This is a genomic window from Pseudomonas moorei, from assembly GCF_042846945.1.
Lineage (GTDB): Bacteria > Pseudomonadota > Gammaproteobacteria > Pseudomonadales > Pseudomonadaceae > Aquipseudomonas > Aquipseudomonas moorei.
Genome location: NZ_AP035776.1, coordinates 2,744,296 through 3,201,793, shown reverse-complemented (window position 1 = coordinate 3,201,793; position 457,498 = coordinate 2,744,296). Strand labels below are relative to the sequence as shown.

Annotated in this window: 428 protein-coding genes, 8 tRNA genes, 3 rRNA genes, 18 pseudogenes and 1 riboswitch (2 of these 458 running past the window's edge); of the genes and pseudogenes, 172 read left to right on the top strand and 285 right to left on the bottom strand. The window is 59.0% G+C overall.

Going from position 1 to position 457,498, the window contains the following annotated elements; all coding sequences use genetic code 11:
* Both tnpC (ACGJAX_RS14970) and tnpB (ACGJAX_RS14965) read right to left on the bottom strand, forming a co-directional pair.
* Positions 1–1,306, bottom strand: a pseudogene (gene tnpC, locus ACGJAX_RS14970) (IS66 family transposase) (it extends 237 nt beyond the left edge of the window).
* 16 nt (positions 1,307–1,322) lie between these two features.
* Positions 1,323–1,682 carry an IS66 family insertion sequence element accessory protein TnpB gene (gene tnpB / locus ACGJAX_RS14965; protein ID WP_390955637.1) on the bottom strand — a complete coding sequence of 120 codons (360 nt, stop codon included), beginning with the start codon at positions 1,680–1,682 and terminating at the stop codon, positions 1,323–1,325.
* A gap of 85 nt (positions 1,683–1,767) precedes the next feature.
* On the opposite strand from tnpB (ACGJAX_RS14965), the pseudogene ACGJAX_RS14960 reads away from it, so the two are divergent.
* Positions 1,768–1,938 (top strand): annotated as a pseudogene (locus ACGJAX_RS14960) (LLM class flavin-dependent oxidoreductase); the annotation flags it as partial.
* 136 nt (positions 1,939–2,074) lie between these two features.
* Here ACGJAX_RS14960 and rrf read toward each other — a convergent pair.
* The 5 genes from rrf to ACGJAX_RS14935 form a co-directional block, all read right to left on the bottom strand.
* Positions 2,075–2,190: ribosomal RNA gene (rrf, locus tag ACGJAX_RS14955) — 5S ribosomal RNA — on the bottom strand.
* Between the two features lie 137 nt (positions 2,191–2,327).
* Positions 2,328–5,218, bottom strand: a 23S ribosomal RNA gene (locus ACGJAX_RS14950).
* Positions 5,219–5,457: 239 nt separating this feature from the next.
* A tRNA-Ala gene (locus ACGJAX_RS14945) sits at positions 5,458–5,533 on the bottom strand.
* Positions 5,534–5,542: 9 nt separating this feature from the next.
* A tRNA-Ile gene (locus tag ACGJAX_RS14940) sits at positions 5,543–5,619 on the bottom strand.
* 121 nt (positions 5,620–5,740) lie between these two features.
* Positions 5,741–7,277, bottom strand: a 16S ribosomal RNA gene (locus ACGJAX_RS14935).
* Together the 16S, 23S and 5S rRNA genes with 2 tRNA genes alongside form the textbook arrangement of a ribosomal RNA operon.
* Before the next feature lie 611 nt (positions 7,278–7,888).
* Here ACGJAX_RS14935 and rhtA point away from each other — a divergent pair.
* The gene (gene rhtA / locus ACGJAX_RS14930) at positions 7,889–8,776 is read left to right on the top strand and encodes a threonine/homoserine exporter RhtA (protein ID WP_390959703.1); all 888 of its coding nucleotides are present in this window, start codon (positions 7,889–7,891) and stop codon (positions 8,774–8,776) included.
* Positions 8,777–8,943: 167 nt separating this feature from the next.
* Positions 8,944–9,225, top strand: coding sequence for a hypothetical protein (locus ACGJAX_RS14925; protein ID WP_390959701.1), 282 nt, complete (start codon positions 8,944–8,946; stop codon positions 9,223–9,225).
* Positions 9,226–9,240: 15 nt separating this feature from the next.
* Here ACGJAX_RS14925 and ACGJAX_RS14920 read toward each other — a convergent pair whose 3' ends face one another.
* Positions 9,241–9,801 carry a TetR family transcriptional regulator gene (locus tag ACGJAX_RS14920; RefSeq protein WP_390959699.1) on the bottom strand — a complete coding sequence of 187 codons (561 nt, stop codon included), beginning with the start codon at positions 9,799–9,801 and terminating at the stop codon, positions 9,241–9,243.
* 91 nt (positions 9,802–9,892) lie between these two features.
* Between ACGJAX_RS14920 and ACGJAX_RS14915 the strand changes: the two genes are divergently transcribed.
* Positions 9,893–10,621, top strand: coding sequence for an SDR family NAD(P)-dependent oxidoreductase (locus ACGJAX_RS14915; RefSeq protein ID WP_390959697.1), 729 nt, complete (start codon positions 9,893–9,895; stop codon positions 10,619–10,621).
* 36 nt (positions 10,622–10,657) lie between these two features.
* Positions 10,658–11,248, top strand: coding sequence for a DsbA family protein (locus ACGJAX_RS14910; RefSeq protein WP_390959695.1), 591 nt, complete (start codon positions 10,658–10,660; stop codon positions 11,246–11,248).
* Here the strand turns inward: ACGJAX_RS14910 and ACGJAX_RS14905 are convergent.
* Positions 11,245–12,243: a zinc-binding dehydrogenase gene (locus ACGJAX_RS14905; protein WP_390959693.1), complete on the bottom strand. Its 999-nt coding sequence runs from the start codon at positions 12,241–12,243 to the stop codon at positions 11,245–11,247. The two genes, ACGJAX_RS14910 and ACGJAX_RS14905, sit on opposite strands and share 4 nt — an antisense overlap.
* A 102-nt stretch (positions 12,244–12,345) precedes the next feature.
* Here ACGJAX_RS14905 and ACGJAX_RS14900 point away from each other — a divergent pair, with 102 nt between their 5' ends.
* Positions 12,346–13,266 carry a LysR substrate-binding domain-containing protein gene (locus ACGJAX_RS14900; RefSeq protein ID WP_390959691.1) on the top strand — a complete coding sequence of 307 codons (921 nt, stop codon included), beginning with the start codon at positions 12,346–12,348 and terminating at the stop codon, positions 13,264–13,266.
* Here the strand turns inward: ACGJAX_RS14900 and ACGJAX_RS14895 are convergent.
* From ACGJAX_RS14895 to ACGJAX_RS14880, 4 genes are all read right to left on the bottom strand, one after another.
* On the bottom strand, positions 13,259–15,070 hold the full coding sequence (locus ACGJAX_RS14895) for a M24 family metallopeptidase (protein ID WP_390959689.1): 1,812 nt from the start codon (positions 15,068–15,070) through the stop codon (positions 13,259–13,261). The genes ACGJAX_RS14900 and ACGJAX_RS14895 overlap by 8 nt on opposite strands.
* Before the next feature lie 64 nt (positions 15,071–15,134).
* Positions 15,135–16,292 (bottom strand): aminotransferase class V-fold PLP-dependent enzyme, encoded by a 1,158-nt coding sequence (locus tag ACGJAX_RS14890; RefSeq protein ID WP_390959687.1) that lies wholly within the window; start codon positions 16,290–16,292, stop codon positions 15,135–15,137.
* A gap of 205 nt (positions 16,293–16,497) precedes the next feature.
* Positions 16,498–17,112, bottom strand: coding sequence for a LysE family translocator (locus ACGJAX_RS14885; RefSeq protein WP_090318272.1), 615 nt, complete (start codon positions 17,110–17,112; stop codon positions 16,498–16,500).
* Between the two features lie 101 nt (positions 17,113–17,213).
* Positions 17,214–17,483, bottom strand: a complete 270-nt coding sequence (locus tag ACGJAX_RS14880) for a hypothetical protein (protein ID WP_090318269.1) — start codon at positions 17,481–17,483, stop codon at positions 17,214–17,216.
* 490 nt (positions 17,484–17,973) lie between these two features.
* On the opposite strand from ACGJAX_RS14880, the gene msuE reads away from it, so the two are divergent.
* The 4 genes from msuE to ACGJAX_RS14860 all read left to right on the top strand — a co-directional run bounded on the left by msuE (position 17,974) and on the right by ACGJAX_RS14860 (position 22,158).
* On the top strand, positions 17,974–18,537 hold the full coding sequence (gene msuE / locus ACGJAX_RS14875) for an FMN reductase (RefSeq protein ID WP_090318266.1): 564 nt from the start codon (positions 17,974–17,976) through the stop codon (positions 18,535–18,537).
* Positions 18,538–18,547: 10 nt separating this feature from the next.
* The gene (gene ssuD / locus ACGJAX_RS14870; protein WP_390959684.1) at positions 18,548–19,693 is read left to right on the top strand and encodes an FMNH2-dependent alkanesulfonate monooxygenase; all 1,146 of its coding nucleotides are present in this window, start codon (positions 18,548–18,550) and stop codon (positions 19,691–19,693) included.
* Between the two features lie 149 nt (positions 19,694–19,842).
* On the top strand, positions 19,843–21,030 hold the full coding sequence (locus ACGJAX_RS14865) for an acyl-CoA dehydrogenase family protein (RefSeq protein ID WP_390959682.1): 1,188 nt from the start codon (positions 19,843–19,845) through the stop codon (positions 21,028–21,030).
* 24 nt (positions 21,031–21,054) lie between these two features.
* Positions 21,055–22,158 carry a sigma 54-interacting transcriptional regulator gene (locus ACGJAX_RS14860; RefSeq protein WP_390959680.1) on the top strand — a complete coding sequence of 368 codons (1,104 nt, stop codon included), beginning with the start codon at positions 21,055–21,057 and terminating at the stop codon, positions 22,156–22,158.
* A 210-nt stretch (positions 22,159–22,368) separates the two neighbouring features.
* On the opposite strand, the gene ACGJAX_RS14855 is transcribed toward ACGJAX_RS14860, so the two are convergent.
* The 3 genes from ACGJAX_RS14855 to ACGJAX_RS14845 form a co-directional block, all read right to left on the bottom strand.
* Entirely contained in the window at positions 22,369–23,139 is a 771-nt protein-coding gene (locus ACGJAX_RS14855) for a MetQ/NlpA family ABC transporter substrate-binding protein (protein ID WP_390959678.1), read from the bottom strand.
* A gap of 77 nt (positions 23,140–23,216) precedes the next feature.
* The gene (locus tag ACGJAX_RS14850) at positions 23,217–23,882 is read right to left on the bottom strand and encodes a methionine ABC transporter permease (RefSeq protein WP_047527298.1); all 666 of its coding nucleotides are present in this window, start codon (positions 23,880–23,882) and stop codon (positions 23,217–23,219) included.
* A 2-nt stretch (positions 23,883–23,884) separates the two neighbouring features.
* On the bottom strand, positions 23,885–25,099 hold the full coding sequence (locus ACGJAX_RS14845) for an SfnB family sulfur acquisition oxidoreductase (RefSeq protein ID WP_390959676.1): 1,215 nt from the start codon (positions 25,097–25,099) through the stop codon (positions 23,885–23,887).
* Positions 25,100–25,413: 314 nt separating this feature from the next.
* Here ACGJAX_RS14845 and ACGJAX_RS14840 point away from each other — a divergent pair, with 314 nt between their 5' ends.
* Positions 25,414–25,872: a VOC family protein gene (locus ACGJAX_RS14840; protein WP_090318246.1), complete on the top strand. Its 459-nt coding sequence runs from the start codon at positions 25,414–25,416 to the stop codon at positions 25,870–25,872.
* Between the two features lie 56 nt (positions 25,873–25,928).
* On the opposite strand, the gene ACGJAX_RS14835 is transcribed toward ACGJAX_RS14840, so the two are convergent.
* Positions 25,929–27,254 (bottom strand): ATP-binding protein, encoded by a 1,326-nt coding sequence (locus ACGJAX_RS14835; protein ID WP_390959674.1) that lies wholly within the window; start codon positions 27,252–27,254, stop codon positions 25,929–25,931.
* Positions 27,251–27,931, bottom strand: a complete 681-nt coding sequence (locus ACGJAX_RS14830) for a response regulator (RefSeq protein WP_090318240.1) — start codon at positions 27,929–27,931, stop codon at positions 27,251–27,253. The genes ACGJAX_RS14835 and ACGJAX_RS14830 overlap by 4 nt, the downstream gene beginning before the upstream one ends.
* A gap of 154 nt (positions 27,932–28,085) precedes the next feature.
* Here ACGJAX_RS14830 and dsbD point away from each other — a divergent pair, with 154 nt between their 5' ends.
* Genes dsbD through dsbG form a run of 3 tightly spaced genes read left to right on the top strand, consistent with a single transcriptional unit; the run spans position 28,086 to position 31,419 of the window.
* Complete coding sequence (dsbD, locus tag ACGJAX_RS14825; RefSeq protein WP_390959671.1) at positions 28,086–29,822, top strand: protein-disulfide reductase DsbD; 1,737 nt, start codon at positions 28,086–28,088, stop codon at positions 29,820–29,822.
* Complete coding sequence (locus tag ACGJAX_RS14820) at positions 29,822–30,676, top strand: TlpA disulfide reductase family protein (protein ID WP_248916259.1); 855 nt, start codon at positions 29,822–29,824, stop codon at positions 30,674–30,676. Before dsbD ends, ACGJAX_RS14820 begins: the two co-directional genes overlap by 1 nt.
* A complete protein-coding gene (dsbG, locus tag ACGJAX_RS14815; RefSeq protein ID WP_390959669.1) occupies positions 30,652–31,419 on the top strand; it encodes a thiol:disulfide interchange protein DsbG in 768 nt (255 codons plus the stop codon). The genes ACGJAX_RS14820 and dsbG overlap by 25 nt, the downstream gene beginning before the upstream one ends.
* A 62-nt stretch (positions 31,420–31,481) precedes the next feature.
* On the opposite strand, the gene ACGJAX_RS14810 is transcribed toward dsbG, so the two are convergent.
* From ACGJAX_RS14810 to ACGJAX_RS14800, 3 genes are all read right to left on the bottom strand, one after another.
* Positions 31,482–32,297, bottom strand: a complete 816-nt coding sequence (locus ACGJAX_RS14810; protein ID WP_390959667.1) for an alpha/beta fold hydrolase — start codon at positions 32,295–32,297, stop codon at positions 31,482–31,484.
* Positions 32,298–32,512: 215 nt separating this feature from the next.
* Complete coding sequence (locus ACGJAX_RS14805; RefSeq protein WP_090318388.1) at positions 32,513–33,331, bottom strand: ABC transporter substrate-binding protein; 819 nt, start codon at positions 33,329–33,331, stop codon at positions 32,513–32,515.
* Between the two features lie 95 nt (positions 33,332–33,426).
* Complete coding sequence (locus ACGJAX_RS14800) at positions 33,427–34,050, bottom strand: TetR/AcrR family transcriptional regulator (RefSeq protein ID WP_090318225.1); 624 nt, start codon at positions 34,048–34,050, stop codon at positions 33,427–33,429.
* A 163-nt stretch (positions 34,051–34,213) separates the two neighbouring features.
* Here ACGJAX_RS14800 and ACGJAX_RS14795 point away from each other — a divergent pair, with 163 nt between their 5' ends.
* From ACGJAX_RS14795 to ACGJAX_RS14760, 8 genes are all read left to right on the top strand, one after another.
* Positions 34,214–36,016 (top strand): acyclic terpene utilization AtuA family protein, encoded by a 1,803-nt coding sequence (locus tag ACGJAX_RS14795; RefSeq protein WP_390959662.1) that lies wholly within the window; start codon positions 34,214–34,216, stop codon positions 36,014–36,016.
* Positions 36,017–36,028: 12 nt separating this feature from the next.
* Positions 36,029–36,898, top strand: coding sequence for an SDR family oxidoreductase (locus ACGJAX_RS14790; RefSeq protein WP_248916255.1), 870 nt, complete (start codon positions 36,029–36,031; stop codon positions 36,896–36,898).
* A gap of 3 nt (positions 36,899–36,901) precedes the next feature.
* A complete protein-coding gene (atuC, locus tag ACGJAX_RS14785; protein WP_390959660.1) occupies positions 36,902–38,518 on the top strand; it encodes a geranyl-CoA carboxylase subunit beta in 1,617 nt (538 codons plus the stop codon).
* Positions 38,519–38,540: 22 nt separating this feature from the next.
* Positions 38,541–39,698 (top strand): citronellyl-CoA dehydrogenase, encoded by a 1,158-nt coding sequence (atuD, locus tag ACGJAX_RS14780; RefSeq protein WP_090318212.1) that lies wholly within the window; start codon positions 38,541–38,543, stop codon positions 39,696–39,698.
* Positions 39,695–40,492 carry an enoyl-CoA hydratase-related protein gene (locus ACGJAX_RS14775; RefSeq protein WP_390959658.1) on the top strand — a complete coding sequence of 266 codons (798 nt, stop codon included), beginning with the start codon at positions 39,695–39,697 and terminating at the stop codon, positions 40,490–40,492. Before atuD ends, ACGJAX_RS14775 begins: the two co-directional genes overlap by 4 nt.
* Positions 40,493–40,621: 129 nt before the next feature.
* A complete protein-coding gene (locus ACGJAX_RS14770) occupies positions 40,622–42,583 on the top strand; it encodes an acetyl-CoA carboxylase biotin carboxylase subunit (protein ID WP_390959656.1) in 1,962 nt (653 codons plus the stop codon).
* A gap of 71 nt (positions 42,584–42,654) precedes the next feature.
* On the top strand, positions 42,655–43,197 hold the full coding sequence (locus ACGJAX_RS14765) for an exonuclease domain-containing protein (protein WP_390959654.1): 543 nt from the start codon (positions 42,655–42,657) through the stop codon (positions 43,195–43,197).
* Positions 43,198–43,266: 69 nt separating this feature from the next.
* Positions 43,267–43,551, top strand: a complete 285-nt coding sequence (locus ACGJAX_RS14760; RefSeq protein ID WP_090318201.1) for a pyrimidine/purine nucleoside phosphorylase — start codon at positions 43,267–43,269, stop codon at positions 43,549–43,551.
* A gap of 65 nt (positions 43,552–43,616) precedes the next feature.
* Here the strand turns inward: ACGJAX_RS14760 and ACGJAX_RS14755 are convergent, their stop codons facing one another.
* Both ACGJAX_RS14755 and ACGJAX_RS14750 read right to left on the bottom strand, forming a co-directional pair.
* Positions 43,617–44,423: an MOSC domain-containing protein gene (locus ACGJAX_RS14755; RefSeq protein ID WP_248916251.1), complete on the bottom strand. Its 807-nt coding sequence runs from the start codon at positions 44,421–44,423 to the stop codon at positions 43,617–43,619.
* A gap of 152 nt (positions 44,424–44,575) precedes the next feature.
* Positions 44,576–45,511, bottom strand: a complete 936-nt coding sequence (locus tag ACGJAX_RS14750) for a chemotaxis protein CheV (RefSeq protein ID WP_090318193.1) — start codon at positions 45,509–45,511, stop codon at positions 44,576–44,578.
* Between the two features lie 460 nt (positions 45,512–45,971).
* On the opposite strand from ACGJAX_RS14750, the gene ACGJAX_RS14745 reads away from it, so the two are divergent.
* The 3 genes from ACGJAX_RS14745 to ACGJAX_RS14735 all read left to right on the top strand — a co-directional run bounded on the left by ACGJAX_RS14745 (position 45,972) and on the right by ACGJAX_RS14735 (position 48,494).
* The gene (locus tag ACGJAX_RS14745) at positions 45,972–46,442 is read left to right on the top strand and encodes a hypothetical protein (RefSeq protein WP_090318189.1); all 471 of its coding nucleotides are present in this window, start codon (positions 45,972–45,974) and stop codon (positions 46,440–46,442) included.
* 505 nt (positions 46,443–46,947) lie between these two features.
* Positions 46,948–47,841, top strand: coding sequence for a histidine kinase (locus ACGJAX_RS14740; RefSeq protein WP_390959877.1), 894 nt, complete (start codon positions 46,948–46,950; stop codon positions 47,839–47,841).
* The gene (locus ACGJAX_RS14735; RefSeq protein ID WP_090318183.1) at positions 47,838–48,494 is read left to right on the top strand and encodes a response regulator transcription factor; all 657 of its coding nucleotides are present in this window, start codon (positions 47,838–47,840) and stop codon (positions 48,492–48,494) included. The genes ACGJAX_RS14740 and ACGJAX_RS14735 overlap by 4 nt, the downstream gene beginning before the upstream one ends.
* On the opposite strand, the gene yegS is transcribed toward ACGJAX_RS14735, so the two are convergent.
* Positions 48,478–49,389: a lipid kinase YegS gene (gene yegS, locus ACGJAX_RS14730; protein WP_390959651.1), complete on the bottom strand. Its 912-nt coding sequence runs from the start codon at positions 49,387–49,389 to the stop codon at positions 48,478–48,480. The genes ACGJAX_RS14735 and yegS overlap by 17 nt on opposite strands.
* A gap of 227 nt (positions 49,390–49,616) precedes the next feature.
* On the opposite strand from yegS, the gene ACGJAX_RS14725 reads away from it, so the two are divergent.
* Positions 49,617–49,925 (top strand): hypothetical protein, encoded by a 309-nt coding sequence (locus ACGJAX_RS14725; protein ID WP_090318178.1) that lies wholly within the window; start codon positions 49,617–49,619, stop codon positions 49,923–49,925.
* 62 nt (positions 49,926–49,987) lie between these two features.
* Here the strand turns inward: ACGJAX_RS14725 and glp are convergent, their stop codons facing one another.
* Both glp and moaB read right to left on the bottom strand, forming a co-directional pair.
* The gene (gene glp, locus ACGJAX_RS14720; protein ID WP_390959649.1) at positions 49,988–51,214 is read right to left on the bottom strand and encodes a gephyrin-like molybdotransferase Glp; all 1,227 of its coding nucleotides are present in this window, start codon (positions 51,212–51,214) and stop codon (positions 49,988–49,990) included.
* Positions 51,198–51,737, bottom strand: a complete 540-nt coding sequence (moaB, locus tag ACGJAX_RS14715; RefSeq protein ID WP_390959647.1) for a molybdenum cofactor biosynthesis protein B — start codon at positions 51,735–51,737, stop codon at positions 51,198–51,200. Before moaB ends, glp begins: the two co-directional genes overlap by 17 nt.
* A 90-nt stretch (positions 51,738–51,827) precedes the next feature.
* Here moaB and mobA point away from each other — a divergent pair, with 90 nt between their 5' ends.
* Together mobA and ACGJAX_RS14705 are read left to right on the top strand one after the other, a co-directional pair.
* Positions 51,828–52,427: a molybdenum cofactor guanylyltransferase MobA gene (gene mobA / locus ACGJAX_RS14710; RefSeq protein WP_390959645.1), complete on the top strand. Its 600-nt coding sequence runs from the start codon at positions 51,828–51,830 to the stop codon at positions 52,425–52,427.
* 77 nt (positions 52,428–52,504) lie between these two features.
* Positions 52,505–52,726 carry a YgdI/YgdR family lipoprotein gene (locus tag ACGJAX_RS14705; RefSeq protein ID WP_090318164.1) on the top strand — a complete coding sequence of 74 codons (222 nt, stop codon included), beginning with the start codon at positions 52,505–52,507 and terminating at the stop codon, positions 52,724–52,726.
* Between the two features lie 168 nt (positions 52,727–52,894).
* Here the strand turns inward: ACGJAX_RS14705 and ACGJAX_RS14700 are convergent, their stop codons facing one another.
* From ACGJAX_RS14700 to ACGJAX_RS14685, 4 genes are all read right to left on the bottom strand, one after another.
* The gene (locus tag ACGJAX_RS14700) at positions 52,895–53,785 is read right to left on the bottom strand and encodes a pseudouridine synthase (RefSeq protein ID WP_390959643.1); all 891 of its coding nucleotides are present in this window, start codon (positions 53,783–53,785) and stop codon (positions 52,895–52,897) included.
* 71 nt (positions 53,786–53,856) lie between these two features.
* Positions 53,857–54,174, bottom strand: a complete 318-nt coding sequence (locus ACGJAX_RS14695) for a transcriptional regulator (RefSeq protein ID WP_090318158.1) — start codon at positions 54,172–54,174, stop codon at positions 53,857–53,859.
* A gap of 169 nt (positions 54,175–54,343) precedes the next feature.
* Positions 54,344–54,580: a glutaredoxin family protein gene (locus tag ACGJAX_RS14690; protein ID WP_248916244.1), complete on the bottom strand. Its 237-nt coding sequence runs from the start codon at positions 54,578–54,580 to the stop codon at positions 54,344–54,346.
* Between the two features lie 99 nt (positions 54,581–54,679).
* Positions 54,680–55,888 carry an ammonium transporter gene (locus ACGJAX_RS14685; protein WP_247255466.1) on the bottom strand — a complete coding sequence of 403 codons (1,209 nt, stop codon included), beginning with the start codon at positions 55,886–55,888 and terminating at the stop codon, positions 54,680–54,682.
* Positions 55,889–56,217: 329 nt separating this feature from the next.
* Here ACGJAX_RS14685 and ACGJAX_RS14680 point away from each other — a divergent pair, with 329 nt between their 5' ends.
* The 11 genes and pseudogenes from ACGJAX_RS14680 (at position 56,218) to ACGJAX_RS14630 (ending at position 69,625) form a co-directional block, all read left to right on the top strand.
* Positions 56,218–56,532, top strand: a complete 315-nt coding sequence (locus ACGJAX_RS14680; protein WP_090318146.1) for a YqjD family protein — start codon at positions 56,218–56,220, stop codon at positions 56,530–56,532.
* A 1-nt stretch (position 56,533) separates the two neighbouring features.
* Positions 56,534–56,923, top strand: coding sequence for a phage holin family protein (locus ACGJAX_RS14675; protein ID WP_247255464.1), 390 nt, complete (start codon positions 56,534–56,536; stop codon positions 56,921–56,923).
* Positions 56,920–57,264, top strand: coding sequence for a hypothetical protein (locus ACGJAX_RS14670; protein WP_090318137.1), 345 nt, complete (start codon positions 56,920–56,922; stop codon positions 57,262–57,264). Before ACGJAX_RS14675 ends, ACGJAX_RS14670 begins: the two co-directional genes overlap by 4 nt.
* Positions 57,265–57,390: 126 nt before the next feature.
* Positions 57,391–58,554, top strand: coding sequence for an EAL domain-containing protein (locus tag ACGJAX_RS14665; protein WP_390959639.1), 1,164 nt, complete (start codon positions 57,391–57,393; stop codon positions 58,552–58,554).
* A 124-nt stretch (positions 58,555–58,678) separates the two neighbouring features.
* Entirely contained in the window at positions 58,679–60,007 is a 1,329-nt protein-coding gene (locus ACGJAX_RS14660; protein ID WP_390959637.1) for a deoxyguanosinetriphosphate triphosphohydrolase, read from the top strand.
* 181 nt (positions 60,008–60,188) lie between these two features.
* The gene (locus ACGJAX_RS14655) at positions 60,189–60,575 is read left to right on the top strand and encodes a response regulator (protein WP_390959875.1); all 387 of its coding nucleotides are present in this window, start codon (positions 60,189–60,191) and stop codon (positions 60,573–60,575) included.
* A gap of 217 nt (positions 60,576–60,792) precedes the next feature.
* Entirely contained in the window at positions 60,793–61,419 is a 627-nt protein-coding gene (locus tag ACGJAX_RS14650; protein ID WP_247255460.1) for a response regulator transcription factor, read from the top strand.
* Positions 61,420–61,427: 8 nt separating this feature from the next.
* A pseudogene (locus ACGJAX_RS14645) lies at positions 61,428–63,131 on the top strand (transporter substrate-binding domain-containing protein); the annotation flags it as partial.
* A gap of 224 nt (positions 63,132–63,355) precedes the next feature.
* A pseudogene (locus ACGJAX_RS14640) lies at positions 63,356–64,656 on the top strand (IS110 family transposase).
* Positions 64,657–64,693: 37 nt separating this feature from the next.
* Positions 64,694–66,631, top strand: a pseudogene (locus ACGJAX_RS14635) (ATP-binding protein); the annotation flags it as partial.
* Between the two features lie 48 nt (positions 66,632–66,679).
* A pseudogene (locus ACGJAX_RS14630) lies at positions 66,680–69,625 on the top strand (HD domain-containing phosphohydrolase).
* Here ACGJAX_RS14630 and ACGJAX_RS14625 read toward each other — a convergent pair.
* Both ACGJAX_RS14625 and ACGJAX_RS14620 read right to left on the bottom strand, forming a co-directional pair.
* A complete protein-coding gene (locus ACGJAX_RS14625; RefSeq protein WP_247255457.1) occupies positions 69,626–70,108 on the bottom strand; it encodes a GAF domain-containing protein in 483 nt (160 codons plus the stop codon).
* A complete protein-coding gene (locus ACGJAX_RS14620) occupies positions 70,105–70,995 on the bottom strand; it encodes a DUF815 domain-containing protein (RefSeq protein ID WP_390959635.1) in 891 nt (296 codons plus the stop codon). Before ACGJAX_RS14620 ends, ACGJAX_RS14625 begins: the two co-directional genes overlap by 4 nt.
* Positions 70,996–71,160: 165 nt before the next feature.
* Between ACGJAX_RS14620 and ACGJAX_RS14615 the strand changes: the two genes are divergently transcribed.
* Positions 71,161–73,482: a response regulator gene (locus tag ACGJAX_RS14615; RefSeq protein WP_390959633.1), complete on the top strand. Its 2,322-nt coding sequence runs from the start codon at positions 71,161–71,163 to the stop codon at positions 73,480–73,482.
* Here the strand turns inward: ACGJAX_RS14615 and ACGJAX_RS14610 are convergent.
* The 3 genes from ACGJAX_RS14610 to msrB all read right to left on the bottom strand — a co-directional run bounded on the left by ACGJAX_RS14610 (position 73,466) and on the right by msrB (position 75,004).
* Positions 73,466–73,927 carry a transcriptional regulator, SarA/Rot family gene (locus tag ACGJAX_RS14610; protein WP_390959631.1) on the bottom strand — a complete coding sequence of 154 codons (462 nt, stop codon included), beginning with the start codon at positions 73,925–73,927 and terminating at the stop codon, positions 73,466–73,468. The two genes, ACGJAX_RS14615 and ACGJAX_RS14610, sit on opposite strands and share 17 nt — an antisense overlap.
* Positions 73,924–74,409 (bottom strand): glutathione peroxidase, encoded by a 486-nt coding sequence (locus ACGJAX_RS14605; RefSeq protein WP_390959629.1) that lies wholly within the window; start codon positions 74,407–74,409, stop codon positions 73,924–73,926. Before ACGJAX_RS14605 ends, ACGJAX_RS14610 begins: the two co-directional genes overlap by 4 nt.
* A gap of 199 nt (positions 74,410–74,608) precedes the next feature.
* Entirely contained in the window at positions 74,609–75,004 is a 396-nt protein-coding gene (msrB, locus tag ACGJAX_RS14600; RefSeq protein WP_247255452.1) for a peptide-methionine (R)-S-oxide reductase MsrB, read from the bottom strand.
* Between the two features lie 226 nt (positions 75,005–75,230).
* Here msrB and ACGJAX_RS14595 point away from each other — a divergent pair, with 226 nt between their 5' ends.
* Positions 75,231–76,442 carry a pyridoxal phosphate-dependent aminotransferase gene (locus ACGJAX_RS14595; protein ID WP_007983502.1) on the top strand — a complete coding sequence of 404 codons (1,212 nt, stop codon included), beginning with the start codon at positions 75,231–75,233 and terminating at the stop codon, positions 76,440–76,442.
* Between the two features lie 316 nt (positions 76,443–76,758).
* Positions 76,759–77,649: a protease HtpX gene (gene htpX, locus ACGJAX_RS14590; RefSeq protein WP_047527200.1), complete on the top strand. Its 891-nt coding sequence runs from the start codon at positions 76,759–76,761 to the stop codon at positions 77,647–77,649.
* Positions 77,650–77,749: 100 nt separating this feature from the next.
* On the opposite strand, the gene ACGJAX_RS14585 is transcribed toward htpX, so the two are convergent.
* Complete coding sequence (locus ACGJAX_RS14585; protein ID WP_390959873.1) at positions 77,750–78,406, bottom strand: thiopurine S-methyltransferase; 657 nt, start codon at positions 78,404–78,406, stop codon at positions 77,750–77,752.
* A 103-nt stretch (positions 78,407–78,509) separates the two neighbouring features.
* On the opposite strand from ACGJAX_RS14585, the gene ACGJAX_RS14580 reads away from it, so the two are divergent.
* Positions 78,510–79,277, top strand: coding sequence for a DODA-type extradiol aromatic ring-opening family dioxygenase (locus tag ACGJAX_RS14580; protein ID WP_390959626.1), 768 nt, complete (start codon positions 78,510–78,512; stop codon positions 79,275–79,277).
* Between the two features lie 109 nt (positions 79,278–79,386).
* Here the strand turns inward: ACGJAX_RS14580 and ACGJAX_RS14575 are convergent.
* Positions 79,387–81,094, bottom strand: a pseudogene (locus ACGJAX_RS14575) (DEAD/DEAH box helicase).
* Positions 81,095–81,479: 385 nt separating this feature from the next.
* On the opposite strand from ACGJAX_RS14575, the gene ACGJAX_RS14570 reads away from it, so the two are divergent.
* Positions 81,480–82,271, top strand: coding sequence for a crotonase/enoyl-CoA hydratase family protein (locus ACGJAX_RS14570; protein ID WP_090318096.1), 792 nt, complete (start codon positions 81,480–81,482; stop codon positions 82,269–82,271).
* Between the two features lie 66 nt (positions 82,272–82,337).
* On the opposite strand, the gene ACGJAX_RS14565 is transcribed toward ACGJAX_RS14570, so the two are convergent.
* The gene (locus tag ACGJAX_RS14565) at positions 82,338–83,093 is read right to left on the bottom strand and encodes a spermidine synthase (protein WP_390959624.1); all 756 of its coding nucleotides are present in this window, start codon (positions 83,091–83,093) and stop codon (positions 82,338–82,340) included.
* Positions 83,094–83,243: 150 nt separating this feature from the next.
* Here ACGJAX_RS14565 and ACGJAX_RS14560 point away from each other — a divergent pair, with 150 nt between their 5' ends.
* Positions 83,244–84,590 (top strand): class II 3-deoxy-7-phosphoheptulonate synthase, encoded by a 1,347-nt coding sequence (locus tag ACGJAX_RS14560; RefSeq protein WP_390959622.1) that lies wholly within the window; start codon positions 83,244–83,246, stop codon positions 84,588–84,590.
* A gap of 112 nt (positions 84,591–84,702) precedes the next feature.
* On the opposite strand, the gene ACGJAX_RS14555 is transcribed toward ACGJAX_RS14560, so the two are convergent.
* Both ACGJAX_RS14555 and ACGJAX_RS14550 read right to left on the bottom strand, forming a co-directional pair.
* Complete coding sequence (locus ACGJAX_RS14555) at positions 84,703–85,932, bottom strand: DNA glycosylase AlkZ-like family protein (RefSeq protein WP_390959620.1); 1,230 nt, start codon at positions 85,930–85,932, stop codon at positions 84,703–84,705.
* 64 nt (positions 85,933–85,996) lie between these two features.
* A complete protein-coding gene (locus tag ACGJAX_RS14550) occupies positions 85,997–86,212 on the bottom strand; it encodes a DUF1127 domain-containing protein (protein ID WP_090318083.1) in 216 nt (71 codons plus the stop codon).
* 96 nt (positions 86,213–86,308) lie between these two features.
* Here ACGJAX_RS14550 and ACGJAX_RS14545 point away from each other — a divergent pair, with 96 nt between their 5' ends.
* Entirely contained in the window at positions 86,309–87,163 is an 855-nt protein-coding gene (locus tag ACGJAX_RS14545; RefSeq protein ID WP_390959617.1) for a LysR substrate-binding domain-containing protein, read from the top strand.
* Here ACGJAX_RS14545 and ACGJAX_RS14540 read toward each other — a convergent pair.
* Positions 87,153–87,902, bottom strand: a complete 750-nt coding sequence (locus ACGJAX_RS14540; RefSeq protein WP_090318081.1) for a sulfite exporter TauE/SafE family protein — start codon at positions 87,900–87,902, stop codon at positions 87,153–87,155. The genes ACGJAX_RS14545 and ACGJAX_RS14540 overlap by 11 nt on opposite strands.
* 111 nt (positions 87,903–88,013) lie before the next feature.
* On the opposite strand from ACGJAX_RS14540, the gene ACGJAX_RS14535 reads away from it, so the two are divergent.
* The 4 genes from ACGJAX_RS14535 to ACGJAX_RS14520 all read left to right on the top strand — a co-directional run bounded on the left by ACGJAX_RS14535 (position 88,014) and on the right by ACGJAX_RS14520 (position 91,331).
* A complete protein-coding gene (locus tag ACGJAX_RS14535) occupies positions 88,014–88,970 on the top strand; it encodes a LysR substrate-binding domain-containing protein (RefSeq protein ID WP_390959615.1) in 957 nt (318 codons plus the stop codon).
* A gap of 68 nt (positions 88,971–89,038) precedes the next feature.
* Entirely contained in the window at positions 89,039–89,503 is a 465-nt protein-coding gene (locus ACGJAX_RS14530; protein WP_390959613.1) for a transcriptional regulator, SarA/Rot family, read from the top strand.
* Between the two features lie 363 nt (positions 89,504–89,866).
* Complete coding sequence (locus ACGJAX_RS14525) at positions 89,867–90,286, top strand: organic hydroperoxide resistance protein (RefSeq protein WP_111449024.1); 420 nt, start codon at positions 89,867–89,869, stop codon at positions 90,284–90,286.
* A 34-nt stretch (positions 90,287–90,320) separates the two neighbouring features.
* The gene (locus ACGJAX_RS14520; protein WP_090318076.1) at positions 90,321–91,331 is read left to right on the top strand and encodes an alpha/beta hydrolase; all 1,011 of its coding nucleotides are present in this window, start codon (positions 90,321–90,323) and stop codon (positions 91,329–91,331) included.
* Positions 91,332–91,504: 173 nt separating this feature from the next.
* Here ACGJAX_RS14520 and efp read toward each other — a convergent pair whose 3' ends face one another.
* Entirely contained in the window at positions 91,505–92,074 is a 570-nt protein-coding gene (gene efp, locus ACGJAX_RS14515; RefSeq protein WP_008057003.1) for an elongation factor P, read from the bottom strand.
* Between the two features lie 48 nt (positions 92,075–92,122).
* On the bottom strand, positions 92,123–93,265 hold the full coding sequence (gene earP / locus ACGJAX_RS14510) for an elongation factor P maturation arginine rhamnosyltransferase EarP (RefSeq protein WP_390959610.1): 1,143 nt from the start codon (positions 93,263–93,265) through the stop codon (positions 92,123–92,125).
* A 123-nt stretch (positions 93,266–93,388) separates the two neighbouring features.
* Here earP and ACGJAX_RS14505 point away from each other — a divergent pair, with 123 nt between their 5' ends.
* Together ACGJAX_RS14505 and ACGJAX_RS14500 are read left to right on the top strand one after the other, a co-directional pair.
* The gene (locus ACGJAX_RS14505) at positions 93,389–93,796 is read left to right on the top strand and encodes a hypothetical protein (RefSeq protein WP_090318071.1); all 408 of its coding nucleotides are present in this window, start codon (positions 93,389–93,391) and stop codon (positions 93,794–93,796) included.
* Between the two features lie 2 nt (positions 93,797–93,798).
* Positions 93,799–94,281, top strand: coding sequence for a GreA/GreB family elongation factor (locus ACGJAX_RS14500; RefSeq protein WP_090318069.1), 483 nt, complete (start codon positions 93,799–93,801; stop codon positions 94,279–94,281).
* A gap of 6 nt (positions 94,282–94,287) precedes the next feature.
* Here ACGJAX_RS14500 and cysB read toward each other — a convergent pair whose 3' ends face one another.
* The 5 genes from cysB to ACGJAX_RS14475 all read right to left on the bottom strand — a co-directional run bounded on the left by cysB (position 94,288) and on the right by ACGJAX_RS14475 (position 98,244).
* Complete coding sequence (cysB, locus tag ACGJAX_RS14495; protein WP_007899921.1) at positions 94,288–95,262, bottom strand: HTH-type transcriptional regulator CysB; 975 nt, start codon at positions 95,260–95,262, stop codon at positions 94,288–94,290.
* Positions 95,263–95,375: 113 nt separating this feature from the next.
* The gene (locus tag ACGJAX_RS14490; protein ID WP_090318066.1) at positions 95,376–95,879 is read right to left on the bottom strand and encodes a universal stress protein; all 504 of its coding nucleotides are present in this window, start codon (positions 95,877–95,879) and stop codon (positions 95,376–95,378) included.
* 95 nt (positions 95,880–95,974) lie between these two features.
* Entirely contained in the window at positions 95,975–96,880 is a 906-nt protein-coding gene (locus tag ACGJAX_RS14485) for a 5'-nucleotidase (protein ID WP_090318062.1), read from the bottom strand.
* A gap of 24 nt (positions 96,881–96,904) precedes the next feature.
* Positions 96,905–97,861: a putative 2-dehydropantoate 2-reductase gene (locus tag ACGJAX_RS14480; RefSeq protein ID WP_247255440.1), complete on the bottom strand. Its 957-nt coding sequence runs from the start codon at positions 97,859–97,861 to the stop codon at positions 96,905–96,907.
* Positions 97,858–98,244, bottom strand: coding sequence for a co-chaperone YbbN (locus ACGJAX_RS14475; RefSeq protein ID WP_248916228.1), 387 nt, complete (start codon positions 98,242–98,244; stop codon positions 97,858–97,860). The genes ACGJAX_RS14480 and ACGJAX_RS14475 overlap by 4 nt, the downstream gene beginning before the upstream one ends.
* Between ACGJAX_RS14475 and ACGJAX_RS14470 the strand changes: the two genes are divergently transcribed.
* Together ACGJAX_RS14470 and ACGJAX_RS14465 are read left to right on the top strand one after the other, a co-directional pair.
* Positions 98,243–98,686 (top strand): PilZ domain-containing protein, encoded by a 444-nt coding sequence (locus tag ACGJAX_RS14470; protein WP_247255438.1) that lies wholly within the window; start codon positions 98,243–98,245, stop codon positions 98,684–98,686. The two genes, ACGJAX_RS14475 and ACGJAX_RS14470, sit on opposite strands and share 2 nt — an antisense overlap.
* A gap of 128 nt (positions 98,687–98,814) precedes the next feature.
* The gene (locus ACGJAX_RS14465) at positions 98,815–99,891 is read left to right on the top strand and encodes a 3-deoxy-7-phosphoheptulonate synthase (protein WP_390959605.1); all 1,077 of its coding nucleotides are present in this window, start codon (positions 98,815–98,817) and stop codon (positions 99,889–99,891) included.
* 73 nt (positions 99,892–99,964) lie between these two features.
* Here ACGJAX_RS14465 and ACGJAX_RS14460 read toward each other — a convergent pair whose 3' ends face one another.
* Positions 99,965–100,252 (bottom strand): GNAT family N-acetyltransferase, encoded by a 288-nt coding sequence (locus tag ACGJAX_RS14460; protein WP_020800382.1) that lies wholly within the window; start codon positions 100,250–100,252, stop codon positions 99,965–99,967.
* A gap of 642 nt (positions 100,253–100,894) precedes the next feature.
* Here ACGJAX_RS14460 and oprI point away from each other — a divergent pair.
* A complete protein-coding gene (oprI, locus tag ACGJAX_RS14455; protein ID WP_003199355.1) occupies positions 100,895–101,146 on the top strand; it encodes an outer membrane lipoprotei OprI in 252 nt (83 codons plus the stop codon).
* 123 nt (positions 101,147–101,269) lie between these two features.
* Here the strand turns inward: oprI and ACGJAX_RS14450 are convergent, their stop codons facing one another.
* The 3 genes from ACGJAX_RS14450 to ACGJAX_RS14440 all read right to left on the bottom strand — a co-directional run bounded on the left by ACGJAX_RS14450 (position 101,270) and on the right by ACGJAX_RS14440 (position 103,300).
* The gene (locus ACGJAX_RS14450) at positions 101,270–102,241 is read right to left on the bottom strand and encodes a L,D-transpeptidase family protein (protein WP_390959602.1); all 972 of its coding nucleotides are present in this window, start codon (positions 102,239–102,241) and stop codon (positions 101,270–101,272) included.
* Between the two features lie 103 nt (positions 102,242–102,344).
* Entirely contained in the window at positions 102,345–102,638 is a 294-nt protein-coding gene (locus ACGJAX_RS14445) for a hypothetical protein (protein ID WP_003226812.1), read from the bottom strand.
* Positions 102,639–102,694: 56 nt separating this feature from the next.
* A complete protein-coding gene (locus tag ACGJAX_RS14440; protein WP_090318041.1) occupies positions 102,695–103,300 on the bottom strand; it encodes an arylesterase in 606 nt (201 codons plus the stop codon).
* Positions 103,301–103,310: 10 nt separating this feature from the next.
* Between ACGJAX_RS14440 and ACGJAX_RS14435 the strand changes: the two genes are divergently transcribed.
* Positions 103,311–103,994: an ATP-binding cassette domain-containing protein gene (locus ACGJAX_RS14435; protein WP_390959600.1), complete on the top strand. Its 684-nt coding sequence runs from the start codon at positions 103,311–103,313 to the stop codon at positions 103,992–103,994.
* Positions 103,994–106,498 (top strand): FtsX-like permease family protein, encoded by a 2,505-nt coding sequence (locus ACGJAX_RS14430; protein ID WP_390959598.1) that lies wholly within the window; start codon positions 103,994–103,996, stop codon positions 106,496–106,498. The genes ACGJAX_RS14435 and ACGJAX_RS14430 overlap by 1 nt, the downstream gene beginning before the upstream one ends.
* 36 nt (positions 106,499–106,534) lie before the next feature.
* Here ACGJAX_RS14430 and greB read toward each other — a convergent pair whose 3' ends face one another.
* Together greB and ACGJAX_RS14420 are read right to left on the bottom strand one after the other, a co-directional pair.
* Positions 106,535–107,026 (bottom strand): transcription elongation factor GreB, encoded by a 492-nt coding sequence (greB, locus tag ACGJAX_RS14425; protein ID WP_390959596.1) that lies wholly within the window; start codon positions 107,024–107,026, stop codon positions 106,535–106,537.
* Between the two features lie 216 nt (positions 107,027–107,242).
* The gene (locus ACGJAX_RS14420; RefSeq protein WP_390959594.1) at positions 107,243–107,713 is read right to left on the bottom strand and encodes an anti-virulence regulator CigR family protein; all 471 of its coding nucleotides are present in this window, start codon (positions 107,711–107,713) and stop codon (positions 107,243–107,245) included.
* Between the two features lie 405 nt (positions 107,714–108,118).
* Here ACGJAX_RS14420 and folE point away from each other — a divergent pair, with 405 nt between their 5' ends.
* The 3 genes from folE to ACGJAX_RS14405 all read left to right on the top strand — a co-directional run bounded on the left by folE (position 108,119) and on the right by ACGJAX_RS14405 (position 110,659).
* On the top strand, positions 108,119–108,679 hold the full coding sequence (gene folE, locus ACGJAX_RS14415; protein ID WP_390959592.1) for a GTP cyclohydrolase I FolE: 561 nt from the start codon (positions 108,119–108,121) through the stop codon (positions 108,677–108,679).
* A 111-nt stretch (positions 108,680–108,790) separates the two neighbouring features.
* Entirely contained in the window at positions 108,791–109,096 is a 306-nt protein-coding gene (locus tag ACGJAX_RS14410) for a DUF6482 family protein (protein ID WP_248916225.1), read from the top strand.
* A gap of 24 nt (positions 109,097–109,120) precedes the next feature.
* Positions 109,121–110,659, top strand: coding sequence for a cryptochrome/photolyase family protein (locus ACGJAX_RS14405; protein WP_248916224.1), 1,539 nt, complete (start codon positions 109,121–109,123; stop codon positions 110,657–110,659).
* An 11-nt stretch (positions 110,660–110,670) separates the two neighbouring features.
* Here the strand turns inward: ACGJAX_RS14405 and ACGJAX_RS14400 are convergent, their stop codons facing one another.
* From ACGJAX_RS14400 to ACGJAX_RS14390, 3 genes are all read right to left on the bottom strand, one after another.
* Positions 110,671–110,979 carry a class I SAM-dependent methyltransferase gene (locus ACGJAX_RS14400; RefSeq protein WP_390959590.1) on the bottom strand — a complete coding sequence of 103 codons (309 nt, stop codon included), beginning with the start codon at positions 110,977–110,979 and terminating at the stop codon, positions 110,671–110,673.
* A gap of 250 nt (positions 110,980–111,229) precedes the next feature.
* Entirely contained in the window at positions 111,230–111,664 is a 435-nt protein-coding gene (locus ACGJAX_RS14395; RefSeq protein WP_090318016.1) for a DoxX family protein, read from the bottom strand.
* A 103-nt stretch (positions 111,665–111,767) separates the two neighbouring features.
* A complete protein-coding gene (locus ACGJAX_RS14390; protein ID WP_390959588.1) occupies positions 111,768–113,189 on the bottom strand; it encodes a transglycosylase SLT domain-containing protein in 1,422 nt (473 codons plus the stop codon).
* A 31-nt stretch (positions 113,190–113,220) separates the two neighbouring features.
* Between ACGJAX_RS14390 and ACGJAX_RS14385 the strand changes: the two genes are divergently transcribed.
* The 4 genes from ACGJAX_RS14385 (at position 113,221) to ACGJAX_RS14370 (ending at position 116,499) form a co-directional block, all read left to right on the top strand.
* A complete protein-coding gene (locus ACGJAX_RS14385) occupies positions 113,221–113,358 on the top strand; it encodes a hypothetical protein (protein ID WP_390959586.1) in 138 nt (45 codons plus the stop codon).
* A 66-nt stretch (positions 113,359–113,424) separates the two neighbouring features.
* Complete coding sequence (locus ACGJAX_RS14380) at positions 113,425–114,234, top strand: TatD family hydrolase (protein ID WP_390959584.1); 810 nt, start codon at positions 113,425–113,427, stop codon at positions 114,232–114,234.
* 205 nt (positions 114,235–114,439) lie between these two features.
* A complete protein-coding gene (locus tag ACGJAX_RS14375) occupies positions 114,440–115,921 on the top strand; it encodes a methyl-accepting chemotaxis protein (RefSeq protein ID WP_390959582.1) in 1,482 nt (493 codons plus the stop codon).
* Between the two features lie 212 nt (positions 115,922–116,133).
* Positions 116,134–116,499, top strand: coding sequence for a terminase (locus tag ACGJAX_RS14370; protein WP_047527128.1), 366 nt, complete (start codon positions 116,134–116,136; stop codon positions 116,497–116,499).
* Here the strand turns inward: ACGJAX_RS14370 and ACGJAX_RS14365 are convergent, their stop codons facing one another.
* The 3 genes from ACGJAX_RS14365 to ACGJAX_RS14355 all read right to left on the bottom strand — a co-directional run bounded on the left by ACGJAX_RS14365 (position 116,500) and on the right by ACGJAX_RS14355 (position 118,558).
* On the bottom strand, positions 116,500–117,297 hold the full coding sequence (locus ACGJAX_RS14365) for an acyl-CoA thioesterase domain-containing protein (RefSeq protein ID WP_390959580.1): 798 nt from the start codon (positions 117,295–117,297) through the stop codon (positions 116,500–116,502). It abuts the gene before it with no gap.
* 165 nt (positions 117,298–117,462) lie between these two features.
* Positions 117,463–118,230 carry a CHAD domain-containing protein gene (locus ACGJAX_RS14360; protein ID WP_390959578.1) on the bottom strand — a complete coding sequence of 256 codons (768 nt, stop codon included), beginning with the start codon at positions 118,228–118,230 and terminating at the stop codon, positions 117,463–117,465.
* A gap of 49 nt (positions 118,231–118,279) precedes the next feature.
* On the bottom strand, positions 118,280–118,558 hold the full coding sequence (locus tag ACGJAX_RS14355) for a hypothetical protein (RefSeq protein ID WP_007991739.1): 279 nt from the start codon (positions 118,556–118,558) through the stop codon (positions 118,280–118,282).
* 220 nt (positions 118,559–118,778) lie between these two features.
* On the opposite strand from ACGJAX_RS14355, the gene ACGJAX_RS14350 reads away from it, so the two are divergent.
* Entirely contained in the window at positions 118,779–119,819 is a 1,041-nt protein-coding gene (locus ACGJAX_RS14350) for a patatin-like phospholipase family protein (protein ID WP_390959576.1), read from the top strand.
* A gap of 124 nt (positions 119,820–119,943) precedes the next feature.
* On the opposite strand, the gene ACGJAX_RS14345 is transcribed toward ACGJAX_RS14350, so the two are convergent.
* From ACGJAX_RS14345 to kdpF, 6 genes are all read right to left on the bottom strand, one after another.
* A complete protein-coding gene (locus ACGJAX_RS14345) occupies positions 119,944–120,657 on the bottom strand; it encodes a response regulator (RefSeq protein WP_390959871.1) in 714 nt (237 codons plus the stop codon).
* Between the two features lie 49 nt (positions 120,658–120,706).
* On the bottom strand, positions 120,707–123,358 hold the full coding sequence (locus tag ACGJAX_RS14340; RefSeq protein WP_390959574.1) for a sensor histidine kinase KdpD: 2,652 nt from the start codon (positions 123,356–123,358) through the stop codon (positions 120,707–120,709).
* 138 nt (positions 123,359–123,496) lie between these two features.
* Complete coding sequence (gene kdpC, locus ACGJAX_RS14335; protein WP_390959572.1) at positions 123,497–124,042, bottom strand: potassium-transporting ATPase subunit KdpC; 546 nt, start codon at positions 124,040–124,042, stop codon at positions 123,497–123,499.
* A 201-nt stretch (positions 124,043–124,243) separates the two neighbouring features.
* Positions 124,244–126,301, bottom strand: coding sequence for a potassium-transporting ATPase subunit KdpB (gene kdpB, locus ACGJAX_RS14330; protein ID WP_390959570.1), 2,058 nt, complete (start codon positions 126,299–126,301; stop codon positions 124,244–124,246).
* 10 nt (positions 126,302–126,311) lie between these two features.
* Positions 126,312–128,006, bottom strand: a complete 1,695-nt coding sequence (gene kdpA, locus ACGJAX_RS14325; protein WP_390959568.1) for a potassium-transporting ATPase subunit KdpA — start codon at positions 128,004–128,006, stop codon at positions 126,312–126,314.
* A gap of 8 nt (positions 128,007–128,014) precedes the next feature.
* Positions 128,015–128,104: a K(+)-transporting ATPase subunit F gene (kdpF, locus tag ACGJAX_RS14320; RefSeq protein WP_007899818.1), complete on the bottom strand. Its 90-nt coding sequence runs from the start codon at positions 128,102–128,104 to the stop codon at positions 128,015–128,017.
* A 271-nt stretch (positions 128,105–128,375) separates the two neighbouring features.
* On the opposite strand from kdpF, the gene rfbC reads away from it, so the two are divergent.
* The 3 genes from rfbC (at position 128,376) to ACGJAX_RS14305 (ending at position 130,929) form a co-directional block, all read left to right on the top strand.
* Positions 128,376–128,921, top strand: a complete 546-nt coding sequence (gene rfbC, locus ACGJAX_RS14315; protein ID WP_390959566.1) for a dTDP-4-dehydrorhamnose 3,5-epimerase — start codon at positions 128,376–128,378, stop codon at positions 128,919–128,921.
* A 351-nt stretch (positions 128,922–129,272) separates the two neighbouring features.
* Positions 129,273–130,637, top strand: coding sequence for an ethanolamine permease (eat, locus tag ACGJAX_RS14310; protein WP_390959564.1), 1,365 nt, complete (start codon positions 129,273–129,275; stop codon positions 130,635–130,637).
* A 124-nt stretch (positions 130,638–130,761) separates the two neighbouring features.
* Positions 130,762–130,929, top strand: a complete 168-nt coding sequence (locus ACGJAX_RS14305; RefSeq protein WP_390959562.1) for a DUF2897 family protein — start codon at positions 130,762–130,764, stop codon at positions 130,927–130,929.
* Between the two features lie 149 nt (positions 130,930–131,078).
* On the opposite strand, the gene ACGJAX_RS14300 is transcribed toward ACGJAX_RS14305, so the two are convergent.
* The gene (locus tag ACGJAX_RS14300) at positions 131,079–131,930 is read right to left on the bottom strand and encodes a DUF1989 domain-containing protein (RefSeq protein WP_390959560.1); all 852 of its coding nucleotides are present in this window, start codon (positions 131,928–131,930) and stop codon (positions 131,079–131,081) included.
* Positions 131,931–131,945: 15 nt separating this feature from the next.
* On the bottom strand, positions 131,946–132,599 hold the full coding sequence (locus ACGJAX_RS14295; protein WP_390959558.1) for a GntR family transcriptional regulator: 654 nt from the start codon (positions 132,597–132,599) through the stop codon (positions 131,946–131,948).
* A gap of 174 nt (positions 132,600–132,773) precedes the next feature.
* Between ACGJAX_RS14295 and ACGJAX_RS14290 the strand changes: the two genes are divergently transcribed.
* Positions 132,774–133,331 carry a TetR family transcriptional regulator gene (locus ACGJAX_RS14290; protein ID WP_390959556.1) on the top strand — a complete coding sequence of 186 codons (558 nt, stop codon included), beginning with the start codon at positions 132,774–132,776 and terminating at the stop codon, positions 133,329–133,331.
* Here ACGJAX_RS14290 and fabF (ACGJAX_RS14285) read toward each other — a convergent pair.
* The 4 genes and pseudogenes from fabF (ACGJAX_RS14285) to ACGJAX_RS14270 all read right to left on the bottom strand — a co-directional run.
* Positions 133,328–134,602, bottom strand: a complete 1,275-nt coding sequence (gene fabF / locus ACGJAX_RS14285; protein WP_390959554.1) for a beta-ketoacyl-ACP synthase II — start codon at positions 134,600–134,602, stop codon at positions 133,328–133,330. The genes ACGJAX_RS14290 and fabF (ACGJAX_RS14285) overlap by 4 nt on opposite strands.
* 32 nt (positions 134,603–134,634) lie before the next feature.
* Positions 134,635–135,429 (bottom strand): SDR family oxidoreductase, encoded by a 795-nt coding sequence (locus tag ACGJAX_RS14280; RefSeq protein WP_090317954.1) that lies wholly within the window; start codon positions 135,427–135,429, stop codon positions 134,635–134,637.
* A gap of 228 nt (positions 135,430–135,657) precedes the next feature.
* Positions 135,658–137,079, bottom strand: coding sequence for a group II intron reverse transcriptase/maturase (gene ltrA / locus ACGJAX_RS14275; RefSeq protein WP_390958414.1), 1,422 nt, complete (start codon positions 137,077–137,079; stop codon positions 135,658–135,660).
* Positions 137,080–137,555: 476 nt separating this feature from the next.
* Positions 137,556–137,663, bottom strand: a pseudogene (locus ACGJAX_RS14270) (ComEA family DNA-binding protein); the annotation flags it as partial.
* Between the two features lie 158 nt (positions 137,664–137,821).
* Here ACGJAX_RS14270 and ACGJAX_RS14265 point away from each other — a divergent pair.
* Positions 137,822–138,913, top strand: a complete 1,092-nt coding sequence (locus ACGJAX_RS14265; RefSeq protein WP_390956644.1) for an IS630 family transposase — start codon at positions 137,822–137,824, stop codon at positions 138,911–138,913.
* A gap of 572 nt (positions 138,914–139,485) precedes the next feature.
* On the opposite strand, the pseudogene tnpC (ACGJAX_RS14260) reads toward ACGJAX_RS14265, so the two are convergent.
* Positions 139,486–141,012, bottom strand: a pseudogene (gene tnpC / locus ACGJAX_RS14260) (IS66 family transposase).
* An 81-nt stretch (positions 141,013–141,093) separates the two neighbouring features.
* A complete protein-coding gene (gene tnpB / locus ACGJAX_RS14255; protein WP_034149241.1) occupies positions 141,094–141,429 on the bottom strand; it encodes an IS66 family insertion sequence element accessory protein TnpB in 336 nt (111 codons plus the stop codon).
* Positions 141,430–141,718: 289 nt separating this feature from the next.
* Between tnpB (ACGJAX_RS14255) and tnpA the strand changes: the two genes are divergently transcribed.
* From tnpA to tnpC (ACGJAX_RS14240), 3 genes and pseudogenes are all read left to right on the top strand, one after another.
* Positions 141,719–142,036 (top strand): IS66-like element accessory protein TnpA, encoded by a 318-nt coding sequence (gene tnpA, locus ACGJAX_RS14250; RefSeq protein WP_123449890.1) that lies wholly within the window; start codon positions 141,719–141,721, stop codon positions 142,034–142,036.
* Positions 142,033–142,368, top strand: coding sequence for an IS66 family insertion sequence element accessory protein TnpB (gene tnpB, locus ACGJAX_RS14245; protein ID WP_169840082.1), 336 nt, complete (start codon positions 142,033–142,035; stop codon positions 142,366–142,368). The genes tnpA and tnpB (ACGJAX_RS14245) overlap by 4 nt, the downstream gene beginning before the upstream one ends.
* Positions 142,369–142,417: 49 nt before the next feature.
* Positions 142,418–143,868 (top strand): annotated as a pseudogene (tnpC, locus tag ACGJAX_RS14240) (IS66 family transposase); the annotation flags it as partial.
* A 47-nt stretch (positions 143,869–143,915) separates the two neighbouring features.
* On the opposite strand, the gene ACGJAX_RS14235 reads toward tnpC (ACGJAX_RS14240), so the two are convergent.
* From ACGJAX_RS14235 to ACGJAX_RS14195, 9 genes and pseudogenes are all read right to left on the bottom strand, one after another.
* The gene (locus ACGJAX_RS14235) at positions 143,916–144,104 is read right to left on the bottom strand and encodes a transposase (protein ID WP_390959870.1); all 189 of its coding nucleotides are present in this window, start codon (positions 144,102–144,104) and stop codon (positions 143,916–143,918) included.
* A gap of 100 nt (positions 144,105–144,204) precedes the next feature.
* Positions 144,205–144,309 (bottom strand): annotated as a pseudogene (locus ACGJAX_RS14230) (ComEA family DNA-binding protein); the annotation flags it as partial.
* Between the two features lie 1,199 nt (positions 144,310–145,508).
* Positions 145,509–147,051: pseudogene (tnpC, locus tag ACGJAX_RS14225) on the bottom strand (IS66 family transposase).
* A 16-nt stretch (positions 147,052–147,067) separates the two neighbouring features.
* Positions 147,068–147,427 carry an IS66 family insertion sequence element accessory protein TnpB gene (gene tnpB, locus ACGJAX_RS14220; RefSeq protein WP_390955637.1) on the bottom strand — a complete coding sequence of 120 codons (360 nt, stop codon included), beginning with the start codon at positions 147,425–147,427 and terminating at the stop codon, positions 147,068–147,070.
* 69 nt (positions 147,428–147,496) lie between these two features.
* Positions 147,497–147,658: a hypothetical protein gene (locus ACGJAX_RS14215; protein ID WP_390959552.1), complete on the bottom strand. Its 162-nt coding sequence runs from the start codon at positions 147,656–147,658 to the stop codon at positions 147,497–147,499.
* 112 nt (positions 147,659–147,770) lie between these two features.
* On the bottom strand, positions 147,771–149,765 hold the full coding sequence (locus ACGJAX_RS14210; RefSeq protein WP_390959550.1) for a polysaccharide biosynthesis protein: 1,995 nt from the start codon (positions 149,763–149,765) through the stop codon (positions 147,771–147,773).
* A 211-nt stretch (positions 149,766–149,976) separates the two neighbouring features.
* On the bottom strand, positions 149,977–151,155 hold the full coding sequence (locus ACGJAX_RS14205) for a DegT/DnrJ/EryC1/StrS family aminotransferase (RefSeq protein ID WP_390959548.1): 1,179 nt from the start codon (positions 151,153–151,155) through the stop codon (positions 149,977–149,979).
* Positions 151,156–151,259: 104 nt separating this feature from the next.
* On the bottom strand, positions 151,260–151,877 hold the full coding sequence (locus ACGJAX_RS14200) for a NeuD/PglB/VioB family sugar acetyltransferase (protein WP_390959544.1): 618 nt from the start codon (positions 151,875–151,877) through the stop codon (positions 151,260–151,262).
* A complete protein-coding gene (locus ACGJAX_RS14195; RefSeq protein WP_390959542.1) occupies positions 151,874–152,470 on the bottom strand; it encodes a sugar transferase in 597 nt (198 codons plus the stop codon). Before ACGJAX_RS14195 ends, ACGJAX_RS14200 begins: the two co-directional genes overlap by 4 nt.
* Before the next feature lie 1,213 nt (positions 152,471–153,683).
* On the opposite strand from ACGJAX_RS14195, the gene ACGJAX_RS14190 reads away from it, so the two are divergent.
* From ACGJAX_RS14190 to ACGJAX_RS14165, 6 genes are all read left to right on the top strand, one after another.
* Positions 153,684–154,097 (top strand): hypothetical protein, encoded by a 414-nt coding sequence (locus ACGJAX_RS14190; protein WP_390959540.1) that lies wholly within the window; start codon positions 153,684–153,686, stop codon positions 154,095–154,097.
* Positions 154,098–154,116: 19 nt separating this feature from the next.
* On the top strand, positions 154,117–156,063 hold the full coding sequence (gene asnB / locus ACGJAX_RS14185; RefSeq protein WP_390959538.1) for an asparagine synthase (glutamine-hydrolyzing): 1,947 nt from the start codon (positions 154,117–154,119) through the stop codon (positions 156,061–156,063).
* A 37-nt stretch (positions 156,064–156,100) separates the two neighbouring features.
* On the top strand, positions 156,101–157,378 hold the full coding sequence (locus tag ACGJAX_RS14180; RefSeq protein WP_390959868.1) for a nucleotide sugar dehydrogenase: 1,278 nt from the start codon (positions 156,101–156,103) through the stop codon (positions 157,376–157,378).
* Between the two features lie 11 nt (positions 157,379–157,389).
* Positions 157,390–158,430, top strand: coding sequence for an NAD-dependent epimerase/dehydratase family protein (locus ACGJAX_RS14175; RefSeq protein ID WP_390959536.1), 1,041 nt, complete (start codon positions 157,390–157,392; stop codon positions 158,428–158,430).
* Positions 158,423–159,550 (top strand): glycosyltransferase, encoded by a 1,128-nt coding sequence (locus ACGJAX_RS14170; protein ID WP_390959534.1) that lies wholly within the window; start codon positions 158,423–158,425, stop codon positions 159,548–159,550. The genes ACGJAX_RS14175 and ACGJAX_RS14170 overlap by 8 nt, the downstream gene beginning before the upstream one ends.
* 472 nt (positions 159,551–160,022) lie before the next feature.
* The gene (locus ACGJAX_RS14165) at positions 160,023–161,207 is read left to right on the top strand and encodes an acyltransferase family protein (protein WP_390959532.1); all 1,185 of its coding nucleotides are present in this window, start codon (positions 160,023–160,025) and stop codon (positions 161,205–161,207) included.
* A 175-nt stretch (positions 161,208–161,382) separates the two neighbouring features.
* On the opposite strand, the gene ACGJAX_RS14160 is transcribed toward ACGJAX_RS14165, so the two are convergent.
* The 20 genes from ACGJAX_RS14160 to mtnA form a co-directional block, all read right to left on the bottom strand.
* Positions 161,383–162,456: a glycosyltransferase gene (locus ACGJAX_RS14160; RefSeq protein ID WP_390959866.1), complete on the bottom strand. Its 1,074-nt coding sequence runs from the start codon at positions 162,454–162,456 to the stop codon at positions 161,383–161,385.
* Between the two features lie 85 nt (positions 162,457–162,541).
* The gene (locus ACGJAX_RS14155; RefSeq protein WP_390959531.1) at positions 162,542–163,474 is read right to left on the bottom strand and encodes a glycosyltransferase; all 933 of its coding nucleotides are present in this window, start codon (positions 163,472–163,474) and stop codon (positions 162,542–162,544) included.
* Positions 163,464–164,588, bottom strand: a complete 1,125-nt coding sequence (locus tag ACGJAX_RS14150; protein ID WP_390959529.1) for a hypothetical protein — start codon at positions 164,586–164,588, stop codon at positions 163,464–163,466. The genes ACGJAX_RS14155 and ACGJAX_RS14150 overlap by 11 nt, the downstream gene beginning before the upstream one ends.
* A 52-nt stretch (positions 164,589–164,640) precedes the next feature.
* Complete coding sequence (locus tag ACGJAX_RS14145) at positions 164,641–165,903, bottom strand: oligosaccharide flippase family protein (protein ID WP_390959527.1); 1,263 nt, start codon at positions 165,901–165,903, stop codon at positions 164,641–164,643.
* Positions 165,904–166,218: 315 nt separating this feature from the next.
* A complete protein-coding gene (locus ACGJAX_RS14140; RefSeq protein ID WP_390959525.1) occupies positions 166,219–166,407 on the bottom strand; it encodes a hypothetical protein in 189 nt (62 codons plus the stop codon).
* A 500-nt stretch (positions 166,408–166,907) separates the two neighbouring features.
* A complete protein-coding gene (locus ACGJAX_RS14135; protein ID WP_390959523.1) occupies positions 166,908–167,963 on the bottom strand; it encodes a Wzz/FepE/Etk N-terminal domain-containing protein in 1,056 nt (351 codons plus the stop codon).
* Positions 167,964–168,357: 394 nt separating this feature from the next.
* Positions 168,358–169,248, bottom strand: a complete 891-nt coding sequence (gene rfbA / locus ACGJAX_RS14130) for a glucose-1-phosphate thymidylyltransferase RfbA (protein WP_390959521.1) — start codon at positions 169,246–169,248, stop codon at positions 168,358–168,360.
* Positions 169,245–170,138, bottom strand: a complete 894-nt coding sequence (gene rfbD / locus ACGJAX_RS14125; protein WP_390959519.1) for a dTDP-4-dehydrorhamnose reductase — start codon at positions 170,136–170,138, stop codon at positions 169,245–169,247. The genes rfbA and rfbD overlap by 4 nt, the downstream gene beginning before the upstream one ends.
* A complete protein-coding gene (gene rfbB, locus ACGJAX_RS14120) occupies positions 170,135–171,211 on the bottom strand; it encodes a dTDP-glucose 4,6-dehydratase (RefSeq protein ID WP_390959517.1) in 1,077 nt (358 codons plus the stop codon). Before rfbB ends, rfbD begins: the two co-directional genes overlap by 4 nt.
* Positions 171,212–171,420: 209 nt before the next feature.
* Complete coding sequence (locus ACGJAX_RS14115; RefSeq protein WP_390959515.1) at positions 171,421–171,660, bottom strand: lipopolysaccharide assembly protein LapA domain-containing protein; 240 nt, start codon at positions 171,658–171,660, stop codon at positions 171,421–171,423.
* Positions 171,661–171,687: 27 nt separating this feature from the next.
* Entirely contained in the window at positions 171,688–171,984 is a 297-nt protein-coding gene (ihfB, locus tag ACGJAX_RS14110; protein WP_033055808.1) for an integration host factor subunit beta, read from the bottom strand.
* Positions 171,985–172,089: 105 nt separating this feature from the next.
* Positions 172,090–172,368 (bottom strand): hypothetical protein, encoded by a 279-nt coding sequence (locus ACGJAX_RS14105; RefSeq protein WP_090317915.1) that lies wholly within the window; start codon positions 172,366–172,368, stop codon positions 172,090–172,092.
* A gap of 201 nt (positions 172,369–172,569) precedes the next feature.
* Positions 172,570–174,264 carry a 30S ribosomal protein S1 gene (gene rpsA, locus ACGJAX_RS14100; protein WP_047527094.1) on the bottom strand — a complete coding sequence of 565 codons (1,695 nt, stop codon included), beginning with the start codon at positions 174,262–174,264 and terminating at the stop codon, positions 172,570–172,572.
* Positions 174,265–174,383: 119 nt separating this feature from the next.
* Entirely contained in the window at positions 174,384–175,073 is a 690-nt protein-coding gene (gene cmk / locus ACGJAX_RS14095) for a (d)CMP kinase (RefSeq protein WP_090317912.1), read from the bottom strand.
* Positions 175,070–177,277, bottom strand: a complete 2,208-nt coding sequence (locus ACGJAX_RS14090) for a bifunctional prephenate dehydrogenase/3-phosphoshikimate 1-carboxyvinyltransferase (protein WP_248916272.1) — start codon at positions 177,275–177,277, stop codon at positions 175,070–175,072. Before ACGJAX_RS14090 ends, cmk begins: the two co-directional genes overlap by 4 nt.
* Before the next feature lie 28 nt (positions 177,278–177,305).
* Positions 177,306–178,418: a histidinol-phosphate transaminase gene (gene hisC / locus ACGJAX_RS14085; RefSeq protein WP_390959512.1), complete on the bottom strand. Its 1,113-nt coding sequence runs from the start codon at positions 178,416–178,418 to the stop codon at positions 177,306–177,308.
* Positions 178,419–178,430: 12 nt separating this feature from the next.
* Positions 178,431–179,525, bottom strand: a complete 1,095-nt coding sequence (gene pheA / locus ACGJAX_RS14080; protein ID WP_090317904.1) for a prephenate dehydratase — start codon at positions 179,523–179,525, stop codon at positions 178,431–178,433.
* Complete coding sequence (gene serC / locus ACGJAX_RS14075; RefSeq protein ID WP_090317902.1) at positions 179,525–180,610, bottom strand: 3-phosphoserine/phosphohydroxythreonine transaminase; 1,086 nt, start codon at positions 180,608–180,610, stop codon at positions 179,525–179,527. The genes pheA and serC overlap by 1 nt, the downstream gene beginning before the upstream one ends.
* A gap of 64 nt (positions 180,611–180,674) precedes the next feature.
* Positions 180,675–183,338 carry a DNA gyrase subunit A gene (gyrA, locus tag ACGJAX_RS14070; RefSeq protein WP_090317899.1) on the bottom strand — a complete coding sequence of 888 codons (2,664 nt, stop codon included), beginning with the start codon at positions 183,336–183,338 and terminating at the stop codon, positions 180,675–180,677.
* A 425-nt stretch (positions 183,339–183,763) separates the two neighbouring features.
* The gene (gene mtnA, locus ACGJAX_RS14065; protein ID WP_390959509.1) at positions 183,764–184,840 is read right to left on the bottom strand and encodes an S-methyl-5-thioribose-1-phosphate isomerase; all 1,077 of its coding nucleotides are present in this window, start codon (positions 184,838–184,840) and stop codon (positions 183,764–183,766) included.
* Positions 184,841–184,948: 108 nt separating this feature from the next.
* Here mtnA and ACGJAX_RS14060 point away from each other — a divergent pair, with 108 nt between their 5' ends.
* From ACGJAX_RS14060 to ACGJAX_RS14040, 5 genes are all read left to right on the top strand, one after another.
* Positions 184,949–186,283 carry a TRZ/ATZ family hydrolase gene (locus tag ACGJAX_RS14060; RefSeq protein WP_390959507.1) on the top strand — a complete coding sequence of 445 codons (1,335 nt, stop codon included), beginning with the start codon at positions 184,949–184,951 and terminating at the stop codon, positions 186,281–186,283.
* A gap of 63 nt (positions 186,284–186,346) precedes the next feature.
* Positions 186,347–187,045, top strand: a complete 699-nt coding sequence (gene ubiG / locus ACGJAX_RS14055) for a bifunctional 2-polyprenyl-6-hydroxyphenol methylase/3-demethylubiquinol 3-O-methyltransferase UbiG (protein WP_008017781.1) — start codon at positions 186,347–186,349, stop codon at positions 187,043–187,045.
* A gap of 4 nt (positions 187,046–187,049) precedes the next feature.
* The gene (mupP, locus tag ACGJAX_RS14050; RefSeq protein ID WP_090317892.1) at positions 187,050–187,721 is read left to right on the top strand and encodes an N-acetylmuramic acid 6-phosphate phosphatase MupP; all 672 of its coding nucleotides are present in this window, start codon (positions 187,050–187,052) and stop codon (positions 187,719–187,721) included.
* 175 nt (positions 187,722–187,896) lie between these two features.
* Positions 187,897–188,637 carry a YciK family oxidoreductase gene (locus ACGJAX_RS14045; RefSeq protein ID WP_247255389.1) on the top strand — a complete coding sequence of 247 codons (741 nt, stop codon included), beginning with the start codon at positions 187,897–187,899 and terminating at the stop codon, positions 188,635–188,637.
* Between the two features lie 361 nt (positions 188,638–188,998).
* Positions 188,999–189,925, top strand: coding sequence for a GGDEF domain-containing protein (locus ACGJAX_RS14040; protein WP_247255388.1), 927 nt, complete (start codon positions 188,999–189,001; stop codon positions 189,923–189,925).
* A 137-nt stretch (positions 189,926–190,062) separates the two neighbouring features.
* On the opposite strand, the gene ACGJAX_RS14035 is transcribed toward ACGJAX_RS14040, so the two are convergent.
* Together ACGJAX_RS14035 and ACGJAX_RS14030 are read right to left on the bottom strand one after the other, a co-directional pair.
* Entirely contained in the window at positions 190,063–190,824 is a 762-nt protein-coding gene (locus ACGJAX_RS14035; protein WP_390959504.1) for an iron-containing redox enzyme family protein, read from the bottom strand.
* A 78-nt stretch (positions 190,825–190,902) separates the two neighbouring features.
* The gene (locus tag ACGJAX_RS14030; RefSeq protein ID WP_090317881.1) at positions 190,903–193,362 is read right to left on the bottom strand and encodes an EAL domain-containing protein; all 2,460 of its coding nucleotides are present in this window, start codon (positions 193,360–193,362) and stop codon (positions 190,903–190,905) included.
* Positions 193,363–193,542: 180 nt separating this feature from the next.
* Between ACGJAX_RS14030 and ACGJAX_RS14025 the strand changes: the two genes are divergently transcribed.
* The gene (locus ACGJAX_RS14025) at positions 193,543–195,672 is read left to right on the top strand and encodes a hypothetical protein (RefSeq protein ID WP_390959502.1); all 2,130 of its coding nucleotides are present in this window, start codon (positions 193,543–193,545) and stop codon (positions 195,670–195,672) included.
* 453 nt (positions 195,673–196,125) lie between these two features.
* The gene (locus ACGJAX_RS14020; RefSeq protein WP_390959500.1) at positions 196,126–197,994 is read left to right on the top strand and encodes a hypothetical protein; all 1,869 of its coding nucleotides are present in this window, start codon (positions 196,126–196,128) and stop codon (positions 197,992–197,994) included.
* Between the two features lies 1 nt (position 197,995).
* Here the strand turns inward: ACGJAX_RS14020 and ACGJAX_RS14015 are convergent, their stop codons facing one another.
* The 5 genes from ACGJAX_RS14015 to ACGJAX_RS13995 all read right to left on the bottom strand — a co-directional run bounded on the left by ACGJAX_RS14015 (position 197,996) and on the right by ACGJAX_RS13995 (position 202,389).
* The gene (locus tag ACGJAX_RS14015; RefSeq protein WP_390959498.1) at positions 197,996–199,813 is read right to left on the bottom strand and encodes an ATP-binding cassette domain-containing protein; all 1,818 of its coding nucleotides are present in this window, start codon (positions 199,811–199,813) and stop codon (positions 197,996–197,998) included.
* Positions 199,806–200,408, bottom strand: a complete 603-nt coding sequence (locus ACGJAX_RS14010; RefSeq protein WP_174552473.1) for a DsbA family protein — start codon at positions 200,406–200,408, stop codon at positions 199,806–199,808. Before ACGJAX_RS14010 ends, ACGJAX_RS14015 begins: the two co-directional genes overlap by 8 nt.
* Positions 200,409–200,447: 39 nt before the next feature.
* On the bottom strand, positions 200,448–201,389 hold the full coding sequence (locus ACGJAX_RS14005) for a rhodanese-related sulfurtransferase (RefSeq protein WP_090317862.1): 942 nt from the start codon (positions 201,387–201,389) through the stop codon (positions 200,448–200,450).
* 166 nt (positions 201,390–201,555) lie between these two features.
* Positions 201,556–201,852: a BolA family transcriptional regulator gene (locus ACGJAX_RS14000; RefSeq protein ID WP_090317859.1), complete on the bottom strand. Its 297-nt coding sequence runs from the start codon at positions 201,850–201,852 to the stop codon at positions 201,556–201,558.
* Positions 201,853–201,864: 12 nt separating this feature from the next.
* Positions 201,865–202,389 carry a DUF2059 domain-containing protein gene (locus ACGJAX_RS13995; protein WP_090317856.1) on the bottom strand — a complete coding sequence of 175 codons (525 nt, stop codon included), beginning with the start codon at positions 202,387–202,389 and terminating at the stop codon, positions 201,865–201,867.
* A 192-nt stretch (positions 202,390–202,581) separates the two neighbouring features.
* Here ACGJAX_RS13995 and ACGJAX_RS13990 point away from each other — a divergent pair, with 192 nt between their 5' ends.
* Positions 202,582–203,976, top strand: coding sequence for a class II fumarate hydratase (locus tag ACGJAX_RS13990; protein ID WP_090317853.1), 1,395 nt, complete (start codon positions 202,582–202,584; stop codon positions 203,974–203,976).
* Between the two features lie 111 nt (positions 203,977–204,087).
* Here ACGJAX_RS13990 and ACGJAX_RS13985 read toward each other — a convergent pair whose 3' ends face one another.
* The 3 genes from ACGJAX_RS13985 to pap all read right to left on the bottom strand — a co-directional run bounded on the left by ACGJAX_RS13985 (position 204,088) and on the right by pap (position 208,099).
* Complete coding sequence (locus ACGJAX_RS13985) at positions 204,088–205,047, bottom strand: DMT family transporter (protein ID WP_247255384.1); 960 nt, start codon at positions 205,045–205,047, stop codon at positions 204,088–204,090.
* A gap of 241 nt (positions 205,048–205,288) precedes the next feature.
* Complete coding sequence (locus ACGJAX_RS13980; protein WP_390959495.1) at positions 205,289–206,473, bottom strand: acetyl-CoA C-acyltransferase; 1,185 nt, start codon at positions 206,471–206,473, stop codon at positions 205,289–205,291.
* A 102-nt stretch (positions 206,474–206,575) separates the two neighbouring features.
* Positions 206,576–208,099: a polyphosphate:AMP phosphotransferase gene (pap, locus tag ACGJAX_RS13975; RefSeq protein ID WP_390959493.1), complete on the bottom strand. Its 1,524-nt coding sequence runs from the start codon at positions 208,097–208,099 to the stop codon at positions 206,576–206,578.
* A 226-nt stretch (positions 208,100–208,325) separates the two neighbouring features.
* Between pap and mnmC the strand changes: the two genes are divergently transcribed.
* From mnmC to ACGJAX_RS13950, 5 genes are all read left to right on the top strand, one after another.
* On the top strand, positions 208,326–210,311 hold the full coding sequence (gene mnmC / locus ACGJAX_RS13970) for a bifunctional tRNA (5-methylaminomethyl-2-thiouridine)(34)-methyltransferase MnmD/FAD-dependent 5-carboxymethylaminomethyl-2-thiouridine(34) oxidoreductase MnmC (RefSeq protein WP_390959491.1): 1,986 nt from the start codon (positions 208,326–208,328) through the stop codon (positions 210,309–210,311).
* Positions 210,312–210,571: 260 nt separating this feature from the next.
* On the top strand, positions 210,572–212,344 hold the full coding sequence (locus tag ACGJAX_RS13965; protein ID WP_390959489.1) for an N-acetylglutaminylglutamine amidotransferase: 1,773 nt from the start codon (positions 210,572–210,574) through the stop codon (positions 212,342–212,344).
* A 3-nt stretch (positions 212,345–212,347) separates the two neighbouring features.
* On the top strand, positions 212,348–214,096 hold the full coding sequence (gene ngg / locus ACGJAX_RS13960) for an N-acetylglutaminylglutamine synthetase (protein WP_390959487.1): 1,749 nt from the start codon (positions 212,348–212,350) through the stop codon (positions 214,094–214,096).
* Positions 214,097–214,194: 98 nt separating this feature from the next.
* On the top strand, positions 214,195–215,385 hold the full coding sequence (locus tag ACGJAX_RS13955; protein WP_247255378.1) for an osmoprotectant NAGGN system M42 family peptidase: 1,191 nt from the start codon (positions 214,195–214,197) through the stop codon (positions 215,383–215,385).
* Between the two features lie 181 nt (positions 215,386–215,566).
* On the top strand, positions 215,567–215,794 hold the full coding sequence (locus ACGJAX_RS13950) for a YheU family protein (RefSeq protein ID WP_003199186.1): 228 nt from the start codon (positions 215,567–215,569) through the stop codon (positions 215,792–215,794).
* Here ACGJAX_RS13950 and csrA read toward each other — a convergent pair.
* From csrA to ACGJAX_RS13935, 3 genes are all read right to left on the bottom strand, one after another.
* A complete protein-coding gene (gene csrA, locus ACGJAX_RS13945; protein ID WP_090317829.1) occupies positions 215,783–215,974 on the bottom strand; it encodes a carbon storage regulator CsrA in 192 nt (63 codons plus the stop codon). The genes ACGJAX_RS13950 and csrA overlap by 12 nt on opposite strands.
* Positions 215,975–216,120: 146 nt before the next feature.
* Positions 216,121–216,453: a YnfA family protein gene (locus ACGJAX_RS13940; RefSeq protein WP_047527048.1), complete on the bottom strand. Its 333-nt coding sequence runs from the start codon at positions 216,451–216,453 to the stop codon at positions 216,121–216,123.
* Positions 216,454–216,517: 64 nt separating this feature from the next.
* Entirely contained in the window at positions 216,518–217,333 is an 816-nt protein-coding gene (locus ACGJAX_RS13935) for an SDR family oxidoreductase (RefSeq protein WP_390959484.1), read from the bottom strand.
* A gap of 286 nt (positions 217,334–217,619) precedes the next feature.
* On the opposite strand from ACGJAX_RS13935, the gene ACGJAX_RS13930 reads away from it, so the two are divergent.
* Positions 217,620–217,772 carry a DUF3309 family protein gene (locus tag ACGJAX_RS13930; RefSeq protein WP_007945780.1) on the top strand — a complete coding sequence of 51 codons (153 nt, stop codon included), beginning with the start codon at positions 217,620–217,622 and terminating at the stop codon, positions 217,770–217,772.
* 112 nt (positions 217,773–217,884) lie between these two features.
* Entirely contained in the window at positions 217,885–219,303 is a 1,419-nt protein-coding gene (locus ACGJAX_RS13925; protein WP_390956034.1) for an IS1182-like element ISPfl3 family transposase, read from the top strand.
* Positions 219,304–219,418: 115 nt separating this feature from the next.
* Here ACGJAX_RS13925 and ACGJAX_RS13920 read toward each other — a convergent pair whose 3' ends face one another.
* The 10 genes from ACGJAX_RS13920 to ACGJAX_RS13875 form a co-directional block, all read right to left on the bottom strand.
* Positions 219,419–221,512 (bottom strand): sulfatase-like hydrolase/transferase, encoded by a 2,094-nt coding sequence (locus ACGJAX_RS13920; protein WP_390959482.1) that lies wholly within the window; start codon positions 221,510–221,512, stop codon positions 219,419–219,421.
* A gap of 293 nt (positions 221,513–221,805) precedes the next feature.
* Positions 221,806–222,411 carry an START domain-containing protein gene (locus tag ACGJAX_RS13915; RefSeq protein ID WP_390959480.1) on the bottom strand — a complete coding sequence of 202 codons (606 nt, stop codon included), beginning with the start codon at positions 222,409–222,411 and terminating at the stop codon, positions 221,806–221,808.
* A gap of 50 nt (positions 222,412–222,461) precedes the next feature.
* The gene (locus tag ACGJAX_RS13910) at positions 222,462–222,716 is read right to left on the bottom strand and encodes a YkgJ family cysteine cluster protein (RefSeq protein WP_390959478.1); all 255 of its coding nucleotides are present in this window, start codon (positions 222,714–222,716) and stop codon (positions 222,462–222,464) included.
* 165 nt (positions 222,717–222,881) lie between these two features.
* Positions 222,882–223,349, bottom strand: coding sequence for a translation initiation factor 2 (locus ACGJAX_RS13905; protein WP_390959863.1), 468 nt, complete (start codon positions 223,347–223,349; stop codon positions 222,882–222,884).
* A gap of 100 nt (positions 223,350–223,449) precedes the next feature.
* Positions 223,450–224,889, bottom strand: coding sequence for a PLP-dependent aminotransferase family protein (locus tag ACGJAX_RS13900; protein WP_090317810.1), 1,440 nt, complete (start codon positions 224,887–224,889; stop codon positions 223,450–223,452).
* A 201-nt stretch (positions 224,890–225,090) separates the two neighbouring features.
* Positions 225,091–225,903 carry an OmpA family protein gene (locus ACGJAX_RS13895; protein WP_090317807.1) on the bottom strand — a complete coding sequence of 271 codons (813 nt, stop codon included), beginning with the start codon at positions 225,901–225,903 and terminating at the stop codon, positions 225,091–225,093.
* The gene (locus ACGJAX_RS13890) at positions 225,900–226,256 is read right to left on the bottom strand and encodes a DUF4398 domain-containing protein (RefSeq protein ID WP_090317803.1); all 357 of its coding nucleotides are present in this window, start codon (positions 226,254–226,256) and stop codon (positions 225,900–225,902) included. Before ACGJAX_RS13890 ends, ACGJAX_RS13895 begins: the two co-directional genes overlap by 4 nt.
* Positions 226,257–226,265: 9 nt before the next feature.
* On the bottom strand, positions 226,266–227,102 hold the full coding sequence (locus ACGJAX_RS13885) for a transporter substrate-binding domain-containing protein (RefSeq protein WP_390959475.1): 837 nt from the start codon (positions 227,100–227,102) through the stop codon (positions 226,266–226,268).
* A 209-nt stretch (positions 227,103–227,311) separates the two neighbouring features.
* Positions 227,312–228,241, bottom strand: a complete 930-nt coding sequence (locus tag ACGJAX_RS13880) for an electron transfer flavoprotein subunit alpha/FixB family protein (protein ID WP_247255369.1) — start codon at positions 228,239–228,241, stop codon at positions 227,312–227,314.
* Positions 228,242–228,991, bottom strand: a complete 750-nt coding sequence (locus ACGJAX_RS13875; RefSeq protein ID WP_007987229.1) for an electron transfer flavoprotein subunit beta/FixA family protein — start codon at positions 228,989–228,991, stop codon at positions 228,242–228,244.
* Positions 228,992–229,540: 549 nt separating this feature from the next.
* Between ACGJAX_RS13875 and ACGJAX_RS13870 the strand changes: the two genes are divergently transcribed.
* Positions 229,541–231,205: a 4Fe-4S dicluster domain-containing protein gene (locus ACGJAX_RS13870; RefSeq protein ID WP_390959472.1), complete on the top strand. Its 1,665-nt coding sequence runs from the start codon at positions 229,541–229,543 to the stop codon at positions 231,203–231,205.
* A 179-nt stretch (positions 231,206–231,384) separates the two neighbouring features.
* Here the strand turns inward: ACGJAX_RS13870 and ACGJAX_RS13865 are convergent, their stop codons facing one another.
* From ACGJAX_RS13865 to ACGJAX_RS13840, 6 genes are all read right to left on the bottom strand, one after another.
* A complete protein-coding gene (locus ACGJAX_RS13865) occupies positions 231,385–232,188 on the bottom strand; it encodes an IclR family transcriptional regulator (protein ID WP_090317790.1) in 804 nt (267 codons plus the stop codon).
* Positions 232,189–232,248: 60 nt separating this feature from the next.
* Positions 232,249–233,559, bottom strand: a complete 1,311-nt coding sequence (locus tag ACGJAX_RS13860) for a D-galactonate transporter (RefSeq protein ID WP_390959470.1) — start codon at positions 233,557–233,559, stop codon at positions 232,249–232,251.
* 163 nt (positions 233,560–233,722) lie between these two features.
* On the bottom strand, positions 233,723–234,871 hold the full coding sequence (gene dgoD / locus ACGJAX_RS13855; RefSeq protein ID WP_007950849.1) for a galactonate dehydratase: 1,149 nt from the start codon (positions 234,869–234,871) through the stop codon (positions 233,723–233,725).
* A 47-nt stretch (positions 234,872–234,918) separates the two neighbouring features.
* Entirely contained in the window at positions 234,919–235,539 is a 621-nt protein-coding gene (locus ACGJAX_RS13850) for a 2-dehydro-3-deoxy-6-phosphogalactonate aldolase (RefSeq protein ID WP_090317780.1), read from the bottom strand.
* Positions 235,540–235,558: 19 nt separating this feature from the next.
* Complete coding sequence (locus tag ACGJAX_RS13845) at positions 235,559–236,551, bottom strand: 2-dehydro-3-deoxygalactonokinase (RefSeq protein WP_390959467.1); 993 nt, start codon at positions 236,549–236,551, stop codon at positions 235,559–235,561.
* Positions 236,552–236,812: 261 nt separating this feature from the next.
* Entirely contained in the window at positions 236,813–237,295 is a 483-nt protein-coding gene (locus ACGJAX_RS13840) for a GNAT family N-acetyltransferase (protein WP_056855912.1), read from the bottom strand.
* A 208-nt stretch (positions 237,296–237,503) separates the two neighbouring features.
* On the opposite strand from ACGJAX_RS13840, the gene ACGJAX_RS13835 reads away from it, so the two are divergent.
* From ACGJAX_RS13835 to ACGJAX_RS13825, 3 genes are all read left to right on the top strand, one after another.
* Positions 237,504–238,709 carry an MFS transporter gene (locus ACGJAX_RS13835; protein WP_390959465.1) on the top strand — a complete coding sequence of 402 codons (1,206 nt, stop codon included), beginning with the start codon at positions 237,504–237,506 and terminating at the stop codon, positions 238,707–238,709.
* A gap of 80 nt (positions 238,710–238,789) precedes the next feature.
* Positions 238,790–239,125, top strand: a complete 336-nt coding sequence (locus ACGJAX_RS13830; RefSeq protein WP_247255365.1) for a hypothetical protein — start codon at positions 238,790–238,792, stop codon at positions 239,123–239,125.
* 28 nt (positions 239,126–239,153) lie between these two features.
* On the top strand, positions 239,154–239,534 hold the full coding sequence (locus tag ACGJAX_RS13825; protein WP_390959463.1) for a Rho termination factor N-terminal domain-containing protein: 381 nt from the start codon (positions 239,154–239,156) through the stop codon (positions 239,532–239,534).
* Between the two features lie 132 nt (positions 239,535–239,666).
* Here ACGJAX_RS13825 and ACGJAX_RS13820 read toward each other — a convergent pair whose 3' ends face one another.
* The 26 genes from ACGJAX_RS13820 to ACGJAX_RS13695 all read right to left on the bottom strand — a co-directional run bounded on the left by ACGJAX_RS13820 (position 239,667) and on the right by ACGJAX_RS13695 (position 264,270).
* Positions 239,667–240,596 carry a PfkB family carbohydrate kinase gene (locus ACGJAX_RS13820; protein ID WP_390959461.1) on the bottom strand — a complete coding sequence of 310 codons (930 nt, stop codon included), beginning with the start codon at positions 240,594–240,596 and terminating at the stop codon, positions 239,667–239,669.
* Positions 240,589–242,055, bottom strand: a complete 1,467-nt coding sequence (locus ACGJAX_RS13815; RefSeq protein WP_390959459.1) for a cytosine permease — start codon at positions 242,053–242,055, stop codon at positions 240,589–240,591. Before ACGJAX_RS13815 ends, ACGJAX_RS13820 begins: the two co-directional genes overlap by 8 nt.
* A 221-nt stretch (positions 242,056–242,276) precedes the next feature.
* On the bottom strand, positions 242,277–243,275 hold the full coding sequence (locus ACGJAX_RS13810) for an ADP-ribosylglycohydrolase family protein (RefSeq protein WP_390959457.1): 999 nt from the start codon (positions 243,273–243,275) through the stop codon (positions 242,277–242,279).
* On the bottom strand, positions 243,272–243,985 hold the full coding sequence (locus ACGJAX_RS13805) for a GntR family transcriptional regulator (RefSeq protein ID WP_090317767.1): 714 nt from the start codon (positions 243,983–243,985) through the stop codon (positions 243,272–243,274). Before ACGJAX_RS13805 ends, ACGJAX_RS13810 begins: the two co-directional genes overlap by 4 nt.
* Before the next feature lie 197 nt (positions 243,986–244,182).
* Positions 244,183–245,151: an L-arabinose ABC transporter permease AraH gene (gene araH, locus ACGJAX_RS13800; RefSeq protein WP_247255360.1), complete on the bottom strand. Its 969-nt coding sequence runs from the start codon at positions 245,149–245,151 to the stop codon at positions 244,183–244,185.
* Positions 245,152–245,163: 12 nt separating this feature from the next.
* Positions 245,164–246,720: an L-arabinose ABC transporter ATP-binding protein AraG gene (gene araG, locus ACGJAX_RS13795; RefSeq protein ID WP_390959454.1), complete on the bottom strand. Its 1,557-nt coding sequence runs from the start codon at positions 246,718–246,720 to the stop codon at positions 245,164–245,166.
* A gap of 64 nt (positions 246,721–246,784) precedes the next feature.
* On the bottom strand, positions 246,785–247,789 hold the full coding sequence (locus ACGJAX_RS13790) for a substrate-binding domain-containing protein (protein WP_390959452.1): 1,005 nt from the start codon (positions 247,787–247,789) through the stop codon (positions 246,785–246,787).
* 141 nt (positions 247,790–247,930) lie between these two features.
* Positions 247,931–248,749, bottom strand: a complete 819-nt coding sequence (locus ACGJAX_RS13785) for an SDR family oxidoreductase (RefSeq protein WP_390959450.1) — start codon at positions 248,747–248,749, stop codon at positions 247,931–247,933.
* 272 nt (positions 248,750–249,021) lie between these two features.
* Positions 249,022–249,897: an SMP-30/gluconolactonase/LRE family protein gene (locus ACGJAX_RS13780; RefSeq protein ID WP_390959448.1), complete on the bottom strand. Its 876-nt coding sequence runs from the start codon at positions 249,895–249,897 to the stop codon at positions 249,022–249,024.
* 106 nt (positions 249,898–250,003) lie between these two features.
* Positions 250,004–250,720, bottom strand: a complete 717-nt coding sequence (locus ACGJAX_RS13775) for a FadR/GntR family transcriptional regulator (protein WP_090317749.1) — start codon at positions 250,718–250,720, stop codon at positions 250,004–250,006.
* 169 nt (positions 250,721–250,889) lie between these two features.
* Positions 250,890–251,450, bottom strand: coding sequence for a DUF1285 domain-containing protein (locus ACGJAX_RS13770; protein ID WP_390959446.1), 561 nt, complete (start codon positions 251,448–251,450; stop codon positions 250,890–250,892).
* A 16-nt stretch (positions 251,451–251,466) separates the two neighbouring features.
* On the bottom strand, positions 251,467–252,075 hold the full coding sequence (locus tag ACGJAX_RS13765; protein ID WP_247255356.1) for a DUF4823 domain-containing protein: 609 nt from the start codon (positions 252,073–252,075) through the stop codon (positions 251,467–251,469).
* Between the two features lie 173 nt (positions 252,076–252,248).
* A complete protein-coding gene (locus tag ACGJAX_RS13760) occupies positions 252,249–253,217 on the bottom strand; it encodes a GTP 3',8-cyclase MoaA (RefSeq protein ID WP_390959444.1) in 969 nt (322 codons plus the stop codon).
* Between the two features lie 138 nt (positions 253,218–253,355).
* Positions 253,356–253,994, bottom strand: a complete 639-nt coding sequence (locus ACGJAX_RS13755) for a TetR/AcrR family transcriptional regulator (protein WP_053161895.1) — start codon at positions 253,992–253,994, stop codon at positions 253,356–253,358.
* A 342-nt stretch (positions 253,995–254,336) separates the two neighbouring features.
* A complete protein-coding gene (locus ACGJAX_RS13750; protein WP_390959442.1) occupies positions 254,337–255,122 on the bottom strand; it encodes a YchF/TatD family DNA exonuclease in 786 nt (261 codons plus the stop codon).
* Between the two features lie 160 nt (positions 255,123–255,282).
* Positions 255,283–256,269 (bottom strand): DNA polymerase III subunit delta', encoded by a 987-nt coding sequence (locus tag ACGJAX_RS13745; protein ID WP_390959440.1) that lies wholly within the window; start codon positions 256,267–256,269, stop codon positions 255,283–255,285.
* On the bottom strand, positions 256,262–256,894 hold the full coding sequence (gene tmk, locus ACGJAX_RS13740; protein ID WP_090317732.1) for a dTMP kinase: 633 nt from the start codon (positions 256,892–256,894) through the stop codon (positions 256,262–256,264). The genes ACGJAX_RS13745 and tmk overlap by 8 nt, the downstream gene beginning before the upstream one ends.
* A 19-nt stretch (positions 256,895–256,913) precedes the next feature.
* Positions 256,914–258,107 carry an endolytic transglycosylase MltG gene (mltG, locus tag ACGJAX_RS13735; protein ID WP_090317730.1) on the bottom strand — a complete coding sequence of 398 codons (1,194 nt, stop codon included), beginning with the start codon at positions 258,105–258,107 and terminating at the stop codon, positions 256,914–256,916.
* A 3-nt stretch (positions 258,108–258,110) separates the two neighbouring features.
* Entirely contained in the window at positions 258,111–258,926 is an 816-nt protein-coding gene (pabC, locus tag ACGJAX_RS13730; RefSeq protein ID WP_390959438.1) for an aminodeoxychorismate lyase, read from the bottom strand.
* Positions 258,926–260,170, bottom strand: a complete 1,245-nt coding sequence (gene fabF, locus ACGJAX_RS13725; RefSeq protein ID WP_390959436.1) for a beta-ketoacyl-ACP synthase II — start codon at positions 260,168–260,170, stop codon at positions 258,926–258,928. Before fabF (ACGJAX_RS13725) ends, pabC begins: the two co-directional genes overlap by 1 nt.
* Positions 260,171–260,279: 109 nt before the next feature.
* Positions 260,280–260,516 (bottom strand): acyl carrier protein, encoded by a 237-nt coding sequence (gene acpP, locus ACGJAX_RS13720; protein WP_003175607.1) that lies wholly within the window; start codon positions 260,514–260,516, stop codon positions 260,280–260,282.
* A 191-nt stretch (positions 260,517–260,707) separates the two neighbouring features.
* Entirely contained in the window at positions 260,708–261,451 is a 744-nt protein-coding gene (fabG, locus tag ACGJAX_RS13715) for a 3-oxoacyl-ACP reductase FabG (RefSeq protein WP_090317720.1), read from the bottom strand.
* A gap of 16 nt (positions 261,452–261,467) precedes the next feature.
* On the bottom strand, positions 261,468–262,406 hold the full coding sequence (fabD, locus tag ACGJAX_RS13710) for an ACP S-malonyltransferase (RefSeq protein ID WP_390959433.1): 939 nt from the start codon (positions 262,404–262,406) through the stop codon (positions 261,468–261,470).
* Positions 262,407–262,531: 125 nt separating this feature from the next.
* Complete coding sequence (gene plsX / locus ACGJAX_RS13705; RefSeq protein ID WP_390959432.1) at positions 262,532–263,542, bottom strand: phosphate acyltransferase PlsX; 1,011 nt, start codon at positions 263,540–263,542, stop codon at positions 262,532–262,534.
* A gap of 4 nt (positions 263,543–263,546) precedes the next feature.
* Positions 263,547–263,729 (bottom strand): 50S ribosomal protein L32, encoded by a 183-nt coding sequence (gene rpmF / locus ACGJAX_RS13700; RefSeq protein ID WP_003179396.1) that lies wholly within the window; start codon positions 263,727–263,729, stop codon positions 263,547–263,549.
* Positions 263,730–263,742: 13 nt separating this feature from the next.
* Complete coding sequence (locus ACGJAX_RS13695; protein ID WP_007942001.1) at positions 263,743–264,270, bottom strand: YceD family protein; 528 nt, start codon at positions 264,268–264,270, stop codon at positions 263,743–263,745.
* Positions 264,271–264,375: 105 nt separating this feature from the next.
* On the opposite strand from ACGJAX_RS13695, the gene ACGJAX_RS13690 reads away from it, so the two are divergent.
* Positions 264,376–264,954: a Maf family nucleotide pyrophosphatase gene (locus tag ACGJAX_RS13690; RefSeq protein ID WP_390959429.1), complete on the top strand. Its 579-nt coding sequence runs from the start codon at positions 264,376–264,378 to the stop codon at positions 264,952–264,954.
* Positions 264,955–265,003: 49 nt separating this feature from the next.
* Here the strand turns inward: ACGJAX_RS13690 and ACGJAX_RS13685 are convergent, their stop codons facing one another.
* From ACGJAX_RS13685 to rluC, 3 genes are read right to left on the bottom strand one after another with little or no spacing between them, the layout of a single operon-like run.
* Positions 265,004–265,993 (bottom strand): S49 family peptidase, encoded by a 990-nt coding sequence (locus ACGJAX_RS13685; RefSeq protein ID WP_090317708.1) that lies wholly within the window; start codon positions 265,991–265,993, stop codon positions 265,004–265,006.
* Between the two features lie 24 nt (positions 265,994–266,017).
* Positions 266,018–266,680: an HAD-IA family hydrolase gene (locus ACGJAX_RS13680; protein WP_390959427.1), complete on the bottom strand. Its 663-nt coding sequence runs from the start codon at positions 266,678–266,680 to the stop codon at positions 266,018–266,020.
* Positions 266,667–267,629 carry a 23S rRNA pseudouridine(955/2504/2580) synthase RluC gene (rluC, locus tag ACGJAX_RS13675; protein ID WP_090317703.1) on the bottom strand — a complete coding sequence of 321 codons (963 nt, stop codon included), beginning with the start codon at positions 267,627–267,629 and terminating at the stop codon, positions 266,667–266,669. The genes ACGJAX_RS13680 and rluC overlap by 14 nt, the downstream gene beginning before the upstream one ends.
* A gap of 700 nt (positions 267,630–268,329) precedes the next feature.
* On the opposite strand from rluC, the gene rne reads away from it, so the two are divergent.
* Positions 268,330–271,545 carry a ribonuclease E gene (rne, locus tag ACGJAX_RS13670; RefSeq protein ID WP_390959425.1) on the top strand — a complete coding sequence of 1,072 codons (3,216 nt, stop codon included), beginning with the start codon at positions 268,330–268,332 and terminating at the stop codon, positions 271,543–271,545.
* A 176-nt stretch (positions 271,546–271,721) separates the two neighbouring features.
* On the opposite strand, the gene ACGJAX_RS13665 is transcribed toward rne, so the two are convergent.
* From ACGJAX_RS13665 to ACGJAX_RS13610, 12 genes are all read right to left on the bottom strand, one after another.
* The gene (locus ACGJAX_RS13665; RefSeq protein WP_390959423.1) at positions 271,722–272,312 is read right to left on the bottom strand and encodes an NTP transferase domain-containing protein; all 591 of its coding nucleotides are present in this window, start codon (positions 272,310–272,312) and stop codon (positions 271,722–271,724) included.
* Positions 272,309–273,292 (bottom strand): XdhC family protein, encoded by a 984-nt coding sequence (locus ACGJAX_RS13660; protein WP_390959421.1) that lies wholly within the window; start codon positions 273,290–273,292, stop codon positions 272,309–272,311. The genes ACGJAX_RS13665 and ACGJAX_RS13660 overlap by 4 nt, the downstream gene beginning before the upstream one ends.
* The gene (locus ACGJAX_RS13655) at positions 273,292–275,613 is read right to left on the bottom strand and encodes a molybdopterin cofactor-binding domain-containing protein (protein WP_390959419.1); all 2,322 of its coding nucleotides are present in this window, start codon (positions 275,611–275,613) and stop codon (positions 273,292–273,294) included. The genes ACGJAX_RS13660 and ACGJAX_RS13655 overlap by 1 nt, the downstream gene beginning before the upstream one ends.
* Positions 275,610–276,080, bottom strand: a complete 471-nt coding sequence (locus tag ACGJAX_RS13650; protein ID WP_390959417.1) for a 2Fe-2S iron-sulfur cluster-binding protein — start codon at positions 276,078–276,080, stop codon at positions 275,610–275,612. Before ACGJAX_RS13650 ends, ACGJAX_RS13655 begins: the two co-directional genes overlap by 4 nt.
* Positions 276,081–276,323: 243 nt before the next feature.
* A complete protein-coding gene (gene murB, locus ACGJAX_RS13645; RefSeq protein WP_390959415.1) occupies positions 276,324–277,343 on the bottom strand; it encodes a UDP-N-acetylmuramate dehydrogenase in 1,020 nt (339 codons plus the stop codon).
* Positions 277,340–277,804, bottom strand: a complete 465-nt coding sequence (locus tag ACGJAX_RS13640; RefSeq protein ID WP_247255342.1) for a low molecular weight protein-tyrosine-phosphatase — start codon at positions 277,802–277,804, stop codon at positions 277,340–277,342. The genes murB and ACGJAX_RS13640 overlap by 4 nt, the downstream gene beginning before the upstream one ends.
* On the bottom strand, positions 277,804–278,568 hold the full coding sequence (gene kdsB / locus ACGJAX_RS13635) for a 3-deoxy-manno-octulosonate cytidylyltransferase (RefSeq protein ID WP_247255341.1): 765 nt from the start codon (positions 278,566–278,568) through the stop codon (positions 277,804–277,806). Before kdsB ends, ACGJAX_RS13640 begins: the two co-directional genes overlap by 1 nt.
* On the bottom strand, positions 278,565–278,750 hold the full coding sequence (locus ACGJAX_RS13630) for a Trm112 family protein (protein WP_003179363.1): 186 nt from the start codon (positions 278,748–278,750) through the stop codon (positions 278,565–278,567). Before ACGJAX_RS13630 ends, kdsB begins: the two co-directional genes overlap by 4 nt.
* Positions 278,751–278,773: 23 nt before the next feature.
* The gene (gene lpxK, locus ACGJAX_RS13625) at positions 278,774–279,784 is read right to left on the bottom strand and encodes a tetraacyldisaccharide 4'-kinase (RefSeq protein ID WP_248915779.1); all 1,011 of its coding nucleotides are present in this window, start codon (positions 279,782–279,784) and stop codon (positions 278,774–278,776) included.
* Complete coding sequence (locus tag ACGJAX_RS13620) at positions 279,784–280,209, bottom strand: biopolymer transporter ExbD (protein WP_090317677.1); 426 nt, start codon at positions 280,207–280,209, stop codon at positions 279,784–279,786. The genes lpxK and ACGJAX_RS13620 overlap by 1 nt, the downstream gene beginning before the upstream one ends.
* Positions 280,206–280,841, bottom strand: coding sequence for a MotA/TolQ/ExbB proton channel family protein (locus tag ACGJAX_RS13615; protein WP_247255339.1), 636 nt, complete (start codon positions 280,839–280,841; stop codon positions 280,206–280,208). The genes ACGJAX_RS13620 and ACGJAX_RS13615 overlap by 4 nt, the downstream gene beginning before the upstream one ends.
* 98 nt (positions 280,842–280,939) lie before the next feature.
* Positions 280,940–283,168 (bottom strand): DNA internalization-related competence protein ComEC/Rec2, encoded by a 2,229-nt coding sequence (locus ACGJAX_RS13610; protein WP_390959411.1) that lies wholly within the window; start codon positions 283,166–283,168, stop codon positions 280,940–280,942.
* Positions 283,169–283,304: 136 nt separating this feature from the next.
* Here ACGJAX_RS13610 and ACGJAX_RS13605 point away from each other — a divergent pair, with 136 nt between their 5' ends.
* Positions 283,305–283,820: a DUF2062 domain-containing protein gene (locus ACGJAX_RS13605; protein WP_390959409.1), complete on the top strand. Its 516-nt coding sequence runs from the start codon at positions 283,305–283,307 to the stop codon at positions 283,818–283,820.
* 64 nt (positions 283,821–283,884) lie between these two features.
* Here ACGJAX_RS13605 and ACGJAX_RS13600 read toward each other — a convergent pair whose 3' ends face one another.
* The 4 genes from ACGJAX_RS13600 to ACGJAX_RS13585 all read right to left on the bottom strand — a co-directional run bounded on the left by ACGJAX_RS13600 (position 283,885) and on the right by ACGJAX_RS13585 (position 287,053).
* Positions 283,885–284,664, bottom strand: coding sequence for an ABC transporter permease (locus ACGJAX_RS13600; protein WP_390959407.1), 780 nt, complete (start codon positions 284,662–284,664; stop codon positions 283,885–283,887).
* A complete protein-coding gene (locus tag ACGJAX_RS13595) occupies positions 284,661–285,593 on the bottom strand; it encodes an ABC transporter ATP-binding protein (protein ID WP_247255336.1) in 933 nt (310 codons plus the stop codon). Before ACGJAX_RS13595 ends, ACGJAX_RS13600 begins: the two co-directional genes overlap by 4 nt.
* 133 nt (positions 285,594–285,726) lie before the next feature.
* Complete coding sequence (locus ACGJAX_RS13590) at positions 285,727–286,350, bottom strand: glutathione S-transferase N-terminal domain-containing protein (protein WP_390959405.1); 624 nt, start codon at positions 286,348–286,350, stop codon at positions 285,727–285,729.
* Between the two features lie 43 nt (positions 286,351–286,393).
* Positions 286,394–287,053, bottom strand: a complete 660-nt coding sequence (locus ACGJAX_RS13585) for a transglutaminase domain-containing protein (RefSeq protein ID WP_390959403.1) — start codon at positions 287,051–287,053, stop codon at positions 286,394–286,396.
* Between the two features lie 248 nt (positions 287,054–287,301).
* On the opposite strand from ACGJAX_RS13585, the gene ACGJAX_RS13580 reads away from it, so the two are divergent.
* Positions 287,302–289,749 carry an acyl-CoA dehydrogenase gene (locus ACGJAX_RS13580; RefSeq protein ID WP_390959401.1) on the top strand — a complete coding sequence of 816 codons (2,448 nt, stop codon included), beginning with the start codon at positions 287,302–287,304 and terminating at the stop codon, positions 289,747–289,749.
* Between the two features lie 84 nt (positions 289,750–289,833).
* The gene (locus tag ACGJAX_RS13575) at positions 289,834–290,241 is read left to right on the top strand and encodes a PA2817 family protein (protein WP_047526931.1); all 408 of its coding nucleotides are present in this window, start codon (positions 289,834–289,836) and stop codon (positions 290,239–290,241) included.
* Positions 290,242–290,298: 57 nt separating this feature from the next.
* Here ACGJAX_RS13575 and ACGJAX_RS13570 read toward each other — a convergent pair whose 3' ends face one another.
* The gene (locus tag ACGJAX_RS13570) at positions 290,299–291,297 is read right to left on the bottom strand and encodes a LysR family transcriptional regulator (protein WP_090317650.1); all 999 of its coding nucleotides are present in this window, start codon (positions 291,295–291,297) and stop codon (positions 290,299–290,301) included.
* A gap of 91 nt (positions 291,298–291,388) precedes the next feature.
* Here ACGJAX_RS13570 and ACGJAX_RS13565 point away from each other — a divergent pair, with 91 nt between their 5' ends.
* From ACGJAX_RS13565 to ACGJAX_RS13555, 3 genes are all read left to right on the top strand, one after another.
* Positions 291,389–292,015: an alanyl-tRNA editing protein gene (locus tag ACGJAX_RS13565; RefSeq protein WP_247255331.1), complete on the top strand. Its 627-nt coding sequence runs from the start codon at positions 291,389–291,391 to the stop codon at positions 292,013–292,015.
* A gap of 92 nt (positions 292,016–292,107) precedes the next feature.
* Complete coding sequence (locus ACGJAX_RS13560; protein ID WP_090317643.1) at positions 292,108–292,878, top strand: 2OG-Fe(II) oxygenase; 771 nt, start codon at positions 292,108–292,110, stop codon at positions 292,876–292,878.
* Position 292,879: 1 nt separating this feature from the next.
* Entirely contained in the window at positions 292,880–293,518 is a 639-nt protein-coding gene (locus ACGJAX_RS13555; RefSeq protein WP_247255329.1) for a LysE family translocator, read from the top strand.
* Between the two features lie 114 nt (positions 293,519–293,632).
* Here ACGJAX_RS13555 and ACGJAX_RS13550 read toward each other — a convergent pair.
* From ACGJAX_RS13550 to ACGJAX_RS13535, 4 genes are all read right to left on the bottom strand, one after another.
* Positions 293,633–293,708, bottom strand: a tRNA-Gly gene (locus tag ACGJAX_RS13550).
* 3 nt (positions 293,709–293,711) lie between these two features.
* Positions 293,712–293,787, bottom strand: a tRNA-Glu gene (locus ACGJAX_RS13545).
* A 104-nt stretch (positions 293,788–293,891) separates the two neighbouring features.
* Positions 293,892–293,967, bottom strand: a tRNA-Gly gene (locus tag ACGJAX_RS13540).
* Positions 293,968–293,969: 2 nt separating this feature from the next.
* Positions 293,970–294,045 (bottom strand) — tRNA-Glu (locus ACGJAX_RS13535).
* Positions 294,046–294,431: 386 nt separating this feature from the next.
* On the opposite strand from ACGJAX_RS13535, the gene ACGJAX_RS13530 reads away from it, so the two are divergent.
* Positions 294,432–295,190, top strand: a complete 759-nt coding sequence (locus tag ACGJAX_RS13530) for a hypothetical protein (RefSeq protein ID WP_245706671.1) — start codon at positions 294,432–294,434, stop codon at positions 295,188–295,190.
* Positions 295,191–295,448: 258 nt separating this feature from the next.
* Here the strand turns inward: ACGJAX_RS13530 and ACGJAX_RS13525 are convergent, their stop codons facing one another.
* The 4 genes and pseudogenes from ACGJAX_RS13525 to ACGJAX_RS13510 form a co-directional block, all read right to left on the bottom strand.
* Entirely contained in the window at positions 295,449–296,153 is a 705-nt protein-coding gene (locus ACGJAX_RS13525; RefSeq protein ID WP_390959861.1) for a methyl-accepting chemotaxis protein, read from the bottom strand.
* Between the two features lie 213 nt (positions 296,154–296,366).
* Positions 296,367–296,534: pseudogene (locus ACGJAX_RS13520) on the bottom strand (HAMP domain-containing protein); the annotation flags it as partial.
* Between the two features lie 987 nt (positions 296,535–297,521).
* Positions 297,522–298,907 (bottom strand): aminotransferase class I/II-fold pyridoxal phosphate-dependent enzyme, encoded by a 1,386-nt coding sequence (locus ACGJAX_RS13515; RefSeq protein WP_390959397.1) that lies wholly within the window; start codon positions 298,905–298,907, stop codon positions 297,522–297,524.
* Positions 298,908–299,179: 272 nt separating this feature from the next.
* On the bottom strand, positions 299,180–299,941 hold the full coding sequence (locus ACGJAX_RS13510) for an SDR family oxidoreductase (protein WP_090317626.1): 762 nt from the start codon (positions 299,939–299,941) through the stop codon (positions 299,180–299,182).
* A gap of 232 nt (positions 299,942–300,173) precedes the next feature.
* On the opposite strand from ACGJAX_RS13510, the gene ACGJAX_RS13505 reads away from it, so the two are divergent.
* Complete coding sequence (locus ACGJAX_RS13505) at positions 300,174–301,178, top strand: zinc-binding dehydrogenase (RefSeq protein WP_390959395.1); 1,005 nt, start codon at positions 300,174–300,176, stop codon at positions 301,176–301,178.
* A gap of 69 nt (positions 301,179–301,247) precedes the next feature.
* Here the strand turns inward: ACGJAX_RS13505 and pyrF are convergent, their stop codons facing one another.
* A complete protein-coding gene (gene pyrF, locus ACGJAX_RS13500; protein ID WP_390959393.1) occupies positions 301,248–301,946 on the bottom strand; it encodes an orotidine-5'-phosphate decarboxylase in 699 nt (232 codons plus the stop codon).
* A gap of 293 nt (positions 301,947–302,239) precedes the next feature.
* On the opposite strand from pyrF, the gene ACGJAX_RS13495 reads away from it, so the two are divergent.
* The 3 genes from ACGJAX_RS13495 (at position 302,240) to xopAW (ending at position 305,132) form a co-directional block, all read left to right on the top strand.
* Positions 302,240–302,998 carry a response regulator gene (locus tag ACGJAX_RS13495; protein WP_047526906.1) on the top strand — a complete coding sequence of 253 codons (759 nt, stop codon included), beginning with the start codon at positions 302,240–302,242 and terminating at the stop codon, positions 302,996–302,998.
* Positions 302,998–304,050, top strand: coding sequence for an ATP-binding protein (locus ACGJAX_RS13490; RefSeq protein WP_390959390.1), 1,053 nt, complete (start codon positions 302,998–303,000; stop codon positions 304,048–304,050). The genes ACGJAX_RS13495 and ACGJAX_RS13490 overlap by 1 nt, the downstream gene beginning before the upstream one ends.
* A gap of 236 nt (positions 304,051–304,286) precedes the next feature.
* Complete coding sequence (gene xopAW, locus ACGJAX_RS13485) at positions 304,287–305,132, top strand: EF-hand domain-containing protein (protein ID WP_248915769.1); 846 nt, start codon at positions 304,287–304,289, stop codon at positions 305,130–305,132.
* A gap of 131 nt (positions 305,133–305,263) precedes the next feature.
* Here the strand turns inward: xopAW and ACGJAX_RS13480 are convergent, their stop codons facing one another.
* The 3 genes from ACGJAX_RS13480 to aceK form a co-directional block, all read right to left on the bottom strand.
* The gene (locus ACGJAX_RS13480; protein WP_390959388.1) at positions 305,264–306,385 is read right to left on the bottom strand and encodes a beta-ketoacyl-ACP synthase III; all 1,122 of its coding nucleotides are present in this window, start codon (positions 306,383–306,385) and stop codon (positions 305,264–305,266) included.
* 248 nt (positions 306,386–306,633) lie between these two features.
* Positions 306,634–310,545, bottom strand: coding sequence for an ATP-dependent RNA helicase HrpA (hrpA, locus tag ACGJAX_RS13475; protein ID WP_390959386.1), 3,912 nt, complete (start codon positions 310,543–310,545; stop codon positions 306,634–306,636).
* Positions 310,546–310,668: 123 nt separating this feature from the next.
* Complete coding sequence (gene aceK, locus ACGJAX_RS13470; RefSeq protein WP_090317601.1) at positions 310,669–312,387, bottom strand: bifunctional isocitrate dehydrogenase kinase/phosphatase; 1,719 nt, start codon at positions 312,385–312,387, stop codon at positions 310,669–310,671.
* 177 nt (positions 312,388–312,564) lie between these two features.
* On the opposite strand from aceK, the gene ACGJAX_RS13465 reads away from it, so the two are divergent.
* Positions 312,565–313,458 (top strand): EamA family transporter, encoded by an 894-nt coding sequence (locus ACGJAX_RS13465; RefSeq protein WP_390959384.1) that lies wholly within the window; start codon positions 312,565–312,567, stop codon positions 313,456–313,458.
* 133 nt (positions 313,459–313,591) lie between these two features.
* Here ACGJAX_RS13465 and ACGJAX_RS13460 read toward each other — a convergent pair whose 3' ends face one another.
* From ACGJAX_RS13460 to ACGJAX_RS13430, 7 genes are all read right to left on the bottom strand, one after another.
* Entirely contained in the window at positions 313,592–315,172 is a 1,581-nt protein-coding gene (locus tag ACGJAX_RS13460) for an aldehyde dehydrogenase family protein (RefSeq protein WP_390959383.1), read from the bottom strand.
* A 35-nt stretch (positions 315,173–315,207) separates the two neighbouring features.
* Complete coding sequence (gene araD1 / locus ACGJAX_RS13455) at positions 315,208–316,203, bottom strand: AraD1 family protein (RefSeq protein ID WP_090317591.1); 996 nt, start codon at positions 316,201–316,203, stop codon at positions 315,208–315,210.
* 53 nt (positions 316,204–316,256) lie between these two features.
* A complete protein-coding gene (locus tag ACGJAX_RS13450; RefSeq protein WP_090317588.1) occupies positions 316,257–317,432 on the bottom strand; it encodes an L-rhamnonate dehydratase in 1,176 nt (391 codons plus the stop codon).
* Between the two features lie 27 nt (positions 317,433–317,459).
* A complete protein-coding gene (locus ACGJAX_RS13445; RefSeq protein WP_090317585.1) occupies positions 317,460–318,785 on the bottom strand; it encodes an MFS transporter in 1,326 nt (441 codons plus the stop codon).
* A 469-nt stretch (positions 318,786–319,254) separates the two neighbouring features.
* Complete coding sequence (locus tag ACGJAX_RS13440) at positions 319,255–320,259, bottom strand: 4-hydroxythreonine-4-phosphate dehydrogenase PdxA (RefSeq protein ID WP_090317583.1); 1,005 nt, start codon at positions 320,257–320,259, stop codon at positions 319,255–319,257.
* A complete protein-coding gene (locus ACGJAX_RS13435) occupies positions 320,256–321,212 on the bottom strand; it encodes an amidohydrolase family protein (RefSeq protein ID WP_390959380.1) in 957 nt (318 codons plus the stop codon). Before ACGJAX_RS13435 ends, ACGJAX_RS13440 begins: the two co-directional genes overlap by 4 nt.
* Positions 321,205–322,545 carry an MFS transporter gene (locus tag ACGJAX_RS13430; RefSeq protein WP_390959378.1) on the bottom strand — a complete coding sequence of 447 codons (1,341 nt, stop codon included), beginning with the start codon at positions 322,543–322,545 and terminating at the stop codon, positions 321,205–321,207. Before ACGJAX_RS13430 ends, ACGJAX_RS13435 begins: the two co-directional genes overlap by 8 nt.
* Positions 322,546–322,996: 451 nt before the next feature.
* On the opposite strand from ACGJAX_RS13430, the gene ACGJAX_RS13425 reads away from it, so the two are divergent.
* The 4 genes from ACGJAX_RS13425 (at position 322,997) to ACGJAX_RS13410 (ending at position 327,137) form a co-directional block, all read left to right on the top strand.
* Positions 322,997–324,013, top strand: a complete 1,017-nt coding sequence (locus ACGJAX_RS13425; protein WP_390959377.1) for a tripartite tricarboxylate transporter substrate-binding protein — start codon at positions 322,997–322,999, stop codon at positions 324,011–324,013.
* A gap of 53 nt (positions 324,014–324,066) precedes the next feature.
* On the top strand, positions 324,067–324,600 hold the full coding sequence (locus ACGJAX_RS13420) for a tripartite tricarboxylate transporter TctB family protein (protein ID WP_248915756.1): 534 nt from the start codon (positions 324,067–324,069) through the stop codon (positions 324,598–324,600).
* Positions 324,597–326,126: a tripartite tricarboxylate transporter permease gene (locus tag ACGJAX_RS13415; protein ID WP_390959375.1), complete on the top strand. Its 1,530-nt coding sequence runs from the start codon at positions 324,597–324,599 to the stop codon at positions 326,124–326,126. The genes ACGJAX_RS13420 and ACGJAX_RS13415 overlap by 4 nt, the downstream gene beginning before the upstream one ends.
* Before the next feature lie 69 nt (positions 326,127–326,195).
* Positions 326,196–327,137 (top strand): LysR family transcriptional regulator, encoded by a 942-nt coding sequence (locus tag ACGJAX_RS13410; RefSeq protein ID WP_090317568.1) that lies wholly within the window; start codon positions 326,196–326,198, stop codon positions 327,135–327,137.
* A gap of 36 nt (positions 327,138–327,173) precedes the next feature.
* Here ACGJAX_RS13410 and ACGJAX_RS13405 read toward each other — a convergent pair.
* The 4 genes and pseudogenes from ACGJAX_RS13405 to cysK all read right to left on the bottom strand — a co-directional run bounded on the left by ACGJAX_RS13405 (position 327,174) and on the right by cysK (position 330,516).
* Positions 327,174–327,900 (bottom strand): annotated as a pseudogene (locus ACGJAX_RS13405) (EamA family transporter).
* 96 nt (positions 327,901–327,996) lie between these two features.
* On the bottom strand, positions 327,997–328,161 hold the full coding sequence (locus tag ACGJAX_RS13400; RefSeq protein ID WP_390959373.1) for a hypothetical protein: 165 nt from the start codon (positions 328,159–328,161) through the stop codon (positions 327,997–327,999).
* 206 nt (positions 328,162–328,367) lie between these two features.
* Positions 328,368–329,306, bottom strand: a complete 939-nt coding sequence (locus ACGJAX_RS13395) for an aspartyl/asparaginyl beta-hydroxylase domain-containing protein (protein WP_390959371.1) — start codon at positions 329,304–329,306, stop codon at positions 328,368–328,370.
* A 235-nt stretch (positions 329,307–329,541) separates the two neighbouring features.
* Positions 329,542–330,516, bottom strand: coding sequence for a cysteine synthase A (cysK, locus tag ACGJAX_RS13390; RefSeq protein ID WP_090317558.1), 975 nt, complete (start codon positions 330,514–330,516; stop codon positions 329,542–329,544).
* 128 nt (positions 330,517–330,644) lie between these two features.
* Here cysK and ACGJAX_RS13385 point away from each other — a divergent pair, with 128 nt between their 5' ends.
* The 3 genes from ACGJAX_RS13385 (at position 330,645) to ACGJAX_RS13375 (ending at position 333,959) form a co-directional block, all read left to right on the top strand.
* On the top strand, positions 330,645–331,721 hold the full coding sequence (locus tag ACGJAX_RS13385) for a DUF748 domain-containing protein (protein ID WP_390959369.1): 1,077 nt from the start codon (positions 330,645–330,647) through the stop codon (positions 331,719–331,721).
* Positions 331,722–331,916: 195 nt separating this feature from the next.
* Positions 331,917–332,762 (top strand): MoxR family ATPase, encoded by an 846-nt coding sequence (locus ACGJAX_RS13380; RefSeq protein ID WP_090317552.1) that lies wholly within the window; start codon positions 331,917–331,919, stop codon positions 332,760–332,762.
* Positions 332,763–332,780: 18 nt separating this feature from the next.
* Entirely contained in the window at positions 332,781–333,959 is a 1,179-nt protein-coding gene (locus tag ACGJAX_RS13375; RefSeq protein WP_090317549.1) for a VWA domain-containing protein, read from the top strand.
* Positions 333,960–334,002: 43 nt separating this feature from the next.
* Here ACGJAX_RS13375 and ACGJAX_RS13370 read toward each other — a convergent pair whose 3' ends face one another.
* From ACGJAX_RS13370 to ACGJAX_RS13355, 4 genes are all read right to left on the bottom strand, one after another.
* A complete protein-coding gene (locus ACGJAX_RS13370) occupies positions 334,003–334,923 on the bottom strand; it encodes a 5-oxoprolinase/urea amidolyase family protein (RefSeq protein WP_390959366.1) in 921 nt (306 codons plus the stop codon).
* Positions 334,920–335,624 carry a carboxyltransferase domain-containing protein gene (locus tag ACGJAX_RS13365; protein WP_390959364.1) on the bottom strand — a complete coding sequence of 235 codons (705 nt, stop codon included), beginning with the start codon at positions 335,622–335,624 and terminating at the stop codon, positions 334,920–334,922. The genes ACGJAX_RS13370 and ACGJAX_RS13365 overlap by 4 nt, the downstream gene beginning before the upstream one ends.
* On the bottom strand, positions 335,621–336,373 hold the full coding sequence (locus tag ACGJAX_RS13360) for a 5-oxoprolinase subunit PxpA (RefSeq protein ID WP_247254726.1): 753 nt from the start codon (positions 336,371–336,373) through the stop codon (positions 335,621–335,623). The genes ACGJAX_RS13365 and ACGJAX_RS13360 overlap by 4 nt, the downstream gene beginning before the upstream one ends.
* A gap of 73 nt (positions 336,374–336,446) precedes the next feature.
* Positions 336,447–337,733, bottom strand: coding sequence for an MFS transporter (locus ACGJAX_RS13355; protein WP_090317536.1), 1,287 nt, complete (start codon positions 337,731–337,733; stop codon positions 336,447–336,449).
* 160 nt (positions 337,734–337,893) lie between these two features.
* On the opposite strand from ACGJAX_RS13355, the gene ACGJAX_RS13350 reads away from it, so the two are divergent.
* Entirely contained in the window at positions 337,894–338,808 is a 915-nt protein-coding gene (locus tag ACGJAX_RS13350) for a LysR substrate-binding domain-containing protein (RefSeq protein ID WP_390959362.1), read from the top strand.
* Between the two features lie 47 nt (positions 338,809–338,855).
* Here ACGJAX_RS13350 and ACGJAX_RS13345 read toward each other — a convergent pair whose 3' ends face one another.
* The 3 genes from ACGJAX_RS13345 to ACGJAX_RS13335 are packed head-to-tail and all read right to left on the bottom strand — an operon-like array spanning position 338,856 to position 340,717.
* On the bottom strand, positions 338,856–339,398 hold the full coding sequence (locus ACGJAX_RS13345) for a DUF2937 family protein (RefSeq protein WP_090317530.1): 543 nt from the start codon (positions 339,396–339,398) through the stop codon (positions 338,856–338,858).
* A 12-nt stretch (positions 339,399–339,410) separates the two neighbouring features.
* On the bottom strand, positions 339,411–340,187 hold the full coding sequence (locus ACGJAX_RS13340) for a class II glutamine amidotransferase (protein ID WP_090317527.1): 777 nt from the start codon (positions 340,185–340,187) through the stop codon (positions 339,411–339,413).
* A gap of 32 nt (positions 340,188–340,219) precedes the next feature.
* On the bottom strand, positions 340,220–340,717 hold the full coding sequence (locus ACGJAX_RS13335) for an MFS transporter (protein ID WP_090317524.1): 498 nt from the start codon (positions 340,715–340,717) through the stop codon (positions 340,220–340,222).
* A gap of 228 nt (positions 340,718–340,945) precedes the next feature.
* Here ACGJAX_RS13335 and ACGJAX_RS13330 point away from each other — a divergent pair, with 228 nt between their 5' ends.
* Both ACGJAX_RS13330 and ACGJAX_RS13325 read left to right on the top strand, forming a co-directional pair.
* Positions 340,946–343,000: a prolyl oligopeptidase family serine peptidase gene (locus tag ACGJAX_RS13330; RefSeq protein ID WP_390959359.1), complete on the top strand. Its 2,055-nt coding sequence runs from the start codon at positions 340,946–340,948 to the stop codon at positions 342,998–343,000.
* Between the two features lie 136 nt (positions 343,001–343,136).
* On the top strand, positions 343,137–343,610 hold the full coding sequence (locus ACGJAX_RS13325; RefSeq protein WP_247254729.1) for a cyclic nucleotide-binding domain-containing protein: 474 nt from the start codon (positions 343,137–343,139) through the stop codon (positions 343,608–343,610).
* On the opposite strand, the gene ACGJAX_RS13320 is transcribed toward ACGJAX_RS13325, so the two are convergent.
* On the bottom strand, positions 343,607–343,897 hold the full coding sequence (locus ACGJAX_RS13320; RefSeq protein ID WP_090317516.1) for a hypothetical protein: 291 nt from the start codon (positions 343,895–343,897) through the stop codon (positions 343,607–343,609). The two genes, ACGJAX_RS13325 and ACGJAX_RS13320, sit on opposite strands and share 4 nt — an antisense overlap.
* A gap of 94 nt (positions 343,898–343,991) precedes the next feature.
* On the opposite strand from ACGJAX_RS13320, the gene ACGJAX_RS13315 reads away from it, so the two are divergent.
* From ACGJAX_RS13315 to ACGJAX_RS13295, 5 genes are all read left to right on the top strand, one after another.
* Positions 343,992–344,678: a spermidine synthase gene (locus ACGJAX_RS13315; protein ID WP_390959357.1), complete on the top strand. Its 687-nt coding sequence runs from the start codon at positions 343,992–343,994 to the stop codon at positions 344,676–344,678.
* A gap of 48 nt (positions 344,679–344,726) precedes the next feature.
* The gene (locus ACGJAX_RS13310; protein WP_007898702.1) at positions 344,727–345,098 is read left to right on the top strand and encodes a YajD family HNH nuclease; all 372 of its coding nucleotides are present in this window, start codon (positions 344,727–344,729) and stop codon (positions 345,096–345,098) included.
* 226 nt (positions 345,099–345,324) lie between these two features.
* Positions 345,325–346,230, top strand: a complete 906-nt coding sequence (locus ACGJAX_RS13305) for a hypothetical protein (protein WP_390959355.1) — start codon at positions 345,325–345,327, stop codon at positions 346,228–346,230.
* Between the two features lie 73 nt (positions 346,231–346,303).
* On the top strand, positions 346,304–346,774 hold the full coding sequence (locus ACGJAX_RS13300; protein ID WP_007911337.1) for an RNA methyltransferase: 471 nt from the start codon (positions 346,304–346,306) through the stop codon (positions 346,772–346,774).
* Positions 346,775–346,857: 83 nt separating this feature from the next.
* A complete protein-coding gene (locus tag ACGJAX_RS13295; protein ID WP_390959353.1) occupies positions 346,858–347,235 on the top strand; it encodes a DUF2892 domain-containing protein in 378 nt (125 codons plus the stop codon).
* A 130-nt stretch (positions 347,236–347,365) separates the two neighbouring features.
* Here ACGJAX_RS13295 and ACGJAX_RS13290 read toward each other — a convergent pair whose 3' ends face one another.
* Both ACGJAX_RS13290 and ACGJAX_RS13285 read right to left on the bottom strand, forming a co-directional pair.
* Positions 347,366–348,598, bottom strand: coding sequence for a hypothetical protein (locus ACGJAX_RS13290; protein ID WP_090317505.1), 1,233 nt, complete (start codon positions 348,596–348,598; stop codon positions 347,366–347,368).
* A 125-nt stretch (positions 348,599–348,723) separates the two neighbouring features.
* Positions 348,724–349,173 carry a YcgN family cysteine cluster protein gene (locus ACGJAX_RS13285; protein ID WP_090317502.1) on the bottom strand — a complete coding sequence of 150 codons (450 nt, stop codon included), beginning with the start codon at positions 349,171–349,173 and terminating at the stop codon, positions 348,724–348,726.
* 165 nt (positions 349,174–349,338) lie between these two features.
* Between ACGJAX_RS13285 and ACGJAX_RS13280 the strand changes: the two genes are divergently transcribed.
* Entirely contained in the window at positions 349,339–349,932 is a 594-nt protein-coding gene (locus ACGJAX_RS13280) for a nitroreductase family protein (protein WP_090317499.1), read from the top strand.
* A 70-nt stretch (positions 349,933–350,002) separates the two neighbouring features.
* Here the strand turns inward: ACGJAX_RS13280 and ACGJAX_RS13275 are convergent, their stop codons facing one another.
* The 5 genes from ACGJAX_RS13275 to ACGJAX_RS13255 all read right to left on the bottom strand — a co-directional run bounded on the left by ACGJAX_RS13275 (position 350,003) and on the right by ACGJAX_RS13255 (position 354,984).
* Positions 350,003–350,935 (bottom strand): D-2-hydroxyacid dehydrogenase, encoded by a 933-nt coding sequence (locus ACGJAX_RS13275; protein WP_090317495.1) that lies wholly within the window; start codon positions 350,933–350,935, stop codon positions 350,003–350,005.
* A gap of 120 nt (positions 350,936–351,055) precedes the next feature.
* A complete protein-coding gene (locus tag ACGJAX_RS13270) occupies positions 351,056–351,349 on the bottom strand; it encodes a YcgL domain-containing protein (RefSeq protein ID WP_090317492.1) in 294 nt (97 codons plus the stop codon).
* Positions 351,346–352,479 (bottom strand): ribonuclease D, encoded by a 1,134-nt coding sequence (rnd, locus tag ACGJAX_RS13265; RefSeq protein ID WP_247254732.1) that lies wholly within the window; start codon positions 352,477–352,479, stop codon positions 351,346–351,348. The genes ACGJAX_RS13270 and rnd overlap by 4 nt, the downstream gene beginning before the upstream one ends.
* 123 nt (positions 352,480–352,602) lie before the next feature.
* Positions 352,603–353,265, bottom strand: a complete 663-nt coding sequence (locus ACGJAX_RS13260) for a class I SAM-dependent methyltransferase (protein ID WP_247254733.1) — start codon at positions 353,263–353,265, stop codon at positions 352,603–352,605.
* 69 nt (positions 353,266–353,334) lie between these two features.
* Positions 353,335–354,984 carry a phosphoethanolamine--lipid A transferase gene (locus ACGJAX_RS13255; RefSeq protein WP_390959349.1) on the bottom strand — a complete coding sequence of 550 codons (1,650 nt, stop codon included), beginning with the start codon at positions 354,982–354,984 and terminating at the stop codon, positions 353,335–353,337.
* 116 nt (positions 354,985–355,100) lie between these two features.
* Between ACGJAX_RS13255 and ACGJAX_RS13250 the strand changes: the two genes are divergently transcribed.
* From ACGJAX_RS13250 to ACGJAX_RS13240, 3 genes are all read left to right on the top strand, one after another.
* Positions 355,101–355,502 carry a hypothetical protein gene (locus ACGJAX_RS13250; RefSeq protein WP_390959347.1) on the top strand — a complete coding sequence of 134 codons (402 nt, stop codon included), beginning with the start codon at positions 355,101–355,103 and terminating at the stop codon, positions 355,500–355,502.
* A gap of 13 nt (positions 355,503–355,515) precedes the next feature.
* A complete protein-coding gene (locus ACGJAX_RS13245) occupies positions 355,516–356,433 on the top strand; it encodes an EamA family transporter (protein ID WP_390959345.1) in 918 nt (305 codons plus the stop codon).
* A gap of 97 nt (positions 356,434–356,530) precedes the next feature.
* Positions 356,531–357,466 carry a LysR substrate-binding domain-containing protein gene (locus tag ACGJAX_RS13240; RefSeq protein ID WP_390959343.1) on the top strand — a complete coding sequence of 312 codons (936 nt, stop codon included), beginning with the start codon at positions 356,531–356,533 and terminating at the stop codon, positions 357,464–357,466.
* Between the two features lie 3 nt (positions 357,467–357,469).
* Here the strand turns inward: ACGJAX_RS13240 and ACGJAX_RS13235 are convergent, their stop codons facing one another.
* From ACGJAX_RS13235 to ACGJAX_RS13195, 9 genes and pseudogenes are all read right to left on the bottom strand, one after another.
* Positions 357,470–357,835, bottom strand: a complete 366-nt coding sequence (locus ACGJAX_RS13235; RefSeq protein ID WP_390959341.1) for a 5-carboxymethyl-2-hydroxymuconate Delta-isomerase — start codon at positions 357,833–357,835, stop codon at positions 357,470–357,472.
* Between the two features lie 57 nt (positions 357,836–357,892).
* Positions 357,893–358,819: a LysR substrate-binding domain-containing protein gene (locus ACGJAX_RS13230; RefSeq protein WP_090317473.1), complete on the bottom strand. Its 927-nt coding sequence runs from the start codon at positions 358,817–358,819 to the stop codon at positions 357,893–357,895.
* Between the two features lie 183 nt (positions 358,820–359,002).
* On the bottom strand, positions 359,003–360,727 hold the full coding sequence (locus ACGJAX_RS13225; RefSeq protein WP_247254738.1) for a diguanylate cyclase domain-containing protein: 1,725 nt from the start codon (positions 360,725–360,727) through the stop codon (positions 359,003–359,005).
* Complete coding sequence (locus ACGJAX_RS13220; protein WP_390959338.1) at positions 360,724–361,734, bottom strand: extracellular solute-binding protein; 1,011 nt, start codon at positions 361,732–361,734, stop codon at positions 360,724–360,726. Before ACGJAX_RS13220 ends, ACGJAX_RS13225 begins: the two co-directional genes overlap by 4 nt.
* 452 nt (positions 361,735–362,186) lie before the next feature.
* Positions 362,187–362,699: pseudogene (locus tag ACGJAX_RS13215) on the bottom strand (methyl-accepting chemotaxis protein); the annotation flags it as partial.
* Between the two features lie 393 nt (positions 362,700–363,092).
* Positions 363,093–363,719 (bottom strand): annotated as a pseudogene (locus ACGJAX_RS13210) (chemotaxis protein); the annotation flags it as partial.
* Positions 363,720–364,605: 886 nt separating this feature from the next.
* A complete protein-coding gene (locus ACGJAX_RS13205; RefSeq protein ID WP_390959336.1) occupies positions 364,606–366,030 on the bottom strand; it encodes an aminobutyraldehyde dehydrogenase in 1,425 nt (474 codons plus the stop codon).
* 165 nt (positions 366,031–366,195) lie between these two features.
* Positions 366,196–367,536 carry an amino acid permease gene (locus ACGJAX_RS13200; protein WP_390959334.1) on the bottom strand — a complete coding sequence of 447 codons (1,341 nt, stop codon included), beginning with the start codon at positions 367,534–367,536 and terminating at the stop codon, positions 366,196–366,198.
* A gap of 358 nt (positions 367,537–367,894) precedes the next feature.
* Positions 367,895–370,210, bottom strand: a complete 2,316-nt coding sequence (locus tag ACGJAX_RS13195) for a N,N-dimethylformamidase beta subunit family domain-containing protein (RefSeq protein WP_390959332.1) — start codon at positions 370,208–370,210, stop codon at positions 367,895–367,897.
* A gap of 863 nt (positions 370,211–371,073) precedes the next feature.
* Here ACGJAX_RS13195 and ACGJAX_RS13190 point away from each other — a divergent pair.
* On the top strand, positions 371,074–372,042 hold the full coding sequence (locus tag ACGJAX_RS13190; RefSeq protein WP_390959330.1) for a helix-turn-helix domain-containing protein: 969 nt from the start codon (positions 371,074–371,076) through the stop codon (positions 372,040–372,042).
* Positions 372,043–372,252: 210 nt separating this feature from the next.
* Here ACGJAX_RS13190 and ACGJAX_RS13185 read toward each other — a convergent pair whose 3' ends face one another.
* The 34 genes and pseudogenes from ACGJAX_RS13185 to ACGJAX_RS13020 form a co-directional block, all read right to left on the bottom strand.
* Positions 372,253–373,047, bottom strand: coding sequence for a DNA adenine methylase (locus tag ACGJAX_RS13185; RefSeq protein ID WP_390959328.1), 795 nt, complete (start codon positions 373,045–373,047; stop codon positions 372,253–372,255).
* Between the two features lie 150 nt (positions 373,048–373,197).
* Complete coding sequence (locus tag ACGJAX_RS13180; protein ID WP_390959326.1) at positions 373,198–373,740, bottom strand: lysis protein; 543 nt, start codon at positions 373,738–373,740, stop codon at positions 373,198–373,200.
* Positions 373,722–374,285: a glycoside hydrolase family 19 protein gene (locus tag ACGJAX_RS13175; protein WP_390959324.1), complete on the bottom strand. Its 564-nt coding sequence runs from the start codon at positions 374,283–374,285 to the stop codon at positions 373,722–373,724. The genes ACGJAX_RS13180 and ACGJAX_RS13175 overlap by 19 nt, the downstream gene beginning before the upstream one ends.
* Positions 374,286–374,334: 49 nt before the next feature.
* Complete coding sequence (locus ACGJAX_RS13170; protein ID WP_390959322.1) at positions 374,335–375,384, bottom strand: contractile injection system protein, VgrG/Pvc8 family; 1,050 nt, start codon at positions 375,382–375,384, stop codon at positions 374,335–374,337.
* Positions 375,385–375,468: 84 nt separating this feature from the next.
* Complete coding sequence (locus ACGJAX_RS13165; RefSeq protein WP_390959320.1) at positions 375,469–375,675, bottom strand: tail protein X; 207 nt, start codon at positions 375,673–375,675, stop codon at positions 375,469–375,471.
* Positions 375,650–376,495: a phage tail protein gene (locus ACGJAX_RS13160; protein WP_390959318.1), complete on the bottom strand. Its 846-nt coding sequence runs from the start codon at positions 376,493–376,495 to the stop codon at positions 375,650–375,652. Before ACGJAX_RS13160 ends, ACGJAX_RS13165 begins: the two co-directional genes overlap by 26 nt.
* A gap of 9 nt (positions 376,496–376,504) precedes the next feature.
* Positions 376,505–379,375 (bottom strand): phage tail tape measure protein, encoded by a 2,871-nt coding sequence (locus tag ACGJAX_RS13155; protein WP_390959317.1) that lies wholly within the window; start codon positions 379,373–379,375, stop codon positions 376,505–376,507.
* Between the two features lie 150 nt (positions 379,376–379,525).
* Positions 379,526–379,711: pseudogene (locus ACGJAX_RS13150) on the bottom strand (phage tail assembly protein); the annotation flags it as partial.
* A 123-nt stretch (positions 379,712–379,834) separates the two neighbouring features.
* Positions 379,835–380,119, bottom strand: a pseudogene (locus ACGJAX_RS13145) (phage tail assembly protein); the annotation flags it as partial.
* 20 nt (positions 380,120–380,139) lie between these two features.
* Positions 380,140–380,643: a phage major tail tube protein gene (locus ACGJAX_RS13140; RefSeq protein WP_390959315.1), complete on the bottom strand. Its 504-nt coding sequence runs from the start codon at positions 380,641–380,643 to the stop codon at positions 380,140–380,142.
* Between the two features lie 12 nt (positions 380,644–380,655).
* Positions 380,656–381,822, bottom strand: coding sequence for a phage tail sheath subtilisin-like domain-containing protein (locus ACGJAX_RS13135; RefSeq protein WP_390959313.1), 1,167 nt, complete (start codon positions 381,820–381,822; stop codon positions 380,656–380,658).
* Positions 381,823–381,922: 100 nt separating this feature from the next.
* Positions 381,923–382,387 (bottom strand): hypothetical protein, encoded by a 465-nt coding sequence (locus ACGJAX_RS13130; RefSeq protein WP_390959312.1) that lies wholly within the window; start codon positions 382,385–382,387, stop codon positions 381,923–381,925.
* A 30-nt stretch (positions 382,388–382,417) separates the two neighbouring features.
* On the bottom strand, positions 382,418–383,176 hold the full coding sequence (locus ACGJAX_RS13125; RefSeq protein WP_390959310.1) for a hypothetical protein: 759 nt from the start codon (positions 383,174–383,176) through the stop codon (positions 382,418–382,420).
* Between the two features lie 4 nt (positions 383,177–383,180).
* Positions 383,181–383,867: a phage tail protein gene (locus tag ACGJAX_RS13120; protein ID WP_390959308.1), complete on the bottom strand. Its 687-nt coding sequence runs from the start codon at positions 383,865–383,867 to the stop codon at positions 383,181–383,183.
* Positions 383,864–384,592, bottom strand: a complete 729-nt coding sequence (locus tag ACGJAX_RS13115; protein ID WP_390959307.1) for a phage tail protein I — start codon at positions 384,590–384,592, stop codon at positions 383,864–383,866. The genes ACGJAX_RS13120 and ACGJAX_RS13115 overlap by 4 nt, the downstream gene beginning before the upstream one ends.
* Positions 384,589–385,575: a baseplate J/gp47 family protein gene (locus ACGJAX_RS13110; protein ID WP_390959305.1), complete on the bottom strand. Its 987-nt coding sequence runs from the start codon at positions 385,573–385,575 to the stop codon at positions 384,589–384,591. The genes ACGJAX_RS13115 and ACGJAX_RS13110 overlap by 4 nt, the downstream gene beginning before the upstream one ends.
* Positions 385,572–385,898, bottom strand: a complete 327-nt coding sequence (locus ACGJAX_RS13105) for a GPW/gp25 family protein (protein ID WP_390959303.1) — start codon at positions 385,896–385,898, stop codon at positions 385,572–385,574. The genes ACGJAX_RS13110 and ACGJAX_RS13105 overlap by 4 nt, the downstream gene beginning before the upstream one ends.
* Positions 385,899–385,903: 5 nt before the next feature.
* Positions 385,904–386,131, bottom strand: a complete 228-nt coding sequence (locus tag ACGJAX_RS13100; protein ID WP_390959301.1) for a hypothetical protein — start codon at positions 386,129–386,131, stop codon at positions 385,904–385,906.
* A gap of 55 nt (positions 386,132–386,186) precedes the next feature.
* Positions 386,187–386,744 carry a phage baseplate assembly protein V gene (locus ACGJAX_RS13095; RefSeq protein WP_390959299.1) on the bottom strand — a complete coding sequence of 186 codons (558 nt, stop codon included), beginning with the start codon at positions 386,742–386,744 and terminating at the stop codon, positions 386,187–386,189.
* Positions 386,741–387,259 carry a hypothetical protein gene (locus tag ACGJAX_RS13090; protein WP_390959297.1) on the bottom strand — a complete coding sequence of 173 codons (519 nt, stop codon included), beginning with the start codon at positions 387,257–387,259 and terminating at the stop codon, positions 386,741–386,743. The genes ACGJAX_RS13095 and ACGJAX_RS13090 overlap by 4 nt, the downstream gene beginning before the upstream one ends.
* Before the next feature lies 1 nt (position 387,260).
* Positions 387,261–387,917 (bottom strand): hypothetical protein, encoded by a 657-nt coding sequence (locus ACGJAX_RS13085; protein WP_390959295.1) that lies wholly within the window; start codon positions 387,915–387,917, stop codon positions 387,261–387,263.
* Positions 387,914–388,234: a hypothetical protein gene (locus tag ACGJAX_RS13080; RefSeq protein WP_390959294.1), complete on the bottom strand. Its 321-nt coding sequence runs from the start codon at positions 388,232–388,234 to the stop codon at positions 387,914–387,916. The genes ACGJAX_RS13085 and ACGJAX_RS13080 overlap by 4 nt, the downstream gene beginning before the upstream one ends.
* Positions 388,235–388,236: 2 nt before the next feature.
* A complete protein-coding gene (locus tag ACGJAX_RS13075; protein WP_390959292.1) occupies positions 388,237–389,232 on the bottom strand; it encodes a major capsid protein in 996 nt (331 codons plus the stop codon).
* A gap of 62 nt (positions 389,233–389,294) precedes the next feature.
* Positions 389,295–389,639, bottom strand: coding sequence for a head decoration protein (locus ACGJAX_RS13070; protein WP_390959290.1), 345 nt, complete (start codon positions 389,637–389,639; stop codon positions 389,295–389,297).
* Positions 389,636–390,790, bottom strand: coding sequence for a head maturation protease, ClpP-related (locus tag ACGJAX_RS13065; RefSeq protein WP_390959288.1), 1,155 nt, complete (start codon positions 390,788–390,790; stop codon positions 389,636–389,638). The genes ACGJAX_RS13070 and ACGJAX_RS13065 overlap by 4 nt, the downstream gene beginning before the upstream one ends.
* On the bottom strand, positions 390,787–392,268 hold the full coding sequence (locus tag ACGJAX_RS13060) for a phage portal protein (protein WP_390959286.1): 1,482 nt from the start codon (positions 392,266–392,268) through the stop codon (positions 390,787–390,789). The genes ACGJAX_RS13065 and ACGJAX_RS13060 overlap by 4 nt, the downstream gene beginning before the upstream one ends.
* Positions 392,268–392,474, bottom strand: a complete 207-nt coding sequence (locus ACGJAX_RS13055; RefSeq protein ID WP_390959284.1) for a phage head-tail joining protein — start codon at positions 392,472–392,474, stop codon at positions 392,268–392,270. The genes ACGJAX_RS13060 and ACGJAX_RS13055 overlap by 1 nt, the downstream gene beginning before the upstream one ends.
* Position 392,475: 1 nt before the next feature.
* On the bottom strand, positions 392,476–394,500 hold the full coding sequence (locus ACGJAX_RS13050; RefSeq protein ID WP_390959282.1) for a terminase gpA endonuclease subunit: 2,025 nt from the start codon (positions 394,498–394,500) through the stop codon (positions 392,476–392,478).
* Positions 394,501–394,504: 4 nt separating this feature from the next.
* On the bottom strand, positions 394,505–395,107 hold the full coding sequence (locus ACGJAX_RS13045; protein WP_390959280.1) for a terminase small subunit: 603 nt from the start codon (positions 395,105–395,107) through the stop codon (positions 394,505–394,507).
* A gap of 145 nt (positions 395,108–395,252) precedes the next feature.
* Positions 395,253–395,603: a phage holin family protein gene (locus ACGJAX_RS13040; RefSeq protein ID WP_008056035.1), complete on the bottom strand. Its 351-nt coding sequence runs from the start codon at positions 395,601–395,603 to the stop codon at positions 395,253–395,255.
* 177 nt (positions 395,604–395,780) lie between these two features.
* On the bottom strand, positions 395,781–396,263 hold the full coding sequence (locus ACGJAX_RS13035) for a hypothetical protein (protein WP_390959278.1): 483 nt from the start codon (positions 396,261–396,263) through the stop codon (positions 395,781–395,783).
* 328 nt (positions 396,264–396,591) lie between these two features.
* Complete coding sequence (locus ACGJAX_RS13030; protein ID WP_390959276.1) at positions 396,592–399,288, bottom strand: DUF5906 domain-containing protein; 2,697 nt, start codon at positions 399,286–399,288, stop codon at positions 396,592–396,594.
* Positions 399,285–399,491: a TraR/DksA C4-type zinc finger protein gene (locus tag ACGJAX_RS13025; protein WP_390959274.1), complete on the bottom strand. Its 207-nt coding sequence runs from the start codon at positions 399,489–399,491 to the stop codon at positions 399,285–399,287. Before ACGJAX_RS13025 ends, ACGJAX_RS13030 begins: the two co-directional genes overlap by 4 nt.
* A complete protein-coding gene (locus ACGJAX_RS13020; RefSeq protein ID WP_390959272.1) occupies positions 399,484–399,972 on the bottom strand; it encodes a phage regulatory CII family protein in 489 nt (162 codons plus the stop codon). The genes ACGJAX_RS13025 and ACGJAX_RS13020 overlap by 8 nt, the downstream gene beginning before the upstream one ends.
* Before the next feature lie 464 nt (positions 399,973–400,436).
* Between ACGJAX_RS13020 and ACGJAX_RS13015 the strand changes: the two genes are divergently transcribed.
* The 10 genes from ACGJAX_RS13015 (at position 400,437) to ACGJAX_RS12970 (ending at position 406,014) form a co-directional block, all read left to right on the top strand.
* Complete coding sequence (locus tag ACGJAX_RS13015; protein WP_390959270.1) at positions 400,437–401,087, top strand: S24 family peptidase; 651 nt, start codon at positions 400,437–400,439, stop codon at positions 401,085–401,087.
* 339 nt (positions 401,088–401,426) lie between these two features.
* Positions 401,427–401,798, top strand: a complete 372-nt coding sequence (locus ACGJAX_RS13010; RefSeq protein ID WP_390959269.1) for a hypothetical protein — start codon at positions 401,427–401,429, stop codon at positions 401,796–401,798.
* Between the two features lie 10 nt (positions 401,799–401,808).
* Positions 401,809–402,084 (top strand): hypothetical protein, encoded by a 276-nt coding sequence (locus tag ACGJAX_RS13005; protein ID WP_390959268.1) that lies wholly within the window; start codon positions 401,809–401,811, stop codon positions 402,082–402,084.
* Positions 402,081–402,464, top strand: coding sequence for a hypothetical protein (locus ACGJAX_RS13000; RefSeq protein ID WP_390959267.1), 384 nt, complete (start codon positions 402,081–402,083; stop codon positions 402,462–402,464). Before ACGJAX_RS13005 ends, ACGJAX_RS13000 begins: the two co-directional genes overlap by 4 nt.
* Entirely contained in the window at positions 402,461–402,703 is a 243-nt protein-coding gene (locus ACGJAX_RS12995) for a pyocin activator PrtN family protein (protein ID WP_390959266.1), read from the top strand. The genes ACGJAX_RS13000 and ACGJAX_RS12995 overlap by 4 nt, the downstream gene beginning before the upstream one ends.
* 59 nt (positions 402,704–402,762) lie before the next feature.
* On the top strand, positions 402,763–403,113 hold the full coding sequence (locus ACGJAX_RS12990) for a hypothetical protein (protein WP_390959265.1): 351 nt from the start codon (positions 402,763–402,765) through the stop codon (positions 403,111–403,113).
* A 40-nt stretch (positions 403,114–403,153) separates the two neighbouring features.
* Positions 403,154–403,966 carry a DUF2303 family protein gene (locus tag ACGJAX_RS12985; RefSeq protein ID WP_390959264.1) on the top strand — a complete coding sequence of 271 codons (813 nt, stop codon included), beginning with the start codon at positions 403,154–403,156 and terminating at the stop codon, positions 403,964–403,966.
* Positions 403,967–404,040: 74 nt separating this feature from the next.
* Complete coding sequence (locus ACGJAX_RS12980; RefSeq protein ID WP_390959263.1) at positions 404,041–404,421, top strand: hypothetical protein; 381 nt, start codon at positions 404,041–404,043, stop codon at positions 404,419–404,421.
* A gap of 166 nt (positions 404,422–404,587) precedes the next feature.
* Positions 404,588–404,803 carry an excisionase family protein gene (gene xisR / locus ACGJAX_RS12975; RefSeq protein WP_390959262.1) on the top strand — a complete coding sequence of 72 codons (216 nt, stop codon included), beginning with the start codon at positions 404,588–404,590 and terminating at the stop codon, positions 404,801–404,803.
* A complete protein-coding gene (locus tag ACGJAX_RS12970) occupies positions 404,800–406,014 on the top strand; it encodes an Arm DNA-binding domain-containing protein (RefSeq protein WP_390959261.1) in 1,215 nt (404 codons plus the stop codon). Before xisR ends, ACGJAX_RS12970 begins: the two co-directional genes overlap by 4 nt.
* A gap of 17 nt (positions 406,015–406,031) precedes the next feature.
* Here ACGJAX_RS12970 and ACGJAX_RS12965 read toward each other — a convergent pair whose 3' ends face one another.
* The 7 genes from ACGJAX_RS12965 to dapA form a co-directional block, all read right to left on the bottom strand.
* Positions 406,032–406,928 (bottom strand): SDH family Clp fold serine proteinase, encoded by an 897-nt coding sequence (locus tag ACGJAX_RS12965; RefSeq protein ID WP_390959260.1) that lies wholly within the window; start codon positions 406,926–406,928, stop codon positions 406,032–406,034.
* 55 nt (positions 406,929–406,983) lie between these two features.
* Positions 406,984–407,175 carry a hypothetical protein gene (locus ACGJAX_RS12960; protein ID WP_390959258.1) on the bottom strand — a complete coding sequence of 64 codons (192 nt, stop codon included), beginning with the start codon at positions 407,173–407,175 and terminating at the stop codon, positions 406,984–406,986.
* Between the two features lie 421 nt (positions 407,176–407,596).
* Positions 407,597–407,686 (bottom strand) — tRNA-Ser (locus ACGJAX_RS12955).
* A gap of 83 nt (positions 407,687–407,769) precedes the next feature.
* Positions 407,770–408,483: a phosphoribosylaminoimidazolesuccinocarboxamide synthase gene (gene purC / locus ACGJAX_RS12950; protein WP_007944067.1), complete on the bottom strand. Its 714-nt coding sequence runs from the start codon at positions 408,481–408,483 to the stop codon at positions 407,770–407,772.
* Between the two features lie 28 nt (positions 408,484–408,511).
* Positions 408,512–409,270 (bottom strand): MBL fold metallo-hydrolase, encoded by a 759-nt coding sequence (locus ACGJAX_RS12945; RefSeq protein WP_390959256.1) that lies wholly within the window; start codon positions 409,268–409,270, stop codon positions 408,512–408,514.
* Positions 409,271–409,274: 4 nt separating this feature from the next.
* On the bottom strand, positions 409,275–410,390 hold the full coding sequence (gene bamC, locus ACGJAX_RS12940; protein WP_390959254.1) for an outer membrane protein assembly factor BamC: 1,116 nt from the start codon (positions 410,388–410,390) through the stop codon (positions 409,275–409,277).
* A gap of 17 nt (positions 410,391–410,407) precedes the next feature.
* Positions 410,408–411,286: a 4-hydroxy-tetrahydrodipicolinate synthase gene (gene dapA / locus ACGJAX_RS12935; protein ID WP_090317459.1), complete on the bottom strand. Its 879-nt coding sequence runs from the start codon at positions 411,284–411,286 to the stop codon at positions 410,408–410,410.
* A gap of 327 nt (positions 411,287–411,613) precedes the next feature.
* Between dapA and ACGJAX_RS12930 the strand changes: the two genes are divergently transcribed.
* Both ACGJAX_RS12930 and ACGJAX_RS12925 read left to right on the top strand, forming a co-directional pair.
* A complete protein-coding gene (locus ACGJAX_RS12930) occupies positions 411,614–412,174 on the top strand; it encodes a glycine cleavage system protein R (protein ID WP_090317454.1) in 561 nt (186 codons plus the stop codon).
* 10 nt (positions 412,175–412,184) lie between these two features.
* Positions 412,185–412,658 carry a redoxin domain-containing protein gene (locus tag ACGJAX_RS12925; protein ID WP_390959252.1) on the top strand — a complete coding sequence of 158 codons (474 nt, stop codon included), beginning with the start codon at positions 412,185–412,187 and terminating at the stop codon, positions 412,656–412,658.
* 137 nt (positions 412,659–412,795) lie between these two features.
* Here the strand turns inward: ACGJAX_RS12925 and ACGJAX_RS12920 are convergent, their stop codons facing one another.
* Both ACGJAX_RS12920 and ACGJAX_RS12915 read right to left on the bottom strand, forming a co-directional pair.
* Positions 412,796–413,866 (bottom strand): AI-2E family transporter, encoded by a 1,071-nt coding sequence (locus ACGJAX_RS12920; RefSeq protein WP_390959250.1) that lies wholly within the window; start codon positions 413,864–413,866, stop codon positions 412,796–412,798.
* A gap of 31 nt (positions 413,867–413,897) precedes the next feature.
* Positions 413,898–414,137 (bottom strand): sulfurtransferase TusA family protein, encoded by a 240-nt coding sequence (locus tag ACGJAX_RS12915; protein ID WP_390959248.1) that lies wholly within the window; start codon positions 414,135–414,137, stop codon positions 413,898–413,900.
* A 98-nt stretch (positions 414,138–414,235) separates the two neighbouring features.
* Here ACGJAX_RS12915 and ACGJAX_RS12910 point away from each other — a divergent pair, with 98 nt between their 5' ends.
* Positions 414,236–415,669 (top strand): M48 family metalloprotease, encoded by a 1,434-nt coding sequence (locus tag ACGJAX_RS12910; protein ID WP_090317441.1) that lies wholly within the window; start codon positions 414,236–414,238, stop codon positions 415,667–415,669.
* A gap of 71 nt (positions 415,670–415,740) precedes the next feature.
* Here the strand turns inward: ACGJAX_RS12910 and ACGJAX_RS12905 are convergent, their stop codons facing one another.
* The 4 genes from ACGJAX_RS12905 to rpoE all read right to left on the bottom strand — a co-directional run bounded on the left by ACGJAX_RS12905 (position 415,741) and on the right by rpoE (position 419,516).
* Entirely contained in the window at positions 415,741–417,171 is a 1,431-nt protein-coding gene (locus tag ACGJAX_RS12905) for a DegQ family serine endoprotease (RefSeq protein ID WP_090317439.1), read from the bottom strand.
* 176 nt (positions 417,172–417,347) lie between these two features.
* On the bottom strand, positions 417,348–418,307 hold the full coding sequence (locus tag ACGJAX_RS12900; protein ID WP_247254743.1) for a MucB/RseB C-terminal domain-containing protein: 960 nt from the start codon (positions 418,305–418,307) through the stop codon (positions 417,348–417,350).
* 8 nt (positions 418,308–418,315) lie between these two features.
* Positions 418,316–418,903 carry a sigma-E factor negative regulatory protein gene (locus ACGJAX_RS12895; protein WP_247254744.1) on the bottom strand — a complete coding sequence of 196 codons (588 nt, stop codon included), beginning with the start codon at positions 418,901–418,903 and terminating at the stop codon, positions 418,316–418,318.
* Positions 418,904–418,934: 31 nt separating this feature from the next.
* Complete coding sequence (gene rpoE / locus ACGJAX_RS12890) at positions 418,935–419,516, bottom strand: RNA polymerase sigma factor RpoE (RefSeq protein ID WP_003172477.1); 582 nt, start codon at positions 419,514–419,516, stop codon at positions 418,935–418,937.
* Positions 419,517–420,074: 558 nt separating this feature from the next.
* Here rpoE and nadB point away from each other — a divergent pair.
* Positions 420,075–421,691 (top strand): L-aspartate oxidase, encoded by a 1,617-nt coding sequence (gene nadB / locus ACGJAX_RS12885; RefSeq protein ID WP_090317429.1) that lies wholly within the window; start codon positions 420,075–420,077, stop codon positions 421,689–421,691.
* Here nadB and ACGJAX_RS12880 read toward each other — a convergent pair.
* Together ACGJAX_RS12880 and ACGJAX_RS12875 are read right to left on the bottom strand one after the other, a co-directional pair.
* Positions 421,660–422,112 carry a protein YgfX gene (locus tag ACGJAX_RS12880; protein ID WP_390959244.1) on the bottom strand — a complete coding sequence of 151 codons (453 nt, stop codon included), beginning with the start codon at positions 422,110–422,112 and terminating at the stop codon, positions 421,660–421,662. The genes nadB and ACGJAX_RS12880 overlap by 32 nt on opposite strands.
* Positions 422,096–422,350, bottom strand: coding sequence for a succinate dehydrogenase assembly factor 2 (locus ACGJAX_RS12875; RefSeq protein WP_007898624.1), 255 nt, complete (start codon positions 422,348–422,350; stop codon positions 422,096–422,098). Before ACGJAX_RS12875 ends, ACGJAX_RS12880 begins: the two co-directional genes overlap by 17 nt.
* A gap of 149 nt (positions 422,351–422,499) precedes the next feature.
* Here ACGJAX_RS12875 and ACGJAX_RS12870 point away from each other — a divergent pair, with 149 nt between their 5' ends.
* On the top strand, positions 422,500–423,441 hold the full coding sequence (locus ACGJAX_RS12870; protein WP_390959242.1) for a YgfZ/GcvT domain-containing protein: 942 nt from the start codon (positions 422,500–422,502) through the stop codon (positions 423,439–423,441).
* Between the two features lie 35 nt (positions 423,442–423,476).
* On the top strand, positions 423,477–424,298 hold the full coding sequence (locus tag ACGJAX_RS12865; protein WP_090317417.1) for an HDOD domain-containing protein: 822 nt from the start codon (positions 423,477–423,479) through the stop codon (positions 424,296–424,298).
* A 56-nt stretch (positions 424,299–424,354) separates the two neighbouring features.
* Here ACGJAX_RS12865 and ACGJAX_RS12860 read toward each other — a convergent pair whose 3' ends face one another.
* Both ACGJAX_RS12860 and ACGJAX_RS12855 read right to left on the bottom strand, forming a co-directional pair.
* Positions 424,355–425,743, bottom strand: a complete 1,389-nt coding sequence (locus ACGJAX_RS12860; protein ID WP_390959240.1) for a sensor histidine kinase N-terminal domain-containing protein — start codon at positions 425,741–425,743, stop codon at positions 424,355–424,357.
* On the bottom strand, positions 425,736–426,407 hold the full coding sequence (locus ACGJAX_RS12855) for a response regulator (RefSeq protein ID WP_007979804.1): 672 nt from the start codon (positions 426,405–426,407) through the stop codon (positions 425,736–425,738). The genes ACGJAX_RS12860 and ACGJAX_RS12855 overlap by 8 nt, the downstream gene beginning before the upstream one ends.
* Before the next feature lie 238 nt (positions 426,408–426,645).
* Between ACGJAX_RS12855 and ACGJAX_RS12850 the strand changes: the two genes are divergently transcribed.
* The 5 genes from ACGJAX_RS12850 to ACGJAX_RS12830 all read left to right on the top strand — a co-directional run bounded on the left by ACGJAX_RS12850 (position 426,646) and on the right by ACGJAX_RS12830 (position 432,020).
* Entirely contained in the window at positions 426,646–427,935 is a 1,290-nt protein-coding gene (locus ACGJAX_RS12850; protein WP_390959238.1) for an OprD family outer membrane porin, read from the top strand.
* A gap of 39 nt (positions 427,936–427,974) precedes the next feature.
* Positions 427,975–428,955: a tripartite tricarboxylate transporter substrate-binding protein gene (locus ACGJAX_RS12845; RefSeq protein WP_390959236.1), complete on the top strand. Its 981-nt coding sequence runs from the start codon at positions 427,975–427,977 to the stop codon at positions 428,953–428,955.
* Between the two features lie 63 nt (positions 428,956–429,018).
* A complete protein-coding gene (locus tag ACGJAX_RS12840; protein WP_090317402.1) occupies positions 429,019–429,477 on the top strand; it encodes a tripartite tricarboxylate transporter TctB family protein in 459 nt (152 codons plus the stop codon).
* Between the two features lies 1 nt (position 429,478).
* A complete protein-coding gene (locus tag ACGJAX_RS12835; protein WP_090317399.1) occupies positions 429,479–430,993 on the top strand; it encodes a tripartite tricarboxylate transporter permease in 1,515 nt (504 codons plus the stop codon).
* Entirely contained in the window at positions 430,986–432,020 is a 1,035-nt protein-coding gene (locus ACGJAX_RS12830) for an AbrB family transcriptional regulator (RefSeq protein WP_247254749.1), read from the top strand. The genes ACGJAX_RS12835 and ACGJAX_RS12830 overlap by 8 nt, the downstream gene beginning before the upstream one ends.
* Positions 432,021–432,069: 49 nt before the next feature.
* Here ACGJAX_RS12830 and ung read toward each other — a convergent pair whose 3' ends face one another.
* Positions 432,070–432,771, bottom strand: coding sequence for a uracil-DNA glycosylase (gene ung / locus ACGJAX_RS12825; protein WP_247254750.1), 702 nt, complete (start codon positions 432,769–432,771; stop codon positions 432,070–432,072).
* 132 nt (positions 432,772–432,903) lie between these two features.
* On the opposite strand from ung, the gene ACGJAX_RS12820 reads away from it, so the two are divergent.
* A complete protein-coding gene (locus ACGJAX_RS12820) occupies positions 432,904–434,016 on the top strand; it encodes a 3-hydroxyisobutyryl-CoA hydrolase (protein ID WP_390959233.1) in 1,113 nt (370 codons plus the stop codon).
* Positions 434,017–434,124: 108 nt separating this feature from the next.
* Here the strand turns inward: ACGJAX_RS12820 and ACGJAX_RS12815 are convergent, their stop codons facing one another.
* On the bottom strand, positions 434,125–434,568 hold the full coding sequence (locus ACGJAX_RS12815) for a hypothetical protein (protein ID WP_390959231.1): 444 nt from the start codon (positions 434,566–434,568) through the stop codon (positions 434,125–434,127).
* A gap of 167 nt (positions 434,569–434,735) precedes the next feature.
* Positions 434,736–435,005, bottom strand: a complete 270-nt coding sequence (locus ACGJAX_RS12810) for a hypothetical protein (RefSeq protein WP_090317382.1) — start codon at positions 435,003–435,005, stop codon at positions 434,736–434,738.
* 277 nt (positions 435,006–435,282) lie between these two features.
* Positions 435,283–435,383, top strand: a riboswitch (guanidine-I (ykkC/yxkD leader).
* Positions 435,384–435,444: 61 nt separating this feature from the next.
* On the opposite strand from ACGJAX_RS12810, the gene ACGJAX_RS12805 reads away from it, so the two are divergent.
* The 16 genes from ACGJAX_RS12805 to ACGJAX_RS12730 all read left to right on the top strand — a co-directional run bounded on the left by ACGJAX_RS12805 (position 435,445) and on the right by ACGJAX_RS12730 (position 451,781).
* Positions 435,445–436,512, top strand: a complete 1,068-nt coding sequence (locus ACGJAX_RS12805; RefSeq protein ID WP_390959229.1) for a putative urea ABC transporter substrate-binding protein — start codon at positions 435,445–435,447, stop codon at positions 436,510–436,512.
* 15 nt (positions 436,513–436,527) lie between these two features.
* Positions 436,528–437,343 (top strand): ABC transporter permease, encoded by an 816-nt coding sequence (locus ACGJAX_RS12800; RefSeq protein ID WP_090317377.1) that lies wholly within the window; start codon positions 436,528–436,530, stop codon positions 437,341–437,343.
* Positions 437,340–438,128, top strand: coding sequence for an ABC transporter ATP-binding protein (locus tag ACGJAX_RS12795; protein WP_090317374.1), 789 nt, complete (start codon positions 437,340–437,342; stop codon positions 438,126–438,128). The genes ACGJAX_RS12800 and ACGJAX_RS12795 overlap by 4 nt, the downstream gene beginning before the upstream one ends.
* Before the next feature lie 13 nt (positions 438,129–438,141).
* Positions 438,142–438,867, top strand: a complete 726-nt coding sequence (locus ACGJAX_RS12790) for an urea amidolyase associated protein UAAP1 (RefSeq protein WP_103405162.1) — start codon at positions 438,142–438,144, stop codon at positions 438,865–438,867.
* Positions 438,868–438,878: 11 nt separating this feature from the next.
* Positions 438,879–439,529: an urea amidolyase associated protein UAAP2 gene (locus ACGJAX_RS12785; RefSeq protein ID WP_247254752.1), complete on the top strand. Its 651-nt coding sequence runs from the start codon at positions 438,879–438,881 to the stop codon at positions 439,527–439,529.
* A 286-nt stretch (positions 439,530–439,815) separates the two neighbouring features.
* Positions 439,816–443,460, top strand: coding sequence for an urea carboxylase (gene uca, locus ACGJAX_RS12780; RefSeq protein ID WP_390959225.1), 3,645 nt, complete (start codon positions 439,816–439,818; stop codon positions 443,458–443,460).
* 25 nt (positions 443,461–443,485) lie between these two features.
* Complete coding sequence (atzF, locus tag ACGJAX_RS12775) at positions 443,486–445,264, top strand: allophanate hydrolase (protein ID WP_390959223.1); 1,779 nt, start codon at positions 443,486–443,488, stop codon at positions 445,262–445,264.
* Positions 445,265–445,405: 141 nt separating this feature from the next.
* The gene (locus tag ACGJAX_RS12770) at positions 445,406–446,893 is read left to right on the top strand and encodes a diguanylate cyclase (protein WP_390959221.1); all 1,488 of its coding nucleotides are present in this window, start codon (positions 445,406–445,408) and stop codon (positions 446,891–446,893) included.
* 6 nt (positions 446,894–446,899) lie between these two features.
* Positions 446,900–447,118 carry a cysteine-rich CWC family protein gene (locus ACGJAX_RS12765; RefSeq protein ID WP_247254756.1) on the top strand — a complete coding sequence of 73 codons (219 nt, stop codon included), beginning with the start codon at positions 446,900–446,902 and terminating at the stop codon, positions 447,116–447,118.
* Between the two features lie 33 nt (positions 447,119–447,151).
* Positions 447,152–447,844: a pseudouridine synthase gene (locus ACGJAX_RS12760; protein WP_390959219.1), complete on the top strand. Its 693-nt coding sequence runs from the start codon at positions 447,152–447,154 to the stop codon at positions 447,842–447,844.
* A gap of 310 nt (positions 447,845–448,154) precedes the next feature.
* The gene (locus ACGJAX_RS12755) at positions 448,155–449,039 is read left to right on the top strand and encodes an alpha/beta fold hydrolase (protein WP_247254758.1); all 885 of its coding nucleotides are present in this window, start codon (positions 448,155–448,157) and stop codon (positions 449,037–449,039) included.
* A 167-nt stretch (positions 449,040–449,206) separates the two neighbouring features.
* A tRNA-Gly gene (locus tag ACGJAX_RS12750) sits at positions 449,207–449,280 on the top strand.
* A 294-nt stretch (positions 449,281–449,574) separates the two neighbouring features.
* Positions 449,575–449,754, top strand: a complete 180-nt coding sequence (locus ACGJAX_RS12745; RefSeq protein WP_090317347.1) for a type II toxin-antitoxin system HicA family toxin — start codon at positions 449,575–449,577, stop codon at positions 449,752–449,754.
* Between the two features lie 37 nt (positions 449,755–449,791).
* The gene (locus ACGJAX_RS12740; RefSeq protein ID WP_090318374.1) at positions 449,792–450,199 is read left to right on the top strand and encodes a type II toxin-antitoxin system HicB family antitoxin; all 408 of its coding nucleotides are present in this window, start codon (positions 449,792–449,794) and stop codon (positions 450,197–450,199) included.
* A 428-nt stretch (positions 450,200–450,627) separates the two neighbouring features.
* Positions 450,628–450,897 carry a short-chain dehydrogenase gene (locus ACGJAX_RS12735; protein WP_090317341.1) on the top strand — a complete coding sequence of 90 codons (270 nt, stop codon included), beginning with the start codon at positions 450,628–450,630 and terminating at the stop codon, positions 450,895–450,897.
* A 155-nt stretch (positions 450,898–451,052) separates the two neighbouring features.
* The gene (locus ACGJAX_RS12730; protein ID WP_390959216.1) at positions 451,053–451,781 is read left to right on the top strand and encodes a methyltransferase domain-containing protein; all 729 of its coding nucleotides are present in this window, start codon (positions 451,053–451,055) and stop codon (positions 451,779–451,781) included.
* 299 nt (positions 451,782–452,080) lie between these two features.
* Here the strand turns inward: ACGJAX_RS12730 and tam are convergent, their stop codons facing one another.
* Complete coding sequence (gene tam, locus ACGJAX_RS12725) at positions 452,081–452,851, bottom strand: trans-aconitate 2-methyltransferase (protein WP_390959214.1); 771 nt, start codon at positions 452,849–452,851, stop codon at positions 452,081–452,083.
* Positions 452,852–453,015: 164 nt separating this feature from the next.
* Here tam and ACGJAX_RS12720 point away from each other — a divergent pair, with 164 nt between their 5' ends.
* Positions 453,016–453,426 carry a low affinity iron permease family protein gene (locus ACGJAX_RS12720; protein WP_390959212.1) on the top strand — a complete coding sequence of 137 codons (411 nt, stop codon included), beginning with the start codon at positions 453,016–453,018 and terminating at the stop codon, positions 453,424–453,426.
* 46 nt (positions 453,427–453,472) lie between these two features.
* Here ACGJAX_RS12720 and ACGJAX_RS12715 read toward each other — a convergent pair whose 3' ends face one another.
* The 5 genes from ACGJAX_RS12715 to ACGJAX_RS12695 form a co-directional block, all read right to left on the bottom strand.
* On the bottom strand, positions 453,473–453,976 hold the full coding sequence (locus tag ACGJAX_RS12715; RefSeq protein WP_090317330.1) for a DUF4142 domain-containing protein: 504 nt from the start codon (positions 453,974–453,976) through the stop codon (positions 453,473–453,475).
* Between the two features lie 72 nt (positions 453,977–454,048).
* Positions 454,049–454,207, bottom strand: a complete 159-nt coding sequence (locus tag ACGJAX_RS12710) for a KGG domain-containing protein (RefSeq protein WP_090317327.1) — start codon at positions 454,205–454,207, stop codon at positions 454,049–454,051.
* A gap of 117 nt (positions 454,208–454,324) precedes the next feature.
* Positions 454,325–455,671, bottom strand: coding sequence for a bifunctional diguanylate cyclase/phosphodiesterase (locus ACGJAX_RS12705; RefSeq protein ID WP_090317324.1), 1,347 nt, complete (start codon positions 455,669–455,671; stop codon positions 454,325–454,327).
* A 90-nt stretch (positions 455,672–455,761) separates the two neighbouring features.
* A complete protein-coding gene (locus ACGJAX_RS12700; RefSeq protein ID WP_390959209.1) occupies positions 455,762–456,400 on the bottom strand; it encodes a LysE family transporter in 639 nt (212 codons plus the stop codon).
* An 87-nt stretch (positions 456,401–456,487) separates the two neighbouring features.
* Positions 456,488–457,396 carry a LysR substrate-binding domain-containing protein gene (locus tag ACGJAX_RS12695; protein ID WP_390959207.1) on the bottom strand — a complete coding sequence of 303 codons (909 nt, stop codon included), beginning with the start codon at positions 457,394–457,396 and terminating at the stop codon, positions 456,488–456,490.
* Positions 457,397–457,473: 77 nt separating this feature from the next.
* Between ACGJAX_RS12695 and ACGJAX_RS12690 the strand changes: the two genes are divergently transcribed.
* A protein-coding gene (locus tag ACGJAX_RS12690; protein ID WP_390959205.1) for a DMT family transporter crosses the window boundary here: on the top strand, positions 457,474–457,498 show its start. The gene runs 464 nt beyond the window's last position; the window shows 25 of its 489 coding nt (coding positions 1–25); it begins with the start codon at positions 457,474–457,476; the stop codon falls past the right edge of the window.

Here is a 457,498-nt window from a genome sequence, read left to right as displayed (position 1 = left end):
CGTATTGTTGTCGATCGGTAAAAAACCGGCTTCCACGTACCGCTCCAGCCGGCTCCAGTTGCTGGCAAGATAGTTAACAGCCTTACCCAGCACACTTTGTGGCGTGACTTGGGGCTGCGTTTTCTCCAGCCAGCTTTTCAACTGAGCCAGGATCGGTACGCTCTTTTGCTGACGGCCGATTAAACGCTGTTCATCATCGCTGTCCTTGAGCTCACGCTCGAGGCCATACAGCTTGTTGATCATTGTTAGGGCGATATCGGCACGTCCTGTCTTGCCCTTCGGCTGCACTTTCTGAGCCTCGACAAACTTGCGGCGCGCATGGGCCATGCAGGCCAGCCGTTCAACCCCGGTTGCAACGCCAAGGCGTTATAGCCCGCGTAATCATCGGTCATCACATAGCCGCGATAACTTTCCAGCAGACGCAACGGAACCTCCTGCGCACGGCTGGAGGTGTAGTCGAACAACACAACTTTGCGATCCGGCGACCCGCTGGCTTGCACCCACATCCAGGATTGGCTGGTTGGGTCTCGATCCGGTTCTTTAAGTACCTGGACGCGAGTTTCATCACAGTGGATGACCCGACTTTCCAGCAGCCGATCTCGCATTAGATTCAATAACGGCTGCAAATGCTCGCCGCACTGGATGACCCACCGCGCCAAGGTTTGGCGAGGATGTCCACACCATGCCGGGCAAGCACGGTTTCGAAACGGTGTAGCGGCAGGCCGTCGACGTATTTAGTGGTCAACAACATCGCCAAGACACTCGGACTGGCCATGCTCTTTTCGATTAACTGAGCCGGTTTGTCAGCAGTGACCGGCGCCGCTTCACAACCACGACACCCGTAGACTTTGCGGATGTGTTTGATCACGCGGATTTGCATCGGCACGATATCCAGCTGCTCGCTAGTTTCTTCGCTGACGACATGCTTGCGGCAACCACAGGCACACGTCAGTTCGTGCTCGGGAAGTTCGTGGATGACTTCGATGCGCGGCAGATCAGCAGACAGGGGCTTGCGCTTGCCACGACGCGAAGTCGGAGCAACAACTTCTTCGTCAGCGTCGCCGATTGAAGACATCGGCTCGCTTTCGGGCTCGTTGAACAACGCCAGTTGAGGGGTATTGGGTTCAACGGTCTGCTCGGATTTGCGACCGAACAAACGGTCGCGCAGCAGTTTGATCTGTTCTTTCAAATCGAAGATATGAGTTTGGTATGCCTCAGCAGTTACCTGCTGACGACTGAGCGCCTCAAGCAACATTTGCTTGAGCAGAACAGGGTCATCAGGGAGGTCTTCGGGCATCAAATTCATGCCCGGATTATACCCGTCAGGCGACGAATCTTGGAGTTAAAACCTTATGCGGACGGTTGCGCCAGAGATCAAATCCATCCAGTAGCCAGTTCAGTTCTTGGACGGTCAGCACGATAGCCTCGTCCACCTCATCGGGTGAAGTTTTGAAACGCTCGGACTCCAGGCGCTTGAGCCAAAGGCAGAAGCCGTTGCGCTCCCAGTACAACACTTTGACGCGGTTACGGTAGCGATTCAGAAAAACAAAGAGCACGGGGTCGAACACCGCGACCTTGATATCCAGTTCGACCAGCGCTGCCAGGCCATCGATGGATTTTCGAAAATCTACCGGCTTTGGGTAGAGGTACACTTTTTCAACGCTGGAATTGGGACGCATCATGGTGACGGGCTCCTGATGGAAATCGGGAGCACAGCATCAGCTGTCAGCTATCCGCTTGGAATGTGGGGTTCATGGAGCGGATACTTCCTATCTCGGGTACCTGGCCGGTATTACCGAAAATATCATGTTGGGAACGGCGGCGGTTGTACTGCCAATGCGTCAGCCTTGGTTGACGTTGAAGTCAGCTAACAGTGTCGATGAGCTGAGTGATGGGCGCCTGCTGCTAGGCGTGGCCAGTGGTGACCGCCCGATGGAGTTACGAAACAGGCTTCTAATGCAATGCCTCGGGAATCTGGCACAACCGTCAGGCGCTCTCCGCCCATCACGGCACTTTCCTGCGGGCAAAAACAAAACCCCTACCTGCATACGCGGATAGGGGTTTCGGAATTTAATCTTGACGATGACCTACTCTCACATGGGGAAACCCCACACTACCATCGGCGATGCATCGTTTCACTTCTGAGTTCGGGATGGGATCAGGTGGTTCCAATGCTCTATGGTCGTCAAGAAATTCGGGTACCGAACCGTCTTTCGACGCTTCAGCAAATTGGGTATGCGATAGTTTGTGTGTTGTGCGAACTTTCGGTTCATTGCGTCTTCACACACCGCAATCTGGCTTTTAAGCGCAAATTGCTTGGGTGTTATATGGTCAAGCCTCACGGGCAATTAGTATTGGTTAGCTCAACGCCTCACAGCGCTTACACACCCAACCTATCAACGTCGTAGTCTTCGACGGCCCTTCAGGGGACTCAAGGTCCCAGTGAGATCTCATCTTGAGGCTAGTTTCCCGCTTAGATGCTTTCAGCGGTTATCTATTCCGAACATAGCTACCCGGCAATGCCACTGGCGTGACAACCGGAACACCAGAGGTTCGTCCACTCCGGTCCTCTCGTACTAGGAGCAGCCCCTCTCAAATCTCAAACGTCCACGGCAGATAGGGACCGAACTGTCTCACGACGTTCTAAACCCAGCTCGCGTACCACTTTAAATGGCGAACAGCCATACCCTTGGGACCGGCTTCAGCCCCAGGATGTGATGAGCCGACATCGAGGTGCCAAACACCGCCGTCGATATGAACTCTTGGGCGGTATCAGCCTGTTATCCCCGGAGTACCTTTTATCCGTTGAGCGATGGCCCTTCCATACAGAACCACCGGATCACTAAGACCTACTTTCGTACCTGCTCGACGTGTCTGTCTCGCAGTCAAGCGCGCTTTTGCCTTTATACTCTACGACCGATTTCCGACCGGTCTGAGCGCACCTTCGTACTCCTCCGTTACTCTTTAGGAGGAGACCGCCCCAGTCAAACTACCCACCATACACTGTCCTCGATCCGGATAACGGACCTGAGTTAGAACCTCAAAGTTGCCAGGGTGGTATTTCAAGGATGGCTCCACGCGAACTGGCGTCCACGCTTCAAAGCCTCCCACCTATCCTACACAAGCAAATTCAAAGTCCAGTGCAAAGCTATAGTAAAGGTTCACGGGGTCTTTCCGTCTAGCCGCGGATACACTGCATCTTCACAGCGATTTCAATTTCACTGAGTCTCGGGTGGAGACAGCGCCGCCATCGTTACGCCATTCGTGCAGGTCGGAACTTACCCGACAAGGAATTTCGCTACCTTAGGACCGTTATAGTTACGGCCGCCGTTTACCGGGGCTTCGATCAAGAGCTTCGCGTTAGCTAACCCCATCAATTAACCTTCCGGCACCGGGCAGGCGTCACACCCTATACGTCCACTTTCGTGTTTGCAGAGTGCTGTGTTTTTAATAAACAGTCGCAGCGGCCTGGTATCTTCGACCGGCGTGGGCTTACGCAGCAAGTGCTTCACCCTCACCGGCGCACCTTCTCCCGAAGTTACGGTGCCATTTTGCCTAGTTCCTTCACCCGAGTTCTCTCAAGCGCCTTGGTATTCTCTACCCAACCACCTGTGTCGGTTTGGGGTACGGTTCCTGGTTACCTGAAGCTTAGAAGCTTTTCTTGGAAGCATGGCATCAACCACTTCGTGTTCTAAAAGAACACTCGTCATCAGCTCTCGGCCTTGGAATCCCGGATTTACCTAAGATTCCAGCCTACCACCTTAAACTTGGACAACCAACGCCAAGCTGGCCTAGCCTTCTCCGTCCCTCCATCGCAATAACCAGAAGTACAGGAATATTAACCTGTTTTCCATCGACTACGCTTTTCAGCCTCGCCTTAGGGACCGACTAACCCTGCGTCGATTAACGTTGCGCAGGAAACCTTGTCTTTCGGCGTGGGTGTTTTTCACACCCATTGTCGTTACTCATGTCAGCATTCGCACTTCTGATACCTCCAGCAAGCTTCTCAACTCACCTTCACAGGCTTACAGAACGCTCCTCTACCGCATCACCTAAGTGATACCCGTAGCTTCGGTGTATGGTTTGAGCCCCGTTACATCTTCCGCGCAGGCCGACTCGACTAGTGAGCTATTACGCTTTCTTTAAAGGGTGGCTGCTTCTAAGCCAACCTCCTAGCTGTCTAAGCCTTCCCACATCGTTTCCCACTTAACCATAACTTTGGGACCTTAGCTGACGGTCTGGGTTGTTTCCCTTTTCACGACGGACGTTAGCACCCGCCGTGTGTCTCCCATGCTCGGCACTTGTAGGTATTCGGAGTTTGCATCGGTTTGGTAAGTCGGGATGACCCCCTAGCCGAAACAGTGCTCTACCCCCTACAGTGATACATGAGGCGCTACCTAAATAGCTTTCGAGGAGAACCAGCTATCTCCGAGCTTGATTAGCCTTTCACTCCGATCCACAGGTCATCCGCTAACTTTTCAACGGTAGTCGGTTCGGTCCTCCAGTCAGTGTTACCTAACCTTCAACCTGCCCATGGATAGATCGCCCGGTTTCGGGTCTATTCCCAGCGACTAGACGCCCTATTAAGACTCGCTTTCGCTACGCCTCCCCTATTCGGTTAAGCTCGCCACTGAAAATAAGTCGCTGACCCATTATACAAAAGGTACGCAGTCACAGAACAAAGTCTGCTCCCACTGCTTGTACGCATACGGTTTCAGGATCTATTTCACTCCCCTCTCCGGGGTTCTTTTCGCCTTTCCCTCACGGTACTAGTTCACTATCGGTCAGTCAGTAGTATTTAGCCTTGGAGGATGGTCCCCCCATATTCAGACAAAGTTTCTCGTGCTCCGTCCTACTCGATTTCATGACTAAGAGATTTTCGCGTACAGGGCTATCACCCACTATGGCCGCACTTTCCAGAGCGTTCCGCTAATCTCAAAGCCACTTAAGGGCTAGTCCCCGTTCGCTCGCCACTACTAAGGGAATCTCGGTTGATTTCTTTTCCTCAGGGTACTTAGATGTTTCAGTTCCCCTGGTTCGCCTCTTAAGCCTATGTATTCAGCTTAAGATAACCATCTTATGATGGCTGGGTTCCCCCATTCAGACATCTCCGGATCAAAGTCTGTTTGCCGACTCCCCGAAGCTTTTCGCAGGCTACCACGTCTTTCATCGCCTCTGACTGCCAAGGCATCCACCGTATGCGCTTCTTCACTTGACCATATAACCCCAAGCAATCTGGTTATACTGTGAAGACGACATTCGCCGAAAATTCGCATTGCTCAAAGAGCAACTCACAAATTTTACCTTAGCCTGATCCGTTACCAGTGAAAGTAACGTTCAGTCTATCTTTCTATCACATACCCAAATTTTTAAAGAACGATCTAATCAAAAGACTAGAAATCAATATTCACATCGGAATATTCATTTCTAAACTCTCAAACGTTTCGAAGCAGTTAATGGTGGAGCCAAACGGGATCGAACCGTTGACCTCCTGCGTGCAAGGCAGGCGCTCTCCCAGCTGAGCTATGGCCCCATACAAAATTGGTGGGTCTGGGCAGATTCGAACTGCCGACCTCACCCTTATCAGGGGTGCGCTCTAACCAACTGAGCTACAGACCCAATTTCGAGCGCGTAACTGTTAGCGTGAGCTATCAGCTTGGAGCTTAAAGCTGCTTCTATCGTCTTCTTCAATGAATCAAGCAATTCGTGTGGGAACTTATGGAGCAGCTGAGTCGTCGATTAAGGAGGTGATCCAGCCGCAGGTTCCCCTACGGCTACCTTGTTACGACTTCACCCCAGTCATGAATCACACCGTGGTAACCGTCCTCCCGAAGGTTAGACTAGCTACTTCTGGTGCAACCCACTCCCATGGTGTGACGGGCGGTGTGTACAAGGCCCGGGAACGTATTCACCGCGACATTCTGATTCGCGATTACTAGCGATTCCGACTTCACGCAGTCGAGTTGCAGACTGCGATCCGGACTACGATCGGTTTTATGGGATTAGCTCCACCTCGCGGCTTGGCAACCCTCTGTACCGACCATTGTAGCACGTGTGTAGCCCAGGCCGTAAGGGCCATGATGACTTGACGTCATCCCCACCTTCCTCCGGTTTGTCACCGGCAGTCTCCTTAGAGTGCCCACCATGACGTGCTGGTAACTAAGGACAAGGGTTGCGCTCGTTACGGGACTTAACCCAACATCTCACGACACGAGCTGACGACAGCCATGCAGCACCTGTCTCAATGCTCCCGAAGGCACCAATCCATCTCTGGAAAGTTCATTGGATGTCAAGGCCTGGTAAGGTTCTTCGCGTTGCTTCGAATTAAACCACATGCTCCACCGCTTGTGCGGGCCCCCGTCAATTCATTTGAGTTTTAACCTTGCGGCCGTACTCCCCAGGCGGTCAACTTAATGCGTTAGCTGCGCCACTAAGAGCTCAAGGCTCCCAACGGCTAGTTGACATCGTTTACGGCGTGGACTACCAGGGTATCTAATCCTGTTTGCTCCCCACGCTTTCGCACCTCAGTGTCAGTATCAGTCCAGGTGGTCGCCTTCGCCACTGGTGTTCCTTCCTATATCTACGCATTTCACCGCTACACAGGAAATTCCACCACCCTCTACCATACTCTAGCTTGTCAGTTTTGAATGCAGTTCCCAGGTTGAGCCCGGGGCTTTCACATCCAACTTAACAAACCACCTACGCGCGCTTTACGCCCAGTAATTCCGATTAACGCTTGCACCCTCTGTATTACCGCGGCTGCTGGCACAGAGTTAGCCGGTGCTTATTCTGTCGGTAACGTCAAAATTGCAGAGTATTAATCTACAACCCTTCCTCCCAACTTAAAGTGCTTTACAATCCGAAGACCTTCTTCACACACGCGGCATGGCTGGATCAGGCTTTCGCCCATTGTCCAATATTCCCCACTGCTGCCTCCCGTAGGAGTCTGGACCGTGTCTCAGTTCCAGTGTGACTGATCATCCTCTCAGACCAGTTACGGATCGTCGCCTTGGTGAGCCATTACCTCACCAACTAGCTAATCCGACCTAGGCTCATCTGATAGCGCAAGGCCCGAAGGTCCCCTGCTTTCTCCCGTAGGACGTATGCGGTATTAGCGTTCCTTTCGAAACGTTGTCCCCCACTACCAGGCAGATTCCTAGGCATTACTCACCCGTCCGCCGCTGAATCAGAGAGCAAGCTCTCTTCATCCGCTCGACTTGCATGTGTTAGGCCTGCCGCCAGCGTTCAATCTGAGCCATGATCAAACTCTTCAGTTCAAACATCTTTGGGTTTTGAGAAAACCCTAAACTTGGCTCAGCAATCGTTGGTTACATCTTTGATTTCTCGCGGAGTAACTTGTGATGCTGATAATCTGTTGACTAGCAGTCTGACTCCACAAGCACCCACACGAATTGCTTGATTCAGTTGTTAAAGAGCGGTTGGTTAAGAGCTTTGTCTCAACCGAGGCGCGCATTATACAGCAGCCTCATTTGCTGTCAAGTGATTATTTTCAGAAGTTTTCAAGGAATCCTTAACAACTTCAACCACTTGCGCTTTCGATCTCTCGTCAGCGGGAGGCGAATTCTACAGCGTTACTCGCTGCTGTCAACACCTCTTTTTCAACTTCCTTCGCGCCTCGATGATCTGAAGCAACCTGCTGCCGAAAACTGCGTAACTCATTGTTTATCAAGGAGTTTTCCGTTTCGACTGCGCCGGAAGTGGGGCGAATTATAGGCCTCCAGAATCTGCCGTCAAGCACTGATTTGGTTTTTCTATCAGATTGGCAAAATCACTGCTTATATATAGACGCGCCTGGAACGATTGCGCAGTATATTGCCCAACACCAGGACCAACAGCCAAGCTCTCTACTTCGGACGATGCCACTCAAATGAATGATCAGCCTCGCAGCCTTGCCTCGACCTTGTTTTCGGTCGGCCTGCTATTAATAGCCATGGCATCGATCCAGTCCGGAGCCTCCTTGGCCAAAAGCATGTTCCCAGTCATTGGCGCACAGGGAACCACCACCCTGCGCCTGACCTTTGCCAGCGTGATCATGCTGCTATTGCTTCGCCCATGGCGAGCGAAGCTCACGGCAAAATCCCTGCGTACCGTTATCGTCTACGGGATGGCGCTGGGCGGCATGAACTTCCTCTTCTATATGTCGTTACGCACAGTCCCCCTGGGGATCGCCGTTGCGCTGGAGTTCACCGGGCCATTGGCCGTGGCCATCTACGCTTCACGCCGCGCGATCGACTTCTTATGGATTGCCCTGGCGGCTGTCGGCCTGCTGCTGTTGATACCCACGGGAGCAACGACGGCAAGCATTGATCTGATAGGTGCCGGTTATGCACTGGGTGCCGGCGTCTGCTGGGCGCTGTACATTCTTTTCGGTCAGAAGGCCGGCGCCGACAATGGCGTGCAGACAGCCGCGCTGGGCGTAATGATTGCCGCGCTGTTCGTGGCACCTATCGGCATCATTCATGCGGGCGCGGCACTGCTGACGCCATCACTGATCCCGATTGCCATTGGCGTTGCCATCCTCTCCACTGCACTTCCCTATACGCTTGAGATGCTCGCCCTCACCCGCATGCCTGCCAGAACATTCGGAACATTGATGAGCATTGAACCCGCCATTGGTGCGCTGTCAGGCTTGCTATTCCTCAATGAGTACCTGTCCCTGTCACAGTGGATGGCCATTCTGTGCATCATTCTGGCCTCCGTCGGCGCCACCATGACGATGGGCAGTGCTGCCAAGCCTGCTGTTGTGGCGGATTGATACAGGATTTGACGTGACTCTGGCATTTACCGCTCAATTAGGCCATGTTTAGCCCCGCAACCCAGTGCCAGATATGGACTTTTCAGGATTGGGATATATGAACGCTTCATGCGAAAGCGAATACAGCCAAACCCGGGCACAAGACCCGGGATGCAACAAGGACAGCAATGAAACGAATTTTGATACTGATCGGCGTACTCGCAGTGGCGGGCTGTGCGGCGACATCCCAGACCCAGATCAAACACGGCAAGAAAGGACTGCACATCAACTGTTCAGGGTTATCGTCCTCCTGGGACAAGTGCTACACCAGCGCAGCGGACTCATGCGCACCCAAGGGCTACAAGGTCATCGCCAAGTCGGGTGATGTCGTGGAGGAACCAGGGGATTATCCGTTTGGCCTCAACCCTGCGGGGTACACCAGCCGCAGCATGATCGTGATCTGCAAATAGCCAAGTGCCGCCGTGTCAGCTTCTCGGACCTGCAATCTGGCGGCCGATCTCATCGTAACTGGACTTCAGCACCATGCGTTGCCTCTCCGGAGTCGCAAGCATCCGTGCCACCACCAATGCCCCGACGCATTGCGACAGAATGGCCCAGGCGAGGCTGTCACTCTCCAGTATCTGCGCCCAACTCTCCTGAAGCTGGCAAATCCAGTGTTCCGCCTGCTGCCGGACCATCACGTCGGACCGGGCAATCTCGGCCCCCAGCGCCGGTAACGCACAACCCGTTTCCGGATGGTCGACATGGGACATGCTCAAGTACTGCTTCAAGCAGCGCTCAAGCTTATCGCGATCCTTCTCTGCCCCCAGCCGCTCAAGGCTCTGGCGTAACTCTCGTTCGACAATCGAAGTGAACAGCTCGTCCTTCGACGAAAAATGGCTGTAGAACGCCCCCCCACTCAAACCGATCGCCTTCATCAAGCCGTCGACACCGACCGTGGAAAACCCGGACTTCTTGGCCGACACCGAACTGCTCTGCAGCAGCTTCTCTCTGGTTTCCAGCTTGTGATTGGCCGAGTAGCGCATTGACTTCCCCTTGAATTGATCACCTTGACGCTGGTCGAATCGTAGCATAACGTTCGTTCAGTTAACGATCGTTTAGTAAAGGACTCCAGCCATGAATAACAAGAAGGTCGTACTGGTTGTCGGCGCAGGTGATGCCACGGGTGGCGCCATCGCCAAACGTTTTGCGAATGAAGGTTTCGTCGCCTGCGTCACCCGGCGCAGCGCGGACAAACTCCAGCCACTGGTCGACGCCATCAAGGGCAATGGGGGTGAGGCCCACGGTTTTGCCTGTGATGCTCGAAAGGAAGACGAGGTAATTGCCCTGGTCGAACAGATCGAAAACGAGATTGGCCCTATTGAAGCGTTCGTGTTCAACATTGGCGCCAATGTGCCCTGCAGCATCCTCGAAGAAACCGCTCGCAAGTATTTCAAGATCTGGGAAATGGCCTGTTTTTCAGGGTTTCTCAATGCCCGCGAGGTGGCCAGACGAATGGCCAGTCGGCAACGGGGCACGATCCTGTTCACCGGCGCCACCGCCGGCATGCGCGGTGCCGCGGGCTTCGCGGCATTCGCCGGTGCCAAACACGGGATTCGGGCACTGGCGCAGAGCATGGCCCGAGAACTTGGCCCGATGAACATCCATGTCGCGCACATCATTGTAGATGGCGCCATTGATACCGATTTCATCCGTGACAACTTCCCCGAGAAGTACGCGACCAAGGACCAGGACGGCATCCTCAACCCCGAGCACATTGCCGAGAACTATTGGTACCTGCACAGCCAGCCACGCGACGCCTGGACCTTCGAACTGGACCTTCGCCCCTGGAGCGAACGCTGGTAAGCCCTCCCGAATAACAATAAGCAGAGAGCATCAACCATGAGCAAAACCGTGGAGTTCTATTTTGACCTGGGCAGCCCGGCCACCTACCTGGCGTACACGCAGCTGCCAAAGATCTGTGAGCGGACCGGCAGCCAGCTGACCTATATTCCGATCCTGCTCGGCGGCGTGTTCAAAGCAACCGGCAACGCCTCGCCAGCGACCGTCCCGGCCAAGGGCCGATACATGTTTCAGGACCTCGACCGTTATGCCAGGCGCTACGGCGTGCCACTGAAATTCAATCCGCATTTCCCGATCAACACCTTGATGCTCATGCGCGCCGTCACCGGCATACAGTTGCGCCACCCCGAGCGCTTTGCCGCATTCATCGATTGCCTGTTCAAGGCACTTTGGGTCGACGGTCGCAGCCTCGACGAACCGGCAACCGTTGCGGCGGTGCTGACCGAGAACGGCTTTGACCCCAACGAAGTGCTGGCCCTGACCGCCGATGAGCAAGTCAAGGCCGTGCTCAAGGACAACACTGAGAAAGCGGTGCAACGCGGTGTATTCGGCGCACCCAGCATGTTCGTCGATAATCAGCTGTTCTTCGGCCAGGATCGCCTGGATTTCGTTCTGGAAGCCCTGAGTTAAATGTCGATGACCAACCGCCCTTGCGCCGCTCCCGACTGGAGCAACTCATGGGCGGCCCCGGCAGTTTCCAGGTTGAACCGGCGCGGATCGAGAATCGGTACCACACTGCCTGCTTCGATCAGTCGCGCCGCCTCCTGAAGGATCTGCCCATGGTGCTCACGCCCCTTCCCTGTCAACAACGGTAACAAGGTGAACACGCCGGAATAGGTTGCTCCGCGAAAGGACAGCGGTGCCAGGCTGTGCTGCCCCCAACCGAGGCAACTCACCACATGACCGTAATAGACCCGCGCCGCCTTGAATGACGCATCCAGGGTTTCACCGCCGACCGTGTCATAGACAATGTCAAAACCCTCCCCGCCCGTATGCTCAGCCACATAGGCCTCCACCGACGTTTTTCGGTAATCAATGAAGGTCGCGCCCAAGCCTTCAATAGTGGCTTGCTGTCCTGCCGACCCCGTGGCAAACACCTCGGCGCCAAACGCGCGGGCGATTTGCACCGCAACATGACCGACACCTCCCGCTCCACCGTGAATCAGCACTTTCTGGCCTGCATTCACCCGAGCGCGGTCGACCAACCCTTCCCATGCCGTAATCAGTACCAATGGCAATCCCGCCGCTTCGCGCATGCTCAAATTGCCCGGCTTGCGCGCCAGCAGACGCGCATCGACCACCGCGTACTCCGCCAGCGAACCCTGGGCACCGCCTATTCCTGTTGCCATGGCATACACTTCATCGCCGGGCAACCAATCACTGACGCCCTCGCCCAACGCTTCGATGGTTCCCGCCAGATCCATGCCCAGTACTGCGGGCAGTGGCTGGCGGGCATGGGCGGCCTGGCCCGAACGGATTTTCCCGTCCAGCGGGTTGACCCCGCTGGCCGCGATCCGAACCAGTACCTGCCCTGCTCCAGGCACTGGTCGCTGAATCGAAACCAGACGCAGGGGTGCATCAGCTGAATCCACGATCAGCGCGCGCATGTGCAGTGAATCAATCATTTCGGCTACTCCTGTCAGAGGTGGTGTAGACCCATCTTCCCGCAACCCATCCATGCCGATAAGACGCTAAATGGCTATAGTGATCATGCCCATTTGGCATCAATGAGACATCCCGTGGACAAACTTAATGCAATGGCGATTTTCGTCCGGGTGGTCGAACGCGGCAGCTTTTCCGCGGTCGCCCGGGAGATGCAGACCAGCCAGCCGACCATCAGCAAAGTCCTGCGCGCACTGGAAACCGAGCTGGGTGGAAAGCTGATCGCACGCAGTACCCGCCAGTTATCCCTGACCGATGAAGGCCTGCGCTACTACAACGAATGCCGACAAATCCTCGCGGCCGTTGATGCAGCCGAGCACAGTTTCCAATCCGGCAGGGAGACGATCGCCGGTCATCTGCGCATCGGCTCCTCGGTCAGCTTCGGGCGCTTGCAGATTGCTCCGCGGCTACCGGCATTCCTTGCGCGATATCCAGACATTCAAATCGACTTGCAACTCAATGATCAGAACCAGGACCTGGTCAGCGAAGGCCTGGATGTGACGTTCAGGATCGGGCCATTGAACGACAGCGGCCTGATCGCTCGTCACATCGGCACCACCCACCGGGTTACCGTCGCAGCCCCGGCGTATCTGGCGCAACAGGGTCAGCCGCAAACCCCGCAGCAATTGAGCGAACACAACTGCCTGCTCTTCAACCTGCTGAACAGTCAGAACCTGTGGGCTTACGATCGCGACGGACAACGTCATGAGGTGCGGATCAAGGGCAATGCCCAAAGCAACAACTCCGAGGCGATCCGCGAGATGGTGCTGGGAGGCTTGGGGATTGCGTTGTCGCCGGTATGGCTGTTCAGCGAGGATCTGAAAGCCGGGAGAGTGACCGCGATTCTGCAGAATTACACTGCGCAATCGCTGCCGATACATGCGGTATCCCCGGCGAATCGTCGCCAATCCGCCAGGGTCAAAGCCTTTGTCGACTACATGAGCCAGGCACTGGAAGCAGCGCCCGAACTGCAGGCGGTCAAATAGCTGCGGTACGCGTGTTCAACCACTCCAGGGCCGCACCGTCGAGCAACGGGCTCAAGCGCTCACGGACTTCGGCGTGATAAGCATTGAACCACTGCTTTTCTTCTTCCGTCAGCAGCGACGGCTCCAGGCAACGGGTGTCGATCGGGCACAGGGTCAGGGTTTCGAATTTCAGGAACTCGCCGAATTCGCTGGTGCCTGCTTCGCGGTTCATCGCCAGGTTTTCGATCCGCACACCCCAGCGGCCCGGACGGTAAGTGCCCGGTTCGATTGAGGTGATCATGCCCGGTTGCATCGCGGTCTGCGGTGCTGGCGCGGCCTGATAGGCAATGACTTGCGGACCTTCGTGAACGTTGAGGAAGTAACCAACGCCGTGACCGGTACCATGACCGTAATCGACGCTTTCCGCCCAGATCGGCGCACGGGCAATCGAATCCAGCAGCGGCGAGAGGATGCCTTTCGGAAATTGCGCACGGGACAAGGCAATCACGCCTTTGAGCACACGGGTGCAATCGCGCTTCTGCTCGGCCGTCGGCGTACCGACCGGCACCATCCGCGTGATGTCCGTGGTGCCTCCCAGGTACTGGCCGCCGGAATCGATCAGCAACAGACCGTCGCCTTCGATCACCGCGTGTTCTTCTTCGGTGGCGTGGTAATGCGGCATGGCGCCGTTGGCGTTGAACGCGGCGATGGTGTTGAAACTCAGCGACACATAACCCGGACGACGTTCACGGGCGGCGGTCAGTTTCTCGTCGATGGTCAGCTCGGTGATGCGCTCGCTGCCCGCGAGTGCCGAGTCCAGCCAGGTGAAGAATTCGCAGAGCGCCGCGCCATCCTGTTCCATGGCCTGACGGATGTGCTCGGCGTCAGCCAGGCTTTTTTGCGACTTGGCCAGGGTGGTCGGGTTCAAGCCTTCGATCAATTTGACGCCGCTGTCGAGGTTATCCAGCAGTCCCGCCGTGACCCGTGCCGGGTCGACCAGCAAGCTCGCCCCTTTCGGTACGGCGCGCAGCGCGTCGGCCACTTCGCTGTAATCGCGCAGGGTCACGCCATCCTGTTCAAGGACCGCGCGTAATTCAGCATCGACCTTGCTCAGTGCCACGAACAGGGTGGCCTGCTGCTGGTTGATCAAGGCGAAGGAAACAAACACCGGATTGAACGACACATCCCCGCCGCGCAAGTTGAACAGCCAGGCGATGTCATCGAGGGTGGCGATGAAGTGCCAGTCGGCGCCGCGCGCCTGCAGGGTTTCCCGCAATTTGGCGAGTTTTTCGCCACGGCTGACCGTCGCCTGGGGAGGCAAGTGCTGATAGATCGGTGCATTCGGCAGGCTCGGACGGTCGCTCCAGACTTCACTCAACAGATCGATATCAGTGCGCAGGCGAGCGTTGCGTTCTTCCAGCTTGCCGCTCAACGTGCGGGCCGAGGCCACGGCCATCACCGCACCATCGACCGCGACCACACCGCCTTCCGGGGTTTGTTCGGCCAGCCAGTCCAGCGGCCCCGGCTGACCCGGTTGCAGCTTGACCAGTTCGATGCCGCTGCCCTTGAGTTCCTTGGTCGCCTGCTCCCAGTAACGGCTGTCGGCCCAGACGCCGGCAAAATCGGCGGTCACGATCAGGGTGCCGACCGAGCCATGGAAGCCGGACAACCACTGCCGCCCCTGCCAGTAGCCTGGCAGGTATTCGGACAGGTGCGGGTCGGCCGACGGCACCAGCAGGGCGTGAATGCCCTCGCGGCTCATCAGTTCGCGGGTTTGCGCCAGGCGCTGGGGCACCGATCCATTGATCGAAGACTGCGTACTCATCATGACTCCTGCTTACCACTCATCATTATTGTTTAGCGCCGATCGGTGTCGGCGCTTCGAGACACTACTGCCAGAATGCCGGGGCACTGGCGCAGGCCGTTTTAATCAGTTGTACCGCTTGATCGATATCCTGCTCGGTGGTGAAACGCCCCAGGCTCAAGCGAATGGTGCGACTCGCCGAGCGAGCGTCATGCCCCAGGGCCAGCAGCACATGAGATGGCACATTACTCGCGGAATTGCAGGCCGAGGTCGCGGAAAACGCGATCGAGGCGAGCAACGCTGCCGAATTGAACTCGCCTTCACTGAAGGTCAGGCTCAGGGTATGGGGGATGCGCCGGGTCGGGCTGCCATTGAGGCGCACACCGGGAATGCTCAGCAATTGATCAAGCAGGCGTTCGCGCAAACGCAAGATCAAGGCTTTTTCTTCATCGAACGCAGCCGCCGCCAGGGCGAATGCCGCGCCCATGGCGGCAATCTGGTGGGTGGCCAGGGTCCCGGAACGCAGGCCGCCCTCGTGACCGCCACCATGAATCTGCGCCTGCAAACGCTGGTGCGCACGGGGCCCGACATACAACGCACCAATGCCTTTGGGGCCGTAGAGTTTGTGTGCCGAGAACGACATCAGATCCACCGGCCATTGCGCCAGATCGATCTGCACTTTGCCTGCCCCCTGCGCCGCGTCGACATGAAACAACGCGTCGCGATCACGCACCACCTGGCCGATGGCCGGGATGTCGTTGACCGTGCCCAACTCGTTGTTGACCAGCATCAGCGACACCAGGAAGGTGTCCTCGCGCATGGCTTCGCTGACGGCTTGCGCGGTAATCAGGCCATCGGCGTCCGGCACCAGATAGGTCACCGCCACGCCCGCATCCTGCAATTGTCTTGCGGTATCGAGGATGGCCTTGTGTTCGATCTGGCTGGTGATGATGTGGCCGCCGGCAACGCCGCGAGCCTGGGATACGCCCTTGAGGGCAAGGTTGTTGGATTCGGTCGCGCCGGAGGTCCAGACGATCTGTTCGGGCGTGGCGCCGACCAGTTCGGCCACCTGGCGCCGTGCCTGCTCGACGGTTTGCCGTGCCTGTTGACCGAATGCGTGAGAACTGGACGCCGGGTTGCCAAAATTGCCGCTGAAACCCAGACACTCGACCATGACCTTGATGACCCGTTCATCCACCGGCGTGGTGGCGGCGTAGTCGAAATACAACGGACGTTTATTCATAAAAGACTCGCAGAGCGTGTTCCGGGATCAGGAAGCTCGTCACTGGAAACATCAAGACGCAGCCTTGTGAGCTACGCCCGGTTTTCAGAACGTTACCAATACCTGATCGGATGCCGTTAAAGAAGTACCACTTCATTAATAGTGCGTAGGAACGCTCCTGAACAGCGAGCTTAACAGGCATCGTGCGACCGGTTGAAGCAATGCATCAGCGAAAGCTTTCGAGCAACAGCGGATACAGCGAAGCCACCAGCAACGCGGCCATGCCCCAGTTGAACAGGCGCAACCAGCGACGGTCCTTCAGAACGTTGCGCAATAGAGTGCCGCAGGCGGCCCAGACACCAACGCTCGGCAGGTTGATCAGGGCGAAGACCGCTGCGATCACAATGACATTGGTGAAGTAACCCTGCATCGGCGTGTAAGTGCTGATGGCACCAATGGCCATGATCCAGGCCTTGGGGTTGACCCACTGGAACGCGGCGGCACCCAGGTAGCTGATGGGTTTCCCTTCAACCTGTTCGCTGTCCGAGACCGGTCCGGAGTGAGCGATTTTCCACGCCAGATACAGCAAATAAGCGGCGCCGACATAGCGCAGTACGGAGTAAAGCAAGGGATAAGTCTGGAACACCGCGCCCAGGCCAAAGCCCACCGCCACGACCAGCACGAAGAATCCGCAAGTAATGCCGAGCATGTGAGGGATGGTGCGGTTGAAGCCGAAGTTCACCCCGGATGCCAGCAACATCGTGTTGTTCGGGCCGGGCGTGATCGAAGTGACGAGAGCAAACAGGGCAAAGCCCAGCAGCAGATCAAGCGAGAGTGTCATGGGTGGCAGTCCATCAGGGTCGGTCAGGTAGTGACCCTATCGCACCCCCCATGGGAAACCCACGGACAGTTGGGTAAAACTTCCAGCAGTACAGTTTTCGCTTAGCTAGGACGACCGTGCAGCTGTACAGCACGTCCGACGTTCATCTCACCCTGTTTGTCGAAACCAAACGATTTTTGCGGCACACCGAGCAATTCGGCTTTTTTCGCCTGGTATTCGTCGAAGGACAGACCCCGGCGATTCAACGCTTCCAGCGCGAGTTCCCTGGTTTCTTCAGCGGTATAGGGCCTCAGTTCCGGGGAAGTCTGGCTGGCACATCCGGCGAGAACGGAGACGGTCAGCAGCAACAAACTGGCGATTAGCGGTTTCATGTTCAGGCGTCCTGGCATCTGGCTTCGGGGCAATGAACACAGGCTACGCCCGCCTTTGCACGGGTAAAAATCATCGCTCTCGATAGTCGCTATCGAGTTTTGTTGATGTTGCCAGCCTGTAAGTGCCTGTTGCTGGCGAAGGGGTCTCAAGCCCTGTGGTGTTCTGGCGGGCGTCATCGCTGGCAAGCCAGCTTCTCCAGGGGGGCTTTATATTTCTTAATGATCTATAAATATCAATCAACGATCTTTTACGGAATAAAAATAGCCTTTATAACAACTGCATCCGCTGACGCACTGTTGCTCAGGCAACTGTTCGCCAGGCAACAGTCAATCAACAAACAGCCCTTAAAAATCAATAGCGCGGTCTGATCAACTCGCTGCGAGCCGCGTAAAACGTGGCCTCGAGGGATTGGTACAGCTCTTGCTCAATGGAGAAAAGCCCAGTGATGACTCACTGCTCCCACAGCAACTGTTTAAAAAGGAACTGATCATGTCGCGTCCATTGAAAGTCGTTGCCGTCTCCGGCGGCACCTGGCGTCCCTCCCGCACCCTGGTGCTGACCCAAGCGCTATTGGCGCAGCTGGCCGAGCAACTGCCGATCGAGAGCAAGTTGATCGAACTGGGGGACATCGCCCGGCCCCTGGGCGCGGCGCTGTCCCGTCAGGAACTGAGTGCGGACGTCGAAGCCGAACTGCAAGCGATTGAAAACGCCGATCTGCTGGTTGTCGCCGCGCCGGTTTATCGCGGTTCCTACCCTGGCCTGCTCAAGCATCTGTTCGACCTGATCGATCTGAATGCACTGATCAACACCCCGGTACTGCTGGCCGCCACCGGTGGCAGCGAACGTCATGCGCTGGTGCTCGATCATCAGCTGCGCCCCCTGTTCAGCTTCTTCCAGGCGTTGACCTTGCCGATTGGCGTGTATGCCACCGAAGCCGATTTCTCCAATTACCAGATCACCAGTGAACCGCTCAGGGCCCGCATTCAACTGGCTGCAGAGCGCGCGGCGCCATTGTTCGGCGTACACCCCAACAATCGGCTGAAAATCGCCTAAGGATTTCTTCATGGATGTTTTCTGGTTTCTGCCAACCCACGGCGACGGCCATTACCTGGGCACCACTCAGGGCGCACGCCCGGTCACCCTCAACTACCTGAAACAAGTGGCCCAGGCCGCAGACAGCCTTGGCTACCACGGCGTATTGATTCCCACCGGGCGTTCCTGCGAAGACTCCTGGGTGATCGCCTCGGCACTGGTGCCGCTGACCGAGCGCTTGCGTTATCTGGTGGCGATCCGTCCTGGCATCATCTCGCCCACGGTGTCGGCACGCATGGCGGCGACCCTGGATCGTCTGTCCGGTGGCCGCTTGTTGATCAACGTCGTGACCGGCGGCGATCCCGACGAAAACCGTGGCGACGGCAGCTTCCTCGATCACAGCGAACGCTACGAAGTCACCGACGAATTCCTGAAAATCTGGCGCCGTGTATTGCGAGGCGAATCGGTCGACTTCGAAGGCAAGCACCTGCGGGTACAGAATGCCAAGGCGCTGTATCCCCCCGTGCAGAAACCTTATCCGCCACTGTACTTCGGCGGTTCGTCCGATGCCGCCCACGACCTGGCCGCCGAGCAGGTCGATGTCTACCTGACCTGGGGCGAACCACCGGCCGCCGTGGCGCAGAAACTCGCCGATGTCCGTGAACGCGCCGCCCGTCATGGGCGCACGGTGAAGTTCGGGATTCGCTTGCATGTGATCGTTCGCGAAAGCGCAGAAGACGCGTGGAAAGCCGCTGACAAACTGATCGAGCACATCAGCGACGAGACCATTGCCGCCGCGCAGAAGTCATTCTTGCGTTTCGACTCCGAAGGACAGCGACGCATGGCTGCACTGCACGACGGGCGTCGCGACAACCTGGAGATCTCACCCAATCTGTGGGCCGGTGTCGGCCTGGTGCGTGGCGGCGCCGGGACGGCGCTGGTGGGTGACCCGCAGCAGGTCGCCACGCGCATCAAGGAGTACGCGGACCTGGGGATCGAGAGTTTCATCTTCTCCGGATACCCGCATCTCGAAGAGGCGTATCGCTTTGCCGAACTGGTCTTCCCGCTGCTGCCCGAGCCCTATGCCAGTCTCGCCGGGCGTGGCGTCACCAACCTGACCGGGCCGTTCGGCGAAATGATCGCCAACGATGTGCTGCCGACCAAAACCACGGCCTGACCCACGCACTACCTGTAGGAGCGAGCCTGCTCGCGATGGTCGCCAACGATGACGCTGTCATTCAGACATCCCGCGTAATCGTTGTTCTCCATCGCGAGCGGGCTCGCTCCTACAGGGGATCTGCGTCGAATTCAAAGAGGAACCCCCGCGTGACTGCCAAGCCGCACAGCGCCCTGATCTCCCCGTTGCAGACCGCCCGCCAATTGGCCGCCGGGTTTGCCCTGACCGCCGTCGAGCGCGACGAGCGCGGCGGTACGCCCAAGGCCGAGCGTGATGCGCTGCGCCACAGCGGGCTGCTCGCGTTAAGCATTCCCACCCGGTTCGGCGGCCTCGGCGCCAGCTGGAGTGAAACCCTGAACATCGTGCGTGAGTTCGCCAAGGTCGACAGTTCGATTGCCCATGTGTTCGGCTTCCATCACCTGATGCTCGCCACCGTGCGCCTGTTCGCCCGCCCCGAACAATGGCAGCCGTGGTTTGAACAAACCGCGCGCAAGAACTGGTTCTGGGGCAATGCCCTCAACCCGTTGGACACCCGCACCGTGGTGAAAAAACTCGATGGCTGGCGTGAGTTTTCCGGCAAGAAAAGTTTCTGTTCCGGCGCCAGCGATTCGGAGATGCTGATCGCCTCGGCGGTGGATGAGAGCGCCGGCGGCAAGCTGTTGATCGCCGCCATCCCCAGCGGTCGCAGCGGCATCACCTTGCACAATGACTGGAACAACATGGGCCAGCGCCAGACCGACAGCGGCAGTGCCACCTTCGAACGGGTGCGTGTCGAAGAATCGGAGCTGTTGCTCGATCCGGGGCCATTGAGCACGCCGTTTGCCTGCTTGCGCCCACTGATCGCCCAACTGACGTTCACCCACATGTTCCTCGGCATCGCCGAAGGCGCCTTCGAAGAAGCGCGCCAGTACACGCTGACCGAAACCCGGCCGTGGCACAAATCCAGTGCCCGGGAGGTGAACCAGGACCCTTATGTACTCAGCCACTACGGCGAATTCTGGGTGGCCCTCGAAGGTGTGCGGCTGTTGGTGGAGCGCGCGGCTGATTTGCTCGACAAGGCCTGGGCCAAAGGCCCGAACCTCAGTGCCGAGGAACGCGGACACCTGGCCACCGCCATCGCCACGGCCAAGGTCGCCGCCACGCGCAATGGCCTGGAATTGTGCAGTCGCCTGTTCGAAGTCACCGGCGCGCGCTCGACCCACGCCTCGCTGCGACTGGACCGCCACTGGCGCAACCTGCGCACGCAAACCCTGCACGACCCGGTGGATTACAAACTCCATGAACTGGGTGACTGGGCACTGAACCAGGCCCTGCCGATTCCCACTTTCTATTCATAGCTTGCCCAACAAGGAGCGTGCCCCATGCAACTGCTGACCTTACCGCCCTCGCCCGCTCTGGCCACGTCGATCCGCGCCACGGCCCAGGTGTTCGAAGACCCGAAGTCCCAGGCCTTGCTCGCCCACCTGCAACAAGTCGCCCCCAGTGAAGCCAGTGTGCTGATCATCGGCGAAACCGGCACCGGCAAGGAGCTGGTGGCGCGCCATATCCACAACCTCAGCGCCCGGCGCAACCGGCCATTTGTAGCCGTGAACTGCGGCGCGTTCTCCGAATCATTGGTCGAGGCCGAGCTGTTTGGCCATGAAAAAGGCGCTTTCACCGGCGCCCTCAGTGCCAAGGCCGGCTGGTTCGAGGAGGCCGATGGCGGTACCCTGTTCCTCGATGAAATCGGCGACTTGCCGATGGCCATTCAGGTCAAGTTATTGCGGGTGTTGCAGGAACGCGAAGTGGTGCGCCTGGGTTCACGCAAGAGCATCCCCATCGACGTGCGGGTGCTGGCAGCGACCAACGTGCAACTGGAGAAAGCCATCAACGCCGGGCATTTCCGCGAGGACCTGTACTACCGTCTCGACGTGGTCAGCCTGGAGCTGAGCCCGCTGCGCGACCGTCCCGGCGACATCCTGCCCCTGACCCGTCACTTCATCGACGCCTACAGTCAGCGCCTTGGCTACGGCAGCATCACCATAAGCAAGGAAGCCGAACTGAAACTGCGCAGCTACAGTTGGCCGGGCAACATCCGAGAACTGGAAAACGTCATTCACCATACCCTGCTGATTTGCCGTAACGGCATCATCGAACGCGATGACCTGCGCCTGTCCAACATGCGCATCGAACGCCAGGACGATCACCACGCTCAGGTCGACGATTCTGCCGAAGCCCTGCTCGACCGGGCTTTTCAAAAGCTGTTCGAGGAACAGGCCGGCGCCCTGCACGAAAAAGTCGAGGACGCCTTGCTGCGGGCGGCCTATCGCTTCAGCCACTACAACCAGGTGCACACCGCCGCGCTGCTGGGCCTGAGCCGCAACGTGACCCGCACACGCCTGATCAAGATCGGCGAACTGGCGGTGAACAAGCGGCGACCGACGGAAAACGTACAGGGCGAGCGCTTGATGCATTTGTCCATCTAGCCGGTGCTTGGGCCGAGTGCTGCGAATTACACTTGCTGATGTACTCGGGGCGCGGCTATTGGCATCCGCGACAGATCTGAAATTGCGGCGCGGCTATCGCGGGCAAGCCACGCTCACACAGGGTTTGGGTCGTTTGCACATTTCGTGAACGATCCAGAACCTGTGGGAGCGGGGCTTGCCCGCGATGGCGTCCTCAAGATCAACCGAAGCTTAGAACCCCGGCGCAATCTGCCCCTTGTAGCGCGTCAAAATGAACTGCCGAACTTCATCGGAGTTCAACGCCTTGGCCAGCTTCTGCAGGCCCGGGTCGTTGATGTTGTCCGGCCGCGCCACCAGGAATTCAACGTACAGGCTCTTGCCCTTCTCGACGATCAACGCACTGTTGGTGTCGATCCCCGCTTCCAGCGCGTAGTTGGCGAATACGAACGCCAGGTCCACCTGACTCACCGAACGCGCCAGCAGCGCACCTTCCAGCTCACGGATTTTCAGGTGCTTGGGGTTTTCCGCGATGTCCCGTTGCGTCGCCAGGGTATTGCTCGGGTCCTTGAGCTTGATCAGCCCTGCTTCGTGCAGCAGCACCAGGGCGCGACCGGTGTTCACCGGATCGTTGGGGATCGCCACGGTAGCGCCGTCCTTGAGCTCGGAAATGTTTTTGATCTTGGTCGAATAAGCCCCGAACGGCTCAATGTGCACACCGACCACCGGCACCAGGTCGGTGTGACGGGTCTTGTTGTAGTCATCGAGAAACGGCCGGTACTGGTAGTAGTTGGCGTCAAGGTTCTTCAGCGCAAGCTGCTGGTTGGGCTGAATAAAATCGGTGAAGACTTTGATATCCAGATCCACGCCTTCCTTGGCCAGGGTGGGTTTGACGAATTCGAGGATCTCCGCGTGCGGCACCGGCGTGGCACCGACGGTGAGTTTTTCGTTGGCGTGTACGCTCAGCGAAATCAAGGCAGCCAGAACGGCCAGGGTCTTTTTCATGTTGTGCTCCTAGGCAGATTGAGTGGCCGTCGTGGGGCGGACGTGGGGCCGATTTTTTTGGTTTTGAACTGAATGTCTTATCGATGGCTGTAGCGCGCCACCAGTCGGTCGCCGCTCATTTGCAGGGCCTGGACCAGGATCAACAACAGCACCACGGTGACCACCATCACGTCGGTCTGGAAACGCTGGTAGCCATAGCGGATCGCCAGGTCACCCAGGCCACCACCGCCGATCACCCCGGCCATCGCCGTGTAATCCACCAGCACGATGGCCGTCACCGTCACCGCCGCCAGCAGCCCTCCTCTTGCCTCGGGGAGCAAGGTGAAGCGGATGATTTGCCAGGTGTTGGCGCCCATGGCCTGGGTCGCCTCCACCACCCCGCGATCGACTTCACGCAACGCGGTTTCCACCAGCCGCGCAAAGAACGGCGTGCACCCGACCACCAGCGGCGGAATGGTCCCCGGTACACCCAACGAGGTGCCGACCAGCAAGGTGGTCAGGGGAATCAGCACGATCAGCAAAATGATGAACGGCAGCGAACGCAGCATGTTGACGATCACCGACAGCACCCGGTAAACGCCAACGGCTTCATGCAACTGGCGTTTGCCGGTGAGGAACAGCAGCACCCCCAGCGGCAGCCCCAACAACACGGTGAAACCGAGGGCCGCGCCGAGCATGCTCAGGGTGTCGAGACAGGCCTGGCCAATGTCGGCCCAATAGATGTTCTTGAACAATTCAGCCATGGTCAGGACCAGTCATGACGCGGCGGTTTCACGCCGTTGAGCAGCCAGTTGCCGACCACGTGGTATTTCCAGCGCACCGGATCGTGCAAGGTATGCACCCGCGCATTGCGCCAGTGACGGTCGAAGTTGTGTTTCTTCAGGGTTGAACGAGTGCCGCCCAGTTCAAACAGCTTGTTGCTCGCTTCAATGGCGATTTCGGTGGTCAGCACCTTGGCCCTGGCCACGGCCAGGGATGCGTTGGCAACGCTGTCTTCATCCGGTGTCTGGCGCGCGGCATCCAGCGTCCGCCCCGCCCGTTCCAGCAAGGCTTCGGCCGCCTCCAGGCGAATGTCCAGCCCTCCGACCTGAATGATGGTCAATGGATCTTCGCTGGCCCTTTCCACACCCGCATCGATCCATGGCCGGGCGAATTGCCGGACAAAGGCGATGGTGTCGCGCAAGGCGGCGCGGGCAATGCCGGCGTCGATGGCAGCGGTAGTCAATTGGGCGAACGGACCGGCCAGGGTCGGGCTGTCGTAGGAGCGCCAGGTCGGGAACAGGTTGAACGCCGAAACGTGCAGATCTTCGGCCAGCACTGTGCCGCTGGAAGTCGTGCGCTGGCCGATGCTGTCCCAGTCGTCGACGATCACCAGCCCTTTGGTGCCGCGCGGGACGAACGCCAACTGGCCTTTCTGCTCTTCATCCAGCGCCAGCACCGCCAGCCAGTGTGCATACAACGACCCCGTGCAATACCCCTTGCGCCCGTGGATCACATGGCCGTCGCCGTAACGGCGGATGGTCGCCTGAATGTCCTGCACATGCTTGCCGCCGGTTTCCGACAAGGCGTTGGCGAACCGATGCCCCTGCAGTGCCAGCTCGAAGAAATGCGCCTGCTGCTCCGGGGTGCCTTGCAGCCGGATGTCTTCCAGCAGGCAGTAGTGGTTCTGTGGGATCTGCCCCAGAGACGGGTCGGCCGCCGAGATGATCGCGATGACCTGCGCCAGCACCGCGTAGGACACCTGTGCTCCGCCAAATTCCCTGGGCACCGTAATGCCCCAGAGGCCGCTGTTGGAAAACAGATCGACGATGTCGGCGGGCACCTGGCGAGTACGGTCACGTTCGGCATCCTGCTCCAATAGAATCGCGGCCACGCGCTCGGCCACGCGCAGGGCCTCGGCTTCGCTGGCGATCCGGTGGGCCGCCGGCGGGTTGATCGGATAAACGGCAGATTCAGACATACAAGACTCTCGATACCAGTGTTTACCGAAGGTCATTGCAGCTTCTGTGCCTGACTGCGAGAGCCCGTATTTACGGGTGCTTCAACGGGTTTTGGCGGGCTCGACAATGCCGTAGCCAAGGCAATCTGTTGCTTCACTGTTGATTGCCGGACAGTGGCGCTGATGCCGAACGAGGTGATTTTTTTTGTGAACTTGGCGAGTGCTGAAGATCAAAAACCAGACAGCGCCTGTTTCGGCAGGACCTACACTGGGAAGTCCTGCTGAAAAGCGGCGAGCTAGATGTTCCATCTACAACAAATTCAGGGAGAACGATCATGAGCGTCAAACCCATTCCAGAGGGCTACCACAGCATCACCCCGTACCTGGGGATCAAAAAAGCGGCCGAAGCCATCGAGTTTTACAAGAAGGCCTTCGGCGCGATCGAAGTCATGCGCCTGTCCATGCCCGATGGCGGTATCGGTCACGCCGAACTGCGCATCGGCGACTGCCCGATCATGCTCGGTACACCGTGCGATCAAGGCCCGTTGAGCAATCCGGACCAGTCGCCGTCCGTGGGGCTGCATCTGTACGTCACCGATGTGGACAAGTCCTATGACCAGGCCATCGCAGCCGGCGGTACGGTGGTGTCGCAGGTCAAGGATCAGTTTTATGGCGACCGTTCAGGAACGTTGAAAGACCCCTATGGCCATCTGTGGTTCCTGGCCACGCGCAAGGAGAATCTGACTCAGGAACAGATCGAGCAGCGGGCGAAGGAAATGTTTCAGCAGGGTTAGTCATTTCATGGGTGGCGAGGGGGCAAGCCCGCTCCCACAGGGGCTCGCTGTGTTTGTCAGACCGGTTGCAACGGCATCGTCAGCTCAACCCGCAGCCCGTCCGCTCGACTGTCGAAACGCAGGGTGCAGCCGCAACGCTGGACGATGGCCTGGACAATCGCCAGGCCAAGGCCGCAACCGGTGCTGTGGCCGTTGCGCCAGAAGCGCTGGGTCAAGTGCTGCAGATCGTCTTCAGCGATGCCCGGCCCGTGATCACGCACCACGAACTGCACGCGATTGCCGGTGGTTTGCAGACTCAACTCCACCGGACCTCCATCGGGGGTATGGCGCAGGGCGTTATCCAGAAGGTTGCGCAACGCCGCGATCGACAGCACGGCAGGCATTTGCACCGGGGCATGGGAAAACCTGGCCGGCACTTCGAAGCGAATTCGCTCGCGATCACCGCCGGCCGCGTCCTGAATCGCCAGTTTCGCCACTTGCTCGGCGCTGCACTGCACGCCGTCATCGAACGACAGACTGCCTTCGACCCGCGCCAGCAACAGCAATTGCTCCAGGGTCCGGTGCAGGCGATCGGCGCCCTCTTCGGCCCGGGCCAGGGACTGATCCCGCGCGGCGCCGTCGGTCAAGCGCGCCACCTGCAGGTGGGTCTTGATCGCGGTCAAGGGGCTGCGCAACTCGTGGGCCGCATCGCCGGTCAGGCGGCGCTCGCGCTCGATGGTCTTGCCGATCCGCTGGAACAACTGATTCTGTGTATCCAGCAAGGGTTGCAGTTCGCTCGGCAACGGCTGGACCTGCAAGGGTTCCAGTGAATCGGCGCTGCGCCGCATCAAGGCATCGCGCATGCGGTTGAGCGGCGCGAGCCCCTGGCCGATACCCAGCCACAGCAAACACAGGCAACCGAGCAGCGCCACGCCCACCGGCACGGAAGCGGCCAGCAGGATCGACATGTTCAACGCCTCGCGCTCGATCTGCCGGTCGGCGGTGGTGATCCGCAGATCGCCACGGGCCAGGGTGAAACTGCGCCACGGCGCGCCATCGATTATCTGATCGTGGAAGCCCATTTTCTCCGCTTCCAGGGGCTGCCCCGGATCGCTGTGGCTACGGGCAAGAATTTCCCCGCGCAAGGAACTGACCTGACAGGCCATGCCACCGGGGATATTCAGTTGTTCGGCACTGAAATGGGTGCCCTCGCCCTTGCTTGGCACTGGCGGCAATTGCTCCATCAAGCCAGCCACCATGCGCGCCGAGGCCACCAGCCGCTGGTCGAGGGAAAACATCATCTGATTGCGCAAGTCGCTGAGCATCCAGGCCGCAGCCAGCGCCCAGATCAGCGCAAAAGCGGCGCCGAGCGTCAGGCTCAGGCGCAAACGCAAACTCATCACTTCTGTCGTTCTCCGCCATCAGCCGGCCCCAGGCGATAGCCCAGGCCACGCACGGTCTCGACGATGCCATTGCCGAGCTTGCGCCGCAGGTGATGGATATGGACGTTGAGGGCGTTGCTTTCCAGTTCGTCATTGAACCCGTAGACGCTGTCCTTGAGCTGTTCGGTCGACAATACGCGGCCGCGGTTGTGCAACAGGGCCTGCAACAGCGACTGTTCGCGACGCGACAGGTCCACCGGCTGGCCGGCAAGCAGGGTTTCGCGGGTGCTCGGGTCGTAGGTCAGTGCACCGTGTTCGATCAGGTTGACGCTGCGCCCCGCTACCCGGCGCAACAGGGTGTGCAGGCGTGCGGCCAGTTCGCGCAGGTCGAACGGTTTGAGCAGGTAGTCGTCAGCACCGGCCTGCAGGCCGTCGACGCGGTCGGTGACCGAGTCCCGGGCCGTGAGGATTAACACCGGCAATTCCAGACCGTTGTGACGCAGTTGCTGCAACAACTTCAGGCCGTCCTCGTCGGGCAAGCCGAGATCAAGCACCATCACGTCGAATTCGGCGACCTTGAGCATTGCCCGGGCGGCGGACGCCGTGGCCACATGCTCCACGGTCAAACCCTGGGCGGTCAGGCCGGCGACGATGCCGCTGGCGATCAACTCATCGTCTTCGCAAACCAGTACGTGCATGGAAAGCCTCGCAGAAATAAAGCGGATTAGGCCGCAGACCGATTAAGCGGACATTATGCCGCAAGCACCGCCGCCACAAGGCTGCCGGGGTTAATCATCGGTTAATCGCCACCGCCCATTGTGCAATGCACTTGCACAGAACCAAGGCTTATTCATGCGTCGACTGTTTTTATTTTTTGTTCTCTTGATCTCGGGTCTGGCCCAGGCGGGAACCAATCCGTTTGAGACCAAACCCGACTTTCTTCCGGTCGGCAAAGCTTTCACGTTCACCTCCGAACGTCTGGAGTCCGGTGAAACCCAGCTGTTCTGGCAAATTGCCGATGGCTACTACCTGTACCAAAAGCGCCTGAAATTTGATGGCTTGCCGACTGAACAGCATCCAGCACTGCCTGAAGGCGAAGCTCACAGCGACGAGTTTTTCGGTGAACAGCAGGTCTATCGCCAGGGCCTGGAACTGAAAATCCCTGCCGGTGCCAGCGGCCAGGTCAAGGTGGGGTTCCAGGGCTGTGCCGATGCCGGTTTGTGTTATCCGCCGCAAACGCAAGTTGTCGACCTGGGTGGCAAAGCTGCCAGCGTCGTGACAGACGAAGCCGCGGATCAAGCCTTGGCCAACGGCCTGCAACAGCGGGCACTCGGCTTAAGTCTTCTGGTGTTTTTCGGTCTGGGCCTGCTGCTGGCCTTTACCCCTTGTTCACTGCCGATGCTGCCGATCCTGGCCGGGCTGATCGTCGGCAGCGGCGCTTCGCCCAAGCGCGGTTTTGCCCTGGCCAGCAGTTATGTCGTGAGTATGGCGCTGGTCTATGCCGCAATGGGCGTGCTGGCAGCGCTGCTCGGTGCGAACCTGCAGGCGTTGTTACAGAACCCGTGGCTGCTCGGCAGCTTCGCCGCGATTTTCGTCCTGCTGGCTTTGCCGATGTTCGGTTTCTTTGAACTGCAACTGCCGGTGGCCGTGCGCGACCGCCTGGAGAACGTCTCGCGCAATCAGCGTGGCGGCAGTCTGGTTGGCGCCGGTGTGCTGGGCGCCTTGTCCGGGCTGCTGGTCGGTCCGTGCATGACCGCGCCGCTGGCCGGCGCCCTGCTCTACATCGCACAAAGCGGTAACGCGTTGCATGGCGGCTTGATCCTGTTTGCCATGGGCATCGGCATCGGTGTGCCACTGTTGTTGCTGGTGACCGTCGGTAATCGCTTCCTGCCCAAACCTGGCGCCTGGATGAACCTGCTCAAGGGCATCTTCGGCTTCCTGTTCCTCGCCACCGCGTTGCTGATGCTGCGCCCGGTGCTGGATGAATCGCTGTGGGTCGGCTTGTGTGGAGCGTTGTTGTTGATCGCCGCGTACAGTGCCTGGAAGCAGTCGGAAGGTTTTGGCCGTGTCGCTCATCTGTTCGGCGCCAGTTCGCTGCTGCTCGGGTTGTGGGGCAGTCTATTGATGATCGGTGCGGCGGGTGGTGCGGATGACCTGTTCAAGCCGTTGCAGGTCTACAACACTGCCAATGTCCGCGGGGCCAGCAGTCCGGTCGGCCACGACGTCTTCACCACCATCAAGGACCCAGCCGCGCTGCAACGGGAACTCGACGCGGCGCAGGCTCAGGGCCAGTGGGTGCTGCTGGATTACTATGCGGACTGGTGCGTGTCGTGCAAGGTCATGGAGAAACAGGTGTTCGGCAAAGCGGATGTGCTCGAAGCCCTCAGCGACGTGCGCTTGCTCCGCCTGGACGTCACCGCCGACAATGCCGCCAGCCGAGAATTGCTCGGCCGCTATAAAGTGCCAGGGCCGCCGAGCCTGCTGTGGATCGGTGCCGATGGCAACGAACGTCGCAGCCAGCGCATCACTGGCGAGGTCGATGCCACCACCTTCCTGCAACGCTGGACCACCACCCGAGACGCCCGTTAATGCTGACATTCACCCTCGGCACCTTTGCCATCGCGCTCAACCACCTGCTGCTGATCAGTGCATTGGCGCTGGCGACATTCATCGGCTGGCGGGTGGCCAAGCGCGGTGGCGAGAACCCCGAGTCGGCGCTGTTCAGTCTGTTCCTGATCGGCATGCTCGCGTCGCGAATCGGTTTCGTCGCCGTTTACTGGATGCATTATCGCAATGACCCCTGGCAGATCATCGACCTGCGTGACGGCGGTTTCCTTGCCTGGCCAGGGGTGATCGCGCTGGTGCTTGCCACGCTGTACCGCGCCTGGCGTCGGCCGGGCCTGCGCCGTCCGTTAGGCTTCGGCGTGGCAAGTGGCCTGGCCTTCTGGTTGCTGGCGACCTTCTCCTTGAGTCTCTACGAACAAGGCACGCGCCTGCCGGAGATCACCCTGCGCAACGCCGCCGGGGAAACCGTGCAACTGGCCGACTACAAGGGCGGCCCGCTGGTCATCAATCTCTGGGCCACCTGGTGCCCGCCGTGTCGCCGGGAAATGCCGGTGCTCGAAAGCGCCCAGCAACAGCGCCCGGACCTGACCTTCCTGTTCGTCAATCAGGCCGAAAGCATGCAAAGCGTCAGCACCTTTCTGGAAACCCAGGGCCTGAGCCTGTCCAACGTACTGTTCGACGGCAGCGGCCGCCTGGGCCAGGCCGTTGGCTCCATGGCGTTGCCGACTACGCTGTTCTATAGCCCGGATGGTCGCCTGCTGGGCAGCCATCTGGGCGAGTTGTCGCAAGCCAGCCTGGCTCGCGCACTGGAAAACTTCGATACCGCTCCTGCCACTTCTTCAAGGAAACTGCCATGCCCCGCCTCCGCCACCTGCTGACCCTGAGCCTGGGTGTCGCCCTGCTGCACCTGCCATCGGTGCAGGCCGAAGAGCTGCCCGAGGCGATCAAGAAGATCGAAGCCAAGGGCGCCAAAATCGTCGGCCAGTTCGACGCCCCCGACGGCCTGCGCGGTTATGCGGCGCAATACCAGAACCGCGGTATGGCGCTGTACCTGACGCCGGATGGCAAGCACGTGTTGCTGGGCAATCTGTACGACGCCCAGGGCAACGACCTGAGCAGCGCGCCGTTGCAGAAACTGGTCTACGGGCCAATGTCCAAGGAAGTCTGGGCCAAGTTCGAGGCCAGCAGCTGGATCGGCGACGGCGACAAGAATGCCCCGCGCATCGTCTACCTGTTCAGCGATCCGAACTGCCCTTACTGCAACATGTTCTGGGAACAGGCGCGGCCATGGGTCAAGGCTGGCAAGGTGCAACTGCGCCACATCATGGTCGGTATCATTCGTGAAGACAGTCCGGGCAAGTCCGCCGCCCTGCTCGCCGCCAAGGATCCGCAAAAAGCCCTGGCGGACCACGAAGCCGCCGGCAAGGGCAGTTCGCTCAAGGCGTTGAAGGATGTGCCACCGGCGATTCAGGCCAAACTGGCGGCGAACATGCAATTGATGGAAGACCTGGAGCTGCAAGCCACCCCGGCGATCTTCTATATGGATGACAAGGGTGAACTGCAACAGCAGCAAGGGGCGCCGTCGCCGGACACACTGGCGAAGATTCTCGGGCCCAAGTGACCTCACCGCCCCATCGCGAGCAGGTAACCGTATTTTCCTGCTCGCGATGGGGCCATTGCAGCCTACTGGTGTCTCTCGGCCAAAAACCCGAGCAACGTCTCGGTGACAAACGCCGGATTTTCCAGATTTGAAATATGCCCCGCCTCCGGCACCAACACATGGGGGCAACCGATCATCTCGGCCATTTCCCGCGCTTCGCTCGGTGGGCGTGGCTTGTCCTGATCGCCACAGATCACCAGCGTCGTCGCTGCGTCCAATTCGCCCAGGCGCGGCAACAGACCCTCGCGGCCAAAGGTAATCCGCCCCATCGGTACGATGCTTTCGCGCAGGCGTTCAGGCGGCAGCGCGGCGAGACTGGCGCGAAAGTCCTGGTACATCGCCGATTGCGGATCGATGCCCGGACGGAAAAAGATCGGCACCACGATGTCGAGCAGTTGCGGCGAAATCACGCCGGTTTCTTCAATCATTTTCAGCAGTGAAAAATAGTACTGGCGGGTGGGTTCCGGCTCGACGCCCAAAAAAGTGTCCATCAGCACCAGACCGTTCAAGCGTTTCGGCACCGACAACGCCAGCCGCGCGCCCCACATGCCCCCCACCGAAAGGCCCACCAGGGTGACGCGTTCTATTTCCAGATGATCGAGCAACGCCAGTGCCTGACGGGCGATATCGTCCAGCGAGCCGGTGCCATCCGGAATCCGCCCGGATTCACCATGGCCCCACAGGTCCAGCGCAATCACCCGATACTGTTGCGACAACGCGGCAATCTGCGGCGCCCACATGCTCTTGTCCCACAGGTAACTGCCGGCCAACAGCACCGCCGGGCCAGTGCCTTGATCGATAAAGTGAAGGGGTTGTCCGTCGATGGTTACGAAGGGCATTGACTGTCTCCGCTGGAAAAATGGAGCCGGAAGGCTGAGCTGCCGAGGACTGGCAGTCAATCGCGAGAATGTACTCGTTTGTACAGTGCATGATCTGCCGCCATTGCTGGCAAGCCAGTCCACAGGGTGATCTCCTGTGAACCCAATGTTTGTGAACACTAAGGATCGATGTGGGAGATACGCCGTATCGGAGCGGGAAATCCAAGTGAGGTCAGTCAATTCGCCAGCTGTGGTGTCGGGACCGGCAAGACCGCAATTTTGTACGGATCGAAAATCTTCAGCATCTGGCCGTTATCCCGCAGCCCTTGTAGCAACCTGCCGAATGCTTCGCCGCTGATGGGCGCGGTCGGTCGCAGGATCGCGTAATGGTGATAGACCTGATCGACGCGCTCGGACACCAGAAACTGATCGGCCACCTTGTCGTTGCGCAAAAAATAGTCGCTGAGATAAGAACGCGTGACCAGGGCAATGTCAGCCCGCCCGCGCAGCACCATCAGCAAGTTGCTGTCATGGGAATAGGTCAGGGTGGCGTTGTAGTTCTGCGCGAGGAATTTGGGATCGGCATTGAAGCCGGCAAATTCGTAGTGATAGCCGCTGAACAGCGCCAGACGCTTGCCCGTCAGATCGGCGAAGTAGTTTTGCTGGCGCGCTGGCTGACCTTCGCGCTGGCGTTGCGCGACAAAAATCTCCGCGTCTTCCAGGCCCATGTCGACGCTGGTGTGGGGAATGTCCCTCCAGCCCCAGTCGGGGTTTTCGAAGATCGCCATATCGACCCGGCCCTGCTTGAAATCACCAAAACGCCGGGGGATGGAGGTGGGCACCAGGACGAACTGATAGTCGTTTTGCAGGGCGTTGAGTGCCTCGACCAATTGCGGCAGCAAACCGGTGTCGGCTCCGGACTCGGGGCGCACGGTGTAGGGCGGAAAGTGCGCGGCGCCAATGCGCACCAGTTGTGCAGCCTGGGTCGGCAGCACCCATGACGCCAGAAGCGCCGTGAGCAAAAGCCGCGAAGCCGTCCGAATTGGCGAAGACATCAAAACAACCCACTCCCCAAAAATACCGAACCAATGCATTCAAGCTAGGCGGTTTCGCTCAGTTAGCCAGTTTCCTGCCGACCAGCACAATCTAATTATTTTTCCTCCAGCACCAGAGTCAGCGCCTCGTCGGCCAATTGATCAAGGCTCATGCTGCCATCGGCGCGAAACCAGGTGGTGGTCCAGGACAGCGCCCCGGTGAGAAAGCGTCGCGTGACAAACACATCACCGCGAATGAGACCGGCACTCTTGGCTTCGCCCAGTACCTGCAACCAGATATCTTCGTAAATATCGCGCAACGCCAGGACCCTCGCCTGGCCGTCCTCGGACAGCGAGCGCCATTCGTAGACCAGCACCGCCATGGCCTCGCCGCTGCCACCCATGATCGACTGCAATTCGCAACGGATCAGCGCCAGCACCCGCTCGCGCACGTTGCCGGCATCGGCAATGGCCGCACGCATCAACGCGGTGTTGTAGACAATGGTCTCCTCCATCACGGCCCGCAGGATCTCGTCCTTGCTTTTGAAGTGATGAAAAATGCTCCCCGACTGAATGCCCACGGCACCGGCCAGATCGCGCACGGTGGTGCGTTCGTAGCCTTTGTTGCGAAACAGGTGAGCCGCCACTTGCAGGAGCTTGCCGCGGGCACTGTCCGGATCGGTCAATTGGCCGTTTTCGACCAGTTCGCGCATGACCCTCAGGGCTTTTTGCTCGTCCACCCGTTTTCTCCTACAGTCGAGATCACCGCTAAAACAGCGGGTTTGCGCGGGCAATTTAAGCTGCTGCCCACGACCAAGCAAGCGCTCGGGCAGAAGTTATTTTAGCCGTTTACAAACCAAGCGCTTGCTTGGTAGTCTCGAAACACTTCTGTCGGAGGTGGTTATGGAGTTGACTGCGCCAAAAACGATCCGCATCGGTTGTGCCAGCGCCTTCTGGGGCGACACCTCGACCGCCGCCGCGCAACTGGTGGAAGGCGGGCGCCTGGACTATCTGGTGTTCGACTACCTGGCGGAAATCACCCTGTCGATCATGGCTGGCGCACGGATGAAAGATCCCCAGGCTGGCTATGCCAGCGACTTCATCGAAGTGCTCAGTCCGTTACTCAGCCAACTGTGCGATCAAAAAATCCGTGTCATCAGCAATGCCGGCGGGGTCAACCCGCAGGCCTGCGCCGCCGCGCTGCGAGCGGCGTGCGACAAGGCTGGCGTCGCACTGAAGATCGCTGTCCTGCTGGGCGATGACCTGCAACCGCAATTCAAACAGCTGAGCACTCGTGGCCTCCACGAGATGTTCAGCGGCGCGCCCCTGCCGCCCCTGTGTGTCTCGACCAACGCCTACCTTGGCGCACCGGGCATTGTCGAAGCCCTGCGCCTGGGGGCGGACATCGTGATCACCGGGCGCGTGGTCGACAGCGCGGTGGTCAGCGCCGCCCTGGTGCATGAGTTCGGCTGGTCGTGGCATGACTACGACAAACTGGCCCAGGCGGCCCTCGCCGGCCACATCATCGAATGCGGCGCCCAGTGCACCGGCGGCAACTTTACCGATTGGCGCGACGTGCCCGATTACGAACACATCGGATTTCCCATCGTCGAAGTCAGCGCCGACAGCCAGTTCATCGTCAGCAAACCCGAGGGCTCCGGCGGGCTGGTCACCCCGCTGACGGTGGGCGAGCAAATGCTGTATGAAATCGGCGACCCACGGGCCTATCTGCTGCCCGACGTGGTCTGCGATTTCACCCGGGTCAAACTGCTGCAACAAGGCAAAAACGCGGTGCAGGTGCACGGCGCGAAGGGATTGCCGCCGACCGATCAGTACAAGGTCAGCGCCACTTACCCGGATGGTTTTCGCTGCACCGCCAGCTGCCTGATCGCCGGCATCGATGCAGTCGACAAGGCTCGGCGGGTCAGCGAAGCGATCATCAACAAGACCTCGGAAATCTTCAGCCAGCGCGGCTGGGCGCCCTATAGCGAGGTCAACGTCGAACTGCTCGGCAGCGAAGCCACTTACGGCCCCCACGGCCAGCGCCGCGACAGCCGCGAAGTGGTGATCAAACTCGCCGTGCGCCACCCGAATAAACAGGCATTGATCGTGTTTTCCCGGGAAATAGCCCAGGCCGCCACCGGCATGGCACCGGGGCTGACCGGGATTGTCGGCGGCCGGCCCACCGTGTATCCGCTGATCCGCCTGTTCTCGTTCCTGATCGACAAAACCGCCTGCACGCTGGAAATCGATCTCATGGGCCAGCGCCATCCATGCCCCCTGCCCGCCGTCGATGTACTCGACAGCGCCGACTTGCCGGAGCCGTTCGAGCCACCCAAACCTGCGGGCATGGCCGACGCCAGCGTGGCCCTGGTCAAACTGGCAGTGGCCCGTTCCGGCGACAAGGGTAACCACAGCAACATCGGCGTGATGGCCCGCGATCCCGAGTACCTGCCCTGGATCGCCGAAGCCTTGACGCCGGCGGTGCTCGTCGACTGGATGAGCCATGTGCTGGACCCGATCCACGGCCGTGTCGAGCGCTGGTATCTACCCGCTACCCACAGCCTGAACTTCCTCCTGGAAAACGCCCTCGGGGGCGGCGGTGTCGCCAGCCTGCGGATCGACCCGCAAGGCAAGGCGTTCGCCCAGCAACTGCTGGAAATCCAGATTCCGGTGCCGCAGCGCATCGCCGACCAGGTCAATTAGAGGGCTGCCACCATGGCCTACGATTCGATTTTCAAAGCCGATTTGTTTGCAGGCAAAACCATCATCGTCACCGGTGGTGGCAGTGGCATTGGCCGCTGCACCGCCCACGAACTGGCAGCCCTTGGCGCGCACGTGCTGCTGGTCGGACGCAAGGCTGACAAATTGAAAGCCGTTGCTGCCGAGATTGCCGAAGACGGTGGTAAGGCCGACTGGAGCACCTGCGATATTCGCGAGGAAGACGCGGTGACGCACCTGGTTGGCGAACTGATCCGCAAGCACGGCCCGATCCATGGCCTGGTCAACAATGCCGGTGGGCAATACCCGTCGCCATTGGCGTCGATCAATCAGAAGGGTTTCGAAACGGTGATGCGCACCAATCTGGTCGGCGGTTTCCTGATGGCCCGGGAAGTGTTCAACCAGTCCATGAGCAAGCACGGCGGCGCCATCGTCAACATGCTCGCCGACATGTGGGGCGGCATGCCGGGCATGGGCCACTCGGGCGCGGCACGCTCGGGCATGGATAACCTGACCAAGACCGCTGCGTTCGAATGGGGTTATGCCGGCGTGCGGGTCAACGCCGTGGCGCCGGGCTGGATCGCGTCCAGTGGCATGGACACCTACGAAGGTGCGTTCAAGGCGGTGATCCCGACCTTGCGCGAACACGTGCCGCTCAAGCGGATCGGTACCGAGTCGGAAGTCAGCGCGGCCATCGTTTTCCTGCTCAGCCCGGCGGCGGCGTTCATCAGTGGCAGCACCTTGCGCATCGATGGCGCCGCCAGCCTCGGCGGCCGCGCGTGGCCGATTCACAAGGCGACCAACAGCGAGTCGTACAACGGCTTTCACCGTGCGTACCTTCCTGACGTGCTCAAGGATAAGGAATAACCCATGCCGGAGATTCAGTCGCAACTCGATCCCCACGGCGAACAGTTCGCCCGTAATCGCGCGGCCATGCTGGCGGGTATCGAGCAGATCCGCGAACTCGAACAGAACCTGTTGAACAAGGCAAACGAGGCCAAGCCCAAATTCGACAAGCGCGGACAATTGCTGCCCCGCGAACGCCTCAATCTGCTGCTGGACCCCGGCGCGCCGTTCCTCGAACTGGCGAGTCTGGCCGGTTACAAACTACACGATGACAAGGACGGCAGCTCGGCCGGTGGCGGCCTGATCGCCGGCATCGGCTACGTGTCCGGCGTGCGCACCCTGGTGGTGGCGAACAACAGCGCGATCAAGGGCGGGACCATTTCCCCCAGCGGTTTGAAAAAATCCCTGCGCCTGCAACAGATCGCCATGGAAAACAAACTGCCGGTGATCACCCTCGCCGAAAGCGGGGGCGCCAACCTCAACTACGCAGCAGAGATTTTCGTCGAAGGCGCGCGCAGCTTTGCCAATCAGGCGCGGATGTCGGCCTTGGGCCTGCCGCAGATCACCGTGGTGCACGGTTCGGCCACGGCGGGCGGTGCTTATCAACCGGGATTGTCGGATTACGTGGTGGTGGTGCGCGGCAAGGCCAAGCTGTTTCTTGCCGGCCCGCCGCTGCTCAAGGCGGCGACCGGTGAAGTGGCGACCGATGAAGCGCTGGGCGGCGCCGAGATGCACGCGCAAGTGGCCGGCACCGCTGAATACCTGGCGGAAAACGATGCCGACGCGGTGCGTCAGGTGCGCGAAATCGTCAGCCTCTTGCCGTGGAACGACCGGTTGCCTGTGCTACCGGAACGTCACTGGGAAGAGCCGCTCTACCCCATCGATGAACTGCTCGGCCTGATCCCGGATGACCCGAAAAAACCCTACGACGTCCGCGAGATCATCGCGCGTATAGCCGACGGTTCGAACTTCCTCGAGTTCAAGGGCGAGTTCGACCAGCAGACCGTTTGCGGCCAACTGAAAATCCAGGGCCGCGCCTGTGGTTTCATCGGCAACAACGGCCCGATCACGCCCCAGGGTGCGAGCAAGGCGGCGCAGTTCATCCAGCTGTGCGACCAGAGCCAGACGCCACTGCTGTTTTTCCATAACACCACGGGGTTCATGGTCGGCACCGAATCGGAGCAGCAAGGCGTGATCAAGCATGGCGCCAAGATGATTCAAGCGGTGGCCAATGCCCGGGTGCCGAAACTGACGATCGTCGTCGGCGGTTCCTATGGTGCCGGCAACTACGCGATGTGCGGCCGTGGCCTCGACCCACGCTTTATCTTCGCCTGGCCCAATAGCCGCACGGCAGTGATGGGCGGCGCCCAGGCCGGCAAAGTGCTGCGTATCGTTACCGAGGCCAAACAGGCCAAGGACGGCCTGGTGCCCGATCCGAAAATGCTCGACATGCTGGAACAGGTCACTGCGCAGAAACTCGACAGTCAGTCCACGGCGCTCTATGGCAGCGCCAACCTGTGGGATGACGGCCTGATCGATCCACGCGATACCCGGACCTTGCTCGGTTATTTGCTGGATATCTGTCACGAGGCCGAGGTACGGCCGCTGCAGTCCAACAGTTTTGGTGTAGCCCGCTTCTAGGGCGATCAGGAGAACAACAAGAATGATCTTCACCCAGGAACACGAAGCCCTGCGCCGTACCGTCCGCCAATTCGTCGACAACGAAATCAATCCCCACGTCGAAGCTTGGGAAAAGGCCGGACGCTTTCCGATCCACGAAATCTTCCGCAAGGCTGGCGACCTTGGCCTGCTAGGGATTTCCAAACCGGAAAAATTCGGCGGCATGGGCCTGGACTACAGCTACTCGATCGTCGCCGCCGAAGAGTTCGGCACCATTCATTGCGGCGGTATTCCGATGTCCATCGGCGTGCAGACCGACATGTGCACTCCGGCCCTGGCGCGTTTCGGCTCCGATGAATTGCGCGACGAATTCCTCCGCCCGGCGATCAGCGGCGAGCAGGTCGGCTGCATCGGTGTATCCGAAGTCGGCGCCGGCTCCGACGTGGCCGGGTTGAAGACCACCGCGCGCAAGGACGGCGACGACTATGTGATCAACGGCAGCAAGATGTGGATCACCAATTCGCCGTGCGCCGATTTCATCTGTTTGCTGGCCAACACGTCGGACGACAAACCGCACATCAACAAATCGCTGATCATGGTGCCGATGAACACGCCGGGGATCAGTCTCAGCTCGCACCTGGACAAACTCGGCATGCGCAGCTCGGAAACCGCGCAGGTGTTTTTCGACAACGTGCGCGTGCCGCAACGCAACCGCATCGGCCACGAAGGCGCCGGGTTCATGATGCAGATGCTGCAGTTCCAGGAGGAACGCCTGTTCGGCGCGGCGAACATGATCAAGGGGCTGGAGTACTGCGTCGACAGCACGATCGAGTACTGCAAGGAGCGCAAGACCTTCGGCAGTGCATTGATCGACAACCAGGTCATTCACTTTCGCCTGGCCGAACTGCAAACCGAAATCGAATGCTTGCGAGCGCTGGTCTATCAGGCCACCGAGCAATACATCAAGGGGCATGACGTCACTCGCCTGGCGTCCATGGCCAAGCTCAAGGCCGGCCGGCTGGGCCGCGAAGTCAGCGACAGTTGCCTGCAATACTGGGGTGGCATGGGCTTCATGTGGGACAACCCGGTGGCCCGTGCCTATCGCGATGTGCGGCTGGTGTCGATCGGCGGCGGCGCCGACGAAATCATGCTGGGGATCATCTGCAAACTCATGGGTATCCTGCCGGGGAAAAAGAAATGAACACCTTGCCGGTTTGCCAGACCTTGCTGCTGGAGCCGCATAACGGCGTCCTGCACATCACCCTCAATCGCCCGGACAGCCGCAACGCCATGAGTTTGCAGATGGTCACTGAACTGCGCGCGGTGCTGGCGGCGGTGCACGATGACCGGACGACCCGCGCCCTGGTCATTGGCGGCGCCGGCGGGCATTTCTGCGCAGGCGGCGACATCAAGGACATGGCCAATGCCCGCGCCCGGGGTCCCGACGCTCACCGCGACTTGAACCGGTTGTTCGGTGCCCTTCTGCAAGAGGTGCAACAGGCGCCGCAAGTGGTGATCACGGTGCTGCAAGGCGCCGTGCTGGGCGGTGGTTTCGGTCTGGCCTGCGTCAGTGACATCGCCCTGGCCGATCATCAGGCGCAATTCGGCCTGCCGGAAACCAGCCTCGGTCTGCTGCCGGCGCAGATCGCGCCGTTCGTGGTCCAGCGCATCGGGTTGACTCAGGCCCGGCGACTGGCCCTGACGGCGGCTCGATTCGATGGGACCCAGGCACGGCGGGTGGGATTGGTGCACTTTGTCGAGCACGATCCGCAGGCGCTGGCCGAACGCCTCGAAGAGGTGTTGGCCCATGTGCTGTGTTGTGCGCCGGGAGCGAATGCGGCGACCAAAAAACTGTTGCTGGCGAGTGCCGCGCAGCCCTCGGATGAGCTGCTGAACGAAGCCGCGCAGTGGTTCAGCGAGGCGGTGACAGGGGCCGAAGGTATCGAGGGAACGATGGCCTTTGTGCAAAAGCGTAAACCGGGGTGGGCTTCTTGAAAGCATCGCTGGCAAGCCAGCTCCCACAGGTACTGCGAGGGTCATGAATTTGTGATCGACGCTAAACCTGGAGCAAGGCTTGCCCGCGATGAGGCCATCACATTCATCGCAAAAACAGGAAAACACCCCATGCCCGGACTCAACAAAATCCTCATCGCCAATCGCGGTGAAATCGCCTGCCGCATCCAGCGTACTGCCCAGGCTCTGGGCTACCGCACCGTCGCCGTGTTCAGCGATGCCGACGCCGATGCGCTGCACGTGCAGATGGCCGACGAAGCGGTGAACATCGGCCCGGCTGCGGTGCAACAGTCTTATCTGAACATTCCGGCAATCATTGAGGCCGCCCGGCGCACCGGCGCGGATGCGATCCATCCCGGCTACGGTTTTCTCTCGGAAAACGCCGGCTTCGCCCTCGCCTGCCAGCACGCTGGGATTACCTTCATCGGCCCCAGCCCCGAGGCGATTGAGTTGATGGGCAGCAAACGCCTGTCGAAGCTCGCCATGCTCGAGGCCGGTGTGCCGTGCATCAAAGGCTATCAAGGTGCCGAACAAGACGACGCAAGCCTGAGCCGCGAAGCCGAACGCATCGGCTATCCGCTGATGATCAAGGCCAGTGCGGGCGGTGGCGGACGCGGCATGCGCCTGGTACATAGCGCCAGCGACCTGCTGGAATCGATTCGCACCGCACGCTCCGAAGCGCTGCACGGTTTTGGCAGCGACGAACTGATCCTCGAACAGGCCTTGATCGAACCACGGCATGTCGAGGTTCAACTGTTCGGCGATCAGCACGGCAACCTGATCTACCTGGGCGAACGGGATTGTTCGATCCAGCGCCGCCATCAGAAGGTCATCGAGGAAGCCCCCTGCCCGGTCATGACCGCCGAGCTGCGCCAGGCCATGGGCGAAGCGGCGCTCAAGGCGGGGCGCGCGGTGAACTACGTCGGTGCCGGCACCGTGGAGTTTCTGCTGGATGCGCGTGGGCAGTTTTACTTTCTGGAAATGAACACGCGGCTGCAGGTGGAGCATCCGGTAACGGAGCTGATTACCGGGCTCGATCTGGTGGCCTGGCAACTGACTGTCGCCGAGGGGCAGCCATTGCCACTGCGTCAGGAGCAGGTGCAACTCAACGGCCATGCGATGGAAGTACGACTGTATGCCGAAGATCCGGCCCAGGGATTTCTGCCGCAAACCGGACACGTCGAGGCTTGGGAACCTGCAGTTCAACATGCCGTGCGGATCGACCACGGCCTGCTCGAAGGCCAACAGATCAGCCCTTTCTATGACCCGATGCTGGGCAAGATCATCGCCCATGGCAGCACCCGCGAAGAAGCCCGGCGCAAATTGCTGCGGGCGGTGAAGGACACGGTGCTACTGGGGGTGCAGAGCAATCAGCGCTTGCTCGCCAGCCTGCTGGATCATCAGCAATTCATCAGCGGCGAATTCAGCACCGGCTTCATTGCTGAGTATTTCGCTGACCACGCGAGCCTGCGCCCTCATGAGCCCAGCGCCGAAGAACTGGCAATTGCCGCCGCGCTGTTCTATCAGGCTTGCGCACAGTCTCATCGCGCCCCGCTGGCCGGTTGGCGCAACAACGCCAGTGTGCCGCTGCACTATCGTCTCGGGCTGGATGATCAGGCGTGGTCGGTGGAACTCAACGCGGTGCCGGGCGAGGCCTATCGAATCCAGATCGAGACCCGACATCTCGAACTGAAGATCATCGAGTGCGATGGGCGCTGGGCCACGCTGGAAATCGACGGTATTCGCAAACGCCATGCCTACTGTCTGGAGGCCCGGCAACTGTGCCTGTTCACCCGTCCAGGCAGTCTGAGCCTGACAGACCGGACCCAGGCGTTGGTCAGCAGCCAGGCCAGCGTCAGTTCCGGCACCCTCAAGGCACCGATGGATGGCGCGATTGTCGATGTCCTGGTCAGTGAAGGCAGCCTGGTGAGCAAAGGCCAATTGCTGGTGGTGCTGGAGGCCATGAAGATGGAGCATCCGCTCAAGTCGGGCATCGACGGCGTGCTCAAGCGCTTGCAGGTGCAAGTCGGCGATCAGGTGAAAAACCGGCAGATTCTGTTGGAGGTCGAATAAGCCGCTAGGCGGATCCGCCGGGTTTGGCTACGCTCAAGCCCTATCAGGACGCGGATACCAGGAACCCTTCGATGCCTCACTGGCTGGTCATTGATCTGGAAGCCACCACCGACGAGGGTGGCTGGCCCATCACGGAAATGGAAATCATCGAAATCGGTGCCACCCTGGTGGACCGCAAGGGCCGGGAACTGGATCACTTCCAGCGCTTCGTCAAGCCGACACGACGTCCATTACTGACGCCGTTTTGCCGGGAGCTGACCCACATAACTCAGGCCAACATCGATGCCGCGCAGCCTCTGGGCGAGGTCTGGGCATTCTTCGAGCGTTGGCTGGGTCAGCATCGCACACACCTTGAAGGCTGGGTCAGTTGGGGCGATTACGATCGCAAACAGCTGCTTCAGGAATGGCAGCGCCTGCAACTCGACAGCGTGTTGGCCAAGGTGCAACACATGAACCTCAAGCAGCGTTTTGCCAAGGCCCGGCGCCTGGAACGCCCGCTGGGGCTCAACGGCGCCCTGCAACTGGCGGGCTTGCAGTTCACCGGCCAGCAACACCGGGCGCTGGAAGATGCGCGCAATACCGCACGGCTCCTGCCACTGGTTCTTCCGCTTTAGAGAGGTGACTAGGCCTTGGGCCTTGTGCATACTGGCCGGCCCTTTTTAGCCCTTTTCGAGGAATCGCCCATGTTTAAAGTCAACGAGTACTTCGACGGCAGCGTCAAGTCGATCGCCTTTGAAGCCGCCGAAGGTCAGGCGACCATCGGTGTGATGGCTCCGGGCAACTACGACTTCGGCACCAGCCAGCGCGAAATCATGCACGTGATCTCCGGCGCATTGACCATTCAGCTGCCGGACAGCACCGAATGGGAAACCTTCAACGCCGGCGACCAGTTCAACGTTCCGGCCAACAGCAAGTTCAAAGTGAAAGTGGCCGTCGAGACCGCTTACCTGTGCGAATACCGCGGCTAACCCCACGGTTGCACAGCGACAAAAAATGCCCGTGTGTAAAAACACGGGCATTTTTCGTTGGAGTTTTACTCGAGGATGGTCACGGGCATGCCGACTTCCAAACGGCCATTGCCGTCATTGACCAGATTCTGGCCGAACATCGCGCCATCGGCTTCGGACCGGTACTTCTGCAGGGTGGCCAAGGGTTCGCGATCGGCGCTGCGCTCCCCGGTTTGCGGATCAATGGTGGTCAAAATGCAGCGTGAGCACGACTTGACCACCCGGAACTCGACATCGCCGATGCGAATGCGCTTCCAGCGATCCTCGGCATACGCCTCGCTCCCTTCGATCACCAGATTCGGCCGAAAACGCAGCATTTCCAGGGTACGCCCGACTTTTTGCGACAGGTCTTCCAGCGATGCCTGGCCGATCAGCAGCAGCGGATACCCATCGGCGAACGCCACCTGATCGTCGTCCTTGCCGTAGCCGGCCTCGGTCATGCGCGCGCGCTCCAGTGGCACTTGCACCAGGCGGGTCGGCTTGCCAATGAATTGGCTGACCCACGCACCCGCCTCGTCGCCGGCATCGGGCACACGCAGGGTGTCGCGCCAGATGGTGACGCCACGCAGTTCGGCGTCGCTTGCGGGCAAGGCGATATCGATCGTTGTGTGGCCGGGGGCGCTGAGGGTCAGGCCGCCTTCAGCATTCCACAACGCAGACAATTGGCTCATCTGCGCCACCGCACGTTGGGTCAGGAAGCGCCCGCTGGCCTCATCCACCAGCATCCAGCGTCGATCTCCATCCAGTCCCAGCTTGTCCAGGCTGACCTGCTGCAGCCTCTCACCCTTGGCGGATTTCAACGGATAACGATAAAGCGCGCTCAGACGCAGCATGACCAGCTCCCTGGGAGGCAAAAACGCCACCCTATACGAGCTTGATTGCTGAATCAAAGGCTGATGAAAGGAGTGCGCGCCCCTTGAGCACGCAACGACTCAACCTGCAGGAACCGGCTGGCCGGCGCCTGCAGGGTGTTTTCCGGGCATGGTCAGGCCGGCACGGCGTCGAGCATCAGGCGCTCACGCACCACGTCGACGAGTTTGTCCGGCTGGAACTTGGAAAGGAAGTTGTCGCAGCCGACCTTCTTGACCATCGAGTCGTTGAAACTGCCGGACAGGGAGGTGTGCAGCACCACATACAGTCCACGCAGGCGAGGATCGCTGCGGATTTCGGTGGTCAGGCGATAACCGTCCATTTCCGGCATTTCTGCGTCGGTGAAGACCATCAGCAGCTTGTCGGTCATGTTGACGCCGGTATCGGCCCAGGCCTTGAGCATGTTCAAGGCCTTCAAGCCATCGCTGGCAATGTGCATTTTCACGCCCAACTGACCCAGGGTGTCGCGCAATTGCGCCAGGGCGACGTTCGAATCATCGACCAACAGCACTTCTCGGCCCCGGGCACGTTCCAGCACTGGATCGTTGAGTTTTTCCCGAGACACCTTGGCGCTGTAAGGGACGATTTCCGCCAGGACTTTTTCAACGTCGATGATTTCCACCAACTGGTCGTCGACCTTGCTGATGGCGGTCAGGTAATGCTGACGCCCGGCGCTGGTCGGTGGCGGCAGAATGGCTTCCCAGTTCATGTTGACGATCCGGTCCACTCCCCCTACCAGGAACGCCTGTACCGAACGGTTGTATTCGGTGACGATGATCGTACTGTTCGGGCCGGGCACCAGCGGGCGCATGCCGATCGCCTGGGACAGGTCAATCACCGGCAGGGTCTGGCCACGCAGGTTGACCACGCCGCAAACGAACGGGTGACGCTGAGGCATCAGGGTCAGCTTCGGCAGTTGCAGGACTTCCTGCACTTTAAAGACGTTGATGGCAAACAATTGCCGTCCGGCCAGCCGGAACATGAGAATTTCCAGCCGATTCTCACCCACCAGTTGCGTACGTTGGTCTACCGTATCGAGAATGCCGGCCATTCAAAGACTCCTGGTCTTGTTCTGATGAATTCACTAGTAGAGGGTTATCGGCTGTTTCTGCCGGAGCTTGACCCTTGCAAAATGCCACGCTCGGGCATTGATGTCACATTAACATCATGCTTTACTGGCGTTGTCATTTCATTTGCTACACTCTGCGACGCGACAACAGCTTGCGCGTTCGGTTCCGTTGCCTAAGGGATTTCCCGAGCAACAATCAGGTACAACCTGATATTCGCGATATCCAATAGCCATTAATGTGACGCCATTCTCATTGCATGAATGGAGTCAGGCTTTTGTGTGCGATCGCAGGTAAGTGGCCAGCCACCCTTTCGACTTCTACTGCCCGCACCCAAGCCGGCCGTAGCGCGATCCCACGACCAAACGGTTACGTCGGGACGCTGACCGTCTTCGTCGACACACGCGACATCCCCTCATTAGTCATGACGTTGTGGAGATAAGCATGCCGAACAATCGCAATGAATGGGCAAAGCGGATCCCTGAATTTCTCGCCGAAGCTGAAACACTTCTGGCCAAAACCGAGGAATGCCTGAGTCATTTGCAGCTGATCAGCAATGACAAGGACGCGATCGACTGCATGCTCAGTACCCTTCTCAAGCTGGCCAACAAGGCCGACGCCCTGGCACTGGCCGCTGTTTCGGAATTTTCGCTGCACATTCACGGCTTGCTGAACCATGCGCAGAATCACATGGATCTGCATGACGAGGCCCTGAATGCGCTGAAAGACTGCCTGACGCTGATTGCCTGGCAACTCGAACTCATCGACCAGAAAACCGGCCAGCTCAGCCTTGATGAAAGTGAACAGACCACCCTGATTGAAGCGTTCGCCTTTCAGGTCGGACAAAGTCAGTTCCGGCCACCGGTTAATACCAAACCATTTACCGTCATTACCTATGCGGAACGACAGGCTTAAACTACAGAACATCCCGTATTTCGTGTTTTATTGCCCATGACTGTTCATTAACTTGAGCAAAGACAGGTCGCAATTGGCTGATTCATATCTATTAGCGACAACCCCAACATAAATAACCCATCCTCTCGACAGCCGATAGCCTGTCCTGCCTAGGGTTTTGCCTGACATTAAATGACAAAAACCTACAGACAAACGGCCTCCTTGCGCCACCAAAAAAGCATACTTTTTGCTGTATGCAGCGATCGCCCGACTCCTTGTTTCCTGACTCCCTGGACATATATCGCGGACGCGACCAACGGTATCTTAAGTGGTATTATGCCGCCCAATAGTTGGCGTCAAATAATGGCAACGTGATTGCAAACGGCGGTAGCCCGATCAAGTTCCAGACTGGATTTCCTGTTCAGAACACGCCCTGTTGAAGTCGATGCCTGAAACTACAAAACATAGGCCTGTCAGCCAGCCTGACCGGTCTGCCCGCAGCGAACATCCATTGGCTCCATCCGCTATGTACGCCAGCCTCAAGTCAATCGCCAAGTGGCCACCCTCCAGAGAAAATGCGAGTCGGTTCACTCTTGCTTTGTGTGCCTGCTCGACATTCGGCAGTCTGCTGATCTACAGCCTGTCCTCTCATCTGCCACTGGGTTTGCTGGTGCTCAACATCGCCGCCCTGAGCTGCGTCTGGGCGCAATATCGCCTGTCGCGCAAATCGATCAAATTTCAACCCCAGGAGTTGGCCGACCGTTTGTTGCAAGTTCAGGAAAACGAGCGTCATCGACTGAGCCGGGAACTGCATGACGACATCGGTCAGCTGCTGACGGCGGCAAAACTCCAGGCTGACTGGCTCAAACGCCGTATGCCGGAGGAGCTGCAGGAACAGTGTTCCCTGCTCTGCGACACGCTGGACGAAACCCTCGCCAAGGTTCGCGACGTATCAGCCATCCTCAATCCCCGGCAGTTGACCAGCCTGGGACTGGAAGCCAGCCTGCGTGCGCATTTACTCAAGACGCTGTGCAATACTTCCGTGCACTGGAGCCTCGAATGCCATCAACGCCTGACTGGCATTCCCGAAGAAATGGCGGTGGCGGCCTTTCGGATTACCCAGGAAGCCGTCACCAATATATTGCGCCATGCCGAAGCCAAGAATCTGCTGGTCTGCCTCCAACGCTTGCCGCAAGGCCTGAAACTGCTGATCAGTGACGATGGCCTTGGTTTCGCGCCGGCGACCGATCCTGGTCGCGAAGGACAGCGCGGAATGGCCGGGATGTCAGAACGGATCGCTCAACTGGGCGGCACACTGACGGTGACCAGTCAGCCAGGCAAAGGCACTCAAATCGAAGCACTCTTCCCCTGGGCACCTCGTGCGCTCGAGCGGGCCAGTACGAATAAGGTTATGCATTGACTTGTAACTTACTTCTGGTGGATGACCACTCGCTGATCAGGGCTGGCGTGCGCGCCCTGGTGCTGGACCTTCCTGGCTATGCGGTCATTGGCGAGGCCAATGACGGTGCGCAACTGCTCGCGATGGTTGAGCATTTGTCCCCCGATATCGTGCTGCTGGATATTTCCATGAAGCAGACCGGCGGACTGGAAGCCTTGCAGCAGCTCAAGCGGGTGCGCCCGCAAAGCAAGGTGCTGATCCTGTCGATGCACACCGACCCTGAACTGATCATGCAGGCGCTGGAGTCCGGTGCCCATGGCTATCTGCTCAAGGACACCACGGCCACTGAGCTGGAACATGCGCTGGAAGCATTGCGCAACAACGAACGCTACTTGAGCCCGGCCATCGCCCATACCGTCATCAACCAGGCGCTGACCCGAACCCAGAAAGGCCAGACGGAAGCCGACTCGCACAACCTGACAGCCCGACAGCTGGAAATCCTCCGCCTGATCGTTCGTGGAAAATCCACTCGGGAAATCGCCAACGGCCTGGGTCTGAGCGTCAAGACAGTCGAAACCCATCGCTCGCAGATCATGAAGCGCCTGCAGATCTACGATGTGGCGGGCCTGGTGTTGTTTGCCGTGCGTGAACAGATCATCAGCCTGGACGATTGACGGTCGCGCCCAGCAGCGGCGATTGTTCAGGCAGATGCACCCGTAACGCTGCGGGCCGCGCTGAAAAGCGCAGGCTGTCACCTTCCAGCGGCTCACCATCGAGGTTGATGCATAGACCTTCCGAAGCCTTGATCTCGACCCATGGCAGCCGAGCCCTGATGAACATGTTGTCGATGCCGAAGCCATCGGCCAGCAGGTTTTTCAAGGTACCGACCAATTCCTGCGGTGCCGGCAAAATGCTGATATCAAGCAAACCGTCATCGACCAGCGCCTGCGGACATAACACATGGCCTCCGCCGGCCTGCCTGCCGTTACCGATACCCAAGGCCAACAACTCACCACGCCAATGAAAATCCGGCCCGTGCAACTCACCATAAGCCGCGTGCAACTCGCTGAAGCGTGACAGACCGGTAAATAGATAGGCCGCGCCGCCGAGAACTTTTTTCAGGTCCTCGGAAGTGTTGGCGGTGACCTGACTGCCAAAACCGCCCGTGGCCATGTTCAAGAAAATCTGCCCGCCAACCTCACCCAGATCGATGGCGCAGGGTACCGTCTCCAGAAGATCCAGCGCCTGTCCCGGCTCAAGTGGAATACCGGCAGCCCGTGCAAAATCATTGGCGGTTCCCAGAGGCATCAGCACCAGACTGGCCCGGGTCGAATGCGCAGCCATGGCCTCGGCAATATCACGCAAGGTGCCGTCACCACCGCCAGCAATAATCTGCCGAAAACCGGCCTCCAGCGCTTCATCCACCAGCCGTTGCGCATCACCGGCCTCCCAGGTGACCCGAACAGCCAGCTCCCACCCTTGTTCCCGCTTGCTTTCAACGGCCGCCCGAACCTCCTCGTTGAGTGCCTGCTTGCCATGCAAAATCAGCAGTGCCTTGCGTTCGCTCATTGGTTTCACTCCCTGGATTGAATGGCCTGTGAGAGATGTTGACCGCGACACAACCGATAAAAGTCTCGGGAAACAGAATTATTTCCAGTCCTGTGCTGGTGAGCCCTAAAAGGCGGGATTTTTCTTACAAAACGTGAGGAATCGGCTCAATTGACCAAAAAGTGTGATTAGTACACTTTGATGTCCAGTTTTTTCAGTGATCAGCAGGACAAACACAAGGACGTGCCATGCAATGCCATCACCTCAAACCGGTACTTCCGGTTGCACCCCTCGCGGAGAAACGGGCCAACCACCAGGCGGACCTCAAAGACAACAAAAAATCCAATGGAGAAGTTGATATGGAACCTCGCGTCATTGAGCTGGAAACCCGACTCAAGTACCTGCGAAGGGACATGGAAGAAATGCGTACCGACGTCAAATCCATCAAGCAACGACTTGCCTATTCGGCTGGCGGGACCGCCATCGTTCTTGGACTGCTTGGCTGGATCGCCAATAGCCGTTTCGACCAGCTCGTGACACTGTTTCTGGCTCATTAAACAGTCATCAACGCAAAACCCGGTTTATCAACCGGGCTTGCGTGACGAGACGCCTCGCCGGGTCAGTTCAGGACTTCGCTAAACGGTATGAAATACACACTGTCACCGGCGACCAGCGTACGGTCCTCCAGCACCTCAACCAGTCCGTCGGCCCAAGCGGCACTGCGCAGTACACCTGAACTCTGATTTTTGTAGATGATGGCCCGGCCATGTTCCAGGCGACCACGCAAATACTCACGTCGATTGCCGGCTTTCGGCCAGTCAAATCCTGCCTGTACCTGCACCTTGAGGGGTTCAACCTCTTTGACGCCCTGACGACGCAGGAGATAGGGCCTGGTCAGCAGGGCGAAGGTCACCAGGGTCGATGCCGGATTGCCGGGCAAGCCGATCACCGGCACGCCGCGAAAGTGTCCGAACGTCAGCGGCTTGCCTGGTTTGATGGCCAGCTTCCACAGGGTCAGCTCGCCTTCTTCACGCAGGGCGATACCTAAAAAGTCCGCCTCCCCCACCGAGACACCACCGGTTGAAAGAATCAGATCGACATCCTTCAGCTCGCCAAGGCGTGCGCGCGTGGTGGCCAGGTCATCCGGCAAAATACCGGCATCGATCACTTCGCAGCCTAACCGCTGCAACCAACTGCAGAGCAGAACACGGTTACTGTTGTAGATCTGCCCTGGCCCCAACGCTTGCCCTGGTTCGATCAATTCGTCTCCGGTGGACAGCACGGCAACGCGAACCTTGCGAATCACCTCAAGCTCGGCGCACCCCAGTGAGGCAGCCAAGCCCTGTTCGATCGGCCCCATTCGCGTGCCCGCTGGCAAAATCAGTTCACCTACGGTGGTTTCCTGGCCTTGCGGACGGATGTTCTGTCCAAGGGACATGCTTTCGGTGAAGCGTACACGCTGATCCGCCTGGACCTCGGCGTTCTCCTGCATCTCGACGCAATCAGCTCCCGCAGGAACAGGCGCACCGGTGAAGATCCGTGCACAGGTGCCCGGTTGCAGCGGCTCGGGAGCCTGCCCGGCAAAAATCTTCTGGCTGACCATCAAGGGCTCGCCGGTCCAGTCGGCCATGCGCAAGGCATAGCCGTCCATGGCGCTGTTGGGCCACGGAGGCAGATCAAGCGTCGACACCAAATCGTCGGCCAGCACACGACCTTGAACCTGCGCCAACGGCAAGCGCTCACGCGCCTGAATCCTGGAGGCGTCAGCCATTTCCAGCAGGCGTGCCAGCGCCACTTCGACCGGCATCAGACTGCCGGTCTTGCCCGGCTTACCCGCGGGATTCACAGGGTGCCGCCTGTTTCAGATGAGTCACGAAATTACATGGGCGGTGGCGAGAATCCAGTTGCTCAGAAAGAATGCCGTCCCAACCGGTGCGCACCGCGTTGGTCGAACCCGGCAGGCAGCAGACCAGGGTGCCGTTGGCCAGACCCGCCAGTGTACGGGACTGAACCGTGGAGGTGCCGATATCCGCGACCGAAATTTGCCGGAACAGCTCACCGAAACCATCGACTTGTTTGTCGAGCAGACAGCTCACCGCTTCGGGCGTGCTGTCGCGACCGGTAAAACCGGTGCCGCCAGTGATCAGCACCACCTGCACCACATCGTCGGCAATCCAGTTGGCGACTTGCGCACGGATTTTGTAGAGATCATCTTTAAGTAGCACCCGGGACGCCAGGTTATGGCCGGCAGCCGTCAAGCGGTCAACGAAGACCTGGCCGGAGGTATCGGTTTCCAGGGTACGGGTATCACTGACTGTCAGCACCGCGATATTCAGCGGCGCGAAAGGTACATCAGCCTTGGCTTTCATAGGCTCGTCCGGTTGTGGAAGAAACAGCCCGGTGTTATATCACAGCGCCTCATTTTTTCGCCGCCCCGCTCTGTCAGCTGGAGACCCGCCATGACTTCGAATCAGTCGCCACCCTGCTCCATTCTGCTCCTGGCAGGGGGTCGCGGCCAACGCATGGGCGGGCAGGATAAAGGTTTGCTGGACTGGCACGGTGAGCCGCTGATTGCACATCTGCACCGTAAGGTACGGCCACTGAGCGATGACCTGATCATCTCCTGCAACCGGAACCTGGAAAAGTACGCGCCCTATGCGGACCAACTGGTCCATGACGACGAAGGCGACTTCCCCGGGCCGTTGGCCGGCATTCTTGCGGGACTGAAAGCCGCACGCCATACACATCTGCTGGTCCTGCCCTGTGATGTACCACGCATCGACGCAGCGCTGCTCAACAGCATGCGTGAAACCGCCAATCAATTTCCCGACAGACCCTTGATGTTGCGCCATGACGAACACTGGGAGCCTTTGCTGTGCGTGATTCCCGTGGCGCTTCTTGCTGAATTCGAGAACGCCTGGAGGGATGGCGAGCGCAGCCCGGGTCGCCTCATGCGCAAGCTGGGCGCTACCGCACTGCAGTGTCCCGATAATGATCCGCGACTGGCCAATCTCAACACACCAGAACTGTTAAGCACGCACAACACTGTGCCAGACTGAACCGACCAAGGAACTTGCACGTTCTGCATACGTCTCAAGCTCAGTAACCAAAAGAATTCATTCTCGGAGACACACTCATGACTCAACGGATCCTGGCCTCTTTCATGCTTGCACTGGGCCTTGCCACTCTCGCCGGTTGCGCATCGCCTTCAGTGATCACCTTGAATGACGGTCGCGAAATCCAGGCCGTCGACACGCCACACTTTGACAAGGATTCGGGCTTCTACGAATTCGAACAACTGGATGGCAAACGGACTCGCATCAACAAGGACCAGGTTCGTACCGTTAAAGAGCTGTAATCTGCAGAACGGCTACCGGATACACAAAAATGCCCCGATTGATCGGGGCATTTTCGTATCCGAATCAGAATGCCGGGGTTGCGTGATTAGAGTCGTTGAAAGCCACGATCGCGAGGCCTTATCGACTGAATGTAGAGCGACGCTTTAATTCGATACTTTCTCCAAGCATCACCATTGCAGGGTGATGGCGCTCTCGAATTCTCGTTCCTGCCCCGTAACCGGGTCGACAAATTTCAGCCCTTGGGCCAACAGTTTCAACGGATTGGCGTAGTCATCCTCGACGTCCTTGAGCACCCGGGGATAAAAAGGGTCGTTACAAATGCTCGCACCCAACGCCATCATGTGCACCCGCAGCTGATGCTTCTTGCCCGTCACCGGGTAAAGTCCGTAACGCCAGAGTTCACCGTTCTTTTCCCTGACCTCGACAGCCGTCTCGGTGTTACTGACACCCGGCCCTTCCTGCATGCGAAAAAATGGCTCGCCATCAACGAGTCTGCTCTTGTGAACCAAGGGAAATGAGCGTTCAGGCAATGCCCGGGCAATGGCCTCATAGCGCTTTTCAATCTGCCGTGTCGGGAACAACGACTGATACGCCGAGCGACTCTGAGGATTGGCTGAAAACAACACCAGCCCCGCCGTATGCCGGTCAATTCGGTGTAACGGCACCAGATGCGGATTATCCAGACGACGGATCAGCCGTCTCAGCAAGGTCTGCTCCACATATTCCCCCGCCGGTGTCACGGGTAGAAAATGCGGCTTGTCGACCACCACCAGATGCTCATCCGCGTACAGAATCGACTCAACCACCGGGATGGCTTTTTCGTCCGGCACTTCACGAAAATAGTGAATTCGCAGACCTTCCCTGTAAGGCAGATCAACGGTGATGGGGGCCCCTTGCCCATCGAGCACGCGACCGCGGGCAATTCGGTCCAGCCATTGATCGCGGCCTATGGCGCTGAAGTGTTCGCACAGGCAATCGAGCACGGTCTGCCACCGGCCCGGCGGCAAATACAGCGTGCTGGCCTGGCTATGTGCAGCCGAAAAAGATGAAGTGGACATACGAAAGTTCTGACCCTCAATGCAGACGGGCATTATCCGACAGAGGCGGGAACGAGCCTAGAAGAGATTCCTCACGCGGTGACTTGCAAACGCGCTGCGGCCTCGGTGTACTCCTTGAGCCAGCGCAATACATCGACGGCTTCCCAACGTGCCGGGTCGTAGAGCGCATACAACAGACCCTGATAGCCCACAACGTCCAGTTGCCGGTGAAAGCCTGCGCGCTGAAACAAGGCTTCGATTTCTGCGAAGCAGGTGTTGAAATGCAGTTTGTTGAAGGGTGTTTTGCCTTCCGTCACCAGACCATCCAGACGCAGTTCGAGGACAGCCTCGCGTACCACGTCCACCGACATCCGGTTCACGCTGCTTTTCAATTGTTCGACATTGACCATGATGCATCCCTCTCACGCCCGGACTCGTTGCTCAAACCCTGACTCCAGGAGAAACAGGTCGGCAATCCGGATAACTGTATGCACATACAGTATCCGAATCGCATCGGTTAAGCCAAGGGGATCCATCGCAAAGTTCGACAGGCGGGACACGGCCACTCTGAAAAATCGTCTAACGCAGGAACGCCACGACGTCGTCGGCACTGAAGGGCCACCCCAGTTCCGCGCCGGTATCGACCCGTCGCAATACCGGTATACGCAGGCTGTAGGCTTCATACCAGGTTTCGTCGTCAGCGATGTCCACCAGTTCAACCAGCAGACCGTTCTCGACAAAAGGCATCAGCATGGCTTCGGCCACTTCACAGAGGTGGCACCCAAGGGTGCCGAACAGCTGACATTCAGGAAGCATGGGCGATCAACCGAAAAAATTAAGTGATTATTCTAGGCCTGCCCCCAAAAGCCGTCGAGCCGCTGAATCCTCTGTGCCGGAACGAGAATCACGAAAGCCTCAATCCTGGCTGACGGCACCGATCTTGTGTACCGACAAATCCGCCCCGTAGTACTCCTCTTCCTGGCTCAAACGCAAACCATGAAGTGCCTTGATCAGGCCATAGACCCCGAAGCCGCCCGCCAGAGCCACGACAACACCCAATGCGGTGCCGATCAACTGGCTGACCAGGCTCACCCCACCGAGCCCACCCAATGCAGTCTGGCCGAAGATCCCGCAGGCGATTCCGCCCCAGACGCCACACAAGCCATGCAAGGGCCAGACGCCCAGGACATCGTCGATATGCCATTTGCCTTGGGCGGCGGTAAAAGCCCAGACAAACAGTGCCCCGGCGATGGCACCGGTCACCAGCGCGCCCACGGGGTGCATCAAATCGGAGCCAGCACAGATCGCCACCAGGCCGGCCAACGGACCATTGTGCAGAAAGCCCGGGTCATTGCGCCCGACGATCAATGCCGCCATGGTCCCGCCGACCATGGCCATCAGCGAGTTCACCGCTACCAGCCCGCTGACGCCCTGCAGGGTTTGCGCACTCATCACGTTGAAGCCGAACCAGCCGACAATCAGGATCCATGAGCCCAACGCCAGAAAGGGGATGCTCGACGGCGCGAAGGCCACCAGGCGCCCTTCGCGGTAACGGCCATTGCGCGGCCCCAACAACAGCACCGCCGCCAGCGCCAGCCAACCACCCATGGCATGCACGACCACCGAACCGGCAAAGTCATGGAAACCTGCGCCAAAGCGCTCCAGCAACCAGGCTTGAACGCCAAAGTTGCCGTTCCAGATCATGCCCTCGAAAAAGGGATAAACAAATGCCACGATCAGTGCGGTTGCGCACAATTGCGGAACGAACCGGGCGCGTTCGGCAATCCCCCCGGAAATGATCGCCGGGATCGCCGCGGCAAAGGTCAACAGAAAGAAAAACTTCACCAGGCCGTAGCCGTGATCGACATTGATCACCGCTGCCGGTTGCATGAAAGTGACGCCGTATGAAATCCAATAGCCTATAAAGAAGTAAGCCAGGGTCGAAACGGCGAAGTCGCTAAGGATTTTCGATAACGCGTTGACCTGGTTTTTTTGCCGAACCGTTCCGACTTCCAGAAACGCGAAACCGGCGTGCATGGCCAGAACCATGACTGCGCCGATCAGAATGAACAACGTGTTGGAGCTATGGACCAGGCTGTCCACAGCGCTTTGCAGATTTTCCATGGATTTGGCAGACCTTAAGGCTGAAAAAAAGCACCAAAGCAGTTCGCGCGGGCAATCCATGCACCAAGTTGTGACCTGTCGAACCCCAACAAGTCACTCCCGATGAACCGCTTTGGCGCATGGGAGTTCGTCAAGGTCAATCTCGACCGGGACAATTGCGCGGGTTTTGATTGTTTGAGTTAAGGTTTTACTGGAATCATGCCCGGCAACAGCGCAATGGCGCAGGCCGGCGCACCACGACACAGCAAAAGTTGTACCAGTCATTTGTACTGAACCTTCACGCAAGGCTCATACTCGAACGTTTCAGAAGCCACTTATGGAGATCACCAATGGCCAGCATCAAGGCAAAGACTGCTCAAGAAATCCTGATGAGCGATTTTCAGACACTGGTCAGCGACACCGAACGGTTGCTCGAGCACACCGCTTCCCTGGCCGGTGATCAGGCTGACGAGTTGCGCGACCAGATCCACGACAGTCTGCTGCGAGCACGGGAGACCCTGAGGCTGACCGAAGACTCCCTGCGCGATCGCGGCAAGGCCGCCGTCACCGCCACCGAGGACTATGTCCAGGCCAACCCATGGCAATCGGTCGGGATCGCGGCCGGCGTGGGCTTTCTGATTGGTCTGCTGGCGACCCGGCGCTGATATGGCAATCGGTGAATCCGGCTCGTCCGAGACAGGTCAAAGCTCCTCGCCGCGGCGCCTGGGCGCTGCATTTCTTGGCTTGCTGCACAGCCATGTCGAACTGTTTGGCATCGAACTGCAGGAACAAAAGGCCCGCACCGTAAGCCTGCTGCTGTTTGCAGGCCTGGCGCTGGTATTCGCCCTGCTGTTACTGGTGGGACTGTCGACGTTGGTGCTCATTCTGTTTTGGGACACCTATCGTCTCGCGGCCATCATTGGGCTCTGCGTCTTTTACGCGCTGGCAGCCGTCTTCTGTGGCTTGCGCCTGAAAGCGGCGATCTTCGATGAATCCTCCCCCTTCCACGGCACTCTGGAAGAACTGGCCAATGATCGGGAGCGCCTGCTGCCATGAGCCTGCCTGAACTGCCTCCAAACAGCTCGCGCACAGAAATGCGCAAGGCACTGATTCGTCTGCGCATGGAAATGCATCGCCAGGAAATCCGCCACGAATCCGCGCAACTGCTGCAACCCCTGCAGCGTGTTCGTGGCATGACACAAAACCTGCAGGACGGCTTCGGCATCAAACACGCACCGCTTTGGGGCGTAGCGGCCGTGACCTTGATCGGTTTCCTGACCGGCAAGGGCGCCAAAAACGGCGGCGGGCTGGACAGCCTGACCCGATTGGTTCGGCTTGGCACCACATTGGGCCCCCTGATCAAGTTGGTCCTGCAGGGCTCATCGCGTAAACACTGAGCAGTCGCTATATGGCTGCATTCTTGCAATACCCGTGGGATGAACCTCTTTATCGAGGGGTTCAACCCTGCATGCCTATCCGGTAGCCAGGTTTAATCCAAAAACAAGATCTACTAAGGAGGCTTTGTGATCGACGGGCAACCGCTCGCCTGCTTTCAGCCGTTCATTGATACCGCTACCGGCCGTATCGCGGGTGTAGAGGCACTGGGTCGACTGCGTCAGGCCGACGGTCAATTGGCTTCGGTTGGCCCCCTGTTCGCCGATCCGCGAACAAATGCCATCGCCCTGCGCCGCCTGGATCGCCAATTACGTGATAACGCCTTGGGCCGTCTGCACGAGGCGCCCACCGAATGGTTTCTGAGCCTGAACATTTCCCCGCGCTGGATCAGCCGCCTGCGCGCGGACCAGCCGCTGCCAAGCCTGAAACAACTGAACAGGCACGGGATCGATCCGCAACGAATCGTTTTCGAGATCACCGAGCTCGGCGGCGATATCCAGCGCCTGGCGCAAGTGGTGGCGCGTTACCGGCAGGCTGGCGCGCGTATCGCGATCGACGACTTCGGTGCGGGCTACTCTCAACTTGATCGCGTCCTCGCCCTGCGACCGGACATTCTCAAGCTCGACATGCGTCTGTTTCAGGCGGCAGCACTGGGCGGGCCAAGCACCGACGTGGTTAAGGCGCTGGCACTGATGGCCGAGAAAACCGGTTGCTGGATTATCGCCGAAGGAGTGGAAACCGAAGCCCAGCTGAATTTTGCCCTGGAATGCGGTTCCCGCTACGTGCAGGGTTTTCTGTTTGCCAGGGCGCAGGAGGATTTTTTTGCCACAGAGGCCTTTGTCGGACGCTTCGCACAACTGCGTCAACGCTATGTTCAGCAGAAGCTCGCCGAACGCGGTCGCCTGATGATCATGCGCCAGCAACTCAACGAACTGATGTCAATCCTGCAAGCCTGGGCACAAGCCCGCGCCCCCCTGAGCGCCTTGCCGCAATTGGATGCCTTCCCCTGGCTTTTACGCTTCTATCAATGTGACCGGCATGGCACACAACTGACACCCAACCTTGAATGGCGCAATAACGGCTGGTTTGCCGACAATCGCTATCTGGGCCACAACTGGTCATGGCGCCCCTACTTCTATCATCTGTTGGCCGAAGGCTGGGAGGAGCGGCGGCTTACCCTTTCCAATACTTACCGTGACGCCACGAGCAACCAGTACTGCCTTACCGCCGGGCAATTCTTCGACAATGGGGAACGCTTGCTGCTCATCGATATCGATGCCGTCGGGCTCTAGTGATCTCCTTTGCTATTTCCGGCACGCCACGCAAACTCATTGAAAACGCCCTCCGGTTCCACTTGCAGGTCCCGATGCGAACCGTGAAGCTTAATCAAACAGTGACCTGACGGAGAGCCCCGCCTTGGATTGGCACACCCTGCTTACCCGCGAACGCCTTGGAAAACCGCTGCACAGTCCGGAAGAACTCGGCCGCAGCCCTTTTCACAAGGACCATGACCGCATTATTTTTTCGGGAGCGTTTCGCCGCCTCGGGCGCAAGACCCAGGTTCACCCGGTCTCCAGTAACGACCATATCCACACACGGCTGACCCACTCCCTGGAAGTCAGTTGTGTCGGCCGTTCGCTGGGCATGCGTGTCGGCGAAACCATCCGCGGCGCCCTGCCCGACTGGTGTGAACCGAGTGACCTGGGAATGGTGGTGCAATCGGCCTGCCTGGCCCACGACATCGGCAATCCACCGTTCGGGCACTCCGGCGAAGATGCAATTCGCCACTGGTTCCAGCAAGCCGCCGACCGTGGCTGGCTGGACGCAATGAGCCAAGCGCAACGTAACGACTTCCTCAATTTCGAGGGTAACGCCCAGGGCTTTCGGGTACTGACGCAGCTTGAGTACCACCAGTTCGACGGCGGCACGCGGCTGACCTACGCCACCCTGGGCACTTATCTGAAGTACCCATGGACGGCCAGGCACGCCGACTCGCTGGGATACAAAAAACACAAATTCGGTTGCTATCAAAGCGAACTGCCGCTGCTGGAGCAAATCGCTCATAAACTCGGCTTGCCGCAACTTGAGGAGCAACGCTGGGCGCGACATCCGCTGGTGTATCTGATGGAGGCGGCCGATGACATTTGCTATGCGCTGATTGATCTCGAAGACGGTCTCGAAATGGAGTTGCTGGAATACGCCGAAGTCGAGTCTCTGTTGCTGGATCTGGTGGGCGATGACCTGCCGGAAACCTATCGTCAACTCGGCCCGCAGGATTCGCGTCGGCGCAAACTGGCGATCCTGCGAGGCAAAGCCATCGAACATTTGACCAATGCCGCGGCCCGAGCCTTTGTCGAACAACAGGACGCGCTGCTGGCCGGCACCCTGCACGGCGACCTGGTAGAGCACATGCATGGCCCGGCGAAACGCTGCGTGCTGAACGCCAAGGACATGGCACGCAAGAAAATCTTCCAGGACAAACGCAAGACCCTGCACGAAATCGGCGCCTACACCACGCTGGAAATTCTGCTCAACGCTTTCTGCGGCGCGGCCCTGGAGCAGCACAATGGGCGAACACCGTCCTTCAAGAGCCGTCGGGTTCTGGATCTGCTGGGCAATAGTGCACCCGATCCGCAGGGTTCCTTACACACATCGTTCCTGCGCATGATCGACTTCATCGCCGGAATGACCGATAGCTACGCCAGCGACATGGCCCTGGAAATGACCGGTCGCTCCAGTCACTGACAAGACCCGCTTGATCAGCCATTACGCCATCCGTAATGGCCGATTCACCCCGACAATCTCAACAGCGTTCAATGCCCGCTGAATTCCCCTACAGCTAATGTCGAGTGAGCTGATCGTTTTATCCGGCTTTCCCACGAAACAATCACATCCACTTTGTTCGATAAAAATAAGCGTGAATATTATGATCAAAGATAATCTGCGCATCTTGCTGGTGGAGGATCATCCCTTTCAGCTAAGAGCAACTCAATGCCTGCTTGAAAGTTATGGCTTCACCCAACTAACCACCACGGACTGCGCAGAAGGCGCACTGCAACAAATGCATACAGCAGTACAACCCTTCGATATTCTTTTGTGTGACCAATGTCTACCTGATTTGTGCGGTCTCGACCTGGTCAGATTTGCCAGTCATCGAGGCTTGATCAAACAGGCAATACTTCTAAGCAGCCTGACACCCGCAGAGCTTGACAGACTTGAACAAACGGCGACCACCCACGGACTGCCTTTGTTGGGCTATTTGATAAAGCCTTTGAAACAATCGGAGTTCATAAAACTATTGACCCTGATTTAATCATCATAACAAGTCAGAAAAACGACCTTTCCCCATTACAACTAACCACCAACAAACTTTACTCTTCCTCATAAAAAACCTAGTTAGCACGTAAGACTATTCCTTTTAGCTTGTAGGAACATTCCTATATTGCAGCTATGGGTACCTCAGTTCATACGTCACCCCAACTATCTGAGCTAAGGTGCGCGCTTTATTTGAGCTCGCATGGGATTTGATTATGAACTCCGTTTTTATTGTCGACGATCACCCTGTCATCCGACTTGCCGTTCGTATGCTGCTGGAGCACGAAGGCTATCAGGTCGTCGGTGAAACAGATAATGGGGTCGACGCCATGCAGATGGTGCGTGAATGCATGCCCGACCTGGTCATTCTCGACATCAGCATTCCCAAGCTGGATGGCCTGGAAGTACTTGCCCGCTTCAACGCAATGACCACCCCACTGAAAACATTGGTATTAACTGCACAATGCCCGACACTTTTTGGCATACGCTGCATGCAATCCGGCGCTTCGGGATATGTCTGCAAACAGGAAGATCTCAGTGAACTGGTCAGCGCCATTAAAGCAGTACTTTCAGGTTACAACTATTTTCCCAGCGAAGCGCTAAGCCCTGTTCGCGGTGATGAAGCGCGTTGCGCCGAACTGGAATTATTCAAGTCAGTCAACGATCGGGAACTGATGGTATTGCAACTTTTCGCTCAAGGCCGCACCAACAAGGAAATTGCCAAAGGCATGTTTCTGAGCAACAAAACTGTCAGCACTTATAAAAAACGTCTCATGCAGAAACTCAAAGCCAAATCCCTGGTTGAACTTATCGAAATGGCAAAACGCAACGCGCTGGTGTGAGAAACAGAATGCTCAGTCATTTAAAGGATTATCTGATACTCATGGCCGCAGGCATGTGCTTGAGCAGCTCGTTGCCCGCCGCGCAGAGCAGTGAACATTACACATTGCTCAGTCGCGCGCCGGCCGCGCATCTGGAAGTCCGACTGGATCAAGCACAACAACAATGGATCAAGAAAAAAAGTGAATTGATCCTGGGGACCTCAGCGCCGGATTATCCGCCCTTCGACCTGGCCATCAGCGGCCGCGACTATGAAGGTTTCACTGCCGATTACGCGGGCATTCTCGGCAAAGCCACCGGTTTGCCCATCAAGGTTCAGCGCTTTGCGTCACGGGGTGCTGCAATCGAGGCGCTCGAAAAAGGCGAGGTCGACTTGCTGGGCACCGCCAATGGATTCGAGGCGCGCAACGCCGAGATCGTGCTGTCCGCACCATACGCGGTGGATCAACCGGTTCTGGTGACACGCGAGGGGGAAACCAGATCCCTGAACGAGGGTCTGGCCGGGTTGCGGCTGAGCACGGTGTATCACTATTTGCCTCTGGAAGAGGTCAAGGCCTTGTATCCGAAGGCCATCATCACGCCTTACCCGTCCTACCAGAATGCGATCAACGCCGTTGCCTTCGATCAGGCGGACGTATTTCTCGGCGACACCATTTCCACTCACTACATGATCAACAAGGGCTACCTGAACAACATCCGCATGGCCAACTTCGGCAAGCACGAAGCCCATGGCTTCAGCTTTGCGGTACGCAAGGACAATCCGGAGCTGCTTGGAATCATCAATACGATGCTCATGGCGATCCCCGCCAGTGAACGGGAAAATATCGCCAAACGCTGGAGTGCCGGCAGTGACATTCTGCTCACCGATCACAAACTGGCGCTCAGTTACGGCGAAGAACGCTGGCTGGCACAACATCCGGTGGTCCGTGTCGTCGTCAATGAAGCATTCGCGCCGCTGACGTTTTTTGACAGTGACGGCAACTTCCGTGGGGTTGCCGCGGATTTGCTTGAACTGATCAGATTGCGCACGGGTTTACGCTTCGAGATCCAGCGCAGTCGCAACGACAGCGACATGATCGAGCGGATCAAAGACAACCGGGCCGATCTGATCGCCGCGCTGCTCCCCAGCGCAAAACGGGACAGGCTGCTTAATTTCACCCGCCCCTATCTGCAAAATTCCTACGTCCTGCTGACACGCACGGCCGCCGATAGTCCCGGCAACCTGACGCAGCTCAAGGGCAAGCGCCTGGCAATCGCCCAAGGCAATCCGTTGATGGATTATTTGCGTACCGAGTTCCCGCGAATAAAACTCATCGAGACGCCTGACACATTCAGCGCGGTAGAGATGCTCGCCGAGGGCCAGGCAGAGGGTGCCGTGAATTCGCTGGTAATCGCCAACTACTTCATCTCATCACAGCTCTTCGAGCACACACTACAAATCAGTACCACCATCGGCACCGAGCAAGCGGCGTTCTCCCTGGCCACCGGGCGCGAGGCCAAGGAACTCAACGACATCCTCAACAAAGCCCTGCTGAGCATCGCGCCGGAAGAACTGGGCATTATCAACAGCCGCTGGCGTGGCTATACGGCGTCCTCGCAAAGTACCTGGCGCACCTACCATCGGCTGTTCTACCAGATCGTCATGGGGGCTGGCGTGCTGTTATTGATTTCCATGGCCTGGAACGCGTACATGCGGCGCCAGATCAATCAACGCAATATAGATAGTCCGTCCCACCTTCACCGATACCGGTAACGGTTGGCAGGTAGCTGTCAGCGAGGGTGGAACATGCACCTGTAGACTACGAATAAATCGACCCAAACGCATGACGTTTGCCGCTTTAGTTTCGAGTCTACAGGTGCGCTTGCGCTCGATAACGAATACTCAGGGTTCGCCGTCGCACCGGCTCACTATATTGCCTTCGCTGAACGCAAGCATGCATGTCCCTAGCAGCTATTTTATCGCTTGCGGAGGTTCACGTGACAGCGTCCTTGAGTCAGCACTTCACAGCCTATGTCGGCATCGATTGGGCAGATACCAAGCATGATATTTGCCTACAGGTGGGGGATGAAAATCATCGCCAGTTCGACTGTATCCCCCATCAGGTTGATCGCATTGACGAGTGGGCCAAGGCATTGCACCGACGCTTCGGTGGCCCTATCGCAGTAGCTCTGGAGTTGGCCAAAGGGCCAATTGTCGCGGCCCTGCTGAAGTATGACTTTTTCGTGTTGTTCCCGATCAATCCCTCGACGCTTGCCAAATATCGCGTGGCATTCAAGCCGAGTCGCGCCAAGGATGATCCCACCGATGCGGAGTTGGCACTCGATCTACTGCTTCGCCATCCTGAACAGTTCACCGCGCTCAGGCCGCAGAGTGCTGCCATGCGCTCGCTGCTGAGCTTGATCGAACAGCGCCGGGATCTGGTCAACGACAAGACGCGTTTTACCAACCGTTTATGCAGCACCCTCAAGCAGTATTACCCGCAGGCACTGGACTGGTTTGAGCAGCGAGACACTCTGTTGTTTTGCGACTGCCTCACTCGCTGGCCGACACTCCTGTCAGCCAAACGGGCGCGTAAAACCACGCTTGAGGCGTTCTTTTATGCCCATAACGGGCGTCGCGCCACATTGATCGAGGCGCGTTTGGCGTCGATCCGTGCAGCATCTGCGCTCACCGAAGATGCCGGCATTATCGAGCCTTGCCGCTTGCACGTCCTCGCGCTGGTGGAGCAACTGCGCACCGTCCTCACGGTGATCGATCGCTTCGATAAGGAAATCGAGCGGGTCGCTTCTGCACTACCGGATTACGCATTGTTTCGGAACTTACCAGGCGCGCAGGCCAGCATCTGGCGCCACGCTTACTCGCAGCCTTCGGAGAGCAACGTGAGCGCTTCCATGGCGCGGACGAGCTGCAAAAGTACTCCGGCATTGCCCCGGTGACGGAACGGAGTGGCAAGAAGAGCTGGGTGCATTGGCGCTGGCAATGTCCAACGTTTCTTCGTCAGACCTTTGTGGAATGGGCGGGTCAGACCATCAACAAATCCTTTTGGGCTGGAGCCTACTACCGGCAGCAACGCGCCAAAGGGAGTAGCTACCAGGCTGCCGTACGCGCACTCGCGTTCAAGTGGATTCGGATTCTGTACCGGTGCTGGCAGACCAGGACGCCTTACGATGAAACCACCTATTTGAATGCCTTGAGGAAGCGTGGTTCACCGCTCCTCAAGAACCTCGATTTAGGTTGACTGACTTCCTCAGGGTTGACTGACTTCCTCAGGGCATGAAGCGGCCAAGCGTGCGTTGAACGATCAGTACGAATTCATGCGTTCACTGGTCAACGGTACGCCTCACCCGATTTATGTTCGTGATCGCCAGGGCGTGCTGCAAAGCTGCAATGACAGTTATCTGCAAGCCTTTTGCGCGAAACGCGAAGACGTCATCGGCAAAACCGTCATTCAGGGCTCCTTGAGCAACGCCTTCGAAGCCCGGGAATATCAGGCCGATTACCAGCGTGTCGTGGCCGAGGGCACGCCACTGATTCTCGATCGTGCGCTGCATATCGGCGGTCGCCGGTTGACGATCTATCACTGGATCATTCCTTACCGCGACTCAAGCGGCGAAGTACAAGGCATCATCGGCGGCTGGATTGACATCAGTGAACGACGGCAACTATTCGATGACCTGCGATGTGCCAAAGAGCGCGCCGACGAGGCCAACCGGGCCAAAAGTACCTTCCTGGCGACCATGAGCCATGAGATTCGCACACCGATGAATGCGGTGATTGGCTTGCTCGAGTTGACCCTCAAGCGTATCGAACATGACCACCCCGATCGCCCCGCCATCGATGTGGCCTACCACTCGGCAAAGGATCTGCTGGAGCTGATCGGCGACATACTCGACATCGCGCGCATTGAATCAGGGCGCTTGACCCTGAGCCCTGAGCGCGTCAATCCGCGGGAAACCGTCGCGTCAGTGGCACGTATCTTCGATGGCTTGGCCCGGCAAAAAGGGCTCGAATTACGGCTGGAGTTCAACCCGGTCAATCCGCCGATCGATGTCTTGCTCGACCCGCTGCGCTTCAAGCAGGTGTTGTCCAATCTGGTCAGCAACGCCATCAAGTTTACCGAGCAGGGACACGTCAGGATTGCCGTCGACCTGCACCCGAGCATCGAGCCTGGTCAGGTGCAAATGCTGCTGAACGTCGAAGACAGCGGTATCGGGATCAGTGAACGGGATCAGCAGCGCCTGTTCGAACCCTTCGCTCAGGCCGCCAATACCGGGCAATCCGTCCGTGGCGGCACCGGACTTGGATTGGTGATCAGCCGCAGTTTGTGCGAACAAATGGGCGGTAGCCTGCAATTACTGAGTCAGCCGGGTGTCGGCACTCAAGTTCGCATTTCATTGCAACTGCCCACCTTGCCATTTGAGCCTTTGCAAGGCATGACTGAGTCACAGATATCCACAGGGGCAGCTCCCTTGAATGTGCTGGTGGTCGATGATCACGCGGCAAATCGCCTGCTCATGTGCCAGCAACTGGAATTCCTGGGCCATCGATTCAGCGTCGCAGAGGATGGTCAGGCTGCATTCGAAGCATGGAAAACCGACAGGTTCGATCTGGTCATTGCCGATTGCAACATGCCGATCATGAATGGTTACGAGCTGGCCCGCGCCATTCGCCGAGAAGAACAAAAAATGCAACAACGCCCATGTACCGTGCTGGGCTTTACTGCCAATGCACAACCGGAAGAGATTCAACGCTGCAAACAGGCCGGGATGGACGACTGCCTGTTCAAACCGCTGACCCTGACCGCCTTGAGCCATTGGGTTAAACGCATGGAGCCCGCAGACCTCGCCCCTGCCTTCAACCTGGAAGGTTTTGAACTGATGACGGGAGGCAATCCGGTATTGAACCGACGCCTCTTGAACGAGCTGTTGAATAGCAATCGTCTGGATCGACAAGGTTTGCTGGGACTGTCGAACTCCTCGGACCCGCAGGCATTTCTCGACATTGCGCACAAAATCAAAGGCGCCGCCCGAATCGTTCAGGCCTCCCGATTGATCGACACCTGTGAGGTGCTCGAAACCGCTTGCCGAGACAATTTCCGTCCAGAAAAAATAGCCGAATGCTGCAAAGCCATCGAACGCGCACTACTCGAATTGGACCGGGCATTGCTGCAACAACTTGGACAAAACGACGAAAGCAGAATGACAGAGCCTTAACTATGCTTGGGCGCTGAGCAGTGTGTTAACCATCATGGAGTGAACTGCATGTCCAGCCCACTGCGCCCGGATCAACGGCGGTTTCCCCTGCATGTCCATATCAGTGTGATGTTCACGCTGCTATTGCTGCTGACCGGGGTGGTGCTGGGTATTTTCAACTATCGGCAAACCACGCAGATCATTCTTTCCAGCAGTGAAAAGCTGTTCAACCGTATCGAGCAGGATGTCCGCCAGGATCTACGGGCTACTTACGAGCCGATTCGTCACCTGTTGAGCCTGCTGGTGGACAACCCGGCGGCACAGGGCGTGAACCTGGAGCAGCGCCTGATCCTGCTCAAACCCTTCAGTCAGTCGCTCACGGACAACCCCGATCTGGCATCGCTTTACCTGGGTTATGACACCGGTGACTTTTTCATGGTGCGCCCGCTGCGCACCCCTCAGTTGAAAGCGCTGCTCAAAGCCCCGGAAACAGCGGCCTATCAGGTATGGAGCATCGAACATGACCGCCAGGGTCTGACCCATTCCCAATCGCTGTTTTTCGATCAGACCCTGACCCTCATCAGTCGTCATGACTATCCGGCCGACACCTACGATCCACGAAGCCGTGCCTGGTTTTCCAGCGCCAGCCGCGACAGCGACCAGATCACCACCGAGCCCTACGTCTTTTTCTCTACCCACAACGTCGGCACCACCCTGGCCCGTCGCAGCGGCGAGCATGCCGTGATGGGTGCCGACCTGACCCTGGAAGAACTCAGCGCCACGCTGGCCAAACACGTGGTGACGCCAGCCACCGAAATCGTGCTATTCGATGCCGCGGGCAATGCCGTCGCGTATCCCGACAGCGGCCGACTGATCGTCGACGATCAAACCGCCCGCCTGATCAAGGCCGCCGACCTGAGCCCCAGTCTTGGTGAACTGCTCAATCGCCCCCCGGAAGGCAACCGCCTGAGTGCCAGCGGTCGCCAATGGATCGTGGCCCGCAGCAGCATGTAGGAGGGCGGCCCGCAAGGGCTGCAACTGGCACTACTGGTCCCCGAAGATGAACTGCTCGCCGATGCCTATCGCATGCGCTGGCAAGGGGCGCTGATTACCCTCGCGACGCTGCTGTTGTGCATTCCACTCGGCTGGCTGACGTCGAGGGTCCTGGTCAAACCCTTGCGTGCGCTGGTAAAGGAGGCGGACGCAATTCGCAGTTTCAATTTCAACTTTCCCGTTACCCGCCGTTCTCCGGTGCTGGAAGTCGACCAACTGAGCGTATCGATGGCGCGCATGAAAGAGACCCTGGCGAGTTTCTTCCAGATCACCGACAGCCTGAGCGCCGAAACCCGTTTTGCCCCCCTGCTGGAACGGGTGCTGTTTGAAACTCTGAAGATCGGCCAGGCCCAGGCCGGCCTGATTTACCTTCGCGAAGGCGATGGTGATCGCATGGAGCCCATGGGGCTGGTCATCAATGACACCTCTGAAACGCCATCATCCTTCGATATCCGCGGGCATGAACTTCAAGATCCACAGAGCCCAGCCTGGCTAAAGCAGCTGTCGAATGCCGACAACGTTGTCACCCATCTTGGCTTCGAGGAGGCTGGGGATTTGCAGAAGGTGTTGCTCGCTCTGAACTGCCCTCGCGTTCATTTGATCGGCATCCGCTTGCACAATCGGCATAACGAAACCGTGGGCTTGCTGGTGTTTCTGTTGGCCGATAGTGGCAACCAGAGCGACCTGGAAAAACTCCGCCCCGACCGCATTGCGTTTCTACAGGCTGTATCCGGTGCCGCTGCGGTGAGTATCGAAAGCCAGCGCCTGCAAGCCCGACAAAAACAGTTGCTGGACGCCTTCATCAAACTGCTGGCCGGCGCGATCGACGCCAAGAGTCCCTATACGGGAGGGCATTGCCAACGCGTTCCGGCCCTGACATTGATGCTCGCCCAAGCGGCTGCGGCCAGTCAGGACCCGGCTTTCAGCGGTTATCGACCCACCGAGGATGAATGGGAGGCGTTGCACATCGCTGCCTGGCTGCACGACTGCGGCAAGGTCACCACCCCTGAGTATGTCGTCGATAAAGCCACGAAGCTGGAAACCCTGAACGACCGCATCCACGAAATCCGCACCCGTTTCGAAGTGCTCAAGCGCGATGCCTGGATCAGCTATTGGCAAGCCCTTGCCGAAGGTGGTGAGGAGCAACATCTGGCGCAACTGCGCCATGCCACGCTGGCGGAGCTGGATGATGATTTCGCGTTCATTGCCCGCTGCAATCTCGGCGGCGAGGCCATGGCTGACGCCGACCTGCAACGCCTGCGCAGCATCGGCCAACGCACCTGGACACGAACCCTGGATGACCGATTGGGGGTTTCCTGGGAAGAAAACCGGCGCCAGTCACGCACGCCGGCACCGACGCTGCCGGTCAGCGAATCGCTGTTGGCAGACAAACCCGAACATCTGTTCGAGCGAATCGAGTCCGAACTGATTTCACCGGACAACCCATGGGGCTTCAAACTCGATGTGCCACGCTACAAATACAACCGTGGCGAGCTGTACAACCTGAGCATTGCCCGAGGCACCCTGACGAACGAAGAGCGCTTCATCATCAATCACCACATGGTGCAGACGATCCTGATGCTCAATCACCTGCCCTTCCCCAGTCACCTGCGCACCGTCCCGGAAATTGCCGGTGGCCATCACGAAAAAATGGATGGCACCGGTTATCCAAAACGCTTGAAGCGCGAAGAGATGAGCCTGCCAGCCAGAATGATGGCGATAGCCGATATTTTCGAGGCGCTGACCGCTGCTGACCGCCCCTACAAGAAAGCCAAGACCTTGAGCGAGGCGCTGGGCATCATGGCCAACATGTGCCGGGACGCCCACATCGATCCCGAGCTGTTCGGGTTGTTCATCAACGCCCACATTTACTTGCAGTACGCCGAGCGCTTCCTCGATCCCCGGCAGATCGATGCGGTGGACCCGTCAGGCCTGCTGATCAAGGCTGGCCTGCGGGCTTGATCAGCAATCGGTCAGGCGCAGGAAAATCGCTGCCAGTTGCTCGATGCCGGCCTGATCCTGTGCGGTGAAACGCGCCAGTTTCGGGCTGTCGAGGTCCAACACGCCGATCAAGCGTCCGTCCTTGACCAACGGCACCACCAGTTCGCTGTTCGACGCACTGTCGCAGGCGATATGTCCCGGGAATGCATGCACGTCTTCGACCAATTGCGTTTGCAAGGTCGCCGCCGCCGTCCCGCAAACGCCGCGCCCGAACGGAATCCGCACGCAAGCGATCTGCCCCTGAAACGGGCCGAGCACCAGCTCTTCATTGCGATTGAGGTAGAAACCGGCCCAGTTCAGATCGTCGAGCTGATTGAACAGGAATGCCGAAAACTGCGCGGCGTTGGCGATGAAGTCCCGTTCGTCCGCCAACAAGGATTCAAGCTGCGCATGCAGCATGCCGTAACCTTCGAGGCCCTGGCCGCTCTGCTGTAAATCGATCATGCCTTGTGCTCCAACAGTTTCAGCCCGACCCAATAGCGGGCAAATTGATACGCGCAACGTCCGTTGCGATTGCCGCGCCCGGTGGCCCAACGCACTGCGAGGATGTCCAACTGCTCATCGCGCTGCCACTTGAGGCCGGCCTTGTCGGCCAACTGGCCGATCCAATGCTCGACCACATTGAGGAAGTGCTCCTGGGTAAACGGGTAAAACGACAGCCAAAGCCCGAAGCGATCCGACAGGGCAATCTTGTCCTCCACCGCCTCGCTCGGATGCAGCTCGCCGTCGACCCGCTTCCAGTTTTCGTTATCGCTTTCCTTTTCCGGCACCAGGTGGCGACGGTTGGAGGTGGCGTAAAGCAAAACGTTATCCGGCGCTTGCTCGAGCGAACCGTCGAGTACGCTCTTGAGCACGCGATAATCGCCTTCGCCCGACTCGAACGACAGGTCATCGCAGAACAACACGAAACGTTGCGGCAGCTTGGCGATCTGTTCGACCACCCGAGGCAGATCCGCCAGATGATCGCGTTCGATTTCGATCAGGCGCAAACCGGTCTTGGCGTGTTCGGCCAGCAGAGCGCGGACCAGCGACGATTTACCGGTGCCGCGCGAACCCCAGAGCAGCGCGTGATTGGCCGGCATGCCATCGAGGAACTGCTGGGTATTGCGCCCCAGTTGCTCCACCTGCCGATCGACGCCGATCAGGTCGGACAGACGCATGTCGAGACTGACTTCCAGGGGCAACAGAAAGCCGCTGCGCCCCTCACGCTGCCAGCGAGCCGCCAGGCTCTGATTCCAGTCGATGGCTTGCCGAGGGGCAGGCAACAGCGGCTCGATGCGGGCCAGAACGGCGTCGGCGCGTTCAAGAAAAGCATTCAATCGGGAATCCACGTCTTCTCCTCGAGCACATTCACAGTAATGATGGCGATACAGCGACAATGCAAGGCGGTAGGTGAGCATCAGCCCCTTGTGCAAAGGGCTCGCGAGCACATCGGTATCCATGCATGATCGGCTATGCTTGAGCAGCGAAGGGAAATGGAAGTGGTTCAACACCCCATGGATATCAAGTTCACCAACCGCCTGTCTTACAAGCAGGCGCGCGTTACGGTGCTGGTCGGTTTAATCCTGGGCATGCTGCTCAGCCTGCTACAGATTGGCATCGATTATGCCAGTGAAGACGCTTCCATCAACCGGGAAATACAGTCTTTACTGCAAATCAGCCACAACCCTGCCTCACGTATCGCTTACAACATCGACGCCGAACTTGCCCAGGAACTGACCCTGGGCCTGCTGCGCTCGCCTGCGATCATCGGCGCGAAACTGGTCGACAACAATGGCAATGTGCTGGCGGACGTCAAACGCCCGGGCCTGCAAAGTGGCTATCGCCTGCTGAGCGACTTCCTGTTCGGTGCCGACCGCCAGTTCGAAGATCGCTTGTACCTGGATCACTTGCCGAACGAATCCCTCGGCACTCTGCGACTGGATGTCGATACCTACTCCTTCGGCTACCGCTTCCTGCGTCGAGCCGAAGTGACCCTGCTCAACGGTTTCGCCCGCAGCCTGATCCTGACGGGTATTTTGCTGGCGCTGTTCTACGTGATGCTGACCAAACCCTTGGTGCGCCTCATTCGCGAACTCAGCGGCCGCGACTCTCGCAGCATGGAGTCGAGTTCACTGGAATGCCCGGCGGGGCACGCCGCCGATGAAATCGGCGTGCTGGTGAAAGTGGCCAATCAGCAATTCGAGAACGTCGAGACTGAAATCCAGCAGCGGCGCAACGCCGAAAATCGCCTGACCGACTATCTCGGTCAACTGGAAAACATCGTTTCGGCCCGCACAGCGGAACTCAAGGCGATCAACGCACGGCTCAGCCAATCCAACCAGGAACTGGAAACTGCTCGCAGCACAGCCCTGGACATGGCTGAAGCACGCTCGGTGTTCCTGGCCAACATGAGTCATGAAATTCGCACTCCCCTTAACGGCCTGCTGGGGATGATCGCGCTGTCCCTCGATGGCCCGTTGAATCCCGAGCAGCAGCAACAACTGTCCATCGCCCATGACTCCGGCAAAGTGCTGGTGGAATTGCTCAACGATATTCTGGATCTGTCGAAGTTCGATGCCGGCCAACTCGAGCTCGAACACATCCCGTTCGACCTCGGCTCGCTGATCGAAGACACCGCCAATCTGCTGTCGCAGAACGCTGCGCCGAGCGTCGAACTGACGTGCCTGATCGATCCGGACTTTCCGGCGCTGGTTCTCGGCGATCCGACCCGGGTCCGGCAAATCGTCAGCAACCTGCTGTCCAACGCCCTCAAATTCACCCGGTTCGGGCGGGTCGATGTGCGCCTGTCGACCTTCGGCGACGGTGTCCGAATCGAAGTCTGTGACACGGGCATCGGGATCCCGCAGGACGCTCAGGTAAAGATATTCCAGCCCTTCACCCAGGCCGGTGCCGGCATTACCCGGCAGTTTGGCGGTACCGGGTTGGGGCTGGCCCTGACCTACAACCTCTGCGAAGCCATGCAGGGGCGCCTCACCATCAGTTCCGAAGCGGGTTTCGGCAGCCAGTTCTGCGCCGAACTGCCGCTACCCCGACACACCCGGGCACTGGCTGCGCCATCGCTGCAAGGCAAGGTTGTCGCGATCACGGCGGCCAGCAGCGGTTTGGCGGAATTGCTCGGCAATTTGTTGCCTGGCTGGGGGCTTGAGTATTTGCAGCGCTCCATCGATGACCCATTGATCGGTCTGGCCCCCGATGTGCTGATTACCGATTGCCCCGAATGCCTGTTCAGCCCGCGCCCCACCTTCACCGCGCCCATTCTGCTGGTGACCGCCTACGGCAGCTTCCTGCCCGGTGAACAGGTCAGCGCCCTCGCCCCCCTGCAGCAACAGGCGCGTCCCTTGGCACGCAATGCGCTGTACCAGACCTTGCAGCGAATTCTGCAACCGGATGGCGGCCCGCTCAGCGACACCCGGATCGACATTCATTCACCGCAGCGACGCGGCCGGGTGCTGCTGGTGGAGGACAACCCGGTCAACCAACTGGTGGCCAAAGGCATGCTCGGGAAACTCGGCTGTGACGTCACTGTCGCAGCCCACGGTGCCGAGGCGCTGGATCAGCTGGAATTCAAGGAGTTCGATCTGGTGCTGATGGACTGCAACATGCCGGTGATGGATGGCTATGAGGCCAGCCGGCAAATCCGCCGCAGCGGGCGCTGGCCACAGTTGCCCATCGTCGCCCTGACCGCCAACGCCATGTCCGAGGAACGCGAACGATGCCGTGCAGCGGGCATGAACGACTACCTGGCCAAACCCTTCCGCCGGGAAGAGCTGGCCGCTCTGCTGGACGTGTGGATTCCTGTTACGACAGCGCCTTGATTTGCCCCAACAGATGATCGAGGCCATCGCGTAGCTCATTCAGACGATCCAGATCCACACCGCTGTCGCAGAGCAGGCGAGCCTTCAATGGCCCGACTTGATCGCGCAAAGCCAGTCCGGAAGGCGACAGGCTCAGGTGCACCTCACGCTCATCGCGCGCCGAACGCTGCCGTTGGACCAGGTGCAACTGCTCCAGACGCTTGAGCAGCGGCGTGAGCGTGCCGGAATCCAGGGCCAGGCGCTCACCCAGCGCCTTGACCGTTGGTTGCTCGGGAGCTGTCTCCTGCCATTCCCATAACACCAGCATCGCCAGATACTGCGGATAGGTCAGACCCAACTGATCGAGCATCGGCTTGTAGGCGCGAATGACCGCGCGGGAAGCGGCGTACAGCTTGAAGCAGAGCTGGCTGTCGAGATTCAGCGAATCGACTGACAAGCTGTTCATTTGAGCAGGGCTTCGATCTCGCGGCTCAGGTCCTGCGGCTTGGTCGCCGGGGCGAAACGCTTGACCAACTGGCCGTCCTTGCCGATCAGGAATTTGGTGAAATTCCACTTGATGCCCTGGGAGCCGAGCACTCCCGGAGCGCGCTTTTTCAACTGCACAAACAGGGGGTGGGCGCTGGCGCCATTAACGTCGATTTTCTTGAACAGCGGGAAACTGACGCCGTAGTTCAACTCGCAAAACTCGGAAATCGCCCCTTCGTTGCTCGGTTCCTGCTTGCCAAATTGATTGCAGGGAAAGCCCAGCACGACCAGACCTTGATCCTTGTAGGTCTGCCATAGCTCTTCAAGGCCTTTGTACTGCGGGGTAAAACCGCATTTGCTGGCGGTATTGACGACCAACACGGCTTTACCGGCGAAATCCGCCAGGGTCTTTTGTTCACCCTTGATGGTGGTGCAAGGGATGCTCAGCAGGTTGTCGCTCATGTTTTGAGGTTCCGGATCAAAGGAAGAGAGCACAAAATAGCGAGCAATTGAATTGCGTGCAATTTAATTAATCAATCGTCGCGACAGAGGACCCAAATTTGCGGGAGCTGGCTTGCCAGCGAAGAGGCCCTTGATATTGGCATTGCATTTACGGGCATTTTCGCCGGCAAGCCCGCTCACGGCATTACCCAGCATCGCGTCAGGCGCGGGGGACCAGATCCAGGCATACGGAGTTAATGCAATAACGCAGACCGGTTGGTGGCGGACCGTCTGGAAAAACGTGTCCCAGATGCGCATCGCATTTGGCGCAAACCACCTCCGTGCGGATCATGCCGTGGCTGATGTCACGAATCTCGATCATTGCGCTATCGGCGATCGGTGCATAGAAGCTTGGCCAGCCGCAGCCGGAATCGAACTTGGTCCCGGAGTCGAACAGCGGCTCGTTGCAGCAGATGCAGTGGTAGACACCATCGGTTTTGGTGTCGTTGTACTTGCCGGAGAACGGGCGCTCGGTGCCCTTGAGCCGGCACACGTTGTACTGCTCCGGATCGAGCATGGCTTTCCATTCTTCCAGGGTTTTTTCCAACTTTTCCATCGTCACACCTCAGCGGCTGAAAAAGCCCGATCTGTACCTTTTCCACGGATCGGGCGGCACGTATGATTGCGCCTCGTCAAACGCCAGTCTGGCAGCCAGACCACGCGCATTCAAACGGATTTATGGGTGCTGCCTCTCAAGGCGTCAGACCTGTGTGATTACGCAGGATTCCCAGTACGGTTGTTCATTCGCCGCCTGGATCGTTCATTTTCGGGAACACATCGCCATGCAGGTCAGCAAATCGAACAAGCTCGCCAACGTCTGCTACGACATTCGCGGCCCAGTGCTCAAGCACGCCAAACGCCTGGAAGAGGAAGGCCATCGCATCCTCAAGCTGAACATCGGCAACCCGGCGCCCTTTGGTTTCGAAGCACCGGACGAAATCCTCCAGGACGTGATCCGCAACCTGCCGACCGCCCAGGGCTACAGTGACTCCAAAGGCCTGTTCAGTGCGCGCAAGGCCGTCATGCAGTACTACCAACAGAAGCAGGTGGAAGGTGTCGGCATTGAAGACATCTACCTGGGCAACGGCGTTTCTGAGCTGATCGTGATGTCGATGCAGGCCCTGCTCAACAATGGCGACGAAGTGCTGGTCCCGGCGCCGGATTACCCGCTGTGGACCGCCGCAGTCAGTCTGTCGGGCGGCAACCCGGTGCACTATCTGTGTGACGAGCAGGCCAACTGGTGGCCGGACCTGGCAGACATCAAGGCCAAGATCACCCCGAACACCAAGGCGCTGGTGATCATCAACCCGAACAACCCCACCGGTGCGGTGTACTCCAAAGAAGTGTTGCTGGGCATGCTGGAACTGGCCCGCCAGCATAATCTGGTGGTGTTCTCCGACGAGATCTACGACAAGATCCTGTACGACGATGCCGTGCACATTTGCACGGCATCCTTGGCGCCAGACTTGCTGTGCCTGACCTTCAACGGTCTGTCCAAGTCCTATCGGGTCGCTGGATTCCGTTCCGGCTGGATCGCCATTTCCGGCCCCAAACACCATGCCCAGAGCTACATCGAAGGCATCGACATGCTGGCCAACATGCGCCTGTGCGCCAACGTGCCGAGCCAGCATGCGATCCAGACCGCACTGGGCGGATATCAGAGCATCAACGATCTGGTGTTGCCGCCAGGACGGCTGCTGGAGCAGCGCAACCGTACCTGGGAATTGCTCAACGACATCCCAGGAGTCAGCTGTGTCAAGCCGATGGGCGCGCTGTATGCGTTTCCGCGCATCGATCCGAAAGTCTGCCCGATCCACAACGACGAGAAGTTCGTCCTCGACCTGCTGCTCTCCGAGAAGCTGCTGGTGGTGCAAGGCACGGCCTTCAACTGGCCATGGCCGGACCATTTCCGGGTCGTGACCCTGCCGCGTGTCGATGACCTGGACATGGCCATCGGGCGCATTGGCAACTTCCTCAAGTCCTATCGCCAATAAGCGGATTTTCACCGTGCGACACCTTCAGCGGTCGCACGGTGATTCATTCAGCAACACATGTATGTGCCCAGCCGCCCATCGAAGCCTCAATTCATCATCTATACCCACTTACCGGTCCGTGACTAACAACGACGGGGCCTGCGACATCCAATGCCTTACAAACCCTTCCTGCTGGACCATCGGAAATGCCCTGCAAGCAGCTAAGCTTTTGCCGTAGGACACAGTTTGAAATAGTCACCTGGTTGAATACCCCGGTGCAGCACCTTATATACCCCGCAGTACGCTACATCTTTAGCAAAAGGAGATTTCTACAACCATGATGCGCATCCTGCTGTTTTTGGCCACTAACCTGGCGGTCGTGCTGATTGCCAGCATCACCCTGAGCCTTTTCGGCTTCAACGGGTTCATGGCGGCCAACGGGGTTGACCTCAACCTCAATCAGCTGCTGATTTTCTGTGCGGTCTTTGGTTTCGCCGGTTCCCTGTTCTCGCTGTTCATCTCCAAGTGGATGGCGAAGATGAGCACCAGCACCCAGATCATTACCCAGCCACGCACCCGTCACGAGCAATGGCTGCTGCAAACCGTCGAGCAATTGTCCCGCGAAGCCGGGATCAAGATGCCTGAAGTCGGGATTTTCCCAGCCTACGAAGCGAACGCATTCGCCACCGGCTGGAACAAGAACGACGCGCTGGTCGCAGTGAGCCAGGGTCTGCTCGAGCGTTTCTCACCCGATGAAGTGAAAGCCGTACTGGCCCACGAAATCGGCCACGTGGCCAATGGCGACATGGTCACGCTGGCATTGATCCAGGGCGTGGTGAACACCTTCGTGATGTTCTTCGCACGGATCATCGGTAACTTTGTCGACAAGGTGATTTTCAAGAACGAAGAAGGCCAGGGCATTGCCTACTACGTGGCGACCATTTTCGCTGAACTGGTCCTGGGTATCCTGGCCAGCGCCATCGTCATGTGGTTCTCGCGCAAACGCGAATTCCGCGCTGACGAAGCCGGTGCACAACTGGCCGGCACGGCTGCGATGATCGGCGCCCTGCAACGCCTGCGTGCGGAACAGGGACTGCCGGTGCACATGCCCGACACCCTGAACGCGTTCGGCATCAACGGTGGCATCAAACAGGGCTTCGCCCGCATGTTCATGAGCCACCCGCCGCTGGAAGAGCGTATCGATGCACTGGCTCGTCGCCGGGGCTGAGAAACTCCCTGATAAACAAGAAGGCCCGCAGTGATGCGGGCCTTTTTTTGCCAGCTTGAACAAGCACTGCTCGTAAAGTAGCCACAGCAGTCGCTAAAAATTACCGGGTGGACACCCGATACACCCGCTCTTCAAGTCGCGTAACGCCTGCCTCCAGAAACTTCCCGCTCTCGCTCAGCACGTCCTGATCTTCCAGGATTTTTAGCGACCACGCCTGGCCAAACAATCGCTTCACTTCGTCATCCAGCACGGCAAACGGTGGGCCGTCCATTTGAGCCTGGTCATAATCGAGCGTGATCAAAAGCCCATGGCAATCCTTGGGCAGGATCCGCTTCAAATGCGTGGCATATTGCTCGCGCATCGAAGGCGGCAGCGCAATCAATGCGGCCCGGTCATATAACGCAGCGCAATCAGCCACATCGCCGGCTGTCAGCTCGAAAAAGTCACCGCACCAAAGCTCAATGGAGCCTGCGCGATAAACCTTGAACGGCCCCTGCTCGCTGACGACAGGATCAAAGTGATGCTCGCTGAAAAAGTCCTCGATGGCTTTTTCCGACAGTTCGACGCCCAGAACCTCGTGCCCCTGATGAGAGAGCCACAACACATCCAGACTCTTCCCACACAAGGGCACCAGAACGCGACTGCCCTCTTCCAGGCCCAACGCCGGCCAGAACCGCTGCAGATAAGGATTCACTTCCAGCAGATGAAAGCCGATCTGATTCGACGCCCATCGCTTGTGCCAAAACTCCGGCTGCATAAATAACCCCGAAAATTCGATCAAAACACCCTAAAACTTATATTAGATTTAGATCAATGATCTGATTGAAGATGGTGCCATCTTAACTCTCAGGAGCTCGTCTATGTTCCCCAGTCTGTACATATCCCATGGTTCTCCCATGCTAGCCCTGGAACCCGGCGCCAGCGGGCCCGCCCTGGCTCGCCTGGCGGCAGAGATGCCGAAACCCAAAGCCATCGTGATTGTATCTGCGCACTGGGAGAGCAATGAACTGTTTGTCAGCGGTAATCCACGACCTGACACCTGGCATGACTTCGGCAGCTTCCCCAAAGCCTTGTTTGAAGTTCAGTACCCAGCACCCGGCAATCCACAACTGGCTGCCGAAGTCGTCGAACTGTTGAAGGCCAGCAACCTCCCCGCCCGCATCGACCCTGACCGGCCTTTCGATCACGGTGTCTGGGTACCCCTGTCACTGATGTATCCACTGGCGGATATCCCGATCGTTCAGGTTTCCCTGCCCACCCGTGGCGGCCCAACCCTGCAGACCCGCGTCGGCCATGCCCTGAGCAGCCTGCGTGCGCAAGGCGTTTTACTGATCGGTTCAGGCAGCATCACCCATAACCTGCGGGAACTGGACTGGCATGCCGGTCCCGAGAGCGTCGAACCGTGGGCGCAGGCATTCCGCGACTGGATGATCGAGAAGCTTGCGGCCAATGATGAATCAGCCTTGCACGATTATCGTCAGCAAGCACCGAATGCCGTGCGCAACCATCCCAGCGACGAACACTTGCTGCCGCTGTACTTTGCCCGCAGTGCCGGCGGTCAGTTCAGCGTCCTCCACCAAGGATTCACCATGGGCGCACTGGGCATGGACATCTATCGTTTCGGTTGATCCGCCAGGCCGATTCGTACCGGTCAAGCCAGGCACAAATCAGCAGGCAAAAAAAATCCCCGAACCGGTCGGGGATTTTTTATGTGCGATCAATCAGCCCGAAAGCGGATCAATCTTCGCGGTAGCGACGCAACTTCAACTGCTTACCGGCAACGCGAGTGTCCTTCAGCTTCGTCAGCAGACGCTCCAGACCATCTTCCGGCAGCTCAACGAGGCTGAAGCTGTCACGAACCTGGATGCGACCGATGGCTTCACGAGCCAGACCACCTTCATTGAGGATGGCGCCCAGCAGGTTCTTGGCAGCGATGCCATCACGCGCGCCCAGCGCGGTACGGCAACGAGCACGGCCTTCGGCCAGAGGGATTGGTGCGCGACGCTCGCGGTCACCACGCTCAGGACGATCACCGGAACGCTCTGGACGATCGCCACGTGGTGCGTTGTTCGGCACCAGTGGACGCTCTTTCTCGATAGCGGCCAGGTTCAGCGCTTGACCGTTGGTCGCCTTGCGCAGCAGGGCTGCGGCCAAGGCACGCGGGCTGCAACCGATATCGGCAGTCAGGCGATCCAGCAGATCACCATGGGTCGATTCAGCTTCAGCCACCAGCGGCGAAAGGCTGTTGGTCAGTTTCTTGATGCGCGCGTCCAGAACGGCTTGAGCGTCCGGCAGACGAACTTCGGCAACTTTCTGACCGGTTACACGCTCGATGACCTGCAGCATGCGGCGCTCACGTGGAGTCACCAGCAACAGCGCGCGACCTTCGCGACCGGCACGGCCGGTACGGCCGATACGGTGAACGTAGGACTCCGGGTCGTACGGCATGTCAACGTTGAACACGTGAGTGATGCGCGGAACGTCCAGGCCACGAGCAGCAACGTCGGTCGCCACAACGATGTCCAGACGGCCATCCTTGAGGGAGTCGATCACACGCTCACGCTGGTTCTGGGCAATGTCACCGTTCAGCGCAGCGGCTTTGTAGCCTTTGGCTTCCAGGGCACTGGCCAGGTCCAGGGTCGCTTGCTTGGTACGCACGAACATGATCAGCGCGTCGAAATCTTCCACTTCCAGCAAGCTGAGAACGGCAGAAGTCTTCTGGTCAGCGTGAACCAACAGGTGAGCCTGTTCGATCGCGGTAACGGTCTGGGTCTTGCTCTGGATCTTCACGTGCTTCGGATCGCGCAGGTGGCGCTCAGCAATGGCACGGATCGATTGTGGCAAGGTAGCCGAGAACAATACGGTCTGACGGGTTTCCGGCATGGCCTTGAAGATAACTTCCAGGTCGTCCATGAAGCCCAGCTTGAGCATTTCGTCGGCTTCGTCGAGAACCAGGTGGTTAACGGTGGCCAGTACTTTTTCGTCGCGACGCAGGTGGTCGCACAGACGGCCCGGAGTGGCGACAACGATCTGTGCGCCATTACGGATTGCTTTCAGTTGTGGGCCCATCGGCGCGCCGCCGTAGACAGCCACAACAGTTACGCCCGGCATTTGCTTGGCGTAGGTTTCGAAAGCGGTTGCAACTTGTAGCGCCAACTCACGAGTTGGGGCCAGGATCAGAGCTTGCGGCTCGCGCTTGGACGGATCAATGCGGTGCAGGATAGGCAGGGCAAAGGCAGCGGTTTTACCGGTACCGGTTTGCGCCTGACCAATCATATCGTGACCGGCGAGAATGATCGGAATCGACTGCTGCTGAATGGCCGAAGGCTCTTCATAGCCGGTAGCGACTACTGCAGCGACAATATTGGGATGAAGTTCAAGAGCGGCGAAGCCGCCGATTTCCTGGGTCATGGGTCTGCCTCTAAGTGCATCCGCAAAGACCCATGCTCCAAAGCTGCGCATGCCGTGTTGAGACTCAAGAGTCGCCCTGGCAGCTTTGTCGGCGGGGATTTGCGAAAACGAATGAATGAAAAGAATCGTCAAGGAGAGTCCGCGATGCGGACGTGCAGCCGAAGCTGACTTCGGGGAATTGCTCTACCTAAACGCGGCCCGGCTAAAGGCCGGCGCGCACTATACCGGAATTTGCTGAAAAAGGGAGCTTTTTTTATCGCAAAACTCCCGCGCACGGCGTTCTGTCACAGGCTTTGCGGATAATCTGACAAGCGTCTATTTTTCAAAGGCCCGGCCCTGCGGGCGATGCCGCTAAAACGGTTCATCTTGAACAGTCAGACCGTCGGTCCGACTGCCCTTCCCGCCCGAGGAAATGCACCATGAAAGAGCTCAACACCAGCCGCGTGAGCCGTGAAAAGCGTGGTCATGTCCTGATGATCGGCCTGGATCGGGTCGCCAAACGCAACGCCTTCGATCTCGACCTGCTCAACGAATTGAGCCTGGCTTACGGCGAGTTCGAGGCTGACAGCGAAGCGCGGGTGGCGGTGGTCTTCGGCCATGGCGAGCATTTCACCGCCGGGCTGGACCTGGTCAATGCCAGCGCCGCGCTGACCGAAGGCTGGCAGACACCGCCCGGTGGCTGCGATCCGTGGGGGGTGTTCGCCGGACCGAGAGTCAACAAACCGGTGATTGTCGCCGCGCAAGGCTACTGCCTGACGATCGGCATCGAGTTGATGCTGGCCGCCGATATCAACCTGTGCGCCAGCAACACCCGTTTTGCGCAAATGGAAGTGCAACGCGGCATATTTCCCTTCGGAGGTGCCACCCTGCGCCTGCATCAAGTCGCAGGCTGGGGTAACGCGATGCGCTGGATGCTGACCGGGGACGAATTTGATGCCCATGATGCCTTGCATCTTGGGTTGGTACAGGAAGTCATGGCCAGCGAGGATTTGCTGCCACGGGCGATCGAGTTGGCCGAACGAATTGCCCGACAGGCGCCGCTTGGGGTTCAGGCGACGCTGATGTCTGCCCGACAGGCGCGATATGAAGGGGAAACGGCGGCCGCGCAAGGGTTGCCGGCGCTGGTGAAGAAGCTGATGAGCAGCGAGGATGCCCGGGAGGGTGTTTTGTCACTGGTGGAGCGACGGCCCGGAGTCTTCAAAGGCGTGTGAAATGTGTGTTGGCTTCCATGGCTTCATCGCGGGCAATCCCGCGATGAAGTCCGGTCGAGCAATAAATCAGGTCGCCGGCCGAATCGCCTTGATCAACGACTGCAACGAGTACCCCAACCGCGGCGCCAGCCCTTCGGCCCGGGCGATCAGGCCGTCCATGTCCAGTTGCTGATCCAGGTCCGAAGGCACGATCAGAATCACGTTGCCCTCCTTCACCGGCAACTCCCAGTAATGCCGATGATAAAGCCCGCGCAACAATGCAGCGCCCAATGGCTTGCCATCATCGGTGGCCCATTGATTGATCACCAGCCATCCGCCCGGATTCAGGCGTTTCTGGCAGTTTTCCAGGAAAGACCAGGCCAGGTGCCCGACGCCGGGACCGACATCGGTATACAGGTCGACAAAAATCAGGTCCGCCGGCTCGGCAGTGTCGAGCAGCTCAAGCGCGTCACCCACACGGATGTACAGGCGCGGATCGTCATCCAGCCCGAGGTATTCGATGGCCAGACGCGGCACGTCAGGGCGCAACTCGATGGCTTCGACATCCTCCAGCGGCAGGAACTTGAGGCACGCCTGGGTCAGCGTCCCGGCACCGAGGCCGAGAAACAGTGCGCTTTCCGGCTGCTCGTGGCACAGCGCACCGATCAGCATCGCCCGGGTGTAGTCATACTCGAGCCAGCTCGGATCGGCCGTGAAGACGCAGCTTTGTTCGATGGCATCACCGAATTCGAGAAAGCGGTAATCGGCCACTTCCAGCACGCGAATCACGCCAAATTCGTCCTGCACCTCGGCGAGCAGATGCTCGACGCGCTCCTCAGTCATTTCGTCTCCTGATCGTCACCGGGCCCGGCAACGCAATAACACCGCGAACAGGGCGCGGCAAAGGCGCGATTGTCCGCGAAGCGACGGGAACAGGTCACGCACTAATTGCTGATAACATGGTCCTCCGAGCGTAAAACATTAGAGACCGCGATGAGCCAACCCTGGAGCCCTGACAGCTGGCGCGCCCTGCCGATCCAGCAACAACCCCAATACCCCGACGCGGCGCATTTGCTGCAAGTCGAGCAAACCCTGGCCAGCTACCCACCACTGGTGTTTGCCGGTGAAGCCCGGGAGTTGCGCCGTCAGTTTGCCGAGGTGACCCAGGGCCGGGCTTTTCTATTGCAGGGCGGCGACTGCGCCGAAAGCTTTGCCGAGTTCTCCGCGGCGAAAATCCGCGACACCTTCAAGGTGCTCCTGCAAATGGCGATTGTCATGACCTTTGCCGCCGGCTGCCCGGTGGTCAAGGTCGGGCGCATGGCCGGACAGTTCGCCAAGCCACGCTCGGCCAACGACGAAACCATCGACGGCGTGACCCTGCCGGCCTATCGGGGTGACATCGTCAACGGTATCGGTTTCGACGAAAAGAGCCGCGTGCCGGATCCGGAGCGCCTGCTGCAGTCCTACCACCAGTCCACCGCCACCCTTAACCTGCTGCGCGCCTTTGCCCAGGGCGGGTTTGCCGATCTGCATCAGGTACACAAGTGGAACCTGGACTTCATAGCCAACTCGGCCCTGGCGGAAAAATACAGCCACCTGGCCGACCGCATCGATGAAACCCTGGCCTTCATGCGCGCCTGCGGCATGGACAGTTCGCCGCAACTGCGCGAGACCAGTTTCTTCACCGCTCACGAGGCGCTGTTGCTGAACTACGAAGAAGCCTTCGTTCGTCGCGACAGCCTGACCAATGACTACTACGACTGCTCGGCGCACATGCTGTGGATCGGCGACCGCACCCGTCAGCTCGATGGCGCCCATGTTGAATTCCTGCGCGGGGTGAAAAACCCGATCGGGGTCAAGGTCGGCCCGAGCATGAACCCGGAAGACCTGATTCGCCTGATCGACGTGCTCAATCCGGACAACGATCCGGGCCGCTTGAACCTGATTGCGCGCATGGGCGCGAACAAGGTCGGCGATCACTTGCCGCAGCTCATCCGCGCCGTACAGCGTGAAGGCAAGCAAGTGCTGTGGAGTTGCGACCCGATGCACGGCAACACCATCAAGGCCAGCAGCGGCTACAAGACCCGTGACTTCGCGCAGATTCTTGGCGAAGTGAAGCAGTTCTTCCAGGTTCACGAAGCCGAAGGCAGTTACGCCGGCGGCATTCACATCGAGATGACCGGGCAGAACGTTACCGAATGCATCGGGGGTGCGCGGCCGATTACAGAAGACGGTTTGTCTGATCGTTACCACACCCATTGCGATCCACGGATGAATGCCGACCAGTCGCTGGAGTTGGCGTTTTTGATTGCCGAGACCCTGAAGCAGGTTCGGCGCTAACTCGCATCGCCCCCATCGCTGGCAAGCCAGCTCCCACAGGATTAACGTCGTTGGGCAATAATGTGCACGACGCAACATGTGTAGGAGCTGGCTTGCCAGCGATGCCCTCGGATCAATCACCGCAAATGCTGGCCAATGCCACCCGCAACCTGTCCGCACTCGCCCGCGGGCAATTCAACCGGACCTGTGCCAACCCCAGCCAATCGGCCATCTGCCGCAGATTGACCGCCAACGCCAGCATCCCTTCGTCATCCAGCCCTGGCTCTTCTTCATGCACGGCGTGTACTGCCAATCGACCGGCCGCTCGCTCGGCGCGCAAATCGACCCGTGCGGCAATCCGCTCGTTGTGCAGGAAGGGCAAGACGTAATAGCCGTAGACCCGCTTGTCCTGCGGCGTATAGATCTCCAGCCGATAGCGAAAATCGAACAGGCGCTCGGTGCGACTGCGTTCCCAGATCAGTGAATCGAAAGGTGAAAGCAAGGCACTGGACTCGACCTTGCGCGGCACCTTGGGCTCCGGCTGGCAATAGGCCGGTTGGCGCCAGCCCTCGACTTCGCAGGAGAGCAATTCACCGGCCTCGACCAACTCCGCCAGACGTGGGCGGCTGTCAGCGGGATTCAGGCGAAAGTAGTCGCGCAGATCCTTTTCCGTGCCGACGCCCAACGCTGTCGTGGCATGCAACAGCAGTCCGCGCTGGGCTTGCGCCTCATCAACCCGTGGCTGCGCAAGAATCGCCGAGGGGATCACCCGCTCCGGCAAATCATAAAGCCGTTCGAACCCGCGTCGGCCGGCCACGGTCACTTCACCGGCGGCGAACAACCATTCCAGCGCATGCTTTTCCGCACTCCAGTCCCACCACGGCCCGGCCCGCTCCTGGCGGGTCGACAGACTGCCGGCCCCCAGCGCGCCCTGCGCCTCGACGGAGGCCAGCACCCGGCGAATGACGTCCTGCTGCTCACGACCAAAACGCGCCAGTTGTTGATAAATGTCTTCGCCACGACTCGCACGCTGCATGCGCCAGCGCATCAACGGGTACATCGACAAGGGCAGCAAAGAGGCTTCGTGCCCCCAGTATTCGAATAACGTTCGGCGTCGGCCCTGACTCCAGGCAGCCTGGTCGAGCACGTCGCAAGGGTAGTTTCCAAGGCGGGAAAACAGCGGAAGGTAGTGCGAGCGCACCAAGGCATTGACCGAGTCGATTTGCAGAATGCCTAGCCGTTCGATCAGACGGTTGACCTGAAGCGGCTTGATCGTCGCTGGCGACTGGCGCCCGTTGAACCCTTGGGCGGCCAGCGCCAGACGCCGAGCCTGTTTGAGGGTAAAGGACAACGTTGCGGGCATGGGCATCTCCTTGTCTGCTCGCAAGCTACCTCACCGGTAAGTGGTTTGTGTAGCGTGGCACTCATCATTTATGCATCGGGTCGTTCCAGAATGGCTTGACCGACTCGAACTCGACATCCGCCCGACTCATGCCGATGTCTTTCAGCGCTTCATCACTCAGGCTCGCCAGCAGTTCGCGCTCCTTGTGCAGTTCGTACCAGCGACTGAACTTGTGCAGCAGATCGGATACCAGGTGGATCGAGTGTTTTTCTACCGCTGGATATTCATGTTGACCTTTCATCTTGTTGCCCTCCGTTTTGGATGGCTCCAGTCTCGCGCCGGGACTAAGATCAATCCAACGAATGTTTCTGATGTCACATATCTCGGAGATTGATGAATGTCCGCCTACCCGAGTATCGACACCGAAGTACTGCGTACCTTCGTCGCGATCGCCGATCAGGGCGGCTTTACCCGTGCGGGAGAATTGGTCAATCGCACCCAGTCGGCCGTGAGCATGCAGATGAAGCGGCTGGAAGAAGATGTGTTGCAGCGCCAGTTGTTCCAGCGCGACGGCCGGCAGGTTCGGCTGACAGCGGAAGGCCAGGTTTTGCTCGGGTATGCCCGGCGCATCCTCAAGCTGCACAGCGAAGTCTTCAACACCTTGCGCGAGCCGCACATGGTCGGCACGGTACGGATCGGTACTCCGGACGATTACGTGATGCGTTTTCTGCCGGGGATTCTGCGCCGGTTTGCCCAGTCCTATCCGCTGATCCAGATCGAAGTGCACTGCGAGTCGTCCAAGCAATTGCTGATGCGCCAGGACCTCGACCTGTCCATCGTGACCCGCGAACCGGGCAGTGAAATCGGCCAGCTACTGCGCAAGGAACGCTTCGTCTGGGCCGAAGCCCAGTGTTTCAGTGCCCACGAACAAACCCCGTTGCCGCTGGCGATGTTCAACAGTGACTGCTTCTGCCGCTTGTGGGCCTGCAATGCCCTTGATGCCATGGGCCGCGATTATCGCGTGGCGTACAACAGCGACAGCTTGTCGGCGATCATGGCGGTGGTCAGCGCCGGCCTGGCGGTGACCGCGCAACTGGAAAGCCTGATCACGGCGGACATGCGCATCCTCGGTGAGGCCGAAGACCTGCCGGTCCTGCCCGAGGCCAGCATCATGCTGGTGCGCAACCTGCACACCCCGTCACCGATCACCGAATGCCTGGCCGACCACATCGTCGAAGGCTTCAAACTTTAAAGGCGAGCATCACCGCGCAGCACACCAGGAAGCCGCAGAACAATCCACGCAGCAACCGCTCGGGCATGGCGTGGGCGATTCTCACCCCCCAACTGATGCTCATCAGGCCACCGATCGCCAGCGGCACTCCAATCATCCAGTGCACTTGATGGTGTACGGCATAGGTGACCAGCGTGACACCCGTGCTGGGCAGTGCCAGCGCCAGCGACAAGCCCTGCGCCACCACTTGAGTCGTGCCAAACAGACTGGTCAATACCGGCGTCGCCACGACCGCCCCACCTACGCCAAACAACCCGCCCATGGTCCCGGACGCCGCGCCGAGCACACCCAGCCAGGGCCATGAATAATTCATCTGCGCCGAGGCCGGCGCGCTGGCGGTGAACATGCGCACCAGGTTGTAGGCCGACAGGGCAACAAGAAACGCGACGAAGCCAATCCGCATGATTTGCGCATCAACGCCCACGGCCCAAATCGAACCGATCCAGGCGAAACAGAACCCCATCGAAGCCAGCGGCAACGCGTGGCGTAACTCGATGCGGTTGCGTTGGTGGTAGCGCCACAATGCCAGCATCACATTCGGCACGACCATCACCAACGCCGTCCCTTGGGCAATCTGCTGATCCAGACCGCAAAACACACCCAGCAAGGGAATGGCAATCAAGCCTCCGCCGATACCGAAAATTCCGCCAAGGGTTCCCAGGGCTGCGCCGAAGACCAGATACATCAGAAACTCAATCACAGCAGTTTTTCCCTTTAGGTGAAGCGGTTCATCCTACGCAGTTGGGTCTGGCTCGGAAACGCACAGCAACGCACAATGGCTATGCCAACTTCGCACAGGCATTGACCACACATGAATCCCAATCAATTGACCGATCAACTGGGCCTGTTCCTGGACGTGCTGGAAACCGGCAGCTTTTCCGCGGCATCACGCCGTCATCCGCTGACGCCCTCGGCGGTGGCCCGGCGCATCGATAGCCTTGAAAGCGCCGTCGGCAGTCAGTTGTTCATCCGCAGCACCCACGCGGTGCGGGCGACTCCGGCCGGCATGGCCTTTGCCGAACGCGCACGACGGATCGTCGCCGAATTACGCCTGGCCAGGGCGGAAGCCGTGTCCCTCAGCAGTGCGCCGGAAGGTCTGATCCGGGTCGATGCGCCGGCCGCGTTCGGTCGCCGGCATCTGGCGCCGGTGATCGCCGATTTCTTGATGCTTTACCCCGGCCTCGATGTGCAATTGCACTTGATTGACAGTTTTGTCGACATGCAGGGCTTGAACCTTGGCAAGGTCGATCTGGTCCTGCGCGCCGGGCTGATGGCCGACACCCGGCTGGTGGCCACGCCGCTGGCGAGCATGATGCGCATCGCCTGCGCCAGTCCCGACTATTTGCAGCGCCGGGGCGTACCCACCGATCCGACTCAGTTGATTGACCATGACGGCCTCGATTGGGATGGCTTGGCTCCCCCCTTCGCGTGGCGTTTCGAGCGAGACGGTCAAATGCAATTGCACCGCCCTTCGCGAGTGCGCATGAGCGCCAACAATGCCGAGGCGCTGGTCTGCGGCGCACTGGCCGGACTGGGTATTGCGCATTTGCCGACCTGGCTGGCCAGTGAATACCTGCTGCGCGGTGAACTGTTGCCATTGTTCTGCGAGAACGGCCTGCCGAAACCCGAGAGCTCCGGGATCTATGCCTTGCGCCTGGAACAACAACCCAATTCCCGCAGCCGCTTGCTGCTGGAGTACCTGAAAAGCCGTTTCAGCCCGATCCCGCCTTGGGATCAGGTGCTGCAAACCCACTTGGGGCGCCACTAGTCAAGAATTGTCTGGCGCATTAAAGATTCGCCCGCTAGATTCTGAAGATCACTGATCAAGGCTTTGACATGACCACCGAGCGCGACACCCCGGACAACTGCGACAACCTGCTGCTGGACAATCAGGCCTGCTTTGCCCTGCACTCCACTTCGCTGATGATGACCAAGGTCTACAAGCCTTTGCTCCAGGCGTTGGGCCTGACCTATCCGCAGTACCTGGCGATGATGGTGCTGTGGGAACGGGACGGTTTGACCGTAGGCGAAATCAGCGCACGCTTGCTGACCGATCCTGGCTCGCTCACGCCACTGCTCAAACGCCTGGAGACTGAAGGTCTGCTCAGTCGCACTCGCAGTCGTGAAGATGAGCGCGTGGTGATCGTCGAACTCACCGCCAAGGGCCGCGCCTTGCGCGGCAAAGCCCGTGACATTCCCCAATGCATCCTCGGCGCGAGCGGCATGACGCTGGAGCGCTTGCAAAAACTGCAGGCGGAGCTGCAAGCGCTGCGTCATCACCTGCAAGAAAGCCTGATTTAAAAGCACCTTCACCTGCCTGTGGAAACCTGAATCCTGTGGAAGCCGGGCTTGCCCGCGATGGCGGTATGTCAGCGCCATTGATGTCGACTGACAGGACGCTATCGCGTGCAAGCCATTCCTCCCACAGGAATCGCCTGGGTATCTGAAATCTCGGCCACAAAAATTTTTTGCGACTCGCCTCTCCCCTCCTGCGCCTCTAAATCAAGCCTTCCAGCCAATTCGGCCGCCTCGACGCGATCTCTGAATAGATCTTTCTTAAAAATTTATATTGCGCACTAAATATTTGCGCGATACATTCACCACGCACTTACTTAGCGCGCAAACATTTAGCGCAATCAATCAAACCCGAACGAGGCTTTCACCATGCAAACTCTCTACACCGCAATCGCAACTTCCACCGGTGGCCGTGACGGCCGTGCGGTTTCCAGCGACAACATCCTCGACGTCAAACTCGCCACCCCAAAAGAACTCGGCGGTGCCGGCGGCGCAGCAACCAACCCTGAGCAACTGTTTGCAGCCGGCTACTCCGCCTGCTTCATCGGCGCACTGAAATTCGTCGCCAGCCAGACCAAACGCAAAATCCCGGATGACGCATCGATCACCGCCCATGTCGGTATCGGCCAGATCCCTGGCGGCTTCGGTCTGGACATCGACCTGCACATCAGCCTGCCGGGCCTTGAACAAGCCGACGCGCAATCCCTGGTCGACGCGGCCCATCAGGTCTGCCCGTACTCCAACGCCACCCGCGGCAACGTCGATGTGCGTCTGCACGTCACCGTCTAACCGCTGATTGCCCAGGCCCGAACAGGAAATGAACATGAACACCTTCAGCAAAGTCTTGAGCGGCACCCTTCTCGCCTTTTCCATCCAGAGCGCATTTGCCGGCGACGTTGAACACAACACCCAGGCATTCCTCGATGTGCTCAATGCCGGCACCGGCAAACCGATGGAGCAAATGACACCTGCCGAAGCACGCGCCGTACTGGTGGGTGCGCAGGCCGGGGTGAAGCTGACGCTGCCAAAAGCCGATGTCAGCCAGAAGACCATTCAAGTCGACGGCCAGCCGCTGAGCCTGACCATCGTCCGGCCGGCCGGGGTCAAGGGCGAATTGCCGGTGTTCATGTTCTTCCACGGCGGTGGCTGGGTACTGGGAGACTTCCCGACCCACGAACGACTGGTGCGTGACCTGGTTGTCGGTTCGGGTGCGGCGGCGGTGTTCGTCAACTACACCCCGTCACCGGAAGCGCATTATCCGGTGGCGATCAACCAGGCTTACGCCGCAACCCAGTGGGTGGCCGAGCACGGCAAAGAGATCAACGTCGACGGCAAACGCCTGGCTGTGGCCGGCAACAGCGTCGGCGGCAACATGGCGGCCGTGGTCGCGCTGATGGCCAAAGACAAGGGAACGCCGGCGATCAGGTTCCAGGTGCTGCTGTGGCCGGTGACCGACGCCAACTTCGAGACGGGTTCTTACAACCAGTTCGCCGAAGGGCACTTCCTCAGCAAAAACATGATGAAGTGGTTCTGGGACAACTACACCACCGACGCGAATCAACGTAACGAGATCTACGCCTCGCCGCTGCGGGCCACCCCTGCGCAACTCAAGGGCCTGCCACCCGCCCTGGTGCAGACGGCCAGCGCCGATGTCCTGCGCGATGAAGGTGAAGCCTATGCGCGCAAACTCGACGAGGCTGGCGTGCCGGTGACCTCGGTTCGCTACAACGGCATGATCCACGACTACGGTTTGCTGAACGTGGTGAGTCAGGTGCCGGCGGTGCGTTCGGCGATGCTGCAGGCTTCGCAAGAACTCAAAGCGCACCTGAAATAAAAAACCAGTGGGGAGCCTGCTCGCGACAGCGGGGTGTCAGTTGACATCTATATTGGGTGATCCGACGCCATCGCGAGCAGGCTCGCTCCCACGTGGGTCAACATTGAGCCTTAAACTGCAGACACAAAAAAGCCCGACTCAATGGTCGGGCTTTTTCATTCCTGAAGCTGTGCTTATTTGGCACGGCCTTTGTAGGAACCGCCTTCGCGGGTATCGATCTCGATCATGTCGCCGATTTCGATGAAGTCAGCAACCGACAGCTCGGTACCGTTCTTCAGTTTGGCAGGCTTCATCACCTTGCCGGAAGTGTCACCGCGAGCGGAACCTTCGGTGTAGTCAACCTGACGCACGATGGTGGTCGGCAGCTCTACGGAAACCAGACGGCCTTCGAAGAACACGGCTTCGCAAACGTCGGTCATGCCTTCTTCGATGAACGGCAGTACGCTTTCGATGTCTTCAGCGTTCAGCTCGTACATGGTGTAGTCGGTGGTGTCCATGAACGTGTAGGAGTCGCCGCTGATGAAGGACAGGGTCGCTTCTTTGCGGTCGAGGATCACGTCGTCCAGTTTGTCGTCGGCGCTGTAAACGGTCTCGGTCTTGTAACCGGTCAACAGGTTTTTCAGCTTGGTCTTCATGATCGCGCTGTTACGACCGGACTTGGTGAATTCAGCTTTCTGAACCAGCCAAGGATCGTTGTCGATACGGATCACGGTACCGGGTTTGAGTTCTTTACCAGTTTTCATTGCGAATATCCGAATTTGGATGGGATTTACAAAAATCTAGGCCGCGTATCATATCCAATTTAGGTAAAACTGTACCAGCGCCGTGGCAAGATCAGCCTGCAAGGCTTGTTCCAGACACCACGCCTGGGCGTGTTTTTCCAGCTCTGGCCAGTGTTTGCGGGTCGATTGCCAGTGATCGGTCATTTTCTCACCGGCATTCCAGGCCCGCCAGAGACCGCTGATCGCCTCGCCGGCCGGTCCGGAAAGGCCCTTCACATAGAGCGCGAGGAAGGCTTCCAGCTTGTCCAGATGGATATCCTCGTCCTGCTGATAGATGTGCCAGAGCATCGGTCGCCCCGCCCATTGGGCACGGACGAAAGAATCCTCGCCGCGCACCGCATTGAAATCGCAGCTCCACAGCAACAGGTCATATTGGTCCTGCCGGACGAACGGCAGCACCTGCACGGTCAAGGCATCGCGCACATGCATGGCACCGGCTGCCAGCCCGTGCACACCGAGCCAACGCTCGACATCGCCAAGAATCCGCCCTTCCGGTACCAACAGGTGAGTGGGTGTCGCCTCACCCGCCATGGCATCCAGCCAACTGGCCAGCCCGGTATTTTCGTAGGCAAACAACGAAATCAACTGAGCGCCTGGCGCACGATCGACTCCCAGGCCTTGAAGGAACAGTCGTTGCGCTTCGGGATCTTGTTGAAATTGCTGACGCCGCTCCAGCAGACCGCTTTCACGCAGCAAGCCACCGGTGCCCTGGTTGAACCCCGGGAAGAAAAAGAACTTCTGCACCTGCTTGTATTTCACCGACGGCAAGCCATGGCAGCTGACGACCCAATCCTCGGCACTCAGATAGTCGAGGTTCATCCACAGCGGTGGTTTTTCCCGTTCGGCCATGGCCTCCATATAGGCACTCGGCAATTGACAGGCGAACGCGGCGATCACCACATCGGCGGCCTCAGCGGGTTGCCAGTCGGCCATCCATTGCCGAACCTCGACACCTTGCTGCCATTGCTGCGACGCGTGAATGTCGATTTGCGGGCAAAGGCGCTCGAAGGCGCGCAGATCATCGACCCACAAACGCACCGCCAGCGAATGCTCGGTGACCAGTTGTCGGGCCAGGCGCCAGGTCACACCGATGTCGCCGAAGTTGTCGACCACGGTGCAAAAAATATCCCAGCGGGTTTTCGTTTCAGGCATTCCAGGCTCCCGTTGGCAAAAGCGCCGATTGTCCGCATAAATTACCCCGCGCAGAAGGGCCGACGGCGATTAATCTTCATGCGACAATCGCCACTCGCCCGCGCCCATCGCCAGGAGGCAGCCATGCCCTACCGTCCCAACCCGCGCCGCCCATTGACCATTCAGCTCAATACCTTGCAACTGAGCGGCAGCATCGCCCTCGGTTTGTGGCTGGGGTTCATCGCCATCGCGCTGACCTGCTGGCTCGCATCACACTTTTTGTTCAAAGAGCAATTGGCCCCCGTGGCCCAGGCGGTGCAGCAACTGGCCAACCCGCCCGTTACACAACCGGTGCCGGACATTCCTCCACAGAGCCCGCTGTTCGAACAATACGAAGAGAACCTGCGCAAGAACGAGCAGGCACAAAGGCTCGATCAGGCTCGCAGCAGCACTCGCAATCTGTCGAACCCCAAGTGCCAGTTCTGGCTGCAACAGGACCACACCGCACCGAGCGAGAAAAGCCGCGCCAACGTTTTGCAATTCTGCGATTGACCATGAACAAACAAACCGTCCACCAGCTGATTCTCGACAAGTTGCGCGTTGATCTCGACATCGCCGAACGCGCCGCACAGACCGCTTACGAAACCGCGACCCACGAAGAAAACATCGCCGAAAACAAGTACGACACCTTGGGGCTGGAGGCGTCCTATCTGGCCGCTGGCCAAGCCAGGCGTGTCGAAGAAATCAGGCAATCGCTGGCGCTGTGCCAAAACCTGATACTGCGCCCTTATGACCAGCGGCGCGGTATTGAAGTCGGAGCGCTACTGGGCCTGGAGGACGAAAAGGGTCGCGAGCAATGGCTGTTTCTGGCACCTGATGCGGCGGGCCTGAAGGTCGATCTGGTGGGGCAACTGATTACCGTCATCACCCCGCGCTCACCGCTGGGCAAAAGCCTGCTGGGCAAATTCGAGGGCGATGAGGTGGAGATTCAGGTGGCGGGCGCTCGGCAACAGTTTGCTGTCACCGAGGTCGTATAAACAGGCTTAGTGGACCGGCAATTCGACGCCGTCGAACAGCTCTTCCAGCTCTTGCTTGTTGTGGCACTGGATGGCCTTGGCCATGACTTCGCGAGTCAGGTGCGGGGCGAATTTCTCGATGAAGTCGCACATGAAACCACGCAGGAAAGTGCCGCGACGGAAACCGATCTTGGTGATGCTGGACTCGAACAGCTCACTGGCATCAAGCACCACCAGGTCGCTGTCGAGTTTGGTGTCGACCGCCATTTTCGCCACGATGCCCACGCCCAGTCCAAGGCGGACATAGGTCTTGATCACGTCAGCGTCGGCCGCGGTGAACACCACTTTTGGCGTCAGGCCGCGATGACTGAACGCTTCGTCGAGCTTCGAACGGCCAGTGAAACCGAACACATAGGTCACGATCGGGTATTCGGCCAGCGCTTCGAGGGTCAGCTTCGACAGCTTGGTCAGAGGATGGCCCTGGGGCACGACCACACAGCGGTTCCAGCGATAGCACGGCATCATGACCAGATCGCCAAACAGCTCCAGCGCTTCAGTGGCGATGGCGAAATCCACGGTGCCGTCGGCGGCCATTTCGGCGATCTGCATCGGCGAACCCTGGTGCATGTGCAGGGCCACGTCAGGGTATTGCTTGATGAAATTGCTGATCACCGGCGGCAATGCATAACGCGCCTGGGTGTGGGTGGTGGCGATCGACAGGGTGCCTTTCTTCTCGTTGGAGAACTCCTGGGCGATCTGCTTGATGCTTTCCACCTTGCGCAGAATCTCGCCAGCGGTGGTGATAATGCGCTCGCCGGCCGGGGTGACGCGGGTCAAATGCTTGCCGCTGCGGGCGAAGACCTCGACGCCCAGTTCGTCTTCCAGCAGTCGAATCTGTTTACTGATGCCCGGTTGCGAGGTGTAAAGGCTTTGGGCGGTAGCGGAAACGTTGAGGTCGTGGTGCGCCACTTCCCAGATGTAGCGCAGTTGTTGAAGCTTCATATGAATCCCTCAAAGCAAATAGACGCCACGGGCATCAGCGACGGTATATAACTATATTAATGGCTTGAAGAATAAATCTAGAACTTTTTTATCAAACTGCCACTATTCGTGTTCTAGCGATCCCCTTGGCGACGACGCTGCACCAGCGGCACCAGATAGACCGGCACCTGCGCCAGTTGCAACACGCGCGCGGCGGTGCGCCCCAAAGGCGTTTCCGCCCCAGCAACGTGACTGTGACTACCTAGGATCAGCAAATCGACCGAGAGTTTCTGCGCCTGGTCCAGAATCACCTGTGACGGGTCGCCCTGCAGCACCCGCACCGCCCGAATCCGCTCCAGATCCTGAGCGCCCTCATCCCCCAACTCTTCACGAAAGCTGTCGAGCACCTGCCGTTCGATGTTGGCAATGACCGTGTTCAAGCCCTGACTGTGAAACTCGTTCAACGCCTGCTCGTCGAGATAACTCTGCAGCACCGATTCGGCAAACAGCCCCATGGGCTCAACCGCGTGCACCACGTAGAGGTCGGCATTAAATGTCCGTGCCAATGCCAGGGCATGCTGCATCACCAGTGGTGCGTAGAGGCCGAGGTCAGTGGCATACAGCATCGAATGAATCATATGACCTCCTCGAGTGCCAATATGGCGGAGATTGATTCAGCTTAGCAGTGCCCAGCCGGGTACGACGCCCGGCGTAACATGTTGAACGGCGGGGTTTAAACCTTTTGCTCGTTGCTGATGCCGTGGGGCACATGCCCGGTGGCAACGACTTCGCGGGCCAGTTCGCAATGACCGGCCTGATCGTCGAAGAACACGTCAGCGGCAAAGGCTTCGAGAAAGGCTGACTTGGTCAGGCCTCCGAGGAACAGTGATTCATCCAGACGAATGTCCCACTCTCGCAATGTGCGGATCACCCGTTCATGGGCCGGTGCCGAGCGCGCAGTCACCAGGGCCGTGCGAATCGGACAGGCGTCGTCCGGGAACTCACGCTGCAATAAATTGAGCGCCGCGAGGAACCCCTTGAACGGCCCTCCGCGCAATGGCTCACGGGCGGCTTCGCGCTCGCTGGCCTGGAACGCTTCCAGACCACCGGCCTGATAGACGCGCTCCGATTCGTCGGAAAACAGCACCGCATCACCGTCAAAGGCGATGCGCAATTCATCGCTGGCCGCGCGACTGGCGCCTCCCGACAGAATGGTCGCCGCGGCGAAGCCTGCGTCCAGCGCGTTGCGCACGTCTTCGGCATGGGTCGACAGAAACAAATCGCAACCAAACGCCTTGAGGTATGGATAGGGGCTACGCCCCCCGACAAAGGCTGCGCGGGAAATCGCCAGGCCATAGTGATGGATCGAGTTGAACACCCGCAGGCCGGTGTCGGCACTGTTGCGCGACACCAGGATCACCTCGACCCGGGCGCGGCCAAGGCTGGTATTGAGATTGAGGAGTTTTTGCACCAACGGAAAGGCATCGCCCGGCTCGAGGATTTCGTCCTCATGTTCGATCTGGTATTGCCGGTAGGCCTCGACGCCACTCGACAGGTAGACCTTGTGGCTTTCACTCAAGTCGAACAACGCGCGCGAAGAAATCGCCAGTACCAGCTTGTCGTCAATTGCCTTTGGCATGCCCTTCCCCCTTGGTTGATCGACTCAGGTGTTACGTCGATCGATAAAACTCAAACTGCGATACAAGGCCTCGATGCGTGGCATTTCACATCCCGCCGCTTTGGCGGCGGCCAGTGGACGGGCATAAATGGCGGCCAGTTCCAGCGGGCGCTTGTGCAGGAAGTCGTGATACATGCTTGGCCAGTAATCGGGCATTTTTTCGGTGACCATGAACAGATGCTCGGCATAGCCCGCCGGCACATCATGCCCGCAAGCGATGGCCCCTTGAACCACTTCGGCCATCAGCGCCTTGATCAGCTCGCGGCTGTCGGGATCGGCCATCAACGGTGTAGTGCTCGCCCCGAGTAAAACCGACAGACCGTTATACGGAATATTCCAGACCAGTTTTTGCCAGCGCGCCTGGTGCAGGTTCGCCATCGCCTGGGAATCGATACCGGCGGCACGGAACAGTCCGACACCTTCCTCGACAATTGCCGCACGCGCCGCCTCATTGGCTGCGGGGCCGCTGTGGTAGCCGACATGCACCGCGCCGAGCGCCTGATGGGTAATGACACCCGGACCTTCGCGATGCACACAGATGTAACAAAGCCCGCCGAGCACATGCAGCGAATCGGGGAGTAACTCACGCAGGCTGTCTTCGACGTCCAGGCCGTTTTGCAGCAGCAATACCTTGGCGTTCGGCGCGGCGGCCTGAAGTATGGCGGGCGCCAGGTCCGCATTGCTGGTGGTTTTCGCGCCGATCAGCAGCCAGTCACACGGCGGCATGTCTTCAGCCGTCGAATAGGCCTGGACCGGGTTCAAAGTCATGGCCCCGTAGGGCGCGCTGTCGACGTGAAGCCCGCGTTCGGCCACCGCGGAAAATTCGCTACGCAACAGGAAATGCACATCAAAACCGGCACGCGCCAGCATCACACCGTAAAAACCGCCGATTGCACCGGTTCCGATAACACCGATTGTCGGTTTGGCAACTGCCCCCATCATGGCAACTCCTCTGCTGTTCGACTCAGCGCCTTGCGTACCGCCCGATTGAGTTCGGTGGCGGTCAGGCGCGAGTTCAATGCCCCGAAAAACTCACCGTCGCGTACGACAAACAGCGCCGGCAAATGAAAGACCTGATAACGCGCGACCACTCCACCGTTATTGCCGGCATCGATCCAGCACAGCCGATCGACGGCCAGATCCAGAGACGGCAATTGTTCACGGGCAAAACGGCAACTGGAGCAGCCTACGCTGGTGAATATCACCAGTGAAACGCCGCTCATCGTCAGCAGCCTTTGGTCGGCGTCGAAATCAGTCAGTTCCAATTCGACCACTATACTGGGGGAAACAATGTCAGATGGCCGACACATGGAGTCCGTGTTCATGGGACGTTTTATTCCTCATCCTGACGAAGTGCCCGTTGAATTGACGTTGCTGACACCTGAGTGTATTTCACGGCAACAGCTGAACACTACCAGCCTCGGGGGCATGGCTTGCAACTATCATCGCGCCTGGCGACATGGCACGGCCCTGGAAGTGCGCATGCCGACCGTGAACCCCGACCTGCGATTTCTGGGCTACGTCGCGTGGTGCTTGCGACGCAAACACGGCTATCTGGTGGGCATTGCCTTCGTCGACGAGCAGACGCTGTTCAGCGCGCGGATGGGCGAGCAGGTGTGCCAGATCGAGCGCTTCTGCCGCCAGCATGACGCGCACAATGACCTGCAGGAAGTTCAGGCGCTGGCCCTCGAATGGGTTCAGGAACACGCCGACGAGTTTTCCCACGACACCGTGCGCCAGGCATTTGCACAGTCAATGCTGGATTAAAGCCATTGCTGCCCATTGTCGAGCCACTGTGTAACGCGCTAAGGTTCCGCTCCCCGACGCGCTTAATTTGCTGTGCTCCGCCGCGCGGGTTCGCTGGCGGCCGGCACCCGTGACCTGACGAGTAAACGATGGCTGATTTACCGATCAACGACTTAAACGTCGCCTCCAACGAGACGCTGATCACTCCCGACCAGCTCAAGCGTGACATTCCACTGAGCGACGCTGCCCTGCGCACCGTCACCAAGGGCCGCGAAGTCATTCGCAATATTCTTGATGGCACGGACCACCGCCTGTTCGTGGTCATCGGGCCGTGCTCGATCCACGACATCAAGGCCGCCCACGAATACGCCGAGCACCTGAAGGTGCTGGCTGCCGAAGTGTCCGATACCCTGTATCTGGTCATGCGTGTGTATTTCGAGAAGCCACGCACCACCGTCGGCTGGAAAGGCTTGATCAACGACCCGTACCTGGACGACTCGTTCAAGATCCAGGACGGTCTGCACATCGGTCGTCAATTGCTGCTGGACCTGGCCGAAATGGGCCTGCCAACCGCCACCGAAGCACTCGATCCGATTTCCCCGCAATACCTGCAGGACCTGATCAGTTGGTCGGCGATCGGCGCGCGCACCACAGAATCCCAGACTCACCGCGAAATGGCTTCCGGCCTGTCCTCGGCCGTCGGCTTCAAGAACGGCACCGATGGCGGCCTGACCGTGGCCATCAACGCCCTGCAATCAGTTTCCAGCCCGCACCGCTTCCTGGGCATCAACCAGGAAGGTGGCGTGTCGATCGTGACCACCAAGGGCAATGCCTACGGTCACGTGGTGCTGCGCGGTGGCAACGGCAAGCCGAACTACGACTCGGTCAGCGTCGCCCTCTGCGAGCAGGCGCTGAACAAGGCGAAGATCAAGCCGAACATCATGGTCGATTGCAGCCACGCCAACTCCAACAAGGACCCGGCCCTGCAACCGCTGGTGATGGAAAACGTCGCCAACCAGATCCTCGAAGGCAACAAGTCGATTATCGGCCTGATGGTTGAAAGTCACTTGAACTGGGGCTGCCAGGCGATCCCGAAAGACCTCGCCGATCTGCAATACGGCGTGTCGATCACCGACGCCTGCATCGACTGGTCTGCCACCGAAAGCACCTTGCGCAGCATGCACGCCAAGCTCAAGGACGTGCTGCCTAAACGCGATCGCACCTGATCGCGCCATTGGCTGCAGACAAAAAAACGCCGGGCTGATCCCGGCGTTTTTTTATGCGTTCGTTTTATCAAGCTTACTGGCTCAGCTTGGCGGCATGCCGCTGGTGACGCTCCATGTAGCGCTCGACATAGGAGCACGATGGAATGACCGTGTAGCCCATTTCCTCGGCGTACTGCAGCGCCTGCTCGGTCAGCGCCGCCGCAATGCCGCGACCTCGCAACGCATTGGGCACAAAAGTGCGATAGATATCCAGGGTCTGTTTCCCCAGATCCATATAGGTCAGGTAGGCACGATGACCGTCCACATTGGTCTCGAACTGATGACCAGCCTGGTCATGGTGGATGGACAACGCCTCGCTCATCACTACTCCTCGCGGGTCTTGGATTCCGACCCCTACCTTACCGATGTTTTTCCGGCGAAGAAACATCTACGCCACCCCGTGCCTGAATGGACACCGAGAAGAGCTACACCGATCTCGCCCAACCGAGCACGTACAAATAGTAGGCACCATTGGCAAAAATGCTCAAGGTACGCTCGTCATCACGCAGGTTGGCGGGTGCCGCTCCGGGTTACGCAGGGCTGGCTCGACCGAAGATCTCCCCCCGGTTCGATAGCCTGAACATTGCCGGATGTTGAGACTTGAGACGAACGCCCTTTGTTAAAGTCACCTGAACATGGAGAAAGATATGAGAGGCGCCGCACAAGATCCGAACGAAAGTGTAGACGAATCCATCTAGACACACTTTAGCCAAGACCGGGGAGAAGTGCCTTCCAGAGCGGGGAACTTTTCCTTGTTGGCTCGCTCAGGCTCGGGCCTTGTAGCTGGATATTTTTTAAACAATGCAGTTAAAAGTTGCTCGAAAAAGAATCAACGCCTACAATTTTTTAGGCTTCTTGCTTTACGTCAGTTTACTTACGACAAGTAATGAGTACTATGTATGCCGGCTAATTCCTCACTCTGAGGAGATAGCTAATTAATGGAAAGTCCTTGAAGGGGAACACGATGAACAACGTTCTGAAATTCTCTGCTCTGGCTCTGGCCGCAGTTCTGGCTACCGGTTGCAGCAGCGCATCGAAAGAAACCGAAGCACGTCTGACTGCTACTGAAGACGCAGCAGCTCGCTCCCAGGCTCGTGCAGACGAAGCTTACCGTAAAGCTGATGAAGCTCTGGCTGCTGCTCAAAAAGCACAACAGACTGCTGACGAAGCTAACGAGCGTGCTCTGCGCATGCTGGACAAAGCTAGCCGCAAGTAATAATCCTTCGGGATTGTTATCAAGCCGACCCATTTTTTGGGTCGGCTTTTTTATTGCTCTGCGTTTCTCGCAGGCAATAAAAAACCCGCCGACGCGGCCTGCGTCGGCGGGTTCATTCAAGGCTTATTGCATCGGGTCGAGTGGTGCACTCGTGACCATCGGCGCGGAATTGCTCGGCACGGCGATTTCCACCGGCAGGCCCTCTTCTGCAGCGACGACGTCGCGCACCACGTCCCAGTTCATGCGCAGGTTGTTGGTGATGTCTTCACGCTTGAGCATCGCGTTGATTACCGCAGTATGCTTGTCGACCACCGAAGGGTTGCCGCTGTCATCGAGCGGGGTGTGAGCTTCGAGATACACCTTGCCGCCACTCACGCCGAACTTGTACGGATCGTTGATGATACGAACCGAGGTACCCACCGGCACCATGCCGGCCATCTCCAGCACGTTGTTGTTGAACATGCGGAAGCAACCGTGGCTGGTGCGCATGCCGATGCCGAATTTCTTGTTCGAGCCGTGAATCAGGTAGCCAGGCGTGCCCAGGCTGAACTTGAACGGCCCCAGCGGGTTATCCGGTCCAGCCGGCACCACGTTCGGCAACGGGTCACCGTCGGCGGCGTGCTCAGCCTTGATCGACGCTGGAGGGGTCCAGGTCGGATTAGGCGTTTTCGCAGTGATGGTGGTGTGGGCGATTGGCGAGCCCCAGCCCTCACGCCCGATCCCCAGCGGGAAGGTGTACACCACGTTCTTGCCTTTCGGGTAGTAGTAGAGGCGGTACTCGGCGAGGTTGATCACGATGCCTTCACGCGGACCCGGCGGCAGGATGAAGCGAGTCGGCAGGATGATTTCAGTGCCGGCGCCCGGCAGCCAGGCATCGACACCCGGGTTGGCCGCGACCATTTCCGTGTAGCCCAGATCATAGGCCGTGCCGAGGTCGGCAAAAGTGTCTTCGTATTTGGCCTTGATCACCTGTACCTGACCGATGATGTCCTCACCGGGTGGTGGCAGGGGGAACTCCAACGCTGCGGCTGGGCCGGCCACAAACAGGGCGGCAAGGGTAAGGCAGCGGGTGACGGCAGGAAAGCGCGGCAACATCCGGAAAATCCTTCGCATGATCAACAGAGGGTATAAGGACGCGATTGTACACCGCCGTCCGTTATTTCGGGGAGCTGGCCGATAGCTTGCTATCGTTGACGATTTACAGCTCGAACCGCAGCTCTGGCCAGATCGGCGAGGTGCCGCGTTTTTGCGACTCGAGAATCGCCCGACACAACGAACACAGGCGCTGGTCCTGGAACACCCGGCGATCGACACTCGACCAGCGCGGCTGCGCCGGCAGCAGGCTGCCACACAAGGTACGGTCCGCCGAGCCGCCCAGCTCCAGCTGACGGGTCACCAGATGCACCCGCACTTCCTGGCAGGCGAACAGATCCAGCTGCTCGTCAGGCTCGATCAGTTGATAGGCAAAAAGTGACCAGGCGGGACGCGGCATCGGGGGCTCCAAATCGGGGGCGCCACCTTAGCCGAAAGCCCGCGCCTAGAAAAGAGTCATAACAGCGGTTTTAAGGTAGGCCAGACATTCTCCAGCAACTTGTCCTGGGCCCCGGCTGCCGGGTGTATGCCGTCGGCCTGCATCAAGTCCGGATGACCGCCCACGCCGTCGAGGAAAAACGGCACCAGCGGGATGTTTTTCTCGTTGGCCAGATTGCTGTAGACCTCGGCGAAGGCGTCGGTGTAACGCTTGCCATAATTGGGCGGCAGCTGCATGCCGAGCAACAGTACCTTGGCACCGCTGGCACGGGAACTGTCGATCATCGAGGCAAGATTTTGTTGCAATTGAGTTGGCGGCATTCCGCGCAGGCCGTCGTTACCCCCAAGTTCGAGGATCACCAACTCCGGCTTATGCTCTGCAAGCAGCGCCGGCAGGCGCGCCTGGCCTCCGGCACTGGTGTCGCCGCTGATGGACGCATTGAACACCTTCTCGTCGAAACCTTCGCGCTTGAGCCGTTGTTCAAGCAGCGACACCCACCCCACCCGGGTATCCAGGCCGAAACCGGCGCTGATACTATCGCCAACGATCAGGACAGTACCCGCCGCTGCGTTCTGGGCCATGCACAGCAAGGCCAGGCCAGCACTCAAAAACCACACACGCATCGGATTCTCCATGGGCGCAAGCATTCTCACCGCGAAGAACCTCAGCAAAGTGGTCCCCAGCGCGGAAGGTGAACTGACTATCCTGCACGAACTCAGCCTGCAATTGAACAAGGGCGACAGCCTGGCCATCGTCGGCGCCTCCGGTTCGGGCAAATCCACCCTCCTCGGCCTGCTCGCCGGCCTCGACCTGCCCAGCAGCGGCGAAGTCACCCTCGCCGGACAAAGCCTGAGCAACCTCGACGAAGACCAGCGCGCCCGCATTCGCGCCGAGCATGTGGGGTTTGTCTTCCAGTCATTTCAGTTGCTCGACAGCCTCAATGCCCTGGAAAACGTCATGTTGCCGCTGGAACTCGACGGCCGTAAAGATGCTCGTGAACGGGCTACCGAATTGCTCAAGCGCGTGGGCCTCGGCCAGCGCCTCACTCATTCGCCACGCCAGCTCTCCGGCGGTGAACAGCAGCGCGTGGCGATAGCCCGGGCGTTTGCCGCCGAGCCCGACGTGCTGTTTGCCGATGAGCCCACCGGCAACCTCGACAGCCATACCGGCGAGCGCATCAGCGACTTGCTGTTCGAACTCAACAAGGAACGCGGCACGACCCTGGTGCTGGTGACCCACGACGAACGCCTGGCACACCGTTGCCGGCGCCTGATCCGCCTCGAAGCCGGCCTGCTGGTCGCCCCTCTGGAGCCTTGATGGCACGCCTGCCGTTTGTGCGCCTGTTCAGCCTCGCCATCCGCCAACTCATGCGCGACGCCCGCGCCGGCGAACTGCGCGTGTTGTTTTTCGCCTTGGTGGTGGCCGTGGCGGCGAGTACGGCCATCGGTTATTTCGGCGCCCGCCTGAACGGCGCCATGATGCTGCGCGCCACCGAGTTTCTCGGCGCCGACCTGTTGCTCGAGGGCAGCTCACCGGCGCGCCCGGAGCAGATAAGAAGCGGCACCGATCTGGGCCTCGAACATGCGCAAGTGGTGGAGTTTTCCAGCGTCATCGCCACCGACAATGGCATTCAACTGTCGAGTATCAAGGCCGCCGATAATGCCTACCCATTGCGCGGCGAACTGAAAAGCGCGCCTGCCCCATTCGCCCCGGAAACGCATGGTGGCGGGCCGAAACCCGGCGAAGCCTGGGTCGAAGCCCGATTGCTGACCGCGCTGAACCTGAAGATCGGCGACAGCATCGATGTCGGCATGAAAACCCTGACCCTGGCGCGGGTGCTGACCTACGAACCCGACCGTGCCGGCAATTTCTACAGCCTGACACCGCGGGTTCTGATCAATCTCGACGACCTCGCAGCAACAGGCGTGGTGCAACCCGGCAGTCGAGTCAGTTATCGCGAGCTCTGGCGTGGCAATGCCCGGGCGCTGGAAACCTATCGCCATCTGATCAAGCCTGGTCTGGCGGCCAACCAGCGCATCCAGGACGCCCGCGATGGCAACCGGCAGATTGGCGGTGCGCTCGGCAAGGCCGAACGTTACCTGAACATGGCCAGTCTGGTGGCGGTCTTGCTCGCCGGGGTGGCGGTGGCATTGTCGGCGACGCGCTTCGCCACCCGCCGCTTCGATGCCAGCGCGCTGTTGCGCTGCCTGGGCCTGTCCCGGCGCGAAACCCTGGTGCTGTTCAGTCTGCAACTGACCGTGCTCGGACTACTCGCCAGCATCAGCGGCGCGGCCATTGGCTGGCTGGCGCAACTCGGTCTGTTTGCCTTGCTGCACGACTTGTTGCCGAGCGACGTGCCACCGGGCGGCCTGTTCCCGGCCTTCGCCGGAATCGGTACCGGGCTGGTGGCATTGGCCGGGTTTGCCTTGCCGCCATTGGCGGCATTGGGCCGGGTGCCGCCCTTGCGGGTGTTGCGCCGCGACATGCTGCCCATTCCGTCCAGTACCTGGATGGTTTATGGCGCCGCGTTGGCTGCACTGGGCCTGATCATGTGGCGCCTGAGCCTGGATCTGCTGCTGACGTTCGCCCTGTTGGGCGGCGGCATGATTGCGGCGCTGGTATTGGGTGGGTTGCTGCTACTGCTGTTGAAAAGCCTGCGGCGCATGCTCGCCCGTGCGTCCCTGCCATGGCGCCTCGGTCTTGGCCAATTGCTGCGTCATCCACTGGCTGCCGCAGGTCAGTCCCTGGCGTTCGGCTTGATCCTGCTGTCGATGGCGTTGATCGCTCTGCTTCGCGGCGAGTTGCTGGACACCTGGCAAAACCAGTTACCCAAAAACGCGCCGAATTATTTCGCACTGAACATCCTGCCCGCGGATAAACAAGCCTTTACTGATCGCCTGATCTCACTGTCGGCACAATCGGCCCCCCTCTACCCGGTGGTGCCAGGGCGGCTGATCAGCATCAACGGTGAACCGGTGCAGCAAATCGTCAGCAAGGATTCGGCTGGTGATCGGGCGATCCAGCGCGACCTGAGCCTGACTTGGGCGGCGGACCTGCCGGCGGGCAACAAACTCACGGCGGGCCACTGGTGGCAGGAACAAATCCCGGACGATGTGCCTGGCGTATCGGTAGAAGGCAAGGTCGCTGAAAGCCTGAAACTCAAGCTCGGTGACCACATGGTATTCAGTGTCGGCGGGGTCAACCGCGAGGCGAAGGTCACCAGCCTGCGGGAGATCAACTGGGACAACTTCCAGCCGAATTTCTTCATGATCTTCCAGCCCGGCACCCTGAAGGATCTGCCGGCGACCTATCTGACCAGCTTCTACCTGTCGGCAGGCCATGATCAGCAGATTGTCGATCTGTCCCGCAGTTTTCCGGCAGTGACGATCCTGCAAGTCGAAGCCTTGCTCGAGCAACTGCGCAGCATCCTCGCCCAGGTCACCCTGGCGGTGGAATACGTGCTGCTGTTCGTGTTGGCGGCCGGGATGGCGGTATTGTTTTCCGGCCTGCAGGCGACCCTGGATGAACGCATTCGTCAGGGCGCACTGCTGCGAGCACTGGGGGCGGAACGCCAGTTGCTGGTCAAGGCGCGGCGGATCGAATTTGGTTTGCTGGGCGCCGTCAGCGGATTACTGGCAGCGCTGGGGTCGGAGGTCGTGAGTCTGGTGCTTTACCGTTTCGCCTTTGACCTGCCCTGGCATCCACATCCGTGGCTGTTGCTGCTGCCGCTGATCGGGGCCGTACTGATCGGCGGTGCCGGGGTGTTCGGCACGCGCCGCGCCCTGAACGCCAGCCCCCTGACAGTCCTGCGCGAGGGTTGATACATTCAACCCTGCACCGGTCCCTGAAGATTGCAGTTATTCGAGGGGCTCATCCTGTTTGCGGTATGAAATCTCATTGATCCACCACAACACTTCTCCGGTGGGGGTCTGCACAACGGCCTCGTCCCCTACCTCTTTCTTCAGAAGCGCACGCGCCATCGGCGAATCTATCGAGATGTAATCGTTGCGACCGTAGATCTCGTCATACCCCACGACCCTGAATTTCTTGATGTCCCCTGCCTCGTTTTCGATTTCGACCCAGGCCCCGAAAAACACCCTTCCTTCCTGTTCGGGTGAATACTCGACAACCCGTACATCCTCAAGCCGCTTGCGAAGGTATCGGACGCGCCGATCGATTTCCCGAAGCAGCTTTTTGTTGTACTGATAATCCGCGTTTTCACTACGATCCCCCAGCGATGCCGCCCAGGTGACCTTGCGCGTGGTGTCGGGGCGTTTTTCTCGCCAAAGGAAATCAAGCTCCTGCTTCAAAGCCTCATGACCTTCCTTCGTGATGATGTTGGTGCTCAAGACGGGCCTCTCACTAACAATTATCCGGGCACGAATGTGCAGCGCCCTGTCCACGGGTTCACAGCGAAGACGCCGGTATCCCGGCGCGTTCGTATCATAACTTCAGCCAGCTGCGTTCAGGTAAACCGCATCCAGAGTGGGAGTGGGCAGGATCAAGGCTGCGAAAGTTGAAAACCGTCAGGAGAGAACAAGGACTGATTGCCCGCCACTCAATCGTTAATCAAACGCACCGTTGAGGACTTCATAGATGATCCCGGTTGCCAGCGCGACCAGTATCAAGTCGGTGCCCGCTTGCTGCCATTCATAACCGTCATAATGAGGCAGCCTGCCAATCAATCGACTGTCCAGCTTCTTCGCAATCCCCGGCGGTAGCGGCTTGCCCCGCGCGAGGTTTTTCTGGATGCCGGGGGGCAATGCAGGGCCGGGGCTCCAGTAATCCCGGTATCCGCCCACGATCCCGAGAACGCTTCCATGATTGATACTGGGGCCATCCTCCCAGTCGTCCCCCCCGGCATTTTTGCCTTTGCTGCCCTGCCCACCCTGATTGCCATGGCCCTGGCTGTTTTGCGGATTTCCCTTGCCATTTCCCTGGCCCTTTCCATTACCAGGGTCAGCCCATGCAGCTGCCGACCCGGAGACCAGCGCAAGACAAGCTACAGCAACAACCAATGTGCGAGATGTGAGCATGAGTCGTTCCTTTGGCATGGCTGAATATGTCCATGAACCTTAGACGCTCTTGGCGATGCGGGTTCCGTATCACTTATCCAGCCCGCCCTGGGAGCCAATGATACGAACAAGAGTGGCGACCATTGTCAGTCGGTTTTTTTCCGCCTATCTTATACAAAACCTATACAACAACTTAGCTTATGTACAACAAACACCGAGCCACTCCACACAGTACGTTGACGGTGAATGCCCGCTCGGCGCTCGGGAAATCAGGTTCCTGAACCGCTGCGCCAGTCATCCCTTCATGACAGATTCGCCGATGAACGCTGGGTGACGGGCGTTGAGGCATCAAACCTTGAGTGACCAGCACTCCCCTGCCGCCAGGGGAGTCCCTTTCCTGAAGGCCGTATGGCTGAGAAAAACAACGTGAACCCATCATTAGCCGAGCATTACCGTGAAATTCTCGTCGGCGTCGGCGAGAATCCAGAGCGCGAAGGACTGCTGGACACGCCCAAGCGCGCGGCCAAAGCGATGCAATACCTGTGCAACGGCTACACGATGAGCCTGGAGGACGTGAGCAACGGCGCCCTGTTCGAATCGCAGAACGATGAGATGGTCATCGTGCGCGACATCGAGCTGTATTCATTGTGCGAGCATCACATGCTGCCCTTCATCGGCAAGGCCCATGTGGCCTACCTCCCTACCGGGCGAGTGCTGGGCCTGTCGAAAGTGGCGCGAGTGGTCGACATGTTCGCCCGTCGCTTGCAGATACAGGAAAACCTGACCCGACAAATTGCCGAAGCCATCCAGCACATCACCGATGCAGCCGGAGTGGCCGTGGTTATCGAAGCGAAGCACATGTGCATGATGATGCGCGGCGTAGAGAAGCAAAACTCGGTGATGACCTCGTCGGTCATGCTCGGCGCCTTTCGTGAGTCGTCCACAACGCGCCAGGAGTTCCTGCAACTGATCGGGCGCCGCCCCTAACTTCCGGACGGGAAAACGGTTATCCCCGATTGACTGCCTGGCGCCTGCCGATAGCGGCAATCTCTCTGCTTATGACAGCGAACGCCTACCCTGGTAGGCAAGGAGTGCACCTTGAATCTGCAAGCGTTGACCGAGTGGGCCTCGAAGGGCGAAATCCGCGAACTTGAGCTGCTGTCACTGGAGGGCGGTTTTTATCTGGCACGCGTCAGGCTGGATCACGGTGAGTTCACGCTGCTGGACGATGCCGCGAAACCGATGCACCTGCGCTCCGTCAGTCACCTGCGTGAATTGCTGCAACTTGTCCCGCCCTTTCCCTGCGTGCTGGTGCAGCAGTGTGTTCATGATGAGATGTGCGGCGTGCGTGAAGGCCCCATTGAGTCGATGCGCATGCCTTTTTCGCTGGCTGCGCCTTGGTGAGCCTGTGAACTCGGCCACTGCCCGATGAAAAAGACCCGTCGGTTGTGCCTGGTCCTGGGCGACCAGTTATCGTTTGATCTGGCCTCATTGAAGGGGCTGGATAGCGAGCTCGATGTGGTGTTGCTGGTAGAGGTGATGGAGGAAGCCAGCCACGTCCCCCATCACCCGCAAAAAATCACGCTTATCTTCAGCGCCATGCGCCATTTTGCCGAGGCGTTGCGGCAACGTGGCAGCCGTGTGCAATACATCGCCCTGGATGATCCGCACAACACCGGCTCGGTGCCTGGGGAGTTACAGCGCTGGCAGTCGCTTTTGCAGCCGGAGGAATTGCACCTGACTGAGTGCGGTGACTGGCGCCTGGAGCAGTCGATCAAGGATGTCGGCTTACCGGTCCAGTGGCATGCCGATACGCGCTTTCTCTGTTCCCGTGACGAATTCTCGGCTTGGGCGAAAGGCAAAAAGCAGCTGCGAATGGAGTTTTTCTACCGCGAGATGCGGCGCAAGAGTGGTCTGCTGATCAATGGCGACGGCACTCCAGTGGGCGGCGCCTGGAACTTTGATGCAGAAAACCGCAAGGCCTTGCCCAAAGGCGTAAAACCTCCTTACCCGGCACGCTTTTGCGCGGACTCGATCACCCGAGAAGTAATAGCGCTGGTGAGCAAACACTTCAGCCACCACTACGGCTCCCTGGACACCTTCGACTATCCCGTGACCCACGCCGAGGCACAGGCACTGTGGGACTACTTCCTGGACTATGGCCTGGCCGCCTTTGGCGATTATCAGGATGCCATGGCCAGCGACGAACCCTTTCTGTTCCATGCCCGTATCAGCGCGGCGCTCAATATCGGTCTGCTGGACCTGCGTCAGCTGTGCAGTGATGTGGAAGCCGCCTATTGGTCCGGCAGTATTGCGCTGAATGCGGCCGAAGGATTTATTCGGCAACTGATCGGCTGGCGTGAATACGTGCGTGGCGTCTACTGGCTGAAAATGCCGGACTACGCCAGCGGCAATCTCTTCGGTAACAGCAGGCCGTTGCCGGAGTTCTACTGGACCGGCGACACGCAAATGAACTGCATGCATCAGGCGATTGGCCAGAGCCTGGTACATGCCTACGCTCATCACATCCAGAGACTGATGGTGACCGGCAACTTTGCCCTGCTCGTCGGCGTGGCCCCGAGCCAGATTTGCGACTGGTACCTGGCGATCTACATGGACGCCTTCGACTGGGTAGAACTCCCCAACACACTGGGCATGGTCATGCACGCCGATGGCGGTTATCTGGGCTCGAAACCGTACTGCGCCAGCGGGCAGTACATCAAACGCATGTCTGACTATTGCCGTGACTGCGCGTACAAGGTGAGTGAAAGCACAAGCGAGGACGCCTGCCCCTTCAACTCACTCTATTGGCATTTTCTGATGCGCCATCGCGACCTGCTGCGGGGTAATCAACGCATGGCCATGGTTTACAGAAACCTCGACCGCATGTCAGACGCCAAGCAGCAGGCACTCTGGCAACGTGGCCAGGATCTGCTGGCCAAACTGGATGCCGGAGAAGCGTTTTAGCACTCTGAATTTCAGCAACGGGTGATAAGCCCCTGGCGGGCCACACGGGTCAGTTGCCTGATCACTTCGACCGCCTCTGCGGCGCTGGGCGATTGAATGACCGCCAGATCGAAACTGTCGTTGGCAAACCGGGCCAGGGACTCTCCGTCCTCGACAAACTGGATCAGGAACGCTGCCGGTCCACCGGAACGACGTGGCCAGCCATCGAGATAACGCAAGAGCGTCGGCTGATGTTTACCGCCAAGCAGGATTTTTGGATTGCGCTGGGTGAGATGTGCCGTAATCGGCGCGGGACGTACAACGGGGCTGAGTGCATTCATCGTGTCGTGTCTCTGCCTCAAAAGTCTGCATGGCAGGTGAGAGGCAACACCGAACCAGCGCTTTAGCGGTATTTCGAAGCCTCTTTTCAAAGCTTCTGACGGCCACTCAATGAGTCACCTGGCGCCCCGCAAGTAGCTGTTTAAATCGGCGCATGACGAGCATCCTATTGAAGCTGACCGGACAGTGTCAAGAATGACGCGCAACAAAAAGGCCCGCGCGATGCGGGCCAGATGGGTTGAGTCAGAGCGGTCAGCCGGCGATGGCGCGGTCGGCCGACAGCTTGCCCGCACCTTCGATCAATACGGCGATGCTGCCACCCAGCAGCGCCAGGGCGAACTCATAACCGTTGTTGGCCATGAACAAACCGTTGTGGATGTGCACCGAGAAGATCGCCACCAGCGACAGGAAGGTCAGGCCCAGCGCCGCCGGACGCACCAGCAACCCGATGATCAAGGCCAGGCCGGCAAAAAACTCAGTGCCGCCCGCCAGTGTCGCCATCAGATAGCCCGGCGCCAGGCCGATGCTTTCCATGTACTGCGCTGTGCCGGCCAGGCCATAACCGCCAAACGCGCCAAAGAGTTTCTGCGAGCCGTGGGCAGCGAAGATGATGCCGACAAAAATTCGCAGAACGGTCAGGCCATAGCCGGCGCGGGTAAACAGAACCTTGTTAATCAGTGTGCTCATGCTGCGTCATCCTTAGAGAGTATGGGTTGGTTGGCCGCTATATTAATCAGTAAATATCATGTTAAAAGCGCAAAAAACCCGCCATAACAATCAGTTTATTCGATCATTTTCGTAGGGCAACCTTCTGCCCCTGGGGCTCCAACGACTCCCGCTCCCGATCGAACGCCAGGTAATACTTGTTCACACTATTAACATAGCTGACAGGTCCCATCCCCACCTGCTCCATGGCGATGCGTTCCACCTGGAAAAACCACTGATTCGGATTCAACCCTCGACGCCGTGCCTCGGCACGCATCCCCTGCACCCGCTCCGGACCGATGTTGTAGGCCGCCAGCACAAACGCCATGCGCTCACGCTCGTTGAGTTTCGGGCTGGAGAAGAACCTGCGGCGAATCATCGCCAGGTACTTGGCCCCGGCCTGCACATTGGCATCCAGATTCTGAATGTTGTTGACGCCTACGCGCTGAGCCGCGGACGAGGTGATCTGCATCAGGCCGGTCGGACCGTCGCCACCGCCGGCCGCGGGTTGCAGGGCGGACTCCTTGAACGCCAGCGCGGCCAGGTTCAGCCAGTCCATGCCTTGGGCATCCGCATGTTTCTGCAGCACCGGGCGCAGCTTTTCCAGGCGCTGGCGGTCTTCCTTGGCCAAGGGATAGTGCACTTGATACAGACGCCGATAAATCCGCAGGAAATCGGCATCCTGATCAGACGGTTTCTTATAAGTGGTCAGGAAGCGATCGATGCTGGCCCGCAGCATCGACGCGTCGCGGCGCACGAACCAGAACTCCTCGCCCGGATCCCTGATTTGCACCTGCCGATCGAAACGCAATTTGGGCAGGATCTTGCCCCAACGCTCTGCGATCGGTTGTTCGACGATGGTCAGGTGAAAAATCCCGCCCTGGACCATCTCCAGTACGTCCTCGACCGCCAGTGTCGGATCGACCCACTCGATCTTCACGGGCGGCAGTTTGTGCAGGGCGAGTTTCTGATTGATCTGGCTGACGGCGTCCCCGGCAGCGCTGCCGGTGGGCAAGGCCAGGGTTTTACCCGAGAGTTGTTCGAGGCGGGTGTACCGGCGCTCGCCTTTTATGCCGACCAACACCAGGGGGATGTTGCTGGCGATCGGTTCACTGGTGCTGACGGCGTAACCCGCCTGCAGGTCAAGCAACTCGCCCGGCGCGACCAGGTCACCCTCCCCGCGCTGCAGCGCGCCGAGCAATTGATCCTTGGCTTTGGGAATGATCTTGAGGGTGATTTCCTGACCATCACGGGCGTAGCCATTGAGGTATTGCTCGAAGGCCCGCAAGCGATGGTATTCGACGCCAATGGGCTGTCCCTGGACTTCGCCGGAGCTGTTGCGGCTTTGATTGACCAGCACGCGCAACACGCGACTGCTGCGGATTTCCGTCAAGTCACGTACCTTGGTCGCCGGCACGGCTTGCAGTGGCCCGGGCAGACGCGCAACCGCCGGCATCGGCAGCAGCAGCGAACAACACAGCAGTAGCAAAACCGAGGGACGAATCATCCACTCTCCGGAAAGAATTCAGGTTGATCACATGAGTGATTTCATGAAATCAAACGAAAAAACAGAGCGCCTGGAGCGCTGGCAAAATGCGAAAGACTGGCACAGTGATGGCACATCAACCACCCTGTCCTGGCTCGTGGCATCAAAAGACAGCTTTAACTCGTTGTAGTTCTTGGTTTTTCTTATAAATCTACAGCTCTGATATGCTTTCCGGCCTTTGGTCCGAGGTAGCACCATGCAACTCATCGATATCGGCGTCAACCTGACCAACCCCAGTTTTGCCGACAAACACCAGGCTATACTCGACCGCGCCTACGCGGCCGGGGTTTGCCAATTGGTGCTCACCGGCACCAGCGTCGAGGGCAGCGAACAGGCGCTGGAGTTGTGCCAGCAACTGGACGAAAGCGCTCAACGGCTGTTCGCCACGGCCGGCATTCACCCTCATTCGGCCAGCGAATGGAACGCCGACAGTGCCCGGCGTTTGCGCAGTTTGCTCAAGGAACAGAACGTGGTCGCCGTGGGTGAATGCGGGCTGGATTTCAACCGCGATTTCTCGCCGCGCCCGCAGCAGGAAAAAGTCCTCGAAGAGCATCTGGCGCTGGCGGTCGAATTGCAGTTGCCCGTTTTTCTTCACGAGCGGGACGCCAGCCAGCGTCTGCTCGACATCCTGCGTGACTTCCGCGATCACCTGCCCGCCGCCGTGGTGCATTGCTTCACCGGCGAACGGAAGGCGCTGTTCAGTTACCTCGACCTGGACTTGCACATAGGTATCACTGGCTGGATCTGTGACGAACGCCGGGGCACCCATTTGCATCCGTTGGTCAAGGAGATCAAGCGCGGGCGCCTGATGCTCGAAAGCGATGCACCGTACCTGTTGCCACGCAGCCTTCGGCCCAAGCCGAAGAATGGCCGCAATGAACCGGCCTACCTGACCGAAGTGCTGCGCGAAGTGGCGTTGCATCGCGGGGAGAGCCAGGAAGATCTGGCCGCTCACACCACAGCCTGTGCACGGGTGTTTTTTGGCCTGCCTTCGATTCCCGAGTAATCATCAAACCCTGTTGGAGCGGGCTAGCCCGCGATGACGGAGTGTCAGTCAACATTATCGGCGCCTGATTCACCGCCATCGCAAGCTAGCTCGCCCCACAGGGTGAAGCGGTGGCTCATTGACGCATGTCAACATTCGGCAACCTGCATAGCGGCACAATACTGGCACCTTGCCAATGCTGTTTCCGCTATCAGAGTAAACCTCCATGGGTGCCTGGCTTAGCAATATCTCGCTGAAGTACAAATTCTGGGCAGTGAATGCCGTCGCCTTCGTCACCACCCTGCTGCTGGTGCTATACGCCGTGCAGCTGGAACAGCAAGCCCGCAGTCATGCCGCCCAGGCATCGGTCCAGGCCCAGGCGCGATTACTCGGCGCCTGGCCTGCGGGACAGCCGTTGCCAAAAGCTGACAATGTACTGATCTCCGATCGCGGACATGCCCCGCTCCTCAACGGGCAGCCTGTGCTGGAACTGACCGATGCCAAGGGCTGGGTCGAGATCGACTCCATGCCGTTGTTCGGTGACAACCTGCTCATTGGCGCCGAGGCATTCACCCGCGCCGATGGTCAGCAGGTCGCGGTGATCGCCCATGGTCCGAGCCTCAGCCAAGTGTTCAGCGAGCGTTTTGCCAACTATGCCGTGGCCGTGTTCATCCTGATGCTGGCGATGCTTGGGGCTTCGCAATTGCTGATCCGCTTCCTGCTCAGCCAGCTCAACACCTTGAAGGATGTGATGCTCCACGTCGAAAAAACCGGCGACCTCTCGGCCCGCGTCCCCCTGGCGTGCAGCGACGAAGTCGGGCAGATGGCTAACGCCTTCAACGCCATGCAGGCGGGTTATCAACGGGTGGTCAACACGGTAGCCAGCACCGCCCGGCAACTGGACGACGGTGCCGCGCGATTGGCGCTGAGCATGAACGAGGTGCGCCACGGCATGCTCGGCCAGCAAAGCGAGACTGATCAGGCTGCCACGGCCATCAACGAAATGACCGCCACCGTTTATCACATTGCCCAGCACGCCGGTGCCACCCGCGATCTCTCGCAATCGGCCGATACCCTGGCCGGCAGTGGGCAGGAAGTGGTCATGCGCGTGCAGAGATCGATCGCCGGTTTGTCCACCGGGGTGCAGCAGACCGCCGAAATGATTCAGCGTCTGGCCGAAGACAGTCAAAAGATCAACGGCGTGGTCAATGTGATCCACAGCATCGCCGAGCAGACCAACCTGTTGGCGTTGAACGCGGCGATTGAAGCGGCCCGGGCTGGTGAAATGGGGCGCGGGTTTGCCGTGGTCGCCGATGAAGTGCGCAACCTGGCCAAACGCGTGCAGGCCTCCACCGACGAAATCACCGTGATGGTGTCCGCGCTGCAGGCCGGAACCCGGGATGCCGTGGACTTCATGCAAGAGAGCTCGTTCAAGGCCGACGACTGCGTGCAACAGGCCCAGGAAGCGGGGGCGGCGCTGGCGCAAATCACTGGCGCGGTCGCACAAATGCGCGAAAGCAATACACAGATCGCCGTGGCGGCCGAGCAGCAGAGCCAGGTGGCGGAGGAGATGAATCGGGCGGTGGTGAGCATTCGCGATGTCACCGAGAACACGGTGCGCCAGACCGTCAACTCGGCAACGACCAGCAATGACCTGGCGGCGTTGGCCGGGGAGTTGAGCAAGGCCATCGGGCAACTCAAGCTGTGAGGGATTCATCGCGAGCAGGCTCGCTCAAAGGGATAGTCCTTGGCCACATATTGTGGTCTGACAAAACTCCCTTGCTCGCGATGGGGCCGGCCCGGTCAGGATCAATATTGACCATGACCTCTATCACCTCAATAGCCAAGCTTGATTCGCCGCTCACAGCGGCCAGACCTATCCTTTAATCATGTGTTCAACATGGATCAAGGATTAGCATCATGGGTAAACGTCACCCCAACCTTCCCGCGTGGCAATGGCGCGCCTACCCGAACAATCATCAGCATCCGACCAATCTGGTGTTGCACCTGATTGCCGTGCCGCTGTTCATCCTGGGGTTCCTGTTGATTGTTACCGGGGTGTTCGGCTTGAGTTTCGTGAACATCGCCATCGGCGTGATCGGCCTGTTGGCCGCGCTGGCCTTGCAACGTCACGGGCACAGCCTTGAGGCGCAAGCGTCCGAGCCGTTCAGTGATCGCAAGGATGCCGTCTCGCGCCTGCTGGTCGAGCAGTTCCTGACCTTCCCGCGTTTTTTCTTCAGTGGCGGCTGGTGGCGCGCCTGGCGTGAGCGCCACCGCCGTCATTGATCAGGCAAACACCGTCACGGTCTGGCGGCTCATGGCAATCAACCGGCCTTGTGCATCCCACAGCTTCGCGGCGGCATGGCCGTAGCCGTTGGCGGCATGTTCGGTTTCGACGAGGTATTTGCACCAGTCCAAGGTGCTCAGCTCAAGCAACGGCTGCACGAATTCGATGGTCCAGGTCAGGGTGCTGCCCATCGCCGGCTTCTTTAGAAACGGCATCAGCGCCGGCGGCCAGGCGTCGACCAGTGCCAGGATGTGCGACTCCGTGACCGGCTCTTCCTTCACATCGCCTCGCAAACGCACCCAGCCGCCCATCTTACGCGATGTGCTGCCCGTGAACGGCAGCCCGCCGACACTCCAGCGCATCGCCAGGTGTCGCATGAATTCCGGGGTCACACCCTTGATGTAGGGCAGTTCCTGGCAGTCATCCCAGTGCTTCATTTCCGGGGCCGGTTGCGCCGTCACCGCCACTTCCGAAGGACGCGAGGCGCCGAAACTGCCCTGGATCAACGTCACCACCTGCCCTTTCTGTATCGCCCGGCCCAGCACCTGGCTGACGGCTTTGCCTTCGCGCAACACATCGACTTCGAAACTGACCGGCACTTCCGGCTCGACCGGTCCCACAAAGGTGATCGCCAGCGAACGCACCGGCCGATCCGCCGGTACCCTGGCGCGCATGGCTTCGTATTGCAAGGCAGCCACCAGGCCACCGAAACTGGCTCGGCCCTGAGCCCATCCGGCCGGAATGGACAGCTCCAGCGGCTGGCGACGGACAGCATCGAGCAGATCGGAAAAACGCATGCAAACCTCAAGGCAGGAAAAGGATGAAGGAATGTTAACCAGCCGGCGCGGCGGGCACAGTGATGATTACGGCCAAATTAAATGACAGATAAGCCGAACGGGATTGATGTGGGGCAAGAAAGCCTGTGAGGGGCAACCTCGCCCCCCATCAAGTCCTGAGCGTATTCAGGGTCTGAAGCAGGCCTTGCTGAGCTTATCCAGGACACGATCAGCACGCTGCTCAGCATTGACCATGGTGGTTTTCCAGACTGCGACACAGGGCTGCAAATCCGCCTCCTGCTCTGCCCTGGCCAGCCATTGCCAGCAGTCATGCCAATCACCCAGGGCACTTTGCGCGGACTTCAAGCGAGGTAAAGCCTTGGCTGGCAGTCGATCCAGTTCGGGATAGGCTTCGATGCCATAACGCACGCGCTTGATCAGCAGACGCAAACGATGACGGTCATGGGCAGGGTCGTGCAGGGCCTCGTCGAGTTTCTTCCATTGCTTGGCCAGGCGCTTTTCGATGCGCCTGCGCAGGCCCTTGAGCAAGCCCTGACGCTGGGCGGCCCGCAGGAACCGCGGAAAGGCATCGACGATCATCAGCAAATGCGCCAGTTCAGGACTGACCGCCACCGCAGGATAGGCTTCGGCCATCTGCGCCATGCGCCGCTGCGCCGCCTCGGGTTGACCGTGCTGGAGCAGATACGCCGCCAGCACCTCGCGATCGCGCAAGGGCGTGGTCAATTGGCCAACCGCAGAGGCTGCCGCCTCCAGTTGTTCGACACCGGGCAAGCCACGCAATGGCCGCAACAGGCTGCGCAATCGACGCACGGTGGTGCGCAGTTCGTGCAGCGCTTCCGGGTCAGTGTGGGCACTCAACCGCGCCTGGCAGGCCAGCAGATGGACATCCAGCCCTAAAACGTGAGCGACTAACCGGTCAATCAAGGTAGACATCGCTTGCTCCTTGAACGGGATTACCCCAATGGCAGCCTCACATCATGCCTCAACGCCCCGCCCGTGACTCACGAATATAGAAACGTGCCTTCTCGGCCTTGTGGGAGCAGCCTTCAAAGCCCTCGAATTGCTGTTGGGTCTTGGCCGCGGTCAACAGTGACAATGCCTTGGAGTAACTGACTGTCCCGGCGAAACCTTCCGCTTTGGCCAGGTCCAGTTCATGCCACGCGGCGTCAAGGTTGCTGCCGCAACTGTCACGGTAAGCGGTTTTACCGGCACAACCGGCAAGCGCCAGGGCAATCAATGGCACACAAATCCAGGCTTTCATCACTCACTCCTCAAAGATAGGTAAACAATCATCCACGTAGGACGGTCTGGCGCGGGAAAAGTGCCGTCCATCGCCAGAGCAACTATAGCGCTCGCGAGAATAACCACCCGCCGCCATGGAATGTCGAAAAAACGACGCATCCACCCCACCGAACGACCATAACGATTGAAGCACGCCCCACGATAGGTGCATTGTTGAACCATTAAAACGAGGGCGGTTCATGAAGAAGCGTGTCGCACTGGTATTGGGTTCAGGTGGAGCCCGCGGCTATGCCCATATTGGCGTTATCGAAGAAATTGAGCGGCGTGGCTACGACATCGCCTGCATTGCCGGTTGCTCCATGGGCGCGGTGGTCGGCGGGATCTATGCCGCCGGCAAACTCAATGAGTATCGTAACTGGATAGAGAGCCTGGATTACCTCGACGTTTTGCGCCTTGTCGACGTCAGTTTTCGCCTGGGAGCGATACGCGGGGAAAAAGTCTTCGGACAGATCCGCAAGATCGTTGGCGAAATCAATATCGAAGACCTGCGCATCCCCTATACGGCGGTGGCCACCGACCTGACCAACCAACAGGAAATCTGGTTCCAGGAAGGTTGTCTGCACCAGGCCATGCGGGCTTCGGCGGCGATTCCGAGCCTGTTTACGCCAGTGATGCAAGGCAATCGCATGCTGGTGGATGGCGGCATTCTCAACCCGCTGCCGATCGTGCCGGTGGTGTCGAGTCACTGCGACTTGATCATCGCCGTCAACCTCAACTCCACCAACCAGCGACACTATCAACTGCCGGTGATCCAACGCCCGGCCGCGTTCAAGACCCGCTTCGACAGACTGATCAATTCCCTCGGTTCGAAGATGCCGTTCCGGCGCAAGCCGGCCGAGCAATTGTTGCTGCTGGAAAAAGAAGCGTTGCTGGCAGCAGCAGCCGAGATCAACCCCTGGATCGAATCCGCCGAACCCGAGGCCCAGCAACCGGCTGCCGCGCCTGAACGCGACGGCGCGCCGAAATCCGCCACCGGTTCATTCATCATCGACAACGTCGGGCCGGCGTCCTTGCTGGACCTGATCAACCAGAGTTTCGAGGTGATGCAGACGTCGTTGGCGCAGTACAAGATTGCCGGGTACCCGCCGGACATCCTGATCAACGTGCCGAAGCGGGTGTGCCGGTTTTTCGAGTTCTACAAGGCGCCGGAGTTGATCGCGCTGGGACGCGAGATTGCGCGGGACACGCTGGATCGATATGAGAGCGAGCGCGAGTCCTGAGATTTCTCGAGTCGATGCAATGGCCTCATCGCTGGCAAGCCAGCTCCCACAAGTTCAGTGGCCTTCACAAATGTTGTGCTCAGCTCAGCCTGTGGGAGCCGGGCTTGCCCACAATGGGGCCCGATCAGCCAGCACCAGCCTGAAGACCACCCTCACTCAACAACCGATACCCCACGCCCGCCTCGGTCACGATAAACCGAGGCTGGGTCGGATCGTCCGCCAGTTTCTGCCGCAGATGCCCGACTACGATCCGCAAATAGTGACTGTCCTCGGTGTGAGTCGGCCCCCAAATGTCCTTGAGCAACTGCTGCTGGGTGATGACCCGTCCCGGATGCCGCGCCAGTTGCGCCAGCACCGCGTATTCCTTGCGGGTCAACGCGACTTCGGCACCATCGAGCAACACCCGGCGATAGGCCAGGTCCACAGTGAGCGGACCGAAAGTCAGCGCCGCTTGCTGAGCCTCGCCCACCGGCGCCTGGCGTAACAGCGCGCGTATTCGCGCCAGAAACTCCTGAATGCCGAACGGCTTGGTCACGTAGTCGTTGGCGCCGCCATCCAGCGCTTCGACTTTCTGCCCTTCGCCAGCGCGCACCGAAAGCACCAGCACCGGCACCTTGGACCACTCGCGAAATTCGCGCAGCACTTGTTGGCCGTCCATGTCCGGCAGCCCAAGGTCGAGCACCAGCAGGTCCGGTTTGTTCAGCGCAGCCTGGGCCAGGCCTTCGGTGCCGGTGCCGGCTTCCAGCACTTTGTAGCCTTGGGAAGCGAGGCTGATGCGCAGGAATTTGCGGATCTGCGGTTCGTCGTCGATGACCAAAATGGTCGCGGTCTGGCTCATGGTTTCCGGTCGTGGCATGGAGAGTTCCAAAGGGTATCAGGCTTCACTTTCAACGTTCACTTTCAAAGGCGGGCTGTTCCTGCAATGGCAAGTGCAAAGTGATGCAGGTGCCGTGTCCTTCGATGCCGTCGGCGACGCTGATACGACCGCCATGGGCGCCCACCATGCCCTGACAGATCGCCAGCCCCAGCCCGGTGCCTTGCCCGCCGCGATCACCCCGTGCCGCGGTGTAGAACATGTCGAAAATCTTCGCTCGCTCAGCCTCGGGAATGCCCGGCCCCTCATCACTTACCGAGAAAAACAGCTCTTGGTCAGCGACACCGGCGCGCAATTGCAGGCGGCCATGCATCGGCGAGAAACGCGCGGCGTTTTCCAGCACATTGATCAATGCCTGTTCGATCAGTGCGGCGTGGACATACAGCAGCGGCAACTGCGCCGGGACCTCGACACTGACCTGCAACGGCGCCAGCACCGCACGCAGGCGATTGAGCGAACTGCCGACGATGTCGGCCGGCGACACCCAATCCCGCGCCAGCTTCAAGGCGCCGTGACCGAGGCGCGTCATGTCCAGGAGGTTTTGAATATAGCGGTCCAGGCGTTCGGCTTCATCACGGGTGCCTTCGAGCAATTCGCGGCGATCCTCCAGCGGGATCGCCTCACCGAGAGCCAGCAAGCTGTCGATGCTGCCGCGCATGGAGGTCAGCGGTGTGCGCAAATCGTGGGACACCGAGGCCAGTAAGGCGCTGCGCAGTTGCTCGGTCTCGCCGTGCAGGCGTGCGGCTTCCAGATCATCGGCCAGTTGCGCGCGAGCCAGGGCCTGGGCCAACGGTTGACTCAACGCCGTCAACAAGCGCCGACGCTGACCGCTCAGGGTCTGGCCTTCCTTGGCGCAGACACCAAGCAGCGCCAGCGGACCATCCTCCACCGACAGCGGCCACCACCACCAGCGCCCGAATGGCAGCGTCCCGGTACCGGCGCCGGCCGGTTGATCGTGTTGCCAGGCCCAATCGGCGGCGGCACGTTCGGCCTCGGTGAACTCCAGCGGCCCACCGGTTTCGACTTTCCAGCCGCTTTGACCGTCCCGATTGAGCAAGCACAATTGCAAGTCGCTCCAGCCATTGAGGTGCTGGGCGGCGGCGCTGATCACCGCCTGACGGTCCGTGGCAGCGGTGAGTTTGCGTGACAGGTCGAGCAATTCGGTGGTTTCTTCCTGAGTATCGCGCAAGGCCTCCAGTTGCCGGCGCTGGCGTGCCGCGAGGTTACCGGTGAGGGCCGCCATCAGCAGGAAGAACAACAAGGTGAGCACGTCTTCTTCGCGCTGGATGCTGAAGGAAAAATTCGGCGGAATGAACAGGAAGTCATACGTCAGAAACGACAACGCGGCACAGGCCAGTGCCGGCCCCAGACTGCTGCGCACCGCCACCAGTAACACCGCGGCAAGGAACACCAGCGAGATGTTCGGCAATGGCAAAATACTGGCCACTCCCCAGGCCAGGGCGCTGGCCAGAATCGTCGCCACCACCGCCAGCGCATAATCGAACCAGACCAGCGAGTGCGCCGGTCGTTGGCGGGGCGGATATTGTTCTTCGTCACTGGCAAGGACGTTGATTTCCAACCCGTGCGCATCGCGCAACAAGCGTGAGGCCAGCCCTCCCCCGAACAACCGTCGACGCCATCGCGCCCGGGACTGGCCGACCAGTACCAGGCTGGCACGGCGCTCGGCAGCGTGCTGGATCAAGGTCTTCGCCACCTCGCCAGCGCGCAGGTGCACCACCTCGCCCCCCAGGCGTTCAGCCAGTTGCTGGGCGCTTTGCAGACGCAGGCGCGACTGCTCGTCTCGCACACTGCCGTTTTCCACATGCACCAGGCTCCAGGGCAAGTGCCGGCGCTGGGCGACACGGCTGGCATGTCGCACCAGACGCTCTGCCTGGGCATCGCCGTCGACCCCGACCAACAAGCGTCCCCTCACGGCCGGCGCGGCTTGACCCAGTTGACGATACCCCTGGGCCAGATCGTTATCGACCTGGGCCGCCGCGGTTTGCATCGCCAGTTCGCGCAGGGCGGTGAGGTTGGTCTGGGTAAAAAATGCATCGATGGCGGCTCGCGCCTGCTCCGGCACGTAGACCTTGCCGTCGCGCAGACGCTCGAGCAGTTCGCGCGGCGGCAGGTCAATCAGCAGCAGTTCGTAGGCCTCCTGCAGCACCCAGTCCGGTAATGTCTCGCGGACCTGCACGCCGGTAATGCCACGCACCTGATCGTTGAGGCTTTCCAGGTGCTGGACGTTGACGGTGGTGAACACGTCGATGCCGGCAGCGAGCAATTCCTGAATGTCTTGCCAGCGTTTGGCGTGGCGACTGCCAGGGGCGTTGCTGTGGGCGAGTTCGTCCACCAGCACCAGTTTCGGTTTGGCCGCGAGCAGGCCGTCAAGGTCCATCTCTTCGAGCATCACGCCACGGTATTCCGAACGCACCAAGGGTTGCTGTGGCAAGCCGCCGAGCAACGCTTCGGTTTCAGCGCGACCGTGGGTTTCCACCACACCGGCGATGACTTTCACCCCCTGGCGCAGTTGCGTGTGCGCCGCCTGCAGCATGGCGTAGGTCTTGCCGACACCGGGTGCCGCACCGAGGAAAACCTTGAGTCGGCCCCGGCCGTCCCGGGGCAGGTCTGCTAACAGCGCGTCGGCGCGGCCGGAGTCGCTCATGCTTGAAGCTCACTTTTTCAGATGTTGATGGGGCGATTGTTCTATCGCCATCGCGGGCAAGCCCGCTCCCACAAGGTTTTCCAAAAACTGAAAATCCCTGTGGGAGCGGGCTTGCCCGCGATTGGCGGTGCCATTCACTTACAGTTTTTCGAGGGCCAGATTCAACTCCAGCACGTTCACCACTGGCGGCCCCACCAACGGTTGCTCGACGTGCGCATCGAGCAAGTTCTGCAGGGTCGCCACCGGCAGATTGCGCGCCGCCGCGACACGTGCCAGTTGATAGGCAATCGCCGCCGGTGGCAAGTGTGGATCAAGACCGCTGCCGGAGGTGGTAATCAGCGCCAACGGCACCGGGCCCTGACCGGGCACCAGCAGTTTATTGGCATCGTCGATCACCCGGGTCGCCAGTGCCGGATTGCTCGGCGACAGGTTACTGGCACTGCTCGACACGGTGGCAAATGCACCGGCCGATGGACGTGGATGGAACCAGGCGTCACCCACGAAATCCTGGGCGATCAGCGAGGAGCCGCGAACCTTGCCCTCGGCATCGCGCACCAGGCTGCCATTGGCTTGATCCGGGAACGTAACCTGGGCCACGCCAGTGACCACCAGGGGATAAGCGACGCCGGTGATCAGGGTCATCAAGACCAACAGGCTCAAGGCCGGACGTATCATTGTGGACATTTCATAATCCTCGAATTCACTGAAAACAAACTCATTACCTGTGGCGAGGGCGCTTGCTCCCGCTCGACTGCGCAGCAGTCGTATACCTGGTAAATGTGATGTGCCTGAACAAATGCGGTGTCTGGGTTGGGGCTGCTTCGCAGCCCGGCGGGAGCAATCTCCCTCGCCACAAAAAGCCCCTCTCCAGCCACCCGCTACCAGCTAAACCAGATGCAATGCCGTCAACAGCATGTCGATCGCCTTGATGCCCACGAACGGCACCAGGATCCCGCCCAGCCCGTAGATCAGCAGATTGCGTCGCAGCAAGGCCGCGGCACTGGCCGCCTGGACTCGTACACCGCGCAACGCCAGCGGAATCAGCACCACGATGATCAAGGCGTTGAACACGATCGCCGAGAGAATCGCGCTCTGCGGACTGCTCAAGTGCATCACGTTCAACACGCCCAGTTGCGGGTAGATCGCGGCAAACAGCGCCGGCAGAATCGCGAAGTACTTGGCCACGTCGTTGGCGATGGAGAACGTCGTCAGCGCGCCACGGGTCACCAGCAGCTCTTTACCGATTTGCACCACGTCCAGCAGTTTGGTCGGGTCGCTGTCGAGGTCGACCATGTTCGCCGCCTCACGCGCGGCTTGCGTGCCGTCGTTCATCGCCATGCCGACGTCTGCCTGGGCCAGGGCCGGGGCGTCGTTGGCGCCGTCGCCGCACATGGCAACCAGGCGACCGTCGTTCTGCTCGTGACGGATGCGCGCCAGTTTTTTCTCCGGCGTGGCTTCGGCGAGGACGTCATCCACACCCGCTTCGGCCGCGATCGCCGCAGCGGTCAGCGGGTTGTCGCCGGTCACCATGACCGTGCGAATCCCCAGTTTGCGCAGCTCGGCGAAACGCTCGCGGATGCCGGGCTTGACCACGTCCTTGAGGTGGATCGCACCGAGCAGTTTGCCGTCGGCACAGACCAGCAACGGAGTGCCGCCACTCTGGGCGATCTTGTCGATTTCCCGCGACAGGGCCGGGGCCAGATCAGCGCGCTTGAGACCGACGAAGGTCAGCAGCGAATCCACCGCACCCTTGCGGTACACGCGACCTTGATAATCGACACCCGACAGCCGCGTTTCAGCGCTGAACGGCACGCCGGTCAACAACTCAGGCTCCGGTTCCGGTTGCGGGTACAGGGCACGCAGGTACTCGACGATGGACTTGCCTTCAGCGGTGTCATCGGCCAGCGAGGCGAACAACGCGCCTTCGGCCAGCTCTTTGGAGGTGACGCCCGGGGCCGCGTAAACCGCGCTGCAACGGCGATTACCGAAGGTGATGGTGCCGGTCTTGTCCAGCAACAGGACGTGCACGTCCCCCGCCGCTTCCACGGCGCGACCGGACTTGGCAATCACGTTCAGGCGCACCAGGCGATCCATCCCGGCAATACCGATGGCCGACAACAAGCCGCCGATGGTGGTCGGAATCAGCGTGACCAACAACGCCACCAGGAACACCAACGGCAAGCTGCCATTGGCGAAGTGGGCGAACGGCTGCAGGGTGACGACCACCAACAGGAAGATCAGGGTCAGGCCGATCAGCAAGATGTCGAGGGCCACTTCGTTCGGGGTTTTCTGGCGTTTGGCGCCTTCGACCAGAGCGATCATGCGGTCCAGGGTCGACTCACCGGGGTTGGCGGTGATCTTCACCAGCAGCCAGTCGGACACCAGCCGTGTGTTGCCGGTGACGGCCGAGCGGTCGCCGCCGGACTCGCGGATCACTGGTGCGGACTCACCGGTAATCGCCGCTTCGTTAACCGCAGCGATACCCTCGATCACCTCGCCGTCACCGGGAATCATCTCCCCCGCTTCAACACGCACCACATCGCCCTTGCGCAGGCTGGCGGCCGGCACCACTTGAAAGGTGCCATTGCTGGTTTTGCGGCGGGCGCTGAGGCCTTCACTGCCGGCCTTGAGGCTGTCGGCACGCGCCTTGCCACGACCTTCGGCCAGGGCTTCGGCAAAGTTGGCGAACAGTACGGTGAACCACAGCCACACGGCGATTTGCGCGGCGACGAAGGTCGGCACCGCCGTGTCTGGAATGAAGCACAGCATGGTGGTCAGGATCGCGGTCAGTTCGACCACCAGCATCACTGGCGCACGCTGTAACTGGCGTGGGTCGAGCTTGACGAAGGCTTGCACCAGCGCCGGACGCCAGAGGGCCGAGATCGCGGTTTTCGGTTGCTCCGGCGCTTTCGCGGCGACGGTCTTGGTTACGGGCATATTCATCAAATAGTCCTCAGAAACCCATGCTCAAGTGTTCAGCGATTGGACCCAGCGCCAGGGTCGGCAGGAAGGTCAAACCACCCACCAGCAAAATGGTCACGGTCAGCAGGGTCACGAACAGCGGGCCGTGGGTCGGGAAGCTGTTCTGGCCGATCGGTGCGGTTTTCTTCATCGCCAGGCTGCCGGCCAGGGCCAGTACCGGGAGGATGTAGCCGAAGCGACCGATCAACATGCCCAGGCCCAGCATCAGGTTGTGAAATGGCGTGTTGGCGCTAAAGCCACCGAACGCGGAACCGTTGTTGGCGCTGGCCGAGGTGTAGGCATAAAGCAACTGACTGAAACCGTGGGCACCCGGGTTGCTCACCGCCGCCACCGGACTTGGCAGGCTGGCGGCAATCGCGCCGAGCACCAGCACGCCGATCGGCATGACCATCAAAGTCACCACCAACAGCTGGACTTCCCTGGCCTGCAGTTTCTTGCCGAGGTATTCCGGGGTGCGGCCGATCATCAGGCCCGCCAGGAACACGGCGATCAACACGTTGAGCAACATGCCATAGAGCCCGGCGCCGACGCCGCCGAAGATCACTTCGCCGACCATCATGTTGACCAGCGCGACCATGCCACTCAGCGGGTTAAGGCTGTCGTGCATACCGTTGACCGAGCCGTTGGAGGCGGCAGTGGTGGTCACCGACCACAGCACAGTGGCGGTGGTGCCGAAGCGCGCTTCCTTGCCTTCCAGCGGTGCGGTCTGTTCGACAGCAGCGTTGTTCAGGGTCGGGTTCGGTTGGTATTCAGCCCACAGCGAGGTGGCACCGCCGATCAGGAACAGCGCCAACATGCAGGCGATGATCGCGCGGCTCTGACGCAGGTCTTTCACGTAGTGGCCGAAGGTGAACACCAGGGCTACCGGAATCAGAATGATCGACGCCAGTTCGAACAGGTTGCTCCACGCCGTCGGGTTCTCGAACGGATGCGCCGAGTTGACGCCGAAGAAGCCACCACCGTTGGTACCCAATTGCTTGATCGCAATCTGGCTGGCAGCAGGACCGAGCGGGATCACCTGATCGACGCCTTGCATCGTCACGGCGTTCACATACTGCGCGAAGGTTTGCGGCACACCCTGCCAGACCAGGTACAGCGCCAGCAGCAGGCACATCGGCAACAAGCCGTAGAGGGTGGCGCGGGTCATGTCGACCCAGAAGTTACCAAGGCTTTTGGTCGATTTTCGGCCAATGCCACGGCATAGCGCCACCAGCACGGCCAGGCCGGTGGCGGCGCTGACGAAGTTCTGCACGGTGAGACCGACCATCTGGCTCAGGTAGCTCAACGACGCTTCGCCGCTGTAGGACTGCCAGTTGGTGTTGGTCATGAAGCTGACGGCGGTGTTGAACGCCAGCGTCCACTCCTGCCCCGGCAGGTTCTGCGGGTTGAGCGGCAGATGGTCCTGGAACAGCAGGATCGAGAACAGCAGCAAGAAGCCCGCGAGGTTGAAGGCGAGCAAGGCCAGCGCGTACTTCTGCCAGCTCTGTTCGGCGTGCGGATCGACCCCGGACAGTCGATAACAGCCACGCTCGACCGGACCGAGGATCGGCGTCAACCAGGTGCGCTGTCCTTCCATGACCTTGTAGTAGAAACGCCCGAGAAACGGTGCCGGGACCAATACCAACGCGAAAAACGCCAGGATCAGCCAATAGTCATAACTGTGCATAGCCGCTCCTAGTTCCGGTCCGCGCGCAACAGCGCAACCAACAGATAAATGAACAGCCCCACTGCCAGCAGCAGTGACACCCCGTCCAGAACGCTCATGGAAATTCTCCGTGTTACGGCGCATTGCCGCGTGTGGAGTCATTGTCGACAGGGAGGCTGTAAAGGAACGAGATCGAGGGGTGTGGCGGGGCATAAAGAAAGCGTAAAGAGTGGGTTTATGCGGGCGTTACAGCGGTCTCTGGACGGGCAAGCCTGTGTGACATGGCTCGCTGAACTCACATCGCCGATTAACTGCTCGTTATCGCCCCTCGCGCCTCAGCGTACTTTGAGCAAGAATGTCGACCATTACGTCTATTGCCGGAGAAACAACATGAATGTAATCACCACCGATCTACCCGGTGTTCTGATAATCGAACCGAAGGTATTTGGTGATGAGAGAGGCTTCTTTTATGAGAGCTTCAATGCCAAGGCTTTCGAAGAAGCGACGGGGCTCGACACACAATTCGTTCAGGACAATCATTCGCGCTCTCAAAGAGGCGTATTGCGTGGCTTGCATTACCAGCTGGAAAACACCCAAGGCAAATTGGTTCGCGTGACCGCCGGTGAAGTACTGGACGTTGCCGTGGACATTCGTCGCAGCTCGTCGCATTTTGGTAAATGGGTTGCTGTGCGCCTGTCCGCCGAGAATCATCGCCAGCTCTGGGTTCCGGAAGGTTTCGCCCACGGGTTCGTGGTACTGAGTGAGTTCGCTGAATTTCTCTACAAGACCACCGACTACTACACCCCATCTGCTGAACGCAGCATCCGTTGGGATGACCCGGACCTGGCCATCGACTGGCAACTCGATGAAGTACCGCAGCTGTCGGCAAAGGATCAGGCGGCGGCGTTTTTCAAGGATGCTGACGTCTTTTCATAACCCAGACACTCGATAGTCTCGCCTCATTACCACCTTCCTCCTGGTCAGATCGCTAGAACCCTTGAGCTTTAGCAGGGATCTGATCAGGTTTCCTTGCACTGCTTGCTCCTTCTCAAAAGCGGCCTCGTAGACCGCAATGATCTGCGATCTGCCAAATCGTGGAGCGACTTGCCCGCGAAGACGGCAAGCTAAAAAGTAATGCCCTCCAGTAGCGCACCAAAAATCACCCATCCAGGCGCCTGATATCCCCGATACGACAGCTTTCCATGCTTTACGACCCAAATTCGCCAAATGGCACGCCCACTGCACACGCCCTCCCCGAGCTGTCCAAACCGTTCAGGGAGAAAACGCATGAACACACAACTCAAACCCACGCTGGGCACCCTGCACCTGTGGGGCATTGCGGTCGGGCTGGTGATTTCCGGCGAGTATTTCGGCTGGAGTTATGGCTGGGGCGTGGCCGGGACGTTGGGTTTTCTGGTGACCTCATTCATGGTCGCCACCATGTACACCTGCTTCATTTTCAGTTTCACCGAGTTGACCACGGCGATTCCCCATGCCGGTGGCCCGTTTGCCTACAGTCGCCGAGCCTTTGGCGAGAAAGGCGGATTGATCGCAGGGCTGGCGACGCTGATCGAGTTCGTCTTCGCCCCGCCGGCCATCGCACTGGCCATTGGCGCCTACCTCAACGTGCAATTTCCCGCCCTCGACCCGAAACACGCGGCAGTCGGCGCCTACATCGTGTTCATGGGCCTGAACATCCTCGGGGTGAAACTCGCTGCAACCTTCGAACTGTTGGTCTGCGTATTGGCGGTCGCCGAGTTGCTGGTATTCATGGGCGTGGTTGCGCCGGCGTTCAGTTTCAGCAACTTCGCCCTCAATGGCTGGGCCGGCTCCGATGTGTTCGGCGCACCGGCGATTGCCGGAATGTTCGCAGCGATTCCTTTCGCAATCTGGTTCTTCCTGGCCATCGAAGGGGCGGCCATGGCTGCCGAAGAAGCCAAAGACCCGAAACGGACGATCCCCAAGGCTTATATCAGCGGCATCCTGACCCTGGTGCTGCTGGCAATGGGCGTGATGTTCTTTGCTGGTGGCGTCGGCGACTGGCGCACCCTGTCAAACATCAATGACCCGTTGCCACAGGCGATGAAAACCGTAGTGGGCGAAAGCTCGGGCTGGTTGCACATGCTGGTCTGGATTGGACTGTTCGGGCTGGTGGCGAGTTTCCACGGGATTATCCTTGGCTACTCGCGGCAATTTTTCGCATTGGCCCGCGCCGGTTACCTGCCGGCCTCGCTGGCTAAACTGTCGCGTTTTCAGACGCCACACCGGGCGATCATTACCGGCGGCGTGATCGGCATTGCGGCGATCTACAGCGATGGTTTGATCAACCTTGGCGGCATGACCCTGACTGCTGCGATGATCACCATGGCCGTGTTCGGCGCCATCGTGATGTACATCATGAGCATGCTCAGCCTGTTCAAACTGCGCAAAACCGAGCCGAACCTGGAGCGCAGCTTCCGCGCGCCCTGCTATCCACTGGTGCCCTTCATTGCATTAGTGCTCGCCGTGGTTTGCCTGGTGGCGATGGCCTGGTTCAACACACTGATCGGCCTGATTTTCCTGGCCTTCATGGTGGCCGGTTTCGTGTACTTCATGCTCACCGCGCAATCGCGTGCCGATGCGCCGGCAGATGCCATGCTGACCGGGCTTTAAACAGTAGGCGTGCTGATGTCATATCAGGCATAGAATGGAACCAGTGCGAAAACAAATCGCTCAAAGTGGTATGCACGATCGATTGACGAAACCCGCCGATCGGCGTGCCCTTAAGGAGAGCCTTATGCCTTGGTATGCCTGGTTGATTCTGATCGTAGCCATCGGCTCCATCGTTGGCGGTTTGATGATGTTGCGTGACACCGCCACCAAGATTGATCTGACCGAAGAGCAACGTCGACGCGTAGCCGAACGTAACGCGGAAGCGGACGCCAAGGATGCGCAGGACCGCTGAACAAAACCTGCTGTATCCGCGGGGTTTGTTTTTCATCGGGTAGGAGCGAGCTTGCTCGCGATGGTCGTTAACGATGACGCGTGTTTGCAGGCTAAACGCGGCCGTTCTTGAGTCCATCGCGAGCAAGCTCGCTCCTACAGGGTGCGGGGCTATTTTTCCCACTCAGCCTTGGCAATGTGCAAGCCGTGCATGCCTTTGTACGCGGCACGTTCTGGTTGGCTCCAACCCTCCAGCAACGAATCTTCCAACCGATAAATCTCCACTCCCAAAGGACGACAAACGCTCAGCGGGTCTTGCGCATCCGGCCCCCACATCGCCAGCGACAGATCGCCGCCCGGGCAGGTCGACAGTGCGCACAGCAGGTCGATCTCGGCGAAAAACTCCAGGTAATCGCCCTTCTTGGCCGGACACGCTTTCATGAAGTACATGTCGTCGTGGTTCAGCCCCGTGCACTGGAAAATATTCAGCACGTCATGCACATCGAATTCGGTCAGGCCATGGGGCAGCACGGCGCGGGTCAGGTTGGAGTGACAGTGATGGTGAAAATCTTCGCCGGTGAGCATTTTGTTCACATAAGGATCGCAACGGGTGCCGAGCAAATCGTGCAGGCGACCGCCATGCTCATCGATCCCGTAGCCCGCCAGGCTGTCATCGGTGATGGTCACCAAGGGCCGCAAAAAAGGCAGGTTCGACCAGAGCCGGTCATGGGTGCTGACGTGTGCGCCTTGTAGTTGCCGGGTGCGCGACGCCCACAACCGTTCGCGCGGATCATTGGCATTCCAGACGTTGAAGTCACCCACTTGCGGCCCGACCGGCGTCGTCACACGAAACACATGGCCGGCCGGGACTTTCCAGGCGCGACCGGTGCGAATCGGCACTTCGAACGACTCGACGAGCGTTCGTCCGTCCTTCGCATCGCGCACCCGCTCATAAAAGGCTTTATCCACCTGCAAGGCCGAGCCTTTGCTGACTTGATAGGCCGCCGGATAGTTTTTGTACATGGCACGAATCCTCGATCAGTGATGGGAAGAAGGGCTAAGCATTTGCAGCAACAGGTGTTCGGAGTCGTCGAGATACAGGCCCATGGCCTCCTCGGCCGCGCGCTTGTCGCCTTCGGCCAGAAATTCATGGATCTGCCGGTCACGGGCCAGCCACGGCGCTTGAAAGCGGGACTGATCAGGCGCGGTACAAAACACCAGGCGCAATTGCGCGACGACATTGGTAAAGAACTCATCGAACAGCGGGCTGCGCAGCAACCCGACTATGTGTTGATGAAATTGCAGGCTGTGGGTGCCGACGGCGCGCCAGTCCTCGCGCTCCCGCGCCAACTCCGTGGCTTCCAGGGCCTCGAGCATCCGGTCGGACTGATAGTCGCGCAGGGGGCGACTGGCGCTGATGGCTTGCAGTTCCAGCGTGCGCCGGACCTTGAACAGGTCCCTCACATCCTCACAGCCCAACCTGCGCACCATCACACCTTTGTTGCGTACGTACCGCGTCAAGCCTTCCTGGCCTAGGCGGTGCAAGGCTTCACGGATCGTGTTGCGCGAGGCGTTGTAGGCAGACACCAGGTTGTTTTCCACCAGTGCCATGCCAGGCAGCAAGCGTCCACCGATAATGTCGGCGCGCAACTCCAGGGTAATGTGATCGGCCAGTGACAGTCCGCTGTTCATGCTCAACGCCTCGCAATTGTTCAACAATCCTTAGCCATTGAGTAACCATTATTCGTGCCAGTACTTGTTCACCTTCCAACAAGCGAGACGCAACTGCATGCTTTTTAGAAATAGAAGTACAGTCACCATGCAATTTTCATTGGTTAATATGGCGCATTGATGTGGAGATATCAGATGCGTTACTCGCAGGACCATAAAGCCCAGACCCACCAACGCATCATCAAGGAAGCTTCCGTGCGCTTTCGCCGTGACGGAATCGGCGCGACCGGCCTGCAACCTCTGATGAAAGCGCTGGGCTTGACTCACGGTGGCTTCTATTCGCACTTCAAGTCCAAGGATGAATTGGTGGAAAAGGCACTGCAGGCGGCAGGCGACGAGGTTGATGTCGTGTGCACCGAGTTGTTCGCCCAGGATCGACCGCTAGAGGCCTTCATCGATGCCTACCTCTCGCAATGGCACCAGACTTCGCCCCATGAAGGCTGCCCATTGCCAACGATGTCATCGGAACTCGGCATGCGCGGGCAGCCGAGTCCGACTTCAGATGCAGTGCTCAATGCACGACTTCGACAAATCCACGACACCCTTGATGGCGAAGACACTGCAGAACGCAGCATTGTCATCATGTCCACGCTGGTGGGGGCATTGCTGCTTTCGCGTAACGTCGAGAACGCCGAGCTGGCCCGGCAGATTCTCGACGTCACCCGCAAGTCGCTGAAGCGAGCGCAAGGCTAGCCGTCCCAGCGCTTGAACAGCACGCTGGCATTGACGCCGCCGAAGCCGAAACCATTGGACAGCGCATACTCGATGACCATTGGCCGAGCCTGGCCGTGGACGATGTCCACGCCTTCGGCGGCCGGGTCGGGATTTTCGAGGTTCAGGGTTGCCGGTACGATTTGGTCCCTGATCGCCAGCAGCGTAAATATCGCTTCGACCCCGCCTGCGGCGCCGAGCAAATGCCCGATCGCCGATTTGGTCGATGTCACGGCGATCTTGTTATCCGTGCCAAACAACGCCTTGATCGCCGCCAGTTCCCCCAAATCGCCAACCGGCGTCGAGGTCGCGTGGGCATTCAAGTGTTGAACCTGTTCTGGCGCTACCCCGGCTTGCGCCAATGCCAGCGCCATGGCCCGGCGTGCACCACTGCCATCCTCAGGCCCAGCGGTGAGGTGATAGGCGTCTGCACTGGTGCCATAACCAACCAACTCCGCCAATGGTTGAGCACCCCGTGCCAAGGCATGCTCGAGTGACTCAATGACTAGCAGACCGGCACCTTCGCCCATGACAAAGCCGTCGCGTCCGCTGTCGAACGGCCGTGAAGCGCGCTGCGGGGTGTCGTTGTAGCCGCTGGACAAGGCGCGAGCAGCGGCGAACCCGGCCAGACTGACGCGATCGATCGCCGCCTCCGCACCACCGCATACCGCGATGTCCGCCTCGCCGGTTCGAATCAGCCGCGCCGCATCCCCAATTGCCTGAACCCCAGCCGCACAGGCTGTCACCGGCGCACCTAAAGGCCCCTTGAAACAATGCTGGATAGATACATGTCCGGCCGCCAGATTGACCAGAAACGACGGGATAGTGAACGGAGACAAACGTCGCGGACCACGGCTGTCCGTGGTACGCACCGCATCGGCAATCGCACCGAAACCACCGATGCCGGACCCGATGATGGTTGCCGTGCGCTCCTGGGCAGTATCGGTTAGCGCCTGCCAACCGGCCTGCTCAATCGCCTGCCGAGCCGCCTCCATGGCGAAAAGAATGAAACGATCCATCTTTTTCTGCTCTTTGGGGGACGTCGCCCGGTCTGGATCAAAACCGGCCTCAGGATCGTCCGCCAGCGTCGGCACCACGCCGCCGACTTTGGCTGGCAGATCAGCAACGACCTCATCCGGCAAATTTCGCAAGCCGGACTGCCCCGCCAACAAACGCGCCCAGACAGCTTCGACTCCACTACCCAGCGGAGACACCAGGCCCATGCCTGTTACAACCACTCGACGATTACTCATTCTGCGAACACCTCATGCCGATGCCTGACACGTCATTTATAACGCGTGGCGGCCTGGCTTCTGGACAAATTCGGCGCCATCGCATGACGCGCCGCTACATAGGACTCCCACTCGGAGAGGTTCGGCAAGGAAGGAATGGTGATCAATTCCCCCTGATCCAGACCCGACAACGCCGCATCGACCATCTCTCCAGCTTCCATGACCATATCAGCGGGAATCTGCGTCGCATCGATACCGGAACGTTCCCAGATCTCGGTACGCGTGACACCCGGCAACACGGCCTGGACCTTGACCCCGGTGCCATCGAGCTCGGCATTCAGTGACTGGGTCAGGCTTAAAACGTACGCCTTGCTGGCGCTGTAGGTCGCATTGAAACGCTCGGGAAACAACGCCACTACCGAAGCGATGTTGATGATCGTTCCTCGCCCCGCCTTGGTAAAACTGGCGGCCGCTGCCGATGCCAAACGTGTGACGGTCGTAACGTTCAACTGGATCAATCGCTCTAGCTCATCGGTATCGGCATTGGCCAGCAAACCGTCTGTCGCCACACCGGCGTTATTGAGCAACAGACTGATACTCGAATCGCTGCGCAGACGCTGTTCGAGTTTCAGCACATCATCCCGTTGCGTCAGATCTGCCTTGAGCACCTCGACTTGCACACCATACTCGGCGCGCAGCTTGCTCGCCGCTTCGTCCAGCCGCTGCTGGTCGCGAGCCACCAGCAATAAATCGAAACCGCGGGATGCGAGGCGTTGTGCGTAAACAGCGCCGATACCGGAGGAGGCACCGGTGACAAGGGCCGTACCTTGGGACTGGACAGAATTCATGACAGAGCTCCTGGGAATGCAGAGGAAGGGTGAGCGCTTGAATTGTCAAAGCGTCTCGACTAGAACAGATTTTATTATACTCATAATTCCAATAATAAATGATAGGTGTAATTTTAAATGCATCGACGAAAGGCACCACCTCCCGGTACGCGCCAGAATCGAGTAGGAGGCGGATTTACATCCGCCGTCCTCTCACACCACCGTACGTACGGATCCGTATACGGCGGTTCAAGCTATGCGGTTAAGTCGGTTCATCGTGTCCAGTACCGAGACTAGCCCAAGTTCGTCCCACAGCTTCTTCGGCAACGCCTGATTCATATGAGACGCCCCCGAACTCCACCATGGACCGCGACCATTGAAGGCTGATTTACAGGCGCGTGGTTCGCTAAGACCCAAGCGCATCAAATTGCGCGCCCTCGTTGAGGGCTGCTTCCATTGACGCCAGAACAAGCAGCGAAGCTTGCGACGCACCCACCCATCAATTTCCTCAAGTGGCCGTTTGCTCTGACTTAGCTTGAAGTAGCCTGCCCAGCCACGCAGCACAGGGTTGATCCGCTCAATGACATTTGCCATCTTGTGGCCCCGCGCGCTGCGCAGCAGGCCTCTGATCCTGTCGCGCAAGCGACCCAGGTTCATCGACGCCACCCTCAGTCTCGGCTCCTGATGCCAGCTCACCCCATAGCCCAGATAGTCACAGATCCAAGGCCGTGCCACGCGGCTCTTTTCCCGGTTTAGCGTCAGTTTCAGACGCTGGCTCAGGAAGCGCTCAGCTCTAGCCATCACTCGTTCGCCCGCACGGCAACTACGCACATAGATGTTCGCATCGTCGGCATAGCGCACGAAGCGATGACCCCGTCGTTCCAGCTCGCGGTCGAGTTCGTTGAGCAGGATATTCGACAGCAACGGCGAGAGTGGGCCGCCTTGCGGCGTCCCTTCTTGCCGTCGGCTAGCGATACCTCCCGACATGATCCCGGCCTCGAGGTAACGGCGGATCAGCCTGAGCACTCGTTTGTCGTCGACTTGACGCTCTATATGGGCCATCAAAACGTCGTGGTTAACTCGATCAAAGAACTTTTCAAGATCAAGTTCCACACACCAGCGGTGTCCCGCCGCCACATGGCAGCGTGCGGTTTCGATGGCTTGATGAGCGCTTCTGCCCGGACGAAAACCGTAGCTGTAGTCCGAAAACAGAGGTTCGAAGATCGGCGTGAGTTGTTGCAGCAAAGCCTGCTGGATCAGGCGGTCCACGACGCAGGGAATGCCCAACTGCCTTGTTCCGCCTTTGGGTTTGGGGATGTTTACGGCGCGCACACCTTGCGGGTGATACTCGCCAGCCAGCAGCCGAGTCTTGAGGATCGGCCAATACTGTTTAACGTAGCCTGCCAATTCGTCGACCGTCATGCCATCGGCACCCGGTGCACCCTTGTTGCTGACCACGCGGTGATACGCACGCTTGAGGTTGGTCGGTGCAAGCACCCGCTCCATCAGCGTGTCCGGCTCCGCGTTCGTCCACGTCACAGACGCCGCTGATACCTGTGCGCTGTCAGCCGTCATCCTCGGATTCTGTCCGGGACTCGGAGTAACAGTCTTCTCTGGGAGAAATTTCTGCATTTCGGTATTCAACGAGACCTCGACGCCTACTGGCGGCATAACCTGTTCAGCCCTTGGTGACGGGGTTATTCGTCACTTACTACGGCTTCGGCTGACTTCTGCACGCTCATCCCGTCGCCTCTCGACGCTCGGTAGCACAATGGCAAGCGTGCAGATCTCCCAGGGTAATTCGCGCGACCTTCCTGCTTATGCCTGTCGGATCTACGTCGCAGCGTCCCGTGCAAGTATTGGGCTTTGAGGAAACATGCCCCCTTACCCCGCTGCGCCGCCTCTATCCGCTTCCTGTTCGTCAGGCCAGCAATTTGCCTCGGGCTTCCTTCAGATTCGCAGTCACCCGCGACACCCTTGCCTCTGGCTAACACTTCCCCTTGCCGGGTGTGTAGAGGACTTGCACCTCCAAGTCACCACCCTGGCCACCACAGCCAAGCTGGTTGCGCTTACGCGCAACGCGCCATGCCTGGCGCACATGAAAAAGGGCCGGTCAATGACCGGCCCCTTGGCGTTGAATATTCAGCTTAGTTCACTTCCAGCTTATCGCGGTTGCGATCCAGAATCGCCTTGCCGATCCCCTTCACTTCGAGCAACTCGTCCACGGAAGCGAACGGGCCATTGATATCACGATAGTAAGCGTCCGGCAAAGGCATCTGGCCCGAAGTCGGAAATGGCGCAACAACTGATAGCTTCCTTTAACTATCGCCACTTCTAGTATCGTGAGCGGTTAGTTCGCTTGTTAACGCATAAAGATATACTGTGTGCCCCTCGCTTCCAGACGGTTCCACGCATGCCTCGACCAGTTGCTCCTTTCGCACTGCAACCCGCCGACGTCATCACTCTTCAAGGTTGGTTGCGCATGGGTACTTTGGAGCAAAGCCTCGGTCAGCGGGCGCGGATACTCCTTTTGCTCGCTGAGGGTGTAACACCCCTGACCATCTGTGCTCAGTTACAGATCACCTCTCCGACGGTATTCAAGTGGCGAAAACGCTATCTGGAATCGGGGATTGAGGGCCTGAGCGACCTGCCGCGTAGCGGTCAGCCTTTGAAGCTGGGTGCTGAAAAGGTCAAAGAAATCCTGACGCTGACAACTCAGCGGGTTCCCAAGGAAGCAACGCATTGGAGCGTTCGGTTGATGGCCAAATACGCGCGCGTTACCACTTGGCAGGTTCGACAAATCTGGGCTGCCTCCGATCTCAAGCCGCACCGCCTGAAGTCCTTCAAGATCAGCAATGACCCGCACTTCGCCGAAAAAGTCATTGATGTGGTCGGGCTCTATCTGAGCCCTCCAGATAACGCCATGGTGCTTTCGGTTGACGAGAAAACCCAGATCCAGGCACTGGATCGTACTCAGCCAATGCTGCAACTTCGGCCTGGGCAGATTGAGCGGAGAACCCATGATTACAAGCGCCATGGCACGGCGAGTTTGTACGCGGCGTTCGACATCCTGACGGGTGAAGTGATGGGCCGGATCACTCAGCGGCACCGGGCCAAGGAATTCCTGGATTTTCTCCGCCAGATTGATAGCAACACGCCTGCTGACCTGGATCTCCATGTGATTCTGGACAACAGTTCGACCCACAAAACCGCTGCGATCAAGGCCTGGCTGGAAAAGCATCCCCGCTTCAAGCTGCATTTCACACCGACCAGCGCGTCTTGGCTGAACGCCGTAGAAGGCTGGTTTTCGCAGTTAGAGAGACGGGCGCTGTATCGAGGCGTCTTCACCAGCGTCACTGATCTGAAAGCTGCGATCCGCCAATTCATCACTGCCCACAACGAGCATTCGGCAAAGCCGTTCAAATGGAACAAAACAGCAGAGGCCATCATCAGTTCAGTACATATGGCAAAGCTGAGTGCGATGAAAAATAAGCTAATGAATTAAGCGCTCGGGACACTAGGGGGATGTTACGCGCGCAAGATGATGGGGCCGTAGTGACAGGACCACCCTCAAAAACAATGGTGATCCGTATAATTACATTAGACGCGGATTTAAGAGGTTTCAGGTACAGCAGGGACTATCGCTTGCGGCCGGCTTCCGTCGCAATTTTTCATAAGTTCGGATCAGTTTTGCGAGTTTTGCTACCAAATGCGGAGCGACAACTCCCGAGTGAATTTGGAAGGGGCAGAATGGGGGGGCGCTACGGGGATATATAGGGATAATTAGGGTGTGATGGGGTATTACGGGGATTATTCGGGAAAATAGGGGGTTATCAGGGGGCGCTATCTCCAGGGTAACTACCGTTCCCGCGGATTAAATGGGGGGAAATGGGGTGTTTGAGAGGGGGGATACAGGGAGGCTAGGGGATTTATAGGGTGTTTCGGGGCGCTAAAGGGCGGTACGTGGCGTAGATCTACCCCATTGCAACCAATGCTACGAAAAACCATGTTTTGTGGATGATTTTGGGACTATGCGCCGGAATATTCATAAACGCTCCACGACGCGACATGATGTAATTACACCGGTTGCCACCGATGTGGTAACAACGCCTCAATCTCACTCGCTCGCTGCGCGGGCAGCCGCGTCAGAACATCCTTCAGATAGGCGTACGGATCATGTCCATTTAGCCGTGCTGACTGGATCAAGCTCATGATTGCAGCCGCACGTTTGCCGCTGCGTAGTGACCCGGCGAACAGCCAGTTCGAGCGCCCAAGTGCCCATGGCCGGATTTGATTTTCACACCAATTATTGTCTATGGGCACGGCGCCATCCTCGAGATATCGGATCAACGCGACCCAGCGTTTGAGGCTGTAATCCAGGGCTTTGGCGATGGCCGACCCTTCGGGTACGAGTTCGCGCTGGGCAATCATCCAGGCGTGTAGCGCCTCGATTATCGGAGCCGCTTTTTCCTGCCGTATTCGGTGCCGCATGTCCGGTTCTAGGTCTTTTACTTCACGCTCTATTTCGTAAAGTGCGGCGATGTAATGCAGCGCTTTTTCGGCGACTTGGCTCTTGTTGGTCGCGTGAAGGTCGAAGAACTTGCGGCGAGCATGGGCCATGCAGCCGATCTCCGTGACGCCCAGATCAAAGCTCGCCTTGTAACCGGCGAAGTCGTCGCAGACCAGCTTGCCGTGCCAGTTGTTCAGGAAGGTTCGGGCGTGTTCGCCGGCGCGGCTCGGGCTGAAGTCGTAAACGACTGCCGCCAAGTCGGCGAACTGGCTGGTTGCGTAGGCCCAAACGTAGGCTCGGTGGGTCTTCTTGGCGCCCGGCGTCAGCATCTGTACCGGCGTTTCATCGGCGTGGATCACGCCATGCTCGAGCACTGCTACGCGCAGCGCATCCACCAGTGGCTGTAGCTGCACGCCGCAGGCGCCAACCCATTGCGCCAAGGTCGAACGGGCGATCGCCAGACCAGCTCGGCCGAAAATTTTCTCTTGTCGATACAGCGGCAGATGGTCAGCAAACTTGGCCACCATAACGTGGGCCAGCAGGCCTGCCGTAGGGATGCCTTTGTCGATGACATGCGCCGGTACCGGTGCCTGGATCAACGTCTCGCACTGCTCACAGGCCCATTTCCCACGGATATGGCGTTCGACGGTAAACACGCCGGGGGTGTAGTCGAGCTTTTCGCTGGCATCTTCACCGATGCGCTTGAGGGCGCAGCCGCATTGGCAATGGCTGTTGTCCGGTTCGTGGTGGATCAGCGTACGAGGAAACTGCGCTGGCAGCGGCGCACGCTTGGGTTGCTGACGCACTTTGGCCGCAGTCGGCGTTGATTGCAGTGCCTCAAGTTCAGCTTCGATAGCCGCGATGTCGGTGTCGATCAGGTCATCGAGCAAGCTAGCTTGAGCAGGACTTAGTTGTTCGCTGCGCTTGGCAAACTTGAAGCGCTTGAGCAGCGCGATCTCATGGGTCAGTTTCTCGTTGACTGTTTTGTGATGGTGGATTTATTTGTCCATCGTCTCGACGCGCTGCATCAACTGCGCGGCCAGAGCACGCAGTTGTTCAGGGTTCAGTTGGTCGAGATTCGGGGCAGAAGTCATGCCGCTGATTTAGCCAGAGCAGGCATTAGGCGACGATAGGTTGATCGGACAATTGTGCTGGCGAGCTGGCCATGACAGAACTTAAAGCACAGTGATGACGCCGCCGGCACCGACTCTTTGCCACGGTAATCCGAGTATCAGGGCCTGAAGTTGCTCGGCGTCTAATTCAAGCTCTGAACCGTGTCGGACACCCGGCCAGAAAAAGCGCCCCTGGTGCAATCGACGTGCTGCCAGCCAGATGCCGACGCCGTCATGCACCAGCACTTTCATCCGATTGGCGCGGCGGTTGGCGAAGAGATAAGCACAGTGCGGCTTCGCCGCACCGAACACGGCCACTACCCGTGCAAGCGCGGTGTCGGTGCCCGCGCGCATGTCCATCGGCTCGGTGGCGAGCCAGATGGAATCGATGCGGATCATCAGATTAATCCCCGGACGAATCGGGCACATCCCTCGGGATCGTTGACGAGCCAGTTCACCACGAGGCTCCCATGCTCGCTTGGCACGTCGATTCTGATCGATGGCTCGGGACGATCATGAACGCAGGGTTCTAGTTTCAAAGGGATAAAAGCGGGCAGGTTTTTACTGTCCGCGTTGCGATAAAGCGGAGTAAGCGGCCAGCGAACACACCTTCAGAAATCCGGAATTAAGGGCGATGGTGTCCGCCTATTTTTAAGCGGACGCGATCACCCTTATCGCCAGGATTTCCATGCGCCAACGAAGCTCCTATCCCAAACCCTTCAAGGCCCAGGTCGTGCAGGAATGCCTGAAACCCGGTGCCTCAGTTTCCAGCGTCGCCATCAGCCACGGCATCAATGCCAACGTGATCCGCAAGTGGCTCCCGATTTACCGTGATAAACCCGTCGCGCCACTTCCCGCGTTTGTACCGCTGCAACCGATGCCTAAACGGCACGCTGATGAAGCCGTGGTCATCGCACTGCCGCTGGGCGACAAATCCATCACGGTCAAATGGCCCATCTCTGACCCGGACGGCTGCGCACGTTTTATTCGCAGCCTCTCGCAATGATACGCATCGACGCCATCTGGCTAGCCACCGAGCCCATGGACATGCGCGCCGGCACCGAAACTGCATTGGCCCGCGTGGTCGCTGTGTTCGGTGCGGCGAAGCCGCACTGCGCTTATCTGTTCGCCAATCGCCGGGCCAACCGGATGAAGGTGCTGGTGCACGATGGCGTGGGCATCTGGCTTGCCGCGAGGCGTTTGAACCAAGGCAAGTTTCACTGGCCTGGCACTCATCGCGGCTTGGAAGTCGGGCTCGACGCTGAACAACTTCAAGCGCTGGTGCTCGGTTTGCCATGGCAGCGAGTTGGCGCTAACGGCGCAATCACAGTGATTTAGCCTTGCTTTTCAGCTGTGGCAGGTGGATCGCTTTGGTAAAATCCACGGCATGACTTCCTCGCCCAATCTCGACCAAATGACACCCGAACAACTGCGCGCAGTTGCTGTCGAAGGTCGACACCATGGGCCGAAAAATCCATCGTGACGAGACGATCATCGAGCAGCTCTCTCACGAGATTGCCATCCTCAAGCGCCACAAGTTCGCCAAGCGCAGCGAGCAGATCAGCCCAGCGCAAGGCAGCTTGCTGGATGACTTGCTCAACACCGACCTTGAGGCTATCGAGGCAGAACTGAACGCGCTTCGTCCCGCCCCAACGTCGGACGAAACCTGCCAAAAGCCCAAGCGCGCGCCGCTGCCGCCGCAGTTCCCACGTACCGTCATTCGTCACGAGCCAGAGAACACCCAGTGTGTCTGCGGGTGCCAGCTTCAGCGCATCGGCGAAGACGTCAGCGAGAAGCTGGATTACACACCTGGCGTGTTTACCGTTGAGCAGCATGTACGTGGAAAGTGGGCCTGCCGCCAGTGCGAAACACTGATCCAAGCAACCGGTGCCGGCTCAGGTGATCGACAAGGGCATCCCGACCGCAGGCCTGCTGGCGCATGTGATGGTAGCCAAATTCGCTGATCATCTGCCGCTGTACCGGCAAGAAAAGATCTTTGGCCGTGCAGGCCTGGCGATCCCGCGTTCAACGCTGGCTCAGTGGGTGGGCCAAACTGGCGTACAGCTACAACCGCTGGTGGATGCACTGCGCGAAGCGGTGCTGGCTCAGCGAGTCGTGCATGCCGATGAAACGCCGGTGCAGATGCTAGCGCCCGGAGAGAAGAAAACGCATCGAGCTTATGTCTGGGCTTATTGCACGACGCCGTTCTCGGCCCTCAAGGCGGTGGTCTACGACTTCAGCCCCAGCCGCGCCGGCGAACATGCGCGTAACTTCCTGGGCACCTGGAACGGCAAGCTAGTCTGTGATGACTTCGCGGGTTACAAGGCCAGCTTCGACCTGGGCATCACCGAAATCGGCTGCATGGCGCATGCCCGCCGTAAGTTCTTCGACCTGCATGTAGCGAACAAAAGCCAGTTGGCCGAACAAGCGCTGCACTCAATCGGCGGGCTGTACGAAGTCGAACGGCAGGCCAAAGACATGAGTGATGAAGAACGCTGGCGATTACGCCAAGAAATAGCGGCGCCCATTGCACAGAAGTTACATGAGTGGATGCTGGGTCAGCGCGACCTCGTGCCCGAGGGCTCGGCCACGGCCAAGGCTCTGGATTACAGCTTGAAACGCTGGGTAGCGCTGACGCGCTACCTGGATGATGGTGCCGTCCCCATCGACAACAACCCGGTGGAGAACACGATCACGCCATGGGCGCTTGGGCGCTCCAATTGGTTGTTCGCCGGGTCTCTGCGCAGTGGCAAACGAGCGGCAGCGATCATGAGTTTGATCCAGTCGGCACGCATGAACGGGCATGATCCGTACGCGTATCTCAAGGAGGTACTGACGTGATTGCCGACGCAGAAAGCTAGTGAGATCGAGCATCTACTGCCGCATCAGTGGATGCCTGGCTGATCTACGCAAGGCGTATTCCCCGTACGCTTACAAAGCGGAATCCATTTACGCACGAGATTGGCATTGATCCCGTGGCTCAGCGCGACGCTTGCGATGGACGCACCAGCGTGCAGACATTCCTGAACGACTTGGGCTTTGAAAGGTTTGGGGTAAGAGTGTCGTTGGCGCATGGCGATCCGCTTAATAAGGCTAAAAATGGTGTCCACTTAAATAGGTGTCCACCATCGCCCTAAGCGTTGGGATCAGAAAGGTGTGTTGGCCGGACGCTTACTCACGATAAGCAACAATCGCCTGGGCTTTCGCCTCACCAACCCCCGACAGTTCCTTTTGCAATGTTGAAGCATCGGCAGCATTGAGATTGATCTTGCGTAACTGATCCATAAACCCCACCTATCCAAACAGGTGGCGTCTAAGGCGGGGAGGAATCAAATCATGCTGGCGCGGAGGCCATTCGCGGCGCAGCTACTTCATTTTTTGTGGCTTGATATCCACCACTGTCCCCGCTTGTACGTTTTTGATCGGTGAAAGCAAGTGCGGCGAAATATTCGTAAGCGCTCCATGGTATCCGCTCCATGAACCCCGCATTCCAAGCCGCCATCTGATGCCCGAAGCTATGCTCCCGACTTCTCTACTTGTGGCACAAAATTGCCAAAATTTGTATTCGTCCGGGCATCCCGTCTTGCACCCTGGAGAGCAGGAAAACAGAGGGACACGTAGGTCAGTTCGTATAATTACATTAGACGGTGTTTTAACTGGTTTCCGTCCCCCCAATTTGGCACTGATTCGAGTGTGTTTTCAGCCTCCCTCCATCGGTTTGCCACGCCATCGGGTGAGGCGGGCGGATTTATGCGCCGAAATGCTCTCGACTTGTTCTCGCGATATTGCACGAGTGATCAATACCGGCATCGCGCGGGCCTTGTTTCTGAAATCCCAATCGGCTGTGCGTCTTATCAAGCTCCGCATAATTATATTGGCCATGTTTTAGCTTTGGCTTGGCCCCCATTTCGTGACCAGGAAACTGGAGCCCCATGCTGGTTTGACCGGTGCAGGCGTGAATGAACCTGAATTGGGTCCATGTGCGCCACGGCAATATCGCCCTCGGTGCGATATGAGTGCTGATCTGGTTTGTGTCGGGGCGTTAGGGTGGGCATCCGGGTTGAGAGGGTGTGGCGTAGGTGCGTCTACGGTGCTTTCAGTTGAAAGTCGTCGAGAAATAAGCGGCGTTTTTAGGTGCGGATCAGGGCTTGTTGAGTGCTTATAAGGGTTGGGTGAGTGTGGTGCGGGGCGTTCTCGGGTTTATATGGAGTGGTGACGGTGCAGGTCGGGGCAGAGAGCGCACCCAAAGCACCCAAACTGCCAAGAAGGGTGTTGCCGGAGGAAGCCTGCTCGGCTCCTTCCGAAGATAGCTGAGCTGTCCGAGAACTTTGCGGAACAGTTTCGTGTGTCTGCCATCACGAGAGGCGGCATCCTCCACCTGATTCATCACGTGCCTGGAGAACTTGGCGGTACATCGAAGGACGTCGAAAGGTCCTAGCCTACGATACGATCCATACACCCCATGGTAGGGTTCAGGCTTAACGTCGTATCTCTGGCGAGCAGTTCCACGGCAGCAGCGCTTCATAATCCGCCACCGACTGCGCATGTGGTAACTGCTCCAGTACGTGGCGCAGCCACGTATAAGGCTCTTGGCCGTTGACTTTGGCGGTCTCCACCAGGCTGTAGATCTGAGCACTGGCGGTGGCGCCTTTGGGCGTGTCGCTGAACAGCCACGCCTTGCGACCGATAACAAACGGTTTTATCGCTCTTTCGGCCGTATTGTTGTCGATCGGTAAAAACCGGCTTCCACGTACCGCTCCAGCCGGCTCCAGTTGCTGGCAAGATAGTTAACAGCCTTACCCAGCACACTTTGTGGCGTGACTTGGGGCTGCGTTTTCTCCAGCCAGCTTTTCAACTGAGCCAGGATCGGTACGCTCTTTTGCTGACGGCCGATTAAACGCTGTTCATCATCGCTGTCCTTGAGCTCACGCTCGAGGCCATACAGCTTGTTGATCATTGTTAGGGCGATATCGGCACGTCCTGTCTTGCCCTTCGGCTGCACTTTCTGAGCCTCGACAAACTTGCGGCGCGCATGGGCCATGCAGGCCAGCCGTTCAACCCCGGTTGCAACGCCAAGGCGTTATAGCCCGCGTAATCATCGGTCATCACATAGCCGCGATAACTTTCCAGCAGACGCAACGGAACCTCCTGCGCACGGCTGGAGGTGTAGTCGAACAACACAACTTTGCGATCCGGCGACCCGCTGGCTTGCACCCACATCCAGGATTGGCTGGTTGGGTCTCGATCCGGTTCTTTAAGTACCTGGACGCGAGTTTCATCACAGTGGATGACCCGACTTTCCAGCAGCCGATCTCGCATTAGATTCAATAACGGCTGCAAATGCTCGCCGCACTGGATGACCCACCGCGCCAAGGTTTGGCGAGGGATGTCCACACCATGCCGGGCAAGCACGGTTTCGAAACGGTGTAGCGGCAGGCCGTCGACGTATTTAGTGGTCAACAACATCGCCAAGACACTCGGACTGGCCATGCTCTTTTCGATTAACTGAGCCGGTTTGTCAGCAGTGACCGGCGCCGCTTCACAACCACGACACCCGTAGACTTTGCGGATGTGTTTGATCACGCGGATTTGCATCGGCACGATATCCAGCTGCTCGCTAGTTTCTTCGCTGACGACATGCTTGCGGCAACCACAGGCACACGTCAGTTCGTGCTCGGGAAGTTCGTGGATGACTTCGATGCGCGGCAGATCAGCAGACAGGGGCTTGCGCTTGCCACGACGCGAAGTCGGAGCAACAACTTCTTCGTCAGCGTCGCCGATTGAAGACATCGGCTCGCTTTCGGGCTCGTTGAACAACGCCAGTTGAGGGGTATTGGGTTCAACGGTCTGCTCGGATTTGCGACCGAACAAACGGTCGCGCAGCAGTTTGATCTGTTCTTTCAAATCGAAGATATGAGTTTGGTATGCCTCAGCAGTTACCTGCTGACGACTGAGCGCCTCAAGCAACATTTGCTTGAGCAGAACAGGGTCATCAGGGAGGTCTTCGGGCATCAAATTCATGCCCGGATTATACCCGTCAGGCGACGAATCTTGGAGTTAAAACCTTATGCGGACGGTTGCGCCAGAGATCAAATCCATCCAGTAGCCAGTTCAGTTCTTGGACGGTCAGCACGATAGCCTCGTCCACCTCATCGGGTGAAGTTTTGAAACGCTCGGACTCCAGGCGCTTGAGCCAAAGGCAGAAGCCGTTGCGCTCCCAGTACAACACTTTGACGCGGTTACGGTAGCGATTCAGAAAAACAAAGAGCACGGGGTCGAACACCGCGACCTTGATATCCAGTTCGACCAGCGCTGCCAGGCCATCGATGGATTTTCGAAAATCTACCGGCTTTGGGTAGAGGTACACTTTTTCAACGCTGGAATTGGGACGCATCATGGTGACGGGCTCCTGATGGAAATCGGGAGCACAGCATCAGCTGTCAGCTATCCGCTTGGAATGTGGGGTTCATGGAGCGGATACGATCTTGCCGGACTGCGCGGTGGTAGACATCGTCGCAACAGCAGCGGGATTACTGGTTTCCGGTTTCACAGTCGGCGCCGCAACTGCGTTGATAGCGGCGCTGGTTAGCAAGGCAAAAATGAGGGAGGAGAAATAGCCGGTACGCATAAATGACACTCCATGACATCGTTTGAGGAAACAGCTTTTCCGAAGCTGTCCCCCAAACTTAGGTGATGTCAGGAGCCTGTCAAAAATGTGTCCGTTGCAGGATGTGAAATAATCAGGGCTCGAGGCGACGTTGCTGGTAGATCCAGTCGACGATCTCGCCGTCTGGCGAATAACCGCTAACAGAGTCACGCAAGAGTTGACGTACGAGTGTGTAGTCGTCCTTTTCGATAGCACACAAGAGATCTTTCAACCTTACTTTTAGCACATCCCAAGGCAGGTGATCCTCATTGGCACTCATGATCATCGGATGGGAAGTGGCGACAACGCCATCACCAATCAGTAGTTCCTCATACAACTTCTCGCCAGGACGCAAACCGCTGAATTCAATCGCTATATCGCCATGAGGATTGCGATCCGAACGAATGCTCAACCCGGAAAGGTGAATCATTTTTTCGGCCAGTTCGACAATCTTCACCGGCTCCCCCATATCAAGTACGAAAACATCGCCACCTTGCCCCATTGAGCCAGCCTGGATCACCAGTTGTGCCGCTTCGGGAATAGTCATGAAATACCGGGTGATTTTCGGATGGGTGACCGTCAATGGCCCGCCAGACTTGATCTGATTGTGAAACAAAGGAATAACCGAACCTGACGACCCCAGTACGTTGCCAAACCGCACCATGGTAAAACGAGTCTTGTTAACTTGAGATATGTTGCCGACATCACCAAAGAGTACCGGCGCAGCTTCGCGACTGAGCGCTTGCAATATCATCTCGGCCAAACGCTTGGTGCTACCCATGACGTTGGTCGGGCGAACGGCTTTGTCGGTAGAGATCAGAACGAAATTGGAGACCCTGGCTTGAAGCGCTGCCTGCGCGGTGTTGAGCGTACCGATTACGTTGTTGAGAACACCTTCGGCTATGTTGTGCTCAACCATTGGGACGTGTTTGTAGGCTGCAGCGTGGTAGACCGTATCGACATGCCAGGTTTTCATGATATCAAGAAGCTTCGCTTCATGACGCACAGATCCCAATATCGGCAGCAACTTGACCGAAAGTGATTCGCGGCTGATTCGCTGCTCCAATTCGGACAGAATGCTGTAAAGATTAAATTCACTATGCTCGAACAGCAAAAGAGTTTTCGGGCGAGCGCCCAGAATCTGGCGACAAAGCTCTGAGCCGATCGAACCTCCCGCCCCTGTCACCAGGACGCATTGATCCTCAATACAACGGGAAAACAAGTCTTCCTGTGCCGGCACCGTATCACGCCCTAACAAGTCTGCAATATCCACTTCCTGAATATCATCAACTTTAACCCGGCCACTGGCCAAATCCATGAAGCCGGGAACAGTACGCACATGCAGCGGAAAACCTTCGAGAAATTTGAGTATTTCTCGACGACGAGCTCGGGATGCCGAAGGTACTGCCAATAAAATTTCCTGAGCACCTGTCGAGTCTATCAACTGCTGTATATGCTTTGGGGTGTATACCTGCAGCCCGGAAATAACCCTGCTGGAGATGCTGCGGTCATCATCAATGAATGCAACCGGGCGCATCAGACGCCCCATCCGCAGTGCAACAGCCAGTTGATTGCCAGCAGACCCTGCACCGTAAATGGCGACTTTTGGCAAGCCGTCATCCCTACTGGTGAACGGTACATGCTGAGCGGCCGAGAACCAGTCACCCAAAAAGTATTGACGCATTGCCAGGCGCAATCCGCCGATCATCACTAGGCTAAGCCACCAATAGTTGAAAATAACAGAACGGGGAACGACCGTCTGATGGTTGCTGTACCCATAGACGATGACCGCGAGTATGAGCGCAGAAAGGCTAACAGCCTTGATGATAGCGATCAGCGCATCATTGCCGAAATAACGCATGACGGCACGATACAAACCAAAGCGAACAAACAAGGGGACGGCCACTATCGGAGCACTGATAAACAGCCAGCGATGCCCTTCCAACGGGTTGATCAGGTCATCGATGCCAAGACGCACAACAAATGCCATCCATAGTGCAAGCCAGACCAGCAGAACATCGCAGATGACCTGGATCAGCCGCTTCTTCCTGCGCGATAGCCCTAGCAAGAATGCTCGTGCTTTATCCATAACTCCCTCGTAAAACCTCGACTGTACTTAAACTGAGTAGTGCCTTGGTGTCCTCGACTCCAAAGTCAAAAAGACACTATCCGTTTCGGCCTCTATTCAAATTATGCTTGCCGCAGCTTCATCCTGAACGGCTCCTGCTTTAGACAGCTTTTCGTTAAACAAGGTTCACTCGACTGGGCAAACCCCACAAAACAAGAAGCGTGATCGAGGCTCAACCAGCTACTGCTTCTTGCATGACGTCACTCAGGATCTGACATGTCTTGTTAATTTCCGAGGAGGTCAATGTCGGGTGCACCATGAACATCAAACTCGTTTCACCCAAATCTTTTGCCACCGACAGACGCTGTACCGGACGCCATGGAGTATTGTCAAATGCCTTTTCCAGATAGACCTCGGAGCAAGAACCGGAAAAGCAGGGAACTCCGCGCGCTGCGATCTCGTTGAGTATCCGGTCTCTACTCCAATCAGCTTTCAATGCTTCGGGCTCGACGAATACATAGCATTTGTAAGCCGCGTGCAAGCAGTCCGTCGGGACTACTGGTACTCGCAAACCGATCAATTTATCAGCGGTGTCCCAGATTTTATGGGCATTAGCCAAACGCACTTCGTGCCAATGATCCATACGCCGCAGCTGAATTCGACCCAATACACCTTGCGCTTCCAGCATGCGCCAGTTGGTACCGAAACTTTCATGCAGCCACCGAAAACCAGGAGCGTGTTCTCGCTCGTATACGGCTTCCCAACTCTTGCCGTGATCTTTGTAGGACCACATGCTCGACCACAAATTGCGGTCATTGGTCGTGACCATCCCACCTTCACCACCGGTGGTCATGATTTTGTCCTGACAGAACGACCATGCACCGATATGTCCAATAGACCCGACCGGCCGTCCTTTGTACTTCGCGCCATGGGCCTGAGCGCAATCTTCGATCACCTTGAGATCATGCTTTTCGGCCAGGGCCAGGATCGGATCCATGTCGCAAGGCCAGCCCGCCAGATGAACACAGACAATTGCCCGGGTACGCGGGGTCAACACAGCGGCAATGGTTTGCGCCGTAATGTTCTGCGAATCAGGGTGCACATCGGCAAAGACAGGTATCGCACCAGCATTGACGATGCTGGACACCGAGGCAAGAAATGTTCTGGAGGTCACAATGACCTCATCGCCAGCTCCAATGCCTAACGCCTGAAATGCAAGATCCAGGGCAACAGTGCCGTTGGCCAAGGCAATTGCATACTGGGATCCACTCCAGGCAGCGAACTCTTTTTCGAACTCGCGGCATTCCTGCCCGGTCCAGTAGTTGACTTTGTTGGAAAGAATGACGTCACGTACTGCGTTGGCTTCTTCTTCGGAAAAAGAAGGCCAAGGAGAGAAAGGAGAATTCAACACAGCCCATACCCATTAATTTTCAAGATGGAAATTCAGAGAAAAACTACACGTTTACATCCAGTATCGACCATGACTTCTATCGTAGTCGATGTCTGCTTGAGCCGTTAAATCACCTTGGCAGGTACACCCACAACCACTACGCCATCAGGCACCTCGCTGACGACTACCGCGCCAGCCCCAATGACTACATTACTGCCAATGCGAACCAATTGCCTGACACTGGCACCGATTCCGACCCAGCTCCGGTCTCCCACGCTGACACCACCGGCCAATCTGGCGCCCGGGCTGATGTGGACACTTTCCCCCAATTCACAATCATGGTCGACACTGCAACCCGTATTGAGAATCGCTCCTAGCCCGATTTTCGCGTCCGCATTGACCACCGCCCCGGCAAAAATGACAGAGCCGAGGCCGACACTGGCATATTGGCTGACAGTTGCCATTGGATGAATCAATGTCACGACAGGAGCTACCGCATCGGCCATCGCCGCAAGCTTCTCATGTCGAACACTATTATTGCCGATAGCAACAATGACGCCCTGATAGCTCTCAAGTCGAGTGTACAACGCTGCAAAATCGCCCACCACGAGCCAGTTACCATTGCGCGTGAAAGACGGCCAAGCGTCATCGTAAAAGTCCACTTGGTCCCAACCGCAGCATTGAGCTGTGTCCGCCACGACCTTCCCATGTCCGCTGGCCCCTAGAATCGCCAGTTTTTTCATGGTTTGTTACCCGTGAATTTGGACATAGTGACTTCGCCATCCCCACTGATACCCTCTTTAACGAGCACCTTTTTCACGGTCATGAAAATGACCTTGAGGTCGAGCCACAAAGATTGGTTGTCGACATACCAGATATCCAGCTTGAACTTCTCATCCCAACTCAGCGCATTGCGGCCATTGACTTGCGCCCATCCGGTTACCCCTGGACGAACCTCATGACGACGATTCTGTTCCGGGCTATATAGAGGCAGGTATTCCATCAGCAGTGGTCGAGGCCCGACCAGGCTCATGTCCCCCTTAAGGACATTCCACAGCTCAGGCAATTCATCGAGGCTGCTGGCGCGCAGGAAACTACCAAAAGGCGTCATTCGCTCCGAATCGGCCAAAGGTTGTCCATCGGCATCTACAGCGTCGCGCATGGTCCGAAACTTCACCATCTCGAAAGGTTTGCCACCACGCCCGGGGCGAACCTGCCTGAAAAGGACAGGCGAACCGAGCTTTTTGCGAATGTTCCAAGCTACGATAGCCATCACAGGAGCTAGAAGTATGAGTGCACACAATGAAGCGCAGATGTCGATGAACCGCTTGAACATTTATTGACCCGAATATTGATTGGCTGTGCACGTGTAAACAATGCTGCATGTGTCTAAGACGGAATTTCTCCCTCTCGAGCGGCTATAACGCCGCTTTTTGCACACGGCAGTCGAATCACCTTTTACAACGCTGGCAGCGGCAAATTAAGTGACCCTATCCATCATAATCTCAAAGGCAATCACAGTAATCAAAATTGGATTCTGCTTACAGCTGCTACGAAAGAGATAAAACCGACCTGATTCCTCTCGCCTCCGGCACCTGGCCAACGGCTGCTCCCGTTATACCATTTCCAGCACTATAGCCCGGCCAAATGATGGAAAATATCGATGCCCTGAAGGCAAAAAATTCGAAGACGACCATTTGCGCCTGAAACAATGAATCGCTCTATTCTCGATTCTTGCTTCCCGAAAACGCCCTCTCTCCCTGCCCGGAATGACCAGAACAGGCCGAGTTCTGCCTCCGATTTTCTTGAGCTATCTGTGACTGGTCCCCACCCAACCTGCTCGATGATGCCTACGCACGACTCACCCAAGTGAACATTTATCTGCGAGTGCGGCACCAACTCATGCCACTTGCCAGAACCGCCCTATCCAGTATCATTCCCCACCTCCAGACCATGCTGCCTTGCTGCTGGCGACCACGCACGCATCCTAAAGGACTTTGGAATGCTGCCCATCGATCACTCACACGTACATCGATGGAGGTCACAAGAAAAATTGCTTCCAAAACTCCATGGTTCACGACATGTTTTGCGATGCAAACCGTTTCCGGATGGACACCGGAACATTGATAAACCTATGTATGCGGAATAGGTAAATGGACTTGAAAAGCGGGCTGAACAAAATCCCTTGCTCTGTTTTCAGGCAATGGTCGGAATTTCTTGTTGAACATGTTGATTTTCCCGGTCTTTTTTTTCCACATCGATTTCCCAGGTTGCGGATGGCAGTTGCTGGAGCTGGAGCTGGGTGCATCAGCAGCATTGAATTGAAGCAGTGTGAACAACCTACGGACATGGCACTTTGCCTTCGCACAATATCAATTATGTATCCAATTAAGCCGAGTCGTTACGGTGGTGATCGTCGCTGCTGCCAAGGCACAAAAGATCGAATGGATACTGGATGCCTTTGTGCTTAGAACGATCCCCCCGACCACCTTGTTACGTGTCTGCTCTGGCGTAAACAAGAAACAGAACGCAGACTGGCGGCGCCAATCATGGGAGCTGCTCTCCTGCAAGCGTTCGCAACCGAGTTCATAGTCATCTATGTCAGTCATACCGACGGCGCTGAAACCTTGGGTAGCTACAAACCCGCCCATGACCCTGGCGCGCGTTCCTGTTTTGACCATCCTGAAAATAAGCAGGAAGTCCACAAACCAGGCTTCGACATGCTGATCCCGGCCGGTAACGTGGGAGTATTGTTGATTGGCGCCTTGTATACATGGCTTCTGGTCACAACGTATCGAGCCAGATACCCGTATTCGCTGTCATTGCTGATCTTCCTGATGATTTTCCCCGGGAAGCACTTCATGCTCCGCCAGCCCGTATTCAGTCTGTATAGGATCATTCGCGCGCTAGCGGTCAGGGATGGCAGCTTCATTACCTCACGCGAAAAGCCTCAATCCAACTAATTTACAACGAGATTGCTCCATGTGCGGTATTGCAGGGTTCTGGCACCCTAACAGCCAAGGCAGGTACGACGGGCTGACGGCCCTTACCCGCATGACCAACGCCATTCTTCACCGCGGCCCCGATGACGCCGGAGCGTGGGACAATGGCGCCGGTCTTTTCCTTGGCCACCGCCGACTGGCGATAGTAGACCTGAGCTCGGCCGGTCACCAGCCAATGGCATCCCCAACCGGTCGCTATGTCATTGTCTTCAACGGTGAGATTTACAATTTCCAGGTCCTGCGCAAGTCGCTGGATGCAGCCCATCAGAGCCCACTGCCATGGCGCGGCCACTCGGACACAGAGGTGATGCTGGCGGCCTTCGAGCATTGGGGTATCCAGGAAACCTTAAGCAGGCTGGTCGGCATGTTCGCTCTGGCGGTATGGGACCGCACTCGCGAAACCCTTACTCTTGCGCGTGACCGGATTGGTGAAAAACCACTCTATTACGGCCTTAAGAAAGGCGCGCTACTCTTCGCCTCGGAGCTGCAGGCACTCGAGGCGCACCCAGGCTTTGACTCGGAAGTTTCGCGCGACAGCCTCGCTCTGCTCCTGAAGTATGCGTATGTGCCATCGCCGCATTCAATTTATGAAGGCATTCACAAATTGCCTCCAGGCACATGGATCGAACTCGATTACGCCGCACTGGAGAGTGGCAACGTTGGAGCGCCGCAGGCCTATTGGCAATTACCTGTTATACAACTCGGAAGCCACACGGGAATTTCCGATTCAGAGATGATCGACCAACTTGACGAGCTGATGCGTACAACCATCAGCGAGCAAATGGTGGCCGATGTGCCCCTCGGCGCATTCCTGTCTGGAGGCATCGACTCAAGCCTGATCGTAGGCATGATGCAATCGCTATCCTCTCAGAAGGTCAAGACCTATACGATTGGCTTTGACAATGCTGGTTACAACGAGGCCGAACACGCAAAAGCCGTGGCCCGTCACCTCGGCACCGACCACACAGAACTTTACGTTTCAGGCACCGACGCGTTGGACGTGGTACCGAAATTACCCGACATCTACGGCGAACCCTTCGCCGACTCATCGCAGATCCCGACCTATCTTGTTTCACAATTGGCGCGCGGCCACGTCACTGTGAGTCTGTCTGGCGATGCGGGTGATGAATTGTTCGGTGGATACAATCGCTATCAGTTCCTGCCCAATGTATGGCGCAAACTCAGTCGTGTGCCCGGCCCTGCCCGCAGGCTGGCAGCACGAATGATTGAGTCTGCCTCCCCAAGTCGCTGGGATTCCATCGCTAGCGGATTAACGCCGATTACCCCAACAAGCCTTCGTGTCAGACTACCTGGAGACAAGCTCCACAAACTCGCCACCGTCATGCGTCACGACACTCCTGGCTTAATGTATGATCGCGTGGTTTCACAGTGGCCAAATGCGAGCGACGTCATCATTGGCGCGCACTGCATGCCCAGCGCGGCATCCGTTGGGGACAGCGATTTCGCCTCCTGGATGATGCGCCAGGACACGCTGACCTATCTGCCTGACGACATACTGGCGAAAGTTGACCGCGCAGCAATGGCGGTCAGCCTCGAAACCCGCGTGCCGTTCCTGGACCATCGGATCGTCGAATTCGCAACGGCATTGCCGATGTCGTTCAAAGTACGCAATGGCAGCACCAAGTGGATTCTGCGCCAGCTACTCGATCGTTACGTTCCACGAGAGCTTATCGAGCGCCCTAAAATGGGCTTCGGTATCCCATTACATGAATGGCTGCGGGGCCCATTGCGTGACTGGGCCGAGTCCTTGTTGGACCCACAGCGATTGGCAAGAGAGGGTTATTTCACACCTGGCCCAATCCGGGCCGTCTGGGAAAAACACCTTCGAGGACAAGGAAACTACCAGCATCAGCTTTGGCCTGTGCTGATGTTCCAGGCATGGCTCGATCGAAAACGAGCCATCTGAATAAAAGATTTCATTTATTAGAGGAAAATCCATGTATATCAGAAAGATATCAGTGGTCGGGCTGGGTTATGTAGGCCTGCCCGTGGCTGTAGCATTTGGCAAACACGGGCCTGTAATCGGATTCGACATTAATGAAAGCCGTCTGCAAGAACTACGCGCGGGACAAGACCGCACGAACGAAATCACCGGCGAAGAGCTGGCGCAGACACAGATTGAATTCACCAGCAAGACCGAAGTTCTTGCTCAGGCGGACTTCCATATTGTAGCGGTGCCTACGCCGATTGATGACGCCCACCAACCAGACCTGACCCCGGTGCTCAAGGCCTCCGAAACAGTCGGTAAAGCGCTCAAACAGGGCGATATTATCGTCTATGAATCGACCGTTTACCCTGGCGTGACAGAGGACATCTGCGTTCCAATCCTCGAGCGCGTATCGGGATTGAAATGCGGCATCGACTTCACTGTGGGTTACAGCCCGGAGCGCATTAACCCGGGTGATAAGGAACACACATTCACCAAAATCAAAAAGGTGGTATCCGGACAAGACGCGGCCACACTTGAAATCGTGGCCGACGTGTACAGCACCGTGGTCACGGCTGGCGTTTACAAAGCGGCGTCCATCAAAGTAGCCGAAGCCGCCAAAGTAATCGAGAACACACAGCGCGATCTAAACATCGCCTTGATGAACGAGCTGGCTCTGATCTTCGACCGCATGGACATCGACACGATCGACGTCCTGGAAGCGGCAGGCACCAAGTGGAACTTCCTGAAATTCAAGCCCGGATTGGTAGGTGGACATTGCATTGGCGTGGACCCTTACTATCTAACCCACAAGGCCGAGAAGCTTGGATATATCCCACAGGTAATTCTGGCTGGCCGTCGCATCAATGACAGCATGGGCGCATTTATTGCCCAGCAGACGATCAAGCAGATGATCCATGCAGGCCATCCGATTGCTGGCGCCGTAGTCACAGTGCTTGGATTGACCTTCAAAGAGAACTGCCCTGATCTGCGCAACTCTCGTGTTATCGACATCATTCGTGAGCTCGAAGACTTCGGCGTCAAGGTACAAGTCTTCGATCCGGAAGCAGAGCCAGCAGAAGCCTTGCACGAATATGGTGTTTCACTGCTCAAGCTAGACCAACTCCAGCCTGCCGCTGCAGTCGTGGTTGCCGTTGCCCACGACACTTATGCGCACTGGACTAACGACGAATACCTGAAGCTGATGCACACCGCCCCCGTCGTCATCGATGTCAAAGGTGTTTGCGACGGCCCTGCACTGCAAAGTGCCGGCGCGCGCTTCTGGCGCCTTTAATGGAGAATCGCATGAATACTTACGAAACTTTACGTCAAAAACTGGTGGCCTCGCCGCGCACCTGGCTCGTTACCGGCGTTGCCGGCTTCATCGGCTCGAATTTGCTTGAGACACTACTTCAGCTTAATCAGAGCGTGATTGGTCTGGACAACTTCGAGACCGGCCACCAACGTAACCTTGATCTGGTGGAGCAGGCTGTTTCCGATACAGCCTGGGCACAATTCAAGTTTGTAGAGGGTGACATCCGTAAACTGGAAGACTGCCAACGTGCTCTGGCGGGAGGTGTGGACTATGTTCTTCACCAGGCGGCATTGGGCAGCGTACCCCGCTCGCTGGAAGACCCGATCCGCACCAATAGTACGAACATCGATGGGTTCCTGAACATGCTCGTCGCCAGCCGGGATGCCGGTGCCAAGCGCTTCGTCTATGCGGCATCCAGCTCCACATATGGTGATCATCCAGACCTGCCCAAGGTCGAAGACCGGATTGGTCGCCCACTCTCGCCTTATGCGGTCACCAAATATGTAAATGAACTGTATGCAGACGTGTTTGCGCGCTGCTATGGACTGGAGACCATTGGGCTGCGTTACTTCAACGTGTTCGGCCCAAGACAGGATCCCGATGGCGCGTATGCAGCGGTGATTCCAAAATGGTTCGGCGCCCTGCTCCGAGACGAACCCATTCATATCAACGGGGACGGTGAAACCAGCCGAGACTTCTGCTACGTGGCCAATGCCGTGCAAGCCAATATCCTGGCGGCTACGACAAAAGAAGCCGAAGCGGTAAACCAGGTATTCAACGTGGCTGTAGGCGACCGCACCACACTGAACGACCTGTTCGCTCATATCCGTGAACTTGCCAGCGCCGACAAGCCTGAGCTCAAGGATGTGAATCCAGTGTACCGTGACTTTAGAGCGGCCGATGTGCGTCACTCCCAGGCGGATATCAGCAAGGCACAATCGCTGCTTGGTTACGCTCCATCACACCGTATCGCCGCCGGCCTGCTGGCCTCTGTAACTTACTACACAACCTACGTAGGCAAGCATGTCTAAGATTGTCGTCATTGCCGGGCTCGCCGAATCGCTGATTCGGTTTCGCGGGGAACTTCTGGATGCTATGCAGGCTAATGGCCATGAAATAGCCGCCATAGCGCCCGAAGATGACGATTCAGTACGAAAGCGACTGGCCGAAAAAGGGATTGCATACCATGTTGTCCCGATGGCACGTGCCGGGGTAAACCCATTTGCCGACCTAAGCTACCTGCTTCGTCTCAGGCGGTGTCTACGTGAGATAAAGCCCGACGTGGCGCTCGCCTATACGATTAAGCCGGTGGTTTATGGCTTGCCTGCCGCACGCTTGGCTGGAGTCAAGCGGCGCTACGCGCTTATTACAGGGCTTGGTTATGCGTTTACCGAAGTCGAGGCAAGCGTCAGTCGCCGCCTGTTAAATCGTGTCGCATCGGGCCTGTACCGGTTCGGGCTACACTTCGCCAATGGTTTGTTTTTCCAGAACCCCGATGATCGACAGCTGTTCAAGGACCAGGGCCTTTTCAAGGCGGCTATTCCGGCCTGGATCGTCAATGGCTCCGGAGTCGACACTGATCGCTTTCCGGTAGCCCCCTTGCCTGCCCAGCCAAGCTTTCTGTTTGTGGGCAGACTGCTACGTGATAAAGGCATAATTGAGTATGTCGAGGCCGCTCGGGTAATGAAATCTACGCACCCGCAAGCGATTTTCCATTTAGTCGGCCCACTGGACTCAAACCCATCGGGAATCAACGCAGACGTGGTTGCTGGCTGGGAAAAAGAAGGGGTTATCCAGTATCACGGTGCAGTCAGTGATGTGAAGCCTTACCTCGCCGCCTGCAGCGTATTTGTGCTGCCTTCATACCGTGAAGGCACACCACGCTCAGTGCTCGAAGCAATGTCCAGTGGGCGAGCAATCATCACTACCGATGCACCAGGATGTCGTGAAACGGTACAAGACGGAGTCAATGGCATACTTGTGAGGCCTCGCGACTCGACTGATCTGGCGAAAGCTATGGCGCGCCTGGCAGACGCAAGCGAGTTGCGCGAGCAGATGGGTCGTATCAGTCGCGAATTGGCGGCACAAAAGTATGATGTACATCGGGTGAACGCAGCCATGATCGCAGCCATGGAGTTGGAGAACCAATAACTGGCCTGGCCTGGCGCGGTGTTAACATCCGACACCAAACCTGGACAGCTCTAGTTCCCTCCAATTCCATTGGCTCTGTGCCAAGCGCTTCTGCGACTGGCCTACTATGCCCTCATCGGATTCTGGATCCAGCCAGACAAGGGGCCTTCAAGTCCTGGTGACTCTGAATGAATTTAAACGTGCCTGACTCACGTAGAGAGTCGTGTGCCGGTGTTCGAGTCGAGTGTCCCACTGGACCAAGGCGTTGCGCTTGAGTCCAAATAAGAAGTTTGTTCATACCCACAAGGCCCCACCGTGTATCGTGTGTTGACCCAGAGTTTTGAGCAAACAGTCGATAAAAGGCTTCATAATTATACGGCTGATTCGATAACCGCATTGAAAACGCCGAACCATCCCAAGCCAATAAATGCGTTTACCGTCCAACTCTAATGGATTTAAACTATAAATATTCAGGGTACACTCAAGGTCTGACATGCCAGCAGAAGCAGAACACGGAAACAATAGATTAATCCCTCTTGAAGCTTACCGGGGAATAGCTGCATTTATTGTGCTTATTCACCACTTCTTCTTGGGATTTTCCCCATACACAACAGGGTTGCTTGAGCAACTACGAAACAAAGACAGCTTCATAGGGCAGCCGTTCTTTGCACTCTTCAACGGGACCGCGGCTGTCGGCTTTTTCTTTACACTTTCCGGATTCGTCTTGTGCTGGTCTTATTTCAACCATGAAAACCCACAAAAACTTCTTTTAGCGTTCATCAAAAGATTCCCGAGGCTTGCCGCCACTGTAACGATTACAACGGTCGGAAGTTACTTCTTATTCAGGCTTAATCTGTATTACTTTCACGAGGCCTCAAAAATAAGTCTGAGCCCATGGCTTGACGCATTTGCTAATGGATTGACTCCAGGGTTTGAACCAAGCTTCATCGACTCCATAGTTCAAGGGGTTACGACCTTTTTTACAGGAGAATACAGCTACAACAACAACCTTTGGACCATGAAAGCAGAGTTTTTTGGCAGCATAATTGTTTACATGCTTACTTGCTTTATCGCCTTAATCCTCGGATATCGCTTTTTATTTTACGCCCTAATGACAACTTCCATATCAGCACTATTTTACAACGACCTTATATTTCCTTTTGTTGTCGGCACGTTTCTTTCCTGCTATTTAGCCAAAAACAAAAAAGAGATCTCGTTCAAGGCATCTATAACGCTAATTATTTTTGGGCTGTTTATGCTTGGATATATGATTCCTGAAAAATCATATGCATGGGTATCACATACTCCTGACATCCTAAAGGCACATACAAAGACATTGCTTCATACACTTGGCTCTGCATGCATAATATTCGCCACCATGACCAATCGAAAATTATTTATGCGCCTGAACGGAAGCTCCTTGAGATTCATTGGAAAAATTAGCTTTCCACTATATCTTGTACACACTCTGATAATCTGCTCATTATCAAGCTACGTCTATCTGACATTAGCAAACCACGGAATCGGTAATCTACCAAATTTAATAACCGTCTTTATTGTTACTGCTGTCACCTCAATTGCGCTGGCACTTCCGCTATCAAGATTTGATGATTGGTGGGTTAAGCAGGTTAACTCAGTAGCACGAAGAATCTTGGCCGAGAAAAAAGTAATATATTGAGTTATGCACTTCCAAACACACCCAGCAATCACGGAAAAACAAAAAAAGGTAGTAAACCAGTATTGCTGTGCGGCCATTCAACTGCCAAATCCTTTCCATGCTCCCCCCTGTGCTCCCCTGTTCTAAAGCTGACCAAGAACAGGAGAACACCGGGGCTATTTATCGCAATTATCCTTTATCTTCCAACCACACTCTTGAAGATTTTATTCAAAATCATTACCTGTACGTGCAGAGTGTATCTAGTTTCCACTGCCATCCGCCCCGCTCGACCATAGTGTAATCGCTGATCAGCATTGCCTAAAAGCTTCTGCAAAGACGACTCCCACTCCGCTGAGCTATCGGCTAACAGCCCACATTGGTTTCCATCAACAATCTCGATATTCACGCCAACCGGAGAAGCAACTACGGGAACACCGGATGCCATATATTGAATGAGCTTATAGCCACACTTACCCTTCTCCCAAGGGCCATCAACCAACGGCATGATGCCTACATCTATTTGTCGTATGAAGTCGGCCTCACTGTCCTCTGACCAAGGCCGTACCTCTACGTCGATCCCGGGTAGTTCTTTAACAATCTCTGGCGTGGCTCCCATCAGCATGACCCGAGCCCCAAACTCATCGCACATCTTGCGAAGCACCTGCCCGATCTCGACTACATATTTTTGTGTCGAAGGTGAACCTATCCAACCAATAACCAGCGATTGACCACTAACATCCAGCTTGGCCAAATACCGGTTCTTATCGACTACGGTGGGAACAACAACTACATCTTTGGCGTCTGCCGCTCTTGCACGACTGGCCAGGTAATTATTTCCCGCAACCACGCATTGAGCATTACGCATTACGACATCAATTTTTCTACCCAAAACTTTGCGAATGAGCGAACTTGATGAAAGGTCATAAGCGTGGAATATTGCATCATCATAATCCACAACATAGGGCGGAGCAAAAGCTCTCAAAAGCCTCTCTACTGTGGCCGGAAAATACGGAAATACCTCCTTTTCTATCCAGATAATATCGTACTTACGGACGGTGAAAAGTACAAAAAAGCGCTTCAGATAACAATACAGGGACCGAAGAACTGGACGTTTGCCTGAGCTGTATAGACTCTTAAGGTAGGCATCATCAAACAAACACTGAACTACTACCTCGACGCCGCCTCTTTCAAGACTGGGTATATATTGAAGATAGCGAAGACGGCTGCTCGCCCCCAAACGAGAATACTTTGATAACAATAAAATTTTCATACTCAATCATGTCTCGCTTAAGAAGCTAAAAGCCAAACCTTATCGCGCCCAGACTCATAGAGCCACTTGCAGTCATAATCCAGAATCAGCTCGTCCGCCCCTTGAAAAGCCATCCAGGCAACCAACTAACCAGTAACCCGTAAGCGACCCAGGTTTCCTTGATAGAGGATAATGAGCCACGCAAAATTGAAATCGCGGTACGCGATAGTGGTTCAAGCAACAACGTACTTAACAGGACCGATGTAGCCCCTAAAAAACCAAAATGTATATATGAATAAATAATTTTACTACGCTGCGAGTAAAACAAACGTCGCGCCTTGATTTGATCTGAAGTCCCGCCACCTTTATGGAATGCCTGAATATTACTCAGAAACTCTATTCTCCAACCCTCGGATTTAACTCTTCGCGATAGATCAAGGTCCTCCAGATAAACGAAAAACCTTTCATCAAAGCCCTGCAAGTGATCGAAGATCTCACGCCGAATGAGATAGAAGGCCCCTATAACATGATCAACGGATCGATCACTCGCATGATCCCACTCCCTCATAAAATGACCGAGCTTGGGAATGAAGTGATCAAGACCAATGGTATGAGCAAGAAAACCCGGCACGGTTGGAAATCTTGTGCAGCTACGTGAAATTTCACCGTGTTCGTCTTTTAATTGTACCCCGCAGACACCAACATCTTGGTTGCCTGGTCGCTCCATATAATCAATTACAGATTGTAGCGATGCCGGAAAGACAGCTGCGTCCGGATTAAGAAAAAGAATATACTTTGCACTTCCATGTTTTGCACCCAAGTTGCAAGCCTTTCCAAACCCGAGATTCCGACCGACTTTAATTAACTCAACATCTGTCAGAGGGAGCAACAGCTTTTCTGACCCATCCGTCGAACCATTATCTACGACGATAATTTTCACTAGATCATTATCACCGCCCTGACCTATTGAAGACACGCACTGTAAAACCTGTTCGCCAGAGTTCCAATTCACAATAACTACGTCAATTTTATGATTCACGTGCAACACCCATGTCCGATTCAGTGCGACCAAAACTAACCAGCAAGGCTAAATACACCCAGAAGCTGGTTATATACTGCTGAGTAAAGTGCGGGTCCTCAACCATCAACGCCATCATAATGATCAAGAATCCAAAAAATACCTTTCGGTCACGACGAAACACTGTACGGCCTACGAAATAAAAGAAGCACAAAGATACCATAACCGCAGCGAGCGATTGTTCAATCAATGAAGTCATCCAAAAATTGTGAGCGGATAAGTCAAAATAAAATAGAGACGAATAATAACCAATTGGTTCAAAAGGGTGATTCGTCAGATAATCAATTTTCTCTATCAGAGTTTGTAATCGTCCATTTCCGGTCGCCAATATCTCAACATCCGTCCTTGAGGATAAAAAAGCGTCAAATCCGGAGAAATCCCAACCGACAAATATCACCATGTACGCGAAAAAAACACCAAGCACAAAACCTGAAATGGCACCCACCACAATGAGTTGCCGCAACCTAAAAACTACAAAAAACAATAAAAACAGCAAAATCATATTCGACCTTGAGAACGTCAGGCATATACCTGCCGCAATAAGCCAAAACATTAAAAAATCAGATTTCCGACGTTCATCCAGAATCGTGTATGACACCGCTGAGAGCAGTAAAACCTGCGCAATGGTATTGCTCGCCCCCCATGGGAGAGACATAGCCCCTCCAACATATCGCTCAAGTATTACCTGTTGAATACCAAGCTTCACGGAGCTAAATAGAAAATTAACAATGAAGTACGCTGCCAACACTCCACCCGAATATATTAAAATTCTTGCAAGTGTCTGGATCGACAACCGCTGACCTAGCACACTGCAAATCACTCCTAAATAAATGACAAAACCAAGCACATTAAAGAACGCTCTTACCGACGACTGAAACGGGCTAAAAGATAAAACCGTCATGGCAATAATCAACAATATATGGAGGAGTGGAAAAATGAAAAATCTCCAATCCATATCAGCCCAATAACGAAGAATAACCGGTAAGAAAACAAGCGTTGAGGCGATAAAAAAAGGTGTACCAAAACTCAATACCCCCCCATCCTCAGGTGATGTGCTAAAGCCCAACAACATCATGCCAGATACGAAACATATAAGGTATTTTGGAAGCCAGATCCTCAACACACCTTCACCGCTTAAATTTAGTAAAATAGAAAAGACCTAGCGCATCAAAAACGACTCGAAAGGTCCATGCCAATGCCGCACCCACGACACCAAAGTACGTAATTAGTATGTAAAGCGCCCCTATAAACATAGGCAACTCAATCAAATGCAAAATAGCGGTCTCTTTAGACCTGCCAGACGCATGCAAGAACGAATAATACATTGAACCTATTGCATTAAAGAACACACCAACACAAAGAACCCTCCCCACACAAGTAGATTGTTCCGAAACATATTGCCCGACCCAGAGATTCAAGATATAAGGCATCAATAGTGCAATACTACTCATTACACAGAACATGATAAGCGAAACTCTCAGCACCCAACGATTAAAGGTGCGATGTGCTTTATTTATATCTTCTTGCAGAAAACCAGCAATTACCGGGAATGCAACCGTAGTAATCGCTCCAACCAAAATCAATGCTTGCACCGTAATTTCATAAGGAATCACATAAGCAGTAACTGCCGCCGCGGATATCAGGATTCCGACAAAAAATCGGTCGGCCTGTACTAAAAACGGGCTAACAACACTGCTGACTGTTACCCAACCACCAAACTTTAGGAGCTTGTTGGCTTGCACTTTAGTAAACTTGCCGCCTTCATCATTCCCTTCTGGTAGGCATTGGTAAGCAAACTTCCTGTACATAAATAATGCGCCCCCTCGAGAAATCACCAAGGTTGCAATTAGCCAATATAACTCGCTAGTGAATTGCGCAACTAAGAATGGCGCGCCAAAATTTGCCGCACCTAGAGCAACACGCAAGAAGCTAATACTTTTAAAATTAAGATAGGCCTCATTCACCCCACGATAAGTGGCACTGACTGCCTGCATTGGTATAGCCACTGCAAGTAGCAGCAAAGAAATCAGAACCTCCATAACACTAACATTCTGTCGCGGTACAAAATTATACCCACCGAGACAACTGCCCAATACGATCAGAATGAATCCTATAATGCCGATAATCATCGTGATACGAACTGCAGTGCTAATTACATCGGGGATTTCATTCGCACTATCCCTCCCTCTCAGGGACGCCAGCCTTTGCGTAACTGCCCGGCCAACCCCCAGATCGAGCGCCCCGGCATAGCCAATCAATCCCCAAGCAAGCGCCAGGAATCCAAATCGCTCAGTGCCTATTACCGAAATCAAGCTTGGAACAGTCAGAGCAGCTATAAGCAGTGGCAAGCCTAGACCTAGCAGGTTCCAAATTATATTTTTATAGTGCACCACAAACCTCGATTGAATAAATTACGCAACGAGCCCATGGCCATGATGACCATTATCGTCTAGCCAGCATGAGTAAAAACATGAACCAAGGGTACTCGGCCACTACTCAAATAATAAATTTCATAGTTAATGGATCCGCTCAACATCAACTCTAACCGTTCGTATTTTCATTGCTACGATACCAAGGTATGCGGAAAACGGCGAAATAAATCTTCAAGCCCGATTGCGGTGTGATTTTGGCATCGCCGACGAATTTTTTCCTTGGAGATGTATCTTGGTTTTTTAACAACGGCGGCAGCATCTTGGAGATTTGCCTCACAACGACTCCAGCCACAACCCGGTGGTTGGGACTTCGAGTTTGGTGACAATCACATAATAGCTTGCCCGCTCGGCCATTGCAGTCACCGCCTGGCAGTTAGTGGCGTCCATAATCAGATAACTCTCCCAAAACGACCAGACGATCTTGTAGTATTCGATGGCCGTTAGGTGAATATTTAATGGCATAGGCTAGCGCTCTCGCAGCTCCGCACTCTGGATTCGCTTAGGACGTTTGCCGTAACCTGAAGAAAGCCGATCAGCTGCCGTTTCAGCTCCGACGTGGCTAGGCATAGATAGTAGGATAGATACATTTCGTGATTCGCACTTCGGGGAAGTCGACTCCAAAAGCTGTGTAGCCTGAAGAGAATTTGTCTTGGTGACCAGCTAACACGAAGTGTTTAGACAAACACCTGAACCTACTCAGATCTGGAAACAAACACTGCTGAAAACAAGACACATACCGAAGTCCTGCTTGCAACCTGGATGGCGTCATCGTGAAGCTTTCGAAAGTTGCGTATAATCTTACGAAAATAGTGCTGAGATAGCAGCCTGAAAAAGTTAAACCCTTGAAACAAACTGATTTAGTTTTCCATATAAAAATGCATTGGAATCATATTCAGAGTTGACGGGAGGCACTTCGCAACACTATTACCCCCCACCAAGTCGAAAAGCCTATCCTCAAACACCTAAATCGAGCGTAGTTCGCGACTGCGGCGGTGCAGGGTCCTGAATATTGCTACAAATATACCAATAACGCCACCCAGGAGTATCGACACAGCCAATATCAATACTTTCTTCGGTTTGATTGGCTTATCTGGTATCTGAATCGGGCCATCTATGCGAAAAACTGCCACGTCATTCGGGCTTACAGACAAGTCCTTATAAAAGGCTAGTTTTACTTGCAAAGCCCGAAGGTTTTTTATAAAAGGATCCCCCACCTTTCGCTCTTCGAGGTTTTTTATTTCAGCCAAAAGTGCTTTGCTACCGCGCATATATGTCAACTCGCCGTCCATGTTAGCTGACACTTCACCCGATAAATTTCCGCTGATGATTGGAGGCTTTTCCAAACCAATAGCCTCAGCCACACGGAGTGCCTCCCTCAGCTGGCTAATAAGATCCTGACGAGTTTTCTCACCATTCTCACGCAATACGCTTATCTGTTGCGTAAGATTACGTGCACGAACTTCGGCCTCCCTATTGACGCTATCAACCATCTCTTCAACGGCTAATACCCGAGCCATATCCACGTAAGCCCTCACCCACTCTACAGCCTTGGTCGAATCATTGCTCTGCATTGCCACAGACAAACGATCCGGGTTGTTTTTATCAGCAGGCGCGATAGTTAAATCATTGGAGAAACGAGCATAAAGACTGTCCTTAGAGCCGCCGCGGTCTGCTTCATTTAAAGACGGGAGATAGTACTTCTCGAAGAAACTCCGACGCAGTGACTCAGCTTGAAGATTACGTAAAAAAACATCATATACGTTTTTCACGCTATAAGGCGCCAGTTCCGACGCTTTTATTCGGCCATAGTTAAAATTGGCTATATCTTTCTGTGTCGGTGGAATAACGAACGCTTTAGCCTCATAAACAGGCTTACTAATAAGAGCATAAGCCCCACCAACTAAAGAAAATAACATAACAATAGCTAAGATCAGCCATTTTTGTAGCCATAACCCCTGAATGACCTCAATTAAGTCAATTTCATCGTCTGGCGTAACCTCAGCACGGTTGTTGAGCATTTATCACGTTTTCCTTCTTAGATTTCAACCACTATTTTGTCGGGAGTAGTCCACTCATTAGCTTGCGAGAGAAGTTGGTAGCCGTCCTCTCGGGAAAGTACCAAAAAAACCGGCGAAGCATGATGCTGGTTTCGCAAAACAAAAGCCAGACTCCCAAGGAGAGGTCGGAAACAAACATTGATTTTTCATATCTGGCTCTATGCCGCCCAGTGGCATCAACAAGGATTTGGATGTACCGCTAACCGATGATCCGACAAGGGTGGAGGCAAGCGTTTCCCTTATACACTCCAAACCGTTGTTAGCCACCAGTGAAAACCGCAACCTTAAAATGTGTTATTAGTATGCCAAACCTGCTTAAACAGAAGGTTGCCGCCTAAAAGATAGCGCGCTCGTTTTACTGCAAAGGCGATTCGAGTAGCTTCTCCAGATACTTGCCGTAGCCGGTTTTCTTCAGCGCTTGTGCTTGTACGCGCAACTGCTCAGCAGTGATCCAGCCGCGATTGTAAGCAATCTCTTCCAGGCAAGCCACTTTCAGGCCTTGGCGCTGCTCGATGGTATGCACAAAGTGACTGGCTTCCAGCAATGAATCATGAGTACCGGTATCCAGCCAAGCAAAGCCGCGGCCGAGCAACTCGACCTTGAGGGTTTTACGTTCGAGGTATGCGCGGTTGACGTCGGTAATTTCCAGTTCGCCGCGCTCAGAAGGCTTGATGCTCTTGGCAATTTTGACGACGTCGTTGTCGTAGAAATACAAACCTGTTACTGCGTAATTAGATTTTGGCTTCAGCGGCTTCTCCTCAATACTCAGCGCTTTGCCGCCCGCATCGAACTCCACGACACCGAATCGCTCAGGATCGGATACGTGGTAACCAAACACAGTTGCTCCATGCACTTGCGAGCAGGCGGAAAGCAGGTTTTCCGAGAAGCGCTGGCCGTAAAAAATGTTGTCTCCAAGAATCAGACAGCAAGGGTCCTTTCCGATGAACTCTTCGCCAATAATAAAGGCTTGTGCCAAGCCATCTGGGCTAGGTTGTTCGGCGTAGGTTAACTGGATGCCATAGCAGCTGCCATCTCCCAGGAGTTTGCGGAAACAGGGCAAGTCTTCTGGTGTGGAAATAATCAGGATTTCACGCATACCCGCGAGCATCAGCACCGACAGCGGATAAAAGATCATTGGCTTGTCGTAGATCGGCAGCATCTGCTTGGACACACCGAGGGTCAACGGATGCAAACGAGTGCCCGAGCCGCCAGCGAGGATGATGCCTTTGCGATTAGTCGTGCTCATTTATTTAGTACTTCCCTAAGCATTCGGTTTACGCCACTTTGCCAATCCGGCAAGTGTAGAGAAAAGTTGTCACGCAGCTTATGAGTATTCAAACGCGAATTCAGAGGTCTGCGCGCGGGGGTTGGGTAGGCCGTCGTTTCAATTGGTTTGATCGTCTTAACTGCGAGCTGCTCGCCTTGGGCTTGGGCAAAATCGATTACATGGCTAGCATAGCCGTGCCATGACACTTCGCCACTGGCCGCCAGGTGATACAAGCCCGACAGCTGAGGACGTTGCAGAACTTGCTGAATGGCCAACGCAGTCACGTCAGCAATCAGGTCTGCCCCCGTCGGAGCTCCAACCTGGTCGGCGATGACATTTAAGGTTTCGCGATCCTTGGCCAAACGCAACATGGTCTTGGCGAAGTTGTTGCCGCGAGCGCCATAGACCCAACAGGTACGGAAAATTAGATGCTTGCAGCCCGACGCGTTAATCGCCTGCTCACCAGCCAGTTTGCTTGCGCCGTAGTGATTCACCGGGGCGACTGCATCCGACTCTTGCCATGGCGCTGAACCTTGCCCGCTGAAGACGTAGTCCGTGGAATAGTGAATCAACCAGGCATCCAATGACGCGGCCTCTTCGGCCATGACTTGACTTGCCTGACCGTTCACACAGTCGGCCAATTCTGTCTCGGACTCGGCTTTATCGACGGCGGTGTAAGCCGCAGCATTGACGATGATATCCGGCTTGACCTGGCGAATCGTTACGCGCAAGGCTTCGAGATCAGACAAGTCACCACACAAGCCATCGACGGTTTGACGATCTAAAGCGATCAACTCACCAAGCGGCGCAAGAGAGCGTTGCAGCTCCCAGCCTACCTGGCCGTTTTTTCCCAGCAGAAGGATTTTCATGCCTTACTCGAACGATCCGCGTAATTCTGGTCAATCCACTGCTGATAGCTGCCGCTCTTCACGTGAGCTACCCATTCAGCATTGTTGAGGTACCACTCGACAGTCTTGCGAATGCCGGTTTCGAAGGTTTCTTGAGGCGTCCAACCCAGCTCACGTTGAATTTTGCTGGCATCAATCGCATAACGCTGGTCATGCCCAGGGCGATCCTGAACGTAAGTAATCAGACTGGCGTGCGGGCGATGAGCCGAGTCAGGACGCAGTTCATCAAGCAGCGCACAAAGGGTGTGTACTACCTCAATGTTCTGTTTCTCGTTATGGCCGCCGATATTGTACGTCTCACCGACTACGCCCTCAGTCACCACCTTGTACAGTGCCCGGGCATGATCTTCGACGTAGAGCCAGTCACGAACTTGATTACCCTTGCCGTAAACCGGCAATGGCTTGCCTTCCAATGCATTGAGAATGATCAGCGGGATCAACTTCTCCGGGAAGTGGCATGGCCCGTAATTGTTCGAGCAGTTGGTAACCAGCGTCGGCAGGCCATAGGTACGGGCCCAAGCGCGAACCAGGTGATCAGAACTGGCTTTGCTGGCCGAGTAGGGTGAGCTCGGCTGATACGGAGTGGTTTCGGTGAAAAGATCTTCCGGACCTTCAAGGTCTCCGTAAACCTCGTCAGTCGAAATATGATGGAAGCGGAAATTGGCCTTGCGCACTTCATCCAGCGAGGCCCAGTACTGGCGCGCGGCCTCCAACAGGGTGTAGGTGCCGATGATGTTGGTCTGGATAAATTCAGACGGCCCGGATATCGAGCGATCCACATGGGACTCTGCGGCGAGATGCATGATGGCATCCGGCTGATGCTCACGCAGCACGCGATCGATCTGATCACGTTCACAGATATCGACACGCTCGAACACGTAGCGTGAGTTTTGGCTGACTTCAGCCAATGACTCAAGATTACCGGCATAAGTCAACTTATCGACGTTGACGACTGAGTCGGTGGTATTGGAAATAATATGACGAATGACTGCCGAACCAATAAATCCTGCACCACCGGTTACTAGAATTTTCACGCGAAACCACACCCTTTAGTTACTGACAGGGCCGGCCTACCGAGCACTGTCTAATCCATGAATGCAAAAAACTGCCAGAGCTACGTCGATCGACATGGAGTTTCGCCGGTATCGAACAAAGGCAGCATTTTACAGCTTAATGAACAGTTTACTAATGGATATAGACAATCAGCGGCGCAAAATCGAAAGATGTCTCCTGCTCGTCGCAATCAGATAAGACGCTTGCGCGAAGCTCTGAACGATCGTCCCAGAAACCAGCTGAGCAGCGGCCCAATTAGCATGCCGATCAATAGCGCGAGAACCATCATCAGAGAGACCGGCAACTCCGGCCCAGCCCAACCGAGAAACAACAGTGACACCGACTGCTGGTTTTCGAGCACGAATGCCAGGATCACCAGCACCAGTAAAAGAATGAAGACACCAAGAAGTACCCGCTTGAAGTTACGCATGAGCAGCTCCTTGATGAACGCCGGCGGTCAAAGGACTTCCTCCTCATCCTCGTTCACACGATCGCGCAACTCTTTACCCGGCTTGAAATGCGGAACAAACTTGCCGTCAAGGCTGACGGACTGACCGGTTTTTGGATTGCGACCTACGCGCGGTGCGCGGTAATGCAGGGAGAAGCTGCCAAACCCACGGATCTCGATACGATCGCCTGTGGCCAGACATTGGGACATTTGCTCAAGCATGGTCTTGATGGCCAGCTCCACATCCTTTGATGAGAGTAGCCCTTGATGGGTGACAATTCGTTCGATCAACTCCGACTTCGTCATATTTTTCCCTTCTTATTCAAGCAGCTAGGAAAATCGCTCAAAAGGTTTTAGCACGCCCGGAAGAATTTGAACAGCCCGGGTTTGACATCCCCTCACCCCGCATGATCATCTGCAAATAACCAGCATCGTTCGCGTCCAATAGCCGGCCGGATTGAAGCCAAAGGGAAACTCATCCTCTTCCTTTACATCATCGGACCTGGCCACAACCTTGTAACCTGCACCCTTGCACTCCCTGGCTGCGCGCCTCTGACACTTCTCCCAACCAGAGCCCAATCCCGAACAGTCAATCTCAATACCACTGACTCCGCGCACCGCGTGAGTCTTGGCATTGGTGGTACAGCCCGCCAATGTCAGAACTGCTATTGCGACAATGAGCTTGTTCATTCACTTCCTTACGCCAAGCATTCGCCTGACCATCGTTCGACTCAGGCTAAGACTAGCTGCAAATAAACGATTGATCCTGTTAAAGAAAGAGACAACTGTTAGCGATATTGGTTTCCCCACACCAATGCCGCCATGACCCCTGGTAAATTCCGGACACAAAAAAGGCGACCGAAGTCGCCCTTTTTTACAGAAAGTCAGAACTTAGTTCTGTTTTTCCGCTTGTGCAGCACGCAGCAGGTCACCCAAAGTGGTGGCTACTGGAGCATCCGTAGCTACTGGCTTGTCGCGCAGGCTCTGGATAGCTTCTTTCTCGTCTTCAACGTCTTTCGACTTGATCGAGAGCTGGATTACACGACTCTTACGATCAACGCTGATGATCTTGGCTTCTACTTCTTCGCCTTCTTTCAGAACGTTGCGCGCGTCTTCAACGCGGTCACGGCTGATTTCGGAGGCTTTCAGAGTCGCTTCGATATCGTCGGCCAGAGTGATGATGGCGCCTTTAGCGTCAACTTCTTTCACGATGCCCTTAACGATTGCGCCTTTGTCGTTCTCTTGAACGTACTCGGAGAACGGATCGCTTTCCAGCTGCTTGATACCCAGGGAGATGCGCTCGCGCTCTGGGTCAACCGACAGGATAACGGTGTCCAGCTCGTCGCCCTTCTTGAAGCGGCGTACGGCTTCTTCGCCCACTTCGTTCCAGGAGATGTCGGACAGGTGAACCAGACCGTCGATGCCGCCGTCCAGACCAATGAAGATACCGAAATCGGTGATCGACTTGATGGTGCCGGAGATTTTATCGCCCTTGTTGAACTGGCCAGAGAAATCTTCCCATGGGTTAGATTTGCACTGCTTGATGCCCAGGGAGATGCGACGACGCTCTTCGTCGATGTCCAGAACCATAACTTCCACTTCGTCGCCGACTTGTACGACTTTCGAAGGGTGGATGTTCTTGTTGGTCCAGTCCATTTCCGAAACGTGAACCAGACCTTCAACGCCTTCTTCCAGCTCAGCGAAGCAGCCGTAGTCGGTCAGGTTAGTTACACGAGCGGTAACGCGAGTGCTTTCTGGGTAACGGGCTTTGATAGCAACCCATGGATCTTCACCCAGTTGCTTGAGGCCCAGGGAAACACGATTGCGCTCGCGATCGTACTTCAGAACCTTGACATCGATCTCGTCGCCAACGTTGACGATTTCGGAAGGATGCTTGATACGCTTCCAAGCCATGTCGGTGATGTGCAGCAGGCCATCGACGCCACCCAGATCGACGAATGCGCCGTAATCGGTGAGGTTCTTGACGATACCTTTGACTTGCTGGCCTTCCTGCAGGGATTCCAGCAGAGCTTCACGCTCGGCGGAGTTCTCGGCTTCGAGGACGCTACGACGGGAAACGACAACGTTGTTGCGCTTCTGGTCCAGCTTGATGACCTTGAATTCCAGCTCTTTGCCTTCCAGGTGCGTGGTGTCGCGCACTGGACGGACGTCAACCAGAGAACCTGGCAGGAACGCACGGATGCCGTTAACGTCGACAGTGAAGCCGCCTTTAACCTTACCGTTGATAACGCCCTTGACCACTTCTTCGGCTGCGAAGGCTGCTTCCAGAACAATCCAGCATTCAGCGCGCTTGGCTTTTTCACGGGACAGCTTGGTTTCACCAAAGCCGTCTTCAACCGAGTCCAGAGCAACGTGAACTTCGTCACCGACGTTGATGTTCAGCTCGCCAGCGTCGTTGTAGAACTGCTCAAGCGGGATGAGTGCTTCAGACTTCAGGCCAGCGTGAACGGTTACCCAGCGAGCTTGGTAATCGATATCAACGATAACACCGGTGATGATGGAGCCTGCCTGAAGGTTCAGGGTTTTTAGGCTTTCTTCAAAGAGTTCCGCAAAGCTTTCGCTCATTTTAATTCCTGTTGATGAGGGCGAAGAATACGCCCATCTCCACACCCCAGACGATGTGGGTTAGTTTCATTTAAAAGAAGCGCCGCAGGACTATGACTGGTCCCCCGCAGCCTTCTTGGTCACCCGGCGATATCGCGAATGGCGATCTCGCTCATGATGCGTTCCAGCACCTGGTCGATGGATAATTCCGTGGAATCCAGCTGTATGGCGTCAGCCGCCGGCTTGAGCGGGGCTACCGCTCGCTGGGTGTCACGCTCATCGCGTGCACGTATCTCATCTAGCAGACTCGACAGACTAACACCATCGACTTTGCCCTTCAACTGCAAGTATCGACGGCGCGCACGCTCCTCGGCACTGGCAGTGAGAAAAATCTTCAGTGGCGCATCGGGGAAAACCACCGTGCCCATGTCGCGACCATCGGCTACCAGACCCGGCGCCTCCTGGAATGCACGCTGGCGCTGCAGCAGCGCCTCGCGCACCGCAGGCAATGCAGCCACTTGGGAAGCACCGGAGCCGACGCTTTCCGTACGGATCACATCGCTGACTTCATCACCTTCCAGGATGATGCGCTGCAGCTGACCGTCAGTCGCCGCAATGAATTGCACATCCAGATGAGCGGCAAGTTTTTTCAGCAGCTCTTCATTGGTCAGGTCGACGCCGTGGTTGTGCGCAGCAAAAGCGAGCAGACGGTACAGCGCACCGGAATCCAGCAGATTCCAGCCCAGGCGCTTGGCCAGAATCCCGGCGACGGTTCCTTTGCCGGAACCGCTTGGCCCATCAATGGTGATGACCGGTGCAATGCTCTTCACGACTGAGCCTCTTGGGCAACGCGGATGCCGACCTGCGCACACAGCGCGAGGAAGTTGGGGAACGACGTCGCGACGTTGGCGCAATCATGGATGCGGATTGGCGCACTGGCACGCAGCGAGGCAACGCTGAACGCCATGGCAATCCGGTGATCGCCGTGACCGTGCACTTCGCCGCCGCCGATCTGGCCGCCATCGATGATGATGCCGTCCGGGGTCGGTTCGCACTTGACGCCCAGCGCCAGCAAGCCATCGGCCATCACCTGGATGCGATCCGATTCCTTGACCCGCAACTCTTCGGCGCCACGCAGCACGGTGCGCCCTTCGGCACAGGCCGCGGCCACGAACAACACCGGGAATTCGTCGATCGCCAATGGAACCAGCGCTTCCGGAATCTCGATACCTTTGAGTTTAGCTGCACGTACGCGCAGGTCAGCTACCGGCTCGCCGCCCACTTCACGCTGGTTTTCCAAGGTGATGTCCGCACCCATCAGGCGCAGGATGTCGATCACGCCGGTACGGGTCGGGTTGATGCCGACATGCTCGAGCACCAACTCGGAGCCTTCGGCGATCGACGCTGCCACCAGGAAAAACGCCGACGAAGAGATATCACCCGGTACTTCGATGTGGGTGGCGGTCAGCTTGTTGCCGGACTCTACCGAAGCAGTCGCGCCGTTGACCGTAACCGGGTAGCCGAAACCACGCAGCATGCGCTCGGTATGGTCACGGGTCGGCGCGGGCTCGGTCACGGTGGTCTTGCCTTCGGCGTACAGACCCGCCAGCAGCAGGCAGGACTTAACCTGGGCACTGGCCATCGGCATGGTGTAAGTCAGGCCCTTGAGCTTGTGACCACCGCGAATGGTCATCGGAGGACGACCGTCAGCCGCCGTCTCGATCACGGCGCCCATTTCACGCAGCGGGTTGGCCACGCGATTCATCGGACGCTTGGACAGCGATGCGTCGCCGGTCAGGGTACTGTCGAAGTCCTGCGCGGCCAGCAGGCCGGACAGCAGGCGCATCGAAGTACCGGAGTTGCCCAGATAGATCGGGCCCGGCGCCGGCTTCAGACCATGCAGGCCGACGCCGTGAATGGTCACGCGACCGTGGTGCGGGCCTTCAATCACGACACCCATGTCACGGAATGCCTGAAGGGTCGCCAGGGCGTCTTCGCCCTCGAGGAAACCTTCCACTTCGGTCACGCCTTCGGCCAGGGAGCCCAGCATGATCGAACGGTGGGAAATCGATTTGTCGCCTGGTACGCGAATCCGACCGGACAGGCGGCCACCAGGTTGAGCCAGGAAAATCAGATCGTTGGAATTCATAGCGTCCACATAGGCCCGACGGGCCAGGATTTTACTGAAATGCTCGCGGGCAACCCGGGCGCGAGTGAAAACGCCCAACAATTGGTGCCCATCCCCTGCATCGACCGCGTCGCGCAAGGCGTCGAGGTCGCTGCGAAATGTATCGAGTGTGCGCAGGACAGCTTCGCGGTTGGCGAGGAAGATGTCGTGCCACATGACCGGGTCGCTTCCGGCGATTCTTGTGAAATCGCGGAAACCGCCCGCAGCGTAACGGAAGATCTCAAGGTTTTCATTGCGCTTGGCCAACGAGTCGACCAAACCGAACGCCAGCAAGTGCGGCAGATGACTGGTCGCCGCCAACACTTCGTCGTGACGCTCGACCTGCATGTGCTCGACATCGGCACCCAATTCCCGCCACAAACGGTCGACCACCGCCAATGCGGCCGGATCGGTCTGATCCAGCGGCGTCAGAATGACCTTATGGCGTCGAAACAGCTCGGCATTGGAGGCTTCCACCCCGCTCTGCTCGGAACCGGCAATCGGATGCCCCGGGACGAAGCGCGGCGGCATGCCACCAAAGGCTTCAGTTGCAGCACGCACCACATTGCCCTTGGCACTGCCGACGTCGGTCAGGATCGCCGCGCCCAGATCCATGCCCGCCATTCGAGCGAGCAGTTTTTCCATGGCGAGGATCGGCACCGCCAACTGGATAATGTCTGCCCCTTGGCAAGCCAGCGCGAGGTCGTCTTCGCAACGATCCACCACACCCAGTTCAACCGCGAGTTTGCGCGACTGCGGATCGAGATCAACCCCGACCACTTCGCGGCACAGACCACTCTCGCGCAAACCCTTGGCAAACGAACCGCCGATCAGGCCCAGACCGACCACCACCAGGCGCCCGATCATAGGTTCAGCAGATTGCAGTGCAGTGACATCACCCACGGGCCAGAACCTTGGCCAGCGCCTCGAGGAAGCGGCTGTTTTCCGCCGGCAAACCGATGGTGATACGGAGGTGATTCGGCATGCCGTAGTTGGCCACCGGGCGCACGATCACACCCTCACGCAGCAACCCCTGGAAAACCGGAGCCGCCACCTGACCGAGATCGACACAAATGAAGTTGCCCTTGGAGGGAATCCAGCTCAGCCCCAGGTCGCGGAAACCCGCTTCCAGTTGCTGCATGCCGGTTTCATTCAGGCGACGACTTTCGGCCAGGTACTCGGCGTCTTGCAGGGCGGCGCAAGCGGCAGCCAGGGCCAGGCTATTGACGTTGAACGGCTGGCGCACGCGGTTCAGCACGTCGGCGACCACGGCAGTGGACAAGCCATAGCCAACCCGTAGCGCCGCCAGGCCATAGGCCTTGGAGAACGTACGAGAAACCAGCAGGTTCGGGTAAGCCGCGAGGAAATCCAGGCCGTCCGGCAGATCGCTGCCTTCGGCGTACTCGATGTAGGCCTCGTCCAGCACCACCAGCACATGTTCCGGCACGTCCTGCAGGAATTCGTCCAGTGCCTCGGTATCGAACCAGGTCCCGGTCGGGTTGTTCGGGTTGGCGATGAACACCACGCGGGTGTTGGCGTCGATCGCGGCCAACATGGCCGGCAGGTCATGCCCCCAGTCTTTGGCCGGAATCACTTTTGCCTGCGCACCCACCGCCTGGGTCACGATCGGATAGACCGCAAACGCGTGCTCGCTGAATACGGCGTTCAGACCCGGCGCCAGGTAAGCGCGCGCCACCAGCTCCAGAATGTCGTTGGAACCGTTGCCCAGCGTCACTTGATTCAGCTCGACGCGGCACTGCTCGGCCAGCAGGGTTTTGAGTGCAAAACCGTTGCCGTCCGGGTAGCGGGTCAGTTCCGCCAGCGCATCGCGGATGACCGCCAGCGCCTTGGGGCTCGCGCCCAGGGGATTCTCATTGCTTGCCAGCTTGACGATGCTGGCCGGATCGAGATCCAGCTCGCGAGCCAATTCGTCCACAGGCTTGCCCGGAACATAAGGCGAAAGTTGTTGCACGCCCGGCTGCGCCAGAGCTAGGAAATTGCCACTCATTTGCTACCGCCCTTAGAGAACTGCTTTCGGGTAGGAACCCAGCACTTTGAGTGCCACTGCTTCCTGACTGATCTTTTCCAGCACACCCTTGACCAGCGGGTCGCGATGGTGGCCGACGAAGTCGATGAAGAACACGTAGGTCCATTTACCGCTGCGCGACGGACGCGTCTCGATTCGCGTCAGGTCGATGCCGTTTTCATGGAAAGGCACCAGCAACTCGTGAAGCGCGCCCGGCTTGTTGCTCATGGAGACGATGATTGAGGTCTTGTCGTCGCCGGTCGGTGGCACTTCCTGGCTGCCGATCATCAGGAAACGCGTGGAGTTATCCGGGCGATCCTCGATTTTCTCCGCCAGTCGGGTAAGCCCGTACAGGCCGGCCGCCATGTCGCCGGCAATCGCCGCCGAATTCCACTCACCCTTGACCCGCTTGGCCGCTTCGGCGTTGCTGGACACCGCCACGCGCTCGACATTCGGGTAATGGGCGTCCAGCCACTTGCGGCACTGGGCCAGGGACTGGGCGTGGGAATAGATGCGACTGATGCTATCGGTCTTGGTGTTCTCACCGACCAACAGGTGATGGTGGATGCGCAGCTCGACTTCGCCACAGATCACCATGTCGTGTTCCAGGAAGCTGTCCAGCGTGTGGTTGACCGCGCCTTCGGTGGAGTTCTCCACTGGCACCACGCCAAAATTCACCGCACCGGCCGCCACTTCACGGAACACTTCGTCGATCGCCGCCATCGGCTTGCTGATCACGGCATGGCCGAAGTGCTTCATGGCAGCGGCCTGGGTGAAGGTACCTTCAGGACCGAGGTAAGCGACTTTCAGCGGCTGCTCGAGCGCCAGGCACGAAGACATGATTTCGCGGAACAAGCGCGCCATCTCTTCGTTGCCCAGCGGCCCCTGGTTACGCTCCATGACACGCTTGAGCACCTGAGCTTCGCGCTCAGGACGATAGAACACCGGCACTTCGCCTTCGGCCAGCGAGGCCATCTTTACTCGCGCGACTTCCTGGGCGCAGCGCGCACGCTCACTGATCAACTCCAGGACTTTTTCGTCCAGAGCATCAATGCGCAGGCGCAGTGCCTTGAGTTCTTGCTCAGACATTAGCCGTGTTCCTTCTCGAACTCTGCCATGTACGAAACCAGCGCATGGATGGCGTTGATATCGACGGCGTTATAGATGGAGGCGCGCATGCCGCCCACGGAACGGTGCCCCTTGAGGTTCAACAGACCACGTTCGTCGGCACCGGCCAGGAACGGTTTGTCCAGACGGTCGTCCGCCAGACGGAAAGGCACGTTCATCCAGGAACGGTCCGACTTGTTGATCGGGTTACTGTACAGGCCGCTGGCGTCGATGAAGTCGTACAGCGTGCGCTGCTTCACTTCGTTGAGCTTGCCGATGGCTTCGACACCACCCTGCTCTTTGAGCCACTCGAACACCAGGCCGGAGAGGTACCAGGCCAGGGTCGGCGGGGTGTTGTACATAGAGCCGTTATCGGCCGCAACCTTGTAGTTGAGCATGGTCGGGCAGATGGAACGGGCGTGACCCAGCAGGTCTTCGCGAACGATGTTGACCACGATGCCGCTCGGGCCGATGTTTTTCTGGGCACCGGCGTAGATCATTCCGAAGCGCGAGACATCCACCGGACGCGAAAGAATGTCCGAGGACATGTCGGCCACCAGCGGAACATCACCGGTTTCCGGAATCCACTGGAATTCCAGGCCACCGATGGTTTCGTTCGGCGCGTAGTGAACGTAGGCCGCGTCCTTGGACAGCTTCCACTCGTTCTGACCGGGAATAGCGAAATAGTCGTAAGGCTTGGCGGTAGCGGCAACATTGACATGGCCGTAGCGCGAAGCTTCTTCGATGGCTTTCTGCGACCAGATACCGGTATCGATATAGTCGGCAGTACCGCTTTCCGGCAACAGGTTCAGAGGAATCTGAGCAAATTGCTGGCTGGCGCCACCTTGCAGAAACAGCACTTTATAGTTCGAGGGGATATTCAGCAGATCACGCAGATCCTGCTCGGCCTTGGTGGCAATGGACACGAACTCATCACTGCGATGGCTCATCTCCATGACCGACAGACCCTTGCCGTGCCAGTCGAGCAACTCGGACTGGGCACGCAACAGGACAGCTTCAGGAAGCGCAGCAGGACCTGCGCAGAAGTTATAGGCTCGTTTGCTCACATCCACTCTCGCTATGCAATCACGGTAGCGGACAGAGCAAACACTCTGCCCTGCTACGATTTGGTTAGTCTTGCGACTCTTCTTCGTCTGCGGCGTCAGCCTGCAGGTTGTCGACCGTATCGTCCGGTTCGGCGCCGATCACGCCCGCTTCCAGCTCGACACCCTCTTCATCCTCGAACTCTTCACCTTCGACTTCCGACGGCTCCTGAACCCGCTCCAGGCCGACCAGGGTTTCATCCTTGGCCAGTTTGATCAGGGTCACGCCCTGGGTGTTACGACCCAGGCTGGACACTTCGTCGACACGGGTACGTACCAGGGTGCCCTGGTCGGAAATCAGCATGATCTCCTCGCCATCGAGCACCTGAACCGCACCGACCAGACGGCCGTTACGCTCGTTGCTGACCATGGCAATAACGCCCTGACCGCCACGCTTGTACTCAGGGAACTCGGTGATTGCCGTACGCTTGCCGAAGCCACGCTCGGAAGCGGTGAGGATCTGGCTGCCCTCTTCAGGGATCAGCATGGAAATCAGCTTCTGGCCTTCCGGCAGGCGCATGCCGCGCACACCGCGGGCGGTACGACCCATGGCACGAACGTCGGATTCCTTGAAGCGAGTCACCTTGCCACCATCGGAGAACAGCATGACTTCGCGCTCGCCATCAGTAATGGCGGCGGAAATCAGTACGTCGCCTTCGTCCAGCTCCAGCGCGATCAAACCAACGCTGCGTTGACGGCTGAAGGATTCCAGCGGGGTCTTCTTCACGGTGCCATTGGCGGTCGCCATGAAGATGTAGTGACCTTCGGTGTATTCCTCGACCGGCAGCATGGTGGTGATGTATTCACCGTCATCCAGCGGCAGCAGGTTGACCAGCGGACGACCACGGGCCGCACGGGACGCCTCAGGGATTTCGTAGGTCTTGAGCCAGTACACCTTGCCCTTGCTGGAGAACAGCAACAGCGTGGTGTGACTGTTGGCAACCAGCAGGTGAGCGATGTAGTCCTCATCCTTGACGCCGGTCGCCGACTTGCCTTTACCGCCACGACGCTGAGCCTGATAGGCAGCCAGCGGCTGGGTCTTGGCATAGCCACCGTGAGAAATGGTCACGACACGCTCTTCTTCCGGGATCATGTCACCCAGGGTCAGGTCGAGACGGGCATCCAGGATCTCGGTGCGGCGCACATCGCCGTATTCGGCGCGGATCACTTCCAGCTCTTCGCGGATCACTTCCATCAGGCGCGTGGCGCTGTTGAGGATGCGGATCAGCTCGCCGATCTGGTTGAGGATCTCTTGATACTCAGCCAGCAGTTTTTCGTGTTCAAGACCGGTCAGACGGTGCAGACGCAGTTCCAGAATGGCTTGCGCCTGCTCTGGCGACAGGAAGTACTTGCCGTCGCGCAGGCCGTATTGCGGATCGAGGTTTTCCGGACGGCACGAATCGGCACCGGCACGTTCGACCATCGCAACCACGGCAGAGGATTCCCAAGGGGTGCTGACCAGCGCTTCCTTGGCTTCCGACGGGGTTGGCGAGGCCTTGATCAGGGCGATGACCGGGTCGATGTTCGAAAGTGCAACCGCCTGGCCTTCAAGGATATGACCACGCTCGCGCGCCTTGCGCAGCTCGAACACGGTACGGCGGGTAACCACTTCGCGACGGTGACGCACGAAGGCTTCCAGCAGGTCCTTGAGGTTCAGGATCCGTGGGCGGCCGTCGATCAGCGCGACGATGTTGATGCCGAACACTGCTTGCAGCTGGGTCTGGGCGTAGAGGTTATTGAGAATGACCTCGGGCACTTCACCGCGACGCAGTTCGATCACGACGCGCATACCGTCCTTGTCGGACTCGTCGCGCAGTTCGGTGATGCCTTCGAGTTTCTTCTCTTTTACCAGCTCGGCGATCTTTTCGATCAGACGGGCCTTGTTCAGCTGGTAAGGGAGTTCGGTGATGACGATCTGCTGACGGCCACCGACCTTGTCGATGTCTTCGATGATCGAGCGCGCACGCATGTAAATGCGGCCGCGACCGGTGCGGTAGGCTTCGATGATGCCGGCGCGACCGTTGATGATCGCGGCGGTCGGGAAGTCCGGACCGGGAATGTATTGCATCAACTCATCGACGGTCAGCTCAGGGTTGTCGATGAGGGCCAGGCAACCGTCGATGACTTCACCGAGGTTGTGCGGCGGAATGTTGGTCGCCATGCCCACGGCGATACCGCTGGAGCCGTTGACCAGCAGGTTGGGAATACGGGTCGGCATGACCGCCGGGATCATTTCGGTGCCGTCGTAGTTCGGCACCCAGTCCACGGTTTCCTTATGCAGGTCGGCCAGCAGCTCGTGCGCCAGCTTGGTCATGCGCACTTCGGTGTATCGCATGGCCGCGGCGTTGTCGCCGTCCACCGAACCGAAGTTGCCCTGGCCGTCTACCAGCAGGTAGCGCAAGGAGAATGGCTGCGCCATCCGGACGATGGTGTCGTACACCGCGGTATCACCGTGCGGGTGATACTTACCGATCACGTCACCGACGACACGGGCAGATTTCTTGTACGGCTTGTTGAAGTCGTTGCCCAGCTCGCTCATCGCGAACAGCACGCGCCGGTGCACGGGCTTCAAGCCATCGCGCGCATCCGGCAGTGCCCGCCCGACAATCACGCTCATCGCGTAATCGAGGTAGGACTGCTTCAGCTCGTCTTCGATATTGACCGGGAGGATTTCTTTGGCCAGTTCGCCCATGAGAAGCCTGATTCCTTTTTCTGGTGAAACTTCGTCACATCCATATGGGACGAACGAAGCTCGCCGATACAGGCTGAGTGCCATGCACCGACTTACGACAAATCAACGAGTTATGCCATGGATCTGCGCAGTAAAGGCCACCCCTTGGGGCAACCTTGGAAACCGCCGGATGTTATCACAAGAGCCGCCACGCACCTATCCCCCTGATGCGCATGGAGCATAGTTAGTTGACCGGTGACAGGCTTGAAGGGGATCAGAGAGGCTTAGAGCCTTATTGATTGAAGTTTTTCAGGCTGAATCAGGCTAATCCATCGCCTTTTAGGGCGTCATAGCGGGCAAGCCCGCTCCCACAGGGTTCTGTGGCGCTCACAAGACCTGTGGGAGAGAGCTTGCCCGCGATGATGATTTAACAGGCACCGAAAAAATCAGTGCAGACGCTTACGGCACATCAACTGGGTCATTTTCGCGGTATCCGGCCTTTCGACGATGCCCTTTTCGGTGACGATGGCGTCGATCAGATCCGCCGGCGTCACATCGAACACCGGGTTGAACGCCTCGACATCCGCCCCAACCCGTTTGCCACCGACGTCCAGCAACTCGCGACCATCACGTTCTTCAATCGGGATGTCGTCACCGCTGGCCAGGCTCATGTCGATGGTCGAACTCGGCGCCACCACCATGAAACGCACGCCGTGGTGCATGGCATTGACCGCCAGTTGATAGGTGCCGATCTTGTTCGCCACGTCGCCATTGGCAGTGATCCGGTCCGCACCAACGATCACCCAGGTAATGCCCTTGGTCTTCATGATGTGCGCCGCAGCAGAGTCGGCATTGAGGGTGACGGGAATGCCTTCATTGGCCAATTCCCACGCCGTCAATCGCGAGCCCTGCAACCATGGACGGGTTTCGCCGGCATAGACACGCTCAACCATGCCCTCGATGAAGGCCCCGCGAATCACCCCCAGCGCCGTACCGAAGCCACCGGTGGCCAGCGCGCCGGTGTTGCAGTGGGTGAGGATGGCCTGGGCGTTGCCCTGATGCTTGCGGATAAGGTCGACACCCAGCTGTGCCATGGTGAGATTGGCTTCGCGATCACTTTCATGAATGGCGATAGCCTCGGCTTCCAGGACAGCCAGCGGATCGGCATGATTTTTCAGGCGATCGAGCCGCTCTTGCATACGGCCCAGCGCCCAGAAGAGGTTGACCGCGGTCGGACGGGCATCGGCAAGCAGGGCAAAGTCCTCGGCCAGCGCCGCCTGCCAGTCACCACCCTCGGCAAACCGCGCACGCGCCGCCAGCACGACGCCATAGGCAGCGCTGATCCCGATTGCCGGCGCACCGCGCACCACCATCGAGCGAATGGCCTCGGCCACGCCAGCCGCGGTGGTGTAGGCGATCCAGGTCTCCTCGAACGGCAAAATACGCTGATCCAGCAGATAAAGGGCGCCATCACGCCAATCGATGGCCTTCACTTTCTCCGCAGCCAACAGTCGATCGCGCATCCCTCACCCCGCACTCATGAACAAAAGCCGCCGATTATAGCGATCCCCCCGCGAAGACGCTCGGGTATACTTCGCCATCCTTTACAAAAGCACTGGAACCGACCCTCGATGCCGAACACTGCCGTTGCGCTCGACCTGTTATTACTGCCGACCTGGCTGGTACCCGTCGAACCCGCTGGTGTTGTCCTGAAGGACCATGGCCTGGGCATTCGCGACGGGCGCATCGTCTTTATCGGCCCACGTTCCGCCGCCCTGAAGCTTAACGCAAGCGAAGTGCGCGAACTCCCGGACATCTTGCTCAGCCCCGGGCTGATCAACGCTCACGGGCATGCGGCAATGACCCTGTTCCGCGGTCTGGCCGATGATTTGCCGCTCATGACCTGGCTGGAAAACCACATCTGGCCAGCCGAAGCCAAATGGGTCGACGAGGATTTTGTCCGCGATGGCACGGACCTGGCCATCGCCGAGCAGATCAAAAGTGGCATCACCTGCTTCTCTGACATGTATTTCTTCCCGAAGGTTGCCAGCGAACGCGTGCATAACAGCGGCATTCGCGCACAGATCGCGATCCCGATCCTTGATTTCCCCATCCCCGGCGCCATTACAACGGACGAAGCCATTCGTCAGGGCGTCGAGTTGTTTAACGACCTCAAGCACCACGACCGGATAAAAGTCACCTTTGGGCCCCATGCACCCTACACCGTGGGCGATGAAACCCTGGAAAAAATCCGGGTAATCACCGAAGAACTCGACGCCTCAATTCACATGCACGTGCATGAAACCGCATTCGAAGTACAGCAGTCGGTCGAACAGCGCGGCGAGCGTCCACTGGCTCGCCTCGCGCGACTGGGCCTGCTCGGGCCTCGCTTCCAGGCCGTTCACATGACCCAGATCAGCGATGAAGACCTGGCGCTGCTGGTAGAAAGCAACACCAACGTCATTCATTGCCCGGAGTCGAACCTGAAACTGGCCAGCGGTTTCTGCCCGGTGGAACGCTTGTGGCAGGCTGGAGTGAATGTCGCCGTCGGCACCGATGGCTCGGCCAGCAACAACGACCTGGACTTGCTCGGCGAAACCCGCACCGCCGCCCTGCTGGCCAAGGCTGTCGCCGGCTCGGCCACCGCGCTGGATGCCCATCGCGCCCTGCGCATGGCCACGCTCAACGGCGCCCGGGCCCTGGGAATCGAAGCCGAGACCGGTTCGCTGGAAGTCGGCAAGGCCGCTGACATCGTGGCGTTCGACCTTTCCGGCCTGGCCCAACAACCGGTCTACGACCCTGTTTCGCAACTTATCTACGCGACGGGCCGGGACTGCGTGAAACACCTTTGGGTCGCCGGCAAGCCACTGCTGGACGACCGACGCCTGACGCGCCTGGATGAACAACAGCTAATCGCCACCGCCAAGGCCTGGGGCCAGCGCATCAGTGGCCGCAACGAATCGTAAGCCCCCCCCCCGGACCACACTTCGGGGGCAACAGGATTTTTCAAGTTTCAGAGGATTTAAACCATGAGCAACGTCGACTACGCCGAAATCGCCAAATTCGAAGCACTAGCCCATCGCTGGTGGGACCGCGAAAGCGAATTCAAGCCGCTGCACGATATCAACCCGCTACGGGTCAACTGGATTGACGAACGCGTCAACCTGGCCGGCAAGAAAGTCCTGGACGTCGGTTGCGGCGGCGGCATCCTCAGCGAGGCCATGGCCCAGCGTGGCGCGACGGTGATGGGCATCGACATGGGCGAAGCGCCACTGGCGGTCGCGCAGTTGCACCAACTGGAGTCCGGCGTGAACGTCGAATACCGGCAAATCACCGCCGAAGCCCTGGCCGAAGAAATGCCGGAACAGTTCGACGTAGTCACCTGCCTGGAAATGCTCGAGCACGTGCCGGATCCATCCTCGGTGATTCGCGCCTGCTTCCGCATGGTCAAGCCTGGCGGCCAGGTATTCTTCTCCACCATCAACCGCAACCCCAAGGCGTACCTGTTCGCCATCGTCGGTGCCGAATACATCATGAAGCTGCTGCCGCGCGGCACCCATGACTTCAAGAAATTCATCCGCCCTTCCGAACTTGGCGCCTGGAGCCGCATGGCCGGCCTGACTGTCAAAGACATCATCGGCCTGACCTACAACCCGCTGACCAAGCACTACAAACTGGCGTCCGACGTAGACGTCAACTACATGATCCAGACCCTGCGCGAGGAATAAGCCGATGCGAATCAGAGCAGTTCTTTTCGACATGGACGGCACCCTGCTCGACACCGCGCCAGACTTCATTGCGATCTGTCAGGCGATGCGAGCGGACCGCGGCATGGCGCCGATGAACGACAAACACATCCGCGACGAGATCTCGGGCGGCGCCAAGGCGATGGTGGCCGTGACCTTCGCCATGGACCCCGAGTCGCCAGGATTCGAGGAACTGCGTCTGGAGTTCCTTGAGCGCTACCTGGTGGGTTGCGCCGTCCATAGCAAATTGTTCGACGGCATGCACGAACTGCTGGCCGACATCGAAAAGGCCAACCTGATCTGGGGCGTCGTCACCAACAAGCCGTTGCGTTTTGCCGAGCCGATCATGCAGCAGCTCGGGCTGGCCGAGCGTTCAGCCCTGCTGATCTGCCCCGACCACGTGAAAAACAGTAAACCGGATCCAGAGCCATTGATCCTCGCTTGCAAGATGCTCGACCTCGACCCGGCCAGCGTGTTGTTCGTCGGCGATGATCTGCGCGATATCGAATCGGGCCGCGATGCGGGCACCCGGACGGCGGCGGTGACTTTCGGCTATATCCACCCGGACGATAACCCGCGGCACTGGGGCGCGGACGTGGTGGTCGATCATCCGCTGGAGTTGCGCAAGGTGCTCGATAGCGCCCTTTGTAGCTGCTGAGCTGCCCCGTTTTTTTGTAGGCGCGAGCTTGCTCGCGAAAGACCTGAGGACGCCGTGGGGGTATCAGGCTTGTCGCGTAATCGTTGACGACCATCGTCGGAACGCCGCCCGGAGCAAGCTCGCTCTCACAATGACCGCGCAACGGTCGCTCCTATTCTGATTTGATGAGGTTTTTATGTTCGATTATTCCGCTCGCCCTGACTTGCTCAAGGATCGGGTTATCCTGGTCACCGGCGCCGGTCGTGGCATTGGCGCCGCCGCCGCGAAAACCTATGCCGCCCATGGCGCAACCGTGCTGCTGCTGGGCAAGACCGAGGCCAATCTGACTCAGGTCTACGACGAAATCGAAGCAGCCGGCCATCCGCAACCCGCAGTCATCCCGTTCAATCTGGAAACCGCCCTGCCCCATCAATACGATGAACTGGCAGCGATGATCGAAAGTGAATTCGGCCACCTCGACGGCTTGTTGCACAACGCGTCGATCATCGGCCCGCGCACACCGATCGAACAGCTCTCCGGCGAAAACTTCATGCGAGTCATGCAAGTCAACGTCAACGCCATGTTCATGCTGACCAGCACATTGCTGCCACTGCTCAAGCTGTCCCAGGATGCTTCGGTGGTCTTCACTTCCAGCAGCGTCGGCCGCAAAGGCCGTGCCTATTGGGGGGCATACGGCGTCTCGAAGTTCGCCACAGAAGGCCTGATGCAAACCCTGGCCGATGAAGTCGACACCGTAGCCCCTGTGCGCTCCAACAGCATCAACCCGGGTGCTACTCGGACCAGCATGCGTGCCCAGGCGTATCCAGGGGAAAACCCGCTGAACAACCCGACGCCCGAAGAGATCATGCCGGTCTATCTGTACCTGATGGGGCCGGACAGCACAGGCATTAACGGCCAGGCGTTCAACGCTCAATAATACCGTGCGTCGCTTTTGTGCCGCGCCGACTTCCCGTCGCGGCACACTAGGCGCGGCGGGTTTTCAGTCAAACAAATGCCGCACAAGTCTTCCCCACCATTTCCGCTATCGCCAACCTATTGATTTCGAAATATTTTTAATAAATCGAACTCTCTGGCATGACTTTCGCTCTACCTTTGCTCAAACAGGCAGTGTGAAAGCAGGCAAACGGCGGTTGAGTCGACAGGTTACTAAACCGCGATAAAGCAGATTAGACTTGTACGAAATGTCCTACGGGACTGACGGACCAGTATGACGTGCAGCCCAAAGCCGCTCTCACCCAGCTTGTAAGACAGCCTTACTGCTCAGGGGCGAACGCCATATGAAATCACCTTCCCAGACCAACGCAATTGACTTTGATAGCGCCAAATTGCAACGCCTGGGCTTTGGTCAGCAGCAACCGTCCCTGGAAAGGCCACTCAGTCTTGCGCAACTGCGCCAGCAACTGAGCCTGCAGCTGCAAACCAGTCTTGAGCCACAACGCATTCTGGGGCTGTTCTTCCGCGAAATTCAGCGACTCGTTCCACTCGATGCCTTGAGCTACCAGCACAAGAGCAGCGACTTGCGCCTGGAGTTCGGTCAACGGGGCCACCACTCCATCAGTTATAACCTCAGCCATGAAGGCGAGCACCTGGGTGAACTGGTGTTTCGCCGCAATCAGCGCTTCACCGAGCAAGAACAAGGCAACCTCGAATCACTGCTGGCCTCGCTCTTGTATCCGATGCGCAACAGCCTGCTTTACCGTGCCGCCACCCAGAGTGCACTGCGTGATCCGCTGACTGACACCGGCAACCGTATCGCCATGGACCAGACGCTGCAGCGGGAAATCGAGCTGTCTCGGCGCCACCTGCAACCGTTATCCCTGCTGATGCTGGACATCGATCACTTCAAGCGAATCAATGACACCCACGGTCACAGCGCCGGTGACGAGGTGCTAAAAGCCGTTGCCGCGTCGATCAAAAGCCAGTTGCGCAACGTGGACATGGTGTTTCGTTACGGGGGCGAAGAGTTCCTGATTCTGCTGTCCAACACCTCCCGGGAGGCGGCGGCCATGATCGGTGAACGATTGCGGGTGGCGGCGCAGGCTGAGGACTATGAGGCCGATGGCCGGGTGATCGGGCTGACTGTCAGCCTCGGCTGCTCGACACTGCTGCCTGGTGAGTCAGTGGAGAGCCTGCTGCGAAGGGCTGACAATGCGCTGTACGTGGCCAAGCGCGAGGGGCGTAACCGGTTGGCAATGGCGGGTTGAGTCTTCAGCAAGGCTGCATAACCAATGTGGGAGCGAGCCTGCTCGCGAAAATGGAATGCCAGTCAACATCAATGTTGATTGATAAACCGTTTTCGCGAGCAGGCTCGCCCCCACAGTTTTAATGCATGTTACTCGGATCAGCTTTCGGCCAGCGCCAGTCGCTCACGTGCTGCCGGCGTTTTTTCCGCAAGTTCCAGCTGCATGCAACGCTCCAGGAACAGGAACATGTAGTCGTAGCTCTTGCACACGGCCTGACGCAATTCCATCTGCAGGGATTTGCTCGGGTTCATGCCCGCCAGGGAGCAGATGATTTCCAGTGCTTCCCACGGATGGGCATCGTCATACTGGGCGTGCATCTTCAGCCACTTCATCGCGCGTTTGCGCTCTTCCTCGGGGAAAGAGGCTGCGTATACGCCACTGGAACACACCAGCGCCGACCACTCCCCGGTCGCACCTTCAATGGCGTAGTTGGTCGCGGCGATGGCCACAATCAGCGAGTCCGCGGAACTGGTGTGCCAGCACCAATGGCTCAAGGCGTGTAGTTCGGGGGCTACCTGTTGCGCCTGCAGATCTTCCAGAGTGACGCCGTGAGCACGGCTCCAGTTCACCCAGTAATCGGCGTGGTTCAATTCGACGCGAATATTGCGCATCAGCCAGCGACGTGCCATGTCTTCGCCCGGGTGGCGGGCAAAGCGGGTCTTGGTCAGGTTTTGTGCCATGTATAACGCGAACTGTTCGACCACCGGCCAGCCACCGATCAGATACTGACGCATGGTCTTTGCACTGAGCTTGTTGTCACGCATGCGCTGATACAGTTCGTGTTCGACAACCCGGCGCTTGCTCTCGCTGCAATCCTGGATCAGGCGCTGGGCCCAGGCCGGATAACTTGCAGCTTCCATGAGTGGTCCGGTTCGGTTGAATGTGTCGATCACTGTCGGGCTCCTTTTGATTGTGATTGTTAGGATCAGCAAGAGATTTCAACGGAACGTGCCAGGCGCCCTGAACAACAAGGGTTGAGGCCTGGCAGGACGACTTTGCAAACTATCGCAGGTAAACAGTTGCGGGCGTTCAATGACATACCCTTGAGCGTAATCCACCCCGATCTCCAGCAATGCCTGCTCGATCAGTGGCGTCTCGACAAACTCGGCAATCGTACGCTTACCCATGACATGACCGATGTGATTGATCACCTCGACCATAGCGCGGTTAATCGGGTCGTCCAGCATATCCTTTACGAAACTCCCGTCGATCTTCAGGAAGTCTACAGGCAAATGTTTCAGGTAGGCGAATGAAGACATTCCGGCGCAAAAATCGTCCAGCGAAAAAAGGCAACCTAAACCCTTGAGTTCATTGATGAATCTGATCGCGCTGCCAAGATTTGAAATAGCACTGGTTTCAGTAATTTCAAAACAAATCATTTCAGCCGGTATCGAATACGTAACGAACTGTTCACGCAGGAAGTCGAGAAACGCCTCGTCTCCGATGGTTGTGCCTGACAGATTGATCGCACACATGGCCAGTGGCCCGTGGCGCTTTTCCGCGCGACACTGGGCAATGATCTTGAACACGTTTTGTACGACCCAACGATCAAGCGAGCTCATCAGGCCATAGCGCTCGGCCGCCGGAATAAAGCTGTCGGGCAAAATCATGCGCCCGGCCTCGTCGTGCAAGCGCAACAGGATTTCGATATGCCCGCTGCCTGCATCGGTATGGCCAAGCGGCGCAATCTCCTGGGCATACAGGCAGAAGCGATCCTCTTCCAGCGCCATGTGCAGGCGCTGTACCCAGGCCATTTCGCCAAAGCGCAGGGACAACTCCGAATCATCGGGATGGTAGACCTGAACCCGGTTACGACCTTTTTCCTTGGCCATGTAGCAGGCCATGTCGGCAGCGCGCAGCGACGCTTCAAGGGTGGTCGGATTCTGCGCGACATGCACCAGGCCGATGCTCACGGTTGTCACGAATGGCCGGCCCTTCCAGACAAAGTGCAGATTCTGCACGGTCTGACGCAGGCTCTCGGCGACTTTCTCCGCCGCGTCCGGCCCACAGTTCTCCAGCAGGATGCCGAACTCGTCACCCCCCAACCGGGCGAGGGTATCGCCCTCACGCAATCCCGATTGCAGCAGCGCGCAGATATGCCGCAGCAATTCGTCACCGGCGGCATGGCCACAGGTATCGTTGACCAGCTTGAATTGATCCAGATCGAGAAACATCAGGGCATGACGCCCCGCCTGCCGGGTCAGCGTGTGCAGTGCCTGCTCCAGGCGATACTCGAACTCGCGACGGTTGGCCAGCCCGGTCAATGCATCGTGGGTGGCCTGCCAGGACAGATTGGCGATGTATTGCCGTTCCTGCGTCATGTCGTGCAGCACCAGTACGGCGCCGCTGACCTTGCCGGCGTTGCGGATCGGCGCGCCGACCAGCGTGACCGACACCGTGCTGCCATCGAGGCGTTGAATCAACTTGGAATGTTCACTGCCACCGCTGAGATGACCACTGAGAATGCGCTCGATCAACGTGAAACCGTCGGTCTGGGCATTCTCGTCCAGCAGATTGAACAAGGCCGCCAGCGGCAATCCGGTCGCCTGCTCGGCCTTCCAGTGAGTCAAGGCTTCGGCGGCCGGGTTCATGTAGGCAATGGCGCCTTCGACGTCGGTGGTAATCACCCCGTCGCCGATCGATTGCAGGGTGATCTGCGCCCGGTCCTTCTCCAGTTGCAGAGCGTCAGCGAAGGCGTGGCGTTGCTTGAGCAGTTTGTGGGTGCGCATCAAGGCCAACGCGATCAAGCCCAGCGCGGTGGCGAGGTTGGTCACCAGCAACAGGCGCAGAATGACTCGCGACCCCTCTCCCAATGCGTCACTGAAGGCTTTTGCTGCGGGTGTCACCTCATCGTTGATCGCAAAAATCTGCGCCTTCCAGCGCTTGATATCGTCATCGGACGCCGGGCTGGTGGAGATGTGCTGATGCATATCCTGCGCAACGTCATCCAGCTTGACCAGGTACGCATCTCCCACCGTCCAGAGATCGATGGCCTTTTCGAGGTAACTGAAGTGGCGGAAATTGAGGTACAGCCAGATCAGACTGGAAACGTCATCCGGATGGTTGCCACCTTTGAGAATCGCCAGGCGCGCCGCTTCGATATTCGGCGGTTGATGATCCAGCGCTACCCGCAACTCGTGACCACCCTGGGGCACGGAAATCGCATTCTGGTATTTGCGGAAAATCGAGGCGTCACGACTGTCGGCGTACAGATTGAGGTAATAGATGGCGTCTTTTTGGCCTTTGGACCACAGGCTTTCACCGGCGACATAGCCGCGAACCGCCGACAGCACATAAAGGCTAACGCCACCCAACAAGGCTTGAAACACCACAACGGCGATAAATGGCCAGACAATGCCCAACAACCGTGGCGTTCCGAGTGTCCGCGTTTGATTCATGAGGTCCCTTGCATAAGCACTACTTGATCGTCTTCCGGACGTAATCGCTACAGCTAGACTAGGGGCTGATCTCATTCCCGGCAAGCCGGGATATTTAGGGAGGCCAAGATATATATACCGCCTCGAAGCGGCTTGAAGTGTTGAAGCTGGCGCTCTTTCCATTCGAGAGCGGAACCCGTCATGCAATTACCGACTTCAACTTCAGAACAGCATCACGCCGGGCAACTGGCGGAATACGATTCCTTACTGTCGCAACTGCGCAAAATACCCACCTCAGGCATCCATACAGACAACACTTATCTGACCCCAAAGCCCTTTTCGCCGCTGGCTCTAGAGTTCGACAAAGGAAGTGCGCATATCGCCGAAGTGGTTCAGAGCGTCGGCGCAGAGGTTCGTCCAGATCGCCTGCTGTGCCTCACGCATATCTTGAAGTACTACGGGCTTACAGTGCCTGAGCATCAAGATGCCACAACCCTTGCCCCATTGATTCGCGAGCTGGAAGAAAGAAGCGCGAACCACCGGCTGGGTCTGGAACAGGGCCTTGATATCAGCCGCCTTTTGTCTGCCGACGATCGTTCGAAGATCGATAACGAAATCAGCCTGGTTCTGGGTGATGAAGAAACGCCCATCATTGACCGCCTGGCAAGAGAGGCTGATCCGGACGTTACCCCCGAACAGATGCGATTGACGCCCGAAGTCTGCCTGCTGCGCTTGCTCGACAGCCATAAGGCTCGTTATCTGACCCAACGCTTGATCGACGCATTGGGCTGGTACGGCGCTCGTCCCGGTGAAAATCCTGCTCCGGGTATCGGCCCCCGGCTTCTGGCCCAAGCACTGCTTGTCTGGTACAGCCCGTCCCCCACCGAATCACCCGACACCATTGCCGGCTATCGTCTGCAACAACGTGCCAACCAAGGCAAAAGCTATCAACGTCTTCGCAGTGAATTCGAGAATCATCTGCTCGATTCGGGGCAAGTCACCACGCCCCTGGAAAAAATCGTGCTCGGGCGTTTGCTGCTGCGACAGTTTCCGATTGAGTTTCAGGTGCGCAACATTCCGCAAGATCTTCCCTATGCGACCTCCGTCGTCTGGGTCAACTTTGTCCATGGCGCCACGCTCGCACACGCCCTCGATCCGGGACTGCTGCAGCGTCTGACGTTTCAGCAACTGGTGGATTTACCCTTGCGCAAAAGTGAAAAGGCCCCAAAAGCGTTGCTTGATCTGATTGCATTGACGCGACTCGCCGCTGCCCGCGAGTGGACCAGGGCCACAGGTGCCATTGCTCCGACCCACGAGACTGCGACAGAAGCCTTGTCCGACCCGATCAACGCTCTGGAAAAATACACGAAGCAATTGAATGCGGCGATTATCCAGATGACGGTAGAACCGCCACAGCGGTTGGAGCTCGCCAGTAAATGCCTGAAAGAGGCGTTTAGCGGCCGATTGGTTGGCCCGCACGACATAAGACTGATGCGCGACGACGGCTACGCTGGAAAACGCGTAGAACGAAACGTGATCGAGACGCCGACGGTACCAGGAAGAACCTACCCCCTGGTTGAGGTGTACGCTTCGGGCGGCTTGTCGCCCAACACAAAGTGGTATGTCAGCAACGACGGCAAGATCGGGACTTTCTGGATAAGTCTGTCAAGCAAGGGCACTCTCGAGCATGGCCTTACGAAGCAGCACACTGACCCCAAACCATTTCTTTTAATTCCCCCCGACGTATCCCTGCCCGACGTTCCGGCCCTGTTCGACAAACGCTTCAGCAGCTATCTCGATAAAGCCAAAGATGCCTATGAAACCTTGATCAAAAACCAGCTCGTGACGTTGCCCTGGGTTGATCGCCAGGCTCTGGAACATGGAGAAGTCAGGGTCTACACCCTGAGGGAAGAAACCTCGAAAATCAAAGCGGATGACGAGACCAGTGAACTGATAATGCCCCTCCGAGCGCGCATGGGGTTCGTTCTGCGAGCCGATTATCGCGGCAAGGCGTCGTTTTACGAGTGCCTTCCCCGCGCTGGATTGATACGGATACGAACAGATGTTTCAGTCAAAATGGTCGGTGGCTACCGCAAAAACTTCCTTGTTCCCGATTTTTTCGATGACGACTACAACGTTATCCCCATTACGGGTGGCAACAAACTGCCGTTCGATTGGGAAGCCCACAAGAAAGGCATAAAACCGAAGCAGGGAGCGACCTGCTACGCCATTCTCGAACAACTGGGCGACCCCCTTAGCTGTTCATTGATCCCGCTGGCACATCACGACATCACCGCGAACCTGACGCTGTCCTCGTCCCGCTCCCGGTAAATTGCCTCTTTCATTTCGAAAAACCTGTTCTATCTCGACGAAAAGGAACTGCGGGCCCAAGCCTGGGGAGAAACGAAATTCGAGCGTGATCGTGATGAAAAACACTGGCTGTACGAGCTAAAACCCTTCATCCCGTTCTGGGGCAGCCTCGACGATTTGCAATCCGACAAATTCGGCAATCGAGTCCTCGGGGTGATAGGGCTGATTGTCGATGTCGTTTCCTTTGCCCTGCCTTTGGGGAAGTTCGCCGCTGGCAGCATGAGGCTGGCCATCCAGGCCGGCCGAATGGGAATTCGGGCAACGCTTCCCTCTCTGGGCAAGCTTTCGACGAACCTTCTGACCGCCAATCTGAGAAATTTCAATCCTCTGGACGCCCTGCCTACCCTTCTGAAGTCGTCTGTTCGGGGCGTTCGAGCGGGCAGCCGCGCATTGAGTCATCTCGAAAACAAAGCAATGTTCAAACTCAAGAAGCTGGCCGGACGGGCTGATGAGTACGATTTCCCCCACGGCCTGACCCAGATGACCGATCCGGGGCATTGGCGCCCGCTGACAGATGCCGATCAACTTGCCATCGTCAAAGGCATTGAAGACGTCCCCGTGCGTAACGTTGTGCCATTGGGATTCCGGCACTACCTGATCGATCCGCTGTCCTCTCGCCCATTCGGGCCGTTGCTGACGACTCACGCCCACGATCTCTCGCTGGGTCGTTCCAGCTACCCCCCACTGAAGAACAGTGATGCGCATGTCTTCGTTGAATTACCCGAGAAAACCAGTGTCCGGGAAGTGCTGGAAATCGATGGCCGCACCACGGTACTCATCGACGACTTGCCATACCGACTCGATGGCAATGATTTACGCCGCGTCGACCTGATCGATGACAGCAACGCATTGACCCTGGTGCCCTGCCGGCCACGTCGCGCGCCAAACGGCAAGAGTGATTGCCTCAGCAGTTTTGTGACGAGCGAGCCGGCTCCCACGCCGGAAATCGGTTCGTTCGACGAAACCAAAGATTACGCGCCATGGTTTGGCGACCGGGTATCCGTGCCGGTTGAGCGACCGCCTCATGCAGGTCAGTTTCTGACCCATGAAGGTAATCTTTATTACATCACCGATGGCGTCCCGAGCCTCTACAAAGGTGACATCAGCCAACTCGGCTTTGCCAAGAAATGGCTGGTACCGAGCAAAGAAATACCGGCCAGTCTGATGTTCCGTAAAGGTATTTACGGCCGCATAGAGGTTAAAGGCGTCTATGAGGGCGCTGAGGACTCACATCAGATCGGGGCCATTCTGGTGCCGTCCCTCGATGAGTCCAGCACTTATGTGTTTACCCGGATCAACACCGATAAGTATTACGTCGCGACAGTACCCAAGGGACAAAGCTTGAGCGAGCCGCTGACCTTGAAACGCCTGCTCAAACCCGACATGGCCGAAGGCACGCTGGGAGAGGAATTGTTATTGGTCTACGCCGGATCGCTGAGTGCCAATAACATCGCGCGCATCCACGGGGTCGAAGCCATTTCGCGAGCAATGAAAACCATGGAGGAGATCGCCATTCCCATCGGAACGAACCCGATCCCGGCGACCAGCATGAAACACTTGAAGGTAGACACCAGCCCTGGAGAGGCGTTGATGTTCGATCATTCGACCCGAATGATCGTCACGCAATTGCCGCAAGGCGCCACGTCCTGGAGCCGAAGCAAGGACGCCCCGGAAGCTCTGCGGCAAAGAACGGCGCATATTTTCGATACCCTGTTCGAGTCGCCGACCATCGATGCCAGCAACGTGAACAGCGCGCTGCGGATCAACCAGACCATGGAAAAGCTCCACCAACTGATCCCTCGGCGCCAACGCTCCTACAACCCGAGGAACATCGCCTACGCCGAGGTCATGACCACTGCCGGGCAACGGGAAGTTTATGTCAGCGTTTCAGGGGGCCAGCAAGCGACCAGTCATTTGCCGCTGTTCAAGCAGAACCTGGGCGCGGATCAAGTCAGGGTCGGCGATACCGTCTACTTCAACATCGACCTGAATCAACACTTTCCTGTTACATCCCTTGATGTGACCAATCAAGGCAAGCTGCTGGCCGTGCCGACGACCATCAAGGACATAGGGACCTACAAGCCAGTGCAAACGGCCAAGCCCACGTCTCTGGACAGCGAAAGCAAGTTGATCCGCGTGATTCGGGAAAAATACCCCGATCCTGCAACGATCAAATCCGTCGACGTCGCTACGACAATGCGCCCTTGCGAGTCATGCTCGATCGTGGTGAAGGAGTTCGGTTACGACGGCGGGGAAAATGCGCTCCAAGTGTTGTGGAATTGACCTACAACTGCTGCAAATGCCCATAAAGCTTGGCATACAGGCCACCCTCAGCGATCAACTGCTGGTGGTCGCCATCCTCGGCGATTTGCCCACCGTCGAACACCAGCACCCTGTCGGCCTGCTTCACCGCCGACAGTCGGTGGGCGATGATCAGCGTGGTGCGGTTACTCAGGAACCGCGCCATCGCTTGATGCAGGTTGTATTCGGTGGCGGCGTCCAGCGCCGAAGTAGCCTCATCGAGGATCACCACTTTCGGCTCAGCCAGCACCATCCGCGCAATGGCCAGGCGTTGCCGCTGACCACCGGACAGGCGCACGCCGGAGCGCCCGACGATGCTGTCCAGGCCATTGGGCAGTTCTCGTATCGTGGCGTGCAACTGCGCGATTTCCAGCGCATGCCAGCACGCTTCGTCACTGCGTTCGCGGCCCATGGTCAGGTTGGCGCGCACGGTGTCGTTGAACAGCGCCGGGTGTTGCAGGACTACGGCGACGTTTTCCCGGACCGTTTCCAGACCGATCTCTTGCTGAGTCGAACCGCCGAAACGAATGGTGCCGGCCAGTGGCGTGTACAAGCCCAGCAGCAGTTGCACCAGGGTGCTCTTGCCACCGCCACTGGCCCCGACGATCGCGACTTTCTCGCCGGGGGCGATCGACAGGTTCATCTGGTTCAACACCAGCTCGTCACCGTAGCCGAAACTCAAGCCCTGAACCTCGATGCCCACCGTCTCGCGGCCATTGAACGGATCGACCCCTTTGGGGTACCCCGGCTCATCGGCGCGGGACAGCAGTTCGTTGATTCGAGACAGGGCACCGCCCGCAGCGTAATAGGCGTATTGCAGGTTCAACAGCTGTTCAACCGGCCCGATCATGAACCACAGGTAGCTGAAGACCGCGAGCATCTGGCCGATGGACAGGTCCGAGAACAGCACCGTCAGCATTGCCGCGGCGCGGAAAATATCGATACCGAACTGGAACAACAAGCCGCTGGCGCGGTTTGAGGCATCGGTTTTCCATTGCGAACTCACCGCGTAATCACGGACTTCCCTGGCTCGCAGCCCGAGGCGACCGAGGAAAAAACCCTGACGGTTGCCGGCACGCACTTCCTGGATAGCATCAAGGGTTTCGGTCAACGCCTGGGTGAAGCGCGAGGTACTGTCGTTCTCGAGCTTCTTCAGGTGCTTGACCCGCTTGCCCAACTGCACCGTGGCGTAGATCACCAGTGGGTTGAACAACAGAATCAGCAGCGCCAGTTTCCAGTGCATCCACATCAGAATGCCCGCGGTCCCCACCAGCGTCAGCATGGCCACGAGGAAACGGCTGAGGGTTTCGCCGACGAACTTGTCCAGGGTGTCCAGGTCGGTGACCAGGTGCGTGGTCACCGTGCCGCTGCCCAGGCTTTCGTATTCCCCCAGCGAAATACGCTTGAGGCGCTCAATCAGACGGATGCGTATGCGGTAGACGATGTCCTTGGCCAGCGCCGCGAACAGCCGCGCCTGCACCACGTTAAACAGCAAGGCAGCGCAACGCAGCGTGAGGGTCACCAGCAGCATCAGGCCAATGTACCCGGGAGCCTTCTGCCAGGCTCCCGGCAGCGCGTGGTTCATGATTTTCAGCGCAGCGTCACCGTGGCCGAGCAACACTTCGTCCACCAGCAATGGCAAGAGCAAAGGGATGGGCACACTGCACAAGGTCGCCAGCACGGCCACGCCGTTGGCGATCCACAGGGATTTCTTGTGATGAAGCGCCAGACGACGGATTTCCGCCCAGCTCAACCGATCGACACGTTTTACGCTTGCGCTGTCGTCGGGCAGGTCATGCACAGGCAGCGCGCTCCAGCCAGCGGCCGAGCAACGGGGAAAGCACACTGAGCGGCTGATAACCATTGGTCAGCAGCGCCAATTGACCATTTCGCTCAGCCAGCAAGGTCGGGAAACCGGCAATGCCCAAGTCCTGGACCCAGGTGAAATCGGCAGCCGTTGCGGCGTGTGTATCGGCACGATCGAACGCTGCGGCGAACTCGATGCGCGGCAGGCCGGCCCGCTCCGCCAGCTCCACCAGAACGCTGGCGTGAGTGACATCGCGACCTTCAGCGTAAAACGCATGCTGAATCAGCCCCAGCAGTTTCCAGGCGCAATCCGGCGCCAAACCGCGCGCCGTCACCAGCGCCCGACAGGCGGGTTCGGTGTCATAGACGAATCCATCCGGCAAGGCACCTTCCAGCTTGAATGGCTGGCCGGTGGCCTCGGTGACCGCCTGCCAGTGTTCAAGGATGTAACGCCGGGTGGTCGGTTCAAGCGCCGCGCCACTGCCGGTGCGCAACCCGCCCACCACCAGATGCACGTCCACCCCCGCTGCCTGCGCCTGCTCGACCAGCGCGTTGGCCACCGGCGCAAAGCCCCAGCACCAGGAGCACATTGGGTCCATCACGTAGAGCAGGCGACATGCAGACATGATTCAAGCCTCGGAGTTGATTTGCTTGTAGTTGTAGCCGATCGGGTGAGGCATGTTGCGAGCCTTGGCCAGTTCGATCTGCTTTTGCCGATCGATGGCGCTGCGACGGGTTTTCTCGCTCAGTTTGTCCCAGCAATGCGGGCAACTGATACCGGCCACGTAATGTTCGGATGCACGGTCTTCGACGCTGACCGGCGTACGGCAGGCGTGGCATTGATCGTAGTCGCCTTCGCTCAGATCGTGACGAACGGTCACGCGGTTATCGAACACGAAGCAGTCGCCCTGCCATTTGGTTTCTTCCTGCGGCACCTCTTCGAGGTACTTCAGGATGCCTCCCTTGAGGTGATAAACCTCATCGAAGCCTTCACTGAGCATATAGCTCGAAGCCTTTTCGCAACGAATGCCGCCGGTGCAGAACATCGCGACCTTCTTGTGCACGGCCGGGTCGAAGTTGGCTTTGATGTAATCGGGAAATTCGCGAAAACTGGTGGTTTTCGGGTCGATGGCCCCTTCAAAGGTGCCGATCGACACTTCATAGTCGTTGCGGGTGTCGATCAACAACACTTCCGGATCGCTGATCAGCGCGTTCCAGTCCTGCGGATCAACATAGGTGCCGACCTTTTTGTTCGGGTCCACACCTTCCACGCCCAGGGTAACGATTTCTTTCTTGAGTTTGACTTTGGTGCGATAGAACGGCTGCTCGTCGCAGTACGACTCTTTGTGATCGATGTCGTCCATGCGCGGGTCGTTCTTGAGCCAGGCCATGAGCCCGTCGATGCCTTCACGGCTGCCGGACACGGTGCCGTTGATGCCCTCTTCGGCGATCAGCAGCGTGCCTTTGATGCCGTTGTCGACCATCGCCTTGAGCAGGGGCTCGCGCAGGTCGACGTAATTTTCCAGGGTGACGAACTTATACAGTGCCGCCACGACAATCTGTTGTGTCATGGGTGATTCTCCAGGTGGCTACCCTCGTAAGGGGTGAACCGGATGCGAAAAAAAACGCGCCGGGTGAGCGGCGCGTTGCAGATTCTAACAAAAACCGTGTGCTTTAGGACGGCGAGATGACTTTGTGGCCAGGGAGTTTGCTCCCTCGCCACAACAGCCCATCACATTAATGGCTGCCGCCGGCACAGGTCGGCGAGGCCGGAGCCGCATCGATCTGCGCCCACTCCTCAGGCGTATAGGTATGCAGTGCCAACGCATGGAATTCGCCCATCAGTTCGCCCAGCGTGCCATAGACTTTCTGGTGACGCTTGACGCGGCTGAGCCCGGCAAACTGCTCGCTGACCACGACGGCCTTGTAATGGGTCTGCAGCCCGCGACTGTGCATGTGGCTTTCATCGAGCACCTGTAGATGCTGGGGCTGTAGCAGACCCAGCGTCGATTCGATGCGTTGTTGCATGGTCATACCAGACTCCGCTTAAGGCTTTTTCTTGGCTGGAGCGGTCGCGTCTTTCGGCGTCAGCTCGTCGGTCATGTCCGCCAGCAGCTTGTTGACCACAGGCACCGCGCTTTCCAGCTTGGCTTGAGTCATCTGGGCCGATTGCTGAGTCAGCTGCGGCATTTTTTCCAGGACTTTCTTGCCCAGTGGCGACTGGTAGAACGCCACCAGGTCCTTGAGTTCGGACTCGGTGAAGTTGCTGGTGTAGAGCTTGACCATGTCTGGCTTGAGCTTGTTCCAGCCAATGGCCTGGTCCAGGGCGGCGTTAGCCTTGGCCTGGTAGGTTTCGAGTACGGCTTTTTTCGAATCCGGGGCTTTGGTTTGCTGGAAGCGTTGAGCGAACATCTGCTGAACTTGCATGTACACCGGAGTGCCCAATTTGTCAGCGTGCGCCAGGGTCAGGAAAGCCTCGGCACTGGCGTTGTGGCTGGCGGTATCGGCAAAAACCTGGCCGCTGGCGCAAACCAGTGCAACCGCGGTACAGATGGCACGAAGACGAGTCATCGAGTTTCCTTTTCTAGCAGGCGAGGTAAAACCCCAAGGACGTCCATTCTGCGCCTAAAAAAGTGTGTCACTCAACCCCAAGCCTTGTCGCGCCTGATTTAGAGGGGTTGAATGGACACAATCCAGACTGATGGAACCACGGCCGTCGATCACGGCCTAAACTGCGCAATCGAACTGACAGGAGTGTGACCGATGAGCCGTATCGAAACCGACAGCCTTGGCCAGGTTGAAGTCCCGGATGACGCCTACTGGGGCGCTCAGACGCAACGCTCACTGGTTAACTTTGCCATTGGCACCGAACGCATGCCCTTGGCCGTGCTGCATGGCCTGGCGCTGATCAAGAAAGCCGCGGCCCGGGTCAACGACCGTAATGGCGACCTGCCCGCCGACATCGCCCGATTGATCGAACAAGCGGCCGATGAAGTGATCGACGGCAGCCATGACGATCAATTTCCCCTGGTGGTCTGGCAAACCGGTAGCGGTACCCAGAGCAACATGAACGTTAACGAAGTGATTGCCGGTCGCGCCAACGAACTGGCCGGCAACGCGCGTGGCGGCAAGTCGCCGGTGCACCCCAACGATCACGTCAATCGCTCCCAGAGTTCCAACGACTGTTTCCCCACCGCCATGCACATTGCTGCCGCCCAGGCCGTGCAACATCACTTGCTGCCGGCGATCAACGAATTGTCGGGTGGCCTGGCCGAGCTGGCGGCGCGCCACATGAAGCTGGTCAAGACTGGCCGCACGCACATGATGGACGCAACGCCGATTACCTTCGGCCAGGAAATCTCGGCATTCATCGCGCAACTGGATTACGCCGAACGGGCAATCCGCAGCGCACTGCCGGCCGTTTGTGAACTGGCCCAGGGCGGTACCGCAGTGGGCACCGGGCTGAATTCGCCCCACGGCTTCGGTGAGGCCATCGCTGCAGAGCTGGCCGCCCTTTCCGGCCTGCCGTTCGTCACCGCGCCCAACAAATTCGCCGCGCTGGCTGGCCATGAACCGCTGACCACGCTGTCCGGTGCGTTGAAAACCCTCGCCGTGACGTTGATGAAAATCGCCAATGACTTGCGCCTGCTGGGTTCCGGGCCACGTGCCGGATTGGCCGAGGTGAAGCTGCCGGCCAACGAACCGGGGAGTTCGATCATGCCCGGCAAGGTCAACCCGACCCAATGCGAAGCCTTGTCGATGCTGGCCTGTCAGGTGCTGGGCAACGACGTCACCATCGGCTTCGCCGCAAGTCAGGGGCACTTGCAACTGAACGTGTTCAAACCGGTGATCATCCACAACTTGCTGCAATCGATCCGTCTGTTGGGCGACGGCTGCAGCAACTTCCAGCAGCATTGCATCGCCGGCCTGGAACCGGATGCCGAGAAAATGGCGGAGCACCTGGAACGGGGGTTGATGCTGGTGACCGCGCTGAACCCGCACATCGGCTACGACAAATCGGCGGAAATTGCCAAAAAAGCCTACGCCGAAGGGCTGACCCTGCGTGAAGCGGCCATTGGATTGGGGTATTTGACCGATGAGCAGTTTGACGCGTGGGTGCGGCCGGAGAATATGCTGGAGGCTGGCGCCAAGGGCTGAGTGTTTCTGCGTCTTATTAGTCGGTATTCGCGAGCAGGCTCGCTCCCACATTAAACTGCGCACGCGGTCAAATGTGGGAGCGAGCCTGCTCGCGATGAACGATAACGAGAATCAGCTTGCTGCCATCCGCACTTTCCGTGCCTTGAGCCCGGCAATCAACGATGGCCCCAACGCCACCAACGCCGACCCCAGCACCACCAGCACCGCCCCGCCATAGCCCAGGCCATTGATCGTCTCGGCGTGCACATATTCGGGCCACCACAGCGCCGCCAGGGCCACGGCACCAAAAGTCACCAAAGGCGTAATCGCCAGTGTCGCGCTCACTCGCGAAGCTTCCCAATGGGCCAACGCCTCGGCAAAAGCGCCGTAGGCAATCAGGGTGTTCATGCAGCAGGCCAGCAGCAGCCAGCCTTGCAGCGGGTTCAATTGCAGGGCTTCGAGCGGATGCACCCACGGCGTCAGCAATAGCCCGCAGAACAGGTAGATCACCATCATCACCTGTAACGAATTCCACACCGTCAGCAACTGCTTCTGCCCCAGTGCATAAAAGGTCCAGACCGTGGATGCCAACAGCACCAGCAGCACGCCGGCGGTGTAATCGGTCAACGAGGTCAGCAACTCACTCAAACGCTGATTGAAAAACAGGGCAAAACCGACCAGCAGCACCAGCAAGCCAATCCCCTGCCCCACACTGAAGCGTTCCTTGAACACGAACACACTGGCGATCAGCAACATGATCGGCCCCATCTGCACCACCAGTTGCGCGGTGCCGGGGCTGAGCAGGTTCAGGCCCATCAAATACAACACGTAGTTGCCTACCAGGCCGAGCACCGCCATCAACACCAGCCAGCCTCCGCGCGGTCCGAGCACTCGGCGACTCGGTAAACGCCGGGTCGCTGCCAGGTAGATGAACAGGCAGCCACCGGACACCATCAGGCGAAACCAGGTCACCGTGACCGGGTCCATCACCAGCAATACCTGTTTGAGCTTGATCGGCAGGATTCCCCACAGCAGCGCGGTCAGCAAGGCCAGGAACAGACCGTAAACCCAGCGACCCGATGAAATGTGCATGTGATCCCCAGCGCGAAGGTTCAAGAAACCTCATTCTAGGCGCACCAACGTGTGGCACACAGGGACAGTTTGGCGCTAGCCGCTAATGAAACTGTGCAGGTCGCATCGTGATTTTGTGGTTGTTGGTGAATCGATAGCGCGCGTTGACCTCATCGCGAGCAAGCTCCCACACTGGACCGTATCCGGTTGCGGAATCAGGTCCGATGCAGAGCGTGGCTTGCCCGCGATGTCCATTGAGTGTTTAACGCACCGCTTCGAACAACCCGGTAGCCCCCATCCCGCCACCCACGCACATGGTGACGATGCCGTAACGCAGATGACGTCGCTGCAACTCGCGAACAAGGTGCCCGACCTGACGCGACCCGGTCATGCCGAAGGGATGGCCGATGGAAATCGAACCGCCATTGACGTTGTATTTGTCGTTATCGATTTCCAGGCGATTACGTGCGTACAGGCACTGCGAAGCGAACGCCTCATTGAGTTCCCAGAGGTCAATGTCGGCCACCTGCAAGCCTTTGGCCTTGAGCAGCTTGGGCACCGAAAACACCGGGCCAATGCCCATTTCGTCCGGCTCGCAACCCGCCACGGTAAAGCCCCGGAAGAACGCTTTCGGCTTGAGTCCCAGTTCAAGGGCTTTTTCCAGGCTCATCACCAGGGTCATGGACGCTCCGTCGGACAACTGCGACGAGTTGCCGGCCGTCACCGAACCGTCCTCGGCAAACACCGGATTCAGACCGGCTAGACTTTGCAGCGTGGTATCGGGGCGGTTGCAGTCATCGCGATCCACCACACCCTCAACGACCTGTACCTGACCGGTGGCTTTGTCTTCAACGCGGTATTTCACGGCCATCGGCACGATTTCATCGTCAAACAGCCCGGCGGCCTGGGCCTGCGCCGTGCGTTGCTGGCTTTGCAGGGCATACAGGTCCTGCTCCTGGCGGCTGACGTTGTAACGGCGAGCGACGATTTCCGCCGTCTGGCCCATCGGGAAGTAGATACCCGGCACCTGCTCCTTGAGCAGCGGGTTGATCAGGTTGTCGGTGTTGACGCTTTTCATGGTCAGGCTGATCGACTCGACGCCACCGGCCACGATGATGTCACTGCAGCCCGAAGCGATCTGGTTGGCCGCAATGGCGATCGCCTGCAAGCCCGACGAGCAAAACCGGTTGAGGGTCATGCCGGCGGTGCCGATACCCAGTTGCGACAACACGGCGACATTGCGACCGATGTTGTAGCCCTGGGCACCTTCGTTGGAGCCGGCACCGACGATGCAGTCCTCGACGCTGGCAGGGTCGATGCCCGTGCGTTTCAACAAGGCGTTGACACAGTGAGCCGCCATGTCATCGGGACGGGTCATGTTGAATTTGCCGCGAAAGGATTTGGCCAGGCCAGTCCGCACGCTGTCGACGATCACCACTTCACGCATGGCATACCTCATTGTTGTTGTCGGTTGAGAGTGACCTGAGCATAAGCTCACCCAATTACCGACCGCGACAATCATTCACCCCGCGTATGCGCAACCATCGCCTCACTTCTTGCCTTTTTGTGCCTGGCGCTCATGTTTGTCGGACTTTTCGAACGCTTGCTCCAGTGCCAGATTGATGGTGCGCAAGACCTTGACCCGCGCCCAGCGCTTGTCATTGGCTTCCACCAGGGTCCAGGGCGAAATCTCGGTGCTGGTGCGGTCGACCATGTCGCCAACGGCGCCGCGATAATCATCCCATTTGTCGCGGTTGCGCCAGTCATCCTCGGTGATTTTGAAGCGTTTGAAGGGAATCTCTTCGCGCTCCTGGAAACGCTCCAGTTGCGTCTGCTTGTCGATGGCCAGCCAGAACTTGACCACGATCACGCCGGCATCGGCGATCTGCTCTTCGAAATCGTTGATTTCACCGTAGGCGCGCAACCAGTCGGCGGGGCTGCAGAGGCCTTCGATACGCTCCACCAGCACCCGGCCATACCAGGAGCGGTCGAACACGGTGAATTTGCCCCGGGCCGGAAGATGCCGCCAGAAACGCCAGAGATAGGGCTGTGCCCGCTCCTCTTCGGTCGGTGCGGCAATCGGCACGATGTTGTACTGGCGCGGATCAAGCGCCGCGGCGACCCGGCGGATCGCCCCGCCCTTGCCCGCCGCGTCGTTGCCTTCGAACACGGCTACCAGTGCATGGCGACGCATCCGCTTGTCACGCATCAACCCGGAAAACCGTGCCTGCTCGGTGATCAATTGCTCCTCATAATCCTCTTTATCCAGGTGCAACGTCAGGTCCAGGCGATCAAGCAGGTTCACTTGATCGACGCTGACGGGCAATGGCGCGGCGCTGACTTTGTCGGGGTGAATCGTCGGCCGGTTCAGGGCGCCTTGCAGCCCTTCGAGCAAGATCTTGCCCACCGCCAGGCTGCGATAGCGCGGATCCAGCCCGGCGATCACATGCCACGGCGCGTAGTCGCGGCTGGTGCGACGCAGAACGCGTTCGCCGTACTTCACAAACTTGTCGTAGGTTTGCGATTGCTGCCAGTCCAGCGGGCTGATACGCCAGCTGTGCAAAGGATCGTCGGCCAAGGCCTTGAGGCGATCCTTCATTTGCTTCTTGGAGAGGTGGAACCAGAATTTGAAGATCAGGGCGCCTTCATCGCACAGCATCTTTTCCAGGCGCTCGGCACCATTGATGCCCTGGTCCAGTCGAGCGTTCTTGAAGACGCCATGCACCCGCCCCTGCAGCATCTGGCTGTACCAGTTGCCGAAGAAGACACCCATGCGCCCCTTGGCCGGAAGCATCCGCCAGTAGCGCCAGGCCGGTGGTCGCGCCAGTTCCTCGTCGGTTTGCTGATCGAAGGTACGGACCTCGATCAGCCGCGGGTCCATCCATTCGTTGAGTAACTTGACCGTCTCGCCCTTGCCAGCGCCTTCGATACCATTGATTAGAATGATCACCGGAAAACGCTTTTGCTGCTGGAGCTCGAATTGCGCTTCGAGCAAGGCTTCGCGCAGGGCCGGCACTTCGGCGTCATAGGTTTCTTTGTCGATCACGTGATCGATTTCGGCAGATTCGAACATGAATGGCTCCCTTCCAGATGTGAGCAAGACTAGCGGATCGGGCTGCTTTGGGTCGCAGAAAGTTCCTTGTGCGAGCCTGCTCGCGACGGACGTCAACGATAACGCGGGTTGTCTGAATAACCGCGGTGCTCGTGAATTCATCGCGAGCAGGCTCGCTCCTGCAGGGGCAGGTCTTCTCATCGTGGCGATCGGCTAGAATGGCCGCCTTGCCGTTGCCGAGCCTGCCATGAAACCTGTAATACCCCACGCCCAGCTCGACTGGGACGACCAAGGTCGCCCTTATTCGCGCGTATTCGACGATGTGTATTTCTCCGACAAGTCGGGGCTGGACGAAACCCGCTATGTGTTCATCGAACAGAACCGCCTGGCGGAACGCTTTGCCGCGTTGCCCCAGGGCGGTCGCCTGGTGATTGGCGAGACGGGCTTCGGCACCGGGCTGAATTTTTTGTGTGCCTGGCAGGTGTTCGAGCAACACGCGGCGGCTGATGCGCGATTGCATTTCGTCAGCGTCGAAAAGTACCCGCTGAGCCCGGCCGATCTGCAACGGGCCCTGGCGCTGTGGCCAGAACTCAAGCCCTTTGCCGATCAACTGCTGGCGCAATACGTGGCGATCCATCAAGGGTTCCAGCGCCTGACACTGGCCAACGGTCGTGTGACCCTGACGTTGCTGATCGGCGACGCTCTGGAGCAGTTGCCACAACTGGACGCCCGGATAGACGCCTGGTTTCTCGACGGCTTTGCCCCGGCGAAAAACCCCGACATGTGGACCGCTGAACTGTTCGCCGAACTGGCGCGTCTGGCCGCCCCCGGCTCGACCATCAGCACCTTCACCAGCACCGGCTGGGTACGCCGCCTGCTCAATGCCGCCGGCTTCAAGATGAAACGCACACCCGGCATCGGCCACAAGTGGGAAATCCTGCGCGGCGAGTTCCTTGGCTGGCCGCAGGAGGTTACCGCCCCGGCGCCAGACAAGCCCTGGTTCGCCCGACCCGCAGCGTTGACCGGTGAACGCCGCGCCCTGGTGATCGGTGCCGGGCTGGCCGGTTGCGCCAGCGCAGCCAGCCTGGCGGCGCGGGGCTGGCAGGTGAGCGTGCTGGAGCGACATCAGGAGGTCGCACAGGAGGCTTCGGGCAACCCGCAAGGCGTGCTTTACCTCAAGTTATCGGCCCATGGCACGACGCTGTCGCAAATGATCGTCAGCGGTTTCGGCTACACCCGGCGCCAGCTCGAACACTTGCAGAGAAGCACCGACTGGGACGATTGCGGCGTGCTGCAACTGGCGTTCAACGCCAAGGAAGCCGAACGTCAGTTGCAACTGGCCGAGGCGTTTCCCGCGGACCTGCTGCACCTGCTGGATCAGCCCCAGGCGCAAGCGCTGGCCGGTATCGGACTGGCGCAGGGCGGCCTGTACTTCCCGGAAGGCGGCTGGGTCCATCCTCCGGCGCTGTGCCAATGGCAGATGGCGCACCCGCAGATTCAATTGCTCTCCCATCGCGATGTCCTGGCATTGCGCAGGGCCGATGGCGAGTGGCAGGCCTGGGACGGCGACCAGTTACTCGCCAGCGCACCCGTGGTGGTGCTGGCCGGTGCTGCCGAGATCCAGCGCTTTGCGGAAACCTCCGGACTGCCGCTCAAGCGCATTCGCGGGCAAATCACTCGCCTGTCGCAAACCCCGCAAAGCCAGGCGCTGAACACCGTAGTCTGTGCCGAAGGCTACGTCGCCCCGGCGCGCCTGGGCGAACACACCCTGGGCGCCAGTTTCGACTTCAAGAGCGATGACCTGACGCCGACCACGGCCGAGCACCTAGGCAACCTGGCCATGCTCGAAGAGATTTCCCACGACCTGGTCACGCGTCTGCAAGTCGACAAACTCGACCCCGAAAGCCTCCAGGGTCGCGCCGCCTTTCGCTGCACCAGCCCCGACTATCTGCCAATCGTTGGCCCCCTGGCCGACAGCCAGGCATTTACCCAGGCCTATGCCGCGCTGGGCAAGGATGCCCGACAGGTGCCGGACGTCGAATGCCCGTGGCTGGACGGTTTGTACGTCAATAGCGGCCACGGCTCGCGCGGCCTGATTACCGCACCGCTGTCCGGGGAACTGCTGGCGGCCTGGCTGGATAACGAACCCCTGCCATTGCCCAGAAGCGTGGCCGAAGCCTGTCATCCCAACCGGTTTGCCGTGCGCCGCCTGATTCGCCGAACCAGCGCCTGACCCCGCTCCATTGATCGTCGCATCCGCCCTTTGTGAGAGCCGGCTTGCCGGCGATGGGGCCCTCAAATCATGTGGCGAATCACCTGACGCCTTCGCCGGCAGGCCGGCCCCCACAAAGGGTTGCCTGGGGAGACCTACCGCCTACTTATAACTTATCGGTCTAAAACTCCGGGGATTCAGCCGGGTCAGTTTTCGAGTACCCGCCGTTTTGGTGCGGTAATCGAATGACCCTCCCCAACGGAAAAACCGGTAAGGAATTTATGTGCGGATTAGCTGGCGAGTTACGTTTTGACAATCAACCTGCAGACCTCGCAGCGGTTGAACGAATCACCCACCACCTGGCGCCTCGCGGCCCCGACGCCTGGGGTTTTCACAGTCAAGGGCCGATAGCCCTGGGCCATCGCCGCCTGAAAATCATGGACCTGTCGAACGGTTCGGCGCAGCCGATGATCGACCATCAACTGGGCCTGTCCCTGGCCTTCAACGGTGCTATCTACAACTTCCCCGAACTGCGTACCGAACTGGAAAGCCTTGGCTACGCGTTCTACTCCGGTGGCGACACCGAAGTGCTGCTCAAGGGCTTTCACGCCTGGGGCGAAGCACTGCTGCCCAAACTCAACGGCATGTTTGCCTTCGCCATTTGGGAGCGGGACAACCAACGGCTGTTCATCGCCCGCGACCGGCTCGGCATCAAGCCGCTGTACCTGTCGCGCACCGGCCAGCGCCTGCGCTTTGCCTCGTCCCTGCCGGCATTGCTCAAGGGTGGTGACATCAACCCGATCCTCGATCCGGTCGCGCTCAATCACTACCTGAACTTCCACGCCGTGGTGCCGGCACCGCGCACCTTGCTGGCGGGCATCGAAAAACTGCCCCCAGCCACCTGGATGCGCATCAATGCCGATGGCACCACCGAACAGAAAACCTGGTGGAGCCTGACCTATGGACCACACGCCGATGAGATGAAACTGACGCTCGAAGACTGGCGCGACCGGGTGCTCGACAGCACACGTGATGCCGTGGCGATCCGACAGCGTGCGGCGGTCGACGTTGGCGTGCTGCTGTCCGGCGGTGTCGATTCGAGCATGCTGGTGGGATTGTTGCGTGAAGTCGGCGTGGAAAACCTGTCGACATTCTCCATCGGTTTCCAGGATGCCGGCGGCGAGCGCGGCGACGAGTTCCAGTATTCGGACCTGATCGCCAGACACTACGGCACCCACCACCATCAACTGCGCATCAACGAGAAAGAAATCATCGAGCAGTTGCCGGCCGCGTTCCGCGCCATGAGCGAACCGATGGTCAGTCATGACTGCATCGCCTTCTACCTGCTGTCACGGGAAGTGGCCAAGCACTGCAAAGTGGTGCAAAGCGGCCAGGGCGCCGACGAACTGTTCGCCGGCTATCACTGGTACCCGCAGGTGGACGGTGCGAGCGACCCCTATGCCGCCTATCGCGAAGCGTTTTTCGATCGCCGCTACGACGAATACGCCGCCACCGTTCAGCCCAAATGGCTGACAGCCAACGACGCCGCAGGCGACTTCGTGAAGGAACATTTCGCACAGCCTGGTGCGGACGCGGCGGTGGACAAAGCCCTGCGCCTGGACAGCACGGTGATGCTGGTGGACGACCCGGTCAAACGCGTCGACAACATGACCATGGCCTGGGGCCTGGAAGCGCGCACACCGTTTCTCGACTATCGCCTGGTGGAGTTGTCGGCCCGGGTGCCGGGTCAATACAAACTGCCGGATGGCGGCAAGCAAGTGCTCAAGGAAGCCGCGCGCCTGGTGATTCCGAGTGAAGTGATCGACCGCAAGAAAGGTTACTTCCCGGTACCGGGCCTCAAGCATTTGCAAGGCGACACCCTGAACTGGGTCCGCGAACTGTTGCTCGATCCGAGCCAGGATCGCGGTCTGTTCAAGCCCGCCATGGTCGACCGTCTGTTGACCGACCCGCAGGGCCAGTTGACCCCGCTAGGCGGTTCCAAGCTGTGGCAACTGGCGGCCCTGAACCTGTGGCTCAGCGAACAAGGAATCTGATCGATGAAACCTCATGCCTCGGCCATCAACCAGCGCTTGCTGCGCGGTCAGACGCCCTCCTACGAACGCTTGCAGGCTCGCCTGGCCGAAGACGGCAGCGAACTGGGGACCGCGCCCATCGCCGTGCATTGCGGCTGGGGCCGGTTGTTGATCGGCCACACCTTTGCCGATGCGGCCAGCCTCGCCCAAGCGTTACTCAACGAACAACCCGGTGAGCGCGACATCGCCCTGTATGTCGCCGCGCCGCAACAAGTGCTGGGACTGGAGCCAACCCAACTGTTTCTGGATCCCTCCGACACCTTGCGCCTGTGGTTCAGCGATTACCGTCAGGCCACCCGGGTGTTTCGCGGCTTTCGCATCCGTCGTGCCCAGAGTGAAGCGGACTGGAACGCGATCAATCAGCTGTATCAGGCGCGGGGCATGCTGCCCGTCGAAGCCTCTCGGCTGACGCCACAGGGCTCGGGCGGCCCGGTGTACTGGCTGGCCGAAGACGAGGACAGCGGCGCGGTGATTGGCAGCGTCATGGGCCTCAATCATCACAAGGCCTTCAATGATCCGGAAAACGGCAGCAGCCTCTGGTGTCTGGCGGTCGATCCGCATTGCTCGCGCCCGGGGGTCGGTGAAGTGCTGGTGCGCCATCTGATCGAACACTTCATGAGTCGCGGCCTGAGTTACCTCGACCTGTCGGTACTGCACGACAATCGCCAGGCAAAAAACCTCTACGCCAAGCTCGGTTTTCGCAACCTCTCGACGTTCGCCATCAAGCGCAAGAACGGAATCAATCAGCCGTTGTTCCTCGGTCCGGGTCCCGAAGCGCCCTTCAATCCCTATGCACGGATCATTGTCGAGGAAGCCCATCGACGCGGCATTGATGTGCAGGTCGATGACGCCGGCGCCGGGATGTTCACCCTCAGCCACGGCGGGCGCCGGGTGCGGTGTCGCGAGTCCCTCAGCGATCTGACCAGCGCCATCAGCATGAGCCTGTGCCAGGACAAGAGCCTGACCCACACAGTGCTCAAGAACGCGGGTTTGAACCTACCGTCGCAGCAACTGGCCGGCAATGCCGATGACAACCTCGCGTTTCTCGACGAACACCACAGGGTGGTGGTCAAGCCGCTGGACGGTGAACAGGGGCAAGGCGTAGCGGTGGATTTGCAGACCATCGAGGACGTCCAGCAAGCCATCGAAGCCGCTCGCCGCTTCGACAGTCGCGTGCTGCTGGAAAGCTTCCACGAAGGCCTCGATCTGAGGATTCTGGTGATCGGCTTTGAAGTCGTCGCCGCCGCGATTCGCCGACCGGCCGAAGTGGTCGGCGATGGTCAACACTCCATCGGCGCCCTGATCGAAGCCCGAAGCCGACGTCGGCAGGCGGCCACGGACGGAGAAAGCAAAATCCCGATGGATGCGGAAACCCAACGCACCTTGCATGCCGCCGGTTATGACTACAGCAGCATTCTGCCGGCGGGCGAGCATTTGTTCGTACGGCGGACGGCGAATCTTCATACCGGCGGGATACTCGAAGACGTCACCGCGATCCTGCACCCGACACTGGCAGATGCCGCCGTGCGAGCCGCGCGGGCGCTGGATATTCCCGTGGTCGGCCTCGACCTGATGGTGCCTGGCGCCGATCAACCGGAGTACGTGTTCATTGAAGCCAATGAGCGTGCAGGGCTGGCCAACCATGAGCCACAGCCGACGGCGGAACGCTTTGTGGATTTGTTGTTTCCGCATAGTCAGCCGGTCGTTTCTTAGGTCTTGGAAAGGCTGTGAATGGACCACCGTCTTCGCTGGCAAGCAACAAAAGTCCCTCATCGAAACCATCGATGCGCTCAACCTCATCAGGAGTTTCCATGACCATCAAATACCCGGAACCCGATCTGACCTACCTGCAAAAAGTCCTGCTGGAAATGCTCGCCATTCCCAGCCCCACCGGGTTCACCGACACCATCGTGCGCTATGTCGCCGAACGCCTTGAAGAACTGGGCATTCCCTTCGAAATGACCCGGCGCGGCACTATCCGCGCGACGCTCAAGGGCAAGAAAAACAGCCCCGATCGCGCCGTTTCCGCGCACCTGGACACCATTGGCGCGGCCGTGCGCGCCGTCAAGGACAACGGACGTTTGACCCTGGCTCCCGTGGGTTGCTGGTCGAGCCGTTTTGCCGAAGGCAGCCGCGTCAGCCTGTTTACCGACAACGGGGTGATCCGTGGCAGCGTATTGCCGCTGATGGCGTCCGGGCATGCGTTCAATACCGCCGTGGACGAAATGCCGATCAGTTGGGATCACATCGAACTGCGCCTGGATGCCTACTGCGCCACCCGCGCCGATTGCGATTCGCTGGGCATCAGCGTCGGCGATTTCGTTGCCTTCGACCCGTTGCCTGAGTTCACCGAAAGCGGCCACATCAGCGCTCGTCACCTGGACGACAAGGCCGGTGTGGCGGCGCTGCTGGCAGCGTTGAAAGCGATCGTCGACAGCGGTGAGGAGTTGCTGATCGACTGTCATCCGCTGTTCACCATCACCGAGGAAACCGGCAGCGGCGCGGCGGCGGCCTTGCCCTGGGATGTCAGTGAATTCGTCGGCATCGACATCGCGCCGGTCGCACCCGGCCAGCATTCCAGCGAACACGCGGTGAGCGTGGCGATGCAGGATTCCGGCGGCCCCTATGACTATCATCTGTCGCGGCACCTGTTGCGCCTGGCCAGTGACAACGAGTTGCCGGTGCGCCGCGATCTGTTCCGTTACTACTTCAGCGATGCTCACTCGGCCGTGACCGCCGGCCATGACATCCGCACCGCCCTGCTCGCTTTCGGCTGCGACGCGACCCACGGCTATGAACGCACCCACATCGACAGCCTCGCGGCCCTCAGTCGCCTGCTCGGCGCCTATATCCTCAGCCCGCCGGTGTTCGCCAGCGATGCGCAACCGGCCAAGGGCTCCCTGGACCGCTTCAGTCACCAGATCGAACACGACACCCAGATGGAAAGCGATACCCGGGTGCCGTCGGTGGACAGCCTGGTGGGGCAGCGTAACGATAGATGATCCTGGACTTCATCGACTAGGCCGACGCCATCGCGGGCAAGCCACGCTCCCACAGGTTCTGAGTTGCTCACCTTTTTGTGGCTTGCCCGCGAAGACGCCGGATCACACAACACTCAAGCCCGGGCTGGCAGCAATCCACCATTGGCCGTAGCATCGCGCCATTGATTTGACCGAGGTGCCTATGCTTATTCCCCACGACCAACTTGAAGTCGACACCCTGACCCGCCTGATCGAGGATTTCGTGACCCGTGACGGCACCGACAATGGTGACGACACCCCACTGGAAACCCGTGTACTGCGAGTGCGTCAGGCATTGACCAAGGGGCAGGCTCTGATTGTCTTCGACCCGGAAAGCGAGCAATGCCAGTTGATGCTCAAGCACGATGTACCCAAGCACCTATTCGACTGATTTTTTCGTTTGGGCCAATTTGCGCTGGATGCGCTCGTAGATTTCGGATCGGTGCACATTGACGCTGCGCGGAGCCTCGACACCGAAGCGCACGTCATTGCCGTTGATGCCAACGACGCGTATGGAAATGTTGTCACCGATGGAGATCAATTCGCCCACAACACGGCTGAGTACAAGCATGGCCTTCGTCCTTCAGGGTTACCGGACCCTGAAGATGCCCGGCGCACTGCAGCGCTTCAAGGCAACAACGGCAATCCAGACCCAACCTACAAGCACAGACCCACAGCACTGACAGAAAGGTCTTACAAATCGCTTGGACAGTTCCTTCAAGACGCGGTAAAGCGCGGCCCAAACAGAATGACGCTGGCCCCGATCACACACAACGCCACGCCGATCCAGTCCGAACCAAGCGGACGAATCCGCTCGACCACCGCCAGCCAGCCAATCGACGCAATGATGTAAATGCCACCGTACGCGGCATAGGCGCGACCGGCGTAGACCGCTTCGACACGGGTCAGCAGCACGGCGAACAAGGTCAGGCTGAGCAGCGCCGGCACGATCCACCAGGCGCTCTTGCCCTGGCGCAGCCACATCCAGAAGGCGAAGCAGCCGGCGATTTCAAACAGCGCGGCGAGGAAAAACCACAGGTAGTTGAGCATGCAAACGTCTCGCGAGGATGACCGATGGCGGCCACCCTAACGAGGCTGTTCCGTGCGGGCAAGCTCAGCCTGCGGTTTGTTTGGCCTTGGCGCGCATCTTGTCGGCCATCAGGGTCATTTCGTTGTAGAGCAGTTGCGGGTTTTTCTGCTTGAGCGCCCAGGCCATGCGGCCCTGCTCGTGGGGCAGGATCATGAACTCGCCAGCGGCGACCTGCCGATAGATGTAATCGGCAATGTCGGCCGCGCTGATCGGCGAGCTTTCCAGCAACTTGCCGACCTGGGCTTTCATGGCCGGCGTCGGGCCGCGGAACGAATCCAGCAGATTGGTCTGGAAGAACGACGGGCAAACCACGTGCACACCGACTTCCTGATGGGCCAGTTCGATCAACAGGCTTTCGGACAACGCCACCACGCCAGCCTTGGCCACGTTGTAGTTGCTCATGGCCGGACCTTGCATCAACGCGGCCATCGACGCGATGTTGATGATCTTGCCTTTGCTTTTTTCGAGCAGCGGCAGGAAAGCCTTGCAGCCCTTGACCACACCCATCAGGTTGATTGCGATTTGCCAGTCCCAATCCTCGAGGGACAGTTCACTGAAGAAACCGCCCGATGCCACGCCGGCGTTGTTGACGATGACATCGACACCACCCAGTTTCACTTCGCAGGCCTGAGCGAAGGCGGTCAACTGGCTGTAATCGCGCACATCGCAGCGCTGGATGAAACCATCGCCGCCAGCTTCACGCACCCGTTTCAGGGTTTCCTGCAGGCCCGGTTCGCTGACATCCGACAAGGCCAGCTGCCAGCCTTCGCGCGCCCAGCGCAGCGCGATTTCGCGACCCAGGCCAGAGCCCGCACCAGTGATCATCATGCGATTTTGCATAGCAAACAGCCTTGTTGTTCCGGGGAAGATGCGTCGAGTGTAGCGAAGGATATTGCCCGACCCACGCTCCATCAGATTGCTGAATGGCCCGAGCAAACCGCAGGCGCGTGCGGCCCAACTAACGCAATTAACCCCGAAACAGTTCGCTGTTGGAAAAACATCGAAAAAACTTGGAATTTTATGAGGTGCGCGGCAGTCGGATTTTTTAAGCAGCCCGAATTAATTGCATTCTCGCTGACCATTAACGATCAGGTCATTCCTGCATACTTCCAACAAGGAAACAGTCATGGGCACAATTCTTATCGTAATTCTGATCTTGTTGCTGATCGGTGGATTGCCGGTCTTCCCGCACTCCAGAAGTTGGGGTTATGGCCCATCGGGCATCATTGGCGTCGTGTTGGTCGTGCTGTTGGTCTTGCTCTTGCTCGGCAGAATATGAAGATCTGACCGGCAAAAAAAAGAGGCCCACAACAGACTGTGTGAAAACCTAGCAATCTGTCCGGCCCTTTAAGAGAATGCTCCGTATCGAAAGATACGGAGCATTTTTCGTTATGGCCTACATACAAGGAGAGTCCCGTAGCCAGACCAGCCTGTTCCCGGTCTCGCTGGAGGAACTGATCCCTGAAGATCACCTCGTACGGGTCATCGACCTGTATGTCGCCAAGCTCGATCTGGGCCAGCTCGGTTTTGAGAAAGCTCAGCCCAAGGCCACTGGGCGCCCTGCTTACGACCCCGCCGATCAGCTCAAGCTCTATCTCTATGGCTATTTTCAGCGCATTCGCTCGTCGCGGCGCCTAGAAGCTGAGTGCCAACGCAACATCGAAGTGATGTGGTTGATCAACCGGCTTAAACCCGACTTCAAGACCATCGCCGACTTTCGCAAGAACAACAAAGTAGCTTTCGTTACGACGTGCCGAGCTTTTGTGCAGTTCTGCCGATCCGTCGGCTTGATTGCGGGTGATCTGGTTGCGATCGACGGCAGTAAGTTTCAGGCTGTCGCTTCCTCGCGACGCCACCTGAATTTGAATCAGCTCAAGCGTCAGGAGGAGAAGCTGGATAAGCGGATTGCCCAATACCTGGCTGACCTGGATGCCGCTGATAAAGCAGAGGGCGAGCAAGTGGTCGATCGCACTGCGATCAAGGCGGCACTGGCGAAGCTTGAGGCCAAGCAGCAAGACAACCGTAGTTGCCAAGCTTTGATGAAGTCGATGGGGCTGGAGCAATTCAACACGCACGAAAGCGATGCCCGAATGATGCGCACGCCAAAGGGGGCGCGTGTTGCCTATAACGTGCAAACAGCCGTGGACGCAGAGCACTGTCTGATTTTGCACCATGAGGTGACGCAAGATGGTGACGACCGCAAACAGCTTGAACCCATAGCTAAAGCTGCCAAGGCCGAACTGGGGCAGGACACGCTGACCGTGACAGCCGATATGGGCTACTCAAATGGCCAGCAATTCCAGGCGTGCGAGGAGGCCTCCATTACCGTGTACGTGCCGCCAAACCGAACTTCGAACCCAGGCGGAGAGACATTATTCGAGCGCCAGGACTTTACCTATGACGCTGAACAGGATCGATACCAGTGCCCGGCAGGTCAATGGCTAACCCTGAAGCAGCGTTACAAAGGCGACCGGATCTACCAGGCGGCAGTCAGCGACTGCACTGGATGTGCGCTGAAAGCCCAATGTACAACGGCTCAGCGCCGCTATGTCTCACGTCACGCACAAGAGGAAGCCTTTGAGCGTATGGCACAGCGGATGCAACTGCATCCAGAGATGATGGAGCGACGCAGATCCATCGTGGAGCACCCGTTTGGCAATCTCAAACAATGGCTATTTGGGAACGGGCGGTTCTTGCTACGACAACTTGAAGGGACGAAAGCTGAAATGGCCCTGGCCGTGACCGCGTACAATTTCAAGCGGGCGATCAGTGTCCTGGGAGCCAAGAAAATGATGCAACTAATGGGCTGAAGAGCCTTTTTCAGCACAAAAACAAACGCCCCGAACAAGTCGGGGCGTTTGGTCTAAGGTCTGTCAGTGTGTTTTCACACAGTCTGACAAGGGCCTCTTTTTATTGCGCCGTTACTTAGTCCGGCTTGCCGTCGACCACACCGGCGGTGTTGTCGAGCAGGCTCTTGGTGGCGGTCTGAAGGAACGACTCAAGCTTGAGTTTCAGTGCCGCTTCATCGGACGACTCCGGCATCAGCTCGCCTTTAGGGTTCGCGCCCAGTTCATACCGGTAGAGTTTCGGCGACATTTCCTTCGGCAATACCAGCACGCGGTCGGCAGTGAGCAAGGCGACGGTCTGATCGCTACCCGATGGCTTGATCACGCCAAAACCCTTGTCACCTTCCGGCAGGTTCAGCAGGTCACGTCCCCAGCATTGGTGCACCACATCACCACCTACACGACCCATGATGGTCGGTACGATATCGATCTGGGTACCCACTGTGTGGTCACGCTGGCCGAATTTTTCCTGGATGCCCGGTGCGATCATCAGCATCGGAACGTTGAAACGCCCCAGATCCATTTCGGTGATCTGCTGTTCGTTGCCGAACCCATGGTCACCGACGATCACAAACAGGGTTTCCTTGAAGTACGGCTCCTTGCGCGCCTTCTCAAAGAACTGACCCAGCGCCCAGTCGGAGTAGCGCATGGCGGTCAAATGCTCGTTGAGGGTGCCACGGTCAGTGACCTGGTCAACTGGCAATGGGGTCGGCAGCGCGTAGGGCGTGTGGTTGGACAAGGTTTGCAGCAAGGCATAGAACGGCTTCTTGTCCTTGCCGTCGCGGGCTTTCAGTTCTTCCAGGCCACGATTGAACATGTCCTGGTCGGAAACACCCCAGGTCGGATCGGAGAACACCGGGTCAACGAAATCGTTACGCCCGATGAAGTTGGTCATCCCCTGGTTGCTGAAGAAGCCCGACTGGTTGTCCCAGGCGAAGTCGCCGTTGTAGACGTACACATCGTCGTATTGACGGGCGCTGAGCAACTGCGGCAGCCCAGACAGCTTGTGGCTGCCTTCCGGGGTCTGCATCAGGTATTCGAAACCCGGCAGGTTCGGGAAGCAGGCCATGGTGGCGAACATACCCTGGTGGGTATGGGTGCCGTTGGAGAAGAAACGGTCGAACAACAGGCCTTCTTTGGACAGTTTATCGAAGTACGGCGTGATGTTGCCCGGACGCCCCAGCGCACCCACCGAGTGACCGGCGAAGCTTTCCATCAGGATCACGACGACGTTTTTGATCGGCAGGGTCTTGTCGGCGTTTGGTGTGTAATTACGACGAACGGCGGCGGTATCGGCATCCACCAGTTTATCGCTTGGTGTCAGCAGCATGTCGCGCACGGTCTGCTGGGCCAATGGCTGGTCAATGGTGGCTTTCCAGATGTTGCTGCGCTCGTTGGACATCCGGCTCTGGGCCGCGGCAACCAGTTGCAGGGTACCGTTGAGGCCCAACTGGTTGGCGAAGTTCGACTCGGTGGTATAGACGTCACCCCAACGCAGTGGCGGGCCTTGACGCAAGGTGCCGCGGGCAGCGACCACGCAGAGCAGCAGGCAGACCATGAACACGGCGAAGCGCGCGTACCACGGGGCCACCTGGCGAGTACCGATGCTGCCGCCGCTGAAGGGGCCGCGAGGACGGGTCGCACGATCGGCGCCTTTGAACGCCAGGCTGAGGATCCAGGTACCTACGGCCCAGGCCAGCAGATAGCGAACGACCGGAAAACCGTACCAGAGCATGCTCATCACGGTTTTCGGATCTTCTTTCACATACTGGAAAACCAGGCCGTTGAGGCGCTGGTGGAACTCACGGTAGAAATCCATCTCCATGAGGCCCAGAAACAGCGCGATGCTCGAGGCAACCGTCAGCCAGAAGCGGAACAGCCCGCGCGCCGCCATGGCACGGGCGCTGAACAACGCAATCAGCAACGGAATGCAGAGATAAACCACCAGGCGCAAGTCGAAACGCAGGCCATTGGCGAAGGCTTCGAGGAATGTCGAGGCCGGTGTGTCGAGGATCATCGAGCGGTTGTAGACCAGCAGCGCGACGCGCAACAAGGAGAACATCACCATCATGACCAAAGCGCACAAAAGCGTATACGCCAGATGCGATTTGACGGTCGGTTGCAGCAGGCGACTTGAAGCTCGCTGCTGATTCAGGGCGTCCGGAATTGCCATGTCGTATTAGGACCCATTGGAAGTTGAAGTTTAAAAAATACAGCTGCGCCCTGCCCTCTGTTGGCTAGATCCTGGCCTAGGGTTTGCGCGATGCGCAAATGTTGCACGATCAACCGCATCATTGCCATTGATTACTGTTCGTTAATGCAGACGCGCGCGGATTGTCTTGGAGGCGTTGTGAAAATTTCGTGCAACGAATATCTGGAAACACAATAAAGCCCTGCCCTGTAAAAACGGCAACGCCCCGAACCGGTCGGGGCGTTGATCAGGCCTTGCTCAATAGCGCAACCGGATTACTTCTCGGCGCGAGCCTTGAGGTTTTTCAACGTATTAAATGGCGCATCGACCACGAACTTGTTGGCCACCATCGACGGAACACTGCCACCCGGCTCGGTGTGCACCTGATAGGTCACTTCGATCTGATCGCCCTTGGGGATGAACTTCCAGAATCCCTCGACCTTGGCGACCCGGACAAAGCCTTTTTCTTCAGGCAAGTATTTCGGCACCCCTTCGAGCTTGCGGGTCAGACTGCCATCAGCGCCTTCAATAACGGTGACGTGCATCACCGAATCACGCGGGGTGACTGGCCAGGGGGTATTGAACTGGGTGTAGGTCCAGAGCTGATTGCCTTCCTGTTTGAGCAACTTCTGGGTCTTGCATTCGTGAATCCATGCGCAGGCACCGGGGACGTCGTCCTGCAGGGCGCGCAGTTTGGCCATGGTGGTCTTCATCAGGGTGACGCCCTGGTAGGCCTTGTAATCGGAACCAGGCACTTCACTCAGGGAGACCTTGATGCCGTCTTCGTTCTTGGCAACCTTCCAGTCTTCGGCCTGGGCGGCCGAGGTGACCAATACAGCCGTCAAACCACACAGCAGAGCAATACGATGCAGCGAACCCATAGTCTTATTCCTTATTGTTGAAGTTCCGTTCGGAGGTGCAAGCCCACACATTACGCAGCCGTCACTTGCTCCCACCAGCCAAGCAGCCTGATCGCTTCTTCACGGCTGTCGCCGCACACCTCGAAATCAGCCTCGAACGCCGAACAGACAGCCGGACGCTCTGGCTGGCCGAAAATAGAGCACAGGTTTTCGGCAGACAATTGCAGGCACCGTTCCCCGGCGGCTTTGCCATTGGGCATACCGGGAATCGGTGAACTGATGGATGGGGCAATGCAACAGGCGCCACAGCCTTCACGGCATTTCATGACGACGAGCTCCTCGCAACGGGCGATGTGTTAAAGGACGTGGCACAGAGTAACCGCTAAAACAGTTGTTTTAAATTGGCGAACCACGGGTTTTTGTCTGCAATCGGGCGTGACCGGGCAGTCTCCGACAAAGCGTCTGGCTGGCGGGTCATGAAGGGGGAAGAATTAATGTTTGAACTCGAACTCCAACGCCGCGCCTTCCACTTCACGACGGTCTTCATTGCGCCGTTGAAGCTGCATTTCGTTGCTGATCAACCTTCCGTTGAGCTGGAAATCACTACTTTTGTCACCGAACATTTCCGGCAATACCGGCTCGCGCTTGGGCAATGGCACTGTGCCGACCGGCTTCAGCTCGTCAACCATGCCCTTGGGCAAACTCAAATCCAGGTCAACGGGAGGCAGCGGGGTTTTCGCCACCTCGCTGGCCGACATCGACTTGGCCGCGATCGGAGGACGCTTTTTGACCGGCACGGTTTTCTTTTTGACCGGCGCGGCTTTCGTGGCGGGAGCGTTTTTCTTCGAGGGAGTGCTTGCTGCCGGTTTTTCCTGAACAGAAGCGGCCATCACGGACAGCGGCTGAGTGCTTAACAACAGGCAAATCATCAGCCAGGTGGCGGGAAAAATCGGTTTCATGGACCCAACGGCGCGAACGGCGCTAACAACAGAGGGGCCATATGCTCGCTTGTTGCAGGCCACATGACAAGCGCGGGCAGGAAATACCTGCCCGCCTCCATCACAGACCGCTGGCCATTTCCTGGCAGAGCTGGGTGGCGAGCATTCCGAGAGTCATCAAGGCACGCTCGGCTTCGCGATTCCAGGGAATGCCGCAGTTCAAGCGGATGCAATGATTGAATTGCTCGGTGTTACTGAAAATCAAACCCGGTGCGATGCTGATGCCCTGCTGCAGTGCTCGCACATGCAGCTCCTGGGTGTTGACCCGTCCCGGCAAACTCACCCACAGGATGAAACCGCCGGTTGGCCGCGTCATCTGGGTGCCTTCGGGGAAGTACTGCTGCACCGCCAGCTGAAAGGCACTGAGGTTCTTGCGATATTCCTGGCGGATGTACCGCAGATGCCGGTCGTAACCACCGTTCTCCAGATAAGCCGCAATGCCCATTTGCGTGACGCTGCAGGCGGAATGGGTACTGAACGTCTGCAAACGCTGGATTTCCTGCTGGTACTTGCCGGCAATCATCCAGCCGATCCGCACACCCGGCGACAGGGTCTTGGAGAAGCTTGAGCAATAGATCACCCGGTCCAGGCGGTCATAGGCCTTGAGCGATTTGGTGCGCCCCTGCTCAAACATCAATTCGCCGTAAATATCGTCCTCGACAATCTGGATATCGAAGTCGGATGCCAGGCGCAGCAGTTGTTTCTGCCGCTCCTCTGGCATGGTGCCGCCCAATGGGTTACTCAAACGAGTGGTCAGCACCAAGGCTTTGATCGACCACTGGTTAGCGGCCAATTGCAGGGCTTCCAGGCTCATGCCGGTGGACGGATCGCTGGGAATCTCGATGACTTTGAGACCCAGCAGATCGGCCAGTTGAAGCAAGCCATAGTACGTCGGCGACTCGGCCGCGATCAGGTCACCGGGCCGTGTCAGCACCCGCAGGGACATTTGCAAGGCATCGACGCAACCGTGGGTGATTACCACTTCCGACGGATCGACCACTACGCCGGCATCACGCATGCGGATCGCCACTTGTCGGCGCAACGGCTCGAAACCCGGGCTGAACATGTAGCTGAACGCACGCGGACTGTGAAAACGGGTGACTTTGGCCAGTTGCTGGTGCAGCGCCCGCACCGGCAGATAATCGACACTGGGCACCGCGGCGCCCAACGGGAAGACGCCTTCGCGGCGGGACTCGACCAATACCTGCTGGATGATGCTGCTGCGAGTGACCAGGCCAGGACGCTCGACCCGGGCGATATCCGGTGTCGGCGCGGTCAGGGCCGGTGTCTGGTGCACGTAGTAACCCGACTGCGGCCGGGCACGGATCAGCCCCTGATCCTCAAGGTTGGCATACGCCTGCAGCACAGTCGCATGGCTGACATTGAGCTGCGAGCTCATCTTGCGCACCGAAGGCACACGCTCGCCGGGTTGATAGACACCACGACGGATATCTTCGGCCAGTTGCTGAGCAATACGTTGGTAGAGCAGGAGATTGGTCATGACGCAGCACTCGATTTCACGGGCATTTTATTCTTGTGTGAAACAATACCGGAACAGTTTAGAAGTGTACTGGGACAGTTGCCACAATAGTCGACAGTACAGTGCAGTGTCAGCAAGAACTGTACTGTTTTGAGAGGTATTTGGCAGGCATAAAAAAACCCGGCGCTGACTGGCAGGCCGGGTTTTCCAGTGACGCCACCCTTAGCGGGCGGCGCCCAACTGGCCTTTTTCGTCGGAGAACACAATTTCCACCCGACGGTTCTGGGCGCGACCACGCTCGGAAGCGTTCGCGTCCACAGGGTATTCGTCGCCGTAGCCTTCAACCTGAATGCGTTTGTCGTCGATCCCCAGATCCATCAAGACATCCGCCACCGATTGCGCACGATCGAGGGACAGCTTGAGGTTTTCCTGTTTGCCACCGGTGCTGTCGGTGTAGCCCTCGATCCGCACCACGCGCTTGGGATTGAGCTGCAGGAACTGGACGATTTTCAGCACGACGCGGTTCGCCGAGTTTTTCAGCTCCGCTTCACCGGTATCGAACAGCACATCGCCCAGGGTCATGACCAAACCACGGTCCGTCTGGGTGGTGGCCATCGCAACGATCTGTTCTTCGAGCCACTTGCCCTGCTGCTGCACGCTGAGCAGTTTGGATTCACGCAAGGCCAGTTGCAGGCGCTGCCGCTCCAGTTCGAGCTTCGCCGCGCGCTCTTCGTTAAGCACCTTGTTGGTGTGCTCCCGAGCGATCTCGCTGTAGCGCTGGCTCAGATAAGCGTAATGCGCCACGTCCGACCCGCTACCCCAGTAGCTGGACAACCGATCGGCGCGAGCCAGGGATTCACCGGCGCGGATCACGTCCTTGGGCGCGATTCGCAGTACATTGGAATCTTCCTTGACCTTCTGGAAGTCGGCACCGGCCTGCTGCAATGCCGCTTCGCTGTGCTGACCGGCGCAGCCGTAGAGGCTTGCGCAGCCGGCCAGGATCAAACTGCCGAGGGCCTTGGTCTTGAGGCTCATTGGGAGTCTCCCACTTGCTTGCGCAGACGGGCAATGCGGGTATTGAGCACGTTCAACTGCTCTTCGCTCTTGAGGGTCAGGACCCGCGCTTCAGCCAGACGCGCATCCAGCTCGGCCTGTTCCGACCGCATGCGAGCGTTCTTGAAGGATTGGTCGGCCATGTTCCCCTTGGCACGGTTGAACTTGTCTTCGGCCAATTTCATTTCAGGCACTTCATCGGCAGTGGCACCAACAGCCTTGGCTTGTTCAAGTGCCTGTGCAGTCAGGCGCATTTGTTCGTTCGGCGCCGGATCGGCTGCACAACCCGCCAGAGCCAGAACGGCCAGGGCAGCGAAAAGAGGTCGGATACTCACTAAAAATCCCTACTGTTTTGAGGTACTGACTGGTTGCTTCTGCCGTTGAGAAAGTTGAGCATTCCAGCGCTCGATATTGCGTTGCAGCACGGCCTCCGTCAGTCCGGACGCGGGCAATTCTGTCATCTTTTTGGCCAACTGTCCGCGCAACCACGGATCGTTGCAGGCCGAGTCATGGGAAACAGCCAGAAACAGCCCCGGCCTGTCTACCGGTTGTACGCGAGCCACGAGGTCATTGGACATACCCAATGTCTGCGCCATCGCCATGCCCGAATAACGTCCGGCCAGGACATATTCCACCTCGCCCAAGAGCAATTTCTGCAAGGCCTGGGTCAGGTTGGACGTACGCGTGAGGGTCAACTGCTGCTCAGCGAAAGTACCGAATGCCGGGGTCAGCCGGGACTTTTCGGACAAGGCACCGGTATGCCCCTGCAAGTCCTGCACATTGCTGTAGACCAGTGACGAATCCTTGCGGGTCCAGACCAGATAGTCGTTTTCCAGCAACGGCGGGTGAATGTAATCCAGGGTTTCCAGTTCGCTGACCGTCAACGAGGCATCGGCCAGCAAGTCCATGCGCCCACTGCGCACTTCGTCCAGGGCCTGAGAGCGTGTTCCGGCGTACAACAGTTCAACCTTGATCCCCAACTGCCCCGCCACTTGCTGCAATAAATCGGCGCTGGCACCAATCAGATGCCTGGGGTCTTGCGGGTCTTGCCACAGATACGGTGGCGCATCCGGGCTGCCAGTCGCCACCAGGCGCTCGCACTTGCCTGCTGCGCTGGACAATGCTGGAAATAGCGTCAACCCAAGAAGCAATGACCAGCCATACACGCGGCGCAAATCCATGGCGAAATACTCCCGTTGAGACTGTTTATAACCTTGTAGGAGCGAGCCGGCTCCGGGCGGCGTTCCGACGATGGTCTCAAAGGCACCGCGTGTATCTAGGGTCCCCGCGTCATCGTTGACGTCCATCGCGAGCCGGCTCGCTCCTACAGAAAAAAAGCAAAAAAAAGCCCGACCAAAAGGTCGGGCTCTTTATAAGTGAAGCCGCCGGATTAGACCAGCTTCTCCAGCTCAGGGATGGCTTCGAACAAGTCCGCCACCAGGCCGTAATCGGCCACCTGGAAGATCGGCGCTTCTTCGTCCTTGTTGATCGCAACGATCACTTTGGAGTCTTTCATGCCGGCCAAGTGCTGGATCGCGCCGGAGATACCGACGGCGATGTACAGCTGCGGCGCAACGATCTTGCCGGTCTGACCGACCTGCATGTCGTTCGGTACGAAACCTGCGTCGACCGCGGCGCGCGAAGCACCGACGGCAGCGCCCAGCTTGTCGGCCAGGGCGTACAGGTGTTTGAAGTTGTCACCGTTCTGCATGCCGCGACCGCCGGAAACGACGATTTTGGCAGCGGTCAGTTCCGGACGATCGGACTTGGCCAATTCTTCGCCAACGAAGCTGGAGATGCCCGCGTCGTGGGCAGCGCCAACGGATTCAACCGAAGCCGAACCACCTTCAGCGGCAACCGGGTCGAAACCGGTGGCACGCACGGTGATCACTTTCACGGAAGCGTTCGACTGGACGGTAGCGATGGCGTTACCGGCATAGATAGGACGCTTGAAGGTGTCAGCGCTTTCTACCGAGATGATCTCGGAGATCTGGTCAACGTCCAGTGCAGCGGCGACGCGCGGCAGGATGTTTTTGCCGTTGGAAGTGGCGGCAGCCAGGATGTGGCTGTAGCCCTTGCCCAGCTCGGCAACCAGAGGAGCAACGTTTTCCGGCAGCTGGTGAGCGTAGGCAGCGTTATCGGCTACCAGCACTTTAGCTACGCCTGCGACTTTCGCAGCGGCTTCAGCCACGGCGCCAGCGCCCTGGCCTGCAACCAGCACGTGGATGTCGCCGCCGATTTTGGCAGCGGCAGCAACGGTGTTCAGCGTGGCCGGAGCCAGCACTTTGTTGTCGTGTTCAGCAATAACCAAGATAGTCATTTAGATTACCTTCGCTTCGTTTTTCAGTTTCTCGACCAGTTCAGCCACCGACTTGACCTTGATACCCGCGCTGCGTGCAGCAGGCGCTTCGACTTTCACGGTCTTGTTGGTGGAGGCGGTGGAAACGCCCAAAGCGTCCGGAGTCAGCACTTCGAGAGGCTTCTTCTTGGCTTTCATGATGTTTGGCAGGGACGCGTAGCGCGGCTCGTTCAAACGCAGGTCGGTGGTGACGATGGCCGGCAGTTTCAGGGAAACGGTCTGCGCGCCGCCGTCGATTTCACGGGTGACAGCTACGCTGTCGCCGCTGATTTCGACTTTGGAAGCGAAGGTGCCCTGACCGTAACCGCTCAACGCAGCAAGCATTTGGCCAGTCTGGTTGTTGTCGCTGTCGATGGCTTGTTTGCCAAGGATCACCAGCTGAGGCTGTTCCTTGTCGACAACCGCTTTCAACAGTTTGGCAACGGCCAGGGAAGTCAGATCTTCGGCGGATTCGACGAGGATGGCGCGGTCGGCACCCAGAGCCAGCGCGGTGCGCAGTTGCTCTTGAGCGGTGGACGGGCCGACGGAGACGACGACGATTTCAGTCGCAACGCCTTTCTCTTTCAGGCGTACGGCTTCTTCCACTGCGATTTCGCAGAACGGGTTCATCGACATCTTGACGTTGGCGAGGTCGACGCCGGAATTGTCCGCCTTGACGCGGACCTTGACGTTGTAATCCACAACGCGTTTGACAGCTACAAGAACCTTCATGGATTCCTCGTTACTCTCCGGTGAAAAGAAAGTCGCCTAGGCGAACCTGGCGGTTGATGCTCATCGGGCGCAAGGGCACCTCTAAAAACGCCGGCAAACGTGTCAAGTGACCATCGCTCATGATGTTGATGACCGTTCGTCAGTCGTGACTCACGAGTCATTCAATATCCCAGCGTGTAAACTCCGCGCCAAAGCTGCGCGGCACTTCACTTTCAACGGCCATCGCCCTGTCTTTAGAGGTGCTCTTGAAACCTGCAGTCAGCCTACGGCGAGCGCAAAACCGCCCGTATCTTGACCGGAACACCTATTCCGGTCAATACGCCAAAATGGCCGTTCATAAGCCGCGTGACTTTGATTTATCTGGCTTTGAGCCATTTCAAACAAACGTTTGTATTGGACGCTGAGAGTGGTGTAGATATAATGCGCCACCCAAAGAGAAAGGTGGTTAATCGATTGTCCTCTCCCGGCGTTGCGCAGGGATTCAAGGATGCGACACCAAACCTCCCAAATTAGAAAAAAAACTGTTGAGCCTTGAGTAGGAGATAACCTGTGGAACGCGAATACATGGAATTCGACGTGGTCATCGTCGGTGCCGGCCCCGCTGGTCTTTCCGCTGCCTGCCGATTGAAGCAGAAGGCCGCCGAAGCCGGTAAGGAAATCAGCGTCTGCGTGGTCGAAAAAGGCTCCGAAGTCGGTGCTCACATCTTGTCCGGTGCCGTGTTCGAACCACGGGCCCTGAACGAACTGTTCCCGGACTGGAAAGCACTCGGCGCCCCGCTGAACACGCCCGTCACCCGCGATGACATCTTCGTGCTCAAGAACGCCGAAAGCGCGCAGAAAATTCCAGACTTCTTTGTGCCCAAGACCATGCACAACGAAGGCAACTACATCATCTCCCTGGGCAACCTGTGCCGCTGGCTGGCCCAGCAGGCCGAGAACCTGGGCGTGGAAATCTACCCGGGCTTCGCTGCCCAGGAAGCCCTGTTCGACGAAAACGGCGTGGTGCGCGGGATCATCACCGGCGACTTGGGCGTTGACCGCGAAGGCCATCCGAAAGAAGGCCTGTACACCCCGGGCATGGAACTGCGCGGCAAGTACACGCTGTTCGCCGAAGGTTGCCGCGGCCACATCGGCAAGCAACTGATCAAGCGCTTCAACCTCGACAGCGATGCCGACGCCCAGCACTACGGCATCGGCCTGAAAGAAATCTGGGAAGTCGACCCGGCCAAGCACCAGCCCGGCCTGGTGGTCCACACGGCCGGTTGGCCGATGGACATCATGGGCACCGAGAACACCGGTGGCTCGTTCCTCTATCACCTGGAAAACAACCAGGTGGTGGTCGGCCTGATCGTCGATCTGTCCTACAGCAACACTTACCTGTCGCCGTTCGACGAGTTCCAGCGCCTCAAGCATCACCCGGTGCTCAAGCAGTACCTGGAAGGTGGCAAGCGCATCAGCTACGGCGCCCGTGCCATCTGCAAGGGCGGCCTGAATTCGCTGCCGAAAATGGTCTTCAAGGGCGGCGCGCTGATCGGTTGCGACCTCGGCACCCTGAACTTCGCCAAGATCAAAGGCAGCCACACCGCGATGAAATCCGGCATGCTGGCCGCCGAATCCGTGGCTGACGCGCTGTTCGCTGACCTGGACGGCACTGCAGAGCTGACCACTTACGTCGACGCGTTCAAGAAGAGCTGGCTCTACGAAGAACTGTTCGCCAGCCGCAACTTCGGCCCGGCGATCCACAAGTTCGGCGCCATCGTCGGTGGCGGTTTCAACTGGCTCGACCAGAACATCTTCGGCGGCAAACTGCCGTTCACCCTGCACGACACCAAGCCGGATTACGCTTGCCTGAAGCTGGCGGCCGACAGCAAGAAGATCGACTACCCGAAACCGGACGGCAAGATCAGCTTCGACAAACTCAGCTCGGTGTTCATCTCCGGTACCAACCATGAAGAAGAACAGCCGTGCCACCTGAAGCTGACCGACCCGAGCATCCCGATCAACAAGAACCTGCCGCTGTACGATGAACCAGCCCAGCGTTACTGCCCGGCCGGCGTGTACGAAGTGATTACCAAGGAAGATGGCGAGAAGCGCTTCCAGATCAACGCCCAGAACTGCGTGCACTGCAAGACCTGCGACATCAAGGACCCTTCGCAGAACATCACCTGGGTGACGCCGGAAGGCGCTGGCGGCCCGACTTACCCGAACATGTAAGCCGAACGCTGAACAACGAGGCTCCCGAATGGGGGCCTTTTTGTTGCCCACGATTTTACTGGCGGCACAAAAAACCAATGTGGGAGCCTGCTCGCGATGAGGGCAGCACATCCACCACTGATGCGACTGACAATCCGCCATCGCGAGCACGCTCGCGCCCACATTCAATCCGATCAACTTCAGATTTTGGCGCCCAGCTCCGCCGACAGGCGCGCCGTCACACCCTTGATCAACGGAATCAACTCGGCCATTTTTTCCAGCGGCATATACGGCACGGTGCTGGCGATGCTGATACCGGCGACAATGCGCTTGCTGGCATCACGAATCGGCGCCGCCACGCACCGGATCGACGGTTCGTTGTCCTCCAGGTCGAAAGCGTAACCACCGGCCACGTACTCGATCATGCGCTGATGAAACTGCTCCCAGGACTGCTCCGGGTGCTGCGGCCAGAACTGATTTTTCCCACCCGCCGGCAGACTGACTTCATACAGCCGCTGCCACTCTTGCGGGGTGTCGTCGAGCATCAGTGCCTTACCGATGCCGGTACGCGCCAACGGCATGCGATGGCCGACCCGCGAGCGCATTTCCGGGCCGTTGCGCCCCGGATTCTTGTGCAGGTACAGCACTTCGTCGCCTTCACGGATCGCCAGGTGAATGGTGTCACCGGTCAACGCCGACAACTCATCCAGGTACGGCCCGGCCAGGGTGACCAACGGCAGTTCTTCGCGCGCCTGAAATCCCAATTCGATCAGCTTCGGCCCGAGCAGATAACCGACTTGCGGTACCACTCGCAGATAACGTTCATCGACCAGGCAACTGGCCAGTCGATGAGTGGTGCTGCGCGTGGTGCCGATCAACCGGGCGATTTCCTTGAGATCACGGGCGCCGCTGGCCACGGCCTGAACCACACCCAGGCCACGAAGCAGTGTCTGGGTGCCGGTCGGCGCGGCGTCCTTGGCGTTTTTTGGGGCGTCTTCCTGCATATCCAGCCTTTACCGTTGGGCGAGTGAACGGGCGGCATTATGGTCGCCCGAACGCCGCGACTACAACTTGATACGCTCGACTTTCCCCACCAGCAAGATGTAGGAAAGTGCCCCCATCAACGCCAGTACCGAGATGTAGGTGATTGCCGGAGCAAACGAATCACCGGTCGCGAGGAAACCGATGACAATCGGCGTGGCGATGGCCGACAGGTTGCCGATGAAATTGAACACCCCACCGGTCAGGCCGAGCAACCGGGCCGGTGCCAGCGTGGAAACCAGCGACCAGGTGATCGACGCCAGACCGTTGCCGAAGAACGCCAGGGCGAGGAAGGCAATCACCAGCGGTGTCGACTCGACGAAGTTGGCGCCGATGATCGAAGTGGAAATCAGCAGGCCACTGATGATCGGCAACTTGCGAGCGAAACCCACGGTGTAGCCGCGACGGATCAAGAAATCCGAAAAGAATCCGGAACACAACACTCCAACGAACGCGGCGAGAAACGGCAGCGATGCCAGCAAGCCGGATTTGATGAAGTCCATCCCGCGGTATTTCACCAGATAGGTCGGGAACCACGTCAGGAAAAACCACAGCGTCGAGTTGAGGCAGAACTGGCCGAGGTAGATACCCCAGAGTTTGCGCTTGCTCAGGACGATCCCCAGGTCCGTCCAGCTGAATTTGGCTTTGCCCCTGGCTTGCTCGGCCTGGATGTCCACCAGCCCGCCGCCTTCGCGGATCAGGTCGATTTCGGCCTCGTTTGCGCCCTTGAAGTCACGCGGTTCGCGATACACCGTGTACCAGATCACCGCCCAGAGAATGCCTACGGCGCCTGTGGTGACAAACACCATATGCCAGCCGAACTCGTGCTGGAGCCAGGCCAATACCGGTGTCAGGAACGCCAGACCGACAAACTGTCCCGAGGTGTAGAAACCAATGGCCGTGGCGCGCTCGCGCTCGGGGAACCACGTGGTGACAACGCGGCTGTTGATCGGATAGGCCGGTGCTTCGAGGGCACCGACGGCCATGCGCAATACGAACAGCGCGATGAAACTGCCGGCAAAGCCGAGCATCACCGTGGCCATCGACCACAGCAGCAGCGCGACTGTGTAAAGAATGCGCGGTGGCACCCGATCCACCAGCCAGCCACCTGGGATCTGCATGGCGGCGTAGGTCCAGCCGAAGGCCGAGAAAATCAGGCCGACGTGAATCGGATCGATGCCCAGGTCGCTGGTCAGCGCCGGGGCAGCGATCGACAGGTTGCTGCGATCCAGGTAATTGATCACCACGGTGATGAACAGCAGGACCATGATGAAAAAACGCTTGCGGCTGGGCGTCACCAACGTCGCCTGCCCGGTGAGGGTTTGCGGTTGCATGAGGAATGCCTCTTCTTATGTTTATTGAGGACGATCTAAGCCTTGCACGAAACCCTGTGGGGCTGGCTTGCCAGCGATGGCGAGGGCACATCCGGCGTTGATGTGAGCAACAGGACGCTATCGCGGGCAAGCCCGCTCCCACAGGGTATGTGTGAGGAGGAACTCACCACTCGGCAAAACTGCCATCGGCATGACGCCAGATCGGGTTGCGCCAGCGGTGGCCGACGGCTGCGCGTTCGATCACGTACTCCTCGTTGATCTCGATACCCAGGCCCGGACCGTTGGGGATTTTCACGAAGCCTTTGTCGTAGTCGAACACCCGCGGATCCTTGACGTAATCCAGCAGATCGTTGCTCTCGTTGTAATGAATGCCCAGGCTCTGTTCCTGAATGAACGCGTTGTAGCAGGCCGCATCCAGTTGCAGGCAGGCGGCCAGCGCAATCGGACCCAGCGGACAATGCAGCGCCAGCGCCACGTCGTAGGCTTCGGCCATGTTGGCGATCTTGCGGGTTTCGGTGATGCCGCCGGCGTGGGACGCATCGGGCTGGATGATGTCGACGTAGCCTTCGCTGAGCACGCGTTTGAAATCCCAACGGGAAAACAGGCGCTCACCCAAGGCAATCGGCGTGCTGGTCAGCGGCGCCAATTCCTTCAGTGCTTCGTAGTTTTCGCTGAGCACCGGCTCTTCGATGAACATCAATTTGTACGGGTCGAGTTCCTTCATCAGCACCTTGGCCATGGGCTTGTGCACCCGGCCATGAAAGTCGACACCGATGCCGACGTTCGGGCCCACCGCGTCACGCACCGCCGCGACGTTGGCCAGTGCCAGGTCGACTTTCTCGAAGGTGTCGAGGAACTGCAGCTCTTCGGTGCCGTTCATTTTCACGGCGGTGAAACCGCGCCCCACCGCTTCCTTTGCCGCCCGCGCGGTATCCGCCGGACGGTCGCCGCCGATCCACGAATAGACACGAATCTTGTCACGCACCTGGCCGCCGAGCAGATCGCTGACCGAAACACCCAACGCCTTGCCCTTGATGTCCCACAACGCCTGGTCGATGCCGGCCAGTGCGCTCATGTGAATCGCACCGCCCCGGTAGAAGCCGCCGCGATAAAGCACGGTCCAGATGTCTTCGATGTTGCGTGGGTCTTTACCGATCAGGTAGTCGGACAATTCTTCGACGGCGGCCGCCACGGTGTGAGCGCGGCCTTCGACCACGGGCTCGCCCCAACCGGTCACGCCCTCGTCGGTTTCGACCTTGAGGAAGCACCAGCGCGGCGGAACGATGAAGGTGGTCAGTTTGGTGATTTTCATCTTCTTGTCTCTCTTATTCAGATGCAGCGCACGCAGCGCCAAACGTCTTAGCGAAGGGATTTCCAGGCAGCGACATAGGCCTTGGCATTGGCCGCCACTTGCGCAGGAGTCATGCCTGGTTTGAACAACCCGGAGCCGAGGCCAAAGCCTTTGACGCCGGCATCAATGAACACCTGCATGTTGTCCGGGGTGATGCCACCGACCGGTGCCAGAATCGTTCCCGCCGGCAACACCGCGAGCCACGCCTTGACGACCGCCGGCCCCATCTGTTCGGCCGGGAACATTTTCAGGATGTCCGCGCCTTCGGCCAGTGCCGCGAAGGCTTCGGTCGGCGTGGCGACACCCGGCGACAGGTACAGCCCCGCTGCCTTCGCGGCGCGCAATACCTTGGGATCGCTGTGGGGCATGACGATCACCTGACCGCCCGCCGCTTTCACTTGTTCGACCTGTTCCGGCGTCAGCACCGTGCCCGCACCGATCAGGCAATCGGCGGGCAAGGTGCTGCGCAGGATACGGATGCTTTCGTAGGGTTCGGGGGAATTGAGCGGCACTTCGATGACGCGAAATCCGGCGGCGTACAGGACTTCGCCGATGGCCGCAGCCTCTTGCGGACGCAGGCCACGCAAAATCGCGATCAGACCGTTTTGCGCCAGTGCTTGTTTGAGCATGTCAGAGCTCCAGTCAGGTTTATCGGGATGGGTTGGGCGTGACCAGTCCGGCGGCCAGCGCCAGTCGCCACAACCCGCGTTCGGTGGCCTGCTCGGCCTGGGTCACCCGGGCGAAACCGCAAGCGTCGAGGGCTCGGCTGTAACGCGTACAGAGTTGGGAATTGCCGATGAGGATGATCGACGGCAGGTGCACCGTGTTGCGTCGACGGCGCTGAAGACTGGCCAGCGCCGAGAGCTCATGACCGATCAGCAGCCCGGACAGGTAATCGGGTTGTGCGGCGGCGCTCAGTTCACCCGTCAGCCCCAGGCTGCGAGCGCTGAACACTGTCGAAAGCACGCCAATCTCGCCGTCGGCCGACAACGCCACCTGCACGCCGCGATCGAAAGCTTCGCCATCGAACGATCCCCCACGTTGCTGGGTGCGCCCCAGAATGCTGTGTTCGCTGAGCACAGCGAAGATCTCGCCGGTCATGAAGGTATCGAAATGGATGATGCAGCCGTTGGCCACTTCCACCCATTTCGAATGACTGCCCGGCAGGCCGATCAACAGATCGGTGCCCGCCTCGTCCGGCAGCGTTTGCAACACACCGAGCACCTGGGTTTCTTCGCCGCGCATCACGTTGGGCAAGCGCGTGCGCTGGATCACACCCGGCACGATGTGCACGTCGACACCGCGAAGACTGCGTACGGTTTGCAGGGCGGTACCGAGGGTCGCGACGTTTGCCGGCGTATCGCGGTAGGCCGCTTCGCGCCAGCCCTGGGCGCTGCCGACCATGCCGCAGGCAATCACCGGCAGGCCGGGCTGCTCGTCGAGCCAGTCGCCGCAGGCCTGGTCAAAGGCCAGTTCAAAGCCGTCGGCGCATTCCCGGCCGGCGATGACGCGCGGCGCCTTGGGCAATTGCATGATCCCCGACGACAGCGACCGCTGTTCGAGCACCTGGCCACCTTCGGCCAGTTTGTAAGCACGTAATGAGGTTGTCCCCCAATCGAGCGTGATCAATTGCGCCAGCATCGCTTCACCTGTTTTGGTTTTTGGCAGTGAGTGAGCTGGACTATAAACCCGGACGAGGAACAATCTCAATATATAAATATCAATCCCATATATTGAGACTAGACAAAAAAAACATCGCAGCGTTCGCTAGCTCCTCGGAATGCATTCCCCTGAAGGAGCTAGCTGGCTAGCGATGGTCGTCAACGATAACGCGTGAAGCCTGGCACCCTGCGGTGCTTTCGATTTCTTCGCGAGCAGGCTCGCTCCGACAGGGGTGGGCGTTTAATTTCCTTCGGCGAACTCGCGGAGTACTTTGCCGTCCATCCGGTAGCGAACCCACTCTTCCTGCGGCTGAGCGCCCAGGGATTTGTAGAAATCGATGGCCGGGGTGTTCCACTCCAGAACGCTCCATTCGAAGCGCCCGCAGTCGTTGGCACAGGCAATTTTCGCCAAATGCCGCAGCAGGGTCTTGCCCGCCCCGCCGCCGCGTTGTTCCGGAGTGATGTAGAGGTCTTCCAGGTACAGGCAGTTGCTGCCCAACCAGGTGGAATAGCTGAAGAAGAACACCGCGAAACCGATCGGCAAACCGTCGCGCAGGCAGATCAGGCCATGGGCGGTCGCCCCCTCACTGAACAGGCTGCGCTCGATGTCGGCAACACTGGCAATCACTTCATGGCGGGCACGTTCGTAGTCGGCCAATTCAGTGATGAACGCGAGGATTTGCGGTGCATCACTGGGGGTCGCCGGGCGGATTTCGATCGTCATGGACGTGCCTTGTCATAAGTGGAAAACGCCATACTAAGGCGGCGCGCGATTTGTGGCGAGGGAGCTTGCTCCCTCACCGCAGAACGTCCTGGCTACAGGTCATTACTCCGGCTTTGGCTAACCCTTGCATCGCGAACCTCGCACCCAACATAGACGCCTTGCGTGATAGATAGATGACCTCGTATTTATCGGGTCAAGGAACCGCGTCATGTCTACCGCAACACCCCCTGTCTCCAGCAAGTTGTTCGGCCTGTTTTGCCTGGCCAGCTATCTGCTGTCGCTGTCTTACGGTTCGACCTTTTTGCTGTCGCTGTTGATCGGCTCTCGCGGTGGCAATGAGCAGGATGCCGGCAGCGTGATTTCGGCAGCGATGCTCAGCACTTTTGCCGCGGTCATCGGCTCCGGTCACTTATCCGACTGGCTCGGCGCGGCCCGCTCAGTGGCGCTATTCGGCCTCTTGCTGGTAGCCGCCAGCCTGGGCTTTGCCCTGACGCCCGGCTTCGGCCATCTACTGCTGCTTTTCGGGCTGTTGCTGGGATTGGGCTGGGGCGTTTTCTATACCCTGGGGCCGATCATCGTCGCGAGCCTGGTGACGCCGGCGCAGCGCGCCAAATATTTCGCCCTGCTGTCGGGCAGCATGATGACCGGCATCGGCAGCGGTCCGCTGCTCGGTCGCGCCGCGAGTGCCCTCGGCTATCCGGTAACGGCGGCATTTTACCTGGCGGCGCTGGCCAGCTTCATGGGGGTGCTGCTGTTCTGGCGTCTGGGTCGACAGCTGAAAACGGCCCCGGCGCAATCGACCGTCGTATCGCGGATTTCCTGGCACGCCGCAGCCCGGGTGCTGTCGTCCAGAGCAGTGTTCCCGATCATCATGGTCGGCCTCGGCGGCTGCGTGTTCGGTGGGCTGTCGAGTTTTCAAACCAGCTACGCGGCGCAGCGCTCGCTCGACTATTCGCTGTTCTTTCTCGGTTTCATGAGCGCGGCGATCAGCGGCCGCCTGCTGATCGCCGGATTCGTGGTCAAGCGCGATCCGCTGCGTGCGTCCTGCCTGCTTTCGGGATTGATGCTGGGTTCGATCCTGATGTTCGGATTCATGGTCAACGATGGCTTCAGCTACGTGCTCGCCGCCGTGATGCTGGGGATCGGTTACGGCCTGACCTATTCAGTGATCAACGGCCTGGCCGCCAATGAAGCGCCGAGCGGCACCACCGCGCAATCCTTGCTGCTGTTCAGCCTGTCGTACTTCATCGGCGTGTTCGGTTTTCCACTGCTGGCCGGGAAAATCATCGTCGAACACGGCATGGCCACGCTGCTGCTCACCGTGATGGGGGTTGCATCGCTCAATTGGTTGATTACCGTCGGGCGCCTGGCCTGGCGCCGAATCACCGCGGTCAAGGCGTTGCAGCGCGCCTGAGCCGTTCGTCGCCCAGGAGGCACCCATTGAGATCCGGGGCGGACTAATCAGGCAGGACTCTATTTATTGGAGACAACACCATGAGCCTGTCCCGGTTGACCGCCCTCGCCCTTTCCGCGCTGCTGTCCTCTGCCGCCTTCGCCGGGACCATCGGCTCAGGCACCGGCCCCACCAATCCGGTGGAAAAACCCAAGGCCCCGGCCATCCAGAGCGCCCCCGGCATGAACACCGGCGGTGCGGGAATCGACAACCGTTTGCCGCCTTCCACCGGGACCGATCCTCGCACCCAGGGCAACGACCCCGGACGCCAGGGCGGATTGGACTTGCCGGACACCGAAACACCCGATAACACCGGTGGCGGCCTGGGCTCGAGCACCAGCGGTAACTCGGGCAAAGTCGGCGGAATCAGCCAATAGTTGCCCCCCTGAAAGCAGGAGAAATCCCATGCCTCGTGGAAGCAAAGACAAATACACCGCCGAGCAGAAGCGCAAGGCCGAGCACATCGAAGACAGTTATGAAAGCAAAGGCGTGTCCAGGGAGGAAGCCGAAGCACGCGCCTGGGCCACGGTGAACAAACAATCCGGCGGCGGCGAACGCGCCGGAGGATCGGGGCGCAGGAAGCCGGCCAGCGCCAAGTCCGAGGATCGCAAGGAATCGGCCCGGCGAGCCGTCGCCAGTCGCGAGGGGCATTCGCGCAACAGCACGGCCTCACGCGATACGCAAACCGTGGACAGTTTGATGAAGGAAGCACGGGCGAAGAAAATTCCGGGCAGATCCAGCATGCGCAAGCAGCAGTTGATCGAGGCGTTGCGCAAGGCTGGCTAAAGTCCGAATCATGCAGTGGATCGGAGGGGGTCATCGCGGGCAAGCCCGCTCCCACAGGGTTTCAATGTGTTCACAAATCAAGTGTTCACCACTGTCCCTTGAGGAAGCTGGCTTGCCAGCGAAGGCGTCCGTTCAGCCGTTGAATGACTGCCTGACCAATGCATCAACCTCGGCTGTGCCCGGCGAAGTGGCAGGCCCCCAGCGAGTCACCGCCAACGCCGCCGCCGCATTCGCCCGCCGCGCCGCATCAAACGCAGACAACCCTTGGGCCAGGCCCGCCACGAACACCCCGGCATGGGCATCGCCCGCACCGTTGCTGTCCACCGCGTCGACCTTGAAGCCCGGTACATGCCGACACTCAGCGCCCTGGCTGATCCAGCACCCTTGCGGGCCGTCGCGCACCACCATCAACACCGTGGGTGGCAGAAGGTCGGTCAGGCGCGTCAGCGCTTCGGCAATGCCCGACGTCCCGGTGAATTTCAGCGCCTCGACCGCATTGCTGGTCCACAGATCGATGCGTGGCAATAAAGCCTGCATCAACGGCGCCTCCGGTGAATCCACCAACGGCCCCGGATCGAACACCACCTTGATTGCGCTCGGCAACGCCAACACCCAGTCCACCAGCGCCTGCGCCTTGCCGACGTGCAGCAGGCTGTAGCCACTGACATAGACATAGTCCCCCGCCTCGACCTCTACGCTTGCCAGGTCTTCGGCAGTCAGTTCACCCTCGGCACCGATGCAGGACACGAAACTGCGCTCGGCCGAAGCGTCCGTGATGGCGACACACAATCCGGTGTCGCGCTCGGCGCGGTGAGGGATGCCGATCCGGATGCCCTCCGCATCCATCGCCGCGCGCGCCAGATCACCAAAACGCCCGGTGCCATGACGGCCGAGATAGACCACCGGCAAACCGTTGCGCCGGGCGGCGGCCATCACATTGAAGCCACCTCCGGCTTCGAAACTGGCGGACTGCGCCAGCACGTCGCCACCGGCTTGCGGCAATTTATCCACGGCCATGACCAGGTCGATGATGACCTGGCCGGTGTGCAACAACTTAGGCATGCGCATTCCCGGTCAACGCAGCGCGACGATCCTTCGCCCCGCCGAGTACAAAATAAATCCCGCCCGCCACCACGAAGGTCACGATCCAGCCCAAGCCGTTATGGCCCAGCCACGAGTCGGAGAGGAAGCCCTTGAACCAGACGTTTTCTGCGGTGGTGCCGATGGTGGTGAAACTAAAACCAAGCACAATCGCAATCGCCCAGGCCCCGAAAGCACGCCACTCGATGCCGCCGCGATACCAGTAGGCGCTGCTCGGGCTGACATCCAGCAAGTCCTTGGGGCTGTAGTAGTGACGGTGGATCAGGTCGACCACAAAGATCCCGACCCACGCGGTGATTGGCACCGCCAGCAGTGAAATGAAGGTGATGAAGGGGCCGTAGAAACTGTCGGCAATCAGCATGAAGTAGATCGAACCGGCAAAGATCGCCACGATGTCGACCACGACCGCATAGACACGCTTGACCTTCAAGCCGAGGGTCAGCGTGGTCAGGCCGGCGGAGTACACCGACAAGTTGTTCGACAGCAGCAACCCGCCAAATGCGGTGATCAGATACGGCACGGCCATCCAGGTCGGCAGCATGTCGCGGATCGCGATGATCGGATCGGTGGCCTGGGCCAGGTCGTTATTGCCCACCGACAGCAGGCCGCCGAAGGTGATCAACAGCACCAGCGGAATGCCCGCGCCGAATGCCGCTGACGCCACCAGGCGCACAGCCTTGACGCTGCGGTGCTGGTAGCGCGACATGTCGGCACCGGCATTGGCCCAACCGATGCCGGTGCCCGCCGCCATGGTGCCGACGCCGATGATCATGGCGCTCAGTGGCGCAGGCGTGGCGTTGAACACCGCGCTCCAGTCAATGGTGGCGCAGAGGAAACCGCCCACCAGAATGTTCAGCGCGCCAAACACGTAGGTCGCCCACTTCTGGATCACCAACAGCGTGGCGTGACCGAGGCCGGACACCGACAGGGTCAGCAACACGAAAATCGCGATGAACAACAGCGTCAACAGCGGTGCGCTTTTCGCTTCCACCGGCGAGCCGAACAGGATCGAGCACAGCGACAACAGCACGAACGCGGCGGTGGTGGTGTTGACCGTTTCCCACCCCAGGCGCGACATCAGCGAAACCAGGGTCGGGCCGATGTTGCCGCGCACGCCGAAGATGGCACGCGACAAAGTCAGGCTCGGGGCCCGGCCACGACGACCGGCAATCGAAATGATCCCGACCACCGCGAAGGAGCCAGCAGCACCGAGGATTGCGACGATGATCGCCTGCCAGATCGCCAGGCCGCGAAACGCCACGAGGGTCGCCCCTAAAGGCAGGCCGAGGATGGAAATGTTGGCGGCGAACCAGACCCAGAACAGCTGCAGGGGATGACCGTTGCACTCGGCTTCCGGCACCGGTTCGATGCCCCGGGTTTCCAGCTGTCCGGCGTTCTGCCCGACGTTTGATGAACTCATGAAAAATACTCCTGTTGCCTTTGTTGTGGTTGTGGGCAAATACGGAAGTCGACACAACGTCTCGGCTTTCCTGGCCGTGCTCGTGCGATCCATTGCGGGTTATCAAATCCAATGTGCAGCGTGGCTATCGCGAGCAGGCTCGCTCCCACAGGGTCACTGCGAGCCTGAAGGAACACGCTGTACCTGTGGGAGCGGGCTTGCCCGCGATGGCTTCAGTCCAATCAACGCAACGCCAATAGCCCCTGCACCAGTGGCTCCAGCTCCAAATGATTGACAGCCTTGACCGTCTCGACCATCGCCACCGGCCAACTCTCAAGGCCCAGGCAAGCCCCGAGCATTGCGCCGAGAATCGCCGCGATGGTGTCGGTGTCGCCGCCCAGGCTGGCGGCCATGCACAGTGCGTCGAAGGCATTCATCTCGCCGATGGCCACTTGCTGCGCCAGGGCAAACGACACCACCACCGATTCCTGTGACGCCACCGAAGTGCCAATCACGTCATACAGCAGATCGGCCAGCAACGCCTTGTCGCTGTCGACGCTGATGCTGCGCGCCCAACTGATGCGCGAGGCAATGCGTCCGCCGGCAACCCAGTGACCATGGCTTTCGGCTTGTTGGGCGATTCGCTGGCCAAGGCTCAACGCCTCCCCCAGCCCCATGCCGTTGATCCCGGCCGAGACCACCGCCGCCACCGCCGCGGCGCTCGAAATACCCAGCGTGGTGTTATGGGTGACTTGGCAGGCCTGCACCACGGCGTCGATAAAACCCTCGGGATCGCCGACGTCCGCCGCGATACCGACCGGGGTGATGCGCATCGCCGCACCGTTGGTGGTGCCGTAACGCCCCGCCTCTTCCGGCGAATGGCCGGCCAGGATCATCTCGATCGCACGCTTGGTCGATGGCCCGAGCAAATCCTGCGAGCCCTTGGCCTGCATCCCGGCTTCCCATTCGATCAAGCGCCGGGCGAGCAGCGCCGGTTCGATCTTGCCCTTGCCGTCGATCAACAACTGCCCGACCAGGATCGCCTGTTCGGTATCGTCAGTGATGGACCCCTTGGGCATGTTGGCGGCAATCGGTTGCAAGGGGCCGGCGTCTTGCAAGTCGGTGATTACGCCGAAGCGCGCCTCGATCTCGGCGCGGCTCAGGGATTGGGTCGGCATGCCCAGGGCATCGCCCAGGGCCAGGCCATAGAACGCACCCAAGGCATGATTGAGTGCGGTCATTTGCTGTTTCCAAATTGCAGGTGCAGGCGGAAGTGGATGGGGTCCAGCAGGCTTTCCACCTGTTCCATGAAACGGTTTTGCCGGTCGTACGTCGTACGCAAGGCTTTGAGGAATACCGTGCCGACCGGTCGTCCCAGCAGTTCGGCGTCTTCGGCGTTCAGTGGTTCGGCACCGATCCATTGATCGCCGCGTTCGCCGATATAGCCGTAGGCAGCCAGGGTGATGGTCAGGGAATTGTCGATCAAACCGACGCGCGGCAAGCTTTCCAGGCCTCCGGTGGCGGGCATCAAAGAGCGTTCGAGGGAGACCAGGGTGCCGTCGTTGGAGCGGCGGCGCCGGTCGAGGGTAATGAACTGGTCGGTGCCGAAACGCGACAGCAAGTCAGGACGGGTCACCGCCTCCAGCCGCAGCACTTCGGTATTGATCAGCGCACCGCTATCGGCCAGGGCCTGGGCCCAGCCACTGCGCTGGTCGAGCACCACACCATCGAAAGTGACGATGGAGCCCACTCCGCTTTGCGTCGCTATGTAGTTGCGCCGTTTCAACTCGGCCAAGGCTTCACGCAAAGTACCTCGACTGACTTTGAATTCTTGAGCCAACTGATGCTCGCCCGGCAGATGAAAGCCGTCCTCCATAAGGCCGCTTTCGATGCGCCGGATAAGCTCGTCGACCACCCGTTGTTTCTTGTCAAATCGTACCTGTCTAATCATGTACAAATTGATACCTGAAACGGGTTGGGGCGGGCAAGGAATATTTAAGGGAGGTGACAGAAGGATGCGATTGTTCGCGAGAGCGGGAGTGATTCAGTTATGCCGCCATCGCGGGCAAGCCACGCTCCCGCAGGTTTTTGCGAAACCTGTGGGAGCGTGGCTTGCCCGCGATGGCGCCCGTAAGAGCAGCGAAAATCTCAGCGCTGTTTCAGACGGTCAATCACCACCGCCAACAGCAAAATCGAACCGCGAATCACGTACTGGTAAAACGTATCGATGTTCTTCAGGTTCATCGCGTTTTCGATGATCGCCAGAATCAGCACCCCGGCAATCACGTGCCGGATCATGCCGATCCCGCCGCTCAGCGATACCCCGCCCAGCACGCATGCCGAGATCACCGTCAGTTCGAAGCCCTGGCCGATCATCGGCTGACCCGAGGTCATGCGCGAAGCCAGGATCACCCCGGCCAGCGCGCCGATCACGCCGTGCACGGCGAAGATGATGATCTTGGTCCGGTCAACGTTGACCCCGGCCAGCAGCGCCGCTTCCTGGTTGCCGCCGATGGCCATGGTATTGCGGCCATAGGTGGTGTAGTTGAGCAGCCAACCGAAGAACAGGAAGCAGACGATGGTGATCAGGATCGGCACCGGCACACCGAACAACTGGCCGTTACCGAAGACAAAGAATGGCTCCTGGGACACCCCCACCGCTTTGCCATTGGCGAAGATGTAAGCCAGGCCGCGCACGATCTGCATGGTGGCCAGCGTGGTGATCAACGCGTTGACCCGCAGCTTGGCGATCACGATCCCGTTGATCAGCCCGACAATCAGTCCCATGACCAGCGCCGCACAGACACCGAGAAACACGCTGTTGGTGTCGCGCATCACCACGGCCGCGACGACCCCGGCACAGGCGATCACCGAGCCCACCGACAAGTCGAAATGCCCGGACGCCAGGCAGTACAACATGGTGCAGGCGGCGATCCCGGTGGTGGAAATCGCCAGGCCCAGGCCACGCATGTTCAGCGGCGAAAGGAAATTGTCGATCAGCAAGGTGCAGAGCACGAAGATGCCCACAGCCGCCAGCAGCATGACCCAGTCATCGAGAAAGCGCCGCAGGTCCAGCGGTTTGCGCGGAGTCGGCAGGGCATTGTTTTGGGTTGTCATCATAATCACCTCTCAGTTCGCCACGCCGTCAGCGCGTTGGCGCGGCAAAGCCAGTTGCAGCAGGTTGGATTCGTTGGCCTGTTCGCGGCTCAGTTCGCCACGCATGGCGCCTTCGCACAGCACCAGGATGCGGTCGGAAATGCCCATCACTTCCATCAGGTCGCTGGACACCACGATCACCGAAATACCGTCGGCCGCCAGGTTATGGATGATCTGGTAGATCTCGGCCTTGGCGCCGATGTCGATACCGCGCGTGGGCTCGTCGAGCAGCAGCACTTTCATTGGCATCGACAGCCAACGACCGAGGATGGCTTTCTGCTGGTTGCCGCCGGATAGAAACTTGATCTGCTGCCCGGCATGCGGCGTCTTCACTTTCAGCGCCTTGATCTGCTTGTCGGCATTGCCCTTCTCCCACAGGCCACGCAACAGACAACCGAAGGTGGAATGGGCACCGCGAGCGCTGATGTTGATGTTTTCGGCGACGCTGGAGAGCGGCATGATGCCCTCCTTCTTGCGATCCTCCGGGCACAACAGAATCCCGGCGGCGATGGCGTCGCGGGGTGAACGCAATTTCAGCTCGTGGCCGCGCAATTCAAGGCGTCCCGCGGTGTTGCGCTGCAAACCGCTGAGCATGCGAAACAGCTCGGTACGACCGGCCCCCACCAAACCGAACAGCCCGAGAATCTCGCCTTTATGGGCTTCGAAACTCACCGGCTCGCGCAAGCCTGGCCCGAGCAGCCCGTCGACTTTAAGTGCCACCGCACCGCGCTGACGAGGGCGGTAATCGTAGATGTCCTGGATGTCGCGACCGACCATGCAGGTGACCAATTGATCGTGGGTCAGCTGGCTCATGTCCTCGAAGGTGCGCACGTAGCGACCGTCCTTGAACACCGTCACCGCGTTGCAGATGCGGAACACTTCTTCCATGCGATGGGAGACGTAGAGCACCACTTTGCCCTCATCGCGCAGGCGAGCGATGATCGCCATCAAGCGATCGATCTCCCGCGCCGAAAGGCTGCTGGTGGGCTCGTCAAACGCAATCACATGCGCACCACGGGACAGGGCCTTGGCGATTTCCATCAGTTGCCGCTGGCCGAGGGACAAGCGCCCGACTTTCTCCTGCGGGTCGATTTCATCAGCCAGGCCCTTGAGACAGGCCAATGCCTGTTGGCGAAGGGTGCGACCGTTGATCAGGCCGAAGCTCGCCGGCAGATGCCCGAGAAACAGGTTTTCCGCCACGGTCATTTCCGGCACCAGGTGCAGCTCCTGGTGGATCACCGCGACGCCGTTGCCGATGCTGTCGGCGGTGGACCTGAAGACCATCGTCTGCTCGCCGATCTGCAGGTCGCCACTGCTCGGTATATACGCGCCACCGAGGATTTTCAGCAGGGTCGATTTACCGGCACCGTTTTCCCCCATCAAGGCATGAACCTGCCCCGGATGGGCGACGAAGCTGATGCCATCGAGCGCCTTCACCCCGGGAAAGGTTTTACCGATCCCGTTGAAGCGCAAGCTGCCACTGCCCCTGAAAGCTCCGTCAGTGCGTTGTTGTACTTGTGTTTGCGCCATAACCACCTCGTCACGCGGATCAGGCAACCCCATCATCAGGGCTGCCGATGAAATCAACCGGCCCTCAGTTCCACAGGCCGATCTTTTCCAGCTCCTGCTTGAAGTTGTCGCGGGTGATCAGCGTCACGTCGTCCATGGCGGTGTATTTCGCAGGTTCCGTGCCGGTGGTGACCCACTCGTACATCATCGCGGCAGTGTTGTAGCCCTCGATGTGCGGGCTTGGCAGCATCGAGCCATAGAAACCACTGTCGGGTTTCTTCAATTCACCGATCGCATCGGTGCCGTTGATGCCGATCCCGATCACATTCTTCGCGGCGAAGCCGGCGCTTTCGGTGGCGCGCACCCCGCCCAGCACGGTGTTGTCGTTCATGCCGCCGATGATCAGGTTTTTCGCCGCGCCCGGCAGTTTCACCAGCGCCGAGTTGGTGGCGTCCATGCTGCCCGGTACGTCAAGGGTTTTCAGGGCCGCGAACAGAATGTGGTCCTTCGGCATGCCGGCATCTTCCAGCGCCTTGACCGAACCGTCGGTGCGCTTTTTGCCGGTGTCGAGTTCGTTGTAGGTGTTGATCACGGCGTAGGTGTCTTTCCACTCCCAACCGCGTTTTTTCGCTTCGGTAGCCATGGCATGGCCCTGCTTCTGGCCGACTTCGAACGCCGCCATGCCGAGGTAGGGAACGTCTTCCATAAACTTGCCGCCGGCGTCGACGAAACGGTCATCCACAGCAATCACTTTCAAACCATTGAGCTTGGCTTTGGCCATGATCGCCGGGCCGAGGGACACATCCGGCGGGCAAATCACAAAGCCCTTGGCGCCGTTGGCCGCGAGGCTGTCGATGGCCGACAGGGTTTTCTCGCCGTCCGGCACGGCGATCTTGATCAAGGTAAAGCCCTTCTCCTTGCCGGCCTTTTCAGCGAAGGCCCATTCGGTCTGGAACCAGGGTTCTTCGGCTTGTTTGACCAGGAAACCGATTTTCACTACCTCGGCCGCCAGCAGCGTGCTGCTCAGGCTGACCGCGGTGACCGCCAAAGCGGCACAGCACAGGGAACGGATTGCACGACGACGATTCATAAGCTGACTCCTTGTTATTTTTTTTGAGCGTTCTTTGAAAGCGTTCTTGTAAATCAATGGGCGGTGAACCCGTGCTGCCAATAGTCATATCGTATGATGATTGGATTTCAGGCGTAGTCATGTGCCTGAAATCCCGAAGGTTCAGTCGTGGTACATCACCGAGCGCCCACCATCGATGGTGATGCACGACGCGTTGATGAACGGCGCTTCATCGCTCGCCAGGAAAACCGCCGTCATGGCCACTTCGATCGGCTGGCCGATCCGTTTTGGCGGGTGCAGGTCAAAGGCGCGCTGACGTTCGGCGTGAGGATCGGCAAACCCGTTCCAGTAGTCGACGTTCAATTGGGTTTCGATGTAACCGGGTGCAATGGCGTTGACGCGAATGCCCTTGGGCGCATATTCGATGCCCAGGGCGCGGGTCAGGCCGAGCAAACCGTGCTTGGCCACCGGGTACGGAAAACAGCCTGGAATGATGTGGGTGGAATGGGTCGAGGCAATGTTGATGATGCTGCCGATGCCCTGCTCGATCATCTGCGGCAACACGGCCTTGCAGCCATACCAGGCGCCGTCGAGGTCGATGGCGAAGCAGCGATGCCAGTCTTCTTCGGTCATTTCCAGAGGGTCGCGGAACACGTTGACCCCGGCGCAGTTGACCAACACGTCGATTCGGCCATGACGTTCGACCGCCAATCTGGCCATGGCGTGCAGATCCTGTTGGCGCGATACGTCGGCCTTGATCGCCACCACATCGGCACCTTGTTCCCGCCAGTGCGCCGCGACTTTTTCGACTTTCTCGGCCTGGATATCGCTGATGATCAGCCTGGCTTGCTGGGACGCGAAAGTTGCGACGATGGCCTCGCCAATGCCTTGGGCGGCACCGGTGAGCAGCACGACTTTGTTTTTCAGGCGCTCACCCTTCGGCGGCTCGGGTACCGGTGGCAAGGAAAGAGGTTCAGCCATGGGTCAAGACTCCTGTTCGAAAGCACGACAAAAACCGGGCATCCGTGGATGTCCGGTCAAAAGACGTTGAGGAAAAACAGGCGAGCGCAAAAACGCATCAGCATCGATGGGTTCTGAAGCACTGACTCCGCAAGGGAGTGCGGTGGAAAATCGCTGCATCACTTCACCTGTTTTGTTTTTTTAAGTGTGAGTGCATGTCACTGGTGAGGCCGACTATAAACCCGGCCCACAACAAATCTCAATATATATATTTGCATCCCATATATTGGGAATTATCCAGCGAATCGACTACAGATTTTTCCTGGGACATCGACACGCATCGACAACACCGCCCCGTCCAGCGAATGCCCGAGCGGGCTGGCTGCACTGGTGATGTACAGGGTTTTCAGGTCGGCATCGCCGAACACGCAACTGGTGGGACGACTGACCGGCAGGTCGATGACCCGATCGACTGTGCCGTCCGGGGCAAGCCTGAGCAGGCAACTGCCATCCCATCGGGCGTTCCAGATAAAACCTTCGGCATCCATCGCCGATCCGTCCGGACCGCCTCGCCCATGTCCTTCGAACCAGATCTGCGCCGGTTCGAGGTTGCCATCGGTGCGAATGACATGCTGATACAGCGTGCCGTCGAGGCTATCGCCGAAATACAGGGTGGTAATGTCCTCGCTCCACAACAACGTATTGGGAATGCCCAGCCCACGAAGCAGTGGCGTTACCCGGGCATCGCGATCAATGCGAAAAAGCCCGCCGGTACGCCGCGTGACGGGCAGGTCTTCACCTTGCTCGCCGATGTTGTTTTGCATGGTGCCGAGCCAGAGCCGCCCCAGGGCATCACAGCGCGCCTCATTGGCACGGTTGCCCGGTTGCGGATCGGCGACACAGAGCAATGTCAGGCGCGGCTCCAGGCCTGGTGAATCCAGATCGAGTCGATAGACGCCACTGCTCAGGGTCACCAATGCATCGCCGCTTTCGCAGGGGATGAAAGCCGACACATGCTCCGGCATCTGCCAGATCTGCACGTTGGCGCCGACCAGCCGCAGCGCTTGCTTGCCGGCGATGTCCACCCAGTACAGTGCCTGGGTCGGCGCATCCCAGAACGGGCCTTCGCCGAGTTGCGCCCGGTGTTCGGTAACCGCAGTCCACGTCATGCAACCTCCTGCTGTTGTTCTTGTTTTTAGGTAGGAGCCGGCTTGCCAGCGATCGCGACTTTAAGAGCGCCATCGCCGGCAAGCCGGCTCTACAGGTGCTTCGTTCTCAGCTGGCCTTTCTGTCGGCCATGACCTGCGGGTAATAGCGCTTGATCGCCAGGTCAGCGTTGTCGATCAGGGTCATGCAGGCCCAGACACCCCGCGCGGCATCCCGAGCCGCGATGGCGTCGGCCATGTCTTTATGAATCGGCAAGGTGCGACGCAATTCGTCGGGGTCGGCGGCGGACACCTCGAAACACACTGCCAACAACGCGCCGAGGGCCGGGACCATTTGTTCGATGAATTGATTGTGACTGGCGGCGAGGATGGATTCGTGGAAGAGCTGGTCGGCGCGGTTGTAATCGACGCCGCTGTCCACGGCGCGTTCGAGCGCATTGCAGGCCAATAAAATCGCTTCTATCTGCTCGACACTCGCCCGCTCGCAAGCCCAACGCACGGCCATCGGTTCGATGGTGCGGCGCAGATCGAGCAAGTCATCAACGAAGTTTTCCGGCAAACCGCTGCGCGACAGCCAGCCGACGACTTGTGGGTCGAACAGGTTCCAGCGCCGCACCGGTAACACCCGCGTGCCGACCTTGGGCCCGACTTCGAGCATGCCTTTGGCGACCAGGGTCTTGATGGCTTCGCGGATGACGGTGCGACTGACACCGAGCTGCTCGCCCAGATCCGCCTCGACCTTGAGAGACTCCCCCGGCTTGACCTGCCCGGTGGCGATCCAGCAGCCCAACCAATCGACCGTTGATGCATGGAAACTGCTGGACATGGACACCTCAAAGCCGATCGCGATGGAAGACCACGCTAATCATCATACGATTGGGTGTCAATTTGATTTTTTGGTTACAGGCAGGAATTCAACGCAGGTGCGAGCTTGCTCGCGAAAAGCTCGAGGCCTGCCGCCTTCGCGAGCAAGCCTGCTCCTACAAAGTGATGAGTTATGGCTCCAGACCAATCGGGAAGAACTCACCGCCACTCCACACACCCAACCAGCGCTGCCCGTCGATCTCGCGACTCACCGCCAGTTCCACCAACTGATAGAACACGTTGCGATGGATCAAGGCTTCGAGATTGGTGCGCACATGGACGTAAGGCGCCGGCTCCTGGGTGAGCGGGTCGATCAACACGCGGATCGGATGCTCTGCGCCGGCATCAGCGGTTTCGTCAACGTTGGTGGTGAAGCGCAAGACCTGCGCCTCGCCCTCGCCTTCCACATCCACGGCAACGGCCACGAAAGGCGCATCATCGACCTTGATGCCGACCTTCTCGACCGGCGTAATAAGGAAATAGTCATCGCCGTCGCGGCGAATGATGGTCGAGAAAAGTCTGACCATCGGCTTGCGCCCTATCGGCGTGCCCAGGTAATACCAGGTGCCGTCGCGGGCGATGCGCATGTCGATGTCACCGCAGAAGTCGGGGTTCCACAGATGGACCGGCGGCAAGCCTTTGGTTTTGGGGATTTGCCCCAGCAGGTCGTTGGCTTTTTGCGGGCCACTCATGGCGATCTCCTTTCGATTACTGGTCGCTGAGCCCCAGCAGGCTGCGAGCATATTGCTCCAGCGGCGGGCCCATCAGGTCTTCTGGCTTTTTGTCGTGGAACGTCAGTAAACCGCCACGACTCTTGATACGTGCAGTATCAATCAAATACTGGGTGCTGGTCTCGATCAACATGATCTGAATGACACCGCTGTCGATGCCCAGGCGATCGACTGCTTCCTGGTCCAGCCATTCGTCCGAGTTGCCAATGCGGTCATCCGACTTGGCGAAACGGGTGTAGAGCAGGTAATGGGCGCCGACGGCACGGGCTTCGCTCATCGCCTGGTCAAGCCCTTCCGGCGCACGAGCGCGGCGGACCATCGGGAAATATTCGACAAAGCCATCGAAGGCGACTTCAGCGATCACGTTGGGTCGCGGGTAAACGGCACTGCCCGGCGGGGCGAACGCGCCTTGGGCAATGTAGACGAAAGAGTCCGGTTGAATGCGCAGGTTATTTACACGGCGGCTATCGCTATGGTCCAGCAAACCGGCGTCGCTCATTTGGTAGCGAGCGCCCTCGGCCATATCGCTGACATTCATGCAGCCGCCAAGCGCCAAAACGGCCAGCAGCAAAACCAGGCTACGCATCCTATCCTCCAGAGGCCGGTGTCGGAAAACCGGCGAATGGCCGTGGGATGCAGCTTTTGCGCCACCTCACGGACATCGTCACCTGATCCAACGCAATCGCGGGCAAGCCACACTAACCACAAGGTTTTACTCAGATCCTTGTGGGAGCGTGGCTTGCCCGCGATGAGGCCGGTTCAGCCGCCGATAATCTTCATGACCGTGGCACCACCGGAAAACGCTACTTCCTGCTTGTCGCCCAAGGCTTTCACCAAGAGCCGCTGGAGCGCCGGCAGCGCTTGATGACGCGGTTTGTCCAAAAGATCGCCGACGAAGTGACGATTACTCGATGACAAACAGCCATGCAACCAGCCGGTGGAGGACAGGCGCAGCCTGGAACAGGTGCGGCAGAACGGAACGCTTTCGTTGGCGATTACACCGAAGTGGCCCATGCCCGGGATTTCGTAGCGCACTGCAGTCGCATCGACCGGAGCATCGGCCTGGAGATATTCGTAGCGCTCGCCGATCAGGTCCAACAACTGCTGAAGGCTGACAAACTGCTGCAGGAAGGCGTTGGAGTCGCTGGCCAAGTGGCCCATTCGCATCAATTCGATGAAGCGCAACTCATAGCCACGCTCCAGGCAGTACTCCAGCAGAGGCATTACCTGATCGAGGTTCTGGCCACGCAACGGCACCATGTTGACCTTGATCTTCATGCCAGCGGCGCTGGCCTGGTCCATGCCGTCGAGCACGGTCGCCAGATCGCCGCCACGGGCAATGCCGCGAAAGGCGCCGGCGTCCAGGGTATCGAGGGAAACGTTGATGCGGCGAATGCCGGCATTGACCAGCAACGGCAGCTTTTTCGCCAGCAGTTGACCATTGGTGGTCAGGCTGATGTCTTCCAGGCCCATCTGGCCGACGGCGGTCATGAAGGCTTCGAGTTTCGGGCTGACCAGCGGCTCGCCGCCGGTGATGCGCAAGCGCTCGATGCCTGCCGCTTCAATCAGATAGGCCACGCCGCGCGCCATGGCCTCGGCCGACAATTCATCCTGCGCAGCCACCAGCCGCTTGCCGTTAGGCACGCAGTAGGTACAAGCGTAATTGCAGGCTGAGGTCAGACTGATTCGCAAATTACGAAAACGCCTGCCTTGACGGTCAACGATCATGGATCACTCCGGCGAAAGAAAATCGAACCGCTAAAACTTGACTCACAAATCAAGTTTTAGCAAGCCCTATGCCTGAGTATATTCCTGCGGTACTGCGCCATGTAGCGAATTCATGGCGTCATAAGGCAACTGAATGGCTCAGCTGCTCGGGGTGTCGGAGTCGCGCTTGCGTTTGTTGCCCATGCGAACGCCGATGTCCATCAGGAACTGGAAGAAGCCTTCCTGATCTTCCAGCACATTGCTCCAGAACGGCGAGTGATACAGCGCCACGGCACCGTGCACCAGCGCCCAGGACGCGCAGTAATGGAAGTAAGGTGGCACATCTTCCAGCTTGCCTTCGCTGATCCGGCCCTTGATCAACAAGGTCAGGCGTTCGAAGTTCGAGGCGCGGATCTTGTGCAGTTCCTCGATCATCTCCGGCACCTGGTTGCCCTTGACCACCTTTTCTTCCAGGCGATCGAACAGCCGATAACGCTGCGGGTCACGCATGCGGAATTCGAAATAGGCGCGCGACAGGGCTTCCTTGTCCTTGTCGACGTCGGCCGAATGCAGCAGTTCGTTCAGATCGCGCTCATAGTCGAGCATCAGGCGCAGATAGATCTCGGCCTTGGATTTGAAATGCTTATAGATCGTGCCTTTGCCGATACCGACGGCATCAGCAATCATCTCGACGGTGACACTGTCTTCACCTTGTTCGAGGAACAGCTTGAGCGCGGTATCGAGAATTTCTTGCTCGCGGCGACGAAACTCACGGACCTTACGAGGTTCTTTATGCATAAGAAAAGGTCTGTAGGGGTCAAAATTCGAAGCCGCGTATTATGCCTAAATTACGCAAAAATGCACGGATCATCCGACCATGTCTGTGTTTCTTGATGAATTCGGACAGTGTCCGCGGCTGATGAGAACGCTTCCGAAGCGGGCGTATTCCAAAATTGTTTAAAAACTGTGTTCGGTAAACTGGACTCGGCGCAATAGTGATCAATACTTGAACTGTCGGCGGGGCATCTCCCCCAAGTGTCACGCCGATATTGGTACCAACGGACCGCGTGCCATTGTTTTACTCCTAATGGTCTTAACCCGGATTCACCCCCCAGAACCCGGGTTTTTTTTGCCTGCGATTTAACCTTTCACATGCGCCAGCGGGAACAGTCGCTTGAAGTTCTCGGTGGTCTGCCCGGCAAATCGTTCGTAAGGTTCACCACGCAACATGGCCAGGAACTCTGCCACTTCTCGCACATACTGCGGCAAGTTGGGTTTGCCACGATGAGGAATCGGCGCCAGGTATGGCGAGTCGGTTTCCACCAGCAACCGATCGGCCGGGACTTTGCTGGCCACGTCTCGTAATGCGTCGGCATTGCGGAAAGTGACAATACCGGACAGGGAAATGTAATAGCCCATGTCCAGGGCAGCCTTGGCCATGTCCCAGTCTTCGGTAAAGCAATGCAGCACGCCCGCCTGGGGCAGGTCCGCCTCACGCAGCATCTCCAGGGTATCTGCGCGAGCCCCACGGGTGTGGATGATCACCGGCTTGCCAGTTTGCTGCGCCGCTTGCAGGTGCAGACGGAAAGACGCCTGCTGCAACGCTGCCGCTTCGGGCTCGTAGTGATAGTCCAGGCCGGTTTCACCAATCGCCACCACGCGCGGGTGATTGAGTTCCTGCAACAGCCAGTCCAGCGCAGGGGCGGCGCCCGGCTGCACGTCCAGCGGATGCACGCCAACCGAGCAATCGACGTCCTCATAACGCTCAGCCAGGGCTTTGACATCGGCGGCATTGTCGGCACTGACGCCGATACACAGAAAGTGCCCTACCCCGCGTTGACGGGCAGCATCGAGAGCAGCGTCCAGGGATCCGTCATGGGCGGCAAGGTCAAGGCGATCGAGGTGGCAATGGGAATCTACGAGCATAAAAGGGCTGCAACTTACATCGTATGAGTGGGATGGTCGGACTCAAGCACTCCGGCCAGATGGTTTTCGAATCGAACGCGGGCTGTGTTGTCACTTCGTTGAACTGTACGCCAACCCCGGCGGCCCGGAAACGTTTCACTGCTGACAGGTGACGCCCGAATTACCTCTGGGCAGGCAGCAACGCCCATTGCACCAGCAGGGCCTCCAGCAGCAGCACCCGGTTAAGGTTGGCTTTGCCAAGTACTTTCTGGCGTTGGGCAAGGATCCAGTCCTGGATATTCAGGACTTTGTCCTGCGCGGTCTTCTGCGCCAGGTATTGAATCACCTTGCGCATGTCCATCAGCCCCAACCCCTCTTCATCCTGGGTCAACTGATAGCGCAGGATCAGGCTCGACCAGTCGCAGAACCAGTCGAACAACAGCAGCAACGGGATTGCATTCCAGCCTTCGGCCAGTTGGGTCGGCGATTGCTGTTGCTTGAGCAGTTTCTTCACACCATCGACCACTTGCGCACGCTGTTCGCGCACACCCTGAGCCTGCAGGTTGACCGCGGCCAACGGCGAACCGGCTGCCAGGGTCAGCAATTCAATACGTTCTTCTTCCGAGCAATCGGGCAACGCTTTCGCCAGCCAGGCCAGACTCATGGCTTCGCTCGGCAGCGGGCAAGCCTGCTGCACGCAGCGACTCTTGATGGTCGGCAGCAAACGGCTCGGCTGGTGGCTGACCAGCAGCAATACCGTGTCGCCGGACGGCTCTTCAAGGCTTTTGAGCAAGGCGTTGGCGGCATTGATGTTCATCGACTCGACGGGTTCGATCAGCACCACTTTGCGCCCGCCCAACTGCGCGGTCTGGACCACGAAGCTGACCAGGTCACGCACCTGATCGACCTTGATGGCCTTATCGGCTTCTTCCGGCTCGAGAATGTAGTTGTCCGGGTGACTGCCGGCCTTGAGCAACAGGCAGGATTTGCATTCACCGCAAGCGCCCTGGGCGGTAGGACGCTGACACAACAGACTGGCCATCAGGCGCTCGGCCAGCGCTCGCTTGCCGATCCCGGCCGGGCCATGCAGCAGATAGGCGTGGGCGTGATGCGTACGACCGGCCAACTGTTGCCAGAGGCTGTCCTGCCACGGATAGGCTTCAGCCACGGGTCAGCTCCAGCAAACGCGGCAGCAAGGTATCGAGGGACTGCTGAACCTGCGCCAGCGGTTGCGCGGCGTCGACCAGCACATAGCGTCCCGGCTCCGCTGCGGCACGCTTGAGGAAAGCGCTGCGCACGGCATCGAAAAAGGTTCGGCCTTCGAGTTCGAAACGGTCGAGGCGACCACGCGCACTGGCACGCGCCAGACCTACTTCAACCGGCAAATCGAAAATCAGTGTCAGGTCGGGACGCAGATCACCTTGCACGAAGGTTTCCAGCGTCGCGATACGCTCCAAGGACAAGCCGCGGCCGCCACCCTGATAGGCGTAGGTCGAATCGGTAAAACGATCACACAGCACCACGGCGCCCCGCGCCAGCGCCGGGCGGATCACCTGGGCCAGATGCTGGGCGCGCGCTGCGAAGACCAGCAGCAATTCGGTGTCCGGATTCATCTCTTCATCAACCGGAGCCAGCAACACCTCGCGAATTCGCTCGGCCAATGGCGTACCGCCCGGTTCGCGGGTCAACACGACCTCGATACCCGCGGCGCGCAGGCGCTCGGCAAGGTATTCGCGATTGGTGCTCTTGCCGGCGCCTTCCGGGCCTTCCAGCGTAATAAACAAGCCAGTCACAGGCAGTCCTTAGTCAGAGTCATTGCGGGCTTTGCGGGGCGGCTGCATCCGGTACGGGCGCAGGTGCGGGCTCTTGCGCCGGCACTTGCGGCAGTGCTTGCGGGGCCGGATCAGGTGAAGCCGCCGGAATCGGTGCCTGGGCTTCCGGAGCCGGGGCATCCTGCGTGTCAGGGGCGGTGGCGGGCGCCGGACTGGAGCGGTAATCGGCACGACGCTTAAGCTGGAACTCCCGCACGGCGCTGTTGTGTGCATCCAGATCGTCGGAGAACACGTGGCTGCCGTCGCCGCGAGCGACAAAGTACAGGCTGTTGCCGGCCACCGGATTCAACGCCGCATGGATCGCTTCACGACCGACCATGGCAATCGGGGTTGGCGGCAAGCCGGCAATCACATAGGTGTTGTACGGTGTCGGCTCCTTGAGATGGGCACGGGTCAATTTGCCGCTGTAACGATCACCAAGGCCGTAGATCACCGTCGGGTCGGTCTGCAGTAACATGCCCATCGCCATCCGCCGCACAAACACGCCCGCGATCTGCCCGCGTTCCTGGGGCACACCGGTTTCCTTTTCCACCAGCGAGGCCATGATCAGGGCCTGATAGGGTTCGGTGTAGGGCGCATCAGGGGCACGCTGCTCCCATTCCTTGGCCAACACCTCATTGAGACGGTCGTAGGCTATTTTCAATAGCTCAACGTCAGTCATGCCGCGCACGAAGCGATAGGTATCAGGGAAGAATCGTCCTTCCGGGAAAATCCCGCCATGACCGAGCTTTTCCATGACCTGGGTATCGCTCAGCCCCTCCAGAGTGTGATCGAGCTTTTCTTCCTTGGCCAAGGCGGCGCGGACCTGGCGGAAATTCCAGCCTTCGACCAGGGTTACGCTGTACTGCACCATCTCGCCCCGCTTCCACAGGTCGATCAGACCCTCGACGGTCATACCGGGCAACATGCGGTACTCGCCACTATGCAAGGGTTGTTTCGATAGATTGAAACGCCAATAGAGGCGAAGCCAGAACGCGTCCTTGATGACGCCATCGGCTTCGAGTCGATAGAAGGTGCGGGTCGGGGTGGTGCCTTTTGGCACCTCCAGCAGTTCTTCCTGAGCGATGTTCAGCGGCTGTACCAGCGCCGAATGAATCTTCCAGGCGGAAGCGCCCAACATCAGCCCCGCCAGAACCAGTCCGGTTTCCAGCAGCAGCAAGAATTTACGTCTCACGTATCAAGCATCCAGTAGCGCGCGGGCAATGGTTTGGAGTTTACGGGTGAGCGGCCCAACCGGCCAGCTCAGTGCGGCATAGGCATGCACCGGCCAAATACCATACACACTGTTGCAGACAAAGACTTCGTCAGCCCATTGCAGCTGTTCGAGGGTTATATCGGTGATTTGCGTGGGAATGCCCAACGACTTGGCTTGAAACAATAACTCGGCACGCATCACCCCTTCCACGCCACAGCGTTTCAGATCAGCCGTGATCAACACGCCATCGCGTACAAGGAACAGGTTGCTGAACACACCTTCGATCACGCGTCCCGCCTGATCAAGCATCAGGCCTTCGGCATGTTCGGTGTCTCGCCATTCCGCGCGGGCAATCACCTGTTCGAGGCGGTTCAAGTGCTTGAGACCGGCAAGCAGTGGCTGAATGGACAGTCGCGTCGTGCAGGGAAACAGGCGAACGCCCTGCTCGGCATGGGCAGCCGGATAAACCGCAGGAGGATTACCGGACAGGACACGTCGGGCGTGGGCTGAAGGATCGAAAGCGTAGCCACGCAAACCGTCGCCGCGAGTGACGATCAGCTTGAGTACTCCGTCGTCCAGTTCCCTGGCGTAGGCCTGCAGCTCGGTGAGCATCGCGCCATGATCAAGGTTGATTGCCAAGCGCTGGCACCCCTTGGCCAAACGCTGCAAATGGCGATCCAGCAAAACCGGAAGACCACCTCGCACGGCAATGGTCTCGAATAGACCATCACCGTAAGCCAGGCCGCGATCCTTCAGCGACAAAGCGTCAGCCGGCTGACCGTCGACCCAGCTGTCCATCAGCCAGCGAACCGGCGGAATACCAGCGAGCCGTTGGTACCGCCAAAACCGAAGGAGTTGGACAGGACCACATCGATATCCATGTTGCGCGCGGTGTGCGGCACGAAATCGAGATCGCAGCCTTCGTCCGCTTCATCGAGGTTGATGGTCGGCGGGGCCACCTGACTGTTGATTGCCAGTACGCTGAAGATCGCCTCGACCGCGCCCGCCGCACCCAGCAGGTGACCGGTCATGGACTTGGTCGAACTGACCGCCAGCTTGTAGGCGTGCTCTCCGAACACCGACTTGATCGCATTGACTTCCGCAAGGTCGCCGGCAGGTGTCGAAGTACCGTGGGCGTTGACGTATTGCACCTGATCGCCATTGATCCTGGCATCGCGCAAGGCATTGGTGATGCAGCGCGCAGCACCGGCACCATCCGCTGGAGGCGAGGTCATGTGAAAGGCGTCGCCACTGGTGCCGAAACCGATCAGTTCGGCGTAGATGGTCGCGCCGCGGGCCTTGGCGTATTCGAGTTCTTCCAGAACCAGCGCACCGGCACCATCGGACAGCACGAAGCCATCACGGCCCTTGTCCCATGGGCGACTGGCGCGGGTCGGCTCGTCATTACGGGTCGACAATGCGCGAGAGGCACCAAAGCCACCCATGCCCAGGCCACAGGCCGCCATTTCGGAGCCGCCGGCGATCATCACGTCAGCTTCGTCGTACATGATGTTGCGCGCAGCCATACCGATGCAGTGCGTACCCGTGGTACAGGCGGTGGCGATGGCGTAGTTGGGTCCCTGTGCGCCCAAGTGGATCGACAGGAAACCGGAAATCATATTGATGATCGAGCCGGGCACGAAAAACGGAGAAATCCGCCGTGGGCCGGAATCATGCAGCGTACGGCTGGTTTCTTCGATATTGGTCAGTCCGCCAATGCCCGAGCCCATGGCGACGCCGATGCGCTCACGGTTGGCGTCGGTGACTTCCAGACCGGCATTGCGTACCGCCTGAAAACCTGCGGCCAGGCCGTACTGAATGAACAAGTCGAGTTTGCGGGCTTCCTTGACCGACAGGTATTCCTCGACATTGAAACCCTTTACCGAGCCGCCAAAACGGGTGGAATAGGCAGAAAGGTCGGTGTGTTCGATCAGACCAATGCCACTGCGGCCAGCCAGAATGCCCTGCCAGCTGCTTGGCACATCCGTGCCCAGTGGCGACAACATACCCATACCGGTGACTACGACGCGTCTACGCGACACAGCACTCTCCTTTTTTGAAATGACGACTTTGCATCAGGCCTAAAGAAAAAACCGCACGCCGTGATAGCAGTGCGGTTTTTCCATGACAGCAAGCAACGATTACAAACTATTACGCCTGGTGGCTAGTAACGTAGTCGATTGCAGCTTGTACAGTAGTGATCTTCTCAGCTTCTTCGTCAGGGATTTCGGTCTCGAATTCCTCTTCCAGAGCCATCACCAGCTCAACGGTGTCAAGGGAGTCAGCACCCAGGTCTTCAACGAAGGAAGCGGTGTTGACCACTTCTTCTTCTTTAACGCCCAGTTGCTCGGCAACGATTTTCTTGACGCGCTCTTCGATGGTGCTCATACCTTGTTTTCACTCCTAATGGACAAATTCAGGCAGCTGGCCAGTGGGTAAGTGTATAGAAAGACTTTTCAGCTTTTCAACTGAAAGCTTCACTCCTCAAACCCTGCGGCCCTCTGCCTATAAATAGATTGCAGCTTTATAACGGATTTTAGACAGCTCGTATGACATTTTTTTGAAGCAATCCGTCACATTTAACTCATGTACATCCCGCCGTTCACCGGGATTGTAGCCCCGGTAACGTATGCCGCACCGTCGGACGCAAGAAAAGCGACCACAGACGCGATCTCTTGTGCTTGCCCCAGACGACCCAGCGGAATCTGCGCCTGCAAGGCTTCACGCTGTGCTTCCGGCAGTTCACGGGTCATATCGGTGTCGATGAACCCTGGGGCCACCGAGTTTACCGTAATCGAACGCGAACCGACTTCACGCGCCAGTGCACGACTGAAACCTTCCAGACCGGCCTTGGCGGCAGCGTAGTTTACTTGGCCTGCGTTGCCCATGGCACCCACAACCGAGCCAATACTGATAATTCGTCCCCAACGGGCTTTGGTCATGCCGCGCAAAACGCCCTTGGACAGGCGGAACAGACTGTTCAGGTTGGTATCGACAACGTCATGCCACTCGTCGTCTTTCATGCGCATCATCAGGTTATCGCGGGTGATACCGGCATTATTGACCAGGATCGCCGGCGCACCGAACTGTTCCTGAATGCTCGCCAGGACGGCCGCCACGGACTCGTCGCTGGTGACATTGAGCTCAAGGCCAGTGCCCTGAATACCATGCTCCTTCAGGGTGGCGGCAATGCGCTCGGCACCGGAAGCAGAGGTCGCGGTGCCCACAACGATGGCGCCCTGACGACCCAGTTCCAGGGCGATAGCCTGGCCGATACCGCGGCTTGCACCCGTGACCAGTGCAACTTTACCTTGCAGACTCATGCAAGCTTCTCCTGATTCAGGCCAGCGCTGCGCGAGCGGCAGCGAAAGCGTCTGGGGTATTGAGGTTGGAAGTCGATACGCCTTCGGCGCAGCGTTTGTTCAGACCGGCCAGCACTTTGCCCGGGCCGCATTCGACCAATTGGGTTGCCCCCTTGGCCGCCAGTGCCTGGACCGATTCGACCCAGCGCACAGGCTTGTAGAGCTGTTCAAGCAGATCACGCTTGAGGGTTTGCAGATCGGCAGGCACATAGGCACTGACGTTCTGCACCACCGGAATCTGCGGCGCCTGCCAGTCGATCGCAGCGATCGACTCGGCGAAACGCTCGGCCGCCGGGCGCATCAGCTCGCAATGGGACGGTACGCTGACCGGCAGAGGCATGGCGCGCTTGGCGCCACGTGCCTTGCAGCCTTCAATGGCGCGTTCGACCGCAGCCTTGGCACCGGCGATAACCACTTGGCCAGGCGAGTTGAAGTTGACCGCGCTGACCACTTCGCCTTGCGCCGCTTCGGCACAGGCCGCCAGCACATCAGCATCGTCCAGCCCCAGGATGGCAGCCATGCCGCCCTGCCCGGCCGGAACGGCTTCCTGCATCAGTTGGCCACGACGCTCGACCAGCTTCACTGCATCGCCCAGGCTGAGGCTGCCCGCCGCGACCAGCGCGCTGTACTCACCCAGGCTGTGACCAGCGACGTAGGCCGGACGCGCACCACCTTCCGCCAGCCACAGACGCCACAGGGCGATCGAGGCGGTCAGAATGGCCGGTTGGGTTTTATCGGTTTGATTGAGTTGTTCTTCCGGCCCTTGCTGGGTCAGTGCCCACAGGTCGTAACCCAGAGCATCGGAAGCTTCTTTGAATGTTTCGAGGACAACCGGATGTTGCGCGCCCAACTCGGCCAGCATGCCGAGGGACTGCGAACCCTGTCCCGGAAAGACGAATGCGAGGGAAGCAGACATGAAACAAGCCCCTAATGATCTTGTCGTCGGAGAATTGACGTCCCTCTTGGGGGACGCAAGAAACTGACAGTTGGATGGCCAATTGAACTGAGCGGTCACATTTAAGCATTGTCCGACGAAAACGCCTAAGGCAACAAATCCTCCAGACGACCGTGAAGCCGCTCGGGCAGGTTTTCCTGAATCTCGATAAGAGCACGCTGGATGGCGCTCTGAAAGCCCTGCACCCCTGCAGAACCGTGACTTTTCACCACAATCCCCTGCAACCCCAGAAAGCTAGCACCGTTATGCCGCGCCGGAGCCAGATCCGCCTGCAGGCGCTTCATCAATGGCAGCGCCAATGCACCGATCATTCGCGAAGCCAGGTTTTTCTTGAACAATGCCTCGATATGCGCGGCTATCATGGTGGCCAGGCCTTCGCTGGATTTGAGCAGGATATTGCCGACAAAGCCGTCACACACCACGACATCCGCCTCTCCACGGTACAAACCGTCACCCTCGATAAAACCGATGTAATTGATGCCACGAGCATTCTGCAACAAGGTAGCCGCCAGCTTGACCTGCTGGTTGCCCTTGATGTCTTCAGTGCCGATATTCAGCAGTGCCACGCGCGGACGAACGATACCGAGGGTTTCCGCCGCGACAGAACCCATCACCGCGAACTGCAACAAGTGCTCGGCACTGCAATCGACGTTGGCACCCAGGTCGAGCAACTGACAGTAGCCTTTCTGCGTCGGAATCGCCGCGACCATGGCGGGCCGATCAATGCCGGGCAGGGTCTTGAGCACAAACCGTGACAACGCCATCAGCGCACCGGTATTGCCGGCACTCACACAGGCCTGGACTTTGCCATCCCTTAACAACTCAAGCGCCACGCGCATCGAGGAGTCGGGCTTGCCGCGCAGGGCCTGGGCCGGTTTTTCGTCCATGGTGATGACTTCGGACGCAGGGGTAATCGACAGACGAGCGCGATCCATAGCCGAATGGCCGGCGATCAATTCTTCAAGGAGGGAGGCTTGACCAACGAGGGTCAGGTGTAGCGAGGGAGTAGCAGACAGGCAAGCAAGACTGGCCTGGACAATGCTGCGGGGACCGAAGTCCCCGCCCATTGCGTCAATCGCGATGACTTGAGCGGACAAGTGATTACTCGTCAGCGCCCTTGTCGATCACTTTACGGCCACGGTATACGCCTTCTGGCGATACGTGGTGACGCAGGTGAACTTCACCAGTGGTTTTTTCTACAGACAGGGTGCTAGCCTCGAGAGCGTCGTGCGAACGGCGCATGTCACGGGCAGAGCGGGATTTTTTGTTCTGCTGAACAGCCATAATTGATTAACTCCTAAACGTTTGGGTCACGCTTTAACTGCGCCAATACACTGAACGGGTTGGACCGCGTTACCTCGTCCTCGCTCGGTTCGGGCTCATCTGCTCCCGCCGGCTGCTGGCATTCTTCCGGATGATGAGCAGGCACAATGGGCAAGGCGAGCAGAAGCTCCTCCTCGATCAGTGACTGCAGATCCAAAGGATCTTCGCCCAGTTCCAGCACGTCATAACCTTTCGGCAACGACTGGGTATTCGCACCCTCCTTCACCACAGCGTAACTGCATTCGCTATGGATCGGCAGGGTGACCAGCTCAAGACAACGCTGGCAAACCATTTTGACTTCAGTGTCGATAAAACTGTGGATGACCACAGATTTACGTTCATCTCGTTCAAAAACGAATTTAGCCTGCACCGTACCGACATTGTCGGAAAGCGGGTCGCAGAGTCTCTCCAAATCGGCTAGCAGCATTTCACCTTGAAGGGTGGTGCCACGATCAGCCAATTTGCGCGGGTCAACGTGAGGTGGAATCGGGTCATTCAACATAGGCGCAGCATTATAGGGATGCCCCCGCCCATGTCAAAGGAAATTCAGCCCTATCCGTCACTTGGGAGCCCCGCTAGAATTCTCGCCTGCCTTTTGGAGTTGCCCATGCTGCCTTTATTACTCGCTTCCAGCTCGGTCTATCGCCGGGAATTGCTGGCTCGCCTGCAACTGCCGTTCACCTGCAGCTCGCCGGATATCGACGAAAGCCATCGCCCCGGCGAAACCGCCGCTGATCTGGTCAAGCGCCTTGCCGAGGAAAAAGCCCGCGCACTGACCGGCAGTCACAGCGCTCACTTGATCATTGGCTCCGACCAGGTTGCCGTACTCGGGGACAGGATCATCGGCAAGCCCCACACCTTCGAAAAGGCCCGCGAACAACTGCTGGCCGCCAGCGGCACCAGCGTCACCTTCCTGACAGGCCTGGCACTGCTCAACAGCCAGACCGGCCGCTGCCAGGTCGAGTGCGTACCTTTCACCATACACATGCGTGCACTCGACAGCGCCCGCATCGAGCGCTATCTGCGTACCGAACAACCCTACGACTGCGCTGGCAGTTTCAAGGCCGAAGGCTTGGGCGTGAGCCTGTTTCAACGCACCGAGGGCCCGGACGCCACCAGCCTGATCGGCTTACCGCTGATCCGCCTTGTCGACATGCTGCTGACGGAAGGCGTGCAAATCCCCTGAGCCACAAAAAACCGGCCAAACAGACCGGTTTTTTTGAGCGCCCAAAAGATCAACGCAGCGACGGACCGTTGAAACCCATCCACATCGCCAAATGCTCAGCCACGCTGGCACCGAGCTTTTTCGAGAAGCGGTCGAACGGCGACTCCTGAATCGTGAAGTCCACCAGCTCTTTTTCGCCGATCACATCCCGGGCAACCGAACTGGCATTACCCAGACCATCGATCAGCCCCAGTGGCAACGCCTGCTCCCCGGACCAGACCAGACCAGAGAACAGCTCCGGATGCTCCTTGTCCTTCAGGCGATCACCACGCCCCTGCTTGACGCTGCTGATGAACTGATTGTGCGTGGTATCGAGTACACCCTGCCAAAACGCCGTCTCTTCCGGCTTTTGCGGCTGGAACGGATCAAGGAACGACTTGTGCTCGCCAGAAGTATAGGTACGACGCTCGACCCCCAGCTTCTCCATGGTGCCAACAAAACCGTAACCAGCCGCCGTCACACCGATGGAGCCCACCAGGCTCGCCTTGTCGGCGTAGATCTGATCGGCCGCACTGGCAATGTAGTAGGCCCCGGAAGCACCCAGATCCGAAATCACCGCGTAGACCTTGGTATCCGGATGCAGGCCGCGCAGACGGCGAATTTCGTCGTAGACGTAACCCGACTGCACCGGACTGCCGCCCGGGCTATTGATACGCAGGATGACACCCTTGACCTTGTCGTCCTCGAAGGCCGCACGCAGGCTGCCAACAATATTGTCGGCGCTGGCCGGCTCCTTGTCGGCAATCATGCCGGTCACGTCGATCAACGCCGTGTAATGGGCACTGCGGGTGGCGGCTTTTTCCATGTCCATCAGCGGCGTGAACAGGGCCAGCGCGCCAAACAGGTACACAAACGTCAGCAACTTGAAGAAAATCCCCCAGCGCCGGGACCGACGCTGCTCCTGCACACTGGCCAGCAGCGTCTTTTCCAGCAGCTTCCAGCTTTTCTCGTCACCGCTCTCTGCGCTCGACTTGGCGGGCGCTTTCCATTCGTCGGTCATGCCATCTACCCCAGCAACAACGTATTAAGCCCGCTGATTCAGCCAGGCATGCAATTCTGAAAAGCGATCGACCGCCAGCCGCGGCTCAAGCAGCTTCAGCGCCTCGATCGATTGAGCACCGTAGCTGACCGCCACCGAATCCATCCCGGCATTACGCGCCATCTGCAGATCGAACGACGAGTCGCCGACCATAAGCGCCTGCGCGGGAGCCACGTTGCAATGCGCCAGGATCTGCTCAAGCATCAGCGGATGCGGCTTGCTGGCGGTCTCGTCAGCCGCACGGGTGATGTCGAAATAATTTTCCCAGCCGTGGGATTTCAGCACCCGGTCCAGCCCGCGCCGAGCCTTGCCGGTCGCCACAGCCAGATGATATCCCTCGGCGCGAAACGCCTCGAGCGACTCGACCACACCTTCAAACAATGGCGAAGGCACCGCCTCCGACGCGATGTAGTGATCCGCATAATGCTGACGGAAGGCTATCAGGTCGGCATCGCCGATTTCGGGATACAAAGTGCGGATCGCTTCCGGCAGACCCAGCCCGATAATGCCCTTGACGGCGAAATCATCGCGCAGTGGAAAACCGGTTCGCTCCGACGCCACATGCATCGCTTCGACAATCCGACCAATGGAATCGGCGAGCGTGCCGTCCCAATCGAAAATCAGCAGCTTGTAATCAGATGGGCGCACTCAATCGCTCCACGGTCTTGGCCCACATTTCATCGACCGGCGCCTGCAACTTGAGCTCACCGCCATCGGGCAGCGGCACGGTCAGCATGTAAGCGTGCAGGAACAGGCGCTTGCCGCCCAGATCACGGATTTCCTTACTGAAATCGTCATCGCCGTATTTGGTGTCGCCGGCAATGCAATGCCCGGCATGCAACGTGTGGACGCGGATCTGGTGCGTGCGACCGGTGATCGGTTTGGCTTCGATCAGGGTGGCAAAGTCGCCAAAGCGACGCAGGACCTTGAACACGGTCACAGACTCCTTGCCCTCCTCCTCGTCGACCTCGACCATGCGCTCGCCGGAGCGCAGGTTGCTCTTGCCGAGTGCCGCACGGACTTGCTTGATCGAGCTCGCCCAGTTGCCGCGAACCAGTGCCATGTAGCGCTTATCGACACCATCACCGCGCAATGCGGTGTGCAGGTGACGCAACATGCTGCGCTTCTTGGCGATCATCAGCAGCCCTGATGTGTCACGATCGAGACGGTGGACCAGTTCCAGCTCCTTGGCATCGGGGCGCAACTGACGAAAGGCTTCGATGACGCCGTAATTCAAACCGCTGCCACCATGAACGGCGATCCCGGCAGGCTTGTTGATCACGATCAACGCCTTGTCTTCGTAGACAATCGACGCCTCGAGTCGCTGCAGCAGACCTTGAGCCAGCGGCACCGGCTCGTCGCGCTCAGGCACGCGAACCGGCGGCACGCGCACGATATCGCCCGCCTGCAGCTTGTATTCGGGCTTGATCCGCCCCTTGTTCACCCGCACTTCGCCCTTGCGCAAAATGCGGTAAATCAAGGTCTTGGGCACGCCTTTGAGCCGAGCGAGAAGGAAATTATCAATACGTTGGCCGGCATATTCCGGCGAGACCTCAAGCAGTTGTACGCCTGGGGTCGAGGGGGCTGTAGTCGTCATGCCGCGGATGATAACAATTTTTTATGGAATTGAAGCACTTAATCATTGCTGCTATAGTCGCGAACGCCGCCAAAAGCGGCCTGGACAGCGGACCAACGGTCAAAAACCGACCCTGACCAACGCAATTCACCAGGACGCGAGGCCGTCCTACGGGGCTTTCGCTACGTAACGGTGGAGTTTGCAGTTGTAACAAGCGCAGGTGACATGAGGCCTGAATCAAACCGCAAAGCAGAGTTTTCACTCGTCTTGCGAGCCAATATTCATGGCCAGTTCACAAAGTGCAGTCAGCAGCGAATGACCCCGAGCGAACGCTTCGGAAACAACGCCTAAATTAGCCATGATGCGTGACCTCCCCTTTCGGAGCTCACGGTAAATGCCAACCCGCTGCGGATTCTGCGCGCGGCAGCACCCGAATTATCAGGGATACGTGTAGGGTGGAGATGCACAACCGCTGGACTGTGTAGCAATAGGCTTTATCAAGACGCTTCATCTCGTCCACAGCCGCTGGTTGATTCCTCCTCCTGACTGAGTGCTTAAGTAGCCACAGCAAGCAGGACGCGTACGTCGCGACACCGGCCCAATTGGTCGGGGTTCGCTAGACACTGGAGTGTCCAACCACTCCTGACGCACCTGACACCGACCGTGAGAAGTCGTGTGTGCCGAACGCCGTTTCCGGCAGCCCGGAAACCGACGGTACTACATGAAAAGAATGCTGATTAACGCAACTCAACCCGAAGAGTTGCGTGTTGCACTGGTAGATGGCCAGCGCCTCTACGACCTGGACATCGAATCCGGTGCACGCGAGCAGAAGAAGGCCAACATCTATAAAGGCCGGATTACTCGCATCGAACCAAGCCTTGAGGCTGCCTTTGTCGATTTCGGCTCCGAGCGCCACGGCTTCCTGCCACTCAAAGAAATCTCCCGCGAATACTTCAAGAAAGCCCCTGAAGGCCGCGTCAACATCAAGGACGTCCTGAGCGAAGGCCAGGAAGTCATCGTTCAGGTCGAAAAAGAAGAACGTGGCAACAAGGGCGCCGCCCTGACCACTTTCATCAGCCTGGCCGGTCGTTACCTGGTACTGATGCCGAACAACCCGCGTGCCGGCGGCATCTCCCGTCGCATCGAAGGTGAAGAGCGCAACGAACTGCGCGAAGCCCTGAACGGCCTGGTTGCCCCGGCCGACATGGGCCTGATCGTGCGCACTGCCGGCCTGGGCCGCAGCAGTGAAGAAATGCAGTGGGACCTCGACTACCTGCTGCAACTCTGGACCGCCATCAAAGAAGCCTCGCTGGATCGCTCCGCGCCATTCCTGATCTATCAGGAAAGCAACGTGATCATCCGCGCCATCCGTGACTACCTGCGCCAGGACATCGGCGAAGTGCTGATCGACAGCGTCGAAGCCCAGGACGAAGCCCTGACCTTCATCCGTCAGGTGATGCCGCAGTACGCCAGCAAGATCAAGCTGTACGAAGACAGCGTTCCGCTGTTCAACCGCTTCCAGATCGAAAGCCAGATCGAAACCGCGTTCCAGCGCGTCGTCGAATTGCCTTCCGGCGGCTCCATCGTTATCGATCCGACCGAAGCCCTGGTGTCCATCGACATCAACTCGGCGCGTGCCACCAAAGGCAGCGACATCGAAGAAACCGCCCTGCAGACCAACCTTGAAGCCGCCGAAGAAATCGCCCGTCAGTTGCGCCTGCGCGACATTGGCGGCCTGATCGTCATCGACTTCATCGACATGACCCCTGCCAAGAACCAGCGCGCCGTGGAAGAGAAAGTCCGCGAATGCCTGGAAGCCGACCGCGCTCGCGTGCAAGTCGGTCGCATCTCGCGCTTCGGCCTGCTGGAAATGTCCCGTCAGCGCCTGCGTCCCTCCCTGGGCGAAAGCAGCGGCATTGTCTGCCCGCGCTGCAACGGCACCGGCATCATCCGTGATGTTGAATCGCTGTCGCTGGCGATCCTGCGCCTGATCGAAGAAGAAGCACTGAAAGACCGCACCGCCGAAGTTCGCGCCCAGGTGCCGATCCCGGTCGCCGCGTTCCTGCTCAACGAAAAGCGTAACTCGATCACCAAGATCGAACTGCGCACCCGTGCCCGCATCGTGATTCTGCCGAACGATCATCTCGAAACGCCGCACTTCGAAGTACAGCGTCTGCGTGATGACAGCCCTGAAGCGGCGATCAACCAGTCCAGCTACGAAATCGCTGCTGCCGCTGCCGAAGTGGAAGAAGTCCAGCCAGCTGCGGCCACCCGCACCCTGGTTCGCCAGGAAGCGGCGGTCAAGACTGCGCCAGCCCGTGCCAACGCTCCGGTTCCGACTGAAGTCGTCGCCGCTCCGGTTGCCGCCCCTGTCGCCGCTCCAGAGCCAAGCCTGTTCAAGGGCCTGGTGAAGTCGCTGGTCAGCCTGTTCGCCTCCAAGGAAGAGCCTGCTGCCCCGGCAGTGGTCGAAAAACCGGCTGCCACCGAGCGTCCGGCTCGCAGCAATGAAGAACAACGTCGCAACGGTCGCCAGCAGAGCCGCAACCGTAACGGTCGCCGCGATGAAGAACGCAAGCCGCGCGAAGAACGTGCACCGCGTGAAGAGCGCGCACCACGTGAGCCACGCGAAGAGCGTCAACCACGCGAAGCCCGTGAAGAGACACCAGCCGTAGCACGTGAGGAACGCGCGCCGCGCGCTCCACGAGAAGAACGTGCACCTCGCGCACCGCGTGAAGACCGTAAGCCACGTGGCGAACGCGAAGAGCGCGTTCGTGAACTGCGTGAGCCTCTGGATGCTGCTCCGGCCGTTGCGGCTGCTGCTGCGACCGCTGAAGAGCGCCCGGCCCGCCCGCCACGCGAAGAGCGCGCTCCACGCCCACCGCGTGAAGAACGTCAACCACGTGCCGAGCAAGCCGCTGCCGTCGCCGAAGAAGAGCTGACCACCAACGAAGAGCAACTGCAGGAAGAAGGTCAGGACGGCGCCGAAGGCGATCGCCCACGCCGCCGTTCCCGTGGTCAGCGTCGTCGCAGCAACCGTCGCGAGCGTCAACGCGATGCCAACGGCAATGTGATCGAAGGTTCGGAAGAATCCGAATCCGGCGAAAACAACGAAGCGCCAAGCACCGCCGATCTGGCCGCCGGCCTGGCGGTTACCGCAGCCGTTGCCAGCACCGTGATCAGCGCCCCGGCCGAAGCACAGGCCAACGAGCAAGCCGAACGCGCCACTGCCGCCACCCTCGAAACTGCACCAGTCGAAGCGCCAGTCGTTGAAGCGACTACTCCGGTTGAAGTGACCGCATCGCCGGAAATCGAAGTGGCACCGGCACAGCCAGTGGTTGAAGCTGTCGCAGAACCTGTTGTGATCGCAGAACCGGTTGCCGAAACCGTCACTGAAACCGTGACCGAAGCCGTTCGTGAAGTTCGCGAAGAGCAAACCGCGTTCAACTGGGTTGCCGAGCCAGCCGTCACCGAAACTCCAGCGCCAGTCGTTGAAGCGCCGGCCGTTGAAGCTCCGGTTGCCGATGCCGTGACCTCCGAGCCGGTCGTCGCTGCTGCCGAGCCCGCTCCTGTCGTGGAAGCGCCAGTCGTTGCCGAAGTGCCTGCACCCGTGGTTGCAGCCGCTCCTGTCAGCGCCCTGACGCCAAGCGGCCGCGCACCAAACGACCCGCGTGAAGTGCGTCGTCGCAAGCGTGAGGAAGAGCGCCTGCAGAAGGAAGCCGAATTGGCGGCCGCTGCGGCTCAGGCTGAAGCCGTTGTTGCAGTCGAACCAGCGCCGATTGTTGCTGAAGTGGCCGAGGCAGCGCCTGCCCCGACTGCAGAAGTCGCTGCAGAGCCTGCTCAATCCGCCATCCACGAAGCACCACGCTCCGTTCAGGAAGCGGTAGAGCAACACGAAAAAGCTCTGGAAAAAGAACACGAGCCTAAACCTCTCGTCTGATTCCATCGCTAATGAAAAGCCCCGCCTGGTGACCCAGGCGGGGCTTTTTTATATCCAAAACAACTGTACCGATTCCCTGTGGGAGCTTGCTCGCGATGATGGCTTAAGATTCGAAAATGGATGCTGGCTGATCCACCGCTCTCGCGAGCAAGCTCGCTCACACAAGGGCTCACCGATTACTTGAAGACTAACTTCTCCGGCACATCCACATCCCATAACACCCCGGGATCATCCACTGCCAGCTCAAACACGCGCCCCTCGGCAAATAGCGGTTTGGCGCCACGATCCCCCGACAACGCCATCAATCCCGCCGCGAAATCCCGTCCGAACCCGACCGGATGCCCATACTCCCCATCCTGCACCGGCACGCTGACGCTGTCGCTGCGCATACCTGCCAGAACTTTTTCAATGCTGGACGGCAGGATGAACGGCATATCCCCCAAAACCATCAACCAGCCATCGAGTTGCTTACAGGCAGAAACTCCCGCAGCAATGCTGTCACCCATGCCGATGGACTCAATCAAGACAATTTCGCAGCCGTAGGCCTGAGCCATGCGAATCACTTGGGGTCGATCAGCGGTAGTCACCAGGACGCGCTTGCCCGCATTGGCCGGCAGATTCACCAGCACATGCTCGATCACCGAGCGAGCCGCGCCATCGCGACCGCTGCAATCGGCCAGTAACTTATCCTTGTCGGTACCGGCGACCTGACGAAACCGGCTGCCCTGCCCCGCTGCCAACACAATGACGCCGATGGACCCGCTCATGTGCGCTCCTGTGACGGCTTCTTCTGTTTCAGTTCCACGCCATTTTTGATTGCCACAATTTCAGCCATCAACGACAAGGCGATTTCCGCCGGGCTATGACTGCCGATATGCAAACCGATCGGACCGTGCAGCCGATCAATGGCCTGTTGCGACAAGCCCAGGTGCGCCAGATTTTCCCGGCGCTTCCGGCTGTTGACCCGTGATCCCAGCGCGCCGACGTAAAACGCCCTGGAGTCGAGGGCCGTCAGCAGAGCCATATCATCCAGGCGCGGGTCGTGGGTCAGTGCAACGATGGCCGTGCGTTCGTCTGTCTGGATACTCAGCACCGCCTCGTCGGGCATGCCGGAGACGAAACGACCATGCTGCTCTTCCCAGCCATAGACGAACTCGGTACGCGGATCACAAATCAGCACTTCGAAATCCAGCAGCCGCGCCATTTCGGCAACGTAACGAGACAATTGCCCCGCGCCGATCAACAACAAGCGCCAGCGGGGGCCGTAGATGGCACGCAAGGTCTGCTCATCGAACGCCAGTACATCCGTTTTGCTGGCGGGCTGTAAGACCACTTCTCCGGTCGCAATATCAAGGCAGCGCGCCACAATTTCATGGGCTTCGCAGCGAGCCAGCAGTTCAGCGACCCACGCGGGATCGCCGACGCGCTCCTCGGTCAATCGCAAGGTGCCGCCGCACGGCAAGCCAAAGCGTGCTGCCTCTTCGCGGGTCACGCCGTAGGTGATCAATTGCACGGGCGGCCCGTCGGCCGGAATCCGACCATCGTGCAACCGGGCAATCAGGTCATCCTCGACACAACCACCCGACACCGAACCAATCACCACGCCGTCTTCACGCAAGGCCAGCATGGCCCCAGGTGCCCGGGGCGCAGTGCCCCAGGTCTGGACCACGCTGTACAAAACCACCCGCTGACCGGCACGGCGCCACTCCAGCACGCTGCGCAGGACATTCAGATCGGCGCTGTCCATCAGGCTTTGGCCTTTTGCCAGTCCTGCAACTGATAGCGAATCGGCAGGCTGCGAATGCGTTTGCCGGTGGCGGCAAAGATTGCGTTACACAGCGCCGGCGCAATCGGCGGCACGCCGGGTTCGCCAACGCCACCCAAAGGGACATTGCCTGGCGGCGTGACCAGATGCACGGCGACTTCCTTCGGTGCCAGGGACATGCGCGCCACTTCGTACATATGGAAGTTGTCCTGCTGGACCTTGCCATCCTTGAAGCTGATTTCACCCAGCACTGCGTTGCCCAAGCCCATGACGCAAGCGCCTTCGAACTGTGCGCGAATCCGCTCGGGATTGATCTGCGGCCCGCAATCCACAGCAATATCAGCCTTGTGCACGATCAGTGTGCCGTCGTCTTTGACCTCGACCTCAATCACCGCCGCCACGTAGGTGACGAAACTGTAATGCACCGCCAGGCCCAAGCCACGCCCCTTCGGAAACTCGCGCCCCCAACCGGCGGCTTTGGCGGCAGTTTCCAGCACCGTGCGCAAACGTCCGGTGTCGATCGGGTAACGTTCCGGCGATTCACCGTAGTTCCACTCCTCACTCAAGGTACGCGGATCGATCTGACGGTCCGGGCCGAGCAATTTGATTTGGTACTTGAGCGGATCCTGCCCGGCCTTGTGCGCCAGTTCATCGACGAAACTCTGGATGGCAAAGCCATGGGGGATGTTCGACACCGAGCGATACCAACCGACCCGGGTGTGCACCGTCGCCTCGGGGTTCTCCAGGCGCACGTTGGGGATCGCGTAGGCCATGTTGGTGAAACCCATGCCCAGCTCGAATGCCGCTTCGTGATTCATGCCCGGTGCGAACAATGCGGTGATGCTGGGTGCCACCGTGCGGTGCAACCAGCCGGAAGGCAGACCATCCTTGTTCAGGCTGGCCTTGAGGTACTCGGCGGACACGGTGTGGAAATAGGAGCAGTGGATGTCGTCTTCACGGGTCCATTGCACACGCACGGCTTTGCCAGGGAACTCCTTGGCAAGAATCGCCGCTTCGATGATGAAGTCGGGTTTGGACTTGCGACCGAAACCGCCGCCCAGCAGGGTGACGTTGACGGTGACGTTGTCGAACGGCAGGCCGAGACGCTCGCTGATCCGCTCACGGGTGACCTGTGGCGCCTGGCTCGGCCCCCAGGCTTCGCACACACCGTCCTTGTAGCGGGCGATGGCGACCATTGGCTCCATCGGCGACTGTGATAGATGCGGCAAGTAGTAAGAGGCTTCCAGCGTGCTGTTGGCGCCGCTCATGGCTTCATCGATGTTGCCCGTGTTGCGCACCACTTTGCCGGGTTTGAGCGAAGCGGCCTCCAGCTCCTTACGGTAGGCGATCGAGTCATAACTGGCGTTGGCGCCGTCATCCCATTCGATTTTCAGCGCTTCACGCCCCTTGATCGCTGCCCAGGTATTGCTGGCCACCACCGCCACACCACCCAGCGGCTGAAACTCCGATGGCAGTGGACGGCTTTCGATCTGCACGACCTTGAGCACACCGGGGACTTTCATCGCGGCGCTGGCATCGAAGGTCTTGACCTTGCCACCGTACACCGCGGGTCGGGCAATGGTGGCGAACAGCATGCCGTCGACATGCACGTCGGCACCATATACCGCGCGACCGTTGACGATGTCGTCACCGTCGATAGCCCTGGTGCCTTCCTTGCCGATGTAGCGGAATTCCGAAGGTTGCTTGAGGCGCAGACTGTCACGCGCCGGCACGGCCAGGGCGCCCGCAGCGATGGCCAGGGCGCCATAGTCCAGTTCGCGACCGGAAGGCTTGTGGATCACTTTATGCAGTTGCGCATGACATTCACCGACCGGCACCTTCCACTGCTCGGCAGCCGCTTGCTCGAGCATGGTCCGCGCGGCGGCACCGCAGCGGCGCATTGGCTCATACCAGTGGCGCATGCTGCGCGAACCGTCGGTATCCTGGTTACCGAAACGCACTTCGTCGCCCGGTGCCTGCTTGACTTTGACCCGTGCCCAATCCGCTTCCAGTTCGTCGGCCACGACCATGGTCAGGCTGGTGCGCACACCCTGACCCATTTCCGAACGGTTGCAGACGACTGTCACCGTGCCGTCGGCTGCGATGCTGATGTAAACCTTGGGATCGTCGACCCAGCCGTGGGGCATGCCATCGGCGCCGAACTTCTTTTCCTTCTCTTCGGCAAACGCGTCTTGCCAGCCCCAACTGGCGGCCACCACCAGTGCACCCGTAGCGCCCACGCCTTTGAGGAAACCACGCCGACTGAGGTTGCTCAGGGCGAAATCATTCGGTAACCGGCTCATGCCTTGGCCTCCTTGAGGTGAGTGGATGCCTGGCGGATGGCGGTCTTGATGCGGTTGTAGGTGCCGCAGCGGCAAATGTTGCCGACCATCGCCTCTTCGATCTGCTCGTCGCTCGGGTTCGGATTGGTTTTAAGCAATGCGGTGGCAGACATGATTTGCCCGCCCTGACAGTAGCCGCACTGGGCCACGGCCGTGTCGAGCCAGGCTTGCTGCACGACTTTGCCGACGGGGTCGGCATGCAGATTGTCGATTGTGTTGACGTTCTGCCCCACGACCGAGCCGATTGGCGTGATGCAACTGCGTGCTGGAGCACCTTCGATATGAATGGTGCAGGCGCCGCACAGGCCCATGCCGCAGCCGAATTTGGTGCCGTTGTAACCGGCCACGTCGCGGATCGCCCAGAGCAGCGGCATGTCTTCGGTGACGTCGAGTTGATGGTCTTGACCATTGAGTTTCAGGGTAATCATGGGCACGCCCGCATAGTATTGGGTTATGGGGTCGAGCAATCTGCCGCTTTAGCCAAGCGGTTCGGTTATCACAGATCGACTCAGGCTGATGGGCTCTTTTGTGCAGACGAGCACGTCTGCGCCAGGCCTTTGATGAAGCAAATGCTGGTATCGTTAGGTGGCTAAGTTAACCCAGCATTAACAAAAAAGCCCTGCACAATGGAAGTTGTGCAGGGCTTTGAGATCAGTCTGGAAAGCTTAGCTTCAATACTGATTGGGCTCCATTTCCAGATCGACATGAAAACGTTCTGAAATGTCTTTCTGGATGCGCTGTGCCAGGTCGAGCAATTGCAGTCCGGTGGCATTGCCATAGTTGACCAACACCAAGGCCTGCAATTTATGCACGCCTGCATCGTTCTCGCGAAATCCTTTCCACCCTGCCCGTTCGATCAGCCAGCCAGCGGCCAGCTTCATCTGACCGTCCGGTTGTGCGTAGGCAACCAGATCCGGGAACTCACCTTTGAGCCGGGCAACCAGCGCCGCCGGCACCAACGGGTTCTTGAAGAAACTGCCGGCGTTGCCGAGCACAGCCGGGTCCGGCAGCTTTTCGTTGCGGATACTGCAAATGGCCTGGCTGACGTCAGTGGCGGTCGGATGATCGATGCCTTGCTCGGTCAGGCGCTGACGCACCGGGCCGTAATCCAGATGCAGATGCGCAGTGCGGTCGAGCGTGAAACGCACCCGAAGGATCAACCAGCGCCCCGGCTCCTGCTTGAAGAGGCTGTCACGGTAAGCGAAGTTGCATTCTTCCAGGCTGAAGTCGCGCAATTCACCACTGTGGCGATCAAGCGCCGTCAGGCCGGCAAACACGTCCTTGATCTCGACCCCATAGGCACCGATGTTCTGCATCGGTGCGGCACCCACGGTGCCGGGAATCAGGCTCAGGTTTTCCAGGCCGGACAGGCCTTGCATCAATGTGTGCTGCACAAACGGATGCCAGGGTTCGCCAGCCTCGGCCTCGACCACGACCTTGCTACCGTCATCGCTCAACACGCGAATCCCGCGCGTGGCCATGCGCAGTACCAGCGACGACACATCGCCCGTCAGCAACAGGTTGCTGCCACCGCCGATCACCAGCAGGGGCACGTCATGTTCCCGGGCATAGGCCAGTGCTTCGCGCACGTCGGCGTCGCTGTGGGCCTCGGCAAACAGTCGGGCCTGAACATCTACGCCAAAGCTGTTGTAGGGCTTGAGCGAGACCTGTTGCCGCAGCTGCAGACTCATAGCCGTCCCTTCAATTCGATCACCAGCAGATCACTGGCACGCTCGATAAGATCCAGCACCCGCTCGAACCCTTGCTCACAGTCGTGATAAGGGTCCGGCACTTCATCGAGTTCCGACTGATAACGACGCAGGAACAGATCCAGCTCGGCTTTACCCTTGACCGGTTGCAGCGCCTCGAGACTGCGCAGGTTGCTTTTATCCATCGCCAGGATCAGGTCGTAGGTGGCGAAATCGGCGCGGGTCACTTGCTGCGCACGCTGGTTCGACAGGTCATAACCGCGCAGTTTCGCAGCCGCCTGACTGCGCTTGTCCGGTGGATTGCCGACATGCCAGTCACCGGTGCCGGCGGAGGCTACCTCGACTAGGTCGGCCAGCCCTGCCTCACGCAACTTATGCCGTAGCACGCCCTCTGCCGTGGGTGAACGACAGATATTGCCCAGACAGACAAACAGAACCCGCATCAGGCCTCCAGCAGGCGACGAACGCGCTCAAGGTCTTCAATGGTATCGACGCCGGCCGGCGGTGCGATCAGCGCATCAGCAACGTGAATGCGCACCCCGTGCCACAGCGCTCGCAGCTGCTCCAGGCACTCGGTGTCTTCCAGCCAGCACGGACCCCAGCTGACGAAGTCCTGCAGGAAACCGGCGCGATAGGCATAGATACCGATATGGCGACGGTACGGCACGCCTTGCGGCAGCTGTTCGCGGCTCTTGGCGAAAGCGTCGCGCGCCCATGGCAACGTGGCGCGACTGAACGTCAGGGCCAGGCCATTGAGGTCACTGACGACCTTGACCACATTGGGATTGAACAGGGTTTCGACATCTTCGATCGGCTCGGCCAGGGTGGCCATGCGCGCTTCGGTGTGGGCGGCGAGGTTGACGGCGACCTGATCGATCACGCTCGGCGGGATCAGGGGTTCATCACCCTGGACGTTGACGACGATGGCATCGGGCGCCAGACCCAGTTTCGCCGCGACTTCCGCCAGACGATCGGTGCCGGAGTTGTGATCTTCGCGGGTCATCACCACTTCGGCGCCAAAGCCCTGACAAACCTCAACGATGCGCACGTCGTCGGTGGCAACCACCACACGCTGGGCGCTGCTTTTGCTCGCCTGCTCCCAGACATGCTGAATCATTGGCTTGCCGGCAATCAACAGCAGCGGTTTGCCCGGCAGACGCGTAGAGGCATAACGCGATGGAATGACAACGGTAAAGGCTGTAGTCATTTATCCAGACGCTCATCGGTAGTCAGGGTACGGGCTTCGGATTCGAGCATCACCGGAATACCGTCGCGAATCGGGTACGCCAGGCCGGCGCCCTTGCTGATCAGCTCGGTCTTGTCGGCGCTGAGCTTGAGCGGGCCTTTGCAGACCGGGCAAGCGAGGATGTCGAGCAGTTTGGTGTCCATGATCATTCCCTGGATAAAACGGTTTAAGGCAAAAGTCGAGCCGGCAACAGACGCATCAGCTGGGTATCGAACCAGGCCACGAAAGCCGGTGACGGCACAGCGTCCACTGCCAGATACCACCAATCGGCGGCGGCGAAGGCACGGCACTTCACCGCGTCCTTTTCGGTCATCACCAATGGCAATGACGGCTTGAAATTCAAGGCCTGCACGCTGTATTCGGCGTGATCGGCGAAGGCATGCGGCACTGGCTGCCAGTGTAGCGTTTCGAGGGTCGTGAAGAAACGCTGCGGATTGCCGATTCCAGCCACCGCATGCAGCGCCTGGCCTTTGGGAAAGTGATCGAGGGGAAGGCGTTGACCACTTTGCAGATTGACCAGCGCGGTCGGTTGCAACTGAAAGGCAAAACCACCGTCGCGGTCAGCCGTGGCGCCGTTGTACAACACCGCATCGACGCTTTGCAGGCGTTCGACCGGTTCGCGCAATGGCCCGGCGGGCAGGCATCTCTGGTTGCCAAGGCCCCGGGCGGCATCGATCAGCACCAGTTCGAGGTCCCGGGCCAGTCGGTAATGCTGCATGCCGTCATCGGACAAAATCAGGTCCAGCGGCTCACTCGCCAGCAAGGCCTTGACGGCCCGACTGCGGTCCGGGTCGATCATCAATGGCACGCCGGTACGCTGGACGATCAATAGCGGTTCGTCGCCGGCGATGTCCGCGCCTTGATCCGCCTCGACCCGCCAGGGCAACTGCGCCGGTTTGGCACCGTAGCCACGACTGACCACGCCGACCCGCAAGCCACGGCGCTGGCAATGCTGGATCATCCACAGGATCAGCGGTGTCTTGCCGGTACCGCCCACGGTGATATTGCCCACCACGATCAGCGGGACGGGCGGCTGATAGATCTCACCCTCGCCTGCCAGAAAGCGTTTGCGCTTGTTGTTGACCACGCGTCGGTACAACCACTCCAGCGGCTGCAATAACTTGAGTGCCGGATGACCTCGGTACCAGGCGGCGAGCAGGCGATCGGACATGGCCATCAGGGCGCGGGCGCCGCCTCCACGGTGGTCATGCGCAAGTGACTGAAGCCAAGCTTGCCGGCGGCGTCCATGGCGGTGATCACCGATTGATGCTGGGTTTTGCCGTCGGCGCTGATGGACAGCGGACGATTGGTATCACCCTTGGCCTCTTTTTGCAGCGCGTCCATCAGGGTTGCCAGGTCGCTTTTTGGCAGGATCTGGTTGTTCACCGAGAACACGCCGTCTGCACTGATGGCGATATCCAGCTGTTTGGATTGATCTTCCGCAGGCGAGCCGCTGACCGCTTCCGGCAGGTCGACGCGCAACTGGGTTTCACGGGTAAAGGTCGTGGTCACCACGAAAAACAGCAGCAGGACAAACACCACGTCGATCAGCGACACGAGGTTGATGTCCACGTTCTCCCGTTGCTTGCGGCGGAACTTCACGCTTTGCCCTCAGCCAGATCAACGTCGCGGTCGCCTTGCACCACCTCCACCAGCTTGATGGCTTCCTGTTCCATGCCCACGACGAGCTCATCGATACGCCGTTGCAGGAAACGATGGAAGAACACCGACGGAATACCCACGATCAAACCCGACGCCGTGGTGATCAAGGCTTTGGAAATACCACCGGCCAACACCGCCGGGTTGGTCGCCATGCCCGTACCCATGAACGAACTGAAGATATCGATCATGCCCAGCACCGTCCCCAGCAGGCCCAGCAATGGCGCCATGGCGGCGATGGTACCGAGGGCATTGATGTAGCGTTCCAGTTCATGGATGACCCGGGCGGCGGCTTCTTCGATGCACTCTTTCATGATCTCGCGACCATGCTTGGAGTTCGCCAGGCCGGCGGCCAGGATCTCGCCCAACGGAGAGTTGGCGCGCAGTTCCTTGAGCTTTTCTTTATTGAGTTGCTTGTCCTTGATCCAGACCCAGACCTGACCGAGCAAATGCTCCGGGGTCACACGACTGGCCCGCAGGGTCCAGAGACGCTCGGCAACGATCGCCATGGCCACGATGGAACTCAGAATGATCGGCAGCATCATCCAGCCGCCGGATTTGACCAATTCCCACACAGTGAAAGTCCCCTCGAAAAAGTGCGCCACTCTAACATAGGGGGTCGACGCACCGAAGACCGTGATGTCGCATCCGGTCGGGCTGTAATAACGCCCGGTTATTTGCTCACTGGCGGTGGGTCGCGCCAGAAGCGCCGTTCCAGACGCATGGAGCGCGGCGCCTCGTAACGCCCGAGTTGCAGATGAATGGCACCCTGCTCCGCACTGTCGTAGATCGCCATGCCGAGCTTTTCATAGCGTGCCAGGACGGTCGGGTGCGGATGGCCGAACGAATTGCCCTGGCCACGGGAGATCAACACCGCCTTGGGCTGCAAGGCGTTGAGCAGCGCCATGGACGACGAACTGCGACTGCCGTGGTGCGGCGATTGCAGCCAATCGGTGGCTACGGCCAATGGACTGTCGAGCAAGGCGCGCTCGGCGGCCATGTCGATGTCGCCGGTCAGCAGCATTCGCTCGCCGCTGGCTTCAATCTGCAGAATGCAGGATTTCGGATTGCTTTCGCGGGCATGCGCCCATTGCCATAGTTCAAAGTTCACGCCGTCCCAGGTCCATCGCCGACCGCTCTCGCAGCCCCCCGCATTCACCGGCAACTCTGCCGGCTCACCACCGAGTACATGCCTCACCGGCAGTCCCTGGGCGATCGCCTGCGCTCCGCCGGCATGATCGGCGTGGGCGTGGCTGATCAACATCAGATCGATGCCATCCACGCCCAATTTGCGTATCGTTGGCAAAACCACGCGCTCGCCGAGATCGTTGTCACCGAACCGAGGACCCGCGTCATACAGCAGCGTGTGATGGCGAGTGCGGACCAGGATCGCCAGGCCCTGGCCGACATCCAGCTGCCAGACCTCGGCAATTCCTTCCGGTATTTCGGTGCGCGGCGGAAAAACCAGCAACAGCAGCATTGGCCATCCGAGCGGGCGTATCGGTACGCCCCGCGGCAGCAAAAGGAGAAAGGCTCCCAAGGTACCGATGGCCCAGACCCATGGTGGAATCGCGGTGGGCACCCACGCCGGAACCTGGCCCGCCACCCACCCCAGCCCCCAGAACAACCCATCGATCAGACCACCCGTGATCCACAACAGGCCCTCGCCCACATAAGGCACGGGCAACAACAGCGTCCCGAGCAATGCCGGTGGCAGTACCACCAGACTGATCCACGGCACGGCCAACAGGTTGACCAGCGGCCCGCTGACACTGATCGGCAAACCCAGTACCAGCAACAACGGGCCCAGGCCGATTGCGATCAGCCATTGCGCGCGCGTCCAGGTTTGCCACCAAAGCCAAGGCCCCAAGCGACCGCCGAAGGTGAAGATCAGCACGGCCACCGCTGCGAAAGACAACCAGAACCCCGGTTGCAGACTGGCCAGCGGATCCAATAGCAAAACGCCATTGAGCGCCAGCAGCAACGGCCACCACGCGCCAAGGTGTCGAAAACGCAGGCGCCATAACAGCACCAGACCGATCATCAAACAGGCACGCCGCACCGGCACATCAAAACCGGCCAATAGCCCGTAACCAAGCGCTGCAGCGAAGGCCAGACCACAGGCCCAGGGCAACCATGGCAGACGGTTCGACCACAGGCCATAGCGGGCGAGCCCGGCAATCAGCAGATACACCACCCCTGCCAGCAGACCAATGTGCTGCCCGGAAATCACCAATAAATGCACGGTGCCGGTGTCTTGCAACACCTGCCAATCCTGGCGGCTGAGTCCACCACCATCACCCAGAACCAAAGCGGCCAGCACACCCGTCCGCCCTTGGGCATCCACGGCCTGCAAGCGCTGACGAATACCATCGCGCCAGGCCCATTGCGCCTCGCGCAAACGCTCGCCGTCCTTGACGGTACCCGTTGCCCCGATGCGTTGCGCGAACAGCCAGGCGTCGTAATCGAAGGCATAGGGATTGAGCAGCCCGGCGGGACGCTTCAACTTGACCGCCAAGCGCCAGCGCTCGCCGCTGTTCACCGGCGGCCCTTCATACCAGGCCAGTCGCATGAGTTGTGGCACTTTGCCGTGTCGCGACCGGGCATCCGCCAGCTCAAAACGGATTACGCCTTCGTTGTTCTGGGGCAGCCCCACCACCCGTCCTTCGACCCAGCGCGTTTCACCATCGAGGCTCGCTGGCAAACGATCATCCAGTGCCCATTGCGCCTGTGCGCAGGCCCAACTCAAGCCGAACAGGAAAAACGCCACCGGGTAGGTCCTAAATGGCAACACCATCAAACCCACAACCGGCATCAACAGCCACAACCCGACCGGCGGCAATGCCGGTAAAAAGCGCAAGGTCAGCAGACCCAACGCCAGCGCCATCATCCCTGTGCGCATAAGCCCGTCCTTGAGAGTCCCGTCCCTAGGCATAGCGGGCGTATCGCACGGTCGTCGTTATCAATTGTCACAAAGTCTGAATGGGCGACGCCTAGAATCGAGACATACTTGCCGCCTTAACCGACCGAGAAGCCTTATGCCCCGGCGCTTGTTCAAACGCTACATGCCAGACCCGACCAGCATCAGGGAACACAAATCCTTACGCTTTCTCGGCACCCTGCTGCATGACCCCAACCTCTGGCACCTCAATCGCCACTCCGTAGCCCGGGCAATGGCGGTTGGCCTGTTCGCGGCGTTCCTGCCGATCCCTTTGCAAATGCTGTTGGCCGCCGTACTCGCGATCATCGTGCGCGGCAACATGCCGATTGCCGTCAGCCTGGTCTGGCTGACCAACCCGATCACCATGCCTGCGGTGTTCTACTGCACTTACCAAGCCGGCGCCTGGCTGATGGACGTTCCTCCCCGCCAATTTCCGGATGCGTTGACCTGGGAATGGATCAGCGGCGAGTTATCGACCTTGTGGCAGCCGTTTTTGCTGGGCTCGGTGGTGACGGGCTTGGCTCTCGGGGCGCTCGCCTACTGCCTGGTGATGATGTATTGGCGCTGGTGGGTGGCGCGGCAATGGAAGCGCCGCAAGAAAAGCCGAATGTGAGAAAGCAAAACGGCCTCCGTATGGAGGCCGTTTTTTTTTGCGATGTCTGTGATGACACTATCGCTTATGTGCGCATCCCGCGACCGCTGACCAGCAATCGCGCGCAACCGATGTACAGCACGACAGTTGCCACCAGCATGAAGGTAATCGCAATGCTGATGCGAATATCCGACACACCAAGGATGCCATAACGGAAGGCGTTGACCATGTGCAGCACCGGGTTGGCCAGGGACACGGTCTGCCAGAACGGCGGCAGCAACGTAATCGAGTAGAACACCCCGCCCAGGTACGTCAGTGGCGTCAGCACGAAGGTCGGAATGATCGAAATGTCATCGAAGTTGCGCGCAAACACGGCGTTGATGAAGCCCAGCAGCGAGAAGATAGTCGCCGTCAGCACCACCACCAGAAGGGTCACCCCCAGGTGATGCACCTGCAAATGGGTGAAGAACAACGACAGCAGCGTCACGATGATGCCAACCATCAAACCGCGCAGTACACCGCCCAGGGTAAAGCCAATCAGAATGGTGTGGGGCGAGACCGGCGACACCATCAGTTCTTCAATGGAACGCTGAAACTTGCTGCCGAAAAAGCTCGACACCACGTTACCGTAGGAGTTGGTGATCACCGACATCATGATCAGCCCCGGCACGATGTACTCCATATAGGTGAAACCACCCATGTCGCCGATTTGCCGGCCGATCAGATTGCCGAAGATCACGAAGTACAGAACCATGGTGATGGCCGGCGGCAGCAGGGTCTGCGGCCAGATCCGGGTAAAGCGCCGGACCTCACGGTAAACGATGGTATTCAGGGCAACGAGGTTGGGCTGCAGCTCGGAACTCATACCGCCACCTTCGACAGATTTTTCTCCACCAGGGACACGAACAACTCCTCGAGGCGATTGGTTTTGTTACGCAGGCTCAGCACTTCGATGTTCTGCTGTGCCAGCTGAGTGAACAGCGCAGTGATGCCCATGCTCTTGTCCACCTGGACTTCCAGGGTATGGGCATCGATCAACCGCGACGGATAGCCGATAAGCTGCGGTGGTGCGCTCAAGCTGTTTTTCAGATCCAGCAAGAAAGTTTCGACATGCAATTGGCTGAGCAACTGCTTCATGCTGGTGTTTTCGACGATGGTGCCGTGGTCGATGATGCCGATGTTACGGCACAACTGCTCAGCCTCTTCCAGGTAGTGCGTGGTGAGGATGATGGTGATGCCTTTTTTGTTCAGCTCGGTGAGAAAGGTCCACATCGAGCGACGCAGTTCGATGTCCACGCCGGCGGTCGGCTCGTCGAGGATCAACAGGCGTGGCTCGTGGACCAGCGCCCGGGCAATCATCAATCGACGCTTCATGCCACCGGACAGCGAACGCGACGGCACATCGCGCTTGTCCCACAGCCCGAGCTGGGTCAAATACTGCTCGGCGCGCTCCTTGGCGATTTTCGCCGGAATGCCGTAGTAACCGGCCTGGGTCACGACAATGTCGAAGGTCTTTTCAAACTGGTTGAAGTTGAACTCCTGGGGTACGACGCCGATGGAGCGCTTGAGCCCCGCCGGGTCCTTGTCCAGGTCGTGACCAAAGATATTCACCGTGCCGCTGGTCTTGTTCACCAGGGTCGAGAGAATGCCAATGGTCGTGGATTTGCCGGCGCCGTTGGGGCCGAGCAGGGCGAAAAAGTCACCTTCGGCGACATCCAGATCGATACCACTCAAGGCCTGGAAACCGTTGCCGTAGGTTTTGGTTAGCTGCCGGATGGACAGAGCGGAACTCATATCGGATTCATGCACCAAGAAGGAAGGAAAGGAATAAATGGGGGCGGGCGGCGGACAACTCAACCACGACGCACCGGCACAATGGTGCTTGTCGCCGCCACACAAGTACAGTCAAGTGTGTCGATAGTGAGTATTAAGTCAACGCGGTCATCACCGCCTTTTGATAAGCCGGACGCTGTTTCAGCCTTGCGTACCAGGCCTCCAGGTGAGGCATGGGCGCACGCTCGATCGGCATTTCGAACCAGGCATAAATGAAACTGCCCAGGGGAATGTCGCCCATGCCGATCTCGTCGCCGGACAGGTAAGGCCGGGTTGCCAATGCCTGATCGGCCATCATCAGCAGCGCTTCGCATTCCTTGATTGCCGCCTTGATGGCGGGCCAGTCCTTCTGATCCGCGGGGGTGCGCAAGACGCCCCAGAACACGGTACGGAACGGTCCGGCAAAACTGGAAGTGGTCCAGTCCATCCACTTGTCGGCTGTTGCGCGAGCTTGCAGATCCGCCGGATACCAGGCGCTGCCTTCGGCGTGACGGGCCATCAGATAACGGACGATGGCATTGGATTCCCACAACACGAAGCCATCATCTTCAATCACCGGGACCCGGCCGTTAGGGTTCATCGCGCGGTACTGCGGCGTGTCGACGACACCAAAAGCACCACCGGCGTCGATGGCTTCATAGGCCAGGCCCAGCTCTTCGGCGGCCCACAATGGCTTTCTGACATTCGATGAATTTTTCCGACCCCAGATCTTCAGCATGACCGCCTCTCAATGGATGAATGCGCAGGCAGCATACGCCGGATCAGGCGCGACTCAAATCGCTCTGCATGTCCCCCAACAGCCCTGGCAGTTGCTTGCCGAACAAGTGCGGATAACACTTTTCAAGGTGCTCGAAGAAAAACGTTTCCGGCACGTCGCTGAACTGGCCATGATCAATCAGATACTCCATCAGCTTCTCGCCATCACGGTTGAATGGATGGAAAACACTGTCGTTGATCCCGTCGAATTCCAGCGGCGCGACATTGAACAACTCACACAGACCCTGGTTGAAGGCCGGGGTGGCTTTGACCCAGCGGCCGTTCAGGTAAAGCTCGGTGTAGCCATGCATGGCAAACACGTCGCTCTTGAGCAATTCGAGCAGACGCGGCGTCGATAAATGATTGCGTACATCCGCCAGACCAATCCGCGCGGGAATTGCGCAATGCCGCGCGCACCCGGCCAACAGCGTGGCCTTGGGCACGCAGTAACTCTCACCGGTCGCCAGTGCATGACTGCCGCGCAAGGTCTGTGGATCACGACTGAACGTGTAAGGGTTATAGCGCACGACTTCACGGACGGCGTAATAGAGGTTGATCGCCTGCTCGAGCGGGTCGCGACGGCTGCCGCGATGTTGTTCGGCGAACTCCATCACCGAGGGATGGTCACTATCGATGAAGCGGCCGGGACTCAGGTACTCGTGCATGAGGGCAATCTCCTAGGGTAGCTCCGAGTCTAGCGAGAGGTTCAGCACAGAGATAACGACGTTTCGGCCAAAGATGGGCGTTATGTCGCTCGCTCAACGAACGATTTTTCAAGGTCTGTCGTTCATCAGGCCTACAAAATCAGCCACTGTTTCCCACGTTTTCAATCACATCGCTCTGACCACCCTGTTTTGCGGATGCCGTCTAAGCTCTGAGGGTTGGCTCGCCCTGGTTTCACGGAGGATTAAATATGCTGCTGTTGTGGATACTGGTTCTGATTGTCGGAATAGCTTATTTGGCCCACCGCCGGATTTCGCCGCTGCCTGCACTGGGTATCGTGGCTGTCTACCTGCTGGCAATGAGCGTATTCAGCCACGCACCAGGCTGGCTGCTACTGATTCTCTGGGTGCTGGTCGCTGTCGTGGCGACCCCATTGCTGCTACCTGACCTGCGCCGTAAATGCTTCAGTGCGCCGCTGTTCAACTGGTTCCAGAAAACCCTGCCGCCCATGTCAGAAACCGAGCGCGAAGCCATCGAGGCCGGCACGGTATGGTGGGATGGCGAATTGTTCAGCGGCCGTCCGGACTGGAACAAACTGCTGGCCTATCCCAAAGCGCAGTTGAGTGAGGAGGAACAGGCCTTCATCGATGGTCCGACCGAAGAACTCTGCGCCATGGTCAGCGACTGGCAGCTCGGTCAAACCATGGACCTGCCGGCCGAGGCCTGGGCATTCATCAAGGAAAACGGCTTCTTCGCCCTGATCATTCCCAAGGAATTTGGCGGCAAGGGGTTTTCGGCCTATGCCCACTCCCAGGTCGCGATGAAACTGGCGTCCCACAGCGGCGACCTTGCCTCCACCGTGATGGTCCCCAATTCCCTCGGCCCGGCCGAACTGTTGCTGCATTACGGCACCGACGAACAACGCAACCATTACCTGCCACGCCTGGCGCGCGGCGAAGAAATCCCCTGCTTCGCCCTCACCGGACCGTTGGCCGGCTCCGATGCGGGCGGAATGCCAGACACCGGGGTGATCTGCAAAGGTCAATGGGAAGGCAAGGAAACCCTCGGCCTGCGCCTGAACTGGGAAAAGCGCTACATAACACTGGGCCCGGTGGCCACCCTGCTCGGCCTGGCGTTCAAGGCCTACGACCCGGATCACTTGTTGGGCGAGCAGGAAGACCTGGGCATCAGCCTGGCACTGATACCGACTGACACCGCGGGAGTGGAAATCGGCCGCCGTCATCTGCCGCTCGGTGCGGCGTTCATGAATGGCCCCAACTCCGGCAAGGATGTGTTCGTGCCGCTGGAATACCTCATCGGCGGTCAGGAAATGCTCGGCAAGGGCTGGATGATGCTGATGAATTGCCTGTCAGTAGGGCGCTCGATCTCCCTGCCAGCGGTCGGCACCGGCATGGCCAAGTTCACCAGCCTTGTGACCGGCCAGTACGCCCGGATTCGCGAGCAGTTCAACGTTCCGATTGCCGCCTTCGAAGGCATTCAGGAAGCCATGGGACGCATCGCCGGCAACGCCTGGATGATGGACGCGGCGCGCATGCTGACCACCAATGCGGTGGATCTTGGCGAGAAGCCGTCGGTCCTGTCGGCGATTCTCAAGTACCACCTCACCGAACGCGGCCGCGAGTGCATCACCCACGCCATGGATGTTCACGGCGGCAAGGCGATCATCATGGGGCCGAAGAACTATCTCGGACGAATCTGGAATGGCGCGCCGATCTGCATCACCGTGGAAGGGGCGAACATTCTCTCGCGTAACCTGATGATCTTTGGCCAGGGGGCGATTCGCTGCCATCCGTTCGTCCTCAAGGAAATGGCCCTCGCCAGCCGCGAAGACAAGGATCAGGCGCTGAGCGAGTTTGACGGCCTGCTGCTCAAGCATATCGGTTTTGCCGTGAGCAATGCGGCCAGCACCCTGGTGCTGAACCTCGGTTTCGGCCACCTGGAACACCTGCCGGGCGACAGGCTCAGCCAGGGTTATTTCCGCGCGCTCAACCGTCAGGCCGCCGCGTTCGCCCTGCTCGCCGATCTGAGCATGATGCTGCTGGGCGGTGAATTGAAACGCCGCGAACGCCTCTCGGCACGGTTGGGCGATGTATTGAGCAATCTGTACCTGGCCAGCGCCGCGCTCAAGCGTTACAGCGACCTCGACTCACCGGAACACATGACGCCGCTGTTTACCTGGGCCATGGAAGAAAGCCTGGGCCAGGCCGAGCGGGCCATGGACGAACTGTTGAGCAACTTCCCGAACAGGGTACTGGGCTGCCTGTTGCGGGTGATCGTGTTCCCGTTCGGCCGCCGCCACAAAGGGCCTTCGGACAAGTTAGGCGCGGAAGTGGCGGCAGTGATCGGCCGTGCCAAAGGCGATCCGACTCTGGAAGAGTTGCTCTTGGGCTGCTATCGCCCGCAATCGGCCGAAGACCCGGTCGGCGCACTGCAACACGCCAGCGATCTGTTGAACGCAGCGCAACCTCTGCAAAAGAAACTGCATGTGGCACTCAAAAGCGGTCAGGTCAAACCGATCGCCGGGGAACACATCATTGATACGGCACTTGAAGCTGGCGTATTGCAACCCGTGGAGGCACATGCTCTGCGTGAAGCCGAAGCGGCGCGACGCAAGGTGATCAATGTCGATGACTTCGACAAGGACGAGCTGGCGCTGGCCGCAGGGAAGGTCCGCTGATCCAGCAGTCCCTCTCTTCCAAGTGAAAAAAGGGCGCAGGAGCTTTATACTCCTGCGCCCGTTTTGCTCTTGAGGACTTATCTCGTGTCCAACATCGTTGCCGATCATCTCGTTCTGCTCGACCACCTGCGCAGCATCCTGGTCGCCGTAGGTGAGGCCGACCAGGTTCCCGAAGAAAGCCATGCCTTGTTCCTGGAGCGCTTTGACGAATTGCGTGCATTGCTGCCGGTCGATCCGATCGAAAGCCAATACCTGGGCCAGGACATTCTGTGCCAGGTGATTACCCGCTACCCACAAATCGCCCACCTGGTCCCGCGCGACCTGCTGTGGTACTTCGCCGGCGATTGCCTGCATTACATGCCCGACGATGAAATCGACCTGTACCAGGCCCTGGAAGAGCGTCGTTTCGAAGCCGAACAGAACGACGAACCTTTCGACTGGAACCAGGAAAAACAGCTGCTGGCGTTGTCGAATGAGGACAGCAAGCACTGATCCGCGTTCAGCAATACAAAGGCCCGCATGTTCAACCATGCGGGCCTTTTTAATGCCCTAAAACAAACCGTCACTCTCGGGTAACTCATACTCCGATACCGCCGTAGCCAGTTTGCCCGGCTTCCCTGGTTTGCCCAAGGTCGGCTCTTTCTCCATGCACTCCACGAGGTAATCAATCAACACCCGCAGCTTGGGAGGCAGGTAGCGGGTGGGCGAATGCAGCAACCAGGCACCGCCGTGGTAGGACGCCAGAAAAACCCAGTCCGGCAGCACCTGCACCATCAATCCCTTCTCCAGGGCACGGCGCGCCGTAAAGTACGGCAGGCTGCCTATGCCGATGTGCTGCAATACCGCGCCAAAACGCACACCCGTGTGGTTGGCGGCGTATCGCCCGCGCACGCCCACAGTCACGGATTTGTTGCCTTTCTTGAATTTCCAGCGCGCATCGCTCGGCGTTTCACCCAGGTAGATGCAGCTGTGGTTGAGCAAATCATGGGGATGAGTCGGGGTTCCGTGTTCAGCCAGATACTGCGGCGTCGCGCAAAGCAAATGGTCAATCGTCAGTAACTGCCGCCCCACCAGGCCCGCAGGGGGCCGATCGGTGATGCGAATCGCCAGGTCGACGTGATCGTCGATCAGATCAACCTGCCGATCCTCAAGCAACAGCTCCACATCCACTTTGGGATAGCGACGCAAAAACTCCGGCATATGCGGGTGAATCACGATCCGCCCCACCGCTTTCGGCACACTGAGACGCACCACACCCTCGGGTTCATCCGTGAACTGACCACTGATTTCCATGACTGACCGAGCGGCATTGACCATCTCCTGGCACCGCTTGAAGACCTCCTCGCCACCATCGCTCAACCGCAGCTTGCGTGTGGTGCGTTGCAGCAGGCGAGTGGCCAATGCCTTCTCCAGCCGCGAAATGCTGCGGCTCACCGCCGAAGGTGAAGAGCCCAGCTGCCGGGCCGCCTCGGAGAAGCTGCCGGTCTCGACGACCTTGACGAAAATCGCCATTTCCCCGAGCAACGGCAGTGGAAGATTTATGCTCACAACGCAACAGTCCTTTGATGTTTGAACGGATTATCACGTAATTCCAGGCTCCATATAATGAAAAATGGAAACATTCATACGAGCATGGAATATGACGCTTCGCCTCTTTTTCCATAGTGATGACCTCAAGGCCAATGTGGAAGTCCTGGATTGCACGCCCCACGAGAACGAATTCGCCGTGGTGCTGCGCGCAACGTTGTTTCACCCTCAGGGTGGAGGGCAACCCTGCGACACCGGATGGATCGGCGAAAGCCAGGTATCGCGAGTGGTTCAGGATCCCGACCGGATCATTCACTTTGTCGATCAGCCGATCAAACCCGGCATGACTCAGATCCGGGTGGACGAGCAACGTCGCCGGTTTAACACGCGCATGCATACCGCCGGCCACCTGATCGGCCACTTTGTTCAAGCCATGGGCTGGATGCCGACCAAGGCCCATCATTGGCCAGGCGAAGGACGTGTGCAGTTCAAACCCACGGAATCGGCAAAAGACGTTGATGCCCCTGCAGTTCAGCACGGCATCGAACAATGGATCGCCCGCGACCTGCCGCGCCTGACATCGCTACGCGAGGGCGCCCGGGAAATCGGTTTCGGTGAACTGCCCGCCTATGGCTGCGGCGGCACCCACGTACGCAGCCTGAAGGATCTGGGCGCAGTCACAATCGCTTCCCTTTCGCAGAAGAAAGGGATCCTGTCGGTTCACTACCACGTGGACTGAGGATTCGGACGATGACGCCAATGTCATCGCCTGATGCCGGGGGAGCCCGCGTTCGCGGGCTTCGTTGACTCTCTGATAGATGGACCTAAGACATGATGCTTGAAGTCGAGCGTCTCGATGAGGCGTGCATAAAAAAACTGGCCAATGAAGAAGTCCTTGCCGTCCGTTTCAAAGGCTGGCTGCCCCGGTCGCTGGCGATCCAGATTGGCGACAAGATCCTCGCGCCAGGTTTTGAAGGCTATATCAACGCGCCGAGCATCGGCCGCATCGGCATGGCGTTCTATGAAGCGGAAAACCAGCCAGTACTGATAGAGGACTACTTCGACCGCGCCACCCGTAACATCGCCGAATTACGCAACCGCTGTGCCCCCTACTCCTGCCCGGTCGACACGCTGCGCTGCATGCTCGACGAATCCTGGCCAGCCGGCGCTCACCTGGAAAGCCTTTACGGCCGCAAGATGTACGTTGGCCTGTCACGAGTGGTGAAGCCAGACGTGTGCTTCCTGGCTCATCACGACATTTTCGCCAAGGACGCCCCCGACAGTTTCCAGGCCAGAAGCCTGGAAGCGCAGTTCGCCTGCAATGTTTACCTGAACATGCCCAGTGAGGGTGGCGCGCTGCAGATATGGGACCAAGACATTTCCCCGGAACAGTTCGACGAAATGCGTGGCGACAGTTACGGCATCGACCCGGCCTTGCTCGGCACTCCAACCCTGGAGATAAGCCCTGAACCAGGGGACTTCATCATGTTCAATTCGCGGCGCATGCACGCAGTGACGCCAGGTGTGGCCGATCCACGCTTGAGTCTTTCATTCTTTGTCGGCTATCGCGGCAACGCTTCCCCCCTGACCTTCTGGAGTTGAGATGCTTTCAAATTACCTGGGCGAATTTCTGGCTTTGGCCACGATTCACTTTCTGGCGGTGGTCGCTCCCGGGCCAGACTTCGCCGTGACGATTCGCCAGAGTGTGCGTTTCGGCCGAGTGATCGGGATTTGCACGGCACTGGGGATCGGTGCGGGGATTTCCGTACACGTGCTGTACACCTTGTTGGGCGTCGGCGCACTGATGCACACCACGCCCTGGCTGTTGACGGTAGCCAAGGTCGTGGGCGGCGCCTACATTCTGTACCTCGGTGTCAGCCTGCTGCGCAGCAAACCGAAAACCGTGCCGGAAGGCGGCCACGGCGCAGACGAACCGGTCGTCGAGCAAACGCTGCTGAAAGCCTTTACCACGGGCTTTCTGACCAACGCCACCAACCCCAAGGCCACACTGTTTTTCCTGGCGATCTTCACCACCCTCATCAGCGCCACGACCCCACTGAAAATTCAGGCGCTGTACGGTATCTGGATGTGTTTCGTAAACGCATTGTGGTTCGTCATCGTTGCGCTGTTCTTTTCCAGCGCACGGGTGCGAGTATTGTTCATGCGCATGGGGCACTGGTTCGAACGCACCATGGGGCTGATCCTGATTCTGTTTGCTGGCCGGTTGATTCTGTCGATGTAAGATCCCGACCCTGCAAAAGGCCCGCGCAGTGAGACTGGCGGGCCTTTTTCTGTTTCGCAGATAAATCACGCGCAAACAAAAACGCCGCTCAATGAGCGGCGTTTTCGTTAAATATGGAGCGGGAAACGAGACTCGAACTCGCGACCCCGACCTTGGCAAGGTCGTGCTCTACCAACTGAGCTATTCCCGCAAATGGCGTCCCCTAGGGGACTCGAACCCCTGTTACCGCCGTGAAAGGGCGGTGTCCTAGGCCACTAGACGAAGGGGACACGCTGCCCGGAACACATGGTGTGTGTTTCGGTGCCCAGACCCGCATCCGAAGACTTGGTTCTGGTTTCACTCAGCCTTGCCCGAAAGCAACGCTGTTTAAAATTGGAGCGGGAAACGAGACTCGAACTCGCGACCCCGACCTTGGCAAGGTCGTGCTCTACCAACTGAGCTATTCCCGCTTTGGCGTCCCCTAGGGGACTCGAACCCCTGTTACCGCCGTGAAAGGGCGGTGTCCTAGGCCACTAGACGAAGGGGACACACTACAACATTCACTCCCTGCTTCGTTTCGCTGTGTGCTTTACGCTGCAAGTGGCGCGCATTCTATGGATGGATTGGAAGGTCGTCAACCCCCTGATATAAATTTATTTAAATCAATGACTTCGCCCTGCTTTTCGGCCCCAATCCGGATTTTCCGCCGCCCGGCGTTTGGCGCCTATATTCTGACACTCGCCAAGACGCTATAGTCCACGACATGAATGATGGCAATCTGCTCAGGAGGTGCCAGTATTCATATAAGCAAGGACTGACCGATACAGGTTGAGCCACGCCGATTCAACTCGTCGAGCGGCGCTAGGCGCTTAAATGCCTGGCCACTAAACTCGGACGCGAACCCAATAAAGAGGTCTTACCGGTGACACCACTCATGATCACCCTGCTCGTCGTAGCCGGGATCGCACTCTTGATCGCCATTGGCTACATCAACCATGTGGTGGAAAACAACAAGGTGGAAAGGGCCCGCACCAAGGTTGAACTCAACGATCGCCTGCGCCGTTGCGGCGAGATCACCGAGACCTTCCCTGGCCAGTTGATGACACCGGCGCTCAAGCTGCTGTTGACTCGCCTGGAACTGAACGTCTGCCAGCGCCTGCTGAACCTGGAAAAAACCAGTTCCAACCTCAAGGCGCGGATTGCCGAGCTGGAGGTACTGACGGCCTTGGGCGAAGGGATGCCGGTCAACAACCCGCCGGCACCGATCCAGACCGAAGCCAAGGCCAAGGACGTACGCTTCCTGCTCGAAGCCCTGCACGGCCAGATCACCCGCGCAGCGCAGGACGGCTTTCTTCAGCCCACCGAAGCCAAGCGCTGGATCCGTGAAGTGCGCCATATCCTGGTCTTGCTGCACATTGAGTTCTTCAACAACCTCGGTCAGCACTCCCTGCAACAAAACCAGCCTGGTCAGGCGCGCCTTGCGTTCGAACGTGGCGTGCAATACCTGCGCAAACAGCAGGAACCACAGCTCTACGCCGAACAACTGGAATATCTGGAAAAGCTCCTGGCCCGCGCCAACGACCAGGTCATGGACCGCATTGCGCCGGTAGAAGGCGAAGTGAACCAATTGACCGAAGGCCTCAAAGACGTCGAGGCCGATGCGGACTGGAAGAAAAAAGTGATTTACGACTGATCAGCGACCAAACGCAAAAAAGCCACCGAGACAGGTGGCTTTTTTTTGGTTCACGTCCCGGTGAACATGCATGCCCTGTAGCAGCTGGCTTGCGGCGATGGCATCGAGTGCGCCGTGTTTATCCTGTTCATACGCGTTATCGTTTACGACCATCGCTGCGGTGCAGCGACCCGACAACCCAGCTACAGGGAATCGCTTACAACCGCCAAACAGCGCAGGGCGCAACCGCGCGCACAGCGGTCGGTTGCCACGCCACCTTCAGAGCCTGAAATGCCCCACCATCCCCTTCAACTCAACCCCCAACTGCGCCAGCTCGATACTGGACGCGGCATTCCCCTGCATCGCCAACGAAGACTGATCCGCACTGGCACGAATGCTCGTAACACTGCGGTTGATCTCCTCGGCCACTGAACTCTGCTCCTCGGCAGCCGCAGCGATCTGCTGGTTCATCTGCTGAATCAAGGACACCGCCGACGCTATGCTGCCGAGCGCACTCTCGGTCTGCAGCGCATCGCTCACCGCCAGTTTCACCAGCTCGCCACTGCTCTGAATCTGCTGTACCGACGTCTGCGCCGCCGTGCGCAAGGCACTGACCAGTCGTTCGATCTCCTCCGTCGATTGCTGGGTGCGCTTGGCCAGCGCGCGCACTTCATCGGCCACCACCGCAAAGCCCCTGCCCTGTTCCCCCGCCCGAGCCGCCTCGATGGCGGCGTTGAGCGCCAGCAGGTTGGTCTGCTCGGCCACGCTCTTGATAACGCCAAGCACAGTGCCGATGTTCTGGATTTCCGCACTCAGGCTTTCGATGCTCGAACTGGCCGAAGTGGCCGAATCCGCCAATTGCTCGATCCGCGACATGCTCTGGCGCACCACCTGTTGCCCACTTTCGACCTTGCCATCCGCCGTTTGCGCGGCTTGGGCAGCCTCCTCGGCGTTGCGTGCGACGTCGTGCACGGTAGCGGTCATCTGATTCATGGCCGTGGCGACCTGCTCGGTTTCTTCCTTCTGGCTGCTGACTTCCAGGTTGGTCTGCTCAGTCACGGCGGACAACGATTGCGCTGACGTTGCCAGTTGCTCGATACCGGCCTGCAAACCGCTGACGATATGGCTCAGCCCTACCCCCATCTGCTGCATGGCCTGCATCAATTGACCGATCTCGTCGCGGCGAGTCACCTCGACTGTGCCGCTCAGATCCCCCGAGGCGATCTGCTGCGCCACGCGAATCACACTGCGCAACGGCGCCACGATCAAGCGGGTAATGACCCAGGCCGCAACCAATCCCACCAGCAATGCCAATGCCGAGGAACCGATGATCAGTAATGAATTCTTTTTCAGTTCGGTCTGCATCGACTGATCTTCGGCTACATAGGCCTGGTCCACCCGCGCCACCACTTGATCGGCCCGTTGATGCAACTGCTGATACACCGTCTTTTCCTGCTCCAGCAGGCCGGTGTACTCGGCGAGCTTGTCACTGAAACTGGAGATATGACCGGTCACTTCGTTGAGCACGGTCTGGTAGCCCTCATCCTTGACCGTGGTTTTAAGTTGCTCGGCCTGGGACAGTGCCTGGCTGGCCTGTTCGATCTTGCCCTGCCCCGCGCTGTCGTCACCCTTGCGGCTCTGATCCAGACGTACACGGGCTTCGTTCATGGCTTGCAGCATCAAGCGCGACACCTGGCTGACCTGATTGGCTTGCTCGATGAACTGCGCACCGTCCTTGCCCTCGGAGCTCTTCAAGGTATAGGTGCCGTCATCGGCGAGACCGGACTGCAGCACGTCGAGGTTGTTGGCCACGCTGGACACCGACCAACTGGCCATTTCCAGCGCCAGGTCCTTGGCCTGACTGAGCGAGACGAACTCGTCAAACGCCTTGCGATAAGCCCCCAGGGACTGCTCGACGTCCGTCATGACCGGCACATTGGCCGCCGACTGCGCCTTGAGCTGGATCGCCAGGGCGACCAGGCCGTCAAGCCCTTCATGCAGGGCGTCGGCGGTTTTCGGGTTACCGTGCAAGGCGTATTCCTGCTCCAGCAGCCGCACCTTCAGCAAACCGCTGTTGAGCGACGACATCTGCTTGAGCCCGTCGAAACGATGACTGATGGTTTGCAGGGACCAGACACCGATACCCGCAACCAGGGCGGTCAATAACAGCACCAGCACAAACCCGATACCCAGTTTTTTTGCCATACCGAGGTTGGCAAAACGTCCTTGCACGGCCGAAATCATTGCACTTAGTCCCCTGCCATAATCAATAGACGCAGATTCGCAACGGGTCTGTAGCAACACAAGTCTCTGGCGTCGGAATAATGGCAAAAAGCTACGCCCACGTCGTTTTCAGAACGCTTGAGGTCGATCCGGAGCGGTGGCCTGAAAAAACGCCCGGGCTCTCGGATCACAGGCATAGGCCACATTGATCCGCTGCCAGTCGTTGGCCACACCGCCGGGGCTGAAGGCCGTCGTTGAAGAGAGCAAGACACCGAAGCGTTGCGCCTGGGTCCGCACGCCAGCGTAGTCGGTCATCCGGGATCGCGCCCAGATGAACAAGCCGCCGAGGGGTTTGCCGAACACTTCCCAATCGGCGTCTTCGAGCAACTGCAATGCTGCCATTCTGTCGCTGTTCAAGCGTTGGCGCTGACGTTGCACCAGTTTGCGGTAGGCGCCATTGGCCAACAAACAGGCCAGCACCGACTCGCAAAACCGCGATGCGCCCATGCTGCTGATCATCTTGACCTGCGCCAGTCGCGCAATCTGCTCGGCACCGGCCACCACAAAGCCGACCCGCAAGGAGCTGCTGAGGGTCTTGGAGTAACTGCTGACGTAGATCACGCTGTCATCCAGCGCAGCAAGCCGCGTACCGGGACTGCCGTGCAGATCCGCATAAACGTCGTCTTCGATGACCAGAACGCCATGGGTTTTCGCCAGCTGCAGCACCCGCTGAGCCACAGTCAGCGACAGACTGCTACCCGTCGGATTTTGATAGAAGCTATTGATGAACAATCCACGCGGCTGGTGTTTCAGCAGCAGCGCTTGCAGTGCGATGACGTCTGGCCCGCACGGGGTTCGCGGCACTTCAAGCATCCTGATCCCGTGCAACCTGAGCAAATCGAACAGCAAGGGATAACCGGGGCTTTCCACCACCACACAATCGCCCGGCTTGAACAGGGTTCGCACGATCAGGTCCAGCCCCTGGCTGGCCCCTGCGGTGGTGAGGACGCGGCTATCGTCCGCTTTGATATCGAGCTGTTGCAGGCGTTTGAGGATTTGTAGACGCAAGGCGGGCAAGCCCAGTGGCGTACTGTAATTGAACAGTCCCGCCATGTCGGTACGACTGACCTCACGAATCGCGTAGCTCAGGTCGTCTGTCTCCCGCCAGCTTTCAGGCAGTCCGCCACATCCCAGTTTCAACTCGCACAAACGCGGGCCTTGCTTGATCTGCGCCCCTTCAAACCACGAAGTGTCCGGCTGCGTCTGAGTCATTGGCTGCGCAGCGGCCACAAAAAAACCGCTGCCATGGCGCGACACCAGCACCCCTTGCGCCACCAGACGTTCGCAGGCCTCGATGACAGTGGCCTGACTGAGCAAATTGATCCGCGCGATTTGTCGGACCGAGGGCAACCGCGCTCCCGGAGATACCTCATTGCAACGCAGCCAGCAGTTCAGTGCGTCGACGATTTGCTGCACCACAGGCACCAATGCCTGTCGATCGATTCTCAACTCCATGAGCAAGCCAACTCCTGTAGGTTTCGCGGGAAACAGTTAATCACAGGAGTGTTCGATGGAATGTGCGACAACGCCGCCAAAACCCTCGGCTCTAACCATTTGAAACACATTGCACGCCGTTGACTGAGCCTGAGACAAATGAAAAACCTGTGGGAGTGAACGTGCTGGCGATCGTGGTGTGTCCAGGCAACAAAAATGTCGACTGACACGCCCTCATCACCAGCACGCTCGCTACCACAGGTTCAGTGTTGTCTGTTGACAGGTATCCGGCTTCAGAACGCCGTGACACCTCCGTCCACCGCCAACGAATGCCCGGTAGTGAACGCTGCGCCATCGCTGCACAGATACAACACGGCACTGGCGATTTCCTCGACCTTGCCGATGCGACCGACCGGGTGCATGGCATTGGCAAACTCGCCTTTCTTTGGATCGGCCTCATACGCGCGACGGAACATGTCGGTGTCGATCACCGCCGGGCATACCGCGTTGACCCGGATCTTTTTCTTGGCGTACTCGATGGCCGCCGATTTAGTCAGGCCGATTACCGCGTGCTTCGATGCCGCGTAGATGCTCATCTTCGGCGCCGCCCCGAGGCCGGCCACCGACGCCGTGTTGACGATGGCACCGCCCCCCTGGGCCAGCAGCAACGGCAACTGGTATTTCATGCATAACCAGACGCCTTTGACGTTGACGCCCATGATCGCGTCGAACTCGTCGACCGTGCCTTCAGCCAACTTGCCCTTCTCGATCTCGATACCGGCATTGTTGAAGGCATAGTCGAGACGGCCGTAGGTATTGATCACCTCTTCCATCAGGCTTTTCACATCGCTTTCCACGGTGACGTTGCAGCGCACGAACGTCGCGTCGCCACCCGCCGTACGAATCAGTGCCACAGTGCCCTCGCCGCCCGCCGTGTCCAGATCGGCTACCACCACCTTCAAGCCTTCCGCGGCGAATGCCTGGGCGGTCGCGCGGCCGATACCATTGGCCGCGCCTGTGACGACGGCGACCTTGCCGGAAAAGGTCATGCTCATTGTTGTGTCCTCTTAGAGATGCGGGAGATGGTGTCTGCCCAGTCTAGCCATGGCGGTCCTGGGCACGGCAGCACTATCAAGAGGCCGGTTGCCAGCCCATGAGTTGCAGTGATGGAACGACCGTACTAACTATCACTACATTGGATCGACCTGCATTCGCCGCATCAGCCCAACTTGCGGCAATGGTCATGAGGGGCTATCAACAAGGCTTCATTCATCTTGAGTGCCTGTCATGACTACCCAGACCAATCGCCAGTTCCTGCTTGCCAAACGCCCCGTGGGCCCGGCAACCCGCGAGACGTTCACCTATCAAGAAGTACCGGTCGGCGAACCGGCTGCGGGTCAGATCCTGGTCAAAAACGAATACCTGTCCCTCGACCCGGCCATGCGTGGCTGGATGAACGAAGGCAAGTCCTACATCCCGCCGGTGGGTCTGGGTGAAGTCATGCGCGCCTTGGGTGTTGGCAAGGTCGTTGCCTCGAACAATCCCGGATTCGCGGTCGGGGACTACGTCAACGGTGCGCTGGGTGTGCAGGATTATTTCCTCGGCGAGCCACGCGGTTTCTACAAGGTCGATCCGAAACTGGCGCCACTGCCGCGTTATCTGTCCGCCCTGGGCATGACCGGCATGACCGCTTACTTCGCCCTGCTCGACGTCGGTGCGCCCAAGGCCGGTGACACCGTGGTGCTTTCAGGCGCGGCCGGCGCGGTGGGAAGCATTGCCGGGCAAATCGCCAAGCTCAAAGGGTGCCGGGTGGTCGGCATCGCTGGCGGCGCGGACAAATGCCGGTTCCTGATCGATGAACTGGGTTTCGATGGCGCTATCGACTACAAGAACGAAGACGTCATCGCCGGGCTTAAACGCGAATGTCCGAAAGGCGTCGACGTGTATTTCGATAACGTCGGCGGCGATATTCTCGATGCGGTGCTGAGCCGCTTGAACCTCAAGGCGCGCGTGGTGATCTGTGGCGCCATCAGCCAGTACAACAACAAGGAAGCGGTCAAAGGCCCCGCGAACTACCTGTCGCTGCTGGTCAACCGCGCCCGCATGGAAGGCTTTGTGGTGATGGACTACGCCGCGCAATTCGCGGCCGCCGGGCAGGAAATGGCCGGCTGGATGGCCAAGGGGCAGCTCAAGAGCAAGGAAGACATCGTGGAAGGCCTGGAAACCTTCCCGGAGACGCTGATGAAGTTGTTCAGCGGGGAGAATTTCGGGAAGTTGGTGCTAAAGGTTTAACCCAGCCCTGGAAGTGATCTCAAAACACCCGCGGGAGCGAGCTGGCTCGCTCCCGCGGGTTTGCAATCTTCAGGCGAGTTCGGCCACCACATCGGCCAACGCCTTGGCCGGATCAGCCGCCTGGCTGATCGGACGGCCGATTACCAGGTAGTCGGAACCGGCATCCAAGGCCTGACGCGGGGTCAGGATGCGGCGCTGATCGTCCTGGGCGCTGCCCGCCGGACGAATACCCGGTGTCACCAACTTCAGCGACGGATGCGCCGACTTCAGGGCCCGGGCTTCCAGCGCCGAGCACACCAGACCGTCCATCCCGGCTTTTTCCGCCAGTGCGGCCAGGCGCAGCACCTGTTCCTGCGGCTCGATATCCAGGCCGATACCCGCCAGATCCTCACGCTCCATGCTGGTCAGCACGGTCACGCCGATCAACAGCGGCTTTGGCCCGGTGCGCTTGTCCAGCACTTCACGGCAGGCCGCCATCATGCGCAGGCCGCCGGAGCAATGCACGTTGACCATCCACACGCCCATCTCCGCAGCGGCCTTGACGGCCATGGCGGTGGTGTTGGGAATATCGTGGAACTTGAGGTCCAGGAACACCTCGAAACCCTTGTCGCGCAGGGTACCGACGATTTCCGACGCGCAGCTGGTGAACAGCTCTTTACCGACTTTGACCCGGCACAGTTTCGGGTCCAACTGATCGGCCAGCCTCAGTGCGGCGTCACGGGTAGGGAAATCCAGGGCGACGATGATAGGAGTCTGGCAGGCGGACATGAGTGGGCTCTCAGGCAAGTCGAAATCGGCGCGCATTGTAGCGGAACCAGCGCCACTGCGGGACCCGATGATCGGTAAATCGTCGAGAACGCTCCGGCAAGCCTAGCCGCCGGGCCAATTGTGTCGAGCCCGGTACATACACGACACGTCCACAACACCCTTGCCCGCTACCCTCGCCAGCCGCAACACGTCCTTACAGCACTTCCCGCCTCCGGGCCGGACGCCTATGCTGAAGCCACAACCTCGCCGCCTAACTTTGTGGTTGGCAGCCTACCTGGCAGATGAACGCACGCATGCACAGCACCCAAGCCCCCTTGAACGACGATCAAAAAGCGCCCGGCGACGACAAACGCTGGAGCATTCGCGCCCTGATCGTCGACGATGACGTCCCGATCCGCGAACTGATGATCGACTACCTGGCCCGCTTCAACATCCACGCCAGCGGCGTCACCGATGGCGCCGCCATGCGCCTGGCGATGCAGGCGGAGCATTTTGATGTGGTGGTGCTCGATCTGATGCTGCCCGGCGAAGACGGTCTGTCGCTGTGTCGCTGGCTACGCGCCGAGTCGGACATCCCGATCCTGATGCTGACCGCCCGCTGCGAACCCACCGACCGGATCATCGGCCTGGAACTGGGTGCCGACGACTACATGGCCAAACCGTTCGAACCCCGGGAGCTGGTGGCGCGCATCCAGACCATCCTGCGCCGGGTGCGCGACGACCGCACCGAACAACGGGCCAATATCCGCTTCGACAACTGGCGCTTGAACAGCGTGCTGCGCCAATTGATCGCCGCCGATGGCCTGGTGGTGCCGCTGTCCAACGCCGAGTTCCGTCTGTTGTGGGTGTTCATCGAACGCCCGCGCCGGGTCCTGAGCCGTGAACAACTGCTGGATGCCGCTCGCGGCCGTTCGATCGAAGCCTTCGATCGCAGCATCGATCTGCTGGTGTCGCGACTGCGGCAAAAACTCGGCGATGACCCTAAAGCGCCGCAGCTGATCAAGACCGTGCGCGGCGAGGGTTATCTGTTCGACGCCAGAGACATCGGCTGATGCGCGGGCGCTTCGATACGCTGTTTGGCCGCCTGTTCGGCGTGCTGTTGGTGGCGATCATCCTGGCGCACCTGCTGGCGTTTGCCTGGTTTCATTATTACAGTCCCCGGCCCCCCCCGCCGCCACCTCCGGCCTTTTCCGAAGATATCGGCGGACAACGTCCGGCACCGGACCCGCGCTTCGAGAAACGGCCACCTCGGCCGTGGTTCGGCGGGCCGTTGGTGCCGCTGACCTTTCAGTTGATCTCGCTGATCATTGCCGCCTGGTATGGCGCCAAATTGTTGAGCCGCCCCATCCAGCGCCTGAGTGATGCAGCCGAACGCTTGAGCGAGAACCTCGACAGCCCGCCACTGGAAGAGTCCGGCCCCCTGGAAGCACGCCAGGCGGCGCAGACTTTCAACAAGATGCAACGGCGCATCATCGAGCAAGTGAAGCAGCGTTCACGCATGCTCGGCGCCGTCTCCCACGACCTGCGCACCCCGCTGTCACGCCTCAAGCTGCGACTGGAACAGATCGACGACGACAAGCTGCAAGGCCAGATGCGTCAGGACCTGGACGACATGATCAGCATGCTCGACGCCACCCTCACCTACCTGCACGAACAACGCACCAGCGAAGCACCGCAATGGATGGACGTGCAGGCGCTGATTGAATCCCTGAGCGAAAACGCCCAGGACCAGGGCGCCGACGTCCAGGCCAGCGGTCACTGCGCGCCGCTGCTGGTGCAGCCGATGGCCTTGCGTTCGTGCATCAACAACCTGATGGACAACGCCCTGCGCTACGCCGGGCAAGCGTTGATCAGCCTCGAAGACCACCGCGAACAGCTGATCATCCGGGTCATCGACCATGGGCCGGGAATCGCGGCGGAGCAACGCGAAGCGGTGTTCGAACCCTTCTTTCGCCTGGAAGGTTCACGCAATCGCAATTCCGGCGGCGTGGGCCTGGGCATGACCATCGCCCGCGAGGCCGCAGAACGGCTGGGCGGGCAGCTAAGCCTGGAAGAGACCCCAGGCGGCGGCCTGACGGCAGTCATTCGCCTGCCGCGCCCCTGAAAATCACACCATCGCCCCTGTGGTGCGAGCCTGCTCGCGATAGCGGTGTATCAAACAACATTGATGTCGACTGACACTGCCTCATCGCGAGCAGGCTCGCACAGGTGTTCAATGTTGGCCTGAAGCTTGTGCATGTGTACTGACCGCTACAAACCCCACATACCCACGATAACTTGCCCCTTGAGGCTGCATAAGCCGGTGCACCCACCGGTTTTCCATTCCAAGGAGTGAGCCCAATGATTGGTAGCGTCAGCAACTACACGAGCTACACCGGCACCACAACCAGCAGCACCAGCAGCGCGCGCTCGCAACAGTTCCAGAAAGAACTGCTCGCCAAGCTCGACACCAATGGTGACGGCTCAGTAGGCCAGGATGAGCTAAAGAGCGCGTTGTCGCAGAAAAGCGGCGACGGTCTGCTGGTCAACCTGAGCAAGAATTTTGCCGACCTGGACAGCGACAACAGTGGCAACCTGAGCGGTGAAGAGATGGCCGCCATGGCCCCTCCACCGCCCCCGCAAGGGGATCAGGCACCCAATACCGAACTGGCTGACGCGATGATCAGTGCGCTGGATGCCAACGGCGACGGTTCCATCAGCAGCGACGAACTGAGCAACGGCCTGACCAATGCCGGCAGCAGCGCCGACAGCAGCCAGATTTTCTCGGCCCTGGACAAGGATCAGGACGGCTCCGTCAGCAAGGACGAACTGGCCGCCAGCCTGGCGCCACCTCCGCCGCCACCGCAACAAGTGTCCAGCGATGAACTGTTCAGCAGCCTTGATGCCGACAGCGATGGCAGCATCAGCTCCAGCGAACTGACCAGTGCACTGCAGGCCGGCAATTCATCGACCAGTACCGACACCAGCGCCGCCTTGCTCAAGGCATTGGACAGCGACAGCAGCGGTGGCGTCAGCAGTGATGAGCTCAAGGCCGCCCTGCAAGCCGGCCGCGAGCAACCCAGCGACAGCACCACGGCTCAATCGGCTACCAATGAAGCCCTGAGCAAAATGATCGCCAACCTGAGCAAGCAGTATTCCCTCGACGCTGTGGCGAGCGTAGGCAAGCACCTGAACGTCGCGACCTGAAACGGGCGGGTAGAAACACATGTGGGAGCGAGCCCGCTCGCGATGGCGGTGGCTCAGACAACATGGCTGTTGAATGTGCCGACCTCATCGCGGGCAAGCCCGCTCCCACAGGGGGTGCTGAACCGCTGGACTCAGCGCTTGCGCAGAATCACGCTGCCGATCGAGTAACCGGCGCCGAACGAGCTGAGCACCGCCAGCGAACCGGCGGGCAGGTCGTCCTGGTTCTTGTGAAACGCAATCACGGAACCTGCGGAGCTGGTATTGGCGTATGTATCCAGAATCACCGGTGCTTCCTGTTCGGTCGCGTCACGACCGAGCAACTTCTTGACGATCAAGTGGTTCATGCTCAGGTTGGCCTGGTGCAGCCAGAAGCGCTTCACATCGCTGACGTTCAGTGCATTCTCTTCCAGGTGGGTCGCAACCAGCTCGGCCACCATCGGGCAAACATCACGGAACACCTTGCGACCTTCCTGGACGAACAATTTGTCCCTGGCACCAATTCCCTCTTCCGCAGCGCGGTTGAGGAAACCGAAGTTGTTGCGGATGTTGTTGGAGAACTTGGTCAGCAGCTTGGTGCTGACGATGTCGAACTGGTACTTGGAAGTCGCCAGGTCGGCACGCTCGATGATCACGGCGGTCGCGGCGTCGCCGAAGATGAAGTGGCTGTCGCGGTCACGGAAATTGAGGTGACCGGTGCAGACTTCCGGGTTGACCATCAGGATCGCCCGGGCCTGGCCCACCTGGATGCTGTTGGCGGCGGTCTGGATACCGAAGGTCGCCGAAGAACACGCCACGTTCATGTCGAAACCGAAGCCCTGGATGCCCAGCGCTTGCTGGACTTCGATGGCAATCGCCGGGTAAGCGCGTTGCAGGTTGGAGCAGGCGACGATCACGCCGTCGATATCTGCAGCGGTTTTACCCGCGCGTTGCAACGCTTGTTCAGCGGCGCCGATGGCCATCTGGCAGAGCACCGACCATTCATCGTTCGAGCGTTCCGGCAGGCGTGGTGCCATGCGTTGTGGATCGAGGATGCCTTCCTTGTCCATGACAAAGCGGCTTTTGATGCCTGAAGCTTTTTCGATAAACGCTACGCTGGACTCGGTCAATGCTTCGACTTCACCACGCGCGATGGCGTCGGCGTTGTCGGCGTTGAATTGCGCCACGTAGGTATTGAAAGACTGCACCAGCTCTTCGTTGGAGATGCTGTTGGCCGGGGTGTACAGGCCGGTGCCGCTGATGACGACGTTATGCATGGTCGTGTCTCTATCTGTTCAGGCAGAAAGTATTGGTACCGCCGTACCAATACACAAAGGGATTGTTTCGGTCACAGGAAGCAAACCTGGCATCGCTTTATTCCGTACCGCCTGAACCTGAAGGCTCAAAACCGCGGGGCCGGCGTTTATAGGCGCGAAGTTTGCCATAAACCTTGGGTTTTGGCGTCATTGGCGAGAGTAAAGGTGCCTCTTGTGGGAGCGAGCCTGCTCCCACAGGGGTTGGGGGGTCAGGGCTCGACCTGACTCCACTGCTTGTTCAAGCGTTTGTCGGAAATCGGCACCTTGGTTCCCAACTGTTGGGCGAACAGCGAAACCCGGTATTCCTCCAGCCACCAGCGATACAGCTCCAGTTGCGGATCGCGCTTGCCCTCCTGGGCGTGCTTGTTCGCGCGGGTCTGGTATTGCGTCCAGAGGCCGGACAATTCGCCGCTCCAGACCCGATCCCGCTGCACCTGAGCGCCGATTTTCTCGAAACGCTGCTCGACCGCTTTCAGATAACGCGGCAACTCCTTGAGCCATTGCATCGGCGTTTCCCGGACAAACCCCGGATACACCAGATGGCTGAGCTGTTGCTTGATGTCGTTGAGGGCCACGGCTTGCGCCAGGTCGATCTTGCCCTTGAAGCGCTTTTGCAGGCCATGCCAGAGCTTGAGAATTTCCAGGGTCAGTTTGGCCAGACGCTCGGCGTGCTCGGTCCAGGTCCCACGCTTGCGCTCGGCCAGTGACGCGAGCGCGGCGCCATCCCGGGGCAATGGGTCTTCGCCTTCGAGGATGCAGCTGTCGAGACTGGCCAGCAGGATGTCTTCCACCAGGCTGTCGACACGGCCCATGTCGCGGTACATCAACCCCAGTTCGGTCAGCCCCGGCAACTTGCCGCGCAGGAACTTCGCAGGTTCCGCCAGTTGCTGCATCAGTAGACGCTGCAAGGCCCGACGATGCTGGAACTCGGCTTCGGCCGGCGTCGAGAAGCGCCCTTCCTTGACCGTGCCCGCCTCTTCCACCAGCGCCGGATACACCGTCATCGACAGCCCGGCGATCTTCTGCTGGGTTTTCTCGGCGACCGCGGCAAACACCTTGGGCTCGACCGGTTGCTGGCTTTTCGCGGTTTGCGGTACGGCCAACGCGGCCTGGCTGGCCTCGGCAAAACGCGCGGTAAGCTCAGCCAGATCACGGCCTTCACCGAGGAACTTGCCCTGGGCGTCGACGATTTCCAGGTTCATGCGCAAATGGCTTTCGACCTGCTGCGCCGCCTCGGCCCAGGCTTCATTACTGACCCGGGCACCGGTCATGCGCAACAGCTCGCGGCCCAACGCCTGGGGCAACGAGCCCTCGGCGAAGGTCATGCGCTGCAAGGCCGCCTTGATGAAGTCCGGCACCGGCACGAAATTCTTGCGTAACGCCTTGGGCAGGTTACGCACCAGGGCAATGCATTTGGCTTCGATCACACCCGGCACCAGCCACTCCAGGCGTTCCGGTGGCAGCATCGGCAACAGTGGCGCCGGCACGCGCAGGGTCACGCCGTCGCGCGGATGGTTCGGCTCGAAGTGGTAACTCAGCGCCAGCTCCAGATCACCGATGTGCAGGGTGTCCGGATAGTGCTGGGCGGTGACTTCACTGGCCTCGCGGGCCAGCACGTCCTCTTCTCGCATGATCAGCAGCTGCGGGTTTTTCTGGCTGTTGATGCGGTACCAGCTGTCGAAGGTCGCGGTTTGATGGATCTCCGCCGGCAGTCGCGCGTCATAGAACGCGAACAGGGTTTCTTCATCGGCGAGGATATCGCGACGGCGGGCCTTGGCTTCCAGTTCGTCGAGCTGTTCCAGCAACTGCTTGTTCGCTGTCAGGCACTTGGCCCTGGACTGAATCTCGCCGCGCACCAGCGCTTCACGGATAAACAGTTCACGGGACACCACCGGGTCGACCGGGCCGTAATGCACCGGCCGGCGACCGACCACGATCAGCCCGAACAGGGTGATCTGTTCGAACGCCACGACCTGTCCGCGCTTTTTCTCCCAATGGGGTTCGAAGTGGTTTTTCTTGATCAGGTGCCCGGCCAGCGGCTCGATCCAGTCGGCGTCGATCTTGGCCACCATGCGCGCGTAGAGCTTGGTGGTTTCCACCAGTTCGGCGGTCATCAGCCATTGCGGGCGCTTCTTGCCGATACCCGACGACGGGTGAATCCAGAAGCGTCGCTGGCGGGCGCCCAGGTAGTCGCCGTCTTCGGTTTTCTGGCCGATCTGGCTGAGCAGGCCCACCAGTACGGCTTTATGCAATTTCGGATAGTCCGCCGGCTCTTTGTTGAGGCTCAGCTGCATGTCGCGGCAGATCAGACTCAACTGGCGATGGGAATCACGCCATTCACGCAAGCGCAGGTAATTCAGGAAATTCTTGCGACACCAGTTACGCAGCGGGCTGGCGGTCAGTGCCTGGCGCTGTTCTTCGAAACCACGCCACAGATTGACCAGTCCGGCAAAGTCCGAGTCGGCGTCTTTCCATTGCGCGTGGGCCTGATCCGCAGCCTGCTGACGCTCCGGCGGACGTTCGCGCGGGTCCTGGATCGACATGGCGCTGGCAACGATCAGCACTTCCTGCAAGCTGCCGAGCTTGGCCGCTTCGAGCAACATGCGCCCCATGCGCGGGTCCACCGGCAGCCGCGCCAGTTGCCGGCCAAGCGGGGTCAGCTGGCTGTTGCGGTCCACCGCCGAGAGTTCTTGCAGCAGGTTGTAACCGTCGCTGATGGCCTTGCCATCGGGCGGCTCGATAAACGGAAACGCGGTGACCTCGCCGAGGCGCAGGTGCAGCATCTGCAAAATGACCGCCGCGAGGTTGGTCCGCAGGATCTCCGGATCGGTGAACTCCGGGCGCCCGAGAAAATCCTCCTCGCTGTACAGACGCACGCAAATGCCCGGCTCGACCCGACCGCAACGGCCCTTGCGCTGGTTGGCGCTGGCCTGGGAAATGGCTTCGATGGGCAGGCGCTGGACCTTGGCGCGATAGCTGTAGCGGCTGATGCGCGCGGTGCCGCTGTCGATCACGTAGCGAATGCCTGGCACCGTCAGCGAGGTTTCCGCGACGTTGGTGGCCAGGACCACGCGACGGCCGGGGTGCGACTGGAAAATCCGCTGCTGCTCGGCCGGTGACAGGCGTGCGTACAGCGGCAGAATCTCGGTGTGCTTGAGCTGGGCCTTGCGCAGCATGTCGGCGGCGTCGCGAATTTCCCGCTCGCCAGGCAAGAACACCAGCACGTCGCCAGGACTGCGGCGTTCGCTGCGTTCGTAGGCGGCGATTTCATCGAGGGTGGCGAGGATCGCCTGATCGACGGTCAAGTCGTCCTCGACACGGTTGCCCTCTTCGTCCTGCTCCAGGGTCAGCGGGCGATACCAGGTGTCCACCGGGAAGGTACGACCGGACACTTCGACAATCGGCGCATCGTCGAAGTGCCTGGAAAAGCGCTCCAGGTCGATGGTCGCCGAGGTGATGATGACTTTCAGGTCCGGGCGACGCGGTAGCAGGGTTTTCAGGTAACCGAGCAGGAAGTCGATGTTGAGACTGCGTTCGTGGGCTTCGTCGACGATGATCGTGTCGTAGCGTTCCAGATAACGGTCGTTCTGGGTTTCCGCCAGCAGGATGCCGTCGGTCATCAGTTTGATCAGGGTATTGGCATCGCTCTGGTCCTCGAACCGCACCTGATAACCGACCAGCGCCCCCAATGGCGTGCCCAATTCCTCGGCGACGCGGCTGGCCACGCTGCGCGCGGCAATTCGGCGAGGTTGGGTGTGGCCGATCAAACCGTGCTGGCCGCGACCGATTTCCAGGCAGATCTTCGGCAACTGGGTGGTTTTGCCCGAGCCGGTTTCGCCGGCAATGATCAGCACCTGATGCTTGAGCAACGCTTCCTTGATTTCATCGCGCTTGGCGGCGATCGGCAGGCTGTCGTCGTAACGAATCACCGGCAGGCTGGCCTTGCGCGCCAGCACCTGATCACAGGACGCCTGCATGCGAGACACCCACTGGGCCAGCTTGGCCTCGTCGGGTTTCTTGCGCAGCTCAAGCAACTGCCGCCGCAACCGGTGGCGGTCGGCGAGCATGGCGTGATCGAGGTTTTTCAGCAATTTGTCGATGGAGGGCGATTCGTCGGTCATCGGGTACGCAATTCAGTCGTCTAGTGGCGCAGGGCGGGGATTGTCGCAGATTTAAAGGTTGAACGAGATCCCTTGTAGGAGCCGGCTTGCCGGCTCCTACAGAATTTCGCGCCTGACGGAGGGTTACTCGTTATCCAGGCCTTTACGTCGATATGGAAACACATCAATCACTTTGCCGGCCCGAATCGCCTCTTGCAGCCCCTTCCAGTAATCGGCGTTGTACAGCTCACCATGCAGTTGATTGAACAACTTGCGCTGCCCCGAATCGGCGAACAAAAACGGCGGAAACTCCTCCGGGAACACGTCCAGCGGTCCGATGGAATACCAGGGTTCGGAGGCCATTTCGTCCTCGGGAGTGCGCGGCGCCGGAATATGGCGGAAGTTGGCTTCGGTCAGGAAACAGATCTCGTCGTAATCGTAAAACACCACCCGACCGTGTCGGGTGACGCCGAAGTTTTTCAGCAGCATGTCCCCGGGAAAGATGTTCGCCGCCGCCAGTTGTTTGATCGCCAGGCCGTAATCTTCCAGGGCTTCGCGCACCTGGGCCTCGTTGGCGTTTTCCAGGTACAGGTTCAACGGGGTCATGCGCCGTTCGGTCCAGCAGTGGCGGATCAGCACCGTGTCACCTTCCACCGACACCGTTGACGGCGCGACCTCCAGCAGTTCTTCCAGGCACGCCGGCTCAAACTTGCTCAAAGGGAAACGGAAGTCGGCGAACTCCTGGGTATCGGCCATGCGCCCGACGCGGTCGACGCTTTTCACCAGCCGGTACTTCTCGATCACCGTGGCACGGTCGACGTTTTTCGACGGCGAGAACCGGTCCTTGATGATCTTGAACACCGTGTTGAAGCCCGGCAGGGTGAACACGCTCATGACCATGCCGCGCACGCCCGGGGCCATGATGAACTGGTCGTCGGTGTTGGCCAGGTGGTTGATCAACGCCCGATAGAACTCGGACTTGCCGTGCTTGTAGAAACCGATCGAGGTGTACAGCTCGGCAATGTGCTTGCCCGGCAGGATGCGCTTGAGGAAGCCGATGAACTCCGCCGGCACCGGTACATCGACCATGAAATACGAACGGGTGAACGAGAAGATGATCGACACGTCCGCCTCGTCGGTGATCAGCGCATCGATCTGGATACCATGGCCCTCGCGATGCAGCAGCGGAATTGCCAATGGCCATTGTTCATCGGCGGTGTAGATGCGTCCCACCAGGTACGCGCCTTTATTGCGGTAAAGCACCGAGGAAAACAGCTCGACGCTCAGCTCCGGGTCCTTGCAGACCCAGTCCGGCAGGTTCTCGCGCAGTTGCGCCTCGAGTCGGCGCAGGTCGCCGGGCAAATCGGCGTATTCCTCGCTGAAGCGATAGTCGGCAAAGATGCTCGCCAGCATGCCCGACAACTGGCCATGGGGTTTGTAGGTACGGGTTTGCGCGGCGCGGGCCCGGCGCAGGCTCGGCCGGGTGGTGTGGATGAACATGCAACCGTCGCTGATCAGGTCATGGCTGAACAGCCCACAGAAAATCGAGTTGTACCAGGTCTCGGACAGCTCATCGTCGAAGCGCAGGTCGATCAGGCTGATGTAGGCGCTTTTCACCAGCGGCCAGCAACTGACGTCGAGCGTGTCGGTATCGAACGCCGTGCGCAGGCGTTCCACCGTTTCGCTGACTTTTTCTTCGTACAGATTGATCCGCGCCGCCGAGGCAATTTGCGTCTCCTGCCATTGGGCCTGCTCGAATCGGGCCCGGGCACCGTCAGTGATCTGGCGGAAATGCTCGCGGTAATCGTCAAAGCCATCGAGGATCAAACGGGCGATGTCGGCGGCTGGCCATTGCTGCGGCATGGTGAGACCTCTGCGGGAATTCGGGAAGCCTGAGCTTAGCCAGTGAAGCGGGTGCAGGAGAAGCGTAATTTTCGCGGTCGCGTGATCGCCCCCCTTAAAAGTTGCATGCCCGTTTTTCGGTTGCCATCGATCGGGCGCTCGGCAACACTCTCGTCCCGATTCAAGAAGGAGAGCGCCGTGAACCCCGTCGATACATTTCGTTTGCTGTCACTGGCAGCCATTTGGGGTGCGAGCTTTCTGTTCATGCGCATCATCGCCCCGGTGATCGGCAGCATTCCTACCGCTTTTTTCCGTGTATCGATCGCCGCTGCCGGACTGCTGGTGATTCTCGGCCTGATGCGTATCAGCTGGGATTTCAAAGGCAAGCTCAAGACCGTGATGCTGCTCGGGGTGATCAACTCCGGGATTCCGGCGACGCTCTACTCGGTGGCCGCGCAGGTACTGCCGGCCGGCTATTCGTCGATCTTCAATGCCACAACGCCCTTGATGGGCGTGCTGATCGGCGGCCTGTTTTTCCATGAAAGGCTCACTGGCGCCAAGCTCGGCGGCGTGTTCCTGGGGCTGTTCGGTGTCGGCGTGCTGACCCGTGCCGGTCCGGTGGCGTTCGATATGGAACTGCTGATGGGCGCCGTCGCCTGCCTGCTCGCGACCACTTGCTACGGATTTGCCGGATTCCTGGCCCGCCGCTGGCTCGATCACGCGGGCGGTCTCGACAGCCGCTTGTCGGCACTGGGCAGCATGCTCGGCGCGACCTTGTTCCTGCTGCCGCTGTTCGGTTATAGCGTGATCAGCCACCCACCGGCGAGCTGGGGTGGCTGGAGTGTCTGGCTGTCCTTGCTGGGGTTAGGCCTGGGCTGCACGGCGTTTGCGTACATTATTTACTTCCGCTTGCTGAGCTCGATCGGCCCGGTGAAATCGATGACCACGACCTTCCTGATTCCGCTGTTCGGTGTGTTGTGGGGTGCGCTGTTCCTCGATGAGCCGCTGTCGATGGCGCATATTTATGGCGGGGTGTTGATTGCGGCAGCGTTGTGGTTGGTGTTGAAGCGGGCCAGGCTGGTTGCCCGGTGATTTTTGTGGCTGCCGAGTAAGCCATCGCGAGCAAGCTCGCTCCCACCGTGATTGATGTCGCACACAAATGTTGTGCTCAACGCCAAACCCTGTGGGAGATTGCTCGCGATGACAGCGGCTCAGCCACCGAAAATCACAGCGCTGTAGCGCTCACCTCCCCATCCACCAACCGCTGAATCCCCAGCGGGTTGGCGTTCTGCAACGCTTCGGGCAGTAACGCATCCGGATAGTTCTGGAAGCACACCGGCCGCAGGAAGCGGTCAATCGCCAAACTGCCGACCGACGTCCCCCGCGAATCCGAAGTCGCCGGATAGGGCCCGCCATGCACCATGGCTTCGCAGACCTCGACACCGGTCGGATAACCATTGAGCAGAATCCGCCCGACTTTCTCCTGCAACAACTCGCCCAGCCAGTGGTACTCCTGCAACTCGTCAGCCTCGCCGATCAGCGTCGCGGTCAATTGCCCGCGCAGGCCGTGCAACGCCGCCGCCAACTGCGCCCGATCCTCGACTTCGATGATGATGGTGGTTGGCCCGAACACTTCTTCCTGAAGCAATTGGTCGCCCTTGAGCAGCAGGCTGACATCGGCCTTGAACACTTGCGGCTGCGCCTGATTGCCCTGCTGCGGTTTGCCCGCCAGGTGGGTCAGCCCCGGATGTTCATGCAACTCGGCAAGTCCTCGGCTGTAACTGCTCAAGGCGCCGGCGTTGAGCATGGTCTGCGCCGGTTGCTGATTCATGTTCGCGCAAAACGTTTGCACGAAGCTGCTGAACTGCGGCGAGCGCAGGCCAATGACCAGTCCGGGATTGGTGCAGAACTGACCACAGCCCAAGGTCACCGAACCGGCCAGTTGCGCAGCGATCTGCTCGCCACGCACCGTCAACGCTTCGGGCAGCAGGAACACCGGGTTGATGCTCGACATCTCGGCGAACACCGGGATCGGCTGTGGTCGGGTCGCCGCCATGTGGCTCAAGGCATTGCCGCCCTTGAGCGAGCCGGTGAAACCCACGGCCTGAATGGCCGGGTGCTTGACCAGCCATTCCCCCACCCCGCCACCGTAAATCATGTTGAACACACCGGCCGGCATCCCGGTGCGCTCGGCGGCGCGGATGATCGCGTCCGCCACCCATTCGGCGGTTGCCATGTGCCCGCTGTGGGCCTTGAACACCACCGGGCAACCGGCGGCCAGCGCCGAAGCGGTATCACCCCCAGCGGTGGAAAACGCCAATGGAAAATTGCTGGCACCAAACACCGCCACCGGCCCGAGGCCAATGCGGTACTGACGCAGATCCGGGCGCGGCAGCGGCTGGCGATCCGGCAACGCCCGATCAATGCGGGCCCTATAAAAATCACCCCGGCGCAGCACCTTGGCGAACAAACGCATCTGCCCGCTGGTGCGACCGCGCTCCCCCTGTATGCGCCCCGCCGGTAATGCGGTTTCACGGCACACGGTGGCGACGAATTCATCGCCCAAGGCATCGATCTCATCAGCGATGGCATCGAGGAACGTGGCGCGTTTTTCAGCACTCAGGTTGCGGTAGATCGGGTAAGCCGCAGCGGCGGCCTTGGCAGCGGCATCCACTTCGGCTTCCGACGCCTGAAAGAAGGTGCCGGGCAACGGCTCGCCAGTGGTGGCGTCAAGGCTGTGCAGTTGCAGGGTGCCGTTGGCGCTACGGCGACCGCCGATGTAGTTGTGTCCGAGTATCGTGGTCATTTCGGATTCCTTGATCGATTGCAGACCTGTTGGGGTCAGAGCGTGCGGACCTGGCCGATGGCCAACGGCTTGGCACTTTCGCCAATACCGTTTTCCAGGGGCGCGCCGAACGCGTCGAGGCTGATCTGGAAGCGATCCCCCGGCTGGGTTTTCACCCCGTCGGCAAACGACAGCGTGGCCGTGCCGAAGTAATGCACATGAACATCGCCGGGGCGCAAAAACTGGGCGTATTTGAAGTGGTGGAACTCGAGGTTGGCGAGGCTGTGGCACATGTTGTCCTCGCCACTGAGAAACTCTTGCTCCCAAATCGTTTCGCCGTTGCGCGTGATGCGACTGGTGCCAGCCAGATGCCTGGGCAACTCGCCGACCCGCAGTTCCGGCCCATAGGCGCAGAAACGCAGTTTCGAGTGGGCGAGATACAGGTAGTTGCGGCGCTCCATGACATGGTCGGAAAACTCGTTGCCCAAGGCATAGCCGAGGCGATACGGCTGGCCATCGTCGCCGATCACGTAGAGCCCGGTCAGTTCCGGCTCTTCGCCGGCATCCTCAGCGAACGGCGGCACGGGGAAGTCCGCACCGGGACGCACGACGATGCTGCCGTCGCCCTTGTAGAACCATTCCGGTTGCGCACCGACCTGCCCTGCTGCCGGCTTTCCGCCTTCCAGCCCCCATTTGAAGATACGCATGGTGTCGGTCATACCGGCTTCGACGGCACCGTCGTGCTGGTGCATCTTGTCCCGCGCCGAAGCGCTGCCCAGGTGGGTCAGGCCAGTACCGCTGACGAGGCAATGGGCCGGGTCTTCGTGGTCCAGCGGCGGCAGCACTTTGCCCTGCTGCAACAGTTGCGCGTAGTCAGGGCCCGGCTCGGTGCCGCGCCGGGCGACTTCTTCTTGCAGGCTGCGCTGCGCGCGGATCGCCGCCAGTGCCAGTTCACGGGTATTGCGGGTGTCTTTCAACACCTGGACGTGCGAGCCATCGATGACGCCGACCTGGCGCTCACCGAGGGCGTTTTCAAATTGAATCAGGCGCATATCCGGCCTCCAGAAAGTCGTGGACGGCGCCGCCCGTGAGCGGCGCCTTTGAATCATTCGATGATGTTGAAGTCGCTCAGGTACTCATCGGAGATTTCCAGGCCCAGGCCCGGTTTGTGGTCGTCGAGCTGGATGTAGCCGTTGACCGGTTGTGGCTCGCCCTTGAACACGTAATAGAAGAGTTCGTTGCCGACCTCGACGTCGAACACCGGGAAGAACTCGGCCATTGGCGAGGCGGTGGTGGACATGGTCAGGTGGTAGTTGTGCATTTGCCCGGCGTGCGGAATCACCGGCACCGACCAGGCTTCGGCCATGGCGTTGATCTTGCGCGCGGCGGTGATGCCGCCGACGCGGTTGGTGTCGTACTGGATCACGTCGACGGCGCGGCGTTCCAGCAGGTCCTTGAAGCCGTAGGACGTGAACTCGTGTTCGCCGCCGGAGATCGGCATGATCCCCATTTTCTTCAGCTCGATGTAACCCTCGATGTCGTCGGCGATCACCGGCTCCTCGAGCCAGCGCGGTTCGAACTCGGCAAGCTTGGGCAACATGCGGCGGGCGTATTCCAGGGTCCAGCCCATGTAGCATTCGAGCATGATGTCGACGTCAGGGCCGGCCAGCTCACGCAGGGCGCGCACTTGTTCGATGTTGCGACGCATGCCTGCCGGGCCGTCTTTCGGGCCGTAGCCGAAGCGCATTTTCAGCGCGGTGAAACCCTGGCTCAGATAGCCCTGGGCTTCTTCGAGGAACAGGTCGAGATTATCATTGGCGTAGAGCTTGGAGGCGTAGGTCCAGATCTTTTCCTTGGTGCGACCGCCGAGCAACTTGAACACCGGCTTGTTCACCGCTTTGCCCATGATGTCCCAGATCGCGATGTCGATCGCCGAGATCGCCGCCATGCCGATGCCTTTGCGGCCCCAGGCGTGGCTCTGGCGGTACATTTTCTGCCAGATGTACTCGTTGTCGAACGGGTCTTCGCCAATGGCAATCGGCGCGAGGTAAGTGTCGATGATTTCCTTGGCCACACGTGGTGCCAGGGCGCAGTTACCGATGCCGACAAGACCGGTATCGGTCTCGACTTCCACCACCAGCCAGCCGTGAAAACGGAACGAGCCCATGGCGTCGCCGCGTTCGAACAGGATGTCACTGGCGTTGGTGCAGAAGTGCGCTTGTGGCGGGACGACTTTGCCTTTCCACTCGAAAACGCGGGTACGGATCGCTTTGATTTTCATGAATTCAGTTCCTTGTTAACGCGGTGATCAGCCAACCTGAGCCGGTGTGAGCTGCGAGGGGGATTTTGGTGTGTGGGTGGTGCGAAGCCGGGACAGCAGGATGGCGCCGAAAATGCCGACCAGGGCCAGGGCGAACATGCCGGCACGAGGGTCTGCAAACGAGGTTTCCATCACGGTTTTCAGGTTCGGCGCGACGAAGCCACCGAGGTTGCCCAGAGAATTGATCAGGGCGATCCCGCCGGCTGCGGCGGCACCGCTGAGGTAGCTGGTGGGAATGGTCCAGAACAGCGGCTGCACCGAGACGAAACCGGCAGCGGCAAAGCAGAACGCAAGGACCACTGGCACCATGCTGGTGCCCAGCGCCGAAGCGGCGATACCCAGGGCGGCCATCGTCAGCATGCACACGGCGAGGCGACGGTGCTGGCCGGTGCGGTCGGCGTAACGGGTGACGATGCGGGTCACGATCAGGGCGCAGATCCACGGGATCGCAGTGATCAGGCCGACGTTCAAACCGACGTGCCCGTCGAGCAACCCGGCGATCCGCGTTGGCAGGTAGAACACCACGCCATACACACTCATCTGGATGGTGAAATAGGCCACGCAGAATTGCAGTACCCGAGGGTTGCGCAAGGCACTGAGGAACCCGTGGGGGCTGCTGTCTTTTTTCTGTGCGTCTTCGTCGGCCAGGGCTTTCTCCAGCGCGAGCTTTTCTTCCACGCTCAACCAGGTGGCCTGGGCCGGACGGTTGACCAGATAGAAGTACGCAGCGATGCCGATCACCGATGCCATCAGGCCTTCGACCACGAACAGCCACTGCCAGTTGGTCAGGCCGAACACGCCATGGAAGTCAAGCAACCAGCCCGACAACGGACTGCCCAGCACCAGTGCCAGTGGCAGGCCGAAGTAGAACAGCCCCAGCGCCTGACCGCGGCTCTGCGCCGGGAACCAGTAGGTGAGATAGAGGATGATCCCGGGGAAGAAGCCCGCCTCGGCCACACCGAGCAGGAAGCGCAAGACGTAGAAGGTTTGAGCGTTGTGAGCGAACATCATCGCCGCCGACACCAGGCCCCAGGTGACCATGATCCGGCACAGCCAGACCTTGGCGCCGAGACGGTGCAGCATGTAGTTGCTCGGCACTTCGAAGAACGCGTAACCGATGAAAAAGATACTCGCACCGAAGGCAAACGCGGCGTCACCCAGCCCGGTGTCCGCCTGCAGGGCCGCTTTGGCGAAGCCGACGTTGGAGCGATCAATGAACGCCAGGATGTACATCAGGATCAGGAACGGCAGCAAGCGCAGCCGGCTTTTGGAGATGGCTCTGGTCAGAGCCAGGGCGGAATCTGGACGGGTCATGGGCGTGTTCCTTTGCTGCCGGTATGTGCCTTGCGGAAGTGACAAGGCAGGCTTTTTGTAATTGTCATTCGCCTGAATGCAGTGGCCGGAAAGTGACCGGTTGCGTTCATTCGATGGAGCGACTTTAGCCAGCACAAAGGGATGCGGATAATCACTTATGCGTATCCGGCGATAACCTGAGGTGATCGATTCAGGCTGTTTTTGCCAGGATAGGGTTATCAGGCACACACAAAAAACTGTGGGAGCGAGCCTGCTCGCGATGGCGGCCTGACAGTCACATCAAAGATGTCTGTCAGACCGCCATCGCTGGCAAGCCAGCTCCCACAAGTCCGAAGGTATTACTTGATTTTGTAAACGATCCAAAGACCTGTGGGAGCGGGCTTGCCCGCGTTGGCGGTCTGTCAGGCGGCATAAATATCGACTGACATGCCCTCTTCGCGAGCAGGCTCCACAGGGAAATTGCATTGGGTCAGTAGCGGTTGCCGCCCATCCGGCAGGCAATTTCGAAGGCCTGGCGGGTCGCGCCGACGTTGGCCTTGCCCTGCCCTGCGATATCGAACGCGGTGCCATGGGCCGGAGTGGTGATCGGGATCGGCAAGCCACCCTGCACCGTGACGCCACGGGAGAAACCCATCAGCTTGATCGCGATCTGCCCCTGGTCGTGATACATCGTGACGACCGCGTCGAAGGCGTTGGCATCGCCCTGGACCTTGAGGAAAATCGTGTCGCCCGGATACGGGCCTTCCGCCGCGATTCCCTGCGCCTGGGCCGAGCGTACAGCCGGGCCGATGATGTCCAGCTCTTCGCGGCCGAACGAGCCGTTGTCGCCGTTATGCGGGTTCAGCCCGCACACGCCGATGCGCGGTTTTTCCAGGCCGTTGCGCTTGAGTGCGGTATCGATCAGTCGGATCGCTTCCACCACCCGCTCCTGGCTGAGCATGCCCGGGACTTCGGACAGGGCCACATGAGAGGTCACCCGCGAGGTCCAGAGGTTGTCGAGCACGTTGAATTCGCAGAACGGTCCGTGGAAGTCCAGCAACTCGGCGAACCAGTGCAGCTCGTCGTTATGGGCCATGCCGGCCATGTGCAGCGACGTCTTGTTCAGCGGCCCGAACAGCACCGCGTTGGTGGTCCCGGCCTCGGTCAGACGCAGGGCGATTTCCAGGGTGTCGAGGCTGTAGCGACCGCCGATGACGCTGGCCTCGCAACGTGGAAATTCACCGATGGTGTCCCCGCGAAAATCGTAGAACAGCGGCGTGTCATCGTTGAACTCCAATCGATCCAGAGATTCGACGCGACGATAAGGAAACTCCACCCCGGCAATGCGCATGCCGCGACGCATTTCCGCTTCATCGGCGATCAATATCACGTTGGCCTGGCGACGCACTTCGGGCTCGCCGAGCAAACGTGCGATCAGTTCCGGGCCGATGCCCGCCGGGTCGCCCAGGACCATGGCGATGGTTGTCTTGTTCATGCTTCACTCCTCAAGGGTTCAGGCCACGCCCGGTCAATGGCGCAAGGCTCGCAGCGATAGATGCGCTGCGCGTTGCTGTAGAACAGTCGCTCCTGATCGGCCGTCGGCAGATCGGCGACAATGGATTTGAAACCGCTGTAGATGTCGTCGAACGAGCCACACAGGCTGTCGACCGGAAAGTTGCTGGCGAACATCGCTCGATCTGTGCCGAACATGGCGATAATTTCGCGCACGATCCAGGCGTTGTCCTTGGCGCGCCACCTTTGCCCGCCCTGCCCCAACCCGGAAATCTTGACCTGCACGTTGGGCCATTGGGCCAGCCGCGCCATCGCCAGGCGCCAGCCCGCCAGGCCTTCGGCGCTGCGGTCGCTGGGTAAACCGGCGTGGTTGAGGATCAGCGTAATGCCGGGAAAATCCCGGGCCAGCCGTTCGGCCTCGTGCAGGTTCCACCAGGGTGTCTGCAAATCGAAATGCAGACCCAAGCCTTCGAGCGCAGCGTAACTGCGGCGCCAGTGATCATCGCTCATCAGGCTGCGCTGATGCCCGACCTGTTCCGGCGACGTTGGTCCGCCGGGCTTGTGCCGCACACTGCGCACGCATTTGAAGGCGGCCTGTTCGGTCAGCACGGCGATGGCGTCGGGCCGGTCCAGCCAGGCTTGCGCGACGATCGCGTTGGGCACGCCGTAGCGAGCCGCCAGTTGCTCGATGAATCGGGTTTCGCCAATCGGGTCCTGTGGGTTCCATTCGGTCTCGACATAAACCGTTTGCACCACCCGGTGAGTACCGGCATCGGCGAAATAATCCTCGGGGAAGTAGCGGCGCTTGATCGCGCTGTAATCGCCGTAGCGGAACGGAATATTGGCCTCTGGCGCCAACCAAGGGTGGTCATTGATCGAAGGGTCCCAAAAGTGATGATGGGCATCGATGATCGGGCCGTCCCACAACTTAGTCATGACGCACCTCGTCGAGGCTGATGAACAAGGTAGCCAGCACGAATACCGCCGAACACGCCGCGAAGAAACCGAGCACCGGGGCAAAACCGCCGGCCATTTGCACAATCACCCCGACCAGAATCGGCACCGCGATACCGCCGGTACTGCCGGCCATGTTCATCACGCCGCCGATCAGGCCGACCCGCGCCGGTGCCGCCAGCAGCGCCGGGAAGCTCCAGTAGAGACTGCCCCACATCAAGAAAAACGCGGTCATGGCCAACAGCGCCACCGCCGCAAAAGGATTACTCAAGGTCGGCAGCAGCAGGAACGCGCCGAGGGCCACCAGACCGGAAAACGCCAGCAGGCTCTTGACCGCCACACCACGACTGACGCCTCTGCGGATCAAGCCATCGCAGAGAAAACCACCGGTCAACGAACCCAGAGCCCCGCAGATAAAGATCACAAAGGTCGCCGCGCCAATGCCCTTGATATCGAAGCCGCGAGCCTGGGACAGGTAACTTGGCCCCCAGGTCAGCAGACCGAAATACACCATCGCCCAACTGGCCCGACCAATCAGCAAACCGCTCAGCGAACGGGCGGCGATGCCCAGGCCCTTGACCGGCGCACGGGCCGCTTCGGCGGCCGGCGTGGCGCGCCCGGCGTTGATCTTCTCGAGCTCCCGGGCATTGACCTGCGGGTGACTGGCCGGGTCATCGCGCAGATAACGCCGCGCCAGCCAGGCCAGTACCAACGTTGCGATGCCGGCGATGACGAATGCCAGGCGCCACGAATCCAGCGAAGCAATCAGATAGGCAATGATCAACCCGCCCAGCGCCACACCAAGCGGGCTGCCGCTGTCCATCAGCACCGCGCCGCGGCTGCGTTCGCTCGGCGCCAGCCACAAGGAAATCAGTTTGCCGCCGGACGGAAACAACGGCGCCTCCGATGCCCCCAGCGCCACACGGGCAAACAGCAGTGACAGGCCACCGGTGGCAAACGCCGCCAACACCTGGAACGTTCCCCACAAACCGGTCGACCAACTGATGACCCGATGCGGCCCGAAGCGATCGATCATCCAGCCACCTGGAATCTGCAGCAGGGCGTAGGCCCAGAAAAAACTGCTGAGGATCAGCCCCTGCATGCTGGGCGACAAAGAAAATTCATGGGCAATGGTCGGCATCGCGATCGACAGCGACACCCGATCGATCAGGTTGACCATGGTCAAGGCGAAGATGATCGCGAAAATCCGCCAGCGCACATTGCTGGCCTTGGCGACACCGGTCAGGGGTGCTGTCGCTGACACTGGCTGAACATCCGCGCCAGGCAGATGCAGGGAAGCACTGGGACGAGCCATGGTGCGTACCTCTTATTTATTATTTTTGTGGAGATGCAGACGTTGTGCCGCGTTTGTTGGTGAGCACTATCGAAGGCCCAGCGATAACCGTCTAATCAAAACTTGAAATCGGGCGATAGCCTCGAGTTATGTCATGACCTGCTTTCAACGACCTTTCAACGCTGCCACGCATGCTTGTCTGTAGGAGCGAGCCTGCTCGCGATGGACGTTAACGATAACGCGGGCTTGCTGACGTGACGCATTGCCCTTGAGTCCATCGTCAAATCGCCGCCCGGAGCCGGCTCGCTCCTACAAAGATCCTGCTTCGTTTGCCGACCTATAACCCCAGGCTATCGGTGTATGTATTGTTTTGACTAGACGCGGCGGCGATGGCTTCCCACACTCAGGCCAGGCTTGCGGCTTTACCGCTCAGACAAGCCACTCATAACAACTACAAAAACGAGGCCCTTCCATGCGAAATGCAATCGTCCGTCGCACATCCCGTCTGTTTCTTGGCTGCACACTGATCGCCGCCGGCGCCCTCCCCGCTCTCGCTCACGCCGCCTGGCAACCGGACAAGAACGTCGAAATCGTCGTCGCTGGCGGGCCCGGTGGCGGCACCGACCAGCTCGGTCGCCTGATCCAGTCGATCATCACCACCCACAAGCTGCTCGATGTGAATACCATCGTCCTGAACAAGGGCGGCGGCAATGGCGCCGAAGCCTTTCTCGACATGAAGATGAACAAGGGCGATGCCGAAAAACTGGTGATCGGCACCAACAACATCTACCTGTTGCCACTGGTTTCCAAGCTCGGCTATCAATGGCAAGAGCTGACGCCGATCGCCGCCGTGGCCGAGGATGACTTCATTCTCTGGAGCTACAAAGACGCGCCGTGGAAGGACGCCAAAGGCTTCTACGAAGCGGTCAAGGCCGATCCATCAAACCTGCGCATGGGCGGTAGCCAGTCCAAGGACGTCGACCAGACCCTGACCCTGCTGCTCAACCAGACCAACAACAGCAAACTGGTGTACATCCCGTTCAAGAGCGGCAGTGAAGCCGCGACTCAACTGGCCGGCAAACACATCGCCGCCAACGTCAATAACCCCAGCGAAAGCATCAGCCAATGGCGCGGCGACCAGGTCGAACCGCTCTGCGTATTCAGTAAGGAGCGCATGAGCTACACCGAGAAAGTCGCTGGCGATAAATCCTGGGCCGACGTGCCGACCTGCCACGAACAGGGCCTTGGCATCGACCAGTACCGCTTCCCGCGCACCGTGTTCATGCCGGGCGATATCACCGCCGAGCAACGCGCCTTCTATGTCGAACTGATGCGCAAAGTCACCCAGACCGATGAGTTCAAGGCGTACGTGAAGCAGAACGCGCTGGTGCCGACCTTCCTCGAAGGTGAGCCACTGACCGCCTACATCGAAAAAGACACCGCCCGCGTCACGCCGGTATTCAAAGAAGCCGGCTGGCTGAAAAACTAAAGTTGTCACGGCCGTCCGCCTGCGGGCGGCCGTCATCTGCTGGAGGTGTGTTCATGTCTCATTCTTCGGATTCACCGGCGCTGGTCGGCACCCGCTGGGTCGAACTCGGCCTGGCGGTGTTCACCGCCCTGATCGGCGCGGTGGTGATGTTCGGCAGTGTCGAACAGGGTATCGGCTGGGGTGATGCCGGCCCGGAGCCCGGTTACTTCCCGTTCTACATCGGCCTGATGCTGAGCGCCGCGAGCGTGGCCAACGGCGTGTTGACCCTGGTGCGCTGGCAAGCCCTGAGCATTGCATTCGTCAGCCGCAGCGCGTTCAAGCAAGTGCTGTCGGTGTTCGTGCCCATCGCCCTGTTCGTTGGCGCGATGCCGTTCACGGGCATTTACGTCGCTTCGGCCTGTTTCATCGCCTGGTTCATGTGGCGTGACAAGGTCCGCGCCAAGCCTTACGGCAAGTGGATGATCGGCACGGTTTCCCTGGGCGCGGTGCTGGCCAGCTACCTGATTTTCGCGCTGTGGTTCAAGGTGCCCCTGGATGCCGGTCCCATGGGCGACTGGATTGCCCTGGCCGGGAGAAATTTCAAATGAGCGAATTCGATTCCCTGCTGCAAGGCATGAACCTGATCCTGACCCCGGGCCATATCGGCCTGATGGTGATCGGCGTGCTGCTGGGCATTCTGGTCGGCGTGTTGCCCGGTCTCGGCGCCCCCAATGGCGTGGCGCTGTTGTTGCCACTGACGTTTACCATGTCGCCGGTGTCGGCGATCATTCTGCTGTCGTGCATGTATTGGGGCGCGTTGTTCGGTGGCTCGATCACCTCGATCCTGTTCAACATTCCCGGCGAGCCCTCATCGGTGGCGACCACCTTCGACGGCTACCCGATGGCCCGTGAAGGTCGCGCCGCCGAAGCCTTGACCGCCGCGTTCAGCTCGGCCCTGATCGGTGCCCTGTGCGGGGTGTTGCTGCTGACCTTCCTCTCGACCAGGATCGCCGCGTTCGCCATGTCGTTCAGTTCACCGGAGTTCTTCGCGGTGTACCTCTTGGCGTTCTGCACCTTCATCGGCATGAGCAAGAACCCGCCGCTGAAAACCGCGGTGGCGATGATGATCGGCTTCGCCATGGCGGCGGTCGGCATGGACACCGTGTCCGGCAACCTGCGCCTGACCTTCGATCAGCCGATTTTGATGACCGGCATCAGCTTCGAAGTCGCGGTGATCGGCCTGTTCGGCATCGGTGAAATTCTCTGCACCGTGGAAGAGGGCCTGGTGTTCCGTGGCGAACACGCGCGCATCACGCCGATGGTGATCCTGCGCACCTGGGCCAAGTTGCCCCGCTACTGGTGGACCATTGTGCGCAGCACCCTGGTCGGTTGCTGGATGGGCATCACGCCTGGCGGACCGACAGCCGCCTCGTTCATGAGCTACAGCCTGGCGCGGCGCTTCTCGAAGAACCGCGACAACTTCGGCAAAGGCGAAATCGAAGGCGTGATCGCCCCGGAGACAGCCGACCATGCCGCCGGCACCAGCGCCCTGCTGCCGATGCTGACCCTGGGCATTCCCGGTTCGGCGACCGCGGCGGTGATGCTTGGCGGCTTGATGATCTGGGGCCTGCACCCCGGCCCGACGCTGTTCGTCGAGCAGCACGATTTTGTCTGGGGCCTGATCGCCAGCATGTACCTGGGCAACGTGGTGAGCCTGATCGTGGTGCTGGCCACCGTGCCGCTGTTCGCCTCGATCCTGCGCATTCCGTTTTCGATCATTGCGCCGATCATCATCATGGTCTGCGCCATCGGTGCCTACTCGGTGCACAACTCGTTCTTCGACGTGGTGCTGATGCTGGGCTTCGGCGCACTGGGGTATCTGTTCAAGAAACTCGGCTACCCGATCGCACCGCTGGTGCTGGCGGCGGTACTGGGCGACAAGGCTGAGGATGCATTCCGTCAGTCGATGCTGTTCTCCGACGGCCACCTGGGGATTTTCTGGTCCAACCCGCTGGTGGGCAGCCTGACCACGGCAGCGCTGTTGATGCTGTTCTGGCCGCTGATTTCCAAGGCATTCGGAACCCTGACGGGCCTGCGCAAACCCCATGTCGCCAAAGCAAAATCGGTGCTGTGACACAGCAATGCTGGCAACGCCTGACATTTGTTGTCAGGCTTGCCGCAGTCTTTTTTGCGAGTGCGGCCGATGACCCGAATTCCTGATGCCAATGTAATCCACAGTCGTCTGCGTCTGCGCCAACTACGGCTGATGCTGGCGTTGCAGGAATTCGGTTCGTTGCGCCGCGCCGCCGATCACATCGGCATGACTCAACCGGCAGCGACCAAAATGCTGCACGAAGCCGAAGACCTGCTCGGCGTCGAACTCTTCGAGCGTTTGCCCCGGGGCATGCGCTCTACCCCGTTCGGGGAAACCGTCATCTACTACGCGCGCATGGTGTTCGCCGAGCTCAGCGGCATGCGCGAAGAACTGGTCGCACTCGAATCCGGCAACCTGGGGCGCGTCGCGGTTGGCGCCATTCCGGCACTGGCCTCGGGACTCTTGACCCGCACCATCGCGACCCTGAAACAAAGCCACCCCCGGTTGTCCATGAGCATCCAGGTCGACACCAGCGACGTACTGGTGCAGGCGCTGTTGCAGGATCAACTGGACATCGTGCTGGGGCGGATTCCCGCCGGAGCGCGGGCTGAAGAGTTGCTGTTCGACAGCCTCGGCGAAGAGGCCTTGTGCGTGATTTCCGGTGCGCAGAACCCACTGGCGAAAGCCACGCAACTGAGTTGGGCCGAACTGCAAAACATGACATGGGTGCTGCAACAACACCCAAGCCCGATGCGCGCAATCATCAATCAAGTGTTCCACAACGCCCGGGTCGACATTCCCAGCAGCATCGTCGAAACCACCTCGATCATGACGTTGCTGTCCCTGATCCAGCAGACCGACATGCTCGGCGTCACGCCGGTGTCCGTGGTCGAAGACTATCCCGGCCGCGATCTGCTGGCGGTGCTACCGATCAAGTTCGAGGCGCGGCTGCCACCCTATGGATTGATCACCCGACGGCATCGCATTCAGTCATCGGCGATGCAGGCGTTCATGAATTCGGTGCGGGCGGAGCATGCGCTGGCCAAATGAAAAAGGCCCGGAGCAACACCCCGGGCCTGCTCATATTTACGCCGTCTTACGGAACACAAACACCAAACCGACAATGATCAGCACCATGCCGAGCATGCTCAGCGGTGCCAGGCGGTTGCCGAAAAACAGATAGTCCATCACCGCCGTCACCGCTGGCACCAGGTAAAACAGACTGGTGACGTTCACCAGATTGCCCCGGGCGATCAAGCGTAGCAGGGCTTCAGTAACCTTGCTCATTCGCTCAGACTACATTGACCTCAGAGCCGAAGGTCATGCTCACCAGCGCCAGCAACCCGAAGAGCATGCCGGCCAGCGACATGCCCGCCAGGCCGATGCCCTGGTAGACCACCATGATCAACCCGGCGAGACCGAGCGACAGGCCGAACATCCGGCTGGCCGAGCGCTGACGCTCCATGATCACCACGGTGAGAATGGGTTGCACGCCCATGATGGTCGCCATCACTCCCGGGGTGACTTTCAGGTCGAGGGCCAGCAGATAGAAAATCTGATAAGCCCCCAGCAACACCACCCCGGTGGCCATGGCATACAGCATCGGCTTGCCGCCCTTGGGCAACTTCAGTTGGAGCAAGGGCACCAGCAGGATCAAGCCGCACAAGGCAATGACAAAGCGCATGAACAGAAAGGCAAAGGGCGATGCGTGAGCCAGCCCCCATTTGGAGAAGATCGCCCCGCTGCTCCACAGCAGGACGAACAGACTCGTGGAAGCCGCCGCGAGCGCGGACTTTTTCGAAAGGACAAACATGAATACCACCTGTAGTCAGGCAAAAAGCCAATTCAGCCGTAGCTGAAATTCAGTTGTTTTTTCAGGCAGGCAGAGGGGAGCAGCAGAAAACGCTGATCAGCCCGAAATGCCAACACCTGGCGGCGAGACCACCGCGCACACTGGCGTGCGACTGACAGGAGGGGGGTAATGACTGATCTGCCCCGGCTGCTGATTCCCGCACGGCACGACGCCAGCGTTGACCGCTGAATCGACTACCGCGTTGATGAGGGATGTAGGCATGGGCTGATCTTTTCTTGAGGGGTGAACATGTGAGTGCTGAAACTCACGGTGCGCCGACTATAACCAGCGCGAGACATCAATTGCAATAAGTTGCGTTGAAGGTAAAGCGTCGAGGTTGTCGTCCGAATCTCTTGGATTTTTCCACTTGGTATTGGTGAAACGAGCGATCCCTGCAGGAGCCGATTTGCCGGCTCCTGCAGGTTCATTCAACCAAACAGCCAATAACCCAACAATGTCAGCACCACCACCGCCAATACCGGGCGCAGTACTCGGTAGGCCTTGGGGTTGCGGCGCTTCCACTGCTTGACCGCACCGCTGAATTTGTCACTGAAGTTCTTGCTCCAGGCGTAGGCCTGGTTGATCCCACCGACGCGCTCGTCGTCAAGGTTCTGCGGCGCGGTTGCCCGCCCCAGCAGGCCGCTGATCGAACGGTTGATACGGGTCATCAGACGGTTGCTCAGCGGTCGCTCGATGTCGCAGAACAGGATGACGCGAGTCTTCTCGGTTTCGTTCTTGACCCAGTGCACGTAGGTTTCATCGAACATCACGTCTTCACCGTCGCGCCAGGCGTACACCTGACCGTCAACGAAAATGCGGCAATCGTCGGAGTTCGGCGTGGACAGGCCGAGGTGATAACGCAGGGAACCGGCGAACGGGTCGCGATGCGGATTGAGGTGACTGCCGCCCGGCAACAGCGCAAACATCGCGCCCTTGACGTTGGGAATGCGGCTGACCAGCTCAACGGTTTTCGGACACAGGAGCTCGGCCGACGGCAACGGCTTGTCGTACCACTTGAGGTAGAAACGCTTCCAGCCCTTTTTGAAGAACGAACCGAAACCGGCGTCGTTGTTCTTCTCGGCGGCGCGAATGTAGCCCTCGTCGAACAGGTGCATCGCTTCGTCGCGAATGACTTCCCAGTTGTCCTTGAGCACATCCAGTTCAGGGAACTTGCTGCGATCCAGGTAAGGTTTCGACGGCACGCCGGAGAACAGGTACATCAGGGCGTTGTAGGGTGCGAACAGCGCCGAATGATTGACGAACTGACGCAACACCGGCAACCGTGCCTTGCCACGCAAATGCACATAGAGGGTGCTACCCAGAAACAGCAGCAACAATGACGCTTTCGCGGCAAAGGAAAAGGTCATCAACAACTCCTTGGAAATAGACACTTTTGCACAACGCCCTTCACCCGGCGCGGCAGTCGGCATGATAAACATTACCGACCTCGGTAAACACCCGCGGGATTCGACATTCAGTGTTTAGGATTGCGCAATAAATGCCTTATTTAGCACAAGCCACTTGAACATTCGCTGACCTGAATCAGCCTCCCGCGATGTCAGGAAGCGCGTCCCTGCGGCACAACCATCCGGCGCCAGGCGGTTACTGCTGATTTTCCTGCTCGGTGAACAGATCGCTGAACAGCATGCTCGACAGGTAACGCTCACCGGAATCCGGCAGGATCACCACAATGGTCTTGCCCTGCATTTCCGGGGTTTCGGCCAACCGGACGGCCACCGCCATCGCGGCTCCGCAGGAAATCCCGCACAAAATCCCTTCTTCCTGCATCAAGCGCAGGGCCATGGCCTTGGATTCCTCGTCACTGACCAACTCCACCCGGTCGACCATTGACAGGTCCAGGTTCTTCGGCACAAAACCGGCACCAATGCCCTGGATCTTGTGCGGGCTTGGCTTGATCTCTTCACCGGCCAGCGCCTGGCTGATCACCGGCGACACCACCGGCTCCACCGCGACCGAGATGATCGGTTTGCCCTGGGTATTCTTGATATACCGCGAAACGCCAGTGATGGTTCCACCGGTTCCGACGCCTGCCACCAACACATCGACAGCACCGTCGGTATCGTTCCAGATTTCCGGGCCGGTGGTTTTTTCATGGATGGCCGGGTTGGCCGGGTTTTCGAACTGCGCCGGCATGAAATATTTCGACGGATCGCTAGCCACTATTTCGCCAGCTTTCTCGATGGCGCCTTTCATGCCCTTGGCGGGCTCGGTCAGCACCAGTTCGGCACCCAGCGCCTTGAGCACCTTGCGACGCTCGATACTCATGGACGCCGGCATGGTCAGCATCAATTTATAGCCACGGGCCGCGGCAACGAAGGCCAGGCCAATGCCGGTGTTACCGGAGGTCGGTTCGACGATGGTCATGCCAGGCTTGAGTTTGCCGGTGCTTTCGGCGTCCCAGATCATGTTCGCGCCAATGCGGCACTTGACCGAATAACCGGGGTTGCGCCCTTCGATCTTGGCCAGGATGGTCACACCGCGCGGGGCGATACGGTTGATCTGTACCAGCGGCGTATTGCCGATGGAATGGGCGTTGTCAGCGAAAATGCGGCTCATGACTGGGTCCTTACTACAGCATTTGGATAAGCGCACAAAGGTATGCCTGTTGGTCGTGGGCGTCCAGTCAGGCGAACGTCCGCGGGCCACCGCAGTCAATCGCTATAGATCGCCAGAGAATTGCCATCATGAAACGTCGATACAGCTGGCCCTTGTGGACCTTCGCAGGCCTTGTCGTGCTGCTGGTTGCCCTGCACATCGCCCTGCCCTACCTGGTGCGCGATTACCTCAATGACAAGTTGGCGGACATGGGCGATTACCGCGGTCAGATCGCTGACGTCGACCTGGCCTTATGGCGGGGCGCCTACAAAATCAACGGTCTGAAAATCGTCAAAGTCGACGGCAAGGTGCCAGTGCCGTTCGTCAATGCACCGTTGATCGACCTCTCGGTCAGTTGGCATTCGCTCTGGTACGACCATGCGGTGGTCGCACGGGTGCAGTTCATCAACCCTGAGGTGAACTTCGTCGATGGCGGAGCCAACAAGCAGAACTCCCAAACGGGTCGGGGCACCGACTGGCGCGCCCAACTGGGCAAACTGCTGCCGATCACATTGAACGAAGTGCGAATTGACGATGGCAAGATCAGCTTCCGCAACTTCAATTCCAAGCCACCGGTGAACATGGACGCCACCAAGGTCAATGCCAGCATCTACAACCTGACCAACGTGGTGGATACCAAAGGCAAACGCGACGCCCGCTTCGAAGGAAAAGCCCTGTTGCTGGGGCAAGCGCCACTGGAGACCAGCGCAACCTTCGACCCCTTGAGCAATTTCGAAAACTTCGAATTTCGCCTGCGGGCCAAGGACATCGAACTCAAACGCATGAACGACTTCGCTTCGGCCTACGGCAAGTTCGATTTCAATGCCGGCCATGGCGATGTGGTCATCGAAGCGCAGGCCAAAAACGCCAAATTGACGGGCTATATCAAACCGCTGCTCAGGGATGTCGACGTGTTCAACTGGCAGCAAGATGTGGAAAACAAGGACAAAGGGATTTTCCGCTCTATTTGGGAAGCCATTGTCGGTGGTTCCGAGACCGTGCTGAAAAACCAGGGCAAGAACCAGTTTGCCACTCGGGTTGAACTCAGTGGCAACGTACATCAGCAAGATGTCAGCGCTTTTCAGGCTTTTTTGCAGATTTTACGTAATGGATTCATTAAGGCATTCAACGCTCGCTATGAAAGCCCCAAGCCGGACGCCGGTTGATAGCCAGAACTCGACAGTGAATAGACGTTCCCCGGCAACCGCCGCGACCAGGTCACGATGTGACGCTCCATTCAGAGACTGAATAAGCCGTCTGCGTTCACAGTTGACCGGGCACCGCGTTATAGTCGGGGCTGACCATTTATTGCGCCCCGCCCTGCCTCGTTCAGGTCGGCGTTACCGTTCGAGGATTAGCAGATGAAGTTCGAAGGCACCCAGGCCTACGTAGCCACCGATGACCTGAAGCTGGCGGTCAATGCCGCCATCACCCTGGAGCGGCCATTGCTGGTCAAGGGCGAACCGGGCACCGGCAAGACCATGCTCGCCGAGCAACTGGCCGAATCCTTTGGCGCCAAGCTGATTACCTGGCACATCAAGTCCACCACCAAGGCTCATCAGGGCCTCTACGAGTACGACGCGGTCAGCCGCCTGCGTGACTCGCAACTGGGCGTGGACAAGGTCCACGACGTGCGCAACTACCTGAAAAAGGGCAAGCTCTGGGAAGCCTTCGAATCCGAAGAGCGGGTGATCCTGCTGATCGACGAAATCGACAAGGCCGACATCGAGTTCCCTAACGACCTGCTGCAAGAACTCGACAAGATGGAGTTCTACGTTTACGAGATCGACGAGACGATCAAGGCCAAGAAACGCCCGATCATCATCATTACCTCCAACAACGAAAAAGAACTGCCGGACGCCTTCCTGCGCCGCTGCTTCTTCCACTACATCGCCTTCCCTGACCGCGTCACGCTGCAGAAAATCGTTGATGTGCACTACCCGGACATCAAGAAAGACCTGGTCAGCGAAGCCCTCGACGTGTTCTTCGACGTGCGCAAGGTGCCAGGCCTGAAGAAGAAGCCATCGACCTCCGAACTGGTGGATTGGCTGAAACTGCTGATGGCCGACAATATCGGTGAAGCCGTGCTGCGCGAGCGCGATCCGACCAAGGCCATCCCGCCGCTGGCCGGTGCCTTGGTGAAAAACGAACAGGACGTGCAACTGCTTGAGCGCCTGGCGTTCATGAGCCGTCGCGGCAGTCGTTGATCATCTGGGGCAAATGCCATGCTGCTCAATCTGTTCAATGAAATGCGCGCAGCCAAGGTCCCGGTCTCGGTGCGCGAACTGCTGGACCTGATCAACGCGCTGAAACAGCGCGTGACCTTCGCCGACATGGACGAGTTCTATTACTTGTCCCGGGCGATTCTGGTGAAGGACGAAAAGCATTTCGACAAGTTCGACCGGGCCTTCGGGGCGTACTTCAACGGCCTGGAAAAACTCGACGACCATTTGCAGGCCCTGATCCCCGAAGACTGGCTGCGCAAGGAATTCGAACGATCGCTGACCGATGAAGAGCGGGCGGCGATTCAGTCCCTCGGCGGTCTGGACAAGCTGATCGAAGAGTTCAAGAAGCGCCTGGAAGAACAGAAGGAACGCCATGCCGGCGGTAACAAGTGGATCGGCACCGGCGGCACCAGCCCGTTCGGCTCAGGCGGGTTCAACCCGGAAGGCATTCGGGTCGGCGATGCCGGCAAGCGCCAGGGCAAGGCGGTCAAGGTCTGGGATCAACGCGAATACAAGAACCTCGACGACTCGGTGGAACTGGGCACGCGCAACATCAAGGTCGCCCTGCGCCGCCTGCGCAAGTTCGCCCGTCAGGGTGCAGCGGAAGAACTGGACATCGATGGCACCATCGATCACACCGCCAAGGACGCCGGCCTGCTGAACATCCAGATGCGTCCAGAGCGGCGCAATACAGTGAAGTTGTTGCTGCTGTTCGACATCGGCGGTTCGATGGACGCCCATGTGAAAGTCTGCGAGGAACTGTTCTCGGCCTGCAAGACCGAGTTCAAGCATCTGGAGTACTACTACTTCCACAACTTCATTTATGAATCGGTGTGGAAGAACAACATGCGCCGCACTTCCGAGCGCACTTCGACCCAGGACGTGCTGCACAAGTACGGCGCCGACTACAAAGTGATCTTCATCGGTGACGCTGCCATGGCGCCCTACGAAATCACCCAGCCCGGCGGCAGCGTCGAGCACTGGAACGAAGAAGCCGGCTACGTGTGGATGCAGCGGTTCAAGGAGAAGTTCAAGAAGCTCATCTGGATCAACCCGTATCCGAAAGACACCTGGGGCTACACCTCCTCGACCAACATTGTGCGGGACTTGATCGAGGACCAGATGTATCCCCTGACCCTTCGCGGGTTGGAGGAAGGGATGCGGTTTCTGTCCAAGTAATCCCGTTGTTCTGCAGGAGCTGGCAAGCCAGCTCCTGCAAGGGTCAACTGAACCGGCTCAAATACTCGACCTGCTCGCGATGCGCCACGTCCTGCACCACCGGCCGCAACCGCACCTTCGCCCCCGGCAGACACTGCGCCAGCCGCGCCAGTGCCAATGGCGTCAACGCCCCCAATCGTGGATAGCCGCCAATGGTCTGCCGATCATTGAGCAGCACGATCGGCTGCCCGTCCGGTGGCACCTGAACGGCGCCCAGCGGGATGCCTTCGGAAATCATCGGCTTGCCCTGATACTGCAACGCCGTGCCCAACAGGCGAATGCCCATCCGGTCGGCGCGACTGTCGAGGTGCCATGGGTTGTTGAACGCATCGAACAGGCTCTGGCCACTGAACTCGCCGATTTGCGCCCCCAGCACCAGGTCCAGCGGCGCCTCCAGCTGCAGATCCGGGCGCTGCTCCGCCGACAATTCCCGCAGCAGCATCACCGAGTTGCCCGAATAGCTCAGCGACTGCCCCTTGCCCAACGGCCGGCCCATGCCGTCCAAGCCACCGAGCGCTTCGCGCACCACCGTCGCGCTGCTGCCCAACACCTTCGGCGCATCAAACCCGCCCGGCGCGGCCAGATAGGCCCGGGCACCAAGCAACGGCTGGGTGAATTGCAGTCGTTGACCTTTGTGCAGCCTGAAGCTGCGCCACGGCGCCAGCGCCTCACCGTCCAGCTGCGCGCCAAGATCGGCACCCGCCAGCGCCAGCACGCAATCATCCTCGGCCACCACTGTGAACCCGCCGAGGGTGATTTCGATCACCGGTGCATCCAGCCTGTTGCCCAGCAGCCAATTGGCCCAGGACAGCGAACGCCAATCCAGCCCGCCGCCCTGGGTCACGCCCAGGTGCCGCACGCCAAAGCGCCCGGCATCCTGCAACAAGCACAACGGCGTACTGGCTTCAATCGTCAGACGGCTCATGCCTGGCCCTCCAGTGGCGTGTCATCACCGCCCAGGTTGATGAACTCGGCGTGCCCCACCGCTTCGAAACGCACGGTGTCGCCCGGCTGCATCAGGCTGTAGCCGTCGCGGTGACGGTCGAACAGCTTGGCCGGCGTGCGACCGATCAGGTTCCAGCCCCCCGGCGACACCACCGGATAGGCTGCCGTTTGCCGTTCGGCGATACCGACACTGCCAGCGGCAACTTTCTTGCGCGGGGTGTCCAGGCGTGGTGCGGCCAGCAGCTCTTCCACCAGCCCCATGAAGGCGAAACCCGGCGCAAAACCCAAGGCGAACACCTGATATTCACGCTCGCTGTGCCGACGGATCACCTCTGCCACCGTCAACCCGCTGCGCTGTGACAACAGGCTCAGCTCCGGGCCGACGCTCAAGTCGTACCAGACGGGCAGGACATGAGAGGTGCCGCCGGTTCGCGCGTTGGGCGACAGATCGATCAAGGCCTCGTCAATCAACTCCCGTGCCTGGGCGGGATTCAACGCGACAAGGTCGTAATGCACCATCAACGTGGTGTACGACGGCACCAGATCGATCAGATGTTCACCGAAAGCGCGGCGCAGACTTTCGCTGGCGGCGAGCATCCACGGCATGTTGGCTTCGGCGATTTCATCGAACAGACGCACCATCAAGCAATCCAGCGCGACCACTTCCACCCGCAGTTTCATGACGCGCTCTGCTGATTCAAGGCCTCGCGAATGCGCTGCACGGCGGCCACCGAACTGGCGTTGTCGCCGTGCACGCACAGGGTGTTGGCCTGCAAATGCAAGGCGCTGCCGTCGCTGGCGGTGAGGGGATCGCCGCGGGCAATGATCAACGCCTGTTCGATGATCTTCTCCGGATCGTGGTGCACGGCGCCCGGCAGTTGCCGTGATACCAACATGCCGGCGCTGTCGTAAGCGCGATCGGCAAAGGCTTCGAACCACAGGGTCACGCCGTATTCATCGCCCATCCGCTGCGCGGCACTGTTGTCGCGGGTGGCCATCAACATCAACGGCAAGCTGCGGTCATAAGCGGCCACGGCCTGCAACACCGCACGCAATTGCGCCGGGTTGGCCATCATGTCGTTGTACATCGCGCCGTGGGGTTTGACGTAACTGACCCGACCGCCCTGGGCCCGGCAAATGCCGTCGAGGGCACCGATCTGGTAATGCAGGATGTCCTGGAGTTCCTGAGCAGCGTAGGCCATGGAGCGGCGGCCGAAGCCCACCAGGTCCTGATAGGCGGGATGGGCGCCGATCCGTACGCCATGGCTGAGGGCCAGGCTGACGGTCTTGCGCATGATGCTCGGGTCGCCGGCATGGAAACCGCAGGCGATGTTGGCGCAATCGATAAAGGGCATGACCTCGGCGTCCAGACCCATGGTCCAGTTGCCGAAACTCTCGCCGATGTCGCAGTTCAATAGCAGGCGGCTCACGGTGAACACTCCTGTAGGCATTATTCTTTTTAGCTGCGGGACAAATCTGTAAGACAGGCCCGCAGATTATCAGTTACCGGGCGTCGAGTTGCTTGCCACGGGTTTCCGGCAAACTCAGGGCCGCGAGGATCACCACGCCGTAGGAAACCGCCGCGAAGGCGCCGATTCCCACACTCAACGGCACTTTCTGGCTGAGCAAACCGATCAGCAGCGGGAACAATGCCGCCAGCGCCCGGCCGATGTTGTAGCAAAAGCCCTGGCCTGAACCGCGAATGCGCGTCGGGAACAATTCGGTCAGGAACGCGCCCATGCCGCTGAAGATGCCTGAGGCGAAGAAACCCAGCGGGAAGCCCAGCCAGAGCATCACACCGTTGCTGACCGGCAGTTGGGTGTAGAGCAACACAATGGTGAAGGAGCCGACCGCAAACAGGATGAAATTCTTTTTGCGGCCGAGGATGTCGGTCAAGTAGGCACTGATGACGTACCCGACGTAGGACCCGACGATCACCATCGCCAGATAACCGCTCGTATTGAGTACGCTCAAACCGCGTTCGTTCTTCAGAAAAGTCGGCAGCCAGGACGTGATCGCGTAGTAGCCACCCAACGCGCCGGTGGTCAGCAGCGAAGCGCGAATCGTGGTGAAGAGCATGCCGGGGGCGAAGATCTCGTAGAACTTCGACGGATTGCTCGGCTCCTGCCTGGCTTTGGCTTCGCGGTAGATTTCCGGGTCCTTGACCAGACGACGGACGAAGATCACGAAAATCGCCGGCACGATGCCAAGAATGAACAGCGCACGCCAGGCATCTTCGGCAGGCAACACCGAGAACAGCAGCGCATAGAGGATTGCCGTCAGCCCCCAACCCAGCGCCCAGCCGGATTGCACCATGCCGACGGCCTTGCCGCGATCCTGGGCGCGGATGACCTCACCCATCAGGACCGCGCCAGCCGTCCACTCACCACCGAAACCGAAGCCCATCAGGGTGCGAGCAATCAACAGCTGTTCGTAGTTCTGGGCAAAACCGCAGAGGAAGGTAAAGAAGGCAAACCACAACACCGTCAATTGCAAGGTACGCACGCGGCCGATTCGGTCGGAGAGAATGCCGGCCACCCATCCACCGATGGCCGAAGCGATCAAGGTGCTGGTATGAATCAGCCCGGCCTGCCCGGTGGTGATGCCCCACATGGCAATCAGGGTCGGCACCACGAAGCTGAGCATCTGGGTGTCCATGCCGTCCAGGCCATAGCCGATCTTGCAGCTCCAGAAGGTGCGACGTTCTTGCTGATTGATGTTGCGATACCAATCGAAAGGTCCCGGACGCGCCGTGGCTTTCGCGATGAAGGGGGTGTCTGGCGCACTCATGGCAAATCTCCGCGCTGATTTTATTGGTATTGTTCTGAGCCCCGACGACGCCTATCGTGGGAACCGGATGCGTCGATTTTTGGGCTGCTTGCCCTGTGGCGTCCAACTAATAAAAACCCGCCCTAGACATAAGAAATCTTTATCCCCCCGAGCCAATCCCATGAACCTGAAGTTTCTCGAGACCTTCGTCTGGGTCGCCCGACTCAAGAGCTTTCGCCTGACCGCCGACAAACTCTTCACCACCCAGGCGTCAATCTCCAGCCGCATCGCCGTGCTCGAAGGCGAGCTTGGGGTAAAGCTGTTTCTGCGAGATTCCCGTGGCGTGAGCCTGACGCCGGAAGGCTTGAAGGTGCTCGATTATGCCGAGCAGATGATGGACACCATGCAGGCGTTGCGGCAGTCGATCGAGAACCGTTCGAGCAAGGCCGGACGCGTGCGCATCGGTGTGATGGACACGGTCATCCACACCTGGCTCAGCCCGTTGGTGGCCCAAATGACCGATCACTATCCACTGGTGGAGATCGAGCTGGTGGCCGATACCTCGCTGAACCTCTGCGATCAGCTGCAAACAGGCTTTCTCGATGTGATCCTGCAAACCGACCTGTTGCGCCAGGAAAGCGTCCGCAGCCTGGAACTGGCCAGCCATCCCATGGGCTGGATCGTCGCCAGTAATTCCCTCTATAACCGTGAGTATTCAGGCGTCGCCGATCTGGCGAATGAACGGATCATCACCTACTCGAAAAACTCTCATCCGCACCAGGAAGTGCTCGCGCTGATGCAGGCCAATGGCGTCATGGCGCCACGACTGAACTGCGTAAACTCGGTATCGGCGATTACCCGATTGTTGCGCGATGGCTTCGGGATTGGTGCGTTGCCGCCAGTGCTGGTGGCCGAGGAACTGGCGCGCGGGGAATTGACCTTGCTGGCCATCGACCAGCGCCCGCCGAACCTGCAGGTGGTGGTGTCGTGGCGGGTGGGGGTGGAGTGGGTCGAAGAGATTGTGGCGTTGTGTCAGCAGGTGCTGGAGGGGTATGCGCGCAGGGTGGGAGAAAGCTACATCGTATTGGCGACCTAACAAATCTTGTGGCGAGGTCGCTTGCTTCCCCGCCACAAGGGCCGTGTTTACAACCCGCGCAAATCCCGTTCCTCGATCGGCCGACTCTGGCGCAGGCGCTTGCCGCCCAGCACCACCCAGTCAATCAGTCGGAACAGGCATTCCAGGCCGAACGACAGCAACATCGCGCCGCTCATGCCCCAGATCATCGCTTCCGGTGTCAACAGGATCTGGTAGCCGTAGCCATTCCAGGTTTCCTTGCGAATATCCGGATCGGCGGCCAGTACCACTTGCAGGAACCGGATGTACCAGGGGCCCTGCATCGCCTGGAACTGCTTGTCCAGCGCCAGCTGACGGGTCAGCAGGTTGCTCAGGCTGTCGGCGTCGCTGCGGAAAATCGGGTCTTCGCTGGCGCGATAATGGGCCACCAGGGCCTGCATATCGCCCTTGAAGAACTGATTGGCCGTGCCCTGAAAGCCGCTCAGGCTGGCCTGCGCTTCAATCAGATGGGCCTCCACCCGCTTGGCGTAATCATTGATGAACCCCGGCACCTGGACACCGATCAACAGGCCCGCCGCGAACAACACCAGCCGTAGATAACTGAGCAACATGGGGAAGAATCCTTATTCGGTCCTGCCCTGGCTGACGCATTCGCCGCGTCGCCACAGGCTCCATTGGCCCGGTTCATAGCGGGTCCAGGTTTCGTTTTCGGTCAAGGGTTCGGTGGCGATCACCGTCACCACGTCGTTGGGGGTGGTTTCGGCCTGGAAGTCGACGATGACGTCGACGTCCTTCAGGCGCGCCGGGCCGAACGGGGCGCGACGGGTGATCTGCGCCAATTTGGTCGAGCAATAGCAGAACAGCCAATCGCCGTCGCTGAGCAGGCAGTTGAACACGCCTTTGCTGCGGTATTCGGCACACGCGGCCACCAGGTCGGGCAGCAGTTCCTCGACCTCGACCGGCTCGGGGAACGCCGCCCGAACACGGTTGAGCAAATCGCAGAACGCCGCTTCGCTGTCGGTATCGCCCACCGGACGGTAGAAACTGGCGCCCGGTTGAAAGTCCGCCAGTTGGCCGTTATGGGCAAAACACCAGTTACGGCCCCACAACTCGCGCACGAAAGGATGGGTATTGGAGAGGCAGACCTTGCCGACGTTGGCCTGGCGGATGTGCCCGATCACCACCTCGCTCTTGATCGGATAGCGCTGAACCAGGTTCGCGACTTCCGATTCGCAGCTCGCCGCCGGGTCCTGGAACAAGCGCAAGCCCCGGCCTTCATAGAAGGCGATGCCCCAGCCGTCGCGATGCGGACCGGTACGGCCGCCACGCTGCATCAGCCCGGTAAAGCTGAACACGATATCGGTAGGCACATTGGCGCTCATGCCCAATAACTCACACATGCTCGGACTCTCGCTTCAGGCCAGGGGCGACGTTACAGACGGGGTTCGACCCGCATCCGCTGGGGATTGCTCGGCACAGGGGGACGCCCATAGCGATCGTCGCCGGCGCCGCCGAAGGCGCGTTCTTCTTCCGGCTCCTCGGCAAGCGCCGCGGCTTTGGCGGCTTCGGCCTTTTCCTTGCGTGCATTGGAGGCACGCTCGATCGGGAAGCGGATCGCCACGAATACCAGGTAAATGCCGAACGCGATCATGCCGTACATGAACAGATCGGAAATCGCCCGCCACGCGTTGTTGCCGACCTTGAACAACAGATCAAGGGCCGTAATGGCGATGGCCGGGGCGACCTTTTCCTTTACAGGGTCGATGATGGTCGGGGAAAACAGCAGCACCGCCACCAGCAGCCGCAGCGGCTCACGCAGCCAACGCCACATCCAGCGGGTGATGCGCATCCACACCAACAGGCAGCCCAAAGCGGCAAAGGCGTAGAGGCCCCAAGCGATCAGATAGTCGTTCTCGGTCATGGTGTCCATGGCAAGGCAGGCAAAGAGGCGCTTATGATAACGACTTTTCGTCCGTCAGGCTGCATCAATGGCAGCCGCTCGGGAGACAGTACCTGTGGGAGCGAGCTTTCTCGCGATGAGGCCAGCACATCCAGCATCCATACTGACGGTCAGAACGCTATCGTCGGAACGCCGCCCGGAGCAAACTCGCCCCCACAGGTTCAAAACCCCATTCCGTATACAGTTCGAGAGCCCTCCATGCCGCTATCCGCCACCCTTTACGACGCTCCGGTTGCCCACAAGGCCGAAGGTTCCGACCCGTATGCCTGGCTGCAAGAGCGCGATACCGATGCAGTGCTCGACTACCTCAAGGCTGAAAACAGCTATCAGGAGGCGCAAACCGCCGACCAGGCCGGGCTGCGTGAAACCCTGTTCGAAGAGATCAAGGGCCGGATTCTCGAGACCGACCTGTCCCTGCCCTCCCCGTGGGGACCTTACCTGTATTACACGCGCACCACGGCGGGTGACGAGTACGCCCGCCACTATCGCTGCCCGCGCCCGGCCGACGACAGCCTGCAACTCGATGAAAGCCGGGAACAACTGCTGCTTGACCCGAACCTGTTGGCCAATGGCGGCTTTTTCTCCCTGGGTGCGTTCAGCATCAGCCCGGACCACCAGCGCCTGGCCTACAGCATCGACTCGACGGGCGATGAGATTTACACACTGTTCGTGAAGGAATTATCCGACGGACGCGTCAGCGAACTGGAGTTCCAGAACTGCGACGGCAGCATGACCTGGGCCAACGACAGCCTGACCCTGTTTTTCGGCGAGCTGGACGACACCCATCGTCCGCACAAGCTGTACCGCTATCGCCTTGACGGCACGGCGGCCGAAGAAGTGTTCCATGAGCCGGACGGCCGGTTCTTCATGCATTGCTACCGCTCGAGTTCCGAGCAGCAATTGCTGCTGTCTGTGGGCAGCAAGACCACCAGCGAAGTCTGGGTACTGGACGCCAACCAGCCGCAACAAGCCTTCAGCTGCATCGCGCCACGGGTCGAGGATCACGAGTACGATGTCGACCACGGCGCGCGCAACGGCCAATGGACCTGGTTCATCCGCAGCAACCGCGACGGCATCAACTTCGCGTTGTATACGGCGATTGACCGTGGTGTGGCGCCGAACGAAGCCGATTGGCAGATCCTGATTCCCCATAGCGACACCGTGATGATCGACGGCATGAGCCTGAATGCCGGGGCCATGACGCTCAGCCTGCGTGAAGGCGGCTTGCCGATCATCGAAGTTCACCCGCAAGACCTGCCGAGCTACCGGGTGCAACTGCCGGACGCGGCCTACAGCCTGCATGTGCAAAACAGCCTGGAGTTCGTCAGCGAGCGGATTCGGCTGCGCTACGAAGCGTTGAACCGTCCGGCGCAAATCCGCCAGTTGGAACTGAACACAGGCGATCAAAAAGTCCTCAAGCAAACCCCGGTGCTCGGCCCGTTCGACGCCGACGCCTATGTCAGCCAACGCCTGTGGGCCACCGCGCCGGACGGTACGCAGGTGCCGATCAGCCTGGTGGTCAAACGCGAAGCGCTCGGCAAACCGGTGCCGCTGTATTTGTACGGTTACGGCGCTTATGGCGAAAGTCTCGACCCGTGGTTCTCCCACGCACGCCTGAGCCTGCTCGATCGCGGCATGGCGTTTGCCATCGCTCACGTGCGCGGCGGTGGCGAACTGGGTGAAGCCTGGTATCGCGCCGGCAAGCAGGAACATAAACACAACACGTTCAGCGACTTCATCGCCTGCGCCGAACATTTGATCGCCAACGGCTTCACCAGCGCTGCGCAACTGGCGATCAGCGGTGGCAGCGCCGGTGGCCTGCTGATCGGTGCGGTGCTCAACCAGCGACCGGAATTGTTCGGCGCGGCGATTGCCGAAGTGCCGTTCGTCGACGTGCTCAACACCATGCTCGACCCGGACCTGCCGCTGACCGTCACTGAATACGATGAATGGGGCAATCCTGAGGAACCGGACGTCTATGATCGGATCAAGGCCTACGCCCCGTACGAAAACATCTCTGCGCAAGCCTATCCGGCGACCCTGGTGATCGCCGGCTACAACGACAGCCGTGTGCAGTACTGGGAAGCGGCCAAGTGGGTGGCTAGGTTGCGCGCGACCAAAACCGACACCAACCCCCTGCTGCTCAAGACCGAACTGGGCGCCGGGCATGGCGGGATGAGTGGTCGATATCAGGGATTGCGTGACGCAGCGCTCGAATACGCATTTTTGTTCAAGGTTCTGGGGGTTGCCTGAGGAACCTGGCCCGACGAACCGGTCTTAAGACCAGCACATCGTGCCCGATACAACGATAGATCCCTGTGGGAGCTTGCTCGCTCCCACAGGGATTGGGGAAATCCGAACCTGGACACAACAAAAAAGACCGCACGACATGTCAGAACCGACCTTGCTCAACAACGAAATCCGCGACTGGCTGATGGATTGCGGCCTGTTCAACCAACTGCTGCCAGCGGACTTTGCCGCGGCCTCGGGCTACTTCAGCATCAGCACCATTGCCCAGGGCGAAGAAATTTTCCATGAAGGCGACGCCGGCAGCTTCATGTGCATCATCCATACCGGACAAGTGGCGGTACAGAAAACCACCAGCGACGGGCAACTGTTGACCATCGCCACCCTGCGCAGCGGCCGCTCCTTCGGCGAAATGGCCGTGCTCGATGGCGAACGTCGCTCGGCCAGCTGCGTGGCCGCGAGCAACTGCCAGTTGCTCAACCTGGGCAAGGACTCTCTGGAAAAGATGCTCAACGACGCGCCGAAAATCGCCGCCAAGATCATCCGCGCCCTCGCCGTTTCGCTCTCCAAACGCTTGCGCATGGCCGACGGGCAACTGCTTCTACAGCAGGTCTAACCTCCGGGCGATTTGGCTTTCGGCGGGTTGGGCTCAATCCCCGGCACCGGCTGATCCTTGGTCGGCGGGCTGGGCATCTCGATCGGCACCAAAGGCGGACCACTGCTGCCAGGGCCGACTTTCGGCACGGGCGCGGGGCTGATTTGCGGATAGGGCGTGGGCGTCGCGGTCCCCGGCGAGCCGGGCTGCGGCGCGGGCGTGACGGGAGTGGTTTGCTGCTGTTGGGCCTGCACTGCAGTAATCGAGAGCGCGGCCAGGGCAATGACCGTTAGAATGGTGCGCTTCATCAATGGCTCCGTTGGCCTTGTTGTCCTGTGCAGGCTACTCCCAACTGCGCCCGTTTGCCCTCCCCGTCTTGCCAATTCTTCTCAAGAGAGCCCCATGAAACGTTTCGTTCTGCTCGACACCGCGCCAATCCCTGAAAATGGCGGAGCCCTGTGCCTGTTCGAGTACGGCGAGGATTTCGTCATCAAGATCCAGGGGGGTGACGGCGGGCAACTCATGAACACGCGCATGCACGGCTCCGAGGATGCGCTGGCCGAAATCCCCTGCCGCAAGGTCGCCGGACGCCCGAATTCACGGGTGCTGATCGGTGGCCTGGGCATGGGTTTTACCCTGGCCTCGGCGCTCAAGCATCTGGGCAGGACCGCTGAAGTGGTGGTCGCGGAACTGGTGCCCGGCGTGGTCGAGTGGAATCGCGGGCCGTTGGGCGAAAAGTCCGGCAACCCGCTGCTCGACCCGCGCACGGTCATCCGCATGGAAGATGTGGCTAAAGTGCTGCAAGCCGAACCCCAGGGCTTCGATGCGATCATGCTCGATGTCGATAATGGTCCCGAAGGCCTGACCCAGAAAGCCAACAGCTGGCTGTACTCCGCCGGCGGCCTGAGTGCCTGCGCCAAGGCTCTGCGGCCCAAAGGCGTGCTGGCGGTCTGGTCGGCCAGCGCGGATCGGCAGTTTTCCGACAAACTGAAAAAAGCCGGGTTCAAGGCCGAGGAAGTGCAAGTCTTCGCCCATGGCAACAAGGGCACCCGGCACACCATCTGGATTGCCGAAAAGCTCAAGGGCTGAGCTAAACTGGCTGCATAACCGTCATTAGTCTTTTACAAAGGTGAACCCATGAGTTCGTCCACACCGACCAATACCTCGAAGCTGGATCGCATCCTCGCCGACAACCAGCGCGACAAGGAAATGGGTTACCGCGACAAGGCCCTGAAGATGTACCCGCACGTCTGCGGCCGCTGCGCCCGTGAATTCTCCGGCAAGCGCTTGAGCGAACTGACCGTGCACCACCGCGACCATAACCACGACAACAACCCTCAGGACGGTTCGAACTGGGAATTGTTGTGCCTGTATTGCCACGACAACGAACACTCGCGCTATACCGACCAACAGTATTTCGACGAAGGCTCGCTGAGCACGCCGAAAATCGCCAAGGCCACGCATAACCCGTTTGCCGCTCTGGCGGGCCTGATGAAAAAAGAAGATTGAAAATCACCGGCAGGAGCGAGATCGCTCGCTCCTGCCGGGATCGTGTCAACAACCCGGCAAAACCTGCCAACTGCCGGCGACAATCTGCCGCTACCGGCAAAAACATCCTGCCCTTCTCTCAGGCTGTAACGTGTCCAAACCGTTACAAACCGCCCTCTCCATGGCCATCATCCGCTGATGGCACTGTTCTTGCGATGTATCAGCCTCAATACATTGAGCGCTGCTCATGTCGCCTCTGAACCGCGTCATACATGGACAGACCCGTTTTATGAATGTGACCTCTACCTTCAATAGCACCGCCATCCTGGCCTACAACAACACGACCGATGCGAAGGCCGGATCCATCGCCCGTGACAGCGAGCAGGCGGCCGGTAAAAGCAAAAACGACGATTCGCTCAGCCTCTCTAAAACAGCCGCCGACTACAGCGGTTCGATTGCCGGCAACGCGCCGTTTTTTCCGGTGCGCCCAGGCATGAATGCGGATGCCCTCGTACTGGGTGTCACCCAGCCGGGCGCGGTTTCCAGCTCAACCGGTAAAACCTTTGACGAAGTGGCCACCGATGCTCGCAAACGGATGGATCAGAAATACGCTCAGATGAAGACCGGCGACAAGCCCTACACCGGCAACGCCGAAGACCGCAATGCGCTGATGGGCGATCTGGATCGACGCTCGCTCAACGCCGTCGCGAGGAACCAGGGCGGACAGTTTTCGAAGGACGAGCAGGACGCAGCGAAAGCGTTGATGCAGCAACAGGCTCGACTGGCGTCGGGCTACTTCAGCGGCCCGGACGATCAAAAGAAATACTGGAAAGACCCCTTCGCCAATGACCCGGTCGGTCGGGCCAAGGCAGCGCTGAACTTCCTCGATAAGATGAGCCCCGAAGAGAAGAACACGCCGCAGTGGCTGTCCCAACACCTAACGTTGGCGAACGCATTGAATCAGTACGCCAATGGCAGCAAGGACTCCGCAGATACGGGGAAACAAGCCGGTCACTTCCATAATCTTGCCGAAATCCTGGCAGGCGTCGATACCGACCCGGGAACCAGCAAAAACCCGCAGTACGAACAGATCAACAATGCCGGGAATGCCATGATGGACAGGATCAAGGCGCTCATGCCGGCAACGCAGTGAGCCTGTCGCCGAATCAGCGGCCTGCCGCCAAACCCCGTATAATCGCGCTTTTTTCCTGAAAGGCGCTTCGCTCGTGGCAGACAAACGGTACAGCTGCATTGGTTTGTATAACCCTAAATCACCGGAGAACGTCGGTTCGGTGATGCGCGCCGCTGGCTGTTATGGCGTGGCGTCGGTGTTCTACACCGGCAAGCGCTATGAGCGCGCCGCCGACTTCGTCACCGATACCAAGCGCGTTCACTACGACATCCCGCTGATCGGCATCGACGACCTGAAAAAAATCCTGCCCCTCAATTGTGTTCCCGTCGCCGTGGAATTGGTGGAAGGCGCTCGTCCGCTGCCCGAATACACGCACCCGGACCGTGCGCTGTACATCTTCGGTCCGGAAGACGGCTCGCTGGATAAAGAGATTCGCGACTGGTGCGAAGACGTGGTCTATATCCCGACCACCGGTTGCATGAACCTGGCCGCCACGGTCAACGTTGTGCTCTACGACCGCATGGCCAAGGGGCTCAACACCCGTTCAGGGCCCAAATTCCGCTGAATCGTCGTACATCCGATGGAACGAGCTACCCGCCCCGGCAGTCAGCTTAACTATCCATTCCCGATCCTGCCTGGAGACAGATCATGAGCGAACTCAAACGCGTTGAACGTATCGAATCCACCCCGTTCCAGACGCACACCGAGCAGAATGTGCAGGGCTGGGAGCGCATCGGTTCCCTGGCCGGTGGTGTGGTGATGGTGGGCAAGGGCCTGCGTCGTGGCGGCATCTTCGGTTTGATTCAAGTGGCGATCGGCGGTGTTGCCCTGGCTCGCGGCATCACCGGCCATAGCTCGGCGAAAAGCCTGCTGGAAAAAAGCCGTCAGGACATGGATAACGTACGGGCAAAAATCCAGCGGGCTGGCGAGGACTTGAGCCGGCTGAAGGCGAATGCCGAAGCGGCGACCAAAACGGCGACCGTGACCGGGAATGACTCCTTGAAGTCGCCGAAATCCGGGGTTTGATCCGAGACAGGCGGTGAGGCTTATGGCCGCTTCGCTGGCAAGCCAGCTCCAACAGTTGATCGGTTTCGCTCACAAGGGGTGTGACTGACAAGAATCCGATGCAGGAGCTGGCTTGCCAGCGATGGCGGATTTACTGGATCAGCGCGGTATCCAGTACTTTGGAAGACTCGCCCAGCACGCTCTCGCTGAGCTGCACGAACGCCTTGGTGTCAACGCTCTGCAAGCGCATCGCCCCGCGCAACACATCATCCAGCGAACGCTTGTTGCGTGTCTTCAGGCGGATTTCGCGATCCAGTTCCTGCAGCAGCACCACCGCTTTTGAAACCTGCGCCGGGCTGAGCTGTTCACCACGCAAAGTGCTGACGTTCTGACTGTTCTTGCTCAACCGCTCCTGCAGACTCTGATACCGCTCGTCACTCATGCCACCGGCACGGCGTATCAGCTCGATGGCGTAATACTCGGCAAACCCTTCGCTGATCCAGTCACTGCGCTGCGTATCGTTGATCCGTCCGAAAACCTGGGCCAACTCACGCACCAAGGCACTGGTGCCGCTTTCGCTGACCAGTGGCAGGCGGCTGTTCAGGTAGATCGACTCGTGCGCCGCCAGGCTGCCGCGCCACATCGGATCGTTGGCGCCGACAATCAGCAGTTTGGCAGGATGACGAGGGAACACGGCTTGCACTTGCGGCCAGACAAAGGTCAGCAGCGTCAGCACATCCATGCGGCGCATGCCCTGGCCCCGGGGTGAGGCCACGGTGACTTCGGTTTCACCCAGTCGGGTGCGACGACTGCCAAGGTGCCCGGCAAGCATCCAGCCGGTCGGCCGGTCAAACAGTCGCGACACGTTGTCGATGCGGAACTTGTTCTTGCCGATCCGCGGCCAGGCGGTTTCAACGCTTTTCCAGCCGCTGGGCAATTCGAATTCAAGGCGCGAAATCAGCTCGATGCCATCCTGCTGATCGAGTTTGGCGGCAGGCACCAGATCGTCGCCGCGCATCAATGCCCAGGTGGGGGTCATGCGCGTGTCGAAGCTGCCACTCTTGCGCCCATGGCTGATGCGTACGCGGTAGGTCAGGCTGGCCTTGTCGGCGGCCGGACGCCAGACACCACGGGCCTGTTTGCCAGGGGTGAGCTGCCATTGGCCGTCGGCCTTGAAATCGCTGTAGTGGCTGCCGTCGCCGAGGTCGAAGTCCAGGCTGCGTACCGCCGAGCCCTGGGCCAGCGTCAGCCGTACCTCGGCCTGATCACTTTGCGGCAACAGGCGCACGTGATAATCCAGATCGACTTTCTTCCCCGCCGCCCACGCGGGCGAACTCAGGGTCAGCAACCCTATGACCAACGCCCGCCGCCATCCCACAGCCATACACCCTCCTAGTGTGGCGAGCGAGCTTGCTCGCGCCGGGCTGCGAAACAGCCCCATCTTTTTTGTAATCACCGTCAATTTTGTGAGCACTTGCCCCCAAGCGCGAGCAAGCTCCCTCGCCACCATCAACCCGCGCGGAAAATCAGATGATCTTCCCAATCATCCTCGGCCACGCTGCCTTCGGCGAGCATGCGCCCGGACTGGGAAATGCGTTCATGGTGCACCGCGTCACGGTCCCCGCAAACCAGGTGATGCCACAGCGGCAAATCCTTGCCCTCGCTGACCAGGCGATAACCGCAAGTCGGCGGCAGCCATTTGAATTCGTCGGCCTTGCCCGGGGTGAGCTGGATGCAGTCCGGCACGAAGTCACGACGGTTGGGATAGTTGGTGCACTGGCAGGTTTTCAGGTCCAGCAATTTGCAGGCAATGCGCGTGTAATAGACGCTGTTGTCGTCTTCATCTTCGAGCTTTTGCAGGCAGCACAGGCCACAGCCGTCGCACAGCGATTCCCATTCCTCTTGATCCAGTTGATCGAGGGTTTTGCGTATCCAGAACGGTTCGACTTTGGCGGCCATGGCTCAAGCATCTACATCAGGTGATGAAAAGGCCGCCAGTCTAGTGCCGCGAGGCTCGTCGGCCAAGCGTTGGCGACTGTCGGTAGAACGCGCTTGTCAGTCTTTGCGCCGCCGAGTAGGGTTCTGCGTCGCCTTACACTTTAAAACTTAGCAAGGAATCTGTTGATGAGTGCCAACCCACGCGTTGCCGACTATGCCATCCACCCTCAATTCACCGATCGCTGGTCGCCGCGCGCCTTCACCGGCGAAGCCATTCCCGAAGAAACGCTGCTGAGCTTTTTCGAAGCCGCGCGCTGGGCACCGTCGGCGTACAACTCGCAACCCTGGCGCTTTCTCTACGCACGTCGCGATACGCCGAACTGGGAGCGTTACCTGGGCCTGCTCAACGAGTTCAACCGCAGTTGGGCGCAACACGCCTCGGCCCTGGTGATCGTGGTATCGAAGACCACCTTCACCGCGCCAGGCGCCACCGAAGAAACCCCCGCCCTGTGGCACACCTTCGACACGGGTTCGGCCTGGGGCCACCTGGCGCTGCAAGCGAGCATCAGCGGCTGGCATACCCACGGCATGGCCGGTTTCGATCAGGCGCTGACCCGCAAGGAGCTGAACATTCCGGAAGGCTACGCGCTGCACGCGGCCGTGGCGATTGGCAAGCTGGGGGACAAGGCGACACTGGCGGACTACCTGCAAGCCCGCGAAGAGCCGAGTCCGCGCCGTCCTTTGAGCGAGCTGGCGGCTGAAGGTGATTTCACCCTCTAAGAACAGCAACCCCCTGTGGGAGCAAGCTCGCTCTCACAGGTTTTGCCCAATATTCAAGTATGCGGTGGGTTCAATACCCGCGATTGAAATCCACTTCCCCGCGCAACGCCTCTCCGGCCTGATAAGCCCGCAAGTTCTCGACAAACAGCTTCACCATCAATGATGGCGAGGTCGGTGCCGAGCTGTGGCCGGTCAGCAACAGGCCCCAGGCCGTCCAGAATGGGTGGCGCTGTGGCAATGGCTCCTGACGGCAGACATCGATCACGGCGCCCACCAGATGCCCTTCTTTCAACGCTTCCACCAGGTCCGCATCGACCACCGCCACACCGCGCCCGACGTTGATGAACAAACCGGTCGGCTTGAACTGTTTGAACAACGCGGCGTTGTAAATATCGTGGGTACTGGGTGTATTGGGCAGCAGGTTGATCACGTAATCGACTTCACCAACCAGACGCGGCAAATCGTCGAGCGAACCGACCTCGATAAACGGTGCCTGCTCGCGGGCTGAGCTGGCGATGCCGTACAGCTCGACACCAAACGGCAGCAGGAACTGCGCCACCGTCTGGCCGATATCACCGGTGCCGACGATCAACACCTTGCGTCCCGCCAGGCTTTGGCCATGGCGACTGTCCCACTTACGCTCGACCTGACTGACCAATCGCGCCAGCACCTCCCGCTCGTGACCGAGCATGTAGGTGAGCACATACTCAGCCATGACTTGGCCGAAAATCCCCACCGCACGCGTCAGGCGATAATGCCGAGGCAAGCCGTCGGCCAACAACGGCGTGATACCCGCCCAGGTCGATTGCAGCCATTGCGGCTGATGACCTTGACGCAGCAGCGTCGCCAGCAGATCGGGTTGTCCGAGCCAGACTGGACAGTCGGCAGCCTGGCGGGCCAGTTCGGCGGAATCGCCGCTGGTCATCACTTCCAGGTCGGGTGCCGCTTCGCGCAGCAGTCGGGCGTACACAGGGTGGTCGTGTTCAGCAATCAGAACGCGCATGCTTCAACCTTTCAAAAAAACGCTGCCGACGACCGCCGACAGGTTTTCGCTGCGTCGACGCGGCCATCGCCAAAATCATTCCAGTGTTTCAAAAGGCTCTGAACAGAGCCTGTCTGCCGATTAAATTGGGTCGTTGCGGCGCAGCAACTCTTCGGGCAAGTGCTCGATGTACTCGTCTTCGGCTGGCGGCATTTGCAGGTGATAGCCTTGCTTTTCGAGGTTTTCCAGCACCACGGTGATGTCCTCGCGGGACAGTTTGCGCTCCGGGGTCAGCACCAGGTCAAAGGCGTGGATGGCTTTGCCAAAGGCAATCATCAACGGCTCGGGCACACGCTCCAGAGCATCGCTCTTGAGCACATACAGGTACATTTCGTTTCTTTTCGAGCTGCGGTAGATGGAGCAAATACGTTTCAAGGCTGTTCTCCGGCGGTGGCCAGGCTGTCAAGCAGCGCCTGGCCCATCAATTCGCGGCGCCAGCCACGCAGCGAATCAGGCAATTGGTAGGGACCATTGGGGAAGCCGCTCTTGAGCAGCGCTTCCAGGGTTTTCTTGCGCAGCATCAGCTCCGGCGCGATGTCGAGGCGCTCAGCCTCGGCCTGGCCGATGGCTTTCATCTGTTTGAGCAACGCGGCGGCATCCACTGGCAGCGGCTCGGGTACGGCGGGCGGCCATTGATCTGGCGACACACTGCCAGAGCGCTTGATCAGATCAAGCAGAAATTCGCCGTCCTGACGCACGGTACGCGGGTGCATGTCTTCGATCTTTGCCAGCGCACCGAGGTTGTCCGGCTGGGTACGCGCCAGTGGCCATAGCGAATGCTCGCGGATAATGCGGTTGCGCGGCAGGTCACGGGCACGGGCTTCTTTCTCGCGCCAGGCGCAGAGCTCACGCAACACGGCCAGTTGCGCGCGGGACAGCTTCCAGGCCAGTTTGGCGTCGCGATAGACCTCATACGGATCAATCTCGCGGCGCAGGTTGGCCACCAGTTCGGCACCGTCTTCCAGGACCCAGGCGTATTTGTCGTCGGAAAGTTTCGGACGAAGCTTCACGAACACTTCGGCCAGGTGCACGGCGTCTTCGGCGGCATAGCTGATCTGGGTATCGGAAAGCGGACGTTGCAACCAGTCGGAACGGGTCTCGCCCTTGGGCAGGTCGATGCCGAGCACTTCCTGCACCAAACGCGAATAACCCATGGAGAAACCCAGGTTCAGGTAAGCGGCAGCCAGCTGGGTATCGAACAATGGCGTCGGCAGGCTGCCGGTCAGCCGCAGCAGGACTTCGAGGTCTTCACTGCAGGCATGGACGACCTTGAGCACCGCCGGGTTCTCCAGCAGTGCGGCCAGGGGCTGCCAGTTATCGATGGTCAGCGGATCTATCAGGTAAGCGCGTACGCCATCGCCCACCTGCAGCAGGCCCGCGATGGGATAGAAGGTGTCGACCCGCATGAATTCGGTGTCGAGGGCAACGTATGGCAACTGCTGCCACTCGGTGCAAAACCGACCGAGGCTATCGTTGTCGCGAATCCAGTGAATATCGATGGCCACACGGCTCTCCCTTGAAGAATGGCGCGCAGTATATATCGCCCCCGGCGATTTCCGCGCATCCACTGAACAAGAGCATTAGCGAAAATACCTGCCGGATAGAAAGAATAGTCCGACAAAGGTGGGCTAGCCGGCCTTGCGCAGTACATAAACCCGCATCGGCGCGAAGCCTGGCAGGAAGTCCTGATGACTGAGTATGCAAAAACCCGCTTGCTTGAACTCGGCTTCCACTTCGGCCTTGCTGACCAGCGGACGGGCTGTAAGCCCCTCCCCGTCTGTACGGCGACCCTTGAAGCGGCCGCTGACCCGCACGGCGACAATCACGGTATCGCGCCCGACCCGGTGAAACTCGCGCAGCAGCGCCAGACGATGCTCGGAGCAGGCAATATGCTGAAACAGAAGCATGCAACAAATGCAGTCGACCGCATTCTCCGGCAAGCCAATGCTGAACGCCGAGCTTTGAAACGTCCTTATCCGCTTCAGCAGGCTCTGCGGATGGTGGGTGCGGGCATGATCGAGAATGTCCTGGGACGGATCGGCGGCGAGGATCACCCGATTCGCGTGCTCGGCCAGCACTGACCAGAAGCGCCCGACACCGCACGCCACGTCAAGGATCAGGCCAGGCTCGCCAGCGACCTTGAGCGCATTGCGAACCAGTCGCTCTTCACGCCAGAACCCCAGACGCCCGGCCAGGCCCTGCGCCCGCGGCTGCAGACAGGCACGGGCGTGTTCCTGGTCGTAGCGCCGGGCGAACTCGAGTTCGATGGCGGATGGGGGCTGAGCGGACATGTGCATTGGCTCTTGATCGTGGTTTTACCGGCCGCCGTTGAGCGGCCGCTGCATGAAAAAAAGGTCCCGCTACTCTTTGGCCAACACTCCGTCTTTCACCGCGCCACGGCATCCGGCAAACATATCCAGATCCGGGTCATAAGTCTTGCTGTTGACCTGCAGCAGACCCAACATTGAATGGAACAGGTTGTCCTGGCTCAGGGGTTTATCACGACCCTGTTGCAGGCAATGGGCGTCTACCGAAAACGACTTCTGGTAGCTATCGGAGAACCAGGCCAGCATCGCGACATGCTTCTGTTGTTCCGGCGCCAACATGTAAGGCGTGCCATGGAGGAACAAGTTGTATTCGCCCAGGGATTCGCCGTGGTCCGACAGATAAAGCATGGCGGTATCCACTTTCTGCTGGTTGCTGCGCAACAGATCGATCAAGGTCGACAACACATGGTCGGTATACACCAGCGTGTTGTCGTAGCCATTGACGATGCTTTCGCGACTGCAGTTGTTCAGCGCATTGCTTTCACAGACAGGCGTGAAGCGTTCGAATTCTTTCGGGTAACGCTTGAAGTATTCCGGACCGTGACTCCCCATCTGGTGCAAGACCAACACCGTGTCTTTGCTCAAGGTGTCGATGAAGTGCTGCAGGCCTTGCAAGAGGATTTCATCTCGACATTCGCTGTTGGCGCACAGTACCGGGTCTTTCAGGTCACTGACATCGTCGAGCGTGACCCGATCGCAAGTGCCTTTGCAGCCGGACTGATTGTCGCGCCAGATCACATCCAGACCCGCCCGCTTGAGCACGTCCAGCAGGCCTTCCTGGTTCTTGGCCTTGCTGGCGTCGTAATTATCGCGCCCCATGTTGGAAAACATGCAAGGCACCGACACAGCGGTTTCAGTGCCACAGGAATGCACATCGGTAAATGCAATCAGACCCGCCTCTTTGTTGAGCTTGGGGGTCGTGTCGCGGTTATAACCAAGAATGCCGAAGTTTTCCGCCCGGGCACTTTCGCCCACCACCAGCACAGTCAGGGACTTACGGTCATGGGCTTGCCAGGCCGGATTTCGCTGGGCATCTTCAGCGATTTTGACAAAGGGTTGCTGGACAGACGCAACCTGCTCACGCAAGTAACCGAACGAAGCACCCACGTAGTTGCTCGGCACCACCATCAGGCGCAACTCATGGTGGTTGCGAAACAACGATGACAGGCCTTGATAGTTGACCAGCGCAACGCCGCCGATAACCGCTGCCGACGCCACACCCACCAACACCTTACTGAGAAGCTCACGGTGCCAGGGGCGGTAGCTGACAGGGGTTTTCCACAAAAGGAACGAGGGCAAAACACCCAGCAGCAGGATGTAAACCAGCAATTTCAGCGACAGTAAATCACGCACTTCCGTGGCATTCGTCTCGGCGAAATTACGAAACATGCCGGCATCGATCAAGACGCCATATTGACTCATGAAATAAGCCACGCCTGCACTGACCATGAACAGCAGGGTCAGAATCGGTTTCAGGACGGGTCGGAAAGCCACCAGGCTCAGGACAATGTTGAAGGCTGCGAGGATCATCGCCCCGAAGGCAACGCGTATGACCATGCCCTTGCCATCAGCCGCGGTGATGTCGAACAGGTGTTGCCACAAAACAAAATTGAAGGCTACTAATAAAAAGGCACTGGCAATCAATGTCACCCACTCAGGGCGCACGGCTTTAATCTTCAACATGGGGGGGTCGGCTGTTCCTGAAAAGAAAGGCCTCGGCAAATGTGAAAATCTTCCATTTACCGCGACGGCGTAAACTTTAGACTGTCGTCCATCAATTTTTTGTGAAATGAAGCTAATTGACGGCTGGCTTCAGGTATCCGACAGAAACCTTTGACTTATTTGAGAACCGTTCAGCATTTATTCAGCTGTGTTCAGACCTGGGTCAAACACCACCGCCTGTCATCCTCGCCGGTTGCGCCGATGAACTGCCGGCATCGAAGGCCGATCAGCATTATTTAAATTTTAGATATGTCTCCGGACTTTCTGATTTGCGGCCTGCAGATCGCTCGCGCCTAATCGGCGTGTTGCTTATCAGGGCCGGCTTATGGAAAACCTTCGCTCAACCTCCCTTCCTTCCCCATCAGCGTGCCGGCGTCCCGACTGCACTCATGCAAGACACCGGGTATTTGACCGCCGGGCTCTCGCCGCTGATGGTCCGGCGCTTCAATCCTTTGCATGACGGTCGACACTTTCAATGACTTGGAGCTCCCCATGAATCGCACCGGATTCGCCACCGCTCACGCTGGCATGCTGCTTTGGGCATTATTGATCGCTGCATCGTTTTCCGCTGCGGCGCAGGTCAGCCAGGCCATAGACCCGATCCTGCTCACCGGTTTACGCCTGCTGTTTTGTGCGCTGGTATTTTTCCCCTTGCTGCTGTTCAAGGGCGATAGCGCCATGACCGTCCGCGGGCTGCTTGGTCACGGCGTACTCGGCTTGCTGCTCGCGGTGTATTTCGGTTCGCTGTTCGAGGCGCTGCGTTATACCTCGGCCGTCAACACCGGAACGATGTTTACCCTGGTGCCGCTGCTGACCCTGGGTTTCGAGGCGCTGCTCATGCCCGACAGCCACCTGAAACAACGACTGTGGCCGATGCTGATCGCCGCTGCCGGAGCCGCGTTCCTGGTGATGAAAGGCACGGGCCCCGATGAGCTGCCGTCGGTGTACGCGCTGTCGGTATACGGCGTCGGTTGCCTGGCAATGGCGCTCTACTCGCCCCTCAGCCAGCGACTCAAAACCGGTAGCCTAAAGGGACGTGGCCCTGTGGCCATGACCTTCTGGAACATGCTGTTCGGCGCAGCGTTCCTGCTGACGTTCTGTGGGTTCAGCGGCGGCTGGCGTTCGACGTCATTGCTGACAGTGACGGATGTCTACTGGCTCGTGTACCTGGCACTGTTTGCCACCCTGGCGACATTCTGGTTGTTGCATCGGGCCATTGGTGTGATCGCGCCGTCCTCCGTCATTTCCTACATTTACCTGAGCACACTGTTCATCACCCTGTTTCACTGGCTCTGGGGGCGCCAGTCGCCGTTGCCCCTGGAAGCACTGGGCGCCGTCATGGTCGGGGCCGGCATGCTTGCGCTGTTAAGGTCCAGCCGACGCGCGACACCTGTGAGCGTTGGACGTTGAAAATTTTCGGGACATTCTCCTTGCACGTTCATTGCGCTAGGATCGCTCGCACAGGTTTACGCACCAGCAGTGCCAGACGAGCCGCAAGAGGCAAGGAATGCTCAACAGCAACGTGCTAAGAAAGCTCGACATGCAGGACCTCATGGTGTTCGTTGCCGTGTACGAGCAAAGCAGCGTCACCGGGGTTTCCGAGGCATTGTGCGTCAGCCAGTCTACCGTGAGTTATTGCCTGAAGAAACTGCGCAACGGGTTCACCGACGAGCTGTTCATCAATACCCGCAGCGGCATGCGCCCCACATTCAAGGCCAGCACCATGTACCCCCACGTGCTGAAGATCCTCGAAAGCATCAATCTGTGTCACGCCGGGGCACCCGCATTCAATCCAGCGTTGCATCCGGCGACCTTCAACATTTGCGCGCCGGAATACTTCGAACAGTTGATCCTGCCGAATCTGCTGAAGAACTTCGCTTTCGCTGACCTCGCGGTGATGATCAACATGCACAAGCTCGAAACCGACATCCCGGCCGAGGCACTGCGCGACGGCAGCCTTGATCTGGTGATGGGTTTCGGCCCGAACTTTCATCGCAGCCACGGCGACTTCAATACGCGAACGCTGCTGGAGGACGATCTGGTCTGCGTCTTCGATAAATGCGCTACGCCGGCAGAGCCGCGCCTGAGCCTGCAAGCCTTCGTCGAACGCCGGCATGTGTTCCCGACACCATGGACTTCGACCACCAACATGGTCGACGGCTGGCTGTCACAGCAGGCGCGCCAACGGCACATTGTGGCGCGGGCCAATAGTTACAGCGCGGCGCTGAAAATGATCACCGGCACCGACTTCGTCCTGACGTTGCCCCGGCGCATCCAGCGATTGCTGGCCGATGAAGCAGCCTTCAATCACCGTGAAGCGCCGGAGGGCCTGCCGGGCTTCACGCTCGACATGCACTGGAGTCAAAAGGTCGATCAGGACAGCGCCAACACCTGGTTGCGCGAACAAGTGCTCATGGCCTGCACCAATCCGCAAGGGGCCTGAAACTCAGGCGCCGATGGCGGTTTTCGCGTAGGAATCGCGGTCAATGTCGAGGATTTCCACACATAACTGGACTTCAACGCCCGCCGGCCATTCACATAGATCTTTCACCACCGCCAGCAGGCTTTCGGACAACTGCTGCTTGATCTGAGGCGAACGCCCGCTCAGCACCGCCAGCTTCACATGCACGAACGCCCGCTCGGCCATTGCGGTACCGACCTTGAATGTCTCGACCTTCACCGCGCGACTCTTGATGTCGAACTCGGCAGCAAACTGACCGGAACCCACCAGCGTGTTGTTGAGCCGTATCAATGCCACATCGGCGTTCAGCTCGGGGAGGTTGGCGGTGTATTCCAGGTGCAGGTGAGGCATGGCGTTACTCCTGTAAGTTGGCGCAAAAATCATACATATAACACAGAGCTGTCCCGCTCAATGAGGTAGCGATTGCAGATTGCGCTGCCCCATGAACGACTCCAGACGGGAACGCAACCAGCGCTCAGCAGGGTCGCTGTCGGCATGACTGAGCCAGACCATGGACAGGTCAAGGGTCGGCGTCTTGAACGGAAAGGGTTCCTTGAACAACTGCCCGGTCGCGGCCATGGCCTCGGCCGCGTAATCCGGCAGGCTGGCAATCAGATCGGTCCCGGCAAGCAACGCCGGCAACGAACTGTACTGCGGCACCGAAAGCACCACTTGGCGCGTACGACCAATCTGCGCCAGCCACTCATCGGCGAAACCGCTGACGTTGGCGATGTGGGACACCAGCACATGCGGACGAGAACAATATTCATCGAGGGTCAGCGGCGTATCGGAGGCATCGGCACGTAGCACGCAAGGCTGGATGTGTCGCAGCAGCTTGCGCTTGGCATTGGCCGGCAGGTCACGCGTCTGGGTGATGCCGACCGTGACATCGCCGGACGCCAGCAAGTCGGGAATCCGCCAGTAATCGACATTCTGCACCACGAACACCACATTCGGCGCTTCCTGGCGCAATGCACGCAGCAGCGGCGGCAACAGACCGAACTCGACGTCGTCCGACATGCCGATTCGAAAGGTCATGGTGCTGCTGCCGGGGTCAAAATCGTGGGTCAGGCTCAACGCCACCGACAATGAATCAAGCGCCGGCGACAAGTGCCGAAAGATTTCTCCGGCTCGCGCCGTCGGCTCCATGCGATGCCCGACGCGAATGAACAACGGATCGTTGAACATCGTACGCAAGCGATTGAGCGCCGAACTGATGGTTGGCTGGCCGAGAAACAACTTCTTCGCCACCTTGGTGACATTGCGCTCGATCATCAGCGCCTCGAACACCACCATCAGGTTGATGTCGGCCTTGCGTAGTTCGTTGCGATTCATCCATTGACCCTGCGCCCATTCACTGTTGACAGTTTAGGGAGGTGGCGTAAGCGGCGTCTATGCGACTGATGAGAATCACCTGGCTACTTTGCGTTAATTGCAAATGCGCAGGGGGTAACAACAATCGGGCTCGATAACTTTTCAGACGTCTCAAGACCGAGGAGAAATGCCCCGACTCACCGGTCAGTGCTCACTCATCACCTCAAAGGAGTACCGGTTTCTACCCGCACTCTTTGCTTTATACATCGCATGATCGGCATGCTGGATCAGAGCGCCAATGTCGTTGCCGTCCCGTGGAAACATGCTCACGCCCATGCTGGCATGGATGTTCACCCCTCTTCCGTCGATCAACAGCGGCAGCTGAAAACAGACATGCAGTTTCTCCAGCAAAGCGACTATCTTGCGAGGATCCTGGACATCCTCAAAGAACATCACGAACTCATCGCCCCCCAGGCGCGCCACGTTATCGCGGGCCTCACTGGCTGAACTGAGCAGCTTGGCCACCGCTTGCAGCACCTGGTCACCAAAGCGGTGGCCCCACTGATCATTCACCTCCTTGAAATGATCCAGATCGACAAACAGCAAAGCCATTTTCTGACCGCTCTGCCGTGCACTGATCAGGGCCTGTTCCAGCCGCTCGAAGCACATCCGTCGATTGGGCAGCCCAGTCAGCGAATCGTGGCGAGCCAGATGTTCGAACGCAGCACGACTGTGGGTGAGATCCTTGAGCTGGGTCAGAATTTCCTCTTTCATCGCACGAAAGCTGCGTGCCAGTACGCCCAGTTCGTCTTGCCGAGGTGGCAGCTCGCTGATTTTCCGCTCCCGGGAAAACAACTCGACCGCTTCGGTCATGTTACGCAGGGGACGAATCAGCGCGCGGGACGCAACAAACGCCACCAGCAATGCCAACAGGCTGAAGAACACGGCAATTTGTGCAATATAGCCACCGGCTCGCGATGCTTGCGCCAGCACATGACTTTGCAGCTGCCCAAGGCCAAGAATGATAAACGGCTCGGATGTTTCGGAGTTGTTGGCAAGCCGCACAAAAGCCGCGACCAGACCATCCTGTTGATTTTGCTCGACGCTGCGACTGATCAAGCTGTTCGGGCCGCTCGGATCAAGGAGTCGGGACACCTCGGAAAACTCGTCTTGCAGAAACAGTCGGCGGCCCTGGTCGAAACCGAAGGTCCGCCGATGATCTGGATGAATCAACAAGTCGCCCCAACGATTACTGAGATAAACCTGATATTCATCCGGCAGATCGCTTTGCAGTTGGCTGAACAACTGATCCAGATCGACGTTGATGACCAGCAGCCCGAATACTTTTCCGTTAGCGTCGGCCACGGGCGTTGAAACATGCAGCGTCGGTTTGCCCAAACCGGAATGCGCACCTTGCTCGTGATTGATGACAATCGGCGAAATGCGCACATCGCCCGGAGCCAGCTTCAACGCCTCGAACACATAGGCAAAATGCCCCTTCTCTTGCAGATCAGCGCCACTGACCCTGACGATACGATCGCCGTCCCGATCCTGGCGAACCCATTCCAGCCCATGATCAGAGGCGCTGATCAAGCGAATCTGCATGTAATCGGGATGCGCCAGCAACATCGCACGGAACAATGCGGCCAGATCATCCTGCACATGACTGCGTTGCGCGGGGTCGCTGATATTTGCCAGTTGCTGTACGTGCGCACCGTTAGTCAACACGGCGGCATCCAGAGAAATATTGCGCAAACTGCTTTGCAGATTACGCCCGAGCACCTGAACCGCCGCTTGCAAATCGCGCTCGGCAGCCTGAAGCAATAATTCGCGACTGCTGTTATAGATGTAGTAGCCCGCGAGGGCCGTGGGCAACATGCCAAACACGGCCATCAAACAGCCAAGCTTGAAGGCGATGCCGAACCTCATTGCTGCACCGACGGCGGACGCTCGCCAGAAACGATACGTTGCCAAAGTTCAGTGCGGCGTTTGTCGTCCTCAACGGGACGTAGCCAGATCAAGCGACTTGAGGAACCTCCCTCATTCGGCTCTTGCAGTGTGTTAGGCAGCCCCTGACGTTCAGTGAGAAGGTTGCTGACCCCGGGTTCGAGCATGTAATTGATCCAGACGTTGGCCAGTACCGGATCACGCGCGCCACGACTGATTGCCCAGCAATCGAGCCAGGCCAGCGCGCCTTCGCGGGGGATCACATATCCCACGTCGATTCCCGCGTCGCGCAACTGCTTGAGTTGCTGGCGTCCATAGTTGGCAAACAGAAGCGCCACGTTATGCCGGCGAAACAACTCCGCGGCTTCCTCCGGTAGCGAGTAGAACGTCAACACGTTACGGCGCAGTGCAATCAATTGCTCGGATACACGCGGAAAATCGGCTGCCTCTATCCGAAATGGATCGCCGCCCAACGACAGGCTGGCCAAGGAAAAATTATGGTTGCTGGTATTGAACGCCAACACGCTGCCCCGAAATTTCGGGTCCCACATGCTGGTGATGGACTCGGGCGGCTGACTGAACTGCTTGCGATCATAGATCAGCCCCATGTCCGACCAGACGTAGGGAATGGCATAGATGCGACCGTCGACCACCACATCGGGGATTCTTGAATAATCGCGAAACCGTGGGAGCTGACGCGAAGTGTTGGCAATGCGCTCGGGGCGAAGCGGTTGCAGCAACCCTTGATCGGCGTAGTAGTGAACTTCCGCCGTATTGGCGGCGATCACATCGAAATTACCGCCCTGGTTTTCCGCCATCTTGCTTCGAAGCACTTCATCGCTACCGACCATGGTGACTTCGACTTTAACGTTGAAGCGTTTCTCGAAGCCCGCGACTACATCACTGTCGGCATACCCGGGCCAGGCGAGCACACGCAAAGTGTGCTCGTCGGCCTGCACCGGCAGTGATAGAAAAAAGATGAGAGGCATGACCCACAACGGGCACCGGTAACTCATGAAGACTGCCCACAGGATGCAATATTGCCACTATACATAGGGCAGTGAGCCGGTGTTTGGCAACCTTTTCGAACGGACTGCGCCTTCGGTCAGAATCGCTGCGCTTGAAACGGGATCGCAACCAGTCTGCGGAATGAAATGTCAGAAACGAAAAAGCCCCTGAAATGTTTGACCATTTCAGGGGCTTCGTCTTGTTCAATAATGGCGGAGAGATAGGGATTCGAACCCCATCATGTATTCTTGAGGACCGCTCCAGACCATAAAACGCTGCGCTTTCGATCTCTTCATGTGGCGTACTAAGGCCTGTGGCGGCCCTGAATCTGCCCTATTTTTGCCCTAACCTAATCCCTGATTCTCTAAATCCTTTTAGTTCAGCGAAAACGAGAGACAATGGGTAATCGAGTTCAATGCATGGCGAGGCAATACTACACCCTGAACTGATCCATCATTTTCATCTGCTGAGTTGTCAGGACATGCAACTGACTAGTGACCTGCGCCGACTCACTGGCCTGCTCCGTCAGGATTTCGGTCACGCTGCGGATTGCCGAAACGTTACGATTAACCTCTTCGGCTACTGCACTCTGCTCTTCCGCTGCGCTGGCGATCTGCAGATTCATGTCGCTGATGACTGTGACCGCATCACTGATCTTGCTCAGCGCCAGAAGTGCTTGGTGGACTTGTCCTGCGTTGCTGTGAGCCTTTGTCTGACTCAAATGCATTGTCACTACAATACCGCGAGTACCGGTCTGAATTCGCTCAATAACTTGGCGAATTTCCTCCACCGAATCTTGAGTTCGTCTGGCCAAATTGCGCACTTCGTCGGCGACCACTGCGAAACCACGCCCACTCTCTCCCGCACGGGCTGCTTCGATCGCCGCGTTGAGGGCAAGAAGGTTGGTCTGTTCTGCAATACTGCGGATTACTTCCAGGACTGTGCCGATCTGTTCGCTATTTACTGCCAGCGCTTCGACTTCGGTCACCGCCTGGCTGACGTCTTCAGCAAGAATGCTGATATCACGGGTACTGCGCTCAATAATGATCACACCATCCCTGGCCGCTTGGTCGGCTGCTCGGGCAGCTTGAGCAGCATTCGAAGCGCTGTTAGCAACATCTTGGGCAGTAGCACTCATTTCGTTTGAAGCGGTAGCCACTTGGTCGATTTCCCGGAACTGCACCTGCATACTTTCGCTGGTCTGTCGGGCAATTAATGAGGACTGATCAGCGGTACCACGGGCATCAATGGTGTTTTGCTTTATCAAAGCGATGGCCGGTTGCAGCTTGTCGAGAAAGCGGTTGAACCAAGTAACCAGTTCGCCAAGTTCGTCTTTTTTACTGTACTGCAAGCGCTGGGTAAGGTCGCCGTCACCGCTGGCAATCGCTTTGAGCATGCCTGCTACGCTGGTTATCGGCTGGGTCACGCTTGAGGCTGTAATCCAGATCAGTAAGCATCCAAGTAGGCTCGCTACAATAGCCACCAAAAGAGCCTGGATGGTGCCACCGGATTGGGCTTTGTCGAGCACCGATTGAAGTTTATCTGAATCGGCCAGCAGTACTTGGTGCGGTACATCAATGGCGACGCCCCAGGCCTTTACATCCGCAATCGGTTTGACCGGATAGACGGCCCGAATCAGCCCGCCTTGACGGAGGATTTTCGGTGTATCGCTGCTCAACGGCTGAAGGATTTGTTTTCCTCCCTCGCTAAGGGCTTCACTAATATTTGTGCCGACTTTGGTGGCATCCGAACTGAAAGCTGCGAGTACGCCAGTGTCGGAGAAAATCAGCATACGTCCTGAGCCGTTAAACAAATCACTCTGGGCGATCCTGGCATCTGATTGCAGTGAATTCAGAGCAATGTCCACGCCCACTACGCCTATGACCTTGCCGTCGACGATAAGAGGTGAGGAGATGGTCGTCATCAACATCAGTTTGCCGTCAATGGTATCCGCGAAAGGAGCCATCAGACAGGGCCGCTTGGTGTCCTGGGGGCATGTGTACCAACTGTTATAGGGTGCACCACTGATGCTGAGCTCAGTCCTGCTAAGATCATTGTCATTGATCAGTAGATTCATCACCTCCCCCGTCCCGCGGTTCCAGGCACTGGCGAAGCGGCCAGATTCATTCGACGCACGAGCTTTATCATTCGCGAACTCGTTGTCCTTTCCGTCTAAGGCATTACGTTCATAGACTAGCCATACGCCCATTACTTTGGGATTGCGCTCGAAAGTTGTTTTGATGCTTTGGTTGAGTTCTTCACGTAGTGTTGCGGCTGCTAGTCCGCGATAGTTTGCCATGTTGCGCAAGTCGTTCGCCTGGTCGGCCAGTGCTGTGATTATGGTCAGACCTGCACCGAAGGTTTTCTGCAAGTTTGCTGCTTGTTCGGCAGCCTTGGCTAGTAGCAAGTTCTCCCCACTGAGAGTAAGCATCTGGCTACTTGATTGACTAATGAGCTGCTTGTTCAGGTTGCTTTGATAGAGATTCATGCCGACAATCAGGCCCATTACGCCAAGCAAGCACAGCCCGGATAAAAGCACGATCTTTAGACGAATAGACATGGAGTCAAACATAGGACTATCTCACGAGTGAACAACTTTTTTAGTCGGATGAGTTCGCCCTCCGACTTCCTTATTCATTCAGTATCGATACGCATGCAGAGTACACAGATGTTTAGCTCATCGAACTGACATTAAATACCTAAGAGACCAGTGCACTTAAAAAATCATTGGGATTCCGCGCAGACTCCGTAAGTCAGGCTGCGCGGCTGTTCGTTCTGCACCTTATTTTGTTATGAAACAAGAATAGCGTCAGCGCCTACGAGGCTGCTGAAGAGATGGCTAGGGAGATCAATCAGTGCTTAAACATTACATGACGAATCACGGTGTAATCTTCCAAACCGTACATTGACATGTCCTTGCCATAGCCGGACTGCTTGACACCACCGTGCGGCATCTCACTCATAAGCATGAAATGCGTATTGACCCAAGTGCAGCCATATTGCAAGCGCGCAGCAAGGCGGTGCGCTCGCCCCACATCAGAGGTCCACACCGATGATGCCAGACCATAATCAGAGTCATTAGCCCAAGACAACGCCTGCGCCTCATCTTCAAACTCGGTCACAGAAACCACGGGGCCGAAAATTTCCCGGCGTACCACTTCGTCATCTTGTCGGGCGCCGGCGAGTACTGTTGGCTCGAAGAAGAAACCCGGGCCTTTGACTCGTTTGCCGCCAGTCACCACTTCTATGTGTGGAAGCAGCCGTGCTCGATCCACGAAGCCGACTACTCGGTCCAAATGTTGTTGAGTGATCAGCGGACCTAGCTCAGTCTCAGGATCATCCTGAAGACCATATTTGATACTGGATACGGCAGCTCCAAGCTTCTCAACGAAGCGAGCATAAATACCTTTCTGCGCATAAATCCGGCAGGCTGCAGTACAATCCTGACCGGCGTTATAGAAACCAAAACTACGTATGCCATCTACAGCAGCATCGATGTCCGCGTCATCGAAAATTATGACTGGGGCTTTACCTCCCAACTCCATATGCATTCGCTTAACGGTATCCGCTGTCCCGGCGATAATATGACTACCGGTTGCTACTGATCCTGTCAGTGAAACCATCCGCACTTTCTCATGGGTGGTTAGCGGCCTGCCGACATTTGGCCCTCGTCCGAATACAACATTAACCACGCCAGGAGGAAAAACTGTCGCCATTAAGGAAGCTAACTTAAGCGCAGTAAGCGGCGTTTGCTCGGAAGGTTTAAGTACGACTGTATTACCGGCTGCCAATGCTGGAGCCAGTTTCCATGCGGCCATCATCAGTGGGTAGTTCCAGGGCGCAATCGAGGCGACGACACCCACTGGATCGCGACGGATCATAGAAGTATGACCAGACAAATATTCACCCGCCGCAGAACCTTGTAGACACCGACTAGCGCCCGCGAAGAAACGAAACACATCGGATACTCCAGGAAGCTCATCCGCCAACGCTGCCGAGTAAGGTTTGCCACAATTATCGGATTCCAGTCGTGCTAATTCTTCAGCATGGCTATCAATGATATCCGCAAGTTTGAGCAGCAATAGCGAACGATCTTTCGGGGTAGTTTGCGACCAACTCTCGAAAGCGGCGTCGGCGGCTTGCACTGCGCAATCAACTTGAGTAGACGTAGCCTCAGAAATTTCCACTAGTATATTACCGAGAGCTGGATTCATTACCGCGAGTCGTTCACCTTCGCCTGCGACCAATTGACCATTGATGAGCATATTAATGTGCATAAGCGTCTCCATCGAACACAGGAATTTGATCCCTGGACTCAAAAAGAATAAAGATTTAAAGGACAATAAATCGCTGACTGTGCCAGCCGCCCAGTGTGGGAGTCACGACCGATTTACGTATAGGCTGCATGGATTCCCATGCAGCCTCGTAGCGATGATTGGGAGCTATACGGGCATGTCCAACGATTGCTTGCCTTTCAGAACCCACGCGACGCCGCAACCTAGTACGAGCCATGCGATACCGACGAACTGCGCATTTGAATTAGCGCTGAACAATGCGTAGCAGAGAACGGCTGCACCCAGCACGGGGGAAACGATATGCCTAAAGAAAGAGCGATCAGACTTACCTTTGAAAAAAACGATGACAGAGACATGGAGCATCACATAGGCACACAACGCGCCGAACGTGACCATCGTTACGATCGTTTCAATCTGATCTTTGGCAACAACTGCAATCACGAGTGAGAGCGCAGCGACGAGATACAACGCGGTAGTCGGTGTTTCATTTCGATTAAGTTTAGTGAGCATATGAGGCAGCTTTTTATCGCGTGCCATGCAGTAGATGACTTTCGTCGTTGTGGCCTGAGAGATGAGTGCGTTAGCAAGCAAGGCAATCAATGCGTTCGTCAACGTAATGACAGGCAAGAACCAGGCTCCAACCACCTGGGTACTGACCGTATAAAACGCCACATCAGCGGCACCATCTTGGAATGTAGATCCCAAGGGAACGAACACGGACGCCAGATAGACTTGAGCAACGAATAGTACTGTCACGATCACGAGTAGCAACATCGTGGCCCGTGATACCGTTTTGCCGCCGCCCTCAGCTTCTTCGTTTAAAGTTGAAACAGCGTCAAAACCGATGAAGCTCAACGCGGCGATTGGCACGGCTCCAAATACAGCGGACATACTGAATTGAGATGGGTTGTAGAATGGCGCCAGTAGTTGAGCTTTGGAGACCGCACCTTCGGCGATAAGGCCGACCGCGAACACAACGAAGATCGCAAGAACGACCAACTGAATGACCAGCAGTACCTTACCAACATTCACGTTGACGGTAATACCGAACAAATTCACGATCATTGGGACAAAGACAAAAATCCCTAGCCAAACCGCTTTGTCAATGTGGGGGAACAAAGGTTGCAAGGCCGCCGCTCCGAGAATCGCAAGCAATGCTGGAAGCAATAGATAGTCCAGCAAGATGGCCCATCCAGCCATAAAACCAAACGTCGAATTGGTTCCTTGTGTCACATACGAATAAACCGACCCCGATAGAGGGATCCGTTTTGCCATTTCGCTGTAGCTGATTGCGCTGAACACCATCGCGATGGCCGCGAGCGTATACGTCAAGGCAGTCAAACCGTTTGACGTATTATGAATCGCTCCAAATACAGAGACAGGAGCAATTGGAACGAAGTAAAGCAAACCGTAGACAATCACGTCTGTCAGCGAAAGTTTCTTGCTGAGTTGCCGATCGACATCTGGTACGACCAAGGTATCACTCATTTTGTTGCCCCTTGACGATTGGCCCAGGCGCTCACCCGGGCATTGTTTATGTACGTTTGCAGCGTATTTCCAGCATCCGTTTTGGATACGCGCACCGCTTTTGTTCTCTACGGACATCGGGACTGCAAGGACCTATCAACTCAAGTGCCAGAAGTATTTTTGGCATTCGACAGGTACATTTTAAGAGTCCCTATTTCGGTCGACTATCGAACGAGCGAATGGAGCTTTTCGTGTGAGTGCACGCGCCCGTCCACCGGATAAAGCCACATGGCGTCGACGGAGCAACCGATCACGGCTGCCCCGTACGTCCTACTCTCCACCGCGGACAGGTACGACGCCTATGTAGCTGGACGGACGGTCAATTTGAGTCAACAACAACGTCCAATGACTCAGGATGAAGGAACCGCTTGAGCACGTTGCCGGTGAGACGAGCTACGTTATTGTTGTAACTGTTGTGGGATAGTGAGCCGGTGTACGCGATCGATCCCACGGAGAAGACACCTCCTCCTCCCGGCAACGAACACAAAACAATATCCGCGCGCACACGAGACTGCTCAGTGCCGCCAATGCCAGGAATTGACTCATAGACATCCTCGGCTGCAAGAAGGTAGGCATCCGACAGCGGCCCGGACGTCGCCAGTACGAGCGCACCCGGCGCAGATCCCAGCGATGGATCGTACCGGTCAACCTCCGCACCAGCAGCGCCACCACCCATGATCCCGAAGTCGCCAATATGTTCATCACGACCAATGCCTTCAAACGCAAATGCGGCGAGTGGATCGTAGCTGTCAGTCAGTCGCTGATAATACGTGCAACGGTCGAAGCCTTGCGCTGCGAATCCAACGCCTAACAGCCGCTGCGGAGGCATGCCTTTATTGCGCCACAGCCCGGCCATCTCTCCGGAGGTTTGGTGGCGACGATCGCCAAATGGGGATTCATGGGGGCGGGTCCCGGCATCGGACCTTCGCAGCTCCATGACATGCCGGTCTTCTGGATCAAATGAAACTGTAGCAAAGAAGCCGTTTCCTCCCAGATACATTAGACGTCCACCGCTTCCGGTAAACGACTCAATCGCATTGAGCTCGTTGCGCGTTACATACTCCGGATGACTGCCGGTAATCAAAACCTTGTAGTTTTTGAGCAGGTCAATTCCTTCGCGATCAAGGTCTTCATCAGTAAGCGCATCAAACTCACAACCGATTGTCTCAAGCCAATGAACGATGCACAGGTCAGCAGGAAGCCCCCACACTCCCTCTGCCTGGAACCAAGCGCGGTGCTTAGGATTAAGGGTCAAAATAGGTCGACGGGGGCTCCCAAAAACTACGCCAGAACCATCATTGTGAATCTCGTAGCAGGAGCGGCCAAACTCAGGATGATCTTGAAGTGTTAGATCCTGCTGGTCGATAATTGGTGTCCTGCTGACGATGATTTCCGCACCATTTGCCTCGAAGGCAATTCGGTCGTTGGCATACGCCAGGTAGGTTGCAGTGGAAAACAGCACGGCGACTTCGCGCTTTTGAGCTCCCGGTTTGACGAAAAACGGGATGTGCTGTTCGATGCCTTCGCCGAGTAACTTGACGGCGTATACCCCACTCGAGAGATCTTCCGGAACCTCGAACGTGAATGCGGTTGGCCATTGAGCATCAGTAATGTCATCGTCGTGAAAATGAATGGCGTCAAACTCATCCGGCGCCGTCCTGAAGTCATCACTCAACCCTTTGAATCGATGGCCGACCACTCCCCGTGTCGGAGTGTTGAAGCAGCGGCCATGCAAACCGTTCCCGGACTCGTCGACAACGTCTCTCAGCAATAGGCCGTCCGCGCGCAGACTCTTACCAAAATGCCAGGCTGCAATCTCGTCCGCAACCGAATCACCGAGGAAAGGACGCAAGATGCGTACCCCACCGATCTTTCCGTTGTACGCGGCGGTTGCTAGCCATCGACCGTCTTGATGACGCGCCAGTGCGCCTATCCTGAAGGGGGCATCGCTGTCTGAGCGTCCAGTGCCGAACGGAACCGTGAGTGACTCCCCGCACAATCCGCTCGCACTCGATGAAAGACGATTCATGACGTTATCGATCGGTGCTTGTTCTAGGCAGACAGAATCACAGTCGGATTTCATGGTAACGGTAATGCGATACCACTGATGTGCAATAAGTGGTGTTGGCAATGAAACTTTGCGTGTCTCGCCAGCTTCTCCCCATATGAACGTCGGCCGTCCTTCCTCCAACAGAATGGCGTAACCAGTAGCGGTGTCCATGGACCAGTTTCCAAGCACAGCCTGTGAACCCGAATCACCGTCGATCGAATTCTGTGTGACATCGTAGGCACCGAAGTTACCCGAGCGCGTGCCTTGCGGAAGTGTCGGATAGATATGAGCTTCGATCATCAAACCATCTGGGTATCGAAGTAGCCCCTTCGTGTCTTCGACCTCTACATACGAGCCCGGTTGGCACACATGTTGGTAGCCTTCATAGCTCCCCTCGAACGACGATTCGATTGGTGTCTCAAGAAAGCCGGGACCCGCCTCCCCTGTAAACCCGTGACGAAGTCGTACAAGCGAGGCGTCATACTTGGCGACTCCTTCGCAACTCACTTTGAAAGAAAGACTGTCTCCAGGCGACACGGAGAACCTATCGCTGTAGCCGAAAATTTGCTGGCTAAACTTTTTCATTCTCATTTCATCCGTTAAGCAACTGAGAATCCAGTTGACGTGACTTGGTATCCAGAAGGGCCCGGCATCGAAGCGAAAAAACGTGACGCAAGGCATCTTCGTAAGTCAGGAAAACACCTGGACTTCGAACGAAATTGCCTGGCTTTCCGATGACGATGTTTCCAACGCCCCAAGGCCCGTCGGAACCGAGTGAAATGATGATGGCTTTCCCGGTTATCGACGCACCGCCCAGTCCTCGTACTACTCTTCTTGTCTTGTCATCGTGAGGCCCGAGCGGCGACCGCTGGTATGAACCGACTACACCAGCGTCGCAGTCGGCGCGCAGACGCCCTATAAATCGGGACTGGAACAAAGTTGCCAATTCTGCTTCGCGTTCTGAGGAGGTACGCATGATCAAGTCCTCAGCGCAGTGATTATTGTTTTTTTCATATCGTTCTCTTGCTTGTCAGTCGATTGCGGAGATTTCCATCTCGCGCCTACATCGCGCAGCAGCGCTTCGGTCTGAAGGAGGTGCGCTGACCGTCCTACGCCGTTGGATACATACTCCAATGCATCAGCACGTCTGATCTTTCACATTAGGGAACGAAGATTTTCGCGAGCGCGCACGCTGCACAAACGTTCAGCGATTCACACCACTGCTCGCATAAAGGACATACACTGCAACAGCGCATGCATTTAGCATCCGCTCGTCGAAATCACTCCACTGGTCTGCCTAAAAGGGATACAGCAATCCACCTGTTAGTATTATAGGAACGCGCTCATGCTCCGCGCCGCCCCTACCCGGATCATGGTGTGATCGGTGCAGCAGCAATGGCATAGGTCTTGCTTAAAAGCTCAGTTCGGTGATTTTTTTAGGAGGGCGTGTGGATTCGTTACATTTGATTACCCGGTTTTCGACGGGTGAAATCCCCCCACAAAGGCGCCTTGCTGCCTGGCAGGATTACATGAGCGATGTTTACTACCCACTAGACATCGTTGCCTCCAACCCGGCTTCATTCTCTGGTGTCATTGAATCCACACAGATCGGCCAAGTCGGAATTACTCGATTTGCTGCGGATGCGCAAAGAGCCGTACGCCGCAAAGTGCATGGTGGACGCGATGATGCCGACTATTTCGCGCTTGTCATGCCAACAGTACAAACCGAACGCTTCGAGCATTTAGGCCGATTAGGAAATATTGCGCCGGGACAAGTCTCTATATTCAACTCCGCCGAAGCCTATCAGATGGATATTCCAAACGGCACGAGAAACGTAACAGTCAAAATTCCCGCGAAACTATTCAGGACAATGTGTCCAAAAATTGATGCGAGTTGCGGTCGCGTTGACGTCGCCAATTCGCGTTTCGTGCCACTACTGACGCAATTCGCGTTGCAAGCATTGGAAAACGCTTCATGCCTTTCTCCTGAACATGTCAGAAGCTTAGAGAGAGGATTACTCGAACTGACTTTTCTGATGATGGATGTACCTGAGACCGACGCAGCAGGTGATTCGCGATCTGTCATCGATCACTTCTTTCACCGTGTCATGGCATATATCGCGGCGAATTTCCACGATCCGAATCTAGCTCCTGAACAAGCATCTCAAGCGCATCGAGTTTCCACTCGTTATATCCACAAGGTTTTCCAAGCTCACGATACGACTTTCGGCCGCGAACTTCGAATCGCTCGACTCCGACATGCTCAAAAACTTCTCCGAGAAAATACGTTGCATAAGGGACGGAAAATTACCATTGCAGAAGTCGCTTACGATTGTGGCTTTTCCAGTCAGGCGCTATTTTCGGTCCGATTTAAAGAAGCATTTGGATATTCGCCACGAGAAGAAAAACTTCTCTAGGTTCATTCACCTCTTGCCAACTATCAGCTATCGGCCATTGGGCAATGTTTCTGTGACTGATACAAGAACAATGGCAGTCAATCCATAAATTTGACCATGACACGCAATACATTACCAACAGGAAAGCCATTTCACTCAATCCGTTGTCATTAGAATCGAAAGGCCTGCAAGTTGGCTCTTCATGTTCGCAGAGCCTTTCAACCTCAGATATTAAAAAAGACTGCCTAAAGCGGTAGGTTCCCAGTTCATAATCACTAACTCACTACTGATCTCGGCCTTACCCTGCCGTTGATTACTATTGCAGTAACGAATATCTAGCGTCTCAAAGTGAAAGCCCTCGAACACGCGGCGAATATCCGGATGGTCGTTGATACTGACCATCACCTTGCCTTTACAGCGGCGCATGAAGTCGGCCATGCGCTCATAGTTCTCGAATGGAAAGTCCACGCCATAGCCGGCGGTCTGCCAGTAAGGTGGATCCATATAATGAAAGGTATGCGCGCGATCATAGCGCTCAGCGCATTCAAGCCAGGGGAGGTTTTCGACGTAGGTGCCGGACAATCGCTGCCACGCGGCCGATAGGTTTTCTTCGATCCGTAGCAGGTTGATGGCCGGGCCAGTGGTCGCGGTACCGAAGGTCTGTCCTGTGACCTTGCCAGCGAAGGCATGGTGCTGAAGGTAGAAAAATCGGGCGGCGCGCTGAATGTCGGTGAGGGTTTCAGGGCGAGTCATCTTCTGCCACTCGAACACCTGGCGCGAGCTGAGCGCCCATTTGAACTGGCGCACGAACTCTTCAAGGTGGTTTTGCACGACACGGTACAGCGTGACCAAGTCGCCGTTGATGTCGTTGAGGACCTCCACAGGCGCGGCCTGGGGACGCATGAAGTAGAGCGCGGCACCGCCGGCAAAGACTTCGACATAGCATTCGTGAGGCGGAAAAAGCGGGATGAGACGGTCGGCCAGGCGGCGTTTGCCGCCCATCCAAGGGATGATGGGTGTGGACATTGAGAGCAAGACCTTTACTGTATGGATGAACAGGTGCTAGGCTCGCCGCGCTTTGTGCACGGAGCAAGAGCCTTGGCTGGACTTGCAGGGACGTTCTGCAGGAACGGCGGCCGGGTGGGATGTTGACGCATCTACCCCGGCCGCTCTTTTTCACTTCGGTGTTGAGACTTCTTTGGCGTAGGCCTGACAGGCCGCCAAGGCGATCAGTCCTTGGTCGCCGGCATCGGTGATGCCGATAATTCGTTGAGCATGCGCTGGGTCAAGTTGGGCTCTTGTGGGACCATGAACCACGCTGCCGGTGGCGGTGGTGGCTGACATTGCGCGGCCGCTGGCTGAATCGGTGGCGTCGAGTAGGACTGACAGGCGCAGATCAGCAGTGGCAAGGCGGTCGCGCAGGCGACCTTGATCACGTTGGGCATCGCTCAGAGCTCGGTAGTGGGTTTGTTCACTGGTGGAAAGCCGTTGCTCCAGGGCAAGACGTTTGTCTTGTTCGGCACGCTGTTGCGCGGCCGAGGCCAAGGCCAGTTGATTAAGCGTGTCGGTGTGCAGTCGGGCTTGATCGGCAAGTTGTCGGCCGTAGCGCCAGTCCTGGACCTGCCAGGCCAACGCTGCAGCACCACCCGCGATGGTGACCAACAGTCCACCGATAACGATCATTCGATACGGCGCGGGGATCAAGTCGACGAGACGCATAAAACTGCCCTCGCCCGCTCCCACAGCTGCAGTCGATCCGCCAGGCCATTCAGGCCGCCATTGATCTTGCGCGTAATCACCTCGAACTCGTCCCGATCGGCTAACGCGCTCAGCTCGCGCACCCACCAGAACCATGCCGCCGACTCGGCCGCCCATTGGGGCTGCTCAAGCAGTTCCGGCGTGCGCAGCAAGCGCTCGTCATTGAACAGCGCCAGGCTGCAGCGCAGGTAGTTGCTGTGACCGGTGATTTGGATCAAGCCGCGACCGCGATAGCGCTGGCCATCACCATCCGCCTCTGGGGTGTTACCCAACTTCACCGCCAGATTGCCGGTGTCGTATTTGGCCAGGTACTGCTCGCTGCCCAGTTCACGCACGTACTGCAGTTGACCGGACTCGTGGCCGACCTGCGCGAGAAACGCCGCCTGGCGTTTTGGCGTGTTGATTTGCCGACGGGCCATGGCCACGTTTAAGGCGGAAACAAAAACGCCCGCTTGGCGGCGGGCGTTCGGCATGATGCGTTGTAGCTGTTGTTCAGTTAACGGCATTCGCATAACTCCTTTAATTGACTGGCAGTGACACTCCGGCGGGCGCGGCTTATTGATTCAGCTGAACCACCTTCAGGTCCTTCGGTTGTTTTTTCTTCTTGCCCTTGGCCTTCGCTTTGCCCTGCTTGCCGCCGTTGCACTCCACTGTGGTCGACCAGCCAGACTGGGTGTAAACCTGTTCGACCGAATCGGTCAGGTACTCACCATCGAGCCCATCCTTGAAGCCTTGGGCATTGATCGAGCGCTCGGCAAAGATGTCCGTGCGCCCGGGCATCTCCAGACGTACGCCGGCACCGGAGCGATTGAACGCTGCCAACCGAGCCTTGGCCGCCGCCTCAGCAGCGGTTTTATTGGGATAGATATGCCGGTCGGTGTGTACCGCCGGTAGGCCATCGGGCACGTCGTTGTTGTCCAGGGAGACCACGACCAGCTTCCCGTTCTTCTTGTCCTGATGTTTGGTCGCCACGGCCTTGTGCGCATTGCGATCCCCCAGACGAAATTGCCAACGACTCACGTCGCGGCGCGTCAGGGTGATTGCACCGAAGGCCTTGCCGCCTGCGCTCTGCCCGCCTTGTCGCGGCATCACCAACAGCTTGGCCTCGGCCACCTTGGCTGTGCAGTCGTACTGCTTAGCCAGGCGAGTGAGGAAGTTAAAATCGGACTCACTGAGCTGGTCCGCCCGGACCACCTTGGTGTCCACCGGGCACACCGGCTGCCAGCTGTTGCGCGCCGCAATGTCGGTCACGATGGTCGACAGCGGCACGTTCTCCCAACTGCCGCTGCGGATGGTCTTGCCCGTGCCGCGCATGTCACTGGCCTTGCCCTTGATCACCAGCGTATCGGGCGGTCCGGAGACCTCGATCTCGTCCACCGTGTAACGCCCCATACGGGCCAGTGACGTTTCGGCATAACCGAGATAGACCTCGATGGCACTGCCGCGCGACGGCAGGGTTACCTGACCATCGCGGTCATCGATGCGCAATTCGAACTCGTCGGATTCCATCCCGGGCTTGTCCAGGGTGCGCAGTTGAATCAGCCGATCATTGATCAACGCCGTGATATCGGCGCCATTGGCAACGATGCGAAAATTAGGCGTCATGGATTTTGCTCAAAAAAAACCCGCACAACAAGGCGGGTAAGAAAGTAAGGAGCTTGAGTAATCAAGCGGTTCGAGTGTAGACCATCAATCCCATAGCGTGATCTGTTCCTGTGCCGGCGTTGCCAGATCCGGTAGCGCGATCACCACACCCGCCCGATAGGGCTGCGCCTCATCAGCCAACCCCTGATTGGCATTCAGCACCGCCTCAACGGTGCCGCTCAAGTGGCCATAGTAGTTATGGCAGATGGTGTCCAGCAGATCCCCGTCAGACGTTCTGCATGTCGTCGCCATAGCGCACAAACTCCAGAGTGAACCCTTGTTTACGCGGAATACCGCCGTGCATCAGCGCGCCCTGCTCTTCCGTGATGGTCTTCAGGCACCAGGTGCCCATGACATCGCCATAGCCCGTGGTCAGGGTTAACGGCTTCAATTGCGCGCCCATGCTGCGCAAGATGTCGAGCTGCTTGAGCCCGCCCTTGAAGCCGGGATAGATCGTGCCTTTCAGGCTTATTTTTTCTTCGCCGATGCCGACCGCCTGCTGCGCCGGCCGACGCGACAGGCGTTCTTGCGAGGCCCAGCGAAATTCGGTGGAGCGCGTGAGCTCGTCGAAGGCGGCTGTATCCAGGTTGAAGTAGTACGGTTGGGCCTTGGGATCTTGCGGCTGCAGGATCAGCAGGTGCGGGAACGGCTTCACGGCCTCCGGTGCCGGCGTGCCATCGATGGCAAACGCGCTGGTCGGCACGATATTGGCCAGTGACGGATTGAACTTGCCGGCAATCGAATTGATCGCCGTCGATGCCTTGCCCGCCTGCTCCTTTAATGTCCCCATGCGCTCCTGCACCTCGGCGGCGGCACGTGTCGCCCGGCCGTAGGTGGCTACCACCTGGCCGACCTTGGCCTGTGCCGCATTGACCCCGCGCATCACCCGTTGCAGCTTGGCGCCTATCGCGGGCCCCACGAACGGGATGTTTTCCAGCTCGGACGCCGCACCGGTGATTTCGCGGATCGCCCCGTTGACCGGGCCGAGCATGCCATCCGCACTGCGACGTCCGGTCTCCCCCGCTTCAACCAGATACTTCAGGCCGGCCTGTAGCTGTTCCATGTAGGCCATGGGTGCTCCTTACAAGTGGGGTTCATCGAACAGTTGGTTGGATGCACTCTGTTTCGCGGCATCGGCCATCATCCGCTGCATGTGCGGCATCAGGTCCTGCGCCAGTCGTTGTGGATCTTTGACATCCCCCTGCACCGTCACTGGCATGTTCAAGGAGTACTTAAACTGCTGATCCACTTTGGTCGACGCTGGCTTCTGCAGCTCCTTGGGCTGGATCACCACCGCCGCGGGCTTGGCCGACGGTGGTACCGCTAATGCGCGCGCGACATCACCCAAGGCTGGGCCGGGTGGTGCGGCGGGACCTGCCATCAGCAATGCGCCAGGCTCGTTCGCCCCGTTGAAGGAACGCTCCATACTGGCCAGACTTGGCACCACCGGCCCCGGCCGAGGCGCCATCAGCAAAGGCGTTACCGCAGTTGCTGGCTTTTGCTCTTCGCTGCCGAACCATGACTTGCCCGCAACACCGCCCAAGGCGGTCCCGCCCAGGCTGCCGAGGTACGCGCCGACCATGCCGCCAATGGCGGTACCGATGATGGGGACCACCGAACCGATGGCCGCCCCGGCGGCGGCGCCGGCCATGGTGCCCGCCAGCGAACCCGCTGCTGCGCCGTAACCTTCGGCCTTTTCGTCCTGGGTCGTGGCGTTCTGGTAGGTCTCGAACGCCATGCCGCCGGCTTCTATCAACGAGCCGCCCGGAATCACTTTGCCCAGCTTGCCGACCTTCCCCACCGTTTCCGCCACGATCCCCAGCTTGGCCAACACTCCGCCGGTTGCAGATACGGATGCGGCTGGACGCGGCGCTGGAACAGCCGGCCTTGGCGCGGGAACCGCCGGACGTAACGGGCCTCCCGGGCGTGGCGGCACGGCAGAACGACGCCGCCGAGAGGAATTACGGGCGGTCCCACGACCACGGCGCCGACGCTCGACAGGTCCACCTCCACCGCCCATGGCGGCAGCGTTGACCACAAACACTTTCCTGACGGTGCCGTCCTCCAAACCGGCTTGTACATCGCCATCGCCAGCAGCTTCTTTGGCCAGCGACACCACCTTGAGACCGGTCGACACCAAATCGAAACCGCCGGCTTTCTTGCCCTCCTGTCCGTCAGCCGCATCGCCACCGTCAGACGCGCCCTTGACCGCTGCCACCGCCTTCAGTCCAGTCTCGACCAACGACAAGGCCTTACCCGCCTTGCTCTTGAGCTCTGCCCCCGGGACGACACGATCACCTTCCAGCGAGTTGGTGATGAAGACTTTCTGCACCTCGTCGAACTTGCCTTTGCCCAATGTCCCGCGCGCCAGGTTGAACAAGCCCTTGCCGATCTTGTACGAGCTGAACAACGTTTTCAGCGCCAGGAATCCACCGCCCACTGCCGCGATACCGGTGACCACCCCGGGCGAACTATCCGATAGCGCAGTAATGCCTTTGGTGACCTTGGTCAGTCCCTCGGCCACGGAATCGGTCACCGGCCGCAAGGCATCACCGACACTGCGCAGGGCATCATCCATCGACTGCGCCATTTCCGCCCACTTCTGCGACGAGGCTTCCCGCCGCTCGGCGAGGTTTTTGTCGAGGATGCCCGACGCCTCGCGCGAGTCGTTTTTCAGTTGGCTGTACAGCGCCTTATTCTGCAGGTAGGCCGAGAGCGCGGCCTTGACCTGCATGTCAGCGAACAGGTCGCCGGTACGCAGGGCCTCTTCGAGCGACGCCATCATCGCCTTGGCCTTTTCTGGATCCGCCTCCTGGCTGATTTTCGCCGTGGCTTCGGCCATCTGCGCGGCACGCTTCGGGTCGGTGGCCTGGATGTACTTCTGCGCCAAGGCCATGCTCGATTCCAGGGTCGACAGTCCGTTCTGCAAACCAGTCTGCATCGAGCCCTTGTAGTCGATGCCGGCTTTTTTGTAAGCCTCCACCGTGTCCGTTGAACCGATCTTGCCCATCCAGTTTTTCAGGTTGTTCGCCGCCTCATCGGCGCCGCCGGCAGTTTTCATCTGCACCTGGAGCATGGCGCCCAGCTGCGTCACCGCGTCCATGCCGGTGATGTTCAAATTGCCCATGTTCGACAACAGCTCGGGGAACCAACGCGCCATGTCGACCGCTTCAAAACTGCCGGCCTGGCCCTGAAAGGCAATCGCCTCCAGTGCCTGCTGCATCTGTTTGGCGTCGGTGATCTTGGCGTTCTGCCCGAGGGCATTAATCATCTTCGCCGTGTCAGCACCGTCGGAACCCTGGCCCACGGCAAACTTGGCCGCGACCGGCGCATACTCCAGCGCCTTGGCCAGATCCATGCCGGCGCCGACCAGTTGGTTCAACACGTCGGCAACGTCATTGCGCGCCATGCCGGTGTCACGCGATGTATCGATGATCGTCTGCGACATCTGTTTTTCTTTTGGATCGTTGGCAATGCCGGCCTTGATCGCAATGTCGCGGACGATGGCCCCGAAGTCGGCACTGACCTTGGTCGCAATACCCACCGTCGCCACACCGGCCACGGCCTGACCTACCGTGCTTTTCATCCCCGCCTTGCCGGCATCGATCTGCTGGTAACCCTTGGCCTTGAACTCGGCTTTGCTCGCCGCCTGACCAAGGGATCGGTAGGCCTTGTCCAGTCGGCCGACTTCGATACCCTGTTTTTTCAGGCTGTCGAGGTTGGAATTCAAACGACCCAGCAGCTTCGACGCGCCAGCGGCGCCGCTGTCGTGGGCCTTTTTCCACTCATCGCGCAGGCGAATGGTGTCGCCAATCGTGCGTTGCAGCACGCGCGCCTTGTTGCCCTCTGCTTCCAGGCGCTTGATGCGCCCCGTCACCTCATTGAACGCGGCGCCGACCGTAGGACTGACGGCACCACCGATCACCAACCCGAGGGAGAGTTTGTTCGCCATGTCATGGCTCCCCTGTACAGAGCATTACCGGAAGCGGCTCAATCCGTGAGCCACCACACCATTTCGAAAAACGGCATCGACTGAATCTCGGAGGCGGAAAACCCGGTGTCAGCCGCGAGACGTTTCGCCACCATTTTCATGACACCCGGATCAAACCCCGTCGTCTTGCTCCAGGCGAAAATAGCCGGCCTGCAGGCGGTTGTAGTCCACCACCTTCAGGCCCTCCAGATCGGTGATCGCGGCGCCGGCCAGGTCCGCGAACAAAACCAGTTCGCGCTGTTCGTCGTCGCCGCCTGCGGCACGATCAGCCGCTCGTACTTCGCGCACCGTGGGTGAACGCAGGGTCAGTTTGTCGACCTGCACGCCGTTGATTTCGCTGGGACGCGACAGACTGACCAGCGCGTTTTCAGCAGTAATCGACAACCACGTGGGGAGTGATTTCGAATAATCCACGTGCGGTACCAGGTGCGAATAGGCGGCCTGCAGGCGGCGATAGTCCACCACCTTCAGGCCTTCCAGGTCCTTGATGCCCGCCTCGGCCAGACTGGCGAACAACTGCAGCTCGCGCTGCTCATCATCGTCGCCGGCCGCCCGGTCAGCGGCGCGGACTTCACGCACCAAAGGCGCCCGTAGCTTCAAGGAGTCCACCTTCACGCCGTTGACTTCGCTGGGGCGCGTGAGTGTGACGACGGCGTCATCGGCGTTGAGCAACAGCCAGGCCGGCAGCTTTACAGCGGTTTGCATGGTCATCCGGATCTATTCCTTTAGAGGCCGAGCGCGGAGCGCACTTCGGCGAGCTGGTCTTTGCCATCGATCACCTGAACACCGGCGATCATGTCGATCTCGTACATCACCCGACCGTCGATTTCGAGCTTGTAGTAGACCGGCGCAACGGCATGTTTGATTTCCGCCGGATCACCGGCTTTCCAGTCACCGAGGTCCACCTCTTTAAGCAGCCCGCGCAAGGTCGCCACCACAGCGGTGACAGTGCCCTTGTGTCCACGGAAAGCGCCCCGGAACGACGCGTTGAACGCCGAGCCATCGGCCAGGCCGAAGTGCTTGAGCGACTCACGACGCACGCCCTTGGTGACAAACGACGCTTCCATTTTTTCCAGACCCTGGTCCATTTCGATGGCACCGGCCATGCCACCGCCCCGGTACTCGTCGGTTTTAGTCGTCAGTTTGGGCAGGGTCAGGCTCGGTACGTCGCCGGCAAAGTTGACCCCGTCGACGAACAGGTTGGTGTTGTACAAAGTTTGAGGAATCATCCTGCATGCTCCTTAAGCGTCGAGGACTTCGGTCAGCCACTGGTTGGTGACTTCGATCAGGAAGTTCGGGTTTTCTGCCGGCGGCACGTCGGTGAAGCGAATGCGCCAATACACCTTGCCCTGCTCGATCTGGCTGGCGGTGTTGAGCTCGGTGTCCGGGAACACTTCAAAATTGATGATCGCCCCGGCGTTTTTCTGATCGCGCATGAACGCATCCAGGCCTTCGGTCACTTCCTTGACATAGGTCTTGGTGATCGAGCGGTCGACCGCCCACTTATGGCCCGCCTGGATCGCATCCATGAGGATGTCGCAGGTCCGCACGCGGGTGACGAACGCCCATTTCGCGTCGCTGGAGCAGGTCCGGTTGCCCCACAGGCGATACCCGCCATCACGGATGATCGTGGCGATGTTCGCGCCATTGAGCAGGTTGGCCCGACAGGTTTCGTCGCCGTCCAGGTACTCGATCGGGCGCGTGGTACCGGTGATGCCGACAAACTCCTTGTTCGACGGCGAGGCCCAGTAACCGTAGTTCGCGTCGGTCCAGGCAAAAAGCCCTGCGACCCAAGCCGAACCCGGCGCGTCGACCGTGGCACTGAGCACGGTATCCCAGTACTGGACGCCCGGATCGACCAGGTACACCCGCTTGCTGCCGAAGTTTTTGGCGTAGGCCATCACCGCCTCGTCGGTGGTGTTCGGGCCATCGACGATGGCCATGGCGCGCAGCTTTCCCGCCAGGCCATCCATGGCCGTAGCCACGGCCTGGGTCGCCGAATGCTTCGGAGCAATCAACAGTTTCGGCTGGGCGTTGTGCTTGCTCTTGCCGTCGAGCAAGGCCTGCAGGCCCGTACGCTGACCCGAGGCCAAGACGCCGCCGATGATGGCCGAGGTTTGCAGCGCTGCATCTTCGAGTTTGGGCACGCCGACCGCAACGATCACCGCCTTGGCGCGGACATAGATCGCTTGAGCCGCCCGGGTAATTGCCGAGTCAGCACCGAACGCGGCAATGGCTTCGCGCTCAGAGGTGAGCAATACCAGGTCACCCGCTTTGGCGGTGCCGCCGCCGAGGATGCCCGGGGTGAAGGTGTCGCACAGACCAATGATCGACGACGACGGCAAGGCAATGGTCCGCGCACCGGTGTCGACTAACGTCGTCGTAACGCCGTGAAAAAATCCACTCATGTAGCATTCTCCGGAAAGCAAAAGACCGCGCCCGGCGCGGTCTTTTGCACAAACAAAAACGCCCCGACAGTCGGGGCGCTCAAGGCGTTTGATTCAGGGTTTAGGCAGCGTTGCCAACCCCGACGATGCTTTCGCGGATGTCCGCAATCGCGGTGTCAGCCAGCGCCTCGGCGGCGTCGTGACTGGTCGCCTTGAGCACCCGTTGTTTGCCCTTCAGACGAGCCGCACGAATGGCATACAGCGCCGTTTGCCAGGCCTCGGCCTCGGCGATGATGCTGTCGGCCGCCGCTTTGGGCTCCAGTTCGGCTGCGTCGGCCCAGGCCTGCACTGAGGGCGGCATGTCGCCGGTGTAACCACCAGCGGCAAAGGCCTCGGCCTCGACAGCGGCGCGCTCGTACTCCAGGGCGCGCAGTGAGTCGCCCAGCACGGCGATGCGCGCCGCGTCGGCCGCATCGTCGATTTGCTGCGCCGCGACGATCAGCGCCGCCGCCAGTGGCAGGCCGGAAAAATCAAAGCCGGCGTAGGACTGGCCCAGGTAGACCACGTTCAGGTTCTTGGTTTGCATGTCTTTACCCTTGTAAGTGAACCCAGCGTCTTACAGCGCGCTGATGTTGCTCATGACGTTAGAGGTGTCTTTCGGCAAGGTGCCGCTGGCAATACCGCCGATAAACTTGCCGCCAAAGCCACTTGGGAACGTGGAGTTGATCGCCGTCAGGGAGATAGAGGCCACCGTCGCACCGATCAGCGAGCCAATAAAATCGGGTGCCATGGTGACTGCAATACTGGACAAGGCCACGCCCAGGAATGGCGGCACGTTGCCGGTGCCGTTGGTCCGCACGAATCCCGTACTGCGGTTAACCGTCGGAACCGGTGCAACGCCAACGATAGTCGGCAGCACAAGGTTGCAGTTTCGAAACTCGATATTGCTGCCTTGGGTTACGAGCTGAAAACCACCCATGACAGTGCTTTGGGTGACGCCGTCGCTACCGAGGACTTGGTAATACTTCGGGTACAGGTTGCGAACCACACCATTACCCACCACAACCAGATTCGCGGTGTTTTGAGTGATCACCTCGTTAAAGGTGTAATCAGACAGCAGTTGCACCGTCGCCACGCCAAAGGCTGGCGTCGATGCCAGCGCCTTGCCAATCGTCTTGAATGGTGCCGCCATCGACGTGCCGCTGTTAGTGTCCAGTCCGTTGACTTGGTCGACGTACCAAGTGCGCAGCGTTTCCGGGGCCGCCGCGATAGCAGCGGCCACAGCAGCATCAATGCTGGCTTTCTTGGCGTTGAAGTAAGCAATGAGGTTTTTAGCCTCGGTAGTCAGATCAGCAATTGAGGATTCGAGACTCATTCGGTCAGGCTCCGTAGGTTTGTTTAACGAAAAGCGTTTGCAAGGCAATAAGCCCAGCAGCATTAGCCGCAACGGCAGTTAACAGCCCGTCGTGATCCGACTCGGCACGCGTCTCGGCGTCCCGCATTCGATCCATCAGGTTGATAAGCTTTTGGCCCATCACTTGATCGACTTTGTCCTGGCTGTCGAGCGCGTCCTGTTGTTTTTGGGCACGCAACATGCCGGACAGACTCGCCGCCGCCAGCGCGGCCAACTCGGCCGATAACGTCAGGTTCAAGCCCGCGCCTGTAGAGATGATGGTCACGCTATTGGCCGGCAACGCGGTCAGCGACAGGTCGTAGGCCAGCAGCAACTCGGCCGTAGCCGACTTATAGGTCAGCGCCTCGGTCGGGTGCGACCACACCGCCAGCAGCGTGCCATCCGACAACCGAAAGCCGATCTCACGAGCCCAATAGGCTTTCCCATCGTCAGCCACCGCCGTGACGTGAATCAGGGTGTCGCTCAGGCGCTGGCCGTCGGAAATGGCGTATTTCGCCACCGGGGTGCGCAAGGCAGTCTGTGTGTTGGCCGGGGTGTAACCGCTGGTGCCCACTTCGATATGGGTGATTTCCGCCGCCACGCCGGTGTTGTCGGCGCGCCAGATGGCAGCCAGCCCGGCCTTGGTGATCAGAGGTTGTAAGGGGGTACTCATATGAGAACGGCCTCCATAGTGGCGCGAACAACGATTCGGGTGCGGTGCGCGTTCGCGACCGCAAAGCCCTGTTCTGCTTGAATAGGAACGCCCATCAGCTCGGCGCTTTGATGAACGACACAGCGAACGCTGGACGCGTTAGCCAGCCCCAGGGCTTGCTCGGCGGTGTCCATCGGTACGCCTTGCGCGTCCAGCGTGCGGCGCTCCAATTGCCGGGTTTGGCTGGCATTGGCCAGGCGAAAGCCACCGTCAAACCGCGCGCCGACCTTGAGCGCGTAGTGACTGCGCTCGTTCTTCGTCGCGTCGACCAGGGCACGCAGACGCTGGAACAGCTGCGGAGACAGAATCGATCCCTCGTCACCGCGGTTGTCGTTGGCCCAGGCGATCAACTCAAAGGTGTAAGGCACGGCACCGGGGATTTGCGTCCACTCCTTGAACTCGGCCCGCACCCCGACCGCCTTCAGCACCCGGCGTACCGCACCGACGGTGCCTTTGCGCTTGTGAACCGGGATCGACTCGCGAATCAGCGCGCGTTGCTGTTCTTCGCTGTCGGCGGCCTCCCAGCCTTCGACTGACATGGCCCAGGCCAACCAGGGCAAGAAGTCCACCGGACAGCGTGCCGAGTCGGCCACGCCCCGGATGATTTCCGGGTCAATGCCCAGGTCGCAGGCCGTGGCCAGCGCACGTTCCAGAGGCGTGCTACTCAGCGGTAATAACCGGCTCATTGAACGACCGTCCCTGTGACCTTGATCGAGGTGCAGCTGGGGTAATGCCGCTTGTCACAGATCACGTCGGCCGTGGGCTGTTTCAGCACCACCCGGCGCACGCCGGAGACGTGCAAAGCGGCATAGATCGCCGACAGCGACATTTCGCCCTCTAACTGCCGGGCCGCCTTGATCGCGGCCGCCAGCGCCGCATTGGCCGCCGCCAGAACGACCACCTTCGACGGGCCGTCTAAAATCTCCAGCTCGGCATCGACACTAAAGTTACTCGGCTGCCCGAGCTGGCTACGCGGCCTATCCGTGATCGGGCGCACGTCCTCAGCCGATAACGCTGCTTGCACGGTGGCCACCAGGGCGGCCGGCTCCACCGTGCTGTCGGGTGCCGGCAGCACGGCCAGAGACACGTCGCCGGGCAATGGATTGACCAGGCCGGCTGGGTAGTCGCAGACGACCACGATTGCCCCGGCCGGCAACTGATCGCGCACCGCCTGGCTGATCTCCGCCGCCTTGAAGGTCGGCGAATCCACCGACACACTCGCGACGTTGGCCGAGGCGGTCAGCGCGTGAAACTCATACGCGCCGCGACTGCCCGCCACCGACAGACTCTCGAGGGATAGCTGAGTGCGATACCGCAGCGCGTCGTCTTTCTCCATCACCGCCGCGATCGGCGGCACGGCATCAGGGTCGGCCGCCGTGATCGTCAGCCGCGCCACCCCGTAATCAGCCGCGCGATTGTCCAGATCCGTGCCGCGTGCATAGGCCAACAGACTGGCCTTCGCCGCGTCATTGATCCGCGCCCGGCTCATCAGCTTCTGATAGGCCGCAACCTCCAGCAGCTTGACGACCGGATCAGACTCCAGCACCGCCGTCCAGTTATCGCCCATCTGCAAACGAAAGTCGGCCAGCACTTCCTGGTAGATCTCTTCAAAATCCAACGACTCCAGCACGTCTGGCGCCGGTAATGCCGACAGGTTGACGACACTCATGCACTCACCTCCAGCAACACACCTTCGCTGACGTACTCGCCGCTAATTTGCAGATTGATTACGCCATTCAGGACGGACACCACGCGCACACGCTCCAGGCGCAAACGTGGCTCCCACCGCTGCAATGCTCGGGCGACTTCGGCCTGTACCGCGCTTTTCCAGCCTTCGTTAACCGGCAGGTCAACGAAGCGCCGGAGCGTGCTGCCGTACTCCGGCCGATAGCGACGACTGCCCAGCGGCGTGGCCAAAATGTCCGCAATGGACTGGCGAAGGTGCTCGACGCCGGAAATGGGTTGGCCGGTGTGGCGGTCCATTCCGATCATCGACATCACTCCTTGAGCGGCTGAAGGTCCGGGTGGGATTTCAGAAAGGTAATGGCTTCGACATCAGTGGTTTTTACCTGCACCTGCCCCATGGCCACGGCCAACGCACGGCCTGTTTCGGGAACGATCAGGACACGCGAGGTGTAAACCGTGTCACGGAAGGTCGAGAACTCCGGCGTCGGTTCGATGACCGTGTGTTCATCAGTGGTAGATGCCTCATTGGGCTTGGCCATGTGTTTTCTCCAGGCATGAAAAAGCCCGCACGGGGCGGGCTTTCAACGGTTGAAATTAATGCTTGTGGTTGGGCGTGTTGCCCGTCGTGTCGATAATGGCCGCATCACTGGTGATGTCCTGCGTGACATGCAACGGACCGTCGATATTCACCGCGCCATTCAGGTTGATCATCTCGCTGGTGACGTTGACGGCGCTGTCAGTAACCACCGCTTCGGTGCTGCCGACCTTGATCGATACCGTCCCGCTTGGCAGGGTAATGGTGTAGCTCTTGGCTTCCCAGTCGTACACCAGCGAACCACCATCCTCGAAACGCCAGACTTCCACATGATCGCGGTTATCCGGTTGCCCGCCGGCATCGCCGTAAAGCCCGGGAATAAAGGTGCCCATGCCGGCCTGGCCACTTGGGTTGAACAACACCCCCTGCTCATTCAGGCTCGGCGCCCGCCAGTGTCGGGCCTTGCCGGCTGCCAAACTGTGCCAGCGCACCCAGGCGCTCACCCAGTCACCGGACTGCACCCGTACGGCGGCCGCTGCCAGATCCACCCCGACCACGACACACGGCATCAACATGGCGGCGATCATGCGGTCATGTTCGGCCAGGGCGTAACTCATGGCACGTCATCCGCAGGAAAGAACTGCTCTTTGGTGTCGTTGTTGAAACCGAACCACAGTGAGCCCGGCGGCTCATCGGGCCACGGCCACTGCTGCGGGCCGAGGTAGATCTGCTGATTCCACTCCACCAGCCAGACGGTGTAACCATCCAGTTCCGGCCGGGTCCAGTCCTGTCCGGCTTGAATGAACACCGCCGGCTCGACTTCCAGCCCCCAGGTCTGCGCCCGCAAGATCAACGCCAGCTGGGTAGCCAGTTGCACGGCTTGCTGATGGTGATGTCGCTGGATCGGATCGACGACGATGCGCGCCTCGAACTTGCACACCAGCGTAGTTTCTCCCGTGCCGATGTCGGTACCGGGTTCGAACTCGGCCATCTCCAGAAACACCGCCGGCAGCGCTATACGATCTTCGATTTTCGGCCAGGCAGATACTGCGCGGACACCCGGCAATTCCGCGACCAGGTGCTGCTCGATGGCCTGGTAGAGTTGATCCAAACCAAATGGCTCATCCGACACGTCATTTCCCCTTCAGGTACTTTTGCAGTTCAAAGTTGAGCTCCTGCTGCAGGATCTCCAACAAGCGCTCATCGGCCTTGCGCACCCAGCTGTCGAAGTGCGGTCGTACCTGCTCCAGGGAGATCTTGGCCTTGGCCAGCGGGAAGCGACTGTCGTTCTCCGCAATCCAACCCGAACTGGCGCCGCCCCGCACACTGAGGGTGCTGTCGGGGTAGTCGTCCGGATTGAAGTGTTTGCTCGCCGTGCGAATCCAAATGTCGGGCTTGTTGCCGTAGACCTGCTTGAGGAACGCGCCTTGGTAACGGCGCCCGGCCACTGATACACCGCTGCCAGTCTGCCGCGCTCGGCCGATCCGGCTGGACTCGATGGCGTTCAAACCAAACCACAGCTTGCCGCTCATGGCCCCACCAGTGACTGGGTAGCTGCGCAATCGCTGACGCACCGCCGCGACGGCGATGCGCTCCTGTCGACTGACCGCTCGGGCGATGTGAGTGCGCAACCAACCCAACGTCTTGTTGATCGCGCGACGGTGCGCGGCGGCCGCCGCTTTGGGCACCACCTTGGCCAGCTCCTGGAACGCTTGCAGATCTGCCGACGAAGACTGAATCGAGATCATTCCGCCGTCGGACGAGGACTTAAAGTGGCTACCGACATTCATGCACGCATCCTCAGGATCAAGGCGACCAGGCCGTCGCCACTCGGCTCCAGCTGCAGCAGGTCGTAATCGCCACCGCCGTCCAGCGCGGGCAAGTCGATACTGACCAACATGCCCTGTTGCAGGCCCGCTGAATCGCTGACGCGGATCTCGAATCGCGGTTCGCGTAGGCCCGTGTTGAGCTTGCCGAACTTCGGCTGCAGCCAGGGTGCTGCGAACATACCGAGCACCGGTTCGTCGCGGCCTTCGATCCGCGCGCTGTCGCCCAGAGTTTCGAACACCACGTCATCGATATCGGCGACCAGGTCGCGAAAGCCCATGGTTAGAGTTCCAGCAGGATTTGCGCGAGCGGTCGAGTGCACAGGTGCAGCGGGTTCGACTGCGCTTCACCGGCCATGCCTTTGTTGAACGGCATCGGCTCGATTTTGCTGTAGTACGGCAGGCCTTCGGTGTTGACCGTTTCCATGTAGTCCGCCGGCGCGAACACCGAGATGTACAGGTCCGGCACGCCTTCAGGAATCAGCAGCGCCTTGTCGTCGTGGATGAAAGTCACGCCAGCGATTTTGCCGCGATAGCGCTCCCAGACGATGCCGCCGAACTCGAAACTTTCGCGGGCATCGCCGCGCAACGCCGCCGCCTGCTGACTGTTGAGATAGGTTTCTTTAACCGACTTGTGGACCAGCAGCTTGTTCCAGAAATTCTTACCGCACAGCGCGCGCGAGCCAGTGCTGGTGATACTGCCCAGGGCTTCCTCCTGCAGGTCCAGCGCATCACCACACTTGACGCGAAGTTCGGTGTCCGGACTGTTCAGCCCCATGGACATTTTCTTGCGGGTCACGCCAAAGGTTTTGTAGATGTCGAGCAAGACGGTGGTGCCGTCCGCATCCAGGATCTGGCCATTCAGCGCGCCCATACGCTGGAATTCGTGCGTGGCATCCAGCTGCCGACGCGCTTTGGCCAGGCGCTTGTTGACCACGTCCTGCACGGCCTGCAATTCGGAACGGGTGCCGAAGGCGCGAATGCCCTGGATCTCGTCGGCCTTGATAGCGAAGCGTTGCGGCAGGTGCACGGTGTTGAACGGGATCAGGTTGCGCTTTGTGCCGCTGACCACCAGGCCGGGCGTGCCTCGCTCCCCCGCTGGTACCAAGGCCAGGGTATCGCCGTCTTTTTCGATCTGCACGGTCAGGGTGTTGATGCCCTCTTCCTGGAACAGGCCGAGGCTGCTAATGCGGCCCGGGAGGTATTCCTGTTCGTTGATGGCGGCGGTCAGCGAAGAGACCGAAAACGCATCATCGTTAAAGATTTCAATGTCAGCCATGTAGCTATCTCCAGAAAACAAAAAACCCGCACTGGGCGGGCTGGGGAATCAGGGTGGTCGTCTTAGCGGACAATCACGAAGTGAGTCGCCAGTGCTTTTTCAGCCGCAGGATCAAGGCCGGTCAGGTGGACTTCGCTGACTTCCGCCAGACGCACCACCGCGCGACCACGACGCACTACATCCGATTCGCCCAAGGGACCGAACAGTATGGCGATGGCGTTTTCGGTGCCGTCTTCGGCGGCCGGGTCGTAAGGGGCAAACTCAGCGGTTGCGGTAACCAACCCCAGGATCTGCCCCGGCTCCAGTGCTGGGCCGGCGGCAACGTTGATGGCTTCGCGGGAAATGGTGCCCGCCCCTTCAGACAGGAGAAATTCGCCTGCATGCATGGGTTCGCGTTGAATGGTCATCGTCTTGCTCCTGTCGCAGATCGGGATTGACCGGTCTGCGCGGCTTGGCGGGCAGACCAGATGGATGGTTGATCGATTTGTTTGGCCCGCACCTTTGGCGCTGGGTCATCGTCCAGCGGCAAGCTGTTGTCGATTTCGAAGCCCTTACCGCTGGTGACGATTTTGTCGAACAGGCGCGCTCGAACAGCTGCGACGTCCAGTCCTGCCGCAACAAATTCGGCGCTGAACTCCGGCAAGCGTGCAGCCACACACAAGTCATTCACGGCCTTGGCACGGGCCAACTCGGCCTGGACGATTTCCTCGTTTTCGAGCTTGGTGGAGCTGAGTAGCGAATCGACAAGGTTGCTGATCCCCGCCTCAGCGCAACGCTGGGTAATCATCAGGGCTAGCTTTGCCGAGTCGACTACGGGCGATGTCAGCTGCGGATCCTCTGGCTCTAAATCCGACTCTGTCTCCGGTGGTTCATCAAGCTGCGCAAGCAATTCCGCCGGTGCATGCTGGTACCGCTGCAACACGCCCCCTTGGCCGAGACAGGCCTTGACCTTGACGCCGTCACCCACTTCATCGGCCAGCCCCAAGGCCACCGCTTCACTGGCGGTCAACCATGTTTCATTCGCAACCAAGCGTCGCAGCTCGCCCTCATCGATGTCCGGTGCCTTGGCCTTGTAGGCCGCTATGATGGCTTCCATCGTCTGATCGAGAACGTCAGCCACTTTGCGGAAGTCTTCAGCATCGCCGGCTGCGTAAGTCCAGGGGTTGTGAATCATCAACATAGCGTTTGAGGCGATCACCACGCGGTGCGCACCACACACGGCCACGCTGGCGGCACTGGCCGCCAACGCGTCGATACGGCCAGTGCAGCGCTCACCCAAGCGCGACAATGCGTTATGCATGGCCAGCCCATCGAACAGGTCGCCGCCGATACTATTGAAAGCCGCAATCACCGGTGAGACGCCGTCATCCATGGCGCGCAGGTCTTGCACGAACTGATTGGCGGTAACCCCCCAGCCGCCGATCTCGCCATAGACGAACACTTCGATCACTCGCTCGGCGGCGTCGCCGCTGGCCTGAAGGGCATACCAGGTCTTGTCTTGCACCGGCACGCGCTGGCCCGCCCGGTTGTAAATGCGCGGTCTCGCTTTTTTGCTCATGGTTGCTCCTTGTCATCGAGCGGCTCGACGGCTTCAAGAGTGTTGTAGTTGAGGCCAAGATGAGTGGCCCGGGCCAGGTCGGCCGCGTTTTCGGCGTCGACCGTTTCGGCGTCGTAACCGGTACGCAGGACCATTTCGCTACGCGAGGCGAACCCGGCCTGCACTTCCATCCGCCGCGCCTGCACGTCTTGCACCGGCTGGATGTAAGCCCAGCCTTGCGGCACCCAGCGGGTACGCAGGTATTCGCGGCGACGCTGGGCGTAGTCTTCCAGCACCAGAGCACCCGACAGCACGGCCATGTCCATCCAGGCTGCCCGCACGGGGCGGCAGAGTTGATGCACATACACGCTGAATTGCAGTTGCTCCAACCGGCGCCGGAACTCGTTGAGCACCACCCGCAACGCCCGGTCGTTGACCTCGCGCATGTCGCCTGTGAGGATTTCGTAGGGCGTTCCGGTACCGGCGGCAGCCGCCATCAGTTGCTGCCGCATGAAGTCCGGATAGTTGTTGCCGGCGTCCGGTGGCTTGGAAAACTCAACCTCTTCACCCGGTCCCAACTCCTGCATGGTGCCGGGCTCCAAGGCGACCATCGGCGTGAAGCCATCGCCATCCAGGCTCAGCGGTTGACCGGTAACCGGGTCTCTCGGCACGGGGCCGGAGTCCGGGGCTGGCCGGCTGATAAACCCGGCAAACAGGTTGGCCACTTCCTGGCGGAACAGCACCGCGTCGTCGTAGTTGTCGAGACTGCGCAGGCGTTTGAGTACCGGCGACAAGCGCGGTACGCCGCGCAGCTGGCCCGGCTCAACCGGCTCAAAGATGTGCAGCACCTGCGTCGCCGGCACACGCACCAGTTGGTTGTAACCAGCGTTCAGCGACGACGCATCGCGTGGATGCGCCAGGTACATCCAGTACGCCACCCGCTTGCCGCCGGGCGTGAACTCGATCCCCGCGCGGATAAAGTTGCCGTCGCGGGTGGTTTCGAACTTGTCATGCGGCACGAACTCCGGTGCCAGGATCTGCAACTGCAAAGGCACCGCGAGTCCTTCGTTCAGGCTACGTGGACGCAGCCGCACAAAACATTCGCCCGAGGTTTCCACCGTGCGAGCCACCAGCGCCTGTTGGCCATTGAAGTCGGTGCGCTCGTCGGCATCTGACTCATCGACCCAGTCGTCCCACAGTTCCTGCAGCAATTTGCGCAGGGCTTCGTCGTCGGTTTTCGGTCGCGGCGTGATGCCGGTACCGATCAGGTTGCTGACACGCTTGTCGATGACGTTGTAGGCATACGGGTCATTACGAACCGCTGCTCGCGACCGTGAGCGCAGATTGCGCAGTGCCGGTGTGTTGATGCTGTTGATTCCGTTGTCCGGCGCATCCCAACCAGTGGAACGACGGCCCTCCCCGGCGCCTTCGTAACTGGCCTTGATGTTCGACGGCAGCAAGAATCCGTTACGGGTGAGCGTCGGATAGTGGCGGGCCATTAGAGTCCTTTGCCTCCGTGGTACAGCCGGACCACGCGAGAGCGCGGTCCGGCCGAATTAACCAGCGAGGTGCGGATCTCGTCACGAGCTTTCAGCAGCTCATCGACCGAACGGTACTCCACGGTACGGTCGGTGTAGCGCACGGTTTTCTCACCGCGCGCGATGGCCGCCTCAACCGCGTCGAGGTGCTTTTGGGTAAATGACATATCAGCGTCTCTTCAGGTAACCGCTTGTGGAGCTGCGGCGTTGAGGTGGTGCTGCGGGTCGCGCTTGCACGACAGGAGTTAGTGGTTGCGGTGCGGGTTGCGGTACAACAGCGCGTACTGATTGCTCTGCATCACTGGCCTGCTCGCCTTGCATGGGCTTGATGCCCAAGGCTTCATCAAACAGACCCGACTGAGCCAGGGACTGACGCACACGCTCCCAGTCATGTTCCTTGTAGCGATTGAGGCCCAGGTAATGGGCCATGGCCAGGCAGTACACCATCAGGTCGAGCGCCTCGTTGCGTTCGGCCTTACCCTTGACCCATTCGATGCGCTTGTGGCCACGGATGTAGCGCGCGACCTTACGCTCGGCGACACACTGATCGAAGAAATCGTCGGGCAGGTCATTGGCGAAGTGCAATGCCCCTGGACCGGCTTCGAATGGGTAGCGGTTGTAAATCCAGTCCTTCGCGGTATCGGTACCAACAAACCACAGCTCGGCTCCGTTGCGTTCGGTCTGGCCTTTCCAGGTGACATCGACCATGGACGGGCGCTGGGCGATCACCGGCTTGCCGGGCTTGCTCGCGCCCTTGATGGCGAACACGTTGCGCCAGCGGCGGACGCGGCAGAACTGGTAAACCTCGTCGGTATGGTGACCGCCGGAGTCGACCGCCACCGCAAGAATGCCGAGGCCGACACCACACGGATGGCGATATTTAGCCTTGAGTAACTCGTCCAGCGCGGCCCAGGTGCGTTCGTCTGCGGGGTCGCCCGAGACGATCTGGTAGTCGATGACCCAGCGCTCCATGCCGACACCCCAGCCCATCGCCATGAACTCCAAACGATTGGCCTGAACGTCGACGGCACCGGTGATCATCAACACCGTCGCTGGCATCGAACCCAATCCGAAGAGCTCCAAGCGCGCCCGTGCTCGCAGCACATTGGCCTTGGTTTGCTCTTGAGCCGCGTCCCAAACCTTCGCCAGCCGGGTGTTGTAAAACACCTGCATGGGCTCAAGATCGCCTTTGGCTTGGGCCTTTTTGGCCTTCTCAAATTGCTTGGCCAGCGACTTCCAGTCCATCCAGCCGAGGGGCGAATACAGTGCGTTGAGGTGAAAGCCCACCGTCTCGCCGTCACCCTCGGCATGGGCGCGCCACTCGCCTTTCGCGAGCATTTCACCCTTGTGGTACTCCTCGATCAGCACGTCACAGTCCATCCCGGACGCCGCGCACTTGTAATGCACTACGCTGAAGTCGGCCGAGTACAGAAGGTTTTCCCACTCAAGCGTCTGCATGTGACCACAATACGGGCATGGCACGTAGTAGTGACGCTGATCGCTGCCCTCGAACAAATCGGAGATTCGCGAGGCGCCCTTGATCGTCGGCGAGCTGGAGAAGTAGAACTTCGCGTTGCGGCCGAAGGTACTGCCCCGCGTTTCCGCCAGCTCAATGGGGTCGCCCTCCTCTCCGATATCCACCTCCCAGCGGTCGATCTCGTCGCCGTAGATGTAGCGCGCAGACAGCTCCGACAAGTTGGCCGCTGAGCCGGCAGTGGTGACATACAGGGTGCCGCCCTCGAACTCCTTGGTGTCCATGGTGTTGCGCGAATCCCGCGAGCGGCTGGCCGCGACACGCTCACGCAACACCGGCGTCGCCTTGATGGTTTTGCCGATCCGCGACGACACCCGTTTGGCCAGGCCCAAGCTGGGCAACAGCGCCAGGATGTTCGACGGAGCCATGTGCATCAGGCCACCGATCCAATTGAGTCCAATCTGGGTTTTCATCAGCTGCGACGCGACCATGGTGATCACGCGCTTGCAGGGGTGAGCCGGCGAGAGGCAGCGCATGGGCTCACGGGCATATGGTGTACGCGAGGTGCGATACTGGCCGGGCTCTGCGGCACCGGTGTCACGCGGAATGCGCATGTACTCATCGGCCCACTGATCGATCCAGACATCCGGGTCGGGCCGGAGCCCACGGAAATACGCCTCACGGTATACCTCTGCACCATCAGGAATGTCCGAAGGCATAAGGTCAACTCATGGTCAGTGCGTGTTCAAGGTCTGCTGAAGACATGCGCTCGGCATCCTCCAGCGAGCGACGGATCGCCGCCGTCAGGTGTTTTTCGATTTCCCAAGGATCTGTCATGGACGCCAATTCGGGAGCCAGTTGTGGCGGCATGCCCAGCAGTTGATCGCGCAGCATGCGGCCGGCGTTGTAAGCACCCGTCTGCACCGCCGACGCGAACACTAGTGAGCCCTTGGCCTTGTGCAACTCGATCTCGGCGAGCTGTGCCAGGTTGTGTTCGCGAAGGGCACGGGCTTTCTGGAAGTCCGGCAACTGCCCGGTAGGGGCAATCACTGGCGGCGGCGCAGCCGTTGAAGTCGGTTCGACATGGCTGGACAGTTGGCTGTACACGTCACGCTGAAGCCGATCTTGGTGGTGCCGATCCGCAACAGCAGTTTTGCTCGGGTCAGCGGTGTCGCGAATCAACGCTTCGCTGGCCGTGACATCCACCTGCTTACCATCGGCGGTGAGCACCAGTCGGTTGTTGTTTTTCAACCAGGTGATGTAACTGGGCGCCCTGCCAATGCGAGCCGCGAAGGCGCTCTTTGACAGGTAAATTGGTTCTGTCATAAGCCCTCCTTTTCAACGGCTTTTCAACGCAAACCTTTCAATTTCAATGGATTGAATTTCAGTAAGCTGGCAACCCTGCCGCTAACACTTTCCCGCGGGTTTCCGACCCCGTGCCCACCGAATAACCCCAGGGTCCCCGGCGATTTCATGCCTGCCCGCCACCGCTCGGCGGTGCCTCGCAGATCCCGGCCCGCTTTGCCAACCACCGAGCGTACAAGCCACTGGCGACATCGGCGCCGAGGCAAGCCACAACGCTACCGATCGCAGCAGCGGTCATCAGGCTGCAACTGAGCGCCGTGGCGAGCATCACCGTCGCCAGGCCAAACACTGCCGAGGCCCCGAAGCGCAGTAGCACCCGCTTGACCAACACCGGCACCGCCATCCCTGCCGCATCAGCGCGCCACATCTCCCCGGTCAAACCCGCGAGTGCCACCAGAATCAGTAGCCAGGTAGGAAGATCGGCCAGCGACTGCTGCACCTCCTGTTCAGTCGACATGCGTTGCCTCCTCGGCAATGGAATGAAAAACCCCGCCGAAGCGGGGTTGGGTGACCGGCTCAGGGAAGGCCGGGTGAAGCGCGCACAGCACGTGCCAGGTCAGCGCCAAGGCGCAAATTTCATATCGTGGCGACTTTTTACCCCCTGAGTACGGAACCGAAAAGGGGTCATTTTCGGTTATCCGACTCGACGCAACTTTGACGCAACTTTGAGGAGACTTTGAGGCAAAATGCCCCGACCAGCGGTAAGCCACTTACGGGCATCGGCACGCTCAGCCAGCACTTGCAGCAGCCGTTCATGCAGACGATGCACCTGGTCGTAGTAAGTCTGTTTCGCTCTCGATTCCATCCCCAGCAGATACAGCTGCATCGGCCAGGTCGGCGCAGGGTCATCGCAGTAACGCAGCCCCGCCAGCCGCATCAGCCGATCACCCTGCTCACCCTGACGCCCAATCTCCGACAGCGCAGCGGCGATCTCCTGTGCGACCGCATCAGGCCCTGCTCCAGCTCCCAGGATGATTCGGGATCCGGGCGTGCCGCGTGGCGCGCAGCCACCCCACTCCATGATCGTTGCCATTGGGCTGCCCATGCCGCCGCTTTCGCCATTGAGCCGAAGTTGCTCACCCCAATGCTTCAGCAGTACTTCCATTGCCTCGATCATCGCCCTACTCCCCCGAAAACCGTACCCGACACAAAAACCACGCTACTCAACACAAACCCAACACAGATAAAACCCTTATAAATCAATAGCTTTAATCGAGTTGTGTCGAGTGTGTTGGGTTTGTTGGGTATTCCTGTCCTCGCATGAAAAAAATAATCAGCCATCAGAAACCGAACATCTAACGTCACGCCTGCGCGCACGCGTAGCGCAACCCAACACACCCGACACAAAGCCCGCAAACAGCCGAAATAGAAGGTTCCACCCTGTGTGGGGTATCCGAAATCAACCCAACACACACCCGACACACCCAACACACTTTTAGAAGTAGTCATGCGGCAGCCGCCTTGATGTGGTCCCAGCTGTCGACATGCCAGCCCGCCAGCTTCGCCTTGGCCCGCCAGTTTTCGACCTGCTTGCCCAGCTCGGCCGCCTTCAGTGATGGGGGCGGGGAAGCGTCCTGATCGACGGGAAAGAAGAACGCGCCAAAGCGCCGGTTGTTGCCATCTGTCCAGGGAATGGCCCGCGTCTTATCGACCTCGGAACTGATGAACAGCGAGAACTTCGTCTGACTCATCACATGCTCTTTGTTCCGCTGGCACCATTCGAGAAACAACGAGTAAAGGTCCGTCGACAGACACGGCCCCCAAAGCCCCTGGCCCAACTCGCTGTACTTCCACAGATGCAGGAACGTCTGCCATCCGGCCCGACTCAAGGCCACCAGTCGCTCACGGGCATCCGTTGACGGCGGGCGAGTCCGCTGGTTGAAGTCGCCCAAATCAACCGACAACAACCAGCCGTACAGCGCAGCGACACCACCTTGCTCCAGCTCGCGGCCGATTGCCTTTTGCCGCTCGACCGGCAACGTCTCCATGGGCCACATCACCAGCATCCGGCGGTCACTGTCGCTGATCGGCCACGGCAAAATCTCGTTGCTCAGGAACACCGCGTTCATATGGTTGGCTTCCTCCCAACCGTTGATGAACTTCGATTCCATCCGCACCGTCTTGCCGGTGATCAGGTGCTTGATCTTGCCCACCTGGTTGTATCGCTGATCGCGGCTCACCACCTCTTCGAATACCGACCACAACTTGCGGCTTTGCCAGGCGTTGAAGTTGCTCTCCAACTGCGTCTGGCCGACCGTTGCTGCATACTGGCCGTACAGCATGCCCAGCGCATCAGCGAACAGCAGGCTTTTGCCTGAGCCTTCCATGATCGAGTGCATCAGCACGGCGGTGTCCATCTTGGCGCCCAGGTGCTGCAACGGGTACGCCAGCCAGCGGATCAGCCATTGGGACGCCGCTTCATCGTGGTTGCACAAAAACGAAATCAGCCACCGCAGGTTGGCGCAGGCTTCGTCATCCCTGACTGGTTCGAGCGGCAAGCCATCAAAGGTATTGATGTACACCGCAGGGTCTTTGCTCATGGTCGGATCAAACACGATATGTTCGACATCCACGGTGCGCCGCTCACTGCTGTTCAACCACAGCGGATAAGTGTCACCTAGGGCCATCTTCACCGCGCCCTCGGCGATACGCCGTTTCTTTTCCCGATCCCAGACATCTTTGGTGCCGTCGATGTACACGTAACGGTCAGTCGGCGGCATACCCAGCGCGCCACCCTTCTTGCCCGACATGCGCCGCGCTTGCTCGATGTCGCGGACGTGATCATCAGCAATCAACCGTTTGCCCGTGTCATCCAGCCAAGCCTTGGCGAGTGGCTTGCCCACCCGCGCTTCGAATGCAGCTTTCTTCATCACCCGCGACTGGTCGCAGTCCCACACTTGCGTGGTGCCCTCGACCAGCGCAAAACGCCGAAGCAACTGGTCAAGTGTTAGCGCCTCCCCCGCGCCCCCATCAGGAGCAGGAGCGACCTCGCTGATGTCATCGTTCGCACAGTTCGGCTCGCTCATCACACCGGATGGGGTCGGGGGAAGATCCTGCGGATCAGGCCGGGATGAACGCTGCATACCCAACATACGCGCAGCATCCTTCACTGCCTTCGACTGATCGCCGCCGTGCTCGAGTAAACAGAACACCTCGAAGGCGTCGTTCTGATGCCCGTTCGCGAGCGGATCCGCACCGTGGTGCGAATAGACCTTGCCGTCAGCGATTGTCACACCTGGCAGGCCGGTGCTGCTCTGAGGGTAAAGCCACTTGCTACCCCGCTTGATATAACCGTGAGCACGCAACAGTTCTTCGATGTCGTGGCAGCGGTTGAACTCATCGATCACCGACGGCTGCTTGCCCGCGGCAGGTGCTGAACGCTTAATGACCTTCGCCGGCGCCCCGGTTGGCTTGATTGCCCACGGGCAGGCTGCCTCGGCATCACGCTTGAAAAATTCCCAGCCTTGCCAGATATTCAGCAGATCAACAGTCAGCGTCGGCAGGCCGTCGTTGGCATTCGGTGGGGTTTTCCAGGTGTAAGGCTTGCCGGTACCCGGATGAATCGAAGGCGGAAACACGTCCTGAACCAGGCCAGCGCGAAGCTCGAACACCGTGAAACGCTTGTACTCTTCAGCCTCCGCGCGCGCCGCAGCCTCCCCGACTGCATCTCCCTGCTCTTTCGCAGCTTTGGCTTTATCCATCAGACCTTTGTGAATCGAACCGTCAGGATCTTTTTCATTCGGCCAGGAAAGAGAGTGCCGGGTCAGCTCAATGCCTTCGGGCACTTTGAACACGACCCGGAAGCGCGCGGGGTTACCAACAATGGTCGGATACACCAACGCCATGGCATCCAGATCGACACCTAGCAGCTCGTATAACACATGCCGCGTCCACCGAACGTCGTCGACGTCCAGCGAACAGACACGGCTCGGCCCAAGCACGACGCCAAGATTGTGGTTGGGATTTCGCTGCCAGAATGCTTCAGCAGCAGACGCATCGGTGATGTAGCCGCCCGGCTGGTTCCACCCCTTGCCCTTTGGGGCTTTTTCACCTGGTTCAATCGATACCAGGGCGAGGTCGAAGGTGTTGATGTAACGCTTTGCCCACTCGGCGATGGCTAGTCCTTTGGCCGGTTCAGTCATCGCCGAGCCTCCCGCAACCCCTGACAGTCGACGCAGGTTTGGCAACCGGCAATCGTCTGCTGTCGAAGCAACGGGATGGGATCGTCGCAATCCGCGCAAAACTGAGCGCTGACGCGGCTGGATGGCACAAGACGACGACGCTGAAGCGCAACGTCGAGCAGGTATTGCGCCTGGTCGTTGGCGCGATCGATTTCATCAGCCATGAGCACGATCCTCCATCGCCTGACGAGCACCCGCCATGATTCCGAGAACTTCGCGGATCACGTCCATCCCCTGCTTTTCAAGATCGAGGACTTCGTGAAGCTCCCACACGTTGTCGGCAGCACCGTCGTGCATCGCCGCGACAAACTCGCCGGCCTCTCCAAGCAATTTGCCAACGGCTTTCAACGCATCACGCGTGGCCGGTACCGGCACCGGGCGGTACCAGACTGCACCCGCCGGGCGCATCAGCGCATCGAGCAAACGCGAATCGCCGGTCAACCTGATCAGCTCTTCCAGCTCATCAGGGTTCAGCCAGCGGCGCTCTTCATCGAGTTTGAGTTTCTTCTGAAGTGTGTCGTTGTCCAACACCATGTCAAAGGCAAGGGCGGTAATTCCGCCCTTGTAGTCACGACCAGCGCGATAAATCGCCTGTCGCAGTGGAAGGACCGGACCGGCGTCCGGCAAAAGATCTGTTCGACTCATAACCGTAAATCCCCTGTTTACGGTCTAGCCATAGTCCAGGGCAAACCCTATCCTACGACCACGACCGATGTGCATGTGCTGTGTATCGTCGTAGCTGGGCTGGGGGATCTTTGGTGAGAGGCCCCAGCCCAGCACCCTTTAAGCTGCGGACTTCAAGCCAGCAGCTGCTTTTTCTTGCGTGTAAAGGCTCTCGATGGCCTTCCCAGTTACATACCGAACATCAGCACCTTTAGCGGCACGATTAATAGTCGGCTGCGTTGTCCCTACACGATCTGCGATGACCCGTTGGGACAAACCTGACCGCAGCAACTCCCCGAGCATTTCTTGGATAGTCATATCGTTCACCGATGCGCTTTCGCATTGAGCGCCACAATACACAAACGTATTGATTGATTCAATACAATCCCCGATACGTTTTTGAATCAAGGCAGAGAACAGTGATAGGTGACCGCATCGCTCAACGCATGCAAGAGCTAGATCTATCCGAAGGCGAACTTGGCCGCCGCTCTGGCGTCCCTCAGCCGACTATTCATAGGATCGTGACAAATGCGGTGGCTAGCCCGCGTCACGAGAACATTGAAAAAATCGCCAAAGCCTTGAAAGTCAGCAGTAACTGGCTGTGGAAAGGTGGCGAACACAAAGATCCAAATATTGAGGTCGCATCGCCCTCAAGCTCTGAATCCAATGTGGAGCCAGGGCCGGCAATCAAAGGATATGTGCCGTTGATTTCTTGGGTACAAGCAGGCACCTGGTGCGAAATAGAAGACGTTCGTTCACTTGATGATGCAGAGATATGGCTCCCTTGCGCCGCGTCTCATAGCAGACAAACTTATGCTCTCCGAGTGCGCGGACTTTCCATGTTCAACCAACATGAACGTCGCTCCTTCAGAGATGGGGATATCATTTTTGTTGACCCTGCGAAGGACGCCGAAAACGGCTCACTTGTCATCGCCAAATTAGTCGACAGCCAAGAGGCAACGTTTAAACAGCTCGTGATGGAAGGAAAGCGCCGATTCCTTAAGCCGTTGAACCCTGCGTGGCCCGAGCCGATCATTGAACTGGGAGACGATGCAATGATTTGCGGCGTTGTGTTCTCGAAACTAGAAATTTTCTAATACATCGAACGACAGATTGAGCCCGCGCCTTGCGGGCTTTTTTATGTCTCACTACAAAATCAATTCAAATACGTATTGACTCAACCAATACGTATTTGTATCGTCTGCCTCGTACACCTCTCACCAAAGAGTACGAGCCATGCAATCTACACAGCACAGCAATACCCGCTGCCCTGTCTATCTGCACCCATCCGCATGTAGTAGCCGTGCAGCTGTCGAAGCTATCCAGCGCCAAACCGGCCTGCTAGTGATTAGCACCCCCAAAGGTCGCACCGCAGCCATCGAGCTCCACAACACCACCCAAAACGAAAGCCCGTGGCCATTCGGGGGTGACGCAGCATGAATAGCTATCTGATTCCGCTCGCGAAACAAGAGCTACTGCACCATATGCTGCAGGTTGGAGGCGCCGCCGTGTGCCCCCTTCAAAGGCCAGAGCAAACCATCCACGCAAGCTTTGAAGTCGAGCTCACCGACACCACCGCCCTCATCAATGTTGACCTGGGCGGCCACACCGGCGAACTGACCCTCAAGCGGTCAGACCGAGCCAATCACCTGCACCTGAGGGATTTCATCCAGGACATCGCGAACGGCCGCATTGAGTCGGCGCAACCCGCGCCACCAGAACAGTTCGGCCGACTGGCGCAAATTGATCAGGCACTGGCCGACTCGGAAGCATTGCTTGACCGCGTTCGCAAATTGACCGCCGCCTGAGGACAGCGCCATGAACCGCACCCTGGACCAAACCGCCGCAGTGCTCGGCATCAAGCCCCGCGCTTTCCGCACCAGGTTGCGGGAGCTGGGCATCTTGAACAGCAGCGGTGACCTCGCCAGCCAGTACCGCGACCAAGGCCGTCTGTACTCAGACCCCCGCGTCCGCTGGAACCCCACGATCGGCAAGCCGGTTCACTACGCCGTAGTGATGGTGAAAGAAGCCGGGGTGGATTGGCTGGCAAAGAAGTTGGGCATCACCATTACGAACAAGGACGCCGCCGCATGAAAACCAATCAAGCCAACGCCTACACACAAGCCCTCGGCGCCCTGAAGTTGATCCCGATCTTCCTCAGCTGTCCCGGCGTCATCAGCCGAGCCACGCTGATTGGCGCCTCGACTGAAGCCGTTCAGTTGCTGGAAAGCATGCCGGTGCTGAGTACCGATCTGGCGGAGGTATTTCGCTGCGTCAACAACGTCATTCAAGACGGACAAGTGGCCTACGTTACCCCCACCAACTCAGCCGAGTATCCATTCGGTGCCGTGGTGGCTGATGCCAAAGGCCAAATCTGCGCCGCCGCGATGGGCAAAAGCAAGGAAGGGCTGGCCGAATTGATCCGCCTCAAGCTGGTGCCCCGATCGGAGGGGTTCGGGGAGGAAGCCGCATGAGCAACACCCTTGACCAACTTCGCAGACAGTTCGCCACACCTTGCCCGTCATTGACCGCAGTCCGAGAGCAGTACTTCACGCACATCCGGACCGACCGCTACCTGCTGGAAGAGATCAAGGCCGGGCGTATCGCCTTGGTCGTCAAGCGGCTGCACAACTCGGCACGGGCGAAGCGCGTGGTTTACCTGCACGACTTGGCTGACTTCCTCGACGCCCAAGCGGCGAAGCAAGCAGCCTGATATATCGGTGGCCCCTGCCGTCCAGAGGCAAACAACTCGCACTCAATTAGGCACAGCACATGAAACCAACAGACACAGCCGAATTCATCGGCGAACTCAACGCGGGCGTCTTCGCGAACCAGATCGGCCACGCCCTTTCCGAAGTGGCAGCGGGCGTTGTCGATAACGGCAAGGTCGGCTCCGTCACGCTGACCTTCACGCTGAAACAGATTGCCGACAGCCACCAGGTAACGGTCAACCACAAGCTCGCCTACAAGGTGCCAACCAAACGCGGCAGCCGCAGCGAAGACACAAACCTCGACACGCCGATGCATGTCAACGAGGGCGGTCGCCTGACCTTGTTTGCCGAAGCGCCTCGCGCGGGCCAGCTGTTCAACCGAGACGCCGCGCCGATTCACGCGAAGTCCTAACCACTCTACCCATGCCTCTCACCAAAAGGAAAACGATCCAATGGAAGCTAAAGCAATTCAGTTGATTCAAGACACCGCCGTACTGGCCTATGCCAAGCCGCTGAGCACCTTCACTCCGGCTCTGGTGCTGCCGTCTGACCAGAAGATCCACAGCATCGAGAAGTTTCAAGCCGCTCGCAGTCGCTTCCGCGGTGCGCTCACCACTCACTCGTTGCTGGACTTCGGCAACTACGTGATGGAGCAAAGCGCCGATATCGTCGCATCTGGTTTTGTCGACGCAGAAGCCATGTCGTGCACCGTGATTTTCAACCTGGGCAACACCAAAGAACCAGGGCACGGCGACTTCACCGCCACCCTCAACCTCAGAAAAACTGCCGCCTTCCGAGCGCTCGAACGAGCTGCCAGCGTCCAATTCGCACAGAAAGACCTGAGCGACTGGATAGAGGATTGGGCGTCGAACCTCCAAGCCCTTGCAGCGGACGACAGCCACATCGATCTGCGCAAAGCCGCGAGCGCCATCCGCTCCATCAGCATCGAGCAAGCACGCAAAAGCGAACATGTCGTCGGCGACCTGAGCGCATCCCGTTCGGCGATGGACCAGATCGAAGCGAAATCCTCGGAAGGCCTGCCAGCCGAATTCCTATTCACCGTCGAGCCCTACGAAGGGCTGAAGGTCCAGATCATCCGACTTCGTGTTGCTGTCCTCACCGGCGGTGACAAGCCCCTACTCCGCCTGCGCTGGATTGGCGAAGAGCAACTGCGCGAAGACCTCGCACAAGAATTCAAGGACGTCGTTCAGCAGGAAGTCGGCGGCGGCGCGAAGTTGACCATCGGAAGCTTCAACCTGGGCTAACCACCACTGCAACATCCCGTCGCCGGCCTCTCACCAATGGTCCCGGCGGCGGGCTCTACCGAGGAGCACAGCACATGCAAACACAACATTTGATCATCATCGCCGCCTGCTCAGCCGTTGGGCTGTTGCTGATGGCCTACTTCGTCCGCCAAGCAGTCCTACGCGCCATCGCAAGAGGTGTTGCGGCTCAATCCAAGTACCACCAGGAGCGAGTCGCCGGACTGACGAAGGACATCATCCGCCTCAGTCAAACACCCCAAGCCGAATCGATACTCACCTGGGCAGACTATCAAACGCTGCTGCAAGCGCACGCCACGCTGATTCTCGCCCAAATGACTTGGCGGGCAATGCCAGGCACGGAATCGACCCAATTGAAGGCGGAGAAGCAAGCACAGAGGCTCCTGGACTTAGCCAATCGCATCAGTACCACCGCTAAACCGGGAGCTGCCGCATGAACACCCTTCGCCGGACAGTCCGAATCCGCCGCGGGCAAATGCCCCCACTCGACTTACAAACCATCTGCGACAAATGCAACAGGTCGCGGGCACACGGCAATCACGAACAATGCAGCAAGCAACGCCAAGCCGAGGGTATCGCCCGGCGCGCAGGGGAGAAACAACGATGAGCGCAGCAGAGAAACTCGACCTCCACATCACACCAGGCGCCTGGTTCCGCCAGGATCTGCTGTATCCAGTGTTCGGTCTGAGCACCGAAGCCGTCCGCAAGTATCGCACCCGCGGCCTCTGGCTTGAAGGCAAACACTGGCGCAAGGACCCAGCCAACGTGATCGTTTACAACCGTGCCGCGATTGAGCGCTGGATGGAAGGGAAACCATGACCGACAAAATGCCGACCGGCGTTGAGATGAACGGCAAGCAATTGCGAATATGGTTCATCTTCAACGGCCAACGGTGCCGGGAACCCTTGGAAGGGATCTCGAAAGTAAACAAGGCCGCGATCACCTACGCCGACAACAAGCGCCGCACGATCCTCGCGGAAATAAAAGAGGGCCGCTTCGACTATGCGGCCCACTTTCCGAACTCGCCCAGGGCTGCCATGTTCACGGGGACTGGTGGCCCGTCGCTAAAGCGCACAGTGAAGGAAGGCATTGATCGCTGGCTGGAGGTTCAGCGCGCGCTCAAAGCTTCGAGCACCGTCGTTAACTACGTCAGCAAGGCTGTGCACGTCGAGAAAAAATTCGGCAAGCGACGGATCGTCGACATCAGCAAGAGCGACATCGAGTTGTTCCAGGCGCAGTTGCTCAAACAAGGCCTGGCCCCAAAGACAGTGAACGACATTTTCACCGTCGTCCGCGGAGTCTGGGCTGACGCATTCGGCGATGGCATCCTCAAGGCCAACCCGCTCGATCGGATCAGCAACGTCGGATCCGACGTCGACCTAGAACATGCCGACCCTTTCAGTCGCACCGAGATTGAATTGATCGGCAAAACGGATCCCGATCGACGAGCCGACACCCGAATGATCGAGTTCAACTGCTGGGCCGGGCTGTCCCTCTCCGAACTCATTGGGCTCGCCGTTGAAGACATCGATCTTGAAGCCGGCCTGGTGCATGTCCGCCGCGCATTGGTCGTCGGCGAATTCAAGGTTCCCAAAGAACGCTCCAGGGTACGAGTCGTCGAGCTGATAGACCCTGCCCTCGAACTGATGCGGGAGATTGTTGCCGCCGCCAAGGAAGCAGCCACCGTTGAGATCACCGTTATCCAGCGCGACAACATCACGTCCAAGAAAATGAAAGTGAGGTTTCTTTTCCGCAGCTCAACCAGCGGCCTGCTATGGAGCGGCAAGACATTGAGCAATTGGTTTACCGCTCACCTGAAAAAGGCAGGAGTCCGCCATCGAGGGGCCAACCAGTGTCGCCACACATTTGCCAGTCAGATGCTGTCTAGCTACGTCCCGGTCGAATGGGTGGCCAGGCAGCTGGGCCACGCCGATACAACGATGGTTAGAAAGCACTACGGCAGATGGATACCAAGAGATACCAAGAGCATGGCAGGTATGGTCTCTGCCATGTTGGGGTTTCGGCCGTAGTCCAAAGGCTCAACTGATCATTGAGAAAACAGTACGATTGCGCTGCCGTTGTGGTTCTCAATGATCTTGCCTGCAGGCGAGTTCGCAAACGTATGCATGTAAGCGTGGTGCACCGTCAGCACCAAATCCTGCAGCTCTTCATCGTCTTCCAGCTTCACCACCTTCAGACCAAAGCCCACCGCATCCTCAATGTGCAAATGCCGGGAGTGAGTCTTGGTTCCAGCGTGATCATTCAACGCTAGGACGATGTTATCCGCTTTTGCGACAGCATCCGGGTCACCCTTGAACATGCCACTTACGAGCCAATTTTTAACAATGAGATCTGCTAGCTCAATTGCCTTCTCACACTCTCCCAAGAAGGTAGGGTGATATTTGTTGATGATGGCTTGCCAGATCGGCGTGGAGAGAGGATCGCGCTTAACAGATTCGATAGCGTTCTCGAACTCCTCAAGAACCCCGTGCGCCGGTATACCGCCAAATTGAGGGTCGAATGGGCCGATATTTGATTGCTTGCCCATGACAATTTCAGAACAAGCGCAGGCAATCATAGTGCCAGCCGACATCGCCAGCTGAGGAATTACCGCCCGGATATCTGTTCCATACATTTGCCGTAGGTAATGGACGATAGATTCCGCCGCGGACAAGTCACCACCAGGTGTGTGCAAGATCAAATCCAAGCCTTGCGAGCGATCCAATCCGTGGACCGCATTCATAAAACCATTTTTATCGTCGTCGTTCACTTGCCCAAATGCATAGCCAGGCTTTTGAAGGAAGCCAGAGTAATAGGCAATGACGTTACGGCCTGTCTTTTTCTGCAAAAGCCCCAGGTACTTTTTGCGTACGTCGTCAACAGCGTTCGTGCTCGACTGAGCCTTGATAACGATCTCTTCTAAAACCTGGGTCCAATTTGGCATATAAACGTCCATAAAAAAGCCCGGCTGAATACCGGGCTTTTGAGAAGAAACTGAATTACTTTTTGGAGATGACTTTCGCCGAGCTGCCTGCCGAAGTAGCAGCGTAACCCACGCTAGCTTCAGTCAGAATCGAACATTTCTTGAACTGACGAGCGTAGCTATGTGCGCCCTGATAAGCAGCGCCAGGGGAAGGATTCAACCCCAGTAGTGCAAAACCAGCCTCGAAATCAGTACGATTTGTTTGCATATGCAGCTCCGGTAAAGTCTCGTATCCCTACGAGCCCAAAAATTTGGTACGCGATGCTAGCAAATGGCTACAGACATTTGAAGCACCAAACGTACATTCTTAATGTATCCGATAATCGTAACGACGAATGGTTCCGACGTTAGAATCGTGAATTCCCAGGCAATATTAGGTTTTCGTCTGCAATCAGAATCTAGCTGATGGCAACGTGACACGCCATTGCATTTTTTAATCAAACGCCGCTGATAACGCCGTTCGGACGATAACCATTATTTCCCGGGTGCGGAGTCCGTGACGGCGCTGAGCGTTCTCAAGCGGTATTCAGGGCAGGAAAAATGCCCTAAAAATGCCCTAACAGGATCGCCAGAAACGAAAAAGCCCCTGTAATCTCTAACGATTACAGGGGCTTAGTCTTATTCAATAATGGCGGAGAGATAGGGATTCGAACCCTAGGTACCGGTGAAGGTACAACGGATTTCGAATCCGTCCCATTCGGCCACTCTGGCATCTCTCCAACGGCGCGCATCATAACAACACTTTTGCCGGAAGCGAACCCCCCAAGCGAAATTTTTCCGTGCTATCAGATGCTTGCGTCGGTTAAAGCGGTACGCCCAGACGATTGGCGACTTCTTCGTAGGCTTCGATAACGTCACCGAGGCCCTGACGGAAGCGGTCCTTGTCCATTTTCTTGCCGGTCGCCTTGTCCCACAGACGGCAGCCGTCCGGGCTGAATTCGTCACCCAGAACGATGGAACCGTCGTGGAACACGCCGAATTCGAGTTTGAAGTCGACCAGCAGCAGGCCGGCGTCATCGAACAATTTGCTCAGGACTTCGTTGACCTTGAGCGACAGTTCTTTCATGCGAACCAGTTGCTCGGCCGTGCCCCAGCCGAATGCCACGACGTGGGATTCGTTGATGAACGGGTCGCCCTTGGCGTCGTCCTTCAGGAACAGTTCGAAGGTGTAAGGGTTGAGCTTCATGCCTTCTTCGACACCCAGGCGCTTGACCAGGCTGCCGGCGGCGTAGTTACGCACGACGCACTCGACCGGGATCATGTCCAGCTTCTTCACCAGGCACTCGTTGTCGCCCAGGAGCTTGTCGAACTGGGTCGGCACGCCGGCGGCTTCGAGTTTCTGCATGATGAAGGCGTTGAACTTGTTGTTCACCATGCCTTTGCGGTCGAGCTGTTCGATGCGCTTGCCGTCGAACGCCGAGGTGTCGTTACGAAACAACAGGATCAAACGGTTAGCGTCGTCGGTCTTGTAAACCGACTTGGCTTTGCCGCGGTAGAGTTCTTCACGTTTTTCCATGATGGGCTCCGCTTGCTAAGTAGATGGGCTAGGCGATGTGTCGCCAGTCGAGCCCTGAATCTTGATCGGCCAATTGCAGCCAGTCCGGGTCGCACCCTAGGGTGTCGACAAAACATTGCCGGGCCAGCTGCGGCAGGTTGTTCTTGCTGCTCAGATGGGCCAGGACCAGGTGTTGCAGGCCTTGCCAGCCCAACTCGGCCACCAGGAATGCCGCCTGATGGTTGTTCAAATGTCCCAGTTCGCCGCCCACCCGCTGCTTCAGAAAGTACGGGTAATGACCGCGAGCCAGCATGTCACGGCAATGGTTGGCCTCGATCATCAATGCATCGAGATCCCGATAACCGTCCAGCACCCTGTTGCAGTATGACCCCAGGTCGGTCAACAGGCCGAATCGCCGTTCACCGTCACTGAAGACGTACTGCGTCGGTTCCTGTGCATCGTGGGCCACGGCAATGACACCAATGCTCAAGTCGCCGATCCGCAGTTGCTCGCCGCCCGCCAGAAAGCCCGCGGGTTCAATCGGCTTGCGCATCCCGCGCAAGGTCCCGCGACTCAGGTAGACAGGCAGATTGTAGCGCCGAGACAGCAAACCCACGCCATGCACGTGGTCGGCATGTTCGTGGGTCACGAGTATCGCGCTCAGCTGCGCAGGGTGCACACCCAGGCGCAGCAGGCGTTTTTCGGTTTCCCGCAGGGAGAAACCACAATCCACCAGCACGTATGTATCAGCACTGGCTACCAGCGTGCCGTTCCCCTGGCTACCGCTGCCGAGAACGGCAAAACGCATGTGATCAGCCCAAGTTGTCCTGAATCACGCTCAACACTTTGCGCGCTACATCAGCAGGCGCCACGGTGTTGATGTTTTTCTCGACGGTGACCTGAACGCTCTCACCCACCTTGCTCAGGCGAACCTGATAACGCTCGGCACGGGCTTCAACTTCTTCCTTGCTCGACTTGCCGCCGAACAGTCCGCTGAAGAACCCTGGCTTGTCGTCTTTCTTCTCGGCTTTTTCAGCCAGGTTGATGTAGTACAGGCCCAGGCTGCGGTTGATGTCTTCCACGCGCCATTCGCCGTGCTCCAGGGCGCGGCCGACGCTTGACCAGGCACGATCCAGGTCGGAACCAACGTTCAGGACAGGGTTGCCGCTGCCGTCCACATTCAGGCTGACACGACCAGGTGCGTCGAAGTCACGGGAGGCCAGCATGGACACCGAACCACCCTTCTCCGAGATGCGGCTCATGCTCGCGAGCATGTCATCGACCAATGCCGCGTCCAGGCCGGTGTTGACCGAACGGTTAGTGAAGGCGACGTCGGCGGTACTGCCGGCAGGACGCTCGGCGGTCACCACATAGACTTCACTGGTGTTGCGCTGCACACCCGGCTCGATACGTACCCGGGCACGGATTTCGCTGTCAGAAGCGACACCGGCTGCGCTCAGGCGCTTGGCCATGGCTGCGGAAAGTTCGTCGGAATGCTGCCAGGTGGTGGTGAACTCACCGGTTTGCGGGCGCTGCTCGTCCAGGCGGAAACCGTTGTCCTGGAAGAATTGCACAGCCGCTGGCCAGGCTTCGGCCGGCTGGTTTTGCGCGAGGATCCAGCGCGAGTCACCGCTCTTTTGCAGGGAGTAGGCACTGGCGTCGGCAGCGACCGATAGCGGTTGTGGACGAGGAACGACGTACTCGCCCTTGACGGTTTCATCAGCCACGTTACGCGGGATCGGCAACAGCGGGTCAAGGCGCTTGGCGGTGCTGATATCCGGCGGCATTTGCATCGGTGCAGTCTGTTGCGCGCCCAGGTAATCGCTACCACGGTCACGGAAATAACCTTCCGGGCCCCAGACCCATCCGCAGCCACTGGTGCTGGAGATAATCAAGGCAAGTGCGGAAAGTCCGGCCATTCGCTTCATGCGTTGTACTTCCTCAATTAAACCAGGACGCCGGACTGGCGCATGGCCTGCCGCAGCGGTTCGTGACATTCGGCGCTGAGCCAGGTGAGCGGCAGACGGATACCGTCCGGCATCAGGCCCATTTCATGCAGCGCCCATTTCACGGGAATAGGGTTGGATTCGATAAACAGGGTTTTATTGAGCGGCATCAGCTTTTCATGGATGGCCCGGGCTTTCTCGGCCTCACCATTCAGAGCAGCGATGCACAGGTCGGCCATGTCGCGCGGAGCGACGTTGGCGGTCACCGAAATATTGCCCTTGCCGCCCAGCAGGATCAGCTCGACCGCGGTGGCATCGTCACCGGAGATCACCAGGAAATCGCTGCTGACGCCGTCGATGATGGCTTTGGCACGCTTGAGGTCGCCGGTGGCTTCCTTGATGCCGATGATGTTCTTGACGGTCGACAGGCGGATCACGGTTTCAGCCTGCATGTCGCAAGCGGTGCGACCCGGCACGTTATAGAGGATCTGCGGGATGTCGACGGCTTCGGCAATCGCCTTGAAGTGCTGGTACAGACCTTCCTGGGTCGGCTTGTTGTAGTACGGCGTGACCAGCAGGCAGGCATCGGCGCCGGCGGTCTTCGCATTGGTGGTCAGCTCGATGGCTTCGCGGGTCGAGTTGGCACCGGTACCGGCGATCACCGGAATGCGGCCATTGACCTGCTTCACTACGCGACGGATGACTTCGATGTGTTCGTTCACATCAAGAGTGGCCGATTCACCTGTTGTGCCAACCGCCACGATGGCGTGGGTGCCGTTTTGCAGGTGAAAGTCCACCAGTTTGCTCAGACTGTCCCAGTCGAGACGACCCTGCGCATCCATGGGTGTGACCAGTGCCACCATACTGCCCGCAATCATGCAACCGCTCCTGCCGGAAAAAGAGAGCGGTAATGGTACTGGCGCCAAGATGCTTGTACAAGCGAAGTACTGCGCTGCCGCCATTCCCCTTGGCGCTGCTTTTCGCTACCCTTCAGACTTTGATCGATACTGACAAGCTCGTACGTCGGGTTTCTGCCTCGATTTTCGGCATCACAAGCCCTGATCCAGCGTTGCCGCCCCTCGCTCCTGCCATTGAGGAGCACGTTGCAAGCTGCGCCTCGGGTTTTCCGAATACGCTTGCGCAGGCTAGCCTCGACAAAACAAGCCGACAGAAGTATCGACCGCTCATCGCTTTAGGAATGCTGCATGTCCACCCCCACAGTTCGCGAACAATTCCTTGTCATCAGTGCCCTTGGCGCCAACCCCATGGAGCTGACTAACGTCCTGTGCCGCGCCAGCCATGAAAACCGCTGCGCCGTGGTCACCTCTCGGCTGACACGCCACGGCGAGTGCAGTGCGCTGGTCCTTGAAGTCTCCGGCAGCTGGGACGCCCTGGCACGCCTGGAAGGCAGCCTGCCCGTGCTGGCCAAACGGCACGCCTTCACCGTCAATGTTGTGCGCAGCGCAGCCCTGGAGAATCGTCCGCAGGCCTTGCCTTACGTCGCCTACGTCAGTTCGGCCTATCGCTCGGACATCGTCAACGAGTTGTGCCAGTTCTTCATGGATCACAACGTTGAGCTGGAGAACCTGACCTGCGACACCTATCAGGCTCCGCAGACCGGCGGCACCATGCTCAATGCCACGTTTACCGTGACCTTGCCGGCCGGCGTGCAAATCAGTTGGCTACGCGATCAGTTCCTGGATTTTGCCGACGCGCTGAACCTGGACGCCCTGATCGAACCGTGGCGCCCACAAAACCCAATGTAAGGAAGCTTTCATGGCCGTTGCTATCGACCAACCGGTTGCCGATTTCGAAGCACCCGCCACCAGCGGGCAGACCGTCAGCCTCGCTGCGCTCAAAGGCAAGCAAGTGGTGATCTACTTCTATCCGAAGGACAGCACGCCAGGCTGCACTACCCAGGGCCAGGGCTTTCGCGATCAGCTCGAAGCTTTTAAAGCCGCCAACACCGAAGTGTTCGGCGTATCGCGCGACAGCCTGAAGTCCCACGAAAACTTCAAGGCCAAGCAGGCATTCACCTTCGAGCTGATCAGCGACAAGGAAGAAGCGCTTTGCCAGCAGTTCGACGTGATCAAGCTGAAAAAGCTCTACGGCAAGGAATACATGGGCGTGGATCGCAGCACGTTCCTGATCGACAAGGACGGCGTGCTACGTCAGGAATGGCGTGGCGTGAAGGTGCAGGGGCATGTTGATGCGGTGTTGGCTGCCGCTCAGGCCCTCAACAAAGCCTGATTTCCCCAGCGTCTGTTCGGATGCCTTCGCGGGCAAGTCCGCTCCCACATGAGACTGTGTCAGCCTTTACAACTCGGTCAACTGCAGGAGCGGGCTTGCCCGCGAAGAGCTTATCAGCCCCGAATCAAGGCCGAGCGTTATAACAATGGTGCCACCTCGGGCTCCTTGCGCGGCCAGGCATCCAGCACAGCCTTAAATAGCGTGGCCAGTGGTATCGCAAAAAACACCCCCCAAAAGCCCCACAAGCCACCGAACAACAGCACCGCGCAAATGATCGCCACCGGGTGCAGGTTGACCGCTTCCGAGAACAACAACGGCACCAGCACGTTTCCGTCCAAGACCTGGATGATGCCGTAGACCGCCATCAAATAGATGAACTGATCGCTCCAGCCCCACTGGAATAGCGCAATCAGGAGCACCGGCACGGTCACCACCACGGCTCCGACGTAGGGCACCACCACCGAGATGCCCACCAGCAGCGCCAGCAGCGCCGCGTAGTTGAGCCCCAACACGACGAAACCGATGTAGGTCGCGCCACCGCAGATGAAGATCTCGATGACCTTGCCGCGAATGTAGTTGGCGATCTGTCGGTTCATCACATGCGCGACGCGGGTAATCAGCGCCCGTTCACGGGGCAAATAACCGCGCACCCACCGACCAATCATTTCGCGGTCCTTGAGGAAGAAAAACACCAGAATCGGCACCAGCACCAGATAGATCATGATGTTCACCAACAGCGGCAGACTCGACAGCGAGAACGTCAGCGCCCACTGGCCGAACTTGCCAATCTCGCCCCGCGCCACGTCGATGGCCTGCAGCACCTGCTCGTCTGAGACCAGATGGGGATAGCGTTCCGGTAGCAGCAGCAACAGCGACTGCCACTTCGCGAGCATTCCCGGCAGCTCGTTGAACAACGTGATCAACTGATGCCAGAGCAACGGCACCACGACCACGATAAATACCAGCAACACTCCCATGAACAACGCAAAGACCAACCCCACCGCGACCCCGCCAGGTACACGCACGCGTTCAAGGGTAACCACCAGTCCCTGCATCAGATACGCCAGCACCATCCCGGCCAGCACGGGCGCAAGCATGCCGCCCAATGTGAGCACGGCGGTGAACGCCAGAAACAACAGAACGGCGAGAACCACGGCTTCTTCATCGGAGAAGTAGCGCTGAATCCAGTCGCGTAACACCTTGAACATTAATAATCCTTAAGAACAAACGCCGCAGGTTTCAGGCTTTTTTCAACCAGTACTGGTAAACGCCCGCTTCATCCTCTTCGCGGAGCAGCGTATGACCGGCCAATCGGGCAAAGGTGCGGAAATCGCGCTGTGACCCCGCATCAGTGGCAATCACCTTGAGCACGGTACCGCTGGCCATCCGGTTGAGCTCCATCTTGGCCTTGAGCAACGGCAACGGGCAATTCAAGCCACTGGCGTCCAGTTCAACGTCATGGGCTACAGCGTCGGTCATTGCGTTACTCCGGATCAGGTAGTTGAGTCGCCTAGAATATCTGGTCGCAGCGCCAGTGTCCGGCTACAGTAAGGTCTTTGTCGACTAAGGCTTTGTGCATGACATTTTTGCGCCCTACCCTGCTGACGCTCGCTTGCCTGCTTGCCTCGCCAGGCTTCGCCGACGACCTGCCGTCACTCGGTGATGCCAGCTCTGCCATTGTCTCGCCACAGCAGGAATACCAGTTGGGCCGTGCATGGCTGGCGCTTTTGCGTAGCCAGGTATCGCAGCTCAATGACCCGCAGCTCAAGGACTACGTCGAATCCAGCGTCTACCGACTGGTCGAGACCAGCCAGGTCAATGATCGGCGCCTGGAATTCATCTTGATCAACAGCCCCCAGCTCAACGCCTTCGCCGCCCCGGGCGGGATTGTCGGGGTGAACGGCGGCCTGTTCCTCAACGCCCAGACCGAAGGTGAATACGCCTCCGTACTGGCTCACGAATTGGCTCACTTGTCGCAACGTCACTTTGCCCGTGGTGTTGAGGCCCAGCAACGCATGCAAGTTCCCATGATGGCCGCCCTGCTGGCAGGTATCGTGATTGCCGCGGCCGGTGCCGGCGACGCAGGTATCGCGGCCATCGCAGGTACGCAGGCCGCCGCGATTCAGGAACAGCGACGGTTCTCCCGCCAGAACGAGCAGGAAGCCGACCGTATCGGCATCCTCAATCTTGAAAAAGCCGGTTACGACCCACGCTCGATGCCCACCATGTTCGAGCGTTTGGGCCGTCAGTACCGTTACGACGCCAAGCCACCGGAATTCCTGCTGACTCACCCGGTCACCGAATCACGGATTGCCGACACCCGCAACCGTGCCGAACAGGCGCCGAAAGGTGGTATCGAAGACAGCCTGCGCTATCAACTGATTCGAGCACGGGTCCAGTTGTTCTACGAAGAAACCCCTGGCCTGGGTGCCAAGCGATTCCGCGCCGAACTGGATGAAAACCCGAAAAGCGATGTCGCTCGCTACGGCCTTGCCATCGCCCAGATCAAGGGTGGCCAGTTGAACGAAGCCCGGGAAAATCTCAAACCACTGCTGGCCAAGTCGCCGAACGAGATCATTTATAACCTCGCTCAGATCGATCTGGACATCACCAACAATCGATTGCCGGATGCGCAAGCACGGGTTGACCGGTTACTGACGCAGTACCCCGGCAATTACCCGCTGAATCAGGTGCGCGTCGACTTGCTACTGAAGCAGAACCGTACCGCCGACGCCGAAAAGGCACTCGAAGGCCTGCTCAAGTCACGCCCGAACGACCCGGACGTGTGGTATCAGGTTGCCGAGACGCGCGGCCTGTCAGGCAACATCATCGGCCTGCACCAGGCGCGCGCCGAGTACTTCGCGCTGGTGGGCGACTATCGGCAAGCCATTCAGCAACTGGATTTTGCCAAGCGCAAGGCTGGCAACAACTTCCCGCTTTCGTCACGAATCGATGCACGTCAACGCGAGCTGATGGAGCAGGAACGCATGATCAAGGACATGATGGGCTAAGGACTCAAAAAACGTCGGACACAAAAAAACCGCCTCTTTCGAGGCGGTTTTTTATTCAGCCAACAACCGGATTATTCAGCCAGTTTGAAGGTGATGAAGCTGGCACGCCCCTGACGCAGAACCCGCATCGACACCGAACGGTTCTTCGGCAACGATTTGGCGATCTCCGTGAATTGCTTGGTCGATTCGATGGCCTGATTGTTCAGGTGAGTAATGACGTCTCCTGGCTGCAAGCCGATCATCGAAGCAGGACCGTCCTGGACTTCCTTGATCACCACACCGCCTTTGAGGTCGTAGGTTTTTTTCTGCTCATCGGTCAGCTCGACCACAGAAACACCCAGGCGATTGCTGCTACGCTCAACGCCGGATTTAGACAAGCTGTCCAACTCTTTGCCTTCCTCCGGAATGGCACCGACAGTCAGCTCGACGTTCTGGCGCTTACCGTCGCGGATCACCTCCAGCTTAGCCTTGGAGCCAGCTTTCAACGCGCCCACAAGGTGCGGCAGATCGGCAGACATGACGATCGGTTGACCGTTCATGCTCAGGATAACGTCGCCGACTTGCAGGCCACCCTTGGCAGCCGGGCCGTCATCCTGGATCTGGGCAACGAGCGCACCGGCCGGCTTCTCCAGACCGAACGATTCGGCCAGATCCTTGTTCACTTCCTGAATCACGACACCCAACCAGCCGCGGCTGACTTTGCCGCCGCTTTTCAGCTGATTGGACACATCCATGGCCACATCGATGGGAATGGCGAACGAAACGCCCATGAAGCCACCGGAGCGCGTATAGATCTGCGAGTTGATCCCGACCACTTCACCATTGAGGTTGAACAGCGGACCACCGGAGTTACCCGGGTTGATCGGCACGTCGGTCTGAATGAATGGCACATAATTTTCGTTCGGCAGGCTTCGGCCGACGGCACTGACGATGCCTTGGGTCACGGTGTGGTCAAAGCCGAATGGCGAACCGATTGCCACGACCCACTGCCCGGCTTTCAAGTCCTGGGATTTGCCCAACTTCAAGACCGGCAGATCCTTGCCTTCAACTTTCAGCAGCGCCACGTCGGAACGTGGGTCAGTACCGATCAGTTTGGCTTTCATTTCGCTGCGATCGGCGAGACGCACGACAATTTCGTCAGCATCGGCGATCACATGATTGTTGGTGAGGATGTAGCCATCAGGCGAAATGATGAAACCCGAACCCAGGGATTGGGCTTCACGCTGGCGATCGCCCCGCGGTGAACGAGGCTGCTGCGGCATGCCTCGCTCGAAAAACTCGCGAAGCGCCGGCGGCAAACCTTCCAGGTCAGGCATATCCTGGATCGACACTTTGCGGTCCGGCAGTTTTTGCGTGGTACTGATGTTGACCACCGCAGGCGAGGCCTGTTCGACCAGTTGCGTGAAATCAGGCAATTCGACCGCTTGAGCGGCGACCGCCTGACCGAGCACCAGCACGGTGGCAATAATGGAGAGGTAAGACTTCAAGCGTGGTATCGACATACGGCTCCCGTTACGACGAGCATGGTTAAGCGATATGGATCAAGGAACACCGAGAAAGATACGCCGGTATCTTTGTTCCGGGAACAACAAACAAGGCCAGAGCCGAGGGCTCTGACTTAAGAAAAATTCACTGGATTTTGCAAATTGAAATGTTCACGAAACATTTCGATCTCAGCTTACTGCTTGGTTGTGGCAGCGTCAGCGCGCATGGAAAGCGCAATCCGTTCAGCTGTGCCTATCGGAATTTCGCCCACTACCGTGACCATCATCTCGCCTTGCGCAGTGGTCAGACGTCGGGACACAGCAACGGTTGGCCCCAGCTGAATACGGGTGTCGGTGACGACAGCGCCATTCAAAGGCTCCAAAAACACCGAAAAGCGAGCCAGACCATCGTCATACATCAGGCTGCTGACCTGTGTCTTGGTCTCAGGATCCTTGCGCGCCGAACTGCTGGTCAGTTCAAAACCGGGTGGCAACCAATCCGAATGCCAGGTTTGAGCGGCCTTGACCGCGGAGGACTTGTCACTCTCGAGGTTGACCGCCTTGCAATCGGCGCCTGGCTGCAGGTCACTCTCTGACGGGACAGTGGCGGTATCGAGTCGCGTAAACTGGAATCGCTCGAGCAACTGCCCTTTGTCATTGAGCAGCAACGATTTGAGCGGCAACCCGGTTTCCTTGTCCAGATGCAGTTCAAAACCGTAGCGATGCTGATCGCGAGGCGTCAGCGAAACAATCACGGCCGATCGCCCGGCCACGCGCGATTTGCCGATAACGGCAAGGTCGTACCAATTCTTGAGCTTTTGTGGATCAATTGCGCGGGCGGCGGAGTTGGGGGTATCCCCAAGCCCTGCGATCAGGGTGCCGCTTACGCATTGCGTATGCCCGTCAACGCGCACAACCTCCTGCGCGGAGCCATCGAGCTGAAGCAGACGCTCGTGGACCTTGCCCTCCTGGACGCGGTGCCAGATGTTGTGGGTAGAAAAACTACCGTTACGCTCGTAGACAAAAGTACCTTGAAAGCTTTGCTGCTGCTCGGCCTGACCAAGACGGGTCAACCAGTCCTGGGCTTCATCGGCATGGGCTGGAACAACGAACCAGCCACCCAGCAGAAGCGTAAGTAAAGGTATGGCGCGCATGATCCTCCTTAACGGTTTTCCAGGCTCGCTGCACGAGCGTAAGGCAGAGCGCTCTCAGTACCTTTCAGTGCAGCCTGTTGAGCATGTTGGCGCAAGTAACCCGGCAGACGTTGATCGTGCCAGCCTGGCTGACCTTGCAGTACGCCATTGGCCATGGGACCGGTGGCATCCGAACTCTCATTGTAGCCTGCCAAAACAGCCGGGCCTTTTACTTGCGGAGCAACCAGGCTTTGTTGGCTGGATTGCTGAGCCAGTTCTACCCCGGCGATCTCGTCCTGATTGTAAAGACGAACACCCGCCAGTACGGCAAGGGTCACCGAAGCGGCTACCGCCAGACGTCCCAAGCTGCGCCATGGACCACGGGAGACTTTTGCCGGTACGGCTTCGTCAGCCAGAGCAGCAGATACCGCCGCAGCGATGTCCAGACGTGGAAGCAGCAGGTCCTTGTGCATCACTGCCCGAGCGATCTGATAACGAGCCCAGGTTTCACGGGTTTCGACATCGTCACAGGCATTCAATACCCGACGTAACTCCAGCTCGTCCGCTTCGTTATCCATCACTGCGGACAGCGATTCCTGCAGGGCTTCACGACTCATGGCGTTCCTCTCTTGGCTGTCGCCGCTGTCTTTAGTTTTCCTGCAACAATGGCTGCAGGGCTTTATCGATGGCCTCCCGAGCGCGGAAAATCCGGGAGCGCACGGTGCCTACCGGACACTGCATGACGCTCGCAATGTCCTCGTAACTCAGACCATCAAATTCACGTAAAGTTAACGCCGTACGCAAATCTTCTGGCAGTTGCTGAATGGTTCGATGGACGGTGCCTTCGATCTCATCCCGCAGCAAAGCTCGTTCTGGCGACTCGAGATCCTTGAGGCCATGATCGCCATCGTAGAACTCTGCATCCTCGGAACTGACATCGCTATCCGGCGGCCGACGGCCGCGTGAAACCAGATAGTTTTTCGCCGTGTTGATGGCGATGCGGTAAAGCCACGTGTAAAACGCGCTGTCTCCGCGAAAATTTCCAAGCGCACGGTACGCCTTGATAAAGGCTTCCTGTGCCACATCCTGGGCTTCATGGGTGTCGTGCACAAAACGCACGATCAACCCGAGAATTTTGTGCTGGTATTTCAGCACTAACAGATCGAATGCACGCTTGTCACCGCGCTGAACGCGTTCGACCAGCTGCTGATCCTCTTCCTGGGTTAGCATGAACACTCCTCGATAAGCTTGGAGGAGGCTTGCAAAACTAAACGACCGGACTTGCAAACATAGACTCGGGCTTTTCGCAAAAGTTCTCCCCCTCCAGGCAAGTTTCCTGCGGGCACTGATTCGGCACGCACGAAAAGCGCAGCGCGAGATGACCCGGCTGCGCAAATAATCTTGTCATCGGATTCGCTGGCAAGGATCCAACTGCTGACCCTGCGCGGACGCCGACACTGTCCCTTGATTCAGGCAACCGTCTATTGATATTGGGCCTTTGGCAAAAGTTCCAAATATTTATAGCCGTGCCAAACCGACATTGTGCAACCGTGAAGAGAAAAAGACTGTTAAATCCACGATACAGTCCACATGTTGGCGAATCGTCAGAAAAAACATCCGACGAAGCGACAGGTCTTTTCTGTCACGGTAGTTTCACAATGCCATATCGGCTCGGGTATTGTGCCGCTCCCCCCCTCTATATACTAGTGGGCTGTGCGGTTGCCTGACTCACCTGTCCAGATGTCTGGCGCCTACCCCGACCCGGGTCGCTTTGAGCGGAATCCTGAAATGAGCCAACAGTTTCAACACGATGTTCTGGTAATTGGCAGCGGTGCTGCCGGTTTGAGCCTTGCGCTGACCTTGCCCGGTCATTTGCGCATCGCCGTACTGAGCAAAGGCGACCTCGCCAACGGCTCGACATTCTGGGCGCAGGGCGGCGTGGCTGCCGTCCTCGACGACACCGACACCATCGAATCCCACGTCGATGACACCCTGAACGCTGGCGGTGGCCTATGCCACGAAGACGCCGTGCGCTTTACCGTCGAACACAGTAAAGAAGCCATTCAATGGCTGATCGACCAGGGCGTGCCATTTACCCGTGATGAACAGTCCGGCACTGAAGATGGCGGATTCGAATTTCACCTGACTCGCGAAGGCGGGCACAGCCACCGGCGCATCATCCATGCCGCCGATGCCACGGGCGCTGCAATATTCCGGACGCTGCTCGCCCAGGCCAAGCAACGACCGAACATCGAGTTGCTCGAGCAACGCGTTGCCGTCGATCTGATCACGGAAAAACGCCTGGGTCTTGAAGGCGATCGCTGCCTGGGCGCCTATGTGCTCAATCGCGCCACCGGGGAAGTCGACACCTACGGCGCGCGCTTCGTGATTCTTGCATCCGGCGGAGCGGCCAAGGTCTACCTCTATACCAGCAACCCTGATGGTGCCTGCGGCGACGGCATCGCCATGGCCTGGCGTTCAGGATGCCGGGTGGCAAATCTGGAATTCAATCAGTTCCACCCCACTTGCCTTTATCACCCACAGGCCAAGAGTTTCCTGATCACCGAAGCACTGCGTGGCGAAGGTGCACACCTGAAACTGCCCAACGGCGAACGCTTCATGCAGCGTTTCGACCCTCGTGCCGAACTGGCCCCAAGGGACATCGTGGCCCGGGCCATCGACCATGAGATGAAGCGACTCGGTATCGACTGCGTCTATCTGGACATCAGCCACAAGTCCGAAGACTTCATCAAAACGCATTTCCCGACCGTGTACGAGCGCTGCCTCGAATTTTCCATTGACATCACCAAGCAACCGATTCCGGTCGTTCCGGCGGCGCATTACACCTGCGGCGGCGTGATGGTCGACCAGCAAGGTCGCACCGATGTGCCGGGGCTCTACGCGATTGGCGAAACCAGCTTTACCGGCCTGCATGGCGCCAACCGAATGGCCAGCAATTCGTTGCTGGAATGCTTTGTGTATGCGCGCTCAGCCGCGGCGGACATCCTGGAGCAATTGCCGAACGTTTCGGCGCCCACCGCCCTGCCCATCTGGGACGCGAGCCAGGTGACCGACTCCGATGAAGACGTGATCATTGCGCACAACTGGGATGAACTGCGGCGATTCATGTGGGACTACGTGGGCATCGTGCGCACCAACAAACGCCTGCAACGGGCCCAGCACCGGGTGCGCCTGCTGCTGGACGAGATCGACGAGTTCTACAGCAACTACAAAGTCAGCCGGGATTTGATCGAGTTGCGCAACCTGGCCCAGGTGGCCGAGCTGATGATTCGCTCAGCCATGGAGCGCAAGGAAAGTCGCGGCCTGCATTACACCCTCGACTATCCGAAGATGCTGCCAGTCGCGCTGGACACTATTCTGGTGCCGTCCACCTACGTCGACTGAACTTGAGCCGCACCCGCAGGCGTCGGTGCAGATCCGCCGCCTGCGAATCCCGAGGCACGCAAACGGAGCGGACACGCCGCTCGCCCCGCAGACGAACCCGCAGCAGCACCACCAACGGCAGCGCGATGCTGTCCGGACGAAGCTGCACCGCTTGCCATCCCGCCGCCCGACTCCATAACTGCCAGCCATCGGCATCGCGACGCAAGCCGCAGAAGGCCCGGGCGTGGGTCAGCAGAATCTGGCGTGGCAATGCCCAAACGGCGTGCAGCAGACAGCAAAAGGCGCCGAGCAAGCTGGCCCAAAGCGGAATAGCGAGAAGCCATAGGGAACCCAGCGCGAACAGCTGGGCCAACAGATACGCCGCCAGCAACTGCCGTGAGGCATGCCAGCGGCATTCGAAACCATTACTTGGGCTGAACACGGTCCAGAATCATGCGAACCATGCGCTGAAGCTCAGGATCTTCAGATTCGGCGCGTTCCATGAACCAGCCGAACATGTCCTGATCTTCGCATTCGAGCAACCTGACGTAACAGGCGCGATCAACCTCGTTGAGGTGCGGATAAACCTCTTTCACAAACGGCACCAGCAACACGTCAAGCTCAAGCATGCCGCGGCGGCTGTGCCAGTAGAGGCGATTCAGTTCAACATCTTCGACCATGGAGCGCTCCTCAAATAGGCCGCAAGTATACAGCCCCGCGCCCGGTCGAACAGTCGGCTTTGGTCGGGCACCGACGATCCTTTGTGAACTACCCATTTCAAGAGCGCCCCCTTATCATGTCCGCCAGACTCTTTACCCTGCGATGACCCATGGCCGATTCTGCTTTTTTCTGCACGCTGTCTCATGAAGGTGTTCTGGCGGTCCGCGGCGCGGACGCCGGCAAGTTCCTGCAAGGCCAATTGACCTGCAACCTCAATTACCTGAGCGATACCCAGGCCAGTCTCGGTGCGCGCTGCACGCAGAAAGGCCGGATGCAGTCGAGCTTCCGCATCCTGCTCGAAGGTGACGGCGTGCTCATGGCCATGGCCAGCGAGCTGCTCGAACCGCAACTGGCAGACCTGAAAAAATACGCTGTTTTTTCCAAGTCCAAACTGACGGACGAAAGCGCTGCCTGGGTCCGCTTTGGCGTCGATCATGGCGATGCCGCACTCAAAAGTCTCGGCCTCGAACTGCCCGCTGAAACCGACCAGGTCGTGCGCAATGACGGCCTGATCGCCCTTCGCGTGTCCCCTGATCGCGCCGAACTCTGGGTCAGCGCCGATCAAGCCGACGCGGTCAAGGGCAAGCTGTCCGCCCTGCTCGCCAAAGGCGGACTGAATCAATGGCTGCTGGGCCAGATCCGCGCCGGGATCGGCCAGGTGATGCCGGGCACCCGCGAGCTGTTCATCCCGCAGATGCTCAACCTGCAGGCGGTCGGGGGCGTGAGCTTCAAGAAAGGTTGCTACACCGGCCAGGAGATCGTTGCGCGGATGCAGTATCTGGGCAAGCTCAAGCGCCGCCTGTATCGCCTGAGCCTGGACGCCAGCGAACTGCCTGAGCCTGGCACCCAGCTGTTTTCCCCAAGCCATGGCAGTTCAATCGGCGAAGTGGTACTGGCCGCCCAGGGCGAACAACAGATTGAACTGCTGGCGGTGCTGCAAGCCGATGCGGCAGAGGCCGGCGACATTCACGTCGGTGCGCTCGACGGCCCCGCCCTGCACTTGCTCGACCTGCCTTATGAACTGGACCGCGACCGCGAAATCCAGCGTTAACAGCAGTACTTTTTGGCGACACCTAGAGAACAGAAATGAGTGAGCTGGCGGAAAAGGTCCAACAGGATTTGGTTGAGGCCATCGATAACGATGACCTGGTTCTGCCAACATTGCCGGAAGTGGCGCTGCAGATTCGCAAGGCAGCCGAAGACCCTGACGTCAGTATCAGCGCCCTGAGCAAAGTGATCGGCCGCGACGCGGCGCTGTCGGCGCGGCTGATCAAAGTGGTCAACAGCCCGCTGCTGCGCGCGACCCAGGAAGTCACCGAGTTGCACACGGCCGTCACTCGCCTGGGGATCAACTACAGCAGCAACCTGGCCATCGGCCTGGTCATGGAACAGATTTTCCATGCCCGCTCCGAAGTGGTGGAACAGAAAATGCGCGATGTCTGGCGCAAAAGCCTGGAAATCGCCGGTGTCAGCTATGCACTGTGCCGCAACTACACCCAGCTCAAACCCGATCAGGCGGCCCTTGGCGGGCTGGTGCACCAGATCGGCGTACTGCCCATCCTGACTTATGCCGAAGATCACTATGACCTGCTGTCCGACCCGGTCAGCCTCAACCACGTGATCGACCATATCCATCCGCTGCTGGGCGATAAATTGCTCAGGGTCTGGGAATTTCCGGACATGCTGGTGCAGGTACCGCGGCTGTACCTGAACTTCAAGCGACAGTCGGCTCAAATCGATTACGTCGATCTGGTGCAGGTAGCCAGTCTGTATTGCCACCAAGATACAGATCACCCGATCTCGCGCATCGACCCCTTCAGCGTGCCCGCCTTCAACAAGCTCGGGATCGACCCTGAGGACAAGGCAATGTGCGCCGACCTGGAAGAAACCCGGACGATGTTTTATTAAGCATGAATGCAATTCCTGTGGCGAGGGAGCTGGCTCCCTCGCCACAAATGCTCTACTCACTCGCCCGCAATAAAACTGACCCGCACTTTCAACCCCGCGTGCTCGCCATCATGCAGGCTGATCTGCGCCAGGTGCGCGCGGCAGATCTCGCCGACAATCGCCAGGCCCAACCCGGACCCGGCCACGTGCTGGTTGCGTCGGTAAAAACGTTCGAACACGCGATCGCGCTCATCCAGGGGAATACCCGGTCCGTCATCCTCAACCTCCAGCACCGCAGGGGCCGAGACACGCAAAATCACGTTGCCGCCCGGTGGCGTATGAGCCAGCGCGTTGTCCACCAGGTTGCTCAACAGTTCGTTGAGCAAGGTCGGCTCACCCCGCATCCACACCGGTTCGTCCGCTTCCAGCGCCAGCGCCACACCGCGCTTGTGGGCCAGCGGCGCCATGGCCATGCCCAGGTCACGCGCCAGTTGACTGAGATCGAGCAACTGCGCGCCACCCTCGGCAATCGCCCGGGCGCCGTTTTCGACCCGTGCCAGGGAGAGCAATTGATTGGCCAGATGGGTCAAGCGATCGGTGCCCTGGGCAGCGGTTTCCAGGGTACTGCGCCAGGTTTGCGGTTCGCTTGAACGCAGACCCAGTTCCAGCCGTGCCTTCAGCGCCGCCAAGGGGGTGCGCAGTTCGTGGGCGGCATCGGCGATGAACTGCGCCTGACGCTCGAACTGACCGCGCAGGCGCTCGGTAAAGTGATTGAGCGCACGCACCAGCGGCCACAACTCATGCTGCACTTCCACCAACGGCAATGGTCGCAGGTCATCCGGCTGACGCTCCTCCACCGCCGAGCGCAAGCGCTCCAGCGGACGCAGTGCGGCACTGACCGCAAACCACACAATCAGCAGCGCGCCGACCGCCAGCATGCCCAGGCGCAGCAGGGTATCCGCCGCCAGGCTACGGGCCATCCTGACGCGTGCCTCATCGGTCTCGGCGACGCGAATTTCCGCCATGCCGTTCATGTTCGGTTCGCTGACCGGTTTGAGCAGGCTCACCACCCGCACGTTCTGCCCCCGATAGGTCGCGTTGTAAAAGCGTGCCAGCGCCGGATAGTCATCGGTGCGCGGCGTCCCCGGGGGGGGCGGTGGCAGGTTTTCGTAGCCGGAGATCAACTTCTGATTGATGTCGTTGACCAGGTAGAAAATCCGCCCGGCGCTGTCGTAGGCGAACGTATCGAGGGCCACATAAGGCACGTCCGCACTCAGCGTTCCGTCGCGCTGGGAAACACCGGCGGCAATGGTTCGCGCCGACGCGAGCAAGGTGCGGTCATACGCGGTGTCGGCCGCTTCGCGACCATTCCAGTAAGCACTCAAGCCACTGGCCAGCATCAGCACCACCAGCAACAGCGCCAGGTTCCACAGCAACCGCCAGCGCAGACTGCTGGGCTTATGCATCGCGACTTTCCAGCAGGTAACCAAGGCCGCGGAAGGTCACAATGGCGACCGGCTGGCCATCGAGTTTCTTGCGCAGGCGGTGCACGTAGATTTCGATGGCGTCGGGGCTGGCCTCCTCGTCGAGACCGAACACTTGCGACGCCAATTGCTCCTTGCTCATCACCCGGCCGGGACGGGCGATCAGGGCTTCAAGTACGGCCTGTTCACGGGAGGTCAGGGTCAGCAATTCTTCGCCGAGGGTGAAGCGCCGGGTTTCCAGGTCATAGGCCAGCACCCCGCAACGCTGGATGCGTTCACCGCCCAGCACGCTGCGGCGCAGCAAGGCTTTGACCCGGGCTTCGAGTTCGGTGAGTTCGAAAGGTTTGGCCAGGTAGTCATCGGCGCCGAGGTTCAGGCCGTGGACCCGATCCTTGACGTCGCTGCGGGCAGTCAGCATCAACACCGGCAGGTTCTTGCCCCGTGCGCGCAAACGCGCCAACACCTCGAAACCATCCATGCGCGGCAGGCCGACATCGAGAATCGCCATGGCGTATTCCTCGCTGCCCAGCGCCAGGTCGGCCGCCACGCCATCGTGCAGCACATCCACGGTCAAGCCGGTGCTCTTGAGCGCCTGGGCGACACTTTCGGCGAGCTGCAGATGGTCTTCGACGAGCAGGACACGCATGGATTTTTACCTCATTCAGGGATGGTCGACGCCATTCTTTGGCGCGGAGTTTACAGCGGCATCCGCCACTGTGAAGCCTGAAAAAACGTGAAAGCCAGCTGAAAGGTTAACGAAAGGTTAGCCCGTTACAGTCCAGCCACGGACAGTTTCGGCTGCCGTCGCTGCTGCCATGCAGCGATACGAAAAACGCCTCGAAGCGTTTTCGACAAATAAGAACAATAAACGGAGTCAGTCATCCATGCAGTCCTTGCAGACCCAGGCTATCGCGCCTGCCCGCCTCTCCCGTTTCAGCCACACTGCGCTTGCCAGCGCTGCCGCCCTTGTCGGTTTTTCACCGTTGAGCCAGGCCGCCTTCATCGAAGACAGCTCGGCCACTTTCGAAACCCGCAACATGTACTTCAACCGCGATTTTCGCGACGGTACCAGTGCCCAACAGTCCAAGCGTGACGAGTGGGCCCAGGGGTTCATGCTCAATCTGAAATCAGGTTACACCGATGGCACCGTGGGGTTCGGTGTCGATGCGCTGGGCATGATGGGGGTCAAGCTCGACTCAAGCCCCGACCGTACGGGGACCGGCCTGTTGCCGACCGACGATGGGCGCGCCGTCGACGAATACTCCAAGCTCGGCCTGACCGGCAAGGTGAAAATCTCCGCCAGCGAGCTGAAAGTCGGCACCCTGATTCCGGAACTGCCGATCCTCAAGCCCAACGACGGGCGCATCCTGCCGCAGACCTTCGAAGGCGGCATGCTGACCTCCAGGGAGATCAAGAACCTGACCTTCACCGGCGGGCGCCTGGACAAGGCCAAGGATCGCGACAGCACCGACTTCGAGGACATTGCCCTCAACAACAAGAACGGCCGCTTCGCCGGAACGGTAGCCGGCAAACACTTCGACTTTGGCGGCCTGGACTACAAGTTTACCGACAAGATCACCGGCAGCTACCACTTCGCGCAGCTCGATGAAGTCTACAACCAGCACTTTCTCGGGCTGGTCGCTTCGCAGCCGCTGGGCCCCGGCACCTTTGCCAGCGACCTGCGGTTTGCCATCAGTGATGACCAGGGCCAGGCCCGTGGCGGCAAGATCGACAACAAGTCCCTCAACGGACTGGTGAGCTACGCCTTGAGCGGACACAAGTTCAGCGCCGGCTACCAGCACATGTCCGGCGACAGCGCGTTCCCGTATGTAGATGGTAGCGACCCGTACCTGGTCAACTTCGTGCAGATCAACGACTTTGCCGGCGCTGAAGAACGCTCCTGGCAGGCGCGTTATGACTTCGACTTTGTCACCCTCGGCATCCCTGGCCTGAGCTTCATGAGCCGTTACGTGAGCGGTGACAACATCAAGCTCAAGAACGGTGACGAAGGCAAAGAGTGGGAACGCAACAGCGAGATCAAATATGTTGTACAAAGCGGCGCGCTCAAGGATGTCGCCGTTCGCCTGCGCAATGCCACCTACCGCTCCAATTACTCTGCTCGCGATGCCGATGAAGTGCGTCTGCTGGTGAGCTATAGCGTTGCCCTTTGGTAATTCAGTACGTCCATAACAACAACTCCCAAGGAGACTTGAATGAACCTGTCAATGCGTAAAATTGCCCTCGCCGCCAGCGTTCTGCTGTTCACCGGCCAAGCGCTCGCCGACGAGCCCAAACGACCGGAATGCATCGCCCCGGCCTCGCCAGGTGGTGGTTTCGACCTGACCTGCAAACTGGCGCAAAGCGCGCTGGTCAACGAAAAGCTGCTGACCAAACCCATGCGCGTGACCTACATGCCCGGTGGCGTCGGCGCGGTCGCGTACAACGCGGTCGTCGCCCAGCGTCCGGCCGATGCCGGCACCCTGGTGGCCTGGTCCAGCGGTTCGCTATTGAACCTGGCCCAGGGCAAGTTCGGGCGTTTCGATGAAACCAACGTGCGCTGGCTCGCCGCCGTTGGCACCAGCTACGGCGCCATCGCTGTGAAAAGCGATTCGCCCTACAAGACCCTGGACGACCTGGTGCAGGCGTTGAAGAAAGATCCGAGCAAAGTGGTGATCGGCTCCGGCGGCACGGTCGGCAGCCAGGACTGGATGCAAACCGCGCTGATCGCCAAGGCCGCGGGGATCAACCCGCGCGACCTGCGTTATGTCGCCCTCGAGGGTGGCGGTGAAATCGCTACGGCCCTGCTCGGCGGCCACATCCAGGTCGGCAGCACCGACATTTCCGACTCCATGCCGCACATCCTCAGCGGCGACATGCGCTTGCTGGCGGTGTTCGCCGACAAGCGTCTCGACGAGCCGGAAATGAAAGACATCCCGACCGCCAGGGAACAAGGCTACGACATCGTCTGGCCGGTGGTTCGCGGTTTCTACCTCGGCCCGAAAGTCAACGATGAAGATTACGCCTGGTGGAAAGCGGCCTTTGACAAGCTGCTGGCTTCCGAAGACTTCGCCAAGTTGCGCGATCAGCGGGAACTGTTCCCGTTCGCCATGACCGGCCCCGAGCTGGACACCTACGTGAAGAAGCAGGTGGCGGACTACAAAGTGCTGGCCAGAGAGTTCGGCCTGATTCAGTGATCGCCTCCGTCCAGCTAGCGGCTGCGGCTCCCGTTTGCGGGGGGCGTGGCCCAGGAGTTCCCCATGCTCTTACAACGCATTTTTGCATCGGTGCTGTTGCTGGCCTGTATTGGCCTGGCGCTGATGGCATGGCCGTATCAAGCGGCTTTTTCCTACGAACCGGTAGGGCCTCGGGCCTTTCCGCTGTTGATGCTCGGCCTGATGGGCGCGGCGCTGCTGTACATGGTTTTTCGCCCGGCACCGATCAAGCACAGCGCTGACGAACCGCCACTGGACCGCGCCACCCTGAACAAGATCGGCTTCTGCGTGGTGCTGTTGCTGGTGTTCGCCGGCGCCTTCGAGCCCCTCGGTTTCATCGTCGCCAGCATCCTCACCGGTGTGCCGATGGCGCGCCTGTATGGCGGCCGCTGGTTGCCCAGTGTCGTGATCATCAGCCTGATGGCCGTCGGCCTCTACCTGCTGTTCGACAAGTTGATGGACGTGCCGCTGCCGCTTGGCGTGCTCGACGTTCTGGAGAACTGATATGGATACTCTTGGCTATTTGGGTCAGGGTTTCGGCGTTGCGCTGAGCCCGTACAACCTGGTGACCGCCCTCTGCGGCACCCTGATCGGCACCGTCGTGGGCCTGTTGCCAGGCCTGGGGCCGATCAATGGCGTGGCACTGTTGATCCCGATCGCATTCGCCCTCGGCCTGCCACCGGAGTCGGCACTGATCCTGTTGGCGGCGGTGTACCTGGGCTGCGAGTACGGCGGCCGGATCAGCTCGATCCTGCTGAACATCCCTGGCGAAGCCTCCACCGTGATGACCACCCTCGACGGCTATCCGATGGCCCGCAAAGGCCTGGCCGGCGTGGCTTTGTCGCTCTCGGCGTGGAGCTCGTTCATCGGCGCCTTCATCGCGACTTGCGGCATGGTGCTGTTCGCCCCGCTGCTGGCGAAATGGGCGATTGCCTTCGGACCGGCGGAATATTTCGTGCTGATGGTGTTCGCCATTGTCTGTCTCGGCGGCATGGCCGGTGATCGTCCGCTCAAGACCTTCATCGCGGCGCTGATCGGCCTGTTCCTGTCGACCGTCGGCATCGACGCCAACAGCGGCGTGTATCGTTTTACCGGCGATAACATCCACCTGACCGACGGCATTCAGTTCGTCGTGCTGGTGCTGGGCCTGTTCTCCATCAGCGAAATCCTCCTGCTGCTGGAAAAAACCCATCATGGTCAGGAAGCCGTGAAAGCCACCGGGCGGATGATGTTCAACGTCAAGGAAGCGGCATCGGTGTTCGTGGTGAACATTCGTTGCGGCGTACTCGGTTTCATCATGGGTGTGTTGCCGGGTGCCGGTGCGACCCTGGCCAGTGCCGTGGCCTACATGACCGAGAAACGCATCGCGGGCGCCAAGGGCACGTTCGGCCAGGGTGATATGCGCGGCCTGGCCGCACCGGAAACCGCCATTGGCGGCGCGGCCTGCGGTGCACTGGTGCCGATGCTGACCCTGGGTGTGCCAGGCTCGGGCACCACGGCAGTGATGATCGGCGCGCTCTCGCTGTACAACATCACGCCGGGACCGCTGTTGTTCCAGCAGCAACCCGACATCGTCTGGGGCCTGATTGCCTCGTTGTTCATCGCCAACGTCATGCTGGTCATCCTCAACATCCCGATGATCCGCATTTTCACGCGCATCCTCGCCGTACCGAACTGGGCACTGGTACCGGTGATCGCCATCATTACCGGGATCGGCGTCTACGCGGTGCACGCGACCACGTTCGACCTGTTCCTGATGATCGGCATCGGCATCTTCGGCTACATCCTGCGCAAGCTGGACTTCCCGTTGTCGCCCCTGCTGCTGGGCTTCATCCTCGGTGGTTTGATGGAGCAGAACCTGCGTCGTGCCCTGTCGATTTCCAACGGAGCGCTGGAGATCCTCTGGTCGAGCCCGATCACCTTCGGTTGCTGGATCCTGACGGCAATCATGCTGCTGATGCCGATCATCCGTATCTGGCGTAAACGTTCGGCCGCGCAACGCGCCATCGCCGATGTCTGATCGGTCACCCTTCAAACTCTGGTGGGGAACCCCGCTGGTCGGCCTGATGGGCGGCTACCTCGCCAGCCAGGTCGGCTGGCCGCTGCCATGGATGGTCGGCTCGTTGCTGGCGATCATCCTGGTGCGCTGCCTGACCCCCTGGCAATTGGCGGAAATCCCTGGCGGCCGCAAGTGCGGCCAGTGGATCGTCGGTATCGGCATCGGCCTGCACTTCACCCCGGTGGTGATGGAGCAGGTGCTGAGTCATTTCGGTCTGATCTTCTTTGGCGCATTGGTCACCAGCCTGTCCGCCGTGGTCGGGGTCTGGTTGATGCGGCGCACCGGCGAGGATCGCGCCACCGCATTCTTCTCCAGCATGCCCGGTGGCTCCGGGGAGATGGTCAACCTCGGCGCCCGTAATGGCGCAGTACTGAGCCGCGTTGCCGCCGGGCAAAGTCTGCGGGTACTGGTCGTCGTGCTGTGTGTACCGGCGGCGTTCAAGTATTTGTTGGGCGACGGGGCGCCGGTCTCCCATGCCACCGCCGTGGACTGGCGCTGGCTGGCCCTGCTGTTCCCGGCCGGCGCGCTGGCGGCCTGGATCTGGGAGCGTTTGCGTCAACCCAACCCGTGGCTGTTCGGCCCGTTGCTGGTGAGCTCGGCGGTGAGCATTGGCTGGGATTTGCACATCGGTTTGCCCCAGGGCGGCAGCCAGATCGGCCAGTGGCTGATTGGCAGCGGTCTGGGCTGTCACTTCAACCGGCAGTTTTTCCGACGCGCGCCCTCGTTCATGGGGCGCACCCTGATCGGGACTGTGCTGACCATGCTGATCGCCACGGCGGCGGCATTGGGCTTGAGCGCGCTGACCCATCTGGATCTGCGTTCGCTGACCCTGGGCATGATGCCTGGCGGGATTGCCGAGATGAGCCTGACAGCGGAAACCCTGCAACTATCGGTGCCGCTGGTGACGGCGATGCAGGTGATGCGGCTGTTGTTTGTGTTGTTTCTGGCGGAGCCGTTGTTCCAGTATTGGAACCGCAAACCCGAGTGATACCGAGTCACTGTGGCGAGGGAACTTGCTCCCTCGCCACAGCAAGCCCTCAGCCTGCCTGAACCGGCGGCAAACGCCACTCGATCGGCGTCTCGCCATTCTGTTCCAGGAACTTGTTGGTACGGCTGAAGTGCCCGCAACCCAGGAAGCCACGATAAGCCGACAACGGCGAAGGGTGTACCGAGGTCAGGACCAAATGCTTGGTCGCATCGATCAGCTTCTGTTTGCTCTGGGCATGGGCGCCCCACAGCATGAACACCAGATGCGGTTGCTGCTGGCTGACGACTTCAATGACCCGGTCGGTGAAAAACTGCCAGCCCTTGTCCTTGTGCGCATTGGCATTGGCGCGCTCGACCGTCATGGTGGTGTTGAGCATCAACACGCCCTGATCGGCCCAGCTCTGCAGATAGCCGTGGTTGGGGATGTCGATGTTCAGGTCACGTTTCAACTCTTTATAGATGTTCACCAGCGAGGGCGGCGCCGGGACACCCGGTTGCACCGAAAAGCACAAACCGTGCGCCTGGCCCGGACCGTGGTACGGGTCCTGGCCAAGGATGACGACCTTGACCTTGTCCAGCGGCGTGGAGTTGAGCGCGTTGAAAATCATCGGGCCCGGTGGATAGATTTCCTTGCCGGCCGCCCGCTCCTCTTGCAGGAATTTTCGCAACTCCGCCATGTAGGGCTGGTCGAATTCGGCACGCAGCGCCTCCTTCCAGCCCGGTTCGAGTTTGATACGGTCGTCAGCAGTCATGGTCATATCCGGTAAAAACAATGGGGCGAACCCTAAGAAGGCCCACCACGCTTGTCAATTGATCTGACGCAGATCCGGCACTTTCCCTCACAACGATCATACTTAACCCTCAAATTCCCGATCGAGGTCACGATGAATCTGCACTTCGAAGAACTCACCGGCACCGACGGCGCCCGTATCGGCATCGCCAGCCTGGATGCCGAAAAGTCGCTGAACGCCCTGTCATTGCCGATGATCAAGGCCTTGCGCGCTCAACTGGACACCTGGGCCAAGGAGCCGCAAATCGTCTGTGTATTGTTGCGCGGTAACGGCGCCAAGGCTTTTTGCGCCGGCGGCGAAGTGCGCAGCCTGGTCGAAGCCTGTCGCGCCCATCCCGGCGAAGTGCCGCCCCTGGCCGCGCAGTTCTTCGCCGCGGAATATCGCCTGGACTTCAGCCTGCATACCTACCCCAAACCCTTGATCTGCTGGGGCCATGGCTATGTGCTTGGCGGCGGCATGGGCCTGCTGCAGGGGGCCAGCATTCGCATTGTCACGCCGAGCAGTCGCCTGGCGATGCCGGAGATCAGCATCGGCCTGTACCCGGACGTCGGGGCCAGTTGGTTCCTGTCACGCCTGCCCGGCAAGCTCGGATTGTTCCTTGGCCTGACCGGCGCCCACATGAACGCTCGCGATGCGATCGATCTGGACCTGGCCGACCGTTTCCTGCTCGATGAGCAGCAGGAAGCCCTGATCGAAGGCCTGTTGCAGTTGAACTGGCAGGAACAGACCCCGAGGCAGCTCAACAGTCTGCTCAAGGCCTTGCAGCAGGAAGCCGTCGCGCACATGCCCGAATCCCAATGGTTGCCGCGGCGCCAGCGCATTGATGAGCTGCTGGACGTCAGTGATGTGGTTTGCGCCTGGAAGGCCATCAGTGCGCTGCGCGATCACCCGGATCTGCTGCTCAGCCGCGCCGCGCGAACCCTGAGCGAAGGTTCGCCGCTGACCGCGCACCTGGTGTGGGAACAGATCATCCGCGCGCGGCATATGTCGCTGGCGCAAGTCTTCCAGATGGAATACACCCTGAGCCTCAATTGCTGCCGTCATCCGGAGTTCAGCGAAGGCGTGCGTGCACGGTTGATCGACAAGGATCAAAAGCCCCATTGGCACTGGCCCGATATCAACAACGTGCCGGACGCCGTGGTGGAAGCGCATTTCCAAAAGGTTTGGGAGGGTCGCCATCCATTGGCGGACCTGTTGGAGTATTAAACAAAACTGTGGGGGCGAGCTTGCGATCGAGGCTGTGTCAGTCAACACAGCGGTGACTGAACCACCCTCGCGAGCTCGCTCCTACAGGGGAATTTCGTTTAAGTCAGCTTAACGGTCACCCCGGCCGTCGTGATTGCCCCGACCGTTACGGTCGCCCCGGTCGTCGTGATTGTGGTCACGTCCGCCACCACGGTGGTCATTGTCCCAATTGCCGCGGTTACGACCGTCCCAGCCATGATTCTCATACGCCCGGTAATCTGCACGTGCCGGGTAGTAACGCGGGGCCGGCTGATAGACCCGCGGTTGCGGGTAATAACGCGGGGTTGGCTGGTAATACCGCGCAGGCGGCACGTAATAGCGCGCCGGTGGCGAGTAGTAACCGCCGCCATTGGAATAGTACGCACCACCGGCGTAATAGGCCGGCGCTGGCGAGGTGTAGACCTCGGAACGGTAGTAACCGTCTCCTCCATCCGGATAAGCCACGCATCCACCCACGGACAATCCCAACACAGCAATCAGTAGAATTCGACGCAGCTTCTTTTGATAGAGCATGGCGGCCTCCTGGACCGCGGGTGAGCCACACCAGCGACGCTGGCAGGCGACAGTCAATGATTCGGTGACTGTCGAAACATCTGACATCAAATTCCGGATCTGGTGCGATTCAGTAACAACTTGAAACATCTCGTGAATTAAAAGTTTTTCATCCATTCAGCCGCTGATTAGTGGTGACCACCGTGGTATCCACCGCGGTAATAACGCGAGCCGTGCCCGCCCCAGTAGTAATAGCGATAGCCGCCATAGAAACGGGGACCTGCGTAGTAGTAACCGGGGCCGTAATAGTAGGAATAAGGCGCGTAGCCTGGATAGTAATAAGGCGCGTAGCCAGGGTAGTAATAAGGCGCGGAATACACATCGTAGGAGCCGGCGTAGTAATAACAGCCGCAAAGCCCCAGACCGAGCACAACGACCAGCAACACTCGACGAAACATGGCGGCCTCCTGAAAGACCCGCCGTCGGAACAAACCGACTGACACCTGTTTTGACTCGCAATCCGCGACCGAGTGCAGCGCCCTGCCGGCCTTCGGATCAGTGGCCGGCACGTCCCATTGCGGTGCGCGTACGCACCATCACAAGGCAACCCGCCCCCCTGTTTTCCCCGGCACCTGTCGCCTCACCCGCATGCCAGAGCGCTTCAAGCGACTTGGCACGGCTCTCGCTTTAACAAAGGCGTGCAGGAGTCACCACAGGTTCGCGGCACCACAATTTGCAATGGCTGACTAGGGTTCCGGCTCGCAATCGCGAGTGACTGGTCCGAGAGTTGGCGACCTCCAGTTGAGGTTACACGGCGGGACAAAAGCCCGGGAGACAAGCCACCGTTCACGGTGCCGCGTTGCCTCCTGTCCGCCCTTGATCAACTGGAGAACCATCATGTCCCAGCTTCGTTTACCCGCCTTGCTCGCCGCTGCCTTCGCCGCCCTCGTGAGCCTTTCTTCCCACGCCGCGCAAAAAGACCACTTCAGCGTCTGCTGGACCATCTATGCCGGCTGGATGCCCTGGGAATACGCCGGCAGCCAAGGCATCGTCGACAAATGGGCCAAGAAGTACGGCATCAAGATCGATGTGGTGCAGCTCAATGACTATGTCGAATCGATCAACCAGTACACCGCCGGCCAGTTCGATGGCTGCACCATGACCAACATGGACGCCCTGACCATCCCTGCCGCCGGTGGCGTCGACAGCACGGCGCTGATCGTCAGCGACTTCTCCAACGGCAATGACGGCATCGTGCTCAAGGGCGAAGGCAAGAAAGTCGCCGACCTCAAGGGCATGGACGTCAACCTCGTCGAACTGTCGGTGTCCCACTACCTGCTGGCCCGTGCCCTGGATTCGGTGGACCTCACCGAGAAAGACTTGAAGGTGGTCAACACCTCCGATGCCGATATCTCGGCGGCCTTCAACACCGATCAGGTCAAGGCCGTGACCACCTGGAACCCGATGCTCTCGGACATCAAGGCCAAGCCTGCAGTGACCGAAGTGTTCAACTCCAGCCAGATCCCCGGCGAAATCATGGACATGATGGTGGTCAACTCTCAGACCCTCAAAGACAACCCGGCCCTGGGCAAAGCCCTGACCGGCGCCTGGTTCGAAGTCGTCGAACTGATGAGCGAAAAAAACGCCGCGAGCAAAGCCGCACTGGAGCACATGGCCAAAGCCTCGGGCACTGACCTGGCCGGTTTCCAGGCGCAACTGGACACCACCAAATTGTTCGCCACCCCCCAGGAAGCCCTGGCGTTTTCCACCAGCAAGCAATTGCCGGAAACCATGCGCCGGGTCGCCGAATTCTCATTCCAGCACGGCTTGCTGGGTGAAGGCGCCAAGGACACCAGCGCGGTCGGCATGGCCTTCGCCAACGGCGTGACCAGTGGCGACAAGGGCAACCTCAAGCTGCGCTTCGATCCGAGTTACGTGCAGATGGCCGCCGACGCCAAGCTGTAAGAAGAGGACCTGGCCATGCGCCTGATCAATCGTCATCCGGATCACCCGAGTCGCCTGCTGTTGGTGATCCTGCCGTTCGCTCTGGTGCTGTTCGCCTACTTCATGGGCTCGGCCGAGCGACTGACGGACAACCCCAACGACAAGTTGCTGCCCAGCGCCGTGCAGATGACCGACGCGGTCAAACGCCTGGCCTTCGTCGCCGACAGCCGCACCGGCGAGTACGTACTGTGGCAGGACACGGCCTCCAGCCTGCGTCGCCTGGGCATCGGCCTGGGCATCAGCGCGCTGGCCGGGCTGTGCCTGGGCATGGCCGCTGGCACCCTGCCGTTGTTCGGCGCGCCGTTGTCACCGCTGCTGACGGTGCTGTCGATGGTGCCGCCGCTGGCAATCCTGCCGATCCTGTTCATCGTCTTCGGCCTGGGGGAATTGTCGAAGGTGATGCTGATCGTGATCGGCATTACCCCCGCCCTGGCCCGTGACCTGGAACAGCGCGCCCGGGAAATTCCCGTGGAGTTGCTGATCAAGGCCCAGACCCTGGGCGCCTCGACCTGGACCCTGATGCTGCGTGTAGTGCTGCCGCAATTGCTGCCGCGCCTGTTGATCTCGCTGCGCCTGATGCTCGGTTCGGCGTGGCTGTTCCTGATTGCCGCCGAAGCCATCGCCTCCACCGACGGCCTCGGTTACCGGATCTTCCTGGTGCGCCGCTACCTGGCCATGGATGTGATTCTGCCTTACGTGGTGTGGATCACCCTGCTCGCCTGGCTGATGGATTGGGGGCTCAAATACCTGACCCGTCGCGCGTTTCCCTGGTACGAGGGGGCCGCCAAATGAGCTACATCACGGTGAAAAACGTCTGGCAGCAATACGCCGATCAGGTGGTGCTCGAAGGCCTGAACCTGAACATCAATGAGGGTGAGTTCTGCACCCTGGTCGGGGCGTCCGGTTGCGGCAAGTCGACCTTCCTGCGCCTGTTGCTGGGCCAGGAGCGCGCCAGTCGCGGCGAAATCCTGCTCGACGGCCAGCCCCTGGCCGGTGAACCGGACGCCAGCCGTGGCGTGGTGTTCCAACGCTACTCGGTGTTCCCGCACCTGAGCGTACTGGACAACGTCGCCCTGGGCCTCGAACTGCCGCGCTCGCCGTTGCTCGGGCGCCTGTTCGGCAGCGCCAAGCGTGAGGCGCGGGAACAGGCTGCGGTGCTGCTGCACAAAGTCGGTCTCGGGCACTCGCTGGACAAGTACCCGGCGCAGCTTTCCGGCGGCATGCAACAACGGCTGGCCATTGCCCAGGCGCTGATCATGAAGCCGCGGGTGTTGTTGCTCGACGAACCGTTCGGTGCCCTCGATCCGGGCATCCGCAAAGACATGCACGCCTTGCTGCTGGAGCTGTGGCGCGAAACCCGACTGACGGTGTTCATGGTCACCCATGACCTGTCCGAAGGCTTCAGCCTCGGCACGCGCCTGCTGGTGTTCGACAAGGTTCGCGTCGACCCGCACGCCCCCGGTGCCTATGGCGCGCGCATCACCTACGACATCCCTTTGAACAGCGACCGCCGCGCCCAACGTGCCGCCGTCGACGCCCTGCCGGCCACGCTGGCAGGCACGCTTCGCATCGCTTAGAGGAATTTTGAAAATGACCGATTCGACTCAACTGTTCCCACCGTTCGCCGAAGAAATGCTCCCTGGCGGCGGCCATCGCTCCTTCGTCTTGAAGCGCGGCCAACTGCTGCGCCTGACCGACCTGCGCGGCGGCGCCAACGTCAGCCTGACACTGCTCAACGCCAATGAAAAAACCGAACGCCTGAACCTGCCCGACAGCCTCAAATGCCAGCACACCGCCAAGCTCACCGCCGGTCATTGTCTGTACTCGGACATGGGTCGCGTACTGGCCGCCATCACCGCCGACACCTGTGGCTGGAGCGACAGCCTCGGTGGCGTACTGTGCGCTGAAGAAGTCGCACAAAAGTATGGCGCCGGCCGCTATCAGGAACTGCGCAACGGCTTCTTCCGCAACGGCACCGACAACCTGCTGGTGGAGCTGGGCAAGTGGGGGCTGGGCCTGTCGGACCTGCTGATGACCCTCAATCTGTTCAGCCGGGTGAACGTCGACGATGCCGGGCGTTTCCACTTCGTCGAAGGCAACTCGAAGGCTGGCGATTACATCGAGCTGTACGCGCCAATGGACACCCTGGTGGTGCTCACCGCCCTGCAACACCCGATGGACCCATCACCAGACTATGCGCCGAAACCACTGAAGCTCAGCTGGATGAACGCCGACGCCAGCGTCGCCGAACACTGCCGCACTTCGCGCCCGGAAAACGAGCGCGGCTTCATCAACACCGACCGTCTGTTCGCCTGAGGATCGCTGCCATGTCACTCGCCATCGCCACCACCGCTACCCCAAACCGGCAGCCAGAAACCGCGATCTACCGCGCCACCATCCCCGCCGGCGAACCCTGGCTGATGGAGGTCAAGGCCGGCCAGACCTTGCGCATCCTCGATCTGGAAGGCAACCAGGCCGTCGACACCCTGTTCTACAGCGTCGCCAACCCGAAAGAACGCTACGACGTGCAACGCACCTTGCGTCGGCAGAACAGCGTGTACCTGAGCACCGGCAGCGTGCTGTATTCCAACCTCGGCAAGCCGATGCTGACCATCGTCGCCGACACCTGCGGCCGTCACGACACCCTCGGCGGCGCCTGCGCCCAAGAGAGCAACACGGTGCGTTACGCCCTGGAAAAACGCTACATGCACAGCTGCCGCGACAACTACCTGCGCGCCTGCGTGCACGACGGGCGCCTGGGCAAGGGCGACATCGGGCCGAACATCAACTTCTTCATGAACGTGCCGGTCACCGCTGACGGTGGCCTGACCTTCGAGGACGGCATTTCCGCGCCGGGCAAATACGTCGACCTGCGGGCCGAGATGGACGTGATCGTGCTGATCTCCAACTGCCCGCAACTGAACAACCCGTGCAACGCCTACAACCCGACGCCTGCGGAGCTGCTGGTATGGAACTGAACCTCAGCCGTTTGCACCGCTGGTTGTTTGCCCTGTGCCAGGCCCGTTCAGGGCAGTGCCTCAAACCTAAAGAGCACCACCAGCCACTGTAGGAGCGAGCCTGCTCGCGAAAAACCAGAAGCCACCGCTGGGCATCTGGTGCTACGCGTAATCGTTCACGTCCATCGCGAGCAGGCTCGCTCCTACAGGGGGCAGCGTTGAAGAAAAAAGATTTTTCCGTCGGGGACGACCCCGGCGCTCATCGAAAAACTGCGGGACGGCCCGCATCCCCTTCAGGGGCTATGCCATGTTCGAAAAAGTCCTGATCGCCAACCGTGGCGCCATTGCCTGCCGCATCCTGCGTACCTTGCGCGACCTGCAAGTCCAGGGCGTTGCCGTTTACTCCGAAGCCGATGCCGCCAGCCTGCACATCCTGCAGGCCGATGAAGCCCACAGCCTCGGTGAAGGCGCCGCGGCCGGCACCTACCTGGCGGTGGAAAAAATCCTCGCCATCGCCCACGCCACTGGCGCCACGGCGATTCATCCCGGCTACGGGTTTCTGTCGGAAAACGCCGCGTTCGCCGAAGCCTGCGAAACCGCCGGCATAGCGTTTATCGGCCCGACACCAGAGCAACTGCGCGTATTCGGTCTCAAGCACACCGCCCGCGCCCTGGCCAGGCAGCACGGCGTGCCGATGCTTGAAGGCACCGAGTTGCTCGACAGCCTCGACGCGGCACTGGTCGCCGGCGAGCACGTCGGCTATCCGGTCATGCTCAAAAGCACCGCCGGCGGTGGCGGCATCGGCATGCGCGTGTGCCGCAGCGCGGCCGAGTTGAGCGAATCCTTCGAGGCCGTGAAGCGCCTCGGGCAGAACAACTTCAGTGACGCTGGCGTGTTCATCGAGAAGTACATCCAGCGCGCCCGGCACCTGGAAGTGCAGGTGTTCGGCGATGGCCGTGGCGAGGTCATCGCCCTCGGTGTGCGCGACTGCTCGGTACAGCGGCGCAACCAGAAAGTCCTCGAAGAAACCCCGGCGCCGAACCTGCCCGACGGCATGGCCGATGAGCTCTGCGCAGCGGCAATCAAACTGGCCAAAGCGGTGAATTACCGCAGCGCCGGCACCGTCGAGTTCGTGTTCGACAGCGATGCCCAGCGCTTCTATTTCCTTGAAGTGAACACCCGTCTGCAGGTGGAGCACGGCGTTACCGAGCAGGTGTGGGGTGTGGATCTGGTGCGCTGGATGGTGCAACTGGCGGCCGGTGATTTGCCGCCGCTGCAAGCTTTGTGTCAGGGATTGCAGCCGGAAGGTCATGCGATTCAGGCGCGCTTGTATGCGGAAGATCCGGGCCGGGATTTTCAACCCAGTCCAGGCTTGCTGACGGCGGTGAATTTTCCAGCCGCCAACGGCGTACAACTGCGCATCGACACCTGGGTCGAGGCCGGTTGCGAGATCCCGCCGTACTTTGATCCGATGATCGCCAAGGTCATCAGCTGGGCACCGACACGCGAACAGGCCCGCGCCGATCTGCATCAAGCCTTGGGCGACAGCCTGCTCTACGGTGTGGAAACCAACCGCGATTACCTGCGGCAGATTCTGCTCGACGCGCCATTCGCCAGCGGCCAGCCGTGGACCCGCTGCCTGGAAGGCCTGGTGTATCAGGCCAACACCTTCGAAGTGTTGAGTGCCGGCACCCAGACCAGCGTTCAGGACTATCCGGGGCGCCTCGGCTATTGGGCAGTGGGCGTACCGCCATCGGGGCCGATGGACAGTCGTGCCTTGCGCCTGGGCAACCTGTTGCTGGGTAACGAGGAAGGCGCTGCGGCGCTGGAAATCACCATGAGCGGACCGTTGCTGCGCTTCAATTGCGACGCGGTGGTCGCGGTGACCGGGGCGGTGATTCCGCTGACGCTGAACGGTGAATCGGTACCGATGAACACGGCGCTGCTGGTGCCGGCCGGCGCTGCCTTGAGTCTGGGCACTATCGCCGGCGCCGGCGCGCGAAGCTATCTGTGCCTGCGTGGCGGCTTGCAGGTTCCGGATTACCTGGGCAGCAAAAGCACTTTTACCCTCGGCCAGTTTGGTGGTCATGGCGGTCGTGCCTTGCGGGCGGGTGATGTGTTGCATGTACCGGCGTTGAATGACCGCAGCGTCGGTGCGCAATTGCCTGAACATCAGGTCATCGAGTTGCCTGTCGTGCGGCAGATCCGCGTGATCTACGGTCCCCATGGCGCCCCGGAATACTTCACCGAACACTACATCGGCACCTTCTTCGCAACGCAGTGGGAAGTGCATTTCAACTCCAGCCGAACCGGCGTTCGCCTGATCGGGCCCAAACCCGAGTGGGTGCGTGCGGACGGCGGTGAAGCCGGCCTGCATCCCTCGAACATCCATGACAATCCGTATGCCATCGGCGCCGTGGATTTCACCGGAGACATGCCGGTGATCCTCGGCCCCGATGGCCCGAGCCTTGGTGGTTTTGTGTGCCCGGTGACGGTGATCGAGGCGGATCTGTGGCAGCTGGGGCAGCTCAAGGCCGGGGACAAGGTGCAGTTTGTGCCGGTCGATATCAAAACCGCCCGCCACCTCGTGTTGAAATGGGATCAATGTGGGAGTGGGCTTGCCAGCGAAAGCGGTGTCTCAGATACATCAATGTTGCCTGACAGGGCCCCTTCGCTGGCAAGCCAGCTCCCACAGGGGGTTGTGTCGCCTGTGGTTTTGGACATTGGGCAGGCCGATACGCGGTTGGTGGCGCGCCTTTCCGGTGATACTCACCTGCTGCTGGAAATCGGCGCCGCCGAACTAGACCTCGTCCTGCGCTTCCGCGCCCACGCCCTGATGCAGGCGCTGGAAAGCAAACAGCTGCAAGGCGTGATCGACCTGACACCGGGTATCCGCTCGCTGCAAGTGCACTACCAGCCCGAGCAACTGTCGCTGGCCGATCTGCTGGGCATCGTCGCCGGCGAATGGGACGCCGTGTGCGCAGCCAAAGACCTGCAAGTGCCGTCGCGCATCGTCCACTTGCCCCTGTCCTGGGACGACCCGGCGTGCCAGTTGGCGATCGAGAAATACATGACCACCGTGCGCAAGGACGCCCCCTGGTGCCCGAGCAATCTGGAGTTCATCCGGCGCATCAACGACCTGCCGAACCTCGATGAAGTGCAGCGCACGGTGTTCGACGCCAGTTATCTGGTGATGGGCCTGGGCGATGTGTACCTCGGCGCACCAGTCGCCACCCCGCTCGATCCGCGCCATCGCCTGGTGACCACCAAGTACAACCCGGCCCGTACCTGGACCGCCGAGAACTCGGTGGGCATCGGTGGCGCCTACATGTGCGTGTACGGCATGGAAGGCCCCGGCGGCTATCAGTTCGTCGGGCGCACGCTGCAGATGTGGAATCGCTACCGCGAAGTCGCCGCGTTCGATGGCAAACCGTGGTTGCTGCGGTTCTTCGACCAGATCCGTTTCTACCCGGTGAGCGCCGATGAACTGCTGCGCATCCGTCGGGATTTCCCCCTCGGGCGTTTCGACCTGAACATCGAGCACAGTCAGTTGAACCTCGCCGACTACCAGGCGTTTCTGGCCCGGGAAGCCGAGACCATCGAGGCGTTTCGCAGCCAGCAACAGGGCGCTTTCAACGCCGAGCGCGAACGCTGGATCGCCAGCGGCCAGGCGCATTTCGACAGTGAGGGCCTGGTCGCTGAAACGACCGAAGACGCACCGCTGGCCAGCGGTCAGCAGAGCGTCGACAGCCACATCGCCGGCAACCTCTGGCAGGTCCAGGTGGAAACCGGCACGCGAGTCGAGGCCGGTGATGTCCTGGTGATTCTGGAGTCGATGAAAATGGAAATCCCGCTGCTCGCGCCCATGGCCGGCGTGGTGCGGGAGATTCGCGTGCAGCCTGGTTCGGCGGTGCGTGCCGGACAACGCGTCGTGGTGCTGGAACTCGACTGAACCCATTTGGAAAAGGACGAACGTCATGAACATCGATCTGCAACTCGACGCCCTGCGCAACGCTTACCGCGACGGCAGCACCACGCCCCGGCAATTGCTGCTGAGCCTGCGAGACAAAGCCGCGGCGCTGAACCCGGACTATCACCTGTTCATCCACTTGCTCAGTGTCGAAGAACTGGAACCTTACCTCGCCGCCCTCGACGGTCGCGATATCGACAGCCTGCCGCTGTACGGCGTGCCGTTCGCGATCAAGGACAACATTGATCTGGCGGGCATTGCGACCACGGCGGCCTGCCCGGCTTTCGCTTATGTGCCGCAGCGCTCGGCGACCATCGTCGAGCAACTGCTGGCGCTGGGCGCGGTGCCACTGGGCAAGACCAACCTTGACCAGTTCGCCACCGGCCTCAATGGCAGTCGTTCGCCCTATGGCGCATGCCCGAACAGCGTGTTGCCGGAGTATCCATCGGGCGGCTCCAGCGCCGGTTCGTCGCTGGCCGTGGCCCTCGGTGTGGCGAGTTTTGCCCTGGGCACCGACACCGCGGGATCGGGGCGCGTGCCGGCAGCACTGAACAATCTGGTAGGGCTCAAAGCAACCAAGGGGCTGATCTCCACCGCCGGGGTAGTACCGGCCTGTCGCACTCTCGATTGCGTGACCACCTTCACCGCCACCGCGCGCGAAGCCAGTCATCTGCTGGCGCTCACTGCGCACCTCGACCCACGGGACGAGTACAGTCGCAGCAACCCGTTGTGGAATGACGGCTCGGCCTTCGGCGCACTGCGTCCATTTCGTTTCGGTGTGCCGCGATCCCAGGACCTGGAATTCTTCGGCTGCACTGAAGGCCCGCTGTTGTTCGCCAAGGCCGTCGAGCAACTCAAGGCCCTGAGCGGTGAAGCCGTGGAACTGGATCTGTCGCCGTTCCTCGAAGCCGCGCGTCTGCTGTACGAAGGCCCGTGGGTGGCCGAGCGCTACAGCGTCGCCGGCGAACTCATGGAACAGAACCCCGAGGCCGTGCTGCCGGTGATCCGCGCTGTGCTGGCCAAGGCCCCGGCGGTCAGCGGGGTGCAAACCTTCCGCGCCCAGTATCGGTTGCAAACGCTCAAAGCCCTGTGTGACAAGGCACTGGAAGGTCTTGATTGCGTGCTCACGCCTACCATCGGCCGCCCCGTCACGCTGGCGGAGCTTGAAGCCGAACCGGTGCTGCGCAACTCGGAACTCGGCTACTACACCAACTTCATGAACCTGCTCGATTACGCCGCCGTCGCCGTGCCCAGCGGTTTCATGGGCAATGGCCTGCCGTGGGGCGTGACGCTGTTCGGGCGGGCGTTCACCGATCAGTACCTGTTGAGCGTGGCGGCGGGCTTGCAGCGCCAGCAAGGCACAACCGAGCCGGCACCGACGACAGCGGCCCGCCACGACCGTGCGCGGCTGGTGGTTTGCGGCGCGCACCTTGATGGCCTGGCACTGAACTGGCAACTGAAGCGCCGTGGGGCTCGGCTGGTCGAAACCACCCAGAGTTCGCCTGACTATCAACTGCACGCCCTGGCCGGCGGCCCGCCGTTTCGTCCGGGCATGGTTCGGGTGAAGGAAGGCGGCGTGGCGATTGCCGTGGAGGTGTGGGAATTGCCGAGCAGTGAATTGGGCTCGTTCCTGACTGGCATTCCGGCACCGCTGGGCCTGGGCAAGGTGCAACTGGCGGACGGTCGCTGGGAGAGCGGCTTTATCTGCGAGGCGTACGGGTTGGAGGGTGCGGTGGACATCAGTCATTTCGGCGGGTGGCGGGCCTATCTGAAAAGCCTCGTCTGACAGTGAACCTGCAGGAGCGAGCTGGCTCGCTCCTGCAAGGTCCGGGCAGGATTAACGACCATTCGCGGCACACATGGGGCAGTTATTTCCCCGCCGTGCCATTAGAATGCTTGCCATCGGACCACTGCCAACGGAATTGTCATGTCGCCCCGCTCGCCGCTGTATTCTCAACGCTCGTTGATTCTCACGCTGATTGCGTTGCTGGGCGCAGGCTTCCTGGCCACTTCCTTTCTCAGTTATTACGCTTCGCGAACGTCGATCCGCGACAACATCGTCAACACCGAATTGCCGCTGACGTCGGACACGGTCTACTCGGAAATCCAGAAAGACCTGGTCCGACCGATCCTGATTTCCTCGATGATGTCCCGTGACACCTTTATGCGCGACTGGGTGGTCAACGGCGAACGCGACCCCGACCAGATGACCCGCTACCTCGACGAGGTCATGACCCATTACGGCGCCTACACGGCGTTTTTCGTCTCCGACACCAGCCTGACCTACTACCACGCCAAGGGCGTATTGAAGCAGGTCAAGGCCACCGAACCCCGCGATGCCTGGTACTTCCGGGTGCGTGACATGAAGGATCCCTACGAGATCAATGTCGACCCCGACCTGGCCAACAAAGACAACCTGACCGTGTTCATCAACTACAAGGTCTACGACTACAACAACCGCTTCATCGGTGCCGCCGGTGTCGGCCTGACCGTCGATGCGGTGATCAAGCTGATCGACAAGTACCAGCAGCACTACCAGCGCAGCGTGTATTTCGTCGACACCTTCGGACGCCTGGTACTGACCGGTGCCGAGGGTGGCCCGCAAGGCGCCCGGGTCGGCCAACCGCTGAGCGAAATCGACAGCATGAAAAACCTCGTCAGTCAGCTGCCCAAACCCCACAGCGGCAGCTATGAATATTCCGGTCAGGGCCAGGGGCATTTCCTCAATGTACGGTTCATTCCGGAGCTGAACTGGTATTTGTTCGTCGACAAACTCGAAGACGGCGACCTCAGTGACATCCGTCGCTCGTTGTACCTCAACCTGCTGATCTGCCTGATCGTCACGCTGACCGTGCTCGCACTGCTCAACCGTGTGATCAAACGTTATCAGGACAAGATCCAGGCCCAGGCCACCCTCGACAGCCTGACCGAATTGCCCAACCGCCGCGGCTTCGACCTGCTCGCCGCACAAGCGATGCACGAAGCCCAGCGCGAACCCAAGCCGCTGACCGCGTTGCTGCTGGACCTGGACCACTTCAAGGCGTTGAACGACACCTACGGCCACCTGGCCGGCGACAAGGTGCTGATCGGCTTCGCCCGAGACCTAGAGAGCTGCCTGCGCCACTCCGACATTGTCTGCCGCTGGGGCGGTGAAGAATTCATCGTGCTGCTCAAGGACACCGACGGTGAGACCGGCCTGATGATCGCCGAAAAAATCCGCCAGCATGTGGCACAACAGCGCTATGCCTACAACGGCAGCAGCCTGCACCTGACGGTCAGCATCGGCCTGACCACCCTGCAGGGCGACGACACCTTGCACACCCTGCTGTCTCGGGCCGATCATGCGATGTATCGGGCCAAACAATCCGGCCGCAATCGTACCTGCGTGGAAATGCCTCAATCAGCCTATGCCTGACAACTCATGAATCAGCCAGACCTCTGCCCGGCCTGCGGTGCGCCCAACGACTGCACCCTGGCGGACCCGCGAACCGCTGACCGCGCGTGTTGGTGCTACGGCGTCAGCATCGATCCGGCGGTACTCGAAGCATTGCCGGCCGAACTGCGCAACGCGTCCTGCCTGTGCCCGCGCTGCGCCGCCGTCGAGGCGCAGTTGCAAGCAGCGCCCCGGCCAATCGAGTAAGATGCGCGGCCCCTTTTTCGCCGATCCTTAGCCATGCGCGTCGACCGCTTCCTCAGCAACCTGCCCTGCTTCAACCGTCAGCAGGTGCGCCTGTTACTGGTGGAAAAACGCGTTCGGATTGACGGAAAAATCACCAGCGACCCGCATGCCGAAGTCCGTGAGTTCAGCCGCGTCGAGGTCGACGAGCACGTGCTGCAGGCCGGCAAGCCGCTTCGCCACTTCATGCTGCACAAGCCCGCCGGTTGCGTCAGCGCCACCCGTGACCCGCAGCACCCGACGGTGCTCGACCTGATCCACGAACCGGACAAGGACGAACTGCACATCGCCGGTCGGCTGGACTTCAATACCACCGGCCTGATGCTCATCACCAACGATGGCAGTTGGTCGCGGCGCCTGACTCAACCGCAGACCAAACTGCCAAAGGTCTATTACGTCGAAACCGAACAGGAAATCGGCCCCGAGTACGCGCTCAAATTCAGCGAAGGCCTGTACTTCGCCTTCGAAGACCTCACCACCCAACCCGCCGGACTGGAGCTGCTGGGGCCAAAATCGGCGCGACTGAGCATCGTCGAAGGCCGTTATCACCAGGTCAAGCGCATGTTCGGTCACTTCGACAACAAAGTCCTGCGCCTGCATCGCGAACGCATGGGCCCTCTGGTGCTTGATGAGGCGCTGAAACCGGGCGAATACCGCCCGCTGAGCGTCGATGAGATCGAAAGCATCTAAGCCGCCTACCGCTGAGCAGAAGTTGTCGAACAATTTACCAACGGCACTTGCGTGATCGCGTCTCCCCTGCTTGAATCAGGTCGTCAGCCGAAATGTGACTGACGAGTCACAACATACTTCTAAGAAACTTTTTGCCGGTAGAGAACCTTCAGGTTCCGCCTCCCCGGCAAACTGCCCGCCAATAATAATACCCGTCGACCTGCCGTACCGGATCGACATGGGCCTCTCAAATTCCAGGCGTATGCCTACCTGTCACAAAGCTCGTGCAATCTCTTTTGCGCGCATACCCGCTTGCCAGGAGTCTTATGACATGAGGCCAGAAATCGCTGTGCTGGATATACAGGGTCAGTATCGGGTTTACACGGAGTTCTATCGCGCAGACGCCGCAGAGAAGACCATTATTCTGGTCAACGGCTCGATGGCCACGACTGCGTCGTTTGCACAAACCGTGAAAAACCTCCACCCGCAGTTCAATGTGGTCTGCTACGACCAGCCCTACGCGGGCAAGTCAAAAGCCCACAACCTGCATGAGAAATTGCTGACCAAGGAAGTCGAAGGGCAGATCCTCCTGGAGCTGATCGACCACTTCGCCGCCGAACACGTGCTGTCGTTTTCCTGGGGTGGTGCCGCGACACTGGTCGCACTCGCCCACCAGCCTCGGCGCATCGAAAAAGCGGTGATTAGCTCGTTCTCGCCGGAGATCAACGCGCACATGCTCGATTACCTCGAGCGCGGTGTGGATTACCTCGGCAGCCGCGACGGCGACCGGGTCGGCAACCTGGTAAACAGCACCATCGGCAAACACTTGCCGACGCTGTTCAAGCGCTTCAACTACCGGCACGTGAGCAGCCTGGCCGATCACGAATACGGGCAGATGCATTTCCACATCAGCGACCTGCTGCACAGTGATCGCCAGTGCTTCTTCAAGGCCGCGCAGAAAATCAACGTGCCGGTGCTGTTCATGAACGGCGAATGGGACGAATACACCGCCGCCGAAGGCGCCCGGTTATTCGCCGACCACGTGCAACACGCCACCTTCACGACGCTGGAGGCCACCGGCCACTTTCTCGACATGGAGCACAAAGCCGCCTGCCGGGACAGCCGCAACGCACTGCTTGGGTTCCTGAAACCGGCACAGCACGAAAGCCGACCGCGTTACCACTACGTTCAGGACCACCATGCATTGGCAATCTGAAACAGAGTCATCGCGAGCAAGCTTCGCCCCGCAGCGTTAATTGCATTCCTGCACGTGCGAGGCTTGCCCGCGATAGACCGCCACAGGGTCTGTCTGCGTTAAACCCGCCCCACGCAAAGAAAAACTTCAAATCCCCAGCCGTATCTGGTACAAAGTCACCGCTCTGAGCGGGTGTCGTATAATGGCATTACTCCAGCTTCCCAAGCTGATAACGAGGGTTCGATTCCCTTCACCCGCTCCACATCAAATTTGGGTCTCACGTTAAGAAGGTTTTGACGGGGGATGTTGAGACAGAAAAAACCGGTCCCTTGTGACCGGTTTTTTTATGCCTGGAATTCGGGCGACGTTGCTCACGAAAAAACCTCGCAATACACAGACCCCATAAATTCAGACTGACCCAAAGCCGTTGCCGCAGCTCCCTCCTAGACTCGATTTCTATCGCCATTCCACCAAGCCAGGAAGAGTTGGTAGGTATAGTGTTGATTACACAAATTCAGTAGGTATAGTAACCACAAGCACACCACACGGAGGTGATGTGAATAGCCGATTTTTGATAAGCCAAATCATGGCGGACGGTTGGTATCTGGTACGTATCAGAGGCAGCCATCATCACTTCAAGCATCCGACCAAGCCGGGCTTGGTGACGGTCCCTCATCCGAAAAAAGATCTGCTGAAGAAAACGGCCATCAGTATTTTGCAACAGGCGCTGCTTTAACGAGCCCGACGCGCTGAGTCCTCGGAGGACAATGAACATGCTGTACCCAATTGCGATATCAATGGGCGACGACGAGCACGCCTGGGGCGTGGAAGTCCCTGACATTCCGGGATGCTTTTCCGCCGGGGACGATCTGGACGACGCAATGGCCATGGCCCGGGAAGCCATTGAAGGCCATTTCGAGATTCTGGCCGAGGACGGTTCACCCATTCCGCCTGCCAACAAAGTCACTCTGCACGCAGCCAATCCGAAATATGCGGGCTGTACGTGGGCATTGGTGGACATCGACGTTACCAAATACCTGGGCAAGGCCCAGAAACTGAACATCACATTGCCTGGCTACCTGCTCAACCGAATCGATGAGTACGTACTGCACCATCCGGAAGAGAAGAGCCGTTCGGGCTTTCTGGCGTCGGCGGCGCTCAAGGTGTTGCAGCAGAGTTGATTTTTTCAGAGATGATCAACCGGCCCGAGTGGCCGGTTTTTTATGGCTGCGATTTAGGTGGTTTAACGCGCGGATCGCCCTCATCTCGATGGCTTCAAACGGTACTGACCTTCAAACAAGCAACGTCCTACACGACACTCGGAAATATCCGTACACTTGCGCGTTGCTGTGCTTTTGCCACGAGGCCTATAGTCCGAGCGCGCCCAAAATGGCGTATCGGGTTTGGCGACCTGAAGTGGAATGCAAAAGCGCACTGGCTTGCTTGCAGGCGTTTTCGCATCTGTAGAGTTGTCGTTTTTTGGCGACTGTACGCGGGAGATCTTCGGATCTGCCGGCTTCCACTCCGGTTCGCCAACCTGCGTACAGTTGCCACCCTTTCGTTTGGCGACGATCGGCTGGTAAACCTCAACTAAGTGGAACCTTTACGCATGAAAGAGTTTATGGCTTTAACCAGCAACGCCGACGACCTCCCCTCCCTCTACGTCAACACCACCCAACCCCTGCACTCACTGCTCACCACCGCCCGCTACAGAATTGGCGCTGTGACGCAGATCCTCGAAAACTTCGCGATGCGGGGAGATATCACCAGCGACTCGGTCATCCTCAGCGACTTCGCATTGTTGTGCTGCATACCTTTGCGTGATGGTTGCGACGTACTGGATGTCATCGCTCGGCGCATGGATGGAGAATCGTCCTGACCTAACCTGTAGGAACGGGCTTGGTCGCGATAGCGGACGGACGGGTAGGCTATTCAGTCGTTGAACGTGCAACCGTCATCGCGAGCAAGCTCGCTCCCACAAGTCTTTCGGCTTTCAAATGCCTGTCGAACGACCTCAAAAAGAGCATCCCCACCATGACTCAAAACATCTACGACGACCCCGGTTTCTTCCAAGGCTACAGCCAGATGGCCCGCTCGATCAGTGGTCTCGACGCCGCGCCGGAATGGCCTGCCTTGAAATCGATGCTGCCGCCGATGCAGGGCCTGAACGTGGTCGACCTGGGTTGCGGCTATGGCTGGTTCTGCCGCTGGGCGAGCGAGCAAGGCGCCGACAAGGTGCTGGGCCTGGATGTGTCGGAAAAAATGCTGGAGCAGGCGCGCAAGACCACGTCGGTGTCCAACATCCGTTACGAACGCGCCGACCTGGAACACCTTGACCTGCCGGCCGCCCGTTTCGACCTGGCCTACAGTTCTCTGGCCCTGCATTACATCAAGGACCTGCCGGGATTGTTCGCGAATGTCCACGCGGCCCTCAAGCCCGGCTCGCGTTTCGTGTTCTCCATCGAGCATCCGATCTTCATGGCGCCGCGTAATCCGGGCTGGATCACCGATGCCGAGGGCCGCAAGAGCTGGCCGGTGGATGGCTATCAGAGGGAAGGCGAGCGCGTGACCAACTGGCTGGCCGAGGGTGTGATCAAGCAACATCGAACCCTCGGCACCTTGCTCAACATGCTGATCGCCGCGGGCTTCAGCATCCAGCACGTCAACGAATGGGGCCCCACCGATGCCGAGGTGGCAGCGCAACCCGCGCTGGCCGAAGAACGCGAACGGCCGATGATGTTGCTGGTTGGTGTTCAACGCTGAACGGGCACTTGTATTGTTTGCGTATAGATCCGCGTACGCCCGTAAAGAAGCAATAGCGCTGCGTTGAGCCCGATGGCAGATGCCTTATGCTCCAGACTCACCTTTCGCCAAGAGATCAACATGGCCAATTCAGAGTTGGGGATCATGATCATTTCATTGATCGGGTTGTTCGGCTTTGCCTCGTTTGCATTTGAATACCTGAGCGCCCGTCGCTCGAAAAAGAACAAGCCGCAGCAATGATTCGGACAGGCAAGAAAAGGGACAGATGACGCTCAAGGTCATCTGTCCCTTTTTTCACATCAGCGCGTCGCCACCAGAAACAACCGCGGAAACGGCAACAGCACCGAACCATCAGCCTGCGCCGGATAAGCCTGTTCGATCGCGGCCTGATACTGCTTCAGGTATTCAGCACGTTCGGCCTCATTCAGTGGCTCGAGGAATGGCCGCAAACCGCTGCCCTTGAACCACTCGACCACGCCCGACGCACCGCCTGCGAGTGGATGATGGTAAGTGGTACGCCACACATCGACCCGACTGCAGTGTGGTTTGAGCATGGAGTAGTAGCCGCTGGCATCGTCCATCTGCGTGCGTTGCCCGGCAGCGCCAGACAGTTTGGCGGCCCAGGGACCACTCGCCGCCACTTCGCGCATCAAGCGATGGGAGGGTTCATTGAGATTGTCCGGCATCTGGATCGCCAGGCTGCCACCAGGTGCAAGTTTGTTCACCAGTGAAGGCAGCAACGTGGCGTGATCCGGCAGCCACTGCAACACCGCATTGGCGAAAATCACATCGAATGGGCCGGTTTCGTTCCAGCGATCAATGTCCGCGATATCGAACTGCACCTGCGGCAATCGCTTGCGGGCGGCCTCGATCATGTCGGTTGAACTGTCCAGCCCGCGCACCGTGGCGTTGGCAAAGCGTTCCACCAGCAACTCGGTCGAGTTGCCGGGACCACATCCGATATCGATCGCCGAGTGCACATCACCGGAGGGAATAGCCGCCAGCAGATCACGGGCGGGACGGGTGCGTTCATCTTCAAAAGCGACGTACTGTTTGGCGGACCAACTCATTGCGTTCTCCTGTCGGTGCGTTGTCCTCGGATCGCTACGATACCGCGACAGGCACGCCCAAAGGTTTCAGAAAATGCCCTTTGAGGCGCACCGCCACTCCCATCGAATTTTCATCCCGCCCTGACTGTCTGAAATTCAAGCGCTCTCAGATGAGGAACACGGCCATGAAATTCGCAAAAATTGCACAGAAACTCGCCCTGTGGGCCGGCAGCCCCAGGACCTTCCTGTTGGCGATCATTCTGATTTTCCTGTGGGGGCTGAGCGGGCCGATCTTCCATTTCAACGATACCTGGCAACTGATCATCAACACCTCGACCACCATCATCACCTTCCTGATGGTGTTCCTGATCCAGAACACGCAAAACCGCGATACGGACATTCTGCATTTGAAAGTCGATGAACTGTTGCGAGTAACGAAAGAGGCACAGAACGCGATGCTGGGTCTCGAAGCACTGGATCTCAAGGAGCTGGAAGCGCTGAGAAAGCAGTATCGGCAGCTTGGCGAAGGCGAAACGATTTCCCTTGCTGGCACGGTCGTCGAAGAGAACAACAAACAGGATCTGAACAAGTGCTGAAGGTCACTGCGCGGGCGGCAACCCGCCGCCCGCGAGATCGAATGCCCTAACGACTGGCTTGCAACGCCCTGGCCATCTGCAGGTGATTTTGCAGCTTGGGCAACGTTTCTTCAGCGAACGCCTTGATCTCAGGCACGTCCGTGGTTTGCGCTTCCTGCTGAAGCTGCGCGATGGCTTCTTCGGTTGACTGCACCTGACTGGCCGCATAGGCCTCATCGAAGTTCGCGCCTTCCATGACTTGCGGCATCAAGGCCTTGGCTTTGTCGACCACTTGTTCACGCGGGGCCACCGGCAGATTCAGCTGTTTGGCGATTTTCGCCAGGTGCTGGTTGGCGGTGGTGCGGTCGTTGATCACGACGATGGTGTAGTCCTTGACCGCTTTGGATTCGGACTTCTGGTGTGCCAGGCGACTGGCTTCGATATCGGCCATGCCTTGGGCCGATGCATCGTTGATGAATTCGGCGGGGGACTGGGCAAAGGCCGTGCTGGCACACAGGCCCAGTAACGTGGCGAAACCGGTGTTGCGTATTCGGGTGGCCATCCACTTCATGGTCGCGCCCTCCTCAGTAAATTCAAACGGGAGCTTTCGCCCCCGCTTCTCAATCAAAACCACCTTCATCCACTACTTGGATTTTTGTCCGGGCTTGCGGCCCATGTCGGGTTTCGCTGGCTCTTTATCGACGGTCGTGGTGGTGGTTTTCCCACCCTTGCGACCGGCTTCAGACGCCTTGGTTCGATCGTTAGCGAAACTTCCCGAGTTCGAGTTTCTTGAGTTAGGCATGATTCTCTACCTCTTGGTGATGATCGCGGCGAGCTGACGCCCGCATAGATTCTGAATTGGCGCGATGCAAAAGGTTTAGAAAAAAATGTGGATGCCACGACGAACGGTGCACGCGAATCAGACCAGCCGCAGGTGATGCTCGCGCTTGGCGGTGTACATCGCTTCATCGGCGTGCCTGAACAGCTGTTTTTCTTCCGTGCCGTGTTCGGGGTATTGGGCAACGCCGATGCTGGGTTGAATGTTGAGACTGTGGCCGTCCAGGCGCAGGGGTTGAGCCAGGACCTGACGGATTTTCACAGCGACACAATCGGCATCTCCCGAGGCGTGAATACTGTGCAACAACACCACAAACTCATCGCCGCCAATGCGCGCCACCGTGTCGGTTTCACGCACGCAACCCTTGAGGCGATTGGCCACGGTTTGCAGCAACATGTCACCAACCGCATGCCCATGGGTGTCGTTGACCTCCTTGAAGCGGTCAAGATCGACATACAGCAACGCCATGCGCCCGCGATCCTCACGCGCCGCTTCCAGTGCAACCTTGAGCCGGTCGCGCAGCAATTCGCGATTGGGCAGTTGGGTCAGTTGATCGTACTGGGCCATGCGTTGCAGGCGCGCGTGCAGTTGCTTGCGTTCGATCGCGGTCGCGACCTGCGCGCAAACGTACTGCAACAACTCCTTGTCCTGCTCGGTATAGCGCTCACTGCCCGGCATGCTTTTGACGATCAGTGCACCGATGGTGCCGTTTTGCGAGTTCAGCGGCACGCCGAGCCAGCACGGCGAATTCTGTCCGCTCCCTTGCCTCTCGAACCCCGCAGGTCGATCGTCCTGATCCGGGGTCAGCAGGATCGGCTGGCCGCTGCGGACCACCTCGGCACACAGGCGCCCGGTCATCGTGCCGGGCTGCCCGGTTTCGGGTTCGTGGACATCAACGTGATAGGGGAAACTCAGCTCGGTACAGTGTTCGTCATACAGCGCCACGGAAAAATTCAGCGCAGGCAGCCATTCGCCAATGATCAGGTGAATACGTTTGAACAGCGCCAAGAGATCTTCCGCTGCATGCGCCGCCTCGGAAATCGCATACAGCGCGGCTTGCCGGGACTCGGCTTGCTTGCGCTCGGTAATGTCACGAGCGACGGCGATGCGCAGTTGGTCGACTTCCGACCAGCGTGCCGACCAGAGAATGTGCACCACCCGGCCATCCTTGCGCAGGTAGCGGTTCTCGAAATTGAGCTTGGGCTCACCGCCCATGATTTCCTGGGCGGCGTCGAGGGTGCGCTGGCGATCGGCCGGGTGTACCAGTTCAATCATCGGCTGGCCGATCAACTCGTCAGGGCTGTAGCCGAAAATGCGCTCGCAGGCCGCACTGACAAATACGAAGCGACCTTGCTTGTCGACCGCGCAAACGGCGTCCAGCAAGAGGTCGATGTAGCTCGCCAACGGCGCGGAATTTCTGGTGGTCATGGTGCTGAAAGCATGTCCTGACAATGCAGCAATAAAGAACCGTCCCTGACCGTTGAAACCTGTGTAACCGAGGCATCCCTGCACCGGGCTTCAAGCCTTGTTCGTCACCAGTCCCGGCAGTGCATGCGCCAGGGCGTTGATGGCGAAACCGATAAACATTACCCCGCAAAGCCGGGTAATGGCCAATTCATGGCGCTGATACAAGGTACGCACCCGCCTCGCTCCGACGATGCCGATGAGGATAGCGTAGGCGATCAGGCCGCCGACGAAACTCAGCAGGATCAGCCACGGCAACATCGACCAATGCAGCAGTTCTGCACGGCTGGACAGCAGCGCGGTGAATGTCGCCACCGCCACCGGATAAGCCTTGGGATTGGTCAGGCCAAACAGGATGCCGTGCCAGAACGGCTGACGTGCCGGCCCTTGTGGCGCCTGGGCACCGCTGCGACGCGCCCGCACCGCCCGCAGCCCGAGCCAGAACAGGTAAAACCCGCTGAGCACACCCAGTACATCGAACGCGGTACTGCCGATTTCCCGCGCCCCGACAATCGCCACCAGCGCGGTGCCGCACCAGACCACGTCCCCCAGCAAATGCCCGCAGAGAAACCCCGCCCCGGCCCGTCTTCCATGGGCCGCGCCTATGCCGAATACGGCCAGCACGCCGGGGCCTGGCGTAATCCCGTAAATAAAGCCCGAGGCGAGAACGGCCATTAGCAGCGACGGGGTCATGGGAAATCCTTTTGAACCGTTTGGTGAGTGGGCGCCAGTCTATATCAGCTCATTGGGCATTGATTGACTGATCGTCGAAGAACTTCATCAGCGCTTTATCCCCTCGCCGATGCGTTGTTTCAGCCAGTTCAACGCCTGATCCCCGCCCCGCCGCTGGTGCCACGCCAACACAAAGGTAAACGACGGAATATGAAAGGGTGGAGGCACGACGATCAGTGACGCCTCGTCGATGTCGCGCACGCCGCGGGAGGCGACGGTCAGAATCAAATCCGTGCCACTGATCAACTGCGGGGCGACATTCCAGTGCGGCAGGCTGACCGCCACGCGACGCCGTTCATGCAGGGCGGTCAAGGCGCGCTCGATTTCCGGCGTGCCACTGCCGCGCATTTCCAGCAAGACGTGGGGACGCGCCAGGTAGGCCGGCAGGTCGAGGGTGGCGTCGACCGGCAAACTGTCGCGATCCACCAGGCAAACATAGTGCTCTTCGAACAGCAGGGTGCTGCGTAGTTCGTTGGGCATTTCCGGGAACACGCCGACGGCGATGTCGATATCACCGTTGAGTATCCCGTCGAGCATGCCTTCACGGCTGGCGTGACTGATTTGCAGATCGATGCCCGGTGCTTCACTGCGCAAGCTGCGGATCAGACCGGGCAGAACGATGGCGGCGCCATAATCGGACATGGCCAGGCGAAAGGTGCGCTGGGTGGTCGCCGGATCAAAGGCATTGGGCGCCAGCAGCGATTGCACCTGGGCCAGGGCTTCGGCCAACGGCGCCATAAGCTCAAGCGCCCGCGAAGTCGGCACCAGACTGGCGCCCGCCCGCACCAACAGCGGATCGCCCAGCAGGTCGCGCAAACGCGCCAGCGCATGGCTCACGGCCGGCTGACTCAGGTGCAAACGTTCAGCTGCCCGGGTGACGTGTTGCTCGCTGAGCAAGGCGTCGAGAATCACCAGTAAATTGAGATCGATGCGGCGCAGATCATTCATTTGATGCATGTTCTGGATAGCAAAACGGAATTTAAATCTGCGCGACGAATACTCTAGAGTCCAGCAAAACCTGCTGGAGAATGAACATGAGTACGTTGCATGGGGTCGGCC

Bases quoted from the DNA above. Each gene is read 5' to 3' on its own strand.
- ACGJAX_RS14195 (WP_390959542.1), bottom strand. From the start codon at position 152,470: ATGTTCAAGCGGTTCATCGACATCTGCGCTTCATTGTGTGCACTCATA.
- ACGJAX_RS13205 (WP_390959336.1), bottom strand. From the start codon at position 366,030: ATGCACATTAATATGCTCATCAATGGTCAATTGGTCGCAGGCGAAGGT.
- ACGJAX_RS14765 (WP_390959654.1), top strand. From the start codon at position 42,655: ATGCCTCACTGGCTGGTCATTGATCTGGAAGCCACCACCGACGAGGGT.
- ACGJAX_RS13910 (WP_390959478.1), bottom strand. From the start codon at position 222,716: ATGAAATGCCGTGAAGGCTGTGGCGCCTGTTGCATTGCCCCATCCATC.
- ACGJAX_RS13395 (WP_390959371.1), bottom strand. From the start codon at position 329,306: ATGACCTTTTCCTTTGCCGCGAAAGCGTCATTGTTGCTGCTGTTTCTG.
- ACGJAX_RS14760 (WP_090318201.1), top strand. From the start codon at position 43,267: ATGTTTAAAGTCAACGAGTACTTCGACGGCAGCGTCAAGTCGATCGCC.
- ACGJAX_RS13525 (WP_390959861.1), bottom strand. From the start codon at position 296,153: ATGACCGCTACCGTGCACGACGTCGCACGCAACGCCGAGGAGGCTGCC.
- csrA (WP_090317829.1), bottom strand. From the start codon at position 215,974: ATGCTTGTACTCAGCCGTGTTGTGGGCGAATTGATCTCCATCGGTGAC.
- ACGJAX_RS14470 (WP_247255438.1), top strand. From the start codon at position 98,243: ATGGGACGTTTTATTCCTCATCCTGACGAAGTGCCCGTTGAATTGACG.
- cysK (WP_090317558.1), bottom strand. From the start codon at position 330,516: ATGAGCCGCATTTTCGCTGACAACGCCCATTCCATCGGCAATACGCCG.
- ACGJAX_RS14880 (WP_090318269.1), bottom strand. From the start codon at position 17,483: ATGAAACCGCTAATCGCCAGTTTGTTGCTGCTGACCGTCTCCGTTCTC.
- ACGJAX_RS12735 (WP_090317341.1), top strand. From the start codon at position 450,628: ATGAAAGAGTTTATGGCTTTAACCAGCAACGCCGACGACCTCCCCTCC.
- ACGJAX_RS13015 (WP_390959270.1), top strand. From the start codon at position 400,437: ATGCAAGAGCTAGATCTATCCGAAGGCGAACTTGGCCGCCGCTCTGGC.
- ACGJAX_RS13055 (WP_390959284.1), bottom strand. From the start codon at position 392,474: ATGTCATTTACCCAAAAGCACCTCGACGCGGTTGAGGCGGCCATCGCG.
- ACGJAX_RS13805 (WP_090317767.1), bottom strand. From the start codon at position 243,985: ATGATTAGACAGGTACGATTTGACAAGAAACAACGGGTGGTCGACGAG.
- ACGJAX_RS13345 (WP_090317530.1), bottom strand. From the start codon at position 339,398: ATGTTGCTCAGTTATCTACGGCTGGTGTTGTTCGCGGCGGGCCTGTTG.
- ACGJAX_RS13355 (WP_090317536.1), bottom strand. From the start codon at position 337,733: ATGAGTGCGCCAGACACCCCCTTCATCGCGAAAGCCACGGCGCGTCCG.
- ACGJAX_RS14295 (WP_390959558.1), bottom strand. From the start codon at position 132,599: ATGAACAGCGGACTGTCACTGGCCGATCACATTACCCTGGAGTTGCGC.
- ACGJAX_RS14280 (WP_090317954.1), bottom strand. From the start codon at position 135,429: ATGAATTCTGTCCAGTCCCAAGGTACGGCCCTTGTCACCGGTGCCTCC.
- ACGJAX_RS14165 (WP_390959532.1), top strand. From the start codon at position 160,023: ATGCCAGCAGAAGCAGAACACGGAAACAATAGATTAATCCCTCTTGAA.
- ACGJAX_RS14860 (WP_390959680.1), top strand. From the start codon at position 21,055: ATGCAACTGCTGACCTTACCGCCCTCGCCCGCTCTGGCCACGTCGATC.
- ACGJAX_RS14380 (WP_390959584.1), top strand. From the start codon at position 113,425: ATGCAACTCATCGATATCGGCGTCAACCTGACCAACCCCAGTTTTGCC.
- ACGJAX_RS13285 (WP_090317502.1), bottom strand. From the start codon at position 349,173: ATGGCCGCCAAAGTCGAACCGTTCTGGATACGCAAAACCCTCGATCAA.
- ACGJAX_RS14615 (WP_390959633.1), top strand. From the start codon at position 71,161: ATGGATATCAAGTTCACCAACCGCCTGTCTTACAAGCAGGCGCGCGTT.
- mobA (WP_390959645.1), top strand. From the start codon at position 51,828: ATGACTTCGAATCAGTCGCCACCCTGCTCCATTCTGCTCCTGGCAGGG.
- ACGJAX_RS12765 (WP_247254756.1), top strand. From the start codon at position 446,900: ATGAATCAGCCAGACCTCTGCCCGGCCTGCGGTGCGCCCAACGACTGC.
- ACGJAX_RS13845 (WP_390959467.1), bottom strand. From the start codon at position 236,551: ATGCTGGCGCAATTGATCACGCTCGATTGGGGGACAACCTCATTACGT.
- ACGJAX_RS13760 (WP_390959444.1), bottom strand. From the start codon at position 253,217: ATGATCGTTGACCGTCAAGGCAGGCGTTTTCGTAATTTGCGAATCAGT.
- ACGJAX_RS14370 (WP_047527128.1), top strand. From the start codon at position 116,134: ATGGGTAAACGTCACCCCAACCTTCCCGCGTGGCAATGGCGCGCCTAC.
- ACGJAX_RS12865 (WP_090317417.1), top strand. From the start codon at position 423,477: ATGAGTGAGCTGGCGGAAAAGGTCCAACAGGATTTGGTTGAGGCCATC.
- ACGJAX_RS13365 (WP_390959364.1), bottom strand. From the start codon at position 335,624: ATGAAACTGCGGGTGGAAGTGGTCGCGCTGGATTGCTTGATGGTGCGT.
- ACGJAX_RS14675 (WP_247255464.1), top strand. From the start codon at position 56,534: ATGGCAATCGGTGAATCCGGCTCGTCCGAGACAGGTCAAAGCTCCTCG.
- ACGJAX_RS14445 (WP_003226812.1), bottom strand. From the start codon at position 102,638: ATGCCGCGTCCCGCCTGGTCACTTTTTGCCTATCAACTGATCGAGCCT.
- ACGJAX_RS13690 (WP_390959429.1), top strand. From the start codon at position 264,376: ATGCTGCCTTTATTACTCGCTTCCAGCTCGGTCTATCGCCGGGAATTG.
- atuC (WP_390959660.1), top strand. From the start codon at position 36,902: ATGCCGGAGATTCAGTCGCAACTCGATCCCCACGGCGAACAGTTCGCC.
- ACGJAX_RS13115 (WP_390959307.1), bottom strand. From the start codon at position 384,592: ATGAGCCGGTTATTACCGCTGAGTAGCACGCCTCTGGAACGTGCGCTG.
- ACGJAX_RS14840 (WP_090318246.1), top strand. From the start codon at position 25,414: ATGAGCGTCAAACCCATTCCAGAGGGCTACCACAGCATCACCCCGTAC.
- pap (WP_390959493.1), bottom strand. From the start codon at position 208,099: ATGTTCGAATCTGCCGAAATCGATCACGTGATCGACAAAGAAACCTAT.
- ACGJAX_RS14480 (WP_247255440.1), bottom strand. From the start codon at position 97,861: ATGATGGGGGCAGTTGCCAAACCGACAATCGGTGTTATCGGAACCGGT.
- ACGJAX_RS13045 (WP_390959280.1), bottom strand. From the start codon at position 395,107: ATGACAGAACCAATTTACCTGTCAAAGAGCGCCTTCGCGGCTCGCATT.
- ACGJAX_RS14010 (WP_174552473.1), bottom strand. From the start codon at position 200,408: ATGTGCTCCTGGTGCTGGGGCTTTGCGCCGGTGGCCAACGCGCTGGTC.
- ACGJAX_RS12695 (WP_390959207.1), bottom strand. From the start codon at position 457,396: ATGCATCAAATGAATGATCTGCGCCGCATCGATCTCAATTTACTGGTG.
- ACGJAX_RS12925 (WP_390959252.1), top strand. From the start codon at position 412,185: ATGGCCGTTGCTATCGACCAACCGGTTGCCGATTTCGAAGCACCCGCC.
- ACGJAX_RS13995 (WP_090317856.1), bottom strand. From the start codon at position 202,389: ATGACTCGTCTTCGTGCCATCTGTACCGCGGTTGCACTGGTTTGCGCC.
- ACGJAX_RS14655 (WP_390959875.1), top strand. From the start codon at position 60,189: ATGATCAAAGATAATCTGCGCATCTTGCTGGTGGAGGATCATCCCTTT.
- ACGJAX_RS13085 (WP_390959295.1), bottom strand. From the start codon at position 387,917: ATGAATGTCGGTAGCCACTTTAAGTCCTCGTCCGACGGCGGAATGATC.
- tnpB (WP_034149241.1), bottom strand. From the start codon at position 141,429: ATGATCCGCATCGATTCCATCTGGCTCGCCACCGAGCCGATGGACATG.
- ACGJAX_RS13865 (WP_090317790.1), bottom strand. From the start codon at position 232,188: ATGCAGGAAGACGCCCCAAAAAACGCCAAGGACGCCGCGCCGACCGGC.
- kdpB (WP_390959570.1), bottom strand. From the start codon at position 126,301: ATGAATATGCCCGTAACCAAGACCGTCGCCGCGAAAGCGCCGGAGCAA.
- rne (WP_390959425.1), top strand. From the start codon at position 268,330: ATGAAAAGAATGCTGATTAACGCAACTCAACCCGAAGAGTTGCGTGTT.
- ACGJAX_RS13415 (WP_390959375.1), top strand. From the start codon at position 324,597: ATGAGCGAATTCGATTCCCTGCTGCAAGGCATGAACCTGATCCTGACC.
- araG (WP_390959454.1), bottom strand. From the start codon at position 246,720: ATGGCGCAAACACAAGTACAACAACGCACTGACGGAGCTTTCAGGGGC.
- ACGJAX_RS13655 (WP_390959419.1), bottom strand. From the start codon at position 275,613: ATGAGCCGGTTACCGAATGATTTCGCCCTGAGCAACCTCAGTCGGCGT.
- rluC (WP_090317703.1), bottom strand. From the start codon at position 267,629: ATGACGACTACAGCCCCCTCGACCCCAGGCGTACAACTGCTTGAGGTC.
- ACGJAX_RS12830 (WP_247254749.1), top strand. From the start codon at position 430,986: ATGTCTGATCGGTCACCCTTCAAACTCTGGTGGGGAACCCCGCTGGTC.
- moaB (WP_390959647.1), bottom strand. From the start codon at position 51,737: ATGAAAGCCAAGGCTGATGTACCTTTCGCGCCGCTGAATATCGCGGTG.
- ACGJAX_RS14190 (WP_390959540.1), top strand. From the start codon at position 153,684: ATGGGAGCTGCTCTCCTGCAAGCGTTCGCAACCGAGTTCATAGTCATC.
- xopAW (WP_248915769.1), top strand. From the start codon at position 304,287: ATGATTGGTAGCGTCAGCAACTACACGAGCTACACCGGCACCACAACC.
- pabC (WP_390959438.1), bottom strand. From the start codon at position 258,926: ATGGACAGCTGGGTCGACGGTCAGCCGGCTGACGCTTTGTCGCTGAAG.
- ACGJAX_RS14610 (WP_390959631.1), bottom strand. From the start codon at position 73,927: ATGAACAGCTTGTCAGTCGATTCGCTGAATCTCGACAGCCAGCTCTGC.
- ACGJAX_RS13510 (WP_090317626.1), bottom strand. From the start codon at position 299,941: ATGAGCATGACCTTTTCCGGCAAGGTCGCCGTCGTCACAGGCGCGGCC.
- ACGJAX_RS14595 (WP_007983502.1), top strand. From the start codon at position 75,231: ATGCAGGTCAGCAAATCGAACAAGCTCGCCAACGTCTGCTACGACATT.
- ACGJAX_RS13885 (WP_390959475.1), bottom strand. From the start codon at position 227,102: ATGGATTTGCGCCGCGTGTATGGCTGGTCATTGCTTCTTGGGTTGACG.
- ACGJAX_RS13100 (WP_390959301.1), bottom strand. From the start codon at position 386,131: ATGGCCAAGCCCAATGAGGCATCTACCACTGATGAACACACGGTCATC.
- ACGJAX_RS13380 (WP_090317552.1), top strand. From the start codon at position 331,917: ATGAAGTTCGAAGGCACCCAGGCCTACGTAGCCACCGATGACCTGAAG.
- ACGJAX_RS14350 (WP_390959576.1), top strand. From the start codon at position 118,779: ATGAAGAAGCGTGTCGCACTGGTATTGGGTTCAGGTGGAGCCCGCGGC.
- ihfB (WP_033055808.1), bottom strand. From the start codon at position 171,984: ATGACGAAGTCGGAGTTGATCGAACGAATTGTCACCCATCAAGGGCTA.
- ACGJAX_RS12730 (WP_390959216.1), top strand. From the start codon at position 451,053: ATGACTCAAAACATCTACGACGACCCCGGTTTCTTCCAAGGCTACAGC.
- ACGJAX_RS14355 (WP_007991739.1), bottom strand. From the start codon at position 118,558: ATGAAAGCCTGGATTTGTGTGCCATTGATTGCCCTGGCGCTTGCCGGT.
- ACGJAX_RS13875 (WP_007987229.1), bottom strand. From the start codon at position 228,991: ATGAAGGTTCTTGTAGCTGTCAAACGCGTTGTGGATTACAACGTCAAG.
- ACGJAX_RS13955 (WP_247255378.1), top strand. From the start codon at position 214,195: ATGACCATCAAATACCCGGAACCCGATCTGACCTACCTGCAAAAAGTC.
- tnpB (WP_390955637.1), bottom strand. From the start codon at position 147,427: ATGATGCGTCCCAATTCCAGCGTTGAAAAAGTGTACCTCTACCCAAAG.
- ACGJAX_RS13665 (WP_390959423.1), bottom strand. From the start codon at position 272,312: ATGAGCGGGTCCATCGGCGTCATTGTGTTGGCAGCGGGGCAGGGCAGC.
- rfbA (WP_390959521.1), bottom strand. From the start codon at position 169,248: ATGAGCACGACTAATCGCAAAGGCATCATCCTCGCTGGCGGCTCGGGC.
- hisC (WP_390959512.1), bottom strand. From the start codon at position 178,418: ATGAGTGGCAATTTCCTAGCTCTGGCGCAGCCGGGCGTGCAACAACTT.
- ACGJAX_RS13005 (WP_390959268.1), top strand. From the start codon at position 401,809: ATGAACCGCACCCTGGACCAAACCGCCGCAGTGCTCGGCATCAAGCCC.
- ACGJAX_RS12815 (WP_390959231.1), bottom strand. From the start codon at position 434,568: ATGCTCTATCAAAAGAAGCTGCGTCGAATTCTACTGATTGCTGTGTTG.
- ACGJAX_RS13125 (WP_390959310.1), bottom strand. From the start codon at position 383,176: ATGAGTCTCGAATCCTCAATTGCTGATCTGACTACCGAGGCTAAAAAC.
- ACGJAX_RS13595 (WP_247255336.1), bottom strand. From the start codon at position 285,593: ATGAGTTCCGCTCTGTCCATCCGGCAGCTAACCAAAACCTACGGCAAC.
- ACGJAX_RS14900 (WP_390959691.1), top strand. From the start codon at position 12,346: ATGAGACATCCCGTGGACAAACTTAATGCAATGGCGATTTTCGTCCGG.
- ACGJAX_RS14505 (WP_090318071.1), top strand. From the start codon at position 93,389: ATGCCCTACCGTCCCAACCCGCGCCGCCCATTGACCATTCAGCTCAAT.
- ACGJAX_RS12920 (WP_390959250.1), bottom strand. From the start codon at position 413,866: ATGTTCAAGGTGTTACGCGACTGGATTCAGCGCTACTTCTCCGATGAA.
- efp (WP_008057003.1), bottom strand. From the start codon at position 92,074: ATGAAAACTGGTAAAGAACTCAAACCCGGTACCGTGATCCGTATCGAC.
- ltrA (WP_390958414.1), bottom strand. From the start codon at position 137,079: ATGCCGCCAGTAGGCGTCGAGGTCTCGTTGAATACCGAAATGCAGAAA.
- ACGJAX_RS14830 (WP_090318240.1), bottom strand. From the start codon at position 27,931: ATGCACGTACTGGTTTGCGAAGACGATGAGTTGATCGCCAGCGGCATC.
- ACGJAX_RS13255 (WP_390959349.1), bottom strand. From the start codon at position 354,984: ATGTTGAAGATTAAAGCCGTGCGCCCTGAGTGGGTGACATTGATTGCC.
- ACGJAX_RS13155 (WP_390959317.1), bottom strand. From the start codon at position 379,375: ATGGCGAACAAACTCTCCCTCGGGTTGGTGATCGGTGGTGCCGTCAGT.
- ACGJAX_RS14175 (WP_390959536.1), top strand. From the start codon at position 157,390: ATGAATACTTACGAAACTTTACGTCAAAAACTGGTGGCCTCGCCGCGC.
- ACGJAX_RS14465 (WP_390959605.1), top strand. From the start codon at position 98,815: ATGGCTGATTTACCGATCAACGACTTAAACGTCGCCTCCAACGAGACG.
- ACGJAX_RS14200 (WP_390959544.1), bottom strand. From the start codon at position 151,877: ATGAAAAAACTGGCGATTCTAGGGGCCAGCGGACATGGGAAGGTCGTG.
- ACGJAX_RS12945 (WP_390959256.1), bottom strand. From the start codon at position 409,270: ATGCGTTTTGCCGTTCTCGGCAGCGGTAGCCAGGGGAACGGCACGCTG.
- ACGJAX_RS14160 (WP_390959866.1), bottom strand. From the start codon at position 162,456: ATGAAAATTTTATTGTTATCAAAGTATTCTCGTTTGGGGGCGAGCAGC.
- ACGJAX_RS14405 (WP_248916224.1), top strand. From the start codon at position 109,121: ATGAAAAAGACCCGTCGGTTGTGCCTGGTCCTGGGCGACCAGTTATCG.
- ACGJAX_RS13175 (WP_390959324.1), bottom strand. From the start codon at position 374,285: ATGCCGTTAACTGAACAACAGCTACAACGCATCATGCCGAACGCCCGC.
- ACGJAX_RS14680 (WP_090318146.1), top strand. From the start codon at position 56,218: ATGGCCAGCATCAAGGCAAAGACTGCTCAAGAAATCCTGATGAGCGAT.
- ACGJAX_RS13350 (WP_390959362.1), top strand. From the start codon at position 337,894: ATGAACCTGAAGTTTCTCGAGACCTTCGTCTGGGTCGCCCGACTCAAG.
- ACGJAX_RS13425 (WP_390959377.1), top strand. From the start codon at position 322,997: ATGCGAAATGCAATCGTCCGTCGCACATCCCGTCTGTTTCTTGGCTGC.
- ACGJAX_RS12710 (WP_090317327.1), bottom strand. From the start codon at position 454,207: ATGCCTAACTCAAGAAACTCGAACTCGGGAAGTTTCGCTAACGATCGA.
- ACGJAX_RS12870 (WP_390959242.1), top strand. From the start codon at position 422,500: ATGGCCGATTCTGCTTTTTTCTGCACGCTGTCTCATGAAGGTGTTCTG.
- ACGJAX_RS14670 (WP_090318137.1), top strand. From the start codon at position 56,920: ATGAGCCTGCCTGAACTGCCTCCAAACAGCTCGCGCACAGAAATGCGC.
- ACGJAX_RS13040 (WP_008056035.1), bottom strand. From the start codon at position 395,603: ATGTCGACTGAACAGGAGGTGCAGCAGTCGCTGGCCGATCTTCCTACC.
- ACGJAX_RS13440 (WP_090317583.1), bottom strand. From the start codon at position 320,259: ATGAACAAGACAACCATCGCCATGGTCCTGGGCGACCCGGCGGGCATC.
- ACGJAX_RS13050 (WP_390959282.1), bottom strand. From the start codon at position 394,500: ATGCCTTCGGACATTCCTGATGGTGCAGAGGTATACCGTGAGGCGTAT.
- ACGJAX_RS13450 (WP_090317588.1), bottom strand. From the start codon at position 317,432: ATGAAAATCAAAGCGATCCGTACCCGCGTTTTCGAGTGGAAAGGCAAA.
- ACGJAX_RS14755 (WP_248916251.1), bottom strand. From the start codon at position 44,423: ATGCTGCGTCTGAGCGCGCTTTATCGTTATCCGTTGAAATCCGCCAAG.
- ACGJAX_RS13965 (WP_390959489.1), top strand. From the start codon at position 210,572: ATGTGCGGATTAGCTGGCGAGTTACGTTTTGACAATCAACCTGCAGAC.
- ACGJAX_RS14090 (WP_248916272.1), bottom strand. From the start codon at position 177,277: ATGATCGGGCGCCTGGTGGTGGTCGGTCTGGGCCTGATCGGCGGTTCG.
- araD1 (WP_090317591.1), bottom strand. From the start codon at position 316,203: ATGCGCCTGATTCAATTTGAAAACGCCCTCGGTGAGCGCCAGGTCGGC.
- ACGJAX_RS13070 (WP_390959290.1), bottom strand. From the start codon at position 389,639: ATGACCATTCAACGCGAACCCATGCATGCAGGCGAATTTCTCCTGTCT.
- ACGJAX_RS12970 (WP_390959261.1), top strand. From the start codon at position 404,800: ATGACCGACAAAATGCCGACCGGCGTTGAGATGAACGGCAAGCAATTG.
- ACGJAX_RS14235 (WP_390959870.1), bottom strand. From the start codon at position 144,104: ATGCGCCAACGACACTCTTACCCCAAACCTTTCAAAGCCCAAGTCGTT.
- ACGJAX_RS12960 (WP_390959258.1), bottom strand. From the start codon at position 407,175: ATGCAAACAAATCGTACTGATTTCGAGGCTGGTTTTGCACTACTGGGG.
- ACGJAX_RS14795 (WP_390959662.1), top strand. From the start codon at position 34,214: ATGGAGTTGACTGCGCCAAAAACGATCCGCATCGGTTGTGCCAGCGCC.
- ACGJAX_RS14920 (WP_390959699.1), bottom strand. From the start codon at position 9,801: ATGCGCTACTCGGCCAATCACAAGCTGGAAACCAGAGAGAAGCTGCTG.
- rhtA (WP_390959703.1), top strand. From the start codon at position 7,889: ATGAATGATCAGCCTCGCAGCCTTGCCTCGACCTTGTTTTCGGTCGGC.
- fabF (WP_390959554.1), bottom strand. From the start codon at position 134,602: ATGAGTAATCGTCGAGTGGTTGTAACAGGCATGGGCCTGGTGTCTCCG.
- ACGJAX_RS13815 (WP_390959459.1), bottom strand. From the start codon at position 242,055: ATGAGTTCATCAAACGTCGGGCAGAACGCCGGACAGCTGGAAACCCGG.
- ACGJAX_RS14695 (WP_090318158.1), bottom strand. From the start codon at position 54,174: ATGGTCAATGTCGAACAATTGAAAAGCAGCGTGAACCGGATGTCGGTG.
- ACGJAX_RS14890 (WP_390959687.1), bottom strand. From the start codon at position 16,292: ATGAATAAACGTCCGTTGTATTTCGACTACGCCGCCACCACGCCGGTG.
- ACGJAX_RS12910 (WP_090317441.1), top strand. From the start codon at position 414,236: ATGACATTTTTGCGCCCTACCCTGCTGACGCTCGCTTGCCTGCTTGCC.
- ACGJAX_RS13990 (WP_090317853.1), top strand. From the start codon at position 202,582: ATGAGCCGTATCGAAACCGACAGCCTTGGCCAGGTTGAAGTCCCGGAT.
- ACGJAX_RS13905 (WP_390959863.1), bottom strand. From the start codon at position 223,349: ATGAAACCGATTTTTCCCGCCACCTGGCTGATGATTTGCCTGTTGTTA.
- ACGJAX_RS14215 (WP_390959552.1), bottom strand. From the start codon at position 147,658: ATGCGTACCGGCTATTTCTCCTCCCTCATTTTTGCCTTGCTAACCAGC.
- ACGJAX_RS12720 (WP_390959212.1), top strand. From the start codon at position 453,016: ATGAAATTCGCAAAAATTGCACAGAAACTCGCCCTGTGGGCCGGCAGC.
- ACGJAX_RS13120 (WP_390959308.1), bottom strand. From the start codon at position 383,867: ATGAGTACCCCCTTACAACCTCTGATCACCAAGGCCGGGCTGGCTGCC.
- ACGJAX_RS13325 (WP_247254729.1), top strand. From the start codon at position 343,137: ATGTCAGAACCGACCTTGCTCAACAACGAAATCCGCGACTGGCTGATG.
- ACGJAX_RS14485 (WP_090318062.1), bottom strand. From the start codon at position 96,880: ATGCCAAAGGCAATTGACGACAAGCTGGTACTGGCGATTTCTTCGCGC.
- ACGJAX_RS12900 (WP_247254743.1), bottom strand. From the start codon at position 418,307: ATGCGCGCCATACCTTTACTTACGCTTCTGCTGGGTGGCTGGTTCGTT.
- ACGJAX_RS14115 (WP_390959515.1), bottom strand. From the start codon at position 171,660: ATGCGTAACTTCAAGCGGGTACTTCTTGGTGTCTTCATTCTTTTACTG.
- ACGJAX_RS14530 (WP_390959613.1), top strand. From the start codon at position 89,039: ATGACCACCGAGCGCGACACCCCGGACAACTGCGACAACCTGCTGCTG.
- ACGJAX_RS13340 (WP_090317527.1), bottom strand. From the start codon at position 340,187: ATGTGTGAGTTATTGGGCATGAGCGCCAATGTGCCTACCGATATCGTG.
- bamC (WP_390959254.1), bottom strand. From the start codon at position 410,390: ATGAAGCGAATGGCCGGACTTTCCGCACTTGCCTTGATTATCTCCAGC.
- ACGJAX_RS14790 (WP_248916255.1), top strand. From the start codon at position 36,029: ATGGCCTACGATTCGATTTTCAAAGCCGATTTGTTTGCAGGCAAAACC.
- acpP (WP_003175607.1), bottom strand. From the start codon at position 260,516: ATGAGCACCATCGAAGAGCGCGTCAAGAAAATCGTTGCCGAGCAACTG.
- araH (WP_247255360.1), bottom strand. From the start codon at position 245,151: ATGACAACCCAAAACAATGCCCTGCCGACTCCGCGCAAACCGCTGGAC.
- ACGJAX_RS13025 (WP_390959274.1), bottom strand. From the start codon at position 399,491: ATGGCTGATGAAATCGATCGCGCCAACGACCAGGCGCAATACCTGCTC.
- earP (WP_390959610.1), bottom strand. From the start codon at position 93,265: ATGCCTGAAACGAAAACCCGCTGGGATATTTTTTGCACCGTGGTCGAC.
- ACGJAX_RS14300 (WP_390959560.1), bottom strand. From the start codon at position 131,930: ATGTACAAAAACTATCCGGCGGCCTATCAAGTCAGCAAAGGCTCGGCC.
- ACGJAX_RS13335 (WP_090317524.1), bottom strand. From the start codon at position 340,717: ATGGACACCATGACCGAGAACGACTATCTGATCGCTTGGGGCCTCTAC.
- ACGJAX_RS14555 (WP_390959620.1), bottom strand. From the start codon at position 85,932: ATGCCCGCAACGTTGTCCTTTACCCTCAAACAGGCTCGGCGTCTGGCG.
- ACGJAX_RS12845 (WP_390959236.1), top strand. From the start codon at position 427,975: ATGAACCTGTCAATGCGTAAAATTGCCCTCGCCGCCAGCGTTCTGCTG.
- ACGJAX_RS13495 (WP_047526906.1), top strand. From the start codon at position 302,240: ATGCACAGCACCCAAGCCCCCTTGAACGACGATCAAAAAGCGCCCGGC.
- cysB (WP_007899921.1), bottom strand. From the start codon at position 95,262: ATGAAGCTTCAACAACTGCGCTACATCTGGGAAGTGGCGCACCACGAC.
- ACGJAX_RS14745 (WP_090318189.1), top strand. From the start codon at position 45,972: ATGCCGAACAATCGCAATGAATGGGCAAAGCGGATCCCTGAATTTCTC.
- ACGJAX_RS14210 (WP_390959550.1), bottom strand. From the start codon at position 149,765: ATGGATAAAGCACGAGCATTCTTGCTAGGGCTATCGCGCAGGAAGAAG.
- ACGJAX_RS13010 (WP_390959269.1), top strand. From the start codon at position 401,427: ATGAATAGCTATCTGATTCCGCTCGCGAAACAAGAGCTACTGCACCAT.
- ACGJAX_RS14450 (WP_390959602.1), bottom strand. From the start codon at position 102,241: ATGTTGCCGCGCTTTCCTGCCGTCACCCGCTGCCTTACCCTTGCCGCC.
- ACGJAX_RS13220 (WP_390959338.1), bottom strand. From the start codon at position 361,734: ATGCCTCTCATCTTTTTTCTATCACTGCCGGTGCAGGCCGACGAGCAC.
- ACGJAX_RS14550 (WP_090318083.1), bottom strand. From the start codon at position 86,212: ATGAAAGGTCAACATGAATATCCAGCGGTAGAAAAACACTCGATCCAC.
- ACGJAX_RS14500 (WP_090318069.1), top strand. From the start codon at position 93,799: ATGAACAAACAAACCGTCCACCAGCTGATTCTCGACAAGTTGCGCGTT.
- ACGJAX_RS12705 (WP_090317324.1), bottom strand. From the start codon at position 455,671: ATGACCACCAGAAATTCCGCGCCGTTGGCGAGCTACATCGACCTCTTG.
- ACGJAX_RS13110 (WP_390959305.1), bottom strand. From the start codon at position 385,575: ATGAGTGTCGTCAACCTGTCGGCATTACCGGCGCCAGACGTGCTGGAG.
- ACGJAX_RS12700 (WP_390959209.1), bottom strand. From the start codon at position 456,400: ATGACCCCGTCGCTGCTAATGGCCGTTCTCGCCTCGGGCTTTATTTAC.
- ACGJAX_RS13295 (WP_390959353.1), top strand. From the start codon at position 346,858: ATGAGCGAACTCAAACGCGTTGAACGTATCGAATCCACCCCGTTCCAG.
- ACGJAX_RS14685 (WP_247255466.1), bottom strand. From the start codon at position 55,888: ATGGAAAATCTGCAAAGCGCTGTGGACAGCCTGGTCCATAGCTCCAAC.
- ACGJAX_RS14475 (WP_248916228.1), bottom strand. From the start codon at position 98,244: ATGAACACGGACTCCATGTGTCGGCCATCTGACATTGTTTCCCCCAGT.
- ACGJAX_RS13490 (WP_390959390.1), top strand. From the start codon at position 302,998: ATGCGCGGGCGCTTCGATACGCTGTTTGGCCGCCTGTTCGGCGTGCTG.
- ACGJAX_RS14700 (WP_390959643.1), bottom strand. From the start codon at position 53,785: ATGTCCACTTCATCTTTTTCGGCTGCACATAGCCAGGCCAGCACGCTG.
- ACGJAX_RS13770 (WP_390959446.1), bottom strand. From the start codon at position 251,450: ATGAGTGGCCCGCAAAAAGCCAACGACCTGCTGGGGCAAATCCCCAAA.
- ACGJAX_RS14925 (WP_390959701.1), top strand. From the start codon at position 8,944: ATGAAACGAATTTTGATACTGATCGGCGTACTCGCAGTGGCGGGCTGT.
- ACGJAX_RS12760 (WP_390959219.1), top strand. From the start codon at position 447,152: ATGCGCGTCGACCGCTTCCTCAGCAACCTGCCCTGCTTCAACCGTCAG.
- ubiG (WP_008017781.1), top strand. From the start codon at position 186,347: ATGAGCAACGTCGACTACGCCGAAATCGCCAAATTCGAAGCACTAGCC.
- ACGJAX_RS14340 (WP_390959574.1), bottom strand. From the start codon at position 123,358: ATGAGCGACTCCGGCCGCGCCGACGCGCTGTTAGCAGACCTGCCCCGG.
- ACGJAX_RS13880 (WP_247255369.1), bottom strand. From the start codon at position 228,241: ATGACTATCTTGGTTATTGCTGAACACGACAACAAAGTGCTGGCTCCG.
- kdpF (WP_007899818.1), bottom strand. From the start codon at position 128,104: ATGAGCGTTCTGGACGGGGTGTCACTGCTGCTGGCAGTGGGGCTGTTC.
- ACGJAX_RS14570 (WP_090318096.1), top strand. From the start codon at position 81,480: ATGAAAGAGCTCAACACCAGCCGCGTGAGCCGTGAAAAGCGTGGTCAT.
- gyrA (WP_090317899.1), bottom strand. From the start codon at position 183,338: ATGGGCGAACTGGCCAAAGAAATCCTCCCGGTCAATATCGAAGACGAG.
- dapA (WP_090317459.1), bottom strand. From the start codon at position 411,286: ATGATTGCGGGCAGTATGGTGGCACTGGTCACACCCATGGATGCGCAG.
- ACGJAX_RS14040 (WP_247255388.1), top strand. From the start codon at position 188,999: ATGAAATCACCTTCCCAGACCAACGCAATTGACTTTGATAGCGCCAAA.
- lpxK (WP_248915779.1), bottom strand. From the start codon at position 279,784: ATGGCCATGTCCGATCGCCTGCTCGCCGCCTGGTACCGAGGTCATCCG.
- ACGJAX_RS14545 (WP_390959617.1), top strand. From the start codon at position 86,309: ATGTCCGCCTACCCGAGTATCGACACCGAAGTACTGCGTACCTTCGTC.
- ACGJAX_RS13230 (WP_090317473.1), bottom strand. From the start codon at position 358,819: ATGAATCGCAACGAACTACGCAAGGCCGACATCAACCTGATGGTGGTG.
- ACGJAX_RS13245 (WP_390959345.1), top strand. From the start codon at position 355,516: ATGAATCGCACCGGATTCGCCACCGCTCACGCTGGCATGCTGCTTTGG.
- ACGJAX_RS14775 (WP_390959658.1), top strand. From the start codon at position 39,695: ATGAACACCTTGCCGGTTTGCCAGACCTTGCTGCTGGAGCCGCATAAC.
- ACGJAX_RS14000 (WP_090317859.1), bottom strand. From the start codon at position 201,852: ATGACCATGCAACAACGCATCGAATCGACGCTGGGTCTGCTACAGCCC.
- ACGJAX_RS14650 (WP_247255460.1), top strand. From the start codon at position 60,793: ATGAACTCCGTTTTTATTGTCGACGATCACCCTGTCATCCGACTTGCC.
- ACGJAX_RS14810 (WP_390959667.1), bottom strand. From the start codon at position 32,297: ATGCCCTTCGTAACCATCGACGGACAACCCCTTCACTTTATCGATCAA.
- ACGJAX_RS14850 (WP_047527298.1), bottom strand. From the start codon at position 23,882: ATGGCTGAATTGTTCAAGAACATCTATTGGGCCGACATTGGCCAGGCC.
- ACGJAX_RS12915 (WP_390959248.1), bottom strand. From the start codon at position 414,137: ATGACCGACGCTGTAGCCCATGACGTTGAACTGGACGCCAGTGGCTTG.
- ACGJAX_RS14885 (WP_090318272.1), bottom strand. From the start codon at position 17,112: ATGACACTCTCGCTTGATCTGCTGCTGGGCTTTGCCCTGTTTGCTCTC.
- ACGJAX_RS14400 (WP_390959590.1), bottom strand. From the start codon at position 110,979: ATGAATGCACTCAGCCCCGTTGTACGTCCCGCGCCGATTACGGCACAT.
- rpmF (WP_003179396.1), bottom strand. From the start codon at position 263,729: ATGGCTGTTCAGCAGAACAAAAAATCCCGCTCTGCCCGTGACATGCGC.
- ACGJAX_RS14035 (WP_390959504.1), bottom strand. From the start codon at position 190,824: ATGGAAGCTGCAAGTTATCCGGCCTGGGCCCAGCGCCTGATCCAGGAT.
- tnpB (WP_169840082.1), top strand. From the start codon at position 142,033: ATGATACGCATCGACGCCATCTGGCTAGCCACCGAGCCCATGGACATG.
- dsbG (WP_390959669.1), top strand. From the start codon at position 30,652: ATGCCCCGCCTCCGCCACCTGCTGACCCTGAGCCTGGGTGTCGCCCTG.
- ACGJAX_RS14490 (WP_090318066.1), bottom strand. From the start codon at position 95,879: ATGATTCATTCGATGCTGTATGCCACTGACCTCGGCCTCTACGCACCA.
- ACGJAX_RS14170 (WP_390959534.1), top strand. From the start codon at position 158,423: ATGTCTAAGATTGTCGTCATTGCCGGGCTCGCCGAATCGCTGATTCGG.
- ACGJAX_RS13275 (WP_090317495.1), bottom strand. From the start codon at position 350,935: ATGCGCGTTCTGATTGCTGAACACGACCACCCTGTGTACGCCCGACTG.
- ACGJAX_RS14290 (WP_390959556.1), top strand. From the start codon at position 132,774: ATGCGTTACTCGCAGGACCATAAAGCCCAGACCCACCAACGCATCATC.
- ACGJAX_RS13200 (WP_390959334.1), bottom strand. From the start codon at position 367,536: ATGAGTGATACCTTGGTCGTACCAGATGTCGATCGGCAACTCAGCAAG.
- ACGJAX_RS13565 (WP_247255331.1), top strand. From the start codon at position 291,389: ATGACGCTTCGCCTCTTTTTCCATAGTGATGACCTCAAGGCCAATGTG.
- ACGJAX_RS14580 (WP_390959626.1), top strand. From the start codon at position 78,510: ATGTTCCCCAGTCTGTACATATCCCATGGTTCTCCCATGCTAGCCCTG.
- ACGJAX_RS14585 (WP_390959873.1), bottom strand. From the start codon at position 78,406: ATGCAGCCGGAGTTTTGGCACAAGCGATGGGCGTCGAATCAGATCGGC.
- tnpA (WP_123449890.1), top strand. From the start codon at position 141,719: ATGCGCCAACGAAGCTCCTATCCCAAACCCTTCAAGGCCCAGGTCGTG.
- msuE (WP_090318266.1), top strand. From the start codon at position 17,974: ATGTCGCGTCCATTGAAAGTCGTTGCCGTCTCCGGCGGCACCTGGCGT.
- ACGJAX_RS13080 (WP_390959294.1), bottom strand. From the start codon at position 388,234: ATGGGCTTTCGCGACCTGGTCGCCGATATCGATGACGTGGTGTTCGAA.
- oprI (WP_003199355.1), top strand. From the start codon at position 100,895: ATGAACAACGTTCTGAAATTCTCTGCTCTGGCTCTGGCCGCAGTTCTG.
- ACGJAX_RS12770 (WP_390959221.1), top strand. From the start codon at position 445,406: ATGTCGCCCCGCTCGCCGCTGTATTCTCAACGCTCGTTGATTCTCACG.
- ACGJAX_RS13195 (WP_390959332.1), bottom strand. From the start codon at position 370,210: ATGAAAAAGTTTAGCCAGCAAATTTTCGGCTACAGCGATAGGTTCTCC.
- ACGJAX_RS13985 (WP_247255384.1), bottom strand. From the start codon at position 205,047: ATGCACATTTCATCGGGTCGCTGGGTTTACGGTCTGTTCCTGGCCTTG.
- ngg (WP_390959487.1), top strand. From the start codon at position 212,348: ATGAAACCTCATGCCTCGGCCATCAACCAGCGCTTGCTGCGCGGTCAG.
- ACGJAX_RS13000 (WP_390959267.1), top strand. From the start codon at position 402,081: ATGAAAACCAATCAAGCCAACGCCTACACACAAGCCCTCGGCGCCCTG.
- msrB (WP_247255452.1), bottom strand. From the start codon at position 75,004: ATGGAAAAGTTGGAAAAAACCCTGGAAGAATGGAAAGCCATGCTCGAT.
- ACGJAX_RS13480 (WP_390959388.1), bottom strand. From the start codon at position 306,385: ATGCATAACGTCGTCATCAGCGGCACCGGCCTGTACACCCCGGCCAAC.
- ACGJAX_RS14030 (WP_090317881.1), bottom strand. From the start codon at position 193,362: ATGAATCAAACGCGGACACTCGGAACGCCACGGTTGTTGGGCATTGTC.
- ACGJAX_RS13095 (WP_390959299.1), bottom strand. From the start codon at position 386,744: ATGAGTTACGCCCTGGCCGAACATGACCGCATGATCGCCGCCATGTTG.
- ACGJAX_RS13750 (WP_390959442.1), bottom strand. From the start codon at position 255,122: ATGCTCGTAGATTCCCATTGCCACCTCGATCGCCTTGACCTTGCCGCC.
- ACGJAX_RS14805 (WP_090318388.1), bottom strand. From the start codon at position 33,331: ATGTCTTCGCCAATTCGGACGGCTTCGCGGCTTTTGCTCACGGCGCTT.
- ACGJAX_RS14150 (WP_390959529.1), bottom strand. From the start codon at position 164,588: ATGATGTTGTTGGGCTTTAGCACATCACCTGAGGATGGGGGGGTATTG.
- ACGJAX_RS13785 (WP_390959450.1), bottom strand. From the start codon at position 248,749: ATGGCTGAACCTCTTTCCTTGCCACCGGTACCCGAGCCGCCGAAGGGT.
- ACGJAX_RS14750 (WP_090318193.1), bottom strand. From the start codon at position 45,511: ATGGCCGGCATTCTCGATACGGTAGACCAACGTACGCAACTGGTGGGT.
- ACGJAX_RS13825 (WP_390959463.1), top strand. From the start codon at position 239,154: ATGCCTCGTGGAAGCAAAGACAAATACACCGCCGAGCAGAAGCGCAAG.
- ACGJAX_RS13400 (WP_390959373.1), bottom strand. From the start codon at position 328,161: ATGCCTACATCCCTCATCAACGCGGTAGTCGATTCAGCGGTCAACGCT.
- uca (WP_390959225.1), top strand. From the start codon at position 439,816: ATGTTCGAAAAAGTCCTGATCGCCAACCGTGGCGCCATTGCCTGCCGC.
- ACGJAX_RS13280 (WP_090317499.1), top strand. From the start codon at position 349,339: ATGAGTGCCAACCCACGCGTTGCCGACTATGCCATCCACCCTCAATTC.
- ACGJAX_RS13075 (WP_390959292.1), bottom strand. From the start codon at position 389,232: ATGGCTGACATTGAAATCTTTAACGATGATGCGTTTTCGGTCTCTTCG.
- dsbD (WP_390959671.1), top strand. From the start codon at position 28,086: ATGCGTCGACTGTTTTTATTTTTTGTTCTCTTGATCTCGGGTCTGGCC.
- ACGJAX_RS12785 (WP_247254752.1), top strand. From the start codon at position 438,879: ATGTCACTCGCCATCGCCACCACCGCTACCCCAAACCGGCAGCCAGAA.
- ACGJAX_RS14025 (WP_390959502.1), top strand. From the start codon at position 193,543: ATGCAATTACCGACTTCAACTTCAGAACAGCATCACGCCGGGCAACTG.
- ACGJAX_RS13915 (WP_390959480.1), bottom strand. From the start codon at position 222,411: ATGGGTTCGCTGCATCGTATTGCTCTGCTGTGTGGTTTGACGGCTGTA.
- ACGJAX_RS12820 (WP_390959233.1), top strand. From the start codon at position 432,904: ATGAATCTGCACTTCGAAGAACTCACCGGCACCGACGGCGCCCGTATC.
- ACGJAX_RS14045 (WP_247255389.1), top strand. From the start codon at position 187,897: ATGTTCGATTATTCCGCTCGCCCTGACTTGCTCAAGGATCGGGTTATC.
- mupP (WP_090317892.1), top strand. From the start codon at position 187,050: ATGCGAATCAGAGCAGTTCTTTTCGACATGGACGGCACCCTGCTCGAC.
- ACGJAX_RS13530 (WP_245706671.1), top strand. From the start codon at position 294,432: ATGATCACCCTGCTCGTCGTAGCCGGGATCGCACTCTTGATCGCCATT.
- atuD (WP_090318212.1), top strand. From the start codon at position 38,541: ATGATCTTCACCCAGGAACACGAAGCCCTGCGCCGTACCGTCCGCCAA.
- ACGJAX_RS14360 (WP_390959578.1), bottom strand. From the start codon at position 118,230: ATGTCTACCTTGATTGACCGGTTAGTCGCTCACGTTTTAGGGCTGGAT.
- ACGJAX_RS14820 (WP_248916259.1), top strand. From the start codon at position 29,822: ATGCTGACATTCACCCTCGGCACCTTTGCCATCGCGCTCAACCACCTG.
- ACGJAX_RS12930 (WP_090317454.1), top strand. From the start codon at position 411,614: ATGTCCACCCCCACAGTTCGCGAACAATTCCTTGTCATCAGTGCCCTT.
- ACGJAX_RS13900 (WP_090317810.1), bottom strand. From the start codon at position 224,889: ATGACCAATCTCCTGCTCTACCAACGTATTGCTCAGCAACTGGCCGAA.
- ACGJAX_RS13130 (WP_390959312.1), bottom strand. From the start codon at position 382,387: ATGCAAACCAAGAACCTGAACGTGGTCTACCTGGGCCAGTCCTACGCC.
- ACGJAX_RS13605 (WP_390959409.1), top strand. From the start codon at position 283,305: ATGCCCCGGCGCTTGTTCAAACGCTACATGCCAGACCCGACCAGCATC.
- ACGJAX_RS13950 (WP_003199186.1), top strand. From the start codon at position 215,567: ATGCTTATTCCCCACGACCAACTTGAAGTCGACACCCTGACCCGCCTG.
- ACGJAX_RS13060 (WP_390959286.1), bottom strand. From the start codon at position 392,268: ATGGCCCGCCACTATCCGACGCTCACCCGTAACGGATTCTTGCTGCCG.
- ACGJAX_RS13810 (WP_390959457.1), bottom strand. From the start codon at position 243,275: ATGACCGCACTCAATCATGCCTTGGGTGCGTTCTATGGCCTGGCCCTG.
- ACGJAX_RS14385 (WP_390959586.1), top strand. From the start codon at position 113,221: ATGAGTGATTTCATGAAATCAAACGAAAAAACAGAGCGCCTGGAGCGC.
- ACGJAX_RS14905 (WP_390959693.1), bottom strand. From the start codon at position 12,243: ATGATTGATTCACTGCACATGCGCGCGCTGATCGTGGATTCAGCTGAT.
- ACGJAX_RS14365 (WP_390959580.1), bottom strand. From the start codon at position 117,297: ATGCGTTTTTCCGATCTGCTCGATGCTGTCCGTCGCCAGCCGCTGGAG.
- ACGJAX_RS12860 (WP_390959240.1), bottom strand. From the start codon at position 425,743: ATGCATAAGCCCAGCAGTCTGCGCTGGCGGTTGCTGTGGAACCTGGCG.
- ACGJAX_RS13460 (WP_390959383.1), bottom strand. From the start codon at position 315,172: ATGACCACGATACTCGGACACAACTACATCGGCGGTCGCCGTAGCGCC.
- ACGJAX_RS12990 (WP_390959265.1), top strand. From the start codon at position 402,763: ATGAAACCAACAGACACAGCCGAATTCATCGGCGAACTCAACGCGGGC.
- ACGJAX_RS14005 (WP_090317862.1), bottom strand. From the start codon at position 201,389: ATGACACAACAGATTGTCGTGGCGGCACTGTATAAGTTCGTCACCCTG.
- ACGJAX_RS12855 (WP_007979804.1), bottom strand. From the start codon at position 426,407: ATGCGTGTCCTGCTCGTCGAAGACCATCTGCAGCTCGCCGAAAGTGTC.
- ung (WP_247254750.1), bottom strand. From the start codon at position 432,771: ATGACTGCTGACGACCGTATCAAACTCGAACCGGGCTGGAAGGAGGCG.
- eat (WP_390959564.1), top strand. From the start codon at position 129,273: ATGAACACACAACTCAAACCCACGCTGGGCACCCTGCACCTGTGGGGC.
- ACGJAX_RS13515 (WP_390959397.1), bottom strand. From the start codon at position 298,907: ATGGAGTTGAGAATCGATCGACAGGCATTGGTGCCTGTGGTGCAGCAA.
- ACGJAX_RS13850 (WP_090317780.1), bottom strand. From the start codon at position 235,539: ATGCTCAAACAAGCACTGGCGCAAAACGGTCTGATCGCGATTTTGCGT.
- ACGJAX_RS14440 (WP_090318041.1), bottom strand. From the start codon at position 103,300: ATGCGTGTGTGGTTTTTGAGTGCTGGCCTGGCCTTGCTGTGCATGGCC.
- ACGJAX_RS14565 (WP_390959624.1), bottom strand. From the start codon at position 83,093: ATGACTGAGGAGCGCGTCGAGCATCTGCTCGCCGAGGTGCAGGACGAA.
- tam (WP_390959214.1), bottom strand. From the start codon at position 452,851: ATGAGTTGGTCCGCCAAACAGTACGTCGCTTTTGAAGATGAACGCACC.
- ACGJAX_RS14605 (WP_390959629.1), bottom strand. From the start codon at position 74,409: ATGAGCGACAACCTGCTGAGCATCCCTTGCACCACCATCAAGGGTGAA.
- ACGJAX_RS14345 (WP_390959871.1), bottom strand. From the start codon at position 120,657: ATGAGCCAGACCGCGACCATTTTGGTCATCGACGACGAACCGCAGATC.
- ACGJAX_RS13305 (WP_390959355.1), top strand. From the start codon at position 345,325: ATGTCGCCTCTGAACCGCGTCATACATGGACAGACCCGTTTTATGAAT.
- ACGJAX_RS12740 (WP_090318374.1), top strand. From the start codon at position 449,792: ATGCTGTACCCAATTGCGATATCAATGGGCGACGACGAGCACGCCTGG.
- ACGJAX_RS13430 (WP_390959378.1), bottom strand. From the start codon at position 322,545: ATGGCTCGTCCCAGTGCTTCCCTGCATCTGCCTGGCGCGGATGTTCAG.
- ACGJAX_RS13660 (WP_390959421.1), bottom strand. From the start codon at position 273,292: ATGGACAGCGCCGATCTGAATGTCCTGCGCAGCGTGCTGGAGTGGCGC.
- ACGJAX_RS12810 (WP_090317382.1), bottom strand. From the start codon at position 435,005: ATGTTTCGTCGAGTGTTGCTGGTCGTTGTGCTCGGTCTGGGGCTTTGC.
- ACGJAX_RS13840 (WP_056855912.1), bottom strand. From the start codon at position 237,295: ATGACGATCGAAATCCGCCCGGCGACCCCCAGTGATGCACCGCAAATC.
- mtnA (WP_390959509.1), bottom strand. From the start codon at position 184,840: ATGCGCGATCGACTGTTGGCTGCGGAGAAAGTGAAGGCCATCGATTGG.
- ACGJAX_RS13330 (WP_390959359.1), top strand. From the start codon at position 340,946: ATGCCGCTATCCGCCACCCTTTACGACGCTCCGGTTGCCCACAAGGCC.
- ACGJAX_RS13560 (WP_090317643.1), top strand. From the start codon at position 292,108: ATGATGCTTGAAGTCGAGCGTCTCGATGAGGCGTGCATAAAAAAACTG.
- ACGJAX_RS13585 (WP_390959403.1), bottom strand. From the start codon at position 287,053: ATGCACGAGTACCTGAGTCCCGGCCGCTTCATCGATAGTGACCATCCC.
- ACGJAX_RS13940 (WP_047527048.1), bottom strand. From the start codon at position 216,453: ATGCTCAACTACCTGTGGTTTTTCCTCGCCGCGCTGTTTGAAATCGCC.
- ACGJAX_RS13225 (WP_247254738.1), bottom strand. From the start codon at position 360,727: ATGAGGTTCGGCATCGCCTTCAAGCTTGGCTGTTTGATGGCCGTGTTT.
- ACGJAX_RS13755 (WP_053161895.1), bottom strand. From the start codon at position 253,994: ATGCATAAAGAACCTCGTAAGGTCCGTGAGTTTCGTCGCCGCGAGCAA.
- ACGJAX_RS12755 (WP_247254758.1), top strand. From the start codon at position 448,155: ATGAGGCCAGAAATCGCTGTGCTGGATATACAGGGTCAGTATCGGGTT.
- pheA (WP_090317904.1), bottom strand. From the start codon at position 179,525: ATGTCTGAGCAAGAACTCAAGGCACTGCGCCTGCGCATTGATGCTCTG.
- ACGJAX_RS13315 (WP_390959357.1), top strand. From the start codon at position 343,992: ATGAAACGTTTCGTTCTGCTCGACACCGCGCCAATCCCTGAAAATGGC.
- ACGJAX_RS13170 (WP_390959322.1), bottom strand. From the start codon at position 375,384: ATGACGCCTAATTTTCGCATCGTTGCCAATGGCGCCGATATCACGGCG.
- htpX (WP_047527200.1), top strand. From the start codon at position 76,759: ATGATGCGCATCCTGCTGTTTTTGGCCACTAACCTGGCGGTCGTGCTG.
- ACGJAX_RS12985 (WP_390959264.1), top strand. From the start codon at position 403,154: ATGGAAGCTAAAGCAATTCAGTTGATTCAAGACACCGCCGTACTGGCC.
- ACGJAX_RS14305 (WP_390959562.1), top strand. From the start codon at position 130,762: ATGCCTTGGTATGCCTGGTTGATTCTGATCGTAGCCATCGGCTCCATC.
- ACGJAX_RS14705 (WP_090318164.1), top strand. From the start codon at position 52,505: ATGACTCAACGGATCCTGGCCTCTTTCATGCTTGCACTGGGCCTTGCC.
- ACGJAX_RS13420 (WP_248915756.1), top strand. From the start codon at position 324,067: ATGTCTCATTCTTCGGATTCACCGGCGCTGGTCGGCACCCGCTGGGTC.
- ACGJAX_RS12835 (WP_090317399.1), top strand. From the start codon at position 429,479: ATGGATACTCTTGGCTATTTGGGTCAGGGTTTCGGCGTTGCGCTGAGC.
- ACGJAX_RS13410 (WP_090317568.1), top strand. From the start codon at position 326,196: ATGACCCGAATTCCTGATGCCAATGTAATCCACAGTCGTCTGCGTCTG.
- ACGJAX_RS13640 (WP_247255342.1), bottom strand. From the start codon at position 277,804: ATGCGGGTTCTGTTTGTCTGTCTGGGCAATATCTGTCGTTCACCCACG.
- rpoE (WP_003172477.1), bottom strand. From the start codon at position 419,516: ATGCTAACCCAGGAAGAGGATCAGCAGCTGGTCGAACGCGTTCAGCGC.
- nadB (WP_090317429.1), top strand. From the start codon at position 420,075: ATGAGCCAACAGTTTCAACACGATGTTCTGGTAATTGGCAGCGGTGCT.
- ACGJAX_RS13630 (WP_003179363.1), bottom strand. From the start codon at position 278,750: ATGGACACCAAACTGCTCGACATCCTCGCTTGCCCGGTCTGCAAAGGC.
- ACGJAX_RS12715 (WP_090317330.1), bottom strand. From the start codon at position 453,976: ATGAAGTGGATGGCCACCCGAATACGCAACACCGGTTTCGCCACGTTA.
- ACGJAX_RS14430 (WP_390959598.1), top strand. From the start codon at position 103,994: ATGGCACGCCTGCCGTTTGTGCGCCTGTTCAGCCTCGCCATCCGCCAA.
- ACGJAX_RS13505 (WP_390959395.1), top strand. From the start codon at position 300,174: ATGACTACCCAGACCAATCGCCAGTTCCTGCTTGCCAAACGCCCCGTG.
- ACGJAX_RS14915 (WP_390959697.1), top strand. From the start codon at position 9,893: ATGAATAACAAGAAGGTCGTACTGGTTGTCGGCGCAGGTGATGCCACG.
- fabD (WP_390959433.1), bottom strand. From the start codon at position 262,406: ATGTCTGCTTCCCTCGCATTCGTCTTTCCGGGACAGGGTTCGCAGTCC.
- ssuD (WP_390959684.1), top strand. From the start codon at position 18,548: ATGGATGTTTTCTGGTTTCTGCCAACCCACGGCGACGGCCATTACCTG.
- ACGJAX_RS14420 (WP_390959594.1), bottom strand. From the start codon at position 107,713: ATGCTCACATCTCGCACATTGGTTGTTGCTGTAGCTTGTCTTGCGCTG.
- ACGJAX_RS13445 (WP_090317585.1), bottom strand. From the start codon at position 318,785: ATGACCCGTCCAGATTCCGCCCTGGCTCTGACCAGAGCCATCTCCAAA.
- fabG (WP_090317720.1), bottom strand. From the start codon at position 261,451: ATGAGTCTGCAAGGTAAAGTTGCACTGGTCACGGGTGCAAGCCGCGGT.
- ACGJAX_RS14140 (WP_390959525.1), bottom strand. From the start codon at position 166,407: ATGCCATTAAATATTCACCTAACGGCCATCGAATACTACAAGATCGTC.
- aceK (WP_090317601.1), bottom strand. From the start codon at position 312,387: ATGCCGCAGCAATGGCCAGCCGCCGACATCGCCCGTTTGATCCTCGAT.
- ACGJAX_RS13320 (WP_090317516.1), bottom strand. From the start codon at position 343,897: ATGAAGCGCACCATTCTAACGGTCATTGCCCTGGCCGCGCTCTCGATT.
- ACGJAX_RS13930 (WP_007945780.1), top strand. From the start codon at position 217,620: ATGGGCACAATTCTTATCGTAATTCTGATCTTGTTGCTGATCGGTGGA.
- ACGJAX_RS14625 (WP_247255457.1), bottom strand. From the start codon at position 70,108: ATGATCGATTTACAGCAGAGCGGCCAGGGCCTCGAAGGTTACGGCATG.
- ACGJAX_RS13780 (WP_390959448.1), bottom strand. From the start codon at position 249,897: ATGACGTGGACTGCGGTTACCGAACACCGGGCGCAACTCGGCGAAGGC.
- ACGJAX_RS13580 (WP_390959401.1), top strand. From the start codon at position 287,302: ATGCTGCTGTTGTGGATACTGGTTCTGATTGTCGGAATAGCTTATTTG.
- ACGJAX_RS13140 (WP_390959315.1), bottom strand. From the start codon at position 380,643: ATGATTCCTCAAACTTTGTACAACACCAACCTGTTCGTCGACGGGGTC.
- ACGJAX_RS13830 (WP_247255365.1), top strand. From the start codon at position 238,790: ATGAGCCTGTCCCGGTTGACCGCCCTCGCCCTTTCCGCGCTGCTGTCC.
- mnmC (WP_390959491.1), top strand. From the start codon at position 208,326: ATGAAACCTGTAATACCCCACGCCCAGCTCGACTGGGACGACCAAGGT.
- ACGJAX_RS12905 (WP_090317439.1), bottom strand. From the start codon at position 417,171: ATGTCGATACCACGCTTGAAGTCTTACCTCTCCATTATTGCCACCGTG.
- ACGJAX_RS12980 (WP_390959263.1), top strand. From the start codon at position 404,041: ATGCAAACACAACATTTGATCATCATCGCCGCCTGCTCAGCCGTTGGG.
- ACGJAX_RS12850 (WP_390959238.1), top strand. From the start codon at position 426,646: ATGCAGTCCTTGCAGACCCAGGCTATCGCGCCTGCCCGCCTCTCCCGT.
- ACGJAX_RS14105 (WP_090317915.1), bottom strand. From the start codon at position 172,368: ATGAACAAGCTCATTGTCGCAATAGCAGTTCTGACATTGGCGGGCTGT.
- ACGJAX_RS13180 (WP_390959326.1), bottom strand. From the start codon at position 373,740: ATGCGTCTCGTCGACTTGATCCCCGCGCCGTATCGAATGATCGTTATC.
- kdpC (WP_390959572.1), bottom strand. From the start codon at position 124,042: ATGTCCACAATGATACGTCCGGCCTTGAGCCTGTTGGTCTTGATGACC.
- ACGJAX_RS13695 (WP_007942001.1), bottom strand. From the start codon at position 264,270: ATGTTGAATGACCCGATTCCACCTCACGTTGACCCGCGCAAATTGGCT.
- ACGJAX_RS14770 (WP_390959656.1), top strand. From the start codon at position 40,622: ATGCCCGGACTCAACAAAATCCTCATCGCCAATCGCGGTGAAATCGCC.
- ACGJAX_RS12800 (WP_090317377.1), top strand. From the start codon at position 436,528: ATGCGCCTGATCAATCGTCATCCGGATCACCCGAGTCGCCTGCTGTTG.
- murB (WP_390959415.1), bottom strand. From the start codon at position 277,343: ATGAGTCTGCAGCTGCGGCAACAGGTCTCGCTCAAGCCCTACAACAGC.
- ACGJAX_RS13235 (WP_390959341.1), bottom strand. From the start codon at position 357,835: ATGCCTCACCTGCACCTGGAATACACCGCCAACCTCCCCGAGCTGAAC.
- purC (WP_007944067.1), bottom strand. From the start codon at position 408,483: ATGGAAAAACGTGAAGAACTCTACCGCGGCAAAGCCAAGTCGGTTTAC.
- ACGJAX_RS13065 (WP_390959288.1), bottom strand. From the start codon at position 390,790: ATGAGCAAAAAAGCGAGACCGCGCATTTACAACCGGGCGGGCCAGCGC.
- ACGJAX_RS13920 (WP_390959482.1), bottom strand. From the start codon at position 221,512: ATGGCAATTCCGGACGCCCTGAATCAGCAGCGAGCTTCAAGTCGCCTG.
- rpsA (WP_047527094.1), bottom strand. From the start codon at position 174,264: ATGAGCGAAAGCTTTGCGGAACTCTTTGAAGAAAGCCTAAAAACCCTG.
- ACGJAX_RS13860 (WP_390959470.1), bottom strand. From the start codon at position 233,559: ATGCAACCGCAAACCCTCACCGGGCAGGCGACGTTGGTGACGCCCAGC.
- ACGJAX_RS12790 (WP_103405162.1), top strand. From the start codon at position 438,142: ATGACCGATTCGACTCAACTGTTCCCACCGTTCGCCGAAGAAATGCTC.
- ACGJAX_RS13310 (WP_007898702.1), top strand. From the start codon at position 344,727: ATGAGTTCGTCCACACCGACCAATACCTCGAAGCTGGATCGCATCCTC.
- ACGJAX_RS14520 (WP_090318076.1), top strand. From the start codon at position 90,321: ATGAACACCTTCAGCAAAGTCTTGAGCGGCACCCTTCTCGCCTTTTCC.
- ACGJAX_RS14895 (WP_390959689.1), bottom strand. From the start codon at position 15,070: ATGAGTACGCAGTCTTCGATCAATGGATCGGTGCCCCAGCGCCTGGCG.
- rfbD (WP_390959519.1), bottom strand. From the start codon at position 170,138: ATGAAAATCCTTCTGCTGGGAAAAAACGGCCAGGTAGGCTGGGAGCTG.
- ACGJAX_RS14135 (WP_390959523.1), bottom strand. From the start codon at position 167,963: ATGCTCAACAACCGTGCTGAGGTTACGCCAGACGATGAAATTGACTTA.
- ACGJAX_RS13765 (WP_247255356.1), bottom strand. From the start codon at position 252,075: ATGCGTAGCCTGGTTTTGCTGCTGGCCGTTTTGGCGCTTGGCGGCTGC.
- ACGJAX_RS13185 (WP_390959328.1), bottom strand. From the start codon at position 373,047: ATGTCCACACCCATCATCCCTTGGATGGGCGGCAAACGCCGCCTGGCC.
- ACGJAX_RS14060 (WP_390959507.1), top strand. From the start codon at position 184,949: ATGCCGAACACTGCCGTTGCGCTCGACCTGTTATTACTGCCGACCTGG.
- ACGJAX_RS14845 (WP_390959676.1), bottom strand. From the start codon at position 25,099: ATGTCTGAATCTGCCGTTTATCCGATCAACCCGCCGGCGGCCCACCGG.
- asnB (WP_390959538.1), top strand. From the start codon at position 154,117: ATGTGCGGTATTGCAGGGTTCTGGCACCCTAACAGCCAAGGCAGGTAC.
- ACGJAX_RS14395 (WP_090318016.1), bottom strand. From the start codon at position 111,664: ATGAGCACACTGATTAACAAGGTTCTGTTTACCCGCGCCGGCTATGGC.
- ACGJAX_RS14435 (WP_390959600.1), top strand. From the start codon at position 103,311: ATGGGCGCAAGCATTCTCACCGCGAAGAACCTCAGCAAAGTGGTCCCC.
- ACGJAX_RS13835 (WP_390959465.1), top strand. From the start codon at position 237,504: ATGTCTACCGCAACACCCCCTGTCTCCAGCAAGTTGTTCGGCCTGTTT.
- ACGJAX_RS13775 (WP_090317749.1), bottom strand. From the start codon at position 250,720: ATGTCCAGCAGTTTCCATGCATCAACGGTCGATTGGTTGGGCTGCTGG.
- ACGJAX_RS13030 (WP_390959276.1), bottom strand. From the start codon at position 399,288: ATGACTGAACCGGCCAAAGGACTAGCCATCGCCGAGTGGGCAAAGCGT.
- rfbC (WP_390959566.1), top strand. From the start codon at position 128,376: ATGAATGTAATCACCACCGATCTACCCGGTGTTCTGATAATCGAACCG.
- ACGJAX_RS13165 (WP_390959320.1), bottom strand. From the start codon at position 375,675: ATGGCGACGACATGCAGAACGTCTGACGGGGATCTGCTGGACACCATC.
- atzF (WP_390959223.1), top strand. From the start codon at position 443,486: ATGAACATCGATCTGCAACTCGACGCCCTGCGCAACGCTTACCGCGAC.
- ACGJAX_RS14560 (WP_390959622.1), top strand. From the start codon at position 83,244: ATGAGCCAACCCTGGAGCCCTGACAGCTGGCGCGCCCTGCCGATCCAG.
- ACGJAX_RS13290 (WP_090317505.1), bottom strand. From the start codon at position 348,598: ATGGCTGTGGGATGGCGGCGGGCGTTGGTCATAGGGTTGCTGACCCTG.
- ACGJAX_RS14265 (WP_390956644.1), top strand. From the start codon at position 137,822: ATGCCTCGACCAGTTGCTCCTTTCGCACTGCAACCCGCCGACGTCATC.
- ACGJAX_RS12840 (WP_090317402.1), top strand. From the start codon at position 429,019: ATGCTCTTACAACGCATTTTTGCATCGGTGCTGTTGCTGGCCTGTATT.
- ACGJAX_RS13610 (WP_390959411.1), bottom strand. From the start codon at position 283,168: ATGCGCACAGGGATGATGGCGCTGGCGTTGGGTCTGCTGACCTTGCGC.
- ACGJAX_RS13240 (WP_390959343.1), top strand. From the start codon at position 356,531: ATGCTCAACAGCAACGTGCTAAGAAAGCTCGACATGCAGGACCTCATG.
- ACGJAX_RS13600 (WP_390959407.1), bottom strand. From the start codon at position 284,664: ATGAGTTCCGAGCTGCAGCCCAACCTCGTTGCCCTGAATACCATCGTT.
- ACGJAX_RS14910 (WP_390959695.1), top strand. From the start codon at position 10,658: ATGAGCAAAACCGTGGAGTTCTATTTTGACCTGGGCAGCCCGGCCACC.
- ACGJAX_RS14375 (WP_390959582.1), top strand. From the start codon at position 114,440: ATGGGTGCCTGGCTTAGCAATATCTCGCTGAAGTACAAATTCTGGGCA.
- ACGJAX_RS14525 (WP_111449024.1), top strand. From the start codon at position 89,867: ATGCAAACTCTCTACACCGCAATCGCAACTTCCACCGGTGGCCGTGAC.
- ACGJAX_RS13020 (WP_390959272.1), bottom strand. From the start codon at position 399,972: ATGAGTCGAACAGATCTTTTGCCGGACGCCGGTCCGGTCCTTCCACTG.
- xisR (WP_390959262.1), top strand. From the start codon at position 404,588: ATGAGCGCAGCAGAGAAACTCGACCTCCACATCACACCAGGCGCCTGG.
- ACGJAX_RS14020 (WP_390959500.1), top strand. From the start codon at position 196,126: ATGTTCAAACTCAAGAAGCTGGCCGGACGGGCTGATGAGTACGATTTC.
- pyrF (WP_390959393.1), bottom strand. From the start codon at position 301,946: ATGTCCGCCTGCCAGACTCCTATCATCGTCGCCCTGGATTTCCCTACC.
- ACGJAX_RS14535 (WP_390959615.1), top strand. From the start codon at position 88,014: ATGAATCCCAATCAATTGACCGATCAACTGGGCCTGTTCCTGGACGTG.
- kdsB (WP_247255341.1), bottom strand. From the start codon at position 278,568: ATGACTACAGCCTTTACCGTTGTCATTCCATCGCGTTATGCCTCTACG.
- ACGJAX_RS13555 (WP_247255329.1), top strand. From the start codon at position 292,880: ATGCTTTCAAATTACCTGGGCGAATTTCTGGCTTTGGCCACGATTCAC.
- ACGJAX_RS13790 (WP_390959452.1), bottom strand. From the start codon at position 247,789: ATGAATCGTCGTCGTGCAATCCGTTCCCTGTGCTGTGCCGCTTTGGCG.
- ACGJAX_RS13650 (WP_390959417.1), bottom strand. From the start codon at position 276,080: ATGATTACCCTGAAACTCAATGGTCAAGACCATCAACTCGACGTCACC.
- ACGJAX_RS14390 (WP_390959588.1), bottom strand. From the start codon at position 113,189: ATGATTCGTCCCTCGGTTTTGCTACTGCTGTGTTGTTCGCTGCTGCTG.
- ACGJAX_RS13925 (WP_390956034.1), top strand. From the start codon at position 217,885: ATGGCCTACATACAAGGAGAGTCCCGTAGCCAGACCAGCCTGTTCCCG.
- ACGJAX_RS13135 (WP_390959313.1), bottom strand. From the start codon at position 381,822: ATGAGTGGATTTTTTCACGGCGTTACGACGACGTTAGTCGACACCGGT.
- kdpA (WP_390959568.1), bottom strand. From the start codon at position 128,006: ATGCACAGTTATGACTATTGGCTGATCCTGGCGTTTTTCGCGTTGGTA.
- ACGJAX_RS14690 (WP_248916244.1), bottom strand. From the start codon at position 54,580: ATGCTTCCTGAATGTCAGCTGTTCGGCACCCTTGGGTGCCACCTCTGT.
- tnpB (WP_390955637.1), bottom strand. From the start codon at position 1,682: ATGATGCGTCCCAATTCCAGCGTTGAAAAAGTGTACCTCTACCCAAAG.
- ACGJAX_RS12895 (WP_247254744.1), bottom strand. From the start codon at position 418,903: ATGAGTCGTGAAGCCCTGCAGGAATCGCTGTCCGCAGTGATGGATAAC.
- ACGJAX_RS13820 (WP_390959461.1), bottom strand. From the start codon at position 240,596: ATGCCTAAGTTGTTGCACACCGGCCAGGTCATCATCGACCTGGTCATG.
- ACGJAX_RS13375 (WP_090317549.1), top strand. From the start codon at position 332,781: ATGCTGCTCAATCTGTTCAATGAAATGCGCGCAGCCAAGGTCCCGGTC.
- ACGJAX_RS13370 (WP_390959366.1), bottom strand. From the start codon at position 334,923: ATGAGCCGTCTGACGATTGAAGCCAGTACGCCGTTGTGCTTGTTGCAG.
- ACGJAX_RS12805 (WP_390959229.1), top strand. From the start codon at position 435,445: ATGTCCCAGCTTCGTTTACCCGCCTTGCTCGCCGCTGCCTTCGCCGCC.
- ACGJAX_RS13685 (WP_090317708.1), bottom strand. From the start codon at position 265,993: ATGACCGACGAATGGAAAGCGCCCGCCAAGTCGAGCGCAGAGAGCGGT.
- ACGJAX_RS12995 (WP_390959266.1), top strand. From the start codon at position 402,461: ATGAGCAACACCCTTGACCAACTTCGCAGACAGTTCGCCACACCTTGC.
- dgoD (WP_007950849.1), bottom strand. From the start codon at position 234,871: ATGAAAATCACCAAACTGACCACCTTCATCGTTCCGCCGCGCTGGTGC.
- ACGJAX_RS13935 (WP_390959484.1), bottom strand. From the start codon at position 217,333: ATGCAAAATCGCATGATGATCACTGGTGCGGGCTCTGGCCTGGGTCGC.
- ACGJAX_RS13160 (WP_390959318.1), bottom strand. From the start codon at position 376,495: ATGGCCTACATGGAACAGCTACAGGCCGGCCTGAAGTATCTGGTTGAA.
- ACGJAX_RS13435 (WP_390959380.1), bottom strand. From the start codon at position 321,212: ATGACTAAGTTGTGGGACGGCCCGATCATCGATGCCCATCATCACTTT.
- ACGJAX_RS12795 (WP_090317374.1), top strand. From the start codon at position 437,340: ATGAGCTACATCACGGTGAAAAACGTCTGGCAGCAATACGCCGATCAG.
- ACGJAX_RS13980 (WP_390959495.1), bottom strand. From the start codon at position 206,473: ATGCGTGAAGTGGTGATCGTCGACAGCGTGCGGACTGGCCTGGCCAAA.
- ACGJAX_RS13385 (WP_390959369.1), top strand. From the start codon at position 330,645: ATGAAACGTCGATACAGCTGGCCCTTGTGGACCTTCGCAGGCCTTGTC.
- ACGJAX_RS13895 (WP_090317807.1), bottom strand. From the start codon at position 225,903: ATGAGCCTCAAGACCAAGGCCCTCGGCAGTTTGATCCTGGCCGGCTGC.
- ACGJAX_RS14740 (WP_390959877.1), top strand. From the start codon at position 46,948: ATGTACGCCAGCCTCAAGTCAATCGCCAAGTGGCCACCCTCCAGAGAA.
- ACGJAX_RS14725 (WP_090318178.1), top strand. From the start codon at position 49,617: ATGCAATGCCATCACCTCAAACCGGTACTTCCGGTTGCACCCCTCGCG.
- ACGJAX_RS13035 (WP_390959278.1), bottom strand. From the start codon at position 396,263: ATGATCGAGGCAATGGAAGTACTGCTGAAGCATTGGGGTGAGCAACTT.
- ACGJAX_RS13260 (WP_247254733.1), bottom strand. From the start codon at position 353,265: ATGTCCGCTCAGCCCCCATCCGCCATCGAACTCGAGTTCGCCCGGCGC.
- ACGJAX_RS12965 (WP_390959260.1), bottom strand. From the start codon at position 406,928: ATGCCAAATTGGACCCAGGTTTTAGAAGAGATCGTTATCAAGGCTCAG.
- ACGJAX_RS13105 (WP_390959303.1), bottom strand. From the start codon at position 385,898: ATGATCGGAATGGACCGCCACACCGGCCAACCCATTTCCGGCGTCGAG.
- ACGJAX_RS12875 (WP_007898624.1), bottom strand. From the start codon at position 422,350: ATGGTCGAAGATGTTGAACTGAATCGCCTCTACTGGCACAGCCGCCGC.
- yegS (WP_390959651.1), bottom strand. From the start codon at position 49,389: ATGAGCGAACGCAAGGCACTGCTGATTTTGCATGGCAAGCAGGCACTC.
- ACGJAX_RS13590 (WP_390959405.1), bottom strand. From the start codon at position 286,350: ATGCTGAAGATCTGGGGTCGGAAAAATTCATCGAATGTCAGAAAGCCA.
- hrpA (WP_390959386.1), bottom strand. From the start codon at position 310,545: ATGACCGACGAATCGCCCTCCATCGACAAATTGCTGAAAAACCTCGAT.
- ACGJAX_RS14855 (WP_390959678.1), bottom strand. From the start codon at position 23,139: ATGAAAAAGACCCTGGCCGTTCTGGCTGCCTTGATTTCGCTGAGCGTA.
- ACGJAX_RS14460 (WP_020800382.1), bottom strand. From the start codon at position 100,252: ATGAGCGAGGCGTTGTCCATCCACCATGACCAGGCTGGTCATCAGTTC.